The sequence below is a fragment of the Pseudomonas shahriarae genome, assembly GCF_014268455.2.
Taxonomy (GTDB): domain Bacteria; phylum Pseudomonadota; class Gammaproteobacteria; order Pseudomonadales; family Pseudomonadaceae; genus Aquipseudomonas; species Aquipseudomonas shahriarae.
This window is the reverse complement of sequence record NZ_CP077085.1, coordinates 3,888,983-4,346,653: the sequence shown is the minus strand read 5'-3', so window position 1 is coordinate 4,346,653 and position 457,671 is coordinate 3,888,983. Positions and strand designations below refer to the sequence as shown.

Sequence of the window (457,671 nt, the reverse complement as noted above, 5' to 3'; positions counted from 1 at the left end):
TGGCAAAACGGCTAGGTTTTCGTGGCGAGTCGGCAAGGCCCTGGCGGGTGTTCATCGACAGGCCAGCTAACAGTGCTGTTAGTCGGACAGCAGTTTGCTCAGGGCGCCTATATCCATCGCTTCATTGATCGTCACAGGGGCCGAAAAGGTAAAGCGCTCCTTGTAGAGCGATTCATATTCCATATCGGCAAACACTTCATTCTCTTGCAGGAAAAGACTGAGTTGAAACAGGCAATAGCCCCCAAATTGTGTGCTCTTGGTCGGCGATAGGATGGCTATCTCATTGCCGGGCCTGACAGCCGCACCCTCGGTGGGCCAGCCTTTGGAGAAGCACTCGGGTTTTAGCCGGGCTTTTTTCAACACGGCTGGCCAACGACTGTCACCCAGACCGTCGAATTGTTCACCACCCACCCGGATTTTGAATGAGGTGATGATGCCGGGCCCGATACCTTCGTTGGAAAGATACAGGCCTGCTTTTTCTGCGGTCAGGTGGGGGGTGACCATCAGATACGGCCTGACAGACAGCCGGTTGTGCTCACGCATCAGGTCCAACTGCCAGAAGGAAATCGACGCGGCGGCAATGGAAATCACCACGGCCGCCAGCGAGAGGACTGTGCCGGAGGAGAACCGGGGCTTTTTCGGTGTCAGGGTAGCGGTGGGGCGACGGGGTTTGAAAAGGGGATGGTCATGCTTCTTTTTCACGGGGCGACGTCCTGTCGGGAGGGTTGCAAGATAAATCTCGGGCAAGAAAACCTGCATGTCTGCAGGCTGCTGCTGGCGTGGGGCTCACGACCTGAACTCGAATATACAGACAGGGCATTGATGCCCCACCGGAGGATGAGGTCACAAGCGTTTTTATACCGGCCGGGCCACGGCCGGATCCTTCCCTGGATCTGGCGACAAACGGCTGTTTAGAAGCTGTAGCGGGCGGTCAGTTTCACATTACGGGGGGCGCCGTAGATGTCGTACGGGGTATAGCCGCCATTGGCTACGCTGCTGTAGTAGGTGCGGTCAAACAGGTTGTTGAGGTTGAGTTGCAGGTCCAGTTGCTCACTGGCCTTGTACCCTGCCACCAGGCCGACCACCGTGTACGAGCCCTGCTGGTTTTTCCAGGCAGTGGCGCCGGTGCCGCCCGAGGTGCGGATGCGGCTCTGCTGGTAGACATCACCGCCAACGCGCCAGCGCTGCAGCTCACCGGGCAGGCTGTAGATTGTCGACAGCTTGAACAGTTGGCGCGGTTTAGCGCGGTCGAAGTCCTCGCCCTCGCGGGCGGCGTTGGCGTCGTTGACGTATTTCGTCTGGGTGTAGGTGTAACCGGCGGACAATTGCAAGTCGTCGGTCAGGGCGCCCTGGATTTCCAGGTCAATGCCCTTGCTGCGCACCAGGCCGGCAGCCTCAGAGCATTCACTGGCGGGGCCCGAACCGCAGCCTTTGAAATCGGGCAGGTCCTGGGCGCGATTCTTCTGATCGACCTGGAAAACCGCCATGCTGGCGTTCAGCGCGCCATCAAAATATTCGCCCTTGATGCCCACTTCGTAGTTCTCGCCCACTATCGGTGCGATCACTTTTCGGTCGAGGCCTTTGTTGCTCTGGGGCTTGAAGATATCGGTGTAGCTGACATAGACCGAGTGATTGGCGTCCAGATCGTAGACCAGGCCGGCGTAGCGGGTCAGATTACGCGTAACCTTGTAATTGCCTTCACTGTTGGCGCTGTCTTCGAACGCGTACCAGTCCAGGCGGCTGCCGAGAATCAGCGACAGTGGCTCGGTCAAACGCAGGCGGGTGCTGGCATAGAAACTGTCTTGAGTGGTGGTCTCTGGCAGGCCGTTGTCGCCCCTGACGTAATCGGGTTTGGCGTGACCCCGAGGGTCCCACTCGAAGGGATTGCTGCCCGTGTCGATGAACGCGCTCCAGGCCTTACCGGAACGATAATCCAGCTCGCGCCGACTGAGGCCGACCGTCAGGTCATGCTCTTGCCCGAGCACCTGGAAGGGGCCGCTGAGTGCCAGGTCGTAGCCGGTCTCCTTCTGCTCCATGGCTTCTGTCCATAGATAGTGGCGATCGTAATCCCACACCGAAGAGGCCAGCACGTCGGTGTCGGTCTTGGACTGCATGGCTGCCAGGCGCAGCTTCCAGTCGTTGGCCAAGCCTTGCTCCAGGGTCGCGAAATAGCCAGTGGTGCGATTGTCCGAGTATTCCCAGTCATGCCCCAGGAAGGTGTCGCGTGGCAGCCCCAGATGACCGCCGCCACGTGCCATGGGCAATCCGCCCCAAATGTAGTTGGTGTGGTTCTTCTGCCGGTAAGCCCCGAGTGTCAGGGTGGAGTCATCGCTCAGGTCGGCGTCGACCACGCCGTAGAACAGATCGGCATCACTCTCCACCGAGTCTCGGAAGCTTTTGGCGTCTTGCCGCGAGACCACGGTGCGGGCGCGCAGTGTGCCGTTTTCATTGAGTGGGCCGCCGACATCCAGGGTGCCGGAGTAATCATCCCAACTGCCGGCACTGCCGGTGAGCGTGGCCTGGAATTTATGGGTCGGGCGCTTGCGCACCAGGTTGATGGCGCCAGCAGGGTTGCCCGCGCCCTGGGCCAGTCCGCTGGCGCCACGAACGATCTCGACCCGGTCATACATGGCCAGGTTGGCTTCTCCGCTGGGCAGGTAGGTCAGGAAGCTGGTGGGAAAACCGTCGTACATGATGTTGTCGATGTCGAAGCCGCGCGCACTGAACGTCGGCCGGCCAGCCCCGCCGGAGTTATTGAGAAAAATCCCCGGCGCACTTTTGGCGACATCGCTGATGCTGGTCATGGCCTTGTCGTCCATGCGCTTGCGCGTGACCACGCTGACCGACTGCGGTGTTTCGCGCAAGGTCAAGGGCAGCTTGGTGGCAGTCTGCATGGCCCCGGTGGTGTAGGAACCGGTGTTCTCGGTCATTTCGCCCAGTTCCTGACCGACGATTGCCGTTGCCCCCAATTGCAGGGGGCCGCTCGATTCAGGGGCTTTCTCCAGCATCACGCTATTCCCACCGGTAGCCCGCCAGGTCAAGCCGCTGCCTTGCAGCAGTTCAGCCAATGCGGCCTCCGGTTCTTTGGAACCGACGACCCCAGGGCTGTGCTTGCCCAATACCAACGTGCCATCGAATATCACCTGTAAACCGCTTTGAGCGGCCAGGCGGTTCAGTGCGCCTGCCAGGGGTTGCGGTGCGATATCGAATGAGTGGGGGTCGGCAACCGCCAGGCCGGATATCAGCATGCACAGCATTGTCAGTGGGGTTACGGACAAAGATTTGACTCGCAAACCTTTAGGTAACGGATGGTGCATCGGAGCTCTCCCTAATACGAATCATTATCGCTATAGGGAGGGAAGACGGGTGACACGCCCATAACCGTAAAAATAGTTAAGTTTTGGGTGAAACCACCAGCAGGTAGTTCGTGTAGCGCTCGATTCTGAGTGGGAAGACCTTCTCCAACGTGGCCAAGCCCTCGTCCAAATGATCGAGTTGAAAGGTGCCGCTGACCTTGAGCGCGCCCAGGCGCGGGTCTCGTATTATGAAAATCCCCGGCCGATAGCGTTCGACCTGCTCCAACACCTGCGCCAGTGGTGTCAACTCAAATACCAAGCGACCCTGCTCCCACGCCAGACTCTTGTCGACATCCACGCGCTGCTTGGCGCCCAGGCCGTCGGCACGTCCGGCAACGGTCTCGCCAACGCCCAGCGTCACCGTGTCAGGTCCGTCGGTGACGGCCACACGGCCGCGGCGCACCGTGACATCAACGTGTTCGCCCTCACGGCGCACTGCGTAGATCGTACCCAGGGCCGTTGCGTTGAAGGCACCAGCCTGCACACTGAAGGGGCGCTGCGGGTCCGGCGTTACATTGAACAGGGCCTCGCCCTTGCGCAGGGTAATGCGCCGCCCATTGCCCGTGAGATTCACATCGACAGCGCTGTTGGCATTCAGGGTGATGTGCGAGCCATCAGCAAGGACGACCTGTCGACGCTCACCGGTGCCAGTGTAATAGTCCGCATCCAATGCCATGCGTTGCATCCACGCCACACCAAGACCGAGCACCAACGACGCCGCGATGCCCATCGCCCACATTCGCCGCAAAGATGGTCGTACTGCAGCAGGAGGCTCGGCCAGATACGCACTTAAACACCACACCCGCCGCGCCTCGACAAAAGCCCGCTGATGCTCCGGTGCCTGCTCGCACCACGCCCGTGCCTCTGCCCGATCAGAGGGCAGCGCCGAACCCGAGGTGAGGCGAATCACCCATGCATGGGCAGTGCGCTGAACCTCGGTAACGGACGGGGTGGTGTCGGGTTGATCGTGCATACCGGCTATCGTTGTAGGCATTGGCTGAGAAAGCCGAGCGCAATGGCTAATTGTTTTTCAACCGTACTGGTCGAGACTTGCAGTTGCAAAGCCACTTCTTTGTGGGGCAGGTTTTGCAGCCGACACAACGTAAATATTTGCTGGCACTGGGCAGGTAAACGGTGCAGGGCGTGGGCCATTGCCGCGAGATCTTGTTGTGCAACCACGACATCGAACAGCGCCGGGCTTTCACCTGTCACTTCGTAAAGATAGCCCATGCCTTCGTCGAGGTGCTCTCGGGTTTGCCTGCTGCGTGCATGATCAATGGCCAAGTTTCGAGCAATTTTAAAGATAAAACCGCGAAGATTGAGCACCGGCTTGCGCGGCGGCTGACGGAGCAGGCGGAGGTAGGTTTCCTGAGTCAGATCGGCCGCAGCCTCAGGATTTCGCAACTGGCGATGAAGAAACGAACGCAACTCGCTGGCATGGGCCCGGAAGGCCAGCTCAAGCTCGTCGGTGGTCATGCTCGACATTGGCAGGGGTCACGCAGCGGAAAGTCATGCACTTTAATGATAATGTTTCGTATTAACAATGTTTTTTTGGGGCTGCCATTTGAGTGGCCGGCTACTGAGAGTGGTGGCTTGGGAATGCAGGTGAGGCAGATGATCGGGCTGCGTTGGCGATCAGTTCGTAAGCGCCGCCAGATACCTCATGCGTTAAGGTATAAAACGACGACTGAATCGTGCGGCTCTTAATTTTAGTCCCACTCCTATTTGTTTCTTTTTTTACCCTGATAAGATTTTTCCTGAGATGGCCTTCGCAAGTTTTCAGCATGATCATGAATGCCGCCGCGTTCAACGAGCTCAGTGCGTTACGTTTAATTACGTTGGCGTCCGATGCTGCGTGCGCACATCGGCTTGCTTCTAGGGGGGCAGTGCTTTGGAGTCCCGTACCTAGCTGGCATGGACGGCAGGAGGGTGGCCAGTCATTCGTGATTGAATGCGCGGTGCCAGGACAGTAGTGTAAATACTTTATTGTGGGGGGCGTCGGCTGGGAAAGTCTCTGTATGTTTTCGATGGTTTAGCGGCGGCTTGATCATGTTAAAGATTTTTGTGAGCATTTTAATTAGAGGCCATCACGGCTCTCGTGTTTTGTTTGGTGTCTTTGTCAAAGAGGAAATATCTTCAGAGTTACGACCACTATCGGTACCACGCATCCAATCAGGTACTGCTTTCTTGAGTTGGATTGGATTCTTTAACTACGAATTAAAGCTTTAGGTCACCACCTTCTTGTGGTGGGTCTTTGGAGATTGGATTTTGTTGGTTTGGAAAGCCAGTGGAGGGGTTAGAGATTGCGCGCTCCTTCCACGTTATTGGCCAAGCTTGAAACATGAATGATAGTAGAATCGACGAGGGTGTCCTGGCGCAGCGACAGGTCTTTTCTTGCAAGTAGCCGGTGATGGCTACAAGGGTTGCAGGGGCGAGCCTATACTTCTTCAGTAAGCGCTGAACGCTTATGATCGTCGGTTTCGTAAAGAGCTTCTTCCATGGCTGGATCACTCAGGAATAACCAGTTCTGTGACGGATGAATAAATGCATGGTCTCAATTTTATGCCGCCGCCGGCCTTGGGCTAGAAAGTCTCGATCAGCCCCAATAGGTCTGCCTAGGGCGTAACTATATCCATCTCGGCGAGGAAACATTTGCGCCGTGTTTACTTGAGTTTATCGGCGTACTCACAATCAGAAAAGCTTATCTGGTTCATGGCTGACTCGGATCAGTTAGTTGTGCGTATTTCGGCATGTCCTCGAACTTGATCGGGGATTTTACAGGGGGGGTGTCACACTATTAGTTGAGGGAGGAAGGGGTGGGTGAGTGTTTGCACTAGAATGAAATTTCGCTGTAAAAAAGGTGAATTTTCTACATTTCTTTTTCTTAGTTGTTAGGTAATATTTTTGAACTTGCTCGGTTTATCTCGCAAGTGCAGATTCATTTTGATTTTCCAAGTGTTTAAGCACTAATAACTATCCAGGAGCTAAAAAGCATGCGTATTAATTCTTCTGTACAGACTCTTGTGGCGGCGTCTTTGCTGATGTCCAGCATTGGTGTTATGGCCGCCCCGGTTCTGTCGAACGGTGGGACCGTACATTTTAAAGGTGAAATTGTTAATGCTGCCTGCTCGGTCAGTGCCGACTCAGCGGACCAGACAGTAACATTGGGGCAGTACCGATCTGCGAAGTTCAAAGCGGTAGGCGACAAAACTGGATTGGTTCCTTTCACTATCAAGTTGCAGGATTGTGACAGTACAGTTTCTTCCAAGGCTTCTGTGGCCTTCACTGGTACCGTTGATGCTGCTGACCCTAGCGTGCTTGCTGTCAGCAATATCGGTGGCGGTTCGTCCGGTGCAGCCGGCGGTGTGGGTATTGAAATATCCGATAGTCAGGGGGCAGTGTTAGTGCCCAATAGCGGGATGTTCTCTGCGTCTCACCAGCTGAAAGATGGCGACAACGTGTTGGCACTCAATGCGCGTTATAAGTCAACGCTTGCGGCAGTGACGCCGGGTGCGGCAGACGCAGACGCAACCTTTACCATGCAATACGAGTAATGCTTCTGTAGCACACGGATACTAAGGACGACAGTGCTGCCAGGGAAGGTGGCAGGGCTAATCGCATCTGGGGGTTGTTTTTGAGTGCTAAACACCGCTATGCGCGGCTCTGTTCTGTCGTTCTTTGACTGCTGTTGCTAGCAACAAATACAACGTACTGATCAATGGTGGGGTTGTTCATATCTGTGGTGCAATTACGGCGCAAGCCTGCGGTGTTTCGGCTGAGCGCGTTGTGCAAATTTCAGTATAGAGAGTGGTAAAAACTCTGCTGCCAGCGTCGGGCTGGCTAATTTTTGTAATGCCGGAAACGGCGTTGTGCCTAACGCTGCATCCGAGTCACTGGTTCTTCTGCGTGAGGGTGCGATGTTGTTTCGTTTTTCTGCTCGTGAGATGAACGGCGGTAACGCGAATACCTGTACCTGGTTTGCTGTTTCGTACCAATGATCGCTACCGGGCAGGCGTTGTACTTGTTAATTTAAAGGGGTTTTTGTGTTGATAAAGTACGCTTTACGCTTTCGCAATGTAACAGCTGGCTTAATTGTTATATTCAGCTCCTTTTACACCTTAACGGCACAGGCTGGTGGTGTTGCGCTGGGCGCAACGCGAGTTGTTTATCCGGCCGGCGCCAAACAAGTATCGCTGGCGGTGAACAACAGCGACAAAAAAAATCGTTTCCTGATTCAATCGTGGGTTGATGACGTTGCTGAGAAGAAGTCATCTGACTTTGTGGTGACGCCACCATTGTTTGTCAGTAAACCCAAAAGTGAGAATACCTTGCGCATCATGTATGTCGGCGCTGATTTGCCGAAAGACCGCGAAAGTGTATTTTGGCTAAACAGCAAGGCCATTCCTGCTGTTGAGCGTGACGATTTACAGGATAAGAACGTACTGCAGATTGCTATCTTGTCGCGGGTCAAGTTGTTTGTGCGGCCTGCCAATTTGCCTTCAACTGCTGCTGACGCACCTGGGCAATTGAAGTTCTCGCGTCAGGGCGAAGTGCTGAAAATTGAGAACCCATCGCCCTATTATGTTTCGCTCGTCAGTCTGGCGATCGGTACGCGTAACTTGCCAAATACTATGGTTCCGCCGATGAGCAACAGTAGTGTGTCGATTCCAGACAGTGCTTCAGGAGCTGTCAGTTACCAAACAGTAAATGATTACGGCGCCATCACGCCTGTCACAACGGTGCCATTGAAGTAATAAGTTTGAATTACATTGCCGCTCAATATTCTCACATGCTCAAGTAAATGATTTTCCATCGCTGCATGGAAACGTTTGAAAAGCGTCATGTTGCGCCGTGCTTTCAGGTGCTGGTAGGGGCTTATGCTAACGATTAATCTTAATAAATCTAAGTCTGCTGGCAGTGTTTTTTTTACGGTCAGCTTTTGCATGGCTTGCATTGTCAGTACCGCCACGAAGGCAGAGGAGTTCTTTAACCCGGCCTTTCTGTCTGGTGACCCAAATGCGGTCGCCGACCTTTCGCGTTTCGAAAAAGGTGAAGGGCAGGCTCCGGGCAACTACCGCGTTGAAATCTATTTGAATGATGAATATATGTCCACCCAGAACCTTTCGTTTGGAGCGCGCCATCGTGCATCAGAAGGCGAAGCGCAGTTGGATGACTCCGGGTTGAGTGCCTGCATTACCCGTGAGCATTTGGAGCGTGTGGGTGTGAAAGTTGAATCATTGACCTTGCTGCAAGGCGCTCTGCCGGATAAGTGCATCGATCTGGCGGCAGCCATACCCCAGGCTGGGGCGCGGTTCGACTTTGAAGGTCAGCGTCTGTACATCAGCATCCCACAGGCTGCTCTGAAAAGTAATGCACGGGGCTACGTTTCACCCGATGAGTGGGATCATGGCATTAACGCATTGTTGCTGAACTACAACTTTACCGGCAGCAACACCCGTAACAGTATGGGTGGGGGCAGCGCCAACTACGGTTTTCTGGGGCTGGATAGCGGTGTTAACTTGGGTGCCTGGCGTTTCCGTAACACGTCCAGCTTGATCTACAGCAACGGCTATGGACGCGGCACTAACGAATGGCAGAGCATCAGTACCTATGCGCAACGCACGATTGCACCCCTGAAGTCAGAACTGACGTTAGGTGATAGCTCTACCCCGAGTGACGTTTTCAACAGCTTGGGGTTTCGCGGCGCGCAATTGGCTTCAGATGACAACATGCTGGCGGACAGTTTGCGCGGGTTTGCACCTACCGTGAGAGGGATTGCCAACAGTAATGCCAAAATCACCATCAAACAAAATGGCTATGTCATTTATCAAACCTACGTCGCGCCAGGACCTTTTGAAATTAGTGATCTTTACCCTACCTCCAGCAGCGGGGACTTGAAAGTTACGGTGACCGAAGCTGATAGCTCGGAAAATACTTTCACTGTGGCTTACTCGGGAGTGCCAGTGCTGCAACGTGAAGGGCGGGTAAAGTATGCGCTGACGGTGGGGCAGTATCGCAGTAACACGATAGAACAGGGTAAACCAGGTTTTGGCCAAGGTACTGTTATCTGGGGCGGCCCGCATGGCATCACGCTTTATGGTGGCTCGCAACTCGCCAACAATTACACTGCCTTCGCCGTTGGGTCGGGGGTTAACCTGGGGACATGGGGTGCAGTGTCGGCAGATTTGACCCAGGCGAATAGCGTACTCGCCGATGACAGCCGGCATCAGGGGCAATCGTTGCGCTTTTTGTATGCCAAGTCGCTAAACCAGTTGGGCACAAACTTTCAATTGCTGGGCTATCGCTTTTCAACCCAAGGTTTTTATACGCTGGATGATACCAGTTACCGCCAAATGAGCGGGTACAAGGTGAATGCTCAAGATGGGCCGGTGGAGATAAAACCGACCTACCAGGATTACTTCAACCTCAATTACACCCGCAAAGGCCATACGCAAGTGAGCGTCACCCAGCAATTGGGGAATAAAGGCTCGGTATTCCTGAGCGGCAGCCGTCAGTCCTACTGGAACAGCGACAAAACCGATGATCTATGGCAGTTGGGATATAGCGGCTTTTGGCGCGATATCAATTACAACGTGACGTATAGCTACAATAAAAGCGCGAGCATGGGCGGTTCGGATAACCAGTTATCGTTGAACTTGTCTTTTCCGTTGGGTGACTGGCTGTCCAAGGGCGGCAAGAGCACCGACATTACCAGCTCCCGAAACACGATGTACGGCACTTATTCGGCTAATACCGATACACACGGTCAGATGACCCAGCGTGCAGGTGTAAGTGGTACTGCAACGGCGGATAACAACCTGAATTACAGCGTACAACAAGGTTACGGTGACCAGGGGGGCGCAAGCGGAAGTGCGAATCTGCGCTATCAGGGCGGCTATGGCAACGGCTCTGCCGGTTACAGCTACAACCGAAACTACCAGCAAGTCACCGTTGGGCTGAGCGGCGGTTTAGTGGGCCACGCCAACGGCGTGACCTTCAGCCAGCCATTGGGGGATACCAACGTGTTGATCAAGGCGCCAGGCGCCACTGGAGTCAAGATTGAAAACGCGACCGGCGTCAGGACCGACTGGCGCGGCTACGCGGTGATGCCTTATGCAACCACCTATCACACCAATCGAATCGCACTGGACACCACCTCGCTCAAAGACAATGCCGATCTGGACGAACCCGTCATGAACGTAGTGCCTACCCGCGGTGCACTGGTAAGGGCCGAGTTCATCACGCGCGTCGGTGTAAGAGCACTAGTGACTCTGGTGCAAACCAACGGCCAACCTGTGCCGTTCGGTTCTACCGTTGAACGGCAGGACGGCAAAGGCGGCAGCATCGTCGGTGAAAACGGTCAGGTTTATCTGGCGGGCTTGCCGCTCACGGGAGACTTGTCTGTGAGCTGGGGGCCGGGAACACGTCAGGCGTGTCACGCCCGCTATCAGTTACCCAAAAGCAGCGAAGGCAACGTCGTCAGTTACGCCAAAGTAGAGTGCCAGTGATGGTGGGGAGTAGGGTGGTAATCATGTTAAGCAGAGCGATTGGACTGTTGCTAATACTCAGTAGCGTCCCGGCAATGGCCGATTGTACTGGCTGCAATCAAGCAATCAATTTGACGCTGACTGAAACATTGGACAGCCATGCCAATGAGCCAGGGCAAACGAAGATCTCGTCAAACTTTACTGTGAACTCTTTTCAAATGGGCATGGGGGAGGGGCTAAAGAGCATCTCTTTCACAAGATTTAATAATTCTATGCCGCCTTACAACACCGCCCCTGATAACTGGGTTTATCAGCCGGTGGATGATTATCTTGCCGTTGCTGTTCGATTTCGCGGGGTTTGCGGATATTCTTACGCTCCCTTCAATCGGCCAGTTCTTGACACGAGTACCTGTCGGCCTGGTAAGACAGGCGATAAATTCGTAGATACGACTTGGGAAAGCTCAATAAAAATTACGCAAAAGATGGTAGGAGGGGTTTACCGGAAGAATTTGTTATTAGGTACTTGGGGAGCATGTGAGGGGGTATGCAGTGTTCAAAATGTTATTTTTGCAAAAGTGTATTTGAACTATAGCATTACCGTCCCTGAAAATTGCGTGCTCGATACGAATGACCTCGTGACGGTGGATTTTCCCAACAGCATCTCCACTGGAGCGTTCAAAACGGCCGGTGCCAAGGCAGAGGGGGTTAGTCCCGAGGTTCGATCCATTGCCCTGCAGTGCAGCAATATCAAGCAGCAGGCCAGCCTGACGATGCGTGTTCAAGCTGATGACGTCAGTGGCGATGCCATTGTCTCGACTAATCCGGACGTCGGCTTCGTGGTCACCGACAAGAGCGAAAAGCACCTGAGACCGAACTCGTTCAACAGCTTGATTCCATTTAAGCTGGACAACAACGGTAGCGCTAACGTCACCATCAAAGTCTTTCCGGTCAGTGTTACCGGGAAACCACCTGCGGAGGGGCCTGTTACCTCGCGGGCGTATCTTCGGGTTGACTATCAATAACAGGAGGCTGCTATGCGAACATTAAATCGGCAGCTGGGCTTGGGGCTTCTATTGTTGTCCGGCTTTTCGAACGTGACACAAGCAGAGTTGGCCAGGATTAACTTACTTATAACCGCAAAGTTAGTGGCCGCGAGCTGTGAGGTGAGTGTCGGTTCAGACAATCAGTATGTGTATATGGGCACTTGGGCTGTGCGGCAATCCACCAGTACATTGCCAACAATGCCTGCGGCACGCTTTGTGATTAACCTGGAAAATTGCAACGGTCTGAAGAAGGGCATCTCAGTCACCTTTAGTGGCGCCGCAAACCCGACTGACCCGAGGCTGCTGGCTCTCAGCGGGAACGGCTCGGCGAAAAATGTCGCGATTGCCCTTTTGGATCAGAACCGCACCCTCCTGCCACTCGGGCAAACCATCTTAGCGGCGGCTGCGCCTGTAAACGGGAGCCGCACTGCCGCGCTGGTATTCTTCAGTCAGTATCGCGCAACCGGCCCGGTGACGCCGGGGAAGGGAGATGCCGACGCAACCTTTAGGTTGACTTATGAGTAGTCGCGGGCGCGTACTGGGGGGTTGCCTGCGTCGCACTTCTTTTCACGCCTGACGGAGTATGGAGTGCTGGAAGACCTGCTGTTTCAGCCGTTTCATGAACGTGCGGCTCCTGTAGGACCAGGGGTATTGCTTCAATCTTTCACTCAACATTCTTCCCGAGTAACTAGGCCACGAACCGCATAGTAGGGCCATTACTGTCTACACCCTGGCTATATGACGTGCGCGCCAGATAGGTCGACACGGTCGTTGCGCATCCTGATCGTCGACAAATACGCCACGCACAAATATCCATAAGTGAAGGCCAGGCTTGAGAAGCAGAAACGCTTTCACACGGATCTCCAGTTCGTGGATGAGCATGGTTGAACGCTTCTTTCGCTCGCTATGTCTGGATTTCCAAAGAGGAAGATGTTTTGTGCGAGATGCTGCGAGTTCGTGAGGCAATAGTGTTCCAAACATAAAAAATGTTGTTTTTGAGTTCATTTAATTACTGCAGGTGGGCGTAATTGTGCGCTTTTGCTTTAAGTAAGTTGTAAGTTCCTTGTATGGCTTTATAATTCATATGCATTTAATTTGTGGTGCTAGACATTAAAGATGTGTGAGTTTTACTTTTGCATTTGCTATGGCGCAAACAGCTGAGGCATCTCGGGTGATCACGGTGCTGGAGCAAATCAACGAAAAGATAGGGCCGTGGCACGCTGTATTCAGTCGGTGGGTCGGTGGAACCTAAGCAGGGTATGCGCCGTGAGAGAATGAGTCGGAGCATCGCAGTGCGATTCATTTTTTCAGAGTGTTCCTATATGAAAATCGCGGCAACGACCAGATAATTATTGCTGAAAAAGACAGGAGCCCTCTTATTCGGAGTATTAAAAACTTCACAATTGCAACTGTTCGATGCCACCAATGACAACGTCATCTCGTTGCAGATTACCAACATGACCATGGGCCGGCTTAGCCTGGGCGTTCTTGAACTGGTCAAGATTAGTGATATTGTTGGCAGCGATGTGACTTCGGATAATTCTTTCCCGGCCTACGAGTAATTTGTTGTTCAGGCTGGAGCCCGCTATCCCTATCTTCGATCAACTTTTAGCGGCAGCATCCGTGTGGTATCGCGCACCTGCCAAACTCCGAATGTCGAGTCGGTACGGATGAGCCACGCCAATGGTATATCCACGAATGATGGGTTCTTATCCGTTTAAATCTTTCATACCTATATCGAATAAAATGTCTTAGGAGTACGGATGTATACAGCCTTGGTGGTAGATGATCACCCGTTTATACGCACGGCCGTGGTGATGCTGTTGTCGCAAGAACGGTTTGAGACGGTAGCCGAAACGAATAATGGTGCAGATGCCGTGCAACTGGCTCGCCAGCATCAACCGGATTTAATCGTGCTGGACATTGGCCTTCCAAAACTCGACGGCCTGGAAGTTATCCGCCGCATCAAAGCGTTGAAATTGCCCAGCAAAATCCTGGTACTCACTTCCCAACTGCCGACGTTTTATGCGTCGCGCTGCCGAAGCATGGGGGCCGACGGTTACATCTGTAAAGTGGATGAGCCGCAAAAGTTCCGTGAAGCACTGACGACCGTCATGTCCGGCTATACGGTATTCCCCAGCCTGGAAACGGATTCGGTTCGTCGCGGTGACCAGGACGCCTCCGACCAGCACCTGATCAGTGCATTGTCAAACCGTGAGTTGGTGGTCCTGCAGCAACTGGCCAGAGGCATGAGCAATCTGCAAATCGGCGAGCTCATGCTGTTGAGCAACAAGAATATCAGCGCCTACAAAAAACGTTTGTTAAGCAAGCTCAAACTAACCTCGCAAGTAGGCTTGGCTGACTTCGCCAAACGAAATGCCCTTATCTGAATGAACGCATCTGTTCGTATGGGCATCCGTTCGGCTGTTTACTGATGGCCTGCCTTTGCTGGAGAACCCAGACCGGCAATAGCCCCCGGCTGCTTTCCTGCAGGGCCGTTCCGAGTTGCGAGGCTACCCAGTGAGTTTGTCTGGCAAAGACGGGCAGTGGCTCAGGGAAAACCCTCAACAGGTGTTAGGGGGGGCCGTCCAGTGCAAGTTGGCTACTGTAGTCTGAGTGGTTGTGTCACCGCCCCCAGAGCGGCTAGAGGTTGAAGGTCGCGGTAAAGCTGAAGCATGCCGCGATGAAACTCTCTAGCGGTCAGCATATCTGGAGTGATGGGGGAGATCGCCATGTCGGCACCTAAAAGGGCCATTTCCAGGATGATGGATCGTGCGCCTTGTGTGTCGACCAGTACGAGGTCGAAATCTGGTTCAAACGTCGAGATGAGGTTTTTGAGTCGAAGGCGTCCGTCGGCGGCGTGGAGTAACAGAGTGCCTAGCTGGTTGAAGGGATCATTTGAATGAATCAGGGAAAGGTTGGGTATGCAGGTTTGGGAGATGATCTGATCGCGTCGGGTCTCATTGTTGGCAATCAGCTCGTAGGCGCCGCCAGGTGCTTCATGCGTTAATGCATAAAACGACGATAGCGAGGGCTGATTATCTAGATCAATGAGCAGGGTGCGAAGACCGGAGTCGGCGCAGAACGCGCCTAGACTGGCTGTGACCGTGGTTTTCCCCGGTCCGCCTTTTGTTGAGAGTACTGCAGCGATTTTCATGGCAATGGTCTCTAAAGTGAAGAATCAGAGACGACGCGTAGATTATGCTATGCCTGGATCACCAGCTTGGGTGATCCGATTGAGATATGGCTCCACGACCTGGACTCGAACCAGGGACCCAATGATTAACAGTCATTTGCTATTAATCGTGCGAACTGGCTCATGGAGTACACATAAATCGGCACGCTGAAACAAACCTAACGTTGTCGTTTGATGAAGGTAGATATGAGTCGGTAAGTTGTCAAAGAACCTGAGTGAAAACTTGTGTAGGAAAATCAGATAGATATCGTAGGTTTCAGGGCACTCCAACCTTCATGATCCTCATGCAGTACTGAGAAAGAGATCGGGTCTTGCTTTGCGTACCTAAAGTGATTCCACTGGAATCATACTGGCAGACCGCTACTGTGATTCCAGTGGAATCAGTTCACTCAGCTTGTTGGGCCATTCCCTCCCATCTTTGGAGGTTTTCCCTAAACAGCTCCCCTCCGAATCTGTTTCCGGACAGACAGCGTTCTAGTTCCTCGCAAAACTGATGCAGTGACATCTACTTGCAGGAGCAATCCATGTCTGACCTTGTTCAACTAAATCTTGGCCCGTTGCGCAGTGCCATGAAACTCACTCTCCATACCCATCATGCGGCCCGTGTCTGGAATGGCAGACCAGCAGGAGAGGGCAAAAACGGCATTGTTGGTTTGAGTGGCTTCGTCAGCTTGATGAACAGAATGAAGCGTGCAGCGGAGCGGGACGACCCCTATGCAGATTTCTGGCTGATCCGAATCCACGAAAAACTTGAGTCTTCAAAATCTGAGTTGGCAGAGATTAAAGCTCGGTTGGACCAGTCCATGAACAGCCTGCCTGAAGCATTAAGTGTGGGTGAGAACCTCAACGTTCTTCCAGTTACGCTACCGGTCTACATCAACTCTCCGTTTGGCTTTTTGGCTGTGTACCTGCTAATCGCCTATGACGATATTGTTCGTCGGCTGCTGCTGGCCCACCATACTGCGTTGATGGGCCGGCGAGACATGGAAGTCTGGATCAATGCCGGGGGGTATGTGCTTCGTAGTCTCTTTGGGTTGGCTCAACAGTACAAAGTTTCGGGCTCCACGCGTGATGACTTTGTGACGAACAACGCGGTCGCCCGAGAGGCTCGAGAAAGGTATGGAGAGCTGCCACAGGACATCTTGGAAGGGACGCGTCGTTGTGAGTTTGCGCCTCCTATAATTCAACGTCGATCACAGGAAGAAGGGCTGGGCGACGATCCCGATGATGATCCTGATAGCCCACTCTGCATGGCTCCAGCTGAAACCAGGATACGAACAGAAGCTGGTGGAGGATAGGCCCATGGTTCGTTCTGGAGAGACCGTCGGCGCTCTCATTGCTACCAAATCGGCGGTATGCGAGAAACACACTGCCTTCCAGCCGTTGCAACAGAGTGCCTTCTCAGCGATAGAACACGCTTCTTTCTTTAAAGGGCTTTTAAAACCTTTTAAGGGTAAGGGGGAACTCATCCAATTTGGTGACGTGTGCGGTCAGCTCATGAACAGCCTAATTCAGTTAGCTACTGATGAGGTTCTCGCTCAGGCTGAGCGTTATCCGTTCACATTGCTTCCAATCCGTATGACGCGACAGTCGACTGGAGCGGGGACAGTATTTCTGCGCTGGAGCCGAATGGATCGAAGCAAGATGGGAGTCGATCTATGGGTAGACCTGTTAGGCAATGACAGGACGCCGATCAGGCTGGTTCCGGATCTTTACGCCATGGAGCTTCAGCGCATAACGATCAACATGCAGATCAGCTTAATCCACAGCATCAGCCGACAGGCGTTTCTGTGTGCGTCCAAAATCCGAGTTGCCGAGCAGATCTATCAGCAGCGAATTTCTCAGCGGGTCACAAGCAATACATCGGAGGTATGACCATGTCCACCAAATTTTGGGGGGAGGGGAACATCGGCACGAAGCCTGAGTTCAGGGAGTTTGCCAACGGAAACAAAGATCCCAGGCGGTTACTCAGGCTGAACGTCTACTTTGATAACCCTGTGCCGAAGGGTGACGGAGAGTATGAGGATCGCGGCGGCTTCTGGGCCAACGTGGAGCTTTGGCACAAAGACGCGGAGCGCTACTCGGAGCTTTACAGCAAAAGCATGCGGGTGCTGGTAATAGGTCGAATGGTCATGGACAAGTGGGAGGATGACAATGGCGTGGAGTGTAGGGCCATGAAGGTGCAGGCGAGTCGGGTGGGAATTTTGCCACATCGTCTTCAGAGTCTGATATTGGGATCGAACGATCAAGCAACTCCTGAAGGTGGAGCTTGAAAAGCGTTACGCGATGAGCTTGCAAGGTGTCTAAAGAATCCGGGGCGATTCAATTACTCCCGCAGCATTGGATGCTTGCCTGAGACAGGCTAAGTGGACTTCGCCAAATAGTCAGCTCAAAGGCTGATTGGCATCAACAATTCGGAAGCGACTTTTCTGAGCATGTAGGTTTCGCGCAGAATTGATTGCCCCATCGAAGACTCGTGGCGCTGCATGACGGCTTCATTGTGCGCGATGGCTTCATGCAGGTTGATCCAGACAGGCCGCATACCATTAGCGATTTCGTGGCTTTCCATTCTCACGGGCTCTAGCTGGGGCGCTACTTCGCATTGATAAAAATGCGAGGTCATGTGCATCAGATCGTACTGTGGCTTCCAGTAGGGCCGGTACTCCTCGATGTAACCGTAGTGCTGGAGCACCTGTATTTCACGAGCACCAGTCTCTTCCTCAAGCTCACGCTTCAGGCCTGTGACAATGTCCTCGTCACCATCAAGGCCGCCTCCAGGAAAGCTGAAGTCGTTATAACGCTCGGTGAACAGCAACAGGATCTGTTCACCCCGCATCACGATGCCCCGTGCTGCATGTCGACGGAATACTCTGCCCTGCTTGGATTTCAGCTCGGGGTGAACAATTTCAGTTATGAGTTGCATGTGGTCTCGTTACGGCAAAATCAGTTAGTCATTGTCCAGGGTGGCCACGGCATTTCCGCAGTTCTGGAAATACTGTGGCCAGTGGAACTGGCTCAGCGAAGCAGCAATACGGGTAAAGTGGATGTTCGCAGCATCGTCGTGGTCGTGCTGCCTACCAGAAACTGCCTGATGCGTGAGTGCCCGTACGCCCCCATGACTAAGAGGTCAATGCCGTGCTCTGCCTGATACGCATGAAGTACCGACTCTACTTCGCCTGGGCGGATCTCGGCATGCACTAGCAGGCCATAAGAGGCAAGTGTGGATCGTGCTTTCTCCAGCTCGTTCTGGTTTTCTTCAGAGTCCGTACCAACCATGACGATATGAATTGGCAGGCCTTCGCACAGCGGGCTTGAAGCAAGCATCTGTACGGTCTTGTGGCCTGTAGCGCTGCCGTCAAATGCCACCATGACCGTTTCAGGTTTCCTGAAATGGCTGGTTGTAATCAGGATGGGGCGGTGGATAGTTCGGACTACCGCTTCAATCTGGCTGCCAAGACTTTGGGCACTGCGCGTGCTGTCCTCACCGACTCTTCCAATCACCAGTAACCGAATATCGTCTTGGAGATCGCTCAGGCTTTCGACGAGATGGCCATGGCGCTGCTTCATATCAGGTGACATGGCGCCAGAGTGGACTGTTCGCTCGCGAGCTTTTTCAAGCATGTGCTGCCCATGCTCCAAGGCCAGTTTTGCCCGCTGCGCATCCAGCGTGGCCAACTCCTCCAGTAGATGTTCTCTGCTGCCGAGACCGATATTGCCGCTGAGGTCAGCGGATGCAGGATATTTCTCCTTATCCAGCACATGAAGCAAGGTCAGGGGAGCGCTGAGTCGTTGCGAGGCCCATGCTGCGTAATCGCAGACCGCCAATGAGGATTGTGAGTTATCAATGCAGGCCATTATGTGGGTCATTGTCGTTCTCCTTAGTGGCTCATGAGCTTGTCGATGGCACCGGGTTTGTCATGCACGCCGAAGCGGTCAACGATTGTTGCGCTGGCTTCATTGAGACCGAGCACTTCAACCTCAGCGCCTTCGCGTCGGAACTTGATCACGACCTTATCCAGGGCTGCGACGGCGGTGATATCCCAGAAATGCGCCTGTGTGAGATCGATGGTGACCTTGTTGAGCGCTTCCTTAAAGTCAAAAACCTCAGTGAACTTGTCCGCAGAGCTAAAGAACACCTGGCCCACGACGTAGTAAGTCCTATGTGATTTCGTCTCTTCCAGAGTGCTCTTGATATCCAGGTAGTGCCCGACCTTATTGGCAAAAAACAGCGAAGCCAGCAGCACACCTACCAGTACGCCGTAAGCCAGGTTGTGAGTGGCCACGACGACCACGACGGTCGCCACCATGACAAGGTTGGTCGACAGCGGATGCTCTTTCAGATTACGCAAAGAATCCCAGCTAAAGGTGCCGATGGACACCATGATCATCACAGCCACGAGTGCGGCCATAGGGATTTTGGAGAGCCATTCGCCAAGAAATACCACCATCAGCAGCAGGAAAACGCCGGCACACAATGTCGAGAGACGGCTGCGGCCACCAGATTTCACGTTGATGATCGACTGGCCGATCATGGCGCAACCTGCCATGCCGCCAAGCATGCCGGCAGCGATGTTGGCCACACCCTGGCCTTTGCACTCGCGGTTTTTGTTGCTGGTGGTATCGGTAAGGTCGTCGACGATGGTCGCGGTCATCATTGATTCGAGTAGACCGACTACTGCCAACGCAGCCGAGTACGGGAAAATGATGCGCAGGGTTTCAAAATTCAGCGGAACTTCAGGCCAGAGGAAGATCGGGAGCGTATCAGGCAGTTGGCCCATGTCACCGACGGTGCGGATATCCAAACCGAGGTAAATAGCGATGGCAGTCAGCGTCAGAATGCACACCAATGGAGAAGGAATCAGCTTGCCGATTTTCGGTACATACGGAAACAGGTAGATGATTCCCAGGCCCGCTGCGGTCATGGCATAAACATGCCAAGTGACATTGGTCAACTCAGGCAATTGGGCCATAAAAATCAGAATCGCCAATGCGTTTACGAAGCCGGTGACTACCGAGCGTGAAACAAAGCGCATCAACGAGCCAAGCTTCAGGTAGCCGGCAAGGATTTGAAGTACGCCACATAGTAGAGTCGCGGCCAGCAGGTACTGGAGTCCATGCTCTTTTACCAGCGTAACCATCAGCAGTGCCATGGCACCTGTCGCCGCCGAGATCATTCCGGGGCGTCCGCCGACAAAGGCGATGACAGTACAGATACAGAAGGAGGCGTAGAGACCGACTTTGGGATCTACCCCGGCGATGATGGAAAAGGCGATGGCTTCCGGGATCAGCGCGAGTGCGACCACCAGCCCCGCGAGCACGTCGCCACGGACGTTGGAAAACCACGTTTGTCTAAGTTTTTGCAGCATAGAAAATATCCAAGGCAAAGCATCGCGCACGCCAAGGGAGTGGCGAGCGAATCGATACAAATTCAAATTTTGAGGATTTTTTTGCTGTGTGCTTAAGGTGTAAAACCAGGCGTACAGCAGTGCGCACCCGCGAGCGAGGCTAGCGGAAGCAGGTTGTTGCGAGGGGGCGTAGCGCTAAGGCGGCGTAGGCTGCCAGTAGATCGTTTGGAGTACAGTCATGCTGGTGTTCCTGTAGCTCAAAGGTATGCAGAGCGAGCAGTATACAACGAAGCCGACGTCGATGGCGACCCAGTGTCAAGCACTGCATGAGCTACGTCAGAGAGAGGCTTAGCCAATGGATATAGCTGCGGGCAAAGGCTTTGCTTTTCATTTGTTCTAGTTCGAGCTGGTCTGTGTGCTGAGAGGTGAGTTGGCCAGACGGTTACAGCTCACATTCCACAATCAGACATATGGTGGAGAACTTCAAAAAAGAAAAGCCCCTGAAATCAGGGGCCTGGGGTTTTTGTCAAAATACATTGTTTGTTGTCAGAATATTTTGTCTATTGTCAAAATGTATTGTCAAAAACCACGCGTGATTGTGGCTCAAGAAAATCTTGTGACTCATTTTTTTTCCTAGGAGTTAACGCTGCTGGCTTGTCGAGAGAACTGCCTCATAATTTTCTCGATTGCATCATGCGTCACGGTATCTTCGACCTGGGCCGAGATGACCCACAAGCCAAACAGATCGGTGCCAAGCTTGGTTTGTTTGTGGTCCTGCATTTGCCCCAATCGCCTCATGTATTCGCTTTGAACCGTGCGAGACTGGTTGCAAAACTCGCTCAGGCTACCGAACTCCTTGCTGAACCCACCATGGAGCACATCAACAACCGTCCCTGCCCCGACTTGTTCTGCAAGCGGCGCCCGGCGACATTGGCGCTGGAGAACTCCAAATGCCTTTTGCGTAGGGGTTTTCTTGCGAAAGAACCAGAACACAGGCGTTTTCCTATCTATCTCACCGTCAGGGGTGGACTTGAAGAATGTGCTAACAAACCCTTTTAGATTCAAAGCGAACAGGGATTAATTAGGTGTTCGATAGAGGTCATCGTCATGCTTGCTCTCCCTTTCCCCGTGGCCCTCACATAATCCTTTTCAGTGCCCACTAAGGTTAGCTTTCCTGGTTGGAGCATGGTATCCACGATGAGTTTTTTCTTTGCTATATCCGGTTTAAAGCTCGGCTCTACTGGCCAAATCTGCATGGCGTAGTCTTGGGCGAACAAAAACAGATTTGGAGCGGTGTCTACCGGCGTTTGTAGGTGCGCGCACATGACATCGCTGGCTTGTACTTCAACAATTTTTTTGTAGTGGGGCTTGTCGTAACTGGCCAATATCAACTTTGTCCGAGTCTGAACCCCCAGCGCTTCCTGAGGGTGGCAAGGGGTCACTTCTCCATAGGCATAGGAGCACCAATTCACCTGGGTCATTGTGACAATTTCCTCAGGTTTTAAAGACAAGTCTTTCTGGATGCTCAACTGGTCTTGCGGCTTGTCGTAGGGGATTGCAGCGCAACCAGTGAGCAATGTGAGCGTGAACAGAGCGATGAAATTGAAATACATAGTTTTCTTTTCCTTTATGCCTGGGCTTCGGCGTGGTGGCCCTTGAATGCTATGTCTCTGTCACGGCCATAGCAACGTGGAGTCGGTGTTTCCTCAGGGGGCTTCTGCGAGCACCGGCTGCAGGTGCTCTTTCTGGCAAACACGGCACTGGTACTTGTAGTGGGTGGTAATGATGGCCATCTGCGTTTTCTGCCTTTCGTGACCGGCTGAAAAGGACCAAGACGGCCGTTGGCCAGAAGCATAGGCTGGAGATTTCTCCGGTGCAGGGGGCAGTCCAAAGCAGCCAACGGGTTGTCTAGTACATCTGGGGCGACTCAGTTCCTAGCCAAGTGGAAGGATCAATTCCGCCCCTTGGTTTTTGACGTTCCCCACCGTAGTTCCCACCGGGTACCACTCAAATTCGTCGACGGGCAGGCAAAGGTGTTTTGCTATGTCTTCCGCTCGAGTGGGCAATAGATCTTGGTTCAACCATTCCCTGGCGTGTTCCGCAGACAGAACCAACGGTCGCCGATCATGCACGTCCACCATGCCTTGGTCGCTGGCGGCAGTGATTATGACGAACCCATCTCCCTCGTGAGGCTCAAGGCCCGTGTGAACGTGAGCGAGTGCAGCGAGGAACATAGGTGCCTGGCTTTTGAGACGAATGAAGTAAGGCTGCTTCTTCTTGGGGTCATCAGGATCCTTCACCCACTCATACCAGCCATCAGCCACGACAAGTGCCCGGCCATTTGGCCAGAGCTGCTTGAAGAACTTGCCGGTGGTCACCGTTTCAACCCTGGCGTTGATCGGGTCAGGACGTTTACCTTTGGCCCAGAAGGGCGCCCATCCCCAGTGGACCGGGTCAATTCGTAACCCGTCGTCGACGCTGTGAAGGATGAGTACTCTAGTAGTAGGTGCAATGTTGTAGCGGGCGATTGGCTGGTTGTCGTAGCCACTGATCACGTCCTGTTCTGAATCGAGCTCTCTTAGGTAGTCCGCCATACCTTGGTACTGAGCAAACCGTCCGCACATGGTAATCACCCGCTTGTCGTAATTTCCTACAACTTAATTGACCGCAAACCATCTTCAAAGTTAACTGTATACCTATACAGTATTTGAGAAGTCTTGCGTCATGAGCTTTGTCATTTTAGGCCCCCTGGCAGAAGGCGGTGTCCAGTTGCCTCTCTGCTCTTTCAAAGTCCCGGCGGGTTTCCCGTCGCCGGCGGCTGACCATATCGAACAACAGATCTCATTGGATGAGCTGCTGAACATCCGAGCGCCCCATGTTTATCTGGTGTCGATTGCGGGGGATAGCATGCAAGGAGTCGGAATTTTTGACGGTGATTTGGCGATTGTGGATCGCTCCATTGAGCCGTTGAACGGGCACGTCGTCATCGCGCTGCTTAACAACGACCCTGTGTGCAAGCGCCTATGCAAGCTTGGGCCTGAAGTAATCTTGAGGTCAGAGAATCCGAAATACCCGGCGCGGTATGTGATGGAAGGGGACGAGCTATCGATCTGGGGTGTCGTCACTTACAGCGTGCGCAGCCATGGCCACACTTAAACCTGAGCCAGTATTTGCGTTGATCGACTGCAATAGCTTCTACGCAAGTTGCGAGCGGGTTTTTCGTCCCGACCTGGCACGTACGCCTATCGTGGTTCTCAGCAACAACGATGGTTGTGTGATTGCTCGATCTGCAGATGCGAAACCGCACATCAAAATGGGAGAACCGTACTTTCAAATCCGCGACAAATTGCGAAAGCACGGCATCCTTCCTTTCTCCTCAAACTACGCGTTGTACGGAGACATGAGTCAGCGGGTCATGACTGTTATTGAATCCTTGGTACCGGCTGTTGAGATCTACAGCATTGATGAAGCGTTCGCAGACCTGACCGGTATGACAGGTGACCTTGAACACTTAGGTCGGCGTATCCGCGCCCAGGTGCTTAGGAGTACGGGCATTCCGGTGGGGGTTGGTATCGCGGGAACCAAGACGCTCAGCAAGCTGGCCAACCATGGTGCCAAGAGGTGGCAGTCCCAGTTGGGAGGGGTGCTGGATATTCGAGCCCCAGCGCGAAGAGACAAGTTGCTCAAGGTGTGTGATGTCTCGGATGTCTGGGGCATTGGCAGAAAAATGACGGCGCACCTGGCCGAGATGAACATTCGAACAGCTTGGCAGCTTTCGCAGGCCGACCCCTGGATGCTCCGTAAGAACTTCAGCGTGGTGATCGAGAAGACTGCTCGTGAACTCGCCGGTACGCCTTGTCTGGAGCTCGATGAGCCCGACCCGCCAAAGCAGGAAATTTGCTGCAGCCGGATGTTCGGTAAGCGGTTGAAGGACCTACCCTTGATCAAGGAAGCAGTTGCCACTTACATGATGCGGGCCTCTGAAAAACTCAGGGCTCAGCACTCGCTGTGTAAGAAGATTCGCGTGAGCATTCGTACGGGGATGTTCAATCCGGAAGAGGCAAAGTACGCCAATGGGGTGATCGTCGATCTTCCCTATCCCACGGATGATGTTCGTCTTCTCACGAAGGCGGCGGTTGATGCGCTGGATCGGATTTTTCGACCCGGCTTTAACTACAGCAAGGCAGAGGTATTGCTACTCAATCTCTGCCAAAAGGGTGAGTACACCGACGATTTGTTCGCGGCGTCTCAGCCAGCGGAGGCGTCGAAGGTGATGGCTGTGTTGGACGAGATCAATGGGAGGTGGGGTAGGGGTACGTTACGTGCAGCAAGTGTCCCGCTGAACCCAGACTGGGGTATGCGGCGGGAGATGATGAGTCAGAGCTATACGACTAGGTTGGATCAGCTCTGGATGGTTTCTTGTCGGTAGTAAATTTTACAAGTCATCCACTCTTCGTAGGCTGCGGTGCTCGTTCGCATGCGTCTGGATTTCCGAATCTGTACTGAGTCATTTTCCAGAGGAAACCCTTCTGGTTTGCGGAATTCCCCTACAAGCCTTCCTGTTCAACTTCTGCAAACCTATTTGCACTCGCATCCAGATGCGTTTGAGGGTCACCCCGTAAAAAGCAAAATAGGATGAATGCGAAATGGGAAAAAAGGGATTTGCTCATCGTGCGGGCTACCGTCTTGGAAAGCTTCTAAGAGCCTCCACGCGTCGGGAAACTCTGATTGTGAAGTCGCTGGCAATGAAGGGAGTCCCCAGTGTAGTAACGGCCACGATGATCTGGATCGTTAAGCTCCTATTACTCGGGGTGCTTCTGTATTTTGTGTTTTGGCTAGGTCTGCTTTTGATTGGACTCTTTGTCTTTGGGGCGTTTTTAAGACCTAGTCCGAACGCTACAGACTCCGTCGTTGGTTTTGATGGCGATAAACTGTTTCCCGACCACAACACACCCCAGAACTCAAATGACCCGAAGTATGATTAGACGTGCCCCTTGTTTTGCTAGGATCTCTTAGAACTAAATCACCTTCTGGATCGTGTCTTTGCCTTTGCCTCCCTGCTGTTGAGCACCGTTTGTACCGTCGCTCATTCCCTGTAGGGTTGATCCGGCTTTTACTCCTGCAAAGGCTAGAGATGTCATCCAAAAGGCTGGCAAGACGATAAACAGTGCCGCCATTACGTAATTCAGCAGCATATCCGCCTGGGTGTTATTCATGCCCATCAGCGGATTCAGACTGGAGTGCGGAGAGTTCGCCCCGTAAAGCGCATCGAGGATGGTGGTGTCGATCCAGCGTGCGAGCTGTAGCCAGAAGTCTACGAAGATGATTGCGAACTGGACAACGGATACCGTGATGGTTGCCTTCAAGTCGTAAGTGCTGAACATCAGCACCAGCGGAATGCAGATCAGCAGGGCCATCTTGAGAGCTGCCAGCACCATCGGAAGCGCTTGGCGTACCACGTCCATTGCGGGGAAGTACGCTAGGGTTCCCACCGTCAAACCGACGGTGCCTGTCGCCCGGCTCATGTCATTGAACAGCGAGCCGCCGACCTGTCCGCCATAGTCGGTGTATACCTTGCCCTGAGTCATGTTCTGGCTACTGGGCGACACCACCTGACGAATGATTGCATCGTTCACCTCTTCCTGTGGCATGAAGCTGGCCCACCGAATAAAGCGGTCCAACAGGCTGCTATCGACCTGGGCGAGTAATCGACTGCGAAGCCCCTTATTGCTGTCTGCCCACCACTGGTTGCAAGTTGGATAGCCACCACCATTCCTCACCTGGGCCAGCCCCATATCCCTCGTAGAGTCGTAGGGCCATTCGGCACGTGGGGTTCGGGAGTGGTAGGTGTCGTAGTAGCCAGGCTGACCGGTGAAGTATCTAGAGCCAATCCAGTTGATATCGTTGGTCAGCTCGTCATTGAGATTTGGACGGTTCATGAACAGCTTTGCTCGCGAGTAGCCGTAGCAGTCGTTTGTGAAGTCGGCGACCTCTTGGGCGAGTACTGGATCATGCAGGCGCGTATTGTTTACTTGCATACGCATCTGCCTCAGATCACTCCCGCAGGGAATGGCCGCAACTGCGGCACCGGTTATCGCTTTGGACATGGAGTGTACGAAGAACCACCAGACGGGGACTTGTGCGCTTTGATTGTTTAGAGACGTGAAGGATCTGCCCCAGCCGGTGTCTTCTGGCGCGGGTACTTGGTACTGACATTGCTGTGAGCGACTATCGTCGAACTGCATTGTGCTCAGATCGAGATGGATGAAGGGCATACCAGCGAACATGATCACGGCCGTCGCCATCCAAAGCCGGCTCTCAATTCGGGTGCTGGCCAACAATCCTTTGTTACCCTCGTCCGCACCCTCTCCTCGGGCCTTCAGCCATTCTTGGAGCAGAATGGTGAAGATGGGCAGGGCGAACATGCCTGAGTCCATCAGGACGTCCCAAATGCCGTTGCTGATGAGCCAGCCCACGAGGGTCAGGTAATACTCCAGATAGTCGTTGGTATAGAGCGTCATATCAGGCTCCCAGTCGCAGTTGAGCTCTGGTTAGCTCCAGCAACAGCAACGATACAGTCACGGCTGTCTCTGCCTTGCGTACGTGCGATTTGGAGGAGGGCTCGCGACGTAACTGACGATCTCGGTAGCGCAGCCAGATGGATAGGACGGCGCTATAAAGCGCCACCCGCCAGCTAAAGAAATACCAATAGGAGTTGGCTCTCCACTCTTGCTAGGCGGGCAGTCCCTTCATGACCTGAATGCCTAGAAGGTTGAACACCAGAGCAATGACGACCACCAGACTTACTACTGCGATGGGAGCCCAGAGACCCAGACTGAAAAATCTGCGTAACGGATTTTTTGTCATGGTCTGCGTCCCCGGCTGTTACTGGACACATCACGTTCTGCTTCTTCAAGGCGATTGGTATCAGGGTCGCCCTCATAAATGGCACGTGAGTTGTCTTTGCGCTCCTTATGACGGGCGATGATGGCGGCGGGGGAGTTGCTGGTCAGGGACCTGCGCAGTTCCAGCTCAGTACGCAGGTTGGTGATTTCCTGTTGCAGTGACTGGCGCTCATTAATCACTGTATTTGTGGCCAAATCGTTGGCGGCCACATTGGGTTCTTTGTTGCCGGCGAGGAGGGCGCGTTGCAGCAGAAGCGCCTTCTCTAGAACACTGGTGACTGCAATCTCTGATGCCAGGCGCTGGGCCAAAATCTCTTGATCTGGTTCGTCACGTAAGGCCGTGACGACGCCTCGGGTGATGGGCATTGAATTGCTGCCGGCCGCAGACAGGTTCTCTGAGTTAGGAAGCTTGGAGCCGGAGATCAGCTCTTGCAGCAGCTCCAGTTTTTCTTCGTATTCTTCCTGAATGAGCGGGGTTAATCCCACGCCTGCGGTTGCGCTACTTTTGGTGCAGCTTTCGCACGTTTGTTGCTGCACCTCGCCCAGGACACGATTGGCAAATGCGCCAGCCTCTTCAGGCGATCGCCAAGTACCGCAGAGCATGCCGCTGTTGCAGTCACTTGGAGCGATCGTAGAGGTATCGTTGGCGGTACGGCCGTTGAGCAGGTTGTAGCCGGCCTTGGTGACCTCGCTGACCACCTTGATGGGAGGCTGTCCTCGGCCGCCAGCCTTGTTGCCGCCTATCCAAGGAATGCCGGTATTACCGTTGTCAGATTCGGCCTGAGCCGTTGCTGCCACTGCGTCCTTGCTTTGGGCAATGGCTTCCTTGAGTGCCTGGCCTTCTGAGAGTGAACCCCATCCAGTTTGATTGCCAGCGATGGTAGCCATGCGCTCGGCCATCGCGCGGCAGCTTACTTTCGATCTGTCGAAATCCAAGCGTGCCTGGAGAATGCCGTTGGTGAGCAGGTTGTAGAGGCCGGGATCGGCACGCTGAATGATCAGCGCGGGCAGCGAGGCAACAGCACCTGTCGCGTTTTGAATTACGCTCCCCATGATGCTTTGAAACCCACCAGTCAAGCCATTGAGTTGGTTATGCAGTGTGGTCGACAGGTCCATGTTTCCGCACATGAGGTTGCTGTTCCAACCCACACCGACGCCGATGCTTTGCATATTGCCCGCGCGGCCCATGGAGACCGCGTTGCCACCGCCGATGCTGTACAGCACATCGTCGCCAATGACGTTGCCAGAACTACTAAAGCTGGATGCGGAGGCGATAGAGGTGACGCTCCACAGAGCAGCGCTTAAGACCAACCAGCAGCATGCTGAGGGGAGTTGGGGGGCTGACGTCCGAGTCATGTTCAGGCTCCGTGTTGAATTGAGAGTTAATGAGGGCCGGTGCTGCCGAGGAAGGTTTGCCCTTCACGTTTACAGCAGGTGTATGGCCGCCAAAGGGACCACGCGTATCTCCCATCAATGGCTTGAAGGTGAGGGTCCGACTCTGGAAAAACACCGCAAGAGTTGCTTGGGCGAGGTGCGAGCTGTTGCCACTTGCCCGTGGCGGGTTCTGATTCGCGCAGTTCTCCCGCGGGCCAATAGCCTGCGCTGGGTGACGCGAGGAGCGGTTGGTACACGTGGACCTGGCCAGGGCGGGTCACAATATCGCCTGCACGTTGAGCCATGACCGCGGAGGCCTTGTAGTCATCCACTTGGTGCAGGAATCCGCTGCGGGGATAAATGCTCCCCCACAGGTTTAAAGACAACCTGCTGCCTACCTCGCGAATGCCGGGAATGAGTGATTGGGGGTAGACACCTTCTGGAATGCCGTAGCGCCAGCCGATGTAATCCAGCGTGCTCAGCATGTTTGGCACGTAAGGTGTGCCGGCGCCGGCACAGGTGTATCCGGAGCCGCTGGCGAAAGCGTTGAAGGCGGCGATCCCTGGATGGCCAATCACATCCACATTTTTGAAGATGGAGAGGTTGTTCTCGTGTTGATCGTTGGTCGTACCGCTGCCGCCGCCTTTGGCGTGGGAGATCGGTGCGCTGAGTGCCCTGACTTCACTCCAGAGATTTTGTCCTGTTGAGGAATAGCTTGAGACAACAGCGTCCGGAACGTAGTGGCGAACCTTGGTAGATGTTTTGACCTGGCACCCAAAGTTGGTGCAGCGAAGCCAGAAGCAAGCGCCTACGACCTGGTATTCAAGGCAACTGGGGGATATCACCGTAGGGATGATGGTCGCCGTGTTTAGAGCCAGGCTCAGTGGGCTGTAGGCAAGTGTGAGTAGTAACGGGGCGATGGGAATAAGGCAGGAGTATTTGCAGTCCTTACTCATGGATGGGATTCCCGGTACGACTGGATCTTCGACAATGCTCGCTCTATGTTTGAGTCACCGTAGACAACATATTTCCTGTCCACCACGACCGCCGGGGTTTTGGTGACTCCCAGGCTCCAAGCATCGATGATGTCCTGGTGAGACCTCTCGACCCTCGCACTCATCTCATCGGTCATTCGCTCGCCGAACATGGCTTGGGCTGCAGCAGGTGAGAAGGGCAACCCACTGGAAAGCTGCTCCTCCAACGTTGAAAGCTGGTCGATGAGAATGACGCGAATGTCATTTGTTGGCTCAATGGGGTGAGCGCTGTCGGTGATGACCCAGGAGGTGGCGGAGGTGGTTTGGCTGATGACCAACGCTGCAAGGCTTACCAGAATGAGATTGGGCTTCATCGCTCAGATCCAGGGGAGTGGGTCCTGAATCCTCTGCGCAAGCTTACCCATGCACATCATGAAAACTGGTTTGTAACGGTCGTATTAACGGAATAACCGGCATGCCGTAACGTCGACTTCAGTTGCGGCCATATTGTGCGAATGTGTCTGATACAAAGCTTGCAAATGAGAAAGCAGGTTGCTAGATTTTGGCAGGCGAATGGTAGGCGCACCTCACCCGTCAGTGAAAGCTGGAAACGGCACTACCAGTAAATCTTTATTGCTAAAGGCCATGTATTTTTCTAGGCCCTAAAGCTGCGTAGGCGGGTGACGTTGCGGAATGGGCGGAGAAAAACCATGAGCACTATCCCCAATGTAAATCCGTCTACTATTGACGGAATCAAGCGTAAGGCCAAATCCTTCGGCCGCCAAAACAATCTCTCACACCTCGTAGCTTTGGATGTTGTTGCTCAGCAGTCTGGGTACGACAACTTTCATCACGCTAGAAGAGCGCTTCAGCGCACCCAAGGCATTCCCTCACTACACAGTATTTTCCTTTCTGCGTACTGGAGTGATGCGTCTACAAAGCCACGCTCTGCAGGTCTTGAGATCTTGGAGATAAGGCTGCCGAGGCCGCTAACGGCTTTTTTGAGCAAGCACCAGTGTGGTCATGCTCAAAACCTTCAGGGGTTCTTTGCCGAGTATTCGGACCACCTGGAAATGCGCGGCAACGTTGAGACCCAGGAGCGAGCTAGGGAGCGCTTAACTCGGGCAGCCCTTTCCTTGCAGTTTATCGAGGCAACTGGGTTGCGACCGGTCACAAGTCAGCGTCAGCGGGCGGCGACGAAGAAAGCAGATGAAATGCCTGCCTCTGATCACGTCTCAAGGTGGGTCTCTGCAGAAACGGGGGACTGGCTGATACTGGATGAGCCATATGACCATGTAACCACGCAGCCAGAATTGGGTAAGCGGGAGGAGTGGGTTTCTGCCAATGACCTCCATTGGGCTAGGCCTAAGTGGAGTGGTCTGTATTACCCAGGGAACGCGGTTCCGCACATTCTTACCGGTAATCTTGACCTGCTCAATCAAACCGTTACGACGGTTGAGCGGATGTCTGATGCTGCGCTTAAGCAGAATAACGAGTGGGTCATACAGACAGATGTCTACCAAGCCCAGTTCATAAGTCCGGCGCGGAAACTAGAGGGCAAAAAGCGCAAACCTCGCTTGGGAACCACCTATGGTTCAAGCAAAAACGCCATCGAATTTCAATGGAGTGTGGGGTATCCGCCCCGCCGGCGTCCTGCTAAAGCAATGAGTATGGAAAATCACAAGAAGCTCGGCGAGACACTGAAGCGCCTATACGTTTCTCGCACGCCTCTTAACGCTCACTCAAATCTTATGAGGCTTCAGTCTGAGCTTGAGGATTGGATGTTTGCAGAGTACAGGGGAGAGAGCAGAAAGGATGTCGATGTGGATGTCTACTATGGGGGTAAAGACATCAAAGGCTTTGCTAATACTGCGGCGGTACTTGAGGCTGTCGATTTTGTGCGCTCTACGTTGTTGAACGCTTATCCTGACAGTAAACCTCTGAGAGATCAGCTCAAGAGCTTGGATGCGGCGCGCTCACATATTGTAAGCGCAAGTAGCTGATTCAACAGCGATTCACCGGCACGGAAACGTGCCGGTACTGGACACAAGCCCCCTCTTGAAGCCTCTGCCTATCGTTCAGGCAGCGGCGAAGCGTTCTTAATATCCGCCCGGTGGCAAGGGTGAGCTGAACAATCTGCATGATGAATTTCGTTCGATTCTCGAGGGATGTCTCTACCCCATCGACTTTTTCATGCGGGGATCTGATGTCGTGATTTTCATTCGGTGACACTTTCGGTTTTTGAGGTCTGATCGCCTTCACAGATGATGGTGAACACCTGTATGCATTGTTACTTTCAAGCGTGCCCACCGGTACGAAGCAGAGATTGACGAGTGTTAGCAGGAATCAAGAATGGATAGTTGATCACACGTATGGAGAGCACCAATGCCGCTGTACACAGAGGAAGATCGAGTCAAAGCACGTCATATCTGCGACGTAGAGATACGTCGTATTCGAGGGGCTCGTACCCCAGAGCAGGTTAACGAAAAGGGCTGGTTGGCTTTGGGATGTATCCAGGCAGTCTATGAACTTGAGGCCGTTAGCGTCGAAGAGCATTGTCAGCTCATAAAGGAGCTGGCCGCCGCTGAAGTGCAACGCCTAGCCGAGCTTAGAGCTATTTCAGGGCGATGATGTGATGCCATCCTATACTCAGATCCTCGGGATAGGGGGTGTAGGATGGGAAGCCTTTCACGCGTGTTTTCAGTCGTATCCGCGGCGCTAATGCTAACGGCATGTTTTGACCCCCACGTCTCTGGCACTCATGTCGCCACTCGCTCGTCAGGGGTCGAGCTCTTGGAGCTTACCCAGTCTCAAGGTAGCGAAATCGTCGGTAGCCTTCGGACTATTGAGCTCTCGTCCAAAGGCGAGATCAGTACATTGATGGCCAATGTGAGGGGAGTCGTTGATGGGGAAAGACTGACACTGATCATATCTACACCTATGAGCTCGACTGAGCTTAACTACAGCGGTGTGCTCTCAGACAAAGGCCTGGAGCTCAATTTATCAGGCAAAGCGGGCTTGGTATCCAAGGTTAATTTCGCCCGAGACAGTGTCGAGTACTTCAATGCGGAAGCGAAGAGGCTTGCGCAAACAGGTGAGGTCATCAAAGCCGAGAAGCTGAAAGGCGCACGAGTAGATGCTTTGAATCGGGCTGCGTCTGCCCTCGAAGCCTCATTAGATGCCTATGTGAAGAGAGCAAACAAGCAGATCAACGACACCCCTCGTTTCGTGTCGTACTTTGCTCAAGCTAGCAAAGAAATCGGCGCCAAGCTTCAGCTTGCACAGAGGCTTGCAGCTGGGGGTGACCAGCAGCGACTTCAAGCAGAAGGTCTGTTTGTCCAGATCGAAGGCTCCGAGCCTGGTATTCGTAACACAAGCGAGTCGATCGATGGCGCAATTGAAGACATGGTCCGGGAGGCGGCCTCGCTCAACGCTCAGATGACAGCTTTCAATGGAATCTGCCTAGGTGACGCGTCATCAGTGCATCCGGGCGACATCATTCCAGATATGGGGCCATGCAGAGGCCTGAAAGCCGCAGTTTCACGTTTTGAAGCGGTGAGAGGGCCGCTTCATGAGTCCCATGCACGCCTTCAAAAAGTGAAGGCGGCAGCAATTGCGAGGCTTGAGGGCGATTGGCGTGCGGTAGGTGCTTCTCAGTGAGACAGATTAGAGTTGGCTGATGATTCCGTCTCGATAATTACGAGCCTTCTGCATTGTGGATTCGAGATCGGTAGGGGCCAGCCTATCAACGTTTTCTGAAAAAACTTTAAAAATCTCTTTTCTGCATGGCACTGTTTCTTCCAAAATTGCAATATCTTGTGGATATAACACCATAAAACTTTGTCCCGCTGATTCTACTTTGTTTTCGTATCTAAAGGCTCTATGTCCCTTTTTCGACATTTCGGCATGTAAGTATTTAAGCGCAAGAATCTCGGATTGATCGTTCGAGTTTTGGAGGTCGTCTAGATATTCTCTTATTTTTTCTCGATCAGTGCCAATTTGCTTCAGGTATTTAATGAGCGCAGCTTGATAGTTAGGACTTCCCCAGTCCATCAGGTCATAAATATTATCTGCTTTGAGTGTAAGTTTGCATTTGTATAGGATTGGCGTAATAGGAGAGTTATCATCAATGAATGCGTGTGCGCCAATACAAATTAATGCTTGTTTGATATCGCCAAAATGACTTCCAGGTCTGAATGATTTGATGCCTATTGTCAAGCTGCCGTGGTAAACAATGTGTTCTTGGTATTCGTTCGTACTTTTAGTGTTGATAATCAGGTTTGACCTCATTTTATTGATCCTCAATTGACTCTTGCTGGGGCGCGGATTTAATGGTTTTTGCAAGGCGCAATTCCATTCACATATCTGATGCTATCTGGTTTAAAGTTTGTGTCAATTAGCTGTTTCTTTGATAGCGCTAATGGATCTGTTGAGGCATAGATAAACTGAATTTATCTCTTAAATTATGAGAATGCGTTGCCAGAAATCCATGGAGGTTCAGATGATCTTCACATCGGCCTATTTTAATGCCCGCACGAGTACGACGTTATCCTAGTACTATGCCTCGGTGTTGATCAACTCTCCACGCAACAGCTATCGCAGCGTCCAGTTCACTGATCTCGTGCTTATGCATAAGCCTGAAGCGCTCTGCCTTTTCCTCGGGCTCAGTCATGGCCATCGCCAGGTAAAGGCTCGGCGGTACCGCCCGAAACAGCACCTCTGTGGACTTCGAAAGAATAACCCCCTCCGTGAATTTCCCTGATTCCTTACGAGCTGAGAGCATCAGCGCTTTTTGAGCATCATTGAGTTCGCGGAACCGGGCAATTTTGTTGACTTCATCGGGTGGCATGTTCAAGCAAATCCACCACTCAATCATGTTCAGCATCGGCTCTGCCGCTTTGGGAAGGTCATCGATGTTCTGAGTGGCTAGCCAGTACCAAGCTCCAAGCTTGCGCCACATCTTGGTGATCTTGAGGACATAGGGGGAGAGCAGTGGGTTCTTGGTGATGATGTGTCCTTCATCTGTGACGTTGATTATCGGCCGGCCGAGCATCTGATCGCGCTCAGCAATGTTGTTCACCGTGTTGATCAGAGAGATGTAAGCAATGGAGAGCTGAGCGTTGTAGCCCTCTCTGGCATAGGTGGCGAGGTCAACGATAGTGATGTCAGCTTCCGGCCACGGCGTCCCGTCACGGTTGAATAGATCGCCATCTGAACCCTGACAAAACATGTCCATTGCGTCCGCCATTTCCAGCATTCTGATGCGCCGTTGTTCCGGCAGAACTGCATCGCTACCGGCGGCTTTTAGTGCGTCTCGTACATCCTGGGTTAGGACCGTTCGGTGCTGGGCTGTGCAAGCTATTGCAGCATTGATGATGCACTGGCGAATTATGCTCCGATCTGCGCGAGTCAGGCGCTGTTCTTCCTTCTCTTCGCCGCCGGTAATCATTAAGCGAGCCGTGATTTCGAGCTCGCCCAGTACGTCTCGCTCGCCATCTTCCGTGGGCTCTGAGTCATCTATGGCGTCGGCATCCAGTGTTTTGACATTGCCAGGCGTATCAATCAATCGGTATGCATCAGCAAAGGGCGCAAGGCTGACGCCCGAACCTGGTGCCAGCCTTACTCGGTTGACCGTCATACCCAGGCGTTTGGCGAAGTCTGCAAATAAGCCAAAGCTATTGCCGGCCTCCGCAATGAAAATACGCGGCCTGTACACCGCGGTGACCTGGTTCAGAATGTTATTCAGCGTTGCAGACTTGCCGGCGCCGGTCGGGCCGAACATAAACAGGTGTGCATTCATCTGCCTGTCGAGACGGTTGAGCGGATCAAAGGTAACCGTGCCTCCGCCACGATTGAAGAAAGTTATCCCTGGATGGCCGGTACCTTCACTGCGTCCCCACACCGGTGCCAGGTTGGCGATATGCTGTACAAACATCAGTTGCGTGTACCACTCGCTGTTACGAACGCCTGGGTTAAACACACAAGGCAGCCAGCGTAGATAGCTGTTGAGCGGCGCTACCTCATGTTCATCACGTACAGGCTGTAGCCCAGCGTTAAGCATGACGCTGTGAAGCTTCAGCGTGCGCTCCTCTAATTGGCCAATGTCCTCGCCGCGCAGATAGAAGGCGACGGTTCCTCGGTACAGCTTATGAGCGCTGCCGATGTGAGATCTTGCTTCTTGGACGTCCTCCCGAGTTTGCTCTGAAGCCAACGTATCACCGACTGACTTTCTCGCCAGGTGATTGAGGTGGGCTTCCAGCATGTCTTGGGGGGTGATCACCAGCGTGATGCACAAAGTGGTCTCTTCAGGCATCTGATCGAACAGGGCATTGCTAGCATCCCCACCTTTAGCTGTTTCGCCTGTCAGATGACCCGTAGGGGGCGGGGACCGAAGACGATCAAGCACCACCACACGGTGCGGCAGTTCATCCAGGTACCAAAGGCCTTGCTCTGCATCTGAGCGGGGTTGCTCGAAGAACAGTCGTTGCGCAAAGTCCGTTCCACTGGCGAGCTCCAGTTCATCATCTGGGTTGTCTTCTGGCAACGCTGCCAATTGGTAAAAGGTTCTTCGTGCTTCTGCGGTATTGCCCAGCAATCGCGGGTTCGGGTTAAACCATCGCAATAGCCAGTTGTGAACCTGTGAGGCGTTCATGCGACAAGATTTCACACCCGCATTTCCCATCCCGGCAACCAGGCGATCGCAAATACTGTTGAGTGCCTGCTCGCTGGATTGACCACGGTGGGAGGATGAGTTTTTGCTGCGGCGATAGACGACCATTCGTACTTTACGGGTTTGGCCCCGCCAAGGCAGCTTGGTCACCGCGGTGTCTTCGAATAGACCGCCCGGCTTGGAAATAGCTTGCAGATGCTGCTCGAACATCTGGAGGTAGTACTCGGTGAAAGCCGTCCCTTGAGCCCGGGGTTGGATGTACGCCCTGAGGTTTCCCATGTAGCCGTCCCAATCCGTTTCATCCTGCGCATAGAGCTGAACGACCCAGGGTTGGTCTTCCAATTCGTCGAAGCTGTCCTGCAGCGCATTCTCCAGGGCGTCTCGCACCGTACGCAGCCAGCTAGCCTCCCGTCCTTCCGTACCAACCGGAGTCAGCTCATAAAACGCAGCCACTGACTCTCCATCCTCAAGCAGCATGCATTGGGACTCGGGAAGAAATTCAACCCAAGGCAGCATGTCGACAAAGCTGGGCACGTTTGCGTAGAGGGCTCTCTCGTCAGCCACTGTGCTTGGACGCGTCTGAGAGGTCCTCCTTGCACCAGGTTCTGGTAATCCATGAGCCGCGAGCTTCTCGATGTGATCCTTTCCTGCATCCGAGCTTTTCTGTTCCATCAGTAGTCCTCCGTCCGTTCGCCGGGCATGGCGTATTGCACACGCTGGTAGAAAGGGAAGACGGTGCTGTAGCCGGGTACAGGAACGGGATCGGTGCCTGCCAAGTGAGGAAAGACGTACATCACCAGGTCAGGGTTAGGTAGGCGTTTGAACTGGCTGTAAATTTCGGTTTGAGCGGTTCGGGAGTAGCTAGTGGCATCCGTGATTGATTCATTCATTGGTCGATGCAGGGATACACGAGCTTCATGGAGTTGCCGATCGACAGAGCGATGTGAAGCCGCCCTGGTGTTCGCATACCAAATGCCCAGCATGCTTTGTGGGCCGTGGGGGAGTAGTTGATCCTTGTCGGTGCTGCAGCCGCTGATGAGCATCACACCGAGTAGAACCAGCGACCAGGGGTTAATCGAGCTCGAATGCATAAGTACCTCCAGCAGCATGCCGCACCTTGCGGCCCAACGTTTCGTAGTCGATCTCCAGCTGTCGGTCCAAGTGCACGGCCACTTGGGCACCGGGCTGCACATAGATGGCGGCGAAGGCTTGGCCATAGAGTTTGTTAACCCAATCGCCGATGTCTTTCACACCGCCTGAGAGGATGGTGTTCATCGCGTCGGTGCCGTTTGACCCATTACCTACAGGCGTGCCGGATGCACTGAATAGCGTGTTTGAGCCTTGCTCGTTTGATTCCAGCAGCTTGGCCACGCCGGCACCGGCAGCCGTGATCAAGCTTTTAGTGCCTAGGTACTGCTCAGCGTTTGAGCGTCGTTCACCCGAAATACAGGGGATGCCATAAGGATCGCTGAGCCAACCAATTCCGCCCTGAATCTTGTCCATGTTCGATCCACTGGCTTGGCCTGTGCTTTGACGGTTAGTGAGCTTCTGCGGGGTGGGTACCGTGCGGATACGACCGTCATTGAACACGAAGGTCATGCTGATGATTTGCCCCCTCACGCAGGAAAGCGTCCAGTCACCTGCAGCAGTGCCGCTAATGACCGCACCTGCGACGTCCGGCAGATCAATGCCATTGGCGGTGAGGTTGTCCGGGCCAATGAGTACTTTGAAGGGGTAGGGGTCGTTAACCACGCCGTCTACCGGTACCCGACCGATAAGTGCCGTCATGGCGACGGAGCCTGTAAGCGTGCTGTTCTCCGGGAGGGTGTAGACGGGCGTTACCAAATCTTTCTCCTCGGAGGTCCTGATGTTGCGCCCTACAGCTGCGGTGGTTGCTTTCAGTTCTCGTTGACCGCGATTGATCTCATCTCTGAAGGCATCAGGAAAGCTGAAACCGGTAGACGGTTTGTTGGATCCGCTGGGTATCGGTTTGCCTTGTGAATCTACCGTGGTGGCGTCCTGAGGGATGATCCAGATCAGGTCATCCTCACCTTTGGAAAACTGATCGCCATCACCAGGTTGCAAACCCAGACCTATGGGAAGGTCGTTGCTTCGGTTACTCAAAAACTCAGTGGAAAGGCGTTGCTTGAGATCCTCGAGCAGCGTTTGCGTTTCTTGATCGTTTAGCCGGCGCTGGTCTTTGGGCGGCGCTTTCTGCAACTCGGTGCTCAAGGCTTGCTGAATGCGCTGATCAATCTCACTGTCCCGTTGACGTAAACGGCTGTTTTCTTCTTGTTGATCTTTGTTGTCGGAGAGCAGGGTTTTCAGTTCGCTGCGCATGGCCTTGGTCTGGGCTACCAAAGTGGCCACGGTGTCGTTCGGTGTATCGCCGTCAATGCCGAGCTGCTTCATTTCCTCCTCGGTCAGCCTTGGTTCGTTGGCCTTAGAGGACGATGTCGAAGGCGGTTTGTTGGAGCAAGCCTTAAACGCCCCAAATACGACCAGCAATATCAGAGGCAGAATCAGCCATTTGAGCAAGCCATTACTGTGCATAAGCACCTCCCTGGGATGGCTTGAGGTTGATGCTGGCGTCGATCTGGCTCACCGAAGGTGGCAACGCTTCAGCCAAGGTTTTACCCCGGGTTACTAGGTAGACGACGGAGGTGTCGGTGGATATGCCGACGGGTCCGAGGGTTTGGTGCTGAAACGCTGCGCTGATGAAGTCGCCCTGTAACTCGCGAGGGTCCAGGCTTAAGCGAAGAGTCGACGTGTTGCTCAGCTTGATGGCGCTGACGAAGTAGTTCTCCAATTGCCAGGCACCAAGAAGAGAGGCGTTCACCGGCTTTGTTGGCATCAGGGTAGTTAGATCCAGATCCCTGCGTTGCTTGATCTGAATGACGCCTAGGAGCGGTTCTACTGTGCGCAAGGGCGCGTAAAGGCTCTGTGCGGCGTAGCGGGTGAGCGCAACCGGTAGCGGCGTTTCATGACGCTCTGGTGTTGCTTGTGCAGGATCAGGAAGGGAGGGTTTGCTGCCGATACTCGACTGCTCATGATCAGATCCGTAGCGCTTTGGGGGACGGGTACCTTTGACGATTTTTATAGGTTCAAGTGATGGCCCATCGTTGCCCTCAGTAGCGGCGATATCCACCAGGATGATTTCACCAGTGCGTACATCTTGGAGCTGTAGTCGCGTAGGGGGGATTAGCGCGCTGGCCCTCAGGTACAACGCGCCGCCAGTGCTTTGAATACGCAGGATGTCAGTAAGCGCTCGGGGTACGCCGACTCTGACGTTCTGATCGATGAAAATGACTCGCTCTTGGCCAACATGCAAAGGCACAGCTAAGGGCAGTCGTTCCCACGTCATGATCTCGACAGCCTGTACGGTTGTGAATGCCAGTCCGAGTGGCAGGGCAAAACGCAATCGGCGCATTACTGGCCTCCTTGCTGGTGTGGGGAGCGGCTGATGGGCGGGGCGGGAGGAGCGATGCGTTGTGGGGACGAGTCGTAACAGTCCAGGGCTAGGCCAAAAGGGTTTTTTTCTGGATCGACGTCTAGACGCACCACATTCAGGGGGTAGCGGACAAAGGCTTGTTTGACGCGTTCCGAGCCATAGAACTCTTCTGTGGCCAGGTCCAGGCTGACTAGCCAACGGTCTCGGCCTTGTATCTTGACGCGAAGCTCTGGGTCATCCCCGTAGCCACGTTCCGGGAGCTCGAAAACACTGCGAGTACGGTTGCGCAGCTCGCTTGCCGTTTGACGCTTCTGAAAGTCACCTTCAAGTTCGGCCTGACAGCTCGGTGTCAGGTAGGCACTGAGCTTATGGATCGCACGCGGATAGTCTTTTTCCCCGTCGGTGGGCCAGCGATTGAGCTGCTGGAAGATGTAAAAGCCGAAGGTGTAGACCGACTCGGGTGGCACCTCCCACCACTTGCGCGTACTGCCTGAGCGCAGGTCGGGTGGGTTATGAATAGTCAGGTCCCTCGGAGAGTCCCACCAGCCAAGGCCCATCAGCAGGGCTACACCGAGAAGCATCCCACACCCGACCCGTAACGTTTTCACGTGAGAGTCAAGTCGAGCCACCTCGTTCTTGAAGCGGCTCATGAGTGACGACTCCGGCGAGTGCTCCAAAGACCTGAGCGCACCACGATATCAGCACCGCCAGCCCAAGCAGTGAGTAACGGGAAACGCTTGGCGATGGACCACTGCAGGTGCCTGTAGAGCCACGTTTCAGGTTTGCCACGTTTGTGGCGGCGCAGTAGCTTTCCACCGATAAATAGACCCAGGGCGATGCACAGCATCATCATCGTGGGACCCAGGGCAATGCTCTCGAAGAGCACTGCTGCTGCAATACCGATCGCGATGCCCAGCACTGCGGACACGGCGACAGTGATCCACATCTCATCAGCGGTAAGCCCCAAGACAATAACGGGCTGGCGGTTAAGGCGCGTGGGTATGAAGCGCAAGGTGCCGTCAGGCAGTTGCTGATCGAGATCCCTTTTCATTGAGCACCCGTCTCACAGCACGCCTGTGCCTTTGGTCAGCAACCAGATGATGATCACTAGGAGGAGGGCGCCTACACCGCATGTCAGTCCAAATTGTCCCCAAGTCTTCTTGCCGCTTTGCACTTCGGAATAAGATCCATAGGCGTGATACGCAACACCGCAAAAGGCTGCGGCGGCAATGGCAAGCGCGATAAGTCCTACGATATCGAAACCATGGTTTTGCAGCGTTTGGATGATGCCGTTACCTTCACCTCGACTGGGCGCCTCCATTTGAGGAAGCGCCGCGTGAGTGCCGACAGAAAGAACAGCGGAGCAGATCATGAAGTAGGGCGCAAAGCGGCGAACGAGGTTTTTGAAGAAAGGGCGAATAGGCATGGTGTGCCTCCAATGGCGATGTGTGAACGTTGGTGCCGCATCAGTGCAGCAACAGGAATGTGAGCAGGATGTAGATCAGGGATACCTTCATCGTCAGGCCAACGAACTTCGCCTGTGAAATCTGGCCTGTAGCCCAACCGCGATAGCCGCTACCGAGCGCCCAGGCAGCGAAGACCAATGCGCTCGCCAAAACCAGACCGATGAGTAACGTGGTGCTTTGCTGAGGTGTGAACCCGCCTAATGCCCGGAACGCGGCGAGTTGTTGCTGACTCATACTCATGGCTGTGAAGCGCTTGGCCGGGTGTAGTGACCGGTCACCTCCAGCGGGCTACGAGGTTGAGCGCGGGAGGGCGTGATGTAGCCATTGATGCCCTGGCGGATCAGGTCGATGTCAGCGGACAGGCGCGGGTAGTCGAAGCTGTAGCGGGCACTTGGAGTGATCACAAACGCGTCGCGTGATGCTGCCAGGCGGCTTAGAGCATCAAGCTGACGAAGGATCAGGGAGAGTTGTTGATGCTCATCGCCGGTAGCAGAAGCAAAGGCAAATGACGCGATGCTGCACGTCAGCAGAGCTGAAAGCCCGAGAGAGTAGGGAAGGAGCATTGGTGGCATCCATGCGCAGGAGAGTGTTCTGAGTGTCTCGCATGGAAATACCCCTGCCAGTAGGAAAACTGGATTGGGGTAGAGGGTTTCTCTTTATCGTAGAGTTGAATTGAAACGTCGTTCGTTTAGTATGGATTTTCGCTTTGTAAATTATTGAAGGGATGAGTGTAGGGATGCAGTATCTACGTGATGGGGGATGGTTATTGGTACTGCCAGGGTATTAAAAGGTGAATCGCCCCTTCTTCTGTAGACGCCTTCAGGCTTCAAAGAGAGCTGCTAACCCTGCGTAACAGTCCGCTTTTGGCCGTCCTCTGTCGGTCGTCACTACGACGTGTGCTAGTCAGGTGGAATGCAAACGGTTGGTCAGCACGGATGCAATTGACTGGTCAACGGCAATGCAAATGGGTGGTCCTTGCAATTACGCTTTTTAAGGAGTGGCAGAGGGGGTAGACAAAATTCGCACTTTGAATTGCTCAAGCCAGGCTTTAGCCATCGAAGAATAGGGAGCTTCATCAGCTGAAAAGTCTTTTATCTCAGCCAGAGTACGATCGCGCAGAAGCCGTAACCTCGATGCGACTCCCTCAGCAGGTGTACCAACCAATGCTGCTATAGAGGCTGGCGTTTCTAAGTCTGCAATCGAGCCAGAAATATCGATTACAAGATCACCAAGAAACTCGAGGCATCTCAATATCCGAGTTCGATCCTGCACGAGTGTTAATCGATTTAGACCATAGATTTGGATTGAGACGGCGCCGCGTTTCTGTTGATCCTCATCACCTGCTGGCAAGATCAACCCATTCGCGTTCACCGGATCAAAACTGTACATCAGGCTTGCGGCAGGGTCATCTCGACAAGGATTAAGTAGTAAAGGGTGTTCGGCAGTAAAATCCGTATTCTCAGCAATCGTCCGTACGCCAGAATCTGCAAGCGGAAAGCTATCTTTCTTGCCAGCTTGGCTAATTGCCGGTTTAGCGGTGGCAGCAAGTACCGCCAAACTGGTAGAAGGTGCAACCAATACTTGCCCACGCTGACGATTGCAATCGATGCAGCTAGGTAGCAAATTTTCCCATTGCATAGCGATCCACCAATAGCCGCCATGTCCGGGGCTTTCGGAGACTGAGTTTTTAGGACGGTAGTGTTCGACATCCACGGGGGCTGAGGCGGCATACACTGTTTCACAGTACGCACATTTTCCGTGGAACAGTTTCTCTAATGCAATATGAACGTCGCCGCCCTTATAAGCTTTGTACTCGAAGCTCTTCTTTTTTGTGCCATCTGCTGGAGGGGGAGCGTTGCGGTGATCCCTAGCCTTTGCCAGCTCGGCCAGACCTTTACCACCAGGAAGAAGCGATTTTGGAGTATCCACGCCGGAGCGATCAACACGGCGCATGGTTACACTGCCTCCAATGCTTTCAGAATTTCGTCTCTTGCTTCATCACGCAACCGCTGCAGTGTTCGACTGCTCGCGTCCCTTCGCTGCGCAAGATATTGAGCAACTGCTGACTGCACGATGCGATGTACTTCACTTGAACCTACAGGTAGCGCGCTAGATATATCCTGCTCAAAGGCTGTGAGGATCCGACTGTCTTCGGCGGACATTGCTTCTCCTCGCATACGCGCTGTGATGAGATCGGCGATTTGAGCCAGACGGCGATCAGCTTTCGCATCATCGGTGGAAAGCAGCTGAAAGAAGTCAGATGTTAGTAATTGCTCAATACGAAGGTCCGTCATTGACGGCAACCCTTCCATGCGCTCGACCACTATAGGCATCTGACTTTGGCGCTGGCTGTCGGAGGTTGCGATACGCTGGAGAACCACAACCTCGTTATCCCCCATTCCTCGCAGGCAAAGCGGATCATGTGTTGTGACGATGAATGTCATTCCAGGCAACGCGGCACGTAGGCTCGACATAACCTGGACCTTCCAGCGTGGATGGAGATGGGCCTCGATTTCATCTATCAGTACGATACCTTGCGCCGTCTGGAAACTCTCAAACCCTTCATAAACATTGGGATCCAGTAGACCTCGCAAGATGTCGCACACCATTGCGAGCATCGATCGATATCCTGATGAGACCGCATGAAGCGGAGTCCGATTATAGTAGAGCTCTCCATCCGGTTCTTTCAGCGAGGTCACCATGCGAAGTTGGCGTGTGCGAGGCTCGCGCTGTATGACTTCAAAATCTCCTTCGATTGAAAGTAGATCACGCAGCGTACGAATCACCATGTTGAACTGGTCTAGCTTCAGAGATTTAAGCCAGGGTTCTGGATTGGATAGAGTGCTGCTGTCGAAGAGATTGCGGATGTGTGTATGAGGAGAAGTCCGATGTGTACCCGTCATGAAACGTCGAAATGCTCCATAGGCGAATACAGGCACGTGATGCTTACCGAGATCGCTGTGCACAACCGGTAGCCCCTGATCGATTGTCAGTATGACCTCCTGATTGTTGCTCAGCTTCACGCGCACTTTGGCTCCCTGTGGTGTGTAGGTTCTCTCTAGTCCCAACTGAGAGGGATCGAGCACCATGCGACGCCAGGGTACATTTAATGCGCTACGAGCAGCTGGATCTGTCAGGGCCAACGCAATCGCTTCGAGAATCGAACTTTTGCCGGTCGCATTCTCACCGAGAATTATCAGTGATGGTGCTTGTCTGCTCGACAGATCTCCAGGTCTTACAGCCGGTGCGCTGAAAGTCAGTCTGAGGTCTTCAATTGCCTTGAAATTACTGATTTCAACCGAAGTGACTGATTCGCGTGTGGGATAAACCCTTCCATCTTTTCTACGAAACTTTTGTAGCTCTCGATCCTCGCGGCTAATAGTAATGAGAGCCGACTCAACGCGATCCAGAGCGTCAGGAGTTTCGGCCAGTCTCGTAAAAAACGAAAGGATGTGATCGCGCGAAGTCCTCCATTTAACTCCAGTCGCAGCGCTAATCCATCTGGCTATACGGCGCAGTAGAAGATACCAAGTACCACCGAACTCCATTCCTGAAAAGTCAAAGAGTGCTTGCCATTCGGACTCATTTCCGTATCTCCCGTAACTCCTAAAGAGCGGGAGAAAGCGATCAATATGCGATTGGTAGGTGTGGTAACGCTGATCACGACGGTCGGATCGGTTGAGATTGAATACACGCACGGTTGCCTCGCCTTTTGGCGAGCTTCCTATCAGCTCGCCATCAAGTTTGGGGGTGAGGTGTTTTTCAAACTCGCGATCGCGAGTGGGATCGAGCAAAAGGATGTTTTCCTTCGGCGGGTAATTTGGCCATACACCGTCATTTCGTTCGATATAGTCGAAGATTTCACGATCGGAAGGCAGCGGGGCGCGGCGGCCAGTCATTGGGAACTGGGGTTCGAGCGGGATGCAACCGGTACAAATAGGAAGCAAATTCTGCCAAGCATCGGCAAGCCACAGGTAGTAAAGGTGTGCGTTTTTCGACTCTACGAATGGCAAGGCATTCCCGACTGGCCGGAAGCGATGAACCGACAGTTCGTCTTCCGCTTCACAGAAAGCACAGCGATTCCGGCTGAGTTTAGAAACAGCGGCAATCAACTGCTCATCTGTTGCACTGATGCCTATAGCCGGCACACTAGTTTGTGCTCGGCGATTCGGATTGAGGGCCAAGAAACTCCGCATCACCCTTCGCGAATAATCCGCCGATTTGGACTGAAGAATATCGGGCGGAATGCCGCGTTCCTCAAGCTTTTGCATTGTCGTCTCCAGGTGCCGAAACCTTATTGTCGGGGCGACCGGCTAGACGATACGCAAGTTGGGATACCTGGGACGTACTCCACGCCGACAAATCACCATCCTGTTCTGCTCGCTGGTAAGCGCGAACGCGCATGTAGTCGCGATAGCGAGGCTCAGGATGCTCGTCCGCTAGTTCGAGGATTGCGCGATAGGCAAGTTCGTTGGGAATTTCGGCTAGCAGTGAGAACAGACGCTCTCGTGCATCCTGCGCTTCGTCGCGTAACGTTGGCGAATAGACTCCCTTACCGGCTCGCTCGATGTCGTCGGAAGCCTTAACCGAGCCATGGATTAGTAGGTAAATCCGTTTGAGGTAACTCGGAGTTTTGAATTTGTTGAAAGATGAAGGCACATCTCGATGGCTACCGAGTAAGGCAACACTAAAGGCACTACCGAATTCCGTGCGTTCTTCAAGAGTGCCGGTATTGAACTTGGCGATGAGGGCTGGCAGCGAGAGAGCAGGATCGGCATCAGTTCTCATTGCATGCCAAAACGCGATCTGTTCTGGCGGGGTGCTGGTGTCCGTTATTTTTTGTCCGGCGAGCGTCGCCACTTCGTGAGCTGTCACACCGCCCCCCATCATTATCATCCGGCAATAGCGCAGACAGTCTTGATTCGCCACGTGATTTTTCAGAAGCCAACCGTAGAGTTTCGGCCCTAAATCGGCGTGGACCCAAATGGCGTAATAGACGAGATCGTGCAGAACATAATGCAGTGATTGTTCTACCGGGCTTTCCTTGAGCTCCCACTCAACCTCCTTCCAGAGGAAGTCCAATGATAGCTTTGTCCACGATCGATAAAAGGCTTCGAACCATCGTGGAAAACCATTCAGCTCCCATAGGACATAACGAAGCGCGTGCCGAGCCAGGGTTTTTTCGAATGTCTCGATTATCGCGCTATTTTCTTCGATTTCTATATTAAGTCCCGACAAGCCAAAGACAATCACATAGGGAACAGAGGCGGCATTTGCACCTTCCGAGCGAGTCTTGGGTTTGTATGCACGCCACAAAGCCTTTGCTGCATCGCGGTACGCCTCGGCGACTGCAACCCCGAATTCGGGGATCAGAACTTTCCAACTCTTTGCGTCAGCATGCTGATTGAGATGGTTGTGATTTTCAATGCTTTGAAGCAAGTGAAACTGGGGTGTACTTAATTCGGAGGGTTTTAAGCCCGGGGGATGTCGGATGATATTAGGATCGGAGCGCAATCGCTTCACAAATTTTGTGCGAGCCGAAGCATTTTCTTCATTACGACGTATTCTATTTTCACGGAAGGTGTGCTGTTGCTCCTCATAGCGCCGCGTATCGGGCGTTACTGGCGGATTTAGTATGGATTCTAGGGCTGCTTCCAATTCAAGATTACCAGCGACTATACGACGTAGGTCGTCAAGCCAAGCCGAAGGTTGCCCCATACCTTTGTAAGTGCGCACCGATCGAGATAGAGCCACAAGTTGATCATCGTGAAGCGATCGCTCCCTTATCCAATTAAGCGTTCGCTCGAAGCTGGTTTCATCAAATGTCCAGAAATGCTCCGGCCAAGTCACTGGCCAATCGTCCTGGAGTCTCTTCCCCTTTGACTCCTGTTGCTTACGACATTCTGCTACCGTCCACCAGAAGAGAGCATCATTGAGCTCCTGCCACTGCGATAGATGCGTATCAATAGTTGACCTGTGCTCTTGATGGTCCTCACCGTGCCATAGTCGTATCGTCGGTGCTGCCGCCAGGATTGTGAGTGAGACTGGAGATAACGCCGACGGATGACGCGCAATGATCAAGCGCCCGATACAGTGCAGTGCACAGTCCATTAGCCATATATACGTTTTTGAAATTGGACATTCACCAGGCTGGATATGGGGCTCACGCTCAAGGTAACCGAGTAGGCCTTCTGCAAGCTCAAGCAGCAATGGATTAGTCGCTTGACTTGAGATGATAGGCAGGCGCTGAACAAATTCGTTCATAGCGTGGGGCATTCCAGACGCTTGGTATTTCTGAGGCAGTTCTAGCTTATCGAGTGACTCTAGCAATAGCGCAATTGTTTCTGCCGTTGCAGGAGCATAAGCGGTGATCTCTGTCATTAACCGCCCCGGAATTGACTCCGACAAGGTAATGAGTGACCGCCATAGAGCGTGAAGTTGGTTCGAATTACCAACGCATGCTACCGCCCGTACGGAAGCCATTCGCGCATATAGTCCACGCTCTGGGTCTACGGCGATTCGAGTCAATGCGTCTAGGCAGGTGCGCATTTCACCCTGCCAGACTAGGCGTCCTAAAATAAAAATTGCGTCTTCGTTATGAGCGTACGCTTCAATCAACTCAAGCACGTAGGCTGCCAGATCAGGCTGAGCAATTCTGGCTATTGCAGAGTTATCTACGCCACGGAATGTTGAGATAGGATCAAGAACGCGCTCAATCATCTTAGACAGGATTTCGCGTCTTACAGGAAGAGGGAGATTAGCTGCGTCTCCACCTTCTACGGCCACCTGAGGATAGTTTGGAATTATGCGATCGCGAATCGCGCCATCAAACAATATCAGCCAAGGAAGAATCGGCCTTAGGCGGGGAGTCAGAATATCTTCATCGTACTGTCGACGGAAGATAAGCTGCTCAATTTCCCCACGCGCAGCTTCGAGTTCTACATTGTTCTTTATCCAACTTGCTGCAAGCAACTCACGGATTTCTCGATGACGAAAGCGCACTTCTCCGAAAATTGGATCACCGAAAATCCCGCTCGTGAGCACCGCTAAGATCTCGGCGTCGGTCCAACCAGGCAGCAGTACTTTTGGGTCCATTGCCCCTGTGTTCGGTGAATTAGGGAGAAGAATATTAGAGCGTCCCGTTAAAATCGCCGCGATGGCGATTAGCTGCACCCCTGCTTCAGCACGCTCGAGTGGCAACCCCGGTGCTGATAGCGGTGCTTGCTTCAGTTGCCGCAAAACGCCTTGTTGCAAAATTTCTAGCCGGCTGGCTAACCGTTGATTCTCAAGCCAAGTTGCTATCAAATCGCGTAGATCGAAGGGTAATTTTGCGAGTGGAAACATGGCGCTCCGTTCAAGCGCATCCAAAAAAGCACTGCTGTCCACAACGCCGCTGTGCTCAGCGAAAAGACGAATGTCTTTTTGTTCGAGTGGCGCAAGTTGGTATAACTGGAGTGATGGCTCGTTTTTTTGAACGCTGGTGGTCGAGTATTTCCTCTCTACGATGTCGCCATCAAGGAAATCAGCAGGTGAATCATCGTCATTGATGACCTCCTGGCGTAAAGGATCAAACGGGAGTAATTCTTCTATCAAGGAACGATCACGCTGCGCACGCCAAGCATAAGGCCGACTTGAAATATAGATATGCGTGCGTTGGCTCGCAGAGCGAACTCGTTTGGCAAAGTTTCGAATTGCCTGCTCGAATGCGCGCGGCTCGGTCAATCGAATCTCATCAACGGAGTCTAGAAAAAACCATGCTTCGGCCGAACCAGCCAACCATTCCTCGAACAATTCCTCAGACCCGACCTCGAAGGCAGTTGCGAAGTTGTCATGTATATCTTCAATCCGAAGAAAAAATGCTGGTTTACCTTGGGTACAAAGTTCCCTTGCTGCGGACTCGAGTTCGTAAGTCTTCCCCGCGCCAGCGTTCGCCAAGATGACAACGCGGTACTCGTTAAGTAGTTCACTCCAGCATTTGTGCTGCCCTCGGGAAAGATGAGTCCACACTTCGTCGAGTGGCAAATCGTCCTTCTGATACGCTGCGGGGACCGGTGTGAACCTGCGCTTGATCGGTACTGGTGGCATCAGTCGTCCTTGAAAATTGAGCGGTTCACAGAGAGATCTTAATCTTATTTTGCAGCGAGTCCGTACGCCTGCAAAGTGCTTTCGGATTTGGGCTTGAAGCTACCGGCCCGCTCGGGATTTTGTAGACGATGAATGACCTCTATTGGACGGTTTCTACCGTTCGTACGAGCAATAGTTGGCCAAAAGCGGACTGTCGGAAACGTCTACAAAAACCTTGGGGATTCAAACAGCGGTCCAGTGTCCTGGTTTGACTAGTCTATTGACTGATTATCTATGACATTCTTAAAAAGCCCCAACGCTTCATCATCCAACAGCCCACGCATGTATCAGGGACGAGGTAGGTCTGATGATTGTTTTGGTCATACCCGTACTCATCTTAAATCACGAGCGCTATCGCACCTGTTTGCAGACCATCAGACCCTGAGCGGGGTGGGTATGACTTCCCGCCCCGTTCACACTTCACCGTTCCAACCTTACCCGCAGTCTTCTCGCTCGCTCCTGAAAGGCAGTATTGCCCCCTTCAAGAATTTCACACACTGCTTTACGAACCTCTAAGCTCTCCAACCCCCCTGACACATAGGAAATAGGCGGTAGGCCACCCGGAGTATGGTGGCCCGAGGTTGCCACGATGATCTGGTCGGCATCGGTATTGATCACAAGGTTGGCGTTGTGGGTGACGATAATCACCTGACGCTTGGCTTTCGCGGCTACGAAGAGAGAGACTAACTCGTCGAAAACCGATTTAGGATCAAGGTTTTCTTCAGGCTGGTCGATGATCAGAGGTCGATCATCTGCGTCGTCGAGCGCCAGATATAACAGGAGCAGCACAATACCCCGCGTCCCTGGTGACAGCTTCCTGATGTCGATACCGTCGTACAAAATCTCGTAGCTGACCGTAATGTGGTCAGTGCTGTAAAGCCAAGCAGCAAATTGCTTAGACCAAGCGCGGAACTCCCCTTGCTGGGACTGAGAAACTGGAGCATGAGCGATAAAGTCCCTGCGGTACTTATCCATGAAAGCCGCCATTGCTGTCTGGATTTCCAAAGCGGAACCCGTCTCCCATACAAGCTTGAGCTCTCTTGTTGCAGCATCAATCAGCGACCCTCGGCCGTTGAACGGCCCGCCCTTTCGCCTATCGAGCAACTTTTCTTCTCCAATGATTCCCCATTCGCCGACATCGGCTGATCGACGAACAGATATGCCGAGCTTTTGTAGGGTTCCTGATGAGGCCTCCAGACGTACCATTAGCGGATGGTAGAGATCGGCTAAGGCCCCCTGCTCATTGATGATTGCCTCGAATACACGACCATACGTGTCACTACGCTCGGCCTGGAGCATCTTACGCCGCGCTTCTGCCCCTTGAGCGTCTGTAAGCCTGCTCTCAAGAGATTTGAGAATTGTGTTTTCTTGAGTGATACGGTCGGAAAGAGCTTTGAACTGATCTTGAATCAACTTATCGGCACTGAAAAGCGCTTCGAGCCTTGTCATCTCAGCAGTGATAGGTGCTAGTGCCAAAGAGGTAATGTCCACCGTATCGGCAACTAGAGGAGTTAGAGGGTCGCCTGGTGGTGGGGGAACGCCCCTAAACTTCGCGATCTCATCGTCAGCCCATTTGATATAGGCGGTCAGACTCTGGTCGACATCCCCCTTATAAATCAGGAGGAACTGATCCCACTGCTCAGGCCCTAGGCCGCTATTAGTGTGCCTGGCCTGTGCCTGCCGAAGGATTTCAGGCGCACCTGTTGCTCGCATGCTCCGTACCTCGTCCTGTAACGCGACGAAGGTGCGACGCTGATTACCGTAGTCCCGTATTCGGCCTCGCAGGCTTTCGGCCGCCGTACTTAACTGGGCATGCCGAATCGCATGCGCCTCTGTACCTTTGACTACGAGCTTTGCCAGATCGATGGAGTACCCATGGAGCTGCTGCTTTTTCTGAGAGACTTGAGTGGTCAGCAAAGCAACTGAGCTTTCCTTCTCAAATTCGATCGCGATTCGCTCTGATATGTCATCAATTGCCGCAGCCTCTCGAGCGCGAGCTTGTTGAAAGCGAGCCGTCAGTTGCTCGCGAAGTTGGCCAAAATCGATAGCTCCATCGCGACTATCTGGGGTGTGTGAATCAAAGATGACCCTCTGGATCTCGTCCACCAGGCCGTCGGACATACCTTTTGCCGAGCACAGCTCTTCAACGAACTGCTGAGAAAGGTAGCGAGCCCGCGCAAAGGACATATGGCCATTCGCGTCCCTCCCATCAAGAGCGCGTTCGATGGAGGCTCCCCCTCCCCAGGTAAGAGTAGTGGATGCATCTCCCATCAACCGTCGAGCACGTGCCAGGAAGGATGGACTGCTGTTCTCATCTGCGCTCCAACTCTCTTCGGTGATCGCATCACAGCCGGCAGCGATGATGTCGGCGAGAGCGGTTTTACCCGAACCTCGCGCGCCAATGATTGCCACAAGCCCAGGATTTAGAGGGATGCTGGGCGATTCCGCCCAGGCTGCGTTATTGATTCTTATATGGGAAATAACTTGGGAAGGCATGGCAGAACGAGGAGGCAGCTCGCCAACGTGAGCGCGCCCCTCTGGGTCAATGCAAGCCTGACGGAGGGCATCAAATTCGAGTGCTCCCTTGATCCATGAGAAACGCTTATCTACCGGCTGTCCCACCGATTTCTGGTCGTGGGAATCGCTGCCGTGGAGGCATGGTTTGAATCCGCCATAGCGAATGCGCAAATCCTCTGGAGTCATGCTAGAACGTTGGCCGAGCCAGAACTCTCGCTGTGCGGAGCTGCTAGAGAAAATGATATGTGCGAACTTTTCTATTTCTTGGCGTATGGTCGCGTCGGCAGCCTGTCGAACTCCGGATGTCCCATCGCCCGCATTACCGGCTACAGCGACTAGGATGTTCTTCTTCGCCCAGTCGCTTTCACCAAGAACCTTTCGGAGCTGGTCGAAATTGACTTTGAATTGCGTCGCTCCATGCCGTAAAGCAGCGCCATCATCAACAATCGAGGAGTCAGCGCACTTCCCGAGTTTTATCAGCTCATCCCGTGTGCAATCAAACCGGTCGCCGAAAGCTTGAAACTGAAGGCGCTTAAGGATGCGTTTGATCTCTGACAGGTGATCAGGATCTTCTGGACTGATCAGCAGATGGATGTTCACAAAGCCGGATTTCGCGGCAACATCGAGGCGAAGCTCAATGTTCGGAAAGAGAAGCTGGACACTGGGCAGCCTGCCAGCCTCTTTGTGTTTAAGGACGGCCTCATAGGTGTCCGTGACGTAATAGTCAGTAACAGCTATCGCCTCCACTAAAGGTATCAGTTCTTCAAGCGATTGAAGGTAGGGTTCCCACGGGTTGTCTGAGCCAAATTGATTGTTCAGAACCGTACCCGGGGCATGAATGTGCGGCTCCCACCGATGCCATTCAGACCCACGACTAATCATTTGAAATCCCCATTACCAATCTCTCCGTACCTGGAATGCAAAACTGCGCATGGAGCATAACGGAATGGCAGGACCGATTCATATGGCTTTTTGCCAGCCCGATCGCCAGACAATTTGCCTTAGAAGGTCTTCCTGCATAACCGATTTCAGCCAATAGCCTCTTCCTAATGTCCGCTATCGGCCGATTGTGTTGAAAAAGTCGACCCAACCTGGCGGCCCTTGCATTGAGCGGTGAAAAAGCCTTTTCTGCACGCAGCTACGTGAAATCCGAGTCCGGAGGTCTCTGACAAAATTAAAGATTTCGATCTCGGACGCATACTTTTCTGATGTGCAAACCATGGCCGACTTTTTCAACAGAATCGGCCAAAAGCGGACAGTGATAGAAAAATAAATCTGTCCCCTTTTCGCTTTTCGGAAAGAAAATGGCCTACAACTTCGCCCAACAATTCGGCGGCCAATGCACCTCCACTCCACCGAAGGCGAAGGCACCTGCGTGTCCCTCTACCTCCCACGCCACCACGGCGCCGGGTGACGAACTGACTCCGGGGCAAGTGGATATCGAAGTCGCCCAGCACGGCGAAACCGTGCTGCTGGTGGACGACGAATCCACCGTATGCATGCTGCTTGCCGACGTCCTGGGCGAACTGGGTTACACCGTGATCGAAGCGGTAGACAGCTCGGCGGGGCTGAAGCTGCTGAGGTCGGATGTGCATATTGATTTGCTGGTGACGGACGTGGGGTTGCCGGGTGGGATGAATGGGCGTCAGATGGCGGAAGCGGGGATGGAACTGCGACCGGGGTTGAAGACGTTGTTTATTACTGGGTACGCGGAGAATGCGGTAATGGGGTATGGGCAGTTGGGGGTGGGGATGGGGGTGTTGACGAAGCCGTTTGCGGTGGAGGTGTTGGGGGGGGGCTTTCAGAAGATTCGACGATAATGCTCAGCGCTTCTTCAGAAATTTTTAGGTTTCCACTGAAAGAGGGTGGCTTTTCGCCACGATCACGGTATTTTCAGTTCTACGACTGTGTCGGCGGGTCAATGCAATACCAACACCCCCGATACACTCAAGGATGATGAGGCCAGGCCGCTAGGGTTTTGTTAACAACCCCTATCTATGCAGATCTGCGTAGGCTCATGAAAAGAAAAAGTCAATTTTCTCAGGAGCTGCTTGGGTAGCTTTGAATTATAGAGTGACGACCTGAGTAATTATTGCATTCTTTTATTTTGTGCAGCCGTTCTCGTTAAGAAGAATTTGCTATTACTAGGGATGTTGCTAGCCCTAGAGGAGTGGGATGTTTGTCAGCGTTGGGGGGAGTTTATGGTCGAAGGTTAACTGGGTGTTGGGGTGGTTTTTTTAAGAGAAGTTGTGTGCCTTGGAGGTGAGATGGGTGCTTTAGAATCTATACTTTGTTATGTGCCAAGTATCTCGAGGTATGTAAGTGTAAAGCCTCGTGGGAAAAGTCTTTTGATTGTAGGTCAAAACGGCTCGGGAAAAACTTCTTTTGTAAGGAAGTTGCATGAGAGTTTAAAGGATTTTCTTGGTCATGGTTACACGTATAAAGCTAACTATATAAGTGGTATTAGAAATGCTCATGCTAGCATTCGGAATTACCCGGAGCATATGGAATCTCATGTAGGATTGCTGAAGATTCACCGTGAAAATTATCGAAAGAATCGAGGAGACTATCTTTTTAAGATTAGTGGGGTCGAAGAGTTTTCTAAGTCACTCAAGGAGCATGTGGCGGTTCTAAAGTTGTTTTCTGCTACTAGGCAGGCAGAGATAAAGGATGTCTCTGGAGCTGGTGGTGTTGTTAAGGAGAATGCTCGTTATTATGCTGATTTCAAGTATGGTGAGGAGCTGGAGCAGCATATAGTTAATTTGAAGGTTAGGGCGGCAGTTGCGTCGTTAAATAGCAGTGACTTATCTCGGTTTGATGAGATTGAGTCGTGGCTCGATAAGTTTGAGCAGGATCTTAAGTATCTTTTTGAAGATGACTCTCTAAGTCTGGAGTTTGATGCTGATCTACTTAGGTATTTTATATCTCGCGATGGTATGCCAAGAGCAAAGTTTCAAGAGTTGTCGTCAGGGTATTCGGCTATTTTCAGTATTATTGCAGATTTGCTGATGCGGTGTGAACGCCATAAGATAATTCCTTCGGAATTGAGAGGGGTAGTGTTGATTGATGAGATAGATGCGCACCTTCATGTTTCTCTACAAAGAAAAATTCTACCATTCCTAATGCGGTCGTTTCCCGCGATTCAGTATGTAGTAACTACGCATTCTCCTTTTGTGCTTTCATCGGTTGATGACGTTTTGATCTACGATTTGTCATCGGGAAAAACCGCACATGACTTATCTATGTATCCTGTAGATTCTATTATCGAAGGTCTACTCGGGGTGCCAGCGATTTCCAAAAAACTGGAGGAGAAAATTGTACAGCTTGATAAGCTTGCGGCAAGTCCTGCCCCGGACTATCTGATATTTAAAGGACTTATTGATAGTGTTTCACCTTACAAACTAATTCTCGATCCGGAATCTAGGATGTACTTTGAAAAAGCTAAAAATAAAGTTTTACGTCTATCTGGCCCGAAAAACGAAGGAGTAGACGATGTTTAATGTGACTAGAAGCGAGACTGCTCCAATAACCCTTGCGTTAATGAGTTGGCGTGGGAAAGACATTGCAGAAGCTCTACGTAAAGATTTTCTGAATAAGTGTTACTTGTGTGAGACAAAAGACCCACTTAGTTTTAATGTTGAGCATTTTGAATCTCGTAGAGATCGGCCTGATATGCAGTTTGAATGGAGTAATTTGTTTTTTTCTTGCGCTAGATGCAATAATTTCAAAGCTGCTGAAACCAGAGTTGTTGATTGTACAAATCCGAACCTTGACGTCTGTCGTTTAATTAAGCACTCGCCTCCAGTTACAGCTTATGGGAAAGAAGTTATTGTTGAGGCTATGAGTGACGATCCGTTGGTTGTAGAGACTGCAGAGCTGCTAGGTCGTATATATAATCAGGAGGATACGGGTAATAGAATGGTTGCAGGGGCTTATCTCCGTAAACGTATTTTTAAGAAGTACTATTCGCTGTTGGAACAAATTAACATTTATGAAGACGATGAGGGGAGGTTGGATTCTGATAGAGATCGAGCCTTCGAGCTTATAAAGAATTTTATGCATAAAAAACAAGAATTTTCTGCGTTTTTAAGATGGGCGGTTTTATTGAGTCCTCATCTGCAGGAGCGTTTAGATGATTATATAGATTGATGTATGGTAGAGGTGGCTACTTGGCGGATTTCAATAAATAGAGATTTGTTGCTTTCATAAGCTGCTGAGGGTTTTGCGTTGTCGAACAGTGAAGTAGTCGTTTAGTCTGATATTTAGAAGGTGCGGTTGGTTTTTCCTGTTGTGGAGGGTGATCTATCTAAGTGTTGTTATCTTTGCTGATGTTAAGTGTTGTGCTTGTTGTTTGTGTTTTTAATCGAAGGCCTGCTTTATCAGGAGGCATGAACGCTTTTGGCCGAGGGCAGGCGCTCACTAGTTGCTGTCGTAGGTCGAGATACTTGAGGGCATTGCATCGTGCCGATGTACTCTCGTTCTGGGCGGGCAATTGCACTCAGAGATATTTTTTGAAGCTTCCTGCGGAGATGGTCACTATAAATCCTAGTGCAACTGCATTGGGGAGCAGTATCAAGATCGGATTTACGGTCATCGGGAGAGCAGGGTAGATAATCCAGGGCGCAACCATCATGGGCACGATCATCATCTTTGCGCGGTGGTAGACAAACCCCGACTCTCGCCCTGCACCGAACCGTCGAAGGTCACGGCGTACCAGGCCATCCACAAAGCCTGTGAACACTGCCATCAGGAATAAAGGAACAGTCAGCGTCAGAATCAAAAGCCTCGCCAGATAGGTCAGTGCCGCATAAATCGCTGCCAGGCCGTAGTTCTCGATTTGAACGTAAGCTAGTCCTAGGTGGTACTGAAGGTCTCCACCCTTTGAGCTGTTCATCCTTGCTTGTACGGATGAAAGCTGGACCCATTCAATCAGACCCGTTTTCACAAAACACCATTCGTATACCAATCCAATGAGCCAACGTGCTGTGTGGTCCGGGTCTTGAATCAACAGGCTCTGGGTGAACGACTTGGATATCCACTCCAGCTCGTTATTCAGCATGTCCCTCGAGTGATGCCATCCTTCTTCCTGCCAGAAGAAGTACAGTCCAATCCACTCCATCACAATACTGAAGAACAGTGAAATGAGCAGGATGCCGAGTAAAGCAAATGGCAGGCCTATGGCTTTGCTGAACCAGCTCTTATCACGGTATTGCTGCTGGCTTCTGGCGGTCTCAGTCGCACTTGCCATGGTCTTCCCTTGATCAGTGAATGGTCATGCATCGGTGTTCAAAGCAAACAAGCAGAGAGCCTGCTAGCGGGTCTTCAACCCGTATGCTGCTGGGGTTGGCCCAATAGGGCTTTAGGCCTTTCTCTTGTAGTTGTTCAAAGAGCGCATGACCGTCGTAGATGCCTAGCTTGGCGCAGCCCAGCAGCAACTGGAGCTCACCTGAGATTTCTCTTACGGCGGGGGTCATTGCTCTGAGATTGATAAAGTGCAGCTCCATGCGCGATGGCCATCTCATAGGTGCGGTGTCTCCTGAACGGCCTCTGCCGAAACGTCATCCAGCAAGCCTGCCGGCAACGATTCATCCAGGTTGCGTGTTCCGCTACTGGTCCACCATTCGCCACCGCCATCGACGTAGCTCTTCCGCATATTCTCGGCCAGGGCTCTTAGATCCTTGGGCATCAGCTCATCGGGATCTGGAGCAGGCAACGGCATGCGAACCTTCCAGAGATTTCCTCCTTCGATCAGAGCGAAAGCCTGTCCTTTAGGAAGGCTGACAATGTGAGCTGGCTCAATCAGCGGCACGCTGGTAGAGCTGACCCGGTCTTGAGTGTTGCTGGTGAAGTCGGTACTGCCGGAGGGATCTGAACTGTCTGTGGCGCCGCTCACTAACGTGGTTGAGTACACATCGACCTTGGGTAACTGCTTGGTCAGCAGCTCAGCCGTCGCTGTCTCGCGCACCCTCAGCATGAACAAGTTGTTGAAGTTGCCCACCACTTGGCCCGCTTTAGCGCGGTTGCCAATCTTGGCCTCGATGTCGCTGATGGTTTGGGTATAGGCGCTGACCTGAATGCCGGCGCCGCCGCCCTTGTTGATCATCGGGATGAACTCATCCCCCATCAGCTCGTTGAACTCGTCGGCATGCAGATTGATCGGGATCTTCTGATCGCAGGTACCGCCGGGTAGACCGTCGCCAATGCCGAATTTGTAGATGTGGCCAGCCACTGACACCAGGTCGGAAAACATCGAGTTGCCCACGGCTGCGGCAACCTCTGGGTCAGACAAAGCATCCAAACCGACATACACGATCGCGCGCTTACGGACGACCTGCATCCAATCAAAGATAGGCCGTGGGTCATTCAAGTCTGTGTAATTTGGGGATATCAGTTCAGCCATGCGGCCGGTGGTCAGCTTCTCCAGGAGGGGAAGAAGCGAGGCAACAATTTTGTCGAAGTAGGTTTTGTCATACCTCACTGCAGAACGCAGTCCATCCATTACGGGATCAGCTACCCGGGTTTTCGCAAGGTATTGGTCAATGGCTGTCACGCGTTTTTGCCGACCACGCATATTGAACGGGGTATTCTTTTCGTTCAGCGCACCTTCGATGGTGACGATCACTTCCCACGCTTTAGGATCATGCTTGGCAAAGTAGTAGCCGCTGTATTCGATAAACAAGGCATCAATATTGATCACATGCTGCTGAATCTTCAGGTAGTCAGGTCTAACACCCAGCTCCACCAGCGCGCGGGCAATGATGTTAACGAAGCGCCAGGCGAACTCGCGAAACGCCGCACTATTGCCTTCACCTGATAACTGCCCGGAAATTCTGCTGGCTACCTCTGAGATCCGTCCAAAGCGGCCCACGGCGTTATACCTGGAGGAAAAGTCCGGCCAACCTAGATGGAATACGTAAAACTCTCCCTTTCTGCCAGCACGTTTGGCTTCGATATATATGCGCTTGAGCAGGTCAGCATCGCCCTTTGGATCGAAGACAATCACGGGTTCAAACTCTGGTAATCCGTTGACCTGTTTCACCCGACGAATGTCCTGGGTGATGAACAGCTCAGCCAGCCGAGTCTTACCTACCCGGGTAGTGCCCAGGATCAAGCTATGGCCCACTCGCTCCCCCAAGGGCAGCGACACTTCGACTTCTATCGGTTCGACCCCATGAAGGCGTGGAGAGCCTCCCACAGGTGGAAGAGGGCGCACAGGATTCAGAGGGCTGTCCCAGGAGGTCGCTTTCGGCAGCAGGTTCAGCGGAAAACTGACGTACTCCATGCGCTCCTCCATGTGGCGAACGGCTTGGAACAACGCTGTAGGCTCAACGTATCGACGAAACTCTGGCCTGTAGGTCTGCATCAGCCGTTGTGTATGACGCTGTTCCCACTTGAACCCAATGCCAATGAAGAGGCGCCGATTACTGACTGGAACGTTTTTACTGGTCATCACGTAACGCGGCAGGCGACGGATGTTGCGTCGATAGCGCAGCACCACCAGCGCTTGGCGAAGACGAACCCAGCCAAACCCCAGAAAAAACAGAGCCGCGGTAACACCAAATAAGGGTGTCAGTGCCAGTGACCATGGCGCGAACAGGCTTAGATAAGCCCCGACTATGCATACTGCTACGGTGTACAGCTCAACAGCAGGACGGAGCAACGCTTCTATGGTGTGCGACTGGGTCATTGCTACTGCTCTATGCCGGTCGCCGTGATCAGCACGGGGTAATGTTTAACACCCATTCTTAGAGCAAGGTCATCAGCCGACGCTGGCACGATTTCAAGCCCTGTACCGAGTTCACGCAGCTCTTTCAGCGCTTCTATGTGTTGCACGTTCACCACCAGCCCGACTGCACTCATTCCGCGTAATAAATCCACCCTGGCGGCTAACCAGCGGCGTGAAAGCTCGTCGTCACCCACAAGAAATAACGGCACAAGCCCAGGGGCATTGGTTACGCGATTTTCGATTTTGCCCGGGCTTAAGCGTTTGGACTTCACCGGCAACATATCAGCCTCGCTGTATGGATTGATGCGCACTGCTGGCAAGGTCATGGGCTTGGCCGACTGGTCGTCAGAAGGCAGATTGAGTATTCGGTAGTAGGGAATAGCAGAAGTACCTCCCGTATCCTCCACCACGATCAGCGCGGCATGAGTGAATGCGGTGAGGAGCAGGTTTACGACTCCCAAAACGAGTGGGATCTTCATGGTGTCTTCGTTCCTTGAAGTGATGGTCGGGTAATACGAGAGAGGTGTTGGGCAAAGGATCTTCGATAGCGCGCTGCGGGCACGCCGCCTGCCGGGCGGTGATAACGTCCGGCGGCAGTTACCCAGTCGTTGTCTGCGGTTTTGTGCTCTCGGAGCAAGTCGGTAGCCACCGCCAAATTACGATACGGATCCAGGGCGTCACATGGCTGGAGGAAACGCTTACCGTTCCAGCCAATATTGATTTGGCCCAATCCGACATCCACCGCTTTAGCGCCTACATTCCGTATGGATTGGAGGAGTGCACTGCAAGCCGCCTCGCTGCTTGAAAAGCGATATGGCTTGCCAGCGACATTCAAGGTCCAAGGCCAGGGAATCACTTGGCCGCGCAACACTGTTCCGCTTTCCTGAAGTGCGAGTGCGTAAAGCACCTCTGCAGGAACGCCGGTACGATGTGTTGCCAACTGGTAAGCCGGTGGCGGAACTTCGTAAGCAGAGGCGCTTGCTGGGGTAAGACCTCCAATCAACAACGCACCAGCGACAATCAGTGTCGTTGCCATTGGCCGTTGACCTGTCGCATTACTGCTGGAAAAGTTCCTCCGTCTCCGAGGCTGGCCCAGCGACCGTTGTCGTGATTCAGGGTGATGTCGCGGCTTCGGACTTTCTTCGGCTCAATGCCTGCTGTGTTGGCCCAACCTCGAATAAGCTCGTCGTTTCCACCTGCCCCCAGCAGGTAAAGATCAAAGTGATGATTAGCATTTTGAAGCCACTTAACCTGCTCTACGCATCCCTTGCAGTCGATCGTAACGAAGACCATCAGTCTGGCCGGCGCTGAGACGGGAGAGGATTGAAGTGTGTTGCCCGTACCTATCAAATTTACTGGGAGTAGGTTGGGGTAAAGCCGCGCGAAGGCCTCGTTGTAGGCGTTCTGATAGGCAAATAGCTTGGTAACCCGACGGTACTCGGCGTGTGCCTGCATCTCCGTGTAGCGCTTCTGCTCGTTGCTATCACGTGCCTCCAGGCCCAAGGCAGTCAGGGGATCAATGCCTGGCGAATAGATGCCCAGCGGCCCCTCCATAAGCTCACGGTAGCGCTGCCACTCTTGAGCCTTAAGCCCCCATTCATGGGCTTTTGATTGTTCCGAGGAGATTAGCTGTTCCTGAAAGCGACTGTTTTCAATGACTGATTTCTCCTCCTGCGCACAGACCTCAGTCCAATCTGAAATGAATAGTCCACTCAGCGCGATCATCAAATACGCTTGTTTCAACGCGGACCTCCTAGTGGATTATCGCAGTGTGGGAGGAGCCATCAGGCTGTCTGAAGCGGGCAGAATCAGGTTGGAGTGCGTCCAGTCTCCAGCGCATGTATGAGCCGGAAACACGCAGCAATTCCACATCATCCAGGCGAGTCAGATCTGTGGCCGCCACTGCCAAAAACATCACACCTCCGCGCGACTCGACACCAAGGATGTTGAAGGGCAGAGCGGCGGGTTTGTTGGCGAAGACTTTTCGCTGAGTAGGTCGTGGACTGGAGGCGGCAGCTGGCGATGCAGCGAGAGGAGGTAGGCTGTCGATGGCGTTTTTCAGCGCCAGAAGTCGGGTATCAAAAAGCTGCACTTGCGCCGCAAGGTCACCCAAATCACGCTGCAGTTCTTGAACATCGGCAGATTGCTCGCTGGTCCGATTCAGTACATCAAGCTGTTGCTGAAGGGTGAGCTCACGGATCCGATAAGCCTCCTCAGTCACGAAGCCCATTTGCTCAAAGGCCTCAAGCTTGGCGTTTACCTCTTCGAGATGTAGCTGAAAGCTATCGAATTGATCGCTCGAAGGCGTTTGCTTAACGGCTGAGGAGAGCGCGGATAGCTGCGCACCCAGAAACAACGCTGCACCTGTTAGCAGCACTAGTGTTCCGTTTTGTAGAGCGGGGAGGAGAGAGCGGCGATTCATCACTCACCTCCCGTACGCGTCTTGCTGTCTGTGGTCTTGCTTACAGAGCCCACATTCCACGCGAGCTCATAAAGACTGGGGGGTTCAAAGCAAATGGTTCGCGTCTTTTCATCAATAACTGGCTGCCAGGCTACACCTCCCAACGTCACGAGAGCGTTGCGTAATGAGATCGGGCCCAGGCGGTAATGCGAGGCCGGGAGGGGATGCGTGTACAGCAACTGCACATCACCATTTGTCGGGCACAACTGGTACCCCGAATGGCGCAACACGTACGCCAATGCATCCCGGACGGTAGGAGCAAGTCCATCAGGTATTTGGATGTCGATCACTTGGCTCAGCAGATCGATTTGCTCTGCCCTGGGCGACGTATTGGCAAGGGTGTAGCGACCATAGCGAATAGCCGGTGAGGGCTCTGCAAATACGACAGCCGTAGCGTTACTCAAGGGCAATGCAATACGTGCAGACTCCGTTAGTGGCTCTGGCTCAACCAAGCCGTGGGACGATATACAGCCTGATAGAATGGCTGCCGCTAGCGGTGAAGCGATTAGTGAAGTGGCCATCAGCGGCCTGTTCAGCAGATAGGACATCCTTGTTTCCTCGCACGTTGAGGGGAGAACAAGGTGGCAAATCAAAAGGGCAGAAGCTGCAAAGAAACTGATATTGCCGATAAAGCTTTCTCAGGCTAATTAGGTCTACCTGCTACCCATAGGAGGTCCTACGGCTTGGGTGATAGGAGGGGCAGTAAACGGCCAAAAGCTGCCTGTCGTAATCGGCTCAAATCGACCCAAAGCAGAAGTTCGATTTGGAAAGTCCGATGGCTGCTACGCAGCGGGAGCGATCAATCGTTAGGGTACTATGAACGCTAGCCACCGACCGGAAGCAGCCCTCCGGGACAGTCAGCTCAAGCCAGCACGGCCACTCTCGCTTGACATCGCCACTGAATCTGCATGGCTTAGATTGAGTAACCGTTCTTCGCCGTCTTCAAGAGAGACTCCCCGTAGCTGCTCGGTTGCTTGATCTGCCTGCTTGCGAACACGCTGATGTCAAGGTCCGGCTTCCCACGGGCAGTGGTGACCTGTTCGATGCCTAATGACGTCAGGACGAGGTAGCAACCCTCTCCCCACAGGGACTCCGCATCGATATCAACCGGGCCAGCATCACGCCACCAGCAGAGCCTTGCGACCACAGCGCCGCTCGGGTCGAGGAAGACGCTGGGCTCCTCGTCATGCGCGCTCCAGCGAAGCCGCTTCACCCAGTTCGGGCACAAAGCGAACGAATAGGCCGCTGCGTCAAAGCCCATGTCCACCGAGCAAACAACTTTCCTTACCAGCGTTGGCGCCAGATCATTGTCAAATGCGAAGTACTGGCCAAGCCAAACAGCGATGGGCAGCCTGGCATAGCAGTCGTCGAAGTCTTCACTGTCAATCGCTGCCGAGGGTGCTCTAAAGCGGTAGAGACGGTGCTCCGACAGCCGTGGCTTGAGAATCTTGAAGCGGGATACTTCGGCCACGACTTGGCCGTGGCTGTCTGCTGGGAAGGGGGCAACATCACCGTCGACTTCGTCAATCCATTTCCGTTCTCGCTCGGACCAACCCGCACTTCGGTTCAACAGCGGCATTCGGATCCACTCGGGCCGCCCTCGTGGCAGCTTCAGCGGTCGAGGCGGAAGCGGGCAGCCCAAACGTTCCAAAAGCGTGAGCATGTCGCTGCCTTTCAATTTGCCGGCCAGCCGCAGTTCTCCTGCGACGTGGCGAAGTGCGGCAAGGGCAATGTAGGCGTGGGGCTTCAGGTAAGTGATCTGCATGTCGAGCACGCGAAGCTGAGTCTCAAGCCTTTTGGTGGCAGAGGGCCCGAATGCCTCAAGTCCACCCCAATCCTGGATGAACATCGCCGCGCGTCGGCGGACTGTCATCTCCTCAATGCCTGCCGCCTTCGCGATGTGACGTGCCGTCGAGCGCAACATCTCGGTCCAGCCAAGCGGCGACTCGACGCGCATTGCACCAGTTCTTTCGTCCGTGAATGCCTGGTCACCCTCTGGCGGGTGCTCGAGTTCAAGGCGATAGAAAAGCGGCAGTGGTATCTCGTCCAAGGGGACAGCCTGCCTCCACCGATGCGACAAGAGCGCGGCTGACTCTGCCACCGCAATGTCACGGTGACTGACCAACGCAGCCACGGCGCTGCCCAACTCGGGGGCAAGGTCCGCGCTGTCAGCAGCCAGCAGAGTTCCGAGCGCATGCAAGGGGGCATCTAATTCGCCGGCTATAAGTCGCCGCATAAGGGACTTGAACAAAGCTTGGCCGAGTCCGGCTTGCCTTGCCAGGCTCAACGTGCAATTGCGTGCGTGTCGCTGAACTTCTGCAACGGGCAGCCGATAGGCAAAGTGCAGCAGATCCACCAAAAGTTCCGTGTCGCTGAGCGGTAGCTCGCTCGGCTGGAAGGGTCGCCCCAGCTGGAACTCGCGAGTGCAGGCCATCTGCTCCTCAAGTAGCGACCAGATGGCCGGCCAATCCGGCGTCGCGCTGATTACCGGAAGTATCGAATCCAGCTCTGTCAGCAGTGACTGGGTGTTCTCCTGGCCCGCCGTTACTGAATCGACAATGTTCTCGAAGGCGGCTGGGCATGTGGATGGTCCCTGCAAGAGCTTCTTCGCCTCAAAGTAGAAGAACTTACCGCCACCCATCCACTGGCTCCAGGAACTCCAGGGGTCCTTGCTTGACTCGTAGCCTTGCATTAGCTTCTTGGCGTAATCGACCTCCCCCGCCGCAGCCAACCTTTTAACCATCAGGAAGCGGCAGCGCGCGTCGTCCTGCAAGACCTGCCAGCGCTCAAATATCCTCCGCGCCATATGAAGCGGGGCCGTCTCGGCCAGATATCTGAAACGGTACGGGGCGTTGTAGTTCAGTTCGTCGCCATCCGATTCAAACGCGCGCTCAAGCTGCTCGAGAGTGGTCTCCGAGTCGTACTTGCTTGGCGTATACGAGTGTCGAGGTTCCGGCGCTTCTGACGTCCACCGGGCTACGGCGGCGTCGAGCTCGGCAGATGAAAACCCATGTCTTCCGGCAGCGGTGCGAAGGCGCTGGAGCAGTCCGACCCTCTCGTGTGCCCTGCTGGCTACCTCGATCACCGCCAAAAACATCCGCGCGAGCGGTTCAATCTGTATAGGTCCCGCGGCGTCGGCGGCGATGTCGATGAAGTCACCGACGTGGTGCGGGTCCCGGTAGTACGGTTCCATGTAGAACGGCAGACACAGACCGCACCAGACCGTCGCGCAAGCCAAGACGAGTTCAGGGCTTCGCCGCACCATCCCCGTCATGAGCAGGTCAACACGGTTCGGCCAGCCAATCAGACTCCAATCCGCCAGTGTCTTTGACACCTCGAAGCCGAAGCGAGGTCCGACCTGCGTCGCTTCCTCGATTAGCGACATGGTCAAACGATGCGCGGCCGACGACCCTTCCGTTTCGGTCATGCCGCCGACCTGGCGCATTAAGGTCGATACTCGCTTGACACGGTTCTCCGGGTCAGCGGCGTTCGCAAGGACCAGGATGTCTCGCCAGATTGCGTACTGCGGGTCTTTCTTGGGGGCCAACGCGTAGCCAAGGCATTGCTCGGGAACCGTCGCCAGCAACTGTTTGGCCCGCTCTAAGTCCCCGACCGCAGCCAACGCGATGGCCAGATCGGCCAACCCGTCGATCTGCTCGCTCGGCGTGCTCTCCTGAAGCTCCGCCACGAGTGCGTTGAGTCGATCGGCGGCCGCCACCCGGTCACCGTCAACCCTATACGCATCGACGGCCAATCTGCGTCGCAGGTACGCAGTGCCCCCCAGCGTCGATGAGGCAATGGCTGCGTCAATTTCCCGAAGTACCGCACGGTACTCAGTCTCGCCGCGCTTGGCGCCGAGCCTCAGCAGCGCTAGCACGAGCATGGGGATCGCTTTGAAGGCCTGCTGGATGCGATATGACTCGCTGCCGCCTTCTGATGTCAGACGTAGGACGTACCCAAGGGCAATGCGGGCTTCGTCCTGGATGCTGCCGGCCGGCACGGACGCGTTGTCGACGGCGGCGCGACCTAGAAGCACGCCTATCGTCGAGGCGTGCTGCTGAAACGGATGAAGGAAGGTGTGCTTCGACGGTATCGCGCTTGGCAGCGGCTTATTGAGCAGCGTGCAAAGCTTCGCGTGATGCATCACCGCACCGACCAGATTACCCAGCCCAGCCAGGTCCGTCTCGTCGTCGCACATAGAGATCATCGGTGCGACCAGCTTGTCGAACAGGGCCTCGGCTAGGTAACGACGGTCAGCTTCGAATGCAATTAGTGCCATCCGGCGTCGGTAGCTGTTGGGTACCTCTACGAAGCCAGGAAGGGCGGCGGCAGCATCAAACAGGGCAAGCGCTTGCGCAACGTCGCCACGCCGACTGGCCACAAGACCTGCGTGAACCATCACCGAAGGTTTGTCTTCGTTGGCTACCCCGAGCTTGCTGCAGAGGTCTTGTGGATCGGCGCCAACCTTCTGAAGGAGCATCGCCTCTGCGGCTTCCCTCCTCAGATGCAGTTGCAACGCGGCGACAGTTTGCGGATCCATCTTTTCGGGCTGGCGTAGCCCCTCTGCGGCGAGGTGGTCAATCGCTATCTGGATCTGCTCGGTGTCTCGGAAGTGGACGGCGCGCCTTGCCCACCTCTCGAATTCCGTAATGTTGTGGTCGTGCCCGTGGCTCTGGAACTTGGACGTATGGAGCTGCGACAGTGGCTCGAGGCTTTCAAACAGTTCCTTCGCCCGCTCGAAGTCCCCTCGCGCTAACAGGGCGTCGACGATCTCGTAGCCCTGGCTGGGGAAGTACTGCACGAAGGCCAGGGCTGCATCAATGTCCCCAACCGCTAGCATCGCCAGCGGAAGCTGGTTGGCGTACTCAAGGGCAGTTTCCCGCCGCCCCACTTCGTCACGACACAGCAGCAGCAGTGAGAAGGCGGTCGCATCGTGCGTTCCACGCACTGCCAGCAGAGCCAGGCGGATATCGGCGTGGATCTCGGCGATAGAACGCCCGTCAGCCAGTTGCTGCCTGAAGCGAGCGGGCATCGCCAGCGCAAGTACATCGGCACCGTCGCCGGCACGGGCGCGGTAGCGCAACTCAAGCCAGTACTGCGCCGATTCGGGCGGCGCGTTCTTCGCCAACTGGGCGAGGTCGCGGTACACGCGCTGCGAGTATTCGGCATCGACGCTTCCGAGGCGGGTTCGAGGTTGAGCGATGACGAACAGTCGAAAGCTGTTGTGGAAGACGCTCCACCCCTGGGATGAACTACGGAGCAGGTGCCGTGCAACGATCAGAGCGCGTTCAATCGCGGACTCCTTGACCATTGTGGCCAGCAGCCGCAGGTCCACAGGTGCCTCAGCACGAGCGATGTAGCCCAGCACGTCCATGGCATCGACATCGCTTGCGATCTCGCGCCAAGCAGCGGTGTACACGGTCTCAATATCGCCGTCGAACGGCATCCCACCGCTGAGAAGGTGCTTACGGCCGGCTTCGTCCGCGTGCAACAGCGCATGAATTAAGTAGCGCGTTGCCAGCGGGTGGCCATGCGAAAGATTGCTTAGATCCAATCTTGGAATCTCGGCAGGCAGGTCAAGCGCCTCTGCCATCCGGGCGACCTCCTCGCGGCCGAGAGGTCCCATGAGAACCTGTCGCTCGCTTTTCTCCGCTTGCTCTCTTACTGCGGGCTTCAGATTCGCGAGATCCAGCCGCTGCGTGCCGAGGATGAACACAACCCCGTTGGGGATGGCAGCGGGAAGAGGCAGCTCGCCCAGAAGCGAATTGGTCGGCCGCTCTTCGCGAGGCACATGGTCGAGCCCGTCGACGACGATGATTGTTCGGATCCCGTCGCGGTCGAAGCGTTCACCAGCCTGCTGTACCAGGACGCCGAACTGCTCTCGGCGCTCATGCAGCGAGTCGTCGCGAAGACGAAGTCCAACCAAACCGCTGTTGCGTAACTGCGTGCCGACGTCAGTCAGGAAGTTGTCGGCCTCCCCGCGACCCACGCCTTGAGCAGCACCTGGCACGTACGCCAAGTAGCGAACGAGCCGGATATTAGCCTCAGTGGCCAGCGCAACCTGCAGGAGAGTGGACTTCCCGGAGCCAGGCGGTCCTATGAGTGAGACGTAGCCCTGGTCGGCGGCATGCAGCGCGGCTAGCAGCTTGGCCTCAGTGTCACGGTTGCGCTGAACATAGGCGCCGACTGGGAACCGGTGGATGTGCAGCGTCTTGGAGGGATCGCGCCAGCCAAGCTCACGAAGCAGCTCGTCACGCGTCCACCTGTCTTTGTCGCGGGCATCGGCGACTAGCTTGGGCAGTACGCTTGCAATCTCGGATGCCTGCCGCGCCTGCTCGGCGTTCAACTTGTGCGACTGGATGAAGTCCGCCGCAGCTCCGCACACCACACGGAGGCTGTGCAAAAAAAATTCGAAGTCGTCATCGTCCAGGCCGGCTTCACGGCGCAGGTGGTTGATCAGTCGACTCCATTCCTGCGTGTACCAATCCGCTAGCGGCCGATTTGGATGCTGTTGGAGTTCCTCAAGAAATGCCGCGCTGTGGGGCGGCGTGCCATCGCCTGGCTTGTCAGTAATCGACGGAAAGTCATTAACAACCAGGCGAATCTCGATCCGGCTTCCCGAGTTGTCCTTGCGCAGGCACTGCCAAGCATGAACCAGGGGCCTCAACAGGCCGTTGGCACCAGTAAACAGCGTCTCAACAGTGAAAGTGCCTGGGAACTTGGACGTCTTGAACTGGTGACCGACCACCACCCCATCGAAACCGAGCACCAAGTCGTCGGCAATACCCGCGTTGCGGTCTGCGACGCCGATCCAGAGCAGCTCGTCGCGCTCGAGCGCAGCATAAATGGCAGCGCCCGCCCGCTGGTACTGGCCAATGTATCCACGGAGTGCTCGACGTTCACCTTCCGCCGGCGCAGTTGCAGGAGCTACAGAGGTTGATGGATTCGGTTTCTTGGACATTTTTGGAGCCATGTGAATGGATTAGGTAGTTGACGCCAACTGATACCAAGAAAACAGCTTCAGCATAACCCGAGGCGTCCAGCAACAGACGGTAAATGCGGCTAAGTCATTGAGCGTTGCTCTGAAACGAAGCCTGGCCAGCTCCAATCGAAGCGGTCATTCACGAGATGGGGCGTGAATGACTAACATCAGCCTATTCCTGCCGTTCAGTCAGGAAATTCGAGCGACAGGTCGTGGCCGGGGGCGGCCAGTCGCCATAGGCTGGAGTCGGCCAAGAGCGGCCCCTCATTTCGGCAGCAATGGGCAGGTGAAGAATGCATCTTATGACTGAGTATTGGTGCAACTCAGAGGGGGAACTTCTTCATCGAGAGCCGTAGTCGCTGCCATTCATTCCAGCAGTCCTCGGCAACTATGTCCCGGAAACCACGTTCGTTCTCCATATCCAGGGCGACCTCGAATGGAACTGCAACACATGTCGCTTGATCACGGATTTTGAGTGCTTCGGACTCTGTAAGTGGGAAGCCTTTGTTCGTTTCGGCGCTTTGCAAAACCACCGAAAGCGCCGGAATGAATACAACGCAAAGCTGTTCCGTCATCTTTCGCTTGCCTAAATTGTGCGAGAAGGCCGAAAGATTACGCTGATTGCTTAATCATGGCTATTGGCCAAGAGCATCCATCGCCGGATGTCAGCTTTGGGTCGATTCTGTTGAAAAAGTAGCTCCCCTGGCTGGCCTCCGGCAAAATCTCCGCATTGGCCAGCAGGGAAGCACGCAACATGATGGGACAGTTATCGAGTGGGCAGGAGCGACTGTTTTACTCGTTCAACCTTGAAGATCACATCCCAGCCACTCACCTTCTACGCAACATTGATCGGTGTCTTGATCTGAGCGACCTGCGCCATTACCTCGCCGATTTCTATAGCCCGATTGGGCGTCCGTCGATTGATCCTGAACTGATGATCCGCATGCTGATCGTCGGCTACTGCTATGGCATCCGCTCCGAACGGCGGTTGTGCGAAGAGGCCCATTTGAACCTGGCGTATCGCTGGTTCTGCCGATTGAGCCTTGAAGATGAAGTCCCCAACCACTCGACCTTTTCCAAAAATCGACACGGCCGTTTTCGGGACAGTGATCTGTTTCGCTGGTTGTTCAATGAAGTGCTGCGTCGCTGCATGGACGCTGGTCTGGTCAAGGGCGAAGGTTTTGCCGTGGACGCCAGCATTATCAAAGCGGATGCGAGTCGGCAGCGCGGCGCACCGGGTGGTGAACCGGTCAACTGGAGCGATCCGGTTCTGAGGACCCGCGCCGTGCGTGAGTACCTTGAGGCACTTGATGAAGAGGCTTTGGCCGAAACGCTGCCGAAGCGCCTGTCGCTGACGGATCCTCAAGCCCGCTGGACCGCTGCTCCAGGAGGCCCAGCTTTCTACGCTTACTCCACGAATTATCTGATCGATACAGAGCACGGCGTGATCATGGATGTGGAACCCACACCGGCTCATCGAACCGCAGAAGTCGAGAGCACCAAGACGATGATCGAACGGGTCGAAGCGCAGTTCGACATCAAGCCGGAGCGCCTCATTGGCGATACTGCTTACGGTACAGCGCCGATGCTGGCCTGGATGGTGGAGGAAAAAGACATCGAGCCGCATGTGCCGGTGTGGGACAAAACCGAGCGCAAGAACGACAGTTTTTCGAGCAACGATTTCCACTGGAATGAAGAGGCTGAGGAATACCGCTGCCCGGCCGGCAACCCATTGCGCAGCGAATGGCGAGCCTTCAAGAATGAGCGTTCACACGTCACCAAAGCCAACACCATTATCTTCCGATCCCGGCAGACCGACTGCGCTACGTGTCCGATGAAAGCCAAGTGCTGCCCGAACACCGCGTTCCGCAAGATCGCTCGCAGCGTCCATGAAGCCGCTCGCGATGTGGCTCGGCGCATTGCAGCAACGCCGGCATATCAGCGCTCTCGCCACGAACGTAAAAAAGTCGAAATGTTGTTTGCCCACCTCAAGCGCATCCTGAAATTGGATCGCCTGAGACTACGTGGCATGAGTGGTGCGACGGATGAATTCACGCTGGCCGCTGCGGTGCAGAACCTGCGACGGCTGGCCAAATTTTCATCTCAAGGGCCACCAGTCACGGGATAGGTGCGCCTGCACCAAGCAAAAAACCTCAAATTAACCCAATAACAGAGCAGCAAAGGTCACCGAAGGGCCGAAAAACCACTCAATGTGGTGAGTAGGTTCTCCGGTGGTGGTCGTGCCTGAGTTCAGGCGATCTGAAAATCCGACTTTTTCAACAGAATCGGCCGATTTCTGCCTGTCGCGATTGGCTGAAAACGACCCAAAGTTGACGGCGAGGATAGGTCATTACAGAGCGAGCCTATCGACTTGGCTAAATAGTTGGGGCGCGTTGTACGCGCCCCCAACCATTCAAGCCATCATAAACGCATCAAGATCATCATGATCGGTGATCAGTACCGCAGGAGAAACACCCAGCGACAGCGCCAAAGCCACGCTGCTCTGCATCAGCTTTGCATTGAGCTCAATATCGAACGCAGCTGTCATGAGGTCGCCCAGACGATCAAACTCTCCCATTATCTCTTCGAGTACCGCTTGGCACTGGTGATCGAGCTTCCCGAGGTACTCCTTCATACGCGAATCCATCTCTGCCTGGATATGTGCAGACTGGCTTTTGAGGAACTCGGCGAGCATTTTTCCCGCGACAGAGCCGACCACTGCGCCGATGACGGGAATGGGGATGAGTACCTGGCCTGCGGCGGTGGCGATGCCGACGATAGCGGACTCTGCGCAGACTACGGTGCCCAGGCTGACGAATTGATCGAAATCGATTTTGCCAGCGTTATAGTCCGCGACCAGGGTGCCCACGCCTTTAGCTGCGCTGACGACCGCACCTGCGAATGGGGCCGCCATGTCGGCGTAGTTGGTCATCAGGTAGATTGATCCACCTGCGATTGCGCCCCCGATTGCGGCTTTGCTTGTGTCGATGCCGACGTCTGCCCAGTCATCGGCGGTGAAGTCGCCCTTGAAGACGTTTTTACCGCCCTTATACTTGTCATACAACGAAGTTGTGAGGCCTACCGCCCCACCTACAGCGCCGGCGATCCCGGCGGCCTGGGCGGCACCGGCCAACGAAGGTCCGTTGTCGGTGAGGATCTGCTCTTTGCGTTGATCGTTGCGTTCGGCTAATTGGGCTTCTTCGTTGTTCAGGGTTTCGACGACTTTGCCCTGCTGAGGGTCTGCGTAATTTTGAATGCTGGGATTAACCACGTTCTGAAACGGCTGTCCGGACGCTTGCTCAATTTCCTTGACCTTGGCCAGGATGGCCCTGACCGACTTGTCATTTAGCGGGCCGTTGTCACCGTTCATCACGCCAGTGATGGTTTCGTACTGGTCTTTGGGGATTTGGTAGTACGAACCGTTACGCCCGAAGTGCTTGTACTTGTCCATGTGCTCCAATACATGATCAAGACCCTTGCTTGCGCCGTTGATGAACTTCGATTGAACGGCGATGCCGTCCAGTAAGTAGTCTTCGGGGGCGGTGCGACCCACGCCTTCGAAGGTAGCCACGAAGCCTTTCTGCTCAAGCAAGGAGCGGGCGTTGCGAATGCCTACTTCTACCTGTTCGGCAATTTCACCGTGCTTGGTGGAAGGATTGCCCAGGATTTTTTCCGGCGATCCAATAAAGACCCTGACCTTGTCGATCTGCGCGATTGCAAGCCGAAATGCGCTGTCCTGGGCGTTGAGGAATTGGTCGGTCGTATCAATGCGGATGCTGTTGATACGGTCAACCAGTACTGCGCTGAGTTGGTCGCGGACGGTACTGCCTTTATCTCCGGCCATTACTCAGGTGCCTTGTTCAGCAGTTTTGCCAGCGAGTTCATGTGGTTGATGAGAGCGCCGAGCATTTCTTTTTGCCCCCCATTGAACTGCTGGTAGTCCCTTGGCGCAGTGCGGATCAGCACCCCCAGGAGCTCGCTCATGCCTTGGACGTGTTGTCGAGTGGAGCCGACCATCCGGGTGACCCAGTCCTTGGCGACGCCCAATGTCCGGGTAGAAGCTTCAATCTCTGAACGATGGGCTTGTGCTTCCTCGGCCAGCTTCTTGTTTTTGCTACGAGCGTACAGTCCGCCGCCAATGATGGCAGCCCCGCCAATACCCCAACCAATAGGCCCGGCGAGGGCCAGCAGAGCCGAACCGCCAGTCATACCTCCACCTCCTGCCGCCAATGCGCCACCGCCTAGCCAAGCGAGTGCAGCGTTTGTAGCCGCCGCACCGGAAAGACCTGAAATTGCCGCGCCAGTGGACGCAGTGCCGAAGGTCGTCGCAACAGCCATTGCAGCAGTTGGTGCGAAAGCGGCGGTACCTACCCCGGCAGCTACGCCAGCGGCGGCCGAAGAGCCGGCGGTGAACTCGACACTAGCCGCTTCAAAGTTGAGCTTTTTCACGAGGCCGCAAAACGACTGGGTCTCTGCCTTGAAGGTGCCGTAGGATTTATCGAATTCTTTCGGTGAGTTGGCTAGTCGGCTGACGAATGACTCAACCGTGGCCATCAAGTCAGTACTGGCTTGGTGACGTACACCGTGCAGCTCTGTACAACCCTTTTCCACATCGGCGGCTACTAGTTGGTAGCGGTTGCGGGCCTTGTCGAGTTGCTCCAGTGCGTGTTTTTTCAGATCGCCGTTGAACATGCAGCGACTTCCTTATCAGATATGGCAAAGGGCCATATCTTAATAAGTTCGACAGTAATAGCAATTTGCCTTTAGTCGATGAGAACATTTTGGTAGCACGCGTAGCTGCCGATACAAAAGCCACCATGGTGAAGCAGCGCACCAGGGGGAGGAGTGATGGATTTCGGCGCACATACAAGGCGGGTCACGGTGGTACGCGCTAAGGATTACGCGGGAGGGCCAACATAATCGAACTCGATGGAACTGAAGTTTTCCGAGTTACCACTCATGGGCTCAGCTTTAACCCCAAGGAGTTACACCATGCAAGGATGTATAAAACTCAAACATCTGGCGCTTTTGATGCTTCCCCTCATTGCGGCCTGTACTACGCCCGATAGAACGCAGGAGCGTGCAAACGCGTTGCACACCCAGTCAGGGGAAGGACTTCTGTTCGATAACTGCTCGGTGGGTTGTCCATCCGGGGGTAGTCCCTTGACGCTGAATCGCCAGGCTTACACGCTGAACAACAATGGATCGACCAAGTTTGCAAACTGGGTGTCGTACAAAATCACGAAAGAGTCGCCAGCTAGTGGACGCCCTAGAAACTGGAAGACAGACCCAGATGTCCCGGTGGGAGAGACGCTTGATCCTGTGGACTACAACGGCGCAAACGTTGCGCTGAAGATCGACCGCGGTCATCAGACTAATCTTGCCTCGATGGGGGGCGTTCCTGACTGGCATACCCTCAACTACCTCTCGAACATCACTCCACAGAAGTCCGAGCTCAACCAGGGGCCCTGGGCTCGCCTTGAGGATCAGGAGAGGAATCTAAGCAAGGATCCAGCAAACGACGAAGTGTATGTCTCCACCGGCCCGCTCTATGAACATTTTGTAGGTACGCTCCCAGGGACGAACAAGGTCCACACCATCCCGAGTGGATATTGGAAAATAATCTTCATAGGGCCTTCACCAGAAAACGGGCTCTATGCCTCCTTCGTGATGAATCAAGAGACCCCACGCAACGCGAACTTCTGCTCTTACCAGGTGACTGTCGATCAGATCGAGGAGCGATCGGGGCTCACGTTCTGGGGTGATCTACCGCTTCCTGTCCAGAACACTTTGAAGTCGAGACAGGGGCAGTTGGCAGGTCGCATTGGGTGTTAGCGGCTTACGAGGCAGCCTCAATCCGGCCACTGACTAATCTATTCCTCGTTTACAATCGGAGCTAAAACCAGAACATGGAATCGTTGATCAATGCCCCCACCGCCACTCAAAGCCTCCGAGCTTTCTGTTTTCACCGCTTATCAAGCGACACCGTTGGCTGTTTGGCCAGGAAAGAGTCCCCATCGGTGGGCTGGTCACATTGATGCCTCGCTGCAATCACTTGCGGGACTTCCCATGGCCGCTCCCTCTAGGGCTTCGTTAAGAGCCCTATGGCGAAGTCCATCTAACGTAGTCAGTACTGAAGTCTGTGTCCTCGCTACGATGGCGTGGGGAGGCATGAAAGCCCATCATGGTCGTGACTTCTGGACGGCCAAGGCATTCTGGCTTCCCCTCTGTGAGGAGGTCCGAAATGGAGTTCACACACGACGCAGTGCATTTGCTGAGTTCTCGGCTCTGCGAGCTGCTGGGCAGTTGCCTTCAATGGGGCCCGCTTACTTTACAAAAATAATCTTCTTTGCCGACCCCAAAGCGAATGGATACATCCTCGACCAATGGACCGCACGCAGTGTCCATATGTTGACCGGACAATGCGCGTGGCCTGCCGTAGCAATTGACTATGGAACAAAAGCTAAAGCGGCTTCTAACCCTGTTCACCTGAGAGTGAGAGTGATCGACCGAGTGACGAGTGTTGACTATGAAGACTTCTGTCTTCTCGTTGAAGACGTTGGCGTGAGGCTAGGCATCACTCCGGAAAGGGCGGAGGAAATGCTATTCAGCTCTGGTGGCACGTCTCCTCACCCATGGCGAGGACATATCATGACTTCCTGGACTACTCAGGCCCCGCCATTTTATTGATATCTGCAGGATAGAGGTTCGATATCCACGGCCCGTGTCATAGGTAAATGCCTTGCGCAGGCTATTGGGCGGGCTTCACTGGCGATTACTGATATTTCTTTTCCGGTTTTTGCCAGTGCGGTATCCAATGACTCAACGTCAGTTCTAGACGGGCAATGATGGCTTCGGCACGGTTTAACTTATGGGCGATGTCTGATGTTCATAAGTAGCTCACGGGCCCGAAATTGCTGACTCAATGTACTCGAAGTTAGCGCGATTGTTCATCGATTGATGTTCATAGACCTAGTTTTCCCCGCCGTCCTTAGCCTCGTCTCCCCGAACTCTGACGGTCCCAGTTCAGAGGGTATGGATGCTGATTTTCGAAAAATCATGCTTTGGGATCTGGTTGAAAATCGGGTAGTCCCTGGCAGGCTCAGAATTGAGCAGTGTGGTTTGTCTTCTGAGCTGGTTGCTCATGGCCCCTCCTAATAGCCTCAATTGTGAGGCTCGGAAATCCTTAGGGAAGTGGGCCTGTTCACGTTTACTCACATCATGTGCAATAGACTCGCATTTGAAGTCAGCTAACATGCCATACAATCGCCATCTGTTACCGAAGCAATTGCAGGAGCTTGTGCCGCCAGCGTGTTTGTTAATCACGCACGTCATGAGGCAGAAGCAGCCGCATGGTTCTGGCAGCGACGCGGTTTGGCCGGCCGGGCCGAGCTTGATTAACAAGGAGTGAGACATGAGGGATAAAACCCATCCTTTCCCGTTTGATGCGCAGGCGGAGGTCGTCATGAAAGCGTTCATGAAAGCTACGGGGGAGAGGCTCGATCAAGCGCGCCGACAAGTGGGTGGCAGCGATGAAGTCCAGCGCTTCAGCCACGGAGGATCGTGGCAGTCACATCACAGCTACGCCCCTGACCGTGTCGACCAGATGCAGACGATCGAGCACGAAACAAGGTTGCGCTTCGAGGACATCATGGAAGGCCGGCTCGACGTCATTGAGCGCACAGTCGATGAAATTTCCAACAGCATGGCGGATAGCTTTACCAAAGCGTTTTACCAGATGATTTCCGATACGTGCGAAGAGAGCGGCAACGTCATTGATGGCTCCACAGGGAGCTTGGGCGAGCAGATGCTCAAAGCCATCGAGCAAGTCGAATATTTGGTGGGTCGGGATGGTCAAGTATCGCTTCCAGAGTTTCGCATGCACCCCAGCCTCGCGAAACGCCTACACTCTGACCCTTCGCTCCAAGAACCCGCACTGCTGGCGAGGGTAGGGGAGGTCAAGAAGCTCAAAATCGCCCAGGCGTTGGCAGAGGAAGCCGCGCGCAAAACCAAATTTCGTAGCAGGAAGCAGTGATGACCAAGGTTTTGTTGTGCATTGGTTGCGACGATTATCAGTCCCTCAATAAGCTGTCTGGGGCCGAGCGCGACGCGCTCTCTATCCATACCGCGCTTTCCACTGGGCCTTTGAGCAGTATCCAGCCAGCGGATGCCTATCTGCTTAACTCTCCGGCCCGGGATCAACTGGACGCGACGCTGCTTGATATCCAAGACCGGTACGATGAAATCGAGAGTTTTACGCTCTTCTTTGCGGGCCATGGCGGAGAAGCCAATGACAGTTATTTCCTGTGCCTGAGCGACACCCGAGTTGATCGCCTTTCAACCACTGGCTTTGCCCTCAGTCGTTTGTTCGAATACTTCAACGAGCTCAAAGCTGCGCACTGTAATGTCATCATCGATGCCTGCAACGCCGGCGGTATGGTTTCTAATCTGGGCATCCTGCTGAAGCCTGAAGTGATCGGTAAGGCCAAGACATTCGGCGTCTCATTTTTTGTGTCGTCTGCGGCAGACCAGTACGCCGGCGAGACCAGTGGTGGTGGTTATGGAACCCTCGCGTTGCTAAAGGTCCTAGATGGAAAGATCGACACGGGTTCGCGGGCCAGGATGCTCGATCTGGTGGATATAGGCCGACCCGCTGCACAGTATGTGGCAGAGCAGACTCAGGGGGGGCAAATGCCATCCGTATGGGGCGTAAACCTATACGGTCACATGCCGCTGTTTGGCAATCCGCATGCTTCCGACAGCCCAACATCCTCGTTGCTGGGGCTCACTGGGATCTTACCCACATCTCCAGCTGGACAAGCCATCAGCAGTCATTCCGCCGAGCTCTACACGCTCATGTTCGCGCCGGAGCGCGAGCTTACTCCGGACAAGCTTTTTCCTGTCCTCACCAAGTTCGTTGATCGCCTGATCCACATACCCAACTCAGTCGGGGCGTTCATTGGCGGGATCTGGCAATCACTGGAGAAGAGCACAGGGCTTCATGCCAATAGTTTCTCACGGGTAGAGCTGAGCGCGACCTGCGTAGCTCTGCTTCTTCAGTCCTCCCAAAAGGACAGCACCTCACGTGACTGCATGGGGGGGCTTTCCCACGAGATCGTAAGAGAGGTTGAGCACCTGCTTTGCGATATCGTTAATGGACTTCGTGAGAATCCCGGCTCGTTGTGCCGTCATGGCATTCCCGACCTGTTCTACCTCCCGCAGCGCATATCGCGGATTTTGGGTTGGGCCGGCGCAGCGGTGCATCTGGCTCGGGAGCTCGGCATCAGTGACGCCCCACTCAGAGAAACACTGGAGCACCTGAGCGTCCTTCTGCTGGAACACTACGCAAGCACGTGTGCTGGTATGAGCGAAGACGAAGCACCGTACTGGGCAGCTTTCCTTACAGCCATCAAAACCGATGACCTCAATGGCCTTGGTGAATTAGTCGTCAGCACGTTGATCAATGCGCTTGTTGAGCATGAGGGGCGGCTTGCCCGGCCCTTGCTGCCGGCAGAGGATGTGTACGCGTATATCAAGGCACGCGCAGACAAGGATTCAGTTGCCTTGAGCTCCTTGAGCAACTCACCCTCTGAAACGCTGGCCCTTGTCCTGCTTATCAGTGGGCGACACTCGTTGGAGGAGGAGTTGGATTACAACCTGGCGAGTCTCGATCACGCTCACCTCAACATTTTCATCCCGCAAAGTTACCTGGAGTTCAGCCAACCACTCGTTTCTAATGGCATAAACCATGTGTTCCAGATCGGCCACAAAGTTTGGACGGTGGCAGATGTTGTTCAGCGTTGGGTAGAGGTGTGCAAACCGCACATGGATAATGACCTGTCGCTTCGAGACCCAACAACTCGGATCGGCGCTATCTGCGCATCACTGATTTTCCCGAATCGAGTGCCCTGGTTTTTGCTCAGTGACCGATGATTACACACCCTGCGAGGACATTCGGTCTTGCACAGCCAGGAACGCGATTATGAGCTCTAGACGAACTTGCTGTTGTGGAAGCTTATCCAACGATAATTTTCTGACCCTTGCGGATGAAGTACAAAGGCAGTCCGGAAAAGCCCTCCACGCGCCTTTAAGGGCGCGTAGATGGGTGATGAGCGCGGCAATGTGATGAATCAATACTCGGAGGGGAGAAGCACGGTGGTGACGCTTCTATCCCTCTCCGTGATGATCCAGAGCTTTCGTTCCTGCCCAGCTTCAATCTCGTAGGACGAGAACAAGCGTTCACCGTACTGAAGCGCCTGTTCATTACTCAGCTTGTCTTGGTCGCACAAATCTCCCCAGTCGCCGACAAGGTGACGGTTGAGATAAGGATGCACATCCAACAATCCCTGCTCGATGAGTGAGTGCACGCCATTGGTCATCATCATAAGGCCTGGCTCAAAAAAGACGTCAGGTACCTTCAAATCCAAAGATGAGCTTTCACGCCGAAGCACGATACGTAGTGTGGACGGTTGATCCGCTATATGCTCCACGATCAACCGCATCTCCAACCAGTGTCGATCGACACGATCACCGCTTGGTAGAAAGCGGTACAGGCCAAACTCGTAGAACGGTTCCACCGCGTCTACTTTTTCTGTTCTGTACAAAAGGCACGCGTACGCGGCTTGAAGGGTCTCGCCCAATCTGTTTCCCAGGTCGCCAAGGCTCGCTGGTTGCTCTAGATAAACCGCTTCGTGCCAGGCGTCTCGCGAGAAGATGACTGGCAGCTGAAGCAGCTTGGATTGAAGCGAGGTGAGGTTTTCGATCTTCATGTGTCTCTCCAAAAAACGCCCAAAACGGAGAGACACGTCGCCCGCACGGGGAGTGTTCCCCGCATGGGCTGAATAGGTGTGAATCAGGACGTGGACAACGCCAACGTCTGGTAACTAGTGGCCATAGCTCGAAGGCTTATAGCTGGTAGGCGATACTTGAGTTACCCCAAAAAAGCCTTATTCAGAAAGTCGTATACCAGTTTGATTGCTGGAACACTGATGCAGACAAAAAGCACGCCAAACTGCCAGCGTACTATCTTATTTTGAGCTTCCAAGCCCGAAATCAATGCTCGAAGCTCAGCCCCTTGTTCTTTGATCAAGGCGCCTTGCTCTTTGATCATTGCTCTGACCTCGGTGCCCAATTCGGAAATCGAGGCTTTCAAGTGTGTTTCTGTTTGTAATAAATCACTTTTGGATGCGAGCTTTTCCACGTCAGTCTCCCAAGCATTTACTACCGCTGTGGCTTTATCTCCTGACACACTTATGGACGTGAGTGCGTCATATAGAGGAAGTGACATTTTCATCGTGTCTCCTGCGTTTGGCAAGCGACGAAGAGCAACCACCTGACGGTTGGCTCCCGTCACTGTGGGGATATGCATTCTGTCGGCGAGGTATCGGCGACTGTTCACACTTTCGAATGCGTAGCGAACTGGAACTGATCAACACACGTAATGCGCGCCGCGGCCCTCAAGATCATGGTCGCCTGGGTAGGTGCTGTCGGCGACAGCTATCCAGGTGAGATAATCGCTTTATACGCATCGAGGATCTAGTCAGATGTTTCTTACAGATTTGTAGTCTATGTAGGATGTTTCCGGTTCTGCTCTCTTCTCGAACGGCCTCATTAATAGGTATATTCGCGTTCTGCGTAATGACCATGGTGTAGGGGGTAGTACGTTTTATTGAGGACGTGTTTAGGAGTCAAAACAGTTGCTTAAATAGTGAGTAGGTACATATAAATATGATAAGCAAAACAACGGGTGGAAATACAATATCAATTTTTGTCTGCATCTTGAATAGCGATGACCACAACTTGTCAAGGTGGCCGGGTATGGATGACGTTATTTTAACTTCCATTTCTTTAATTTGCGTTTGAGTGTTCGCCTCAATCAGCTTGGTTTCGGATTTCAGAGTAAGCTTCTCGAGATCGGATTCCCATGCGGTCTGTACGGCTTTTGCCATGTCTTCTGGCACGTTCATTGATTTGAGTGCCTTGTATAGGGCGAGTGGGGTATTCATCGCATTCGTACCACTGTCTGGGAGCAGGATTAGCTGCTGAAAATGGAAGGGCACGGTTTTCGCAGTCGGCGTGCACCGTTGAACCTCAGTACCAATGATTGGGTTATACGTTTTGTTTGGGAAGTTGGATTATTCTGATGAGGATGTAGGTGTCGAGAGTTCGGTCCTTGCTGATGGTGGGGACCTCTCACGGTGATTGCTCATGTGGAGAGTAGAAGTGCCGATACTCTGGAGATAAGCTCGACTTACGTTGATAGCTGAGCTAAAGCGTCGTTGACTAAAATTAGAGGAGTCGTAATGCAAGATGCTGCTGAAGCCTTTGTACGAGCCAAGGATCGCATTGACAGAGAAGGGCGGAGTAAGGTGTCTGGTATCTGGTGGGAGCGATTCTTAAGAAAGATCAGAGGGTACCAACCGCCAAAAAGAGCTTGGTCAGCTATACATCCAGGTAAATTTGTTATGCAGGCACTCCCTTTTTCTGTGACCGGCTTCGACTACAAAAAAAGTCAGCCTAAATATATTAATCCTTTTTTGATTGTCAGTGGGACCTATAATGACTACTCCCATAATTCTCACTTTAGACCGTTATCTGCAGTCGAGGTTATGGATTGGTCTGATGCCCTGGCTACATTGGAAGTAGATCGCAATCATAACTCCCCAAGAGTTTTTAAGATCGGTGACCTTCCTCTCTACGTGGCATCGGAGGGGAAAAATAGAGTTGAGCTATTTAAGGATGCAGCCAGAGAAATGAAAGCCCTCGTAGTGGAGGTGTTCTATCCGGCTGCCTCTGAACTTACGCTAATTCGATCGCGGCCTTTCAACGTATACAGCCTGTGCTATAGAGGGGAGGCTAGAGTGCTTCCTGAGCCTGATATCGCTTTGCCACTTTTGCACGCGTATGGAGTTAATCTTCGGTTGAAGTCGCACTTTTCGTTTAAAGACTTTCTTAAGCTGCGGAAGGTGCGCCAAAGCATTATTTCTGATCAAATGATTAACTGATGCTATGCTCATACCCCCGAATGTCTTAATTCTAGGTATGCGCTTTTCGTTTTTTGGTGTCGTAATCTGGTGAGGTTGAAAATTTCCAGCCAAGGCAGGTTCACTTACCTGGCTAGAGCTAATCCTCCCATAATATGTAGCTATTATTCTGAGTGCTTATACCTTTAAGGAGTTTTTAATGTCTCGTCTAGTAGAATATCGTAAGCTCGAGCAACAACTGGCTGCTCAGCTTGCAGAGCTTGAGTCCATGAAAAGCGACTCTGGCCTGAAAAAGGAAATCGAATTCGAGAAAAAGCTTCGTGCTCTGTTGGGTGAGTACGGTTTAAGCTTAAAAGACGTAATCAATATCCTTGACCCTCAAGCAAGTCGCCGCGCAACGGTAGCCAAGCCTGCAACGGCTACCCGTAAAGCTCGTGAGTTGAAGGTATACAAGAACCCGCACACGGGCGAAGTGGTGGAGACCAAAGGTGGCAATCACAAGACTCTGAAAGAATGGAAATCCGAGCACGGCTCAGACACGGTTGAGTCTTGGCTGTCGAAGTGAGATCAATGCTTTGCAAGCATAAGGGCCTGTGATGGGCCCTTAGTTTTTTTGGACTTCAAGGAGGAGAGGATCAGTCTCTTTCTTGAAAGGCTTCGTATAACGTCTGTAAGCGCCCGGCCCAGCCATCTTGCAAACCACCTCTCTCACCTCAGCGGCTGCAACTCATCAATCCGGCTGCTGGCTACGTCGGGGGAGGTCGATGGTAGTGAATTAATCCCGCGTTGCTGCCTGCCTTTTGGATGGCCGGATGCTCGTGAGATCCGCAACTGCCTTGGCAGAGTGGCAGCTAAGCATAAAAGCGGGTTTCGCCGATTTCATCCGTTTGTCGCCTAATACTGGTGGGCTAGACCCAATCCAGGGCGCCATACCAGCAGCGCCAGAAATTAGTAGCCTCCTGAGCATCTCAAAATGCCCTGCCTCATCTTCCCAATAGGGCCTCATCAATAATGGCGCGAATCGTTTTCCCCAGTTGCGGGTCATCCATCATTGTCTCCGCTACTTTCTGCGCGATCTGCTTAAACTCACTGTGCTCAGAAATCCCCTCACCAAACTTCCAGCACAAAATCTCCTGAATCGTGACAACCGGAGCAGCATCACGAAAACCTTCCACATCTGACTTAAGAGCTTTGAGGCGACCATGTAGGCGTGTACTCAGAACCTCGAGGCTTTTGCCTGCAGTCTGGCTTTTACTGGGCGTAGCCTGGCTGTTTGCGCTCGACGTCACTCGCTCCTTGCTTCTAGCCAGGGCGGCCACGACGCGGGAAAGTTGAGTGGGGTCGATCTTGCTCATTATCACGGAGTCTCGAGGTTTTCACGATAAGCGCCAAGGAACACGCTGGGAGCGGCGATGGTATCGCTTTTTGGAGCAATAACGGTATCAGCCAGACTTGCAAGCACGCGAGTCATGTCCGCCTTCAAAGCGGGATTGACGCAATCGGTAAGGCCGTTTTTCAGCTTCTCGACGGCGTTCTCAGGCTGCTCATTGAGCACATCCAGATAGGCGGTGGCGAACCATTTCAGGCTATTGTCTTGTGCATGGTGGTGCAGGTGGTTAAACGCCGCACGGGCCTCTTCGACGTGTTGCTGTTGCAGGTTCAGCAGGCCCAGTTGGAAGCGAGCGATATCGAGATGAGGATCCAGCTCCAGGGCTAAGGTCATGCCGGCATGGGCACGATCCATCAGCCCTAGCTCCGCATGTTCGGCGGCGAGGAAATAGCGCACGGCGGCATTATCCGGCTGATGTTCCAGTGCGGTGTTGAGGTAGTTCAAGGCGGCGTGGTGATTGCCGTCCTTGCTGGCGTGAATGGCCAGATGCAGGTATTCGATTGCGTCCAGCATAGTTGGGACTCCATAAGGGATGACTTCAGTGTTGGCCGGGATTGGGCGGCGTTGTGCCTTGCTGGTGACGTTGTAGCCATTGATTGACCAGCGTACGGCCAGTGATTTCAATGCCTGGGCGGTTTTTCTCCAAGAGGCCATCGATCAGTTGCCTGGCTTCATCGGTTTCTCCGGCCTGCTGCAGAAGGAGTGCCTGTGCGTAGTGGGCCGCCATGCTGTCGGGCTTGAGACGCAGCGCTTTGCGGATGCCTATGCGTGCTCTGTCCGAGTAGCCTTCGAGGATATCAACTACCGCCAGCCCGCCATGGGTATCTCCAAAACTGCGGTCCAGTGCGTAGGACTGCTCCAGCGCCGCGCGTGCTTGAGTGCTGTCGTTGCGCAGGATGTAAATCCAGGCCAGCAGGTGCCAGGTACCAATATGGTGAGGCATGAACTGGACGGCGCTCTTCAGATGACTTTCAGCCAGGTCGAACTCAAGTTCGCCGAATTCCAAAAGGCCTAGCCCCGACCAGGCTCGGCCGCAGTTTGGATAGGACTTGAGGGTATGTAGCCATGCCTTGCGAGACGCTGCTACGTTGTGTTGCTCAAATTGCACCGTAGCGCATGCTATCAATGCGTCGCGTTGGTCCGGGTCAATGGCCAGGGTTTCATGAGCAGTGCTCAGCGCCTGGGCAAGATTATCGTTTTCGTACAACAGGAGTGCCAGCAAGCCGCGAATATCCAGGTTGTGGGGCTCAAGTTGTTGTGCTCGAAGCACCAGGGCTTCGGCCACCTCGGTTTCTTCCAGTTGATGCAGGGCTCGGGCATGCATCAGCAAGGTGGCAGCAGGGCAATCGGCGTGCTGGGTCAGATGGGCAAGCAGGGCGTCGGCAGCGCTGAAGTCGGCACTGTGAAAATGCCCAAGCGCGGTGTTGAACACGACGGCAGGATCATTGAGGCCGCCCGCAATCGCCTTGTCGCCAAAGGCCGCGGCTGCCAGGTAGTCGCCTGCCTGCAGTAGCAAATGAGCGGCATGCGCAAACGCCCTCGGATCCTCGATGCCGTGGATGTTCACATGATCAATCAACTGTTGGCCGACGGCCTGATCACCCAGCACAATCGCCAGGCGCATGGCGTCGCAAATCAGCGTCAGATTGCCTGGGTCGTGGTCCAGAAATGTCAGTAGCCTTGCCAGTCGCTGTTGTTCGGCGAGGATGCCGTCAGTGCTCATTGATCAATCCTTCCCTGGGGCATGGGTAGCAGTTTGCCGGATTATTGCCTTGGCACTGGCTCGCTGTCATGGGGAACAGCGCAATTTTCTGGCGAAATAAAAAAATCCCACCCACCCTAAACAATCCTTGAAATCGACGCATAAGGACTGACATAGGGGCTGATTTACCGCGCTCGCGGGCAGCCAAATTGTTTTGAACCGCCAGGTCGGTTCAGTTGGGTCGGGGGAGTCAGGGAAATGGTAGCGATCGTTGCTGGCAATGGATTGGGTCTGTTCAACACCTCGCTCAACTCGCTGGGTGGCATCGGTTCGCCCGGCCAGGGCAACCTCGGTCAGGCTGGCGGCCAGGCGTTGGTCAATATCAGCAACGGCAACCTGGTTCTGCGTTTTACCGATGAGCAATTGTCCGGTCTTGGCCAGGATCTATTGCATACCCGGACCTACAACACTCGAGGCGATTTCAGCGACGGTGATGGCTGGCGCTTGGATGCCGAGCGCAGCTTAACGTTGGTGGGTACTGTGAACACGGCCGGTAGCCAAATGATCCGTATCACTGGCGATGGCCACAAAACGGTTTATCGCTGGGACGGAGCGCGATATCAGTCCTCCGAAGGTGATGGTGCACATGACACCCTCACTTGGGACAAGCCCGCAGGGCAAATGGTATGGACCGATGGTTCAAGACGCACCACTGAACGTTACAACGGGAAAGGCCAACTTGTATCCGCTACCGATGCCAATGGCACCCAGATCAGTTTCAGCTATGACGCCCAGGGGCGTTTGAGCAGCGTCAAAGACAGTTCGGGTCAGGAGTTGGTGCTTAACTATAACGCCGCTGGCAAGCTGGAGCGCCTGGACACGCGGCGTTCGGCGGGCGAGGCACTGACGCGCCAGGTGTATTACACCTATGACGGTCTGGGCCGCCTGACCAGTGTCAGCACTGACCTGAGCCCGCAAGGCAACAGCATCGCCGATGGCAATGTCTACACCACGTCCTACACGTACGTTGACTCGAGTTTCTACATTGCCAGCGTCACGCAGAGCGATGGCACCACCGTCAGTTTCGGTTACGAAAAGGTGGGGGCTGATTACCGTGTCAGCATCGTCACTGACGCGTCCGGAATTACACGTTTCAGCTATGACACGGTCAACCGTCGCACCGATGTGCTCAACGGGCTGGGGCACCAGTGGAGCTATTACTACGACGCTCAGGATCAACTGATCGAGGTACGCACGCCGGCAGTCAACGGCCAGCGTCTGACCACGCGCTACAGCTACGACGCCGACGGTAATGTTCTCCAGGTCGTCGACGGTCGCGGCAACTCGGTGAGCTATGGCTACGATGCCAATGGTAATCGGGTCCTGGAGCGTGACAGCGTAGGTAACACAATCACACGCAGCTACAACGCTGATAATCAATTGCTCAACGAGGTGCGCTATCGCGTGCCTGCTACCCGCAACGGCACCGGCTGGACCGAGCCGCCTGCGAGCAGTGCCCAGATCACGCGTTATGCCTATGACAGTACCAACCGCCTGCGATTTACCGTGGATGGTGCAGGCCAGGTGGTGGAGTACCGCTATAACGCCAACGGCCTGCGTACGCAGGAAGTCAGTTACGGTGATGCGCAGTTTGCGGTGTCAGGGCTGGCGCCTGCCGACGTTTTGTCCGAGTCGTCGCTGAGCAAATGGGCGGCCGCAAGGGATAAAACACGTTCGACGCTGACCGAACTGAGCTATGACTATCGCGGCAACCTGAGCCGTCGTGTGGTGTATGCCGCTGTGGCTGTCAATGGCGCGGGTCTGCTGGACAGTGCTGCGAACGTTACGGAGTTTATTTACAGTGAACACGGCCAGTTGCTCCAGACGCTGGCTGTGCGTGGAGCTGATAGAAACGCGAAGGCCGTGCTCACCTCCATTGTGTATGACGGCATGGGCCGAGTCCTCAGTCAGACTGATGCATCCGGCACACGTACAACGACCTATAACGGTCTCAATCGTACAGTCACTACGACCAACAGCGCAGGGCTGACCATCAGCCAGTCTTACGACACCAGGGGTCGGTTGATCACACAAAGCGAAACGGCTGTAAATGCCGCGCCGCGCTCGACGCTCTATGTGTATGACGCGGCTGGCCGGCAAACCATGGTCCAGGACGCTACGGGCGTGCGCTCCTATGTGCTGTATGACGAGGCGGGACGGGTCAGTGCGCAGGTCAACGGCCTGGGAGCTGTCACAGAGTTTGTCTACAACGCCGCGGGGCAGCGGATCCAGGAAAAACGCTACGCCACCTTAATCGATACCACTGGCGGGTATGACGGCACAACTGTGTTCTTCACCCAAGTGACGCGGGTTCGGCCCCCGGTTAACGCTGATGATAGAGTCACCTCTTTCACCTACGACTCCGCAGGGCGCCTGAGCACCACCACCACACCGGCGGGATTGGTGACGACCCTCAACTATGACGGCCTTGGGCAGTTGGTGCGGCAGCAGGGTGGGGATCGCATCACGCGGTTTTTCTACGATGCCAGTGGACATCAGACCGGGCAGTTGGATGCTGAAGGCTACCTGCGGGAAAACCGTTATGACGCCGCTGGCCGACTGGTCCAGACCCTTCGTTATGCCGCAGTGACCGCTGCCACCAACCGCGAATCAGGCACACTTGATCAACTGAGGCCAAGTAAAGGTGGCAGCCTGTCGACCTGGTATTTTTATGATGCGGCCGGCAGGCAGGTTGGCAGCCTCGATGAGCAGCAGTTTGTCACTGAGACTGTGTTCGACGAAGCCGCCAACACCCAGCAAACCGTCCGATACGCCGCAGCCTATACCGCTGCGGTCAACAGCAATACCGGGTTCGCCACGCTCAAGGCCGCGGTGTCCGGCAGTGCGCGGCAAACCAGTACCACCGCTTTTGACAGCCAGGGGCGAGTGGCCCAGCGTACGGCTACCGACGGTACGGTGACTGCCTATAAATATGACGCGGCAGGACGCCTGGTAAGCGAAACCCAGGCTCAAGGTACACCCGAGGCTCGCAGTGTACTCACCCGTTATGACGCCTTCGGGCAAACCATCGGAAAACTGCTGGGCGCGGCGTCGGGTCGCATTACGGTCGGCATGACCGACGCCCAAGTGGCCGCCGTTTATGCGCAATACGGTCTGACCTATCATTACGACGCCGCTGGCCGCGTCGCCAGCGCCAGCGATGCATTGGGCAACCGGACGCTGTCCTACTACGACGCGGCAGGACGTTTGACCCATGTAATCAACGCCCTGGGTGAAGTCAGTGAAACCCGCTATACCGCCTTCGGTGATGCCAGCGAGCGCGCGACCCTGACAAACCGACTCAGTAAGGCCAACACCGCCACGCTGTCGGGCGGCTTGTTGACGGTGCAGGTCAATGCGCTGGTTCAGGCGATTCGTGATGCCAACACCGATAATCGCAGCTTTTACACCTACACCACCTCCGGCACGCTGGCTGGCAGTTCCGATGCGCTGGGCAATACCGTTGGCTACGCCTACAACCTGTTCGGCGAGCAGGTTGGCAGCCTGCGTACCAGCTCCAGTGGCACCAAGATTCGTGAAAGCCTGGCTTATAATCGGCGGGGTGAGTTGATTGGCAAGGAAGAGGATGTCGGCGGCTTATCGCGCACTTCCGGACTTTCCTATGACGCCTTCGGACGGGTGATCAACAGGATCGATGGACGAGGGCAGATCAACAGCACCAGCTACCAAGAAAATGGTCGCATGATCGTTGAAAGCAATCCCCTCAGCCAGACTCAGGGCCGCGAATATGACGCCTTTGGCCGTGTCTTGCGCCAGATGGACGCGCGTGGGCTGATCACGACCTATAGCTACAACGACAGCACGCGCACGTTGGTGGTGACCACGCCGGATGGCCTGGCCATGACTACCGTGCGTAATCGTCACGGTGAAACACTGACGATCACCGACAGCAAAGGCCGTACCCAGGCCTTCAGCTATGACAAAAACGGTCAACAGATCGCCAGTACCGATGGTCTGGGTCGCACCAATACAAATACTTACGATGCCGCCGGACATCTGCTGAGCGTGACTGACGCAGTGGGCCGGGTGACGACCTATGGCTACGATGCTGCGAACCGCATGATCAGTCGTACCGACGCTGCCGGGGTCGTGACCCAATATGCGTTTGATGGGCAGGGGCGCAAAGTGCGTATGACCGAGGCGGGTCAACGCATCACTGACTATGCCTACGACCGCAAGGGTCAATTGCTGACGGTGGTGCAAGACCCGAACGGCCTCAAGCTGACGACCACCTACACCTATGACGGTTTTGGTCGACAGGTCCAGGTGGCACGCGGCACCACCGCCAATCCGAATCAGCAGATCGTTCTGTATGTATTCGATAACCTGGGCCGTCGCACCGCCGAACGACTTGATCCCAACGGGTACAACCTCACTACGCAATATTTCTACAACGCCAATGACCAGGTGACTCGCAAGCTAGATCCGGGTGGCAACAGTACCTGGTACGTCTATGACAATGCCGGGCGCGTGACTGACACAGTGGATGCTCTCGGCGGTGTCACCCGCAGTACCTATGATCCTGATGGTCGCCTGGCCAGCACTACTCGTTTTGCCACCGCGCTGAGTGCCAGCGCGCTGGCCGCCTTGGGCAATGCGCCGGCCAGCGTTGCGGCAGGCGCCAGCGCCAAGGACCAGGTCACCACCTATCTCTACGATCAGATGGGTCGAGTGCGGGTGACCATCGATGCACTGAACCAGGTTACAGAAACGCTGTATGACCAACAGGGACGCATCACTGAAAGCCGCCTTTACGGCAAGGCAATGCCGGCGGGCACACTGCGCACCTCTGAGGGTGTGACTGCGGCGCTGACTAACCTAGGCGCGCTGACGTACACCACGCGTTCGGTATACGATGCCGCCGGGCAGCTCAGCAGTGTGACCGACGCCTCCGGCAAGACCGAATCCTACACCTACGATGCCGTGGGCAATCGGACCACCTTGACCAACAAAAACGGCTCGGTGTGGAACTACCGCTACGACAACGTGAACCGGCTGGTAGAGGAAATCACCCCAGCGGTTGCCGTGTCGAGCATTGATATCAATGGGGTGGTCAGTACTCGCTCGGTACTGCAAGTCACCCGCATCACCTACGATGCCTTGAGTAACGTCACCAGCCGAACGGTGGGACGCTTGCGCAGTGCATTGGCGGCTGATCCGGCTGGCGATGACCTGAGCCAGGCAAGGACCACCGGGTATGCCTACGACGCTGTCGGCCATCAAGTGCAGATCACCGCTCCAGGATGGTACAACAAGGCCACCGGTGCCTATCAGCAAGCCTCGGACGGAACAGCCAATACGCTGAAGGTGACCACGGACGTAACCTACGATGCACTCGGAAATGCGCTGCGCAATCGTGTCCGAGTCAACAACACTGGCGCGCCGGGGACTGACTTTGTCGACAGCTATAAGGTCTACGACAGCCTCGGCCGACTGACCCATGACATTGACCCCCTTAAGGGTGTGACGGCCTACACCTATGATGCCCAAGGCAACCGCCTGACCACCAAGCGATATGCCAATGCCTTGACGGCACCCGTGCCGACAGCCGGTTATTACACGGTCAGGGACCTGAACGGCTCAACGCTCATAGCCAATGCCTCACAAGACCGAACGCTGATCACCACCTACGACGCCTTGGGACGCAAGACCGCAGTGCAACAGGACGCCGTCAGTGTCTACACCTTCACCGGCAACGTTGCCACCTCGACCTTGATCACCGCCTCGCCGACCACGGTTTACAGCTACAACGCCTTGGGCCAATTGGTGCGTGAAACCCTTATCGCGCGTAATGCCAGCGGCGTGACCGTGCAGAGCGGTGCCAGCAATGTGTACTACTACGACTTGGCCGGGCAACGCATCGGCAGCGTCGATGGCCAGGGCAATTACACCCGCATGGAATACAACGTACTGGGCAAGGTTAGTCGCCAGGTCGAGTACGCCAATGGCCTGAGCGGTTGGGGCGACAGCACTCCGCCGAGCCCGCCGGTGGCCAGTTTCAACGACCGTAGCACGCGCTTTGACTACGACGCTATGGGGCGCTTGAGCCAAGTGACCCAGGAAGGAGTACGTTACTGGCAACAGACTATCAATGGTCAGTCAGGTACGGTCTCGGCAGTAGCGGTAGTCGGCAACCAGTTGGTCAGCCAGATGGACTACGACGGCGTGGGTAACGTGCGGGCAGTGGTGGACGCTGCCGGTAACGTCACTTCAACCGAATACAATGCCCTGGGGCAGACCGTGCGGCTTGTAGAGCCGGCCCGAGCCACGGCGAAAAACGGCGCAGTGGATCCCTTTGCGGTCGGTCTCGTCTATGCGTCACCTACTACCACCTACGCACTCAATGCGTTCGGCCAGGTGTTGAGCGAAACCGAAAGTGCTGGGGTCGATTCGGCAGGCAATCAACAGGCCGGCGTCACCCGTGTCACGCGCTCCCGTTTTGATGCGGCAGGTTACGAAGTTCAAAGCATCGACGCTAGTGGTTCGGCGCAGTCCTATAAGGTCGACGCGGCTGGTCGGCGTGTGGAGGAAAGTCGCCAGATCAACGTGACCTTGGGAGGCTGGACGGTTGGCGGCGTTGCGCTCACTCGCACCCAAACCATCCGTCGTGGCTACACTTACGATGTCATGGGCCAGCAGTTGTCCACCACCGACTGGTATACGGCCGCCGACAATACCCAGAGAACCACCATAAACTCAGCCGTGTACAACCGTTTCGGAGAGGTGACCAGCCAGTTGTTGAATGGCTACCTGCAAGCCGGATATGTCTATGACCAGGGCGGGCGCGTGACCCAGCAGCAAAATGCCCAAGGCATTACCCGCGTCGATTATGACCTCAATGCCAAGGCCAGCCGCAGTAATCAGATCGGCGACGCCAGTTCTGCCGCAGATGATCGCATTACCTACATCCGCTACGACGTTCTCGGCCGAGCCCTTGAGCAGCATCTGCCCGCATTTGAAGCCAACATCAATGCCGATACGCTGAACAACATCAACCTGACCCTGGCCACGCCGATCATTCGCCAGAGCTACGACCGCTGGGGCAACCTCCTAGCCCGCACCGATGCGCGTGGCTACATCACCACCTACACCTACGATCACAACAACAAGCAACTGACCGAAACCTTGCCGGTCACCGACATCCTGCGGGAAAACGGCACCAGCTATCGCGCCAGCCTGATCCATGAAAAGCGTTATGACGTGCTGGGGCAGTTGATCCAGGAAGTGGATCTGGTAGGGCCTTATGCAGGCATGCCTACCAGCACCGCCTTGCGTACGCGTCAGCATGTCTACAACAAAGTGGGTGAGTTGCTGCGTGATATCGATGCGTTGGGGTATTCGCGCAATTACCTGATGGATAGCCACGGCAATCGGGTTGCCACCCAGGATGCGCTGGGAACTGTATTGGTTGACAGCTACGACGCGATGGATCGGCAGTTGACGCACGGGATCGTCCGTAATCGCGTTGCTGTTACGTTGTCGACCAATCAGTACGACCAGGCGGGTCGGTTGGTTGGGGAGATCACTGGGAGTAGTGCGGTAGAGGAGACGTTGGCCAGCGCCAGTGGGTCAGGGGTGGCGACTGGGGTGGCGGGGAATGTACGGTATACGTTGTTTGATGAGCGAGGTAACGCGATAAGGACTCGTAATGAGTCAAAAGTTGAAAAAGGATATGAGTTTAATGATGCTAATCGTAAAGTTAAGGAGGTTGATGGGTTAAGTGCTTCGTTAGTGTGGTCCTATAATGAAGCAGACTTCGGCAGGTTAACTTCATACAAAAATCTAAATGGGGTGGTTTATGACTATTCATATAATGTGTTTGGTCAGACCATAAAAGAGATTAGTCCGATTTTGGTTGAGGTAAGTCCTGGAGATTTCCAAGATTTTGAACTGAAATATCAGACGTTGTATAGTTATTATGCTAATGGTATGTTGAAGTCTAGAGCAGACTCTAGCTTAGCGTTCGGTCCTAGAGAAGGTGATACATCAACATCGATTTATCAATACAATCTTCTGGGTTTGAAAGTTCGTTCCGTTGATACGATAAGATCAAAAAGCGAATTGTTTATTCCTTGGGATGTAAGCTCGTCAATGGAGACTCGCTATTTTCATGATGAGCAGTCAAGATTGAAAGAGACCAGGGCGCCTGCGGGCACAACTGTGTATGGGGCGTTCATGGCATCCCTTGCAAGCACAGCTCGGATAGACTCTTTGAAATATGACTTTGATGAGCTTGGCAATCGTCGTCGATCTTTCTTAGATGCGACAACACAAGCTGGAGTTAGATCTGTTGTAGAGAGTTGGAATAAGTTCGATCTTGAAGATAAGGTTGTCGTGGGTGATGGGTATTTGTCGGGGGGCGGGGTTGTATCGGGAGTTGTTGGGGGTAAGGCTCGAGGTGTTTCTTATACTTACGATACGGCGGGGCGACGCCTCAGCTCAGAAAAGTGGAGTTCTACAAGTGGTTCCTCTGAGCGATATTTAAGAGAAGAATATATCTACAGTGATACACATCTGGTTGTAAGTTCAAGTGGGCGGAGTATATATCGGTCCCTTGGTGGGAACAGCGCAGGAGCAGTCACTAGTCAGGATAAGGCAGTTCTTGAATTTACTAATGTTTATGACGCTCGTGGCAGCCGGACAAGTCAGGTTGTCTTTGGTAGTGGTGTTGCCAGTGCTTCGGAAACCTATGTGTACCGTGGGGATGGAAAGCTGTTTTCACAAAAGTCGCATAAGATTTTAAGTGGCCTCCAGAAACTTTCTCAGGCCGTTTATTATGGCGAAGCCTCAATGATCGATGCGGCAGCTAACCAGAGGTCTTATCGTTACGTGGTTTATGGTGGGGATGGAGTTAGTATTAGCTATACGGGCAATTATAGTAAAACTTACCATAAAATAGATTCATATAAAGAACGTGAGACGGTGGCGACTTGGAGTTTGGGGGGGCAGCCCGGCAATACAAACTTTTTTTATTCTCAGCAAGGAGAATTGGTAGGGATAAGCTCTGGTAATTCAGGGGTTTCATATCGGGAGTTTCGGTCCAATCGTGAAGGCCGGCTCATTGGTAGGTTAGAGCAAAATGGAACTGCTCAGAACTATTTTTACTACGAGGGTAAGTCACTTGCGAATGTTGGCACCGCTAATGCTTCAGAAATCAGTGACACGCTGACACCTATTTTAACCAGTTATCCAGGCGCTAATCCTACTGTCTATATTGTTAATCAAGGTGATACGCTTGCCGGGATCGCCCAGGCCGTATGGGGTGACTCAGGAATGTGGTACTTGATAGCTGATGCGAACGGATTGGAACCATCTAAAATTTTACTCGCTGGTAACAGTCTGCGTATACCTAACGTTGTCAGTAGTAATCATAATAACGCAACAACATTTAAGCCGTATAACTCAGACGAAATAGTTGGAGATACTACACCAACTCCAACTTTGCCTCCACCACCCAAGCCCAAGAAAAAGAAAAGCAGCGGTCTCGCCAGTGTTGTCATGGTGGTAGTTGCTGTGGTGGCTACCGTTCTGACCGCTGGTGCCGCGGCTCCTCTGCTAGGTGTCGCATCGGCAGGAGGGGTGATGGTAACAGGCGCAGCGGTTTTAACGGGCGCAGCGGGCCTAACTATGGGGGTCGTTGGCGCGGCTCTTATTGGCGGAGCGGTGGGAGCCGCCGCATCGCAGTTGGCCGGCCGGGCGATGGGTGTCGTAGATAGTTTTTCCTGGAAACAAGTGGCGGTCGGTAGCCTGACGGCCGGCTTCACATCGGGGTTTGGCGCCCTAGCACGGGCAGGGACCCTGGGCCCGTGGGCGAGCACTGCTGCAGAAGCCATGAAGTCCGGAGGTGCTTACGGCACCGGCTACGCGGCACTGGGGACATTCAACTATGCCAACAGCCAGATCGCCAGCCGGGTAGTGGGGCTGGATAATTCATTCAGTTGGCGCAATGTTGCTGCATCGGCGGTCGGGGCTACTGTTGCTGGATACGTCGGTGGGAATGGCACTGGTTTAGTGAGTTCAACGGTGCGTGGGCAGATCAGTGCTTATGCTTCTGCGGTTTTGAAAGATAAGTGGTTTGGAGGTGCTCGACCTGATTTCGGGCAGGTTGCGGCCGATGCGTTCGGCAACACGTTGGGTGACTTTATGGTGAGTCAGTTACGTGTTGAAGATGCATCTAAGCAAAATTTAGTCGCTTCGCTTGCCACTAATCAATGGCAAAAAATGCTGGATAGTGGGGAGTTGCCTGATACGTTAACAACGGCGGAAGTTCGTTTTCTAGCGCGTGAAACTGAAAAAAATCAGGGTGTGCTACCCGTAGAGTTGCGGCGGGCTTTGTTTAAAGAGCCGGAGCCGCTGTTTTCCGCTGGCGTGTATGAAGATACCGATCTAATGAGTACCTTTCCGACTCATTTCGAGACTGGTAGCTCACTGCTTGATATGACTTATGGTTTGAACTCTATGATCCATAATGGTGTGGCACTTGGAGTTAATACAGTATGGGCTGGAGCGAACGCTATCCCAATTGCGTGGGCCGCAGTGGGGGATCGTACTTTTGATCAGGCGAGTCAGGACGTGATGGTGTCTATGCTGTCGTTGCCCGGAGGCACACTTACTGGGAGATTACTTGCGCCTTCGACCATGCTGTCTAACAAGATTGATCCAACACTTGCCCGTGTAATGCAGTCGGACGCATTCAGCGTTAATATCGGTACCGCCTCTCGGACCTCGACGTTACAAGACGTTATTTTGATTAGTGATGACGTGCCTGTCATTGAAACTACATTAACGAACGCTGCTAAACCTTGGAGGACATTCGCAGATAACATTTACTTTACTGATAAGGTGGAATGGACCGCCACTAGGCCAAAAGGTACTGGCCAAACTTATACAGTCATTCAAAGAAATGATGTCGATTGGGGGATTATTCGCAGTGATGGGCCTAAAGACTTCATAGGAAGATCGAATGCAGAGGCGGCTGCAAAAGGTTTGTCTCCACAGTTGCGTGATGGTAGTTTTGCTACGTTACATCATATGGGGCAGGATTCACGCGGTGCCTTGGCTGAAGCGAGTACTCGTTACCACGGAGTAGGGACGCCTGGTCAAAATGCCCTGCATAGTCAGTATGGGAAAAATATTCCAAACCCAAACTTTCCAATTGATAGACGGGCCTTTTCAGTCGATACTAGAGAATATTGGCAGTGGCGCGTAAAGAATCAGTGAGGTTGGTATGTCAAGTCTAGAGAAGGTAAAGAGTCGATTTGAGTCGTTGAATGGTATTCGCGCAGTGGATCCGGATTTTATTGAAAATCTGGAGCGCGAGTTGAAAATATCACTTCCCACTAGCTTCAAATTGGTGGGGGAGTTTTTTGACGGAAGTGGCATTTACGTTTTACCGCTGCACCAGATCGGTTGGGAGTCTCCGACTAATGTTCTTAGTGAAACGAAACGCTTGAGAAGCAGTGGACAACTTTTACCAAACTATCTTGTGTTGGGCGAACCTACTGAAGGCTTAATCGTGATGGACTGCAACTCCCAATTGGGTCAGGTGCTCTGGTGTGATGCAATTGATGTTAATCGCCTAGGTAGAGACGCATTGATGACAGCGCCTGAGGTGTGGGGCTCCTACTTGGATTTTGTTGAGTATTTGTTATCGGAGGAAGAGTCTGATCGACTGTAAGTTTACAGTCGTTGCCCAAAGGATTTAATGCGTCGAAAGGGGCTTCGGTTAAGTGGGAGACTTATGGAAAGGATAATCTGCATGGTGAATATATCGAAGGTCTTAAAAATACCCAGCGGGAAATGGAGCCGCTAATTCAGAATCAAATTCGAGCCTATGAGTCATCCAATAGACTAGGTGGAGAATAATGCTGGACATAAATAAGTATAATTTTATTTATTCGACCGCTGATCAATTAGATCCTTCGATTGTGGATGAGCTAAAACCAGAGATTAAAGCCACTCTCGGAACTCCTGTCAGCGTCATGTTCAAAGATTTTGCAGTGGCTTTTCATTTAACTGCGCGTGCAATTGATGAACAATGGCCGCCCCCCGTAGCAGCTTTCAAAAAAGGAGTCCGTTTGTGGTTGCCTTCTTTGGTATGTCAGGGGCTTGAGAAAAACCTTTTTTTAATTTGACATTTGTAAATGAAGCGACGTCAGGGCAGCATTATGATGTTGAGCATGCCATGCTCCCACTGAAATGGCGTGAACTCTATCGACTTTTTAACTCGTTTGTTGTAACTGATTCGTCGGTACAACCTACTGGGTGGTTAAATGCACCCTTTGATTACGCATCACGCTTGACGCTCGAGCAATACAGGGTTCATGCGGGGGGTAAGAAGGCGGACATGAGAGCTTTGGAAGAGTTATTAGTAGGATCGAAACGATTAAATTGCTGGCTGCTTACTGAGAGTGGAGATGCCTTGTTTCTCGATGAGGCACGCTGTGATCATAAGGTGTACCACATCAAGAATGGTGAGTTTGGTGATTGCCATTTGTTGAAGCAGGCTGACGGGGTGCTTGACAAGTATTTGGCTGGTTACGTATCTAAAGATGGCGTGGTGGGCTTCAATTTTAGATCTGGAGAGGTTGTGAGTATTGGTAGGAATTGAACATGTCGTCTATAGAAAACATTCGATTTTACGCAAAACAAGTCACTACTTTTGAAGAAGGGTTTGCTTACGCCAAAAGCCACAGAAATTATCATTTGCTTTCGCTTGACAGTCGTCATATTTTTTTTGAGTCAGCTAATGTAGGCGTTGATTACATGGCGGAGTGGAGAAAGTCCTCGCTTATTCATTGATCAGGGTGTTAAGCGAGGCTTGGAAAGTGTGAAAGCTCTGCTTGAGCTAGATCCTGAAGCTAACTTGAATAATGCGTTTACTATCGAAAAGTTAAAGATTTTTGCATTTCTTGTTGATGGGGAAATAGAAGTAGAAAAAGATTGTAGGTCGATTGAGCCTTCAGATCGGAAGTTAGACTGTATCTTAGCGGCGATTTTGGCAGGAGGGTCGATTAGCTCTTACAGTGATGCTGTTGCTGTTGAATTAATTAAGTTATCAAAAGTGAAAAGATCTGCTCTCGCTGCAAAGACCTACCAACTCTACTTTAATATTTTTAGGTGTGAAGGTGTAGGTGAGGTTGACACGGCGGGCGATCTTTATCGCCAGCAGGCCGCGGACGCGTTTTATGTCAATGGCTATGAATCGGAAGGCGGTGGGTTAGATAATGGGCTCGTTGTTGATTACAGGCTGGGTGCTATTTTGAAATATCTCGATTATTTCGGCACCAGCGCTCATCTTTGGCGATGGTAGTGTGATTTGACCTTGGTTATTTTTGCATTTTTCGAGCGCCTTAATGTGGCTTAAATGGATGTCAATATGAGTGCTGAGCTTGATGTCGTTCTGGATGAGAAACTAAAAGAATATTGCCGTTTCGGTGACATGCTGGCTGAGCAAGGGAGCTATGAGAAGGCAATGGCCCAGTACAACAGTGCCTGGCGATCAGTTCCCGAACCTAAAAATAACTGGGAAGCCTCTACTTGGATTTTAGCCGCAATAGCAGATGCGTGTTTTCTGTCTGGTTACAAAGGCTCTGGGCGTGATGCATTGCAGTATGCAATGACTTGTCCTAACGGTATCGGTAACCCATTTTTGCACTTGCGTCTTGGGCAGGTTTATCTCGATGAGGGACAAGAGAACAGTGCGGCTGATGAATTGATGCGTGCTTACATGGGGGCGGGGCCAGAGATTTTCGCGAATGAAAGCTCGCATTACCTGAACTTTCTAAAAACACGGGCAAAGCTGTAAATGCAGAACAACGCTTTCACCCATTGACGATAGCTCTAGTGCGATCTTCAGGCCGAGTGAATGACTTGGAAAGCCCAGGGGGTAAATGGCATGAGCGTTTGTCATAGCTTCAAAGCCAAGCGTTTTCGCTGTCGATTGCAGGTCGCATCGTGCCAACGTGGACCGTTTTTTTTGGGGGGGCTTAAGCGTGCCGCGCTATTCAAAAGTAGCGTAAAAAAATATTCTTGATTATTCCTCCACACTCTCTTGTTTCGCGACTTCAGGAATGGCTATGATCAGCCACCAAAATAATGGCTACTAGCCATGGAACGCTGGATGGCATGTGATGTCTCCGGATCAAAATGCGCTACCTGGGGACATGGATGACACAGGATTTCATGCTGTACGCGCTCAAGGAAGCGCTGCTCACTGCAGCCCTGGTTGCCGCCCCTTTGCTATTGGCGATCCTGATCATCGGCCTGTTGGTCAGCATTCTTCAGGTGGCCACGCAGATCCAGGAAATGACCCTCACGTTCATCCCTAAACTGATCATCACCGTCGTGATGCTGTTGGTTTTGGGCGGTTGGATGCTGACGATCCTCAAGCAGTTTGCGCTGAGTGCACTCACTCAGGCTGCTGGTTTCTAGCCGTGTTGACGCCCTACATGGCCAATCTGCTCCTCATCTTCATGAGGCTGGCGCCGCTGCTTGTTGTCGCCCCTATTGTATTTTTCTCGCGATTGCCCATGACCGTTCGGGTGTTGCTGGGATTGGTCTTATCGGCCGTCCTGGCCAGTTCTTTGAATGTGACTGGCATGCCTGCATTGAGCCTATCGTCGGTACTCGGCGAGTTAATGCTGGGGGCGTTGATGGCCTTCGGTTTTCATGCAGCCCATGCCGGCCTGGACATGGCAGGTAAGCTCATCGACACCCAGATCGGCCTGAATGCCGCCGGGGTGTTCGACCCGGGCACTTCCAATATGACCGGCCTGGTCGCTGAAGTGCTGGTCTGGACTTTGGGTATCCTGTTCGTCACGTTGAACCTGCATCACGACTTGCTGCGCGTCTTCAGTCTGCTACTGGTCGCGGTACCTCCCGGCAGTGTTTCTCTGATGACTTTCTCGGGGCCGATCATAGGCATTCTGATCCAGCAATTTCTGTTGGCGTTCATGATCGTTGTGCCCGTTATCCTTGGGCTGTGGTTGATCGACACTGCCTTTGCGCTGCTCTCTCGCTCGATGCCGCAGGCCAATGTCTATTTCCTTTCGTTGCCGATCAAACTCGGCGTCGGCGTATTTATCCTGATCCTGACACTGCCGATCATTGTTCAGCGCGTGCCGCTGTTGATCGAAAACGCGTTGCGATTCGCGCTTTCCCTGGCAGGTGTACCATGAGCGATCAACAGGACAAGAGTGAAGAGGCTACCCCCTACAAACTCGAGGAGGCGCGCAAGAAAGGCCAGGTGCCGCGCAGCCCGGACCTGTTGTCGTTCGCCATGATCCTGACGTTCCTGATGGTGTTCTCGGCCATCGCCGCGCCGCTTGCCAGTGTGATCGCTGCCCACACCCATTGGTGGTTAGCCAACGCAGGACAACTGGGGACCAGCTTTGGCTATCTGGGCGAGCAGGGCGGCTACAGCGTGAGACAGGTGGTGTATGCCTTTCTGCCACTGATCGGTGCCTTGGTGTTGGTGGCCGTCTTGGCCAATCTGTTGTTCAGCGGGCCGGTGTTTTCGGCCTTCGCAATCAAGCCTGACTTCAAGCGGCTTAACCCCATCCAGGGTCTCAAGCGCATTTTCTCGCGGCGTATGTTTGTTGAGTTGCTCAAGGTACTGGTCAAGGGTGGGCTGTTTGCGCTGGTGCTGTATTACCTATTCCAAAGTCTTTTGCCGCGCCTGTTGGGCATGGCGACGGTCTCTCCTATGGAACTGCCCCTGGCCGGCAAGCAATTGCTGATGCAATTGGGTTTTACCGTGTTGTCGATCATGGCGGCTGCCGCGCTGTTTGATGTGTGGTATTCGCGTCGCGAATTTGGCCGGCAAATGCGCATGAGCAAGCGCGAGACCAAGGATGAACACAAGCGCCGCGAAGGTGATCCCGAGGTTCGCTCCAAGCGTAAAGGCATCCAGCAGGACCTGCTGAAAAAAGCGTCCGCACTGGGGCAAGTCAAAGATGCTGATGTCATCATCACCAACCCAACCCACTACGCCGTGGCCCTGCAATACCGTCCGGCAACGATGCTTGCGCCCAAGGTGCTGGCTATCGGACGTGGCTTTCATGCCCAGCGTATCTGCCAGATGGCACGCAAGCACCAGGTGCCAATCCTGCGCCGTCCGCCGTTGGCGCGTACCCTGCACGCACTGGCGCGGGTCGATTCAGCGATTCCGGATATCACACAGACCGATGTCGCACGCGTCTATCGCTGGGTTATTGCTCTGTCGGGCAATAAGGTGCTGAGCCCATGAAGCCATTCTGGACGCGCGCACTGTCGGAAAGCAGCGACCTGCTGTTAGCAGTCGCCATCATTGGCATTTTGCTGGTGCTGTTCACACCGATTCCTACCTGGTTGCTCGACCTGTTGCTGCTGACCAACTTCGCTGTCGCACTGTTGGTGTTGCTGGTGACCTTCGACATCGACAAGCCCTTGAGCTTCTCAACATTCCCTTCGCTACTACTGATGACCACCTTGTTTCGTCTAGCACTGAACATCTCTGCGACGCGGCTGATTCTCGCGGACGGTGATGCCGGCCAGGTTATTGCCGCGATCGGTACCCACGTGGTCGGTGGCAATTACGTGATCGGCTTCGTGGTGTTCCTGATTCTGGTGGTGGTGCAATACGTGGTGGTCACCAGTGGCGCACAACGGGTCGCGGAGGTGGCCGCGCGCTTTACTCTCGACTCGCTGCCAGGCAAACAGATGAGCATCGATGCCGACCTGAACATGGGCATCATCGACCAGGATGAGGCCAAGCGGCGCCGCGGCCAGTTGGAGCGCGAGTCAAATTTCTACGGCGCAATGGATGGCGCATCTAAGTTCGTAAAGGGCGATGCGATCGCCGGGATTGTCATCATTGCGATCAACATCATTGGCGGCCTGTCGGTAGGCATTTTGCAAAAGGGACAGAGTTGGGGCGATGCACTGCACCACTACACTCTGTTGACGGTCGGTGACGGTATCGTCACGCAGATTCCATCGCTCATCATCGCGGTGGCCGCCGGCATCATCATTACCCGCGCCGCTACCGACGCACGCCTGGGGCCGGAACTGGGTCGACAGGTCTCGGCCTACCCCAAGACACTGGTGGTGGTGGCGATCGTCACGCTGTTGCTAGCGATGATGCCGGGCCTGCCATTGGTGCCGTTGCTGATGCTGTTTCTGGCGTTTGCCGTAGCGGCTGGCTATTCATTCCGCCAGTTGCAGCGTAAGGCCAAGGGCGAATCGGCGTCAGAGGGGACGCAAACCCAGGCCGATACTGCCTCGGATGATATCTACGCGCTGATGAGCAGCGATGCGTTTGAACTGCGCCTGAGCAATGACTTGGCGGCACAGGTTTTGGCGGCCACCAGTACCCTCAGCTTGCGTATCGACAACCTTCGCAAACAGTTCGCCCGGGATTACGGTTTTGCCCTGCCGCAACTGAGTGTGCACGCGGAGAAGAAACTGCTGCCAGGCACCTATCAGGTCTGTGTCCAGGGCGCGGTGGTGGCCAACGGTGAGTTGGAGTTCGACAAGTTGCTGGCCATCAACCCAGGTGGTGCGGCGGCGGCGCTGGAAGGGCGCGAAACCAAGGAGCCTACTTATGGCCTCCAGGCCCTTTGGATAGACCAAGCGTTACGCAACCAGGCACGAATGAGCGGCTATACGCTGGTTGAGCCGGACACAGTGCTGTTGACACACCTCTCCGAACTTGCCCGACGCTACGCCCCTGATTTTCTCACCCGCGCAGAGACCGAGCGTCTGGTGGAAAGCAAGCGTGCCGCGTTGGGTAGCCTGGTGGATGAGCTGATCCCCCAAGTCCTCAGTTATTCCGATATTCAGCGCGTCTTGCAATTGCTCCTGCGTGAACAAGTGCCGGTGCGCAACCTGGAAACCATCCTTGAGGTGCTGGTGGATGCTGGGCGGACTAACAAAAACGCGGAAGACCTGGCAGAGCGTGTACGTGAACGGCTGGGTGCTGCGCTGTATGAGCGCCTGGTGGACAAAAACGGTGATCTCAACGTGTTGACCATCGCCCCTCAACTGGAAGGCTACATGCTTGCCGCATCCCGACCGCGTGAGGGCCAGCAAAGCGCATTGCTGCCGGCTCAGGAATTGGAACGGTTCGTCACCACTGTGGCCCGTGAAGCGGAGCGTCAGTTGGGTGATAACAAGCAGCCAGTATTGTTGTGTGCCGCGCCATTAAGGCGGGTATTGCGCGCATTCATGTCACGGGCGGTGCCGCATATGGCTGTGCTGTCGGTCAGCGAAGTCGGTCAGCATGCTCGCGTGACATCCGCCGGAATGATTGATTTGCCTGGGTTCCCCAGTCTGGAGTCGGCATGAGCGACATGATCATGCAACTGGCCGGGGTGATCCAGCGGGATATCGATACCTTGAAGGAGGTATCGCAGAACGTCGCCAATGCCAACACCACCGGCTACAAGGCCGGGCGCGCGTTCAGCGTCCAGGCATTGGGGCAACCCGCCTCTGGCGTAGCCGTCGGGCTTGATGGCCTGCAAACCCAGACATCGATCAATACCGATGGCGGTGCGCTGCAGTACACCGGGCGCGTGACAGATTTCGCGCTGTCCGGCGATGCTTGGTTTGCCGTGAACACCCCACAAGGCGCGGCGCTGACCCGAGATGGACGTTTCCAGGTCGACAATCAGGGCTTCCTTGTTAGCCATGCCGGCCATCCTGTGCTCGGCCAGGGCGGTCCCATTCAGGTCGCCGGCGGTGTGGTGAAGGTGAGCAGCCTGGGTGAAGTGAGCGTGGACGACACCCCGGTAGGGCAACTCAGTCTGGTACGTATTGAACGGGCCAGCGATCTGGTTTCCCGTGGGGCCGGGCTCTATTCGATGGACGTCGCCTGGCAACCTGCCACGCAATACGTGGTGCACCAGGGTCTTTTAGAGCGCTCCAACGCCGCCATGGGCACAGACATGGTGAAGATGATGGAAGTATCGCGACACGTCGAGACCCTGCAGCGCGCCTTGTCGGCCTACGACGGTTTGCTGAACAGCGGGATCAATCAATTGGGCAAGGACTGACCAGGGAGTGCGGGTGTGATTGATGCATTGAGTATTGCCAGTTCCGGCTTATCCGCGAACCAGGCCTGGATCGACAGTATTTCCAATAACGTGGCCAATATGCAGACGATTGGCTACAAGCGTAGCCAGGTCAATTTCCATGACATGGTGCGTGACGTTGGCACGCGGGATGACGGCGGCGGCATGACCGAAAACCTGCTGTCCGGTGCAGGCATCCAGGCGTCGGAGCCCACTCAGGTGTTCAGTCCGGGCGCAGTGCGCCAGACCGGTAACGAGTTGGATCTGGCCATCCAGGGCGATGGTTTTTTTGAAGTCGAATTGCCAACGGGTGAATTGGCCTATAGCCGTGCCGGTCGCTTTCATTTGAACACTGACGGACAGTTGGCGATGAACACCGGCCAAGTCCTGACAGCGGACCTTCGAGTGCCGCCTGATGCGCGCAACCTGGTGATCAAACAAGACGGTTCGGTGCAGGCGACCGTTGTCGAGACGGGAGAGGTGATTACCGTCGGCCAAGTACAGCTGGCGAAGTTTGCCAGTGCCGATGGACTGAAAAAGCTCAGCGATGGTCTGTACCGACCTTCTCAAACCAGCGGTGAAGCGATCTACGCCGAACCCGGCCGGGATGGCCAAGGCGTGCTGTTGCAGGGGTATGTCGAGATGTCCAACGTCAACCTGATTGATGAGATGAGTAGCCTGGTACTGGCGCAACGTGCCTACCAAATGAACGCGCGCTTGCTTCAAGCCGGCGATCAGATACTAGAAACCATCAATAACCTGCGTCGCTGATGAGTATGAAGATTACGTGCGTCGCTATCGCAGCCGTCTGCCTTTGGGGAGGGCAGGCAAACGCGCTTGAGTGTGCAACAGGGCAAACGCCCAGCCAGATGGCACAGTACATCACTGAGCGCGTGCGCCCGGCATTCGCCAACGAGCAACTGGATATCCAACTGACGCCTATCGGTGGCTTGCCGGCCATGGCATCGCCCCGGGTGCGGTTGTTGTCGACGTCCCTGCGCAGCCGCGTTGCGGTTGAACTTAAAGGCACGGTATGCGGGCAGACGCATGCCAGCCAAGTGACAGTTTGGTTCAAGGTCCAGGCGTGGGGTCAGGCCTGGGTTTATGGCCGCAATGGGCGCACGGATCAGGCACTGAGCGATACCCAGCCACGCCGTGAGCGTCTGGACGTGGTTGCCGCGCAAGTATCCCCCGACGATTTGGCCAGCAACCTGGAGGGGGCGTGGTTGGGGCAAATGGTCAACGCCGGCATGCCGATTCTCAATCGGCACTTGAAAGCCGAACCGCTGGTGCTACGTGATGCCACCGTCACTGTCGTGGTCTATGGCCCAGGCCTGATGCTGCGCACCGAGGGCAAGGCGATGCGCCCCGGCGTGCTGGGTGAGCCTATCCCCGTGTTGGTCAACGGTGCGGAGTCGAGCCTGTTGGCAGTGGTGGCCGGCAAAGGGGAAGTCCATGTTCAACGCTAAGGCGTTTTGGCTGGTTGTGCTGCTACCGATTTGCGCCAGCGCGCAAAGCCTGATCAATCCCGATGGCTATCGCTCTCTCACTGGCGACCGCCGTGGCTACCACGTGGGGGACACCCTGACGATTCTGGTGGTGGAATCGACCTCGGCGCAAAGCGCAGCCGGGACAGGGGCCGATAGTAGTACCGATATTTCTGCGCGCCTGGGATGGGACAACAACAACCATCAAGGCCGCCTCGGCCTGCAAGGCGACTCCAGCGGCAAAGGCCAGACCAATCGTAGCGGGCAGATCCGCACTAATGTGTCGGTGCGAATCATTGACCAACTGCCCGAAGGCTTGCTGCGGGTCAGCGGTGAGCAATTGGTGACTGTCAATGACGAGAAGCAGCAGGTGCGTATCAGTGGTTTGGTGCGCCCCGATGATATTGCCTACAACAACACCGTGTTGTCATACCGCCTGGCCGATGCACAAATCGACATTGTTGGTGATGGGGTGATCACCGACGCGCAGAAGCAAAGCATCGTTTTCCGAACCCTCAAGTGGTTGCGAATCCTATGAAACAGCTGACGATGGGGTTTTTGGGTCTGTTGCTCAGCCTTTGGCTGCCTGCGGGATGGGCCGATGTAAGGATCAAGGAACTGACACGCATCCAGGGCGTGCGTGATTACGCAATTATTGGCTACGGCCTCGTGGTAGGACTGGCCGGTACGGGGGATACCGACCGCAACCGTGCCACGCGCCAGTCGCTGGTCAATACCCTGAAAAATTTCAATGTGAACGTGGCGGACTCGGATCTCAATGCGCGCAACACGGCGGCGGTGATGGTCACCGGCAACCTGCGTTCATTCAGTGAGACGGGTGACAAGGTGGATGTCGAGGTTTCTTCCCTGGGCGATGCGCGCAGCTTGTTGGGTGGCACCTTGCTGATGACGCCGTTGTATGGGCCCGATGAAAAACTCTACGCCCTGGCCCAGGGCCCGATGTCGGTGGGGGGATATGTCTTTGAAGCCAACCAAAACTCGGTGCAGAAAAACCACCCCACGGTAGGCCGCATTCCCCGAGGAGCCAGCGTTGAACGCTCGGCTTTTACCGAAAGTGACGCCTCTGCGCGCAATCTGGTACTGGTACTCAACGAGCCTGACTACACCACTGCGCAACGTATTGCCGATGCATTGACACGTGAGCTGGGATTGCCCGGCGTGCGAGTCGTGCATGCGGCGAAGGTTGAAGTTCCGCTGAGCAGTGCGGCAGGTTTGCCCCGATTGATTTCCCGCATCGAGAACGTATCCGTTGCGCCTGACTATGCCGCGCGCGTGGTGGTCAACGAGCGCACTGGCACGGTCGTGGCGGGCGCGCATGTGCGCTTGGGTGAGGTGAGTATTTCCCAGGGCTCACTCAGTGTGGTGATCAGCACCAAGTACCAGGTGTCCCAGCCGTCCTGGATTGGTCGTACCGGGCCGAGTGTGGGCACGGTCGTGGTGCCGGACACCGAGCTGAATGTGACCGAGGAGCAACATGGCCCGGTCAAGCTGGCAGAAGGCGCTACGGTTGGCGATCTGGTGCAGGCACTCAATAAGGTGCGTCTGAATACCCGTGAAGTGATCACCGTGTTGCAAGCCATCAAACAAGCCGGCGCCTTGCACGCCGAACTGATTGTTCAATAAGGAGCGGTGATGTCTGCGGATATGAGTCTAGCGGTAGAGACCGTACGTTTCGCCATGAGCCTGGAGCATCTGCGGGCCAAGGTCGCGGCGCACAATATCGCCACGGCCAGCGTTCCCGGCGGTCAGGCCATGCGCGTAAACAGCCATGAGCCACTGGCGGCCTTGCGGGGCGCCCAGGGTGACGCCCAATTATTCGCGCAGTCACTGCGAGCGATGCAGGACAGCGCGCTGGCGCCTTACCTGCAGCACTACACACCGATCACGCCGCTCTCTCCAGACACCGAGGTAGCTGAGTTGTCGGCTGCGAGCGGCCGCTACCAAGCGTTGGCCGATGGCGTTTCTCGCCAGTTCGGCTTGATGCAATTGGCGATCAAGGGAGGGCGCTGAGCATGCCGTTGGACAATATCAGCGAGGTGATCCGCGGCAGCATGGCCTATGAACGCACCCGGGTTGAAGTCGCCAGCTACAACTTGGCGATTGCCAATGTGGCACTCAGCCCGGGTCAGGATTCGCCCTTGTTGCGGGTAGCTCCGACCGACAGTTTTGCCAGTCAGGTGGGGTTGCATGCTCCTCGGGTTCAAGCCTATCAAGGAAGCGAAACCCGTGTGGTACAGGACCCCGGCCACCCCATGGCCGACCATAACGGCATGGTGCACTACCCCAACATCGAAGCCGCCCGAGAGATGGCCACCCTGGTCTCGGCGACCCGCGCTTACGAGGCGAATATCCGCTCCTACAACAGCTTGCGAGCCATGACGCTCAAAGCCTTTGAAATCGGGAAATGACATGAGCGTAGCGATTACCCCCATTGGGCTGACCTCACCGCTGTCGTCGGTGAACGGGATGGCCTTTGAGACGAATAACGTCAGCGGCACTGACTTTCTTGGCCAGTTGAAATCGGGCGCCGTACAACTGAACGAGCAGACTGACCAGGCAACAGCCTTGCTGTCGTCGTATGCCGTGGGTGAAAACGTTGCTCCCCATGACTTGGTCATGGCCATGGAGCAGGCAAAGCTGTCGCTTCAATTGGCGGTCGAGGTACGTAATCGTCTGGTGGATGCCTACCAGGAATTGGCGCGGTTGCAAATTTAACCCATGGAAGACAAACCCGTGTCGAAGCTTTTTACCGGTCGTTCCAGCGTATTCCTCGGTGGCGTGGTGCTGATCATCGCGCTGTTGGCGTTATCCATCTGGTGGGTGTTTCGGCCCAGCTACGTGGCGCTGTACAAGGACGCCAGCGAAGCCTCACAAGCCGAAATCCTGGCAATTCTCAGCCAGCGTCAAGTGCCGTATCGCATCAACACCAAGGAAGGTGTGATCGAGGTCGCAGCAGAAGAGGCAGCCACTGCGCGCATGTACCTTGCGCAAGCGGGAATACCGAGCCGTAGCAGCACGGGTTTCGAGTTGTTCGACAAGGCCGACTACGGCATGTCGGAGTTCAGCCAGAAGATTAACTATCAACGGGCGATGGAGGGTGAATTGGCGCGCTCAATCATGAGCATGTCCGAAGTTGAATACGCCCGAGTTCACCTGACGTTCAAGAAAACCAGCCTTTACCAGCAAGCGGAAGAGCCGCCCAAGGCCTCGGTGATTGTCCGACCGCGGTTGCAAGGCGCCTTGAATCCTCAGCGCGTGCGCGGCATTCAACAAGTAGTGGCCTCTGCCGTGGAGGGCATGTCCCTGGAACGCGTCGCCGTACTGAATGAAGACGGCCTGGTTTTGAGCAGTTCAGACGGGGCAGCAGGGGCGCCCGAGCATCAGCAACTGACGGCCCAGGTTGAACAGGCCCTGAAGCAAAAGGCCGAGCAGTTGCTGTTGCGCCCATTGGGTAGTAATGGCGCCGACGTCTCCGTGCGGGTGCAGATGAATTTTGACCGGGTCAAATCCATCAGCGAACAACCCCTTGCCGACAAACGCTCCATTCGCCGAGAAAAAACCACGGCGTCCACCGATCGCTCGACAGGCGAAAGCAATTCAAAACGTTCGCAAAATAACCGTGAAGTGGACTACGAGGTGGGTAAAGAGCGCGCTGAAACTGAACATGCCACGGGGAAGATCGAGCGGATCACAGTAGGCATCGTACTCAGCACGCCGTCAGCGAATGCTCAACTCAAGGATATCCAGGGCTTGCTGGAAGCGGCCTTGGGCCTTGATCCAGCGCGGGGCGACCGTCTGGTGATCGCGTATATCCCGCCCATGCCCGCCACTTCTGCCGCGAAGCCCGCCGCCACCAATATCGCCACCTCACCGGTGGTGTCCTCTGGCGATCCGCAGGCACCACCAGGCGTTGCGGTGCCATGGATGCGTTGGGGGATTGCAGCACTGGCTGCTGCGCTGTCGATCATTCTGTTGATGCTATGGATGGCAACCCGCAAGCGTGAGTCCCGCATCGCCAATAGCCTGCCCCGCCTGTCTTCCATGGAGCGTGAACAATTGCTGGGCGACTTGCGTCGCTGGCTGGTGGAGGGCCGCTGAACTATGGAATTTTCGCCACTGCGCAAGGCTGCGATCCGCCTGGCCTGTCTGCACGCTGATGATCGTAAATGGATCCTGGCCAATTTAGCCGCTGATGAACGCCGAAAAATGGATGCGTTGTTGGGCGAAATCAACGAATTGGGCCTGGCCAGCGAACCGTCGGTGATGGCTGGGTTGATCAATGAACTGGCGGCACAGCCTCAGGTCCAGGCAAGTGCTCATAGCCATATTATCCACGAACGGTTGCTCAAGGCCGGCCACCCATTCTGGGCCGGCTTAGTCTTGCAGTTGGAAACGCCCGTGCAACGGCGTGAAGCGTTGAGCACATTGGCCAACAGTGCGTCGATAAGACGTTGGGACACGGCTTTCGCAAAGCACACAATGCCGCCCGCACTGGCCAGCAGCCTGCGAGAGTATATGGCGCGCTCAGGAGGCCAGGATGAACGCTAAGGTACCGGGCCACCACACCGTGCTGCGTCAGCCAGGTCAGGGGGCTGGTGGGCGGCGCCTGCCGGTGATGGCAGCGGCGGGTAGCGTCGATCCTGTTGCCACTCCGTCCCCAGCACTGGAGGTACTGCGCGCGACGTTTGCGCAGGAACTGGCCGATTTGCACCAGCAATCCCATGCCGCAGGCCTGGCTCTGGCTCGCACCGAATTTGCCAAACAGGCAGCCACGGAACTGGCTCAACAGCAGCAGGCCTGGCTGAAGAAAGAAGCGGCGTTGCGCGAGGCGTTGGAGTCTCAGCGATTGCAACTGGTCGAGATGGCCAGCCAGTTGGAGAAACAAGGCTCGCAGATGATTGCCTCGATGACACCAGCGGTAGGCCGGTTGGCGTTGGCAGTGGTTGTGCGGTTGCTGGGACAGCATGCTCCCGGTCGGTCGCTGGTGGCCGATATGGCCCGGCAGGCGATTGAAGAGTATCAATTGCAGGCACCGCTGCGCATCCGTATCGCTGCTTTGGATTACGCCACGCTACAGGCCTGCATGCAGGACGATCCGTTACTGACGTTGTTTCAGCCGGACGCGGCAGCGACACCGGGCAGTTGCCTGATCGACCACGGCATTGGCCAACTGGACGCTGGTTTGGACACACAGCTTGCGGCCATTAAAGCGCTTTTAGCTCCCGATAAAAGGGGGGATGCCAATGTGGCAGGTGTATGAAGATCAGCGGATAGCAGAGTTGGCACGGGCGAAGCTGTGTCGGCGCATGGGACGTTTGATTTCAATCCAGGGCCTGATACTGCAGGCGACCGGGCTGGATGTGAAATTGGGCGAATTAGTGGACATTGTTCCGGCGGCTGGGGGCGACGCGCTCGTCGCCGAAGTGGTCGGTTTGCGCCGTGAGTGCGTATTGCTCATGCCTTATGGTCCGGTAGACGGGTTGTGCCTGGCCAGTGAGGTGATTGCCCGTGGTGAGGCTTATCGGGTGCCAGTGGGGCAGGGACTATTGGGTCGTGTGCTGGACGCCACTTGCCAGCCTTTGGACGATAAACCTGTGCCATCGGATCTGGTGCTGATGCCGCGTTTTGTTGCCCCCATCAATCCGTTGCATCGCTCACCTATCAGCCAGGTACTGGTCACCGGCGTGAAGGCCGTTGACGTATTTATGCCATTGGGGCGTGGGCAGCGCGTGGGGATTTTTGCGGGCAGCGGCGTGGGCAAAAGCACACTGCTGGGGATGATGAGTCAGTACGCGGACGCTGATGTGATTGTCATTGCCCTGATCGGTGAGCGCGGCCGGGAAGTCGGCGATTTCATTCGTGAAAGCCTGGGCCCCGAGGGCTTGAAAAGGGCCGTAGTCATCGCCGCTGCGGCTGAGCAACCTGCGGTGCTGCGACGCCAGGCGGCCTACACTGCGACCACCATCGCTGAGTGGTTTCGTGCCCAGGGTCAGCATGTGCTGTTGATCATGGATTCGATCACCCGTTTTGCCCTGGCGCAGCGTGAAATTGGTTTGTCCACCGGGGAGCCAATGGGCAGCCGGGGCTACACCCCTTCGGTGTTTGCTCTCCTGCCACCGTTAATGGAGCGTGCCGGCGGCCTCAATGATCAAGGCTCGATCACCGGCGTTTATACCGTCCTGGTGGAAGGTGACGATATGAATGAGCCGGTAGCGGATCATATGCGCGCCATTCTCGACGGGCACATCGTCCTGAGCCGGACCATCGCCGCGCGGGGTCATTGGCCTGCGATCGATGTGTTGCACAGTGTCAGCCGCCTTGCCAATGCGTTGCGCAGCGACGAGCAAAAAGCCCAGATCGATCATCTTCGTGCGGGGATGGGTGCTTACCAGAGCAGCGCGGACCTGATTGAGTTGGGAGCCTATGAGAAGGGCACCAGCCCATTGCTGGATAGCATGATCACGCTTAAACCACAGTTCGATGAACTGCTCAAACAACGCTCGAACGAACATGTACCGACGGCTGACGCCTGGAAGACCGTGCGGCGGTTGTCGCAACAACTGACCGCAGGAGCCGCCCATGCAGGATGAACAGCGCAAGCTCCGGCAACTGGCGGCCGCGGCCCGCTTGCGAGCATTGCAACGGGAAAAAGCTGCATTGAGTCACGCTGCCTGTTTACGCGGTGTGCGCACCGCCGAACGTCTGCTGGAGGAAGAGCACCAGCGGTATGCGCAACTCCAATCGTCGTTTGAGCAGCAAGGTCGCGTAGGCGTGGCGTTGGACCCGTCGCAATACGAGCAGCGTCTACTGGCCCAATCGCAGAGTTTTGCTGCGTTGAAGTCTCGGGTACTGGCCTTGGGTGAGGTACAGGACGAGGAAAGCGCATGCAGGACGCTGTTGGGGCGCCGCACGCTTGAGGTGCAGGTGACGCAAAAGGCCTTCAACACAGCATTGCATGACCTGCAGTGCTACCAGAGGGATCAGGAATCCATCGATATCTTTGACGCGCAGCAGGCGCGAGGGGCGATTCATGGGGCTTAACGTCGGGGTGTCGCTATGGGTTACGCCGCCGGACGCGCAAGCGCCAGTGCTGCGTGACAATAAGCCTCAAGGGCAATCGTTCGCGCAGAGAGCGGGGGTTGAGCCGTTGCTGGCAAAGGCGGATCAATTGTTGCCGCCAACCGATGATCATCTGGCTCAGGAGGCTGGTTTGCTCAATATTCAGCGCCTGCTTCAGTCGAGTTTGAAAACACCCGAGAGGGGCGTGTTGGAGCTCTTTAGCCTCGGGCTTCGCGCTGGAAAACATCTTTCGTATGTACCGCAATTATTTGAGCAGACGACACATGTTGAACGCGGGGTTGCTGCGGCTGATAACGAACGTGCGTTCTATCAAACCGGGGGGGGCCTCCCGCTTCAAAGGCCATTACCCTCATTTGACGACAACAGCGCCTTTGAGCAGAAAGCCATTCACATTGCCAGCGATGACTTGGCGGATGCCGGCCATGAATTGCCCGGCGCGAGTCCGGCCCTAGCCTACTTGATAAGAAAGTGGCCAGAACGTTATGTACAGGTTTTGCCTCGTGGTAAGGGCATCGAAGTGATCATTCGCGACTACCACCTGGGCACGGAGGAACAGCGGGCCCTGGTGCAAGACCTGACACGTCAGGCTGTACGCCCTGAAAGCATCTGGATCAATGGCCAGCCAGCGTGGCAGGCCCCGTCTCTCTCACGTCATTCAGCAGGCGACTCCAATGGCCATTGAAGCGATCGGCAACGAACTGAGTACCACCACATCGGAGCTGGCGCAAAGCCGCTTGGGCCAGGAGGACTTTATCAAGTTGTTCCTTACCGAGTTGACGTTCCAAGACCCCCTGGAACCCATCAATAACCGTGAGTTTTTGGCCCAGATGGCGCAGTTCGCCAACCTTGAGCAGACCCGCGTCACCAATGAAAACACCAACAACTTGGTGTCGATGAGCGCGACGTCGCAGTCTCTCGGGCTCCTGGGGCGTCAGGTGGAGATCAATATGACCACGGGAGGTAGCGTGATCGGTTCGGTATCAGCCATTGCGTTTTCTTCGACTGGGCCAGTGCTCTCTATCAAAAAAACCGACGGATCCGTGCTTACGGACGTGCGTCTCTCGCAAATCAAACTGGTCAGGCAGGGGGCGTGATGCTGCAAGCTTTCTATAACGGAATGAGTGGCCTGTTTTCCTTTTCCAAGGGCTTGGACAACGTTTCCAATAACGTTTCCAATATGAACACACCTGGGTACCGCGGTAGCGACACGTTTTACCGCAGCGTCAACGGCCAGAATGGACAAAGCTTTGGCTCCGGTATCGCCGGTACCGAGGTGCGGATCAAAGCCGGAGAAAATCGTCAGACTGGTAACAACACCAACGTTGCCGTCAACGGTTCAGGTTATTTCGTGTTGCGCGATGCACGCGGCGAACTGTCTTATACGCGGGCCGGGCAGTTCCAGGTGGACCAAGATGGGTATCTGGTGGACACCGTGACCCAATTGAAAGTGGCAGGCATCGACTCTGCGGGTAACTTGCGGGACATCAATATCAAGGGCCAGCGGACGTTGCCACCCAAGGCCACCACCCGCATCGAGATGATAGGTGCCTTAGCGCGTAGCGGCCCTACGGATTCCACCCACCAGATCAACTCTATCCAGGTGTTTGACGCGACAGGCGCCAGCCACACGTTGAGTGTCAAGTTTGAGCCGCAAACCACACCGCCCAACAGTTGGAAAGTCAGTGTTTCAGATGCCAGCGGCGCATTGCTGCAAAGCGGCACCATTGCCTTTGGTCCTGACGGCAGTCCCGTGGCAGGCTCCAATACGCTGAACTTCACCCTGACCGCCAACGGCGCCGCCCAGAGCATTCAGCTGGATTTCGGTACGCCAGGCAGTTTCAACCTGACCTCACAGGTGGCCAGTGGTCCGAGCCACACCTTGGGCGCTCGTGTGGTAGACGGCAGTGCGGTTGCGGGGCTGAGCAGTTACGTCTTCGATGAGAAAGGTGTTCTGCAATTTACCTATGCCAGCGGCGAAAAACGCACTGGGAGCCAGTTGGCCCTGGCCGATTTTGCTGACGAGACAGCGCTGATTGCTGGCGCGAATTCGCAGTACAGGACGCCCTCCACCCTGCGTGCCGAATTTGGCAGGGCAGGTGAGGCTCAGTTCGGTCGTATCCAAGGCGGTTACCTTGAGTTGTCCAATGTCGACTTAGCGCAGGAGTTCGGTGACATCCTCATCATTCAGCGCGGTTATCAGGCCAGCTCCCGGGTTATGACGGTCTCCAACGAAATGCTGGAGCAACTCTACAACGGCACTCGGGGTGGGTAATCGATGAGAGCGTTGGGGTTTATTGGCAAGAGCCGCTGGAACGCAGCCTCAGAAAAACTGCCACCGGCGGTGGAAGCCTGGCGTGAGCAATGGTGCTTCAGCCAGGTGGGAAAACCTTGGCAGATTGAGTGCCTGGAGCGTGTTGATACCGCTGATCAGGAGCGCGTGTACCCTCTGACGTGGCTCAAGGCCGGTAGTGCAGGTGCTGCGGTGTACGTGGCGGGCGACTGGACGGCACTGGTGTTTGGCGCATTCGCCCAGGAGTTGCCAGCAGGCGAAACCGCGGACTATTTGCTTCAGGGCGCCCAGCGAGCGCTGGTTAATGGTGTCTTGGCGTCAATCGGCCAGGCCCCAGCCGCAGAATTGCTGGCGGCACCGGCAAGAGCACTCGGCAAACCGATGAGTACCGACATTCTACTGCGCGTGAGCGTTGAGTCTTTTCGGGTCTATATCGTGCTGGACGCTGCGTTGTTGAACAGCGCGCTGGGACCACACGAGGTGAAGCCGCCGCTGTTACCGCGTGAAAATGCCCTGGGCAAGGCCAAGGTCAAGCTGTCGCTGCAATTGCCACTCGCCAGCCTGTCCATTGGCGAGATGAACGACCTGCACCCGGGGGACACCTTGCGCGCTCAGGCACTGCTTTCCCAAACCCTGCAACTGCGGGTCGGCACAAGGGTAGTCGCGTCGGGATACCTCGCCCGGCAGCAGGATAATCTCGCCGTACAACTGATTTCCGGTCAATCGCCAAGGGAGTTTTAGCGTGACAGCTACAGTCGATTCAATCGAGTTGGAAGAGGCAAAAAACGTCGCAAATGAAAGCATGCCGGCGCTGATCAAGCGGGACATGAACCTGATCAAGCATGTGGTCGTGGAACTGGTGGTTGAGTTAGGCAACGCGTCGATGAGTGTCGACGAACTGTTTGCACTCAAGAGCGGGGACATCGTCAAGCTCTTGCAGCAAGTCCACGAACCCGCGTCGCTGTGTCTAGATGGCAAGGCCGTAGCGCGTGGCAACTTGGTTGCCGTCGACGACAACTTTGGCATTCAGTTGACGGAAATACTGTGACCACGGAAATTACTTCCCAGCCCTTGAGCTTGCCGCTTCGCCAGGACGACCCGGTGTCGTTTGTACTAATGATCAAGGTGCTATTGGTCACGGCTTTACTGCTGGCCATTGTGTACTTGGTCATGCGTTGGTACGCCAAGCGTCAGGCAACTGGTAGTGCAAGTGCTCCGACTACGGAGTTGAACTGTACTCGAGCACTGAGGCTATCGACCAAAACCAAGGTCTATCTGGTGCGCGCGGATGGGGCACTGGTATTGGTCACGGAATCATCCAACGGGGCGACGGTGACTGTGCTCAGCCAATCTGCCTCTGCGCCTGTTCCGGATCTTCAATCGTGATGATCCAAGGCTTTGCGCTTTTGCTCCTGGGGTTACTGCCTCTGACGGCATTTGCCGCCGATGACTTCTCTGACTGGGGCAGCCTGCACATCAATCAGATCCAGTCGCCCGTCAGCATTGTGGTGCTGCTGACGGCACTGTCGTTTGTGCCTTTTATGGTGATCGCCCTCACCACCTTCACCCGAAATATTGTGGTGCTGTCCCTGACGCGCCAGGCGCTTGGCCTACAGCAAACGCCACCGAATATCGTGTTGATTGTGTTGTCGATGTTTCTGACCTTGTTTGCCATGGCGCCTACTTTGGAAAAAACCTATGACACTGGCGTTCGCCCGTTTCTTGCCAGCAAGGTCGGATTGGAGGGGGCCGCCCAGCAAGGCTGGGTGCCGATCCGTGACTTTATGGTCCGTCAGACCCATGAGTCTGATCTGCGGCTGATCTACGAACTGGCCAAGGCGCCGTTACCCTCAAGCCCGGATGGCCTTTCTCCAGTCAAATTGGTGCCAGCCTTCATGCTTAGCGAGTTGAAGGTTGCCTTTCAGATTGGCTTCATGATTTTCCTTCCGTTCTTGATCATAGACCTGGTTGTGGCCTCTATCTTGATGTCCCTGGGCATGATCATGGTGCCCCCCATCACCATTTCACTGCCGTTGAAAATCATGTTGTTCCTGCTCATCGATGGTTGGGGATTGATCGCCCAGACATTGATGCGTGGTTTGGGCTAGCCAGAGTCGACCCACTCCATGGAACCGGGAAAAGATGCTTACAAAACCGATGAGCTTTCGCTCTGGCAGGCTTGGCTGAGCGGAAAATCCAGCGATGCCCGCAGCCATCTGTTTTTCTTTTATGGGCAGTGGTTGCACATGATTACGCGCTTGCTTTACGTGCGATATCCCCACCCACTCGCCGAGTGGCACGACTACGTGAATCTGGCGTCTATCGGCTTGCTGCAAGCCATCGACCGATTTAATCCGGCGTTGAAGACCCGTTTTCAGGCCTATGCCGAACCCTATGTGAAAGGCAACGTACTCAAAGGCTTGGCGTGTTACGTACGCGATAGTCGAAAAATTTACCAGGACCGTCTTGTGAGCCTGTCTGGCAGTGAGGACGAGGGCGCGAGCGATCTGGAGCACGTTGCCAACGTAGCGATAGGATTGGCGTTTGGACTGTTCTTGGAGTCAGGCATCATTGATCATGAGCCTGAGGCCAGTAACCCTTTGAATGTGTATGAGGTGGAGCAAAACCATGACCACCTTAATGAGTGTGTGAAACAGCTGCCGCCCAGCGAGCAGCAGGTTATCGTTGCTCATTACTATCAACATTTGAGCTTCACGGAGATCAGTGAGTTAATGGGGCTTTCGAAAGGGAGGATTTCACAGTTGCATGCTCAAGCGTTGAAGCGTGTGCGGCAAACTCACGAACATTTCATGGGCGGGGTGCGGTGGTGAACATCAATGTGGCGCTGGCCTTAAAAGCATCCTTAGCCAGTACGCTGCAGATCGTCAGACGGTAGGTCTGACTCGGAAGGCCAGGAACAGAGGGCCGCCGGGGAATGCAATGATTTCTAGCTCATCCAGCGGGTTGAGCGTACGTGTACGGTTCCCAGCGTTGCTGTAGATCGTGTGGCTGCTCGAAGCTGCGATGTTGATCTTGCCGGCGGTAGTCTGAATGAGAGTGGCCTTGAATCCTTAAGTTACTTCGTCACCCACCGTAAGTGTTACTTAAGCGTCCAGCCCAGCCACCTGTAACTTCCTCCCAGAACTCGCCACCACACGGTGGGATGCCTGGACGGTTACGCTTACCTCGGCGTCTCGACAGTGATCGTCAGGGGTTTACTTCGACCTTCAAAATACCGAATGCGCTTGCCACCACTCTTGGTATCTGCCCATTTCCAAGGGCTTTAATCCGGTCCACCCGCTGGGCCAGCCCATCAACCACTTGACCCACTCCGGGTTCAGTTGGCCACCGTTTGACGCCATCACTGCGTGATCCAGTCTGTCTCTCGTACGGTCTCTGCCACACCTGCGCTTCAGCGATTTGGGTGATGAGCCTTTGGCCATGCTCGCTGTTGGAGTAGGCCAACAACCAGATCCTGTCGCGTTTATGGGGCGCACCGCATTCAGCCGCTGATACACGACACCAGTGAGTGTTATACCCCATTTGGGTAAGATTACCGAGGACCAGGGCAAGACCTCGTGTGACGAGCATTGGGGAGTTTTCCAGCCACACATATGTGGGTCGAACCTCATCGACGATTCTTGCCATTTCTTTCCAAAGACCCGATCGGGCCCCCTCAATGCCAGCGCCTCGGCCTTGAATGGAGAAGTCCTGGCATGTAAACCCGCCAGATACCACGTCAATAATGCCTCGCCACGACCTACCGTCAAAACTGCACACATCAGACCAAATCGGGAAAGGCGGCAGGGTTCTATCATTTTGTCGTTGCGCGAGAACCTGTGCAGCGTAGGCATCACACTCAACGGCGCAGACGGTGCGCCATCCCATGAGTTGGCCACCGAGTATTCCTCCACCAGCACCTGAGAAAAGAGCCAGCTCATTCATTCTTGATCCTGAACGTTGAGCCCGCATAGAAGCTGAGCTCGTCGATGAAGGCGAATTCCTAAGTGAGGTCGGCAATGTTGCGTCTGTTGGATAAACAACGGGCGCCCGGGAAGGGCGCCTTGGTCGATGCTAGAGCCAGCCATACTCCGCCAGTGAGAGCGGGGTGCCTTCAGCAATGATGAAATGGTCCAATACTCTGATTTCGACCAGCTCCAGCGACTCCTTGAGGGAAGCCGTAATTCGTTTATCCGCCAGGCTGGGTGTGTGGCATCCAGAGGGGTGGTTGTGAGCGATGATAATCGCTGCGGCGTTGTGCGCTAAAGCACGCTTGATAACCTGCCTTGGATGGATGAATGCCATATTGATACTTCCGTGAAAAAGCACCTCGAATGTAATTGGCCTGTGCACGCTGTCCATATAGATGACCGCAAAGACTTCGTGGTCCATAGCAGCAAGCTGTAGCTTCAGATAATTGCGCACCTCATGAGGTGCCTCAAGCTTTGGCCCTCGGGTAAAGAGCCGGCGGTCGAGGATCTGAAGGGCGGTCTCAATCAACTGATCTTCGTCCTCGCGGCAGGTGATTGTGGGTAGGGCAGCAGTGCTTAAGACGCTGGTATTACTCATCGCGTAAACCTCTGTCTGGATTGCAGGAGGCACGCGGTTCCCGAGGGAATCGTTGTCCCCCGAAGGTGGGTAAGGGCGCCTTGTAAGGCGCCTAGGTGGTTTGATGCCGGTCAGGACTCACTTGCGGCGGGCGCCGAGTTTTCCGTGACTGTGTTGGGTTGGGTGTCCTGTGCTGCTTCCTTGGGCGGAGCCCTGAACACGGTCTCACCGTTGATTCTGATCATGGACAAATAGAGCAGTCGTCCTTTGAGACTCGCACCAGGTTGACCTTTTTTGTCGCCTTTCTGGTACGTGAAAGGTGAAATCCAGATATCTCCAATGGTGAAGCACACCAGGACTTTATCCCCTGAGTTGATCTCGTCCTTGCAGTGGCGAATCAGCGTGTCCGCTTCAGCGCCTGTCACTCGGCAGTCGATGTAGGTGTATTCAACGTCGTCAGCGGCGCCATGGAGCGCAGCAACAGTCACTGCCATAAACGGTTCTGCCTTGCGCACCTGGACCTCTCGTGCGCGACACAGGTAACCGATACCGCGGGTGTGCAGGTCGTAGTATTTCGTTTCGTTGGTGAAGGGGTGGGTCATGAGTTTCTCCCTGTCTTAGCGAAAAACGAGGAGTCACTCATCCCCGGGGAAAGTGATTTCCCCGTTGGGTGGTGTGATAGGCATTCGGTCGTCAACAACGCTGACGAGTGACCGCGATGGTGAACGCGATGGCGGTCGAGTGATCGGCGCGTGAACTACGCGCTGCAGCTTTCTAGATCTGGGCTGCCCTCCGCAAATTGCTGACATAATCAGCATGACACCTTGCGAGAATGAAAAAATGCGAGGCTTGAGTCAAGGTGACAGCTTCAACAAGAAATGTCAGGCAGCGATTGGTACACCGGTGATGAGACATGCCGGCCCCACCATGGGGAGAGGTATTGAAGTGTTGGTTTTTAAGTGCTGTGTCTTGAAACCAAATCTGCGATGTTCATGGTTGTGCCTTCAAATAGAGTGATTATTGTTTTTCCATCTTTGTGGGTGATGTCGGCGAGCGGGGAATCTTTATCGATTTTTGTCAAGCCTTTTGCAATTGCTTTTCCATTCATACTGATAACCAGCCGAACTCTTCTAATCTCAACGGGATCGGCGAAGCTTTCTGCGAGCACTTCGGGCGGCACAATTCCGGAGAACCTAGGGTCGATATCTGAAGGTCGATCGTAACTCGCGAACATTCGTTCGATTAGAACGGCATCGACTTGGCTTGTGGAAATTTCAAGCCTTTGTTTGAAGAGATCATCAATTGGGATTTCTATTCGCTTGCTGCAAAATGTCAGTACGGACAGAACAGCTTGTTGGCCTTTGAAAATCGTTTTTTTAGGATCTCGAGGCTGGATAGGTTCATAAAGATGTAGGCGGGTTATATAGAGTCTCTCATTTTCTACGAGTAGGTTTAAGTCTATTCTAGAAGGCATAAAACGAATGCCGTCCTTTTTGACGCCATACCATTCATAAAAGCCGCCGAATCTATCAGATATAGGTGTGTTCAGGTTCTCGCTATTGCTGGCATATGACTCGAAATAGAGCATGGTAGAGCAGAGTGACTCTGCTAGCTCTTCTGTTGGAGATATTTTGTCCCATGGCCAATCTGAGATTTTTGAATGCCTTTCGTCTTCTGAAATTACCGCGGCGGAAAGTTTTATAGTTCCGGATCCTGCAAAATAGCATGTGCCAAAACTGGAGGTTTCGACCATTTTATCCGAATTATGGATAAATGGGGTTCGCACACCATTTTCGTCGACCAAGATCCCTAACATGTGAAATTCGAGTGCTGTAACTCCCATGTCGGACAGGACTCGATCAATTAACCCGCTATCTACGCGTGCATCTGGATTATATCCATGTGTGCTGTTTATTGCGTCGGAAAGTTTTATCCAGAACTTAAAGGCGGAGTTGCAGTCCCCAGCAAAGGCAAGTATGCCGCCGTTATTAGGTAGGATGATTGTTTTTCTACCCATTCGTACGATATGCCATGACCCTTTAGGCTCTTGCCAGTCAGTTCGTATTAGCCCTAAAGAAGGTAGCCAAACTAATTGTTTTTCTCTTCGGTCTTCACCGTCCGCGCTTATGAGGCAATCCGCTATTAAGTGAGGGTCTGTCTCGGGGTTGATGAGTGCAATAACAGTCATTGTGGCTCCTTTCTTAGGGGGGGCAGATCTATGCTATTTCAGGCAGCGAGTTTTATAGTTTATATCGAGCTCACGGCTAGCCGACAATCAGAGTTGATAACCGGGTGGGTCGGGTGATTTTTTACCACCGGTGTTAAAAAATTCCCTTCATCAGCAGTTCTTGCTGGCATGTCAGGCTTGGGCTCATATGTTGCTTATGCGAGCTGATCCTTGAAATTCTGGAGGATTCAGTCAATACCGTCCACATGAACCGTGCAGACCACTCTGCAGAATTGAGTATTCATCGGCTACCACGAAGAGCGCTCGCTTTGTATGTCTTTGCGTGTCCTCGTCCTGAAATGGTTCCAGACGCTTTGTGCTTCTCCCTCATGCAAGTCTCAGGAGATAGCTGTCTAGATTTTCTTTTCTGACAGTAGAAATCTTAGAAAAGGCTAAAAAATCCAAGGCCATCATTGCCAATAAACAAGCATTAAACATACAGCATCGCATATCAGTTTTGTCGTCGAATTGATCATCTGAAAAAGCCATAAAGCAACGGCGAAATGGAAGGGTCTATTGGAAGGGAGTCTAAGGGGAACGGGCCTACCTGCAAATGGGCTGTCATTGAGCTGAAAAGCGAAAAGGCTCTCCAACGACTGAAGCAGGTGATAGCTGAATGTTCTGGCAATCGAAGGTAAAAACGGCGTCCCAAACTGAATCTCAAGTCATCGCCGCAGATCCTCATGAGTACTTTGCTCCTAAGACAGCATCCGAGCTTCTGTCGACGCCGCGACGAAGCAAGCTGCTTGAGCACATCTGGCAACGCACCTCACTCTCCCGATCCCAGTTTGACGATCTCTACCTGGAGCCTGTGAGGCGCTACGCCGAGTTGGTCCAACAACTTCCCGCCTCAGAAAACCACCATCACGCGTATCCCGGCGGGATGCTCGACCATGGGCTGGAGATCGTTGCGTTCGCACTCAAGATCCGTCAGTCCCATTTACTGCCTGCGGGAGCCACTCCTGAAACCCAAGCAGCACAAACCGAAACTTGGACAGCTGCTTTGGCCTACGCCGCTTTGCTTCATGACATCGGCAAGATAGCTGTTGATGTGGAGGTGCATTTTGCTGACGGAACTCGCTGGTATCCGTGGCACGGCCCTATCTCTCGGGGGTACCGCTTCAAGTATCGGAAGGAGCGTGAGTACAAACTCCATGGTGCAGCGGCAGGACTGCTCTACACGCAAATACTGACCAAGGCGATCCTAGACTGGCTGAGCGACTACACAGCTCCTTGGAGCGCGCTCATCTATGTCCTCGCCGGCCAATACGAACACGCCGGCATATTGGGAGAGCTCGTTATCCAGGCTGATCAGGCGTCGGTCGCCCAAGAGCTTGGTGGTAATCCATCGCGTGTGTTGGCTGCACCTAAGCATTCGTCTCAACGTCAACTAATTGAGGGGCTGCGCTACCTCGTAACGGAACAATTGAAACTGAACCAGCCCCGGGCTTCAGATGGGTGGCTAACTGATGATGCGTTGTGGTTGGTGAGCAAGACAGTGGCCGACAAGCTAAGAGCTCACTTGTTGTCCCAAGGGACGGACTCGATCCCCTCGTCGAATTCCACGCTGTTCAACGTCCTCCAGGACAACGCGATCATCCAAGCGAATGCTGAAGGAAAGGCGATATGGACTGCCACAGTCCAAAGCGGTAAATGGCAAAAAACACTTACCTTTCTCAAGGTCGCGCCTGCATTGATTTGGGATAAAGGCGAGCGACCGCCATCTTTTGCGGGTTTGATCTCGTTGGGCCCTGTCCTAGAGCCTTTAGGGAAGGAGGCGCACATAGAGGTTTCGTCGTTCCCACAAGACCCGCCTGCTATTCGCGTGAACGCGTCGCCCGTTCTTACGGAAAAGCCTACGGAGACAAGCTACAAATTAGTACCGCTGGAATACATGGAGGCGACGCAGTATCCGGACGATCTCTGGGAGGGGCAGCGGATGTGTATGACCGAGGAAAACGAAATTACGACTTCGTGTCGCTCTCCCATGTCGTGTGCTTCACCTGCTGAAGCTTTTGACGTCTATCTCCAGCCTCGATCTCTACCGGAGGTTGTACCCGCGACGTCTGAAACGTGGAGCGTAAAGGAGCAGGGAGAAGCCTTTGTGAGATGGCTTCGACAGGGCGTATTAACGCACAAAGTGATCATAAACGATGCCAAAGCCAAAGTTCACAGCGTAGCCGGTACGGCATTTCTGGTCACACCCGGAATCTTCCAGCGGTATGCCCAAGAGCATCCTGAGTTGGCAAGGGTCGCAAAAGAGCAGGGCACTACCGATTGGAGGTGGGTACAGCGCTGCTTTGAGAAGCTGGGCATTCATGAGAAGTGCGCAAGCGGGATGAACATATGGGCTTGTGAGATAAAAGGCCCACGTAAAACCAGAGACATTAGAGGCTATCTGCTCAAGGATCCGCTTCAGATATTTACTGAGAAACCTTATGACAACCCCTATTTGGCGTTGAAAGGGTCACCTATTTTCAAGGATGAAGCACCATGCATGTGATCTCAGAATTACCGGAGGTCTATTTCTTTGATATGCGTCTGCGAGCTACGACGGAGCAGGGTTACCGTGTTGCCACCAATGCACTGATTCGGTTTGCAGGGGACTGTCTCATTGATGAGATCGACAGGAAGACTGTTTTGAGCTGGCGTAAGTCAGTCCTGGGGCGCGACATCAAAGAGGTGAGTTGGAACACCTACGCTCGTCACCTGAGGGCGCTCTTTGGCTATGCAATCAAAAACAATTTAACCAGTCTCCTCGAGAATCCTTTCGAGGGGTGTGGTGTGCGTTGTCCTAATCGGCCGCCGAAAACCGTTAAACAGCGCTTGATTCGAGACTCTAGAATTCTCCTTGTGGGTATGGCCCGCTCTGAAATGAAAACCCTGGTAATGGCGTCGCTCCATCCCGCCTGGTTCTGGCGGACGGTGTTCGAAACGTTTTTCTATACGGGTATCCGGGCGAATGAGCTTTTGAACCTTCGCCCGCTCGATGTGGACTTGGAAACCATGACGATCTGCATTCATCCGGAGGTTTCAAAAAATTTCGATGAGCACCATGTCCCTATCCATAGCAAGCTCGCCAAATACTTGAGGATTTTGCTCCTCAATGCCAAATCGCGCGGGATTAGCTCGACCGAGCAGTTGTTCAACGTGAACAAGTTCTCTCAGCGGCATATGCGCAGAACCATGGATATGAACCAGCTCTCGCGCTTCTACACGTCGCTCAGTCGGAAGCTTGGGGTCCACGTGAGCCCGCATCGTTTCAGGCATACGATCGCCACCGATTTGATGAGGCAGCCCAAGTGCAATTTACACATTGTCAAAGATCTCTTAGGGCATCGGAGCATCAGTACGACCCTGAAGTACGTCCACGTGGATGTTGACCAAGTGAGGTACGCGTTGGAGGAAATGCGTTAGTAATGGATGCATGCCAATAGCTTTTTGACGATGTCACTTACAAGCGTGGATGTGCGCGGCCACGGCCATTGAGTATTGTTTGTCGGTGTAAATGAAAGATCTAGGGTTTAGAGGTGCTGCCCACCCCCTTCGATTTTAAAAGCAGCCAAATTTCATTCATACAGTCCTGCCCCGTTGCCAATCGCTGGCCCCGGGGTTTATCCCTCTGTGTCAAATGCTCCAACGACGGAGGCGATTTTGGTGGAGGCGTCCCCAGTCCGTTTCTGGAGGGTATGGAGGTTGCTGCTTTGGATGCATCTGCGAGTGCGTTGAACTCGCCGCGTTTTGCCTTCTGAATCATTCCGAATAGGTATCCGGCTGGGTTTCGAACGTTGGGGTCAGTGCAGCGCAAAGACCACTGATCCAAGACCGACTGCTGCAACGGCTCATCAAGCGCACTGAGCGCGTTCTTGATTTTTTGGCGTTGCTCCATCGCAAGCTCGAGGAAAGCACTGGGCAGGCGGAGAGGCTCTCGTGTCGCCGGTACTGTACTTTTACAAAGATGTGTATCTGTACCAGTACTAAATGAGTTCGGATTCCGAACTTGGTTGCTAGCGTCGATAAACGGGCAGGGTTCGGATTCCGAACCCTGTTTGAATCGACTCCGAACTGAGGGTTTTCCCCTGAGTTCGGATCGCGCTTTGCTGAGTTCGGATTCGCTTGAACCATGCTTTGAGGTGGGTGTGTCGGCTTGATCATCATGCTTGGGTTTGTGCCATTTCTGATCTTTGAGCCGCTGCTGAATTTTCTCGAGGTGAGTGGGGAGAGCGTTTTCGCGTGAATAGGGGTCAGCAGCCAGTTCTTCCAATACATGTGCTGCCAGTTCTTGAATGGATCTATTGGCGTGGCAAATGCTGGTGCCGATCAGTTCCAGGTATTGGCCATCAAGCAACATGGCTTCGGCGATGCTGACGGGCTCGTCATGCAACAGGTAAATATTGCCCTTCATTTGTCCGGTAATGTTGTCTCGTACCTTGCCTCCCAGACTAAGCCATCGCGTCATTCGCAAGGCGGTAAGCGCCTTGGCTATGCTTTCCTTGGAGGCCTGTTTAAAGGGCGAAGAGGCTAGGTAGGGGCGTAGTTGTTCGTACGTAGGAAAAGAAGTAAGGCCATCATCATTGAGCAACAGTCGAAGAACTTGCCAGGCATTGCGCTCTAGAGGAGTCAGGCGGTTGTCCAGCAACAGACGTCGAGGAACCGCTTCATGGGGATTTCCAGTGAAGAATATGCCGGCTCTCTCCGGTTCGGCAGAACCGGAGAGAGGTCTTGTGGGAGACTTGGCGTAGGGTGACGTCGACGGTTTCGTAGGTCTGGACTCGCGAAGCGCTGCGCCTGCAGAGTCAAGGAGAGCGTTGAGTACATCGAGATTTCCGGGCGTGAAGCGTCCATTTGCGCTCACGGCCATTACACCAAATCCTGCTCAATCCAGCTTTTAATGGTGTTCCAGATCATCGCAAGGTTCAGCGCGGGCTGGTGTCCCGTCATTGCCATGGCCGCCTCAAGGACCGAACGTAGGTCTTTCAGGTCCGTATTCTGCTCTTTGGTGTATTTGATCCAGAGCTTCCACAAAAAGGTCTCTTCCTCGGCACTCACATTGGGCCATCGTCCCTTTCGATTGGGTACGCCGAGAATAGCGCGCCTGACAGCGACCTCTTTTGCGGGAAGACCAAAAAGCTCTTGCATCATGGGTGAGCTTCCTCCCAAGGCTATTGCGCGAGTGATGAGCTCTTCTTCCTCCGAGTGCTTGGCATGTGCCAGAAGGCGATTAACTACTACGCCGTCCACCACGACCTTGAACCAAGGCACCGGTGAGTTAACCAGCGCCCCCATGCAATGTGGGTCGATTAACGTCTTCAGATCCTTCTCTTCGAACCCCATGGCCAGGCAACTACGAAGCTGACCATTTTTGATGTTGTTCAGTATTTGAAAGGCGACAGCCAGATTTAAGGGATGCATAAGAAACCTCCACCATTCCGTGGTCGTTAGATGTCGTCGCAAGACGATTGTGTGGATTCCAGCTCAATGAGTCGTCGTGCCAAACGAATGACTCTGAAAAGTTTCACCAAAGCGACATCACTCAGTCTTTCTGATACCGAGGCTGACTGGGCTTTGAGAGGAGAGTCGCCTAGCAGTACCTGTCCAAGCTCCGCTATGAATCGAAGATTGTTCATCTCGGGTCCACTGGCGGTATTTTCCTCGGATCGAAGCCAGTCGAGTGCGGGCGCGAAGCGGCCACTTATTCCGTCAAGCAGATTCAGCACAGTGAAAGCCTGCTGGGTGATCTGGGCAGGAGGCCTCGCAAAAATGTCGCTGTCCCAATCGGGTGGCCGAACCACTACAAAACCAATGCCCCAATCGCTTTGAATGAAGTGGTGTTGAGGCATTGCTAGCTCATCGGCTATATCGTGTACCAGCGCTAAAATGTCGCTACGTAAGGCCTCTGGTACGTCTACAGCGCGTTCGATATACCAAAGATCGGCAACGGGATGCAGGCCCCCCGCTTGGATGGGAATGGAGTGAAGGCAGGACTCCTCAAAGAGAGGGATTTCCTCCCCCGTGGCTTGTGCCAACTGATGTTTGATTGCCTGTGTTCTAGGGGTTAGGCCTGCTATTGGCGATAGTGTGTTGGCTTGAATACGTTCCTGCAGTTCTTGTTCGTGGAGTGGTAAGGGAAGCTTTTCGGGATGCGGCACCCCCTCAGCGTTGTCCGTCTGCGGCGCGGTGGATTCTACGACCGGAATTTTTTCACGAGAGGTTTGTGGTGCTTTGAGAGGCGAGGCCGTTGCCTGTGTGCTTGTCTCAGGCTCAGTGGTGCTGTTGGTCAGATCGGCCGGGGTAGGCGTGCTGGAGTGACTGTCCGGATCAAGGATGTCTACTCTTAATCGGTTGTAGTCCTGAGCAAGATGCTCGCCCATTCTGTGAAGCAGCTCATCTTGGAAGCGCTCGTAACCGAACTCGCCGTGGTCAAACAATGACAGGGTTTCTTGGAACAACTGCTCGTGATTAACGTCTTGAATCAAAGCACCGTCATATTTTAGCCATGCTTTTTCGCTCAGCCGGCGCAGTACTGTCAGTCTCTCAATCTGTGGCTTGCCAAGCCCCCCGTAAAGAGCATTGGGAATGGCTGGCAGAAGGTAGCGAATGGCATCCTGCATTTTGCAGGTGTGTGACTGAGAGATGGGGTATCCATCCTCTCTCAGCCGTTTGGCTAGCTCCCTCTGCGAAAGCATTGTTCCTGATTCTTCCTGGTAAAAGTTTCTTGCTCTTTCTACACCCAGTGCACGCTCTATGAAGGTCAGTCCACCATGGAGGTCGCTTTCAGCGAGATGCCCAGTCAGGGCGACAATTTCACCGCGGGTGGGCCATGGGCGAAACAGGCAGTGAAGGCGGAAGAAGCGATCATCCTGAGTCTCTCTCCATAAATCATTGAGTATCGCGAGCCGCGTATTACCGCCATTGCGGATGATGAAGTGGTCCTCACCAGGACGGCGAGTAATGGGGGGAGGGGCATCTAACCCACGATTTTGGATGGATTCGCGAATTTCTTCGTATTGTGGATTTCGATTAACTCGGGGGTTGTGTTCATATGGCCTGAGCTGGTCCAGTGTCACAAGCATTGGGGTATCGACGATTGGATCGGAGAGGCGGCTTGCAGATGGCGTGCTGCTGGTAAAGGCACCTTGCAGCAGCTTCCCTTTGATTTGATCGGTTGAGAGTGATTTGCTGGCCATCAGGCGATCCTCCTGCCAAACGGATGATTACTCATAGCTTTCTCCCACCTCAAAAGAAGGCTCATAGATGGCGTCTGGCAACTGGATTTGCAGAACTTCTACGCCTTTCCATCCCTCAGTACGGCAAGCTAGGGCATAGAGAAAACTCTGGCCTTCCAGCTGTCCTCTATTAATTCGGAAGGTCACTGTGCAGGTGTCGTCGCCAGATTCGTCACAACTCAACTCCATCGAGGCATCCAAAACGTTGTAGCTGCCACATTCCGGGCAGATATCAAGATCCACTTCGCCGGCAGGCACGTCATCGCCGACAAATCGTTTGATGGCTGCATGCAGAGCAAACTCAGCGAAGCAATCACTGCAGCGCCCTCGCTGCGTAAAGGCACTCACCGTACAGTCCTCCGTTCAACGCCGGAATGGAGGTTTGTAAAGCGAGTTTGTTCTGGAATGAAGGCCACTCGAACGGTGCCCGTCGGGCCGTTTCGGTGCTTTCCGAAGATCAGTTCCGCAGTGCCTTGCTCGGTAGTGTCGGGGTGATAAACCTCATCTCTATAAATGAACATGATCACGTCAGCATCTTGCTCGATGGCCCCGGACTCACGAAGGTCTCCGTTGAAGGGGCGTTTATCGGCACGTTGTTCCACTGATCTATTGAGTTGGGAAAGGGCGACTACGGGGCAGTTAAACTCCTTGGCCAACGCTTTTAGGGCAGCAGTGATGCCTGCAATTTCGAGGTTTCTGTTTTCTTTCCCCCCTAGTCGCATTAATTGGAGGTAATCAATCAGGATCAGGCGCGGCATCCCAAAGCGTCGAGCTGCTCGGCGTGCTTTTGAGCGAAGTTCAGAGGGGGTGAGGCTTGATGTTTCATCAATGATCAGGCGGCTACCGTAGTCATTGATTCGCTTAACGGCCGCAATGATCTTGGGCCAATCCTCATCTTCCAGTTGGCCGCGCATTAAGTTCGCAAGGTTGAGCTGGCCCAGGATCGCAATGAGTCTGAAAGTGAGTGCATGAGCCGGCATTTCTTGGCTGTAGATCTGGACTGTATTGCAGGGTTTTTGCTGCAGGACAGCATCAACTACGCTTAGGGCCAGACTTGTTTTTCCCATGGAGGGCCTCGCCGCGATCACGACCAGGTCTGCATCCTGAAAGCCTCCGGTCACTTGATCCATTGCGTCCAAGCCACTCGGAACACCGGTGATACTGTCACCTTCATTGAAGTGGAAATCGATTCTTTCAACCACCTCCATCAGGGTGTGCTTGAGGTCGACGAAGTCGCTTTGTTGGCTGTTCTGCCCCAGTGCGAAAAGCTTTTGCTCAATGCGGTCTTGTACCTCAGCACTCTTTGCTTGGCTCGATGACGCATCTCTACTGCACTCATATCCCAGTGAAACTAAGCGACGTAAATGAGCGCGCTCTCGAACGATTTCTGCATACGTAGCGATGTTGGCAACCGAGGGGGTGTTCTTAGCCAACTCGCCAAGGTACGCAAGGCCACCGATCTCGGATGGCGTCTCTAGAGACTCCAGCACGGTCACAACGTCGATGGGACTGCTGCTTTCAGCGAGTTGCGCGATGGCTTGGAAAATCAGGCGGTGATCGCGCCGAAAGAAGTCTTCAGTTGAAACAGTATCTGCTACGAGGTCCCAAGCGGAGTTATCCAGCATCAGTCCACCAATTACGCCTTGCTCTGCTTCAATGGAGTGAGGTGGCATCAAATCCAAGTGGGTCATTTGGCAGGCCCTCCAACGGTGTTTTTCTTGGTGTGCTGGGAGGACCGTAGGCTGAGTTGCTCCGCGGTGAGCGCATTGAATTTATGGTGCCATTCTGGGAAGAGCTCCAAACAGAGTTCCTTGATGACAGTAAATGCGGTCGGAGACTGTCGGTTGGCAGGAAGCCTGTATTCCAGTCGATGAGCCGGTATGCCCTCAGTGGCTGCCCGACGAAAGCTGACCGCTGCCGGAATGGTTGTACGACGCAGGCGTGCTTGAGGATGATCAGCAAAAGTTTCAGAGAGAGACTGATGAATTAGGCGGGCATCTTTTGTCGCATCAAGTTTGTTTATCACGACATTGAGTGGTGGTGTCACCGCCCCCAGAGCGGCTAGAGGTTGAAGGTCGCGGTAAAGCTGAAGCATGCCGCGATGAAACTCTCTAGCGGTCAGCATATCTGGAGTGATGGGGGAGATCGCCATGTCGGCACCTAAAAGGGCCATTTCCAGGATGATGGATCGTGCGCCTTGTGTGTCGACCAGTACGAGGTCGAAATCTGGTTCAAACGTCGAGATGAGGTTTTTGAGTCGAAGGCGTCCGTCGGCGGCGTGGAGTAACAGAGTGCCTAGCTGGTTGAAGGGATCATTTGAATGAATGAGGGAAAGGTTGGGTATGCAGGTTTGGGAGATGATCTGATCGCGTCGGGTCTCATTGTTGGCAATCAGCTCGTAAGCGCCGCCAGGTGCTTCATGCGTTAATGCATAAAACGACGATAGCGAAGGCTGATTATCTAGATCAATGAGCAGGGTGCGAAGACCGGAGTCGGCGCAGAACGCGCCTAGACTGGCTGTGACCGTGGTTTTCCCCGGTCCGCCTTTTGTTGAGAGTACTGCAGCGATTTTCATGGCAATGGTCTCTAAAGTGAAGAATCAGAGACGACGCGTAGATTATGCTATGCCTGGATCACCAGCTTGGGTGATCCGATTGAGATATGGCTCCACGACCTGGACTCGAACCAGGGACCCAATGATTAACAGTCATTTGCTCTACCAACTGAGCTATCGCGGAATGCGGCGTATCTTACTGATTGAAAAGGATAAGTCAATCATTTTGTATGATTTTTCAACCTGTGCGTGGCAGGGTGTGGAAACGTTTTACTCTTCGCCGAAATGCTATGGATATTGGGCGTTTAAGGAAAAACCATGAATATCAGCTGGTTGGATTTAGCCTTCGGCGCGGTGGTGGTTATCGGCCAGGGGCTGTCGTTTTGGTTCATGTACTGGCTGTTCAAGAAGCTGCGCAAACCCAAGTCGGTAGCTCCTGCCTATGCCCCCGGTACTGGCATTGATGGCAAGGCGATTCCGGTATTGGCCAGTTTTGTCGGGTTGCGCAGGGTGCCTTGGGTGGCGTTGGCCACCAACAGCCTCAACCCGGTATTTCGTCTTGATGGCCAGCAGATGATTTACCGGGTTTTACGTCAGAAGCAACGGCCGTTGTGCGATGTGTCGCGGGTGGATGTGCGCAGTGCTTATGGCACTTTTAATCTGGTGTTTGAGTTCAGCGACTCGCCGTTCACATTGATCGTGAACCTGGGGAGTGCGTCGCGCATGGCTTATGTGCTGTCGTTGCTGCCACCCAGCATGTCGCTATCTGAACGGGCGCAAGCAGCGCGGCTTCCAGGGAATGCTGCCAAATAGAGCTGCCCATACGCCTGCACCAATTGCTCCAACGTAAATGCCAGATTCCGCCCGCTGGGATTGGGCAGTACCCACACTGCAGCATCCCCCAGTGTCTGCGGTTGCAGCCCCCACGCCACCTCGCGCAGCCCCGACAGCGCGCAATAACCCGCCTTGCCCAGGAACGCCACATAGCGCGGTGCATAACGGCGGATCTTGTGTTCAAACCCGTTGGCCGCCGCCTTGAATTCATCCCGCGACAATTGATCGGCCCGCGCCGTTGGCCGTTCCACGACGGTCGTCAGCCCGCAGTGGTACTGCAGCAGCGTCCGGTCATTCTCAGGTAGCACTTGATGCGCAGTGAACCCGGCCAGGTGCAAGGTGCGCCAGAAGCGGTTGCCACGCCCGGCAAAGTGATGGCCCTGCGCGGCCGCCAGCAGGCCCGGATTGATCCCGCAAAAAATCACCGCCAGGCGCTCGGCCAGGATGTCCTCCAGTCCTTCACTCATGTGCGGCACCCTGTGCCAGGTTGTCCAGTAACCACTGGCTGAAGCTGCGCGCCAGTGGGTCGCTTTCGCTGTCGCGGTGGGTCAGCAAGGCCCAGTTGGGGCCGCGAATGGTGGCGTCGACCAAGGGGTGCAGCAGGCCATTTTCGCGTGCGTGCTGGCTCAGTAGCTGGCTGACCAGTGCGATCCCCAGGCCACCGCAGGCCGCGTCCAGCAGCAGGCCGGGGTCGGAAAAATTCAGCCCCTGGTCCTGCTGGCCGACATCAATCCCGGCTTCCACCGCCCAATGGCTCCAATCCATTTCCCGCTCGCCATGCAGGGTGGTGCGTTGCTCGCGGGGCAGGGCCAGTACGCTGGGGTGGGCGGCGGGATACAGGCGGTCGGTATGCAGCACTTTGAAGCTGCACTCGGCCTGGGCGCTGATGTCATCGCGCACGGCGAGGTCGATGGTCTGGGTGGCCATGTCGGGTACTTCGTCGGTGCTGAACAGCCACAAATCCACGTCCGGGTGGTGCCGGCGGAAGTCGGCCAGACGCGGCAGCAGCCAGTGGCGAGCAAAGGCTGGGGTGGTGTTGAGCACCAGTTGATTGGCCTTGCGGTACTGCCCCAGCCGGCGCACACCCACGGACAACTGCTGTAACAGGGCCTGGGTGGTGCTGAGGAAATCATGGCCGGCATCGGTCAGGGCGACGCTGCGCCCGTTGCGAAAGAACAGCGGCTGTTCCAGGTACGCTTCCAGGCTACGGATCTGCTGGCTGATGGCCGATTGGGTCAGGTGCAGTTCGTTGGCAGCCTTGTGAAAACTGCCCAGCCGCGCCGCCGCTTCAAAGCCGCGCAGTGCCCCAAGGGGCGGCCAGTGTTTAAGCATGCTGATAAGTTTTTCTAATCATTTATCTGCAAAATCCATCGTTTGTTTGGCGGTTTGGCCAAACGTAGCATGGATCCCCATAGCGTGTACGCCGTTTTTGGTGAACACAAAGGCTTAACTCAGAAGGGGGTTGTCATGCTGCAGAACGAGATGCCACACAGCGGCTGGAGGATGCCGGCGGAATGGGCCAGGCATGCTGCGACCTGGATGGTCTGGCCCCATAACCAGGCGCTCTGGGAGTCGGGATGGCGCGTAACGCTGGCCCAGGTGCAGGCGGATTTTGCCCGGGTCGCCAATGCCATCGCGCGGTTCGAGCCGGTGAAGCTGGTGGTTGACCCTTCTGCACTCGACACGGCCAAAGCCCTGTGCGGCCCCAACATTGAACTGATCACGCTGGCGGTCAACGACAGTTGGTGCCGCGACTCCGGCCCCAGCTTTATTGGCCACCCGCAATTGGGCCTGGCCGGTGTGAGCTGGCGTTTTAACGCGTGGGGCGGCAAGTCAGCCTATGACCTGGATGAAAGCTTCGCTCGGCGCACCCTCAACCACTTGGGCCTGCCGTGCTTTGGCACGCCGTTGAGCAATGAAGGCGGGGCGATTCATGTGGACGGTGAGGGCACGTTGATCACCACCGAGTCGGTGTTGCTCAACCCCAATCGCAACCCGGGCATGAGCAAGGCCGAAATGGAGGCGATCTTTGCGCGCTGGCTTGGGGTGACAAAAACCATCTGGTTGCCAGGCGACCCGCAGCATGTCACCGGGGATGTGACCGATGGCCATGTCGATGGCGTGTGCGCCTTTGCCCGCCCCGGCGTGCTGCTGGTAGATGCCACGCACGACCAGGGTTCGGTGTACGCCGAGGTCGCACGGGAAAACCGCCGCGCCCTGGAATTGGCCACCGATGCCAAGGGCCGCCGGTTCGAGTTGATCGAACTCTTTGAGGCCAGCGAGGCGGTGGATACCGACGCCGAGGTGTTTTGCGCCTCCTACACCAACTTCTATATTGCCAACGGCGCGATCATCATGCCCGCCTATGGCATCGCGGCGGACCAGGTGGCTGCCGATGTGCTGGCCCAGGTATTCCCGGATCGTGTGGTGGTGCCGGTGCGCATCAACCACCTGGCCCATGGCGGCGGCGGTGTGCATTGCATCACCCAGCAGCAGCCAGCCTGGCCGGTAAAGGAGTGATGCCATGCGCCAGCTGACCATTGCCACCACCCAGATGCCCTGCACCTGGAACCTGCAACACAACCTTGATCAGGCCGAACAACGGGTGCGTGAAGCGGCGGCCCAGGGCGCGCAGGTCATCCTGCTGCAAGAGCTGTTCGCCACGCCGTATTTTTGCATCGAACAACAACACAAGCACCTGGCCTTGGCTGAAGAGTACCGCCACAGCGCGGTGCTCAAGCGCTTCGCCGCGCTGGCCAGGGAGTTGGGAGTAGTGCTGCCGCTGAGCTGGTTCGAAAAGGCCGGCAACGCCTACTTCAATTCACTGAGCGTGGCCGATGCCGACGGGCAACTGCTGGGGGTGTATCGCAAGACCCATATCCCCAACGCCATTGGCTATCAGGAGAAGGAATACTTCAGCCCCGGCGACACCGGCTTCAAGGTCTGGGACACCGCGTTCGGCCGCCTCGGCGTGGGCATCTGCTGGGACCAGTGGTTCCCCGAGACCGCGCGTTGCCTGGCGTTGCTGGGCGCCGAGGTGTTGCTGTTTCCCACTGCCATCGGCTCCGAACCGGGTTGTGCCAGCCTGGACTCCCGTGATCACTGGCAGATGACCATGCGCGGGCATGCCGCCGCCAATCTGCTGCCGGTGGTGGCGGCCAATCGTGTCGGTCGGGAAGTGGCGAGCAGCGACTCAACCTTGCAAATGGAGTTCTACGGCTCGTCGTTTATCTGCAACCACAAAGGCGCGTTGTTGGCCGAGGCCGACCGCGCCAGCAGCGGTGTGCTGCTCCAGTGCCTGGACCTGGCGGCCATGGCCGAAGAACGCCTGACCTGGGGCATCTACCGCGACCGCCGCCCTGACATGTATGGCGGTTTACTGACCCAGGACGGTCGCCACCTGCATCCACGCTGGCAGACCCAAGGGGTATGACATGAAGCTGATCCACTGCACCCTGGCCCTGAGCATCGTCATCCCGACGGTACAGGCCGATGAAAAGATCCTGCGCCTGTACAACTGGGCCGACTATTTTGCCGAGGACACCCTGGCGCGCTTTACTGCCGAGACCGGAATCCAGGTGATCTATGACGTGATGGATGGCAGCGAAACGCTGGAGGCCAAGCTGATGGCCGGTGGCAGTGGTTATGACCTGATCTTCCCGGGCGATACGGTGGGCGAGCGCTTGATGCGCGCCGGCAGCCTGCAGCCACTGGATCCGGCAAAACTTGAGGCGCTGGAGGATATCGAGCCGGGCCTGCAACAACTGCGCAGCCATTACCGCGCGTCCAATCAGGCCACAGTGCCCTATACCTGGGGCACGATTGGCCTGACCTATAACGCAGAGCAAATCCTACAGCGCATGCCGAATGCGCCGGTCAATAGCCTGGACCTGTTATTCAAGCCGGAACTGGCTCGCCAATTTGCCGATTGCGGCATCTCGCTGATCGACTCGCCCGACGAAGTACTGGCCGTGGCGCTGATCTACCTGGGGCGCGAACCGCGCAGTGCCAAGCCCGAGGACCTGGCTGCGGCCAGCGCCCTGTTGCTCAAACTGCGGCCGTATATCCGCAAGTTTCAGTCGCAACCGGTGACTGACCTGGTCAATGGCAACCTGTGCCTGTCCCTGGGCTACAGCGGCGACATGACCCAGGCGCAGCGGGCGGCGGATGCGGCGGGTAAAAAGGCGCGCTTCCAATACCACATCCCCCGCGAGGGCACGACGGTGTGGATGGACACCATGGCCATCCCCGTGGATGCACGGCATCCGGAATACGCCTACGCGTTTATCAACTTTGTCATGCGCCCAGAGAACATGGCGGCCATCAGCAATTTCACCGGCTACCCCACGGCCAATGCCAAGGCCCGCGCCAGCGTCGATCCGGCCATGGGCAACAACCCGGACATTTACCCGGACGACGCCACCTTCAAACGACTGGTGGCCGGGCAGGATATTCCCCAGGCCGATATGCGCGCACGCATGCGGGTTTGGACTAAGTTCAAGACGGCCATCGGTCAATGACGGTCAACCCAGAGGTACACATGAGCACACGTCGCCAATTCATCCAACAGGCCGCGGTGGTGGCCGGCCTGGGTGCCGCAGCGTCCATGGGACTGCCCGTCTACGCGGCGGTCCAAGGCCGCTGGTTCATGCCCGATGAGGGCGAGAAGCACCAGCGCGCCTTTATCGCCTTTGGCGCCCAGGAGGCGATTCACCAGGACTTCACCCCCGCTGTGCAGGACGCCCTGGGCCGTATCGCCCGTACGATTGCCGAGTACGAACCGGTCACGGTGTTCTGCCGCGAAGATGAGCGTGAGCTGGCCGAAGAAAAATGCGGCACCCGTAACATCACCTTCGTACACGCCGAGCTGGATGACATCTGGATGCGTGACACCAGCGCCAACTTTGTCGTGGATGACAATGGCCAGTTGGGCGCAGTGGACTTCAACTTCAACGGCTGGGGTAACAAGCAGCAGCACGCCGACGATGCCGAACTGGCGGCTCACGTTGCCGAGCTGGCAGGCGCAACTTACATCCGCAGCGAACTGGTGGGCGAGGGCGGTGCCATCGAAGTGGATGGCCATGGCACCGGGATCATGACCGAAAGTAGCTGGATCAATGCCAACCGCAACCCCGGCTGGAGCAAGGCCGACGTCGAGGCTGAGCTGAAGAGCCGACTGGGCTTGCGCAAGATCATCTGGTTGCCGGGTATCAAGGGCAAGGACATTACCGACGCCCATGTCGACTTTTACGCACGCTTTGTCTCGCCGGGCGTGGTCATCGCCAACCTGGACACCGACCCTGAATCCTACGACCACCAGGTGACCTTGGCCCACTTGGACATGCTCAAGCAGGCTAGCGATGCCGATGGCCGGCCGCTGCAAATACACACCGTGTCGCCACCGCTGAACCCGCGTCGCAACCGGTTCAGTCGGGATAACCCGGACTATGCCGCCGGCTACATCAACTACTTCGTGATCAACGGCGCGGTGATTGCGCCGCAGTTTGGCGACAAAGTCGCCGACCGCAAGGCCTTTGACTTGCTGTCCAGGCTCTATCCGGGGCGCAAGGTGGTGCAACTGGATATCGACGCGATTGCAGCCGGCGGTGGTGGTATTCACTGCGTGACCAGTCACCAGCCGGCATGACCTTGGGAGTTACAGCGTCTGCACGATGATCTGGCTCTTCAGGTCGTTGACCATGCTTTCGATCACCGGCTTCATCGCCTTGAAGTCCTCGGGGCTGCACACGGTATTGGCATGGGCGAACTTGAAGTGGCGGGTGATCAGCACCGTGTTGCCTTCCTTGGCGTAGGTGGCCTGGTAGTCAAAGCCGGCCTGTTGCAGGGACTGTGGCTTGGGCACGGCGAGGACGATGACTTCCTTGGGGAACTCGAAACGGGCCTGCTCCTGGGTTTCTCCCGAGAGGCAACCGAACTCTTGGGTGCGGTCTTTTTCCGAGGCGAAGGCAAACACGTTCTGCGCAATGCCGCCGACCAGGCTGCTGAGCGCCGGCACGCCGGTCGGGCCTGGCAGGTTGACCAGGTTGTCGGTGCGCCCTTCAAGGGTGTTCTTGAACGGGTTGACTTCATCCTGCAAGGAGTCGCTTTTGAACGTGCCCTGGCCCGTTTGCCCGTACCAGCCGAGGACGTTGCGGATCATCGAGTCGCGGTCAGCCGGTTTCATTGCATTGAGCAGGTAGCGATTGAACTCTGAGCCCCAGCCTTCCACGGTGGTGGCATGCACAAAGTCCGCCGCGCCGTTGCTGTCGACCTTGAACAGTAGGTCGTTGGTGACCTTGCCGGTTTGCGCGGCCGGGGTCTTGGCCATTTCGCCGGACTGCGTCAACAGTACTGGCTTGCCCAGCACCGGGATCGGCAGGTAGCCCGCGGCAATGGCTGTGGCGGTGGAGTCCAGGTACAGATCCAGGGCCGGCACATAAGTGATCGCATGGTTGAGCACACCCAGGGTGGGCACTTTGGCCAGGGTGTAGCTGTTACCCAGGTTGACCAGCACCGGCGAGCTCTCGATCGCTACCGCGCGCAGCATGGCTTCCAGCAGGGCCACATGGTCCTTGCAGTCGCCATAGCGGTTGTCCAGCACGGCCTGGGCTGGGTGCGGTACTACGCCGCCCGCGCCGACATACACCGCTACATAACGAATGTTCTTACGAACCCAGTCGCTCAGGGCCAGGGCTTTGCTGCGCGGGGTGCTCAGGTTGGCCGTAAGTTGCTTGGCCAAGGCGGCAATGGCCGGCGTCACTTCGACCTGGGCCCTGGCCTCATAGGCCTGGGCAAAGTCCTTGTAGCTGGCGAACGTCGAGACCGCGAGGAATTGGCCGTAATCGACGTAGGACACGGCGCCGGTTTCCATGCGCGCCTTTTCCTGTGGTACGTAGTCCCAACGGTACACCTTGCGCCCGGCAGCCGCGGCCGGGGTGCTGGCCTTGAAGCCCCGGGCATCGACGAACAGCGGCTTGTCGGCTGGCAAGTCGTAGCTCAGGCTCAACTGCTCGGCATCGTAGAAGTCCGGCACGTAGAAGTCTTCGAACTGCTGCGGGAACAGGGCAGTGGTGCGCTGGCGCTGGTAGCGCAGGACCAGCCGGTCACCGACCGCTACCTCTGGAAATATCACCACTTTGACCCGCGAGTCCTGGAACATCGGCGCCTCGGACGAGGCGGTCTCCTGTTGTTCCTTGATCTGCTCGGCGCCCACCTTCACCTGCGGCCGTCGGGCTTTTGGGTGAAGGCTTCAAGCACCTCGAGGTTTTCCAGGGAGCGGTTGTAGCTCAGCGAACGCTGTGCGTTGTCTTTGATCGCTCGCTCTTCATTGATCCGCGTGACCAACTCAACCATCTGGACAAAGCTGCCATCGGCATTGATCACGTACGACTGGTGGTTTTTTTCGAAGGTGGCCGAATGGTCGGTTTCATCGGTGGCGGCTTGGGCACTTAGCGTACAGGCAAGCAAAAAAAGTGCGCCCAGCAGGCGCATCGAGTGCAGGTAAAAGCTTTGCATAGAGATCCTTCTGATTAATGCGACGCTCACTCTGCAGGGAAGAGCGCACTGTGATAAACGAAATGTTTAATGCGACTCATTATTATCTATGCGCTCGAAAAATGCAGGCTTTTTAATGGCCCCTGCGAACATCCCCCAACGAATCCCGCTGCATCGACTGCAGGTTTTTCTCGATGGTTTCGCAGATGGCCTCTGTCTGGATCTGGTGCTCGCTGGAGCGAAACGGGCTTTGCAGGTCGGTGCCGATGCGTTCGATGGCCAGCAGCATAAAACCCACCACCGTGGATGCCAGTGGGGTGAACCAGCCCAGGGACTCCACCAGCCCCACTGGTACGATCAGGCAGAACAGCGAAATAAACAGCCGGGGGAAATACACATAGGGGTAGGGCAGTGGTGTGTTGGCGATGCGCTCCATGCCGCCCTGGCTGTTGGACAGATCGACCATGGTTGATTCCAGCCGCGCCAGGCGAATGCTGTCCAGGCGCCCGGCCTTGTATTCGTGGGCCAGCAGGGCCGCGGAGCCGGTGAGGATATCGTTGGCAAAGTTGTTGGTAGCGCCGTTGCGCGCGAACTCATCCCCAGGAATAAATGCTCGCACTTCCTCCGGGCACGGCTCGCCTCGCAGGTGCGACGCCAGGCAATTCACATAGGCCACGTGGCGGCGCAGCAAGGTCGACTTGATCGGATTGACCTCGTTGTCGGGGTCATCCAGCAGCGTCAGCACCTGCCGCGCAAAGCTGCGTGAGTTATTGACCATCGCGCCCCACAGCGTGCGCGCCTCCCACCAGCGGTTATAGGCGCTGGTGTTACGAAAGCTGATCAGCACCACCAGCGCCGAGCCGAGCAGCGTCAGGGGCATCAGCGGCAGGTTGATCTTGGCGTTGAGGAACAGCATGAAGTCCACGGTGACCGCAATATCCCACAGCAGCAGCCAGAACAGTGCCCAGCCGACATAGCCCATGGTCTTGATAATCAGGCGGTACTTTTTGACGATGGCAGCTTTCAAACACAAACCTCCGAGCGGGCGAAAAGCATCGATGCCCTAGCTCGGACGGTGTTTGCGCAAGAAAGGTTCGCGCCTTACGCGTCGTGCAGGGAAATGCGCGAGGTCTCCGGCAAGGCCAGGCCGCCGGCCAGCGCGAGCAAGGCCACGGCAATCAGGTAAAACGCCGGTGACAGGTTGCTACCGGTGGTGCTGATTAACCAGGTCGCCACGAGCGGCGCGGTGCCGCCGAAGATCGTGTAGGCCATGTTGTAGGTGATCGCCGAGGCGGTGTAGCGCGTGCGGGTCGGGAAGGTCTCCGAGAGCAGGGCGGCCGTGACCACGCCGCACAATACTGCGCCCACCGCCAGCAGCATCACGCCGATGATGGACGCGGCGAACGAGCCTGAACTGGCCATCAGGAACGAGGGGTATACCACCCCCATCAACAGCCCGCAGGCGGTCATTACTGTGACGCGCCGCCCGACCCGGTCGGAATACCAGCCGGCCAGCGGGCATATCGCCGCAGCGAAGATCAGCGCAATCAGCGACACCAGCAACGCCGTCGCCCGGCTCAAACCACCGGCCACCTGCAGGTACGTGGCAAAGTAGGTGGTGAACATATAAAACGACAGCGCCGTCAGCGACACAAAAGCGCCCAGGCAGCAGATTGCCGCGCCATGGTTGCGCAGGGTTTCCTTGAGCGGCGAGTGGGCCACCGCGTGCTCCTGCTCGACCGCCTGGAACGCCGGGGTTTCATCCAGCCGCCAGCGCAGGTACAGGCCCACCAGGCCCAGCGGTGCAGCGATCAGGAATGGCAGGCGCCAGCCCCAGCTGCCCATGGCTTCGGCCGACAGCGAAGCCTCCAGCGCATAGGCCACCACCGCCGCCGAGGCAAAGGCGGCAAAGGTCGATACCGGGATAAAGCTGCCATACCACGCCCGTTTATCGCTGGGCGCGTGCTCCATCAGGTAGGCGCAGGCGCCGGCGTATTCACCGCCGGCGGAAAAGCCCTGGGCACAACGGATCAGCGACAACAGGATCGGCGCCGTGACGCCAATCGCGGCATACGTGGGCAGCAGGCCGATCAGGGTCGTGGCCCCGGCCATCAGCAAAATCGTCATCGCCAGGGTGCGCTTGCGGCCAATGCGATCGCCCAGCATGCCAAAGAAAATCCCGCCCAGAGGCCGAAAGGCAAAGGCCACGGCAAACACCGCGAAGGTCTTGAGCAACGCCGCACTGGCATCGCCACTGGGGAAAAACTGCTGGGCGATGGTGGTGGCGAGAAAGCCATACACGGCGAAGTCGAACCACTCGACAAAGTTGCCGATACCGGCGGCGACGATGACTTTTCTCAGGGTTTGCGGCGGGACCTGTTCGGTGGATGCACGCGTCATGGCGGGGCCTCGGCATTTCGTCAGTAATCGTTCGATTATCAGGAAAGTGCCCGGGGCGGCTTACTTCAAAAGTGTCATCGGCGTAGTCAGCACCGACCTGCCAAGGCAATGAAGATCCAATGTGGGGGGCTTGCCAGCGATAGCGGCGGGTCAGCCGACATCAATCCCAGCAATACCGCCGCCATCGCAGCCTCGCCGGGGCTCGACAGCTCCCACCTCGATCTTCAGGGGTTGGAAGATTGCATTTCACTACCACCGCAGGATGCATACGGTGCTCAATGTGCTGAAGATCCAAGGTGGGAGCTGGCTTGCCTGCGATAGCGGTGGGTCAGCCAATATCAATCCCAGCAATGCCGCCGCCATCGCAGCCTCGCCGGGGCTCGACAGCTCCCACCTCGATCTTCAGGGTTTGGAAGATTGCATTTCAGCTGCCACCGCAGGATGCATACGGTACTCAATGTACTGAAGATCCAAGGTGGGAGCTGGCTTGCCTGCGATAGCGGTGGGTCAGCCAATATCAATCCCAGCAATGCCGCCGCCATCGCAGCCTCGCCGGGGCTCGATAGCTCCCACCTCGATCTTCAGGGGTTGGAAGATTGCATTTCACTACCACCGCAGGATGCATACGGTACTCAATGTACTGAGGACCCAATGTGGGAGCTGGCTTGCCTGCGATAGCGGTGGGTCAGCCAACATCAATCCCAGCAATGCTGCCGCCATCGCAGCCTCGCTGGGGCTCGACAGCTCCCACCTCGATCTTCAGCGGGTGGAGGATTGCATTTCAGCTGTCACCGCAGGATGCATACGATGCTCAATGTGCTGAAGATCCAAGGTGGGAGCTGGCTTGCCAGCGATAGCGGCGGGTCAGCCGACATCAACCCCAGCAATGCCGCCGCCATCGCAGCCTCGCTGGGGCTCGACAGCTCCCACCTCGATCTTCAGGGGGGGAGGATTGCATTTCACTGCTACCGCAGGATGCATACGGTACTCAATGTGCTGAAGATCCAAGGTGGGAGCTGGCTTGCCTGCGATAGCGGTAGTTCAGCCAACATCAACCCCAGCAATACCGCCGCCATCGCAGCCTCGTCAGGGCTCGACAGTTCCCGCCTCGATTTTCAGGGTTTGGAGGATTGCATTTCAGATGCGGCAGCGGCGCGTTCGAGGATTCTCGGCCCCGGTCCTTCCTGGCTCAAGGTATCGCCGGGGTTGCGCAACGGGCAGTCGTTGAGCGACAGGCAGCCGCAGCCAATGCAGTTGTCCAGGCTGTCGCGCAGGGCTTCCAGGGTTCGGATGCGTTCGTTGAGGTTGTCGCGCCAGGCCGAGGACATTTCTCCCCATTGCGCGGCCGTCAATTTGCTGTTCGGCGGATAGCGGCCCATGGCGCGTTTGATCTCTTCCAGCGGAATGCCGGTGCGTTGCGCCACTTTGATAATCGCAATGCTGCGCAGCACCAGCGACGGGAAGCGCCGCTGGTTGCCGGCGTTGCGGGTGCTGGCGATCAAGCCCTTGGACTCGTAGAAGTGCAGGGTGGAGATGGGTACGCCACTGCGCCTGGCCACCTCGCCGATGGTGAGGGAGCGCACACCGTCCGGGTTCTTTTCTGCTGCCATGGGGGTTGCCCTCAAGTTAAGTTGAGGTTTTATAGTCCTGCCCGATCTTTGCTGCAACCGCTTTCTGCGCGAGCTGCTCAGCCTGCGCCAGGCCATTGCCCAGGCGCAGGCCGTGTCCTATGGCAATGCCGTGGGCCTGTACAAGGCGCTCGCCTGACGGGCACCGACGGCGGCGCTTTACCCTGCGGCGCGCACCGCGCATCATGCGCGCCCGCACTGAGGGCAAAAGTGCCGCGAAAAGGAACAGCAGTTGAACCACAACACATTGTCCAAGCGCCTGGAGCGCGTGGCGGCCCAGGTACCGGCCGGCGCGCGCCTGGCTGATATCGGCTCGGATCACGCCTACCTGCCGGTGGCGTTGATGAACCGTGGCGCGATTGTCGCGGCAGTGGCCGGCGAGGTGGCGTTGACGCCGTTCCGCGCCGCCCAGCGCACGGTGTGCGACAACGGCCACGAACTGCACATCCATGTGCGCCTGGCCGATGGCCTGGCGGCTATCGAACCGGCCGACCTGCTCGACGCAGTCAGCATCTGCGGCATGGGCGGCGAGACCATCCGCGATATCCTCGAGCGCGGCAAGGCGCATCTGAGCGGCCGGGAACGCCTGATCCTGCAACCCAACGGCGGCGAACAACCGCTGCGCCTGTGGCTGATGGACAACGGCTATCGCATCCTCTGCGAGGAACTGCTACGGGAAAACCGCTTCGACTACGAAATCATCGTCGCCGAGCGCAGCGGGCCGGTGAGCTACAGCGCCGAGCAGCTGTACTTCGGGCCCCTGCAGATGCAGGCCCGCAGCCCGGCGTTCCTGGCCAAATGGCAACGCCTGCTGCGCTACAAGCAACGTACCCTGGATCAGTTGGCCCAGGCCCGACAAGCGTTGCCCGAACAGAAAGTGCAGGAACTGGCGCAAGAGGTGCGCTGGATCACACAGTTGCTGGAGGCGACGAACTCGGTCTAGGGTCTTGCCTGCCGCAAATGTTTCAATGACTCATTTATCCAACCCAGGTGTTCCACCATGCCAGACGCTACCGACCAAGCCTTCTACGACCGCGCCGACGCGCATATCGAACTGTCGAACGAGCAACTGAAAACCCTCGAGAACCTGGGCCAGGTCAGTGCCTCGATGATGTTCGGCACCACCCGTTTCAACGCCTGGGCCAGTGCGCGCAACTTCAAGTCCGGCGCGGAAATGGCCGAGGCGCGGGAAGCGATGTTGAAGTACTTCTGTGAGCAGTACCGGATGATGCTGGAAGACAATCTGGATGATCACATCAACAACTTCAGCCAGTACATGACGGCCCCGAAGCCGCAGTGATCCAGGGGCTCGACAGCGCCCACCTTGATCTTCGTCGAAGCCCTGACTAGCGTTTGCTCAATGCCAGGCGGGCCGCGAACAGCACAAAAAGCAGGCCGGTGCTGCGGTCCATCCAGGTGATCACCTTGCCCCGGCGCAGCACTGCGGCCAGTGGCTGGGTGGCGCCGATCAGGGTCAACGACCACGCCATGCCGAGCACCACATGGATGCTCACCAGGCCGAATGTCCAGGCGATCAACGAATGGCCCTGGGGAATGAACTGCGGCAGGAACGACACATAGAAAATCCCGATCTTGGGATTGAGCACATTGCCCAGCATGCCTTTCAAGAACCAGCGGGTGCCGGGTTGGGCATGAGCCTCACCGACCGTCAGGGAGGTGCGTGGGCGCAGTAGCATATTCAGGCCCAGCCAGGCCAGATAAGCGGCGCCGCAGTACTTCAAGAGGTTGAAGGCCACCTCCGACACCGCGATCAACGCACCCAAACCAAAGGCCACCGCCGCGCCCCATAAGAAACAGCCCGCATTGATACCCAATGCCGCACGCAATGCCTGCTGCTTGCCTTCCACCGTCGAGGTACGCAACACCAGCGCGGTGTCGAGCCCGGGAGTGAGGGTCAGGAGGGTGGCGGCGAGGGTAAAGGCGAGCAGATTATCGGCGATGGACATGGGGCACGTGCCTGCACGGTGGGCCTGGGCGCACGTTATCACACGCCGATGGCAAGGCCGGGCAAGCGGTCGAGAAAATCTGCCACCTGCCGGTTACCGCGCAAATGCACTGTCGGAACATCCGGCCCCACTGCCAGGCGCATCGCCTCGATACCCGGCCGATAGCCGCGATCAAAATTCCATACAAAACTCAAAAAGGTCAGAAACTCCCGGTCGAGCTTGTCGGTACACCCCACGGGCCGATCCGCGCGAGGGCGTTTCATGGCGCTGCGTATCAGTACCCGGGTGAAACAGGTGAGTCGCGGTGTATCCAGCCAGATGATCAGGTCGGCACGGGGCAGGCGTAGGTCGAAGGTGCGTCGGGCATAGTTGCCTTCACACACCCAGGTGTCCGACGCAACGGCTTCGCGTACCCGCGTGCGGAATTGTTCGGCGTCGGTCTCGACCCAGTTGGGTTCCCAGAACAGGGTATCCAGGTGCACCACGGGCAGGCCCAGGCGCTGGCCAAGGGCGCGGGCGAGGGTGGATTTGCCGCTGCCGGCGTTGCCCAGAATTACAATCCGTTGCATGGAGACGTCCCAAAAAAAGCCGGCAATTATGCCGGCTTTGGAAGGGCAGTCAAATGCCCGGTGATTTACTGGGCAAACGCGTATTCCCCACCCTGTTCCAGCGCCTTGCGATAGGCCGGCCGGGCCTGGAACCGCTGGACCCACGCCGCGAGGTTCGGGTACGCCGGCAGCTTGCCCTGGGCCTTGGCGATTTCGCCAATGAAGCTCATCTGGATATCCGCACCGCTCAGTTCCTCACCCAGCAGGTACGGTGACTGCGCCAGGGCGTCGTTCAGGTAACCCAGGTAGTTGGCCAGTTCCGACTCGATCCGCGGGTGCAACGGCGCACCGGCATCACCCAGGCGGCCGACGTACAGGTTGAGCATCAGCGGCAGCATGGCCGAGCCTTCGGCAAAGTGCAGCCATTGCACGTAGGTGTCGTAGGCGGCCGTGGCCGGGTCGGGTTGCAGGCGACCCTGGCCATGGCGGCGGATCAGGTAGTCAACAATGGCGCCGGACTCGATCACCACGCGGCTGCCATCTTCAAGCACCGGCGATTTGCCCAGCGCGTTGATCGCCTTGAGCTCTGGTGGTGCGAGGTTGGTTTTTGGGTCGCGCTGGTAGCGCTTGAGCGCGTAGGGCAGGCCGAGTTCTTCGAGCAGCCAGAGAATGCGCTGCGAGCGTGAGTTGTTGAGGTGGTGAACAATCATCATGGGAAGCTCCGCCGGGCGAGTGTGGGTGTCTGATAGCAGACTGTTGCGCCGGCGTAGAGTGCCCTGAATCAGTTGGGCGTGTCAGGGGAAGTTGTCGGGTCCTGAGGCGGCTGCGCTTCCAGCTTCAAGCGGTCAGCCTTGCTGATGTACTTGTCTTTGCTTTTGGGGGCCAGTTTGGCACTGGCCTTTTTGGCGTTGGCTTTTAATAACTGATTGATCTTTTTACGACGGTTCATGCTGTTTACTCGGCGCGTTAATCTTTCGATGATATCAGCTCAGCACTCGGGCGAGTGGGCTTGGCCAAATGCTTTTACGGGCATGCACCGACCTAAAGCCGGGCAAACTCAAAGGTTGCCCGTAAACCACCCGATGGCCGGTTTTCCAAGCGGACCTGTCCACCCAGGCGATTTGCGATGGATTGCACGATGGTCAGGCCCAGGCCTGCGCCGTGGTCATTGCCACGGCTGTAGAAGCGCTCAAACAGTCGATCACGTTCTGCTTCATCAATGCCCGGCCCCTGGTCTTCGACACTCAACTCGTAGTGATCGTGGTGTTTGGCCAGCCCGACGGTGATGAGCCCTCCAGGCGGGGAAAAGTTTGCCGCATTGCTCACCAAATTGTTCAAGGCAATCTGGATGATCCCGGTGTCGACTTTGACCAGGCCGACTTCTTCGACAGGGTCGAACACCAGCTCAAGTTCCTTGCTCAAGAGCCAGGGTGTCATCTGCACCAGACTGTCCCGGACTGTCGCCACCAGATCTGTTTTTGGCGCCTCAAGGGCGGAGGTGCGGGGTTCAATACGGGCCATCGTCAGTAGTTGATTGACCAGTCGGGTAGTACGGTCGACACCTGCCATGAGGTGCTCAAGGGACGCGCGTCGATCATCCTCGCTAGCGGCGTCCTTCAGGTTTTCTGCGTGAACTTTAAGCACCGCCAACGGTGTGCGCATCTCATGGGCGGCGTCGGCGATAAAACGCCGCTCGCGTCCCATGACCTCCTGGATTTGTGCGAGCACGCGGTTAAGGGCCGCCTGCATGGGCTCCAGTTCAGTGGGCAATGGATTCAAGTGCAAGGGTTCAAGCGAGCCTGGATGCCGCGCACGCAGGGTTTGCGCCATGTTGACCAGGGGTTTCAAGCCCCAGCCAATCGCCAGCCAGATCACTGCGGCAAGCAGCACGCAGCCAATCAGATTGGGCAACACCGTATGGCGGACAATCCGATTCACCAGATCGTCACGCACGTCGTCACGCTCGCCCACCCAAATCTTCAAATTATATTGCGCATCCTCCAAGACAAACGCGCGCCATGCTCGGTTGTTGACGTCCGTGATGGCGCTGAAACCGGCCTTGCTCGGTGGTGAGGTAAACGCGGGTGCGCTGGCGGTGTGAACCAGCAACGTGCCGTCCGAGTTCCAGACCTGGAACGCGATCTTGCTTTCATACGGATGGCCATCGACCTTAGGCACGGCAAGCCCCAGCGCTTGATTGAACGCCTGGTATAGCTCTGCTTGCTCCTTACTGGCCATTGGCATGCGCATCACGCCTTGCAACAGACGCGCGTTTTGCGCCAGTTGGGCGTCGTAGACCTCGTCAATTTCATGATTGCTGTCATGCAGGTTGACGGCGGTCATGATCAGTAGACCGAGGAACAGCAGGCCAAGAATCAAGGTGAGCGTGCGCTGGCGAATGGAGGTCATGGGCGTTCGTCCACCAGATAGCCGACACCACGGATCGTTCGGATCAACTGGCTGGAAAACTTCTTGCGCAGATGATGGATATGCACTTCCAGCGTGTTGCTTTCCGCCTCCTCGCTCCAGCCGTAGAGTATCTGCATCAGTTGATCGCGGGTCATGACCCGGCCAGGAGGGGAAAGCAATTCATGGAGTAACTGATACTCCTTGGGGGTCAAGGCCACGGGCTCGCCCAGATAGCTGACTTGCTGGGTACCGGGGTTCAGGCTGATGCCCGCGTGTTCAATCAGCATCTGGGCCCGGCCAGCGCTGCGTCGCAACAAGGCCCGTATCCGGGCTTTGAGTTCTGCGAGGGCGAACGGTTTTATCAGGTAGTCATCCGCTCCGGCATCCAGGCCGGCGATACGGTCCTCGGTGGCGTCCCGGGCCGTGAGGATCAGGACCGGCAGGTTGGAGCCACTGTCACGCAGGCGACGCAGGACGTCGAGCCCGTCCATTCGTGGCAGACCGAGGTCGAGCACGGCCAGATCAAACGTTTCGCTGAGCAGTGCGTGCAAGCCGCTGCTGCCGTCCTGCAACCAGTCGACGGTGTAGCCCTCGCGCGTGAGGGCCTGGTGAATACCTTCGCCCAGGCTCATGTCATCCTCGATCAGTAGTAAGCGCACACGGACTCCTGTCAGTCGAGTTTCTGGTTCACGTGCTGCAGTAACGCTTCGATTTCCGTGCGGCGCCCGGCGTCAGCGGTTTCACGGCCTGGCCTCGGGGCTGCCTGCAGGGCTTTTTGTAGCGCCTGTCTGGCTTGGGGGTAGCGTTTTTGACGGTAAAGGTGATCGCCCCAGAAGTACAGACTATCAATGCCGTCTGGGTTCAGTTGCAATGCTTGCTCGAGCAATTGTTGTGCTTTGTCCGAATCGCCGAAACCAATAGGCCAGCCCGGTACCCGATCATACAGCGCGGCGAGGCTGGTGTAGGCCGAGCCTTGCAAGGCTTTGGGGTCCAGGGAGAGGGCTTTTTCCAGGTCGATCTTCGCCTCCTTGACCTTGCTCAACGCGCCGAGCCCACCCTGGGCGCCAGCCCAACTGCTGGTGACGATACCGGACCAGATCCAGGCCTCGGCGACGGATTGGCGGTCCTGGGTAAAGGCGCTGGCTTGGGTGGCGAGTTGCTCGAACTTCGCCGCGCGCTGGTCGGCGGGTAATTCGTATTGAATATGCGCCCAGCGCTGCTGGATGTCGTTGAGGCGTTGCTGGTCAGCGGCGTCCAGGGCCCAGACGGCCGGGCTCAACGCGCCGAGTAATAGCAAGCAGAGGGTGTTTTTCATGGATTGAGGTCCTCGTTGTCAGTCTTTTGGCTCAGGCGACGGATCAGGGGTAGGTGCTTGCGCAAGCTTCGGTCAATCAGGTTGGGCAGCAGGCTGTTGAGGCGTACAAAAAACCGTTCCGGCCAGCCCAGGTACAACTCGCGATGGTCACCGGCAATGGCGCGGATCACGGCCGAGGCCACGGTTTGAGGGTCGTCGACATTCGCGTTGAGGGCGTCGTTGAGCGCCTGCGCGGCCGGACTGTTCATGGGGGTGCTGGTGGCGCGTGGCGCGACATACAACACACCCACGCGGGTGTCTGACAGCTCACGGCGCAAGGCTTCGGAAAATCCACGCAAGGCAAATTTGCTTGCGCAGTAGCTGGCGTAGCCGGGGTAGCCAATCGAGCCATAGGTGGAGCCAACGTTGACGACCATCGCGCTGCTGGCTTGCTTGAGCAGTGGCAGGAGGATTTTCGTCAGGCAGATAGGCGCGCTGATGTTGACTGCCAGCATGGCGTTGATATCGCTGTCCTCGAGCTGCTCCAGCATGGCGAAGTGATTGACCCCGGCGGCGTTGATCAGCAGGTTGATACCGCCCATTGCCTGCGCAGCGGTCAGCACCTTGCGACGGTCTGCCAGGAACGTCAGGTCGGCGCCAATCCAGAACACCTGCTGTGGATAGCGCTCGAGCAGCGGCGCCAACGACTCGCGGTGGCGGGCGACGGCCAGCACCTGGGCGCCGTTGGCGCACAGTGCGTCAGCAATCGCCGCGCCAATGCCGCCGCTGGCGCCGGTCAAGACCACGCGAGCCTCAGACAGGCGCATGCAGGCTCTCCCCGTCACGCGGCAAGCCACGGAACATGTCGGTGTAGAGTTTGTAGACCACTTTGGAGGCATGAATGACCGCCGCCTGATCACTCGGGTCCTGCAGTTTGTCCATCAGTCGGCGGTAAGTCTGCATGTGCCCGATATCCAGGGAGCCGTGGGAGCTGAGGTAGCTGAAGGCGGTTTCCGGCAGCTCAAGGCGATCGCGAATGGCCCCGGCGGTGTGGGTGGCAAGGGCGATGCTGGTGCCTTCGAGGACGTTGACCATGCCAAACAGACCTACCGGGTTATCCCGGGCGATCAGGTCGTAGAGGAAACTGGTCATCAACTCGATGGGCAGGGACGGATGACCGTCGCGTACCGCCTCTTTGTCGCCGCCACAGGCCTGGATGTCGTTGAGCACCCATTTTTCATGGCCGTATTCTTCTTCGATGTACTCACAGACTGCTTCACGCAGCCATTCCAGGCGCGTCGGCAGGCGCGCGCCACAGGCCATCATCAACGGCACAGTGTGGCGTACGTGGTAGTACGCCTGGGTCAGAAACGCCCGATAGCTCTCCAGGCTGACCTTGCCCTCAAGGGCATCGCGGATGACCGGTAGGGTGAACAGCTCGTTGCGTTCTGCTTGAGTGGCGATTTGCAGAGTGTCGAAAAAACTCATGATGCGGATACCTCGGAAGGGGTCGATACAGTCAATTGCGCCTGGTAACGCTCAACAATGGCGTCGCGGCGCGGCCTGCCATTGGCGGTCAGCAGACCATTAGCGGGCGTGAACGGTTGAGGCAGCCGGGTCCAGTGATGGACCTGGGCGTATTGGGGCAGGGCCTCGTTGGCCTGGGCCACCGCGGCCGCCAGTTCGTCATCGGTGCAATCGGGGCGATGGGGCCACAGCAGCGCATGGTTGCTTGGCATGGCTTCGCCGTAGAAGAAGGCCTGGGCGATATGCCGGCGTTGGGTCAGTTCGGCCTCGACCCATTCCGGATTCACGTTGCGCCCGAAGCTGGTGACAAATTGATGCTTTTTGCGCCCCTTGAGATAGAGGAAACCGTCGGCGTCAAATTCGCCCAGATCGCCGCTGGACCACCATTGATCGACGCCAGCGGGCTCGCCCAAATAACCGAGCAAGGTAGAACCCTTGATCAGCACTTCGCCATCTTCAGCCAGACGTACCTCTACGTGAGGCAGGGGTTTGCCGACACTGCCGGGACGATGGGCCTCGGGGTGGTTGAGGCACACCACCGACGTACACTCCGACAGGCCGTAGCCTTCGTAGACACGCATGCCGAGGGTGTGCGCACGGTGCAGCAGTTCTTCTGAAACCCGCGCACCGCCCACGGCGGCAAAACGCAGGGTTTGAGGATTGAAGGCTTTTTGTTCGCCAGCGTTGACCAGCAGCAGGAGAAGCTGCGGCACCAGAATCAGGCTTTCGGGGGCGCGGGCGGCCAGGCAGCCGAGCAATTGCGGGACGTCGACGCCGCTGGCCCCTTGAATCCCCAACACGCTCTGGCTTGGCAGGCTCAGGGTGACGCCGGCATAAAGGGCGGCATAACAACCGATATTTTCCAACAGGATTGCCAGGGGCAGCACCGCGAGGTGGTGCCGTGGATCGTTGGGTTGGCTGGCCTGATACAGCTCGCGGGCAACCCTCAAAATACTCTCGGCGCTCAGGCACACGCCTTTGGGGGTACCGGTGGTTCCCGAGGTAAACGTCAGTTTGGCGGTGTGTTCGGGTAAGCCGGACGCACCGTTGAGGTTTTTGCGCCAGAACTCGCCGGTTTTCTCGAAACCGGCGGTTTGCAGTTCTGCCTCCAGTTGCGGTTCGGCAATCACCAGCTCTGCCTGGCTTTGTTCCAGGCAATGCTTGCGTTGAGCCGGGGTGAAAAACGGCGGCAGCGTCAGGCACGTCAACCCTTCGAACAGCGTGGCCAGATCCCAGAGCATCGCTTCGACGCCATTGTCCAGCGCCAGCGCGACCACCTTGATGCCCTCATCGCGCAGTCGCTGTTGGCGATAGTTAAGCTCGGCGTACAGGGTGGCATAGTCCAGCTTCAACTGATCGCCCCACAGGGCGGTGGTGTGTGGCGTGCATTCAGCGTGGCTGCGCAGGATCTCCTTGAAGCGTTCCATTTCAGGCGACATAAGTGGCCTCCTCAAGCGATGTGGGCAACCCCAGGCGGTTGAACACGCCGATATTGCGTAGGTGGACAAAGCCTGCGCGGATGTTGCCTACATGCACCCAGGGCTTGCTGTCGTAATAGCTGCCCCAACTGTGGCGGTCAGCGCCTAGCCGCTCGGGGTCGGCGGCGCAGAGCGTCAGCGGTTTTAATCCCAGGCGATGGAAGCTGTTGACCAGCCCGATATTGCCGGTAAAGGCCACCCATTCCAGGCCGCCCATGGCCAGCAGATAAGTGAGGGTAATGATGCTCAGACGTGCGCTGCCGTTGTCACTGGCCGCCAGATTGCCCACCTCGACGATGCCGGTGCGCTCGACGGGGCACTCGGCTGCCGTGCCGATCAGCGCTTCAATCGACGCGTCCAGATACCGCTCCAGAAACAAGGGTTCAGTCTTGGCCAGACGCACACCGGCGACGGCGCAAAGTTCGCCAGACGCGCTACTTACGCCAAACAGTTCCGGCATGAAATGACGAATGTCAGCACCATGTGCCTGGCGAAAACGTTGCTGGACAAAGGTTTCGAACACCGCGCGCAGCGTGTCGCCGGGCAAGGCCCTGAGCAGATTCATCTGCGAGGACTCGGCTTGGCCGAAGTGAAGCGGTAAAGAGAGGTGCCAGTCGAAATGGGCCATTGGATAACGTCTCCCCAGTAGGTTTGGGCAGAGTATCGAGGGCATTTCTTAACGGAGTCTGAAGGTCGCAACAGACGGGCTGGCGCTTCTTCAGATTGTATTAAGGCTGGGCGGGCAGGGTGGCGTGGTTCGATCAGGCGTTAAACCGGATCGAGGTCGGGCGAATGACTCGCTCGCCAGAATGACTGCAGAGGCCCAGCATGACCCGAGACTCATCCACCCAACGTTATGGAAAACTGTCGATTGCATTGCACTGGCTGATGCTGGGGCTGTTTGTCGGTGTCTATGCCAGCATCGAAATCAAAGGCCTGCTACCCCGTGGGGGCACCATGAGAAGCCTATTCCTGGGACTGCACGGGCTTTTGGGGGCAAGCATTTTTCTTCTGGTCTGGGTGCGTCTGCTTGGGCGCCTGACCCCCCGGCCACCCATAACGCCTGCCTTGCCTGCGTGGCAGACCGGCGCTTCGCACCTGATGCATCTGGCATTGTATGGGCTGATGATTGCGACCCCGCTGCTGGCCTGGCTGATGTTGTCGGCGGCAGGCAAACCGATGCCTTACTTCGGGTTTTTTCTGCCGTCACTTGTGTCGGTCGATCCGGACCTGGCAAAGCAGTTCAAGCATTGGCACGAGTTGCTTGGCAGCAGCGGTTACTGGCTGATCGGTTTGCATGCGGCGGCAGGTTTGTTCCATCACTACTGGGTTCGGGACAACACCCTGGCGCGGATCCTGCCTAAACGCTTCTGAATGGAGTTTGAGAGTCGAACGAGCCGTCGAGCCCGGGTTCGGCGGCGCTCCCTCTTGTTCTCAGAGGTTGGGATGGCAAGTGCTGCAACGATGTGGTCGCGAAATCAGCCCTTTTTTGCCCATCCCGGTCTACCATGCCCCTCCGGCAGTGGTTCCTCGCGCTATCGGCCCCCAGCCATCAAGGTATCGCACATGACCTCGTTCACCCGCAACACACCGTCCCCAGCCTCATTCGAGGTGCCGCAATGAGCATTGACCAGATCAGCCTGCCCAAGGGCGTAGGCCCACATGCCGTCAAGTTGCTGGAGGCGATCACCGGCGCCAGCACGCCTGAAGACCTGAATCGCGCAGGCGGCAAAGCCGAAGGTTTTGTCCTGGGCCTGGAGTCCACCAAAGCCATCAAAAGCCAAATCGCCGAGTCGTTGTATGTGGCTTACGACGACGCTGCCAGCCATCGTGCGGCTGAGTTGAAGGGCTAGTAGCTGCACGCCCCGGCTGTCGAGCAGGGCGTGGTGGCTGGGTTGTCTACACGATCAGACTCAATAACCAGCCCGCTGCGCCGCTGCCTGCAACCACGAGCCATGGCGGCAGTTTGCAGAACATCAGCGCCACCAGGGCGATCAGTGCCAGGCCGAAGTCTTGTGCGGTGAATATCGCGTTGGTCCACACCGGTTGGTACAGCGCCGCCAGTAATAAACCCACCACCGCGGCATTCACGCCGGCCAGTGCGGCCTGTGCGCGTGTGTTTTGGCGCAGGCTTTGCCAAAAGGGCAGGGCGGCGAAGATCAAGAGAAACGACGGCGCGAAGATAGCCAGCAGGCAGATCACGCCGCCGAGCCAGCCGGTGGGGGCCGGGTTCATCGCGGCGCCGAGGAACGCGGCGAAGGTGAACAAGGGCCCGGGCACGGCTTGGGCCGCGCCGTAGCCGGCGAGGAACACGTCGTTGCTCACCCATTGCGGCGGCACTACTTCGGCTTGCAGCAGGGGCAGTACCACGTGGCCGCCGCCGAACACCAGCGAGCCGCTGCGGTAGAACGCGTCTAGCAGCGCCAGGCTCTGGTGGGGCAGCGTCTGGGCGAGGAGCGGCAGGCCCACCAGCAGGATCAAGAACAGCGCCAACCACATCACTCCCGCGCGGCGGCGGATGGGGATGGCGAGTGCGTCGTGGGTGGCGTTGGGGACGGGGTTGAACAGCAGCAGGCCGACGACGCCTGCGCCGGCAATCACCGCGACCTGGCCCCAGGCCGACGGTATCGACAGGGTAATGACGGCGGCCATCAGCATCAGGAGCATGCGCCCCCCGCTATGGCACAGGTTGCGCGCCATGCCCCACACGGCTTGGGCGACGACCGCCACGGCGACGACTTTGAGGCCATGCAGCGCGCCGTTCGGTATGGCCGAGCTATGCTGGGTCAGGCCCAGGGCGAACAGGATCAAGAGCACGGCGGACGGCAAGGTAAACCCGGCCCAGGCCGCCAGTGCGCCGCTGTAGCCTGCCCGTGACAAACCCAGGGCGATGCCCACCTGGCTGCTGGCCGGGCCGGGGAGAAATTGGCAGAGTGCGACCAGGTCTGCATAGCTGCGCTCGCTCAACCAGCGCCGCCGCGTGACGAATTCATCGCGAAAGTAGCCGAGGTGGGCGACAGGTCCGCCGAAGGAGGTCAGACCCAGGCGCAGGAAAATCAGGAAAACCGACCAGGGACTGCTGCGGTGATCAGCGGGGACGTTGGCCAAGCGCTCGATTCTCTAATGAATGGGAAGAATCAACGCACCCTAAACCTTTTATATGACGTGAAAAAGGTGCGGGCTACGCGAAAACCGGTCAATCAAGTGGATTCGTTTCGGGGCCGATTGAATTTATGGCCGCAAGGTTGGGTCATTTGAGACGTTACGGTGCCAACTGCGTGCGCCATCCATATAGGGACCGACCATGACGTTCTTCATCTTCCTGCTCGCCTGCGCTACCGCTGCCAGCACCGGCATCATGTTCAAGCCCGGCGCCTGGTATCAATCCCTGGTCAAACCGCGCTTCACCCCACCCAATTGGTTGTTTCCGGTGGCCTGGACGATCATCTATTTGCTACTCGCCTGGGCCGGTTACCGCCTGAGCCTGATCCCCGGCAGTCAGACAGTGCTGGCCCTGTGGGCGGCGCAGATTGCCTTGAATACGCTGTGGACCCCGGTGTTCTTCGGCGCGCATCGGATTCTTGCGGGGATGCTGATTATCACGCTGCTCTGGCTCACCGTGGCGGCGATGGTGGTGCTGGCGGTGCGCCTGGACCTGATCACCGGGTTGATCCTGTTCCCGTACCTGGCGTGGCTGAGTGTCGCGGCGGCGTTGAATTTCTCGATCCTGCGCAATAACCGTTGATGGCCTACACGCGTTGGCCTGCCAGTAAGCCCGAACCGGCACAACTGCGCCGCTTCAACAAATAGCTCGCTTGGCGGCCGCGCGGTGGAGTTTCTTCAGCCGGTACATATCACCATCGGCATGGCTGAGCAGCGTATCGGCATTGTCCCCGTCAGCCGGGTAACGGGCTACGCCGATGCTGCACGATGGCATTGTCACCGGGCCAAACTCAGGGCCCAGCGGTTCGGCTATGATGGCAAGGATCTGTTGTACCTTCTCGGCCACCGCCTCTTCTGAATGAAGATCGGTCAACAGCACGGTGAATTCATCCCCACCCATACGCGCTACTGTGTCGGTGTCCCGCACACAGCCTTCCAGGCGTCGTGCAATGGCACACAGCACGCGGTCGCCGGCGGCATGCCCATGCACATCGTTGATGCCCTTGAAATCATTGATATCCAGGAACAGCAGCGCCAGTGTGCTGTTCTGGCGGCGCGCGTTGCGCAACGCGGAGTCCAGCCGATCATTGAACAACGAGCGATTGGTCAGGGCGGTCAGCGGGTCGTGATGGGCGAGAAAGCGCAGTTCCTCCTCGGCCTGGGTGAGGGCGGTGATGTCCCGCGCCACGCCGATCCGGGCGCCCACATCCTCGGACCAGAATGCCGCCCACAGGATATGCACGACACTGCCATCCTTGCGCAGATAGCGGTTGCGGAAATCGACGTGGGGCTGGCCGTTCATCACCCGGATGATCGAGGCTCGGGTGGCCGCCAGGTCTTCAGGGTGCATATAGTCGGTGATCAAGTTGCCGGTCAACTCGTCGGCACGGTAGCCGAGCAGCGTCTCGCAGGCATCGCTGACAAATGCGATCTGATTGTCCCTGTCGACCACGAAAACCGTATCCAGCATCAGATGGATCAGTTTGGGGTAGAGCGCTTGCAGGTCAACGGGCATAGGTCAGTGCAGTCCGGTTCAAATATCGGCCTGATCATATCCCGAACCTGCAGGCTGGCAATGAGCAATCTTGACTATCGGCCTACCGCCGATCTATCCATACCGTCTGCGCATTGCAGAATTCCCGCACGCCGAAATGTGACAGTTCGCGGCCAAACCCACTCTTTTTCACCCCGCCAAACGCCACCCGAGGATCGGACACGCTGTAGGCGTTGATAAAGACCCCGCCGGTTTCCAGCTGGTTGGCGATCTGGCGTGCCTTGGCTGGGTCGCGGGTGAAGAGGCTGGCAGTGAGGCCGAACTCGCTGTCGTTGGCCAGGGCCACGGCATGCTCGGCGTCGCGGGCGCTGATGATCGAGGCGACGGGGCCGAACAGTTCCTGTCTGAACGAGGTCATCTGGTCGGTGACGTTGGCCAGGACGGTGGGGGCGTAATAGTTGCCCGCGCCTTCAATAGGATGGCCGCCCAGCAGCAGGGTGGCGCCTTCGGCCAGGGTCGCCTGGACTTGTGCGTGCAGCTCGTCACGCAGGTCGAAGCGGGCCATGGGGCCAATGTAGGTGTCGCTCGACGTCGGGTCGCCCATCACCAGTTGGCGGCTGGCTTCAAGGAATCTGGCGGTGAACGCCTCGACCACGCCTTGCTCGATGATCAGGCGCTTGGCGGCGGCGCAGACCTGGCCGGAGTTCTGGAAGCGGCCGATCACCGCCGCTTGCACGGCGGCGTCGAGGTCGGCGTCGTTGAGCACGATAAAGGGGTCGGAGCCGCCCAGTTCCAGTACGCACTTTTTCAGCGCGGCGCCGGCTTGCGAGCCGATGGCGATGCCGGCGCGCACGCTGCCGGTCAGGGTCACGGCGGCGATGCGTGGGTCGGCGATGGCCTTGGACACGCCGTCGGGGGTGACGTTGATCACTTCGAACAGGCCATCGGCGAAGCCGGCTTTGTGGAAGGCCTTTTGCATCAGGTAGGCGCTGCCCATCACGTTGGGCGCGTGCTTGAGCACGTAGGTATTGCCGCTGAGCATGGTCGGCACGGCGCCGCGCAGCACTTGCCACACCGGGAAATTCCACGGCATTACCGCGAGGATCGGGCCCAAGGGGCGATATTCGATCTGGGCGCTGCCGTTGTCCACCAGGGTCGGTTCCGGGGCGAGCATGGCCGGGCCGTGGGCGGCGTACCACTCGGCCAGCAAGGCGCATTTCTCGATTTCGCCACGGGCCTGGGCGATGGGCTTGCCCATTTCCAGGGTGATCATTTGCGCCATTTCTTCGGCTTGTTCGCGCAGGGCGCCGGCCAGGGCCAGGAGCAATTCGGCGCGCTGTGCCACTGGCGTATGGCGCCCCTTGCGAAAGGCGGTGCTGGCGCGGGTGAGGGCGGCATCCAGTTGCGCGGCGGATTCATACGGGTAGCTGCCGACGGTGTCGCCATTGGCGGGGTTGATCGACAAGGCATGGGTCTGGTGAGTGATAGCGTTCATGGCACCGTCCTGCGCAGTGTTGGAGAAGGTGCCCAGCGTACGGGGCTGTATCTTTTCCGGGAACTGAATAATATTAAGCAATACGTTCACGATTGGAGAATGACTTGGATCTGGTGCAGTTGGAGATTTTCAAGGCCGTGGCCGAGCAAGGCAGCATCAGCGCCGCCGCACAGCTGATTCATCGGGTGCCATCGAACCTGACCACCCGTATCAAGCAATTGGAGCAGGACCTGGGTGTCGAGCTGTTTATCCGTGAGAAAAGTCGACTGCGCCTGTCGCCTGCCGGCTGGAATTTCCTCGGTTATGCACGGCGCATCCTTGACCTGGTGCAAGAGGCCCGCGCCACCGTGGCGGGTGAGGAGCCCCAGGGCCCCTTCGCCCTGGGCTCGCTGGAAAGCACCGCCGCCGTGCGAATCCCGGCATTGCTGGCGGCCTACAACCAGAAACACGCCAAGGTCGAACTGGACCTGACCACCGGGCCCTCGGGCACGATGATCGAAGGCGTGTTATCGGGGCGACTGGCGGCGGCGTTTGTCGATGGCCCGGTGTTGCACCCGACCCTGGAGGGAGTGGCGGTGTTTGAGGAGGAGATGGTGGTGATTGCGCCCTTGCATCACGCGCCGATCAGCCGTGGGCAGGATGTGAACGGTGAGAACATCTATACCTTTCGCTCCAACTGCTCATACCGGCACCACTTTGAGCGCTGGTTTTCCCAGGACGGCGCGATGCCGGGGAAGATTTTCGAGATGGAGTCGTACCACGGCATGCTCGCCTGTGTCAGCGCCGGCGCCGGGCTGGCGCTGATGCCGCGCAGCATGTTGGAGAGCATGCCGGGGTTTACCACGGTCAGTGTATGGCCGTTGGCCGATGAGTTCCGCCTGCTCAACACCTGGCTGATCTGGCGTCGGGGCACGGTGTCGCAGAGTTTGGACAGCTTTGTGCAACTGCTACAGGAACGCATTCCCCTGTAGGAATCGGCAAGCTAGCCACCAAACTGCAGGGTGCCCATCGCCAGTTTCGCCATCAGCGCCGTGGCCCCCAGTTGTACCAGCCACAGGGCCAGGCCGCCGAGGAAGACGCCCAGGGCCACTTGCAGCACCAGGCTTTTTTGCCGCTTGGCTGGGGGCGTGCGCGGGGTGAAGTGATCCAGTTCGTCGCGGTCGGCACGCAGGTCCAGGTCGTCGTTTCTCATAAGGCTCTCGCAGCAAAGGGGCAGTCGGTGTTCAGTCTAGGGGTTGGGCGCCGCAAGTGGTGAACTTGTTGTGGCGAGCGAGCTTGCTCGCGTTGGGGCGCATAGCGGCCCCTTGTTCAGGCACCGTGGTGGTCCGGTAAGTTCAGGGTGGCAGGTATTGGGGCTGCTGCGCAGCCCAACGCGAGCAAGCTTGCTCGCCACGTGGGGCACAAATGGAAAGGGGAAGCCACTGGCTTCCCCTTCGTACCCCGCGATCAGGCTTACAGCACCTGCACAATCGCCTTGGTCACGGCAGCGATATTCGCCTGGTTCAACGCCGCCACGCAGATGCGGCCGGTGTCGAGGGCGTAGATACCGAACTCGCTGCGCAGGCGGGTGACTTGCTCTACGGTCAGGCCGGAGTAGGAGAACATCCCGCGCTGGCGACCGACGAAGCTGAAGTCGTGGCCCGGAGCAGCCTTGGCCAGGTCGCTGACCATCTGCTCGCGCATGCCGCGGATGCGCAAACGCATTTCGGCCAGTTCTGCTTCCCACTGGGCGCGCAGCTCTGGGTTGTTGAGCACTGCCGCCACAATCGCCGCGCCGTGGGTCGGCGGGTTGGAGTAGTTGGTGCGGATCACGCGCTTGACTTGGGACAGGATGCGCACGCTTTCTTCTTTCGATTCGCTGACGATGGACAGTGCGCCCACGCGCTCGCCGTACAGCGAGAACGATTTGGAGAACGAGCTGGACACAAAGAAGGTCAGGCCCGACTCGGCGAACAGGCGCACGGCGGCGGCATCTTCGTCGATACCGTCGCCAAAGCCCTGGTAGGCCATGTCGAGGAACGGCACCAGGTTTTTGGCCTTGACCACTTCCAGCACGTCTTTCCAGTCGGCCGGGCTCAGGTCGACGCCGGTCGGGTTGTGGCAGCAGGCGTGCAGCACGACGATGGACTGGGCGGGCAGGGCGTTGAGGTCTTCCAGCAGGCCGGCGCGGTTCACATCGTGGGTGGCCGCGTCGTAATAACGATAGGTCTGTACCGGGAAGCCGGCTTTTTCGAACAGCGCCTGGTGGTTTTCCCAGCTTGGGTCGCTGATGGCAACTACGGCATTGGGCAGCAGTTGCTTGAGGAAGTCAGCGCCGATTTTCAGTGCGCCGGTGCCGCCAACGGCCTGGGCAGTGATCACCCGGCCAGCGCTCAACAGCGGCGACTCAGTGCCGAACAGCAGCTTTTGCACGGCCAGGTCGTAGGCGGCAATGCCATCAATCGGCAAGTAGCCACGGGCGGCGTGTTGCGCCACGCGAATGGCTTCCGCTTCGGCAACGGCACGCAGGAGTGGAATCTTCCCCTCCTCGTTGCAGTAAACGCCCACGCCAAGGTTGACCTTGTCAGTACGGGTATCGGCGTTGAATGCTTCGTTGAGGCCCAGGATAGGATCGCGTGGTGCCATTTCGACAGCGGAGAACAGGCTCATTTTTGCGGCAGCTCTATGGGGGAATGGAGGGACGTGTCGCGCTCCAGCCGAATGCACTAGAGCGGTGCACAAACGGGGAGCTAGTATAGAGGCCAACACCGCTCGCGGCGACAGCCGAAACGGCTTTTCGGCCAAGTTTTTCGGTTTATTTATCGACCGTTAGTCTTATTGCAACATTGATGGCCGCAGGCATGCAGGACGATTGCCTTGAAACCCGTCACATTCGCCTCCACTTCTACAGCTATCATGGTTTTTTCCTACGGCTCGCTCTGATATTTAGCAGGCTGTGGTCTTTTTCGTCCCCGACGGGTTTACAGTCTGGGGTGACTTCAAGAGGTACGTTATGTCGGATTTCCAACTAGTCACCCGCTTTGAACCTGCTGGCGACCAGCCCGAGGCCATCCGCCTGATGGTCGAAGGCATCGAGGCTGGCCTGTCCCACCAGACCTTGCTTGGGGTGACCGGCTCCGGCAAGACCTTCAGCATTGCCAACGTGATCGCGCAGATCAACCGCCCGACCCTGGTGCTGGCACCGAACAAGACCCTCGCCGCGCAGTTGTACGGTGAATTCAAGGCGTTCTTCCCGAACAACGCGGTGGAGTACTTCGTCTCCTACTACGACTACTACCAGCCCGAAGCCTATGTGCCGTCCTCCGATACCTTTATCGAGAAGGATGCGTCGATCAACGACCATATCGAGCAGATGCGGCTGTCGGCGACCAAGGCGCTGCTGGAACGCAAGGACGCGATCATCGTCACCACCGTTTCTTGCATCTACGGCCTGGGCAGCCCGGAAACCTATTTGAAGATGGTGCTGCACGTCGATCGCGGCGACAAACTCGACCAGCGCGCCTTGCTGCGGCGCCTGGCGGATTTGCAATACACCCGCAACGATATGGACTTTGCCCGCGCGACCTTCCGCGTGCGTGGCGACGTGATCGACATCTACCCGGCAGAGTCGGACCTGGAAGCGATCCGGATCGAGCTGTTCGACGATGAAGTCGAGAGTTTGTCGGCCTTCGATCCATTGACTGGCGAAGTGATCCGCAAACTGCCGCGTTTCACGTTCTATCCAAAAAGCCACTATGTGACACCCCGTGAAACCCTTTTGGATGCCATGGAGGGGATCAAGGCCGAGCTGGCCGAGCGCCTCGAATACCTGCGCGCCAACAATAAGCTGGTGGAAGCCCAGCGCCTGGAGCAGCGCACGCGTTTTGACCTGGAGATGATCCTCGAGCTGGGCTACTGCAACGGCATCGAAAACTACTCGCGCTACCTGTCGGGGCGCGAATCCGGCGCGCCACCACCGACCCTCTACGACTACCTGCCGGCAGACGCCTTGCTGGTGATCGACGAATCCCACGTCAGCGTGCCGCAAGTCGGTGCCATGTATAAAGGCGACCGTTCGCGCAAGGAAACCCTGGTGGAGTATGGCTTCCGCCTGCCTTCGGCGCTGGATAACCGGCCGATGCGCTTTGACGAATGGGAAAGCATCAGCCCGCAGACCATCTTTGTGTCGGCCACGCCGGGCAACTACGAGGCCGAGCATGCTGGCCGGGTGATCGAGCAACTGGTGCGTCCCACCGGCCTGGTCGACCCGCAAATCGAGATACGCCCGGCCCTGACCCAGGTCGATGACTTGCTGTCGGAGATCACCAAGCGCGTGGCTCTGGAAGAACGGGTGCTGGTCACCACGTTGACCAAGCGCATGTCCGAAGACCTTACCGATTACCTCGCCGACCACGGCGTGCGCGTGCGTTACCTGCACTCGGACATCGACACGGTGGAGCGCGTGGAGATCATCCGCGACCTGCGCCTGGGCACGTTCGATGTGCTGGTGGGCATCAACCTGCTGCGTGAAGGCCTGGACATGCCCGAGGTGTCGCTGGTGGCGATCCTGGACGCGGACAAGGAGGGTTTCCTGCGCTCCGAACGCTCGCTGATCCAGACCATTGGCCGTGCGGCACGTAACCTCAATGGCCGGGCGATTTTGTATGCCGACCGCATCACCGGCTCCATGGAGCGGGCCATCGGCGAGACCGAGCGCCGCCGCGACAAGCAGATTGCGTTCAACCTGGCCAATGGCATCACCCCCAAGGGCGTGTTCAAGGACGTGGCCGACATTATGGAAGGCGCCACCGTACCGGGCTCGCGCAGCAAGAAGCGCAAAGGCATGGCCAAGGCTGCCGAGGAAAACGCCAAGTACGAAAACGAACTGCGCTCGCCGAGCGAAATCACCAAGCGTATCCGCCAACTGGAAGAGAAGATGTACCAGCTGGCGCGGGACCTGGAGTTTGAAGCGGCGGCGCAGATGCGCGATGAGATTGGCAAGTTGCGCGAGCGGTTGCTGACGGTCTGAAGTTGCGTTGATGGGGCGGGCCTCATCGCAGGCAAGCCAGCTCCCACATGTGCAATGCATTTCAACATGTGGGAGCTGGCTTGCCTGCGATGGCGGCGCAGTGTCGGTTACGAAAGGCAATGGAATATAGCCAGCTAACGATCTGCCAAATAGCTATCTCGCGGTTGCAGCCCCAACCTTGGTTTATATGCCCTTTGTTGATCGGCCCACGCTGGAGCCGGGGGGCTTGGGGCTGTTACCATTCGCCCCTTGTTTTATTTTCAGCTTTATTGCCCATTCGAGACCCGCCATGACCACCGTCCGCACGCGCATCGCGCCATCGCCTACTGGGGATCCCCACGTCGGTACTGCCTACATCGCCTTGTTCAACTACTGCTTTGCCAAGCAGCACGGCGGTGAATTCATCCTGCGGATCGAAGACACGGACCAAGTGCGTTCGACCCGTGAGTCGGAACAGCAGATTTTTGATGCCCTGCGCTGGTTGGGCATCACCTGGGCTGAAGGCCCGGATGTCGGCGGTCCACATGGCCCGTATCGCCAGAGCGAGCGCAGCGACATCTATAAAAAGTACACCCAGCAACTGGTCGACATGGGCCATGCCTTCCCGTGCTTCTGCACCGCCGAAGAACTGGACCAGATGCGCGCCGAGCAACAGGCTCGCGGCGAAACCCCGCGCTACGACGGCCGCGCACTGCTGCTGTCGAAAGAAGAAGTGGCCCAGCGCCTGGCTGCCGGTGAACCTCACGTCATCCGTATGAAAGTGCCGAGCGAAGGCGTGTGCGTGGTGCCAGACATGTTGCGTGGCGATGTGGAGATCCCGTGGGACCGCATGGACATGCAGGTGCTGATGAAGACCGACGGCCTGCCGACGTACTTCCTGGCCAACGTGGTCGATGACCACCTGATGGGCATCACCCACGTACTGCGTGGCGAAGAGTGGCTGCCATCGGCGCCCAAGCTGATCCTGCTTTACGAATACTTCGGCTGGGAACAGCCGCAGCTGTGCTACATGCCGCTGCTGCGTAACCCGGACAAGAGCAAGCTGTCCAAGCGCAAGAACCCGACCTCGGTGACCTTCTACGAGCGCATGGGCTTCATGCCTGAAGCGATGCTCAACTATCTGGGCCGCATGGGCTGGTCGATGCCGGACGAGCGCGAGAAGTTCTCGCTGCAGGAAATGGTCGATAACTTCGACCTGTCCCGCGTCTCCCTGGGCGGGCCGATCTTCGATATCGAGAAGCTGTCGTGGCTCAACGGCCAATGGCTGCGTGACCTGCCGGTGGAAGAGTTCGCCAGCCGTGTGCAGCAGTGGGCGTTGAACCCCGAGTACATGATGAAGATCGCCCCGCTGGTGCAGGGCAGGGTGGAGACGTTCAGCCAGGTCGCCCCACTGGCCAGTTTCTTCTTTGCCGGGGGCGTGAACCCGGATGCCAAGCTGTTCGAGTCGAAGAAGCTCTCGGCCGACCAGGTTCGCCAGTTGATGCAGTTGATCCTGTGGAAACTTGAAAGCCTGCGCCAGTGGGAGAAGGACGCCATCACCGCAACCATCCAGGCGGTGGTCGAGTCCCTGGAGTTGAAACTGCGCGATGCCATGCCGCTGATGTTTGCCGCGATTACCGGGCAGGCCAGTTCGGTGTCGGTACTTGATGCGATGGAAATCCTCGGTCCTGACCTGACCCGCTTCCGTCTGCGCCAAGCCCTTGATTTGCTGGGCGGTGTGTCGAAGAAAGAAAACAAGGAATGGGAAAAGCTGCTGGGTGCTATCGCCTAGTTAAGCGCTGGTAAGGTCAAAACCCCGGCTTTCCGGGGTTTTGACGGTAAGTGATTGTTATCCCGGCAAAAAACTTTGAAAATTGTTGAAAATAAATTTGACAGCCTTTCAAAGCGCCATTAAGATTCGCCCCGTCCTCACCGATGAGGGGCTATAGCTCAGCTGGGAGAGCGCTTGCATGGCATGCAAGAGGTCAACGGTTCGATCCCGTTTAGCTCCACCAATTTACAGGTTCAAGGTCTGGCCACACCGTCCTTGAATTGATCAGGCCCAGCTTGATCAGGTTGTACAGAAGGTTTTGTCCCCTTCGTCTAGTGGCCTAGGACACCGCCCTTTCACGGCGGTAACAGGGGTTCGAGTCCCCTAGGGGACGCCAGTTTCAACAAGCAGCTCGCAAGGTCTGCTGCGCCGCGAGGCGAAAAATCCGGGGCTATAGCTCAGCTGGGAGAGCGCTTGCATGGCATGCAAGAGGTCAACGGTTCGATCCCGTTTAGCTCCACCAATTTACAGGTTCAAGGTCTGGCCACACCGTCCTTGAACTGATCAGTCTCAGCCTGATCATGTTGTATAGAAGGTTTGTGTCCCCTTCGTCTAGTGGCCTAGGACACCGCCCTTTCACGGCGGTAACAGGGGTTCGAGTCCCCTAGGGGACGCCACGATTACCCGCTCTGCGGGATTTATAAGGGTCATTCGATTATTGAATGGCCCTTTTGTTTGTCTGGCGTTTGGGTTTTCTCCCTCCCTCTACAAAAATCTCTTCTGACCAGCGGTCGAATTCAGCGCTTGCTAAAAAGTATTATGAAGATAATATTTTAACCGTAATATTCGGAGGCCGTCATGAGCGATAAAAAAGCGCAAACCCGTGAACGTATTCTGCAAGCCGCCAGCTCCGCGCTGATTCAGCGTGGCCCGGCCGAACCGAGTGTGGGTGAGGTCATGGGGGCCGCGGGCCTGACCGTTGGCGGCTTCTACGCCCACTTTGAAAGCAAGGACGCCTTGATGCTGGAGGCGTTCGAGCAACTGCTGGCGCGGCGCCGGGCGTCTATCGAAGATATGGACCCCAGCCTGACGGGCGAAGAGCGCCGCGCCCTGGTGGCGGCGTTCTACCTGTCGCGCAAGCACCGTGATTCTACCGCCCAGGCCTGCCCGATCCCGGCCACGGTGGGCGAGATGAGCCGCTTGCCGGATGAGTTTCGCGATGTGCTGAGCCAGCACGTCGAGCTGATGGCTGCGCAACTGGCTGCCAGCCCGGAAGACACCGACAAAGCCCTGGCCGACATGGCCTTGATGATTGGCGGCCTGGCATTGGCCCGGGCCCTGGGGCCGGGCGAATTGTCGGATCGTGTATTGCGCGCCTCCAAGTCGGCAGTGCGCTGAACAAGGCTTGTGAGCCTGGGGAGTGAAGGGATGAGCACCTTGAACTGGATTCGCCGTGTCAACGGCACCGTGGGCAGGCTGGCGCCGCAAACCATCGCCAACCAGATGCGTCGCGCCTTCATGACGCCTCGGGATCTGCCGCCCCGTGCGTGGGAATTGCCGCTGCTGGCGCAGGCCGAGCGCATCACCTTGCGTTTTGGCCTGTCGGCGCTGCGTTGGGGTCAGGGCCCGGCGGTGCTGATGATGCACGGCTGGGAAGGGCGCCCAACCCAGTTCGCCAGCTTGATCGACGCATTGGTGGGCGCCGGTTATTCGGTGATTGCCCTCGACGGCCCGGCCCATGGTCGCTCGCCAGGCCGTGAGGCCCACGTGGTGCTGTTTGCCCGGGCGATGCTGGAAGCGGCCGCTGAGTTACCGCCGCTGCACGCGGTGGTCGGTCACTCCATGGGTGGCGCCAGTGCGATGCTGGCCATCCAATTGGGCCTGCGCACCAATGCGTTGGTGAGCATTGCGGCCCCTTCCCGTTTGCTCGATGTATTGCGCGGCTTTGCCTCGGTGGTCGGCATGCCGGAGCGGGCGCGTGCAGCGTTTATCCAGGAGGTCGAGTACGCCCTGGGCATCCCGCTCAAACACCTGGATGTGGCCCACTATCAAATGAATATCCCAGGGCTGATCGTGCATGCCGAAGACGACACCTTCGTCCCGGTCAAGGCCTCACAGATGATCCACGAGGCCTGGTTCGACAGCCGCCTGTTGCGCCTGGAGCAAGGCGGGCATCAGAAGGTCCTGGCCGACCCGCGAGTGGTCGAAGGCGTGCTGGCGCTGCTGGCCGGCTGCCGTGAACCGGCGCGGCAAACCGCTTGAGCCAAGCGATGGGTTACACTGCTGCCCGCCGACATTAATCGACCGGGAGCTGGGCATGGGCTGGGACTTGGCAAAGCCGTTTATCATTGATCTGCAGGTGGCCGCTGAGGACATCGACGGCCTGGGGCATGCCAATAATGCCGTTTACGTCTCCTGGTTGGAGCGTTGCGCCTGGCGCCACTCCCAGCGTCTGGGCCTGGATCTTGCCGAGTACCGGCGCCTGGATCGGGCCATGGCGGTGGTGCGCCATGAAATCGACTATCTGGCAGCCGGCTACGAAGGCGATGAGTTGCAACTGGCGACCTGGATCGTCGATTGGGACCAGCGCCTGAAGATGACCCGGCGCTTCCAACTGATGCGCCCCAGTGATGGCGCCACCTTGTTGCGTGCGCAAACCACCTTTGTCTGTATCGAACTCTCCAGCGGCAAGCCCAAGCGCATGCCGGCGGAGTTTATCGAAGGCTATGGCGTGGCGATCCACATCTGACAAGGGGGTTAACGGTTGCTGTGGGAAACCCAGTAAACTGCGCCACGTTTTTCGTTGAGTGTTTTCCATGCAAATTGCCTTGGCGCCCATGGAGGGGTTGGTCGACAACATCCTGCGGGACGTGCTGACCCAGGTGGGCGGTATTGATTGGTGCGTGACCGAATTTATCCGGGTCAACGACCGCCTGCTGACCCCAGCCTATTTCCACAAGCTTGCTCCTGAACTGCTGCACGGTGCCAAAACCGCTGCGGGCGTGCCTTTGCGTGTGCAGTTGCTGGGCTCTGATCCCGTGTGCCTGGCGGAAAACGCCGCGCTGGCCTGTGAGTTGGGGTCTGAGGTGATCGACCTGAACTTTGGCTGCCCGGCCAAGACGGTCAACAAGTCCCGCGGCGGCGCGGTGCTGCTCAAGGAACCGGAACTGCTCAACCAGATCGTCGAGCACGTACGTCGTGCGGTGCCGGCGCATATCCCGGTGACCGCCAAGATGCGCCTGGGCTTCGACAGTCCGGACGGTGCGCTGGTGTGTGCCACTGCTCTGGCGGAAGGTGGTGCGGCACATATCGTGGTGCATGCGCGGACCAAGGCCGATGGCTACAAGCCGCCAGCCCATTGGGAGTGGATCCCGCGTGTGCAGGACGTGGTCAAGGTGCCGGTGTTCGCCAACGGTGATATCTGGAGTGTCGAAGACTGGCGACGCTGCCGCGAGATCAGCGGTGTCGAGGACATCATGCTCGGTCGCGGCCTGGTGGCGCGTCCCGACCTGGCCCGGCAAATCGCCGCCGCACGTGCCGGTGAAGACGTGGTGGAGATGAGTTGGGAGGAGATGCAGCCCATGCTTCGGGAGTTCTGGACGCAGTCTGTAGCGCAACTGACTGAGCGCCAGGCACCAGGTCGTCTGAAGCAGTGGCTGGCGATGCTGACGCGCAACTACCCGCAAGCTGTAGAGCTGTTTACCGCGCTGCGCCGGGAAACCGACCTTCAGCAGGTCAGCCGTTTGCTCGGAATGCCTCACCCCCAAGGGGTCTGAAAATTTTCTTACGGCCTCTCTTGAAATGTACTTGGCGGTCCTTATCTAGGGATTACACGATGCCGAATTCGGGTCGTGGAGATAAAGAACCTTGCTGATTATTTCAGGAGATTTGACCATGAGTACCGCATTTTCCCTGGCACCGCTGTTCCGCTCTTCCGTGGGTTTCGACCGTTTCAACGACCTGTTCGAAACCGCGCTGCGCAACGAGCCGGGCAGCAGCTACCCACCCTATAACGTCGAGAAACACGCTGAAGACCAATACCGCATCGTGATCGCGGCGGCCGGTTTCCAGGAAGACGATTTGGAGTTGCAGGTAGAGAAAGGCGTCTTGACCGTCAGTGGTGGCAAGCGTGACACCAAGGCCGAGAACGTCACCTATCTACATCAAGGCATTGCCCAGCGCGCCTTCAAGTTGTCGTTCCGCTTGGCGGACCATATTGAGATCAAGGCCGCAGACCTGAGCAATGGATTGTTGAGCATTGACCTGCTGCGAGTAGTGCCGGAAGAGGCAAAGGCCAAGCGCATCCCGATCAATGGGGGGCAGAAGCCGGCCCTGCAACACTGAGTCTATATTTTTAAGTTTTTCATCTCTTCAAGAAAGGGCGCCTCTGGCGCCCTTTTTTTGTTTAAGGCGCTAAGGGCGGGAGTAAGTGATTTAACCAGTAGCGCTACGGTTGTTGTTTAGTTGAAAAGTGCCGATTGGTTTTTTGTACTAGTGAGTGTGTGTAACTTGTTTTTAGTTTTGCCCAAGTTTGGAAGGTGTAAAGCGGATTGTGTTTTTTGGTTTTACTGTGCGTGACCACTGTATTTTTCGCGCGGGAAATATCACGGGCCGTCCTGTGAAAGATTGAGGAATCATGACGTTTTTTTTCATCGAGGCAGTTTATTAACGGGTATGACGTTGTTTTCCCCAGGAAAAGCGCTGGGAAGCTGATTTTCTGCAGAAGTCCATAGGTAAAAGTCTGAAGTTCTCTATTAGTGTCCTTATGTTTTCAGGGATTTCTGGAACCCGAACGCTTTTTGCTCCACGAAATCATGGACTTTGATTCGGTTGCTACCGTTTCAAGTCATCAGTAAATCGTGTTCGTTATGGGTATTTGAATGCCCTGGTGCTTTTCTGAAAAGAGGGATGACTAATGTCTTATCTATCTGTTAATAATCCTCCGAGCGTTAATGTCGGTAATCATCAGCTTGATCGGGCCGCGCCGGTAGCTGCTCAGGTTGGAAGTGTTGACGCAAGTAAGCCGCTGGGGGCTAAGCCGAGTGTTTTGCCAGATTATAACCGTACCGTTGCGAATGGGCGGGAAAGTACAGTCGTCAGTACCGACGCACTTTCAAAACTGCTTGATATGTTTGAACTTCTCTTTAAGGCGATGCGAGATGTGCTGTCTGGCAAAAAACACTCTCCTGACGTTTTGCCGACAATGGACAAGCCGACTGAAGTGAAATCCCAGCCTGGGGATAACCCGGCCCTCCCAGGCAAGGAATTGAAAGCACCGGTTGACGCGGGTAAGCCGGTAATTTCAGGCAAAGACTTAAAAAACCAGCTCGATAGGGACAAACCGGCCGAGAAGAAGCCGCAAGCCGAGAGCCAGCCGGCGGTTCCGGGCAAGGACACCAAAGTGCCGCTCGAGACGGACAAACCGGTCGAGAAGAAGCCGCAAGCCGAGAGCCAGCCGGCGGTTCCGGGCAAGGACACCAAAGTGCCGCTCGAGACGGACAAACCGGCCGAGAAGAAGCCGCAAGCCGAAAGCCAGCCGGCTGTTCCGGGCAAGGACGCCAAAGTGCTGGTCGAGGCGGACAAGCAGGCCGAGAGCAAGCCCTTAATCCCGGGCAAGCAACCCGCAGTGTCGCCGGATATCAAGGTCTTGCCCCGGGTTCCAGATACAGACTCCAAAGTGTCCTCCGACTCAGTGGTGCGGGTGAACGTTAATATCAACAACTGCCATTGCCCGGCGGACGCTCATTCGGCGATTGACGTTCGTACGAAGCCTGGTTCGGTACCTGCGTCGCTGGTACCCGTGATCACGACGAATGTGACACCCGAGTTGGAGCCCCAGCGGCCCGTGCCCATGATCAGCAGTCGCGTGAAACCCGGCGTGGTCCCCCAACCGGCGCCGCCAGTGGTCGATAGTCGCGTGAAGTCTGGCCCGGAACCCAGGGTGGTAGTACCCCAGACCGACGCCCGTGTAGAACCTGATGCCTTGCCACTGCCAACCCCAGCAGTACAGCCGGACAAGCCGCTGCCAGGGACTGACCTGACCTCCCCGGGCCCAGACTGCGGTCCGGATGAAATGGGTTGGGCTACGGCCTTCTCTCGTCGGCCCTAGTACCTCTTCAGAGCCTGTAAACCTTTAAATTCAACCAGTTGCTTCTCCGGTCAGTGACCGGCCGGAGGGGCACTTAGTGGGGGGCAGAATCATGTCCGTGTTAAACGTTAACAGCGCTGTACACCTCATGTGTGATTGTTCGGGACGGCAGGGGGAGGCGTTTCATGGCGCCACCCAGAGGCCCTCGATACAGCGTTTGGGGGGCAGCACGGCTTCCCGTCAGCACTCGGTAAATAACCACTTCAAGCGGGCGACGGGTGAGGTGAAGAAGCCTGCGGTGGACTTGCAGGCCATTATTTCGATGTTCAGCGCTTTCTTGAGCCAGCTTTCAGCATTGCTGTCAGGCCGTAACGAACAAGACACCGTCAAGGTTGTTCCCGAGCCGGTCAGACCGGAGGTCAAGCCAACACCGGTAGTGCCAGAACCGGAGACGGCACCTACACCTCTTCCTGACCTATCGAGTAAGCGCAATGGGGCCAAGTGTGACGATATCTGGGGCGGTTTCCGCCAAGGGCCCGATGGCAATTGCGTGACTGTTTCGGCGATCAACGCAGCCATGCATAAGTTTGGGCAAAGCCCTACCGATGTTTATAAACGCGTTCGTAAAACCGCCCAGGGCTATGAGGTCACGATGCGCGATGGCTATTACTTGACCGTGAGCCACCAGGAGTTGAAGCAGGCGGCTGCAGGGGCACGGTTTTTTGGACGAGACAAAGGCGCACTCAAGGATGCTGAGTTCATGTTTGCTTGCAGTGTCAAGCGTGCGCATTTGGATAATAACGATGGCAGGGCTGCGAGAAGTTTTAGCGCGGCGATACGCAGTCTCAATAATGGCGAAGATGAAAATGGTCCCGGTGAAGGTTTTCAGCGGCTGGGCTTAATACATTATATGAAACGTGTCCCTGTAAGCACCCTGGCCCGGGGGCAGGTAGGGATGGTCAATCGGGCCATGCATTCGGTTGCAGTGATTGATGGTCGGGAGGAGTTGTGGGGCCGAAAAGGCAGGGCGCCAACGTACGGGGATGCAGTGGCTTTAATCGGTTGAGTAAAGTTGTAGAGGGTCTGTTGAGTAAGCTTTAAAAATAAGAGTCGCTGTAGTTATCCTGCGCAGGTTTTTGTTGTTCATTTTTCTGGCTTTTCAATGTCTGGCATTTGTTGTTTTTTAACAATGCGTTTTTGTCGTGTCTTTAATATTGTTGTGGGTAGGGGGTGTCATGAATGTAAGTATGTTTAATCCGTTAATTGCTGATGGTTATAAGGCGGCTCTTGAGCCGGCCAATAGTTTTTCCTCAGGTGAGTTGTCGATAAAACATGGCAAGAAACCCGATGATATCTTGAATGCTTTTACCGCCACCCCGCGCGGTTTTGGTGAGTGCTTTGATAGCAGCACCCATGCGGCGGTTATTAAAATGATGATGATGACGTTTGGTCAAAGCCCACAAGATATGTTTGAAGAAGTAAAAGTGGCGGGGGATGGTTATGATATTACGATGAAAGATGAATTTAAGGTGCATATTTCCAAAGAGGAACTAAAACTGACGGCGAAGGCATCGCGATTTGCTGGCAATGACAGTTCGGCCATTGCCGATGCCAATGTTGTGCTGGCGGCGTTTGCCAAGCGTAAACAACAAACCGGGGAATATGGCAGTTTCGAGCAGGCCTTACGCAAGAGCCTTGAAGGCGAAACCACGCAGAACTGCCTGCGGGGCATGGGAATGATTGGTTTTGCCCAGTTTGTGCCCACTACGGATATGGCCACCAGCGGCGCGTTGGGTGTGGTGGAGACACATAATTTTGGCTCGGCCTTTGTCATGGATAACACCCAGCATAACTACGGACACAAGCAAAGAGTTGATCGAAGTTACGGGTATATGTTGTTCAATGACACGCAGGCGCCGGAGGCATCGCCCGCAAGTCTCGAGACAGGTGCGCTGAAGTTATCCCGTGCGCCCGTGGGTGTCCCCCCCGCTGATATCTGGAGTGGCTTTTATCAAGGGGTAGAAGGCAACTGTGTCACCGTATCAGCGATCAAGGCGGCGATGATGAGGTTTGGGCAACGCCCGCAAGACATCTTTAAAAAGGTCACGGTCACCGCTGAAGGCTATGAAGTGGTCATGAGAGATTCTTATAAGTTGACCCTGACCCATGATGAGCTGAGAAAGGCCCAGGCAGCCTCCAACTTGAAGGGCACCAATCCGTCATTGCTGGCCGATGCCAATTTCTTGTACGCCGCGAGTGCCAAGCGCGCGCAGTGGGAGAACAACGACGGCCGTGCTCGTCAGAGTTTTGAGATGGCCATGGAAACCCTGAACGACGGTGAGTATCCGGGAGCGGCGCTGCGCAGGCTTGGGCTGTCGGCCTATGTCCGTGAAAGCACGGTAAAAGAACTGATAAATGGGGCGATTGGCACCCTGGCCAACTCCCACCACTCGGTGGTGGTCGTTGGCGGGATGCTGGATATGTATGGGCAAAAGTGCAACCTGGTCCAATCGCAATGGCAGGACTACTTCCTGCGTGCGTTGAAGTTGGTGTAAGGCAAATGCAGGGCTGAGGGTATTTGGCACTCTCCCTGCGCTTACCTCAATAGCAGCGTAAATGCCTCCAGGGGCAATGGCCGGCTGTGCAAATAGCCTTGATACAAATGGCAGCCCAGGCCTTGCAGGAACGCCAGTTGCTCAGGGGTTTCCACACCTTCGGCAATCACTTCCAGGTTCAGGCTGCGCGCCATGGCCACGATCGCGCGGATGATCTCGGCGTCGTTGGGGTCGTGGGTGGCGTCGCGCACAAATGACTGATCGATTTTCAAGGCATCGACCGGCAGGCGCTTGAGGTAGGTCAAGGATGAATAACCGGTGCCGAAATCGTCCATGGCAAAGCTGACCCCGAGCTTTTTCAGGCGGCGCATTTTGCTGATGGTGTCATCCAGATTTTGAATCACAATGCCTTCGGTGATTTCCAGTTTCAGCAAGCTGAACGGCAAGTGATGCTGCGTCAGGCTACGCTCCACCCGTTCGACAAAGTCGTTCTGGCGAAACTGCCGGGGGCTGATATTCACGCACAGGCTGAAGCCTTCCGGCTCCACCAGGCCTTCGGCGATCAGGCGGGCAAACGCGGCGCAGGCTTCGTCGAGGATCCAGGTGCCGACCTCAAGGATCAGTCCGCTGTCCTCCAGAACCTTGATGAACTCTGTGGGTGACTGTGCGCCCAGTTGCGGATGCTGCCAGCGCACCAGGGCCTCGGCGCCGACAATGCGATTGTCCCGGGCATCCACCTGGGGCTGGTAATGCACGCTGAACTCGCCCCGTGATAACGCCAGGCGCAGATCCGTCTCCATGCGCAGGCGCTCGCTGGCAGTGCGTTGCATGCTGTTATGGAACATCTGCGTGGTGTTGCGCCCCGAGTCCTTGGCCCGATACAGGGCGATATCCGCGCGCTTGAGCAGGTCCGCCGGCGTCGAGCCGTGATCGGGGATTAGCGCCACGCCGATACTGGGGGTGACCTGCAAGCGCTGACCATCGAGAAACATCGGCTCGGACAGCAACTCGCGCAGGGTGTTGGACAGCAATTGCACCTGTTTACTGACCTCAATTCGTGAACCCTCCAGGCCGCTGAGCAGCACCACGAATTCATCGCCGCCCAGGCGCGCCACCGTGTCCTCCATGCGCACGCTGGCTTCCAGGCGTGCGGTGACGATTTTCAGCACGGTGTCGCCCACCGGGTGGCCGAGGGAATCGTTGATGTGCTTGAAGTGATCCAGGTCCAGAAACAGCAGCGCGCCCCGCAGGTTGTGGCGTTTGAGCAAGGCGATCTGCTGGCTCAGGCGGTCCATCAGCAGGGCGCGGTTGGGCAGGTTGGTCAGGGGGTCGTGATAAGCCAGGTGACGGATCTGCGCCTGCGCACTTTTCAGCAGGCTCACATCCCGTGCGGTCAGCAGCAGGCACGGCGTTTCATTGAGGGTAATCGGCTCGACCGACACCTCCACCGCCAGCAACTCGCCGCGTTTGTTGTGCCAGAGCATGTCCATGTGATGGATGCGGCCTTTGACCTGTAATTCGGCCAATAGCGTGGTGCGCTGGTTTTCGTCGGCCCAGATACCGATCTGGTAGAGGGTCAGGCCGATCGCTTCCTCGGCGCGGTAGCCGGTCAGGCGGCAGAAACCGTCATTGACCTCCACGTAGCGCCCAGTGTCGCGCTCGGTAATGGACACGGCGTCGGGGCTGGAATGGAAGGCCTTGGCGAACTTTTCTTCGCTGGCCTTGAGCGCCGCTTCCGAGCGCTGTTGCTGGGTGATATCGCGCAGGGTGGTGACCACGCAGCGCTGGTGGCCGACCTTGATCAACCGGCTGGAAATCATGCAGGTCAGGCGCTGGCCATTTTTGTGATGGACGATGATGGCCACATTGTTTAGCGCCTGTTCGCGAATCACTTGCTCGATGCGCTGCAGGCGTTGGGTCGGCTCATCCCACAAGCCGATCTGCTCGGCGGTGTGGTTGATGACTTCGGCGGCGCTCCAGCCAAAGGTCTGGGTAAAGCTGGGGTTGATTTCAACGAATTCGCCGCTGGCCAGAGTGGTTACGCAAATCGGGTCGGGGCTGGCGAGGAACAGGCTGGCGAACTTTTCTTCGGAGGCGCTCAGGCGCTGTTCACGTTCGACCTGGTCGGTGATATCCAGCAAGGTGCCCGCCATGCGCAGCGGCGCGCCCTGGGCGTCGCGATACAGGCGGGCGCGGCTTTCCAGGTAGCGCGAGCTGCCGTCTCCCAGTTGCACGCGGTAGGTCAACTGGTAGTTGCCGGCCGGCCCTTCACGCAGGGTGCGATAGGCATCGCGCATGCTGGCGCGCTCTTCATCGGGCATGCCTTCAAAAAAAGCATCGAAGGACTCATGGAACGGGTGCGGATCCAGGCCGTGCAACTGTGCGGCCCGCGCCGAGCCATAAAGCATGCCGCTGGGGATATGCCAGTCCCAGGTGCCCAGTTGGGCCGAGTCCAGGGCCAGGTCCAGGCGCTCCTGACTGTCCTTGAGGGCCTGCTCGGCGTTCTTGCGCTCGGTGGTGTCGAGGAAGGTGCTGATGAGGTAGGCCTGGCCGTCGAGTTCGACCTTTTGCGCGCTGAGGGTACCGTCATGGATTTGCCCATTGCTGGCGCGAAATTGCACCTCCATGGTGATCGGTTCGCCTTTGCGCTGGGTCGCCCTGACCAACAGGGCCCGTTGCTCGGGGTGGACCCACAGCCCCAGGTCGAGGGTGGTGCGACCAATGGCATCGTTGACCGGCCAGCCGAACAGGCTTTCGAAATACTGGTTGGCCTCGCTGATCAGGCCGTCTTCCTGGCGGGTCAGCAGGACCATGTTCGGGCACAGGTGGAACAGCGTGGCGAAGCGTTTTTCCGAGTGGCCCAGGGCATGTTCGCGCTCGCGCTGCTGGGTGGTTTCACGGATCACCCCGATCATCCGGCGGCGCCCCGAGGCATCCGGCTGCAGGCTGCCGTTGATTTCCAGCCAGTGCAGGCTGCCGTCCGGCCACTGGATGCGGTGATGCATGGCTTGCTCGAAGGGCGCGCCGGCCAGGACCGCGTGAAACGCGCGGATCACGCGGCCGCGGTCTTCGGCGGCCAGCAAGTCGAGGTAGTCCAGGTCCTTGGGCAACGGCTGCCGGGGGTCGAAACCGAACAGCGCCTGGGTGCCGCGCGACCAACTGATCCGCCCGCAGTCGATATCCCAGCTCCAGGCACCGAGCCGTGCGGCATTGAGCGCCGCCAACAGCTGCGGGGCATTTTCCCAGCTTTGTTCCGCCTGCTGGGGGTCCAGGGCGTGGATGCGGGGCAGCGGCGGCACGGGATCGACGGGGTTGGGCATTATCAAGGGGCCTTGGCTCGATGGGCATTCGGCGCGGGAACAGGGTCTACAGGCCGCACGGCCTCATGCCGGCGTCGCGGCCGGATCAACCTGTGCATCCAATAGGCTCATGAAAGCCCGCGCAGCGTTCGACAGCGTCCTTTCGGTGTGCACGATATAGCCTAGCTGGCGACTGAGCTGTATGCCCGGTAAAGCGATACTGGCCACTTGATCATCAAGCATGGTGCGTGGCAAGACACTCCAGGCCAGGCCGATGGAGACCATCATCTTGATGGTTTCCAGGTAGTTAGTGCTCATGGCGATGTTCGGCGTCAGGCCCTGGGCCTCGAACAGGCGGTGCACGATATGGTGGGTAAAGGTGTTGCCGCCGGGGAATACCGCCGGGTGCCGGGCAATGTCGGTCAGGCTGATGGTGCCGTTACTGGCCAGGCTGTGTTCGGGCGCCACCACGAAATCCAGGGGGTCGTCCCACACCGGGGTGGCCCGCACCAGGCTGTGGGGCTCCGGGGCCAGGGTAATGACCGCCACTTCGGCGCGGCCGTGGAGGATTTCCTCGTAGGCCACTTCCGAGTCCAGGAACTGAATATCCAGGGCCACATTCGGGTATTCCCGGGTAAAAGTGCGCAATACCGGGGGCAGGCGGTGCAGGCCGATGTGATGGCTGGTCGCCAGAGTCAGGCGCCCGCTGACTTCGCCGGTCAGGTTGGTCAGGGCGCGGCGAGTGTCGTCCAGCACATTGAGGATCTGATAGGCACGGGGCAGCAGGGCGCGTCCGGCCTCTGTCAGGCCGACCTCACGGCCCAGCCGATCGAACAAGCGCACCTTCAATTGCTGCTCAAGGCCGGCAATGCGCTTGCTGATCGCTGGTTGCGTCAGGTGCAGGCGCTCTCCGGCCCCGGAGAAGCTGCCGGTTTCGGCGATGGCAATAAAGGCATTGAGGTTGGCCAGGTCCATAGTGGTATTCCAGTTGGTTATCCAAAGCATAAAAAATATGAATTTGAGTTATTTAATGTAACGCCATAGCATCAGCCTCACAAGCCAAAGGGTTATTGAATCGTTCAACGCCCAGGGCATAGAAAGACGCTGATGAGGACCGACTGATGGCCGGCAAAACGCTTTACGACAAACTCTGGGATTCCCATGAAGTGAAACGGCGCGATGATGGGTCGTCGCTGATCTACATCGACCGTCACATCATCCACGAAGTGACCTCGCCCCAAGCGTTCGAAGGCCTGCGACTGGCCGGGCGCAAGCCTTGGCGCGTCGACTCGATCATCGCCACCCCGGACCACAACGTGCCAACCACCCCGGAGCGCAAGGGCGGCATCGAAGCCATTGCCGACCAGGTCTCGCGCTTGCAGGTCCAGACTCTCGACGACTATTGCGACGAGTACGGCATCACCGAATTCAAGATGAACGACGTGCGCCAGGGCATCGTCCACGTGATCGGCCCGGAGCAGGGCGCGACCTTGCCGGGCATGACCGTGGTCTGCGGCGACTCCCACACCTCGACCCACGGTGCATTCGGTGCCTTGGCCCACGGCATTGGCACCTCCGAGGTAGAACATGTGTTCGCCACCCAGTGCCTGGTCGCCAAAAAAATGAAGAACATGCTGGTGCGCGTCGAAGGCAAGTTGCCGTTCGGTGTGACCGCCAAGGACATCGTGCTGGCCGTGATCGGCAAGATCGGTACCGCTGGCGGTAACGGGCATGCCATCGAGTTTGCCGGCAGCGCGATTCGCGACCTGTCCATCGAAGGCCGCATGACCATCTGCAACATGTCCATCGAAGCCGGTGCCCGGGTGGGCATGGTCGCGGCGGATGAAAAAACCGTGGAATACGTCAAAGGCCGACCTTTCGCACCGGCTGGCGCCGAGTGGGAGGCTGCCGTCGAGGCCTGGAAAGACCTGGTGTCCGACGCCGACGCGGTGTTCGATACCGTGGTCGAGCTCGACGCGGCCCAGATCAAGCCACAGGTCAGCTGGGGCACCTCGCCGGAAATGGTCCTGGCCGTTGATCAGAACGTGCCGGACCCGGCCCAGGAAGCCGATCTGGTCAAGCGCGGCTCCATCGAGCGCGCCTTGAAGTACATGGGCTTGAAAGCCAACCAGGCGATCACCGACATCCAGTTGGACCGCGTGTTTATCGGTTCCTGCACCAACTCGCGGATCGAAGACTTGCGCGCCGCGGCGGTGATCGCCAAGGGCCGCAAAGTGGCCTCGACCATCAAGCAAGCCATTGTGGTGCCAGGTTCGGGCCTGGTGAAGGCCCAGGCTGAGGCCGAAGGGCTGGACAAGATCTTCCTCGAAGCCGGTTTTGAATGGCGTGAGCCGGGCTGCTCGATGTGCCTGGCGATGAACCCGGACCGTTTGGAGTCGGGGGAGCATTGCGCGTCCACCTCCAACCGTAACTTCGAAGGGCGTCAGGGCGCCGGTGGCCGTACCCACCTGGTCAGCCCGGCCATGGCCGCCGCCGCTGCCGTCAACGGTCGTTTCATCGACGTTCGCGAATTGATCTGAGGAATACCCGATGAGAGCTTTTACCCAACACACCGGTCTTGTCGCGCCGTTGGACCGTGCCAACGTGGACACCGACCAGATCATCCCCAAGCAGTTCTTGAAGTCGATCAAGCGCACCGGTTTCGGCCCGAACCTGTTCGATGAGTGGCGCTACCTGGACGTGGGCTACGCCTACCAGGACAACTCCAAGCGCCCGTTGAACAAGGATTTTGTGCTCAACGCCGAGCGCTATCAGGGCGCCAGCGTGTTGTTGGCCCGGGAAAACTTCGGTTGCGGCTCCAGCCGTGAACACGCGCCGTGGGCCCTGGAAGAATATGGCTTTCGCAGCATTATTGCGCCGAGCTACGCCGACATCTTCTTCAACAACAGCTTCAAGAACGGCTTGCTGCCGATCATCTTGAGCGATGCCGAAGTGGACGAGTTGTTCCAGCAAGTGGAAGCCAATGTCGGCTACCAGTTGACCGTCGACCTCGCCGCACAGACCGTGACCCGTCCGGATGGCAAGGTGTACCACTTTGAAGTGGATGCCTTCCGCAAACACTGCCTGATCAATGGCCTGGACGATATCGGCCTGACCTTGCAGGACGGCGAGGCGATTGCCGCGTTTGAAGCCAAGCACCGGGCCAGCCAGCCTTGGTTGTTTCGTGATGCGTAATTCTATGTAGGCTGGACTGGCCCCTTCGCGAGCAAGCCCGCTCCCACATTCGACCGAGTTCCTTCAGTTGAAATGCGCTCAAATGCGGTAGCGGGCTTGCTCGCGAAAGGCCTGTATGAACACCACAAAAGCCAGGAACATCACCATGACCAGCACCGCCCACACCCAAGTCGTGCAAAAACAATTCGGCGAACAGGCCTCGGCCTACCTGAGCAGTGCCGTGCACGCCCAGGGCACCGAGTTCGCACTGCTGCAGGCCGAACTGGCCGGGCAGGGCGCGGCACGCCTGCTGGACCTGGGCTGTGGCGCCGGTCACGTGAGTTTCCATGTAGCACCGCTGGTCAAGGAAGTGGTGGCCTACGACCTGTCCCAGCAGATGCTCGACGTGGTCGCCGCGGCGGCCGTGGAGCGCGGCCTGGACAACATCCGCACCCTGCACGGCGCCGCCGAGCGCCTGCCATTCGCCGATGGCGAGTTCGACTTCGTGTTCAGCCGCTACTCGGCCCATCACTGGAGCGACCTCGGCCTGGCCCTGCGCGAAGTGCGCCGGGTGCTCAAGCCGGGCGGCGTGGCGGCGTTTGTCGATGTCTTGTCACCGGGCAGCCCGCTGTTGGACACTTACCTGCAAACCGTCGAAGTGCTGCGCGACACCAGCCATGTGCGCGATTATTGCGCCGGCGAGTGGATGCGCCAGCTCAACGAAGCCGGCCTGCATGTGCGCAACAGCAGTCGCCAGCGCCTGCGCCTGGAATACACCTCGTGGGTCGAACGCATGCGCACCCCGCCCGTATTGCGCGCAGCAATCCTGGCGTTGCAGCAGGCGATGGGCCAGGAAGTGCGCGATTACTATGAAATTCAAGCCGACGGCACCTTCAGCACCGACGTGCTGGTGGTGTTCGCTGAGCGCTGATTAATTTTTCCCGACCTGCCCACGGGCGGGTCGCTTGATGAAATGAGGAACTCATGAGCAAGCAGATTCTGATTCTCCCTGGCGACGGTATTGGCCCGGAAATCATGGCCGAAGCGGTCAAGGTCCTGGAATTGGCCAACAGCAAGTACAGCCTGGGCTTTGAATTGAGCCACGACGTGATCGGCGGCGCCGCCATCGACAAGCACGGCGTGCCCCTGGCCGATGAAACCCTCGACCGCGCCCGAGCTGCCGACGCCGTGCTGCTCGGCGCCGTGGGCGGGCCGAAATGGGACAAGATCGAACGCGACATCCGCCCAGAACGCGGCCTGCTGAAGATCCGTGCGCAACTGGGCCTGTTCGGTAACCTGCGCCCGGCGATCCTCTATCCGCAACTGGCCGACGCGTCGAGCCTCAAGCCGGAAGTGGTGGCGGGCCTGGATATCCTGATCGTGCGTGAGCTGACCGGTGGCATCTACTTTGGCTCGCCACGGGGCGTGCGTGAGCTGGAGAATGGCGAGCGCCAGGCCTACGACACCCTGCCGTACAGCGAGAGCGAAATCCGCCGCATCGCCCGTGTCGGTTTCGACATGGCCCGTGTGCGTGGCAAGAAGGTCTGCTCGGTGGACAAGGCCAACGTCCTGGCGTCCAGCCAACTGTGGCGCGAAATCGTCGAAGAAGTGGCCAAGGATTACCCGGACGTCGAGCTGAGCCACATGTATGTGGATAACGCCGCCATGCAACTGGTGCGTGCGCCCAAGCAGTTCGACGTGATCGTCACCGACAACCTGTTTGGCGACATCCTGTCCGACCAGGCTTCGATGCTCACCGGTTCCATCGGCATGCTGCCGTCGGCGTCCCTGGACACCAACAACAAGGGCATGTACGAGCCGTGCCACGGTTCGGCGCCGGACATCGCGGGCCAGGGCATTGCCAACCCGTTGGCGACCATTTTGTCGGTGTCGATGATGTTGCGCTACAGCTTCAACCTGAGCGCAGCGGCGGATGCCATCGAGCAGGCGGTGAGCCTGGTGCTGGACCAGGGCCTGCGTACCGGCGACATCTGGTCACAGGGTTGCACCAAGGTCGGGACGCAGGAAATGGGCGACGCAGTAGTCGCCGCGCTGCGGAATCTGTAATCTCTCTGGCCCGCTTGCAGTTGTTGCTGCAAGGCGGCCCACTTTTTAACAAGGTGTAGTTGCGATGAAACGTGTAGGTCTGATCGGTTGGCGCGGTATGGTCGGTTCCGTGCTCATGCAGCGGATGCTGGAAGAGCAGGATTTCGATCTTATTGAGCCGGTGTTTTTCACCACTTCGAATGTCGGTGGCCAAGGGCCGTCCGTGGGCAAGGATATCGCCCCGCTCAAGGACGCCTACAACATTGAAGAGCTGAAGACCCTCGACGTCATTCTGACCTGCCAGGGTGGCGACTACACCAGTGAAGTCTTCCCCAAACTGCGCGAAGCCGGCTGGCAGGGCTACTGGATCGACGCCGCGTCCAGCCTGCGTATGCAGGACGACGCGGTGATCATCCTCGACCCGGTCAACCGCAAGGTCATCGACCAGCAGCTTGACGCCGGCACCAAGAACTATGTCGGCGGCAACTGCACCGTCAGCCTGATGCTGATGGGCCTGGGTGGCCTGTTCGAAGCCGGGCTGGTGGAGTGGATGAGCGCCATGACCTATCAGGCGGCCTCCGGTGCCGGCGCGCAGAACATGCGTGAGCTGATCAAGCAGATGGGCGCGACCCACGCGGCCGTCGCCGATCAACTGGCCGACCCGGCCAGCGCGATCCTCGACATCGACCGCCGTGTGGCCGAGGCCATGCGCAGCGACGCCTACCCGACCGAGAACTTCGGCGTGCCCTTGGCCGGCAGCCTGATCCCGTGGATCGACAAGGAACTGCCGAACGGCCAGAGCCGCGAAGAGTGGAAGGCCCAGGCCGAGACCAACAAGATCCTCGGGCGCTTCAAGAACCCGATCCCGGTGGACGGTATCTGTGTGCGGATCGGCGCCATGCGCTGCCACAGCCAGGCGCTGACCATCAAGCTCAACAAAGACGTGCCGATCGCCGACATCGAAGGGCTGATCAGCCAGCACAACCCGTGGGTCAAGCTGGTGCCGAACAGCCGCGAAATCAGCATGCAGGAGCTGAGCCCGACCAAGGTCACAGGCACCCTGAATGTACCGGTGGGCCGTCTGCGCAAGCTGAACATGGGCACCCAGTACCTGGGCGCCTTCACTGTAGGTGACCAGCTGCTGTGGGGCGCGGCCGAGCCGCTGCGCCGGATGTTGCGGATCCTGCTGGAGCGTTGATCGCTTTGTGGTGTTGAAGAAACCCGCGTTCTGGTGACAGGCGCGGGTTTTTTATGCCTGATCGTTCCCACGCTCCGCGTGGGAATGCCTCCCCTGACGCTCCGCGTCACAGCCTCAGGAATGGACGCGGAGCGTCCACGGCAGCGTTCCCACGCAGAGCATGGGAACGATCATTGCCTCACTCCCCACCACCCGGTAAAGTGCCGCTCCCCCCGCAATGCCCGAGGCAGCCTCCATGACCCAGACCTTTGATATCGCCGTGATCGGCGCCACCGGTACGGTTGGCGAAACCCTGGTGCAGATCCTCGAAGAGCTGGACTTCCCGGTAGGCACCTTGCACCTGCTGGCCAGTAGCGAGTCGGCCGGCGCGTCGGTGCCGTTTCGCGGCAAAAATGTGCGGGTGCGGGAAGTCGATGAATTTGATTTCAGCAAGGTGCAACTGGCTTTCTTCGCCGCAGGCCCGGCGGTCACCTTGAGTTTCGCCCCCCGCGCCACTGCGGCGGGTTGCTCGTTGATCGACCTGTCCGGCGCCTTGCCGGCCGAACAGGCGCCCCAGGTGGTGCCGGAAGCCAATGCCCAGATGCTGGACGGTTTGAAAAAGCCATTCCAGCTCGGTAGCCCAAGCCCTTGCGCCACCCATCTGGCAGTGGTCCTCGCGCCGCTGCGGGGGCTGTTGGATATCCAGCGCGTCAGCGTCACCGCTAACCTGGCGGTGTCCGCCCAGGGCCGTGAAGCCGTCAGCGAACTGGCCCGGCAAACCGCCGAGCTGCTGAATGTACGGCCCCTGGAACCCAAATTCTTTGACCGGCAGATGGCTTTCAACCTGTTGGCCCAGGTCGGCACGCCGGATGCGCAGGGCCACACTGCCCTGGAAAAGCGCCTGGTCCACGAACTGCGCGCCCTGCTTGAACTACCGTTACTGAAAATTTCCGCGACCTGCGTTCAAGCTCCGGTGTTTTTTGGCGATAGCCTGAGCGTGTCCCTGCAACTGGCGGGCGCTGTGGACCTGGGCGCAGTGAATCGCGCGTTGGAAGCGGCGCCGGGCATCGAACTGGTGGAAGAGGGCGATTACCCTACAGCCGTTGGGGATGCGGTCGGTCAGGACGTGGTCTACGTGGGGCGGGTGCGTGCCGGCATCGACGACCCGGCGGAACTAAACTTGTGGCTGACGTCAGATAACGTACGCAAAGGCGCGGCGCTTAACGCCGTGCAACTGGCACAGTTGTTGATAAAACACCTTGTGTAAAAGATACTTGGCGGCAATTTGTAGATTGATTCTAGCCAAGCGCTATGCTTGGCCCCATGCAGGAAAAGTTGCGCGTCGGTGAACTATCGGCTCGCCATGCCGAATGGCAGCGGTACCCAACCTTCTCGCCGGCCGAGGAGTGTTCAAACAAAGGATGAGGCTATGGTTCAAGTTCGCAAACTGGTGTTAGCAATAGCGGCCGCCTCGGCGCTGTCCTCCGGTATGGCGCAAGCGCTGCAACTTGGGGAGATGACCCTCAAGTCGAAGTTGAACCAGCCTCTGTCGGTGGAGATCGAGCTGCTCGACGTGGGCGGGCTGACAGCCTCCGATATCGTGCCCAGCCTCGCGTCTTCCCAGGCCTTTGTGGATGCGGGGGTCGATCGCCAGGCGTTCCTCGATGAGCTGACCTTTACCCCGGTGCTCAACCCCAGCGGTCGCAGTGTGGTTCGTGTCACCTCGAGCAAGCCATTGCCCGATTCCTATGTACGCTTCCTGTTGCAGGTGCAATGGCCGAATGGTCGGTTGATGCGTGACTACAGCGTCTTGCTGGACCCGGCCAAGTTCGAGCAAAAAGCCCCTGAGGCCAGCGCCCCGGCACCCCGTCTTGCCCCGCCTGCTGCTGCCAGTGTGACCAAGGCGGCGGAATACACCACGACTTCTCGCGACACCCTGTGGGAAATCGCCGCAAAAAATCGCAATGGCGGCTCGATCCAGCAGACCATGCTGGCGATCCAGGCGTTGAACCCGGGAGCCTTTGTCGACGGCAACATCAACCGTATGAAGACCGGCCAGGTATTGCGCATGCCGGACCCGGTACAAAGCACCAGTCTGCCGCAGCCCGAGGCGATCGCCGAAGTGACCGCGCAGAATGCGGCCTGGCGCCAGGGGCGCCGTGGCGCTAACAATCAGGCAGCGGGGCGCCAGCAACTGGATGCGACCAAACGCACCCAGGCCGGCGCAGCGCCGTCGCAGACGGCAGCGAAGGACAATCTGAGCCTGGTCTCGGCCGAAGCCGCCAAGGCGGGCGTCAAGGGCGCGGCGGGTGATAGCAAGGCTTTGAACAACAAGCTGGCGGTGACCCAGGAAAGCCTGGATTCGACCCGCCGCGAAAATGAAGAACTGAAAAGCCGCATGACTGACCTGCAAAGTCAGTTGGACAAACTGCAGCGGCTGATTGAGCTGAAAAACAACCAACTGGCCAAGTTGCAGGCTGAAGGCGATGCCCCGGCGCAGCCGGCTGTAATCCCTGCCGAACTGGCTGCGGCGCCGACCGCGCCTGCTGCCCCTGCTCCGGCTGCCGAAGCGCCGGTGGTCGCGCCAGTGGAAACCCCGGCTGAGCCTGCGCCAGTGGCCAGCACCGAAGGCAAGTTCAATGACCTGCTGACCAACCCTATCGTCCTCGGGGTGATCGGTGGTGCCGCCGGCCTCCTGGTGTTGTTGCTCCTGCTGCTATGGGCGCGCCATCGCAATGCGCGCCTGGAAGAGGAAAAACACCTGCGCATGGCGCGGGCGCTGGCCGAAGAGCCGGAATTTTCCTCGAATATTGAGCAGGACCTGTCTCTGGACAGTTTCGAGGGCCTTGAAGTCCCGGCGGCAAGCGTCAAGCTGGCTCCAGCTCCAGCTCCAGCTCCGGTTGCCGTGGCGCCGGTGCCAGTGCCTGCCCCGGCGACCAGCATGGCGCCGCCAAGCAAACTGATCATCGAACCCGGTTCCTCCGATGCCCTGGCCCAGGCCCAGTCCCATCTGGACCGTGGTCACTTGAACCAGGCGGCGGCCGTGCTGGAAGAGGCGATCAAGCTGGAGCCCGCGCGCAGTGACCTGCGCCTCAAGCTCCTGGAAGTCTACGGCCAGCAGGGCGACAAGGACGGTTTCGTGACCCAGGAGCGCCAGTTGGTCGCCAATGGCGAGAACCACGCCCAGGTCGAGCTGTTGAAAAATCGCTACCCGGCCATGGCCGTGCTCGCGGCGGGCGTCAGTGCTGCGGTCGCCGCCGCCGCGCTTGATGCGCAGTACGTCAAGGATCTGCTCCAGGAAGAACCGGCGCCTGCTCCCGCGCCTGAAACCGATGCTTTCGACAATGATTTCGACCTGAGCCTGGATGACCTGGAAGCCGCGTCGCCGGCAGTGGTCGCGCCGGAGCCCGAGGTCGATGACCTGAGCTTTGAGTCGGTGCTGCAGCAGCAAACCGAGGCCAAGGCCAGCCCGGACGATCTGTCCGACTTTGACCTCGACTTGCAGCTGGATGCGCCAGCCTCCCAGTCCGACGATGACTTCCTCTCGGGCCTGGAAGAAGAGATGAAGGACCTGCCGCCGGTCGAGCCGCCCACCCTGACGCCAGCTGCGCTGGATGACTTTGACCTGCCGGAAGACTTCGACCTGTCCCTGGCCGACGAGCCTGCATCATCGAGCAAGCCGGACGCATTCGCCTCGGAGCTTGACGACGTCAACGCCGAGCTGGAACGTCTGTCGCAGAGCCTGGAAAGCCCGTCGATCGAACCGAGCTTCACCGCTGAAGATGCGGCAAAGGGCGACGATGAGCCGGAATTCGACTTCCTGTCGGGTACCGACGAAGTCGCCACCAAACTCGACCTGGCCCAGGCCTACATCGACATGGGCGATGAGGGCGGTGCGCGTGACATCCTGGCCGAAGTCCTCACTGAGGGTGACGACGGCCAGCGTAGCGAAGCCAAGGAAATGCTCAGCCGCCTGGTGTGATTGCCGGCAATTAACGCAGCGGCGGCCTTCGGGTCGCCGTTTTGCATTTAAATGGGGGAGTCGGGCTTGCCCGCGATAGAGGCGACTCGGTCCGTCAGTAAAAACGAGGCGCGGCTATCGCAGGCAAGCCAGCGCCCACAAAATGCCCCAGGCCCAGGCCTGGCACTTTATAATGGCCGCCTTTGCGCAACTATCAGGCTCTCAGCTCTTGGCAAATATAGATAACGCGGCCGCCGAAATGGCGGCCGCCGGCTTTTTCAGAATCGCCCTGGGCGTGGAATACAAAGGCTCGCGCTATCGCGGCTGGCAGCGCCAGGCCTCTGGCGTGCCGACCGTGCAGGAAACCCTGGAGAAGGCCCTGTCGAAGGTCGCCGACTCGCCGGTTTCATTGATGTGCGCCGGGCGCACCGACGCGGGCGTACATGCCTGCGGGCAAGTGGTGCATTTTGACACCCAGGCCGAGCGTTCGATGAAGGCGTGGGTCATGGGCGCCAATATCAATCTGCCCCACGATGTCAGTGTCAGCTGGGCCAAGGTTATGCCGGCGCACTTCCATGCGCGGTTCAAGGCGATTGCCCGGCGTTACCGCTATGTGATCTACAACGATCAGATCCGTCCGGCGCACTTGAACGAAGAAATCACCTGGAACCACCGTCCGCTGGACGCCGAGCGCATGGCTGAAGCGGCCCAGCATCTGGTGGGGATCCACGATTTCAGCGCCTTTCGCGCCGGCCAGTGCCAGGCCAAGTCGCCGATCAAGGAAGTCCACCACCTGCGGGTGACCCGTCACGGCAAGATGATTGTCCTGGATATCCGCGCCGGGGCGTTCCTGCACCATATGGTGCGCAATATCGCCGGGGTGCTGATGACCATCGGCACCGGCGAGCGCCCGGTGGAGTGGGCCAGGGAGGTGCTGGAGAGCCGGGTGCGGCGTACCGGCGGGGTTACGGCGCACCCGTTCGGCCTGTACCTGGTGGAGGTGGAGTACCGCGACGAGTTCGAGTTGCCGCAGCGTTTCATCGGGCCACACTTCCTCACTGGTTTCACTGAACTTGGCGGCTGACGCCCGGAAAAGCATTTGTTACCATCCGGGACTTTCCTGGACAGCCCCCTGAGGTTCCGACGATATGTCAGGCGTTCGCAGCAAGATTTGCGGGATTACCCGCATGGAAGACGCGCTGGCGGCAGTCGAGGCGGGGGCTGACGCCATTGGCTTTGTGTTTTATGCCAAGAGCCCGCGGGCGGTAACGGTGCAACAGGCCCGGGCGATCATTGCCGGCTTGCCGCCGTTCGTGACCACTGTGGGGCTGTTCGTCAACGCCAGCGCCTGCGAGCTCAATGAAACCCTGGATGCGGTGCCCCTGGACCTGTTGCAGTTCCATGGCGACGAAACCCCGGAGGAGTGCGCCGGCTACCATCGCCCGTATATCAAGGCGCTGCGGGTCAAGGCCGGGGACGATATCGCCGCCAGTTGTGCCGCCTACGCCGGGGCCAGCGGGATTTTGCTCGATGCCTATGTCGAGGGCATTCCTGGCGGTACCGGCGAGGCCTTCGATTGGTCGCTGATCCCCCAGGGCTTGAGCAAGCCGATCATCCTGGCGGGTGGCTTGTGCGCTGACAATGTGGCGCAGGCCATTGCCCAGGTTCGCCCGTATGCCGTCGACGTCAGTGGCGGGGTGGAGCAGGCCAAGGGCATCAAGGACTCTGGCAAGATTCACGCATTCATGCAGGCAGTGCGCAGCAGCAGTGGCGCGATGTGACGGCTGGCAGTCTGCCGCCGTCAGTAACTACCACTGTGTAAAACAGGCCGGCGTTGCCCTCGGGCGGCGCCAATGAAGTGGCAACCACGCACTGGCGGGTTGTCTGGAAGGCTGAGGGCAGGTGCAGGAAATGGCTGGTCGAACGTCTGACCCCGTCCTGCAGTTGTTATCGCCACATCAATGAATTTAGCTCAAGGGCATACGCGGGGCTGTGTTCAAGCCACCGGTACTGGAGAAAGAAAGCATGAGCAACTGGTTAGTAGACAAACTGATCCCCTCGATCATGCGTTCCGAGGTGAAGAAAAGCTCGGTCCCTGAAGGTCTGTGGCACAAGTGCCCCTCCTGCGACGCGGTGTTGTACCGCCCGGAGCTGGAAAAGACCCTGGACGTTTGCCCCAAGTGCAATCACCACATGCGTATCGGCGCCCGCGCCCGTATCGACATTTTCCTCGACGCCGATGGCCGTGCCGAGCTGGGCGCTGACCTGGAACCGGTGGACCGCCTCAAGTTCCGCGACGGCAAGAAGTACAAGGACCGCCTGACCGCTGCGCAAAAGCAGACGGGCGAGAAAGACGCGCTGATCTCCGTCAGCGGCAAGCTGCTGGGCATGCCAGTGGTGGTGTCGGCGTTTGAGTTCTCCTTCATGGGGGGCTCGATGGGCGCCATTGTCGGTGAGCGTTTTGTACGCGCCGCCAACTACGCCCTGGAAAACCGTTGCCCGATGATCTGCTTCGCCGCCTCCGGTGGTGCGCGGATGCAGGAAGCGCTGATTTCGCTGATGCAAATGGCCAAGACCTCTGCGGTACTGGCGCGTCTGCGTGAAGAAGGCATCCCGTTCATCTCGGTCCTGACCGACCCGGTCTACGGCGGCGTTTCCGCCAGCCTGGCGATGCTGGGCGACGTGATTGTCGGCGAGCCCAAGGCGCTGATCGGCTTTGCCGGCCCACGCGTGATCGAGCAGACCGTACGTGAAAAACTGCCGGAAGGCTTCCAGCGCAGCGAGTTCCTGCTGGAGCACGGCGCCATCGACATGATCATTGCCCGTTCCGAACTGCGTCCGCGCCTGGGCAACCTGCTGGCACAGATGATGGGTTTGCCGACCCCGGTGTACGTCGCGCCTAAGGTCGAGCCCATCGTTGTGCCGCCGGTGCCTGCAAACCTATGACCCAACGAACCCTGGGCGAATGGCTCGCCTACCTCGAGCAGTTGCATCCGTCAGCCATCGACATGGGGCTGGAGCGCTCGCAACAGGTAGCGGCCCGCCTTGGGTTGGGGCGGCCGGCGCCACGGGTGATCACGGTCACTGGCACCAACGGCAAGGGGTCTACCTGCGCTTTCGTCGCCGCGTTGCTGCAGGCCCAGGGCCTGAAGGTGGGCGTCTACAGCTCGCCGCACTTGCTGCGTTACAACGAGCGTGTGCAGCTCAATGGCGTCGAAGCCACTGACGAGCAGTTATGCGAAGCCTTTGCGGCGCTGGATGCCGGACGTGGCGAAACCTCCCTGACCTATTTCGAGATGGGCACCCTGGCCGCGTTCTGGCTGTTCGAGCGTGAACAACTGGATGCGGTGGTGCTGGAAGTCGGTCTGGGCGGTCGTCTGGATACTGTCAATGTGGTGGATGCCGACCTCGCATTGGTGACCAGCATTGGCGTGGATCATGCTGACTACCTGGGCGATACCCGCGAATCCGTGGCCTATGAAAAGGCCGGGATCTTCCGCCAGGGCAAGCCGGCGCTGTGCGGTGATGTGGACCCGCCCCATACCTTGCTGGATAAGGTGCGCGAGCTGGATTGCCCGTTTTTCCTGCGGGGCCGGGACTTCGGCCTGGAAGTGGCAGGCGATCGCTGGTCGTGGCACGGTGTCGATGCGCGGGGCCAGGGGGTCGAGCTGCACGACCTGCCGCTGCTGAACCTGCCCATGGAAAACGCCGCGCTCGCCCTGCAGGCCTACCTGTTGCTGGATCTGCCGTGGAATGCCGGGCAGATTGCCGATACCTTGCAGCGTACGCAGGTGGTCGGGCGCCTGGATCGTCGCTCGTTCGAGTGGCAAGGCAAGCGCTTGAACCTGTTGCTGGATGTTGGGCATAACCCCCATGCTGCGCAGTACCTGGCGCGTCGTTTATCGCTCCAGGCGCCGGCGGGTCGGCGTCTGGCGGTGTTCGGCCTGCTGGCGGACAAGGATCTGGACGGTGTGGTCGCGCCTTTGCTGGGCAGTGTGCAGTCCTGGGCAGTCGCCCCGCTGGATACGCCGCGCACCCGTACGGCGGATGATGTGCAGGCGGTGTTGCAGAACCTTGGCGCGACGGTGACGTCCCATGCAAGCGTAACCGCTGCATTGGAGGCTCAATGCGCGGTGGCAACGGCCGAGGACGAGATTCTGTTGTTCGGATCATTTTATTGTGTTGCCGAGGCGCTTGAGTGGTTGGCCCGGCGCTCCACGGAGGAAGCTGCACATGGCATTACTGGATAGCGCATACAAGCAGCGAATGGTCGGAGCCCTGGTGCTGGTGGCATTGGCGGTGATTTTCCTGCCGATGCTGTTTTCTCGCCAGGACGAGCAGCGCCAGGTTACGGTCGAAGCACCGGCGGCGCCCCAGGCGCCGGTGATGCCGCAGGTCCAGGTCGAGCCGGTAGTGGTGCCTGAGCCGCAGGCGCTGCCCGAGGAAGAACCGGTGCCGACCGATGCGGAAATTGCCGAACAGCAAGCACCTTCGGCGCCGATCCAGCCGAGTGTGCCGGTGGTAAAACCTGCTCCTGCGCCTGTGGTTGCCGCCAAGCCGGCTGCACCTGCTCCTGCGCCGAAACCGGTCGCACCGCAGCCCGCAGCCCCGGGCAAGCCTGATGTGGGGCAAAGCCGTATTGATCCGAATGGCCTGCCGATCAGTTGGTCGGTGCAACTCGCCAGCCTGTCCAATCGCGAAAGCGCCGAAGCCTTGCAGAAAACCCTGCGCAGCCAGGGTTATAACGCGTATATCCGAACTGCCAATGGCAAGAATCGGGTATTTGTCGGTCCGCTGATCGAGCGTGCCGAGGCTGACCGCCTGCGGGACTTGCTGGGTCGCCAGCAGAACCTGAAGGGCTTTGTGGTGCGCTTCCAGCCAGAGCGCGGCTGAAACATCCAAATGTGTATGCAGGCTTGTGTGGGAGCGGGCTTGCCCGCGATGACGGTGGACCAGTCGATAGTTTAGTTGACTGGCACGCCGCTATCGCGGGCAAGCCCGCTCCCACATTGGTTTTTGCCTAGCTTGAGGTGGTCATGGCTTGCCACAACCCATTGATTTGCAATGGACTGCCAAACACCGCTTACCGATAGCCCAGCGCTCTGCTAAAATGCGCCGCCTTATCCGTCTGTAGGCTGCACTGTGCCATTTACCTGGGTTGATTGGGCGATCGTAGCCATCATCGCCATCTCCGCATTGATCAGTCTAAGCCGCGGCTTCGTCAAAGAAGCATTGTCGCTGCTGACCTGGATCGTTGCAGGAGTCGTCGCCTGGATGTTCGGCGGATCCCTGGCCGTTTATCTGGCCGGTTATATCGAAACACCTTCGGCTCGCGTCATCGCGGGCTGCGCCATCATGTTCATCGCCACGCTGCTGGTGGGAGCAATGGTCAATTATCTTATCGGCGAATTGATACGTGTCACCGGCCTCTCCGGGACCGATCGATTTCTCGGCATGGCCTTCGGTGCCGCGCGTGGCGCGTTGCTGGTGGTCGTTGCGGTCGGGCTGTTGAGCCTGGGTCCGGTACAGCAGGATGCATGGTGGCAGGAGTCGAGTCTCGTGCCAAAATTTCTATTGGTTGCAGATTGGTCCAAGAACCTCATATTGGGGTGGAGCAGTCAGTGGCTGGCCAGCGGTATCAGCGTACCCGCTGATCTTCCGTTCAAGGAACATCTCTTGCCCGGCAACGCGCCGCAGTAAGTATTGTTCAGTCAAGATTCATTAAGTAGGGGTTGCGTCGCATGTGTGGCATCGTCGGTATCGTCGGTAAGTCGAACGTCAATCAGGCGCTGTATGACGCGCTAACCGTCCTCCAGCACCGCGGCCAGGACGCTGCCGGTATTGTGACCAGCCATGACGGCCGGTTATTCCTGCGCAAGGACAATGGCCTGGTACGTGATGTGTTCCATCAGCGTCACATGCAGCGCCTGGTCGGGCATATGGGCATTGGCCATGTGCGTTATCCGACTGCCGGTAGCTCGACTTCGGCCGAAGCTCAACCGTTTTACGTCAACTCGCCGTACGGCATTACCTTGGCGCACAACGGCAACCTGACCAACGTTGAGCAACTGGCCAAGGAGATTTACGAATCTGACCTGCGCCATGTCAACACCAACTCCGACTCGGAAGTGCTGCTCAACGTGTTCGCCCACGAACTGGCCCAGCGCGGCAAGTTGCAGCCGACCGAAGAAGATGTGTTCGCTGCCGTGACTGACGTGCATAACCGCTGCGTAGGCGGCTACGCGGTCGTGGCAATGATCACCGGCTACGGTATTGTCGGTTTCCGCGACCCGCACGGCATTCGTCCTATCGTGTTCGGCCAGCGTCACACCGACGAAGGCGTCGAGTACATGATCGCCTCCGAAAGCGTATCCCTGGATGTACTGGGCTTCACCCTGGTGCGCGACCTGGCGCCGGGCGAAGCGGTGTACATCACCGAAGACGGCAAGCTGCATACCCGTCAGTGCGCGATCAACCCGAAACTCACCCCATGCATCTTCGAACACGTCTACCTGGCGCGTCCGGATTCGATCATTGATGGTGTTTCGGTGTACAAGGCGCGTCTGCGCATGGGTGAGAAGCTCGCCGAGAAGATCCTGCGCGAACGCCCTGAGCATGACATCGACGTGGTGATCCCGATCCCGGACACCAGCCGCACCGCCGCGCTGGAGCTGGCTACCCGCCTGGGCGTCAAGTTCCGCGAAGGTTTCGTCAAGAACCGCTACATCGGCCGCACCTTCATCATGCCGGGCCAGGCGGCTCGCAAGAAGTCGGTACGCCAGAAGCTCAATGCCATCGAGCTGGAATTCCGCGGCAAGAACGTGATGCTGGTGGATGACTCCATTGTGCGTGGCACCACGTGCAAGCAGATCATCCAGATGGCTCGCGAAGCCGGGGCGAAGAACGTGTACTTCTGTTCTGCTGCGCCTGCCGTGCGGTACCCGAACGTGTACGGTATCGACATGCCGAGCGCCCACGAACTGATTGCGCACAATCGTTCGACCCAGGATGTAGCCGACCTGATCGGTGCCGATTGGCTGATTTACCAGGACCTTCCTGACCTGATCGAAGCGGTTGGCGGCGGCAAGATCAAGATCGAGCAGTTCGATTGCGCGGTCTTCGATGGCAAGTACGTGACAGGTGATGTCGACGAGGCGTACCTGAACAAGATTGAGCAGGCGCGTAACGACTCATCGAAGATCAAGACCCAGGCGGTCAGCGCGATCATCGATCTGTACAACAACTGAGTAACTACCGGCCCTGAGGGGCCGGTTTTGTATGTTAAATAAAGAATTTGAGTGAAGGAGTGGCAGCATGAGTCAGGAATGGGATGCCGGTCGGTTGGACAGCGACCTCGATGGTGTGGCTTTCGATACCCTGGCTGTGCGCGCCGGCCAGCACCGCACGCCGGAAGGTGAACACGGTGACCCGATGTTCTTCACCTCCAGCTACGTGTTCCGCACCGCGGCGGACGCGGCGGCGCGCTTTGCTGGCGAAGTGCCGGGTAACGTTTACTCCCGCTATACCAACCCGACGGTGCGCGCCTTCGAAGAGCGCATCGCGGCGCTGGAAGGGGCAGAGCAGGCGGTCGCCACAGCTACCGGCATGGCGGCGATCCTCGCCGTGGTGATGAGCCTGTGCAGCGCCGGTGATCACGTATTGGTGTCGCGCAGTGTGTTTGGTTCGACCATCAGCTTGTTCGAAAAGTACTTCAAGCGCTTTGGCATTGAAGTCGACTACGTGCCGCTGGCGGACCTTTCTGGCTGGAATGCGGCCATCAAGGCCAATACCAAATTGCTGTTTGTCGAGTCGCCGTCCAACCCGCTGGCAGAGCTGGTGGACATCGCCGCTCTCGCCGAAGTGGCCCACGCCAAGGGCGCGATGCTGGTAGTGGATAACTGCTTCTGCACGCCGGCCCTGCAGCAGCCACTGAAGCTCGGCGCAGATATCGTGGTGCATTCGGCCACCAAGTTCATCGACGGCCAGGGTCGTTGCATGGGCGGCGTGGTGGCCGGCCGCGGCGAGCAGATGAAGGAAGTGGTGGGCTTCTTGCGCACCGCTGGCCCGACCCTGAGCCCGTTCAATGCGTGGATTTTCCTCAAGGGCCTGGAAACCCTCAGCCTGCGGATGAAGGCCCATTGCGCCAATGCCCAGGCCCTGGCCGAGTGGCTGGAGCAGCAGGACGGCATCGAGAAAGTCCACTACGCCGGCTTGAAGAGCCACCCGCAACACGAGCTGGCTCAGCGTCAGCAGCGTGGCTTCGGGGCCGTGGTCAGTTTCGAGGTCAAGGGCGGCAAAGAGGGCGCGTGGCGCTTTATCGACGCGACACGCCTGATCTCCATCACCGCCAACCTGGGTGATAGCAAAACCACCATTACCCATCCAAGCACCACTTCCCATGGTCGCCTGGCACCGCAGGAGCGTGAAGCCGCGGGTATCCGCGACAGCCTGATCCGTGTTGCCGTTGGCCTGGAAGATGTGACTGACTTGCAGGCCGACCTGGCTCGCGGGCTGGCTGCCTTGTGATCGAGTGGTCCCTGGAGGCGGCTGGCGTCAGTAATGGCCGGGTCGCGTTGGTGACGGGTGCGGCACGCGGTATCGGCCTGGGGATCGCGGCCTGGCTGGTCAGCGAAGGCTGGCAGGTGGTGTTGGCTGACCTGGACCGCGAGCGGGGCGCCAAGGTGTCCAGGGTGCTGGGTGACAACGCCTGGTTTATCACCATGGACGTGGCCGATGAGCAGCAGGTGGCCCTTGGGGTGGCCGAAGTGCTGGGTCAGTTCGGGCGCCTGGATGCCCTGGTGTGTAATGCCGCTGTGGCCGATCCGCGCAATATCACATTGGATAGCCTGGACCTGGCTTACTGGAATCGGGTGCTGGCGGTGAACCTCAGTGGGCCGATGCTGCTGGCCAAGCACTGTGCGCCCTATCTGCGTGCCCATGGTGGTTCGATCGTAAACCTCGCCTCGACCCGGGCGCGGCAGTCGGAAGCGGATACCGAGGCTTACGCGGCGAGCAAGGGCGGCCTGTTGGCCCTGACTCACGCGCTGGCTATCAGCCTGGGGCCGGAGGTGCGGGTCAACGCTGTCAGCCCGGGCTGGATCGACGCCCGTGATCCCGCGGCGCGCCGTGCAGAGCCGTTGAGTGACGCCGATCATGCGCAGCATCCTGCGGGCCGGGTAGGCACGGTTGAGGACGTGGCAGCCATGGTGGCGTGGCTGCTGTCGCGCAGCGCCGGGTTCGTCACTGGGCAAGAGTTCGTGGTGGACGGTGGGATGAGCAAGAAGATGATTTACAGCGAGTAGGGCGGGTCCTGCACTTGACGTTATTTTGTCTTTTTCAGAAAAACTTCAAGCAGGCTCTTGACTTAGGTCCGCCATCTGCGTAAATTTCGCGGCCTCAACGAAGCAAAGGGTGATTAGCTCAGCTGGGAGAGCATCTGCCTTACAAGCAGAGGGTCGGCGGTTCGATCCCGTCATCACCCACCACTTCTTGAGAGTTTTGCCTTCGGGCAAGACGCAACGTTAAAGGTTGCACCGACGCGCAGCGGTAGTTCAGTCGGTTAGAATACCGGCCTGTCACGCCGGGGGTCGCGGGTTCGAGTCCCGTCCGCTGCGCCATATTTTCCAGGTCCGATGTTTCGGATTTGAGATTGAACAGCCAAGGCTGCTCAGTCAGATGTTTGAAGGCGGTTGAAGGTGACACTTCAGCAGTCTGAGCGATACGCAGCGGTAGTTCAGTCGGTTAGAATACCGGCCTGTCACGCCGGGGGTCGCGGGTTCGAGTCCCGTCCGCTGCGCCATATCTGTTCCAGGGTCCACTGAACACCCTGAGAGCGCCAAGAAAAGCGTTATGCTTGATTGGATCGATAGCAAAGACCCTGGTCGAAAGACCGGGGTTTTTTGTGTCTGCGATTTGATGATTCGACCTGTAGGAGCCAGCAAGCCGGCTCCTACAGGGTGTTGATCAGAAACCTAGCTTGTCCCGCAGCCCGTAGTACCACGCGCCCAGTGCCGCAAATGGCGTGCGCAACAGTTGGCCGCCTGGGAACGGATAGTGCGGCAGGTCGGCAAACGCATCAAAACGCTCTGCCTGGCCTCTGAGGGCTTCAGCCAGTACCTTGCCTGCCAGGTGGGTGTACGTCACGCCATGGCCGCTACAGCCTTGGGAGTAGTAGATGTTGTCGCCGATGCGACCGACCTGGGGCAGGCGCGAAAGGGTCAGTAGGAAGTTGCCGGTCCAGGCGTAGTCGATTTTTACATCCTTCAATTGCGGAAAAGCCTTGAGCATCTTCGGCCGGATGATCGCTTCGATGTTCGCTGGATCCCGCGCGCCATACACCACGCCACCGCCGAAGATCAGGCGCTTGTCGCTGGTCAGTCGGTAGTAGTCGAGCAGGTAGTTGCAATCTTCGACGCAGAAATCCTGGGGGAGCAGGCTGTTGGCCAGTTCATCGCCCAGTGGCGCCGTGGTAATCACTTGGGTGCCGCAAGGCATCGACTTGGCCGCCAACTCGGGCACCAGGTTGCCCAGGTAGGCGTTGCCGGCGACGATGATGAATTTAGCCTTCACCTTGCCTTGCGCCGTGTGGACGACAGGGTTGGCGCCACGTTCGATACGCACGGCGGCGGACTGTTCGTAGATGGTGCCGCCCAGGGACTCCACTGCCGCCGCTTCACCCAATGCCAGGTTGAGCGGATGGATATGCCCGCCACTCATGTCCAGCAGGCCGCCCACGTAGTTCTCGCAGGCCACCACCTCGCGGATGCGCCGCTCGTCGAGCAGCTCCAGCTGGGTATGGCCATAGCGTTCCCACAAGCGCTTCTGCGACTCCAGATGACCCATGTGCTTGCTATTGAGCGCGGCGAATACACCGCCGTCCTTCAAGTCGCACTGGATCTGGTACTTGGCAACCCGCTCACGGATGATCCTGCCGCCCTCGAACGCCATTTGCCCCAGCAGTTGCGCCTGCTGGGGGCCGACGCTGCGTTCGATCACGTCGATATCGCGGCTATAACTGTTGACGATCTGGCCACCATTGCGCCCGGACGCACCGAAACCCACCTTGGCGGCTTCCAGTACCGTTACGCGAAAGCCGTTCTCCAGCAGAAACAGCGCGCTCGACAACCCGGTATAGCCAGCACCGATCACGCACACATCGGTTTCAACCTCACCTTGCAGCACTGGCCGCGGAGGAGCCGCATTGGCGGACGCGGCGTAATACGACTGGGGATAGGGGGTGTTCGCCATACTGGAACCTCTGTTTTATATTTTTTACGAGTGCGCCGATCCTACCTGAGTTGAAAATGCCCTGCCAGCCACTCGAAAAAGCAGCGCTGCTGATAAAAAATAAAAAATTCGCATATTCATAGGCTTAGCTGCAAAAAAGGTGTTGACACCCCTCGGGAATTCCGTAGAATGCCGCCTCACAGCAGGCACGTAGCTCAGTTGGTTAGAGCACCACCTTGACATGGTGGGGGTCGTTGGTTCGAGTCCAATCGCGCCTACCAAACAAAATCCGCTCTGCTGGGCGGTCTAGAAGGGCTCACCGAAAGGTGGGCCCTTTTTTGTTGCGATTTGCAAAGGCCTCACTCAAAACGCCAGTTCCGTACCCGTCTCCAGGTACTCTGATTTTCTTTTCGTCGCGCCTTGAGTGTCTTCCTTCGGGAGCCTCTATTGCTCGTACTGTATTTTCGGCGACTTCGAGCCCCCGGCCACCCCTAAACACAGCGCCCAATTCAAGGCCGCAGCCAACTCCAAGGCTTGGCAGCCCTGATCTAGCAGGTTTACCCAAAAGGCCACGTCAGGATTTGAGCCCGCAAATCCTGACGTGACCCTGGTTGGCTTACATCCCCTCACAAACTTTATTGATTTGCAGCAACAATTTTTCTTGTTGGACACTCTCTGCCCCAAGCAGCAAAGATGCCCGCCAGTGACCCTCGACCTACTCGGTCAATAATAAAAATCCGCGTCGGGCTGCCCGTTATCGCTTATCAGCGATGCAGGCGTCGTAGCACGCAATCAAGGACTCAACGCCATGCAAACTGTTGTGAACCTTTGGCCGCTGATTGGCGTGCTCGTCATCGTGGTCGGCTTTGTGTTGCGCTTCAATCCATTACTGGTGGTGACGGCGGCGGCGATTGCCACCGGGTTTGCCGCGCATTTCCCCCTGGAAAAAATCCTCGCCACCATGGGCGATGGCTTCCTGCAGACTCGCGCCTTGCAATTGATCCTGCTGCTGCCCCTGGCCGTTATCGGCCTGCTGGAGCGCCATGGCTTGCGTCTGCACGCACAGAACTGGATTGCACGTTTCGAGCGGGCCACCGTCGGGCGTCTGTTGATCATTTATCTGTTTGTTCGCGAGTCCACGGCGGCGATGGGCCTGACCAGTCTTGGCGGGCACCCGCAAATGGTGCGCCCGTTGCTGGCGCCGATGGCGGAAGGGGCTGCCGAGAAGCGCTTCGGCAAGCTGCCGGACAAGGTGCGGCACAAGGTCCTGGCGATGTGTGCCGCCACGGACAACGTGGGGCTGTTTTTTGGTGAAGATATCTTCGTGGCCTTTGGTGCGATTGCCCTGATGCACACCTTCCTGCTGGGCTCTGGTATTGATGTCGAGCCGCTGCACATCGCGGTCTGGGGCATCCCCACGGCGATTTGTGCGTTCATTGTGCACGCCATCCGTTTACACCGGTTTGACCGAAGGCTGACGCGTGAGCTGACGGCCACTGCGCCCGTTAACGCTCAGCCGGAGGCCGCGCAATGATCATTTCCATTCAATACTTGTACTGGCTTGCCGGCGTTTTGTTGCTGATTACTGCAGGCATGATCCTGGCTGACCGCACCCACCCCAAGCGTTGGTCAACAGCGTTTTTCTGGTTACTGTTCGCCATTCCGTTCCTGGTGGGTGAGCACCTGCCGTCGGTGGTGGTGGGTGTTGGCGTGGTGCTGATGGCGCTGATCGCCGGGCTCGGCGGGGTAGGGCGTGGTACCCATGTCGAGTTGCATGACAAGGAGTCCCGCGCCAGTGCTGGTCGGCTGGGTCATAAACTGTTTATTCCGGCCCTGGCCATTCCGTTGACCACGGTGATCGGCTCGGTGCTGCTCAAGCACACCGAGATTGGCGGCGTGCCGCTGCTGGACCCGAAAAACACCACGTTCGTGTCCCTTGGTCTCGGCTGCCTGATTGCCCTGGGCTTGGCCTGCTGGCTGACTCGCGATACCCCGGTGCAGGCCCTGCGTGAATCGCGACGCCTGACCGAAGCCCTGGGCTGGGCCATGGTGCTGCCGCAGATGCTGGCAATGCTTGGTTTGTTGTTCAACGAAGCCGGCGTTGGCACGGCCGTGGCTCACGTCACCACCACCTACATCAACCTGGATTACAAGCTGGTCGCGGTGATGGTCTATGTGTTGGGCATGGCGCTGTTTACGGTGATCATGGGTAACGGTTTTGCCGCCTTCCCGGTGATGACCGGTGGTGTGGGCGTGCCGGTGTTGGTGGGGATCTATGGCGGCAACCCGGCGGTGATGGCGGCCATCGGCATGTTCTCCGGCTACTGCGGTACGCTGATGACCCCGATGGCGGCAAACTTCAATATTGTGCCTGCAGCGCTCCTGGAATTACCGGACAAAAACGCGGTGATCAAGGCGCAGATACCCACGGCATTGATGATGTTGCTGGTCAATATCGTCCTGCTTTATCTGTTGATGTGAGGTCGAGATGGAAACTGTGTTGCTGTTGGGGTTCGAGCCATTCGATCGAGACCTGATCAACCCGTCCTGGGAGGCGGTGCGCCTGCTGGATGGGGTGCAATTGCAAGAAGGCGTGACCATCGTCGCCCGTCAATTGCCCTGTGCCTTCGCCACTGCCGGCAGCTGTTTGAACCAGTTGCTGGCCGAGCATCAGCCACAACTGGTGATTGCCACGGGGCTGGGGCCTGGGCGCAGTGATATTTCCATCGAGCGGGTTGCGATCAATCTGATTGATGCACGGATCCCGGACAACCTCGGTGCCCAGCCCGTGGATACGACAGTGACCCCCGAGGGGCCTGCTGCCTACTTCAGCACCTTGCCGGTCAAGGCCATGGTCAGGGCGGTGCGCGAGGCCGGAATCGCAGCCTCGGTTTCGCAAACGGCGGGCACCTTTGTATGTAATCAGGTGTTCTACCGCTTGCAGCATGCCTTGGTTGGATCGGGTGTGCGCAGTGGGTTTATCCATGTTCCGTATCTGCCAGGGCAGGCGGCTGAGCCTCAGCCTTCGATGGCGTTGGCGACAACGGTTGAAGGGCTGAGGATTGCGGTCCTGGCGGCTTGGAATACGCCGCGTGATATTGCCGAGAGCGGCGGCCAGGTGTGCTGATGCGCTGATGCGTCATCGTTCGTTTACAAGCTCGGGGCCGATCCGTAGATTGCATCAGGGCCCGACAACGGGCGACGAGTGCAAGAGGAAACCCTGCAGTGTCCGCCAAAGAATCGGCCGTATTTGATCGTCAGTACCGTGCATTCCTGTTTGATATGGACGGCACTCTCCTTAACTCCATCGCCGCCGCAGAGCGGGTCTGGGCCGCCTGGGCGCAGCGCCATGGCCTGGACGTCGAGGCGTTCTTGACCACCATCCATGGCGTGCGCGCCATCGACACCATCACTCGTCAGGCTTTGCCAGGGGTAGATGCGCAGGCCGAGGCGCGGGGTATTACCGAGGCAGAAATCGAGGACGTGGCGGGCGTGGTGGCGATCCCCGGAGCCGTGACGTTTCTACAGAGCTTGCCCACGCATTGCTGGGCGGTGGTCACGTCCGCGCCCAAGGCGCTGGCGCTGCGCCGTATGCAGGCGGCAGGGCTGGTGCCGCCGGCCGTCATGGTAACGGCTGAGGATGTAACCAATGGCAAGCCGGATCCGGCCGGTTACCTGCTGGGGGCCAAGCGTTTGGGGGTGCCAATAGGCGAGTGCCTGGTGTTTGAGGACGCGTCGGTGGGGATCCGTGCCGGGGAGGCGGCGGGCGCGGACGTCGTAGTGGTGACATCGACGCATTGGGAGCCGATGGCAACGGAACATCCGACGATTGCCAGTTATGACGGCGTGCGGGTGCAGTGTGATGTGGCCGGCCTGTTGCGTCTGCGGCCTTCTACACCGGCTTGAATGCCGCGCCGCGCCGGGTCAGCAGGATGTTCTCGGCGCCAATCCATTGGTAGCCCAGTGGATCCCTAATGTGTCCATGGATGACAGTACCCGTGATCAGTTTCAACAGGTAAAGCTCGCGCAGGCCGGCGAGGATTTCCTCGGGCTTGCCCAGCAGTTCGCTGGAAGATTTCGGCTTATCTATTGAAAGTTGTTCGATCAAGGACTGTAGGTTTTTAGCGTTATGTTCTATGTCCATATCGATAACGTTTTTTATGAAGTGTAAGGGTATGGGTGCTACCGGGGCGGATAGTTCCTCATATTTCAAGTAGAGGATCCAATCGGTGCGTCAGGAGGGGGATTTCTGACGAGCGTGACGAAACGCACGGCGGTTGAGTTTTCGCTGGATCGCAGACTGAATGGGCTTGAGGCAGAAGCAGAACAGATAACCACCGAGAAATAGCGCCAGGTCGGGCCATGTATCGGCATCCTGCGCGGTGGTGCTGCCTTCCATGTACAGCCTGAGGCCGTATCCGATTGTCACAAAACCCAGGGCAATCAGTAGGGCGATCATCCAGGATTTGCAGGTGTAGGGCTCTTTGCGGGATCGCCTCATCAACGCGCTCCGAAGGCACTGTAAGGTTTTGTTACGTTCCTGGAGGGGTTTGTCTGCGATACGGTCAGCAAGTTCCGTGGCTGAACCTGCATGCTGACAACCGGTGGCAGGGCCTGGCGCGAGCTGCGCTGATCACGGGATACCGTAGACAGGCCAAGGGGGCTTTCGCCAGCCGTTACAGGGGACGAGCGGGCTGGCTACTGGGGAGGCTTCAAGGTATTTCGCGTTTGTCCGGTGCAGTCAGGCCTGCCTGGATGCGCTGGTAAATCTCTTCGCGATGCACGGCAACATCCTTGGGAGCATTGATGCCGATTCTTACTTGCTGGCCGCTAACGCCCAGAATGGTGATCGTAATGTCATCACCGATATTTATGCTTTCACCGACTTTGCGGGTGAGTATCAGCATGGACTTCTCCTTGATTGCTTTGAAGGACGCATGTTTCTAACAGGGCGGATGTCGGTTATGTGTAGCTTACTGTGAAGCGCTTCCCTGTGGCTGCCTCTTTTAGGACGCATGGAGGCGGCATTAATTCCCATGGCGCCATCATACAGGTCTGGGAAACATCCTTCGCAATGTTTAAGCCAACGTTTATGACGGCCAGAATAGACAGTGAATGATAAAGTTGCCTCTTTGAACCTTAAAGGGGCAGGGCAGTGCGTAAAGTAGCGATGGCAATTGTGGTATTGGCGTTGGCCGGATGCGGTGAGGGGCCCAATCTCGACACCCCCCGAGACAAGGCTGAAGCCGCCAAGGCCCAGGCTCCTGCGGTTGCCGCTGTGCAGTGGGATATCCTGGTGCGCTCGCCCGACAATAAATTACAGGCGCTGACCGACCTGACCGCCTGGTTGCTGGAAAACGGCTTCACATTCTATCTGGCCAAGGAAGACGGCAAGGATCTGGTGCTGCTGGGGCCGTTCGCCAGCAAGGCCGAGGCTGAGGCTCGCCAGGTTCAGTTGCAGGAAAGACTGGTGAAAAAGAAGAAGACCGACGCCGAGTCGCTGGTGATCGAGCACAAGGCCCGCCCGTAATACGGTGGTTGGCGGGATCCGTGGATCCCGCTCATGTTTATCCGCAGGCTTTCAGGTTCACCGGGCCGACGAACTCATTACCACGCCCCATCACGCAGGCTACGGTTTGATTGCGCTGGCGCTCCCAGGGCTGCACGGGATAGGTACGGTTCCAGGCTTCATACAGTTGGCGGTCCTGTTTCGACAGGCGCAAGCCGTATTGTTTACTCATGTAGAAATAAGTACGGGCGATCATGCCGCGGATGGATGGCCTGGGCATGACTTTCTTGGCCTTGAAGTCCACCTGGGTCAGGCATGAACCATATTGCCCGCTCTGCACCGGCAACCAGCCAAAACTGAAGTTGTTGCGATCGCCATTGACCTCGCCGATGCTCGGTACCAGGTTGTGCAGGTCAGCTTCAGCGCGTTTGAAGACGGTGTCGGTGCGCGTGCAGTTCTTGCGTCCGCCGTCTTGCCAGCACTGGCGTTGATGGCCGATCTGCCAGGCCGGGACAATGTGCTCCCACTCGATGCGCGCCGCCCGGTTGGCGTTTTTACGCGGAACGTAGCCGCAGGCTTTCAGGTCGACCCGGTTACCCGTGTACTTGCAGCCGCAATAGAACTCAGTGGATTGCGGGGCGTAGAGTTTCCAGGCGATTTTCTTGGCTTCACTGAAGGTACGTGGGGCTTGGGCGTGGGCGGCAGTAGCAAAAAAAACACAGAACAGGGCGATAAAACGGACACTCATTGACTCAATCTTCCTTCGGTACGACCCAGAAAATCTGCACGCCGCCATCATCGCGATAAGCGAGGGTGACGTTGTCGTTTTCTGCGATTTCCTCCAGTAGTCGTGCCCACTCGTCCTCGGGTTCCTCCGGCAAACGGAAAATCAACGCGGCCTTGTTTTTTTGGGCGTTGGTGGAATTGATGATTTTTTGCACACGGATCGCCAGGCGTTGATAGGCGTCGGGCGGTGTCGGTGCTGCAGAGGAGGGCTTGGCCACGGAGGAGTCCTTAATTAGCTGTACGAACATACAGTATTTAACTGTGAGTAAATTCGCAACTGCTTAAAATTCAAGAAGTCCGTGTGACAACGGTTTACGCGGATTGGTGTACAGCGAGGATTTTTTGCAGGAGCCGACAACGACCTGTTGTCCCTGTCGGCGCCTACAAGGGTGTTAGCGGTGTGTCAGTAACTTAGTATTCCCAGAACATCCGCTGCAGTTCCTTGCTGTCCTGGGTCTTGGTCAGGGCGACCATGGCCAGGATGCGGGCTTTCTGCGGGTTCAGGTCATGGGCCACAACCCAGTCGTATTTGTCGTCAGGCTGCTCGGCATTGCGCAGAACGAAACCGCCGGCATTGACGTGGGAAGAACGAATGATTTGCACGCCTTCCTTACGCAGTTCCTGCAGGGCAGGTACTACCTTGGCCGGTACCGAGCCATTGCCGGTGCCGGCATGGATGATGGCTTTGGCGCCAGCCTGGGCCAGGGCTTTGTAGGCGGTGTCGCTGACGTTGCCATAACCGTAGGCAATTTCAACGTCGGGCAGGCTCTTGATGTTCTTGATATCGAACTCCGAGTTCATGGTGTGACGCTTGGCCGGCTGGCGGAACCAGTAGGATTTGCCCTCTACGACCATGCCCAGTGGGCCCCAGGCGCTTTTGAAGGCCTCGGTCTTGATGTTGATCATCTTGCTGACATCGCGACCCGACTGGATCTCGTCGTTCATGGTCACCAGGACGCCTTTGCCGCGTGCGTCTTTGCTACCGGCAACAGCCACAGCGTTGTACAGGTTGAGCATGCCGTCGGCCGACATGGCAGTGCCTGGACGCATGGAGCCCACGACCACGATTGGCTTGTCGGTTTTTTCCACCAGGTTGAGGAAGTAGGCGGTTTCTTCGAGGGTGTCGGTGCCGTGGGTGATCACGATGCCGTCCACGTCTTTGCTGTCGGCAAGTTCTGCGACACGACGACCCAGTTGCAGCAGGTTTTCGTTAGTGATGCTTTCGGAAGCAATTTGCATCACTTGCTCGCCGCGCACGTTGGCGATCTGGCTGAGCTCCGGAATGCCGGCGATCAGTTGTTCGATACCCACCTTGGCCGCCTGGTAGGTGGCGCTGTTGGCCGCGCTGGCGCCAGCGCCGGCAATGGTGCCGCCAGTGGCCAGCACGACTACGTTGGACAGTTTGGTCTTGGATTCAACTTCCTTGGCCTGGGCGGCCACGGGGAAGAGCAGCAGCAGGGCTAAAGCGCCCGGAACAAAGTTCTTGAGTGCAGATTTCATTATTTTTCTCTCTAGTTTTGATGAGTGCTTGTGCAGGTTCATCCAGAACACCCCGGGCTGCGCTGAGCGCCACAAGGTGCTGATTAAGAGCAGGATTTGTACCAGCGGGATTTTGTTTGGGGTTTGATTTTAACTTGTTGATTTAAATCATATTTTTTGATGCTGCGTGATCTCTTGGCTTCAGCTCGTGTCCGAATATCCGAACGCAGGAGGCTGTGGTGTTCGGTTGTCCGAAAATCACCCTGGGAAAATCAGCAGCATCCTTCTGAGGTGTGCCTGCCGATCTGTCGTTTTTAGAGAACGATCACCCAGCCCGGATGTTTAGCCAGGAGCTGGTCGAGCTGTAGGGCAGGAGGTAGAGCCAACGAAGAAAAAGCCCTTTTCTTTCGTTGACAAAATTCGGCAGCCTTCGCATAGTTTGTTTAGCGCAAACGTTTGCGAGGTGTTTCACGGCACTCGGTGAGTGAAGTGAATGTGCAGGCGTTGCTCACAATAATCATAAGATCGGAGTGAACCCATGAAGCTTCCATTCGCTGGACGTTTGCTTGCTGCCGCCGTGCTGGCTGCCGCATCCGCTGCCCTGCCTCTCTCCTCTGCATTCGCTGATGACACCGCCGCCAAACCCAAGGTCGGCCTGGTGATGAAATCCCTGGCCAATGAGTTTTTCGTCACCATGCAAGACGGTGCCAAGGACTATCAGAAAGCCCATGCCGCCGATTTCGACATGATCACCAACGGGATCAAGAACGAAACCGATACCTCGGCGCAGATTGATATCGTCAACCAGATGATCCTCGCCAAAGTCAACGCAATCGTCATCGCACCCGCCGACTCCAAGGCGTTGGTCAACGTGCTGAAGAAAGCCTCCGATGCCGGGATCAAGGTGGTCAACATTGATAACCGCCTGGACCCTGAAGTGTTGAAAAGCAAAAACCTCGAGGTTCCCTTTGTAGGCCCGGATAACCGCAAGGGTTCGCGTCTGGTCGGCGAGTACCTGGCCAAACAGCTGGCGAGTGGCGATAAAGTCGGCATTATCGAAGGCGTCCCGACCACCACCAATGCCCAGCAACGCACCGCCGGGTTCAAGGACGCCATGGGTGCGGCCGGTATGAAGATTGTGTCCGTGCAGTCCGGTAACTGGGAAATCGACCAGGGCAACAAGGTGGCGGCGGCCATGTTGAGCGAATACCCGGACCTCAAGGCGCTGCTGGCCGGTAACGACAACATGGCCCTGGGCGCCGTTTCAGCGGTGCGCGCAGCGGGCATGGCGGGCAAGGTCCAAGTGGTTGGCTACGACAACATCGCTGCGATCAAGCCGATGCTCAACGACGGTCGCGTCCTGGCCACCGCCGACCAGGCGGCTGCCCAGCAAGCCGTATTTGGTATCCAGAATGCGCTGAAGCTGGTCAAGGGCGAAAAAGTCGAGTCCGTGGACGGCGTGATCGAAACGCCGGTAGAGCTCGTCCTCAAGCAATAACCCCTGGCCGCGCACTACAGCGCCCGCTCACATGGAGCGGGCGCCTGGAGATTTTCTTATGTCATCTTCCGCACCGACCCCTGTCCTCTCGGTCAGTGGTATCGGTAAGACCTATGCCCAGCCCGTCCTGTCCGACATCACCCTGACGCTTAATCGCGGCGAGGTGCTGGCGTTGACCGGTGAGAATGGCGCGGGCAAAAGCACCTTGTCGAAGATCATCGGCGGTCTGGTCACGCCAACCACTGGCCAGATGCAGTTCAATGGTCAGGCATACACCCCCGCCAGCCGGACCCAGGCGGAAAAGCAGGGGATCCGTATGGTGATGCAGGAGCTCAACCTGCTGCCGACCCTGACCGTGGCCGAAAACCTGTTCCTCGATAACCTGCCCAACCGCGGTGGCTGGATCAGCCGCAAGCAGTTGCGCCAGGCCGCGATTGAGGCCATGGCACACGTGGGCCTGGATGCCATTGACCCGGACACCCTGGTCGGCAGCCTGGGCATTGGCCATCAGCAGATGGTCGAGATCGCCCGCAACCTGATCGGCGATTGCCATGTGCTGATCCTCGACGAACCGACGGCGATGCTCACCGCCCGTGAAGTCGAGATGCTGTTCCAGCAAATTACCCGCCTGCAGGCCCGGGGCGTGGCAATTATCTATATTTCCCATCGACTGGAAGAGCTGGCACGGGTAGCCCAACGCATTGCAGTGCTGCGTGACGGCCAGTTGGTGTGTGTCGAACCGATGGCCAATTACAACAGCGAACAACTGGTCACGTTGATGGTCGGTCGTGAGCTGGGTGAGCACATCGACCTAGGTCCGCGCACCATCGGCGCGCCGGCATTGACGGTCAAGGGCCTGACCCGAGCGGACAAGGTTCGCGACGTGTCCTTTGAAGTGCGAGCCGGTGAAATCTACGGCATCTCGGGTTTGATCGGCGCCGGCCGTACGGAGTTGCTGCGCCTGATCTTTGGTGCCGACCTGGCCGACAGTGGCACGGTAGCCCTCGGCTCGCCGGCCCGGGTGGTGAGCATTCGTTCGCCGGTGGATGCAGTAGGCCATGGCATTGCCTTGATTACCGAGGATCGCAAGGGCGAGGGCCTGTTGTTGAGCCAGTCCATCAGCGCCAACACGGCCCTGGGCAATATGGCCAAGGTGTCCAGCGCCGGCCTGGTCAATGGGCGCGACGAAACGGCCCTGGCCAAGCGGCAGATTGACGCCATGCGTATCCGCAGCTCCAGCCCGGCGCAATTGGTGTCTGAGTTGTCGGGCGGCAATCAGCAGAAAGTGGTGATCGGCCGCTGGCTGGAGCGTGATTGCGCAGTGATGCTGTTTGATGAACCCACCCGTGGCATCGACGTGGGTGCCAAGTTTGATATCTATGCGCTGCTGGGTGACTTGACTCGTCAGGGCAAGGCGCTGGTGGTGGTGTCCAGCGACCTGCGGGAGCTGATGCTGATCTGTGACCGCATCGGTGTGCTGTCTGCCGGGCGCTTGATCGAGACCTTCGAGCGTGCCAGCTGGACCCAGGATGAATTGCTTGCTGCCGCATTTGCCGGCTATCAGAAACGTGATGCGTTGCTCAACGAAGCCGCGCCCAGGACAAACCCATGAAAACAGCAACTCCAACCGCCAAAGCCGGCGGTAATTTCTACGGCCTGGGCACCTATCTGGGTCTGGCTGGTGCATTGCTGGCGATGATTGCGCTGTTCTCGGCGCTGAGCAGCCACTTTTGGTCCTATGGCACCTTCAGCACCATTGCCAACCAGATTCCCGACCTGATGGTATTGGCGGTGGGCATGACGTTCATCCTGATCATCGGCGGCATTGACCTGTCGGTGGGCTCGGTATTGGCCCTGGCCGCGTCTGCGGTCAGCGTGGCGATCCTCGGCTGGGGCTGGAGCGTGATACCCGCAGCCTTGCTCGGCATGGGCTGCGCGGCACTGGCCGGCACCATCACCGGCTCGATCACCGTGGCCTGGCGGATTCCGTCGTTCATTGTGTCCCTGGGGGTGCTGGAAATGGCCCGTGGTGCGGCCTACCAGATGACCGGGTCGCGCACTGCCTATATCGGTGACTCCTTTGCCTGGCTGTCCAACCCGGTGGCCTTTGGTATCTCGCCGTCGTTCATCATTGCGTTGCTGGTGATTATCGTGGCCCACGCGGTACTGACGCGTACCGTGTTTGGTCGCTACCTGATCGGCATCGGCACCAATGAAGAGGCGGTGCGCCTGGCGGGTATCAATCCAAAACCCTACAAAATCCTGGTGTTCAGCCTGATGGGGCTGCTGGCTGGGGTGGCGGCGCTGTTCCAGATTTCGCGCCTGGAAGCGGCCGACCCGAACGCTGGCTCAGGCCTGGAGCTGCAGGTGATTGCCGCAGTGGTGATCGGCGGCACCAGCCTGATGGGCGGGCGTGGCTCGGTGATCAGTACATTCTTTGGGGTGCTGATTATTTCTGTATTGGCGGCCGGTCTGGCGCAGATCGGTGCGACCGAGCCGACCAAACGCATCATTACCGGCGCCGTTATCGTGATTGCCGTGGTGCTCGACACCTACCGCAGTCAACGCGCCAGTCGGCGGGGCTAAGCCATGGCAACCATCAAGGATGTGGCGGCGCTTGCGGGGATTTCCTACACCACAGTGTCCCATGTGGTGAACAGGACACGCCCGGTCAGCGAGCCCGTGCGACTCAAGGTCGAAGCCGCGATCAAGCAGTTGGACTATGTGCCCAGCGCGGTCGCCCGTTCGCTGAAGGCCAAGACCACGGCGACCATCGGCCTGCTGGTGCCCAACAGCCTCAACCCGTATTTCGCGGAGCTGGCCAGGGGCATCGAGGATTACTGCGAGCGCAATGGCTACTGCGTGATCCTGTGCAATTCCGACGATAACGCCGAGAAACAGCGCAACTATTTGCGGGTGTTGCTGGAGAAGCGTGTCGACGGCTTGATCGTCACCTCCGTCGGTGGTGATGACGATGGCCTGGCCGCTGGCTTGAAAGGCGTGCGCACGCCCATGGTCATTGTCGACCGGGGCCTGGAAGGCGTGGATGTGGACCTGGTGCGCATTGACCACGAGCAGGGCGCCTACCTGGCGACCCGGCATTTAGTGGCGCTGGGGCACCGGGATATCGCCTGTATTGGCGGGCCCGCCCATACCCGTGTGGCGCAGATGCGCCTGGCCGGCTACCAGCGTGCGTTGCAGGAGGCCGGGATCGCGGTGCCCGCCAGTCGCGTGCTGGAAAGCGATTTCACCAGCACCGGTGGCTATGGGGCGGCGGTGCAGTTGCTGGCAGACAACCCGCCCAGCGCGATATTTGCCGGCAACGACATGATCGGTTTCGGCGTATTGCGGGCGGCCGCCGAGCGCAACCTGCGGGTACCCGACGAGCTGTCGGTGATTGGTTTTGATGACATTCAAATGAGCCGCTATGTGTACCCCGCGTTGACCACTGTGGGTCAGTCGATCCTGCAATTGGGGGAAACGGCGGCGGAGTTGTTACTGCGACGGATTGCGACACCGCAATTGCCGGTTGACCAGCGCATTGTCACGCCGAGCATTGTCTTGCGTGAGTCAACGGCGCCGTTGGCTGCTGTGTTTGCCTCAAACCGCTGAACGAATTGATGAGTATTGACGTATGCCAGCAACAGTAGTGGTAGTAGGCAGTTTAAACATGGACCTGGTGACCCGGGCCAGCCGGCTGCCTCGCGGCGGTGAGACCCTGGTTGGCCAGTCGTTTGCCACTGTCCCGGGCGGCAAGGGCGCCAATCAGGCGGTCGCTGCGGCGCGCCTGGGGGCTGAGGTTGCGATGATCGGCTGCATAGGCAGCGATGCCTACGGCGCTCAATTGCGCGATGCATTGCTGGTGGAAGGGATCGACTGTCAGGCCGTCAGTGAGGTGCCGGGTTCCAGTGGTGTCGCGCTGATTGTGGTGGATGACAGCAGTCAGAATGCGATCGTGATTGTGGCCGGCAGCAACGGCCAACTGACCCCCGCGTCGCTGTTGGCGTTCGACGCCGTGCTGCAGGCGGCCGAGGTGATTGTCTGCCAGCTCGAAGTGCCCATGGACACCGTGGGGTATGCCCTCAAGCGTGGCCGTGAGTTGGGCAAGACGGTGATCCTCAACCCGGCGCCCGCCAGCGGCCCGCTGCCGGCAGACTGGTACGCCTGCATTGACTACCTGATCCCCAACGAAAGTGAAGCATCGGCCTTGAGCGGGGTGCCGGTCGATTCCCTGGACTCCGCCAAGGTTGCGGCGACCCATCTGCTCAAAGCCGGGGCGGGCAAGGTCATCGTGACCCTGGGTTCGCAGGGGGCGCTGTTCGCCGATGGTCAAGGGTTCGAGCACCTGTTGGCGCCCAAAGTGCAGGCCGTGGATACCACGGCGGCAGGCGACACCTTTGTCGGTGGCTTTGCGGCAGCGCTGGCCAGCGGCCAGAGCGAGGCCGAGGCCATCCGGTTTGGCCAGGTCGCGGCGGCCCTGTCGGTCACCCGCGCCGGAGCCCAACCCTCTATTCCTACGCTGCATGACGTCCAAGGCTTTGTTCGCCCATGAAAAAGACCCCATTGCTCAATATTGCCCTGTCGCGGCTGATCGCCTCCCTTGGTCATGGCGACATCCTGGTGATCGGCGATGCCGGCCTGCCAGTGCCGCCGGGTGTGGAGTTGATCGACCTGGCGCTGACCCAGGGTATTCCTGACTTCATCAGCACCTTGCGCGTGGTGCTCAGCGAGATGCAGGTGGAAAGCCACGTACTGGCCGAGGAACTCTTGCACAAGCAGCCACCGGCGCTGGCTGACCTCAATGCCCTGTACCAGGGCGAACTGGGCGAGCGTCGCTTGCTGAGTCATGACGCGTTCAAGCTGCTCAGCCACAAGGCGCGCGCGGTGGTGCGCACAGGCGAGTGCCAGCCCTACTGTAATATCGCGCTGGTGTCTGGCGTGACTTTCTAGCGTTTCCCACAATGACAAGGAGTGCGTCATGCAACGTAGAACCCCAACCCTGCGACACCTGTTTCGGAGTGTGCTGCTTTTGTCCGTGCTAACTGCTGCAAGCGCCCAGGCGGCGGAAAAAATCGACCTGATCATTGATACCGACCCGGGCGCTGACGATGTGGTCGCGCTGCTGTTTGCGATGGCGTCCCCGCAGGAGCTGAATATCCGGGCGTTGACCACCGTGGCCGGCAACGTGCGGCTGGACAAGACCTCGCGCAACGCACGGTTGGCCCGTGAGTGGGCAGGGCGTGAAGAGATTCCGGTGTATGCCGGCGCGCCACAGCCGCTGCTGCGCACGCCGATTTATGCCGAGAATATCCATGGCAAGGAAGGTATTTCCGGTGTCACCGTGCACGAGCCGAAAAAAGGCCTGGCCGAAGGCAATGCGGTCGACTACCTGATCAAGACCCTGAGCACCGCCAAGCCCCATAGCATCACCATTGCCATGCTAGGCCCACAAACCAACCTGGCCCTGGCGTTGACCCAGGCACCGGAAATCACCCAGGGCATCAAGGAAGTGGTGGTCATGGGCGGCGCGCACTTCAACGGCGGCAACATTACGCCGGTGGCCGAGTTCAACCTGTTTGCCGATCCGGTGGCTGCTGAAATCGTCCTCAAAAGTGGCGTCAAGCTGACTTACCTGCCGCTGGACGTGACCCACAAGATCCTCACCAGCGAAGCGCGCCTGAAGCAGATCGCCGACTTGAACAACAACGCCAGCAAGATAGTGGGCAGTATTCTCAACGAATACGTCAAAGGGGATATGGAGCACTACGGTATGACGGGTGGCCCGGTGCATGACGCCACCGTGATCGGCTATCTGCTCAAGCCCGAGCTGTTCACCGGACGCCAGGCCAACATGGTGGTCGATAGCCGCGAAGGCCCGACGTTCGGCCAGACCATCGTCGATTGGTACGATGGCCTCAAGCACGATAAAAACGTGTTTTGGGTGGAAAACGGCGACGCCCAGGGGTTTTTCGACTTGCTCACCGAGCGCCTTGCGCGCCTGAAGTAAGCTGCCTGCCGGTCGGCGCTCGTCGACCGGTAACTATTCGCGCAGAGGGTCTTCGACCCCCATATGGTCGGCCGGGTATTTCTCGAATATCTGGCCGATAAAGGCCTGCGCTGCCTGGGTGCCCAGCTCCTTGACCAGCAGGTCGATGCCGATGATCGCCAACTCTTCCGGGCTGCCCGGGCTGTAGGAGCTTTGCCCTTGGGGCCACTTGGCTTTGATGTCGGCATTGATGGTAACGATGGTCATCGGGTTCTCGCGGCTCGCAAAGGCTGGACAGGCCTGCAGAGTTAACCATTTTGCGCTGCGTTTGGCACTGCTACTTAGGCATGAGGGGGACGCTGTGCGACACTGGCCCCCTGTTTAATTACCAGGACACGCCACGTGCACATCGACTTGACCAACCCCAAGAGCCTCACATTGGAGGCTGTTCGCCAAATGATTGCCAGTGCCAGCGACGATCAGCACACCCAGCTACGGGTTACCAAGGCCGGTATCGCCTATATCTCTTCCTGTGTGGTGGGAGGGATGCAGATTGATGGGTTGTTGTTTCGCCTGGAGACCTGGGCAGCTGGGTCTGGCTATGTCGGCAAGGTGGCGGCCAGTGATGAGGTGTGGGTGATGCAGATTTTCAATGCGCTGAAGCAGAACTGGCCAAAGCCGCCGTTTGACTACATCGACATCTACTGAGATTTATTCATATCTGGTGACGATTGATTCATCAAGCCATGGCGTAGAGTCAGGCAGACTCGCCTACAGCCAATTGTGACAATTCTGAAACCAATTGGCCAAATCACGGTCGCACGATCTCTGTCCATTTTTCTTAAAGGAGGCTTCATGCCTTGGAAGCTCGCATCATTCGGTACCTTGTTGGCGGCAGCCGTCCTCGCGGGTTGCAGTACTTCGGGTACCTCCGAGCCGGCCAAAGACACGGCCGCGGCTGAGCCTGTTCACACGCGCTGTGAATCGCAGGCTGCGCAGTTCGCCATCGGCCAGAAGGCCTCGCCGCAATTGCTGGAGCAGGCCCGTACCCGTGCCGGTGCGCAGAATGCCCGTATTCTCAAGCCCAACGACATGATCACCCTCGAATACCGTTCCGATCGCCTGAACCTCAACACCGATGACAATCTAGTGATCACCCGCGTCAACTGCGGCTGATAACACAACACTTTTGTGTCACCCATAAAAAACCCCGTCACATGGACGGGGTTTTTTAGATCGGCGTAGAGATTACTCTGCGCGAACCTGTGCAGCTTGCATACCCTTTTGGCCTTTCTCAGCCACGAAGGAAACGGTTTGGCCTTCTTTCAGGCTTTTGAAACCGTCGCTTTCGATAGCTTTGAAGTGTACGAACAGGTCGTCACCGCCACCTTGAGGAGTGATGAAGCCGAAGCCTTTTTCATCGTTGAACCATTTAACGGTGCCGGTTTGGCGATTAGACATGGTGTATCTCCAAGAAACATATATTTTCAGTAGTACTGTGCTGCTCAGGCCAACTGGGCACACTGGGCTATCATAGTCGAAATGTCCGGCTTGGGAGCCCCCCCAAGGCACTGTTTGCCAATCAAACGCGTTTTCTTCAGTGCCCTGGATGGCTGTAAGCCCCGGTTTACGGGGCTTTAGCGAGAAATATCAGCTAGTAAAAAAAGCCGTAAAAGCAATGTAAATTGTGAGAAATAGCAGTTTTCAGTGGGTTTTCAGGCCGTTTTTTCGGTCTGATTTCTCGCCACGCTTACTTTTTCTTCACGACCTTGCAGGACGAAATAGCTGCGACGGCTTTGTTTTTCAGCTCCGCGCTGGCGTTCTGGTTGGTCATCAGTTCCTTGATTTCCGCAGTGCTCAATTCAGCGTTGATTTTATCCGCGCCACATTCGCAATGGGCTTTGGCGGTTTTGGCATCAACGTTCTGGCTGGCGGCGGCGCTGCAGTCCTGGACAAAGCTATCCCGGGCGCCTGCAGGCCAGTTGGACGGGGCGGCGGCTTGAGCGCCAATGGAGAACAGGGCCAGGGAAGCGGCAAGGGCGAAGATCGAGGTGCTGCGCATGGTTAGATGCTCCTTGAGTCGAGATGACGGACGGCGATTTTCAGTGTGTTTGAGGCCTGACGTACAGCCCAAGTTCACTTTTGCCTGTAAAAGCCTGGAGTTTGCCTTTGCGCGGTGGTGGGGCGGCGCTATGACCGTTCATCTGTGCTAGCATCAGCGACCTGGCTTTTTTCGTGCCGGGTTTTTTTGTTTAACTCCAGTCACTCTGGTTCGATTATCGGTTGGCCGAAAGGCTCCTGCCGCTGTAAGGCAGGCGTTCAGCAATGAACGGCCTGGTGTTGGATCTTGTACTGGCTCATCCCAACCCACGTGACCTTTGGTAGGGGTCACCACTAGGAGAGGAGGCGCCATGCCAACTATTACTCTTCCCGACGGCAGTCAACGTTCATTCGATCATCCGGTTTCCGTAGCCGAGGTCGCCGCATCCATTGGTGCAGGCCTGGCCAAGGCCACCGTGGCCGGCAAGGTCGACGGCAAGCTGGTTGACGCCAGCGACCTGATCACCAGCGACGTCAGCCTGCAAATCATCACGCCCAAGGATCAAGAGGGGCTGGAGATCATTCGCCACTCTTGCGCGCACCTGATTGGCCATGCGGTCAAACAGCTGTACCCCACCGCGAAGATGGTGATCGGCCCGGTCATCGACGAAGGCTTCTATTACGATATCGCCTACGAGCGTCCTTTTACGCCGGACGATATGGCCGCCATCGAAGCGCGCATGCACGCGCTGATCGAGAAAGATTACGACGTCATCAAGAAAGTCACGCCACGCGCCGAAGTGATCGACGTGTTCACTGCCCGTGGTGAGGACTACAAGCTACGTCTGGTGGAAGACATGCCGGACGAACAGGCCATGGGCCTGTATTACCACGAAGAATATGTCGACATGTGCCGTGGCCCGCACGTGCCGAATACGCGCTTCCTCAAATCGTTCAAGCTGACCAAGCTGTCCGGTGCCTACTGGCGCGGCGATGCGAAAAACGAGCAACTGCAGCGGGTCTATGGCACCGCCTGGGCTGACAAGAAGCAGCTGGCGGCCTACATCCAGCGCATCGAAGAAGCCGAGAAGCGCGATCACCGTAAAATCGGTAAGCGCCTGAACCTGTTCCACCTCCAGGAAGAAGCGCCGGGCATGGTGTTCTGGCACCCGAACGGCTGGACCCTGTACCAGGTGCTTGAGCAGTACATGCGCAAGGTGCAGCGTGAAAACGGCTATCTGGAGATCAAGACGCCGCAAGTGGTTGACCGTAGCCTGTGGGAGAAATCCGGGCACTGGGCCAACTACGCCGACAATATGTTCACCACCGAGTCGGAAAGCCGCGACTACGCCATCAAGCCGATGAACTGCCCTTGCCACGTGCAAGTGTTCAATCAGGGCTTGAAGAGCTACCGCGAGCTGCCGATGCGCCTGGCCGAGTTCGGTGCGTGCCACCGTAACGAGCCATCGGGTGCACTGCACGGCATCATGCGTGTGCGCGGTTTCACTCAGGACGACGCCCACATCTTCTGCACCGAAGAGCAGATGCAGGCCGAATCCGCCGCGTTCATCAAGCTGACCATGGACGTTTATCGCGATTTCGGCTTTACCGACGTCGAAATGAAGCTGTCCACTCGTCCGGAAAAACGCGTCGGTTCCGACGAGTTGTGGGATCGCGCCGAAGCTGCACTGGCCGCTGCGCTAGATAGTGCGGGCCTTGCGTACGATCTGCAGCCGGGTGAGGGCGCCTTCTACGGTCCTAAAATCGAGTTCTCGCTGAAAGATTGCCTTGGCCGTGTCTGGCAATGTGGTACCTTGCAGCTCGATTTTAACCTGCCGATCCGTCTGGGAGCCGAATACGTCTCCGAAGACAACAGCCGTAAACACCCGGTTATGCTGCACCGGGCGATCCTCGGCTCATTCGAACGGTTCGTCGGGATCCTGATCGAGCACTACGAGGGCGCGTTCCCTGCGTGGCTGGCTCCGACTCAGGCAGTGATCATGAATATCACTGATAAACAGGCCGATTTTGCTGCTGAAGTTGAAAAAACACTCAACGAAAGCGGATTTCGTGCCAAGTCCGACTTGAGAAATGAAAAGATCGGCTTTAAAATCCGCGAGCATACTTTGCTCAAGGTTCCCTATCTTTTGGTTATCGGAGATCGGGAAGTCGAGATGCAGACTGTCGCTGTGCGTACTCGTGAAGGTGCTGACCTGGGCTCGATGCCCGTCGCCCAGTTCGCTGAGTTCCTCGCGCAAGCGGTTTCCCGGCGTGGTCGCCCAGATTCGGAGTAATTACTATTAAGCGTGAAATGAGACAAGATAAACGAGCTGCACCGAAAGCCCCGATCAACGAGAATATCTCGGCACGCGAGGTTCGGTTAATTGGGGCTGAGGGTGAGCAGCTTGGGATTGTGTCAATTGAAGACGCGCTTCTTAAGGCTGAAGAAGCCAAGCTCGATTTGGTGGAAATTTCCGCCGATGCTGTACCTCCTGTCTGCAAGCTGATGGATTACGGCAAGTCGATCTTCGAAAAGAAGAAGCAGATTGCCGCAGCCAAGAAAAACCAGAAGCAGATCCAGGTTAAAGAAATCAAGTTTCGTCCAGGGACGGAGGAAGGGGATTACCAGGTAAAACTGCGCAACCTGGTACGTTTCCTGAGTGATGGGGACAGGGCCAAGGTATCCTTGCGATTCCGCGGCCGTGAGATGGCCCACCAGGAGCTGGGTATGGAACTCCTCAAGCGGGTTGAAGCTGACCTGCTGGAGTACGGTTCCGTCGAACAGCATCCTAAGATGGAAGGACGCCAGCTGATCATGGTCATCGCCCCGAAAAAGAAGAAGTAATCAATAGGGCACGGCAGGCCTTCTGATTATGTTTATCAACTGAATGCGGAGTATCCGAACATGCCAAAGATGAAGACTAAAAGTGGTGCTGCTAAGCGGTTTCTGAAAACTGCTAACGGTATCAAGCACAAGCACGCTTTCAAGAGCCACATCCTGACCAAAATGTCGACCAAGCGTAAGCGTCAACTGCGCGGTAGCAGCTTGCTGCATCCGTCTGACGTGGCAAAAGTCGAGCGCATGCTGCGCCTTCGTTAATTTTGGATCAAGAATAGAGGAAGTAACTCATGGCTCGTGTAAAGCGTGGCGTCATTGCCCGTAAGCGTCACAAAAAAATTCTGAAACTCGCTAAAGGCTACTACGGCGCGCGTTCACGCGTATTCCGTGTTGCCAAGCAAGCGGTAATCAAGGCAGGCCAATACGCCTACCGTGACCGTCGTCAGAAAAAACGTCAGTTCCGCGCTCTGTGGATCGCTCGTATCAATGCTGGTGCTCGTGTTAACGGTCTGTCCTACAGCCGTTTCATCGCTGGCCTGAAAAAAGCGTCCATCGAAATCGACCGTAAGGTTCTGGCTGAACTGGCCGTGAACGAAAAAGCGGTGTTTGCTGCGATTGTCGAGAAAGCTAAAGCCACCTTGGCTTAAGTACCCCCGACAGTCACCCTGGGCTACTCCGTAGTCCAAGGTGGTAAACGTCATAAATAGGGGAAGAGCCTTCAAGCTCTTCCCCTATTTTGTATCTGGAGTCTGTACATGGAAAACCTGGACGCGCTGGTCGCTCAAGCTCTTGAGGCTGTGCAAAGCGCTGAAGATATCAATGCCCTGGAGCAAATCCGGGTTCAATACCTTGGCAAGAAAGGTGAGTTGACTCAGGTGATGAAGACCCTGGGCAATCTGCCGGCCGAAGAGCGCCCGCAAGTCGGTGCGCTGATCAACGTTGCCAAGGAGCGTGTCACAGAGGTTCTCAATGCGCGCAAGGCGTTGTTCGAGGAGGCCGATCTTGCGGCCAAGCTCGCCGCCGAGTCCATTGACGTGACCCTGCCTGGCCGCGGCCAGACCTCTGGCGGTCTGCATCCGGTGACCCGGACTCTGGAACGTATCGAGCAGTTCTTTACCCACATCGGCTACGGCATTGCCGAAGGCCCTGAGGTCGAAGACGACTATCACAACTTCGAGGCGCTCAACATCCCAGGCCATCACCCGGCCCGGTCGATGCACGACACCTTCTATTTCAATGCGAACATGCTGTTGCGCACCCATACCTCGCCGGTACAGGTCCGCACCATGGAATCGCAGCAGCCGCCGATCCGCATCGTCTGCCCAGGCCGTGTGTACCGTAGCGACTCCGATATCACCCACTCGCCGATGTTCCACCAGGTCGAAGGCCTGCTGGTTGATCGCGACATCAATTTCGCCGATCTCAAAGGCACCATCGAAGAATTCCTGCGGGTGTTCTTCGAAAAAGAGCTGGCGGTACGTTTCCGCCCGTCCTACTTCCCGTTCACCGAGCCATCCGCCGAAGTCGATATGGAGTGCGTGATGTGCAGCGGTAAAGGCTGCCGTGTCTGCAAACAGACCGGCTGGCTGGAAGTCATGGGGTGCGGCATGGTTCACCCCAACGTGCTGCGCATGTCCGGGATCGACCCGGAAGAGTTCTCGGGCTTTGCCTTCGGCATGGGCGTCGAGCGTCTGGCCATGCTGCGTTACGGCGTGAACGACTTGCGCCTGTTCTTCGACAACGACTTGCGGTTCCTCGCGCAATTTCGCTAGTCGTAACGAACCTTTAGGAGAGCAGGATGAAATTCAGTGAACAATGGCTGCGTGGCTGGGTAAGCCCGCAGGTAAATCGCGATGAGCTGGTTGCTCGTCTGTCGATGGCCGGTCTTGAGGTCGATAGCGTTACGCCGGCCGCCGGTGTTTTCAGCGGTGTAGTGGTGGGCGAGGTGCTCAGCACCGAGCAGCACCCGGACGCCGACAAGTTGCGTGTGTGCCAGGTCAGCAACGGCGCGGAAACCTTCCAGGTTGTGTGCGGTGCGCCAAATGTGCGCCCAGGCCTGAAAATCCCGTTCGCGATGATCGGTGCCGAACTGCCCGGTGACTTCAAGATCAAGAAAGCCAAGCTGCGTGGCGTCGAGTCCAACGGCATGCTGTGCTCTCAGGCGGAGTTGCAGGTGGGCGAAGGCAATGATGGCTTGATGGAGCTGCCGGCTGATGCGCCCGTGGGCCAGGACATCCGTGCCTACCTCGACCTGGAAGACGCCAGCATCGAAGTCGACCTGACTCCGAACCGTGGCGACTGCCTGTCCCTGGCCGGTCTGGCCCGTGAAGTCGGTGCGCTGTACGGCGTGCCTGTCACACGTCCAGTAGTGACCGCGGTCCCGGCAGTCCACGACGAAGTGCGTTCCATCGAAGTGCTGGCGCCAAGCGCGTGCCCGCGCTACCTGGGCCGTGTCATTCGCAATGTCGACCTGTCCCGGCCGACCCCGCTGTGGATGGTTGAGCGCCTGCGTCGCGCCGACGTGCGCAGCATCGATGCCGCGGTCGACATCACCAACTACGTGATGCTGGAGCTGGGTCAACCGCTGCACGCCTTCGATTTGGCCGAGATCAACGGCGGGATTCGCGTGCGCATGGCCGAGGAAGGCGAAAAGCTGGTCTTGCTCGATGGCCAGGAAGTCACCCTGCGTAGCGATACCTTGGTGATTGCTGACCACTCCCGCGCCCTGGCCATTGCCGGTGTGATGGGGGGTGAGCACAGTGGCGTGTCGGCGACGACCCGTGACGTGTTCCTTGAAAGCGCGTTCTTCGACCAGATCGCTGTGGCAGGCAAGGCCCGTTCCTACGGCCTGCACACCGATGCCTCGCACCGCTACGAGCGTGGCGTGGACTGGCAACTGGCCCGTGAAGCCATGGAGCGTGCCACCGGCCTGCTGCTGGAAATCACCGGCGGTGAAGCTGGCCCGATTACCGAGACTGTCAACGAGCAGTACTTGCCGTCGATTGCACCGGTGACGCTGCGCGCCCAACGCGTCGAGCAGATGCTCGGCCTGGTGATCGAAGAAGCGCAAATTGTCAGTCTGCTGACCGGCCTCGGCCTGGACATCAGCGCTGATGGGGCAGGGCAGTGGCGCGTAGAAGTGCCAAGCCATCGCTTCGATATCAGCCTTGAAGTCGACCTGATCGAAGAACTGGCCCGCCTGTACGGCTACAACCGCCTGCCGGTTCGTTACCCGCAAGCGCGCCTGGCCCCACAGCCCAAGACCGAAGCCCGTGCGCACCTGCCGGAGCTGCGTCGTCTGCTGGTCGCTCGCGGCTATCAGGAAGCGGTGACCTACAGCTTCATTGATCCCAAGCAGTTCGAACTGTTCAGCCCGGGTGTCGAGCCGCTGTTGCTGGCCAACCCGATCTCCAACGACATGGCGGCTATGCGTTCGTCCCTGTGGCCAGGCCTGGTGAAAGCACTTTCCCATAACCTGAACCGTCAGCAGGATCGCGTGCGCATGTTCGAAAGCGGCCTGCGCTTTGTCGGCCAATTGGACGGCCTGAAGCAGGAGCCGATGCTGGCCGGTGTGGTCTGCGGCAGCCGTCTGCCTGAGGGTTGGGCCCAGGGGCGCGATCCGGTGGACTTCTTCGACGTCAAGGCTGATGTGGAAGCGGTGCTGGGCTTTGCCGGCGCGCTGGATGCCTTCGCATTTGTCCCGGGCAGCCACCCGGCATTGCATCCAGGCCAGACTGCGCGCATCGAGCGTGAAGGCCGCCTGGTCGGTTTCGTTGGCGCTATCCACCCTGAACTGTCGAAAACCCTCGGTCTTGACCGTCCGGTGTTCGTCTTCGAGTTGGTGTTGGCTGAAGTCGCTGCGGGCAAGATGCCTAAATTCAGCGAGCTGTCGCGTTTCCCGGAAGTGCGTCGTGACCTCGCCCTGGTGGCGGATCGTGATGTGGCGGCCAGTGCCGTGCTGGAAGTAATCCGAGAAAATGCAGGCGAATGGCTGACGGACCTCAGGCTATTTGACGTCTATCAGGGTAAAGGCATTGATCCGCATAGAAAAAGCCTTGCAGTTGGCTTGACCTGGCAGCATCCATCGCGCACTCTTAATGACGATGAGGTGAATACCACGACGCAAAATATCCTCACCTCGCTCGAACAAAGGTTGAACGCCACGTTAAGGAAGTGACGTATGGGGGCTTTGACGAAAGCTGAGATGGCGGAACGTCTGTACGAAGAGTTGGGTCTGAACAAGCGCGAGGCCAAGGAATTGGTCGAGCTGTTTTTTGAAGAAATCAGGCACGCTCTGGAAGACAACGAACAGGTCAAATTGTCCGGTTTCGGCAATTTTGACCTGCGGGACAAACGCCAGCGGCCTGGCCGCAATCCAAAAACGGGAGAAGAAATCCCGATCACGGCTCGCCGTGTGGTCACCTTTCGTCCAGGGCAGAAGTTGAAGGCCCGAGTTGAGGCTTATGCTGGAACCAAGTCATAACGACGAGCTACCCGTCATCCCAGGCAAACGCTACTTCACCATTGGTGAAGTCAGCGAGCTATGTGCGGTAAAACCGCACGTGCTGCGCTATTGGGAGCAGGAGTTTCCTCAACTCAACCCCGTCAAACGCACCGGGAACCGTCGGTATTATCAGCGCCAGGATGTGCTGATGATCCGACAGATCCGCGCGTTACTGTACGACCAGGGGTTCACCATCAGCGGCGCACGCCAGCGTATGTCCGGTGATGAAGCCAAAGAAGACACCACCCAATACAAGCAATTGATCCGCCAGATGATCTCCGAACTGGAAGATGTACTGGTGGTTTTGAAAAAGTGAAACAAGCCTTTAAAATACTTCCACATTTCAAATGCTTGCGGTATATTCCTGATCGCTTCTTTACGAAGCGAACCCAGTTTCACGCCTAGTCGGGGCGTAGCGCAGTCCGGTAGCGCACTAGCATGGGGTGCTAGGGGTCGAGTGTTCGAATCACTCCGTCCCGACCATATTTTTCAATGACTTAGCCGCTTTCGAGCGGCTTTGTTGTTTCTGCCATAGTGACTTTCCGAGTGACCCTGGCGTTTTTCATCATGTCTCCCTCCGTTTCAGAATCGTCAGCGCTGGTGCGCGTGAGTCGGTTGCTGATACCTTGTTTGCCGCCGCAATCAGCTGATCCAGTTCTGCCGCCGAGTAGTGACTGGTGATGCTTCCGTTCTTGTGGCCGAGCAGCGCTTTCCGATCCTCCTCAGTCACGCCAGCAGCACGCAGTCTTCTCCCAAAGGTGTGCTTCAAGTCGTGTATGCGGTTCCTGGTAAAGCCGTCATGTGCCGGCCGCAAGAACTTCTCCTGCCACTTCTTTGCCGCCCGAATCCGCGCCTTCTTCCAGGCCGCGTCGTTCATGCGGTGAACCGTCGTTTCATTCCCCTCGTCATCTGGCTTGCCAAACGGGAACACGTAGAGTGGATGCTTGCCGGGTACCGGATCCAACTGGCGGGACCACGCACTACTACGCAACCACGATGCCCAAGGCCCCTGCCTGGGCGGCGAAGGCCAAGCAGACGTTGCGTCTGTGGCATCACGTCTTCTTCAAGGATGTGCCGTGATGACTCCGGTCCAGAAGCCGGCCGGGCTGGTGCTGTTGATCCTGGTGTTGATGGCCAGCGCCGCTGGCGTCACATGGCAGGTTCAAGACTGGCGCTACGGAAAGTAACTGGCAGAAATCGGTAAAGCCTAGGCGCTCGCCATAACCGAGGCTAGGGAACTCAGCCCGCCAAAAAGAACAGCGCCAATTGGCAGTGAATGAGGAAGCGAGTGATGCGAGAGCAGAACAAGGCTGCTGCTGTGGATGCTGGTGCCGCTGATGCTGCTGGGGAGCGGCTGCACGTTGAAGTCGGCAAGTTCGCCGCCGCTGCCTGCGGCGATCCCGGAGCTATCAGGCGGTCGGGGCAGATAGCAAATAAACCAATCCTTGGCTGGCTGCAGGTCGAGCATGAGAGTGTCATTCTTCGTAGGGAACGCGGTATTTAGCATCAGCATAAACTGGTACGAATTACCGCCATCACCGACGAAGACGACCGAGGCCTAATCCTACTCAAGGCCTGTCAGGACTACATGCGCGAAACAACAGTCTAAAAAGAAGCGAGCCGGGCGGATGCGTTAACATCAAGACCAGCTAGCCATTCGGGACACTAGCCCAGGAAGGTACTCATATAGGTTCGGTAGTACTTACTATTGATATCAAAGGCTAACTTGAAATTTACTTGCCGGCATCTGCCTATTAGCTTGATCGTGACTTTGTGCAAAAACTTTTGAGGATATGGTAGTTGTGAGGTAAATGGTCACCGTAATAAGAGACCACATCCCCAACGACCATAAACGGTGTAAATCCTTCATAGCCACCTTCTGCGCCTTTATAATTCACATAACCACAGACTCCTTCATAGCTTTTACCACTAGCGAAACGGCCCTTGAATTTATAAATAGTTTCAAATTTCGCGGAGTCGGGGTCTGAAATATGTCTGAGCAGCTTCCTTTTTGCATCGACGATTTCGGTCTTGCTTGCAATAGAGTGCTCGACTGTAGGGGGAGCAGGTGGCGCTGGGGGAGGGAGAAGTCCGCAACCTGTAAGTGCAAGAGTGACACCAGCTATGGTTATTTTCTTTAACATTTTCCAAAATCCTTTTTCTAGTGCTTTAGCGCCGAATCAGCATCGTAATGTGCTAATTCGATGTGTCGATAGAGATGCACAGCACCGCCTTATCGAATCCTGCTTGGGAATCCATACTGCGACAAGAGTTGTGATTTTTTTGTTCCTGCTTAGTCGCCGAAGCGCATGACCGACTGTATCGCGATGGTATTGGCGTAGAACTCTCTTATGAATAGTACGAATGTGCTAGATGGCCCTTTGCCTCATGTCCAGGGTGTGAAACTATTTTCTTCAAAAATAACGGCAAAGGGCCGCCCCTATGATCGCTTTTACAAGGCATCTCCTGCCTGCCTGCCGCATTACTGTGTAGTGCCCTCGCTGCCCAAGCGAGCGAAGTGCTGAAGGGCGACTTCTGGGTCGTTCACTACCAGGGTGCCTTGGGCAAGAATCAAGTGTTCATCGCAGACGGCGACCCCACTCACATCGTCAATCGTCCAGGTGGGGCGAAATCATTGGGTGTCTATCAACTTTACGAAGAGCCCGGAAAGCCCGACTTCACCTCTTACGATGTCGAAATCGATTGTGCGAAGAACCGCGTGCGAGTAATGGGTGCAGCGGATTTCCGCAGCGTGTTCAATGGGTTTCGCGATGCGAAGTATTCCAGACAATGGCAGAGCAAACCTGACGCCTGGCTGATGCAAAGCCGTGACTTTGTCTGTAAGCCGACTGAACGCCAGGCCAAGAAGATGGAGCACTTGGGTGTGATGTCCGCGTCGCAAATGAGCAAGGCAGGGCCGCACTTCTTCGAGATATTGAACCGCGAGGCCGCCAAGACGGCCATCCTGCAGAAGATAGATGACGGGTTCGCGCAGATGCCTGCCAAGTAACGCGACCTTCAGGGAGAAGACCTTATGAACCGATTGTTTATGTTGGCCTTGCTCGCCACCTTGCTCAGTGGCTGTGCATCATTGTCGGCCAGCAGTACCTGGAAAGATCGCCCGGTGGGCGAACTGATCGACTTCTTCGGTGTGCCAAGGCAGATCATGGTGGCGCCGGAGGAAGATATGGTAGTGCTTAGGTATGTACGTGACAGTAGCTATGTCTCACGTGAAGCAGCGGGTACTTACACGGGGCCGCAGAACGGGCAACTTGTGCACGCAGAATACTGGGAAGACGTACAACACTCAGGCAGTTGCGAGATCAATGTGTTCGTCAACAGAGCGCGACTGGTGCAGAAGGTGCGGACGAAAGGGCGTTGTGTAGCGGTCGAGATGGCACCAGTAAGGTAGCGCATGGGCCACTGGCAAGAAGAGGGGCGGGTCTAACTATACGGAGCGGCCTTGCGAGGTGCAGGATTTTAGCGAATGGCATGAATTCATGCGCGCCTGCGAAGACAAGGTGATGGTAAGCATCAATGATCATCCCGAAGTCCGACGGGTGTTTAAAGGGTTCCGCATGGAGGCGATGGATATCCGTTACAGCAGGGCCAACCCGAGGAAGGGTGTAGCAGAAAAAACAGGCGAGCTGGCTATTATGAACTGGTAATGGTCACTATCAGCGCATTGGTGCAATCAGCTCAGGCCCTTTGCTCCGTACGTTGCCCACGGCTTTCTCGACTTTGAACCATTCGAACACCTCCGATGATTTGCCCTGGTGCAATACCATCTGCTCGGCACGCTCCTTGGGCGTGCCCGGGTCCAGACATTCCCTGGCCAACTCCGGCGTGAGCACCACAGGCCGCCGGTCGTGAAGGTCTACCATGCCGCCGGCGCTGTCGGCGGTGATGATCACAAAGCCGTCATGCTCGCCTTGGCCTTCATCTGCGTCGGGTAGCTGGCCTACGGTCGCGCACAGCACCGGCGCGCCATCTCCATGGGGAATTCGCGGACGTGGGGGCGAACGGTGTTCTTGAAAACCGCTCGGCATATGCTGAGATATGCGGGGCTGCCGATGCCCTGATGAAACGCGGCGCGGTTTCTAGGACCGTCGCCAGCTTTGTGTTGGCCATAGGAATGCCTCGCCACTCACCATGGCCAAAGAGGGCGAGTCGTACGATTTGAAGGTCATGATCACGCTGCACATCCTGGTGCCGGATCTGCCCCCACAGGAAGAGCTGCCGCCACCTGCGCTTGATCCTGTGGTGGCTGCACAAACCCAGATCGCGCACTTGCGAGCCGAGGCGGATTACGCAATCAGGCACCTGCAGGATGCAGTCGATATCGACGACGCTACAGCGGCAGAGCTGACGACCCTCAAGGCCTGTAAGAAGTACCGCGTGGCCCTGAGCCGCGTGCCTGAGCAGGAAGGGTATCCGCTCGCAATTGATTGGCCCGCCGCGTCCTAGTACCGCGCTGTTGATCTCGTATCTCAGGTGTGGCAACGGCGGTTTCAAAGTATTTCGTACAGGCCCTGGGCGATTATTAAACAGCGTTACTGGATCACGGAAAGCGCTTTTTTAACAAGTTGCGATCACACGCAACTCAAGGCGGTGAAACGGTAATCACCGTGAAACCGGTGAACTTGCCGGGTGTGACTGCTCCCGTGGGGGTACTCAGTGTCGAGGTAATGTCTAATTTGCTGGTTTGACCATCAGTAACATTCACATTGATGCCTCTAGTCGCGTCCTTGCCATTTACGGTGATCTTTGAGAATAGAGTCCAATAGTCGTCGAGTTGCACGCCTAAAGAGTTTGTCCTGGATGCTGAAACTGTAACGTTAGTTGAGCCTCGGCACTGCAAATCGAGCTGGGTTGAAGCCTTTGCTCCTGATAATTTATTGTCGGGAAGGCTTCCATGGTCAATAGTGGCATTCCCCGATATTTCGCATTGAACTGCTACAGGGCCAACTCTGGCGCATGGCCCGAAAGGATTATAGGCGCCGCCGACACTGGGGCCGACTCGGGAGTACGTAAATGTTATGCAGATATTATTATCGGCATATTGACGAGGAACTAGAATCGATCCACTTAGAGGGATTCTAAATCCTTTCATCTGTAGGTCTGAGAGTAATTGGCCCAAAGTAGACGCGCCATGGCGAACAGGTACCTCCCAAGAGTTGTACTCTCCTACATAGATAATCGAATATGGCTGCAGCGCAGCAATGCCAATTGTGCATAAAGTTAATTGTGGGTCGTCGGATGCGCAAGGGCTCGGGCTGGTGTCGCCAGTTGTCCACCCGCTTACTAGGAAATAATAGCGCACCCCGCCCGATTCTATACGACTGTCTGTTGTGGTGAGGGTGTAGTAGGCCTGTGCTTGTAACGCTGAGGCCCATAATAGTATCCCAGCGAAAATTTTTTGCAGCACCGTTACGGAAATTTTTTTCATGTTGATTACTCGTAACTTAGGGAAAAAGTAAGAGATGCTTCAAAATCACCAAGCCCTAGGGCGTGATTAGCAAGTGCCTTGGGCTCGCCCTGCAGGTAAGTATTGAAGCTGAGCAAATTGTCGCCGATAGTTAGCGGCCCCATGCGGTGAGTCTTGTTCAATGGCAGGGCAGTGCCACTTTTAGTTTCCAGCCCGACCAGCAGACCTTTTACTGTGGCGCTTTGAAGCACCAGCAGCCCGGGAGGCTCTTTGCTTTCATTGCCGCTGAAGGTGATGCTGACCATACGTTTGCCGACATCCGGGTCACAGTTGGTCAGGTGTAGTTCAATCGGGAGACCCTTAGTTCTGCCGTTGAGATAAAGATCCTTGTCGATTACGGTGCTGAAGTCCCGCAGAATCTCCCTGTCATTCTCCGCGAGCACACAAGGTTCATTAACCAGCGTGCCAGAAAAGTACAGGTTGTCCGGTGTCGCCTGCGCTGCAGGCAACCATAGGCTTACAACTAACCAGGTACTTAAGGTGGTCGTGTACTTACCCATAGATACTCCTAGTATAGTTCGGCCATCAAAAGCGCTGAGGCGGTAAAGTCAGTGCTGGGCAACTGAGCAGCGGGGAGCTTTACCGGTACGGCTTCGAGCAGCGGTGGCGTCGATGCGCTGACATCGATCTCTCGAGATTCGTTCGGAATCAGCACGGTGCCACCGAGCAGTACTTTGATGCCTAGGTTGTCCACCGAGGTCTTCAGGGCAGTAGGCTCGAAGTCTGCGTACGCTCCTTTGAGAGTCAGGCGCATGTGCCAGGCGATACCAGTGCCAGCCGCACCCGGACATTCGATCTGATAGGCGATCGCCTGGCGATAAAGCTCACCATCAATGCGATTGACGGCGATATTGCGCTCGAAGTGCACATCTATACGGCCACCCTTATTGCTAATAATACAGACGGGGGGCGCCAGCAAATTTCCGGTGAACTGCAGATTTTCCTGGGCCAGGCTCGGAAAGCTAAGGGCGGTGAACCATAGTACCGGTAACATGTAACCTAGTGTCTTCATTGATAGTCGACCACAAGGGTTGCGCCAGCTCTAAACGGACCCGCCTTGATCTCGCTGTTCTGGCGTTTAACCAACACTGCTTGCAATAATGGCTGCCTGTGAGAGTCAAAGTTCGCCCAGGTGTTGATTGCCAGCGGTTCACCGTCTTTTGTTAACGCGATGCCGAGGTTTTCATACCCTGGGACTCTCAGCAGCGTGGAGTTGAAACCCGCGTCGTTACCGCGGATCTGCAGGCGTAGATCATTTGTCAACGAGCGTGTGCAGTCGAGGGAGTAGCCCAGGGTAATAGTTTTGTAATGTCCATTGATGCCCGTGGTCTGCACATCGCCAAACGACTGAGTAATAGGTTCGTTTTTGTTAATAACACAAGGAATTGCGGCATATACAATACCTTGAATTCTTACTGCCCGCTCGTTAGCGGGAGAAGTAGATGCATAAGTAACTAGCACGGCGAGAAGTGCAGTTTTTCCAACTTTCATCGCGGGAAATTCAATCATACGTCAGGTACACATTTAGACTGGCGCGAAAGGCGCCGGGGCGCAAAGCGGCTGCGGTGCGTTCAGGACGAATGTAGTACGTCAACTGGCTCTCTCCAGGCGAGACGAACCAGGCCGGTGCGGTGCGGCCTAGGCGTACGTCGTTGCCTTGGACATCGAGTACACGCAGGCCGAAGCCCTCGGCGCCAACCACCTTGATCAGGTCGGGGGTATCGGCATCCGCGACCGCGTTGAAGGCCAGCGTAGCCACCGGTTCAATCGCGCTCCAAACCAGCGTGCCTTGCTGATCATCCCGTCGACCACCATCGCTACGCACACAGCCTTGCAACTTGAGCTGCATGGCCACCGGAGCGCCCTGATCGCCGATGCGTGAAAGGCGCGCAGTGCTCAGGTCTCCCAGCGACAAGGTCTGATAGGCGGAGCTCGGATCTAGGTAACAGGCGCTCTCAAGCAAGTTCCCGGTGACTTGGAGTTCGGCCGTCTGTGCAGGAATGCCAGCGGCGTGAGACCAAGTCCAAACACTGGCGTTGCACAGCAAGGCTACCAGGCATCTAAGTGTTGCGAGCATCGTGATTTGCCCTCACTTGAACAGGTCATGGCTCGGTGTCAGCGGTTGTTGGCAACGGCGCTGGCGGTGCAGGTACCTGCGGTGCAGCTGAACTGCAGCTGCGGGCGGCCACCGAAATCATTTACGTAGGTCAGTACAGGTTTGTCGCCCAGTGACTTGCTGCTGACACCCAGATCCAACTGACCTCTGGGGGGGATCATCAAGGGCTTAAAGTCCGTTGCGCTGGCGGTTTTGAGGTCGGGCGTGGCATCGATCACGGTGATGTAATAAGGCGTCGGGTTGTTCACTAAATAGCGGTCGTTCTGGCGGGTAAGCGTCAGTTTTTCCTGCCAGGGGGCTTCATTGAGACCGGCTTTTGGAGCAATAGCCACGGGGCGATAGAAAAGCTTCACTCGCGTTTGCAGCGCGATCTGCAAAGTGTTTGGTTTATCGCTGCGCGGCGGCACTTCGCGAAGGTTGAAGTAGAACAGTGATTCGCGATCCTGGGGCAGTTGGCCCAGTTCAGGCAGACCTTGAATTTTCACCTGGCTGGTGGTGCCGGCTTCCAGGCGCTGGATTGGAGGCAGTACCACCAGGGGGCTGGTGATCTTCTCGGACTGTTCGTTTTCAATCCAGGCCTGGGCCAAATAGGGCAGTTGGGTATTCTGGTTGCTGACGCTGAGGCTGACCGATTTCTCGCTGCCGGTAAAAATCACCCGGGTACGATCAAGCGACACGGCGGCTTGGCAGGTCTGTGCGGTGCACGCGCCGATCAAAACGAGCAGGGGCAGAGTGTTGCGTTTGAAGCGAGCTTTCATAGAGGTACCTATTGCAATAAATTAAGCGCCAGCGTTATCCACGTCGCTGACTGGCCGGCACATCAGCTCCAGTTGTCGCTCAAGCGATGTAACCCGGTCGGGTAGGGTGAAGGTGCATCGTGCGCTGCCATCCCAATGCAGCGACATGGTTTCGCCTGGCTTTATGCCGCTTAGGTAAGTCGATCCTTCTTCACCGACAATGCCGGTTTCCTGGCCGCGGCTGTTCTGGGCGGTCGCGCCGAAGGGCGGAGCGCGGCGGTTTGCCATGCGAATGATGACCATGGACTTGTAGCCGGCAATAACGTCAAAGCGGCGATAGCCAATCGCGCCCTCGGTCAGGGTCGCCTGGGTGACTGATTGGGTGGCTTCGACGTCGTCGGCCAAGCTGTCCAGAACTATGTTGGCCTGATTCCGGTAGTAGCTGTTCACGTCGCTAATCACAGCCTTGCCGAAACGGTTGGTGCGGGTGACCCCGCCGCTGCCGCGCACCGGTACGCCGGCTACGCCCTGGGTATCAACCAGAAGCCGGGTGCCACCCATGAGGCTGCTACGGTGCAGGGCCGCGCCTTCACCGGTCAGGGTTGCTCCGCCTTGCAAAGACAGGCTCGCCGAGGTGTACTCGCCGGTCTGATAGCTGGCACTGGCCGTTACCTGAGCCTCATCACCATCATGAGAGAGGAAGCCGCTGGCCGTTTCACCGCTTGAGGCCTTGCCTGCGCTGAGCATGTAGTGGTTACGATCATCGATGCGGTCGTAGTAACTCAAGCTATGGCTGCTTTGCCCCTGGTTTACCGATGAGTTGTAGCTGAATGAGCCATTGCTGCCCCAGGGAATACTGACCGACAGGTAAGCGCCGTCATCTGAGGTGCCGCGGGCCTTGTTCTGGTATGCGGTGAGCGACAGGCTGAGGTTCTTCAACCCTCCCACGTTGAAATAGCGTGACAACGACAGGCTATAGCGATCGCTCGCCTGGCTGTTCCAATAGGTCTGGTGGTTGTAGTTCAAGTACACGCTCAGCGCGGAATCGCGAAACTGTTTGCTTAATGTCGCGGTATACATTTCCTTGCTCTGGTTCAGTGGCTGGCCACCTCGCCGGGCTTCGATGAATTCGTTCATGCTCATGTAGCTCTCCTCGGAGAACCGGTAGCCGGCAAAGGTGACCTGGCTGTCGTACTCGTCGAAGCGTTTGGAGTAACTGGCGCGGTAGGATTTACCGCTCAATGTGTCGCGCTCCGGCAACGTCGCTCGCGACTGTGTAACGTCGACGGACAATGCACCGAACGCCATGAGGTCACGGCCTACACCCACAGCCAGCGAACCGTAGTCCTTGGCGCCGAGGCCACCGCCATACAGCGACCAACCGTTGCTCACCCCCCAGGAAAACTCACCGGTGGCGAATGCCGGGCCATCAAGTTGATGCTCCCAATCAGAGGGTTTGCCGGCAGCTAGCTTGTAGCGCACCGAACCCGGACGGGTCAGGTAGGGGATGCTGGCGGTGTCCATCTGGAATTCTTGGACGCTGCCGTCCTGCTCTTCGACGCGCACGTCAAGTTGGCCAGAGACCGCATCGTTGAGGTCCTGGATACGAAAAGCGCCTGGTGGTACCTGGGTGTCGTAAAGCACTCGGCCTTGCTGGCGAATTACCACGCGCGCGTTGGTGCGGGCTACACCGCTGATTTCTGGGGCATAACCTCTGAGGTTGGGGGGCAGCATGTTGTCGTTACTGCTCAGGTTGCCGCCGGTGTAGCGGAAACTGCCGAACAGGTTCGAGTCCAGGTAGTCTTCACCGAGGATCAGGTTCGAACGTAGCGACGGCACAGCGCGCAAAGCGTAAAAGCGACTCCAGGCAAATTGCTGCTGTGAAGGCTGGTCGGCGCTGCGTTGCATCTGGCTTTGCCAGTCGCCGCGCAAGCGCCAGGCACCCAGGTTGATACCGGCGGTACCATTGCCGCTGAGGTTATCGGTGCGTCCTTTACCTTGTTTGCGTTCGGTGGTCTGGGCGTTGAGGTTGTAATCGAACAGCACGCCGGCGATGCCGTCGTCCCAGCGTGAAGGCGGATCCCAATTTGCCGCCGTGTACTCCAGTTGGTCCTGGGGAATGCTCACGTACAGTGCCGAAGTACTCAGGCTGCCACGTGCCTGCATGCCAGGAACACTACTGAGGTTCAGACAGGCGCCGTCGTGCCACCAAGTCAGGGACTTTAGGACGTGTTCTTTCAGACCCAGTTCCTTGACCAAGGCTGGGGAAAGACAGGCGACGCTGCTTTTCGGATCGTCGTCGGCCGGGAGGTAATCGATCGGGAATTCCGTCAATGTATCGCGGTTCATGTGGACCATCAGGCTGTACTGGCCGGGCATAATGAAGTTGGCCGATGCAAACACTCCAAGATCAAGGTTCTCGCGATCTTTGAGGTCCAATACCTCGGTGTTGAATTGGAATTCTTCGGCTCCATTTACCCACGTCGCGACACAACACAACGCCGTAGCAGCCAATGCCTTACGGTGATCCACGTGACTAAATCCTTGAGCGAAACTGCGCACTGCGTAACTGCAGTTCAGAAGTGCTGAATACTCAGCTTAATCGTGGCGTGATAGTCGCCCGCTTCCAGTGTATGTCCACTGCCGACGAGTGACAGCGAGTAGTTAAGAGTCAGCATATCGGGAGACATACTGCTGTGTTGTAGTAACATGCCGGGTGAAACTAACTGTCCTTCCTGGTCTTTGATTTGTAAGGCAATGCCCTGTGCGACGCCTTGAACACTGAAGTATTTACCATTGGACTCACCTTCAAATGTTAATTGGAAACGCTGCGAAGGTTCAGTGTTGTCGTTCGTGCGGTAAGTAATGCAGTCATTTATAAAAATATTAAGGGGTTGTTTAGATGTAGTATCGCCATTGATTAAACCGTGAAGCGCTGTGGGCTTAAATGCAATCGTCTGGCTATCATTACCCATACGGATAGTGCAGGCGCTATCGACAATGCTTCCGGTCATCTGCACTCGCCCCTTGAGCCCAGTAGTCACCACCGGCTCAGCCAAACAGACAGGCCCGCCCAAGGTGCAAAGGGCCAGCGTGACCAGCAATGCGGTTGAACGACTCATCTACGCCTCCGCAAAGTTCTCCGCAGCACGCAGCACGCAGCAAGTGCTGCGGAGTCCTCAGTGACAAAATCCGTTACTGATAAGCGAGGGTGAAGTTGGCGAACGTCTCGAAGTTACCCGGTACGATTTCGGCTGCGGCAGCTTCGCCGCCGCCTTCCGCAGCAAGCATGTCGCCCTGCAGATAAGCATTGAATTGCAGGTAGGTGTCGCCATTGGACAGCGACTGCGCAGGCGAAGCACTGCCGAGTTTGATGAGCGCGCCGGAGTGATCGGCAATGGCCAGGCTTGCACCTTGGGCAGTGCCTTTCAGCGACAGCAGGTCCGGGTTCGACGAGGGCGAACCGGTGAAGGTTGCCGTCGCAGACTTCAGAGCGCCCAGGTCACAGCCGCGCAATTCAATTTTGAAAGGAGTCGGGTTGGATTTGCCGCCGTTTTTCAGGGTTACGTTGGAGATTTGATCCATGTCGACAGTCTGGTACTGCGACTCTTGAGATATTGAACACGGCGAATCGATAATCGCGCCCTTGAAGGTAATCACACCGTGACCCTGATCTTTGGCAACACTGACAGCAGAAGTGGCAGCCAAGGTGATTGCCATTATCGCGCCAGCCAACGTACTAACTTTCATTTGAAACTCCTAAATTGATGTTGGTGTCCTTGAAGGGGACTCAATTGAACTCTCTTTGCGCCGGGGTATCGCCGTACCCTTGAGCTGGAGCCAGTTTAGGAGTGACAGGGGAAGAAATGAGTAGGACGTTGCCTATGCATGATAGGGAAATTTCCTACAAATTTGCTGGTTGGCAGTTAGGGAATCAATGCATTGCGCTTGGCGAACTCGGCCAGATCGACCAGCGAGGCGGCGCCTAGCTTTTGTAGCAATCGGGTTTTATAGGTGCTAACAGTTTTATTGCTGAGAAAGAGCATTTCACCAATCTGCTTATTGGTGTACCCCTGGGCCAGGTGTTGCAATACCGTCACTTCACGGTCTGTTAGGGACTGAATTTGTTCAAGCTCAGTAAGTTGTTCTGCTGAATTGACGCTGTCAAAGGACAGAGAGGGGAAGAAGCTATAGCCGGCGTCTACGGCTTTGATCGCGTTGATCAGGCTGCCCAAGTCTTCTTCTTTATTGACGAAGCCACGAGCGCCCAGCTGGATGCAGCGCCGGCACACTGAATCGGCGGGTTGAGAGGTCAATATTAGAATCTCGCTGCGTACATTCAAGGCTTTGATTCTAGAGATAACGGTATAGCCATCCAGCTTTGGAATGCCAATGTCGAGGACAACCACTTGTGGTGTCAGGTCGCGCACGAGTTGAACAGCGTCGATACCATTGTCTGCTTCGGCGACCACACGCATACCGTGCTTTTCCAGCAGGACCCGGACGGCAAGTCGAATGACCGGGTGATCGTCAACTATAAGAACGCTATGCATAATGTGAGTTCTACCTTGAAAAAACGTTTGTTACGAAGCGGTGTAGTCTCGGCGATATAAGGTTAACACCATTAGCTATTAGCGGCAGAGCTGTAAGTGCAGGATAGTGCTGCCTTAGGAAATTTCCCAGTGCGCATAGGAAAAGTCTCATGGAGATGTAGGAAGCGCTCCTTGCAGACTGTTCGTCCTTTAATTGCGTGCGTGTAGACCTGCAATGCAAGATTTGACTGTTTTGGTGCTGGAGGATGAGCCCTTTCAGCGCCTTGTCACCGTAACCGCGTTGGAAAAGGTGCTTCAGGGACCCATTCTGCAAGCTGCTGGTGGAGAAGAAGCGATTGCTGTCCTGGCCGCTTGTGACGCTGTGGACATCGTCCTCTGTGACCTGAAAATGGCGGGCATGGATGGCCTGGCGTTCTTGCGTCATGCCAGCAGCAGCGGCAAAGTCGGTGCTGTGGTGTTGTGCAGCGAGCTGGATCCGGTTCTACGTCAGGGCACAGTCGCGATGATTCACTGCCTAGGTCTTACTTTTCTGGGCGACCTGGGCAAGCCGTTCAATCTTGATGGGTTTAGCCTATTGGTTAAACGGTACCGGGAATACTGCAGCAGCATTCCCAGACTGTCGCCAGCAGAATTGCCGACCTTGGGCGACGTGCAACGCGGCCTGGATAACGGCGAATTTGAAGCCTACTACCAACCCAAAGTTACTCTCGAGGGCCAACTGCTGGTCGGAGCAGAAGTTTTGGCGCGTTGGACGCACCCGCAGTGGGGCGTTTTATTGCCGGCGCATTTTTTGCCCGTCATGGAAGAATACAATCTGGTCGATAGGATGTTTTGGCAGCTTTTTGACCAGGGCCTGGCCCTGCAGCAAAGACTGGCTGTACAAGGACGGGTGATTAACCTGGCGTTCAATCTGCATCCCGCACAACTGGCGTGCACCGGGCTGGCGGAGCGCATTGCCGTGTTGCTCAAGCAATCGCAGGTGCCAGCGGTCAGCGTGATGTTCGAAATCACTGAAGTCGGTGTCGTGAGTGCGCCGGCCAGTAGCCTGGAGAACTTGGTGCGGCTACGTATGCTTGGCTGTGGCGTAGCCATGGATGATTTTGGCGCTGGTTATTCTTCGCTGGACCGGCTCAGTGAGCTGCCGTTCAGCGAGATCAAGCTCGATCGGGCGTTTATACGCAAGATGCAAAGCCAGCCAAAAAGCGCCGCAATCATCAGTTGTTCTGTTGCGTTAGCCCGAGCGTTGGGGGTCTCGCTGGTTATCGAAGGTGTAGAGACCACCGAGCAACAGGTACGTCTCATTGAGTTGGGCGCCACCCTTGCCCAGGGCTTTCTTTTTGCACGCCCCATGCCGGAAGCTCATTTTATAGACTTCTGTACCGTTCAGGCGGGTTGGGACCGTTGAGGATTGAACGACAGAGGCGACTTTGAACTATTATTGCCTCATCCATGACGGCCCTCCAGTATCATGCCGGGCTCTTGAATGAACGGCCTTCAGCCAACGGATTCCCGTACTTCAGGCATTTTCGGTCTCCTATTTCATATGTATCTACGTCCATTCTGTCTGTCCATCGGGCTGTTTTTGGGGGGCGCCCCGGTGATGGCTACATCATTACCTCCAGCCCCGCAGGTACTGTCCAGCCAACTGCGTATCGATCGTCCCGATCTGGCTGTTTCTGGCGAAGATTGGCATTGGCTGCGGCACAAGGCCGAGCTCAAGGTCGGCGTATCGGCAGCCGCGTCCGCGCCGTTTTCGATCAATGCCCAAGACAACCTGTACGAGGGCATCAGCGCCGATGCAACTGCTCTGGTCGCGCAGCTATTGGGCTTGCAGGTGAAGGTCGTGGCCTTCGCCAATGAGCAGGATGCGCACAAGGCATTACAGGCCGGTAGCGTTGATGTGATCAGTATTCACGGCAGCACCAGGCCACGCCCGAACCTACTGCTGAGCATTCCCTATGCCGAGGATAGGCTGGCGGTTTTCAAACGCAGTACCGAACCTCGGCATTCACCTGTTGATCTTGCTGGCTTGCGCGTAGCGATCACCGAAGAACACAGCGACGAGCTCAAGCAGCGCTACCCGCAGGCCGATTTGCGGGTGTATGCCAAGCATGATGAGGCGATTGCCGCTGCAGCCTTTGGCCAAGCTGACGTTTATCTGGACGATCTGTACAGTGCCTACTACCGAATCAACCACTCCTACTATGGTTACTTGCGCTTTGAGCGTTTCAGCGATCTATCGGTAGGCGGTTATGGTTTTGCCTTGCGCACGGATAACTCGCGCTTGCAGCGGCTCATCAATGTCGCCATCGAGGCTATCGGTGACGATACGCTGCGTAACCTGTCCAAGCGCTGGGTCGGCAACAGCTTTATTCCAAGTGAAGAACCCTTAGACCTCACCGTAGAGCAGTTACGCTGGATCCAGCGTAACCCAGTGGCGCGACTGGTAATCAATGATGACATGGCGCCGGGTGCCTACTTCGACTCGAACGGCGTATTTTCCGGTGGGTTCGCTGACCTGCTCGAAGTGATAACCCTAAATACGGGCCTGCGTTTTGAGGTTGTTTTGCGCAGCGGCGGTTACCCGCAGATGATCGAAACGTTGAAAAATAACGAAGCTGACCTGGCCTTGATGACCGCCAGCCTTGAGCGTGAAGCGTTCCTGCGTTTTTCCAGGCCGCTGGATACCAGCCCCTTTGTGTTGCTTAGCAGCAAGGAACAGCAAGGCAAGCTGGAGAGCCTGGCCGACAAGCGTGTGGCGATTCCTACTGGGCACGTGGGCTCACAGCAACTGCGCAAGCGCTACCCCGAAGCAGTGATAATTGACGCTGGCACCACGCTGGATACGATGAACTTGCTCTATGAAGGCAAGGTCGATGCCGCCATTGTGGCGTTGCCTGCAGCACGTTATTACAAGGAGCGTTTGTTTCGCGATAAATTGGCGATCAACCAGGTGATTGATGTCGGGCCTGCCACGCTCAACTTTGCGATGCGACGAAGTGATGTCGAACTGCAATCCATTATCAACAAGGTCATGCAAAGCATCGCCCCGGATGAGATCAATGCGATTTCCAATCGCTGGCGTTCACCACCAGGGATGAGCGGCCAGACTTGGGTCGATTACCAAAGGGTTATCATCAACATCGTCGCGGTTGCGGTGTTGTTGCTTTTGCTGTCGTTGGTCTGGGTGGTGTATCTGCGTCGCCAGATTAAAGTCCGGGCAAGGGCAGAGCGGTTGCTCAGCGATCAACTGCAGTTTGTCGAAACACTGACTGATTGCATGCCGCCGCCGCTGTATGTGCGTGATCTCAAGGGACGCATGCTCTCGTGCAACCGCAGCTACTTGAAAAGTGTCGGCCTGAGCGCCGAGCAGGTGCTGAACAAAACGGTGCGTCAGCTACCCAAGGAAAACTTCGAGAGCCTCCCGGATTTTCATCGCAACTACTTTAAGGCGATGCGCGACGGCCAGACGATCGAGTCGGTGCATGCCATTCAGCTCCAGGGTAGGGAGGCGTGGATCAACCACTGGGTGCAACCGTTCCAGGACCCCAAAGGTGAGATAAAGGGGGTTATTTGTGGCTGGTTAGACATCACTGAGCATCGTCAGTTGGTGGAGCAGTTACGAGAAGCAAAAGCCCTCGCGGATGATGCCAGCCGTGCCAAGACCAGCTTTCTGGCGACCATGAGCCACGAAATTCGCACGCCAATGAACGCCGTAATCGGCATCCTTGAGCTGGCACTTAAGCGCGCCGAAAGTAAGCCGATTGACCGCGCGAGCATTGAAATCGCCCATACTTCGGCAAAAAGCCTGTTGGAGTTGATCGGCGACATTCTCGACATCGCCCGCATCGAATCCGGACGTCTCAGTCTGTCGCCCAAGCGTGCCAACTTGCGTGAACTGATCGAGTCTGTGGCCAGGGTGTTCGAGGGGCTGGCTAGGCAAAAGCGCTTGACCCTCATCCTTGACATCGATTCGAGCATTAACTGCGATGTGCTAGTCGATGCCCTACGCTTCAAGCAAATCCTCTCCAATTTGATCAGCAATGCCATCAAGTTCACCGAAGAAGGCTCGATCACGATCAGTATTTCCGGGTTCTTGGTCGATGCCAGCCTGCTTAATGTTCACCTCAGTGTGGAAGACACCGGTGTAGGCATAAGTCCTAATGATCAGCAACGCTTGTTCAGACCTTTCGTTCAGGCGCAGCGCAATGTGCAACAGACCGAAGGGACGGGCCTGGGACTAGTGATCTGTCGTTCGCTGTGCGAAATGATGGGCGGCCATGTCACTATGAGCAGTGCTTTAGGCCGTGGAACGAAGATAGAAGTAGAGCTGCATTTACAGGTATTAGAGCGCATCAACATCACGCAGTTACCCGCGTTACCCTTGGCTCATCAACGTTACTGCTTGCAAGTTCTGGTGGTAGATGATCACCAAGTCAACCGCCAAGTATTACACCAACAACTGGAATTCTTGGGTCATGATGTCTATGAGGCAGAAGACGGGCAGCGTGCCTTCGACCGCTGGGGCGAGCACTCTTTCGATGTTGTTATTACCGATTGTCATATGCCGGTCATGAGTGGTTCGGACCTTGCACTAGCCATACGCAGAGTCGAACAGGAGCAAGGACTAGAGCCCACGATGATTATTGGCCTTACGGCCGATGCGCAGCCGGAAGAAATAGAACAGTGTATAAAAGCGGGCATGAATGATTGTCTCATCAAGCCTATCGGTCTTGATGAGTTGGACGCGAGATTGTTGGGGCTACAACAGAATCGGGATGCAGAGAACGAGTGTCCTGCGACGACATTGCCACTGATGGCATCCGATTCACTACAACTGGTAGATCTGGGGCCTCTGGAGTTGCTCCTCAATAATGACCCGGTAAAGTTTCGTGAAATACTGGATGAGCTAATCAATAATAATCGCAAAGATTGTCAGTTGCTGAGAGTCCTACTTCAGAATGGTGAGACGGATAAGTTAGGGGAGTTGGCTCACAGAATTAAAGGCGCTGCGCGTGTGGTTAAAGGAGAGCAACTGGTCGAGTCTTGCCGGCGTATGGAGTTGGTATGTGCTGATGCACAGGCTTCGTCTGAAGAGCTCAACCAGGCGTTGAGCGAGATGGAGTTTTCCATACTCCAATTGGAGCGGGTACTTGCAGCTCTTTGAACGGGAATTGTCTCTAGGACTGCTTATGTCGCGCTGAGCTTCTTGAATAAATCTGTAATCCACGTCGGTATCCATTCCGTTTTCAAGCTGCGGAACACTCGCTCCATCGGCGCATTGTCCCGGCAGTTTCCCCAGCGGCTCATGCTCTGGCGCATTCGATAACCCCACAGCCGCTGGCGAAATAAACGACTTGCATACTGGGGCAGCAGCTCCGATTGGCGCAGCTTTTTGAAGGCAACCAATTTGGTTGCCAGCATGAGTCGCCGAGGTAACTGTCATGAAAACGCCGTGGCCGAGAGCTTTTTCCGTAAGCGTTCGGCAATTACACCTTGCTCTTGGGTATTGGCATAGCGGCGATCAGGCTGCCCACCTTATCCTCCATCCGTTACCGCCCCAACACCAGATGACTACGCCTGAAGTCTTTTCGTGGAAGTCGATGGATTTCAGCGAGCGTTGGTTAACATAGAAAAACTCTAATTCACGCATACGGATTTTGGTGCTTACGCGATCTGTAGTGGAAGCAGGATAGCCTCCTGCTTCCACGAGTGGATTGCTAGTTAATGGGTTTGCTGATCGATCCCGGCCTGTAACGCCTGGCTATCACTGTGCCCGCCGACCCTCAGCGGTCCAAGGTTGAAGGCTTGATCCTTACGTATGGCGTCGTCCTGTTTCTGGGTCAATTCGTCCTTGGCGCCCAGCACCAGGTTGACCGGTGACTTCGACAGGTTCAGCCCGACATCCGCTCGGTAATCGCTGCCGGCCAACGTCGTTGCCGTGACCTTGGAACCACCCAGGTCGACCTTGCCCTGGTCCGCGCTGATCCGGGCGCCAGTCAGGTGGGTTTCGCCACTCACCTGCAGGTTGACGCCTTGCGTGCGGATGCCCGACGCTTGAGTGACGCTGTCTTTCACCACATGGCTGACGTCCAGGTTCAACGTCGGGGTGTAGGACGTGTTGCCGCTCTTGTCGCCGAACAGCACGTTTTCGGTGGTATTGGCCACCGAACTGCCGGTGGTGTTTTTGCCGTTGACGGCGTAGCTGTCAGTGGTTTTTGGCCAGGCCTTTTCCTTGAGGTCGGACAGGCGAGTGCCCACGGCATCCTTCTTGTCCGCCAGGTAAGCCTTGGCTTTGTCCACGCTCGTACCGAAGGCGCCGCGGGGCTCGGGGTTCACGTCGTAGCTACCGCTGCGGGTGAGTTTTTCGCCCAGGCGTTCCTTGGCGTTGCCAACGCTGTTGACCACGCTGTCCTTGGCCGAGGCCAGGTGCTCGGTGCCCTTGTCCACGGCGTTCTCGAGCTTTTCGCGGTGCTTGTCAAACGCGCCCTCGGCCTTGGCTTGCACCTTGTCCTTGAGCGGGCCGCTGGCCTTGGCCAGTTTGTTGACCACGCCGGGCTGGTTTTTCTCGACATCAAGCTTGGCGTCGACGTTGACTTGGGTGCTGCTGACTTGATCTTTGCGGCTCTCGACGACGAGGTCGCCGCCGACATTGCCACTGACCTGATCGGCCTCAATTCGCGCGCCGGCCAGATGGGTGTCACCGGCACTGTTGATCACCACCTTATTCGCCTTGATCAGGCTGTCGTGCTGGGTGGTGCCTTGCAGGTGATCCACGTCGACCTTGGCCCGCGCATTGATGCCGTGCTGGGTCTTGGGGGTGTCATGTTCACCGGCGTCGGCCAGGGTGGTTTTGCCGCCGCTGCCGCCTGCGCCCAGGGTCACGCCCCAGCTGTTATGCGCCTGGGTCGATTGCGCCGACTCTTGCAGGATGCCGCCGTTTTGCGCATCCAGATTGACGCTGTCAGCCACCACCTGAGTGCCTTGCAGGTGGATCGCATCCGCCGCGTTGGCGCCGCTGGTGAGGCTCACTTTGCCGTTGCTGTGCAACTGCCCGCCGCTAACGCCTTGGTCGTTTTCGGCGACTTTGCCGATGTTGAAGTTGGCGCTCAGGCTGCCGGTGGTGCCGCTGCTTTCAGCGCTGCTGGTCTTGCCGGCACCGACCGTCAGGCCGCCGCCCAGGTTGCTGCCGCTGCTCACGTGCGTAGCGGTGGCCGCTTGCAGATTCAGCTTGCCGCCAGCGTTGAGGCTGATGTCACCGGTCTTCGCGGTGCTGCTGCCGACCTGAGTACCCTGCAGCGTCATGTCGCCACCGCTGCTGAGCTGGATCGGGCCGTTGCCCTGCAGCGTCGCGACACGTGCCTGGCTGTCCTGGGTGTTCAGGCGCTTGTCGTCCAGTTGCACGCCGGCACCGAGGCTGGCGTTCGTACCGTTGCTGCCCGGGGCCGTGCCCACGGTCATAGAACCGCTGCCGCGCAGGCTGTTACTGGTGTTGCTCTGGGTATCGTTGGCCTGGTTCAGCGCCAATTCGCCACCGGTTTTGAGGTTGACGCCCGCCTGGCCGCCGTTGAATTGGCTGCCTTCATAACGCGCGTCGCTTTGGGTCTCGATGTTCACACCCTGGGCTCCGGCGTAGCTGCCGACCACCGCCGTGCTGCTGGATTCGCGCACATCGCTGCTGCCGCCTGCGCCATTGCCGCGCACGTTCAAGTCTTCACCGGTGGTGGTGTAGACGCGCACGCCCACTTTGGCGTCAACGCCTTGCTCGCTGCTGGTGTGGGTGTTGGCGGCCGCCGTGGCGAGGTGCTCGCCGGCGTTGATCTTCAGCCCGCCCTCACTGGCGCGGTACTGGGTGCCTTCATCTTTCACGGTGTTGGCGACATTGACCTGCACCGTGCTACCGCTGAACTGGCTGACCACGGCGGTACTGTCCTGCTGTGTGCGGGTCTTGTTGGTATGGCCGACTTCCACATCGAGCCCGACATTCGGTTGCTCGAAGGCATCCAGCAGGCCGGGCTGATGGAATTTGGCCTGGGCCACGCCGTCGACGGCTTTTTCGATCGGCCGGGTGATGCCTTTGTATTCAACATTGGCGCCGACGTCGGCGGTCCAACCGTTCTCTTTGTGGGTGCCGGTCTCGGTGTTATGCGCCGCCTGGTTATCGACCTGCGCCGCGTTGACCTGCAACTCAGAACCGGCCTTCACCTGCGCGCCCTGGCTGGTCAGGGTATTGCCGGCGTTGATCGTCAGCGTGCCGGCCGACGCCACGCTGCTGGTTTGCGCGGTGGTTTTGTGGCTGGTGTCAGTGCTGGTCTGGTGGCTGAACTGCGCACCATTGCCGGCTCGGTCCAGGCCGCCGGTGTAATACACGCCGCCAGCGGTGGTGGTGGTGTCGGTTTGGCTACGGGTGCTGTCATCGGTCGCCAACAGCTCGACGTTTTTGCCGCTCACGGTCGCATCGCCCTGGGTCGCCTTCAGCTCGGAACCCTTGATGCTCACGTCGCCACCGGCCGTGACGGCCAGGCTGCCGCCGCTGAGGCTGGAAGCTTGCTGCTGGGTGGTGTCGGTCTTGCTGGCGTGCTGCTGGTCTGCATAGTTCACACCCGCGCGGTACTGATGCGTGCCGTCGGCGGTTTCCTTGGCGTAGCTATCGAAACCCCGCGTGTGAGTGCTGGTAGTGGTGTGAGAGGTGTTTTCAGCCGACGCGACTTTGATGTCACCCTTGGCATTCGCTTGCAGTTCGCCTGCCGCAGCGACCTTGGAGCCGCTGACGCTGATGTCCTTGGCGCTTTGCAGTTTGAGGTTGCTGTCCGAGCGCAGGTTGCTGGCGACGACGGTGCTGTCTTTGAGGTTCTTGCGGCTTTCATCCTTGGAGATACCAAAGAACTTGCTGTCGTTGCTGTAGCTATTGTCGTGGGAGGTGTCTTGCACGCCGTCGATCACCAGAGAGCCTTTGTCGCTGATGACGCTGGCCTGTTGGCCACCACGCGCCTGGCTGCCGCTGATGCGCACGTCGTCCGCCTTGACGATCAGCTTGCCATCGGCATTGACCTTGCTGCCGGTGTTCAGGGTCTTGCCCTTATCGCCATCGCCGTTCTTGCCGAAGAAACTGCCGCCAGTCAGGTCGCCGGAGTAAGCGTTGTCGCTGCTGCTCTGGATACGGCTGGCGCTGGTGATGTCGACTTGCCGAGCGGCCAATTGAATATCGCCCGCAGATTTCAGTTCGGCGCCTTGCAGTTGCAGTTTTTGCTGGCTGGTCAGCTCCAGGGCTTTGCCGGCCTTGAGACTGCTGGTGACGCTGCGCTGTTCGCTGCTGGACTTGTCCCAGTTGGCTTTCCACAGGTGCTTGCGGTGGTTGCCCTGGTCGCGGGTTTCGTGGGTCTCGGTGGCGGCGCTCAGTTGCAGGTCGGCGCCGCTGTTGACGCGCAATGCGTCGCCTGCTTCGACCTTGCTGGCCTTGATCTCGGTGTTGGCGCCGGACGACAGCGTGGCATTTTGTTGTGCGACGACGTTGTTGCCGTGCTGACGCGAGTCCTTGTCGGTGGTGGTGCGGTCATAGGTTTCGTAGGTAAACAGGAAGTTGCTGTTGTTCCACTGCTCACGTTTTTCCTGAAGTTTTTGGCTTTCCAGGCTGCTGAGGGTGAGGTTGCGGCCGGCGTCGAGCTTGACGTTGCGTCCGCCGACGTCGGTGGCGGCGAGGCTCAATTCTTTGGCGCTGTGCAAGTCGACATCGCCCTGGCGGCTCTGCACACCGGCGCGGGTGGCGTCGAGGCTGTTGGCGTGGACCTGGCCGCTGATATCGAGGTCGCCGGCCGAGCTGACCTTCACCCCATCACGGCCCTCGACTTGCACCGCGCCCACGCGCACCCCGGCACCTTCGGCGGTGCTGATGATGTTGATACGGCCGGCCTGCATTGCCCCGAACAGGCGGGCGTCGATACGCTGGTCCTGGGTTTTGCTCGCCGGGTCGACCTGGCGCACCTGGCCGCTGGCGTAGTCGACTTGATTGCGGCCGACCTTGAGGTTCAATTGGTCACGCGCACTGAGGCGCCCATCGCTGTCGATACGCGGCGCGATCAGGTTGATCGACCCCGCGCCGTTTTGCAGGCCCTGGCCCTGCACCGTCAGGTGGCCGCTTGCATCGCGAGTGTTCAAGCCTTGCAGCTTGCCGTCGTTGAGCTCAGGGCGGCCCACTACCAGGTTGGCATTTGGGGTGTTGATGAAACTGCCGCCGTTGACGGAAATGCCATTGGGGTTGGCCAGCACATAATCGGCAGCCCGGCCAAAAATCTCCTGAGCGCCGTTGATGGCCGAGGCGTTGCGGCTCACCACTTCGTTGAGGATCACGCTCGCCGCCTGGCCCTGGAACTGCGGATTGGCCGCCAGTTGCCCGGCGAGTTGCGATTGACCAGCCTGCAAGGCGTTGTTCAACACCACGCCCTGGCGGTCGACGTTGTAGTCCAGGAACTGGTTATGGGACAGGCCGCCGGCATTCGGCGCGACGATGTTGACGATGGGCACGCCGCTCTGGTTTTGCAGCTGCGGCGTACCGCCAGGCCCTTCGACGACGGTTAAGCCACCGGCCAGGACCAGCTGCGGCAGCAGGAACAGGCTGGCGATGGCCCAGCGCAGTTTGCCCTGGGGTGAAAGGTGAAATGTATGGGTGTCAGTCGGCATAAATAAATTCGCTTTGTGTTGGCTGATCCGCGACGTGCGTTGTTCGTTGCAACGCTGCTGTGGTGGTCAGGTACGGCGGTTAACTCAGGCTAAACAGGTGTTGCTCAAATCTGTACGCTAAGGCGCGTCAGCCAGACCTCCGGCTCCTGGCCAAACCCTGCGGGCGTGTTGAGGTTGCGTTGGTAATCGAGGTCCAGTTGCACGTTTTTCCAGCTGAGGTTGAGCCCGGCACTGGCACCGCTCAGGCGCAGGCTTTGAGCGCCGTGTTCGCGCTTGATCCAGCCGTTGTCCAGGCCCAGGCGCGGGGTGATTTTTACCGGCAGGTCGCTGGTGAGCGGCAGGCGCAAGGTGTTGCGCCATACTGCGCCGATGGCCCCGGACGCGATGTTTTCGCGGTAGCCACGCACCGCCGAATCGTCGGTGCCCAGCAGTTGTTCGATGGCAGGCAACGCATCCGGGCTGTATTGCGCCGAGAGCTGGCTCTGCCACTGCCACGGTTGCCCCAGCCATTGGCCGTTGCGCCATTGGGTGAGGTTGGCGCGGTACTTATGGAATTGCGCCTGGGGCAGGTTTTTTTGCGTTTGGTCGGCATCACGGTCGGCGCCGAACCATGTCAGGCCTTGGGCGTAATTGACGTCGAGGTTCCACACTGCGCTGTTGAGCCAGAACAGATTCAGGCCAGCCTCGGCCACTGTCAGCGTCGGGCTCTGGATGCCTAAGCGAACCTTTTGCAGGTAGCTGTCGACGTCCTTGTAGGCCAGTTGCAGGTTGGCGCTGAGTTGATGGCCCTGGTCGCGCCACAGCACGCGGTCGGTGCGCAAACTGACCTGGTCGGTACGGCCGCTGTTGTAAAACGTGGCGCGGCTGAGCTTGAACGGCGAGCGGTATTCGGTGTGGCTGGCGAACAGGCTGTAGGTCCAGTACCCGTAAGGGATGGAATAGAACAGGCTGTTGCTGCGGCTGTAGCGCGGCCCGTGGTTGAGCGTGTCGCTGAAGCTCAGGTTGAGCGAATCGTTGAGCTTGAGCGGGCTGTCCAGGCTCAGGTTGATGGCATTGCGATCACGCCCCGTGCCGGCACTGCCGAGGTTATCCACTCCAAGCCCCAGCCCCCAGCGTGACGCCGTGCTGCGCGAGCGCAGGATGATGCGCGAGGCGCCAGCTTCATTGCCAGGGGCGATGTCGGCGGTGAGGTCCACCGAACGCAGGCGGTTGAGCTGGTCCAGGCCTTGTTCCAAATCGCGCAGGTTCAGCGGCTTGCCGAGCATCCCGGGGAACGCGCCGCCTAACGACACCGGCAGGCTCTGGTCGGCCAGTTCGATGGCTTCGAGGTAGCCCTCTTCGACGTGAATATCCAGCGACTGCCCGGCCGCCGGCGGGCTGATCAGGTACGGGCGGCTGGCGATATAGCCGGCTTGCACATACAGCTGGGTGATCTCGGCCAGCAGGCGGTTGATCTGGGTGACGCCCATGCACGGCGCCACGTAGGGTTCGATGCGTTTGTTCAGCTCAGCCTTGCTGAACAGGGTGATTCCGGCCAGGCGCGTGCCACTTAGCGGCCAGCAGCGGTCATCTTTGGCGATGTCTGTTGGCAAGGCCGGCGTGGCCGCTTGCGTACCGAAACTACCGCGTTGCAGTTGCCGTTGGCGCTGCTCCAGGTGTAATTGCTGCAAGTCGCGCTGCTGTTGCTGCTGCAAGCGCAGCGCTTCCTGGCCCGCTTGCGGCCCATCGGCGGCGGCGGCCGGCAGCGCGCACAGGCAGAGCAGGGCGACGCCCAGGCTCTGGATACAATACTGGCGTTGGGTTGAGGGCTGATTCGGCACTCGACATCCTTAACGTAGAAATACGCACAATCCATACCCATTAGCCAAACGGTGAACTCAGGGATTTTGCACAGTTGAGCCATCATTAAACTGTTTGTTACATCAGTGGCAGGACTTTTTACGTAAAACGTGGGGAATGCCGCGTTATTCACAAAATAAATGCATAGAGGTGGTGCGGGAGGGCCTGGCGACAACTCGTTTGGGCGTTTCATGAGGCGATTTCTGCTCTCATTCTGCTGACTCACCGATCAACCCTGCCTTTCAGACGTGTTTACCCCTTTGCCTTTTACAAAAGCCGCTGGGCCTAGCGTCAGGTTGTTCAATACAAACAGCTGAACATTGGCATTCTGTTCTCTACTCTCCTCCAGGCACCGGTAGCGAATCTTGCGCTTGCCCCGTTACTGCACGCGGCCTTCGCCGTGATGCTTGTAACTGGTTGGCAGCGGCCGTATTTATGGTGATCACGTATCCATTGCGGCGGGGCAACTGACCAATGATGTGGAAGATGCCCGAGCGGTCGTGATCGCCGCGCGCGAACGCCTGGACATTGGCGTCGGGACGCTGGTCAACCGTGAGCACGCCATGCTTTTCAGTGCCGGTGACTTGTTGATCGGCGGCGCGCTGGATGCCCAGGGTCAGGCCACCGGCCAGGCCGGGCTGGTGCATAACGCCAGCGCAAGTATCGAAGCACTCGGCGGGCTGAGCCTTAACAGTGCCGAGTTGCGCAATACCAACGAACACTTCAGCACCCAAGTGGTTGAGGTCAGCCGCGAAGGCGTCCAGGAGTTCCAGCACACCGGCTCTGCCAATCGCTATCGCCCGGATCAGATCTCACTCTACAACGACGAAGTCAGCCACTTGGTCAGCCCCGAGGGCGTGGCCGATAACTACAACCGCTACGACTACGCTCGTACCACTACCCAGACCCAGATCCTCACCTCGGACCCGGGTGAAATCCTTTCCGGCGGCTCAATGCTGCTGACCGCCAATTCGGTGTTGAACGACAAGAGCCGGATCATCGCCGGCGGCACGTTGGTGGGCACTATCGGACAGCTCAACAACACCGAAGTCACCGGGCAGCAGACGGTGACGGACAGTGGCACGTTCAGCCATTTGTATCGCATCCATCGCAAGGGCCGTGACCGTCAGGGCCGTTCGACAGCCGCCTACAACCCGGCCGCCAGCGTCACGGATATTTTCCTGCGGCCAACCCAGTACCTGCAAAACACCGCCCATACCGGCAGTGGCCTGCAACTCGGCACTCGCCTGACCAGTAGCGTCGATCAGGCTGCCGGCGGTGCCAGTGCGGCCAAGGTCAATGTGGGCAATGGCCGAGCGCCTGGCCCGGTGCTGGAAGTGGCGGCGCTGCAAGCGACGGCGGCGGGAGGCGTAGGTGAGTCAATCCGTACCGGCGGGCTTAATGTGCAGGTGCCGGACAACAGCCTGTTCCACCTCAATCCCCAGGCCAACCCGAACTATCTGGTGGAGAGCGACCCGCGTTTCACCAGTTATCGTTCCTGGCTGTCTTCCAACTACATGCTGGATCGGCTGCAACTGGATCCGGGCCTGACCCTTACGCGGCTAGGCGATGGTTTCTATGAGCAAAAACTGATCCGCGAACAGATTGCCCAACTCACCGGCAGACGCTTCCTCGACGGCTACGCCAATGATGAGACCCAGTACCGCGCGTTGCTCGACAGTGCGCTGACCTACGCCGGCAAGTGGAAGCTGGTGCCGGGTGTGGCGCTCAGCCCTGAGCAAATGGCCCAGTTGACCAGCGACATCGTCTGGCTGGTGAAGAAGGACGTAACCCTTGCCGACGGCAGCGTGACGCAGGCGTTGGTGCCGCAGGTGTATGTGCGGGTGCGCGACGGCGACCTGGATGGCTCCGGTGCACTAATGGCGGGCAACGTGGTCGACCTCAAGCTACAAGGCGACCTGGTTAACCGCGGCACGATCGCCGGGCGCAGCGTGCTGGCGATTTCCGCCGACAACCTGCAGAACCTGGGCGGGCGCCTGACCGGTGGCGAGGTGGAGGTAAAAGCCCGCACCGACTTGAACAACCTCGGCGGGTTGATCGATGCCTCCACGCGCTTGAATACGGTTGCCGGTCGCGATATCAACATGGTGTCCACCACGCGCAACACCGAAAGTGCCCAGGGCACCGCCACGGGTATTTCGCGGGTTGCCGGGTTGTTTGTCTCCGATGCCAAGGGTGAACTGGTGGTGAACGCGGCGCGCGATATCAACCTGAGTGCGGCGCAGATCGTCAGTTCCGGCAAGGACGGCAAGACCACGGTGGTTGCTGGCCACGATATCAACCTGGGCACGGTGACCCAGAGCCGTGAACAAAGCGTGCAATGGAACGCCAGCAACTGGCGCAAGGACGCGAGCCGCACCGATGTCGGCAGTGTTATCCAGGGTGAGGGCGAGGTACGCCTGATCGCGGACAATGACCTCAATGCCCGAGGTGCCAAGGTCGTCAGCGAGCAGGGCGGGGTCACCGTTTCGACAGGCCGCGACGTCAATTTAAGCACCAGCCAGAGCTACAACTTTGTCGACGAGGCCCATAAGGTCACCGGCAGTAACAGCTTGTTCTCCAGCAAGACCACTTCAACCCGCGACACCGTGAGTGAAACCCGCGCCCAGGCCACCACCCTCAGTGGCGAGACCGCGTGGGTCAAGGCCGACAATGACTTGAATGTGCGCGGCAGTAACGTGGTCTCCACCAGTGGCACCACCCTGGTAGCCGGGCACGATGTGAATGTGGTGGCCGCCACCGACCAGCTCAGCGAACAGCACTTCAAGGAGGTCAAGCAAAGCGGGCTGTTCAGCGGTGGCGCCATCGCGGTGACCATCGGCAGCCAGCAGCGCAGCGACAAAAACCGTACCGCCAGTGAAACGGCGGCGGCCAGCACCATCGGCGCCACCGATGGCAACGTGAGTATCCTGGCCGGCAATGCCTACCGCCAGGTCGGCAGCCAAGTGACGGCGCCCAAGGGCGATGTGAACATTGCCGCGCGGTTGGTCGATATCCTTGAGGCCCGTGACCAGCAACACATCACCCAGGAGACCAAGTTCAAGCAAGGCGGCCTCACGATTACCGTAACCAACCCGGTGATCGAAGCCGTGCAGACCGCCCAGCGCATGAAAACCGCGTCCGACCGCACCGATGATGGCCGGCTCAAAACACTGGCGCTGGTCAACACCCTGATGGGGGCGGGCAACGGCTATATCCAGTATGACAAGGACCGGTCCATGGCCGGCGGCATTAATATCAGCATTTCGGCCGGCACCAGCAAGAAGGAAAGTAAAACCGAGCAGACCTCCAATTCGGCCGCCAGCTCGTCGGTGTTGGCCGGTGGTGATGTCAACATTACCGCGGCCGGCGCCGGCAAGAACAGTAACCTGACCGTACAAGGCAGCCAGATCACCGCCGGCCATGACGTTAACCTCAAGGCCGACGGCGCTATTGCCTTGCTGGCCGCGCAAAACACGGTGCAACAGCGCACGACCGAAAAGGGCAGCAACGCCAGCCTTGGGATTGGCATTGCCATCGGCGGCCAAACCACTGGCATCAGTTTTAACGCAGGGGCGTCCCAAAACCGCGGCAAGGCCGATGGCGATGATGTGGTCTGGAGCAATACCCATGTGGACGCCGGTAATAAGGTCTCGCTCGATTCCGGTGGCGATACCCGACTCAAGGGCGCAGTGGTGAGTGGCAAGCAAGTCACGGCCGATGTGGGCGGTGATTTCAGTGTCGAAAGCCTGCAGGACACCAGTACCTACAAGGCCAAACAGACTAGCCTGGGCGTGGGCGTGAGTATTTGCGTGCCGCCATTCTGCATCGGCTCATCGAGCTTCACGTTGAGTCAGAACAAAGGCATTCAGAAATCCAACTTTGAAAGTGTCACTGAGCAGAGCGGCATTCGGGCCGGGGACGGTGGTTTTGATATCCGGGTCAAGGGCAACACCCACTTGGTGGGCGGCGTGATCGCCAGCAACGACAAGGCGATTGCCGATGGCAAGAACAGCTTGAGTACCGGCTCATTGACCACCGCTGACCTGCACAACAGCGCCAAGGCCAGCGCCGACAGCAGTGGGCTCACCCTCAGCAGCGACTTTGTCGGCCAGGGCATGTACGGCGCCAGCAAGGCCTTGTTCAGCAACTACCTGGATGCAGGGAAGGCTTCGGACTCTTCCGAGGGCAACACGCTGAGCGTGGTGAGTGCCGGCAATATCCTCATTACCGATGCCTACCGCCAGCAGCAATTGACCGGCCGTGATGCCAGTCAAACCGTGGCCAGCCTTAACCGTGACACCGCCCACTCCCATGTTGGCGCCGAGCGTCAGGACCTGGACAAACTGCAGCGTACCGCCGAGGCGGAGCAGTCGATCAAGAATGAGGCCTATCGCCAAGGGGTGCAGTTTACCGATAAGGCGTATCGCACCATGTTCAAAACGCCGCCACAGATGTTGGCGCTGGAGCTGGATGAACAGGGCAATGTGAAGGAAGGCGCGGACCAAAAGCCGTTGTTCCGTGTAGTGGGTGATGCAGAAAGGCAACATCTGCAGGCGGATGAAAACAACGTAGTCAACGTAGCCCTCAATGGCATTTTCAACGACGACAAAGCCGCGGCTAAATACGCGGCTCAGCATCGCGACCCTGGCGCGACCGGGCCACAGTATTTCATGTGGTTTCCCAAGGCGGACAATACCCTGTCGGAGCTGTTGATTGCCGGGTATCAGAAGGCGATGGATAACGACTTTTTCGGCTTGACCAACTACACCGCGGCCTCGCGCCAGTTGCAGCTCGACTATGGCGCCACTGGCTTGCACCTGACTGAACACAGTCGCGGCACTATGACCGGTGGCAACTCCCGACAATCCATTTACAACATGCCTGATGCTGCCGGGTTACTCAGCAAGACTACGGTGTATAACTTCGGTGGCGCGTTCAATGTTTACACCGCCGATGAACAGTTGGCCTTTTTGCAAAACCGTTCGGCCGTCACCGACCCAGTCGAACAGGCGAAGATGGTTCTTAAATACGAAGTTCATAACAACGACCCGGTGGGCAGGTGGTTCTTCATGGGCAATAACCCGGGTACTGGCGGCGTAATACCTGAGGGCAGCAGCTTGCTCAAGGAGTTGGGCAATGTCTTCACCGGTGATACGACCATGCACAGCTGTTATGGCAGTGGTGCGCAAGCCTGCGCAAGATATTGGCCGCAAGGCAAGCCGGTGCTGGTGCCTGTCAGCCCGAGAAAATAAGGAGATTGATCATGTGGCTTAAACCTATGGCATTGGCGCTGCTGCTTGCTACCCTCGTCACCGCCTGTTTCAGCGAGCCCTTTCAGCCCCCGGCGGCTGATGCGGACTTATGGGAGAAACCCGGCGCGAGCAGCAAGGATGTCTTGACCTCCATGTTGGCTTGCGGTGAGAAGAATGGCTCCGGCATCGATCCCAATGCCAGCTTCCAGGAGCGGGCGCAGCGCTTTGTGTGTATGAAGCGCTCGGGCTACACCCGGCGTGATGGTTTTGACGTCTGTGCGTTGCGCACCCAAGAACCGTTGAAGGCCTGTGAGTCGGCGCAATGAAACCACAAAAAAACCGCCCTCTTTTTGAGGGTTCGTCACTCAACACGATAGGGACATCACCTGTGAAATATGCAATCTGCGCCACCTTGCTGCTGTTACTGAGCGGCTGTCTGACCATGTCGGGTGAGTACACCGTGACGGCTCAGGACGCCTCCGGCGCCCCGTTAACCAAGCTCGGCACGTTCACCGCCGAGGGCCATAACATTTACCCCATACGCAATGCGTTCTGCCTCAATGCGCCGGGGGCGACGGTCATCATTCGCGATGCCCGGACCGGCGAGGAACTGAGCAGCGAAAGCCCTTATCACTGCCGTTAAGCCTCAAAAAAGGACTTCCATGAGAGCGTTTCTGATAGCCGGCCTGGCCGTGGCCGTGAGTGGCTGCGGCAATATTTCCAATATCCGTGCTTACAACACGCCCTATGTTGAACCCACAGCAGGGGATACCGCACGCTTGCGCGTGATCACCAATGGCGTGGCGCGCGGTGTGCCGGGCCGTGACTGCACCGACTGGCGTGTGCCTGGCGCCGGGGTGATGGCCGTGTCCGAATCCGGCTTTGCGGGTCAGAATAATGGCCGCAGCCTGGGCATGCCCGAGAGCAACCGCCGGGTGGAGGCGCAAGGCTCGGCGCGTAGCGAACTGAAGGTGCCGGCGAACAAGCCTTTTGCCATGAACTTCCAGAGTGAGGGCTATGTTTCTGGCGGCAATTCCTATAGCTGCAGGCAGAGCTTTCACTTCACCCCCAAGGCCGGGCAAGATTACGAACTGATCCTGCTGGACGGTGGCCAGTGCCTGGTCGCGTTGCAGCGCTTAAACCCAGCTGGAAAACCTGAAAACGAGCCTGTTGAGAAGGCAGGGCTGTGTAGAGCATTGGATGCCTTTTAGCTTAGCGTATTCAGAATTCCAGCTATAGGTGGCTATCCGGACATTGCGGATAGTTCAAACCTAAACGTGAGCCGAATCAATGCGCATCGGGGCGTGGCCTTTAGCCGACTTGACATACCAGGCGTATCCAAGAGGCAGAGAAGTGAGCCAGCTTGCACTTGCGGAGGAGGCAAGCTGGGCGAAACCAGAACCGATTTGGTCGTCCGCTTTTGAGGTAGACATCCAGACAAAGGCCAATCGTTTTCTGGCGCTGTCACGAGATGGAGATAGATGGCATCACCGACCACAATTTTTCTGACATGTCCGCTTATGGTCGAATTCAATCGGTCGTCACAGGCAGAAAACGGCCAAAAGTGGCCGCTCATTACGTAGGAAATTCGGGCGATTCAGCAGATGACGTGTTGAGCTAATCAAACGTTACGACAAAACAATGTAGTCATTGCGCTGAATGATGCCGTCGTGTGGTCCCTCAACCAAATGAACGTATCGTCCTTCTATCGCATCAATCGGCAAACAGTCGTCCACATCCAGCACACCATCAGTATGGGCCTGGACCCAGTGCTTTAAAATCTCGCGTTTACCGAGGCTCATCGCCTCCCGCTTATCTTTCGCAACTATCAGAGAATAGTGATGCGCTTCGCCAAAGGATTTAACTTCATATCCGCCTAAATTGATAAAATACAAACGCATTGATCCAGGGCGGGGAGCTAATTCACTTAGTTCTAATTTCCAGCCTGCAACTCCATCAACTGCCATCCACGCATCAATATGAAGGCCTACAGGAGATCCAAACCAACTCTGTCTAAGCTGAGGATATGCACCCTCTAAGCTATCAGCTAATACGAAGGCTATATCATGGACTTCAATTTTCGCTCTAGGATGTTTTCCGCCTAACATTACAATAAAAAGCATTATTCGCCCTGCTATAAATTAAAAATGGAACAGCTCAAATAATTGCGGGCCATATTATCATGTTTTAAACACCATTAACATCGCGCCGACAATTGCACGCAAGTCAAAAAATTAAAGCAATAACCTAATAAAATTCATATAAACACACCTCCTACAACGCCATGCGTAAATGGTGATGAAGGATCAAAGAATGTAATTATACAGGTGTCAGTCAGGCCTCTATAGGCATTGAGTAGGCGTTCGGGGGGAACATTTTCGGGGGGCTCACCGCCTCCCGAACGCGTGCGCAAAGACCCGTGGTCGATTCAGAAAGTAGTAAAGTCCGGAGACGAGGACTCACAGGACCAGCCCTCCTGGTAAATATTCACACCCTAACTGAAGGTGCTGCAGCCCTTCGTGAAGGGCAGGTTAGCGTCGTTTGCCGCCGGTCAGGCGTAAACTCAACGCGTTATCGGTGATGGGTTGGAACATCTAAGCCCGTAGTCCCCAAAACACAGGCAGTACAGCACCACGATTCATCCGTGGACTCGCTCAATGATCCGCATCGATTCCATCTGGATCGCCACCGAGCCGATGGACATGCGTGCCGGTACCGAGACCGCGTTGGCTAGAGTTATCGCGGTGTTCGGTGCGACGATTGAACCAAGACAAGTTTCACTGGCCAGGTATCCGGCACGGATCGGACGTCGAACTCGACAAGGAACAACTTCAGGCCTTGATACTGGGCTTGCCTTGGCAGCGGATAGCCGCGGGCGGCTCGATCACAGTGCTTTAGCTGCCATTACCCAGAACGCTCAAGAATGACGAATAAGGATCTTAAACTTCAAAGAGCCGACGCACCTGCACGGAATCGGCGTTACCGCTTTGTTCAAGAGGAAGAAAGTAACGTAGTTGCCATTGCTGTGTCCTAACGGCCTCTTTGGCGACTGGTTTGACCCAAGGTGGATAAACGCGGATAGCGCGCTTACCACCTTTACCGTTAATCGCCATGATGCCCTTTGATGCCAGTATTTTCTGGTCGAAAACAAACTGTCCGCGATGCGTTGCATCGAACACACTCACCACAACAAAGGCTACGCCATCATCGATATCGAGAGGTGCAATGATGCTGCCTGACGTCGGGCGCTTCCATATTGTGACGAACTGTCCAATCTTCGTCGGCGTTGTTTTAGCCACACGGAAGACAATGGTGTGTCCGTCGAGGCCAAAGCGGGAGGCACCATACTCGGCACTCTCAGCCTCGCGTATAGCCAGATCCGTCAATTGCATTCCCGCCGGCGTGTACACATCCTGGATAGCCGCTATCAGATCGTTTGGAATATAGCCGAGGCCAGGGTCTGCCGCGCACGCATATTTTGTGCCTTGTTCAGTTAAATCGAATTTCAAAGGGAACAACTCCTAAACCACTCATTGGCCATACGATCCAATCCAGAACATATGCTACGCCCTTCGACATACCCAGCGGACTGCGGGCGATTACATCGTGTGATTACGCAAGGTGGGATAGCCAGCCGCTTACGCTTTGGATAGGTCCTTCGTGACAGGAAGCTTCTGGCCGATTGCTGCCCGCTACGACAGGCAGAAGTTGGCCAGAAGCGGTCATCTAGGACCTACACAATCTCGCGGCGACTCACATAGCGCTGATCAACAACAACTGACCACAACCACACTAATAGCTTCGCTCATAGTAGAGACGTTTCGTTCGGAAAAGTGAGCAAAAACGCCGTGCCTAAATTGCTGCTGGTTACACCCACTTTTCCACTGTGGGCCTGCATAATCGATCGAACGATGGCCAATCCAAGCCCGCCCGAATCATCGGGCTGATTGCGAGAAGGATCACACCGGTAAAACCGCTCGAATAAATGCGGTAGGTGTTCGCCTGCAATCGCATCACCTTGGTTGTGTACGCTGATTTCGAGCCCATTCCCAGCGCTCATGGTGCTGATAGTCACCGGCGTACCAGGAGCGGCATAACGCAGTGCGTTTGCAATCAAATTGGCCAGTGCCCTGCGTAGCAACTGCGCGTCAGCGTACAACGTGCCACTGGCCTGATTTATCAACTCAATACCGCGCTCTTCCCCCATCCCTTCGAAATATTCGCAGAGCTGTCCGGCAAGCTCCTGCAGGTCGATGCGTTCGCGGCTGATGGACGACTTTGGCTGCTCGGTACGCGCGAGGAAAAGCATGCTGTCAATCATCCGCGCCAGGCGCTCGTATTCTTCTTGATTGGACACCAACAGATTCTGGTATTCCTCAATCGAGCGAGTACGACCAAGCGTCTGCTGGGTCTGCCCCATCAGGTTGCTCAATGGCGTACGCATCTCGTGGGCAAGGTCTTCGGAGAAGCGTGACAGCTGAGCGAAGCCTTGCTCCAGGCGGCTAAGCATCTGATTGAGCGCATGGCTCAGGGCACTTAGCTCGCTGAGATCATTGAACGCTTCCAAGCGCACATGCAGGTGCTGCACATCGATGGTCGCTGCGCGTGTCGCCAGTTGACGTACCGGCTTGAGGCCGCGCTGACTAACCAGCCAGCCGAGCAGAAACGCCAGCAACGCACCAACCGTCACTGCTGTCAGCACTTCCCAACGATAGGCACTGAGCATCTGCTCACGCTCACCGAGGTACTTACCCGCAATTAGGGTAAGGCGACGCTCTGGACTCGAGATATCGACCCAGGCAAAACGCAAAGCTGGATCATCAGGACTATCGGCAAGCTTTGGCGCGGACGATTTCGGCAGACTCGGCAATGGCACAGCGAGCGGGTTGATTTCGATTAGCAACTGCCCATTGCTGTCGACAATCCAAAGCATGTTGTCGCGGTTGCCCAGCATGTTTTCGTACAGCTGCGGGCGCGTGCGCAGCGAATCTACACTCTTACTGTCGCCGATCAGTGCCTGCATATGCTGCAGCCGACCGAGCAGGGCCTGATCATCACGCCAGGCTATTTCGCGTTGCAGAGAGTGATACAGATAGAACCCTACAGCACCTAAGAGCACCACGCTGATCAAGGCAAACATCAAGGCCAGGCGAAGGCTGAGTTTACGTGGCCATAGGCTCATGGTTGAGCATCCATCATGTAGCCCATTCCGCGTACGGTGTGAATCAGCTTGATCGGATAAGGATCATCAACCTTCGCACGCAAACGTCGAATAGCAACGTCTACGACGTTGGTATCGCTATCGAAATTCATCTGCCAGACATGCGAAGCAATCAGCGTACGTGACAGAACCTCACCTTCGCGGCTGAGCAACAAATGCAGCAACGCGAACTCTTTGTTGGTAAGGGGCAAACGCTCGCCATCGCGAGTGACCTTGCGCTTGAGCAAATCGACATGCAGGTCGGCAATCTGAAACTGCTCTACTTCTCTCGCCGGACCGCGGCGAAGCAGCGTACGTACACGAGCCAGCAGTTCCGCGTAAGAGAAAGGCTTCACTAGGTAGTCATCCGCCCCCAGCTCAAGCCCTTTGACCCGATCTTCGATAGCATCGCGCGCCGTCAGAAATAGCACAGGCGTCTGCCACTTTCGTCGGATGATCTGCAGCAATTGCCAGCCGTCCAAGCCGGGCAACATGACATCGAGGATGATCAGATCAAACTCGCACTCCTGCACCAAGTGCTGACCGTCTAATCCATTCAGGGCGACCTCCACAAGATAGCCGGACTCACTCAGCCCCTTGTGCAGGTAGTCAGCTGTCTTCGCTTCATCTTCAACAACCAGGATACGCATCTAGTCCTCCAGCGCAGGTGCATAGCCTAGGCCAATAAACAGCTTCGTCCCATTACAAATTGGTAATCCTCACGCAATCAGTCTGAGCGCAACGCTTATGCATGATGGCCGCCAATGGCTCAACCGAGCTTTGAACGGGAGGATTTATGCAAATCGCAAGAAGCTGCACCACCTCACTCCTATCCCTGGCGATAGGTTCAAGTGCCGCATGGGCAGATACCTCACCGATTGCCCAGCGTGCGGATGTCACCCTTGCCGTGGCCAACCAATTGCTAGACGCCACATTGGCAGCCTGCCATGCAGACGGCCGTACCGGGGTAGCAGCAGTCGTAGACCGCGGAGGCAATCTGGTAGCCGTACAGCGCGATGACAATGTCGGGCCACACAACACACTGGCAGCGCAGCGCAAGGCCTTTACCGCCCTATCAACAAAGACCGCTACAGGCCTGTTATCAGAGCGTGCACGCAGTAACCCCGAAGCTGAAAACCTAAACACACTCGATGAGTTGTTGCTGTTAGGCGGTGGAGTACCGCTGAAGGTGGGCGATCAAGTCATCGGTGCCATCGGCGTTGCCGGGGCCGGCGGTGCGCAGATCGATGAAGGCTGTGCCCTCAAAGCTATCGCACAAGTTATACCCACCCATAAATAAATAGGAGACTCATCATGAATACATTGAAAACCCTTTTGGCCGGTGCCGTGTTGAGCGCACTTTCCTCCGCTGTTTTTGCGGCTGGTAACCCTCTGAGCGTCCATGTGCTGAACCTACAAGACGGCCTGCCATCACCTGGCGTGAATGTGACACTTGAAAAACAGAACGGCCAAGACTGGAGCAAACTGAACACCGGCATTACCAATGAACAGGGCCGTATTACTGCGCTTTATCCGGAAAACAAGGTGCTCGAGAAAGGGACCTATCGCGTAACGTTCAAAACGGGTGACTGGTTCAAAGAGCATCAGTCGGCAACATTCTTCCCGGAAGTACCTGTGATTTTCGAAGCAGACGGTAGCGTGCCTCACTACCATATTCCGCTGCTGCTCAGCCCCTATGGGTTCTCGACTTACCGCGGCAACTAAATTATTGATGTGGCTTTGCCCCGTTTTATGGGGCAAAGCCAGCTCTTGAGCAGAGTCGTTCAGGAGCACCTATTCATTGAGCCGCCCTAGATTCGTAGCCATATTTATGGCTGCTATTGGCCGAGAAAAGCCATTCATGACCAGCGACTCCAGGCCTCGGCTGATCTAGCAATGAAAGAGCTTTTCAACCAAGCTCGCCTCCAGCGGTGAGAGCTCCAGCGATTCAGACGCTTGAACCAATAGCTACGCAGCTCCCGCCAGAGTCGGGGTCAGCGCCGCATGCGTATTCCAGGGGGCATCGGCCCAAGCTCCGCTGCCGGGCGTCAGCAACTGGCGCAGATGCTGCTCATGGAACGCTTCGCCCAGCGAGTCGACGCGAAACGCCGCCACCCACTGCTCGCGCCCTAGCTGATAGGCTTTGCCGAATTCTTCCCAACTGTCGAAACAGTCCTGCGCCCGCTGTGCATTGAGCAGCAGCACACGCCAGGCGAGGTCGGGCTCGAGCCAACGCATCAGCAGCGCACAACGGACCAGAAACGCCACCCGAACGCAGGCAAAGGCCATGGCCGCACGCGGCTCATCACCGGTCATCAGCGCCTGCAGGTCGAGGTTGTACCACTGCTGTTCGAGGGTCGCACTGAAGTGCGACCGCACGGCTTCGTCATTGCAATTGCTGCGTATCCCGGCCTGGTGTAACAACGCTGCCCGTACAATCGTCTGTGCTTGCTCGGTGAAGTGATCGCACGCCGACGAGTAGAAACCCTCGACTTCCATCGCATCAGCCATGGGCCTGGCCAGCAGCAGCGACCAGTGCCTGCGTTGGCTGAACAACTGGGCGCCACGCGGTCTGAATGCTCGCCACAACATCCAGGCTGAAACAACAACTGCGATAAGCAAAAACATCCCGCTCTCCTTACCTTGCCCGGGCCTGCCAGGCCAGGATTTCCTCGGCCATTGGCGAGGTCATTTCAGGCCACGGCACACCTTCGGTGAGGTACAACGGGTCTTTGGGCTGACGCTCAATGTATTTGCTGAAAATGTGCCGGATGGCGTACTTGACCGACACCGCCTTCGGGGCAGCCTGCAGGAATTGCTGCGGCTGACGCCCGGCGACCAGCCATTCGACCATGGCGGATGGCGCATCGAGGCGCTCATAAAGTTGCGGATATCGGGCTACCTGGCGAGTCTGGGCGGTCGGGTCGTTGACCTCCTCGATACGCAGCCAGCCGGCTTCGGTACGCACGATGCCGATGGCGATACAGTCGGCGGGTGTCTGCTGGTCGGTGTCCAGAGCATTCAGGCACTGCAGCAGGTCCTGGTAATAGCGCTCCACCGGAGGCCGGTTTTGCTTACCCTTTACCTGCTCGACCGTCAATGTGCCGTCGGCCTGGACGATCAGGCTGATGGTGATGTGTGGCTGGCCCTGACTGTCACGCAAACTGAACACACGCATGCGCTGCTGTTCGACCGCTTCGGCATAGCGCTCGCCGTAGCCGCCAGTCAAGGCGCGGCGATCGGCGAACTGGCCCAGACAGTGGCGCATCACGTAGCTTTCAAAGGCCATTTCCGCGCGCAGCAAGGAACTTTCGGGACGCAGTTCCTGCAATACGTGCTCCGCGGTGTTCACCCGTGCAAGCAAGGCCTCGGGCTGGCTCTGGCGCCAGCCTTGTTCGACACGCGCCGCCATCTGCGCGTGTTCCTTTTGCCACAGCATCAACGCCTGGGGGCAGTTGATGCGTTCGAGCTTGCCCGCCAGTGCTGTGCCCTGACGCGAGGTCAGGAACTCCACCAGCAAGGCTTCCAGCGCCAGCAATGGCGCCTGCTGCGGATCGACCCAGACCAGCGGGGCAAGTGAATCTTTTTTTGCATCGCTCAAATGCCCAGCCACCCAGGACGGCGGCTCGGCTCCCAATGCCTCGATAGCCTGCCCCATGCTCAGGATTCGCCGCGCAGGCTCGAAATTGCCGACCAGATGACGGTAAAAATGGTTGAGCAACCATTTGCCCACCTCTGGCGCATCACCTCGGGCCTTGCTGCGCTCGGCAATGCCACGCTTGAGTTGTTCGGCATTGAGTGCGTTGCGCGGGGCATAACCGGACGTTCGCAGCTCCGGTGTCACTTCCATATCTGCCACCAGGCTTTGCCGGCCGGTTTTGCCGGCGCCTGCAGTTCGGCGATGCACTGGCGGATCATTTCATTGTTTCCCCGATCAACTTCGTTGTTCGGATCACTGCGCAGAATGGAGCGCTGATAATAGGCCACGGCCTCTGCCTTGCGCTCGAGCCCCTTGAGCACATCGCCGGCACAAGCCAGCAGAGAGGATTCAGAGAGTTCATCGATGACCGGCGCGTAACGTAACCACAGGTTAGTGGCCGCCTCCGGCAGGCTGTATGACAGGTACATGGCAATTTTCATCCGTGCGAACAGCGGCGAGTACTCCAGGTCCTTGTCGCTGATTTCGCGCTCTTCCTGCCATTTGAGAATGCGCTCCAGCCAGATCAGAAGCTCGCGCTCGCGGTCCAGTCGAAACAGGGCGCGGGTGACGTCCTGTATGTAATCTTCCGGGTTGTGGCGGCCGTAGCCATAGTCGGCTGCGTAGTGCCATAGCTGTTCGGCGGCTTCGGCGATGCCTGGGTTATCGTTCAGCAGAATACGATTTTCGAGGATGCCCTGATAATGTTCGGCGAACGGGCTGGCGGCGATGCCACGGGTATGCAACTCAAGTGCTTGACCCATGAGTTTGTCGTTGTAGCAGCGGTAATTGATCGCCAGGTTGTTGCACAGCATTGAGTACAGGTGTGCGCAGGCATCGTAGCGGTGTCCGCGGCCGCCGGCGAAGCACTGCTCCATACGGGCCTGGCCATGTTCGTAGGCAACCTTTTGCACTTCCCGCAGCCGCCACCAGACCGAATCTGCCTCCTCGCTGGAAAGCTTCTCGACATGCGTTTCGACCAAGCTTTCAAGGGAAATCGCAAAATTGTAGTAGTACATGCCACTGGCCAATAGCGGCAAGGGTTGGCGCAAGGCATCGAATATGCCGAACGTACTGGCGTGGGCCCTGAACAGGCTGTAGACGCTGCGGTGGTCCTGCAGATCGCCGGCCGAAACCGCCTCGCGTAGCATCGTCAGTTCGGTGTTGGCGTCGATGCGCCCGGCCTGACGTTCACGTACCGCCACCAGACGAGTGATCCACGGGTGGTTCGGCGCGCGTCGCCGGGCTTCTGCAAGGGCCAGGGTGAAGACGTTGTCAATTTGCTCAAGGTCATCGCGCGCGTCATGCAGTGCATCGAGCAGCGGGCCCATGGACGGGGTCGACTCGTCCCGCCACGGCAGGCCGGAAGTGAAGCGCTCCAGCACCCTCTGATCATCACAGGCACGTATCACGCACAACGGCCACCACGCTGACTGGTCCTCGGCATCGAGCAGGCGATCCTGGACCCAGTAGGCCGTGCCCGGCCACATTTCGCCGCGCATTTCATAGATTTCCATGAATGCACGTTGCCCCGCGTCGTCGATTTGGCCGTTTTCAAGCAGCCAGGGCAAATGGAAGTCAACGAAGTTGTCACCGCCGCCGGACTCCAGACTCAGGGTCGCCACTTCACAGATTTTCAAAGCACCGGCGAGGTCGCCCTGGGCCTGCAATGAACGGGCGGCCAGACGTGCCAGGCGCACTTCCCATTCTCGACGCTGGGGTAGCGACAATTCGGCGATCAATCGCACAACCGGCTGTTCGAACATCGCCAGGCGCAACGGAACGATTTCGATCAGCGCATCGCCCAGCCACAGCCAGTCGTTACCGTCGACATCCTGATCTTCGCCAGCGGTGCGTAACGCGGCAATTGCCGCCAGCGCGGCTTCACGAGCCTCTTCGTCGCGTTCATGGGCGGCCAGCGCCTGGGCCCGTCGCTGGTGTTGATCGGCATCGTCCCAGGCTCGCAGTGCATGACGGTCGGGGTTGATCAGGGCAAGGGTGTGACGCACTTCGATGGTCTTCAGGGCGACGTCGAGGGTGGCGTGTTGGAGATCTTCGAAAATGCGGTAGCGCCGGTACTGCTCGATGTCGAACGGCAGCGGCTCGTTGGTCAATTGCTGAAGGTTGTCGAGCGCCTGAAGCAGGCCCTGCTCGTCTTTGAAGTAGTTGCCCAGACGCAGTTGGTAGATCAGCAGGTTGACCTTGAGTTCGTTGCGCTCATCATCAGGCGTAGCCTCGATCAGTGCCTGGCCGTCGTCGGCCAGTACCGCCCTGGCCGCGTCTGCATCACCCGCATTGACCCACAGCACGTGCAGCCGTCCGATTGACTCCAGCGAGGTTGCCTTGAGCGGTTGGCCGCGCAGCTGGCCCAACAGGTAGTCGACACCATGTTCCTGATGCTCGACCTCAAGACGGTCCATGAATTGATCCAGCTGGATGCCCGACAGCACGGTGCTGTTTTGCGTCATTGTGAACTCCATTTGCGAATGACTGTGCATCGCCCGATGCGTCCTGCGTCAGTGCCCTCGAGTGGGGCAACGGTTCTCGTGCACGTCTGCCTTTTACAGGTCACGAATGAAGAAAGGGATCGGGCAATACAGCGAGGTGCCGAACGCTACCAGCTGGCGTTTAAAAAACCAAGAGTGCGCGGGGGGGCAAAGTCAGTGATTAACGTGCATGCAGCGGGTCGAAACTGCGAATCGCCCGCAGATTGGTCGGCACTTCAGAAGGCTGATTCTGGCCAATTGCTGCCGTTCGCGACCGTCGGCTTTCGGCCGATTCTGTTGAAAAAGTCGGATTTTCAGATCGCCTGAACTCAGGCACGACCACCACCGGAGAACCTACTCACCACATTGAGTGGTTTTTCGGCCCTTCGGTGACCTTTGCTGCTCTGTTATTGGGTTAATTTGAGGTTTTTTGCTTGGTGCAGGCGCACCTATCCCGTGACTGGTGGCCCTTGAGATGAAAATTTGGCCAGCCGTCGCAGGTTCTGCACCGCAGCGGCCAGCGTGAATTCATCCGTCGCACCACTCATGCCACGTAGTCTCAGGCGATCCAATTTCAGGATGCGCTTGAGGTGGGCAAACAACATTTCGACTTTTTTACGTTCGTGGCGAGAGCGCTGATATGCCGGCGTTGCTGCAATGCGCCGAGCCACATCGCGAGCGGCTTCATGGACGCTGCGAGCGATCTTGCGGAACGCGGTGTTCGGGCAGCACTTGGCTTTCATCGGACACGTAGCGCAGTCGGTCTGCCGGGATCGGAAGATAATGGTGTTGGCTTTGGTGACGTGTGAACGCTCATTCTTGAAGGCTCGCCATTCGCTGCGCAATGGGTTGCCGGCCGGGCAGCGGTATTCCTCAGCCTCTTCATTCCAGTGGAAATCGTTGCTCGAAAAACTGTCGTTCTTGCGCTCGGTTTTGTCCCACACCGGCACATGCGGCTCGATGTCTTTTTCCTCCACCATCCAGGCCAGCATCGGCGCTGTACCGTAAGCAGTATCGCCAATGAGGCGCTCCGGCTTGATGTCGAACTGCGCTTCGACCCGTTCGATCATCGTCTTGGTGCTCTCGACTTCTGCGGTTCGATGAGCCGGTGTGGGTTCCACATCCATGATCACGCCGTGCTCTGTATCGATCAGATAATTCGTGGAGTAAGCGTAGAAAGCTGGGCCTCCTGGAGCAGCGGTCCAGCGGGCTTGAGGATCCGTCAGCGACAGGCGCTTCGGCAGCGTTTCGGCCAAAGCCTCTTCATCAAGTGCCTCAAGGTACTCACGCACGGCGCGGGTCCTCAGAACCGGATCGCTCCAGTTGACCGGTTCACCACCCGGTGCGCCGCGCTGCCGACTCGCATCCGCTTTGATAATGCTGGCGTCCACGGCAAAACCTTCGCCCTTGACCAGACCAGCGTCCATGCAGCGACGCAGCACTTCATTGAACAACCAGCGAAACAGATCACTGTCCCGAAAACGGCCGTGTCGATTTTTGGAAAAGGTCGAGTGGTTGGGGACTTCATCTTCAAGGCTCAATCGGCAGAACCAGCGATACGCCAGGTTCAAATGGGCCTCTTCGCACAACCGCCGTTCGGAGCGGATGCCATAGCAGTAGCCGACGATCAGCATGCGGATCATCAGTTCAGGATCAATCGACGGACGCCCAATCGGGCTATAGAAATCGGCGAGGTAATGGCGCAGGTCGCTCAGATCAAGACACCGATCAATGTTGCGTAGAAGGTGAGTGGCTGGGATGTGATCTTCAAGGTTGAACGAGTAAAACAGTCGCTCCTGCCCACTCGATAACTGTCCCATCATGTTGCGTGCTTCCCTGCTGGCCAATGCGGAGATTTTGCCGGAGGCCAGCCAGGGGAGCTACTTTTTCAACAGAATCGGCCAATAGCGCACACTCAAGTATCGACTATGCTTGGAGCAATTCAGCCCTGTACCTGAAGGATCTAAACAATGGGGTACCTTGTCGTTGCTCACGCGATGAATGTGAAGCCGGAGCTAGAGCCACTTTCTACTTTGCCGATGAGTATTGGGTGGTCATTGCACCAGGATGAAAGCGCCACGTCGTTCTACTTAGACACGTTTAAGGCTGGCGAAGAACGGAAATGGCCCTTTACATCTATGCCACCTATTAATGATGTACCGCTTGAGCTCCCTCAAGAATTGGCAGCTCTATCGCGGGTATACAAATTGCTTAAGGATGCTCAGCTGGCCGGCTACTTCAAGAGAGCTTTCCTGAATGTGAATTTAGCGCTAAGCAAAAGCCTTCAATTACGCGTTTGCAGCTTTTGCACAGATGACGACGGGCTGGATTTTGTGTGCGTATCGTCGAATGGTGAACTGCAAAGGCTGCGTTGCGTTTGCGGTGATCTGGATATCACCTATGAGCTTGGGACGGTCTTGATCCAACCGCTTCTGATAGATGGCGTGGAAGGCACCGACGCAAGTGGTCTACATGACCCGGAGAGTGGTATTCACGTCTTGAGTCGGAATATAGCGCCTTCGTCGTTACTGCATGCGGTGGCTTCAGCAGAAACCACTCGCTTTCTACAAGCAGAAAGCCCCCCTCTGGGTCTAGGTAGCTTCGATGGTATGGAGGTCGCTCCGATAAAGATTGCAGGCTCTAAGATCGCCTCGCTGGCGTCTAAGATGGTTGCTCAGAAGGCGTGGTGGAAGCGGTGGTAGTCGTATCGACGCCTTCGACCCAAGCCAGGAGGACTCTTCGGCGAAAAATAGTCAATTATCAGCCTCGAAAAATTGGGGCCGATAATGGGGTGCCAATTTTCAAAAAACTACCCGTCAAGATGGGCTGCAATCGGCCAAACGCGGCCGCTCGATATTTTTAAATTCATGAGGGCCGCTATTTCTCCAGCAAATTTTCGTGCACGAGCTTTAATTAAGGCTGACGCGGGCTGAAAAAAAAGCACTTGAGGCTTCCTTTTGACATTCACGCAACTGAGAGGGCGCATGGACGAAGTAGTCAAATTTTCACTGCCTGTGGTCTTGGCGATCCTTGCCTGGTGGCTAAAGCTGTCTCGGGAGCAAAGCACAGTTGGTCGAGCTATCTACTCGGAGATCATGGCGCTAACGGAGATAACGAGACATCGGCACTTTTTGCAAGATTTGAGAGTGCGCGCAGAATTTTATCGCAGCGACCCGTCCAAGCCAGCCGAGGAGTACCGTATATCAGTGGCAGACCATTACTGCCGGGTTTACGCCGGGAACATTCAAAACATCGGTTGCTTGGATGCGGAACAAGCAGCCCTCATTGTCAGGTTCTATCAGCTTGCAGATAGTGTTGTGAGAGACGTTTCGCAGGGCGGGCAATTGTACCAGGGCACCAATGATCCATGTGCTTATGAGGAGAATGCTTTGCTTCTTGAACAAGCCATGCAGGTTGCCGAGAATCTCAAAATGCTGCGAGAGCGGCAGTCTAACGAGCCCTGGTATCTCCGCTGTTGGAAAGCAGTCACATGATTGCTGCATCGTAAACAGGACGAATCCCCCCCGATTTCCTATCCGCTGCATAAGTTAAAGTGCAGGGCATGTGAGAATATTGGCAATGGCGCGTAAAAAATCGGCGGGTTTGGTATGTCAAGCTTAGAGATGGTAAAGAGTCGATTTGAGTCGTTGAATGGCATTCGCACGGTGGATCCGAATTTTATTGAAAAGCTCGAGCATGAGTTGAAAATATCACTTCCAGATAGCTTCAAATTGGTTGGGGAGTTTTTCGATGGAAGTGGTATTTATGTTTTACCGCTGCACCAGATCGGTTGGGAATCCCCAACTAACGTTCTTGATGAAACGAAGCGTTTGAGAAACAGTGGCCGACTTTTATCAAACTATCTTGTGTTGGGGGAGCCTGCTGAAGGTTTGATCGTGATGGATTGCAATTCCCAATTGGGGCAAGTGCTCTGGTGTGATGCGATTGATGTTAATCGGATTGGTAAAGAATCACTGATGACAGCACCTGAAGTATGGGGCTCCTACTTGGATTTTGTTGAGTATTTGGTTTCGGAGGAAGAGTCTGATCGACTGTAAGCAGCGCGTTAAGGCGTGCTCGACGTCGACCCATCTTCTGCTCGGGAGAAACCAGGTTCTTGATCAATTCACAGGATGCATCCGAGTCGTAACTCTATACCGTGCAGGCCTTCAGTCAATCATGTCGGCGATTCTAACCGTCCCGAAACTTCGTACAAAACCTAAACCGAGGTCCGTCAGGGAATGAATACCGCTGTTTTGATAGACATCATTGAGGGGCCGCTTCTGGCCGAACGCGGCCATACGACAAGTGCCCCGAATCGTGGGCAATTTGGTAGTTCGTGTTCGGCCGGCAGGTACCCCCCGGAAAGTCTAAGAAGTCACTAGATGAGGGGTCACATAGACCCACGCGGCATATGTGAAGAAACACATGCCAGTGCAGAAGCAAACAAATCCAATCAGGCTTGCCCCCCACATCAAACATCTCGCTTCACGCTGCGTCCCGCCCTGACTACTGCCAGCCCCCCCTTGCCATTTTCATAACACTTGACCTTCCCCTCATGGCAAGCCGGATAAGACCTCCAGTGTTGGTTTGTCCTGAAAATTACAAGGAGGTACACGATGTACGGCAAGCGCATAACCCTGGTCGCCGTGGCGATAGCTGTCGTGTTCACGCTGGGTGGCTGTAAAGAGAGCGCGCCCGCGGCCGATGCCGCCAAGCCGCCTGGTGTGCCGGTGGCCGAGGTGGTTGCGCAGCCGGTGACTCCGTTTGTTGAATACACCGGTTCCTTGACCGCGATTGAGCAGGTTGAGTTGCGCCCGCGTGTCAGTGGTTATCTGCAAAGTGTCAGCGTGCCTGAAGGGCAATCCGTGGCCAAGGGCAGCCTTTTGTTTATGATCGACCCACGGGAGTTCCAGGCGGCGCTGAACGCTGCCAAGGGCCGTTTGCGTGAGGCTGAGGCCAATGCATTGCTGGCCCAGGCCGAGCATGGTCGGGCTGAGCAACTGTTCGCTAAAAAGGTGGTGGCGCGGGATCGTCTCGACAGCGCCATCGCCTCGTTGAATGCCGGCAGGGCTCAGGTCGACGCCGCCAAGGCCGCGCTGGATGCCGCACAACTGGACTTGAGCTACACCCGCGTCACTGCGCCCATCAGCGGGCGTGTCGACCGTGCCCTTGTCACCGAGGGCAACTACGTCACCCGTGGGGTGACGCCGCTGACGACGATCGTTTCCATCGACCCGCTGCATGTGTATTTCGATGTCGACGAGCGCACCTATCTGCGCTCGCTTGCCGCGACTCGGGAGGTTGCTGCGTCGAAAGGGGAAAAGGCCGCCAGGGTCATGGTGGCGATGCTTAACGATGCAAGCTATGCACGCGCCGGGCGGGTGGACTTCCTGGCCAATGCGGCCGACCGCAAGACCGGCACAGTGCGTGCGCGTGCCGTGGTCGACAACCCGGATGGGCGCCTGACGCCGGGGCTGTTCGCCAAGGTCAAGCTGGACATCGGCGCGCCGCAACCCCGGGTGTTGGTGGCCGACCACTCGATTGGCACTGACCAGGGCCGCCGCTATGTGCTGGTGGTCGGCGCAGACGACAAGACCGAATACCGTCCCGTCGAACTGGGGCCGATGGCCAACGGCTTGCGCGTGATTGAGCAGGGCCTGCAACCGGGTGAACGCATTGTCGTCAAGGGGCTGGTGCGCCCCGGCATGCAGGTGACGCCATTGGCCGCCAGGATTGATGGGGCGCCGTTGGATGCGCCGTTGGTGTTGGGGGGCGTGCAATGAGCTTCCCACGCTTTTTCATTGACCGGCCGATCTTCGCCATCGTGCTGTCGGTGTTAATGATGATCGCCGGCATCGTGGCCTTCTTTCATTTGCCTCTCAGCGAATACCCCGCCGTGACGCCGCCCACGGTGCAAGTGACGGCTTCTTATCCGGGCGCCAACCCCCAGGTGATCGCCGAGACGGTGGCGGCGCCCCTTGAGCAGGTGATCACGGGCGTCGAGGGCATGCTGTATATGACGTCGCAATCGGCGACCGATGGCCGCATGATCCTCACCGCGACCTTCGCCCAGGGCACCAACGCGGACATGGCGCAGATCCAGGTGCAAAACCGCGTCTCGCGGGCCCTGCCGCGTTTGCCCGAAGAGGTGCAGCGCCTGGGCGTGGTTACGCAGAAGACCTCCCCGGACATCCTCATGGTGGTCCACCTGCTGTCGCCCGACCAACGTTATGACCCGCTCTACATCTCCAACTATGCCTACCTCCAGGTGCGCGACGAGCTGTCGCGGATTCCGGGGATCAACGACGTGCTGGTGTGGGGGGCGGGCGAGTACAGCATGCGTCTGTGGCTCGACCCGGACCTGATCGCCGCCCGTGGCTTGACCGCAGGCGATGTAATTACCGCAGTGCGTGAGCAAAACGTGCAAGTGGCGGCCGGCTCGGTCGGCCAGGCGCCTGACTCCAGCGCGGCGTTCCAGGTCACGGTCAATACCCTCGGGCGCCTGACGGACGAGGAGCAGTTTGGCGACATCATCATTCGCACCGGTGATAACGGCCAGGTGACGCGTCTGCGCGATGTGGCCCGTGTCGAAATGGGCGCCGATGCCTACGCGCTGCGCAGCCTGTTGGACGGCGAGCCGGCCGTTGCCCTGCAGATCATCCAGAGCCCGGGCGCCAACGCGCTGGATGTGGCGCAAGCGGTGCGCGATACCATGCAGCGTCTGGAGGCCAATTTCCCCGAGGGTATGGTGTCGCGGATTGCCTATGACCCGACAGTGTTTGTGCGTGCATCGCTGGAGTCAGTGGCCATCACCCTGATGGAAGCGATCCTGCTGGTGGTCCTCGTGGTGGTGGTGTTCCTGCGTAACTGGCGTGCGTCGCTGATCCCGTTGATGGCCGTGCCGGTGTCGATCATCGGCACCTTTGCGGTCATGCATCTGATGGGCTTCTCCCTCAATACCTTGTCGTTGTTCGGCCTGGTCCTGTCCATCGGGATTGTGGTCGACGATGCAATCGTGGTGGTCGAGAACGTCGAGCGGCATATCGAGAACGGCGAGGAGCCGACGCAGGCTGCGCGGCGAGCGATGGGCGAGGTCACCGGGCCGATTATTGCGATCACCTCGGTACTCGCTGCGGTGTTCATCCCCACCGCCTTCCTCAGTGGCCTGCAAGGTGAGTTCTATCGGCAGTTCGCGCTGACCATCGCGATTTCCACGATCCTGTCGGCGGTCAACTCCTTGACCCTCAGCCCGGCACTCGCCGGCCTGTTGCTGCGCCCGCGCGACGCTGCGGTGGTGCATGACCCGCGCAGCCTGCGCGGTCGCGCCGCGCATCTGGTGCAAGTGCTGAGCCGGCCGTTCCAGCGGGCACCGCAGGCGTATGGCAACACGGTGCGCAAGGTCGCGGGTCGTCGCGGCGCGGCGCTGTTGGTGTATGGCGGCTTGCTGGCGCTGACCTGGTTTGGTTTCAACGCTGTACCGGCGGGCTTCGTGCCGATGCAAGACAAGTACTACCTGGTCGGTATCGCCCAGTTGCCCAATGCGGCCTCCCTGGATCGTACCGATGCGGTGGTGCGGCAGATGTCGAAAATCGCCCTGGATGAGCCGGGCGTCGAAAGCGTGGTGGCGTTCCCTGGGCTGTCGGTCAACGGCTTCGTTAACGTACCGAATGCTGCCGTAATGTTCGTTATGCTCGATCCGTTCAAGGAGCGTACTTCTCCCGACATGGCTGCGGTCGCCATCGCCGGGCGCCTGCAAGCCAAGTTCGCGAGCATTCCCGACGGTTTCCTCGGTGTATTCCCACCGCCGCCAGTGCCCGGTCTTGGAGTGACCGGAGGCTTCAAGCTGCAGGTTGAGGACCGGGGTGGGGTCGGGCTCCAGGCTCTGGTGCAGCAGACCCAGGTGCTGATGACAAAAGCCACCGAGTCGGGCCAGGTCGCCGGGTTGATGACCAGCCTGGACGTCAACGCGCCCCAACTGAATGTCGATATCGACCGCACCCAGGTCAAGAGCCAGGGGGTGCGACTGGCGGATGTGTTCGAGTCTTTGCAGGTCTACCTCGGTTCGCTGTACGTCAACGACTTCAACCGGTTCGGCCGCACCTACAAGGTGACTGCCCAGGCCGATGCGGACCACCGTATGCAGGCCGAAGCCATCGGCCGCCTGCAGGTGCGCAACGCGGCCGGGGACATGCTGCCGTTGTCGGCGTTTGTCACCGTTACACCGAGTTCCGGGCCCGATCGGGTGATTCATTACAACGGCTATCCTTCGGCCGACATCTCTGGCGGAGCGATGCCTGGGGTCAGTTCCGGGCAGGCCGTGGCACTCATGGAGCGCCTGGCACAAGAGGTACTGCCCGAGGGCGTGACCTATGAATGGACGGACTTGACCTACCAGCAAAAGCTCGCCGGGTCATCGGCGCTGTTCATTTTCCCGCTGTGTGTGTTGCTGGCCTATCTGATCCTGGCCGCGCAATACAACAGTTGGTTGTTGCCCCTGGCGGTCTTGCTGATTGTGCCCATGTGTCTGCTCAGCGCGATCATCGGCGTTTGGTTGGTGGACGGCGACAACAACGTGTTTGTACAGATCGGGCTGGTGGTACTGGTCGGCCTGGCTGCGAAAAACGCCATCCTGATTGTCGAGTTCGCTCGCAGCCTTGAAGCCGAAGGCGCCAACCCGCTGGAAGCGGTTATCCACGCGTGCCAGTTGCGCTTGCGACCGATTCTGATGACCTCGCTGGCGTTCATCGCCGGTGTGGTGCCGCTGGTATTTGCCAGCGGCGCCGGGGCCGAGATGCGCCATGCCATGGGGGTTGCGGTGTTTGCCGGGATGTTGGGGGTGACCCTGTTCGGTCTGTTCCTGACGCCGGTGTTCTACGTGGTGATGCGCAGCCTTGCGCTGCGCAAGGTTTCGAGTCCGAAGCTGCAGTTGGAGGAGCGCGTGTCATGAAATTGGCCTATCAAGCGTTTCTGGTGTCGTCGCTCCTGCTGGCTGGCTGCACCGCAGTCGGGCCCGATTACTCCGCGCCGGTGTTGCCCGCCGCGCAACGGCCAGCAAGCTTCGGCGCGCCCATTGCCGGTCTTGGTACGGGCGATGTCGAGGTGCAGTGGTGGCGTGTGTTCGATGAGCCGGCCCTCAGCCAATTGATCCAGCAGGCGCTGGCGGCCAACCACGATATCGGCATCGCGGCCGCGCGTCTCGACGAAGCCAAGGCGATGTTGCGCGAGAGCCGCCAGGGCTTCTTGCCCAGCGGCGGTGCCGCGTTAGGGTATGAGCACCGACAGCGCAGCGAAGTCGAGACCCCCCTCGGCCAGCAGCGCTCCCTTGAAACCACGCGCGCGGCGCTGGATGCCGCCTGGGAAATCGATTTGTTTGGCCGCGTCCGGCGCTCGGTGGAGGCGGCGCAGGCCCAGGCGGGATCGCGCCAGGCGTTGCTGCGCAGCGTGCAGGCGAGCGTCGCCGCCACCGTCGCGGCAACCTGGTTCGAGCTGCAGGGGGTCGAAGCCGAGCAGGCGGTAGTGGCGGACATCAGTCAAAGCCAGCGTGACAGCCTGGGCCTGGTGGAGCACTTGGTCAGCGTAGGCGCCGCCACCGAATTCGATCGGCTGCGTGCCGAGGCCTTGCTGCGCAATGTCGAGGCGGTAGCGCCTGGCCTGGAGCGACGTCGGGCAACCACCACCAACGCGTTGGCGGTATTACTGGGGCAGGCGCCACAAGGGTTCAAACCACCGCAGGCCCGGCCCGGCCGTGAGACCTTGAACCTGCGCACCCTGCAGGTGGGCGACCCGGCCGGCTTGCTGGCCCGGCGCGCCGATATCGCCGCAGCCGAACGGGTGCTGGCAGCCGAGACCGCGCAGATCGGCGTGGCAACAGCCGGTTTGTATCCGGATATCCAGGTGCAGGGCTCCATCGGTCTGCTGGCCGGAAGCCTCGGCGCCTTGGGCGACTCGGGCATGCAGTCGAACTTTATCGCACCGGTCATTCGCTGGTCGCTGCTGGACACTGGGCGCGTACGCGCGCGGATCGCCGCCAGCGAGGCGCGCACCCAGGCGGCATTGATCAGCTACGACCAGACCGTATTGCGCGCCCTGCAAGAAACCGATGACGCGTTCCAGGCCAACAGTGCCGCAGGCAGCACCCTGGGCTTGCGGCTGCTGGAAGCGGCGGCCAATCGTGAGGCGGCGAGGTTGGCCCGCACGCGCTTCACGGAAGGTGAGGGGGTGTATCTGGACGTCCTGGAGGCCGAGCGCGCGGACTTCAGCAGCCGCCGCGCACTGACCGTGGCGCGCACCGAGCAGCGCTTGGCGGTGGTCGGTATCTACAAGGCATTGGGCGGTGGCTGGCAGATCTGCGAGCAGGCGGGGCAGGTGTGCAGCGGTGCTGCGGCACTGCGTTAGACACCGTTGTTGTACGCAAGCGCGCTGCTTGCGGTGTTCGGCGAAGAACGGCCTGGCGGCAGATTTACTGTCGCAAGCCACCATTTATCGAATGAGGAGTCACCCAGATGGATACCAAGCAGGTTCTAACCGTTGGCCTGGCAGTGCTAGGCGCGGCGACAATGCCGTCGATGGCAGCCCAGGAAAGCATCAAAGGCACGTTCGCGCTGCCCGGCGAGAGCGAAAAGGCTGTTGGCGCGCTGATCGTCAAAGAAACCGGCCCACTGACACGTGAGTTGTCGATTGCCTTTACCGACAAGGCCACCGGGCAACCGATCGTGCAGTTTGACGAAGAACTGACCCAGCGCCTTCATGTGCTGGCGACCGACAGCCATTTCACCAGCTTTATCCATGAGCACGCGGCCAAGCTGGGCGCTGATGGTCGCTTCAAGGTCGCGATGAAGTTTCCCCGGCCGGGCACCTATTACGTCTATGCCGATGCCGTGCCGAGCGGGCTTGGCCAGCAGGTGGTGCGCTTCGAGGTGCCAGTACAAGGCGGCAGCGATGCGGTGGCCCAGGCGCCGGCCAAGCCGGAGCAAGGTAGCGATGGCCCGTACACGGTCAAGTTGGACACGTCGGCCTTGCGTGCCGGCAGCGAAAGCATGATGTCGCTGACCGTGCTCAAGGATGGCAAGCCGGCCCAGGACCTGGACACCTACCTGGGTGTGGCGGCCCATGCGGTTTTCGTCAGTACCGATGAGCTGGACTATGTGCATGCGCACGCCATGGCGGCGCAGGCCGCCCACGGTGACCATGGCGACCCAGGCGCAGTCTCGGCGCAGTTGATGCTGCATGCCAAGCCCGCGCATGCGGGGCCTTATGCCTTGTGGATTCAATTCAAGGGAGGCGACAAAATTCGTACCGTGCCTTTCCTCGTGACAGTTCCCGCCGCGTCCTGAAGCCTCCCCCCGGCATCCTCGCCTCGCCGTTGGTCAGCCATCGGCGGGGCGAACAGCCCTGGTTACGGGCTGTTTCAACTCAATGAAAAGAATTTTCCTACAGGTGTTGACCTTGCCACTGGAGGAACCTTTAGGATTTTTTTCGAGTACGTAAACATCATAAAAATAAGGATCAAAGGGGTTATCAATGGATACTGCTGCCCTGCAACAACGCCCGGACGCCCATCAGTGCACCATCGCTTCGGCGCTGATGGCTGATGCTTTAAAGCCCGGCGCGCCATACACCCAGGTCACCAGCGCGCTGGAAGCGCTGCTCGCGCTGACCCGGCAAGGCCTGTCGGGAGACGCCGGCGCCTACGCCCACTACCAGTCAGCACTGCTGCAACTGCACATTCCCGGCGAGCCGCGCACCGAGCCGACCCGTCGCTGGATGGCCAGTGAGGTTTACCGCGTTGAAGATGAATTCGCGGCCGACCTGCCGAGTTTCACCGCACTGCCGGCGGATGAGTTCCGCAAGCAGGTCGATGCTGAAATCGCCGCACGCAGCCGGGTCAATCATCCCATGTCGGTGCACCTGTTCCAGGGCACGCCGCCGGTGCAAGACGTGCGCTTCTTCCTGGAACACCACTGGACCCGCTCTTACAACTTCTACAGCCTGCTGGCCGAACTGGCCTTTCGCTTCGAAGCCATTGAGGACGCGTCGGTGTTCTACCGCAACCTTTACGGCGAAGCGGGCGCGGAGACACCGGAGCGTTCCCACCCGGCGATGCTGGCCCACCTCATGGAGTATTTCGATATTCCGCTGGCGATTGACTTCCCGGCACTGCACCCCCTGGAAAAGGCCTACCTGAACAATCGCATTCGTTGTGTGCGGCACACCGATGTGGCGTGGGGCCTGGCGTTGCTGTACGCCGTCGAGTCGGTCAGTTGCGTCAACCATCGGCGCATCTACGAGTTGTTGCAGCGCCTTGAGGTGCCAGAGGGGCCCAGTGAGTTCCACCGCCTGCATGGCACCCAGGATGAGATCGACACCGAGGAAATGTGGGCACTGATCGCCAAGTTCGCCAGTGATGAAGGCTTCCAGCGCATGTTCATGCGGGCGCTCAAGCGTCACTTCGAAATCAACAAGGCCTACTTCGACAGCTTGTGGCAGCAGATGCAGGAACAACGCCTGCCCGCCTGATCCTCCCAGCGACCCTAGAACAAAAAAATGGAGCACATGATGAGCCCACGTAATTTTTCGCTGCCGCAATTACAGAGCATTCACACCGCTGAAGCCCGCCTGCTGGCTGAGGCGCTCAAACCTGACACGACATTCAACCGTATCGAAATTGCCGCCAATATGCTGCGCGCCTTGTGCGAATCGGGCCACCGGGGCGATGCCGCGAACGCGGCGCAGTGTCAGCAATTGTTGTACATCCTGTCGCTGAGCGATGACGTCGCCACTGCCTCGACCCGGCGCTGGCTGGCCAATGCGATCTATGGCGTGCAAGAGCGTTTCATGCCGTCTGCGGACCTGGCATCGCCCTTGTCCGAAGCTGGCTTCCAACAGCGCCTGGAAGAGGAAATCGCCGCGCAGTCGCGGGAAAACCATCCGATGTCGCAGTACATATTTGAAGGCAAGGCCTCCCGTGAGCAACTGCAGGTGTTCCTGCATCACCAGTGGTTCCGCACCTTCCGCCTGTACCGCGACGCAGCGGACCTGCTGGTCAACCTCACCGACGTGGATGAGGCAGCCGCGCTTGGCCGTTACCTCTACGGCGAGCTGGGCGAAGAGGACGAGCAGCGCTCCCACCCACGGCTGTTGGCCAAGCTCCTCGGCGCCGTGGGCCTGCCTGCCGATTTCGACGCCATCTCGACCATGCCCGAAGAGATCGCCTACCTGAACAACCGGGCCCGGTGCTTTCGCAACCCGGATGTCGGCTGGGGCCTGGCGGTGTTCTACATCACCGAACTGGTGGTTCCCGGCAACCACGGCAAGTTGTACAACGCCTTGCGCAACGCTGGCCTGAGCCAGGACGACGCGGAGTACTACGAAGTGCATATCAGCCTTGTCCCGCCGCGGGCCAAGCGTGAATGGGCGCTGATCTCACGGCGTATTCCGGACCTCGCGTTCCAGAATTCATTCCTGACGTCCCTGGCCCAGCACTTCCGGCTGGAGAGGGCTTATTACGACGCTGTCTGGGAAGAAGTGCAGCGCGTGAAGTAGCCCTCCCTGGACAACGCGAGTAACCCGACATGCCGAGTCATATATCAGAATCCCGTATCCACGGGGGCGCTTACTCGTCCCCGGAATTTGCCGCGATCTTCTCTGATGCCAATCAGGTGCAGAAGTGGCTCGATGTTGAAACAGCGCTGGCGGCGACCCAGGCGCAGATGGGCATCATCCCCCATGAAGCTGCGCGGGAAATCGCCCGGGTGGCCAGTGTGGAGCTGCTCGACCTCGACGCACTGGGGCGCGAGAGCATGGAAACCGGGCACATCCTGGTGCCGACCATTCGCGCACTGGAGGCCTTGTGCGCCGATGGGTTGGGTGAATACGTGCATTACGGCGTGACCACCCAGGACATCCTCGACACCGGGCTCATCTTGCAGGTTCGCGATGCCTGGGGCCTGGTCTTGCAGCGTTTGCGGGGGATTCGTGGGCATTTGCTCACGCTCGCCCTGCAGCATAAGCACACGCCGATGGTCGCCAGGACCCACGGGCAGCAAGCGCTGCCCACCACGTTTGGCTACAAGGTCGCGGTGTGGGTCGATGAAATTGATCGACACCTTGAGCGCTTTGATGAGGCGTATGCCCGGGTAATGGTGGGCAACCTGACCGGCGCCGTGGGCACCTTGGCGGCCTTGGGCACACAGGGCCTGGAGGTACAGCGCCGGACCCTGGAAAGCCTTGGCCTGGCGGCACCGTTGAGCAGTTGGCACAGCGCCCGCGACCGGGTCCTGGAGGCGGCCTGGCTGCTGGTCCAGGCCTCGGCGACCTTGGGCCGGGTCGCCAATGAGATCTACCACCTGCAACGCACCGAGATAGATGAAGTGCGTGAAGGCCGCCGGGCAGGGCAGGTGGGGAGCAGCACCATGCCCCACAAGCAAAACCCGTCGACGGTGGATCTGATCAGCGCGCTTTCGCGGCTGGTACGCGCACAAATGCTCGCGCTGACCGATGCGGCGTTCCAGTTGCACGAGCGTGACGGCACCACCTGGCGCATCGAATGGGCGGCCTTGCCGGAGCTGTTCATCTACGCCGGTGCCTTGCTTGCACGGATGGAGGGTGTGCTGCTGGCCGGGTTGGACGTGCGCGAAGCGCGCATGCGCAGCAACCTGGATTTGCTGGACGGGCTGATCCTGTCGGAGCGGGTCATGCTCGCGCTGGCGCCTCGCCTGGGCAAGCAGACGGCCCATCAGTTGGTCCACGAAATAGCTCTGCAAGCCCAAGGCGCGGGTGTTTCTTTTCGCGAAGCCCTGCTCAACGATCAGCGTTTGCACGGCTGTTTCACCCGCCAAGCGCTCGACGACCTGCTTGACCCGACCACCTACACGGGGCTTGCGGCACAGATGGTCGAATTGGTGGCGAACAAAGCGATACCCCGGTCTTCAAGCGATGGCCTTGAAGCGGTGATGGCAACCCCAGGAAATGTCGGTCAGTCCCAGTACGCGATGGAGGGTATGTGATGGATTCGCAAACGTTGGAAAAGGTAGCCCGTGCATCTTGCACCGCTCGTTCGGAACACCTCGGCCTGGGTCATGACGGCGAGCAGTGCCGGCACGAACACAGCCACATCCTCGACTCGAAAACCCACGGTTCAGGCTATGCCGGCCCGCAGAGCCGCAAGATCTTCTGCAGTCACTGCCGCCTGCAGCGCTGGCTGGATGTGGAAGCTGCGCTGGCCATGGCCCAGGCCGATGTCAATATCATCCCGCTCGAGGCCGCCCTGGAGATCGAAAAAGCCGCCTTGCTGTCGGGCATCAATGTGCGCCAGTTGGCCGAAGGCGTGGCTGCCACCGGTCATTCGCTGATGCCCTTGCTGAGCGCCCTGCAAAAAAACTGCAGCCCGAGTGCCCGTGAATTCGTGCACTACGGCGCCACCACCCAGGACATACAGGACACCGCCCAGTCCATGGAAATGCGCGACGTCCTCGACGCGATGGACCTGGCCCTGGAGACCTTGCTGGGCAAACTGTCGACGCTGGCCGATGCGCACCGTGATTCGCTGATGGTCGCCAGGACCCATTCGATCCCAGCCTTGCCAACCACCTTTGGGCTGAAGGTCGCCGGCTGGATTGATGAACTGCTGCGCCACCGCCAGCGCCTGGCTGAGGCCCGCCAGCGAGTGCTGGTGGTGCAGCTGTTTGGCGGGGTCGGCACGATGGCGGCGTTCGGTCCGGACGCGATGCCCATGCTGGAGCGTTTTGCGCAGCGCTTGTCGCTGCAAGTACCCCTGACCGGATGGCACGTATCCCGTGACCGTGTCGCAGAGTTCGTCAGTACCTTGGCCATGGTCACGGCATCGCTGGCCCGTGTGGCCGACGAAATCCGCACGCTCAATCGCTGGGAAATCGGCGAGGTGGAAGTGGGCTGGAGCGATCAGCAGATCGGCAGCAGCACCATGCCCCACAAGCGCAACCCCGAGGGCTGCGAGCAGGTCGTGGTCCTGGCGCGGTTAGCCAAGGCCCAGGTCGTGCTCGCGCTGGACGCGATGATCCTCGAGCACGAGCGCGATTACCGTGGCACGCGCCTGGAGTGGTGTGCGGTGGCGGACGTTTCGCACTATGCGCTGATGGCGCTCTCGATTCTGACCGAGACCATCGACGGGCTGACCGTTAACGTCAAGAAGATGGAATGCACCGCCCAGGGCTATGGCGATGCGATCTGCACCGAAGCCGTGGTGTTCGAAATGGCACGCAAGCTCGGCAAGAGCAGCGCCTACCAAATCATCTTCGAAGTGTCCCAGGCGAGCCAGCGCGATCACGTGTCGATCCGCACGGCGATCGAGGCCGATACCCGGGTGGTCGCTGTCATGGATGCAGGCGTCCTGGCGCGGCTGTTCGAGCCCAGAAGCCATCTGGGCATGTCCGAACGCATTGTCGATAACGTGCTGTCCAAACTGACGGACCGCTGACCCTTGCTCAATGAGCAGGCTTGCAAACTTATCAAGGAGAGACAGATGTCTAAGGTTATGGAAGTTGATAAAACCAAGGTCCAGCAGTTTTCCGCGCGGATCATGGAGGATTACGGCAACACACTGCGCGGTGCGATGCTCTACATCGGTGACCAGCTTGGCCTGTTCAAGGCACTGGCCGACGGTGAGGCCGTGACCCTGGAACAGCTGGCGCAGAAGACCGGCTACAACGCACGCTATTTGCGCGAATGGCTGGGCAGCATGGTCACCGGCAGCTATGTGACCTATGACGCGCAAACCCGTAGCTACCAGATGCCCGCTGAATTTGTGCCGGTTCTCGCCGATGAAGACTCGCCCTATTTTGCCGGTGGGATCATTCAGCTGAGTGTGCCGTTCGTGAGCATGGCGCCCAAGGTCATCGAAGCTTTTCGCCACGGTGGTGGTTGCGCCGAAGAGGCGTTTCCGCTGGAAACCTGGAAAGGCATGGAGCGCATGACCATGCCTTGGTACAAGCACTACTTGGTCCAGCACTGGATTCCTTCCCTGGACGGCGTCGAAGAGAAGCTCAAGACCGGCGGCAGTGTCCTGGATTTCGGTTGCGGCGCCGGCCTTGCGGCGATCACCATGGCCAAGGCGTACCCTGAGGCCCGGATTGTCGGCTGCGACTTTCACCTGCCTTCCATCGAGCTGGCACGGGCCAATGCCGAGGCAGCCGGGGTCGGTGACCGGGTGCAATTCGAGGTGAACGATTCGGATGCCTTGCGAGGCCAGCAATTCGACTTCGTGACCACCTTCGTGGTGATCCACGATGCCACCGATCCTCAGCAGATGCTCAAGGACCTGCGCGCCGCGACGGCCGAAGACGGCACCTACCTGATGGTCGAGCTCAACCTGTCCGAAGAGCTTCACGAGAACATGAACCTGTTCGGTCGAGTGATGTATCCGCAGAGCACCCTGTATTGCATGACCTGCTCGCTGTCCCACGGTGGGGCAGGGCTGGGGGCGTTCATGGGCGAGAAGCGCGCACGGCAGATGGCGCAAGCCGCCGGGTTCAGCCACTTCCGCAAGGTACCTTCCGAATGGCCGCCAATGCCGGCGTTGTTTGAACTCAAGCCGTGACCTAGCGTGCCCGGGGGCGTGTGGTACACGTTCCCGGGCATGCTCCTGCGACACCTGCGTGATGGACCGCCCAACTCTGTTATCGTGGCGCCCCTCTGAACGCACGGAAGCAATCACCCATGGATTTCTGCAAACCCCTGGCAATCGTCCTCCTGGTGTCGATTGGCAACCCCGCTGTGGCCGCCGAAAACAATAACCCGTTCCAGGGGGCGCTTATGCTCACCTCGGTAGCGCCCTTTGTGATTACCTCGGGAGCCACCGCCGGTACTTCCTACATTCCAGAGCTTTTCAAATCCTCCAAAAGTGACGCGCTGGCGTTCATTGGCTCCGATGGTGAGATCCGGGGTGCACAGTTCGAGCAGGCAAGCAGGTTTTATCGCTCGACCTACACGCCGCCGCTGATGTCTGACGCACAGCTGGCCCTGGCGATCGCGGCCTCATCTATACCGGCACTCTAGTGTTGGTTGTTCACGCCGCTCAACGGAACGTATGATCTGAGCCAGCCCTCCTTAGTTGGGGCTGAGCCGACTCACACCCGTTGAAGGACATGAGCATGCAAAAGCACTTCGGTAATTCAGGCCTGTTCAAGGCTGCGTCGTATCACTGCAACAACTCCCTGGTGAGCGGCATCGCGCGCTGGGAGCTGAAAAACATTGCGCTGAATACGAAGGAGTTTTTGATATGTCCAAAGAACTACTCGGAGTTTTTGCTCTAGGGTTGATGGTGATCGGTGAGTTTTGTGCAATCTACAGCGAGGTAGTCACCGCCAGGCTGGCCCATGCCGGCGACGGTTCATGGCAGGCATTCATCATGCCTGTAGTGCTGATGTGCTTTGCCGGGCTTTGCCTGTTGAGCGCCTATTGGCTGGGGTATGTGGCGGTCGGTGATATCTGGATCGTCACCGTGGTCTCGGTCACGTCCTTGTTGCTACTGGAGTCTGTGGTGGTCTGGGCGCTGTTCCATGAGGCACCTGGGCGCGGCGCATTGATCGGCTTTTGCCTGGGGGCGCTGGGGATGCTGGCTACGGTATTGTTGTAGTTGCACTTTCCTGGCCCGGCATGCAGATGCCGGGCACCCCGCTTTCAGCCAAATCCCAGACAAAGAAAAGCCCGCGATGGGGAGTGCGGGCTTAAAGGTTTTCACTAGGAGCTGGGATCACCTTAGGCGCCCGACTGTGAAAGGGATGTGAAAGCGTTAAGCAATCTGCAGTCGCGCTTATCAGCGCTGTATCGATAAGCGATAAACCCCCACCGGCCACTGCACCAGGGATTTACCCTTGTTGAACAGGGCTACGCGGTCCATTTGTGGAGTGGGCAGCCACAACGTCCCGTCCTTGTCCAGGAAGGGCGCGTCAACCCAATGCAGGCGCTTGTCCACGATCAGGGTTTCGATCTGTCCGTCAGGGCGGCGCACGCGCATGGCGTCGTGGGCCAGGTCGGAAAAGTACAGGTTGCCCTGTGCATCCATGACCGAACCTCCCGTTGCCGGTATATCGGCAAAGAATTCTACCCGCGCGGCCAGTTGTTCCGGGGGCAGGGCCGGGTTCGCAAGGTCCTGGATCCGCACCTTGAACCACGGGCCTTGCAGCGCGCCATAGTACAGCCAGACGCCGTCAATGCTGACTTCCAGCGGGTCGGCGTTGACGCGCAGGGGTTGGCCGTTGGGGGCCTTGACCACCTGGTTGCTGAGGATCAAGTCCCGGTCGGGCCGGGCGACCACTGAGGCATGCTGGTTCAGCACGCGCCGGGCTTCGCCGGTCTTCAGGTCGACGACAATAATGCCGGCATTTCCCGCATCGGTGAGGAAGGCCTTGCCGGCGCTGAAGCGGACGTCGTCCACGTAGCTGCCGGCCATGGCGATATCCGGCCCGAAGAAGTAGGTGCGAACCACCTGGTTTGTAGGCAGGTCGATACACACCAGCTTTGCGCCTTGGCTGACAGGGTTGCCGCCGAATTCGGGCGATCCGGTATCCACCACCCACAGTTTGTCGCCCTCCAGGCGCAGGGCATTGATGTTCACGAAGACGTTGGCAGCATCCCGCCCTGGTGCCCAACTGTTCCAGGCACCGCTTGGATAGGCAGCGCGCTGGCCATTTTGGTCGATTGCCGTCAGTTGTGGCCCCTGGGTCCCGGTCCAGCGTGGCCCCGAGAGAAACGTGCGGCCGCTGTAGTGCGCTACGGCGTTCCAGATCTGCCCGGAGCTTTGGACCGCGACGTCCAACTCGGGCTGTTTGACGGTGGCGCACCCGGCAAGCAGTGCCAGCATGGCGGCGCCCAGCAGCAAACGGGTCATGAGCGTGCTCCCCCAGCGCGGGCACAGGTATCCCACAACTCGGTGAGGCGTTGATGGAGGGTGTGCATGAACTGGCTGACGGTGGCTTTCGACATGATGATTCTCCTGCATCTGGTGACGTGACCTAACGAGGAGATAGCTTGATTGCTGGCGTTTAACTGAAAAAGCCCAGGTTCGATGCAATCAGTTTCTTCAAAATATTGATAATCCGCGTTCACACAGCCCAATACGCCACGTTCGTTGCGCAATGTTTCCCCGGGTGAGAAACTGGCCTAATTGTGAACGGTTATCATCTGCCGCCTATGCCATCTCCTTCCGCACGCATCCTGGTCATCGAGGATGACCTCGAGCTGTGCACCTTGCATAAACACGCCGGCAAGCCCTTGTCCAAGCGGCGCAAGCTCGTGGCGATGAACCTGCAGATGCTCAGCCAGGGGCGTTAGGTCCGCCAGGCTGGCACGCCCTTGTCGTCGATCGTCCAGTGCGGCTGCCCCGCTACGATCTGCACGCCACCGACCCAGCGCTCGTGGCTTGCATGATCGGGCCAGTACTCGCTGCCACTCAACACCTGGTGGCCCAGGGGCGTCAGCGCCAGTGTGCGGCCAGGCCAGGGTAGGTGGCTGTCGGACTCAGTCAGCAAAGGAGAGGCCCCGTCGATCAGCGGCCGCATCAGGGCATGGAACATCATGTCGCCGAGGTAGGGCAGGGGTTCACGCTTGGCCATCAGCTCGGCGAACACCCGGGCAAACGGCGTGGGGCCGACTTCTACCAGATACTGCAGGGCCAGGCGCTCGGTCAGCGACAAGCCATCGCGAGCGCCGGGCAACTCCTGCAACTGTCGGCGCAGTGCCGGGGCCAGCAAGGGCAAGGCGGGGAGGGGGTTGCGGGCCAACTGTGCCAGGGCCACGGGCGAGCTGTCGCAATAGGCCGCCCACGCCTGCCGCGCCAATTGGCGCATGGGCTCGTCAACTGGCCGGCGCTGGGGCCACAGCCAGGCCAACACCTGCGGGGCCAATTGCCCGATGCCGATAAAGCGCTGCACGCCGGGAATGCGGTCGACCGCGATCAACTCCAGCCTGGCCGGCGTGTGCTGAAGACCTGCCAGGGCACGGATCAGGAACAGTTGGTCATAGGCATCCGCTTCGCACCACAACACGCTGTGGTCGGCGCTGCCCAGCTCTTCAAGATGGCTGTACTCATCGTCCAGGCGGCGTGCGGCATCTGCCACATCCAGGGTAAACGCCTGGCCGATGAAGCGCGCCCGCATCGCCCGGTAGGCCTCGCCAGGCAAGGTCTGGACCGGGCCCATGCACAGCGGGTCGCTGAGCATCCGAAACCGCCCCTTGAACCCCGCCACGCCAAGGCTGTGGGCAATATCATTGCCGCAGCGCCAATGGGTGGTGCGCGCTTCATCGCTGGCTTCGAAACCGGGGTGGTTGGCGGCAAAATCCACTGCTTCCACATGGGCCTTGAGCTTGGGCCAACTGCTGAAACCCAGTTGCCGGGCAATCAGCCATTGGGCATCGGAAAGCGTCGGGTGCGGGTTGGCAAGCAGCGCCAGTTCAGTGGGCGCGGTGCCGTGTTTCAGGCGCTGCAACAGTTCCTTGGCGCGCTTGCGCTGCTGCTCAAGGTTGATACGGCCGTCAGTGGCCGATGAGGCGGGGCGTTGCGACATACGATCTCCTTGCACAAACCTTGTCCGCTTTAAGGTTGGGAGTCGTAGTGATGAGGTATGCAGTCATGTCCTGGGCGCGGCCCTTTCCGCGGAAGGTGGCGTAGATGGCGCCTGGCGCGAATATAGGTAGGGGGAGGGTGGATTGCAAGGTGTTCTGTTTCTGGATGTTGAAATCGGCAACTTCTCCAAGAGCCGAAAAAACACTTGAGGTAGCCTTATTTCCTACAGACAACAAGGAGTCGTCATGCAACGAAAAACCATCAATCCCCCGACAGTCTTCAACTCCCTGCAATACGGTTTCAGCCAGGCCATGGAAGTGCGCGAGGGCCGGCGCATTCTCTTGTCCGGCCAGGTGGGGGTGGATGCTGACGAGCGCACCGTCGGCCCCGGCATCGCCGAGCAGACCGCCACCGCCCTAGACAATATTGAAAAGGTCCTGGCCGCGGCCGAGGGCGATCTGTCCCATGTGATCATGCTGCGCCTGTATATCGTCGAGTCCGCCCGCGATCAGCAGGAGCCTATCGCTGCCGCGCTGCGCGAGCGTTTCCCCGACAATCCGCCGCCGTCGTCATGGATCATCGTCAGCGGCCTGTCGCTGCCCGAGTGGTTGATCGAGATCGAGGCGGAGGCGCTGATCCCGGGGTGATCAATAGCGCATCATCACCGACTTGAGTTCGGTGTAGTCCTCGATAAACGCGCTGCCAAACTCCCGGCCAATCCCCGAGGATTTGTTGCCACCGAACGGCACGGCCGGGTCGAGCAGGGTGTGCATATTCACCCATACCGTGCCGGCGTTGATCGCCGGGACCATGCGCAGCGCCTTGCCCAGGTCGTTGGTCCACAGGCTGGCGCTGAGGCCGCCAGCGGTGTGGTTTATCAACGCCAGCAACTCATCCTCGTCGTCGTAGGGCAGGAACGTGGCGATGGGGCCGAAGGTCTCTTCGGTGAGCAGCGTGTCGTTGATGCTGTTGGCGAGAATGATCGTGGGCTCGACATAGCAACCCTGCCAATCCATTGGCTGGCCGCCATGGATGATCGTGTTGTTTTCGGCGCGGGCGGTGGCAAAAAAACCTTCCAGCTTCAGCTGGTGCTGACGGTGGGTGACCGGGCCGAACTCGGTGCGCTCATCCAGTGGCGAGCCGATATTCAGTCGGCTCAAACGCTGGGCCAGGGCTTGCATGACCGGGTTGATCTGCGAGCGGTGGACGAAGAACCGCTCGGCCGCCGCGCAGATTTGCCCGGAGTGCAGGAACCCGGCTTCGATAATGCCGTTGACGGCGGTTTCCAGCTTCACATCGGGCAGGAACGCCGCGGCGTTTTTGCCACCCAGTTCCAGGGTCGCGCGGGTCAGGCCGGCACCCATGGCCGCGCTGCCCACCGCAAGGCCGGTGGGCACCGAACCGGTGAATGACACCTTGTCGGTGCCGGGGTGTTCGATCAGCCCCTTACCCACCTGGCCGCCGCCGGTCAGCACATTCAGCACGCCAGCGGGCAGGCCGGCTTCCACCGCCAGTTCGGCAATGCGCAGCAGGGTCAGCGGCGTGAACTCGCTGGGCTTGATGATGATGCTGCACCCGGTCACCAGGGCCGAGGCGAGTTTCCAGATGGCGATCATGGTCGAGAAATTCCACGGCACGATGCCTACCACCACGCCCACCGGTTCGCGCAGGGTGAAGGCGGTGTAGCGCTCGCCGGCAAACGAAGGCAGTGACGGGGTGAGGGTCTGGCCGCTGATCTTGGTCGCCCAGCCTGCGTAATAACGCAGGAAATGCGCGGCCTGGTCCACCTCGAACGCCCGGGAAATCTGGATGATCTTGCCCGACTGACAGGTCTCGATCTGTGCCAGCTCCTCACGGTGGCGTTCCAGCAGGTCGGCGAGTTTGAGCAGCACGTTACCGCGCACCGCCGGGGCGGTCTGGGACCATTGTTTAAAGCCGTGCCTGGCGGAGGCCACGGCCAGCTCGATATCACTGGCTTGCGCGTCGGCGACCGTGGCGATGACCTGGCCGGTGGCGGGGTTGATCACTGCCAGGGTCTGGCTGGACTGGCTGGGGACATAGCCGCCGTCGATAAACAGGCCGTGGTCTCGACGCAAGAAGGCTTCGACGGTGGGCAGCAGCGCGATATCGCTCATGGGGAGGTTCCTGATCAAAAGGGAAACCCCGAGGCTAACCAACGCTGCAGGCGACAGCTTGACTGTGCCTGCCGGGGCGTATGTCTGTGGCTGCCATGCCCCTGTGGGAGCGGGCTTGCCCGCGATGGCTGAGTGTCAGTCGATACATTCGGCGGATGAACTACCGCTATCGCGGGCAAGCCCGTTCCTACAGGGGAAGTGCGGTGGCTCAGGCGCAACCCACGGCTTAGAACGGCACCGCCACCACCAACTGGCTATACACGTTGGTGCCGTTGCCACCGACCTGGTTGCCGCCCGTCTCCTGGTCCTTGTCCGGTTGGTACAGGCCAATCAACGGCGTGATGATCAGGTGTTCGTTCACCGCCCATTCGACATACAGGTCCAGCTCGCGGCCATCCAGGTCGAGCATGTTGCGCTTGCTGACAGTCTGGTAGTCGAAGAACAGTGCGCCGAGGGTCAGGTTGTCCAGCGGCTTGACCTTGAGTGCCACGTGCTGCACCGAGGTGTTGCTGTTGTAGGGCCCGGAGTAGTTGCCCGCCACTTCGCCCTGGACCCAGGTACCCAACCCTCGATTGAAGCCAGCGAATAGCGCATCCCAGTTTTTCGAGTAGCGCGCATAGCGGTAGGTCAGGTCCGGCGACCAGGGCAGGTCGGCGAAGGTGTAGCCGGCCTCGGCGTACCAGGCTTTTTCCGGGCCGGGGTCTTTGTCCTGCCAGGCGTATTCAAACGAGAAGTGCGCGTTGTCGATCCCGGCATTCCCGGTGCCGCGCAGGCTGTAGAGGTTCATGCCCTTGCGTTGACGTTGTAGGTCGTTGGCAAACCGCTCGTCCACGTCGATGCCATGCAGGTAGGTCAAGCCCAGGGTGCCTGGCGCTGCGCTGTATTCCAGGGTGCCGATGGCCATTTCGGTCAGGGCCTGGGCGCGGTTGTCGGACTCGATCCACATCAGGCTGCCATGCAGGCCGTCCTTGCCGCCCAGGCGCATCACTGCCGCCTTGTCGAACGCATGCCGCGCCGCGATGTAATAGGCGCCGCCGCGGTCGAACTCACCGTCGGCCACGCCATTGCCCAGGTTCGGGCCATCGTCGTTGATGATAAAGCCGTCGCCCACGGTGATGATCTGGCGCCCGTACGACAGGTCCAGGCCATCCTTGCCCAGGGCCGGCAACAGGTCCCCCGAGCGCCAGCCGGCAAAGGCTTCGTCGAACTTGGTGGTGCGCTCGCTGCCGTCAGTCACGCGGGAGGCATCGCCATCGCCCCAGGTGCCGGAACTCACCAGGTTGGCGGTGCCATACACACTGGCGTTGCTGCCCAGGGTCTGCTCGACGCTCAAGCCGTACTTGATAAAGCCTTCACGCCAGGTCGAACCGCCCTGGCTGCCCTCGTAGTTCTTGCGACTGTTGAACATGCCGTACACGGCCAGGAAGTTGCCGGTGACGGTGGTGTCGTCGTCGGCATACAGTTCGATTGCCTGGGCTGAAGGTTGGCCAATCAACAGCGCCAGACCCAGGCCGACAGCCGGGCGCAGGTGGCGGGTTTTGCGTGTGTGCTCCATTGTTATAGTCCCCCAAGGGTTAAGTTGAGGGCGCATTAGGGCGAGCGTCGGCGGCGCAAGTCTTTCACCTGCGTGCCAGGTAATTGATCCTGGCCGCCAGGCTGCAAACCCTGGCAGGGAGCAACAAAACCGGCGGCAGCCAGGGGCAAGACGATCAGGTTGGGCGGGGCGCACAGTGCAAACACTTCTAAAAAATCCCTTTCGAGGATCTGCACCATGTCGAGCAATGACAGACTTACTGCGCACCTGAACCGGGGCACGGTGGGTTTCCCCACCGCGTTGGCCAGCACCATTGGCCTGATCATGGCCAGCCCGGTGATTCTCACCGCGACCATGGGCTTTGGCATCGGCGGCAGCGCGTTTGCGCTGGCCATGCTGCTGGCCGTGGTGATGATGCTGGCCCAGGCCACGACCTTCGCCGAGGCCGCCTCGATACTGCCCACCACCGGCTCGGTGTACGACTACATCAATTGCGGCATGGGCCGTTTCTTTGCGATCACCGGCACCTTGTCGGCGTATTTGATCGTGCATGTGTTTGCCGGCACCGCCGAGACCATCCTCGCCGGGGTCATGGCGCTGGTGAACTTCGAACACCTCAACACCCTGGCCGAATCCGCCGGTGGCTCGTGGCTGCTGGGTGTCGGTTTTGTGCTGGTGTTCGGCGTGCTCAATGTGTTTGGCGTCAGTGCCTTTGGCCGCGCCGAGATCATCCTCACCTTCGGAATGTGGACCACCTTGATGGTGTTTGGCGTGCTGGGCCTGATCGCCGCGCCGGCAGTGCAGCTGGACGGCTGGTTTGGTGAGTCCCTGGTGGGCACCGACCTGGTGACAGTGCTGTCGTTGGTGGGCATGGCGATGTTTATGTTTGTCGGCTGTGAATTCGTCACCCCGCTGGCGCCGGACTTGCGCCAGTCGGCCAAGGTCATGCCCCGGGCAATGATGCTCGGCCTGATGGGCGTGGCAACGTGCATGTTCATCTATGGCGCAGCGATGAAGCGCCAGGTGGAAAACGTGGTGCTGGACGCGACCAGCGGCGTGCATCTGCTGGACACACCCATGGCCATTCCACGCTTTGCCGAACAGGTGATGGGGCAGATCGGGCCGCTGTGGCTGGGCATTGGCTTTCTGTTTGCCGGCGCCGCCACCATCAACACCCTGATGGCCGGTGTGCCACGCATTCTGTATGGCATGGCGGTGGATGGCGCGTTGCCCAAGGTCTTCACCTACCTGCACCCACGCTTCAAGACTCCGGTGCTGTGCATCCTGGTGGCGATGCTGATTCCGTGCCTGCATGCGCTGTACCTGGGCGGCAACACCGACAACATCATGCACCTGGTGCTGGCGGCGGTGTGTGCGTGGAGTTTCGCCTACCTGTTGGTCACGGTGTCGGTGGTGATCCTGCGCATTCGTCGCCCCGATTTGCCACGGGCTTATCGCTCGCCGTGGTTCCCGCTGCCGCAGTTGCTGTCCAGCGCCGGCATTCTGTTGGGCATGTGGTTTATCACGCCGCCAGGGATGAACCCGGCGGATATCTATGTCCCGTTCGGCGTGATGCTGGGCGGCACTGCGGTGTATGCGCTGTTCTGGACCCTGGTGGTGCAGAAGGTCAATCCATTCACGCCGGCGTCGGTGGAAGACGTGCTGGCCAAGGAGTTTGCCAATGAACCGGGTCACGCTCATCACGGCTATGTCAGCACTGCGGCAAAAGCTGTCTGAACTGTTCAGTGCGCAACGGGCGCCCGCCGGCTATCAGCCTGGGCGCACCCTGGGGCAGTTGCAGCGCAACCTCGGGCTGGCGCGTTTCGAGCAGGTATCGCCGACTTTGGCGCACGCCCTCCTGGACGACGACAGCCTGCACCTGGAGATCCGCGAGCGCACCGAATCGCAGTTGTTGATGCACCTGGTCATGACCGAATTCAGCCTGCGCCTACCCGCCTCGGCAGAGGGCGCGGCACGCTTTGAATTGCACCATGGCGGGGCCATTCGACGAACTGGAATCTGCTGCCGGCAGCGCGCGGGCGAGGGGGCATTGCTGGGGCAATTGCAGGCGCGCTTGCAACAGGACAGCGCCCTGCACGAGGCATTGATGCCCCTGGATTTCAAGCGCCTGCACATCGAGCTGCATGCCCAGCAATGGCACGTACGCCTGGAGCACATGGGCGGCAGCGAGGTGGTCAACCGCATGCCGGCCTTCCGACGCTACATTGCCCTGAGCCGTGAACAGCGGGATGTACTGCTGGCTGCGCTGCTCGGCTTGCAGCGCGTATTGCGCACGCTCTGATTGGCATCATTAGTGCTAACACAATGGTGGACAGGTACTTGTTGCGCGCATATAGATAACATGTTAACTATTGCCCGACAAAAACAATAAGCCATTGTGGAGACACCCATGGGTATCCAACAGAGTGCACAACAGGGGCTCGACACCTGGAACCGCGACTTGCGTGCCATGTGCGGCCACTTCGACACCGAACTGGCCTTCAACCGCTCGCTGTTTATCGGCGAGTTCTCCATGCTCGCCAGCGGCGGCCTGTCGTTGGCCAGCCTGCGTACCAATGCCGGGTTGATCAAGCGCCAGGCGACCAACCCCGACCGCGATAACGATCAGGATTGCTTTTTGGTCAGCCAGCGCAGCGGCTATTCGCAGATCGTGCAGAACGGCCAGCGGGTGCAACTGGCTCCTGGCGAACTGCTGCTGATGGACTCGGTGGGCTCTATTGAAATCACCCCATTCGGCTTGATCGAGCATATCTCGCTGTCGTTGCCGCGCACCCAGGTGTGCAAGCAGATGGGCAGCCAATCAAAGACCTTTGGCAAGATCTCCTCCAGCAAAGCCTGCGGGCGCATGTTGCATGTGTTGATGGACCAGTTGTGCAAGGGCAGCGAGGGTGCCGAGGACGAGGTTGAGGCGCTGCAGTGTGCCTTTGTGTCACTGCTGGGCTCGGCCCTGGAGCAGGACGATGACCCGCGCGAGGACGTGGGCGCGTTGCAGGGCAACAACCTGCGCAGCTACGTGCAGAAAATCATTGATGAGTCTCTGAGCCAGCCTGGCTTGAGCCCGGTGGGCCTGGCCAGCCGCTTGAACATCTCGGTGCGCCATTTGTACCGGCTGTTCGAAGAACAGGACGACAGCGTCTGCCGCTACATCCAGCGCGCGCGGCTCAAGCGCAGCGCCGATGACTTGATCAACCCGTTCCTGCGCAGCGAGTCGATCACCTCGATTGCCTACAAATGGGGCTTCACCGATTCTGCGCATTTCAGCCGTTCGTTCAAGAAGCAGTTTGAGCAGTCGCCCAAGGCGTTTCGCAGTAGCCGGTTGCAGCAGGTGGTAGGAATGGCCTGACCGCGACTTATCAATCAGCCCACCCCCAATGTGGGAGTGGGCTTGGTGTGGGAGCGGGCTTGTGTGGGAGCGGGCTTGCCCGCGATTGCTGAGTGTCAGATTAGAAGTACTTAACTGATCCACCGCCATCGCGGGCAAGCCCGCTCCCACACCAAGCAACGCAGTTATGCGACCGCGAAGTAGTGCTTGACGAAGCTCTCGCTGACCACTTCCCACAGCACGGGTGTGCCCTGGGTCACGAACCAGCTGTCACCGGCCTGGTAGCGGGTGGTTTGGCCGGTGTTTTCGTCGGTCAGGCGCACCTCGCCGGTGACCACTGTGGCTTGTTCATGAAACGGGTAGACCATGCGGAATTTGCCCTGGGTGGTGCCGAAATAGGCGCTGCTGACTTTGTCGGTGGGCGCACCAAAAGTCATTTTGCCGAAAGCCTTGAGCTCGCCGGCGAGGATCTCGGAGCCGAGATCGGCAACGGTGCCCCAGGCGTCGAGTTCAGACAGCTGGATATCTTTCTTGAGGGTAACGAGGGCCATACAGTTGCTCCTGAGGGATAAAAATGGAGTTAGCGGCGACCATTCCAGTAACCGGACAGTTGGTGCCAGGATTTGCCGGCGGTCAGCAGCAAGGGGCGGATTGCGTCCTTGCCGATAATCGTCGGGCGGTGGATTGAGCTGACCAGGTCATAGCGCGCCGAGCCTTCGCTCATGCCTTCGGCCAGGACCTTGCAGATGATGTGGCTGGGGGTGACGCCAAAGCCCGAGTAACCCTGGACGAAGAACGCATTGCTGCGCCCCGGCAGGGTGCCGATCTGGGGGAACAGGTTGGGGCTGCAGGCCATCGGGCCGCCCCAGGCCAGGTCGATTTTCACGTCCTTGAGGTAGGGGAAGATCTTCAGCATCAACTTGCGGTTCCAGGCTTTCAAATCGCCGGGAATGTGCTCTACCAGCGGCGTGGCGGCGCCGAACAGCAGGCGGTTTTCGTTGGTCACGCGGTAGTAGTCGATCACCGGGCGGATGTCGCTGTAGGCCCCGCGAATCGGGCTTATCCGCTGGATCAGTTCTTCGCTCAACGGCTCGGTCATCATCTGGAACGCGTAGGTGTTGATGGTCGAGCGATGCAGCTCCGGCTCCAGTTTGTTGAGAAAACTGTCACAGGCCCACAACAGCTTGCTGGCCTTGACCGAGCCGCGCCCGGTGCGCACGGTGATGCGCTCGCCATAGCTGACTTCCAGGGCCGGGCTGTTCTCGAAGATCCGCACGCCAAGGCCGGCCAGGGCGGTGGCTTCGCCCAGCAGCAGGTTCAGCGAATGCACATGCCCGCCGCCCATATGCAACAGGGCGCTGCTGTAGGCGTCGGAGCCGATGATCTGCTGGACATCGGAGCCGCCGAGAAAGCGGATTTCATGCTTGCTGTTGATCGACTTGAAGTCTTTTTCCCAGGCCCGCAGGGTCTTTTCCTGACGGGCGTTGAAGCCCATATAGCCGTAGCCATGGCAGAAATCGGCGTCGATGTTGTACTTGGCGATCCGGTCTTTGATGATGTCGGCGCCCAGGTCACTGATCTCGAACACTTGGCGCAGGCCGTCTTCGCCGACGTCTTGCTTGATTTTCTCCAGGTCGTGGCCGATGCCGGCCATGATCTGCCCGCCATTGCGCCCGGTGCCGCCAAAGCCCAGGTAGCGCGCCTCCAGCACGACAATATTGGTGATGCCCTTTTCTGCCAGTTCCAGCGCCGTGTTGATCCCGGAAAAGCCGCCGCCGATCACGACGACGTCGGCCTCGATGTCCTGCTCCAGGGTGGGAAAGCTCAGGTTGTACTTCTTGGTCGCGGTGTAATACGTGGGGGTTTCAATAGTGATCATGGCGCAGCCTGAAAAGTGAAGGAAGGCTCTAAAGCAGATGTCTTCATTAGGGGCTTTGGCGGCAGCAATGTCTTGATCCTGCGTGCCGGGGCTTTTGATTCAGCGCGCCATGGACGTGCGCGACCATTAAGTTATAGCGCTTGCGCGGGGTGGGGATGTTAGAGTTTCGTTAAAACATTAACTAAATATCACGTGACCCTGACTCTATGCTCAAACCCCGGCAGTCCCTGACCCTCACTTTGCTACAGGCCCGCGAAGCGGCCATGAGTTTTTTCCGCCCCTCGCTGAACGAGCACGGCCTCACCGAGCAGCAATGGCGGGTGATCCGCATCCTCAATCAACACGATGAACTGGAGATTTACCAACTGGCGGAACTGGCCTGCATCCTCAAACCGAGCATGACTGGCGTGCTGGTGCGCATGGAAGCGGCGGGGATGATCCATCGGCGCAAGGCCGAGCAGGATCAGCGGCGGGTATTGGTGACCCTGGCGGACAAGGGGCGGGCGAGTTTTGCCTCCATGAGCCAGTGCATGGAGGCCAACTACCAGCGCTTGCAGGAGCAACTGGGGGAGGAGAAGTTGCAGACGTTGCTGGGGCTGTTGGATGAGCTGAAAAACATCAAGCGCTGAAACACGATCTCTCAAACACCACGCATCCAAAATGTGGGAGCGGGCTTGCTCGCGAAAGCAGTGGTTCAGTCACCGAATATATTGACTGACACACCGCTTTCGCGAGCAAGCCCGCTCCCACATCGGGTCCTGCGGCGTTTGAAGGTGATTAGTAGACGCCGCCAGTGCTCGCTGGCGCGGGTTTGTCTTTGAACTTGCCCACCAACCCCTGCAACCCACGCATCAGCACCGTGGTATCCACCCCCACCGCGACAAACCCCGCGCCCAGTTCGATGTAACGCCGGGCCAGTTTCTCATCGGCACTGAGAATCCCCGCCGCCTTGCCCGCCTGGCGGATCCGCGCAATGGCATCTTCGATTGCCGCTTGCACGTCTGGGTGCCCCGGATTGCCTCGGTGGCCCATGGAGGCACTCAAGTCCGCCGGGCCGATAAACACGCCGTCCACCCCCTCGACGGCGGCAATCGCGTCGAGGTTGGCCAGGCCTTGCAGGCTTTCGATCTGCACCAGCAGGCACATCTGTGCATCGGCCTGGTCCAGGTAGCCGTCGATGCTGTTCCAGCGCGAAGCCCGCGCCAGCGCACTGCCCACACCGCGTATGCCCTGGGGCGGATAGCGCATGGCGCGCACCAGCTCCCGGGCCTGGGCGGCGCTTTCGACCATCGGCACCAGCAGGGTCTGCGCGCCGATATCCAACACCTGCTTGATCAGCGCGGTATCGCCGATCACCGGGCGAATCACCGCCGCGCTGGGGTAGGGCGCCACGGCCTGCAATTGGCCGAGCATGCCGCGCACGTCGTTGGGGGCGTGTTCGCCGTCGATCAGCAGCCAGTCGAAACCGGCATTGGCCGCCAGTTCCGCGCAGTACGCGTCCGCCAGGCCCAGCCACAGGCCGATCTGCGCTTCACCGCTGGCGAGCCGCTGTTTGAAACGGTTGACAGGCATGTCCATGAATCAGTCCTCCAGGGGTCAGACGAAGCGGCAGGAAATCGAACCGAGCATGTCGTAGTCGACATGGAAGGTATCGCCCGGGCTCGCCGCCACCGGCCGGGTAAACGAGCCGCCGAGGATGATTTGCCCCGGCAGCAAGGTGACGTCGTAGGGCGCCAGCTTGTTTGCCAGCCAGGCCACACCCTTGGCCGGGTGGTTGAGCACGGCGGCCGAGACCCCGGACTCTTCGATCACGCCGTTGCGGTACAGCACCGCCGGCACTTTGCGCAGGTCGATTTCGGTTGGCCGCACCGCGCGGCCGCCCATGACAACGCCGGCATTTGCGGCGTTGTCGGAGATGGTGTCGAACACTTTGCGCGTGGCCTTGGTGTGCGGGTCGATCTGCTGGATACGCGCGTCGATGATTTCCAGGGCCGGGATCACCCACTCGGTGGCGTCAAGCACATCGAAAATCGTGCAGCTGGGGCCCTTGAGCGGTTTGCCGAGGATGAAGGCCAGTTCGACCTCGACCCGCGGCACGATAAAGCGCTCGAACGGAATGTCGGTGCCTTCCTCAAACAGCATGTCATCGAGCAGCGCACCGTAGTCCGGTTCGGTGATGTTCGACGACACCTGCATCGCCCGCGAGGTCAGGCCGATCTTGTGCCCGACCAGCTTGCGCCCGCCCTTGATCTTCTGGGCGACCCAGGCGCGCTGGATGGCGTAGGCGTCCTCGATCGTGATCGCCGGATGCTCAAGGGAAAACTGGCGTACCTGTTCGCGGCTGCGTTCGGCATGGTCCAGCTGGGAGGCGGCTTGCAGGATGAGCTGTGGATCAAGCATGACAAGGGTCTCTTACTGAGGGTTGACGATGGCAGCGTTGGTGCGCAGCACCAGCAGGCCGCCAAGGGCGATAAACAGCGCCAGCACGTACAGGGCGAGGCTGGCGCTCTGGGTGGTGTCGCGCATCCAGCCGATCAGGTACGGCGCAAGGAACGAGGCAATGCTGCCAAACGAGCTGATCATGGCGATCCCGGCCGCCTGGGTGCAGTTGGACAAGAAGGCCGGCGGCAGTTGCCAGAACATCGGCAGCGCGGCGCTGGCGCCCATGCCGGCGACGATCAGGCCGCCCATCACCACCAGCGAGTTGCCCGGTGCCAGGCCGGCCACCGCGATCCCCGCCGCCGCCATCAGCAATGGCACACACAAGTGCCAGCGGCGTTCGCGGTTGCGGTCCGAGGAGCGTCCGCAGCCGATCATGAAGAAGCAGCCGGCCAGGTACGGCACGGCGCTCAGCAGGCCGACCTGGCTGTCGCGGCCGATGCCGGCGCCATGGATCAGGGTGGGCATCCAGAACGCCAGGGTGTTGACCGCCAGCATCACCGCAAAATAGATCGCTACCAGCAGCCACACTTGCGGGTCGCGCAGGATGCCGCCAAAGGAGGTGATGGATTTGCGCTTTTCCTCGGTGCTCAACTGTTCGCGCAATTGTTGTTTCTGCGCAGGCTCCAGCCATTTCACTGTTTCAAAACTGTCCGGCAGGTACTTGAGCACCACCAGGCCCAGCAGCACCACGGGTGCGCCTTCGATCAGGAACATCCACTGCCAGCCGCGCATCCCGCCGAAGTCGTGGAAGTTCTCCAGGATCGCCCCCGAGAGCGGCCCGCCAATCACCCCGGCCATGGGCACGGCGATGGCGAACAGGGCGGTGATCTGCGCACGTCGGCGCGCCGGGTACCAGCGGTTGAGAAACACGAGGATCCCGGGGAAGAAACCCGCTTCGGCCACGCCCAGCAAAAAACGCAGGACGTAGAAGCCGGTGGAGCTTTCGATCCACAGCATGCTGGTGGACAGGATGCCCCACACCACCATCAGGCAGGCGATCCAGCGCCGTGGCCCAACGCGGTCCAGGGCCATGTTGCTGGGCACGCCGAACAGCGCGTAGGCGATAAAAAACAGACCGGCCCCGAAGCCATACACCGTGTCGCTGAAATGCAGATCGTTGCTCATCTGCATCTTGGCGAACCCGATGTTGATCCGGTCCAAGTGGGCAAACAGGTAACAGATCAGCAACAACGGCATCAGGCGCCAGGTGACAGTGCTGTGGGTGCGATCATGCTCGGCAAGGGTGACGCTGTGGGCGGTATTGGCTGTGCTCATGATGTTGTACTTTTTGTCTGAGAGGCCGTTGGGGGAGGCGGGGGGTCAACCCGCCTGGTTGCTTAAAAACGCGTGGACGTTGTTCTGTTTGAAATTCAACTGCGGGTGCAGCTCGACCATCTCGAAGGACAGCGCCAGCAGCCGTTGTGCCTGCAGGGCGGCGAAGTGCTCGGTGATCACCATGAACAGGGTTTCAGCCACCGCCTGACGGGTAGGCAGGTCGCGACCGTGGCCGACCTTGAGGGTCATATGGACGAAGGCGTAGTCGTGTTTGCCATCGGCCATGCGCCAGGTGTCCAGGCGCACCGCGCGGCTGCGGATGCCGCCGAGGGGGAACACGCCACTGTCTCCCAGCACCTGGTGGACCTTTTCAAACAGCCCTGCCAGGTCGGCCTGGGGTTCGAGGTTGTCGGTGTATTCGGCGATGAAATGCGGCATGCAAAGCCTCCTTCTGTAGGCGATTTAATGTGGGCGCTGTGTCGCCGGGCGAGGCTGCGCCCACATCTGCGGGTGTTGTATTCAGAGCGGGAAAATGGCGTTGATCTGGCCGGTGCCGGAGCTGCCGAATGGCTCGGTGATGATCTCGGCCGGGCGGTTGTACTCAGGCCCGCCGAGCAAGCCCAGGAGCATCGCGGTGTCGTGCATCTTGCCCTCGCCAAAGCAGTGTTCGGCATAGTCCGGGAGCATCGCGCAGAACTCCTTGAAGCGGCCTTCGCGCCACATCTGCACCACGTGCATATCCACTTGCTTGTCGAACTCGCGGGTCCAGTTGTGGATATTGGCTTCGGCTTCGCGGTCGTCGGAGAAGCGGTGCGACAGTGACCCGGAAGCCAGCACCAGCACCTTGCGATCACTCTTCTCGATGGCGCGGCGCACGGCGGCACCGAAGGCGAAGCTGTCTGCCAGGCGATGCCAGGCGCACCAGGCGGCGATGGAGATCACCTTGAATTTCTGCTCTTGGGGCACGTCCATGTGCATGTAGCGCATGGGCACCAGGGTGCCGTATTCCAGCTCCAGGCTCGGGATGTTGTGGTTCATGGTGCGCACCCCGGCCAGGTTGGCTTCGGCGGCAATCAGTTCACCCAGTTCCGGGCAGCCGGGGTAGGCGTACTCCATGTTCTTGATGAAGTGCGGCAGCTCATTGCTGGTGTAGGTGCCCTGGAAGCGCTCGCCACCGTTGACGTGGTAACCGCTGTTGACCAGCCAGTGCACATCGAATACCACTGCGGTGTCGGCCCCCAGTTCACGGGCGCGGCGCCCGATCTCCTTGTGCCCGGCAATCGCCGCCTCGCGGCAACCGTGGTGCTTGCCCGGCAGTTCCGACAGGTACATGGAAGGCACGTGGCAGATTTTCGCCGCCAGGACTACTTCACCCATGATCATTCTCCTGATTTCATTATTCTTGTTGGTACGCTACGGACCCTGTAGGAGCCAGCCCCGGCGGGGTTACACGCCCCAGCGCGGGATGTGGTGGCTGCCCATGGAAATGCACACGTTCTTGATCTCGGCGAACACTTCGAAGCTGTACTGGCCGCCTTCACGACCGGTCCCCGAGCCCTTGACCCCGCCGAACGGCTGACGCAGGTCGCGCACGTTCTGGCTGTTGATAAACACCATGCCGGCCTCGATGCCACGGGCCAGGCGATGAGCCTTGCCGATGTCCTGGGTCCAGATATAGGACGCCAGGCCATACTCGGTCTCGTTGGCCAGTTGCAGGGCCTCGGCTTCGTCCTTGAAGGGAATCAGGCACACCACCGGACCGAAGATTTCTTCCTGGGCGATGCGCATGTTGTTGTTGACATCGGCGAACACGGTGGGCTGGATAAACTGCCCGCGTGCCAGGTGCGCCGGCAGGTTGGCCGGCCGCTCCAGGCCGCCTGCAACCAGGTTGGCGCCTTCTTCGAGGCCAATCTTGATGTAGCCGGTGACTTTGTCATAGTGGGCTTGCGTGATCATCGAGCCCACCTGGGTGTTCGGGTCTTGCGGGTCACCGACAATCAGGCGTTTGGCGCGGGCGGCGAACTCGGCGACGAACTGCGGGTACACGCTCTCCTGGATAAACACCCGGCTGCCGGCGGTGCAGCGCTCGCCGTTGAGCGAGAAGATGGTGAACAGCGCGGCATCCAGGGCCCGTTCGAGGTCGGCGTCTTCAAAAATCAGCACCGGCGACTTGCCACCCAGCTCCATGGAGTACTTTTTCAGGCCGGCGGTCTGCATGATCTTCTTGCCGGTGGCGGTGCCGCCGGTAAAGGAAATCGCCCGCACATCCGGGTGACGCACCAGGGCATCACCGGCGGTGGCGCCGTAGCCCTGGATCACGTTGAGCACGCCCTTGGGGATCCCCGCTTCCAACGCCAGGCGTCCCAGTTCGTTGGCGGTCAGCGGCGACAGCTCGGACATCTTCAGTACCGCCGTGTTGCCCAGGGCCAGGCACGGGGCGGTCTTCCAGGTGGCGGTCATGAACGGTACGTTCCATGGCGACACCAGCGCGCACACACCCACCGGTTGGTACAGGGTGTAGTTGAGCATCTGGTCGTCCACCGGGTAGCTGTGGCCGTCCATGCGCGTGCAGACTTCGGCGAAGAAATCAAAGTTGTGCGACGCCCGAGGGATCAGCACGTTCTTGGTCTGGTGGATCGGCAGGCCGGTGTCCAGGGTTTCCAGTTCGGCCAGGTGCGGTACGTTCTGCTCGATCAGTTCGCCGAGCTTGCGCATCAGGCGCGCGCGCTCCTTGGCCGGGGTGTTGGCCCACTTCGGGAAGGCTTCCTTGGCCGCAGCCACGGCCTGGGCGACTTCTTCAGCGCCACCGCTGGCCACTTCACCAATCGCCTCGCCGGTGGCGGGGTTGTAGTTGATGAAGGTGTCTTTGCTTTCGACCTCGCGGCCGTTGATCCAGTGTTTGATCATGGGGTTCAAGCCTCTTTCCGGGCGGCGAAAAAGTCCGCCTCGCTGACAATTCGGTTGACCAGGCGGCCGACGCCTTGCACTTCCACCACCACTTCATCCCCTGGCACTACATCGGCCAGGCCTTCGGGGGTGCCGGTGGCGATCATGTCGCCGGGTTGCAGGGTCATGAAGCTGGACAGGTATTCGATCAGGTAGGGGATATCGAAAATCATGTCGCGGGTGCTGCCTTCCTGGCGCAACTCACCGTTGATCCAGGTGCGCAGGGTCAGGTTGCCTGGGTCCGGCACATCGGCCACGTCGACCATCCATGGGCCGACCGGGGTGGTGGCGTCGCGGTTTTTCACGCGCAGGTTGGGGCGGTAGTAGTTTTCCAGGTAGTCGCGGATCGCGTAGTCGTTGCACACGGTGTAGCCGGCCAGGTACTCCAGGGCGTCCTCGCGCTTGACGTTGCGCGCCGGCTTGCCGATCACCGCCACCAGCTCGCACTCGTAGTGCATATAGGCGATGTTGTCCGGGCGCCAGGTGATCTGGTTGTGCCCGGTGTAGGTGCCTGGCGACTTGATAAAGGCCAGCGGCTCGGTCGGCGGGGCGAAGGCCAGCTCGGCGGCATGGTCGGCGTAGTTCAGACCCAGGGCGAACATATTGCCGGTGGCCGGTGGCAGCCACTCGACCTGGTCTTCGGCCAGCAGCCGGCCATCGGCCAGGCGCACAGCGTTATCGGCTTCGACGTGGACCTGATGGACCTGGCCTGCATAGCGGATACGGGCGTGTTTCATGGGTGCTCCTCGGCCTGGATGTGGTTGACCAGGCGGCCCAGGCCGCTGATCTCGACTTCGACGGTGTCGCCGGGCTGCACATCCACCCGGCCTTCAGGCGTGCCGGTGATCAGCACATCGCCCGCATGCAGGGTCATGAACTCGCTGATTTCGGCGATCAAACGGGGGATGTCGCGCACAAAATTGGCCGTGGTGTTCTGCTGGCGCAACTCGCCGTTGACGAACAGCTTGAGGCTCAACTGATGGGGGTTGGCGATCTGCTCGCGGGCCACCAGCTCAGGGCCCAGGGCGCAGAACCCGTCGCGGCACTTGGCTTTGACGGCGGGGCGGTAGTAGCTGTCTTCCGGCAGGCTGAACTCATTGACGATGACGTAGCCCGCCACGTGCTCCAGGGCATTTTCCACGCTGACGCGGCTGGCGCTTTTGCCAATCACCACGCCCAGGGCCGGGCCCGGTTGCAGGCGTTCGCCGTGGGGCTGGAGCACGATGCCGTCATGGCTGTTGCGGGTGTTGGGGGTCTTGATAAACAGCACCGGCTTGACCGGCGGCTTCTGGTACGGCGGCTGCTCGAATTCGGCGAGACGCTGGTTCAGCAAGCCCTGGTAGTTCAGCGCGACGCCGAACAGGGTGCCGCTGGCAACATCATGCAGGGTACGGCTCATGGATTTCTCCTGGCGATGGCGACTGCTCTGGAGGCAGTTCGTTAATGTGTTAACGTTATAATTAATATGTTAACTACCGTCAAGCGTGGCAAAATCATCGGGTGCAAAAAACAATAAAGAGGCGCCTGTGAAACCGATCCCCAACATCAACATCGGCCAGGTCTACGACCAGCGCTACAGCGATGCCGACGTGCATTACGACCGGCTCGGCAACCTGGCGGGGTTTTTCGGGCGCAATATGCCCGTGCATCGGCATGACCGGTTTTTCCAGGTGCATTACGTCAAGAGCGGCGCCGTGCGGGTCTACCTCGACGATCAGCAGTACCTGGAATCCGGACCGATGTTTTTTCTCACGCCGCCCACGGTAGCCCATGCCTTTGTCACCGAAGCCGATGCCGACGGCCATGTCCTGACCGTGCGCCAGCAACTGGTGCGGGCGCTGATTGATGCCGACCCGAGCCTTGCGCCCGGCCCGCAGATACCGCCCGCCTGCGTCGCGCTGGCACGCCTGGCACCCACGTTTGAGCCCGAGATCAAGCGGCTGGAGTGGCTGTTCGACGAGCTGTGCAACGAGGTCAACAGCACGGGCGCCGGGCGGGCGACAGCCCTGGAAAGCCTGACCCGCCTGATCATGATCAGCCTGCTGCGCCTGTGCGCCAATTCCCTGGAAGCGCGCCCGGCGCGCCACGAAGACTTGCGCATCTTCCATCGCTTCAATGAACTGATCGAAGACCACTATTTGCTGCATTGGCCGCTGTCGGCGTACGCCGAGCACATTGGCGTGACCGAGGCGCGGCTCAACGACGTATGCCGGCGTATTGCCGACCTGCCGTCCAAGCGCCTGGTGCTGGAACGGCTGATGCAGGAAGCCCGGCGCCTGCTGCTGTTTACCGGCAGTTCCGCGAATGAAATCTGCTACCAGTTGGGGTTCAAGGACCCGGCCTATTTCAGCCGGTTCTTCCAGCGTTATGCACAGATGACGCCGGGGGAGTACCGCCTGCGTCAATCGGGCCTGCGTTGATCACCACAGCGCCAGGCTGTAGCCGACGATGATGCGGTTTTCGTCGATATCACTGGTCAGGCCGTTGCTCGACCGCAGGGTCGCGTTACGCAGCCTGACGTTGACGTTTTTCAGCGGCCCGCTCTGCACGGTGTAGGTCAGGTCGGTATCGCGCTCCCATTCGCGGCCATTGCGCACGCTGGCGGTCTGCACATGGCTGCCGTCCACATAGCGCGTCATAAAGGTCAGCCCCGGCAGGCCGAGGGCGGCGAAGTTGTAGTCATAGCGCGCTTGCCAGGCATCGGTCTCGGCCTTGGTGAACACATTGATGGTTACCAGGTTGACCGAGTAGGGGTCCATGCCGGGGTAGGCGAAATCGCCATGGCCTGACAGGTTCTGGTAGCCCAGGCCGAACTTGTGCGCCCCTGTCGACAGGCTCAGCATGCCGTTGAAGAACCGGTTGTCGATGCGCCCGCCATCCACCCGCGAAGCGCCGCGCAATTCATGGCTGCCCTGTTCGCGGGTATCGAAGTAGCGCAGGTCGCTGCGCAGGCTCATGCCGTTGCTCAGCGGCAGGTCATGCACCAGGCCGATGAAGTGCTGGCGGTAGATATCCTGCATCTGTGCGTAGTAGTAAGTCGTCGCCAGCTGTGGGGTGATTGCATAGGTGCCGCCGGCCAGGTCCAGGTGGCTGCTGTCGACGCCGGCGTAGCTCATCGCGTCGTTGCTGGAAGAGTCGCGCAGGTTCTGTTTTTCCAGGCGGCCGAGGTTCAGGGTCAGGCCGGCGATGTCCTGGGAGGTGAGCAACTCGCCGGTATAGGTCGAAGGCAGGAGCCGGGTGTCGTTGTAGGCGGCCACCGGCAGTTGCGGCTGCAGGGTGCCGGCCTTGAGCACGGTTTTCGAGACCCGCACCTTGGCCGTCAGGCCCAGTTCACTGTAATTGTCGACGGGCTGCTGGCTGGCGCCATACGGTAGCAGCCCGGTGCCACGGCGGTCGCGGCTGGAGTCGAGCTTGACCCCCAGCTCACCCAGGGCATCCACGCCAAAGCCCACCCGGCCTTCGGTGTAGCCCGACTCCAGGCGCAGCACAAAGCCCTGGGCCCACTCATCGGCCTTGTTCTGCGGCGCGTTGGTTTGGCGAAAGTCGCGGTTCATATAGAAGTTGCGCAGGTCGAGGCTGGCCTTGCTGTCCTGGATAAACTCGGCGTAGGCGCTCAAAGGGCTGAACGTAGCGCACAGGCCGGCGCTGGCCGCCAGGGGAAGGAGGCGCAAATGCATGACAGATTCCTTTTGTTGTTTTTGTAGGTATCGCCCTTCGGATCGCTGAAGGGAGTGGCATATTGTTAACATGTTATATTTATTATGGGTAGACAATTTGCGCTGCTTTAAAATAATTCGTGTCGAGGTTAACGAGTTTGTGTGGCGGCCGGCTTGCATGCCCGTGGAGCCGACCCTAAGCTTCGACGCTTCGATCTCTTTTGTGCGTGAGCCATGTCCACTCCCAGACCTTCCCTGACGCTGACCCTGCTGCAGGCCCGCGAAGCCGCCATGGCGTTTTTCCGGCCGTTGCTCAATGAACACCAATTGACCGAGCAGCAGTGGCGGGTGATTCGGATCCTGCGCCAGCAGGGCGAACTGGAGAGCCATCAGTTGGCGCACCTGGCCTGCATCCTCAAACCGAGCATGACCGGCGTGTTGGCGCGCCTGGAACGCGACGGCATCGTGCGTCGGCGCAAGTCCAGCGAAGACCAGCGCCGGGTGTTCGTGACCCTCACCGAGCAGGGGCAACAGTGCTTCGTCGAGATGAGCGCGGGGATGGAAAGCAACTACCAGAAGATCCAGGAACAGTTCGGCGAAGAGCAATTGCAGCAACTGCTCGACTTGCTCAACCAGTTGAAAAACATCAAGCCCTAAGCTGTTGCCGGCGATGGCGCCTCATACCGCGCCGCACACAGGTTGAACACTCATGGAAAGACGGCAATTCAGCGGCGGGATGAAAGGCAAGAACCTGCGCTACCTGAACGAAACCCCGGGCCAGGCCCAACGCCAGGTGCGTGCAGGGTTTGTGTTGCTGGAACACTTTTCCCTGCCGGCCTTCACCCAGGCGCTGGACACCCTGATCACCGCCAACCTGCTGCGCCCGGGGTTGTTCACTTCACGCACTTTTGGCCTGGACGAGCAGGAGGTGATCAGCGACCTGGGCCTGGTGATTCGCCCGGACGCGCGCCTCGACCACAACGCCCTGGGCGACCTTGATCTGTTGGTGATTTGCGGCGGCTATCGCACCCAGCTCAAGGCCGGTGAAAGCTTTATCGAACTGCTCAAGGCTGCAGCGCAACAGGGTGTGATCCTCGCCGGCCTATGGAACGGCGCGTGGTTTCTGGGCAAGGCCGGGGTGTTGGACGGCTATCGCTGCGCCATTCACCCGGAACATCGCCCGGCCCTGACGGAAATCGCCAAGGCCACCCAGGTCAGCAGCGAGCCCTATGTGATTGATCGCGACCGACTGAGCGCGTCCAGCCCTTCGGGCGCGTTCCATATGGCCCTGGACTGGATCAAGAGCCTGCACGACAAGGCGCTGGTGGAGGGCATTGAAGATATCCTGGCGTTTGAGGAGTCGCGTTACCGGCGGATCAAGCCCGCCGAAAATATCTGCGTGAGTGCGCCGCTGCGCGAGGTGGTGCGCCTGATGGATGCCAACCTCGAAGAACCCCTGGCCCTGGAGCAACTGGCGGTGTATGCCGGGCGCTCGCGGCGCCAGCTGGAGCGCTTGTTCCGCGAGCAGTTGGGCACCACACCGCAGCGCTACTACATGGAGCTGCGCATCACCGAGGCCCGGCGCCTGCTGCAGCACACCGAACTGTCCCAGGTCGAAGTGCTGGTGGCCTGCGGGTTTGTGTCGCCCAGCCACTTCAGCAAATGCTACAGCGCCTACTTTGGCTACCGGCCTTCAAAGGAAACCCGGCTGGTGAAGTAACCCCCCCATTTCTACGCGGAATGCGTCGCCGGTTTGCTCGCCGTTGCGCGCTTGACGCAATGCGCCAGCGCCTGCTCGATATCCGCCAGCAGGTCTGCGATATCCTCCAGCCCCACCGATAAGCGCACCAGTCCTTCGGCAATCCCGTGCTGGGCACGTTCCTCCGGGGTGTAGGTGGAGTGGGTCATGCTGGCCGGGTGCTGGGCCAGGGATTCGGCGTCGCCCAGGCTCACTGCGCGGCTGAACAGCTTGAGCGCGTTCATGAAGCGTTTGCCGGTGGCGATGCCGCCCTTGAGTTCAAAGGCAATCATGCCGCCCGACAGTTTCATCTGACGTGCTGCCAACTCGTATTGCGGGAAGGAGCGCAGGCCGGGGTAGGTCACCGACTCGACTGCCGGGTGGGCCTGCAAGGCCTCGGCCACGGCCTGGGCATTGCTGCAATGGCGATCCATGCGCAGGGCCAGGGTCTTGAGACCGCGCATCAATAGAAAGGCGTCCTGGGGCGACAGTACGGCCCCGGTCAGGTCCTTCAAGCCCTGCAGGCGAATGCGCTGCGCCAGGTCATGGCGGCTGACGGCGATCCCGGCAGTGATATCGCCATGCCCGCTGAGGTACTTGGTGGCCGAATGCACCACCACATCCGCGCCCAGTTCCAGCGGGCGTTGCAGGTACGGGGTGCAGTAGGTGTTATCAACCACCATGGTCACGTTGGCTTGCTGGTGAGCGATCTTGGCCACGGCGGCAATGTCGATCAATTGCAGGTTGGGGTTGGCCGGGGTTTCGCAGTAGATCATGCGGGTCGCGGGGGAGAGTGCGGCACGCAGGGCGTCGAGGTCTGCCAGGTCGACATGGCGCACCTTGATGCCGAATTCACCAATGCCATGGTGCAGCAGGGCGAAAGTACAGCCGTACAGGGTCTGGCTGACGATCACCTCATCGCCGGGGCGTAATAGGGTCCAGAAGGTCGCCGCAATCGCGCCCATGCCGGAACTGAACGCCACTGCGGCCTCGCCGCCCTCCAGGGTGGCCATGCGTGATTCCAGCAGCGCCAGGGTCGGGTTGGAAATGCGCGTGTAGAAGTGCCCGCTTTCTTCACCGGCAAAACACCCTGCGCCGTATTCGGCGGTCGGGAAGGCAAAGGTCGCCGACAGATAGATCGGCGGCACCAGGGCACCGTGGTGGTCTTGCGCATCGTAGCCGTAGTGAATGGCACGGGTAGAAAAGCCGAATGTGTTGTGTTTATTGTGCATGTCGGACACTCCTTATTTCCTACAATGCTATGCTCATAACCGAGGCAGAACGTTGCCTACTTTGCCGAGAAAAGCCTGTGGCGAAGGATGAAATCCCATAAAAATAACAACTTGAGGCAAGACATGCCCAGCAGCCTGGACCGTACCGACAAAGCCCTGCTCAACGCCCTGCAAGGCAACGCTCGCCTGACCGTCGCCGAACTGGCCGAGCGCGTGTCCCTGACCACCTCGCCCTGCTGGCGAAGGGTCAAGAACCTGGAAGACAGCGGCGTGATCAGCGGCTACCAGGCGATCCTCTCGCCCAAAGCCCTGGGCTACGGGGTTACGGCCTTCGTCAGCATCATGATGGATACCCATTCCAAGGAAATCGCCCGGGCGTTTGAACAGCGGTTGCTGGACATCCCGGAAATCGTCGCCTGCCATAACGTGTCCGGCCGCTATGATTTTTTACTGGAAGTGGTGGCCAGGGACCTGGAGTCCTTCGGCGAATTTGCCCGTGAGGTGTTGCAGACATTGCCGTGTGTGAAGGAAATCTACTCGAGCTTTTCCTACAAGTCGGTCAGGCCGTTGCGGGTGATTCCGTTGCCGGGATGACGAGGCACTCGTGGGCATTGCGCAAGGCCGTGGTGCTTTCCTGCCGGCTTAAGAGATAAATCGTATTTCTTGCTCCGCTGTGACCCTTCAAGCCCATACGGTACTGCCGGATGCTAAAGGGCAGGGGGGCGATGTCTGGTTTGTAAGCAATGATAAAGATATGTCCGTGCCCAAAGCCCAGCCTGGTGATGCCGGTCGCCATACGCTCATCCATGAACTGGGCCACGCAATGGGGCTTACGCACCCCGGCAACTACAACGGCATTCTCGATCGTTCGAAGATCGACTCCCATGAAGACTCTCAAAGCCATAGCGTCATGAGCTATCGGGGCGAATGCACGACCTATGCCAATCATGGGGGCTTTCGGGCATCGGCTCCCCAGCTCGACGATATTTACGCTTACCAATCCAAATATGGCGTCAATCACCAGACCCGCAAAGACGACACCACGTATGGCTTCAATTCCAATACCGGTCGTGACTTCCTGAGCGTCAATACCAAGCACGACAAAATGGTCGCCGCCATTTGGGACGGTGGCGGCAATGACACGCTTGACTTCTCGGGCTACAGCCAAGACCAGAAAATCAGTCTTGAAGAGGGTACGTTTTCCGATGTGGATGGCCTAAAAGGCAACGTTTCCATTGCTTATGGCGCCACTATCGAGAATGCCAAGGGTGGGACAGGCAACGATTGGCTGGTGGGCAACGCCGCGAATAACGAACTGCGCGGTGGCGATGGCAACGACTCCAGCGCCACGGCACCGGACCGGATCCAGGACTTTGTCAGCGGCGAGGACAAGGTTGACGTGTCAGGTATCAGGGCGCAGCTGGGTGATAAACCGTTGCAGTTTGTCAGCCGTTTTACCGGGGTGAGCGGTGAAGCCATCGTCGCCTATGACCGACAGTCGAACATGAGCACGTTGCAGATTTCGGGAAAACCCAACCAGCCGGCCTTTGTCCTGGAGGTGCAGGGAGAACTGCAGCGCAGCGATATCGTGAGCTGATCGCTAAAGGTGTCCAAGGACGGTAGGCCAGTCCTGGCTATTCAGTACACCCAGCACCTTGAGCTTGCCATGCGCATTGATTTGAACGAACAGTGAGCTGCCATATTCGGCGCCATCGGCGTGGGGGTAACCCAGCACCCGCTCCAGGTCACCGATGCATTCGCTGTGGGTGACCAGCAACAGGTTGCGCCCAGGGCGTTTGCGTACCGGCAGATCGTGGGCGAGGGCCGTGCCACATAAGGTCAAGCGGTCGGGCAATATCTGGGCATCGCCGAACATGAGTCGTGAGGTTTGCACGGTACGCGTGGTAGGGCTGCTCACCACATCGCTGTGGGACATGCCCAGGGCGTTGAACGCGCTACCCACGGCGACGGCCGAGACACCGCCGGGGCGGCTCAAGCCATCCGCAGGGCCCAGGCAGGGGTTGCCAGAGCGGTCGCAGCGTTCTTCATGGCGTACCAGCACGATCAGGTCGCCACTGCGCCAGGCCGCCAAGGCCCCCGAAGTGACCAGGCGATTGTCGATTCCCAGGTTCGGCGGCGTGGTTGGCCAGAGCATTGCGCCCATCACCACCAGGCACAGGGCGATGAGCGCAACGAAACGCAGCCATAACTGCTTGAAGGTTTTCGCCCGGCCCTCATCCGGGCAATTTATGTCAACCACACTCTTCACCCTGACACCTGAGATACAGCCGTTTGTGTTGCTGGGCAATTTAGGGGGCAGGGCGTGGTCGGCCAGTGAAAGCGATGTGAAAAAATTGCCTGGGTGGCGACGGATAAGTCCCTCGCAACAAGGTCAGTTTCTCCTACAGCACTGATCACATCCTCCTTACATCTATTTGAAAAAATACTGTACAGATATACAGTATTATCCTACAGTCCATCCCAGGTGAACGGATTTCACCGCGCACCGACGCCACAATTTTTTAACTATGGATGGATAAAAAATGAAATCGAAAAAAGCCTTTATGCTGGGCGCGGCCATGGCGGCCTCCTGCTTCGTTTCGGCCTTTGCAATGGCCGAACAATACCCTTCGCAAGCCCCAGCCAAACTGTCCGCCCAGGCAGTCAAGCAAGCGGTCGACCAAGTGCTTAAAGTGGGGGGCAAGGTCCAGTCGTCGAAATTGTCGGTCGAACTCAAGCAAAAACTCAAGGCGGCCAAGGCAGCCAAGCCCAAGGCCCTGGCGAGCAAAGCCGCAGCCAGCGCTGCGCCCTTTGAGGCGGTGATCGGCGAGTTGCAAAAGCCGCAGCAGGATCAACTGCAAGGCGCAGCGATCGCGGCTTTTACCCCACAGTTCCCGACCCTGGATATCAACACTCTGTACACCCTCACCGGGGTAGAGACCGGGGCCGAAATCGCCTATCACTTCAACCTGCCGAAAAACGCTCGCATCCAGGTCCAACTGCTGAACCAGAGCGCCGGTACCGATATGTCGTTGAGCCTGTTCCATGACGATGGTCAGGGCAACCTGACGCTGCTGGGCACCTCTGATAACGCAGATAGCGCTGATGAATACCTCAACGGCGTGATGCCTGCCGGCGATTACTACTGGTACATGGTGGCCAAAGCCGCGAGCAATTCGCAGTTCAGTTTTGGCGTGGCGGTGGACAGCAATATCGACGCCTTCGAGCCCAACGACACCGCGCAAACCGCGTTCGCCCTGCCGGATGCCCTGAACCAGGTGACCGGCAACCTCGACAGCGTCAACGATGTCGATTACTTCGACTTCACCGCGCTGCGCGGCCAGGGGGTGGGCATGTTCCTTGGCGATGACGGCGAGGGCACCCGCGACCAGTGGATCTTCGAGCGCTTCGATGGCAACAATTGGGTGGTGATCCAGCCAAACAACACCTCCACCTACCCCAACCTCACACCTGGCTACACCGTCAAGGTTCGGGTGCGGGCCAACCCGGCAGTGGCGCTCAACCCGCAGGCGCGATACCTCTTGTCTTTTGGCTCGGCGCCGCGACTGAACCAGAGCAATGTGAATGGCGATAACGTGGTGCGTATTCCCAGTTCGATCATGCAACTGGCTACTCAGGCTGCCCGTAGCCTGAGCTGGAGCACCCAATGGTCGGACAGCACCGGTGAGCCGTTGCGGGGTGTGACCCCGGTGCTGCGGGTCGACAAGCGCTTCGATAACACCATCAACTACCACTGGGTCAACTACGAGGCCAAGACCGGTATCACCGGCGCGGCCTCCGGCAATGTCGACCTGGGCACCTGCTCCGGCGATCTCAATGCGGTCTACCCGGACAGCTCGTCCGGCCAGACTTACAACTGGCGGACCTGGTTCAACATGGGCGGTTGGCGCATCGAGCTCAAAGAGTTCCCCGGTGTTGGCGTGGGCGGCAACATCACGCAGTACGTAAGCCTGGGGCATATCTGCAGCCAGACCATCGTGCGCTAACCGAAAACGGCTTGCCGGCGATCGCCGGCAAGTCGGCTTCTACAGCGCCAGTTTCAGTGGCAAGCGGGCCATGCTGGTGTTCTTCAGCGAGCCCAGGTACAGCCAGTCGCCATGCTCGCGCGCCGTGGTCACCGGCGAATAGTTGCCGGCACTGCCATCCTGCAAATTAGCGATCACCTGGCCATGCACGTCCAACCCCAGCACAAAGGCTTTGCGCTCCACGGGCTTGGGCAGCACCAGCAGCGCACGTACCACCATCTTGCGGACCGCCGGGTAACCGGCCAAGCCATCAAGCAGCGGGTTACGTGGTGAATACAGGGCTACCCAGAACCGATCCCGGCCGTTGAAGGTGAGGTTGTCCGGCAACCCTGGCAGGTTGTCGATAAACAGGTCATGGGTGCCCGCCTTGTCGCCCTTGAGCCAATAGCGACTGATGCGATAGGCCCCGGTCTCATTGACCAGCACATAGGCCTCATCCGGCCCCAGCGCCACGCCGTTGGCAAATTGCAGTTGATCGAGCAACACCTCGGTCTGGCCGTTGCTGAAGTCATAGCGCAACAAGCGGCCATCGCCACCATGCTCGATCACCGCCTCACCATCCTGGCCATAGCCCCAGCGGCTCGACGCGTCGCTGAAGTAGGCGTAGCGCCCGGCCGCATCCACCGTCACATCATCGGTAAAGCCGAAGGGCAGGCCATTGGCGCTGGTCGTCAGGCTGGCCAGTTTGCCCTGGTCGTCCAGTGCCAGCAGGCCTTTGATCCCGTCGGCAATGATCAGCCGCCCGTCCGGGTGTTGCGCCAGGCCCAGCGGCCGCCCCCCGGTATGGGCCAGCACCTCCAGGGTCTGGCTGTCGGGTGCGGTGCGGATGATCCGCCCGTCATGCAGGCCGGTGATCAGAAAACCCTCGGCATCCACCAGCAACGCTTCAGGCCCGTCGATGCCCAGGGCACCGATACGCTGGACGTCCTTCAGGCGCTGGTTTTCGCTGTAGGGCCCATCCTTCAGCGAGGGTGCCTTGGGTGGTGTCCAGTTGACCGGTTGCACCTGGGTGGGCATCAGCAGCAGGAAGGCCACGACGACGATCAATACCAGGAGCAGCAAGTGACGGATTTTTTGATTCATGGTGTGTCCCGAGGGGCTTTGGAGGGGGGCGTGACCGGCTCCCAGTGCAACGTGCCGAACAGATAGTCCATCAGCGGCAGCACAATGTTGAAGTTGCGCCCTTGCATCAACTCACGGCGGTGGTGCAACGCGTGGAGCTGGTGCATGTGCCGGATCCACGGCAGGCGTGCCAGGGGATGGTCGGGGGGCAGGTGTTCACAGGCATGGAAGGTTTCGTAGAGCAGGTAACCGAGGATCATACACCCGGCGAACAGCCCCGCCACGTTGGGGTTTAACTGCTTGAGCAGCCACCAGGCGGGGAGGGTGATGGCCAGGCTGTGGAGAACGATCAGCCAGGCGGGAAACAGGATCACCCGCCAGTCCCTGGGGCTGTCATAGGTCATATGGCCAGGGGTGAAAAAACTGTGGTGATCGCCGGTGTGGCGTGCATAGAACAGCTTGGCGACAGCGTGTTTGTGATGGCCCAGGTGGCGGTGGACGAGGTAGATGCACAGGTTGAAGAACACCAGGGTCAGGGGGATGGTCAGCCATTCCCAGGCCTGAATGTGCTGGGTGCTGCCCCAGGCCAGGAGGATGCAGGACAAACCGTAGAGCATTACAAAACCGGCATGCAGCCACGGGTTATAGCGTGGGTGGACAGCGGCACGGTAGCGTTCGCGAAAGGCCTCGGTGGGATGGGTCATGGCGTCGCTCGTTGTATTTTTTGTTGGTGAGTGAGCTTAGTCCGGCCTGAGGATTTTGCGAGCTGAGCTTGCCCCTGTGGGCGCTGGTTTGTCGGGTCGCCACATCGCTGCGATCGCGCCAGTAAGAACACCCCGGGTGTGCGCCTTAACGACCCACGCGAGCATGCCCGCCCCCACAAGGGATATCGCAAGGGGCTTGCACCCACCTCATTTCCTTGCTAGCTTCTGGCAAAATGTTAACGATAACATTTGCTCTAAAAATAAAAACAAAACAGAGAACCACGCCATGAAAATGCTTCGCAAAACCCTGTGTTTGTTGGCTTTAAGCATCTCCACCGTCGCCCTGGCCGACACCAAGCCTGCCCCCATGCGCATCGGCGCTTCCTTCCAGGAAATCAACAACCCGTACTTCGTCACCATGAAAGACGCCCTGCAAGAAGCGGCGGCGACCATCGGTGCGCAATTGATCATCACCGATGCCCGCCACGACGTGTCCAAGCAGGTCAGTGACGTGGAAGACATGCTGCAAAAGGGCATCGACATCCTGCTGATCAACCCCACGGATTCGGTCGGCGTACAGTCCGCCGTCAAATCGGCCCACGCCGCGGGTGTGGTGGTGGTTGCAGTGGATGCCCAGGCCGAGGGGCCGCTGGATTCCTTCGTTGGCTCGAAAAACTTCGACGCCGGCTTCCAGGCCTGTGAATACCTGGCCAAGAGCATCGGCGACCAAGGCAATATCGCGATCCTCGACGGCATCGCCGTGGTACCGATCCTCGAGCGCGTGCGCGGTTGCAAGGAAGCCGTGGCCAAGCACCCGCAGATCAAGATCGTCAGCATCCAGAACGGCAAGCAGGAACGTGACCAGGCGCTGAGCGTGACCGAAAACATGCTCCAGGCCCAACCCACCCTCAAGGGCATTTTCAGCGTCAATGACAACGGCTCCCTCGGCGCACTGTCGGCCATCGAGGCCAGCGGCATGGACGTCAAGCTGGTCAGCGTCGATGGCGCACCGGAAGCGATCAAGGCCATCCTCAAGCCAGGCAGCAAGTTTATTGCCACCTCGGCGCAGTACCCCCGCGACCAGATCCGCCTGGCCCTGGGCATCGCCCTGGCGAAGAAGTGGGGCTCCCATGTCCCCGCCAGTATCCCGGTGGACATCGCCCTGATCGACCAGGCCAAGGCCAAGGATTTCAGCTGGTAAACCGTCCATGCCCCACGTCAATCGTGGGGCACAGGGCATCCTTCTGAACGAGAGGTCGGCGGTATGAGCAGTCTTTTGCAACTGGAAAATATCTGTAAGCGCTACCCCGGGGTGCAAGCCCTCAAGTCCATCAACCTGCAAGTGGAACGCGGCGAGATTCATGCCTTGCTCGGGGAAAATGGCGCGGGCAAATCGACCCTGATGAAAATCCTCGGCGGCGTCGAGCACCAGGATGAAGGGCGCATTCTGATTGACGGGCAGGCCCGACACTTTGCGACGTATCGCGATGCGATTGCCGCCGGTATCGGCATTGTCTTCCAGGAGTTCAGCCTGATTCCCGACCTCACGGCCGTGGAGAATATTTTCCTCGGCCATGAGCTGAACAACCGCTTCGGCCTGCTGCGCAAGCGCGATATGCATGAGGCGTCCCAGGCATTGTTTCAGCGCCTGGGGGTGAGCATCGACCTGCAATGCCCGGTGCGGCGCCTGAGCGTGGCCGAGCAGCAGTTTGTCGAAATCGCCAAGGCCCTGGCCCTGGAGGCGCGGCTGCTGGTGCTCGATGAACCCACCGCGACCCTGACGCCGAGCGAGGCCGAACTGCTGTTCGAGATCATGCGCGAACTCAAGCGCCAGGGTGTGGCGGTGATTTTTATCTCGCACCATCTGGAGGAGATCTTCCAGGTTTGCGACCGCATCAGCGTGTTGCGCGACGGCGGCAATGCTGGCGTCACCGACGTGGCCGACAGCGATATTGACCGCCTGGTGGAGATGATGGTGGGCCGCAAGCTGGAATGCAGTTTTCCCGCCAAACCCACCGCCGCGCGCGGGCCGCTGCTGCTGGAGGTCAGGGATATCCAGTTGCAGCGCAATGGCCCCCACAACCAGTTCCACCTGCACCAGGGCGAAATCCTCGGCTTTGCCGGGCTGGTCGGTTCGGGCCGTACCGAGCTGGCACTGGGGATGATGGGCGCACTGCCGTCGGTGACCAAGGATGTGTGGTTGCGCGGCGCCAAAATCAGCCTCGACGACCCGGCCCAGGCGTTGGCCCACGGCATCGGCCTGTTGCCGGAAAGTCGCAAGAGCGAAGGCCTGATCACCGATTTCAGCATTCGCGAAAACATCTCCATCAACAACCTGCACAAGTACCAGGGCGCCAGCGGCCTGATCGACAAGGGCAAGGAGTGCGCCAGCGTCGAAGCGTTGATGCAGCAACTGTCGATCAAGGCGCCGAGTGGCGAAAGCCGGGTGTTCAACCTGAGCGGCGGCAACCAGCAGAAAGTGGTGATTGCTCGTTGGATCAACCATCACTGCGATGTGCTGGTGTTCGATGAACCAACCCGTGGCATCGACGTCGGCGCCAAGGCACAGATCTACGCGCTGATGCGCAAGCTCACCGAGCAAGGCTACGCAATCATCATGATTTCCTCCGAACTGCCGGAAATCATCGGCATGTGCGACCGCGTCGCCGTGTTCCACAAGGGCGCCATCGTCAAGGTACTGGAAGCGTCCGCCGTCAACCCACAAGAGGTCATGCGCCATGCAACAGGGGGCTCAAGTGAATACGTCCATTAACCGCGCAGGTACCCAGGGGTTACGGCTGAACCTGGCACGACTGGTGCGCTCGCCGGCGTTCTATCCGTTTATCGGGCTGCTGGTGGTCACGGCGGTGATGATCGTGGCCAGCGACAACTTCCTCACCGCCAGCAACCTGTCCAATATCGGCCGCCAGGTGTCGATCAACGCGATCATCGCGGTGGGCATGACCTGCGTGATCCTCACCGGTGGTATCGACTTGTCGGTGGGGCCGGTGATGGCCTTGTCCGGCACCCTGACCGCCGGGCTGATGGTCGCGGGCCTGCCGCCGGGCCTGGCGATTGGCGCGGGCCTGTTGATCGGCGTGGCCTTTGGTATCGGTAACGGGCTGTTCGTGGCGTACCTGCATATGCCGCCGATCATCGTCACCCTGGCGACCATGGGCATCGCCCGGGGTTTCGGCCTGATGTACACCGATGGCTATCCGATTTCCGGGCTGCCGGAGTGGTTTGGTTTCTTTGGCCGCCAAAGCCTGCTGGGCATCCAGGTGCCGATCCTGATCATGCTGGTCACCTACCTGGTGGCCTACGTGCTGCTGCAACACACACGCATCGGCCGCTACATCTACGCCATCGGTGGCAACGAAGAGGCGGTGCGCCTGTCCGGGGTGCGCGCGGCGCGCTTCAAGTTGCTGGTGTATGGCATCAGCGGCCTGACCGCAGCGATTGCCGGGCTGGTGTTGACCTCGCGCCTGATGAGTGGCCAACCCAACGCCGGCATCGGTTTCGAGCTGGATGCGATTGCCGCGGTGGTCCTGGGCGGCGCCTCGATTGCCGGTGGGCGCGGGGTGATTGTCGGCACCTTGCTCGGCGCCATGCTGTTGGGCGTGTTGAACAACGGCCTGAACATGCTCGGGGTCTCGCCCTATGTGCAGAGCGTGATCAAGGGCGCAATTATTCTGCTGGCGATCTTTATCAGCCGTCAGCGCCACAAGTAAAAAAACCAGCACCTCAACGCGGCCGCCGTGGCCGCGACGGGCTCTCTCATCTTCAATAAAGGTCAGTACATCATGGAAAAGCACAGCCAAATGCAAGCCGTCGTCTGCCACGGCCCGAAAGACTACCGCCTGGAGCGCATCAGCAAACCCCTGGCGCGGCCCAATGAACTGGTGATCCGCATTGCCGCCTGCGGGATCTGCGCCAGTGACTGCAAATGCCACTCGGGCGCGGCGATGTTCTGGGGTGGCGACAACCCGTGGGTCAAGGCGCCGGTGGTGCCGGGGCACGAGTTTTTCGGTTACGTGGAGCAAGTGGGCGAGGGCGCCGAGGAGCACTTTGAGGTCAAGGTCGGCGACAAGGTCATCGCCGAGCAGATCGTGCCCTGTGGCAAGTGCCGCTTCTGCAAGTCCGGCAAGTACTGGATGTGCGAAGTGCACAACATTTTCGGCTTCCAGCGCGAAGTGGCCGAAGGCGGCATGGCCCAGTACATGCGCATCCCCAAGACCGCCATCGTGCACAAGATTCCCGAGTCGGTGTCCCTGGAGGATTCGGCGTTGATCGAGCCGATGGCCTGCGCGATCCATACGGTCAACCGTGGCGACCTACAACTCGATGACGTGGTGGTGATTGCCGGTGCCGGCACCCTGGGCCTGTGCATGGTCCAGGTGGCTGCGCTGAAGACCCCGAAAAAGCTGGTGGTGATCGACATGGTCGACGAGCGCCTGGAGCTGGCGAAAAAATACGGCGCCGATGTGGTGATCAACCCGTCCCGTGACAACGCCCGCGCGATTATCAATGGCCTGACCGACAACTACGGCTGCGACGTGTATATCGAGACCACTGGCGTGCCGGCCGGCGTGACCCAGGGCCTGGATTTAATCCGCAAGCTGGGGCGGTTTGTCGAGTTCAGCGTGTTCGGCGCCGAGACCAGTGCCGACTGGTCAATCATCGGTGACCGCAAGGAACTGGACGTACGCGGCGCACACCTGGGGCCGTATTGCTACCCGGTGGCCATCGACCTGTTCGAGCGCGGCCTGGTGACGTCCAAGGGCATCGTCACCCACGACTTCCCCCTGGATAACTGGGCCGAAGCGTTCGACCTGGCCAACTCGGTGAAGTCGATCAAGGTGCTGCTCAAGCCGGGGCAATAAGTATGAAATACGTGATTGGCGTGGACATTGGCACCCAAAGCACCAAGGCGCTGTTGGTGGATGGTGAGGGTCGGATCATTGCCCAGCACAGCCAGGGCTATCGCGTGGACACGCCAAAAGTGCGCTGGGCCGAGCAGTGGCCGCAGGTCTGGCTGGACGCGGTGGAGGCCTGTGTGGCCGGGTGCATGGGCAAGGCCGGGGTCGTCAAAGAGCAGGTCAAGGCGCTGTGCATCAGCAGCCTGTACGGCGGCTCGGGGATAGCCGTGGATGCGCAGATCAAGCCGCTGCACCCATGCCTGATCTGGATGGACCGCCGCGCCGGCGAGCAGGTGGCCTGGGTCCGCGAGCAGGTTGACCTGGAGCGCCTGTTCGCGGTCACCGGCAACTCCCTGGACAGCTACTACGGCTTCACCAAGATGCTCTGGCTCAAGCAGCACCAGCCCGACGTCTGGGCCAACACCCGCTACCTGCTGCCGCCCAACAGCTATATCAATTACTGCCTGACCGGTGAGGTGGCGGTGGATCACAGCAGCGCCGGCAATATCGGCGGGGTCTATGATGTGGCCGCGCGCGGCTGGTCCGTCGAGATGCTGGCGGCGCTGGATATCCCGTTGGCAATGATGCCCGACCGCTTGCTGTATTCGGGCGAAGTGGTGGGCGGTTTGCTGCCGGAATGGGCCCGGCGCCTGGGCCTGGCGCCGGGCATGCCGGTGCTGGCCGGTGGCGTCGATGCGGCGATGGCGACCCTGGCGGCCGGCGTCACCCGGCCGGGCAACCACGTGGCGATGATCGGCACCAGCATGTGCTGGGGCTACCTCAACCAGCAGGTGGATGCCCGCCATGGTCTGGTGAGCATGCCCCATGTCTATAACGGCCAGCAGGACCTGTACATCTTTGGCGGCGCGATTACTGCCGGTGCCTCGGTAAGCTGGTTTCGCGAGCAGTTCTGCCAGGCCGAGGAGCAACAGGCCCAGGCCACCGGCCAAGACAGCCTGTGGCTGCTGGAACAGCGCGCGCGCGCGATCCCGGCGGGCAGTGAAGGGCTGTTGTTTTTGCCCTACCTGATGGGCGAGCGCAGCCCGGTGTGGGATGACCAGGCCAGCGGCAGCTTTGTCGGCCTGAACCTGTATCACAGCCGTATCCACCTGTACCGCGCGGTGCTCGAAGGTGTGAGTTTTGCCCTGCGGCACAATATCGAGGCGGGCATGCGCGGTGCCCATTCCCTGGACCCACGGTTAATCGTGGTGGGCGGCGCGAGCCATTCGGATTTGTGGATGCAGATTATCGCGGATGTCACCCGCTACCCGGTGTACACCATCGTCCAGGAAGTGGAGGCGGCGCTGGGCGCAGCGTTGTTGGCGGCGCACACGGTGGGGCTGGTGGATAAGGCGCAAATGGACAAAGGCTGGGTGCAGTTGCAGCTGCGGGCCGAGCCTGGGGCTGAAAATGTGCAGGCGTACGACCGCGCTTTTGCCGACTACCTGAAGCTGTATCCGGCACTCAAACCGATCATGCATAGCCTGCAAATGAGTTAAGTGAACACAGACCAAGATTTGGGAGCAGGCAAGCCAGCTCCCACAGGGGTTCTCCATTGCATTCGAGACCATCATCCATGACCACCACCTTCGACTTCAGCCACCAGCGCATCCTTGTTACCGGCGCCACCAGCGGTATTGGCCGGGAAATCGCCCTGCAACTGATCGCCAGCGGCGCCCAGGTCTTTGCCATCGGCCGCGATGCCCACGCCCTGTCCCAATTGGGTTGTGCAACCCTGTGCCTGGACATCGCCAACAGCGCCGCCCTGGACCTGGCCCTCAAGGACTTGCCGCCCATGCACGGCCTGGTCAATTGCGCCGGGATCTCGCGCCTGGAACCGGCAGTGGCGATCAGCAGCGCCGCCTTCGACCACGTGATGAATGTCAACGCCCGCGCCGCCGCGCAAGTCGCCAGCCGGGTAGCGGCGGCGATGATCGCGGCAGGTATCGCCGGCAGTATCGTCAACGTTTCCAGCCAGGCCTCGTTGGTGGCGCTGGAGGATCACCTCGGTTATTGCGCGTCCAAGGCTGCCCTGGATGCGATCACCCGTGTGCAATGTGCCGAATGGGGACGTTTCGGGATCCGCGTCAACAGCGTCAACCCCACCGTGACCCTCACGCCGATGGCGCAACAGGCCTGGTCCGACCCGGCCAAACGCGACCCGGCCCTGGCGGCGATTCCCCTGGGGCGTTTTGCGCAGCCCCGGGAAGTGGCGTTGCCGGTGCTGTTCCTGTTGAGTGAGGCCGCGAGCATGATCAGTGGGGTCAGCCTGCCGATTGATGGCGGCTACACCAGCCGCTAGCCGTTCTCCAGCTTGCCGGCGATCACCACCTTGTCCCGGGGTTTGTGCGGGTCTTGCAGGCGGTCGAGCAACAGGCGCACCGCACTGCTGCCGGCCAGCGACGCATCGTGGGCCACGCAGGCAATCGGCACGCCGAAGATATCGGCAAACGGCAGGCGGTCGATGCCGCAGATGGTCAGGCTGTCGTGGGGGATATTGTGCATGCGCAAGGCGCGCAGGGCGCCGAGGGTGATCAACTGGTTGAAACCCATGATCGCCTCCGGCGCGGGGTGCGCGGCCAGGTAGTCGAGGGTGTGCAGGTAGGAGGGCATCAAGGTGTAGTCGCCGGCGCACACCTCGACCTGCACCTGGGGGTGCTCGGCGAGCACTTCGCGCAGGCCCTTGAGGCGCTCCACGGTGATGCGTGAATGCTGCGGCCCGGTCAGTACCAGCAGGCGCTTGAGCGCCGGGTTCTGGCGCAACAGGTACTGCGCGGCCTCGATCCCGCTGTGGTAGTTGTCCAGCACCACGCGGCTGAACGGGCTGTCGTGGATCGTGCGGTCGAGCAGCACCACCGGGGTCTTGCCGTTGCCCAGGCGCTCCAGGTAATCGGGCTGGTAGTCGGGCTCGTCGGAGACCGGCGACAGGATAATCCCCGCCACGCGATAACCCAGCAGGGTATCCACGGCCTTGCTTTCCAATTCTTCCAGCTCGTCGGTGTCCACCAGCATGATGGTGTAGCCGTGCTTTTTCGCCTCGCGGGAAATCGCCTTGATCATTTCGCTGTAGAACGGGTTGTCCACCGACGCAGTGATCACCCCGATGATCAGGCTTTCGCTGCGCTTGAGCCCGCGAGCAAAGGCGTTGGGCACATAGTCCAGCTCGCGCGCCACCTCAAGGATCCGCGCCAGGGTGGCGGGCTTGACCAGGTCAGGTTTGCTCAACGCCCGCGACACCGTGATGGTGGTCATATTGACGCGTTTGGCGATGTCGCTGATGGTGACGGATTTTTTCTTGTTCATCGGCAGGTGGGACCAGGAGAAAACATCAGGAGGCTACCATGGGCATCGGGTCAAAGCACCGGATCCCAACGCTGTGACCAATCGCTCTCGGCCTTGACCACCCCGCGCAGCAGCACCAGGGCCTGCTGCAGGATCGCCGAATCACGCTCACGCGAGTACACCAGGTAGGTCGGGAAACTGAACTCCGGGGCCTTGGGCACGCGCTCCATCACGCCGCTTTCGAGATAGCTCTGCACCACCCGCGTGCGGAAATAGCCGCTGCCACCGTTCTCCAGGATGTACTGCAAGGCCAACGGCCCCAGGTTGAAACTCACAGCCGCGCGGGCCTTGTCCGGCAGGGCGGCGTCGTGTTGCTGGCGAAAGCCCGCGCCCCAGTCGATATACACATAGGGATCGGGGCGGGCGGCCAGACGCACCAGGATCAGTTTTTCCTCCAGTACCTGCTCCACCTGCAACCCCGGCCAGTACTGCGGCTGGAACACCAGCGCCGCATCCAGCACCCCCAGTTCCAGCTGGCGCAACAGGTACTCCCCGTCACGCACTTCGGTGCGCAGCGCATGGCTGGGGATGTGTTCGCGCAGGGCCTTGGCCCAACCGAGGATCAGCGGGTTGCACAGGCTGACTTCGCCGCCGATATGCAACACATTGCGATAGCCCTCGGGTAACGGCAGGTCGCGGCGTGCGGCTTCCCAGGTTTGCACCAGTTGATTGGCATACACCACGAATGCCTCGCCATCGGCCGTCAACCGCGCCCCGGCGCGGTTGCGCACAAACAGGGTGCTGTCGAGCTGGCTTTCGAGCTTTTGCACCCGGGCGGTGATGGCGGTCTGGGTAACGTGCAGTTTCTCGGCGGCTGCGGCCAGGCTGCCGCAGCGGGTGATTTCCAGGAAAGTGCGTGCCAGTTCGATGTCCATGTCGGCTCCGAGGCAGGAGCGAGCGTGCTCGCGAAAAGTGTCAACGATACCACGCGCCTCTTCGATGAGTGCGTTGCTCCAGGGCTCAGCGCGTGCGCGTGGGCTCACGCTTTCCTTAAGGAAAGGCCTATGTCTGCTCGCTGTGTGCAGGGCTAGTTTGGGATGTGCCCAGGCGGGCTCGTCCCCCGGCATTTCTCACCACTTCACTGCACCAGTGAAAAGGAGACGCAACATGTCGACTTCAACAACGTTTAACCTTTCTCCCTTTGCCAGCAATACCGTGACTCACTTGGATCGTGTCCTTCACCACGATCAACGCGGTGGCGAACGCACAATCAACGGCAAACCTTCATATACCGTCGAGCAGGCCGCCGATGAGATAACCCGTGACAACTCCCGTTGGCACGATACCAATGGTGATGGAAAAACTGATGTCACCTACCAGTTTCGAACGACGGCCGGGCCGTTTTTTCGGGCATTGGGCCTGAGTGGGTTCAGTGAATTCAATCAGGCCCAGAAGGATTCAGCGCGGCAGGCCATGGACCAATGGTCGGATGTGGCGAATGTGCGCTTCACCGAACAGGGTCAGGGAGCGGTGAGTGAGGGCAATATCAACTTTGGAAACTTCAATGAAAGCGCTGACGGCAAAAACGCTTTCGCGACGACGCTGCCTTCTGAAGCGACACAGCGATATCTGGCGGCAAACCCGCGTATTCCAAGGTTCGGTGCAGCCTCTGAAATATGGCTGGCCGGATCGGATGAGGTCCATACAGCCCCCAGCCATTCCAACGACGGGCACAGAACCACCGCCCACGAACTGGGGCATGCCCTGGGGTTGTCGCACCCGTTCAGAAGCCTTCCTACAGGTTCGAGTTACGCGACGGCTACCTACGCGGAGGACACCAGCGGGCATAGCATCATGAGCTACTGGAGTGAGCAGCATACTGGCCAGTCCTTCGTAAAAAACGGCATCAACTACCAGCCCTCTACACCGATGGTGGATGACATGGCCGCCATCCAGAAACTCTACGGGGCGAACCACGAAACCCGGACGGGCGATACCACCTATGGCTTCAACTCCAATGCCGACCGTGAGGCTTATCGTTTGAGTTCATCCAGAGACGCTCCAGTGTTTACAGTCTGGGACGGTGGTGGTGTAGACACGCTGGATTTTTCTGGGTTTAGCGATAATCAGGTGATCAATCTCAACGAAGGCGCACCGTCGGATGTCGGCGGGATGAAAAAAAATGTATTCATTGCCAAGGGCACGACCATCGAAAACGCCAAGGGTGGGGCGGGAAACGATATTTTTATCAGCAACCTTACCCAGAACATATTGACTGGCGGCGGTGGCAGGAACTCCTACCTGTTCTTGAATGCGCAGCAATCGACACCGCAGAGTCCTGATCGAATCACCGACTTCGTGTCGGGCAAGGACAAGATCGACGTGTCCAACCTGCGGGCGACGGGGCCAGAGGCTACTTATGTGGATGAGCGTGACGTTTCAGTGGTTGATGAAGCGCTGCATGGAGTTGAATCAGCGCCGAGGCGTGACATTGCGGAAAAACCCATGAGGTTCGTCAGCCGGTTTACCGGTGAAGGTCGCCAGGCCATTTTGGAATACGACGCTCAAGCCCATCAGTCCACGCTGCAGATTGACCTGAACGGTGATCGTCGCGTCGACTTCCTGCTCAAGATTGATAGTGAGCAGCCTTTGAAGGGCTCCGATATCAAAGCCTAATCCCGCAGCAACCTGTAGTCGGAGCCGGTCAGCCGGCTCCTGCAGGTGATCGCGTTTCAGGTGGGCGTATGCGGTGCTTGCAAATGCTGGGTCGGGAACGCCCTGGCATACGCCTGGCACACCCGCAATACCTGCTCATCGGCAAACCGCGCACCCACCACATGCAAGCCCACCGGCAAACCATTGGCCGCCAGCCCGCACGGCACCGAGGCCGCCGGTTGCTGGGTGAGGTTGAACGGATAGCTGAAAGGCGTCCACTCCATCCACTCGCCCAGCCCGGAGCCCGGTGGCACGTTATGCCCGGCGTCAAAGGCGGTGATTGGCAGCATCGGCGAGACCAGTAGGTCGTAGTGCTCATGGAACGCCGCCATGCGCGCCACCAATGCCGCCCGGGCCTCCAGAGCGGCGCTGAAGTCGGCCAGGCCGAGGCGTTCGCCCTGTTGCGCAATGCGCAGCAGGCCGGGGTCGAGCAGCTCGCACTGGGCGTCGGTCAACTGCCCGGTCAGGCGCGCCGCGCCGGCACACCACAGGGTACTGAACACCTCCAGCGGATCGCTGAAGCCCGGGTCGATCTGTTCGACATGCGCCCCCAGTTGCACCAGGCCCGCGACCGCTTGGGCGACCACCTTGGCCACCTGCGGATCGACGTCCACGTAACCAAAGTCCGGGCTGTAGGCGATACGCAGGCCCTTGAGGTCCGTGCCCGGCGTGAGCCATGGCGTGTTGCGCGGCGCGCCGATCAGGCCGTCCCGGGCATCCGGTTGGGCCACGGTTTGCAGCATCAGCACTGCATCTTCCACGGTGCGGGTCATCGGCCCCAGGTGCGAGAGGATCGTCATCGAGCTGGCCGGCCATTGCGGCACGTAGCCAAAGGTCGGCTTGATCCCGAAGGTGCCGGTAAAGGCGCAGGGAATGCGGATCGAGCCGCCAGCATCGCTGCCCTGGTGCAACACGCCAAGGTTCAGCGCCGCCGCTGCACCCGCGCCGCCGGACGAACCACCGGCTGTGGTGCGCGTGTCCCAGGGGTTGCGGGTGATGCCGTACAGCGGGTTGTCGGTGACGCCTTTCCAGCCGAATTCCGGGGTGGTGGTCTTGCCCAGCAACACCGCGCCGGCCTTGCGCATAAACGCCGAAAACGGCGCGTCAACGTCCCACGGCCCGGTAGCGGAGGAGGTGCGTGAGCCCTTGCGCGTGGGCATGCCTGCCGTCAGGGTCAAGTCCTTGATCGACGCCGGCACCCCGTCCAACGCCCCGCAGGGCGCGCCCTGGAACCAGCGCTGCTCCGAAGCCCGTGCGGCGTTCAAGGCGCCCTCGGGGTCGACATGGCAGTACGCGTTGACCACCGGGTTGTAGCGCTCGATGCGCAGCAGAGTGTCTTCGGTCACTTCCACCGGCGACAGGCTCTTATCCCGGTAGCGTGCCAGCAGTTCTACAGCCGTCAGGTTGGCGATCTGCGTCATGCTGCTTCACCTCCCTGTTGCGCGGCATTGACCATGGCCCGCAGCAGCACCGCGCAGCCGGCGGCCAAATCATCCGGCGCGGCGTTTTCGATTTCGTTGTGGCTGATACCGCCTTCGCACGGCACAAAAATCATCCCGGCCGGGCCCAGCTCAGCGACAAAAATTGCGTCGTGCCCGGCGCCGCTGACAATGTCCATGTGGCTCAGGCCCAGCACCTGGGCAGCATCGCGCACGGCGTTGACGCAGGTCGGATGAAAGTCCAGCGGCGGGAAGTCGGCGGTGGGCGTCAACTCATAGCTCAAGCCATGCTGCTTGGCTGTGGCTTCGATCACTTCACGCACTTCATCGACCATGGCCTGCAGCTTGTCGGCATGCAGGTGGCGCAGGTCGATGGTCATCTGCACTTGGCCGGGAATCACGTTGCGCGAGCCCGGATGCAGGGTCAGGCAGCCGACCGTGCCGCAGGCGTGGGGTTGCTGTTGATGGGCAATGCGGTTGACCGCACTGACCACCTGCGCGGCACCCACCAGGGCGTCCTTGCGCAGGCGCATGGGCGTGGGGCCGGCGTGGGCCTCGACGCCGGTGAAGGTCAGGTCGAACCACTTCTGGCCCAGGCAGCCCATGACCACGCCGAGGGTGATGGCCTGATCTTCGAGGACCGGGCCCTGTTCGATATGCGCCTCGAAGTAGGCGCCCACCGGGTGCCCGAGCACCGCACGCGGGCCGGCGTAGCCGATGCGCTGCAGCTCGGCGCCCACCGACAGACCTTGCTCATCCTGCTTGTCGAGGGTTTCCTGCAGGTCGAATTTGCCGGCAAACACTCCCGAACCCATCATGCACGGCGGGAAGCGTGAGCCTTCCTCGTTGGTCCACACCACCACTTCAATCGGCGCTTCGGTTTCCACGCCCAAGTCATTCAAGGTGCGGATCACTTCCAGGCCGGCCATCACCCCATAGCACCCATCGAACTTGCCGCCGGTGGGCTGGGTGTCGATATGGCTGCCGGTCATCACCGGTGGCAGGTTGGGGTTACGCCCGGCGCGGCGGGCAAAGATATTGCCGATCGCATCCACGCTGACGCTGCACCCGGCCGCTGTGCACCACTGCACAAACAGGTCGCGGGCCTGGCGGTCGAGGTCGGTCAGGGCCAGGCGGCACACGCCGCCTTTGGCCGTGGCGCCGAGTTGGGCCAGGTCCATCAAGGATTGCCACAGGCGGTCGCGGTTGATCAGCGGGGCGTTGCTCTGGAGCGGTTGCGCAAAACTATTCATCAGCAGTCTCCGGTCAGGCACTCAGGGCCAGGTAGCGGTTCTTGATCGTCGGGTCGGCGCGAAACGCCTCGGCGCTGCCTTCGTAGACCACGCGGCCCTGTTCGAGTACGTAGTGGCGGTCGGCGAGCTTGTCGCAGACCAACAGGTTCTGCTCCACCAGCAGCACTGGCAGGCCGTCGTCCTTGATCTTGCGCAGGATCTTCACCAGTTCGTCGACGATCACCGGAGCCAGGCCCTCGGTGGGTTCGTCGAGGATCAGCAGCTTGGGATCGTTGAGCAGGGCGCGGGCGATGGCGAGCATCTGCTGCTCGCCACCGGACAACGCATGCCCGGCGTTTTTGCGCCGCTCCTTGAGGCGCGGGAACATCGTGTACACGTCCTCCATCTGCCAACGGCTGGTCTTGCGCACGGCAATGCGCAGGTTTTCCTCGACCGTAAGCAGGCGGAAAATCCCGCGGTTCTCCGGCACCAGCGCTAATCCCTGGCGGGCAATTTCAAAGATTTTCTGCCCCACCAGCGGTTTGCCGTTGAAGTGAATCTGCCCCTGGCGCGGGCAGATAATCCCCAGGATGCTGCGCAGGGTGGTGGTCTTGCCGGCGCCGTTACGGCCGAGCAGGGTCACCAGTTCGCCGGGATTGACAGTCAGGGACACGCCCTCGAGGACGTGGCTCTTGTCGTAGTAGGAATGGATATTGTCGACGGTCAGCATCAGGCGGCCTCCCCCAGGTAAGCACTGCGCACGCGCTCGTCGGCGCGCACGAATTCCGGTGTGCCCTCGACCAGGATCTGCCCGTGGCTCATCACAGTGATGCGTTGGCTGATGGACATGACGATGCTCATGTTGTGCTCGATCAGCAGCACCGTATGGTCGCGGCCCAGGTCGCTGATCAGTTGGGTCATGATTGGGATGTCGTCGATGCCCATGCCCGACGTGGGCTCGTCGAGCATCAACAGCTTGGGCTTGGAGCAAATCGACATGCCCACCTCCAGCACACGCTGCTGGCCGTGGGACAGCTCGCCGGCCAGGGTCTCGGCGCGGGCGGTGAGTTGCAGACGCTCCAGGACCTGGTCGGCCATCTCCAGGTGTTCACGCTTACTGTCCACGCGGCGCCAGAAGTTCAGGGCGCGTGCGCCGTCACGGCCCTGGGCGGCCAGGCGCAGGTTTTCGCGCACGCTGAGGTTCTGGAACAGGCTGGTGAGCTGGAACGAACGCGCCATGCCCAGGCCGACGCGGCTGTGGGCCGGCTTGCGCATCAGGTTCTGGCCGTCGAAATGAATCGCCCCGGCGGTGGCCTGGCGTTCGCCGGTCAGGCAGTGAAACAGGCTGGTCTTGCCGGCGCCGTTGGGGCCGATAATGGTGTGGATGGTGCCGGCTTCGACCTTGAGGTTGACGCCGTTGACGGCATGGAAGGCGCCGTAGGCCAGTTCCAGGTCTTTGGTTTCCAACAGGATGCTCATAGCAGCTCCTCCTTGGTCACGGCGGCGGCCTTGCGGCTGCCACGCACACGTTCGAACAGCGCCGACAGGCCGCCCCACAAGCCTCCGCGCATAAAGATCACCACCAGGATCAGGATCACCCCCAGCAGCATCAGCCAGCGCGGCCACAGGTCGGAGAGAAAGTCCCCCAGCAGCACGATGGAACCGGCCCCCAGCAACGAGCCGAACAGCGAGCCGGTGCCGCCGACGATGGTCATGATCAGGATGTTTTCCGACATCACCAGGTCGATGTTGGACAGCGGCACAAAGTGCAGGAGCATGGCGTACAGCGCCCCGGCGATCCCGGTGACCGCGCCAGACAGCACAAACACCAGGATCTTGAAGTGGCGCGTGTCGTAGCCGATGGCCGAGGCGCGGGTTTCGTTTTCGCGGATCGCCATCAGCGTGCTGCCGAACGGCGAGGCGATCACCCGGCGCGCGCCGATAAAGATCAGCAGGAACAGCACCGCGACAAAGCCATAGAACACCCGGGCGTCGGCCAGGGACAGCAGCACTGTGTCACCGATACGGATTTCCGGGCGCGGCACACTGAGCAGGCCGTTGTCGCCACCGGTCCAGTCGCTCAGGGTGTAGGCCAGGAAGTAGGCCATCTGGCTGAAGGCCAAGGTCAGCATCACGAAATAGATGCCGGTGCGGCGGATCGCCAGGGCGCCCACCAGGAAGGCCAGGAACCCGCCGACCAGGGCCGCGCCGAGTAGCGCGCTGAACAGGCCCAGTTGCAAGTGGATCATCAGCAAGGCGGCGCAATAGGCACCGGCGCCGAAGAAGATGCCTTGGCCGAACGACAGCAGTCCGGTGTAGCCCAGCAACAGGTTGCAGGCCAGGGCGGCGAGGGCAAAGATCAGGATCTCGGTGGCCAGGGTTGCCGAGGGCAGGATCAACGGCAGGCCGATCAGTACCGCCAGCACCCACAGCAACATGGCCTTGGATTGAGTTTTAGCAAACGGCAGGGGATTTTTCTCGCTCATGTCAGGCTCTCCCGAACAGGCCGTAAGGGCGTACCAGAATCACCACGGCCATGGCGCCGTAGATCATCAGGCTCGCGCCTTGGGGCCACAGGGTGGTCATCAGGCTCTGCACCACGCCCACCAGCAGGCCGCCCACCAGGGCGCCGCCGAACGAGCCCATGCCGCCGATCACCACCACCACAAAGGCGATGCCGAGGATCTCCGGGCCGACAAAGGGCTGGGCGCCACGCAACGGGGCAAACAGCACCCCGGCGATCCCGGCCAGGGCCACGCCGAGGGCGAAGGTCATGGAGAACAGGCGGAAAATATTGGTGCCCAGCAGCGACACGGTCTCGGTACTTTCACTGCCGGCCCGCACCAGGGCGCCAAAGCGCGTGCGCTCCAGCAGCAGCCACAGGCCCAGGCCCACCAGCCCCGAGAACACAATCAAAAACAGGCGGTAGTAGGGGTACACGAAGTCGCCGACCACCAGCACCCCGCGCAGCAGTTCCGGCACGGCGACGCTTTTGCCCACTGGGCCCCAGATCATCACGCTGGCTTCCTGGATGATCAGCGCGATACCCAGGGTCACGAGGATCTGGAACATGTGCGGCAGGTGGTAGATCCGCTGGATCAATAATCGCTCGATCAGCCACGCCAGCGCGGCCACCACCAGCGGCGCGATCAGCAGGGCCAGCCAGAAGCTTTCGGTGAGGCTGACGGCGGTGTAGCAGATGTACGCCCCCAGCAAAAAAAACGCGCCGTGGGCGAAGTTGACGAAGTTCAGCAGGCCGAAAATGATCGTCAGCCCGACCGCAATCAGGAAGTAGATCATCCCCAGGCCCAGGCCATTGAGAATCTGGAACAGGTAAAGATTGAGCATGCAGGAATCCTCCAACAGGCGGCCGCGGTCAACGACCCTGTCGTGTGTTACCGGTGAAAGTGGGCGGATCAGCCGAGCTTGCAGCCCGTGGCTTCTACCGGTGGGAACGACTGGCCGGAGCTGAGGACTTTGGCCAGGTCATCCTTGTCGGCCATGTCGCCCGTGGCCTTGCCCACCAGCAGGTAGTAATCCTTGATCACCTGGTGGTCGCCGGCGCGGATCGTTTCCTTGCCGGTCGGGCCGTCGTAGCTCAGGCCCTGCATGGCCTTGGCCACGGTGGGGCCGTCGAAGCTGCCGGTGGCCTTGATGGTGTCGAGCATGACTTTGGTGCTGATGTAGTCAGCGGCCAGCGGGTAGGTGGGGTTGATCCCGTATTTGGCCTGGGTCAGCTTGACCAGCTCACGGTTGAGCGGGGTATCGACCTGGTGCCAATACTGCGCGCCGAGGTACACGCCTTCGAGTACATCACTGCCCAGCTCCTGGAACTGGTCGAGGCCGGCGGACCACACCAGCAGCACTTTCATGCGCTCCTTGATACCGAAGTTGACGGCCTGGCGCAGGGTGTTGGAGGACTGGCTGCCGAAATTCAGCAACACCAGCACGTCGGGCCGGGCGGCGATGGCGTTGGTCAGGTAGCCGGAGAATTCCTGTTCCTGCAATGAGTGATAGCTGTTGCCCACATGTTCCAGGCCGTTTTCGGCCAGCACGCTTTTGGCGCCTTCGAGCAAGGCTTCGCCGAACACGTATTGCGGGGTGATGGTGTACCAGCGCTTGGCCTCGGGCAGCAGCTTGATCAGCGGCACCAGGGTTTCGCGGATCGCGCCATAGGTGGGCACCGACCAGCGGAAGGTCGCACTGTTGCAGTCCTTGCCGGTGACTTCGTCAGCGCCCACCGGGGTCATGAACACACCGCCAACCTTGTCCACTTCCTTGGCCACTGCCAGTGCCGAGGACGACAGGGTGCAGCCCTGGAAGAACCGCGCGCCGTCCTGGCCGATCGCCTCCTGGACCTTGCGCACCGCCTTGCCGGCGTTGCCTTCGGTGTCGATCACCTTGTAGTTCAGTGGGCGCCCGAGAAGTTCGGGGTACTGGGCCACCGCCAAGCGTGAACCCATGTCGGCAAACTTGCCATAGCTGGCAAAGGCGCCAGACATGGACTTGAGGCCGTAAAAGGTAAACGGTTCGGCGGCGAATGCACTGCGCACGCTCAGCGGAAGGCTGAGCGCGGCGGCGGCGGTGAGGCTGGCTTTCAACAACGTACGACGCTGCATGGGGTGACTCCCTGGTTTAGTTATTGGCAGGAGTGGCAATGGCGATACGGTGGAGCACGGCCTGTGGGCAGGCCTTTTTTATTGAGGTGAAACACGGTCAAAACTGTAGGCGCAGGCAAGCCAGCTCCTACAGGGGATTTGGGGTGTTTTCAGGAGTGGTCGAACTCCAGCAAAAAGTGTGGGCTGACCTGGCCTTCCAGCGCGGTCATGTGGTGTTCGGCGTCGCACATGTGTTCATGCATCAGGCTGCGCACGGCCGCTTCATCGTTGGCGCGAAACGCGCTCAGCAGTTGCTTGTGATAGTCCAGGTTGGCCGCGTCGAATTGCTTGCGCTTGGGCTTGTAGGCTTTTTTCAGCACCACCAGGTCGCGCAGCAGGTCGTTGAGGAACTGCGCCATAAAACTCAGCAACGGATTGGGGCAGGCCCTGGCCAGCAGGTTGTGGAACTCCAGCTCCGCCAGGCGCTGCTCGCGCTGGCCGGCCTCGCTGTCTTCCGGCGCGCTGCAAAAATCCACGTTGTCTTGCAGGGCGCGATAGTCGTCTTCGCTCAGGCGCCCCAGCACTGACACTGCCAGTTCCACCTCGATTACCTTGCGCAGTTGATACACCTGCTCGCCATCCAGGTGCTGGAAGTGCAGGTAGTTGCGCAAGGCGCGGCTGGCCGGCTCCGTGCCGGCCTGGTTCAGGTACGCACCACCGGTAGGGCCGGTGCGGGTGCTGACCAGGCCTTCGACCTCCAGGGCCTTGAGCGCTTCGCGGGCCGAGCCCTTGGAGCATTGGAAGCTCTCCATCAATTCGCGCTCGGTGGGCAAGCGGTCGCCGGGCTTCAAGGCATCGGTGACGATCGAGCGCTTGACCGACTCGACAATCACATCGGAAAGCTTCTGGCGTTTGCGTCGCAGGGGGCGGCTGAGCATGGTTTTCTATTTATCGTATTAATGCGGATAAATAGCACTTAATAGGGGTTGGGGCGGGGCGTCAACGGCAGGGGTCGTTTTCAGTTAAAACAGGTCGTAAACCACGTCCATGGCCCCATGTGGGAGCGGGCTTGCTCGCGAATGCGGTGTATCAGCCGACATATCCATCACTGACCCACTGCATTCGCGAGCAAGCCCACAGTTGATGTGTCGTGCTCATAAAATTTGAGCCTGGCGCAGTAATTGCCTGCCATAGCGCTCCAGTCTTTGTGCAGGAGCACCCGAGCATGCAATTACGAGCCTTGCGGTATTTTCACGAGGTGGCGCGCTGCGCCTCGTTGCGTAAGGCGGCCGAGCGTTTGTACGTCACGCCCACTGCCGTCAGCCGGCAGATTGAACACCTCGAACACTTCTTTGGCGCCGCCCTGATTGAGCGCGGCCCGCGCGGTATCCGCCTGACGGTGGAGGGTGAGTGCCTGGCCGAGCAGGTCACCAGCACCCTGCGCGGCCTCGATCAGGTGCGCGATGTGATCGCCAGCCGGCAGAGTCAGGTGGCGGGTAACATCAGCATCCATGTGTCAGAAAGTATCGTTTCCACAGTGCTGGCGCCGGTGCTTGCGGCGTTTTACCGGGCGCACCCCAAGGTCACCTTCAATATCGTGATCGCCAGCGCCTCGGCCACCCTCGACGCCCTGTGCAGTGGCGAGGCCGACCTGGGCCTGGCGTTCTATCTGCAGGAACGGGCCGACGTGGAAGTCACCGCACAATGCGAGTTGTGGCACCGGGTGCTGGTCAGTGCCGAGCACCCCTTTGCCCAGCGCGACAGCATCGAACTGCGCGAACTTGAAGGCCAGCCCCTGGCCATTCCTGACTCGGCGTACGGCGTGCGCCAGGCCCTGGAGATGGCAGCAAAAAAACGAGGGGTGACGATCCAGCCGGTGTTTACCACCAGCTCCCTGGAAGTGCAGAAAAGCCTGGCCCGGCAACGGGCGGCGGTGTTGATCCTGCCCCAGGTGGATGCCGACGCCCGCGACCTGGGCGATGGCCTGGTGGCGGTGCCGATTGCCGATGAGCACCTGGGGCGAATCCGCATCGACCTGTGCGGGTACCGCAACCGGCCGCGCTCGGTGGCGGTGCTCAAGTGCCAGGAAATGCTGGCCAGCGCGATGCAGCGTTGTGCGCTGGTGGACTGAAGCCTCAGTTGCTCAGGCAGTCGCTTGCCGGCGGTGGCTGCCTGCCGTGTGCCAGGTAGACACCCGCCCAACGATTTACGCAGCGGCTGGCATCGACGACGGAACTGCCCTGTAGATAAGGCCCCTTGAGCCGCAATGTGGCGGGCAGGGATTCGAACGCCGGGGTGGCAGCCTCATCGGGCTCTACCAGCACCATGCGTTCGATGCGATCGGCAAACAGCCCGGCGTACCCGGCACCGAGCACGTTGCCTTGGGCGATGCCCAGGAAGCTGATCCGTTGCTCACCCAGTTGCTGGCGTACGAAATCCATGTCCCAGGCCGATTGCTCGTTGTCGGCTGCTGTGCGGGCGTTGCGCGGGCTCAACTCGATGACATCGTAGAACTGGGTCAGCGTGCGGTACGCCTCGGTGTTGTAGTACTTCCAGACTGTGGCCAGGTGCACCGCGAACACCCCGCGCAAATCCGCTTGTGCGGTAGCCGGGCGGGTGAAGATCACACCCCGACGCTCCAGAGGCTGACGGGCCCCGACCCGGGTGAGGGTCAGGCGCAACGTGCGTGCGTCCGCGACCTGATGGTTTTGCGGCACGGTGACGATGCCGCACTGGGTGCGTGCCATCACCTCCTGGTCAAGGGCCCGCCCGGGCAGGCGCGGGCAATCCACCAGCCACTCGATACCCGGCGGTGCGGCATGGCCGGGGGAGCTCAAGAGCATTAACCATCCACTGATGATGCAAAGCGCTGCTGCTTTCAAAGGTTTCATCCGCGTTCCTGGGTAACCGTCCGTAGGGGACAGGCTTTTTACCAAGCGCGGCGGCGAGCCAATGCCGGAGCAGTCTCATGCAGGGTGTAAGAATTCTGAATATTACCCGTCGGCATTGACTGGTGCCGACGGGCGGGTGTCAGAACAGGTTGATGGGGAAGTTGCCGACGATCCGGAACTCGTCGTAGCTGCCGTCAATTTGACCGCCGCTAGCGCGGTGGTTGTAGACGATGGTGCGTAGTACGGTGTTCTTCAATTTCCCCGATTGCACCACGTAGGCCAGCATCAAGCCGTTTTCATTGTGCTTGGCGTTATCCAGGCCGCGCACGTTATAGCCGGTGTTGTGGCCGTTGCGATCCCCCTCGTAGTGCGTGCCGTCGATGCCCCAACCCTTGGCGTGCCAGAGGCTGGCGGTCAGGCCGGGCACGCCGTAGGCGGCCAGGTCGAGGTCGTAGCGCAGTTGCCAGGATTTTTCGTTGGGGCCGTTGTAGTCCGAGTACAGCGAGTTGGCCATGTAGTTGCCGGTGGACTCCCACACATAGTCGAAGTACTCGTTGCCGAACACCTGTTGCCAGGCCAGGGTCAGGCTGTGGGCCTGGTGGTTGGCGGTCACGGCCAGGCTGGCGGCGTCGTTGTCGATATAACCCAGGCGCTGCTGGCCGGAATCCTGGGTGTGGTAGTAGTGCAGGGCGGTCTTGAGCGCCACCGCGTTTTTGTCGCCGATACGGTGGGTCAGCCCCAGGTAGTACTGGTCCCACATGTCCTCGAAGCGCGAGCCGTAGAGGCTGGCTTCCAGGCCGTAGCCCGGCTTGAGCGTGGCCCCCAGGTAGCTGATGCGCGCGCCGCTGTAGGCGCGGTTGCCGAAGGTGGTGGTCAGGCGTTCGGCGCCGGTGCCGGTGCGCGGGATGGCCCGGTCGAAGCTGCCGCCCTGCACCGACAGCCAGTCCCGTTCGTTGCTGTACAGGCCCACGCCCTGGAAGCTGGAGGGCAGGGCGCGGTTGTCCTTGTAGCGCAGGATCGGGTTATCGGTCATCAAGCGCCCGGCCTTGAGCTCGGTGTTGGACAGGCGAAACCGCACATCGCCCACCCCCAGCCGGCTCCAGGTCGGGATCGCATCGCCGTCGCTGTCCACCAGCACGCGGTCACCGCCATTGGCCACCTTGCCATGCCCGCGCTGCAGGTTGACCGCGCTGAATACGCCGACATCGACCCCCACGCCAATCACGCCCTGGGTGTAGCCGGAGCTGTACTTGAGCATGGCGGTCTGCACCCAGGTTTCGCGCACGCGGGTGCGTTCGATGCCGGCGGGTTTCTGGATGCTCAGGTAGGTGCTGCGCTGGGTGTGCTGGTTGGAGTAGTAGTGACGCAGGTTCAGGTCCAGGCTGCTGCCGTCGATAAAGCCGGGGGCGCTGGCCTGGGCGTTTTCTTGAGCAAAAGCCTGGGTACCGGACGCCAGGGCGGCGGCCAGGAAAAGACGTGGATACATGGTGAATCCCCACACAAAGAAGAGTAAGGCGACCGCTGAGGCCGGGCACAGTACCTGTGGCAAGCGGTCTTGCCACAGTAGGGATAAAGCGATCAGCGAACCGGGGCTTCTCTGAGCCGGGTTTCGCGGGCCGGGGTGCCGGGCAGCACTGGCCGGGTTTCCTTGGCGAACCAGGCGGCGGTGAGGCACACCAGGTTGGCGATCAGCAGGTACCACACCGGTGACATCGGGTCGCCCGTGGTGCCGATCAGCCAGGTGATGATGATCTGTGCGGTGCCGCCAAACGCCGCCACACCGAAGGCGTAGACGATGGAGAAACCGGTGGAGCGCACGGATTTGGGGAAGCTTTCCACCAGCAATACGATCAACGCCGCGCCGCTCATGCCATGCAGGCCGGACAGCAGCGCCAGGGTCAGGAGGAAGGTCGACGGGCTGGGGTGTTCGGTCATCAATTGCAAGGCCGGGAACAGGATCAGCAACAGCACCACCCGGGGCGTCATCAGGATCACCCGGCGCCCGAAACGGTCGCACAACATGCCGCCAGCCACTGCGCACACCGCCATGGCCGCACCGGCCACCAGGGTCGAGAGCATGGAAATACTGGTGGGCAGCTTCAGCTCAGTCAGGGCAAAGGTGGTCATGTAGTTGAGGAAGTACTGGGTGATGGTGCTGCCCGAAAGGATCAGCAGGCCCAGTACCAGCGCGCGCCGATGCTTGCCGCAGACTTCGCGCACCAGGTCGCCGGTGCTGGTGGTTTCGCCCTGGCCGTGGAAGGTCTCGGCCAGGTTGCGGCGGATATAGATACCAATCGGCAACACCAGCAGGCCAAACACGAACGGCACGCGCCAGCCCCAGCTGTTGAGGTCTTCGGGGGACATGACTTTGGTCAGGGTGTAACCCACCAGCCCGGCGGCCATGGCGGCGACGCCCTGGGCGACCACTTGCCAGCAGGCATAGGTGCCGCGTTTGTGCGGCGGCGCGGCTTCCAGGATATAGGTGGTGGCGGGGCCGGCTTCACCGCCCCAGGCCAGGCCCTGAATCATGCGGGTGACCACCAGCAGGATCGGCGCGGCAATCCCGATGGTCTCGTAGCCGGGCAATATCGCAATACTGCCGGTGCCCACCGCCATCATCACCAGGGTCAACAACATCGCCGGCTTGCGCCCCACGCGGTCGGCGTAGGCGCCAATCAGCACCGCGCCCAGGGGCCGCACGATAAAGCCGATGCCAAAGGCTGTGACCGAGAGCATCAAGCTGACGAAGGCGCTGTCGGACGGGAAAAACGTATGGCCGATCATCACCGCGAAGGTCGCATAGACCCCAAAGTCGAAAAACTCCACGGCATTACCCAACACCACAGCGAAGATGCTCTTGCGACCGGCGTCCGGCGATGGCGTTTCGGGTGTGTGCTCGGGACCCTCGCGAGTCAATTGTTCAGTGTGCATACCAGCCCCTCGATTTTAGTTATAGGTCGTCCAGACCCCGGCCTTGTGGCCAGGGAACGGGCGTGTGGGTGGGCAGTTCAGTTACAGCGTCAAGGTCAGTTCGGGTTCGGCCATTGGTGGATTGCGCCACGCCAGCTCTCATAGGTTTTTGCGATTTGCAGCAGCCAGATATCGGCAAAACGCGGTGCGATCATCTGCAGGCCGATGGGCATGCCATCGGCGGCGAAACCACAGTTGATCGACAGCGCCGGTTGCTCGCCCATGTTCCAGGGCACGGTGAACACGATGTGTTCGAACGGTAATTGCGGGTCATTGCTCGGTGACGGCCATTCGGCGGGGAACGCGTTGACCTGGTTGGTGGGCGACAGGATCAGGTCCAGGTCGCTGAAGGCCTGGGCGGCGCGGCGGCGCATCTCGAAGGTCTGGTTGAACCCCTGCACCGCCTGCACGCCGCTGATGTCGGCACCGGGCGCGGCCCAGTCGCGGATGTACGGCAAGACCTTATCGAATTGCTCGCTGCTCAACGCCGACAGGTCGCCCCATTGCCGGGCGCGCCAGAATTGGTCGAGGCCGTCGAGCTGGGCGCGGTCCATGATCGGGGGGATCAGCGTGACCTTGGCGCCATGGGCTTCGAACAGGCGCGCGGCGTGTTCCACCGCCTCACACACGAAACCTTCCGGTTGCAGGCCGGCGCCGGGTTCCAGCATCAGGCCGACGCGCAGGCCCTTGACCGACAGCGGCTGGTTGCTCCACTCGCTGGTGAGCGGCGGCAGGCTGGTGGCGTCGCGGGCATCGGGGCGGGCCAGGTGCTGCATCATCAGCACGCAGTCGTCCACCGTACGGGTCATGGGCCCGGCGGTGCGCCCGGTGTAGTAAGGGTCAATCGGGATACGCCCCAGGGTCGGCTTGAACCCCACCAGGCCGCACCAGGCGGCGGGCAAACGCACCGAGCCGCCGATGTCGGTGCCGATATGCAGTGGCCCGTAACCGGCGGCGGCCGCAGCGGCAGCCCCCGAGCTGGAACCGCCGGTGTTGTTGGCAGTGTTCCACGGGTTGCGGGTGATGCCATGGAAGCTCGACAGGCCGGAGGAGAGCATGCCGAAATCCGGGACAGTGGTCTTGGCCAGCACAATCGCCCCGGCTTCCCGCATCCGCGCGGCGGGCGGGGCGTCCCTGAGGGCCGGGGTCAGGCGGGTGGCGGCGCTGCCGAGGGGGATCGGTGTGCCTTCGGTAGCCACCAATTCCTTGATGGTCACGGGCACGCCATCGAGCACCCCATTGGGCTGGCCTTTGTTCCAGCGCTCGGTGGAGGCCTGGGCTTCCCGGCGCACCTGCTCGGGATCGAAGGCATACAGGGCGCGGATCTGCGGCTCCCAGCGGTCGATATGGCCCAGCAGGTGATCGTAGTAGTCGATGGGGGAGAGCTGGCGACTGGCGAAATGCGCCAGCAATTGCGCGGCCGTGAGGTCGTGAAGGTCGGTCATTGAGCGCTTCCTGGTGATGGGCCCTGGGGCTCATGGCGGGTGGCTGTTGGACCCGACTATATAAACCCTGGGGGGCAGCGACCATCACATTCGAAGCGGTGCAGTGTTGCGTTTTTGTGTGCACTCAATTGTCACGACTGTGGGAGCCGGCAAGCCCTAATGCCCGTCAGTTAAGCGCAGATCCCCTGTGGGAGCGGGCTTGCTCGCGAAAGCAGTGGGTCAGTCAACATCAATGTTTGCTGGGCCGACGTCTTCGCGAGCAAGCCCGCTCCCACACTGGATCAGCGCAACAATGGCTCGATCGCTTGCCGGACCCGTGGATCGTCACAGTGCGCCACATTGAAACGCATAAACTCGCCCATCCCCGACTCATACCCAAACAACGCCCCCGGCGCCAACACCATGCCGCGCTTGAGCCCGGCCTCGGCCAATTGTTCAGCGTTAACCCCGGCCGGCAGACGCGCCCAGAGAAACATCCCGGCCTCATACCCCATGGGCAGCTCACAGCCACAGCGGCGCAACCACTGTTCCACCCGCGCACCGGCTTCCAGTAGGCGCTGGACCATGCGCTTGCGGTGCCGCGCATAGCTGCCCTCGCTGAGCAGGCGGTAGACCAGTTGCTCGAACAGCTCCGAGGTCACGCCGCCGCTCATCAACTTCATATTGGTCAGGTTGGCCGCCAGTTGCGGTGCGGCCACCACATAGCTCATCCGGGTATTGGCGCTGAGGGTTTTCGAGAAGCCCGACAGGTAGGTCACCTGCTCCAACCCGGCCAGTGCCGCCAGGCGGGGCGGCGGGTTGGGGTGCAGGTCGCCGTAGAGGTCGTCTTCGATGATATGGCAGTGATACTGACGCATCAGTTGCAGCAAGCCAAAGGCCTGGGCTGCACTGAAGGAATGGCCAGTGGGATTGTGCAGGATGCTGGTGGTCACATACAGGCTGGGCCGGGCCTCGGCGAGCAACTGCTCCAGGGCCGCCAGGTCGAGCCCGTCCGGGCCGCGCGGCAGTGTCAGCACCTTGACCCCGTGCAGCGCCAGGTTGGCGTGGAAGTTGAAATAGCACGGTGCATCCAGCAGCACCGTGTCACCGGGGCGCGCCAGCAGGCGCATCAACATGTCCAGGCCTTGCAGGGTGCTGGGCGTGGTGATGATCTGTTCCACCGGCACCGCCAGGCCATCGCCCTGCAGTTTTTGTTGCAGTGCCTGGCGCAGGGGCAGGAAACCCGCTGGCGTACCCATGCCGGCAACCCGCAGGGAAGGGGCCCGCACCACACTGCGCAGGGCCTGGCGCATGGCCTCGGAGTCGAGCCAGTCTTCGGGCAGATGCCCGCCACCGGGGCGTAGCTCGCCCTGGCCGGTCAGCATGGGGCGGCGCAGCACACTGAGCAAATCCTGGGGCAGCAGGTCCACCCAGTTGCTCGACGACGGCTGCGTCTGGCGCTGGGCCACAAAGTGCCCACGGCCTTGGCGCGAGGTCAGTAGGTGTTGGCCGCGCAGACGGTCCAGGGCTTCATTGATGGTGAATTTTCCGACACCCAACTGCGCTCCCAGCTCACGCACCGACGGCAGTTTGCTGCCAGCGGCCAATTCGCCTTGTTCGATAGCACGGGCGAACGCCTCGACGATCTGCTGGACCTTGGGGGCGTGCTCATGAAAGTGGATCTGCGGAAGGGCCATCGCGACGTCCTGAAGTTTGCCGGTCACTTTACCGGTAAAGCCTGCGTGAATAACCGCCGAGTTTACCTGCCCGACACGGAATTCGCGCCCTAGACTGCGCAACATTCCTCCCCGCCGCGAAATTACCCACCATGGTCACCGCCCTTACGCTGTCTTCCTTTCTGTATTTTCTGGTGTTGTGCAGCACCCTGGCCTTCAGCCCCGGCCCGATGACCTTGCTGCTGCTGAGCCTGGGTCTCAAGGACGGCCTGCGGCACTCCTTGCCGGCCCAGTTCGGCGCCAGTGTGTCGTACCTGATTTCGATCCTGATCTTTGCCGTGGGCTTTTCCGAGCTGATCAAGGGCTACCCGCTGATTACCCAGGGCATCCAACTGGTGGGCGTGGCCTATATTCTGTACCTGGCCTATAAGCAGTGGACCAGCAGCGGCGTGCAGATCACCGCCGCCGGGCACGGGCCGGAGACGCCCCGCGGCCTGTTCGGCAAGGGCTTGCTGACCGGCCTGTCCAACCCCAAGGCAATCATCCTGTTCAGCGCCGTGTTCCCGCAGTTTGCCGCCGTCGGGCAGGACAGCGCCGCCGGTGACATCGCCATCCTCGGCCTGACATTCCTGATCCTGCAATTCGCCAGCGGCTGCCTGTATTGCTACTTCGGCCAACGCATCAAGCATGTGCTCGAGTCGCCGCGCAAACGCGTGCTGTTGCAGAAGGTCACGGCAGTATTGCTGCTGGCGGTGGCGATGTTGTTGGCCCGCGGTTTCTCTAGCTAGTCCGCTGGCGTCAAGGGTTTGGCAAGGCGATTGGCGTCTGCAGTAACTGTCTGAGCGGTACTGGCTATTTGCCTTCGCCCTGATAGACTTTCAGCATTCATCCAGGATCAGCCAGATCATGTCAGCCGCAGGAGGAAAAGGACTTCCGCTCGCCAAACGCCTGTACAAATCTCGGACCCTGGGGCTGACGCTCGGCTTTGTCTGTGTATCGGCAGGCATGTACCCACTGGACCCGCCTGGCTGGGTCTGGGCCTGGATGCTGATCAACGCCTTCGCCTGGCCGCACCTGGCCTACCAAATGGCGCGCCGCGCCGAAAACTCCCTGCGCGCCGAGCGCCGCCACCTGTTGGTGGACTCGTTTTGTGGCGGCTTCTGGGTCGCTGCCATGCACTTCAACCCGCTGCCCAGCGTCACCACCCTGTCGATGATGACCATGAACAACGTCGCCATCGGTGGCCCCCGATTTATGCTGATGGGGTGGGTGGCCCAGGCACTGGGCATCGGGGTGGCGCTGCTGCTGTTCGCCCCGGCCTATATCGCCCTGACCACGCCCGCCCAACTCTACGCCTGCTTGCCGATCCTGATGCTCTATCCGCTGGTCCTGGGCTGGATCTGTTATCGCCAGGCCATCACCCTGGCCCGGCATAAACGCGAACTCCTGGCCCTGAGCCGCACCGACAGCCTGTCCGGATTGCTTAACCACGGCGCGTGGAAAGACCAGCTGGAAATCGAATTCGCCCGCTGCCGGGGCGGCCAGCAGGGGGCCGCCATTGCGTTGATTGATATCGACCATTTCAAGACCATCAACGACACCTACGGCCACGTAACCGGCGATATCGTGCTACGCCAGTTGAGCAAGATCCTGCGTCAGAACCTGCGCGCCACCGACCTGGCCGGGCGTTACGGCGGCGATGAATTTTGCGTGATCCTGCCGAACATGCCCCTGGGCCACGCCACCGAAGTAATGGACGCCCTGCGCGACCGCTTCAGCTCACTGGGCTACGCCCAGGACCCCACCCTGCGCGCCAGCCTGAGCATCGGCCTGGCACCGTATCAAGCCTCCCATGACGACGCGACCAGTTGGCTGAATGACGCCGACCAGGCGTTGTATGAGGCCAAAAGCGGCGGGCGCAATCGGGTGCGTTCGATGCAGGGAGGGTGGGTGCGGTCGGTTTGAAGGGCCGCCGCCATCTCCGGCAAGGACACAACTCCCCATTAATCAGCATCAATAGTTGGTGTTAGTTGAATTTTTCATAGTCCTCTGCACCTAAAGATGCCAGCCACTGCTTAAAAAAATCGATTTGGTCTTGAGGGTTGTTTGTAAGATTGCTCTCTTCATAGTCAAATATATGAACTATGTCTTCGTTTGAGGCTTGTTTGCCCAGCGTCATTTCGTATGCGACAAGCCCAGCGGACATTTGTGAGGCCATTCTGGAAGGCATAACATTTATTTTTGCCCCCTTGCATAAGAATGTTATATGAGGAAAGTCCGATCTTATTTTTGCAAGGCAAACATAAATGTCTTTTTCCTGATAGATTTTTTTATGATTATCAGCCTCCGAAAATGTCATTGTGAGTTTCTTGGAATCGTACTTTACGATTACCTCCGTAAGTGTATTGTCGATTCTGGCGATTATTTTTTTTGTGGTCATTCTATTTCCTATTCGGATTTGGAAGTGAGTAGCCTACATAGCTTCCATTGGCCTTAATGGGCGTGACGCCTATTATATCTTCTGGGTCTATTCTTTGATGAATGGCGAACTCTTTCTCTTTTGGGTAAGGGGTCGCTTTTCCTAGTTCTATGTTTAAGTCATGTCCCGCTATACTTTTAAGAACGTATAAGTAGCCTTTCTTGGTTTTGTAGCTTGTTGCGAATTCGATTCCTACAGCTCTAGATGCAGACGTACTAATGAAGATGCTTGGAGGGTCGTCACTGTCAAAAGCGTGTAGAAGAAGATCTTCACTATTTCCTTTGCTTTTGAACCCCTCTTTGAATACTACGTCCGGATGGATTTTATCTCCACGAAAAAGGTACTTGTCATCTTCGTCTGGGGCTGGCGGTTTGGGCTCGTTTTTTTTTGTGGACGCCTTTAATGACGGGTCGTCAATGCCATTTGTCGGCGTACATTCACGTTCGCCCGGACATGAGCTCAACCCCAACGGATCCACCCACCCCGTAGGATTGGGCACATACAAATACCCGTTCACCCCACCCGCCAACTTCATCGGGTCGGGCGTCAGGTAGCGTCCGTTATCCGGATTGTAGTAGCGATGCCGGTTGTAGTGCAGCCCGCTTTCCCGGTCGAAATACTGCCCCTGAAAACGCAGCGGGTTATCGACGGTGCTCTCGTCCAGCCGGGTGATTTTTCCGTAGGCTTGGTAATGGGCTGACCAGACGATTTTGCCGTCCGTGTTCGTCAGTTCCTGGGGCGTACCCAGGTGGTCCAGTTGGTAGTGGAACGCCTGGGTATTGGCCGGACCAAAGCCTTCCAGCAAGGCTAGCGGCCTGAAGCTATCCGGCTCGTAGAGATAGCTGCGATGCTGCCCCGCCGTGTGCTCGGCGATGACTTTGTCGCCTTGCCAGAAAAACTCAGTGGTTTTGCCCGCCACGGTTTTGCTGATGCGCCGCCCAAATGGGTCATAGTGATAACTGGCCTGGCTGCCGTCCGGTTGCGTCACGCCGATCAGGCGGTGCTGGCAGTCGTAGCGGTATTCGGTGACTAACTGCTGCGCGCGGCCACGGCGTTCGCGTATGAGGTTTCCGAAGGCGTCGTAGTCGTAATGCCGGTCGCCTTGCAGTAACAGGCGGTTGCCGACGACGATGCCGGGGCCTGGGCGGTCTTGCATCAGCAGGTTGTTCGCCGGGTCGTGGGCGAAGCGTTCGGTGGGATCCTGGGAATGGTCGGCGCGGGTCAGGCGGTCGAGGGGGTCGTAGTGGTAGTCGTGCTGGCCCTTGCGGGTGTCGAGCAGGCGGGTGAGGTTGCCGCTGTTGTCGTAGGTGTAGCGGCGAAGGCCGTGGCGGTGTTCGTGTAGAGCCAGGCGGCCCTGGTCGTCGTAGTGGTAGTGGCTCAGTAGTTGGCCTTGCTGGCGCTGGTGTTCGCGGCCTGCTTTGAACAGGTGCGAGCTGAGTGTCCGGCCATTCAGGTCGATAGTGGCAAGGTGGCCGCCCTTGTCATGGTTGAAGGTCAGGCGGTTGTTGTCCGGCAGGCGCAGGGTTTCGAGCTGGCCGCAGTGGTCGTAGCCATAACGCAGGGTGCCCCAGCCTTGGTGCTCGGCGGTCAGGCGGCTTTGCGCGTCGTATTCGTAATGCAGCGGCCAATGGCCGTCGTCGACGCTAAGCAGATTGCCGAGGCGGTCGTAGGTGTAATCCACGGTGCTGCCATCGGGCAGGGTTTTTCGGACGAGGCGGCCGGCGTTATCGCGCTGGTAGGTGGTAACCAACTGACGGTCATCGTCGCCAAACTCGGTTTTTTCCTGCAGGTGGCCGTTGAGGTCGTAGACGTAGGCGGTGCGTTGGCCGTCGAAGCCGGTTTCCTGCTGGATCAGGCCGTTGGTGTGGTACTCCAGTTGATAGCGCTCACCTGCCTCGTTTTCGATCTCGGTCAGCAGCAGGCGAGTGTTGTCGTAGCGATAGCGCAGGGCCGTGCCATCGGGGTTGATCCGGCGACTGATCAGGTGCAAGCCATCGGCATATTCATACCGGGTCACACGCCCCAGCTCATCGCGCTCGGCGGTGATTTTTCCGTAGGGGTTGTAGCTCAATTCGCGGGTGGCACCGCCCGGCATTACCACCTTGATCAGCCGACCCACCGCGTCCCAGTGATACTGGGTCAAGGCGCCATGTTCATCCTCGCGGGCAATCTGCCGGCCCAGGTCGTCATAGCGATAACGCCGCACGCCGCCATTGGGCAGTTGCTCCCCAATCAACTGGCCAAGATCGTTCCACGTCAGGCGCTGACAGCTGTGGTCCGGGTACCAAACCGCTAAAAGCTGCCCTCGCTTGTCGTAGCTGTACTCGGTGACATTGCCGGCTGGATCAGTCTGGCGCGTGATCGCGCCCTGATCATTACGCTGGTACTTCCAGGCCGCCTCACCCCGGCGCATAACCCGTACGAAGCCATTCTCATACTCGTAGGAGGTAGGCTCGTCATCCCCGGGAAACAGCGCCACCAAGCGCCCAGCCTCGTCGTACTGATAGGCCGTGATCGCGCCCAGGGGATCTTGCTCAACCGTCAGCCGCCCCTGTGCGTCGTAGGACTTGAAATGCTCGCCGCCATCCGGATCAACCCGCTGCACCAGGCGTGCCCGCGGATCATGCACGTAGACTTCCTGGCTGCCATCGGCGTTAAGCAGGGTGACGCGGCCGTCGTCCCAGCTATAGCGCGTATCCATCTGCGCAAAACTGGCCCAATGCCGCACACAGCGCGCCGCCTTGCCAGACCGTTCCCACTCCCAGAAGAAACTCGCCCCACCGGCCAACTGCCGCTCAGTGATCACCGCAAGGCTGTCGTACTGATAGCGCTCGCTTTCGCCGACGGCATTGATCGCCTCAAGCAGTCGCCACTGTTCGTCATAGCGGTAGGAAACAACGTTCTGCTCAGTAACCCAGGCGTCATCCGATTCGCTTTCCACGCGAAACACCTGGTAGTCCAGCGCCACGATATGCCCACGGTCATAACGCAACAGCAAGGCGCGACCGGCACCGTTATCCAGGCGCAGAATCCGCCCCAAGCCATCGCGGGAAATACCCAGGCGGTTGTTATACCCATCGCTGATCGCCGTCAGCACACCGTCGTGAAAGTGGTAGAAGCGTGCCCCCTGCGCCAGCACCAGCTCATCCGGCGTCGCCCCCAGATAAATCGCCGCTTCAGCCAGGCTATTGCTGATCGCCGGGCGGGCAACGGAGGGCAGGGGAAAGGTGGTGCTGCGGTTCTCATGGTCCGTCCACACCACCGACCCGCCGACCACCTCCAGCCGCTGCGCCAAGGAATGGCTCCAGCCAAAGCCCAGCCCGCAATCCACCTCCACGGCACTGGTGCGATACAGGCGTGTCCAGGCAAATGGCAGCACGCCATCCAGTTCGCCATCGGTCAGGGTCAGCAGCTCTTCGCCGGTGACCATGGACACCGGGCAACCGTGGGTCGCGGTTTTATCAGCGCTAGCAGTTGCTTCCCCGTTGGGGTTTTTCGCGGAGGAGGGCGCGTCGTCGACCGCCTCATGCTTGACCAAGGCCGTCTTGGGCGCGGATTTTTCCCGCACCAGGGGCACCGGGTTGGTTACTTCCATTGCGCCGGCTTTCAGCGGCACGCTGGGCACCGTCTTGATCGGCGTTGCAGGGCTACCCAGCAATAACGGCCTGAGCGCCTCGGCATGGGGCTCCATGCCGGTCTTCGCAAATGGCCGGGCCATCTGCTCGAGCCACTGGCGGACCCGACCCGACTTGATCTTGCCCAGCACTTGCGCGCCCAGGCGCACCGTCACGCCCATGCCGGCGGTGACCCACACCAGCAACAGGTTGATCAGCACTTCGGCGGTGATTTGCCCCAGCAGTTCGTTCAAGTACGGCGGCGGCAGCATGCGCATCCAGCTGACCAGCGCCGACAGGTAGATAAACAACAGCGGCTCGTCGCTGAGCATCAGCAGGCCATTGGCGATGGCTTCCTGGCTCAACGCCAGCAGGGCATCGAGTTCGGTCTGGGAGAGGTAGTGCAGGAGTTTTTCGCTGTTGGGCTTGAGGTCCGCCAGCCATTGATACAGCTGTTGGATGTTGTCCCACAGTTCATGCAGTGCGTTGCCAAATCCCTGCGCATAGCCTTGGTCCAGCAGGCGGTAGCGCTGCACAAAGTTGGCTTCGGAGTAGCCCTGCCATAAAGGTTCGAATGTACTGCTCCAGTCTTTGCGCAACTGGCTTTCCAGCGGCGCAATGATGGCCTGGTAAGACGCGTACAACGCCTGGACGTGGGCTTTGGAAACATTGGGGTAGAAGGTGATCCGATACGGCTGGTCGCGGGTGCAGTCGGTGACTTCGAGAATGCCGCTGGGGCCGATGGTTTTGTAAAGGGGGTCGCCCAGCGGGCCACCGTTCTTGGGGATGGCTTGCAGCATCACCGGGGTGTTGCCGATGGGCACAAAACGTGTGCTCTCGAACATATGCACCAGGGTCAACGAGCCACTGGCTTTGCACATCGCGACGGTGCTGCTGGGGGCTTTGGACGCAATGGGCGCCACCAGCGCCACCTCATCGCCCACCTTGAAGACCTGCTCGACCTCCAGCGCCGAAAAGCTCCAGAAACTCTCGGCCCAGGCGTCATAGGTGTTCAGGCATTGCCGGAAGTCGGCGAGAACCGCTTCGACGTCCCGCGTTTTGAAGTCCATGGCCGCCAGGACCATAAAACCAATGGCGGCATTCAAGAGGTTGCCCCCAGGACCGGGGCATCAATTGGAAAGTACATCGGCGGTCCCTTGCGCTGTGTGATCAGGCGAGGGACTTTGCAGCGGTTTTTAACGCTTGGAAGTAGAGATTATCCGGCAGTCGGGTGGGATATTTCGGGGGGGCCTGACGAAGAGTCTCCTGTCGGTTTGCGGATGAACAATGTGGCCATTGTCAGGTAGGGTGTGAGAGACCCTCTCCAATAAAAAACAAGGATCTGTTCATGACTCTCAACGTCCCCCGTACGCTGTTGTCCGCTGCCCTGGGGTTGTCCCTGGGGATCGCCATGCCGGCTTTCAGCGCCCAGCCTCACCCGCAGATCCAGGCCGATGCCGAGCAGTACAAGGCCCCGGCCTTGAAGCTGTTGGAGCGTCTGGTGAATATCGACTCGGGTTCCGGCTACGAGCCGGGCCTGACCCAGGTGCGCGAGATCGCCGTCGATGAATTGAAACAACTGGGTTTCAGCATCGAACAGGTGCCAGACGCGGCAGCCAATAACAGCCATGTGATCGCCACGCTCAAAGGCACGGGCAAGGCGAAAATCCTGCTGATGGCGCATATGGACACGGTGTTCAAGGAAGGCTCGGCGGCCGAGCGGCCGTTTCATATCAAGGACGGCCGTGCCTATGGCCCTGGGGTGATGGACGACAAGGGCGGGATCGTCGCCGGGATCTATGCCTTGAAAGTGCTGAAAAACCAGCACTTCACGGACTACGCGCAAATCACCTTTCTGCTCGATGCCAGCGAAGAAACCGGCTCCGAGGCCGTCTCCGAACTGATCCGCAAAACCGCCAGGGCCCACGATGTCACCTTGAACCTGGAGCCCGGTCGTCCGGCCGATGGCCTGGTGGTCTGGCGCAAGGGCAGTGCCACAGCGGTGGTTGAGGTCAAGGGCAAGGCCGCTCACGCCGGGGTTGCCCCGGAGCTGGGGCGTAACGCGGCGATGGAGGCGGCCCACCAGATCCTGCAACTGGGCAAGCTTGGGGATGACGAGAAAAAAACCACCATCAACTTCACCGTGCTCAAGGCTGGCGATCGCACCAACGTGATCCCCGACCAGGCCACGGCCAAGGCGGATGTGCGGGCGGCGCTGCCGGAAGAGTTTGATCGGATCGAGAAGGATCTGGCGCGGGTTTCCGCCAATAAGCTGATTCCTGAAACACAGGTCACCACCAGCCTGCAACGGGGTTTGCCGCCGATGCCGCAGACGCCTGAGTCTGACAAGTTGGTGGCTATCGCCCAAGGCATCTACGCCGAACTTGGGCGCAAGCTGACCATTGAAGGCAGTGGCGGGGCGGCGGATGCCAGCCTGTCGGCGGGTGTCGGCACCCCGACGCTGGACGGCTTCGGGATTGTCGGCGGCAATATCCATACAGCGCAGGAGTACGCCGAGGTGGAGAGTGTGGCGCCGCGGATTTATCTGTTGAGTCGGATGATTATGGAGCTGGCCAAGCGCTGATCTGAAAGCACCATCAATCGCTCGGTAGACACCGGGTTGATGTGGGAGCGGGCTTGCCCGCGATAGCGGTGTGTCAGGCGGCATCTTGGTTGACTGATTCGCCGCCATCGCGGGCAAGCCCGCTCCCACACAAACCGACACATTAGGAGATTGCCGCCCGCACCTTGTCCCGGCCCAGCACCAAACTGCACAACGCTGGCAAGAACAGCAGCGTCAACAATGTCCCCACCAACACCCCGCCGATCAGCACATACGCCAGGGACGACCAGAACACCGACAAGGTCAGCGGAATAAACGCCAACGCCGCCGCCAGCGCAGTCAGTATCACCGGCCGTGCGCGGCGTACGGTGGCTTCGACAATCGCCTCGGTGGTGGCCAGGCCCTGTTCCTGGTTCTGGCGGATCTGGTCGGTGAAGATCAGGGTGTTGCGCATCAGGATCCCGCCAATCCCGATCAACCCCAGGATCGCGTTGAAGCCAAACGGTTGGTTGAACAGCAGCAAGGTCGGCACTGCGCCGATCAAGCCCAGCGGGGCGGTGGCGAAGACCATGAACATCACGCCGAACGAGCGCACCTGGAACATGATCACCGTGAGGGTCAGCAGGATCATGATCGGGAACAGTGCCGCCAGGGCCACGTTGGCCTTGGCGCTTTCTTCCACCGGGCCGCCGATGTCCAGGCGGTAGCCGGCCGGCAATCGTGCAATCAGCGCTTGCAGGTCTTTGTAGACAGCCATCTCCACGTCGGGCGGTTGCACGCCGTCGATGATGTCGGCGCGCACTTCAACCGTGGTCGTACGGTCGCGGCGCTTGAGGATAGGTTCCTCCATCACGGCCTGGAAATGCCCGACCTGGGCCAGGGGCAGCGACACGCCGGCGCTGTTGGTCAGGGTCATATTGTCGAGGTTGCCGAGGTCTTCACGCTGGCTGCCCTGGGCACGGACCACCACCGACACCGTGCGGTTGCCTTCGCGTACTTCGGTGATCGGGTTCCCGCTGAGCAGGGCGTTGAGTTGGGATTTCACCTCGTCGGGGGTGAAGCCCAGCAGGCGCAGGCGATCCTGGTCCAGCACCAGGCGATAAGCGCTGCTGCGTTCGCCCCAATCGAGGAACGCGTCCTTGGTCAGAGGGTTGGCGGCAACCACCTGGCGCACCTCTTCGGACAGGCTGCGCAACAGGCTCAAGTCGGGGCCGGACACGCGAAACACCACCGGGAAGGGCACCGGCGGGCCGAACAGCAATTGCGTGACCCGTACCCGCGCGGCGGGGAATTCGCCGTCGGCGATGCGCTCGCGCATGCGCCGTTTCAAGGCATCGCGGGCATGGGCGTCGGCGGTTTGCACGATCAGTTTGGCGAACGCCGGGTCAGGCAACTCAGGGTTAAGCGATAGGAAAAACCGTGGCGCACCGCCGCCTACATAGGTGTCGACCATGCGCGTCTGTGGCTCTTGCAGCAGCGCCTTTTCCAACTGTGCCGCCACCGCCTCGGTGCTTTTGAAGGCACTGCCCGGCGGCATATACACCTCCAGGATCAATTCGGAACGGTCGGAGTTGGGGAAGAACTGCTTCTTCACCACGCCCATGCCCAACCCGCACAGCACAAACGCCGACACCACCAGCCCGGTCACCTGCCAGCGCCGGCGCACGCAGGTTTGCACCAGGTGGCGCAGTTTCTGGTACCACGGGCCGGCATAGATCGCGTCGTGGCCGCCGGGCACCGGCTTGATATTGGGCAGCAGCTTGACCCCCAGGTACGGGGTAAACACCACCGCCACCAACCACGAAGCGATTAGGGCAAAGCCAACGATCCAGAAGATATTGCCGGCATATTCGCCCGCGCCCGAACGGGCAAAACCCACCGGCAGAAAGCCGATGATCGTCACCAGGGTGCCGGTCAGCATCGGCGCCGCAGTGGCGCTCCAGGCAAAGGTCGCGGCGTGGATGCGGTCGAAGCCTTCTTCGAGTTTCACCACCATCATCTCAATGGCGATGATTGCGTCGTCCACCAGCAGGCCCAGGGAAATGATCAGCGCGCCGAGGGTGATGCGGTCAAATTCGCGGCCGGTCAGCAGCATGATCACAAACACTATGGACAAGGTCAGCGGCACCGCCGCCGCTACTACCAAACCGACGCGAAAACCCAGGGCCAACAGGCTGATGACCATCACCACGGCCAGGGCGACGAAGAATTTGAGCATGAACTCATCCACCGCCAGGCTGATGTTTTTCGCCTGGTCGGAGACTTTTGCGAAGTTGACGCCCAGGGGCAGGTCCGCCTGGATTTTAGCCTCCTGGGCCTTGAGGCTCTGGTCCAGGTCCAGGCCGTTCCAGTGTTTTTCCATGATGATGCCCAGCATCAAGGCCGGGTCGCCCTGGTGGCGGATACGGTAGCTGGGCGGGTCTTCATAGCCACGGCTGACGGTGGCGACATCGGCGATGCGCAGCACTTTGCCGTCCACCGGCAGCGGCACGTTTTCGATCAGCGCCAGGCTGTCAAAGGCGCCGTCGATACGGATATAAGTACGGGCGCCGGCGGTTTCGACAAACCCCGACGGCGCCACGGCGTTTTGCGCGGCGAGGGCGGCGAAGATCTGCTCGGGCTTGATCCCCAGGGTCGCCAGGCGCTCATAGGAGAACTCGACAAATACCCGCTGCGCCTGTTCGCCGAGGATATTGACCTTCTTCACCCCCGGCAGCCTGAGGAAGTCCTGGCGCATTGCTTCGGCCATCTGCACCTGTTGGCGATGGGGCAGGTGTTCGGCTTCCAGGGCGTATAGGGCGAAGTACACATCGGAATATTCATCATTGAAGAACGGCCCGATCACGCCCTTGGGCAGTTTGGCGGCTTCGTCACTGAGTTTTTTGCGGGTCTGGTAGAACAGGTCCTGGATTTCATTGGGGCGCGTGGACTCGAGGAAGGTCATGCGCATCGACACAAACCCCGGTTGGGCGATGGTTTCGACGCGGTCGTAGTCGTCCAGCTCCTGCAGGCGCTTTTCCAGGCGGTCGGCCACTTGCTCCTGCATCTCCTGGGCCGTGGCGCCGGGCCAGGCGGCGGTGATGGTCATGACTTTGACGGTGAACAGCGGGTCTTCGGCGCGCCCCAGTTTACCGAAGGAAAAAATCCCGGCAGCGAGGATCGCGAGGATCAGGAACAGGGTGACGGCACGGTGCTTGACCGCCAATGCCGAGAGATTCAGGCCATGCATGCTCAAGGTTCCTGGCGGCGGTTGAAGGGCTGTGCCTGGGCGGGCAGCACGCGCACGCTGTCACCCTGATGCAGCAGGTGCGCGCCGAGGGCGACCACCCGTTGGCCGGGGCTGACGCCGCTGGAAAGCAGGGCTTCTTCCTGGCCCAGGCTGGCCACCGTGACCGCAGCGAAGCTGACTTTGTCATCCGCGCCAATCAGCCAGACCCCGCTGCCGTTGCCGGTATCCTGCAAGGCGCCAATCGGCACGCGGGTGTGTGGCGGTTGGTCGTTGCCTTGCAGGCGCAGGGTGATGGTGGAACCGAGGGCGACACGCTCGACCGTGCCGTGCAGCACATAGCGCGCGCGGTAGGTGCGGGTGACGGGATCGGCGCTGGCCGAGAGTTCACGCAATGTCGCGGTGACCGCCTGGTCCGGCGCACCGAACGGCAAGGCCAGGGCTTTTTGCGAGGCGCGGTCACGCTGGTTTTCCGGCAGGTGGATGATGGCTTCCCGCGCACCGTCGTGGGCCAGGCGCGCGACGATCTGCCCTTCGGCCACCACCTGCCCGCGCTCCACCCGCACATCGGTGATCACCCCGTCGCCATCGGCCCGCAGCACCGAGTAGGTGCGACGGTTTTCAATCTGGCTGGCGTCCGACTGGGCGGCGGCGAGTTCAGCTTCGGCGACCCGCAGGTTAGTCGCGGACTGGTCGAAAATCTGCCGTGACACCGCGCCGGTGCTGGCCAGGCGTTGGTAGCGATTGGCATCATCACGGCGCTGACGCAGTTGCGCCTGGGCGGCATTGACGCGGTTTTTTGCCGAGCGCAGTGCCAGCTCGAAGTCACCGATATCCAGGACCAGCAGGATGTCGCCCCGGGAAACGTGCTGGCCGGGATCGACTTTGCGTTCGATCACTTTGCCACTGACTCGAAAACCCAGGTCGCTTTCGGTGCGTGCCGCCACCACCCCGGTATAGGCATTCTGCTGGCTGGCAGCGGCTTCGACGTTGGCCGCCAGCACCGGGCGCGGTGGGGCGGTGTTGGCGGTGGGGTCGGCCTGGCTGTTGCAACCGCTGAGCAGGATCAACAGCGCCAGGGGCGAAAAAAGGCGGTGAAGAGGAGGGCGTGGGCTCATTTCAGGCTCCTGGTGGCGTTGGCGTAGTAAAAATTACGAACGTAATATTTAGCCAAATATTACGACCAAAATATAATTTAATCCACCCTTTGCTTTTGATCGGGTTGTCACACGTTGTCCAGGTTGTTCGGGCGTAGATGATTAAGGTGCCTGCTTTGCGTTTTGCGGGTGGCCGGTGGTCTCAACGCCCACGCCAATGAAACCGGATGGGCTATGACTGCGAAGCGCCGCGGTTAAGTCGTCCCATCCATGGAACGATGCGAGCCAAATCCGCTGTCTAGTGCCTTATTGGTATTGGATTTAAGGTGGATGCACTTTGGAGGTCCATCATGAAAAACATCATTGGTATCTACACCAGCCCACGCGGCCATTGGGTCGGCGACGGTTTTCCGGTTCGTACGCTGTTTTCCTACGACACCATGGGCAAGCACATCAGCCCATTCCTGCTGCTGGACCACGCCGGCCCGGCGGATTTCACCCCCACCACGCAGCGACGTGGCGTGGGCCAGCATCCCCATCGCGGCTTTGAAACCGTGACCATCGTCTACGACGGCGAAGTCGAGCACCGCGATTCCACGGGTGCCGGCGGCACCATCGGCCCGGGCGATGTGCAGTGGATGACTGCGGCCAAAGGGATCCTGCATGAAGAGTTTCATTCCGAAGCCTTCGCCAAACGGGGCGGCGCCTTGGAAATGGTGCAACTATGGGTCAACCTGCCGGCCAAGGACAAAATGAGCGAAGCCGGCTACCAGACCATTCTCGACGGCGATATTCCGTCGTTGCCCCTGGCCAACGGTGCCGGCAGCCTGCGCCTGATTGCCGGTGAGTTCGCTGGCCGCACCGGGCCGGCACGCACCTTCACGCCGATTGACGTGTGGGACCTGCGCCTCAAGGGCGGCAAGGCCGTGACCCTGGACCTGCATGCCGGGCGCAATACCGCGCTGGTGGTGCTCAAAGGCACCGTGCAAGTCAACGGCCAGGAACTGGCACGCGAAGGGCAACTGGTGCTGTTTGAGCGCGAGGGCGATCAGCTCAGCCTGGAGTCCAACGCCGACGCCATGGTGCTGCTGCTCAGTGGTGAACCCATCGACGAGCCCATCGTCGGTCACGGTCCGTTTGTGATGAACACTGAGCAAGAGATTCACCAGGCCTTCGCCGACTTCCAGTCCGGCCAGTTCGGCCAAATGCACGGCGCCTCCCGCTGATTGGCGGCGCCCTATACCCGCCAACTGCATTTCATGCGATCTTCAGGGCATTCGCCCTGGAGTCGCCTGGATGCTGTCTTTTCTCTCCGATCACCCGATGCTGTGCGCCCTGGCGCTGATCCTTATCGATATCGTCGTCTGGCGTCTGTTTTCGGCCAGCCCCGGCAACTGGAAGCTGATTGCGCGGCTGGGGATTTTCGCGGTGTTCAGCGCCGTGCTGTTCAACGACGGCATGAACCCCATGCAACTGGCGCCGTACGCCGACAACACCCCGCTGCACCTGGCTGCCACGGCCTTGCAGATCGCCTGGTGGTTGTTTGCCGCGCGCACCCTGACGGTGTTGCTCGGCGCGCTGATGATGCAGCGGGTCGGCCACACCGGGCGGTTGCTGCAAGACCTGATGGGCGCGGTGATTTTCCTGATCGCGATCATCGCGGCCATGGCCTACGTGCTCGACCTGCCGGTCAAGGGCGTACTGGCCACCTCCGGCGCGGTGGCGATCATCGTCGGCCTGGCGCTGCAAAGCACCTTGAGCGACGTGTTCTCCGGAATCGTGCTCAACACCACCAAGCCCTACCAACTGGATGACTGGATCTCCATCGACGGCACCGAAGGCCGGGTGACGGATATCGACTGGCGCGCCACGCGCCTGCAAACCTCCCAGGGCAGCATGGCGGTGATCCCCAATTCACTGGCGGCCAAGGCCAAGATCATCAATTTCTCACGCCCGGCGGATATGTTCGGCCTGGCGGTGAGCCTGCAAGTCAGCCCCCATGCGCGTCCGCAAACAGTATTGGAAGCCCTGGAACGGGCCATGCAAGGTTGCCGGCAATTGCTGGCCAAGCCGGCGCCGAGCGTGGCCTTCAAAACCTCTACCGGTGGTGGCGTGGAGTATGAAATCAGCGGCTTCGTGCCGGCCATGGCCCTCAAGCGCGAGGTGCGCAACCAGCTTTATGACCTGGCCTACCGGCACTTGCAGGCGGCCGGTGTGAGCCTGTTGTCGAGCGCCGAAAGCCCGACCTCGCCGGCCACTACACCCGCACGGGCACTGCTGGAAAGCTCGAGTATCTTCTCGACCCTGCGCCAAGAAGAGAAGGAAACCTTCAGCCAGAACATGACCCTGCACACCTTCCGCGCCGGTGAGATGATCCTGCCGAGGGGGGAGGTCAGCGATCACCTGTTTATCATCGAGTCCGGGGTGGTTTCGGTGATGCTGGTCAAGGCCGGGCACGCGTTCGAAGCCGGGCGCATGGGGCCAGGAGAAGTGATTGGCGAAGCCGGGATTCTGGGGGCGCAAAGCGTGCCGGCGGACTTTGTGGCCAAGACCTACTGCACCCTCTACCGCATCGAAAAGGAATACCTCAAGCCGTGCCTGGATGCGCGCCACGATATCAGTGAAGCCATGCAGAACCTCCTGGATTTCCGCCTGCACACCGCCCAGCACCTGACCCAGGACGCACCGATCGTGCCGGTGAAAAAGGGCTTTTTACAGTGGCTGCGCCGCCGGGCCTGAAGCGCCTGGCATTGGCTACCTGTTCTTCGTCAGGATTGGCTATTTGTGCGAGGCAGTGGGGTGATTAAGCTGGGCGCCAATTCCTACTGTCCTGGAGTAACACCATGTCTGCTCGCATTGATTTCTACACCGCGTCCCCCGATGCGATGAAAGCCATGCTTGCCCTGGAAGCCGCCGTCGGCAAACTGTCGATTGAACTGCCGCTGCTGGAGCTGGTGCGCCTGCGCGTCTCCCAGATCAACGGCTGCGCCTTCTGCCTGGATATGCACACTGCCGATGCCCGCAAGGGCGGCGAGACCGAGCGCCGCTTGTGCACCCTGTCGGCCTGGCGCGAAACGCCGTTCTTCACCCCGCGCGAACGCGCCGCCCTGGCCTGGGCCGAAAGCCTGACGCTGATCAGCCAGACCCACGCCTCGGACGAAGACTATTCGTTGCTCAATGCCGAGTTCAGCGCCGCCGAACAGGTCGACTTGAGCGTGGCCATTGCCACCATCAACAGCTGGAACCGCCTGGCGGTGGGCTTTCGCAAGATGCCTAAGTAACGACATTCAAGGGTAGGCGCTGGCCAATGCAGGAGCTGGCTTGTGTGGGAGCTGGCTTGCCTGCGATGGCATCACCTCGGTATTGCTGATTCACCGAGGCGCCTGCATCGCAGGCAAGCCAGCTCCCACACAAGCCAGCTCCCACATAAGTCAGGTTTCACATTGGGGCGGGGGTCAGAAGTTGATGGAAGCACTCAGGCGTGCTGTCAATGGCGCACCCTGGAACAGGTAGTCATCGCCCATGTATTCGCCCGCATCACGCCAGTAGCGTTTGTCGAACAGGTTGTCGACGCTCAGGCGGAACACCGTTTCATAGCCGTCGACCTTGGTGGTGTAGCGGCTGCCGATGTTGACCAGCGCATAATCCCCCACTTCCACATTGCCGGTACGGTTGGCGTTCTTGCTGGCGCTGTATTGCACGCCGCCGAGTACCGCCAGGCCGTTGACCCATGGCAGGGCGTAGTCGGCGTATACACTGGCGCGCAGCTTGGGCACGTTGATCGTCTGGTGGCCTTCGTATTGCGGCGTGCCGCTGCCGCTCACCCGGGCGCGAATCGCCGCCACGCTGGTCGCAATCTGCAGACGCTCGGTGGCCCAGCCATTGGCTGACAGCTCCAGGCCGGTGTTTTTCTGCTGGCCCTGCTGCACGTAGGTGAAGTCTCCGGCGTTGTCGGGCTTGGCGTACTGGTAGGCCTGGCGTGTCTGGAACACCGCGGCGGCGAAGCTGATGCGGCGCCAGTCGTATTTCACCCCGGCTTCGATCTGCCGGGAGACGGTCGGCGCGAGGATTTCCCCATCATTGCTCGCATACCACGGTGCCTCACCGCCCAGTGACAGGCCCTTGCTGTAGCTGGTGTACAACGAGATGTTTTCCACTGGCTTGTAGATCAGCGCAGCGTTGGGCAGGAACTCGTACTGCTGGGTGTGACGCTCCTGCACGCCATGTTGATCGAAGGATTTTTCATCCAGGCGCACTTCGCGGCCACCGAGCACGGTTTGCCATTGCTCGTTGAAGCTGATGCGGTCGGTGACGAACAGCCCGTACTGGCGGCTGTCGAGACGCCGGTGACTGTCGTTCAGGGGCTTGTCGGTGGGCGGGAAGGTTTCCGGGTCCTGATTGATATTGCCGCTGCCGACGTATTCATTGACCGACTTGCGCTTGTCGATCACCCGGCGGAAGGCGCTGGTGCCGAAGGTCAGTTCATGGCTCAGGCCGGCCGTGCTGAACAGGCCGGTCATGGCCGCCTGGATTTCATCATTGCGCCGGGTGTCGTCAGGGCTGCGGTAGTCAGCGATGTCGTAGTTGCCTTCCGGGCTGAAGTAGTTCGGCACTTTGACGCCGGCGCAACTGGGGGAGCCGTAGCAACCCCAGGCAAACGAACTGTAGTCATCAATCACCACCTTGCTGCGGGCCGCGCTGACGCTGCCTTTCCACTGGTCACTGAAGCGGTACTCGAACTTGCCGTTGAGGTTCAGCGAGTCGATCCCCACCTGCTTGGAGCCGCTCTGGTGGCCGAGCAGTTTTTTCGGCGAGGCGTCATGGGGCACTTCGGTACCGCCGAGCAACTGGTAGCCGGGCACCGAGCGCTGTTGTTTGTCCTGGTATTCGGCATCCAGTTGCAGCACGGCGTCGGGGCTGATGTTCCAGTCGAAGGCCAGGGACACAAAGTCCCGCTGGCCATTGGCATGTTCGACATAGGAATTGAGGTCTTCATGGGCGACGTTGGCGCGCAAGCCAAATTGCTGCTCGCTGCCAAACCAGCCGCCGACATCGGTGGCGATATAGCCGCTGCCGCGATCATCGGTGGACACCGTGACCGAGCGCACGTCTTCCGGGCGTTTGGTCACGTAGTTGATCACGCCGCTGGGCTCGGAAATCCCGCTTTGCAGGCCCGCCAGGCCCTTGAGCAACTCCACCCGCTGCTTGTTTTCCAGGGCTACGTTCTGCTCGCCGGTGATGGTGCGCCCGTTGATCTTGTAGCTGCTGGCGGCATTCAGGGAAAAACCCCGGACCACGAAATTTTCGTAATAGCCAATCGGCGCGTAGCTTTCGCCCACCGAGGCGTCGTTGCGCAGCACTTCACTGAGCAGGCGTGCCTGCTGGTCCTTGATCAGCGCGGCGTTGATCACGGTGATCGAGGCCGGGGTGTCGAGCAGCGGTGCTTCATTGAAGCCGCCGACCGACGCGCTTTGCGCACGATAACCGGACTCATCCTGGCCCTGGATGTTCAGCGCCGGCAGTTCCAGCTCAGCCGCCAGGCTGTTGCCGATGCCGCCGCTGAGCAGCAGGCCGAGGGCCAAATGTGAGGTGACGACGGGGCGAAAACGCAAAACCATGGGGGCAAGGCCTTAAAGCGCGGGGCGGGGGCGCATAAGCTAGGCATAAGTGCGCGTCTTTACAAGTACTCGCCTCAGCCCGGCTACTTGAGACGTTGCGTCTCAAGCCCTGCGCCAATTCATCCGGGCCTCGACAGCGTGACCCCGCACCTGCGATAGACAAGGCTTCGCTTATCGTTGCAGGAGATCATCATGGGTATCGCTGGAAAAGTTGCACTGGTGACCGGCGCCGGGCAGGGCATTGGCCGGGCCATCGCCCTGCGCCTGGCGCGGGACGGGGCGGATATCGCCCTGGTCGATATCAATAGCGCCAAGCTCGAAGCCGTGGCGGCCGAGGTCGTGGCACTCGGGCGCAAGGCCTCGGTGTTTACCGCCGACGTGTCCAAGCGCGAGCAGGTGGTCGCGGCGGTCGAGCATGCGCACCAGACCCTGGGTGGCTTTGACATCATCGTCAATAACGCCGGGGTGGCGCAGATTGATTCGCTGCTGGACGTGACCCCGGAACAGGTCGAACGCACTCTGGGTATCAACGTACAGGGCGTGTTGTGGGGCATCCAGGCGGCGGGCAATAAGTTCAAGGCGCTCAAACAGAAGGGCAAGATCATCAATGCCTGCTCGATTGCCGGGCACGAAGGCTTTGCACTGCTGGGGGTGTACTCGGCGACCAAGTTTGCCGTGCGTGCCCTGACCCAGGCAGCGGCCAAGGAACTGGCAAGCGCCGGGGTGACGGTGAATGCCTATTGCCCAGGCGTGGTGGGCACCGATATGTGGGTCGAAATCGACAAGCGCATGGCCGAGATTACCGGCGCGCAAGTGGGGGCAACGTATAAGAAGTACGTGGATGGCATTGCCCTGGGCCGTGCAGAAACACCGGAGGATGTGGCGGGCCTGGTGGCCTACCTGGCCGGCCCGGATTCGGACTACATGACCGGCCAGGCGCCGCTGATCGACGGTGGCCTCGTCTACCGCTAAACCCCAGACTCGACTCGGTAAAAATGTGGGAGCGGGCTTGCTCGCGAAAGCGGTGTGTCAGGTAGCTTACGTGTTACTGATACACCGCTTTCGCGAGCAAGCCCGCTCCCACATTTGGACTGCATTGTGTCAGGGGTGTTTACCCGGCATATCAATGCCCAACTGCTTGACCCGGCGATACAGGGTCGCGCGGGAAATCCCCAGCGCCTGCGCCGCCGGCAATGGCTTCCAGCGATGGCGTACCAAAGCATCCAGCAGCACCTGCCGCTCCGGGCTCATACTTTGCTCGACCTCGACCTCCAGCCGTTCACCACGCACCTCCAGCGGCAAGTCCGCCAACTGGATCGTGCCGCCGTCACACACCGCACAGGCATACGCCAGCACATGGCGCAGTTGCCGCACATTACCCGGCCAGGCATAGCCCAGCAGCCGCTCCAGCGCGGCCTGGCCGATGCCGACCGTGACCCCGCTGCTGCGCGCTTCCTGCTCCAGCAGCCGGTTGATCAAGGCCAGTTTGTCGGTGCGCTCGCGCAGGGGCGGCAGGGTGACGCGGGCGCAGCCCAGGCGAAAGTACAGATCTTCACGGAAACGCCCCTCACTGACCAGGCTCGCCAGGTCACGGTGGCTGGCGCAGATCACCTGAATATCCACCGCGCGGGTTTTCGCCGCACCCAGCGGCGCCACTTCACCTTCGGCCATCACCCGCAGCAAGCGGGTCTGCAGGGCCAGGGGCATATCGCCGATTTCATCGAGGAACAGCGTGCCGCCATGGGCCTGCTGCAACAGCCCGGTCATGCCCTTGCTGGACGCGCCGGTAAAGGCCCCGGCGACGTAGCCGAACAGCTCGCTTTCGATCAGGTTTTCCGGGATCGCCGCACAGTTCACCGCCACGAATGGTGCGTCGCGGCGTGCGCTGCGGGCGTGCAGTTGGCGGGCAAAGACTTCCTTGCCAGCCCCGGTTTCACCCTGCACCAGCACCGGCAGGTTGCGGTCCTTGACGCGCACCGCCAGGCGCAGGTGTTCTTCCACCCGGTGGTCGACCTGGGGGTTGGGCGTCACCCGCGCCGGTTGGCGTTGCGGCGTGTTGAGTCGCACATGGAGTATCCCGGCTTCGCCGCGCCACTGCAGTTGCTGGACCGATTGATCGGTCACCGCGCGTAGGGCATCGAGGTCGAACACCTCGCCGATATGCACCGGCACCTGGCCAAAACGCCGGCGCAGTGCCTGGCGTGCCTTGCTGTTCAAGGCTTGCAGGCGTCCGTCCTGGTCCCAGGCCAGCAGCAGGTCGGGTTGGCTGTCGACATAACCCGGGGTGCTGTGGGCCTGCAGTACCCAGTGCCGCGCAGCGCTGTGCATGAAGAAGGCGTTTTCGATGGCCTGGGCGCTCTGCGCCACCATCTGCCGCACCAGGTGCTGGCTGCGGCGGTCATCCGGGGATTGCAGCGCCGAGGCGTCCATCACCCCCAGCAGGTTGCCCTGGGGGTCGAAGATCGGTGCGGCGGAGCAGGTCAGGTTGATAAAGGCGGCGCGGAAGTGATCGCGCTTGTGCACCGTCACCGCCGCCTGGCTGGTCAGCACCGTGGCCACGCCGCAGGTGCCTTCTTCGGCTTCCGACCAGCAGGTACCCAGGTACAGGCCGGCCTTGCGACAGTCGCTGCGGATGGCCGCGTCTACCCGGTGGTCGATGGTCTGGCCCTGGGCATCGGTGAGCATCACGCAGTAGTCGGCGTGGCGCACGCGGTGGTGCAACTGGCTGACTTGCTCGCTGGCAATGCGCATGAACAGTTCGGCACGTTCGCGGCATTCCTTGAGCAGCGGCTCGGTGAGGATCCGTGGCCCCTGCAGCGAGCCGGGATCGAGGTGGTGCTGCTCCATGGAGCGGCGCCATGAATCGAAAATCAGCGACGGCACCGGCGCCTGGGGCAGGCGCTCGGCATTGCGGACCACACGACTGACGCAGTCGACGTGCTCTCTGGAGTTCGCGGCGAGCATAAGGCCTCCGGTTCTCGATCTTTGTTGTTATGCCCGCCATTAAGCGCCCAGGGGCGCAGGGGGACAAGGGCGGCCTGACCAACTGCCCGCCTTGAGACGCAGCGTCTCATCCTGCCTGAGACGCAACCTGCACGCTGCAATGCGCCGTCTCATTGTGCGGTGGCATGCCGCACCGGCACAACCGCACGGCACTGCTCTGGGTCAACGCTTTGCCAGGTTTTAGCGGGCCTTGGCACAGGCTGTGCTGAACAGGTTGCAGCTGGCCACAGCCAGCCTTTTGTGTGTCGAGACAACCTGGAGAACAACAAGATGTCCACTCACCTGTCCACCGATCAACTGCTGCATGCCTACACCGTGATGCGCACCATCCGTGATTTCGAAGAACGCCTGCATGTGGAATTCGCCACCGGCGAGATCCCCGGGTTCGTGCACCTGTATGCCGGCCAGGAGGCCTGCGCCGCCGGGGTCATGGCCCACCTCAACGATGAAGATTGCATCGCCTCCAACCACCGTGGCCACGGCCATTGCATCGCCAAGGGCGTGGATGTGTTCGGCATGATGGCCGAGATCTACGGCAAGAAAACCGGGGTATGCGGTGGCAAGGGGGGCTCCATGCACATTGCCGACCAGGAGAAGGGCATGCTCGGCGCCAACGGCATTGTTGGCGCCGGTGCGCCGCTGGCGGCCGGTGCGGCCCTGGCGTCCAAGCTCAAGGGCAGCCAGGGCGTGGCCGTGGCGTTTTTTGGCGACGGCGGTTCCAACGAGGGCGCGGTGTTCGAGGCGATGAACCTGGCCGCGATCATGAAACTGCCGTGCCTGTTCGTCGCCGAAAACAATGGTTATGCCGAAGCCACCGGTTCCGGCTGGTCGGTGGCGTGCAAGGACATTGCCGAGCGCGCCGTGGGTTTTGGCATGCCGGGGGTGATTGTCGATGGCAATGATTTCTTTGCCGTCCACGCAGCGCTGGGCGTGGCGGTGGCGCGGGCGCGCCAGGGCGAGGGGCCGACCCTGGTCGAGGTCAAGCTGCACCGCTTCTACGGCCACTTTGAGGGCGATGCGCAAACCTATCGCGGCCGCGATGAAGTGAAAAACCTGCGCGAAACCCAGGATTGCCTGGCGCTGTTTCGCCAGCGCTGCAGTGCCGAAGGCTGGTTGCAGGCGGCGCAGTTCGAGCGCATCGACGCCGAAGTCGCGCAGTTGATCGACGACGCCGTGCGCCTGGCCAAGTCCGATCCCAAGCCCCAGGCCGCCGACCTGCTCAGCGATGTCTACGTCGCCTACCGCTCATAACAACAAGACCCGGAGAGAATTTCATGGCTCGTAAAATCAGTTATCAGCAGGCAATCAACGAAGCCCTGGCCCAGGAAATGCGCCGCGACCAGAGCGTCTTTATCATCGGCCAGGATGTGTCCGGCGGCACCGGGGCCCCTGGCGAGCAGGATGCCTGGGGCGGCGTGCTGGGCGTCACCAAGGGCCTGTACCCGGAGTTCCCTGACCGCGTGCTGGATGCGCCGCTGTCCGAAGTCGGTTACGTGGGCATGGCCGTCGGCGCCGCCACCCGGGGCATGCGCCCGGTGTGCGAGTTGATGTTCGTCGACTTTATTGGCTGCTGCCTCGACCAGTTGCTCAACCAGGCCGCCAAGTTTCGCTACATGTTCGGTGGCAAGACCACCACGCCCCTGGTGGTGCGCGCCATGTACGGCGCCGGCCTGCGCGCTGCGGCCCAGCATTCGCAGATGCTCACCTCGATGTGGACGCACATCCCCGGCCTGAAGGTGGTGTGCCCGGCCACGCCCTATGACGCCAAGGGCATGCTGATCCAGGCGATCCGCGACAACGACCCGGTGATTTTCCTTGAGCACAAGATGCTCTATAGCCTGCAAGGCGAAGTACCGGAGGAGCTGTATACCGTGCCCTTTGGCGAGGCCAACTTTGTGCGCGAAGGCAACGACGTGACCCTGGTGACCTACGGGCGCATGGTGCATGTGGCCCTGGAAGCTGCGGCCAACCTGGCGCGCCAGGGTATCGACTGCGAAGTGCTGGACCTGCGCACCACCAGCCCGCTGGATGAAGACAGCATCCTTGAAAGCGTGGAAAAAACCGGGCGCCTGGTGGTGATCGACGAGTCCAACCCACGCTGCTCGATTGCCACGGATATCAGCGCCCTGGTGGCCCAGCGTGGGTTTTCCTTCCTGCGTGCGCCGATTGAGATGGTCACCGCGCCGCATACGCCGGTGCCGTTTTCCGATGCCCTGGAGGACCTGTACATCCCCGACGCGGCGAAGATCGAGGCCGCGGTGCGCAAGATCGCTGACAAGAGGACTGCGGCATGATCCATACCTTGACCATGCCCAAGTGGGGGCTGTCGATGACTGAAGGCCGGGTCGATGTCTGGCTCAAGCAGCCGGGCGACCGGGTAGAGAAGGGCGAGGAAGTGCTCGACGTGGAGACCGACAAGATCTCCAGCAGTGTCGAGGCGCCGTTCAGTGGGGTGTTACGCCGAGTGCTGGCGCAGAGCGATGAGACCTTACCGGTGGGTGCATTACTGGGGATTGTGGTGGAGGGTGAAGCCACCGAGGCAGAAATCGACGGCGTGATCGACAGCTTCAATGCCGGCTTTGTCTCCAGCAGCGCCGAGGCGCAGGCGTCGGGGCCGAGTGCGCAGAAAGTCGAGCTGGGCGGGCGCCTGCTGCGCTACCTCGACCTTGGCGAGGGCGGCCTACCGCTGGTGCTGATCCACGGGTTTGGCGGCGACTTGAACAACTGGCTGTTCAACCATCCGGCCCTGGCCGCCGAGCGCCGAGTGATCGCCCTCGACTTGCCGGGGCATGGCGAGTCGGGCAAGCACTTGCACAGTGGCGATGCTGAGGAATTGAGCCAGGCGGTGCTGGCCTTGCTCGATCACCTCAAGCTCGACCGGGTGCACCTGGCCGGGCACTCCATGGGCGGATTGGTTTCGCTGACGGTGGCGCGTCAGGCACCGCAGCGGGTCGCCTCCCTGGTATTGATCGCCAGCGCCGGCCTGGGGGCGGATATCAACGGTGATTACCTGCAGGGATTCACCGAGGCCAATAACCGCAACGCGCTCAAGCCGCAGCTGGTGCAACTGTTCAGCGACCCGGCGCTGGTCACGCGGCAGATGCTGGAGGACATGCTCAAGTTCAAGCGCCTGGAGGGGGTTGATCAGGCGTTGCGTCAACTCAATGCCAAGCTGTTCGACGGCGGGCGACAGATGCTTGACCTGCGTTCGGTGGTGGGGCAGCAGCCGAGCCTGGTGATCTGGGGCAGTGACGACGCCATTATCCCGGTACGGCATGCCCAGGGGTTGCAGGCCCAGGTGGAGGTCTTGCCGGGGCAGGGACATATGGTGCAGTTGGAGGCGGCGGAGCAAGTGAATAAGTTGCTGAGTCTCTTCCTCAAATCTCAAGCCTGATAGCAATCAAATGTGGGAGCGGGCTTGCTCGCGAATACGGTGGGTCAGTCAGACATTCATTGCCTGACACACCGCTTTCGCGAGCAAGCCCGCTCCCACAGGGTTGACCGTGTATCAACCATGACGCTTGAGGGTTTCGCTGGGCAGTTCTTTGAACAACGCGCGGTAGCTATTGGAAAACCGCCCCAGATGCCAGAACGACCAATTCATCGCCACCTCGGCCACCGTGGTCTCGGTTGAGCTCAACAACTCGCGCCGTGCGCCGTTCAACCGGCGCAGGCGCAACCACTGCGCCGGGCTCATCCCGGTGTAGGTCTTGAAGCCCTGTTGCAACTGGCGCAACGGCACGCCGGCAATCTGCGCCAGTTGCAGCAGGTTGACGGTCTCATCCGGCGCATCCGCCGCCCACGCGCCGATGCGCGCCATCAGCCGGCGTTCTTCACTGCGGCGCTGCAATGAGTAGCGATCCAGGCACACGCAGGCGTTGTCGAGGATAAACAGGCAATCGTCGAGCAGTTGCCGGGTGAGGGCGTCGCGGCTGATCGGGTCGATCTCACTGGACAAGCGCGTCAGGGTGCCACTGAGCCAGCGGCTGAACAGCGCGTTCTGTTGGCAGGTCAACGGCGCCATGAACAGGCCTTCGAGCCTGGCCACATCCAGGCCATGGCGTTGCACGAACTGCGGGCCGAACACCACGGCCACTTCCCGGTAGTTTTCCGGGGTGATCCAGGTGTTGCGGCTTTCGCCATTGAGCACGTACAGCGCGTTGTCGCTGCCGTCGAAACAGAACGCCAGGGCGCCTGGCGGCGCGTTGAAGTGCTGCTCGACGCGGGTGTTCATGCACTCTTCGTACACCTGCACTCCCTGCAGGTCGAGGTAGCGGATCTGCCCGGCAAAATGTCCCGGGGACATCTGCTGGTACTGCTGTACCCAACCGGGTGTCGCACTGCATTGGGCGGCCACATCACCGGTGGTGAAGGCCTGTACGCGCAAAGCTGTTGCCTGTGTCATGGGTGATCCGTGCGCACTCTATTGGTGCGTTGTGGGTCGTGCAAAGTGGATAGATGCCTGGGTAAGGCTGGCCCAAGATAGACCTCAATGCGCCGGGAGTACAAGTCGGCGCAGCACCCAACCCATGCCGAGGTCTTTATGAATGCCCCTTTCGATCAGCTGTCCACCTGGCTGAAAGAACACAAGATTACCGAAGTCGAATGCGTGATCAGCGACCTGACGGGCATTGCCCGCGGCAAGATTGCGCCCACCAACAAGTTCCTGCATGAGCGCGGCATGCGCCTGCCGGAAAGTGTGTTGCTGCAAACGGTAACCGGGGATTTTGTCGACGACGATATCTACTACGACCTGCTGGACCCGGCCGATATCGACATGATCTGCCGCCCGGTGGCCAACGCCACCTACGTGGTGCCGTGGGCCATCGAGCCCACCGCCATTGTGATCCACGACACCTTCGACAAGCAGGGCAACCCCATTGAGTTGTCGCCGCGCAATGTGTTGAAAAAAGTCCTGCAGCTGTATACCGACCAGGGCTGGCAGCCGATTGTCGCGCCGGAAATGGAGTTTTACCTGACCCAGCGCTGCGAAGACCCGGACCTGCCGCTGAAAACCCCGGTGGGCCGGTCCGGGCGTGCCGAGACCGGGCGCCAGTCGTTTTCCATCGACGCGGCCAACGAGTTCGACCCGTTGTTTGAAGATGTCTATGACTGGTGCGAAGCCCAGGGCCTGGACCTCGACACGCTGATCCATGAAGACGGCCCGGCACAGATGGAAATCAACTTCCGCCACGGCGACGCCCTCGACCTGGCCGACCAGATCACCGTATTCAAGCGCACCCTGCGTGAAGCGGCGCTCAAGCACAATGTGGCCGCGACCTTTATGGCCAAGCCGGTGGCCGACGAGCCGGGCAGCGCCATGCACCTGCACCAGAGCGTGGTGGAGATCGCCACCGGCAAGCCGGTATTTGTCGACGCCGACGGGCAGATGAGCCCGCTGTTCTTGCAGCACATTGGCGGCTTGCAGAAATACATCCCGATGCTGCTGCCGATGTTTGCGCCCAACGTCAACTCGTTCCGCCGCTTCCTGCCCGACACCTCGGCCCCGGTCAACGTGGAGTGGGGCGAAGAAAACCGCACCGTCGGCCTGCGCGTGCCGACCTCCAGCCCCGAGGCAATGCGCGTCGAAAACCGCCTGCCGGGGGCCGATGCCAACCCCTACCTGGCCATCGCCGCCAGCCTGTTGTGCGGCTACCTGGGGATGATCGAGAAGATCGAACCGAGCGCCCCGGTGGAAGGCCGCGCCTATGAGCGGCGCAACCTGCGCCTGCCGATCACCATCGAAGATGCCCTGGCGCGCATGGAGGCCTGCGACACGGTCAAGCAGTACCTGGGGGACAAGTTCGTGCGCGGGTATGTCGCGGTGAAACGCGCAGAGCATGAGAATTTCAAGCGGGTGATCAGCTCCTGGGAGCGTGAGTTCCTGTTGCTGAGTGTCTGACTCCACCATCAACCATAAAAAAAGGTGTCGATATGCGTCTCGTCAAACAGCTCCTCCCACTGGCCCTCGCCGCAGTGTTCAGCAGCGCCAGCCATGCCGCGCCGACGGTCAGTGTCTACAACTGGACTGATTACATCGGCGAGACCACCCTGGCCGACTTCCAGGCCAAGACGGGAATCAAGGTGGTCTACGACGTGTTCGACTCCAATGAAACCCTGGAGGGCAAGCTGCTGGCGGGGCGTACCGGGTATGACGTGGTGGTACCGTCCAATCACTTCCTGGGGCGCCAGGTAAAGGCCGGGGCGTTCCTTGAATTGGACCGCGCGCAACTGCCCAACTACCCGAACCTGGACCCCAAGTTGCTCAAGCTGCTGGAGCAGAACGACCCTGGCAATGCCCATGCGGTGCCCTACCTGTGGGGCACCAATGGCATCGGCTATAACGTCGACAAGGTCAAGCAAGTGCTGGGCATCGACCACATTGATTCGTGGGCGGTGATGTTCGAGCCCGAGAACCTGAAGAAACTGCAGCAATGCGGGGTGGCGTTCCTCGATTCGGCAGATGAAGCATTCCCGGCGATCCTCAACTATATGGGCATGGACCCGCGCAGCGAGACGGCCGGCGATTATGCCAAGGCCGAGGCCAAGCTGCTGACCCTGCGCCCGTACATCACCTATTTCCATTCCTCCAAATACATCTCGGACCTGGCCAACGGCGATATCTGCGTGGCCTTCGGTTACTCCGGCGATGTGTTCCAGGCCGCCAACCGCGCCAAGGAAGCCAAGAATGGCGTGAACATCGCCTATGCAATTCCCAAGGAGGGCAGCAACCTGTGGTTCGACTTGCTGGCGATTCCCGCAGACGCCACCAACCCGAAACAGGCCCACGCGTTTATCAACGACCTGCTGGACCCCGAAGTCATCGCCAAGATCAGCACCTATGTCGGCTACGCCAACCCCAACCTGGCGGCGAAGACTTTCATGGCGCCGGAACTGGTGAATAACCCCGAGGTGTACCCGCCCCAGGACGTGCTCGACAAACTGTACATTTCCACCACCCCCAGCCCGGCCATCATGCGTGTGATGACCCGGGCCTGGAGCAAAGTGAAGTCCAACCGATGAATCAGTCCCAAGACCATGCCCGTTCCTATTACCTGGCGTCGGCCAATGCCATGCCCCAGCGCGCGGCGCTGGCCGAGGACCTGAGCGCCGATGTGTGTGTGATCGGCGGCGGCTTTACCGGCGTCAACACCGCGATTGAACTGGCCCAGCGCGGCCTGTCGGTGATCCTCCTGGAAGCCCGGCGCATCGGCTGGGGCGCCAGCGGGCGCAATGGCGGGCAGTTGATCCGGGGGATCGGCCATGACGTCTCGGGTTTTGCCCGGCATGTGGGCGAGGAGGGCGTGCGTTACCTGCAACGGGCCGGGATCGACTCGGTAGCGTTGGTCGGTGAGCGCATCCGGGAGCATGGGATCGACTGCGACCTGCGCTGGGGCTTTTGCGAGTTGGCCAATACACCGGCGCAATTTGCTGCGTTCAAGGGGGAGCAGGAAAGCCTCGCGGCCCTGGGTTACCTGCCTGAAACCCGCCTGGTGGCGGCGCAGGATATGGCGCAGGTGGTCGGCTCTCAACTGTACGCCGGGGGCCTGGTGGACATGGGCTCGGGCCACTTGCATCCGCTGAACCTGGTGTTGGGCGAGGCCTGTGTGGCCGAGGCGCTGGGTGTGCGGATTTTCGAGCACAGCGCGGTGCTGCAATTGATCCATGGCGACACCGTGCAGGTGCGCTGCGCCGGCGGCAGCGTGCGGGCTGGTAGCCTGGTGTTGGCGTGCAATGCGCACCTCGACGAACTGGAGCCGCGCCTGAGCGGCAAGGTGCTGCCGGCCGGCAGCTATATCATCGCCACCGAACCGTTACCGGCTGCGCTCGCCGGCGAGCTGATCCCGCAGAACCTGGCGCTGTGCGACCAGAAAGTCGGCCTGGATTACTACCGGCTTTCCGCCGACCGTCGGCTGTTGTTCGGTGGCGCCTGTCATTATTCGGGACGTGACCCGGTCGATATCGCCGCGTACATGCGGCCGAAGATGCTCAAGGTATTCCCGCAACTGGCCAACACCGCCATCGACTTCCAATGGGGCGGCAAGATCGGGATTACCGCCAATCGCTTTCCCCAGGTCGGGCGGTTGCAGCAGTACCCCAACGTGTTTTACGCCCAGGGCTATTCCGGGCATGGGCTTAACGTCACGCACTGGTGCGCACGGCTGCTGGCCGAGGGGATCCACGCAGGTGTCAGCCAGGGTCTGGACACCTTCAGCCGGGTGCCGCACATGACCTTTCCCGGCGGCAAGGCTTTACGCTCGCCGTTACTGGCGCTGGGCATGGTGTGGTACCGGCTTCGGGAAATGCTGGGATAGGTGGGTAGCGGTTTAAAACACTGCATGATCGGATCCAATACGCTATAACCCCTCGGTCGCTGTGTCATTCCGAGGCCCCGCTTTTCATGCAGAACCCTTTGCAACGCCCGTTGTGGCAGGTGTACCTGTTCTTTCTTGCGCCGATGGTGCTGTCCAACTTCCTCCAGAGTTTTTCCGGCACCCTCAATGGCATTTATGTCGGGCAGATGCTCGGCACCCAGGCGCTGGCGGCGGTGTCGGGGATGTTTCCCATCGTGTTCTTTTTTATCGCCCTGGTGATTGGCCTGGGGGCGGGCGCCTCGGTGCTGATCGGCCAGGCCTGGGGCGCGGGGGAAACCGCACTGGTCAAGGTCATCACCGGCGCGACCCTGACCCTGGGGGCGTTGATCGGAGTTCTCGCCGCCGTGCTCGGCAGCCTGTTCGCCCGCCCGGCCATGCACGCGCTGGGCACGCCGCTGGATGTGCTGGACGACGCCGTCGGCTATGCCCAGGTGATGATGCTGATCATGCCGTTGCTGCTGGTGTTCATCCTCTACACCCAATTGCTGCGAGGCGTGAGCGATACGGTGTCGCCGTTGCTGGCGCTGATGGTTTCAACGGTGGTCGGCCTGGTGCTGACCCCGGCCCTGATCCGCGGCTGGCTGGGGCTGGCGCCCATGGGCATCCAGAGCGCGGCCTATGCCGGCCTGGTGGCCAACGCCGTGGCCATGCTGTTTCTGGTGCTGCGCCTGCGCCATAAAAACCATGTGATGGCGCCGGACCGCGCATTACTGGCGGCCTTGCGCCTGGACCGGGCGATCCTCGGCAAAGTCCTGCGCATCGGCCTGCCCACCGGCTTGCAGATGGTGGTGCTGTCGTTGTCGGAGCTGGTGATCCTGGCGCTGGTCAACGGCCACGGCTCCCAGGCCACGGCGGCGTATGGCGCGGTGACGCAGATCGTCAACTATGTGCAGTTCCCGGCGCTGTCGATCGCCATCACCGCCTCGATCCTCGGCGCCCAGGCCATTGGCGCCGGGCGCCTGGAACGCATCGGGCCGATCCTGCGCACCGGGCTTGCGATCAACCTGTGCCTGACCGGAGGCCTGATCGTGCTGGGCTACGCCTTGTCCCACTGGCTACTGGGCCTGTTCATCACCGATGATCAGGCGCGGGTCCAGGCCGAACACCTGCTGCACATCATGCTCTGGAGCATTCTGGTGTTCGGCTTCCAGGCAGTGATTGGCGGCATCATGCGCGCCAGTGGCGTGGTGCTGATGCCGGTGGCGATCTCGATCTTCTGCGTGCTGGGCGTGGAACTGCCGGTGGCGTACCTGCTCAATGCACGCTTTGGCCTGGAAGGGGTGTGGATGGCGTTTCCGGTGACTTACCTGGTGATGCTGGGGTTGCAGACGGCGTATTACCGGTTGGTGTGGCGGCATAAGCAGATTAAGCGGTTGGTGTGAGTTGAGGCTGCGAGGGGCTGGATGGCATAGTGTCATCATGGAGAGAGACCTATGAAAAAAGCATTAATCGCAATCGGCGTCGACCGCGCCGGCCATTTCCCTGCACTGCGTGGCGCGGCCTCTGGGGCTGAGCAGGTGGGGGAATGGGGTAGGGAGCAAGGTTTCGAGACCACTGTTTTTTCCGATGCTGACGGCAAGGTCGTGGGGCCTGAGGAGATATTCGAGGCGATCAGTAAGATCGTGGAGAGCAGGACGTACTCTCAACTGGTGGTGTTCTTTTCCGGCCATGGTGTATTGAGAGCCCCGGATTGTGAGTTGTGGCTATTGTCCGAGGTGGGCAGGAATCCCAACCATGCCATCAACGTCAATGGCTCGATCAGCCTGGCGCGTCAGTGTGGTATCGAACACGTTGTGATCATTTCGGATGCATGCCGGTCGCTGGCGGGAACCCTTCAGGTGAGCATGGTCGACGGCTACCGGATATTTCCTGCTTATCGCTCTAACAACACGCCCCCGGAAGTGGATGTGTTTTATGCAGCGTTGCCTGGTGACCCCGCGCTGGAGGTACCGGCGGATGATGCCAATGAGCGTCACTGTGGGCTGTTGACCGAATGCATGCTCACTGCTTTGCGCGGCGACGTTCAAACGGTTATCGAAACTGTGATGACCGAGGGCGGTGCGCCGCAGCAAGTGGTTGCTTCGCGTCCACTCAAACAGCATCTGGCACACGCCATTCCCCAAGCAGCGCAAAGAGTTTCCATCGCTCTTTCCCAACGGCCGGAGTCGCGGGTGGAGTCGGCGTTGCCCAAGTTTCTGGCCACGATTGAGCATGGTGCCGGGGGGGCTGCAGCAGAGGGACCTCACTCACCACCCGACTTGACTGAACCTGCCGCTGCGCGGGGAAGCCTGGAGTGGCGTCAGGAGCATTTGATGCGTCCCAGATGGGGCAAGCCTCTTCCCAAGCGGGTATTGAATACCGAGATGCGGCGCCTTGTGGCAGCCATGGATAACCGTGAGACGGGTATGCAGACAGGGTTCCACGTGATTGGCGGCGAGATCGCTCTGATTTGCGAGATTGGGCAGGACCAGAAGACATGGCGCGGGATCGATGGGCCGAGCATTGAGATCCGTGGCGAGGCGGCGCGCACGTTGTACCTGCGCTTTAAGAACGGTACGAGCACTTTGGTGGCCGCCATGCCCGGTTTTGTTGGCACATTGATTGTTGAGGGCGGCCGCATCGTCACGATCAACTACACCCCGTCGGCCATGCGAGACCCCCATAACGACTATGAATATCTGGGAGAGGAACTGGAGATGCGTCGCGCCTATGTGGCCGTAGCCGCGCGCCAGGGCAGCTTTCGTTTGCCCCAGGCAACGCTGGCTTGGGACTCTGCCCGATATCTGCGCCTGCTCAAACGCATGGACCCGACCTTGGGCATTTATGCGGCCTATGCCTACCACCAGGCGGGAGATTTGAACGGCATCAGGAGTATTTACCGCTTTATGCAGGCCGACCGTCAGCTGATTCCTTTTGATGTGGCCATGCTCGCCATGGCGGGCGGCCGGAGGGAGCAGGTTATCTTGGACTACCTGCCCGGCGTGCCAATGCTGTCGCAGGGGTGGTCATTGCTGGGGGAGATGAAGCAATTGATGCCCTCTTTCCTCCTGGAGGCCGGACGCCATCTTGAACCTTCACTGTGGACGACCTTTTCCAAGAAGGGCTCGGCGATACTGGAACGACATTTTTCGGGGTATTTTCTGTGAAGCTGGTATTTATCCACGGGCGTGACCAACAGGGAAGCACCCGGGAAACCCTGGAAAAATTGTGGCTGGACTCGCTGTATATCGGCTGGGGGGAGGCAGGTCTTCCACGCCCCGAAGGGCTGTCTGTGACGATGGCGTTTTACGCCGATGAACTGGATGAACTGACGCGCGCCCTCAGCACCCCGCTGGCGCGTGGGGTGCGCCTGCGGGGCGATGAACAGGCGCAGGATGATTTTCGTGGCAGATTTTTGCAGGACATCGCGACCGCCAATGGCATGACCGACGCGCAGATCCAGGCGTTTCTCGATGAGCACAGCACCGAGAAGGGCCTTGGCAGTTCACCCTGGGTCCAGGCGCTGTTACGTGCAGTGGATCAGCGTACCGCCCTGGGTGAAGCCGCTCTTGATCGGTTCACGCGCGATGTCTATCTCTATCTGACTTACCCCGCCGTGTCGGATCGCATTACCGCCATCGTAAAGGCTGCCATTGCAGATGAGCCTTGTGTGGTGGTGGCACACTCCTTGGGGTCGATTGTTGCGTACCGGGCATTGCAGGAGCTTGGGCGTCGCGCCAATGTGCTGGGGTTGGTGACGGTGGGCTCGCCCCTGGGCCTGAACACCGTGCGCGAAATGCTCACCCCCCCTGCATTGTCGATGCCTGCGGGTGTGCAGCAGTGGTTCAATGCCTATGATCCGGGCGATGCGGTGGCGTTGTATCCACTGGACTCTACCCGCTGGAACATCACACCCGGTATCGAGAACTTCAAGGGCGTGAGTAACCATATGGCCAATCGGCATGGTATTGCGGGCTACCTTGATGATGTAACCGTCGCAACGTGGATGCATCAACGGTTAGTTAAGTGAGCGCAATGTCAACGTTCGTGAAAATCAAAGGTGGGAGCTGTCGAGCCCCTGCGAGGCTGCGATAGCGGTGGATCAGCCAACATCAATGTAAGCAGTGCCGACGCCATCGCAGCCTCGCAGGGGCTCGACAGCTCCCACCGGGTTTACCGGTGTTTGTTGGATTCTCACCATAACTGATCGGCGTTGGCGGCAATCGCAGCCAGGGCGACGGTCAGTAATTGCTCTCGTTAATAGGAAGCATTACTATTCACGCCCCGCCTACCCAGTGCACCGTCGATGACTCCCCAGCCGCCCCGCAGACCAGGCTTTTTCGCGTACTACGAAGAGTTGGTCGGGACCTGGACGCGTCGCTTGCGCAATCGCCAGCAGGCCGAGGACCTGGCCCACGATACGTTTGTGCGGGTATTGGAGTCCAAGTCGGCGCGGGTCGAGCAGCCGCGTGCCTATTTGCACCAGACGGCGCGCAATATCGCGGTGGATGCCTATCGGCGTGCAGACCGGCGCGAAGCACTGGAACTGCAAGGCCTTGACCAGAGTGCGCCGCACAGTGGCGACCCGGAGCATTTCATGCACGCCGTCCAGTTGGCGGACTCCATCGAGCGGGCCCTGGCCGAATTGCCCCTCAATTGCCGCAGGATTTTCATCTGGCAAAAAATCGAAGGCATGACCCAACAGGAAATCGCCGAGCGCCTGGGGCTTTCTAAAAACATGGTGGAAAAGTATATGATCCGCACCCTGCGGCATCTGCGCGAGCGCCTGGATGCGCTGGCCCCATGACCAATGCCCGCTTTGAAACAGGACCTTCCATGATGGATACCCGCGAGTGTGCCTGTGGCAGCGCAACGGTGCGCGACGAGGCGGCGCAGTGGTTTGTGCGTCTGCAGGACCCGCCCCTGAGCGTTGAGGACCAGGGTCTTTTTGACAGTTGGTGTAGGGAGCATCCCGCGCACCAGTATGAGTTCGAGGTGCTGCAGGGGCTGTGGAGCGCCGCCGACCTGCTGCCCAAGGTGCGTTTGCAGGCCCTGCTCGATACGCCTGTGCCGCGCAAGCGTCGCGGGGCCGTGGGCTATGCCATGGCGGCCAGCGTGTTGGCGGTGGCCGTCGGCCTTGGGTTGTTCAGTGGCCTGGACCACCCGGGCGGCTATGATGCGGAATTCAGCACCGGGTTGGGCGAGCGTCGACAGGTGGCGCTGCCGGATGGCTCGCTGATGGACCTCAACAGCCGTAGCGTGGTGGCGGTGCATTACGAAAAGGGCCGGCGTGGGATCGAACTCAAGCAGGGTGAAGCGCTGTTCAGCGTTGAGCACGACACCCACCGGCCTTTTGTGGTGCAGGCCGGGGCAGGGCAGGTGACGGTCACCGGGACCCGGTTTGACGTGCGCCGCGACGATGACCAGACCCGCGTGGTGGTCGAGGCCGGAACGGTCAAGGTGCAAGGGCAGGCTGCCCAGCCAGCGGTCACCCTGACCGCCGGCCTCGGTACCTCGATCGACCTTCAGGGCGCGGTCGCGGCGGCCCGCCCGGTCAACGCCCAGGCACTGCTGGCCTGGCAGACCGGCAAGCTGGTGTTCAACGATGCCAGCCTGGCCGAGGTGGCCCGGGAAGTCTCGCGCTACCGCGAAAAACCCTTGCGGGTCAGCGCTGCCGCCAGCGAGTTGCGCCTGACCAGCGTGTTCAAATCCGATGACACCGATGCCTTGCTCAAGGCCCTGCCGCACATTCTGCCGGTGGCTCTGCGCACGCTGCCCGACGGTAGCCAGGAAATAATTTCACGCTAGGTTCAGGTTTTTTCCGAGTTCTTCGTCTTCTTGTCCAACTGCAACTGGTTTGCATTAACAGCCGCGCTTTCTTGGGATTACGACGTGACAAAACTCGCTGCGAACAACAATAAAACTGCCCGCTGGGCGCCATTGGCCCTGGCCCTGGCGATCAGTACTGCGGCCTATGCCGACGATGCCATCCACATCAAGGCCCAGCCACTGGGGGCGGCACTGAGCCAATTGGGCCAGCAAACCTCACTGCAAGTGTTTTTCAGCCCGCAGATGGTGGCCGGCAAACAAGCCCCGGCCGTCGATGGCAACCTGTCGCCGGAGCAGGCCCTGCGCCAGTTGCTGCAAGGCAGCGGCCTGGACTACCAGATCGACTCGGGCTCGGTGACATTGCATCCCCTCGCCACTGGCACCGGTGAAGCCGGTTCACCCCTGGAACTTGGCGCGACCTCGATCCAGGTGGTGGGCGACTGGCTGGGCGATGCCAACGCCGAAGTGGTGCAGAACCATCCCGGCGCGCGTACCGTGATCCGGCGCGAGGCTATGGTAGAGCAGGGCGCGATGAACGTCGGTGACGTGCTGCGCCGGGTGCCTGGGGTGCAGGTGCAGGAATCCAACGGTACCGGTGGCAGCGATATTTCCCTCAACGTCGGCGTACGCGGCCTGACATCGCGCTTGTCGCCGCGCTCCACAGTGTTGATCGACGGCATTCCTGCGGCGTTCGCACCCTATGGCCAGCCCCAGTTGTCGATGGCACCGATTTCCGCCGGTAACCTGGAGAGCATCGACGTGGTACGCGGCGCCGGTTCCGTGCGGTATGGCCCACAGAACGTCGGCGGCGTGATCAACTTCGTGACCCGGGCGATCCCCGAGACCTTTTCCGGTGAGGTCGGCACCACCCTGCAGACCTCGTCCCATGGCGGCTGGAAACATGTCGACAACGCATTTATCGGCGGCACCGCAGACAACGGCATTGGCATGGCGCTCCTGTATTCCGGGGTCAATGGCAACGGTTATCGCGACAGCAACAACGGTAACGACATTGACGATGTGATCCTCAAGACCCACTGGGCGCCGACCGATCAAGACGATTTCACCCTCAATTTCCATTACTACGACGCCAGCGCCGATATGCCCGGCGGCCTGACCCAGAAGCAGTTCGACGCCAACCCTTACCAGTCGGTGCGCGACTGGGACAACTTCAGCGGCCGGCGCAAGGATGTGTCCTTCAAGTACATCCGCCAGATCGACGACCGCACCCAGGCCGAAGTGCTGACCTATTATTCCGACAGTTTCCGGGGCAGCAACATCGCCAACCGTGACCTGAAAACCCTCAGCTCCTACCCGCGGACCTACTACACGTTCGGCATCGAGCCACGGGTGTCCCATGTGTTCGAGCTGGGCCCGACCACCCAGGAAGCCAGTATCGGCTATCGCTACTTGAAAGAAGGCATGCACGAGCAGGCCACCAGTCTCAACCTGATCAACAACGTGCCGACGCCGGGTGGCCAGAGTGACGGCCATGTGTACCAGGACCGCACCGGTGGCACTGAGGCCAACGCGTTCTATATTGATGACAAGATCGACGTGGGCAAGTGGACGATTACCCCCGGTATCCGCTTTGAAAGCATTCGCACCCAATGGCATGACCGCCCGGTGGTGGCGCTCAATGGTTCCCGCACCCAGGAGAAGCACCGCGCGATCAAGAACAACGAACCGTTGCCGGCGCTGAGCGTGATGTACCACGTGTCCGATGCCTGGAAGCTGTTCGCCAACTATGAAACATCCTTCGGCAGCCTGCAGTATTTCCAGCTGGGCCAGGGCGGAAATGGCGACCAGACGGCCAACGGCCTGCAACCGGAAAAGGCCAAGACCTACGAGATCGGCACCCGCTACAACGACAACGTCTGGGGCGGCGAAGTGACGCTGTTTTACATCGACTTCTCCGATGAGTTGCAATACGTCAGCAATGACGTGGGCTGGACCAACCTGGGCGCGACCAAACACACGGGTATCGAAGCTTCGGCCCATTACGACCTGGCCGACCTCGACCCACGTCTGGAGGGCCTGAGTGCCAATGCCGGCTTTACCTACACCAAGGCGACCGCTGAAGGTGATGTGGCGTTCAAGGGCCGTGACCTGCCGTTGTACTCCCGGCAAGTGGCGACCCTGGGGCTGCGTTATGCCGTCAATCACTGGACCCATAACCTGGACGCGTATGCCCAGTCCGGCCAGCGCGCGCCAGGCACCACCAACACCTATATCACCGAACCGACCGCCGACGGCCAGTACGGGGATATCCCGGGGTATGTTTCCGTCAATGTGCGCAGTGGCTATGACTTCGGCCCGCAACTGTCGAACCTGAAGTTGGGTGTTGGGGTGAAAAACGTGTTTGACCAGCAGCACTTCACCCGTTCCAGCGACAACAACGCCGGGATTTACCTGGGTGAGCCACGCACCTTCTTTGTACAGGCGAGCGTGGGGTTCTGACGGGGAATCGTCGCCTGCCGGCGACGATTTTTCTATTGATGGGGGGCGTCGCTGCTGACGCCCTTCCACGCGCTTTTCCTCTTGGCCTTTCTCTTGCTCCTTACGATCCTTCAGCCGAGGTTGAAGGGGACGTTGGCGGGCTTCCTACCTTTTTTAGGCGATTTTCGTCGCTTTCCGGAACCGAACTCCCCCAGTCCGCCACAGACACAATTAGCCCACTGTGCACAGACATCCGGTGATCAATTTATCGCCTGGGTGCTTCGGACGGTGAGGTACATCGTGTCAACAAGCCGCACTGGAGAACATTATGTCGGTACCTGCGTTCAATCAGCCTGTCGTCAATCTACCGAATGACGCCATGCGTCACGAGGCCGAGGCCAACACCACGGGCGCTGCGGCGTCGGCCGCCGGGCCAGCCGCCAAGGGGCCTAGTTTCAACGGGCCAGAGAGCAAATCTGGGCCGGTGTTTGCGGCTGCGCAGCCGATGGCACAAGGCGCCGCCGGCGTACAGGCCGATGCCGCCCGGGGGGGCAGGCCCCCGCTCCCTGGGAGCCCGCCGCCAAGGCCCTTCCCGCAGCAACCCGATCCGATCTATTCAAAGCGCAGCCATGATCAGTTGGCCCAGCAACTTCTGGATAATTTCAAGGCGTTCAACGATCCGAAAAACCCGGACTACATTACGCCGCAGGGGTTGAAAGCAAAGGCTGAAACACCCCTGACAAAGTACCCGCACAAGAATCAGGACATCCGGCTGGCCAGGGAAATCATGAAGCGTCCGGACCTGCTCAAAGCGCTTGACCGTGATGGTCGTACGGGGGGGCTGGATGCTCAGATCAGCCGTCAAAACATCTATGACGTCATCCGCTCTGATAACCCCTTGAAGTACAAGGACGATGAACAACTCGCCAAGGACATGCTGAAGAATTTCAATCAGCTCAAAGGCAGTTTCTGGAGCAAAGACATCAAGGTCGCCGATCTCAATGCCAGGGCCCAGCGCCCGTTGACAGGTAACCCTCATCGGGACCAACTCACCCACCTGGCGAGGGAGGTCTTCAACCGCTCCAACTTGCTGCAACAAATGGACAACGTTGCTAGCCCCGACTATGACGGCAGAATCAGCAAGCGTGGGTTGAAGAAGTTGTCCCATTAAACCGCCGGTATTGCACTGGGAGCACACAACCGGGAAGCGCCGCGAGTCTTTCGCGGTATTTCCCGGTTCGACCAGGGTTGCCAGTCTTGCGGATGACCGCTCTGGCTGGGGCTGCACGTGTCCACTTATCGCCTGCCACTTCGCTGATCAGGAACTGTTTTCAGCGGTTTGCCACATAACGTGTATCTGACGGCCTTTATGACGCCGGCAGTTTCACTCAAAGAGAGGGTGTTGACATGACTTCAACGTCGTTTGGAACTCAAACTCCCGGCCTGCCGCAATCCCTTCTTGCTCCACCTTGCGAAAACACGACGCAGAGACAACTTTTCGATGCCCAGAATCAGGCTGTGCCGGGAGGGGAAGGCACCGAAGCCCAACGGGTAAGGAATTTTTCCGGCCAGTACACCTTCAAGGCCCCGGCGGCGGATGACTTCGCCAAAGGCATGCAGTCCTACCGCGCCACTGCCGTCCCAACCACCACCATGCAGACGCCTGCGGGTACGACGAGCGGGTTGATCAATGCCATAAAAGCCTTGCTGGGCGGTTCTCGATCAGGAGCATTGTCGCCCCGAGAACCTGACTGAGGGCCGCGCCCAGGACTGACCATTGTTTACATACAGACATCGAAATTGATCGGGTGCCCCGGAACCATTGCCGGTGGTTGGCCACATACTTTGCGCTTGCTGGAAACCCACCCTTGCACTGACGGTGGTGGCAGCCGGTCTGAGTATGGATCTAGAAAAGGTGGATATGAACATGGCAATTGACGGTGGGGTACCTCTCCTGCGGCCCGATGTTACGAGCCGCCATGAAGCGATACCGGATGACGCACAACAGAAAGCTCATGCTGCTTCAAGCGAGACCACGCCGCGTGGCTGGCAGGCCGATAATCAACCTTTGCCCAGCACTATCCGCTCTTCGGGATTCCGCCGCCCGTTGCGGTGGGCCACGCCCGATGAGGTCATGCTGCATCATCAGGAGCTGAGAAACGCGCCCTCGACGCGTACCCCCAATGTGAACCCCTACACCCAATTGCCGGACCGCCAGTTAGTCAAGGCGCTGGGTGACCATTTTTCCGTGCTGGAAAATTTTCATGAAAAATGAAGGACTGAAACTGTCGTCGCTGCGGCGAATTGCCAGTGCAAAAATGACTGACACACCGGCGCTCAACAACGCCATTCTGCTGGCCAGGGCACTGGTCCAGCGCCCGCGGTTGATCGAAGCGATCCTTGACGAAGAGGGGTTTATAACGCGGCAAAGTCTGGAGCGGGCGGTACAGGGTGTGTTTGGCAACAGCGACCCCAATGCCTTCAGTCCGGATCCTTTTCACGCCAAGACCAATGTCGAGTTGGTGCTGGCGTTCAGGGCCGCTTTTGATGAACTGCGTGACAGATCCCGGGACCGCACGGGCTTTTTTGAGAGTGTCGGCTACGTCCAGATCGAACGGCTTGTGTCAATCAGTAAGGATCCGGATGAAACGGACCAGAACGGTGCCGTTATCCGAGACCCTGCCACGGGGTTACCGAAAAAAATGTACAGCGAACAACTGGTGTATATGTCAAAAAACTTGGTGGACCGTCCCAGGCTTTTGAGTTCCCTGGAACGCATCCATTCTGGCTGGCGACGTATTTACGGTAGTCATTACCAGAAGGGATGGCTGAGCAACAAAGACCTTGACGGCTGGCTTGAAAACACTAGAGACCTGTAGCGCCTGGGGGCCTTACACCCGCAGTATTTTGCCGCTGATCGCCACCGCCAACAGCAGCACGGCGATCAACACAAAGGCCACGCTCAGGCTGCTGCCGTGGGCGATAAAACCAATCAGCGCGGGGCCTGCGAGAATACCGGCATATCCCAGGGTGGTAATGGCGGGCACCGCAATGTGCTCCGGCATGACCGTTTGCTTGCCCACCGCGGTGTACAGCACCGGCACGATATTCGAACAGCCGGCACCGACCAGGGCATAACCCAGCAGGGCGGTTTCCCATGCCGGGAGCAGGGTGGCCAGCAGCATGCCGGCGGTGGCCAGCAAACCACCGATCACGATCACCCGTTTGGCACCCAGGCGGCGCACAATGGCATCGCCGGTCAGGCGGCCGAGGGTCATGGTCAAGGCAAACGCCGCATAACCCAGGCCCGCGTAGGCTTCGTCGAGGCCGCGTTCGTCACTGAGAAACACCGCGCTCCAATCGAGCACGGCACCCTCTGCCAGGAATACGATAAAACACAGGCAGCCGATAAACAGCACCACCCCATGGGGGATGGCGAAGGCCGGGCCGGAGCTTTCGCTGCCGTAGGGCAACAAGTGCGGGGCCGCCTTGAGCAAGGCGCCCAGGGTAATCACGATAACCACCAGGGTGGCCGAAAGCGGTGACAGCCCCAGGCCGAGCAGCGCACTGACACCTGCCGCCCCCACAATCCCCCCCAGGCTGAACAGCCCATGGAAGCCCGACATCATGGTTTTGCCACTGGCCCGCTCAACAATCACCGCCTGCAGGTTGACGGTGGAGTCCACCGTGCCCAGGCCTGCACCAAACAGAAACAATCCGGCCATCAGCAAGGGTATCGAGCTGACCGTGGCCAGCATCGGCAAGGCCACGCAGAGCAGCAGCGTCCCGGCGCTCAACACCCGGCGGCAGCCGAAGCGTGACGCCAGCGCGCCGGCCATTGGCATGGCAATGATCGACCCCACTCCCAGGCACAACAGCAACAGGCCCAGGGTGCCTTCGTTGAGCTGCGCGCGGGCCTTGGCATAGGGGACCAACGGTGCCCAGGCCGCGATGCCGAAGCCGGCAATAAAAAACGCGATACGGGTCGACATTTGTTCCAGGCGTCCCGGAACCACAGGCGCCTGGGGGGTGATGGCAGTCATGAATATCCTTGGTTTTGCGTTCAGCGAACGATGTCCAGCGCGACATCCTTGCACATCAGGCCCTATCGAGCGAGCCAGGTTCCCTTGCGGACCGCGAAGTTTTTACTGACAACACGGAACACTTTTACCGTTGATCACCACACAGAGGTTATCGGGCCTGCTTGAGGTGGCCTGGAGGGTGCGTAATCCCTGTGAGTAGCGTTGAACCCCAGGCTGCTTGCACAGGATTACCACCTTCCAGGCCACTTCTGCGCGTGGGTCAGTTGGGGGTTGGGAGATATGCCCTGACTTGCACTACGTCGGCGCCAGCGACCCGCACCAGGAGGGTGCCACGGGGCGTGGTTTCCTGGCCGATGTAACTCTCCACCAGCACCCGATCCGCAGCCGTGGCGTGCAGCGATAGCTTATGGGGTTTGCGCAGCAGCTTTCGAGCCTGGGCGTCCACCGGGAATGACGGCTGGCCCCGGCGCACACTGTCGCAAAACGCTACTGCCACGGCCCGTGGCGGCGGTGGTGGCGGCGAGGGCAGGTTGGCTGCGGTGAACAGCAGGTTGAGCTGCTCGGCGGTGGCGACGGCACGGGGGAAACCGGTAAAGGCCGAGGCCACCAGCAGCAGTTCAGTCAGCTCCCCAGGCGCCAGGCCTTGGGCCAGGCTGGTCTTGAAATGCACGCTCAACGGCGGGCCGACCATACCGGCGGCGACGATCGCGGCAAAGATCGCTGCTTCCTGCAAGCGCGGATCAAGGCCCGGGCGCTCGTGCAGATAGCCGTACACCACACCGACCGCCAATTCGCCCAGGGCCGGCGCGGTATGGAACAACGCATCCAGGCGTGCGCCGCCATCCGGTACCCGCTCAATGAGTGTTTTGCGGCCGGCGCGGTAAAGCGTTTCAACGGGGCTCTGCGGGGCAAGTGTCTTCATGGTGCATCCTCCAGGAAAATGAGGACGGCGTTTGCTCGACTGCGCACGGACTTCGGCCTGATGAAAACGTCCATCCAGCGACACAGGAGTGTAGGGCGCGCTGGTTTTTTTGCCATGCTCGGCGCGCTCGCTGTTGGTGTCCTACGCTGAGATCGCCCACAATCGCCAGGCACTTTTCCCATGGCTGACCATCGGCGGATGCTGAGGTGATCTCACAATGACCCTGTTCTACGACGCTCGCGGCAATATCTACGGTGTGGCCAGCCCGGCCCTGTTGCGCAGCCGGGGCCTTGCCGTGCCCGATAACGCCGCCCTGGCCGCCAGCACTCGCCAGGCGTGGACGGGGCTGGCGATAGCGTCCGAATGTGGCTGGGGGACGTCGCTGCGCCCAGCCGAGGCCAAGGCCTTTCGCTGCGACGGTTTGCTGGTCGGGCCGTTCCAGGCTGCACCGCCGTATGACCTGCTGATCGTCAATACCGACGGTTCCCTGGCCGAGCGCAGCGGCAATGGCTTGACGATCTTTGCCCAGGCCCTGACGGACGCGGGGCTGATGACCCAGGCCTGCGAGCTACGGGTACACCACGATCAACCTGATGGGGTGACGCCGCTGGTGACCGGGGTTGAACCGGCGGTCTATGGGGAGCTCCATGGGTTCTGGCTGGCACTGGGGCAGCCAGCATTCGGGCCGCAGGCAGTGGCAGCGATGGGGCCGGAAAGCGCCGAGCCTGGCCCAGTGAATGAGCTGGCTGCGATCAACCCGCAATGGACCCGCAGCCAATTTGTGCGTATCGGCAACCCCCATTGCGTGACCTTGGTCGAACACGTATCGGCCTTGCCGGACAATCGGCAGATGCACCAACCTGATCTGTTCGAGCCGTTGAAAGCGATTGCCTTCGCTCCTCCCGCAGGTGATGGCCGGCCCTGTGCGGCCGGGGTCAACCTGCAATGGGCAGCGCGAGACTCTGCCAATCGGCTGATTGCCCGGGTGTTCGAGCGCGGTGAGGGGCCCACGGCATCCTCCGGGACCAGTGCCAGCGCAGTGGCCTGTGCGGCATGGCGGGCGGGTTGGGTCGAGGCGGGAGAGGTGGCCGTGGTGATGCCGGGCGGTACGGCGCCAGTACGCTTGCACGTTCAGGCAGATGCGCTGCTGGGTGTCAGCCTGTTCGGGACCGCGATGCTTCAAGGCTGAGGTACGTGATGGCTTAACTAAGTGTCAGTTGTTTCTTTATTGTTTAGTTATTGTTTGAAGCGTCGCGTAAGGAAGTTCCTGCTGTTAGGGCTTGCTTTGTTTTGAGGATTTCTCATCTTGTAAAAGAGACTTCCATTGTGTCCGTACGAAACTTCTTTTTTATTTTCAAAGCGCCGAATTCTCGTGGATCTCGCTAATCTTTAGAGCGTTCAGGCACTTCTTTGGCCGCAGGTTTTTTGTTTGGCGGGAGGGAGTATTTCAGTCAGATAGTGGATGGCGGGTAACAACGGATGGTGAGTGCGTTTGTTTCGTCACGTTTCAACTTTATTGTTCAAGGCATGGAGACAGACTTCCAAGTACTGGCATTCAAAGGCCGCGAAGCCCTTGACCAGCCCTACTTCATCGAAGTGCAACTGGTCAGCGAAAACCCCGGCCTTGACCTAGAAGCATTGCTGCACCAGCCGGCCTATCTAGGCTTCGGTGAAATGGGCGAAGGTTTGCACGGGCAGGTGTATGCCGTCGGTCGCGATGACCCCGGGGGCCGGCTCACTCGTTATCGCCTGACCCTGGCGCCGCGCCTGGCGTGGCTGGAGCATCGGCGCGACCAGCGCATCTTTCAACAACGCAGCGTGCCGCAGATCATCGCGGCCGTGCTCGAGCACCACGGCATCCTGGCCGACGCGTATGCCTTCGAGTTGGGTCCGGTGGTCTATCCGCCCCGCACGTTCTGTGTGCAATACGCGGAAACCGACCTGCACTTCCTCCAGAGGCTGTGTGAGGAGGAGGGGATTCACTACCACTTTCGCCACAGCCCGGACGCCCATGTATTGGTGTTTGGGGATGACCAGACGGTGTTCCGTCGCCTGCCTGCACAGCGTTATCGCCCTGCCAGCGGGCCGGCCGCCGAGGCACGGGTGATCCAGCGTTTCGATGTGCGCCTGGCGACGCGCAGCCGCCAGGCAGTGCGCCGTGATCACGACTTCGAGCATCCTTCACGGCGTTTGCAGGAACACGCCGGGGCTGCATCGGTGCTGCCTCTTGAGGACTACCATTACCCCGCCGGGTTTACCGGCCATGCGCGGGGTGTGCAATTGGCGCGTCGCAGCCTGGAGCGCCATCAGCGCGACCGTCACCGGGCCTTGGGCAAGAGTGATCAACCGGCGTTGTGCAGTGGTCATTTCCTGCCGTTGCACGATCACCCGCAGCCTGCCTGCAATGACTTGTGGCTGCTTACGTCGGTGCGTCACGAGGGGTATCAACCCCAGGCGCTGGAGGAGGCGATGCCCGCTGGCGACAGGTTTCAGGGCTATCGCAACCGCTTCAACGCCACGCCCTGGCGTGCGATCCACCGCCCGGCGCTCAAGCATCCCAAGCCAACCATTACCGGCAGCCAGACAGCCACTGTGACGGGCCCGGTGGGCGAGGAGGTGCATTGCGATGCCTACGGCCGGGTGAAGGTGCGTTTTCACTGGGATCGCCTGGACAAGGCCAGTGATAAAAGCAGTTGTTGGGTACGGGTGGCTTCCGGCTGGGCGGGCGACGGTTTTGGCGCGATCATGACGCCCCGGGTCGGCATGGAAGTGCTGGTGACCTTCCTGGAGGGCGACCCGGACCGGCCATTGATCAACGGTTGCCTGCCCAATGCGCGGCACATGCCGCCTTATCCACTGCCGCAACACAAGACCTGCAGTGTATTGCGCAGCCGCAGTTCCCCAGGTGGTGCGGGCGGCAATGAATTGCACCTGGAGGACCGCCTGGGTGAAGAGCTTATCTACCTGCGGGCCCAGCGGGACTGGCAGCAGCAGGTAGGGCGTGACAGCCACCTGGAAGTCGGCGGGGAGCGGCGGGAAACCATTCGCGGCCCGAGCACGGTGCGCCTGGAAAGCGCCGAACAGCGACATGTCAGTGGTGATCGCAAGGTGGTCCTGGGTGCGAGCGATCACCTCCAGGTGCAGGGCGATAGCCTGGCCTATATCGGCCAGGCCCTGGTGATCGAGGCAGGGCAACAGGTTCATCTCAAGGCGGGTGCCAGCCTGGTGATCGACGCTGGCGCGCAGTTGAGCCTCAAGGCCGGAGGCGAGCACGTACTGATCCAGGCCGGTGGGATCTTCAGCAGTCGCCCGATTACCCTGGGTGGCCAACCGGCCGTTGCGCGCTCGGCCAGCCCTGCGGGTGCGGCCGTCAGCGGTGCGGAAATTTCAGCGGCCCAGGCTGTCGTCATGAGCATGGCCCGGCAACTGGATGCGGATTTCTGCCCGGTATGTGAACGCTGCCGCGAAGGCGTGTGCGACATCCGCGGGAGGGCGGCCTGATGCTGCGTACACCGGGCCAATGGATGACCCAACAGCAGCAGGCAGGACGCCGGCTGTGTTTGATTCTTGAGGGAAACAGCAACGCCCGTCAGCCGCTGATGGCGCCTCGCAACCTGGGGCAATGTTGCAGCCTTTACGGTGGCAGTGCAGTGGCGGCCCTGGCGGCTGACGGGCCGGTGGTCCTCCTGGTGGAGCAGTTCGATGAACCTGCGCTTGTGGGGTTGCTCGAGCACCCTGAGATGAACTGGGGCTGGCTGGGCAGCTTGCCCGACGCGGACCTGGGCGACGTCATCGAGCATTGGCAGGCGCGTATGCTGGTGGGGCCACCGGGCAATCAGGCCCTGTACCGTTTCCACGACAACCGCACCCTGGGGCGTGCGCTGACCAGCGTGCCGGTAGCGCAATGGCCGGCCTATCTCGGGCCACTGATCAGCGTCTGCTACTGGCACGAAGAGCAATGGTGCTGCGCCAACAACCCAGCGCCCGGAAAGTACCCGATACCCGACCCCGCTCCTTGGCTCAACATCCCCAACCCCCAGGCCTCGGCCATTCTGCAGGCGAATATCCTGCGCTACCTGCTGGCCGAACACAGCGAAAGCCTTGCGGCGTTGGTCGAGTTCCAGGATCCAGGGGTATGGCTGGCCCAGGTACTGGACGAGGCCCGCAGTTGGCAATGGCACGGCGCTCTGCAACTGGAATTTTTGGTGGTGCGGCGCTTGGCAGAGGCAACCGGGCCCAGGGTGATTCAGTGGCAGCCGCTGAAGAGGGAGGCGCCAGAGGAACACTTCAGGCGGGTGGCGGAGCAATGGCGCACGTTGGGGCAAGCATGAGTAACCAGGCGTGTGGAGTTCTGCTGGTGCTGGGTATGGCCTGGACATCGGGATGTGCTGTGGTGCCCGTTGATCGCTTTACCTTGGAGGTGGATTTGCCAGCCAATTTCCGCGTTAAAAGCGCCGCTAACTACAGCCCCGCAGCAGGTGAACGTTGCACCTTGCCTTGGCGTCGAGGCAAAAGGCCCGAGCGGAAGATTTTTAGTGTTCCCTACAGCCCGGTAGCCAGCCGCGTGACCCAGACGCTGCCCCTGACTGAAACAGTCGAGGGCTGCCCGTTGGTATTGCGCAGCGTGGAGTTTGATTTTTATGCGCGGTGGGGCGCGCGCGATACGGATGTTGGCGGAGATATTGCGGCTATCCATATTCAGGATCGTTTAGACGCGGATGGGCCGGGGAGGCCTGAGTCGGGGGGGCTGGAGTTGCAAGCACGATGCAGGTGGTTCTTTCGCACAGTGGGGCCGGTGCGTGCGATCAGGAAAATCCTCATGTGCAGATCAGTGGATGCAAATGGGCTTTCAGGTAAAGCGTCGGCAGGCGGCGCTGTGCAACGAGATCGACTGGCGGGGCAAAAACTCAGGCTGGTGTTGAACCTGTCTGACGAAGAGCTACCTGCCTTTGACGATAACTGGGTAGCTGTTCCAAACGGCTGGAGGCGGTGCCGGGGTGAGAGTTTCGAAGATATGTTCGCGTACTGCCGGGGCAATACGACCGACTTCAAGCCTATAAAAATGCCTGATGGACGTATCTGTGATGTTTATCCAACGTGCAACTAACAGGGAGTGAAGTCATGGAGTTGGAGGCATGGAAGCAGGAGTTTTTCAGTGACAAGATGCCGGCGTGCCCACGGCGAGGGCACTGGGTGAGTTTTTGTTTGGTCGATGAAACCGGCAATGGCAAGAATTATGGGGGGCTGCCGTACTCGTTCCATGACAGTGCCGGGCAACAATACAGCGGTAGATTGAATGGAGAGGGCTTCGCCAAAATAACGGATTTTTACTGTGGTCCTGTGGTGCTTACGTTGGATGAGCCCTATACCGGGACAGAAGTACCGTATCACCGACTGACGACGCGCCTGACTTACAAGCTACCCATCACCGAACTTCAGGTTCGCGCCGAACGAAGCGAGTTTTCTACCGGGGATGGCCAGCGTCTCGAGGGCAACCCAGCAAGACGACAAGCCGATCGGTTCTACCAGGTCGAAGTGCGCGATCTGGTTCGCCATGTTGCCCACCTGCCACCGCTGGCGCCACGGTCTCACGGCCCCCAGCCACATGCCCTGAAAATGATGGCCGACCTTGGGTTTGGCCCACCCCAGCCCGAGTTGTCGGGCGTGGTGCTGTTCCCCAACCAGCACACGGCGCTGGAAGTCCGACCCTTGCGGGCACTGCGCCCGATGCTGTCGAGGGACGACGAATTCTGTGCCTTGAACCTGTACCAACTGGCATTGATGGCGACCTTGAGTTACTGCCGTTTTGGCCAGGAGCCGGCCACTCACCCGCAAGATGAAGTCCATTTTCCTCTGGACCCCAGCATCGGCCATCTATTTGCTGAAAAACTCGCGGGGTATCAGCAGGCCTGGAGGGTCGATGCCGAGCAAGTCCGGCGTTTTTACCCGCTGTATGAGGATGTCCCATACTCGCGGCGTTTCGAGATCCTGCCCTTCGACCCTCAGTTGTATCCGCAGAACAGTCCGCAGTTGGAGGCGAGGCAGGAGCATCCGGCGCGTCTGCATTTTTTCGATGACGAAGAGCAGGGTACCGATACCCAGGCCTTTATCAGCCATCACGATGAAGTGGTGCTGATTGCGGTGCGGGGCACGGCCAGTGCGGCGGATGGCCTGCGTGACGCGAATGCCCACCAGGTACCTTTCGCGGACGGCATCGGTAAGGTCCATGAAGGCTTTTACCAGGCGTACCGTGCCTTGCGTGACTTTGTATTGCGCTATCTGGATCAGTTCTACAGCGGCCAACGCATCGTGATTTGTGGCCACAGCCTGGGTGGGGCCATCGCTTTGTTGCTGGCCGAGGGACTGCGCCGGGTCAAGGATGCCGACTACAACGTGCTGCTGTACACCTACGGTGCCCCGCGCGCCGCCGATGCTGAATTCACAGGGGGAGCGGCTGCCCTGGTTCACCATCGTATCGTCAACCACAATGATCCGGTCCCCAGCGTGCCGGCGACGTGGATGAACACCACGGCCAAGCTATGGGTGCCGGGCGCCGTGACCTTATTCGGCGCGCCCGCGCCGGGAGGCCTGTTGTTTGCTGCGGGGCTGGTGCGGCTCGGTGGCCAGCCCTATCGGCATCACGGCGAGCAGCAACACTTCATGCCGATCACCCTGGAGGACGGCACACAGTCCTCGGTGCTGTGGCAGCCCGGTTGTGCGTCGGTGCAGGAGGCGGCGTGTAATCACGCTTTGCGTTTGCACGGCGATATGCCCGAGCGTGACAACCTGCTCAAGCAACTGTTCCAGGCCAGCCAGCACTTCATGGTTGCCAGCTACGTGCCGGCGGCGTGGGCCACTTTACGCCGCTGGCAACAGACATTGGAGAACAGCGGCTCCCTGGTGACGGCACGGGAATACGCGTTGATCGACCACGCGCTGAGCACTCTGCGCCGACAACTGCAGGACAAGCGGCTTGAGCTGCACCGTCGCAGCCCGGCGAATGGACGCGGCCATGAGCATTACGATGCCTTGACTGCTGAAATCGACCGATTGCAAACCAGTCGCCAGCGCCTGGAAAGCCTGCGCTGGCGCCGTGTGGAAGGGCGCGATGTATACGGCAGTCACGCTTCATCCTCAAACCTGCAACCCAGCCTGGCTCGTTGGTTCAGCCACCGCGAAAACCATGAGTCGCCCCAGGTGGCAAGCATCCCGCCGGCCTTCGAGGGCGATCGGGACAAGGGCCAGACACTGGACCTGGACTCGATCGTTTAGCCTCGCGGGTTACAAAAATGTCACCTGCGCTGGCTGGCGTTTCATCAACACTTTGCCGTTGCGGATCGAATACAGCGCCAGGCCCTGGCTGCGAATGACTTCATAGTCGCTGTTTGCCGACAGGATCAGCAGGTTCGCCGGTCGCCCGGGCTCCAGGCCGTAGCGGTCGCCCAGGGCCATGGCTTTGGCGCTGTTGTCGGTGACCAGGTCCAAGGCCCTTTGCAGGTTGCTGTAGCCGAGCATATGGCAGATATGCAGCCCGGCCTCGAGCACCCGCAGGATATTGCCGTTGCCCAGTGGGTACCAGGGATCGACGATGGAGTCCTGGCCAAAGCAGACGTTCATGCCGGCCTCCAACAGTTCGTTGACCCGGGTCACACCCCGGCGTTTCGGGAAGTTGTCGAAGCGGCCTTGCAGGTGAATGCTTTCGGTGGGGCAGGAAACAAAACTGATGCCCGAGTGGCCCAGCAGGCGGAACAGCTTGGCGCAGTAGGCATTGTCGTAGGAACCCATGGCTGTGGTGTGGCTGGCGGTGACCCGGCTGCCCATATCGCGACTGCGGGCTTCTTCGGCCAGCACTTCGAGGAAGCGCGAGTGCGGGTCGTCGGTTTCATCGCAATGCACGTCGACCAGGCAGCCGGTGCGTTCGGCCAGGTCCATAAGGAACTTGACCGAGCTGACCCCTTGGTCGCGGGTGTACTCGAAATGGGGAATACCGCCCACCACATCGGCGCCCAGGCGAATGGCTTCTTCCATCAGTTCGCGGCCATTGCGGTAGGACTCGATGCCTTCCTGGGGAAACGCCACGATCTGCAGGTCGATCAGGTGGCCGCTCTCCTGGCGGACTTCGAGCATGGCCTTGAGTGCGGTCAAGTCCGGGTCGGTGACGTCCACGTGGGTGCGCACATGCTGGATACCATGGGCCGCCAGGGCCTGGATGGTCTGCTTGGCGCGGGTCTTGGTGTCCTCCTGGGTGATGGTGGCCTTGCGCTCGCCCCAGCATTCGATCCCTTCAAACAGCGTCCCGCTCATATTCCAGCGCGGCTCGCCGGCGGTGAGGGTGGCGTCGAGGTGGATATGCGGCTCGACAAATGGCGGTACCACCAGGTTGCCAGCGGCGTCCAAGTCGTCTGGCCCCAGGGTCGGCGCGGCGGTTTGTGGGGTAATGCTGGCGATCCGGCCATGTTCCAGGTGCAGATCATGCAGGCCTTCACGGTTGCGCAGGCGGGCGTTGATGATATGCATGGGCAAGTTCCTCTTGGGCAAAAAGCAATCAGGCAGACAGCCGCCAGATCATCAGCGCGACGCCGATGTCCAGACGGTCATTGGGGTTGTCCAGCGACAGCCCGCACAGGGCCTCGATGCGCTGGACGCGATGGGTCAGGGTGTTGCGGTGGACCGCCAACCGCAGGGCAGCAGCCACAAGGTTACCATTGTCCAGGAACCACGCTTGCAGGGTCGGCATCAGGCTCGGGCCGTGACGTTGATCATGGCGCAGCAGGGGCCCCAGGCGTTCCTGGAGAAACTGGTCGAGCAATCCGCGATCGCGCACTGCGCTCAGTAGCTTCAGCACCCCGAGTTCATCGTAGACACAGATACCGGCATGTTCGCCAAAGCGCCGGGCGACCGCCAGCGCCTGGCGCGCTTCATCCAGGGCCTGGGCCAGGCCGGCTGGCGGATGTTTTGCCGCGCTCAAGCCGATGCACAGCTTCAGCGGGGCCAGGCGCAGGTTCAGGGGCCTGAGCCAGTTTGCCAGGCGTTGCCGGTTGTCACCGGTGGGCAGTAGCAAGGTCCACTGCCCAGCCCTGCCGAGCACGGGCAGACGCGAAGGATGCTCGGCGGCGAACTGGCGCAATCGGCGAGTAATGCCATCGTGCTGGCGGGCCAACTGGGCTTCGGCATCCGCGGCCGCGGTTTGCGCAAATAGCGCCTCGCCACCGTCCAGTTGCAACTGCACCACTTGCCAATCCCCGTCCAGCGGCATGCCCAGCTGGCTGGCGCGATGCAGCAGCAGGTCGAGGGACTGATAGTCGCCCGCCAACAGGCGCTCCAGCACCTCATGCCGTGAGCGTCCGAGTTGCTCGGCCTCGATCAGCGCGGAGCCGATGGCCTGGGTCACCAGGACCATCTTCAGGGAGTAAGGCTGTTCGATCAGCGGCATGCCGACGGCGTCGGCAGCTTCCAGCAGCCCAGGGGGGATTGCCTGGATGTAAGCCGGCCCGGTCAGGATCACCAGGCCGGCGACTTGCCGCGCGCAGGCTTCGTCGAGCAAGCGCAAAAGGTTGGCCTCATCACGGGGATGGTTGATGCCGGTGACGAACACCAGTTCGCCGCCCAGCACCCACTCGGCAATACCGCTGTTCTCGGCTACATAAGGCCAGCGCACGCCATTATCCAGGCCTGCGCTACCCGCCCGCAGGCTCATGCACTCCAGCCCCGGCAGGGCCAGTACATCCGCCACCGTCAGGCTCATGCCTGGGCGTCAGCCGATGGCACCCGCACCCGCAGGACGGCGGTGAGCGCGATGTAGGTAGCGGCCGCAGCGATAATCCCCACCAGTGGCGCGACCCACGGTGAGCTGAAGGCCAGCACCGTACCCACGGCATAGGCAATCAGCCCCGGCCAATTGAAGGCCGGCAAGCGCACATCTGCCAGCCGTGGATAGTGGCCGCGGTAGCGATAGAAAAAGTCGGCCATGATCACCCCGCCAATCGGTGGGATCACTGTGCCCAGCAAAATCAGGTAGGGCACCAGCATGTCGTACATGCCCAGCAAGGCAAGCAGGGTGCCTATCACCGCGCCGACCAGGGTCACGGTCTTGCGGCGCCTGGTGCGCAGCAGGTTGCAGCCGGCGACGGCAAAGTTGTAGATGGTGTTGTCCTGGGTACTCCAGATATTGAGCAGCAGCATGGCCATCGCCGCCATGGCGAAACCTTGCAGCAGCAACACCTCCACCACATCCGGTTGCTGATAGACGATGGCGCCGTAGGCACCGATCAGCACCATCAGGCCGTTGCCGACAAAAAAGCCGATCAGGCTGGCCAGCACCGCCACCTTGGCCGAGCGGGAAAAGCGCGTCCAGTTGGTGGCCTGGGTGGCACCGCTGACAAAGGTGCCAAACACCAGGGTAATGGCCGTGGACAAATCCAACTCACTGCTGGGCACCACGGCGAGCAAACCTTCCAGCCCGCCGACTTTTACCGTGGCCACCCACATCGACAGCAACAACAGCAGGCCCATGGCCGGGACTGCAATGTAAGAGAGAATTTCCAGCCCCCGATAGCCCACGTAGGCCGTGGCGCAGAACGCCAGGCCGAACAACACCATCAGTGCCAGTACGCTGCCCTGGCTCAACTCGAAATACTTGCCCAGCACCACGGCCGCCGTGGCGGTGCCCCAGGCGTACCAGCCAATCTGGGTGAAACCCAGGATCAGGTCACTCAACTTGCTGCCCACTTCGCCAAAGCAGAAACGCCCCATCAGCACCGAGTTCAAGCCGCTCTTGAAGGCGATGTACCCCAGGCCTGCGGCGTAGATACCCAACAGCAGGTTACCCAGGGCCACGACCCCGAGCATCTGGGTAAAACTGAAGGCCACCCCCAGCTTGCCGCCAGCAAACATGGTCGCGGTAAAAAAGGTGAAGCCCAGCAACACCATGGCCGTGGAGCCAAGGCCCTTGCGTGCATGCATGGGCACTTCGCTGAGAGGGTAATCGTTGCCCGGTTCGTTCTGCGTCATGTGCCGTTCCCCTGTGAGTGACGCAGGGCCTGTTGCAGCGCCCGTGCCAACTGTCGGGCAGTGATGGGTGCACGGTGAGCACTGTGCAGGTTGCACAATATTTGGGGGTGGGTAGGGCAGGGAGGCGGAATGGCTTGTGGGTTGTGCCCAGCCCGGCACTAAAGTGGTGCGGCGGTGATACAAATGGGATCACCGGTCCAGGGTGTCAGTCGAACAGGGTCTGGGTGATTTCCCCACGGTGAAAGGCGAAGGCTGCTTCAAGATCACTTTCGATGGTGCGGCCGCGTGACAGGGGCGGCAGGTTGTCGAGGCTGAAGAAGCCGACGTCGGTGGTTTCAAAGCCTGCCACGGGGGCGGCCTGGTCGGTGCGTTCGCAAAGGAAGTACAACTTGTAGAAGTCGCGTACGTCAGGCCGATACAGGCCCTTGGCTTTGTGGGTCACGCTGTACAGCGCCCGTGCGGTAACGCTCAACCCGGCCTCTTCGCGAAGTTCCTTGATGATGTTTTCCGCAGCGGATAACCCGATATCGGCGTAGCCACCCGGCAATGCCCAGCAGCCATCCGTTGCTTCGCGCACCAGTAGGATCCGGTCGCCTTCAATCAGCGCGCCACGTACATCAATCATCGGCGTTGAATAACGCTGGGCGAAGTCCGAAACCAGGCCGGTAATGCGCTCCAGAGGCACTTGCCCCAATTGCGCGAGCATGCTGTGGGCAATATGGGCGATCTCTTCCAGGCGTTCGCGCTCGAAGTCATCCGTGCAAAAGTGCAGCCCGGTAGAGGCCAGTGCCTGCAAACGCTTGGCCTGTGCCAGCCAGGTGGATTCCATGGTGTGGTTCCTTGGTTTGCTTCAAAACCTGGTTTTATTCGCTGCTATCGTCGAGGGCAAGCCAGGGATGGAGCAATCCATGGCGAGGGAGGTGTCCCCTCGGTTTTGTAGAGGTGCTTTATTCACCGCGATAAATACAGCCACTGGTGCAGGTCTCATGGATACGAATGGCGCTGAGTTCCGGCAACAGCGGCTTCAGCTCATTCCATATCCACTTGGCCAGTACTTCGCTGGTAGGGTTTTCCAGGCCGGGGATGTCGTTGAGGTAGTTGTGGTCGAGGCGCTCATAGAGCGGCTTGAAAATCGCCTTGATCTCCGAGAAATCACGGATCCAGCCGGTATGCGGATCGAGGTCGCCGCTCAGGTGGATGGCCACCTTGAAGGAGTGGCCGTGCAGGCGCCCGCACTTGTGGCCTTCGGGGACGTGGGGCAGGCGGTGGGCGGACTCGAATGTAAACTCTTTGAAAATTTCCACGGTATGACCTGTAAGGCAGGAGTTTCTAGGGCTGTGTGCGATTGTCAGTGTGGGGTGAGCGCTTTATGGGCCCAGGTGACCGACTTGGCGCGCATTCTAACCTGTTTTATCGGGCAACCAGGCGGCGTGCGTAAAGCGCTGTTACTCCTGGGACCATAACGTTGTACTGACCTTGACCCCATCCCCACACGGCAATGAGCGCTGCGACCCTCGGCGCTCCAGTTCGGCATACGCACGGGCACACTGCACCTGGCTTTGGGCAGCGGCGTTATCAATGCTGATATTGCCGGTGGTTTCAGACACCAGGTTGCCGTTTTTCTCCAGCCGGATCAGTGGCCGTTCGGGCTGCATTTCAAAGCGACTTTTCGTCGGTTCGGTACTCAGTGCCAGGTCGGTGGGGGCTGCCGGCAACTGATCTTCGGTGACGCCATAGCGCGTGAGAAGCGAGAGATTGGGCAAGTCCTGCGCGCTTGCCTGGCCTGCCGCCAGAAGCAGGAACATGCCAAGGCTGTACATTTTTTTGCGATTAGAATGCATGGTTGTATCTTTCCAAAGTTGTTTCCTGGTGGGCTGGATTGAAGAACAACTTATTATTATCGCAACCACGTTTAGGGCAGGGTGTATCCAGCCAGAAAGAAGAGCCGTGGCGGTTACCGAACTGCGTACCTGGTTCATAAACCTTGAACGAGGAAGGGCTGAAACTGGTGTTACTGCAACCAGTAATCAGGGCGGTAGTGACGAGGCCCAGGAACTTTATGGGTTTCATAAGGGGGAGGTCCGCGTTGAATTTATCAGTGTTTTACAGGGTTGCCCGCAAGCCAGGCAGCTCGTTGCAGGGCTAGGCTTCTTCGCTCTCGAACTCCAGCAAGTCGCCTGGCTGGCAATCCAGGGCGATACACAGCTTGTTCAGGGTTTCGAGTTTAACGCCTTTGATCTTTCCGTTTTTCAATAGCGATAGATTGGCTTCGGTAATCCCAATGGCATCTGCCAGTTGGTTGGAGCGAATCTTCTTCTTCGCCATCATGACGTCCAATCGAATAATGATTGTCATGGGTTAGATGATGCTTTTGTTTTCATCGTCGATAACTTTTGATTCGGCCACTGTTGATGAGAATGCACACAGAAAGATGCCTTGTATGATCGCATACATAGCGCCGGATGATACACCCAAGGTAAGGGTGAACGTACGCTCGCCGGGCGCTACGCCAATTTGCGGAAAAATAAGGCCTGCTGGCTCAGAGCGCAATCAAGCGCTCACCCAGATGGCCACTATCGGCCAGTTCAAGGAACTCATCGCCCAGCCGCTGGCTTTCACTCATCGCGGTTTGCCAGTACTGATTGCGTCGCGCGTCATCCCCCATAAAGCGCTTGAAGTCGCTGCGATCCGGCAATTTGCCGTGGGGCAGGCGGGCCAGGTAGTCCCGTGAGGGGGCCACCAGCAACACATCCTGCAGACCCTGTGGGCTACTGCGCCGCCACGGCAGGCTCTTGTCAAACCAGCCGGGGATGACTCGATCAGTGAAGTGCGGGTACAGAACAATGTCATCGCCGTGGTAGGGCAGGTCGAGGTGGTAGTCCAGCAGGCCACCATCGCGATAGGTGCCGGCACCGGCGCCCGGCAAGTCGCGTACGCCTTGCATCACCATAGGGATCGAGCCGGACGCCAGCAGGGCCTGGCGCAGGTTGCCCGGTTCCAGGGCGAGAAAGCGCGAAGGGAAATCCGTGAGCGGGTGCAGTGGCGGCGCCTGGCGCGGGTCGTGGATGATCAGCCGTTCAAAATGCCGGGACAGCCGCGCACGGCCGCGCAGGTTATCGGCGATCACCGAGGACAGGCCCAGGCCCAGGCGCCCACGGTGATCGTCGGCCAACAGGCCATGGCTTTTGACCACGACTATATTCAGACGATAGTGCGGGTTATCCAATAGCGACGCATCGCGCCCGGCCAGCAGGTCGTCGAGCATGCGCTGGCAGCTCTGGCTGACCTCGGCCATGGTCACGCCCTTGGCAAAGCGTTGCTCGTTATACAGGCGCCCGAGGTCGAGCAGGCCCTGTACCGGATCCGGCAGGCAGGCACTGGCAAAGCGCCAGGAACCGATCGACGCGCCGATCAGCGCACGCTCGCGGGGGGCACGCGCCAGCCAGTCACCGAACAGCGCCAAGTCCAGACCCTGAATGCCCAGGGCCTTGGGACCACCGGCCGCGCCGGGCAGAATCCCCACATCGGCAGGCTGGAGGCCTTGTTCGCGAATGCGTGCAAAAGCGCGTTGGCCAGCCTTGAGCGTCAGGGCGGGGAACTTGATGTGAATGGCCGTCATACCGATCTCTGTGCAGGCGAGCCGGGCAGTATAGGAAATATTCCCCGGAGCCTGGCAAGGTGTTGTGGGACAATTGCCATGGTGGCAATTCAGTTTCAGTTAAGTTGCGACCCGTACTGTGGGGGCCGTAGGCAAAACATCCTGAAATGGAGAACGATCATGAAAACCCTCACAATTATCACCGCCAGTATCATCGCCCTCACCAGCGGCCTGGCCCAGGCGCGGGACCTGGGGCCGGATGAAGCGCTGAAATTGCGTGACGCTGGTACCATCCAGTCTTTCGAGAAGCTCAATGCCGCCGCCCTGGCCAAGCACCCAGGTGGCACGGTGCATGAAACCGAGCTGGAGCAGGAATACGGCAAGTATATTTACCAGGTTGACCTGCGCGATGCCCAGGGCGTCGAGTGGGATGTGGAATTGGACGCTGTCACCGGGCAAGTCCTCAAGGATCATCAGGATACGTAATGAAGGTAAATCTACGCACCGGCAGTCGACTGGCGCTGGTGCTCCTGGCCTTTTGCTCGGTGGTGGCTGCCCGGGACCTCAACCAGGATGAAGCCCTGGAATTGCGTCAGCAAGGGGTGATTCTGTCCCTGGAGCAACTGCTGCAGCAGGCCATGGCCCGGCATCCCGGTGCCAGGTTGCTGGAGGCTGAGCTTGAGAGCAAACACGGCAGTTACGTCTATGAGGTGGAGCTGGTGACCACCGATGGCGTGGTCCGGGAAATCAAACTGGACGCGACCACCGGCGCGCTGCTTGAAGACGAGGAAGATGACTGATGCGCCTGCTTCTGGTGGAAGACCACGTACCGTTGGCTGATGAACTGATGGCCGGGCTGAAAGCCCAGGGCTATGCCGTGGATTGGCTGGCGGACGGTCGCGATGCGGTGTATCAGGGGCGCAGCGAGCCGTATGACCTGATCATCCTCGATCTGGGCCTGCCTGGCTTGCCGGGGCTTGAGGTGCTGAGCCAGTGGCGCGCCGCCGCGCTGGCGACCCCGGTGTTGATCCTCACCGCCCGCGATTCCTGGGCCGAGCGCATCGCAGGGCTCAAGGCCGGGGCCGACGATTACCTGAGCAAGCCGTTCCACCCCGAGGAGTTGTACCTGCGCATCCAGGCCTTGCTGCGCCGTTCCCATGGCCAGGCCAATCAGCCGACCTTGCAGGCGGCGGGCTTGCACCTGGATGAAGGCCGTCAGTGCGTGATGCGCGACGGTGCCGAGGTGCAACTGACCGCTGCCGAGTTTCGCCTGCTGCGCTACTTCATGCTGCATCCCGAACAAATCCTTTCCAAAAGCCATCTGGCCGAGCACCTGTATGACGGCGAGACCGAGCGCGACTCCAATGTCCTCGAGGTCCACGTCAACCATCTGCGGCGCAAGCTCGGGCGCAGCGTGATTGAAACCCGGCGTGGCCAGGGTTATCGCTTTGGCGCCAGCCCCGCGTGAGGTCGATCCAGCGGCGGCTGAGCCTGGGGCTGATCAGCGTGATGGTGATCGTCGGCCTGGTGCTGGCGCAGACCAGCCTGTGGCTGTTCGAAGTGGGTCTGCAGCGCTACCTGGAAGCGGGTCTGCGCAACGACAGCGAAAACCTGCTGGTGGCCCTGGTGCGTGGGCCCGGCGGCGTGCAACTGGATGAACAGCGCTTGTCACCGGCCTATCAACGGCCGTTTTCCGGGCATTATTTCCGTATCGACTTCAGCGACAACCACTGGCGCTCCCGTTCATTGTGGGACCAGGAACTGCCGCAACTGCCCCAGGCCGGCCTGAAGGGCAACCTGCAACTGGGCCCGGAAGGCCAGCAACTGCTGGTCCTGCGATCGGACTACAAGCGTTTTGGCCAGTCGATTTCCATCAGCGTGGCTCAAGACTACACGCCCGTGCGGGAAAGTTTTCGCCTGATGCGCCAGGTCGGCCTGGTCCTCGGGCTGGCGGCGCTGCTGCTGATCCTGATCCTGCAACGGGTCACCGTACGCCGGGCCCTGCGCCCGCTGGAAACTGCGCGCGAGCAGATTGCACAGCTGCAACAAGGCCAGCGCTCGCAACTGGATACCCAGGTGCCGGTGGAGCTGGAGCCGCTGGTGGCGCAGATCAACCACCTGTTGGCCCATACCGAAGACAGCCTCAAACGCTCGCGCAACGCCCTGGGTAACCTCGGCCATGCCTTGAAGACCCCGCTGGCGGTATTGTTGAGCGTGGCTTCCAGCGAGCAGCTCAAGGACCAGCCACAATTGGCCAAGTTGTTGCGCGAGCAGTTGCAGCAGGTGCAGCAACGGCTCAACCGCGAACTCAACCGCGCGCGCCTGGCCGGTGAAACCCTGCCCGGCGCGCTGTTCGACTGCGACAGCGAACTGCCGGGCTTGCTGGCGACCCTGAACATGATCCACGGCGAACACCTGGAGTTGAGCTACCAGGTTCGCCCCGGCCTGCAACTGCCCTGGGACCGCGAAGACTTGCTGGAGCTCTTGGGCAACCTGCTGGACAACGCCTGCAAATGGGCGGATGCCGAAGTGCGTTTGAGCATTGAGCAGACCCCGGAGTGTTTTCAACTGATCGTCGAAGATGACGGCCCGGGTATTCCCGAGGCCCAGCGCGACCAGGTTTTCAGTCGTGGCACCCGCCTGGATGAACAGACCGATGGCCATGGCCTGGGGCTGGGCATCGTGCGGGACATTGTCGATGTATGGGGCGGTACATTGCGGTTGCAAGAGAGCCCACTGGGCGGGCTCAAAGTGTTGATCGAACTGCCCCGGCGCCACACCTGACCGGCGGTTACGGGTGCCGATTTGCAACAAGACTTTTCTTACAGAACCTGGCTCGCGTAAATTCGCTTATAACAGCCACCACGCAGGCCGTGTGGAACAGGTTAAAGGCACCAGGATTTTCTCTGTTTCGCGCGCGGCAGCTACCATAGGGCTCGTCAGCCGGTCACGCGGCTGCTCGGTACCTAATAAGAAGGATAAAAGGTGAATCTATGCAAATGACCAAACGCTTGAGCCTGTTTGCTGCTGCCGCAGCCCTTGTCGCCAGTTCCTCGGCACTCGCCGCCCCAACCTTTATCAACGTCCTGACCGGTGGCACCAGCGGCGTGTACTACCCGATTGGGGTGGCGTTGTCACAGCTGTACAGCAACGGTATAGACGGATCGAAGACCTCGGTGCAGGCCACCAAGGCGTCGGTGGAAAACCTCAACCTGCTGCAAGCCGGTCGCGGCGAGCTGGCCTTTGCCCTCGGTGACTCGGTCGCCGATGCCTGGAATGGCGTGCAAGACGCCGGCTTCAAGGCTCCCTTGAAAAAACTGCGGGCGATTGCCGGCACCTACCCCAACTACATCCAGATCGTCGCCAGCAAGGAGTCTGGCATCACCACCCTGGAAGATCTGAAAAACAAGCGTATCTCCGTCGGCGCGCCGAAATCCGGTACCGAGCTGAACGCCCGCGCCATCTTCAAGGCTGCTGGCCTGAGCTATGAAGACATGGGCAAGGTCGAGTTTCTGCCGTACGCCGAGTCGGTCGAGTTAATCAAGAACCGCCAGTTGGATGCCACCCTGCAGTCCTCGGGCCTGGGCATGGCGGCGATCCGCGACCTGGCCGCGACCCTGCCGATAACCTTCGTTGCCATCCCGGCGGATATCACGGCGAAGATCGATAACGCTGCCTACCAGGGCGCGGTGATCCCGGCGGGCACTTATGACGGTCAGGACAGCGATGTAGCGACTGTGGCCATCACCAACATCCTGGTCAGCCATGACGGCGTGACCGATGAGGTGGCCTACCAGATGACCAAGCTCATGTTCGACAACCTCGATCGTCTGGGTAACGCCCACTCGGCGGCCAAAGATATCAAGTTGCAGGGCGCGGCCAAGGGCCTGCCTATCCCACTGCATCCGGGCGCCGAGCGTTTCTACAAGGAAGCGGGCGCACTGTAAGGCCCAGGTGGGTGCGGTGCGCAGTGCCAAGCGCTGCGCGCTATGCCAGAGCGGTGAATAGCCTGGCGCGCACAACGCGCCAGGCTTGTTGGCATGTCGATGTTGTAACGTGGGAGTGACCTGCATGAGTGAGCACGATCAAGGCCTTGCCGCCAGTCCCAGGGATTGGCCGCGAGCGCTGTTCTACGTCGCGCTGTTGTTTTCCGTCTTCCAAATCATCACCGCGGCCTTTCATCCGGTCTCCAGCCAGATTCTGCGGGCCGTGCATGTGGGCTTTCTGTTGCTGGTGGTGTTTCTGTGTTTTCCGGCGCGTGGCAATGCTCAGCCCTGGCAGCCGATGGCCTGGCTGCTGGGGCTGGCCGGAATGGCCACGGCGTTCTACCAGTGGTATTTCGAAGCCGACTTGATTCAACGCTCTGGCGACCTGACCGATAGCGATATGGTCATCGGTCTGGTGCTGATTGTGCTGGTGTTTGAGGCGGCGCGGCGGGTGATGGGGATTGCCCTGCCGTTGATCTGTGCGCTGTTCCTGGCCTACGGCCTGTTCGGCCAGTACCTGCCGGGCGATCTGATGCACCGCGGCTATGCCATCGACCAGATCGTCAACCAACTGGCCTTTGGCACCGAGGGGCTGTATGGCACGCCGACCTATGTATCGGCCACGTACATCTTCCTGTTTATCCTGTTCGGTGCGTTCCTTGAACAGGCCGGAATGATCAAGCTGTTCACCGATTTCGCCATGGGCCTGTTCGGCCACAAACTCGGTGGCCCGGCCAAGGTTTCCGTGGTGTCGTCGGCGCTGATGGGCACCATCACCGGTTCGGGGGTGGCCAACGTGGTCACCACCGGCCAATTCACCATCCCGTTGATGAAGCGCTTCGGCTACAAGTCGGCGTTTGCCGGTGGCGTGGAAGCGACCTCGTCGATGGGCAGCCAGATCATGCCGCCGATCATGGGCGCAGTGGCCTTTATCATGGCCGAGACGATCAACGTGCCGTTCTTCGAGGTGGCCAAGGCCGCGTTGATTCCGGCCATGCTGTACTTCGGCTCGGTATTCTGGATGGTTCACCTGGAAGCCAAGCGCTCCAACCTGCGTGGCCTGCCCAAGGACGAATGCCCGAACCCCTGGGCCGCGGTGAAGCAGCGCTGGTATCTGTTGATTCCGCTGTTTGTGCTGATCTACCTGCTGTTCTCCGGGCGCACGCCGCTGTTCTCCGGCATGGTCGGCCTGGCCCTGACGTCCATTGTGATTCTCGGCTCGGCGATCATCCTGCGGGTCTCGTCCAAGGTGATGCGTTTTGTCTTCTGGATCGTCCTGGGTCTGCTTTGCGCGGGCTTCTTCCGGCTCGGTATCGGCATGGTGTTCGGGGTGGTGGCGCTGCTGGTGGCGGTGTGCTGGTTTATCAAAGGCGGCCGCGACACCCTGACCATCTGCCTGCATGCGCTGGTAGAGGGCGCACGGCACGCGGTACCGGTGGGGATTGCCTGCGCCCTGGTGGGGGTGATTATCGGTGTCGTGTCGCTGACCGGGGTGGCGTCCACCTTTGCCGGTTACATCCTTGCCATTGGCCAGGACAGCCTGTTCCTGTCGCTGGTGCTCACCATGCTCACTTGCCTGGTGCTGGGCATGGGGATCCCGACCATTCCCAACTACATCATCACCAGTTCGATCGCTGCACCGGCACTGCTGGACCTCGGCGTACCGCTGATTGTCTCGCATATGTTCGTGTTCTATTTCGGCATCATGGCCGACCTCACACCGCCGGTGGCATTGGCCTGTTTCGCGGCGGCACCGATTGCCAGGGAGAGCGGCCTGAAGATCAGCTTTTGGGCGGTACGCATCGCGGTGGCGGGGTTCGTTGTGCCGTTTATGGCGGTGTACGAGCCGGCGCTGATGCTGCAGGGCGATAGCCTGCTGGCCACACTGTATGTGGTGGCCAAAGCGTTGCTGGCCATTGGTATCTGGGGCGCGGTATTTACCGGCTACTTGCAAGCCAGGCTGAGTTGGTGGGAGCGCCTGCTGGGCTTCTTCGCCGGTGGTAGCCTGATTCTGGCGACGCCGTTAAGTGATGAAATCGGCTTCGTCATGGTGGGGCTGTTGATCGCACAGCACTGCTGGCGGGCCCATCGTGCCCAGGCGGCCACTGCGTGATCGGTCTGTGTCTGGGCTTGGCGGGCGCGGTATGGGCACAAGTGCCTACGCCTGTGGTCACCCTGGCCTGGACGCATACGATTGAGAAAGTGCGCTGGGAAGAGGATTACCGTGTAACGCCTGAGGGCCTGGTGTTGGGCGAGGCGCGGGTCAAGGGTTCCGGGGCCGGTATGGAGATCCCGCACGGCGCCGAACTGCGTGATGGCAGTTGGCATTACCAGCGTCAGTTGCCGCCCTTGCAGCCCCTGCGCCTGGGCCGCACCCCCGAGGCCGGGGATTATCAACTGTGTTTCAACCAGCAGTGCCAGTGGCTGAGTGCCTGGCTCGGCCCGCCCCAGGCGAGCCAGCCGGCGGTAGAGCTGTGGGGGTGTGAGCTGGAGGTTGCGTCCAGCCCCCGGCCCCGCACCTTTTAACCGCGATCAGACCCGGAACTGGTCCATCAACCCCTGTTGCTGATTGGCCAGGCTGTTCAGCGTCTGGCTGACCCGCGCCGATTCATTGGCTTGTTCCGACAGCGACTCGGTCACATCACGAATCGTCGCCACGTTGCTGTTGATCTCCTCGGCCACCGCGCTTTGCTGCTCGGCGGCGCTGGCAATCTGCAGGTTCATGTCGCTGATCACCGTCACCGCATCGCCGATCTGGCGCAATGCCGTGACGGCCTGGCCGACCTGTTCGACACTGCCTTGGGCCTGGCGATGGCTGTTGCTCATGGAGCTCACCACTTCCTGGGTGCCGTTTTGCAACTGTTCGATCACCTGGCGGGTTTCTTCCACCGACTCCTGAGTGCGCCGCGCGAGGTTGCGCACCTCGTCCGCCACCACCGCAAAACCGCGCCCGGCTTCACCGGCACGGGCGGCTTCGATGGCGGCGTTGAGGGCCAGCAGGTTGGTTTGTTCGGCAATCGCGCGGATCACTTCCAGCACTGAACCGATCTGCTCGCTATTGGCTGCCAGGCCTTCGACCTGGGCCATCGCCGTGCTCATGTCGGCAGCCAGGTGGCCGATGCTGGTGGTGGTGCGGTCGATCACCGTCAGGCCTTCGCGGGTGGCCTGGTCGGCATCCCGTGCAGCGTGTGCCGCCTGCGCGGCGCTGCGGGCGACGTCCTGGGCGGTGGCGCTCATTTCGTGGGAGGCGGTGGCCACCTGATCCACCTGGCGGTACTGCTGCTCCATGCCGGCACTGGTCTGGCTGGCGATTGCCGCTGATTGGTCGGCGGTGCTGCGCGCGTCCTGCACCGAGCGTTTGACCTCGGCAATGATCGGTTGCAGTTTGTCGAGGAAGCGGTTGAACCAACTGGCCAGTTCGCCCAGCTCGTCGCGCTTGTCGTAGGCCAGGCGCCGGGTCAGGTCGCCTTCGCCGCTGGCGATATCCTCCAGCATATGGGCCACGCCGAGGATCGGCCGGGTGACACTGCGGGCCATCAGCCACACCAGTAGCAAACCGACGATGGCGGCGAGCAGGCCCAGGCCCAGTTCCAGCAGGGTGCCTTTGGTGTTGTCGGCATCCAGCTCGGCCTTGAGGGTTTCGGCGGGGCCGATCAGGACTTTTTCCGGCACATCCAGCAACACGCCCCAGGACTTGCCATTGGGAATGGGCTGGAACGGTGCCAGCACCTTGAGTTGATGGTCGGTACGCAGGCTGTAGGTCTGGGTGCTGCCGGCCATGGCGCTGATCAGTTGTGCGCCGCTGGCGGTATCCACACTGTCCAGGCGCTGGCTGAGCTTGCTCGCATCCGGGCTGTAGCCGGCCAGCAAACCCACTGGGCTGATGATGCTGACGTTGGTCTGGCCGTCATACAGCTCGCGGCTGGCATTCTGGCTGACTGCCTGCAGGCTGTTGAGGTTGATGTCCACCGACAGCGAGGCGATGACTTTGCCATTGGCCATGAGCGGGAACACGATGCTGGTCAGCAAGACGTTGTGCCCGTCGATCACATAGAAGTACGGCTCGATCACACACGGCTTGAGGGTGGAGCGTGGGCAGGTGAACCAGGTGTTGGCCTTCTCGCCGCTGGGGCCGACGCTGGTGTCGGACATATCGCTTTCCGGCAGCGCCATCGAGGTCAGGGTGCCGGGTGTCGGCTGCGACCAGTACAGGGCAAAGCGTCCCTTTTCATTGCTGCCCAGCTCCGCTTGGCCGGCGAACAGCTCATCCTTGCCATCCAGGGCATTGGCCTCAAAGACCAGGGACAGGCCCAACAGGTCCGGGTTGGCTTGCAGGGCGGCCTTGACCTGGCGGGTCAGGTCTTCACGCAGGTCGAAGGCATCGAGGAAGCGTTTTTCGGCCTGTTCGCGCAAAAACAGCACCTGGCGCGAAAAGCCATGGCCATATTGGTAGGCGTCCATAAATTGCTGGCGGATGCCCAGCGCCTGCACTTCACCCTGGGCTTCGATGCGCGATTGGGCGGCAACATTAAGCATCTGTGTGCTGGAGGTCTGGACCCGTTGCGAACTCTGGTCCATCCGATACAGCGAAAGACCCACCAGCAGGGTCACGATGCCCAACAGACAAAGGCCGGCGAGGAGGGTGATTTTCCATTGAATGGACAGCTGCCTGAGCGACATGGAGATCCTTAACCTTTCGTTGCGACAGAGATAATCCACGCTATCGGCCGCCGGTTGTTTTTCTTTATTCATACGTTCAATTGAATCTATTCGCGACGTCGTTCTTTGACATGGCGCGCCGGCTGCTGCAAAGTGCGCGGCCTCTAATAAAACTCCCTTTCTGCGTGTGCCGTGGTCGACATCTGGCCGGGGCGCCGGCACGTGTTGTGTTTATATTTCTGTCTTGAGGTAACCATGATTAACGCAGTAATCGCCGCGGTCGGTACCATGCTCGTGCTCAGCCTGTCCCGCGTGCATGTGGTCATCGCGATCATCGTGGGTGCCCTGGTCGGCGGTTTGACCGGTGGCCTGGGGATCGACGCGACGCTCAGCGCGTTCAACAGCGGCTTGGGCGGCGGTGCCACGGTGGCGTTGTCTTACGCATTGCTCGGTGCTTTCGCGGTGGCGATTGCCAAGTCCGGCCTGGCCCATGCCCTGGCGGACAAGGCCCTGCTGCTGGTGGGCCGCCAGGACACCACTGGCGGCAGTTCTGTCAAATGGCTGCTGATCTGCCTGCTGGGAGCGGTGGCGATTGCCTCGCAGAACATCCTGCCGATCCATATCGCCTTTATCCCGCTGCTGGTACCGCCGCTGCTGTATGTGCTGACCAAGTTGCAGATTGACCGGCGCCTGATCGCCTGCGTCATGACCTTCGGCCTGATCACCCCGTACATGTTCCTGCCGGTGGGCTTCGGCAATATCTTCCTCAACCAGATCCTGCTGGCCAATGTCGCCAAGAGCGGGGTGGATATCAGCCAGGTCAACGTTACCCATGCCATGGGTATTCCGGCGCTGGGCATGGTGTTCGGCCTGTTGGTGGCGGTGTTTATCAGTTACCGCAAAAAGCGCATCTACGACCAGCAGAAGATCGAGCGGGTCGAGCAAGTGGCGGTGCAGTACAACCCGCTGACCCTGCTGGTCGCCGGGCTGGCCATTGCCTCGGCCTTTATTATCCAGTTGTGGCTGGACTCGATGATCATCGGTGCCCTGGCGGGTTTCCTGATCTTCTCGGTATCGGGCATCGTGCGCTGGCGCGACACCGATGATCTGTTCACCGAAGGCATGAAAATGATGGCGATGATCGGCTTCATCATGATCGCGGCGTCGGGGTTTGCCGAAGTGCTCAAGGCCACCGGCCAGGTACAGACGCTGGTGCAGGACTCGGCCGATTTTATTGGCCACAGCCGTGGCGTGGGTGCGCTGTTGATGTTGCTGGTGGGCCTGCTGGTGACCATGGGCATCGGTTCGTCGTTTTCCACCGTGCCGATCCTTGCGGCGATTTTTGTGCCGCTGTGTGTGCAACTGGGGTTCAGCCCGCTGGCCATTGTCTGCATCGTCGGCACCGCCGGGGCCCTGGGCGATGCCGGTTCGCCGGCGTCCGACTCCACCCTGGGGCCGACCTCGGGTTTGAACATCGACGGCCAGCACCACCATATCTGGGACACCGTGGTCCCGACCTTCCTGCACTACAACCTGCCGTTGCTGGTATTTGGCTGGTTTGCCGCGATGACCCTGTAACAAGCAGATTCCTACAGTTTTCTCCTTTAGGGCCGTTAACCTCCTAACGTTGCCCTACAAGAGAGAAGATCCATGCGTCTGAGTCTGAAGGCCAAAGTCCTGTCCCTCGCCGTACTGCCGGTGTTGTTGTTTGCCGTGGTCATCAGCCTGACCACCGTGTGGATCCTCAAGGAACAGGCGCGCACCGAGGTGGCCGAAACCCGCCAGCGCCTGCTCAACAACGCCAAGGCCACCCTGCAAAGTTATGTCGAAGTGGCGATGACCACCATCAAGCCGCTGTACGACGCCGCAGCCCCCGGCGATACAGAGGCGCGGGCGCAGGTGGTCAAGCTGTTGTCCAACACAACCTACGGCAAGGACGGCTATTTCTTCGGCTACGACTCCGAAACCATCCGCCTGTTCAAGGGCAACAGCCCCGACGGCGTGGGCAAAAGCTTCAAGGACAACCGTGACCCCAACGGCGTCTACGTCAACCGCGACCTGGTCAGGGTCGGCAAGGACGGCACCCACTACCTGCAATACAGCTCGACCCAGCCGGGGCAAACCGAACTGGTGCCCAAGCTCGGCTACACCGAGTACCTGCCCAAGTGGGACATGGTGATCGGTACTTCGGTCAACCTCGACGGTATCGAGGCCCTGGTCAGCGAAGTCGAAGCCAAGGTCAACGAGCGCATGGAAGGGGTGTTGTTGAGCATTGTCGGCATCGCCGTAATCCTGCTGTTGCTGATCGCTGCAGCGGGCATGCTGCTGGCCAATACCATCCTGCGCCCCTTGCACCTGATGAAAGCCAACCTCGACGATATCGCCGCCGGTGAGGGCGACCTGACCCGGCGCCTGGCAATCACCAGCCAGGACGAGTTGGGTGAACTGGCCGGCTCGTTCAACCGGTTTGTCGACAAGATCCACGGCCTGGTACGCCAGATCACTGACATGACCTCGCAACTGACCGGGCTGGTCAGCCAGGTGTCCGAGCAGGCCCATCGTTCGGAACAGGCCATGGAACGCCAGCGCCAGGAAACCGACCAGGTGGCGACGGCGATCAATGAAATGTCGTCTGCCGCCCATGAAGTGGCCCGCAGTGCCCAGGGCGCGGCCGTGGCGGCGCAGCAGACCGACGCCGAAGGCCAGGCCGCCAAGCGCGTGGTGGATGGCAGCATCGCGCAGATTCATGCGTTGGTGAATGACATCCGCAGCAGTGGCGTGTCCCTGGATAGCCTGCAACAGGACGTGTCGTCGATTGTCAGCGTGCTCGGGGTGATCCGCTCGATTGCCGAGCAGACCAACCTGCTGGCCCTCAACGCCGCCATTGAAGCCGCCCGTGCCGGTGAAGCCGGGCGTGGCTTTGCGGTGGTGGCCGATGAAGTCCGCGCACTGGCCAGCCGCACCCAGCAGAGCACCCAGGAAATCCAGGGCATGATCGACCGCCTGCAAAAGGGCACCGAGGCGGCCGTGGAATCCATGCGCCGCTCCAGCGATGCCGGCGACGGCACCTCGGCCCAGGCCAATGAAGCCGGGGCGTCCCTCGATACCATGGCGCAACTGATCGGGACCATCAACACGATGAACGCGCAGATCGCCAGTGCTGCAGAAGAGCAAACCGCCGTGGCCGAAGAGATCAACCGCAGCGTGCATCAGATTGCCGTGGCGGTGGACAGCGTGGCGGACGAGACCCAGCAGGGCGCACAGACCTCCCGCAGCCTGGCGGAACTGGGGCAGCGGTTGGGGCAGTTGGTGGGGCAGTTCAGGATCTGATCTGGCAATTGCGGTGCTGGTTCTGGCCTCATCGCAGGCAAGCCAGCTCCCACACTTGATCGGTGAACATGGTCAAAATGTGGGAGTTGGTGGGGCAGTTCAGGATCTGATCTGGCAATTGCGGTGCTGGTTCTGGCCTCATCGCAGGCAAGCCAGCTCCCACACTTGATCGGTGAACATGGTCAAAATGTGGGAGTTGGTGGGGCAGTTCAGGATCTGATCTGGCAATTGCGGTGCTTGATCTGGCCTCATCGCAGGCAAGCCAGCTCCCACACTTGATCGGTGAACATGGTCAAAATGTGGCGGTTGCTGGGGTAGTTCAGGATCTGATCTGGCAATTGCGGTGCAGGTTCTGGCCTCATCGCAGGCAAGCCAGCTCCCACACTTGATCGGTGAACATGGTCAAAATGTGGCGGTTGCTGGGGTAGTTCGGGATCTGATCTGGCAATTGCGGTGCTTGATCTGGCCTCATCGCAGGCAAGCCAGCTCCCACACTTGATCGGTGAACATGGTCAAAATGTGGGAGCTGGTGGGGCAGTTCAGGATCTGATCTGGCAATTGCGGTGCTGGTTCTGGCCTCATCGCAGGCAAGCCAGCTCCCACATGTTGAACTGTGAATGCAGTCAAATGTGGGAGCTGGCTTGCCTGCGATGGGGCCCTAACAGCCGCTACACATCCCGCATCAACAACCCAAACCCGATATCCATGTCCAACGGCACCGGCACATACACCGTGTGCCCATCCCCCGGCGCCACCTCAATCGCCTCACCCTTGGCGTTATGCATCATCCCCAGGTCAAAATGGAAGTTCCCCGCCGGGGTCATCAGTTCCAGGTGATTGCCCACGGCAAAGCGGTTCTTCACCTTGACTTCGGCCAGCTCCCCGCGCCGTTCGCCGGTCAATTCCCCGACAAACTGCTGTTGTTCCGAGACGGAGCTGCCGTTCTGGTAGTTCTGGTATTCGTCATGCACGTGGCGGCGCAGGAAACCTTCGGTGTAGCCACGCTGGGCCAGGGACTCAAGGTTGGTCATCAAGCCCCGGTCGAACGCACGACCGGCCACCGCATCATCAATGGCCTGGCGGTACACCTGGGTGGTGCGCGCCACATAAAAGTGGGACTTGGTGCGGCCTTCGATTTTCAACGAATGCACGCCCATCTGCGTCAGGCGCTCGACATGCTGCACCGCCCGCAGGTCCTTGGCGTTCATGATGTAGGTGCCGTGTTCGTCCTCGAAGGCCGGCATCTGCTCATCCGGGCGGTTGGCCTCCTGCAGCAGGAACACCTGGTCGGTGGGCGCGCCAAGGCCCAGGGTCGGCTCGGGCTGATACTGCTGGACGATATCGCCCACGGTGTTTTCGGCCGCGGGTGTGGCCTGGTATTTCCAGCGGCAGGCATTGGTGCAGGTGCCCTGGTTGGCATCGCGCTTGTTCATGTAGCCGGACAACAGGCAACGCCCGGAGTAGGCCATGCACAGCGCGCCATGCACAAACACTTCCAGCTCCATGGCCGGCACGTGCTGGCGGATTTCGGCGATTTCTTCCAGGGACAGCTCCCGCGACAGGATGATCCGGCAGATGCCTTGCTGCTGCCAGAACTCGACACTGGCCCAGTTCACCGTGTTGGCCTGCACCGACAGATGGATCGGCATCTGCGGGAAGTGCCGGCGCACCAGCATGATCAAGCCCGGATCGGACATGATCAGCGCGTCCGGGCCCATGGCGATCACCGGTTCCAGGTCCTTGAGGAAGGTTTTCAGCTTGGCATTGTGCGGCGCGATATTGACCACTACATAAAAGCGCTTGCCCTGGGCCTGCGCCTCGGCGATGCCCAGGGCCAGGTTGGCGTGATCGAACTCGTTATTACGCACCCGCAAGCTGTAGCGCGGCTGGCCGGCGTAGACCGCATCGGCGCCGTAGGCAAAGGCGTAGCGCATGTTTTTCAGGGTGCCGGCAGGGGCGAGCAATTCGGGAGCGAGGACAGGGAGCATGGGATTCAGATCGCAAAAGGGCGGCAGGGTAGCCGAGCCGGGCCTGGCGGTTATTGATCTGGGTCTACGCTGTAGAAATAAAGATGGCACTCGCCGGATGCGCGGTGGACTAAGCAACAGGGCGCGCTGGGCGCCCGACGTTTTTCTGGCACGGATCGGACATGAACCAAACGAATCTGCAATTCAAAACCCTGCTATTGCTGCTGGTCCTGGTGACCCTCGCGTTTTTCTGGATCCTGTTGCCGTTCTACGGCGCGGTGTTCTGGGCGGTTATCCTCGGGATCATCTTTGCGCCTATGCAGCGGCGCCTGCAGCTCAAGTTTGGCTGGAACCGCAACCTCACGTCGCTGTGTACCCTGATGGTGTGCCTAGTGATCGCGATCTTGCCGGTGATCATCACCAGCGCCTTGCTGGTGCAGGAGGGGGCGACGCTGTACAAGAACGTCGAAAGCGGCAAATTGGATGTGGCGGGCTACATCGAGCAATTCAAGAACTTCCTGCCGCCGTACTTCCAGCACCTGCTGGATCGCTTCGGCATGGGCAACCTGGAAGGCCTGCGCGAGAAAATCGTCAAGGGCGCGATGCAGGGCAGCCAGTTCTTTGCCAGCCAGGCATTCAGCTTTGGTCAAGGCACCTTTGATTTCCTGGTGAGCTTTTTCATCATGCTCTACCTGCTGTTCTTCCTGCTGCGCGACGGCCCCGAACTGGTGCGCAAAGTACGCACGGCGGTGCCGCTGGCCGAGCCACAGAAGCGTCGCCTGCAACTGAAGTTCAACCGCGTGGTACGGGCGACCGTCAAGGGCAATGTGCTGGTGGCGGTGACCCAGGGGGCACTGGGTGGCCTGATCTTCTGGTTTCTGGATATTCCCAGTGCGTTGCTCTGGGCGGTGCTGATGGCGTTTCTGTCATTGCTGCCGGCGGTGGGTGCCGGGATTGTGTGGGGGCCGGTAGCCGCGTACTTCCTGCTCAGCGGTTCAATCTGGCAAGGGGTGGTGCTGGCCCTGTTCGGGGTGTTTGTGATCGGCCTGGTGGACAACGTGCTGCGCCCGGTCCTGGTGGGCAAGGACACCAAGATGCCGGATTACCTGATCCTGATCTCGACGCTGGGCGGCCTGTCGGTCTTCGGCCTCAATGGTTTTGTGATCGGGCCGTTGATTGCCGCGCTGTTTATTTCCAGCTGGGGGCTGTTTGTCGAAACCAAACCCCGGGTACGCCTGCCATTGCCCTAAGCCGAGAAGCAGTGCGCCATCTTGCGTGACAGGGCCTGGGCGGCGGGCAGTGAGGTCAGGGGGCCACTGATGGCTTCACCGTCGCGTACCAGGTACCAACAGGCGAGCAAACCCAGCTCGCGAAGGGGGACAGGGACGGCACTGCCGACGACGGACATGATCTGGATAGTGGGCATATCTACCTCCATTGCTGATGGAGGTCACCTTACGGTGGCCCGGCGGCGAGGGAAAATCACCTTGCTCGATAGTCAACATCACTGTCATCGAGGCTGCGCCGGCAGGGTCTCAGTCAACCACCTGGTCCAGCATGTGCAGCACTTCCTGTTCATTGAGCAGGCCCTTGTGGACCAGGTTTTCTGCCAGCAGCGAAAGAAACTTGGCGCTGCGATGGCCTTCCAGGTGCTTGAGCTCGGTCAAGGCGCTATAGACCTTGCTCGAGGTGCAGAGGCCGGCGGTATGATGCGGATTTTGTGTGGGCATGCTGGGCGTCCTTGTTGTTATGGCCTGTTATGGGGGACAGTTTTGATAGTGAGAGTGCCGTGTGACACAAACATGACAGCGCGGCCCCCAATTGGGCAAGTGCACGTTGGCCTTAATAATGTCGGAATTAACAGCCAGGGTTGTCCCCATAACGACCCTGGCGAGATTTATTCAGACCAGGCCACCCATAAAAAAGCCCCGCCGGGTGTGCGGGGCTTTTGCTGCTGGGTTTACCAGCCACGCCCGTAATAGCCGCGGGGCGGGCCGTAGTAGCCACGTGGTGGCCCGTAATATACGGGCGCCCGGCGGTAATACACCGGCTGCTGCACGTACACTGGCGCCGGCTGGTAATAGACCGGTGGCGGGGCGGCATACACCGGCTGTGGCTGGTAATACACCGGTTGCTGCTGCACATACACCGGTCGATCATGGCTGGCGATCACAGAGCCAACTACGGCTGCGCCGACAACCGCACCCAATACGGCCGGGCCACCCCAACCGCCACCATGGGCGGAGGCTTGGCCGGCTACAGCAAGTGCACCGATCAGCAAAGCGATCCTGGGGATTTTACGAATCATGGTCTTTCCTCGGTTGGCCCCTGCGCTTGTGGTCTGCAATCAATAGACTCAAGGATTGTCGCGGGGATACTTTTAAGACAACGTATTTCAGGAAAACAGCACGGCCACTAGGTAAAGGTTGTGTAAGGTCTGTACCGATTTGCTTACTTCGAAGAGGCGTTACCGATGCTGATGAACCCCAACAAGGATACCCAGTTGTGCATGTCGCTGTCGGCCCGTCCGGGCAATTTCGGCCTGCGATTTCATAACCATTTGTATGAGCAGCTGGGGCTGAACTTCTACTACAAAGCGTTCAGCAGCCAGGACTTGAACGGCGCCGTGGCCGGGATCCGTGCCTTGGGGATTCGTGGGTGTGGGGTGTCGATGCCGTTCAAGGAAGCCTGCATCGAGCTGGTCGATGAGCTCGACGAATCGGCCCGCGCCATCGCCTCGATCAACACCATTGTCAACACCGCCGGGCACCTCAAGGCCTACAACACCGACTACATCGCCATCGAGCAACTGCTGCAAAAACACGCGGTGCCCAAGGACTCGACCTTCGCCCTGTACGGCAGCGGCGGCATGGCCAAGGCCGTGGCCAGTGCCTTGCGGGATGGTGGCTATGCCAATGGCGTGATCGTTGCGCGCAATGAAACGGCGGGTCGGGCCCTGGCGCAGAACCTGGGCTATCAGTGGCAGGCGACCTTGGGTGAAGCGCGCCCGCAGATGCTGGTCAACGTGACGCCGATCGGCATGACTGGCGGCGCCCAGGCGCAGGACCTGGCCTTCGAGGCCGACGCAATTGATGCGGCAGACACCGTGTTCGATGTGGTGGCGATCCCCGCCGAAACGCCCTTGATCGTGCGGGGCAGGGCCCAGGGCAAGCGGGTGATTACCGGCCTGGAAGTGATCGCGATCCAGGCCCTGGAGCAGTTCGTGCTGTACACCGGCATCCGGCCGACGGACGAACAGTTCCAGAAGGCCGTGGATTTCGCCCGGCAGTAAACACCGCCGGCCCATGTGGGAGCGGGCAAGCCCTAATGCAACGCAATGCTCAAAGCAGCGAAGATCAAATGTGGGAGCGGGCTTGCTCGCGACGACGTCGGCCCAGCAAACATTGGTGTTGAATGACCCACTGCTTTCGCCAGCAAGCCCGCTCCCACACAAGTCCGCTCCCATAAGGGGGGACGTTTATTCGAGGCGTGACAGGCGCTCTTCCAGCGCCGCAATCCGCGCCTCCAGCTCCTCGATGCGCTCCACGGAAACCCCACTGGCGCTGCTGCGCTCCACCGGGCTACCGCGTGCGGCCAGGATCGCCTCGATATCCGCGGGGTCACCCAGGGAGTGGGTGTAGCGGTCTTCGCGCTGGCCGGCCTGCTTGGGTACCAGTACCGCCAGGTCGCGGGCGATCAGGCGTTCCAGCTGATGCACCACCTGCTCGGCATCTTCAAAATCATGCATGCGCCCGCTGCGGGTCAGCAGTTCGTTGACCGTCTGCGGCCCGCGCAGGAACAGCAGGCCGGTAAGGATCACCTGTGCCGGCACCAGTTCCAGGGCCTTGTCCACGCGGTGTTCCCAGCGGTCGGCGCGACTGCCCATCACCAGCTTGGTAAAACCACGGCCCTCCAGGGCGCGCAGGCTCTGGCCAACCTGGCCCTGGCTGAGGTTCATCACCGGTTCCCGGCTGGTTTTCTGGTTGCAGGCCAGGACCAGGGCGTTGAGGGTCAGCGGGTAGGTTTCCGGGTTAGTGGCCTGTTTCTCGATCAGGCAGCCCAAAACGCGGATTTCCGTGCTGTTCAGGCGCGGCTCGGAAGAGGTGGTGTCGTGCTCGGCGGTCATCGCGCTTTCCCTATGCAGTGAGCCCACTAGCCTAATCCCGAAAAAATAAAAGACAAGCAGCGCTCATGTCTATAATCGCCGCTGTTCAAACCCTGTCACCACTGTCGAGACTGTCATGACTATTTCCCTGTACGCCGCTTCACTTCCGGTCTTCAAGCAAATGCTCAACGCCCTGAGCGATGTGCTGAACAAGGCCGAGGCCCACGCCACCGCCAAGAACATCGACCCTAACGCCTTGCTGCAGGCGCGTCTGTTCCCGGACATGTTCCCGCTGGTCCGTCAGGTACAGATCGCCGTGGATTTTGCCAAGGGCGTTTCCGCGCGCCTGGCTGAGATCGAAGTGCCGAAATACGAAGATACCGAAGTTACCTTCGCTGACCTGCAAGCGCTGATCGCCAAGGTCCTGGCCTTTATCGACACCATCACCCCGGCACAGATCGACGGCAAGGAAGGTATCGAGATCGTCACCCGTCCGGGCACGCCTAAAGAGAAACGCTTCAGCGGCCAGTCCTACTTGCTGACCTACGGCCTGCCGCAGTTCTTCTTCCACGTCACCACCGCCTACGCCTTGCTGCGTCATAACGGTGTGGAAGTGGGCAAGCGTGACTACATGGGCGCGTTCTAAGCCCCGAGTCACACCGCAAAACCAATGTGGGAGCTGGCTTGTATGGGAGCTGGCAAGCCAGCTTCCACCCAAACCAGCGCCCACTTGCTTGCCGGGTTGTGTCAGGCCGGGTTCTTGTCTTCCTGGCCCAGGCACGCCGCAGCGGTGAACAACACGTCGGTAGACGAGTTCAGCGCGGTTTCCGCCGAATCCTGCAAAACCCCGATAATGAAGCCTACGGCCACCACTTGCATGGCGATTTCACTCGGAATGCCGAACAGGCTGCACGCCAGTGGAATCAGCAACAGCGAACCCCCGGCCACACCCGACGCGCCACACGCACAGACCGCCGCAACCACGCTGAGCAGCACGGCGGTCGGCAGGTCGACGGCGATGCCCAAGGTGTGCACGGCCGCCAGGGTCAGCACGGTAATGGTGATCGCGGCGCCGGCCATATTGATGGTCGCACCCAACGGGATCGACACCGAATAGGTGTCTTCATGCAGGCCCAGGCGCTCACTCAACGCCAGGTTGACCGGGATATTGGCCGCCGAACTGCGGGTGAAGAAGGCGGTGATCCCACTTTCACGCAGGCACAACAGCACCAGCGGGTACGGGTTGCGGCGCAGTTTCCAGAACACGATGGCTGGATTGACCACCAGTGCCACGAACAGCATGCAGCCGATCAACACCAGCAACAGGTGCGCATAACCCAGCAAGGCATCGAAGCCGGAAGCAGCCAGGGTCGAGGCCACCAGGCCGAAAATACCCAGGGGGGCGAAGCGAATCACCACGCGCACGATCAGCGTGACGCCGTTGGACAGGTCGGCCAGCACGGTACGGGTGGTTTCCCCGGCATGACGGATCGCGATGCCCATGCCGATGGCCCAGGCCAGGATCCCGATGAAGTTGGCGTTCATCAGGGCGCTGATAGGGTTGTCCACCACGCTGAGCACCAGGCCCTGCATTACCTCGCCAATCCCGCCAGGGGCGCTGACGGCCACGTCATGGGTGCTGAGCACCAGGTTCGAGGGGAAGAGGGTGCTGGCAATGACCGCGACCGCCGCAGCGGAAAAGGTGCCCAGCAGGTACAGGAACAGAATCGGCCGGATATGGGTTTCCTGGCCATGCTTGTGGTTGGCAATCGAGGCCATCACCAGCACAAACACCAGGATTGGCGCCACGGCCTTGAGCGCCGAGACAAATACCTTGCCGATAAACGCGGTGGACAGGGCCGCACTGGGCGACAGCAGGGCCAGTAAGATGCCAGCGGCCAGGCCGATGACAATCTGGGTGACCAGGCTGAGGCGCATAAGTCGTTGAAAGAGAGAGGGAGCAGCAGTCATAAGAGTGTCTCTAGTTTTTTTAATGTGTACAGCGCTATGCAGGGCGCGAAGTCTAACATGCTGTAGGAAATATCCAGTTTACTGCGGCATTCAGTCGCCAAGTCCGTGTGTGGCACGGTCACATTCTGTTAAGATTCGCCATCCTCTTCTTATATCTCTGTCAGCGGGCCTCAAGGCTAACGCTGGCGTCGCCGTTTCTGGAGTTGTGCATGTTGTTGCCCATCCTGCTGCTGTCCGCAGCCGGTTTTACCGTGTTGACCACCGAATTTGTGATTGTCGGGCTATTACCCTCCATCGCTCGCGACCTGGATGTGAGCGTGTCCCAGGCCGGTCTGCTGGTGACTTTGTTTGCCTTTACCGTGGCCGCGTTCGGGCCGTTTCTGACCGCGTATTTCGCGCGTTTCGAGCGCAAGCGTCTGTTTATCAGCATTCTATTGATGTTCGGCGCGGCCAATACCCTGGCGGCCCTGGCGCCGAATATCTGGGTGATGGCCGTGGCCCGCCTGATTCCCGCTCTGGGGCTGCCGGTGTTTTGGGCCCTGGCCAGTGAAACGGCAGTGGACATCGTCGGGCCGGACTACGCTGGCCGGGCGATTGCCAAGATCGGTTTCGGGATTGTCTGCGCTACCGTCTTCGGCATCCCGGTGGGCACCCTGATCTCCGATGCGTTTGGCTGGCGCAGCGCCTTTGGCATCCTCGCCGGGGTGGCGATGCTCAAGGCATTGCTGCTGTTGATCTACCTGCCGGCCACCACCGTGAAAAAGGACGCGGTGACCCTGCGTTCGCAGTTCAAGATCCTGCGCAGCCCGTTGATGCAGGGCCATGTGTTGCTGTCGATCCTGGTCTTCAGCGGCATGTTCACCGCTTACACCTACCTGGCCGATATTCTGGAGCGCCTGGCCGGCTTCGATGGCACCCTGGTGGGCTGGTGCCTGATGGGCTTTGGCGCCGTCGGCCTGATCGGTAACTCCCTGGGCGGGCGCATGGTCGACAAGCATCCGCTGATCGCTTCTATGGTGTTCTGCGGCTTTATGATCGCCGGCATGGTGGCGCTGGTACCGGCGATCCACTCCACCCTCGGCCTGGCGGCGGCCATGGCGATCTGGGGCGTGACCCAGGCGGCGCTGTTTTTGGTCAGCCATGTGCGGTTGATGAAGGCCGCACCCCATGCGCCGGCATTTGCTGCGTCCTTGAACATTGCCGGGGCCAACCTGGGCATTGGCCTGGGCGCGATGGTCGGTGGGCGGGTGATCGACACCATGGGCCTGGGCAGCCTGGGGTTTGCCGCGTCGGGGTTTATCCTGCTGTCGATTCTCCTGGCCCTGTGGCTGATGACCGCCAAGACCCGGGTCGCCTGCGCCTAAAGCGCGGTAAACAGCTCGCGGCGAGCACCTTCGGTAATCGCCACGATGCCGGGGTGCTTGACCTTGCGCTCCACCGAGATGGCATAGAACGACTCGGTGACCGCGTCTGTCTGGCCAATCAATGCCACGCCGTATTGGCGTAGCACTTCCTCGGCAATCACGCTGGGGGCGATAAAAATCCCGCTGCCGGATTGGCCGAACGCCTGCATCAAGGCGCTGTCGTCGAACTCGCCGATAATCTTCGGACGAATCTGCTGCTCGGCGAACCAGCGCTGCAAACGGCTGCGCACCACGGTTTCTGCACCTGGAATCAACAGCGGCGCACCGTGCAGGCATTGTGGGAAATCGCCGCCGTGCAGGTCCGCCAGCGCCTGGGTGGCGAAGAAGCTGATGCCACATTCCCCCAGCTTCTGGCTGTAGCCCTTGATATCCAGGTGGGTCGGCATCGGGCTGTCGGAGATCACCAGGTCCAGGCGCTGGATCGCCAGGTCGGCCAACAGCCGCTCCAGTTTGTCTTCGCGGCAGGTGATGCGCAGCGGCTCGCTCAGCTCCATGGTCGGCGCAATCAGGCGGTAGACGATGGACTTGGGCACCACGTCCGCCACGCCGACACGAAACACAATCTGTTGTTCATTGGGCTGGGCGCGCAACATCGCTTCCAATTCACTGCCGGTCTGGAACATCTGCTCGGCATAGGGCAGGGCCTGGCGCCCGGCCTCGGTCAGTTCCAACTGGCGGCCGACTCGTTGAAACAGTGCGATACCAAATGTCTGCTCCAGCAGGCTGATTTGCCCGCTGATGGTCTGCGGTGTGAGGTTCAGTTGCTCGCAGGCACGCACGATGCTGCCGGTCTTGGCGACCACCCAGAAGTAATGCAGTTGTCGGTAGTTGAGCATCAGGTGCCTCGGTTGCAGAGTGTTACTTCGTATAAATCGAAGTATAAGCGAAAAAAATACGAATTTTCCTGAAGTGTTCGCTTCCTTAGAATGCCTCGCTATCGCGAGCCCAATGCTTGGGCCCAACGGTTCTAACGAGGAATACATCATGAAACTCAATTCCCTGGGCGCGGCGTCGTTGCTTGCGCTTTCATTAGTGGTGCTCAGTGGTTGCGACCAGGTCGAGAAAAGCACGCAGCAGGTGCTGGGCAAAGCCAGCGAAGCGGCCAAGCAGGCCATTGACGACACCCATAAAGCCGCCGAACAGGCGTTGAGCGAAGCGACCCAGGGCTTGATCGCCCCCAAGGACGACGAGCAAGATCAGGACTCCAAGCCTGAGCCAAGTTCCCAAGAAGCTTAATTCCCCGTATACCGAGTCAGGACTGACCTATGGATTATCTTGTACAACTGGCCGCGAGCCCTACCGCCTGGGTGGCCCTGGCGACATTGATCGTCATGGAAATCGTGCTGGGGATCGACAACCTGATCTTCATCTCGATCCTCACCAATAAATTGCCGGAGCAGCACCGGGCCAAGGCACGGCGCATCGGCATCAGCATGGCGCTGATACTGCGCCTGGGCCTGTTGAGCACCATCGCGTTTATTGTGCAATTGACCTCGCCGGTATTCGAAGTCTTCGGCCAGGCGTTTTCGTGGAAGGACATGATCCTGATCGCCGGCGGCCTGTTCCTGGTATGGAAGGCAACCACCGAGATCCACCACAGCATGGACCCGGAGCCCGAAGAGAAGGCCAGCGTCGGCAACACCGTGGCTATCGGCTTTGCCGCGGCCATCGGGCAGATCCTGTTGCTCGACCTGGTGTTCTCTATCGACAGCATCATCACCGCCGTCGGTATGACCGAGCACTTGCCGATCATGATCATTGCTGTGGTGACGTCGGTAATCGTGATGCTGGTGGCGGCTGAACCCCTGGCCAAGTTCATCAACGACAACCCGACCGTGGTCATGCTGGCCCTGGGCTTCTTGATCATGATCGGCATGACCTTGATCGCCGAAGGCTTCGGTGCCCATGTGCCGAAAGGCTACGTGTACGCGGCCATGGCTTTCTCGGCTGCCATCGAGTGCCTGAACATTGCCCGGCGTAATCGCCACAAGCGTTTGCTCGCTGCCCGCCAGTAACCGCTGAACCCCAAAGGCCGGCTGCGCTCACAAGAGCCCAGCCGGCCTTTTGCTGTCTGTTAGAATCCCCGCACTTGATAGTTTGAGGTCCACCATGAACGAGCCGATTCGCCTGACCCAGTACAGCCACGGTGCCGGTTGCGGCTGCAAGATTTCGCCACAGGTGCTGGAAGTGATCCTCGCCGGCAGCGGTGCGCAGAACCTCGACCCCAAGCTCTGGGTGGGTAATGCCTCGCGGGACGACGCGGCGGTGTACGCCATTGATGACGAGCGCGGGGTGGTGTCCACCACGGACTTTTTCATGCCGATCGTCGACGATCCCTTCGATTTCGGGCGCATTGCTGCCACCAACGCCATCAGCGATATCTACGCCATGGGCGGCGATCCGTTGATGGCCATCGCGATTCTCGGCTGGCCGGTCAATGTGCTGGCCCCGGAGATCGCCCGGGAAGTGATTCGCGGTGGCCGTGCGGTGTGCGACGCGGCGGGCATTCCCCTGGCCGGTGGGCACTCCATCGACGCCCCGGAGCCGATCTTCGGCCTGGCCGTCACCGGGCTGGTGCACAAGCGTCATATGAAGCGCAACGACACCGCCACCGCCGGTTGCCGCTTGTACCTGACCAAACCCCTGGGCATCGGCATCCTTACTACCGCCGAGAAGAAGGGCAAGCTGCGGGAAGCCGATATCGGCCTGGCGCGGGACTGGATGTGCACCCTCAACAAGCCCGGCAGCCGCTTTGGCAAGCTGGCCGGGGTCAGCGCCATGACCGACGTGACCGGTTTCGGCCTGCTCGGGCACCTCGTGGAAATGGCTGACGGCAGCGGTTTGACCGCGCTTATCGAATACGAAAAAGTCCCACGTCTGCCAGGGGTCGAGTACTACCTTGACCAGGGTTGTGTGCCTGGCGGTACGTTGCGCAACTTCGACAGTTACTCGCGCCAACTGGGCCGTATCAATGAGTTGCACAAGCGCGTGCTGTGCGACCCGCAAACCAGTGGCGGGTTGCTGGTGGCGGTCACGCCTGAGGGCGAAGCCGAGTTTCTCGCGGCAGCGGCCGAACTGGGGCTGAACCTTGGGCCCATTGGCCAGTTGGTCGAGCGACAGAGCCACGCGGTAGAGGTGTCTTGATGCCCATCGACATCACCGATTACCGCGATATCTTTCTTAACGACCGGCCGATGATGGATACCCGTGCGCCGGTCGAATTCGTCAAGGGTGCGTTCCCCGGCGTGGTCAACCTGCCGTTGATGAACGATGACGAACGCCAGCGGGTGGGCACTTGCTATAAGCAGCAAGGGCAGCAGGCGGCGATTGTGCTGGGGCACCAACTGGTCAGCGGCGCAACGCTGCAGGAGCGGCTGGCGCGCTGGACCGCGTTTGCCCAGACCAACCCTGACGGTTACCTGTATTGCTTCCGTGGCGGCTTGCGCTCGCACTTGGTGCAGAAGGTGCTCAAGGACGAAGCGGGGATCGACTATCCCCGGGTCGGCGGTGGCTACAAGGCTATGCGTACCTTCTTGCTGGAGACCGTGGACCAGGCTGTGGAGCAGTGCGATTTCGTCCTGCTGGGTGGCCTGACCGGCAGCGGCAAGACCGAGGTGCTCCAACAACTGCGCAACGGCCTGGACCTGGAAGGCTACGCCAACCACCGGGGCTCCAGCTTTGGCAAGCGGGCCACGGGCCAGCCGTCGAATATCGACTTTGAAAACCGCCTGGCGGTGGACGTACTGAAAAAGCGCGCGCGGGGCATCGAGCAGTTTGTGCTTGAGGACGAAAGCCGCATGATCGGTAGCTGCGCCTTGCCGCTGAACCTGCACCGGGGCATGCAGGCGTACCCGATGGTGTGGCTGGAAGAGAGCCTGGAAAACCGCGTCGAGCGGGTCTTGCGCGACTATGTGATCGACCTGTGCGCGCAGTTCAACGCAGAGTTTGGTGAAGCGGGCTTCTGCCTGTTCGCCGAGCGCCTGGTGCAGAGCCTGGCCAATATCCACAAGCGTCTGGGTGGGGAGCGCTACCAGCGCTTGCACGGGCTGATGCAGGACGCCCTGGCCGAGCAGGCCCGCTCGGGGAACGTGGATTTGCATCGCGGCTGGATTGTCGGGCTGCGTGAATATTACGATCCGATGTACGCGTTCCAGCGTGAGAAGAAGGGCGCCCGGATCGAGTTTTCCGGGGAGCAGGGCGCGGTGGTGGAGTATCTGCGCGAGCGTGCTGCCCGGCGCGGGTGATTGGTTGGTTTTCAGGGCACCATCGCTGGCTTGCCTGCGATGAGCTACAGGTCTCTTTAGTGATTCTTAGGTTTGTGTACATATCCGTTGCTGCGGTCATGGCCACTTAGGGTTCCGCCCTTACGGCGGCTCACTTTGGAAAAGCCCCAAAGTAAGCAAATGTATGGTCAGGGTATGACTCACCCACATGGGTTACAAATCAGTTCACGCACATAGGTAACAGTTATTAACTGGCAGGGTCGATTTTGTGAGGATCTGACCATGCCCTGGGAAGAGCTGAAACCTATGGACCTCAAAGTGATGTTCATCGCCGCCTATTTGGCTGAAAGAGATACCTTTAGCCAGCTGTGCCGCGACTACCAGGTCAGTCGAAAGACTGGCTACAAATGGGTCGAACGGTACGAGGCTGAAGGACCCAGAGGGCTCGAAGAACGTAGCCGGTGCCGGCACAATCAAACCTATGTTGTGCCTCTTGCTATCAGGCAAGCAATTATCGAGCTTCGTTCTATCGGGGAGACTATTCCCGGGCCGAAGAAGATTCAGAACGACTTGCGCCAGCGTTTTCCCGGGCAGGATCCACCCTCGAAAACCACCATTTACAACATCCTCAAGGCCGCTGATCTGATTGCACCTCGACGTGTGCGTCAGCGCGTGGCTGTCTATCCAAAGCCCCTGTGCAAGGTAGAAACCCCAAATCAGCTCTTTAGCGCTGACTACAAGGGGCAGTTTCTGACAGGGGCCGGAGTGTGGTGTTATCCGCTGACGATCATGGACCATGCCAGCCGCTTTCTACTGGCCTGCCAGGGCATGCGCAATACCAACTTCAAAGAAACCCAACAAACCTTCGAGCGTGTTTTTCGCGAGTATGGCTTGCCTGAACGTATTCGGACCGACAACGGCATACCGTTTGCCAGCACGGGCCGTGCAGGGTTATCACAGCTGTCGATCTGGTGGCTGCGGTTGGGGATTATCCCTGAGCGAATTGAGCCCGGCCGCCCAGATCAGAATGGGCGCCATGAAAGGATGCACCGAACCCTGAAAAGCACTTTGCCCCAACCAGCGGCGATTGCTTGGGAAGCTCAGCAGAAACACTTTGATCGCTTTATGCAGCACTATAATCATGAGCGAGGGCACGAGGCGCTTGGCCAGAAAACACCAGCCTCATGTTATTTGCCCTCACCCCGCGCTTACCCGGAAAAGCTGCCTGAAATGGGGTATGCGAGCCACGTGGAGTGTTACCTGGCTGATAGTAATGGAATCATCAATCGAGCAGGTCTTAGGATCTACATAGGCAATCTGCTCAAGCATCAGACCATTGGAATGGAGCTAATTCGAGATGATGTCTGGGAGGTGATCTTCGGGCCTGTGATCCTAGGCCGTGTCGATGCTAGAGACGCAAAGAACGGGTATGTTTCAATCAAAGTGTCACCTATGTGAATGCACTTTTTTGTAACCTATGTGGTTGTCCCGTACATCAGCCCACCCCTTGCAACCACAGACGATGAGCGGTAAAGCATGCTTGCGCTAATGTATCCGGGCTCATAGTCGGCAGTTTCACCGCTTGGCCCTTGATGAATAGTCGCTCCCGCCTGTCCTTGAAAAGGGCTTCAGCTTCAAAAGCTGTTTTGCTTACCAGGTTCTCAGGCGAGATTTGAGCTGTTTATCGTCATCATCGTTGTCGTCGCAAAAGCCGGTAGTGTTTCGATCAAGTCATCAACTGCGCGTTGTAGCTACCTCCGCGAGCTAAAACGGCCCATACGATTCTTGCTAGTTTATTGGCCAGGGCGCAGGCAACCTTGTTTGGGTGCTTTCGCGTCAGCAGGTCTCGGCACCAAGCCCCCAAGGCGTCGTTGCGTTTATCTATGCGCACCAAAACTGCCCGCGAGCCTTGAACCAAGAGCTTTCGAAGGTATTTATCACCACGTTTGCTGATGTTCAAAAGGACGGTTTGGCCACCTGTTGAGTACTGCCTTGGCACCAGCCCCAGCGAAGCAGCGAAGTCTCGCGCTGAGTGAAAATTGGAAGCGTCCCCGACGTCGGCCAGCAGCGCGCTAGCGATGATGGGGCCGATACCGGGGATGCTCATTAGGCGTGTTCCCGCGTCATCAACTGCCACCTGTTCCTTGATGCTGTGGTCGATGGACTTAATCTCTACCGTAAGCCGTTTGATGTCTTCCAACAGATGCTCGATAAACTGCGTCAACTGTTGAGGCAACTCAGCGGCAGGGTCATCCAGTATTTGATGAATTTGGTTCATGGCGGCTTTGGTCGCCGGTAGCGCAATTCCAAATTCCAGCAAGAATCCGTGGATACGATTGATGGTTTGAGTTCTTTGGCATACCAATGCCTCTCGGAGGCGGTGCTGGGTCGAGAGCACCTGCTGTTCCACCGTCTTGATCGCAACATAGCGTGCCTTGGGACGGGACGCCGCCTCGCAAATTGCCTCGGCATCTATGTAGTCATTTTTATTGCCGGTGACGTACGGTTTCACATGCTGCGGAGCTATAAGTTTCACCTGGTGGCCGAAGGAAATAAGCTTCCTGGCGAGCCAATGTGAGCCGCCGCAGGACTCCATTACTATCGTGCAGGGCTCAAGCTTTGCCAGGAACTGAAGCAGTCGATTTCGATTGAACTGCTTGCGCAGCACCTCATGGCCGCGTACGTCGTGCCCTACGAGGTGAAAGGTGCTTTTTCCAATATCAAGACCAAGTAATGCCAAGCTGTTCATGAGCGGTCTCCTTAGCGAAAGTGGGCCTTCCGGTAAGTCTAGATTTACCGGGGGCCCGTGCCGGGCTGACCATCTCATTAGGGCTTTTGCCCCACCACTCGGCACCTCGCCTAGGCTCGGTGTGCCCGTCATCCGACATTGATTTGGGGGGCCGCCGCGATGGGCCATCCATGGCCCAGCGCGGCTAACCCGGCGTCCTGCCGGGTTACCCCCCCCAAATCAAAATCGGATGACGGCCAGCGTGGTTTAACGGGGCGCCTCAGATCAAGATCAAGATCAAAAGCAAAGCGAGGCGGCCTGGTAGCCGACCTGATCGTCGAGGCGTGTGGGTACCCCTGTGGGAGCGGGCTTGCCCGCGATGGTCGTTAACGATGACAAATGAATACCTGACACTCTGATGTGTTCTTTCGGGCGTCATCGCAGCGATGCGGCGATCCGACAAGCCAGCTCCCACAGGGAATGCAGTTTCGCGCTTTGGGATTGCTGTTGCTCTGCTTTTGATCTGGCTTTTGATCTTGATCTTAGGCGCCCCGTTAAACCACGATGGCCGCAGGCAGGTATTGCGCAGTGGGCACCCCGGCATGGATGCCGGGGTAGCCGCGACACGGCCATGGATGGCCGATCGCGGCGGGCCCACGGAGCAATGCCTGACTGCGGGCATGCCGAGCCTAGGCGAGGCACCGAGTGGTGGGGCAAGAGCGCTTTGCTTACTTTGGCGCTCTTCCAAAGTGAGCCGCCGTAAGGGCGGAACCCTAAGTGGCCGTGACCGCAGCAACGGATATGTACACAAACCCAACAAGCACTAGATAAAAGAGTTGTGTAGATACCTATGCTGCGATGAGGCCCTGACAGTCAACCCTTCCTAAAGGACGACCACCGCCACCAACCCGCACACCACACCCATCAGCATGGTCAGCCCGGCCACCGTCACCAGCACCCGCGTATCGAAATCCTTGCGCAGCATCAACAGCGACGGCAGGCTCACGCTCGGCAGGGTCATCAGCAGTGCCACCGCGGGCCCGGTGCCCAGCCCCAGGGCCATCATGGTCTGCACAATCGGGATTTCTGCGGCGGTGGGGATCACAAACAGGGTGCCGACGATCGCCAGGGGCACCAGCCACAGCAGGCTATCGGCCATCGCCCCGTCCACGTGTGGGAACAGCCACACCCGCGCCGCGCCCAGTAGCAACACCGCCAGGATGTAGATCGGGATGGTGCTCCAGAACAACTGCCACAGGGTGCGCAGCCAGCGGCTGAGGAACGGCTGGGTCTCGGTGCCGCTGACGTCGGCCACGGCCTCCAGTGCTACCTGGGGCACCTGCTCGGGGCGGGCGATGCGTTGGGCGATCAGCGCGACACCGATCACCAGCACGACACCGGCCACCAGGCGCAGGGCGGCAAAGTCCCAGCCCAGCACAAACCCCATGAAAACCAGGGTCGCGGGGTTGAGTACCGGGTTGGCCATCCAGAACGCCAATGCAGCACCCACCGACACTTGTTGACGACGCATGCCGGCGGCCACCGGCGCGGCGCAGCAACTGCACATCATGCCCGGCAAGGCGAACAGCCCGCCACGCACGGTGGAGCCCAGTCCGGCGCGGCCGAACAGGCGCAACAGCCAGTCCCGTGGAATCAGCACCTGCAATAACGAACCGAGAATCACCGCGAGCACGGCGGCTTTCCAGATCGCCAGGAAATACACCTGGGCATAGGCCAGGGCGGCCGCCAATGGCGAGCCCTGCTGGTCATTGAGAATCGAGTTGCCGATGCTGTGGCTGTCGGCCGCGACAAAGGCCTTGAAGTAGTAGGGCGACCACTTCACGTAATACAGGCCGACGCAGGCCACCAACAGGAACAGCGCCGGTTTCCACCAGAAGGACCAGCCGCGAGCAGGGCTGGCAGAGGTGAGGTTAGACATGGTCAAGATCCGCAGATAAGTCGATAGCGACGCATCATACGCGGTCCCGGTGTCAGGTGTCGGCGGCTACGTGCGTTGCATCCGGGCAAGTCTGCAAGCCGTTATCCAGGCCTTGCTTGTAGTTGCGGCTGAGCAGGCTGGCCTTGCCGTTCTGCCAGGTCAGGGTCAACACGTACAGGGTGTCGAAATCGCCGCCGGACCAGTCTTCGGTGATGGTGTACTCCTCACCGACCGCTTCACTGGCCACCTTGTTGATCAATTCCGGCAGGTAGCCATGGGACCAGGCCGTGTAGATGGTGGAGTTGTGGTACTTGTCCTCCATCAATTCGTCAGCCAGGTCGCTGGTATCGTTGGCCGAAAACTCGATGTTCACCGGCAGCCCGAGTTTGATCGCGCTGGGGCTGATGGTCATCAATGGCCGAATGTAGCTGTAGGAATTGTCGAACTCGCCTTCTTCGACATTGCGCGTCGGGTTGGCCGCGAACACAAAGTCGGCAGCGCCGAACTTTTCCGGCAATACCGTGGCCAGGTTCATTGCGCGGTTGAGGCCCTGGCAATTGAGTTGGCCCAGGCCGCCCACAGGCTTTTCACCATGACGCAGGAACACCAGGGTTTGCACGCCGTTCTTCGGCTCGGCGCTGCTTTCGCGGGCTTCGAAAGCCAGCATCAAGGCACCGCCGACGAACACCGTTGGCACCAGGAAATAAGCATATTTTTTGAAACGTTTGCCAAGGCACAAAGGCTTGATTTTCATTAGTGGTCGAGTCTTCGGTGCGTCGGATCAAGGCTGGAAGGCCCAGCCACAGCGATGCTCCAAGCAACGTGCGGTTTTCCGTGACAGTTATGGCGGTATGCCTCCATTCAACCGTTCAAGCGCTTCTAAGAGTGCGCCAGAGCGTTTTGGTTCGCTTGGTGCAAGAGATTAACCAGCGCATGTTGCGAATTGAAGACCGATGCAGGCGCGCCGCCGGATGGCTATCATGGGTTTTTCTCACCTTGGGGTACATCGATGATTTCCGCTGCAGCGTTTCCGATTATTACCAAATGGCCAGCCGAGCATCCTGAACGCCTGCAGCTGTACTCGTTGCCGACGCCCAATGGGGTCAAAGTCTCGATCATGCTCGAAGAGGTGGGCCTGGCCTATGAGGCGCATAAGGTCAGCTTCGATACCCAGGACCAACTCTCGCCCGAGTTTCTGTCCCTGAACCCCAACAACAAGATCCCGGCGATCATCGACCCCAACGGTCCCGGCGGTGAGCCGCTGGCGTTGTTCGAGTCGGGGGCGATCCTGATTTACCTGGCAGAGAAAACCGCGCAACTACTGCCCCAGGCACCTGCTGCGCGCTACGAAACCCTGCAATGGCTGATGTTCCAGATGGCCGGGATCGGGCCGATGTTCGGCCAGGTCGGTTTCTTCAATAAGTTCGCCGGCAAGGCCTACGAAGACAAACGCCCCCGCGACCGCTATGCCGCCGAAGCCCGGCGCCTGCTGGAGGTGCTGGAAAAACGCCTGCTGGGCCGCAGCTGGATCATGGGGGATGAGTACAGCATCGCCGATATCGCCACCTTTCCCTGGATCCGCAACCTGATTGGCTTCTATGAATCGGGCGATCTGGTGGGCATCACCGACTTCCCCAATGTACTGCGCGCGCTGGATGGCTTTGTCGCCCGGCCGGCGGTGATCCGTGGCCTGAATATTCCGAGCTGACCCATGCCGACTTTTGATTTCAAGCAACTGGACGTGTTCAGCAGCGTGGCGCTCAAGGGCAACCCGCTGGCCGTGGTGCTGGGCGCCGATAGCCTCAGTGACCAGCAGATGGCTGACTTCGCCAAGTGGACCAACCTCAGCGAAACCACGTTCCTGCTGCAACCGCGCGACCCGCGTGCGGATTACCGGGTGCGGATTTTCACCACCGTGCAGGAGCTGCCGTTCGCCGGCCACCCAACCCTGGGCAGTTGCCGGGCGTGGCTGCAGGCCGGTGGTGTGCCCCAGGGCGACGAGATCATCCAGGAATGCGAGATCGGCCTGGTGCGCATCCGTCGCCAGGGCGAGGAACTGGCGTTTATCGCGCCACCCTTGCTGCGTTCAGGGCCGTTGGATGCCGAGTTGCTGGAGCGTGTGCGCCTGGCGCTCAACCTTGAGCCCGCAGCGATTGTGCGCAGCCAGTGGGTCGATAACGGCGCCGGTTGGCTGGCGCTGATGTTGACGGACCGGCAGACGGTGCTGGAGTTGCAGCCGGACTATTCAAAACTGCTCGGGCTGGCGGTGGGCGTGGTTGCTCCGTGCGACCCGACGCGCGACGAGGTGGATGCGCAGTTTGAAGTGCGCGCGTTTATTGCCGGTGACGGCGCCCCCGAAGACCCGGCCACCGGCAGCCTTAACGCGGGTGTCGCACAATGGCTGCTCGGTGCGGGCCTGGCCCCCAGCCAGTACGTGGTCAGCCAGGGCACGGCCATCGGCCGCGCCGGGCGTATTCGCGTGCAGCAGCAGGGCGATGAGATCTGGATCGGCGGCGCCGTCTCGCTGTGTATCGAAGGGCGCCTGAGCCTGTAACGCCGTAACGCACCTGTGGGGAAGGGGACAGCTCGGTCTCTACAGGTCACTCGTTGCTGCTCCTGCTTGTTTAGCCTAGACCGCATTGTTACGTGAATGGCAAAACACCGTTATGGCCGCCGTATTTGTGCTCTCGGTCAATCCGGGCATAAGCTTTCGCCCTTAAGCTAGCGGCCTTGCCACGTGCCCTGGCCTTTTTTGTAGGAAACCCCATGTCCAGTCAGTTCCCCGAAGCCCGTTCCCGCCGCCTGCGTCGTTCCCCTGAGCTGCGCAGCCTGTTCCAGGAAACCGAGTTCACCCTCAATGATCTGGTATTGCCGATTTTCGTCGAAGAAGAAATCGATGACTTCGTGCCGATCACCAGCATGCCCGGCGTGATGCGCATCCCCGAATCGAAACTGGCCAGTGAAATCGAGCGCTTTGCCCGTGCCGGGATCAAGTCGGTGATGACGTTCGGCGTGTCCCATCACCTGGACGCCAGCGGCAGCGATACCTGGAACGAGCGCGGGCTGGTGTCGCGCATGTCGGCGATCTGCAAGGACGCGGTGCCGGAAATGATCGTGATGTCCGACACCTGCTTCTGCGAATACACCGACCACGGCCATTGCGGCGTGATGCACGGCAATGAAGTGGACAACGACCGCACCCTGGCCAACCTGGGCAAGCAAGCGGTGGCGGCAGCCCGTGCCGGTGCCGATGTGATCGCGCCGTCGGCCGCGATGGACGGCCAGGTCCAGGCCATTCGCCGGGCGCTGGATGCGGCCGGGTTCAGCCATATCCCGATCATGGCGTACTCCACTAAATTCGCTTCGGCCCTGTATGGCCCGTTCCGCGAGGCGGGTGGCAGCGCGCTGAAGGGCGACCGCAAAAGCTACCAGATGAACCCGATGAACCGCCGCGAAGCCGTGCGCGAATCCTTGCTCGATGAGCAGGAAGGGGCCGACTCGCTGATGGTCAAGCCGGCCGGTGCTTACCTGGACATCATCCGCGACATCCGCGAAGCCTCGCGTTTACCGGTGGCGGCGTACCAGGTCAGTGGCGAATACGCGATGATCAAGTTCGGCGCCCAGGCCGGCGCCATCGACGAAGCGCGGGTGGTGCGCGAAACCCTGGGTTCGATCAAGCGCGCCGGTGCGGACCTGATCTTTACCTACTTTGCGATGGACCTGGCGCTCGCCGGTATCTGATCCCAGCGCATGTACTGTGGGAGCCGGCTTGAGGGCGCCATCGCGGGCAAGCCCGCTCCTGCAGGGGGTGGGCGTGGGTTTGTGAGATAGTGGGCACTTTCAGCGACTCACAGGACACCCCCCGCATGCTTTCATCCCGGCTGACTCTCGGCCTGGCCGCCTTATTGGTGCTGGCCGGCTGTTCGACCCAACGCAGCCAGCAACTCCCCGAACGCAGTGAGGCCGAGGTCAAGGCGCAGATTGTGCGACTGATGCCGGCCAAGGTGCCGGATCGTGCCGGTTGGGCCCAGGATATCTACACGGCGCTCGACAGCCAGAAGATCTATCCCAGCACCGAAAATATCTGTGCGGTGCTGGCGGTCACCGAGCAAGAGTCCACCTATCAGGTCGACCCGCCGGTGCCGAACATGGGCAAGATCGCCCAGGATGAAATCCTCAAGCGTGCAGCCAAGGTGCATGTGCCGGCCGTGCTGGTGCGCACCGCGTTGCAACTGCGCTCGCCTACGGGTAAGTCCTACGCCGACCGCCTGAGCGCTGCGCGTACCGAGAAGGACCTGAGTGGGATCTTTGACGACTTTATCGGCACAGTGCCGTTGGGCCGCACCTTGTTTGGCAGTTTCAACCCAGTGCATACCGCAGGCCCGATGCAGGTGAGCATTGCCTTCGCAGAGCAGCAGGCGCGCAATTATCCCTACACCGTAGACGGGAGCATTCGCCGCGAAGTGTTCACCCGGCGTGGCGGCATGTACTTCGGCATTGCCCATTTGCTGGGTTACCCGGTGAGCTACGAGCAGCCGCTGTACCGCTTTGCCGACTTCAACGCCGGTTGGTACGCCAGCCGCAATGCCGCGTTCCAGGCCGCGGTCAGCCGTGCTTCCGGGACCCGCCTGGCGCTGGATGGCGATTTGATCCGCTATGGCTCGATCATGCCCGGCACCACGGAGTTGGCGGTGCGCTCACTGGGCAAGAAGCTGGACATGCGCAACCCGAGCATTCGCAGCCAGTTGGAGCAGGGTGATCGCCTGGATTTTGAACAGACCACCCTATACCAGCGAGTATTTGCCCTGGCCGAGAAAGCCGAAGGCAAGCCGCTGCCACGGGCGATCCTGCCGGGGATTGTGCTCAAGAGCCCGAAGATCACCCGTAACCTCACCACGGCCTGGTTCGCCAAGCGCGTGGATGAGCGTTACCAGCGCTGCATGAAGCGCTGAGGTCAGGGGCGGCGCTTGACCAGCTTGCGCCACAACCAGACCCACAGCCACAACACCGGGAAGGCGAGGATCACGAACGGCAGCACGTAGCTGGAGCGTTCCAGGGCATCGGCGGTGCCGTCGACCAGGTTGTCGCCGAGGTTGCCGAACATCCGCGCAAAACGTGATTGCTGATGCTCGCCGTCGGATGGACTGAAGTTCAAGGTCACGCGGTTGGTGTCCAGGCGCCGCTGCTGGCCGGCGGCGATCTGCGCCAGTTCCTGCAGCTCGTTTTCGATGGAGGCCTGTTCCTTGGTGAGGGTGATCAGGTCGCCCACGGTGATGTCCTTGCGCGCCGCCAGTTCATCCAGGCGTTTTTGCTGGGCCTGCAAACGTTCCTGGCGACGGCGCACATCGGCCACCGCGTCGGCCAGGTCTTCGGCGCTGGTGATGCGCTGGCCCAGTTGCCCACCCTCGGCCACCATCTTCACCAAGGGTTCGACCCCGCTGGGGGCGATGCGCAACACGATCATGCCGCCGTCGCTGTTCTCTTCGATACGCAGGATATTGCAGGCGCCGAACTGTGCCGACTCGCAGGCTTGGCGGGTGGCCTGCATGCGTGGCGCGAGCAGGGCCAGCGGCATCGCCAGACTCAACTCGTGTTCATAGGCCAACAGCGCGCCGGCCCGGCCCTGTTCGCCATTGATCGGCGTCGACTCGGAATACTCCTTGGGCGAACAGCCGCCGAGCAGCAGGGCGGCCAATAACATCAATGCAGTAGATCTGCCTTCCAGGTGGCGCATTACGGTTCCTTCAAGTGTGCGGGATAAAGTGCGCGGCGATTAAAGCCGGTTTGCCCGGCGAACGCAAAGCGGGCGCAGGCTTATCGTCACTGATTTACCCGGTTGATCATGCTGGCTGCATCCACCGGAGCAGGTTAAACCTCGGGCCCGGTCACAAGGAAGATCCACCATGACTCACGTCCCTGAAGGCTTTATTCCCTTGCCCCGCAGCAGCCCGCTCCTGGATTTGCTGGGGCCGGTGTATTGCCGTGGCGAGGGACTGCACCTGCAACTGGGCCTGCGCGCCGACAACCGCCATGCCAACGGGCGTGGCACGGTGCATGGCGGCGTACTGGCGACCCTGGCGGATGTCGGCATGGGGTACGCCATGGCGTTTTCCAGCGACCCGCCGTTGCCGTTGATTACCGCGAGCATGACCCTCGATTATCTGGGGGCGGTGCAGGTGGGGGAGTGGATCGAGGTGCAGCTGGAGCACCACAAGCGCGGACGGCAGATGGCGTTTGCCACGGTCAGCTTGCAGGTGGGGGAAAAGGTGGTGGTGCGGGCCACCGCGGTATTTGCCGTGCCGCAATCCAATGGACGCTAGATATCTAATGTAGGAGCTGGCTTGCCTGCGATAGCGGTGTATCAGTCAATGCTGCCGGTGACTGCCCCTCCGCTATCGCAGGCAAGCCAGCTCCTACATTGGAGGGGGTTCGCAAATCAAATAGGCAAAAAAAGGCCCGGCTTTTCGTGGAGCCGGGCCTCTTTCATGTTGCTCGTTGAATCAGTCGCGCTCAAGGGCCAGTGCCACGCCCTGGCCGCCGCCGATGCACAAGGTCGCCAGGCCTTTCTTGGCGTCGCGCTTGAGCATTTCATGCAGCAGGGTCACCAGCACACGGCAGCCTGAGGCGCCAATCGGGTGGCCAATGGCAATCGCGCCGCCATTGACGTTGACCTTGGCCGCGTCCCACTCCAGTTCCTTGCCCACTGCCAGCGCCTGTGCGGCGAAGGCTTCGTTGGCTTCGATCAGGTCCAGGTCGGCCAACTGCCAGCCGGCCTTGTCCAGGCAACGACGGGTCGCGGACACCGGGCCAATGCCCATGATCGCCGGATCGACACCCGCATTCGCGTAGCTGGCGATACGCGCCAGCACCGGCAGGCCGAGGGCTTTGGCTTTATCGGCACTCATCAGCAACACGGCGGCGGCGCCGTCGTTGAGGCTCGACGCGTTGCCGGCGGTGACGCTGCCGTCTTTCTTGAAGGCCGGTTTGAGTTTGCCCAGGGATTCGGCGGTAGTGCCGGCGCGGGGCTGCTCGTCCACCGCAAAGGCAATCGGGTCGCCCTTGCGCTGGGGAATCAGGATCGGGGTGATTTCATCAGCAAAGCGCCCGGCTTCAATTGCCGCAGCCGCTTTTTGCTGGGAGGCAGCGGCGAAGGCGTCCTGGGCTTCACGGCTGATGCCGTACTTGTCCACCAGGTTCTCGGCGGTGATGCCCATGTGGTAGTCGTTGAACGCGTCCCACAGGCCGTCGGTGATCATGCTGTCGACCATCTTCGCGTGCCCCATGCGCAGGCCGGTGCGGGCGGCGGGCAGCACGTACGGGGCCAGGCTCATGTTCTCCATGCCGCCGGCGATAATCACCTCGGCGTCACCGCAGCGGATGGCCTGTGCGCCCAGGTGCAGGGCCTTGAGGCCCGAGCCGCAGACCTTGTTCAAGGTCAGGCTGGGCACTGCATGTGGCAGGCCGGCGAGAATCGACGCCTGGCGTGCCGGGTTCTGGCCCGAACCTGCGGTCAGGACCTGGCCGAGGATCACTTCGTCCACTTGCGCAGGGTCCAGGCCGGTCTGCTCCAGCAGGCGGCGGATCACGGCGGCGCCCAGTTCCGGTGCCGGGATGCCGGCCAGGGCTCCTTGAAAGCTGCCCACGGCGGTACGGGTGGCAGCAACAATCACGACGTCTTGCATGGAATCTGTCCTCACTGGAAGTGCATTTCTGGAACGTGGTCCGGGACGATCAGTTTACCGGCGGTCTTGCTCACAATCTCTTCAACGCTGACGCCAGGTGCGCGTTCCTTGAGGACAAAAGCGCCATTTTCGATTTCCAGGTACGCCAGGTCCGTCAGCACGCGCTTGATGCAGTGGGCACCGGTCAGCGGCAGGCTGCACTGGCTGAGCAGCTTGGACTCACCGTCCTTGGAGGCGTGGGTCATGATCACGATGATGTTTTCTGCGCCGGCCACCAGGTCCATGGCACCGCCCATGCCCTTGACCAGCTTGCCGGGGATCATCCACGAGGCGATGTTGCCGTGTACGTCCACTTCAAAGGCGCCGAGTACCGTGAGGTCTACGTGGCCGCCGCGAATCATTGCGAAGGACTCGGCCGAGGAAAAGATCGAGGCGCCGATACGCGCGGTGACGGTCTGCTTGCCGGCGTTGATCATGTCGGCATCAATGGTGTCTTCGGTAGGAAACGGTCCCATGCCCAGCAGGCCGTTTTCCGATTGCAGCATCACTTCCATGCCTTCGGGAATGTAGTTGGCCACCAGGGTCGGGATGCCGATGCCGAGGTTGACGTAGAAGCCGTCCTGCATTTCGCGGGCGACGCGTTGAGCCATTTGTTCGCGGGTAAGAGCCATAGTGCTGTTCCTCTTATTGTTCGGGCTGGGCAGATTATTTGCGGACGGTGCGCTGTTCGATGCGCTTCTCGAAGGTGCCGCAGATGATCCGGTCGACGTAGATGCCAGGGGTGTGGATCTGCGCCGGGTCCAGCTCGCCCGGTTCGACGATTTCCTCGACTTCGACCACGGTGATCTTGCCGGCGGTGGCGGCCAGCGGGTTGAAGTTCTGGGCGGTGTGGCGGTAGATGACGTTGCCGAAATGGTCGGCTTTCCAGCCTTTGACGATGGCGAAGTCGCCGGTGATGGATTCTTCCATCAGGTACGGGCGACCATTGAACTCGCGGGTTTCCTTGCCTTCGGCGACGGGCGTGCCAACACCGGTGGCGGTAAAGAACGCCGGAATGCCCGCGCCGCCTGCACGCATTTTTTCGGCCAGGGTGCCCTGGGGCGTCAGCACGACTTCGATTTCACCGCTGAGCAGTTGCTTCTCGAACAGGGCGTTTTCACCGACATAGGAGGCGATGACCTTGCTGATCTGTTTTTCTTCGAGCAATACACCCAGGCCAAAGCCATCGACGCCGCAGTTGTTGGAGACCACCGTGAGGTCGCGGGTGCCTTTGCGCTTGATTTCGGCGATGAGGTTTTCCGGGATGCCGCACAGGCCAAAGCCGCCGGAGAGTACGGTCATGCCGTCTTCAAGGCCTGCCAGCGCTTCTTCATAGGACGCCACGCGTTTATCGAAACCTGCCATATGCACCTCTTTTATTGTTTGTGGTCCAGCCAGTGACTCGAGTGTTGCGCTGACAGATTGATTTGTTAAGTTGTTTTTTAAGGTTGATTGATTTAAAAAACAGCACAATCGCCAAGCCGTAGGAGCAGCGTCATGACAGTTAAACAGATGCGGGCCTTTCTTGCCGTGGCCCAGAGCCTGAGTTTTGCCGCCGCCTGTGAGCGCCTGCATTTGTCCCAGTCGGCCCTGAGCCTGACCATCAAGGGCCTGGAGGAGGGCCTGGGCGGGCGGCTGTTCAGCCGTAATACGCGCAACGTCGCGCTGACCCCTGAAGGCGAATCCCTGTTGCCCCTGGCTCGCCGGTTGATTGCCGACTGGGACAATGCCGAGGATGAACTGCGCCAGCGTTTTACCCTGCAGCGCGGGCGCGTGACGGTGGCGGCGATGCCGTCGTTTGCCGGCAACCTGCTGCCGCCGATCCTGAAGGTGTTCCGTGCGCGGTTTCCCCAGGTCAATGTCACGGTGCACGATTTGATCAATGAGCAGGTCCTGGAAATGGTCCGTGATCGCCAAGTGGAGCTGGGTGTGGCGTTTGAGCCTTCACCGGGGTCGTCGCTGGCCTTCACCCCGCTGTATCTGGACCGCTTTGTCGCGGTGGTGCCCGGCGACTCGCCGCTGGCGGACATGACCGCGATCGACTGGAAAACCCTGCTGGTGCAACCGTTCATTACCTTGCAGCGGCCTTCCACGGTCCGGGTGATGCTCGAGGAGCACCTCGGCGCGTTACAGATGAAACTGCCGGTGGCGTTGGAAAGCCATCAATTGGCAACCGTGGGCAAGATGGTTGCCAGCGGCCTGGGCGTCAGCGCCGTGCCTGCATTGTGCGCACAGCAGATGGAAGAGGCGGGGGCCCGTTGCATCACCTTGTGTGACCCGGTGATCGAGCGGCCGATTGGGGTGCTGACCAAGCCGGGGCATGAGCTGTCGGCGGCGGCGCAGGCACTGTTTGATATCTTCCGCGACGAAGCGGGGAAGGGGCGATTCCCGGGGATTTAAGTCGACACAAACAAATGTGGGAGCTGGCTTGCCAGGGATAGCTATTTAACACTCAACAACTAGGTTGATCGTTAAACGGTTATCTCAGGCAAACCAGCTCCCACAAAGGTCTGGTTATTCTTAGTAGTAGCGGTCAATCACTTTAACTTGCGAGTTGTCCTTGAACGACTCCCAGGCATTGTTAAGTGTATCGAAGACCTGCTCGATAAAGTTGCGATCGGCAGCTGCTTTTTTACCAACATAACCCTGGCCGCGGCGGTACATCTTCAGGCGCGCCGCCAGTTCACGGTTATTGCGGTCGAACTCGGCTTCTTCGGTATGGGGCGCCAGGCAGTCAATTTGCACTTCGCCCGATTTGCCAATCCACAGGATATGGTCGTCGAGTGTGTCTTTCTGCGCTGCGAACATCTCAGCCAATTCATCAATAGTTGGTTGGTTGTTCAGATTCATGTGTAAGCCCCTTGACCAGTTGGCGATCTTCAGTTGATTCGTTAATTCACGTTAGTTGTCTCCGGCTATGAAAACCGGGCGTCAGAAACGGTCTGCCAAATACGGACAGGGTCTTGAACCTGATGCATGTAGTGTTTCTGATGAACTGCTACGCAATGGTTTCATAACGAAGACAAGCAGCATTTGAGCTTCTTGTACCGATCCTTTCGGGCCGGTCAGCTTCATCAATCTGCCTTGTGGGCAGTGCACATCCGGAAAAACAGCTCGGCGGTCAGACGAGCTTGTTCAAAACGCTTGTTACCAACACTCCCGATCCGGGAGACGCTTGAATCATGCAAGCTCAAAATGGTTACGTCAACGGTTATGTAGTGATTATTTTTGCTCACTACATATTTTCTGCAGAAGAGAGGGGGGGCTGGGGAAAGGTGACTTGGGCGTCACTTTTTGTGCCGGGGAGTCGGGGGGGGGCGCTGCTGTGGGAGCTGGCAAGCCAGCTCCCACATTGGATTTGTGGTGCTTAGGGGAATGCTATTCGCCGCGGATGTACTGTTCCAGTTGCTGGATCAGTGCCGCCTGCTCGGCGATGGCTTCCTTGACCAGGTCACCGATGGACAGCAGGCCCAGCAGTTCTCCGTCTTCCACCACTGGCAGGTGGCGCAGGTGGCCGTCAGTCATGATGCCCATGCAATCTTCGACGCTTTTGTGGGTGTCCACGGTGATTGCCGGGGAACTCATCACCTGGTGGACCTGGGTGGTCGTCGAGGACAGTCCATGGAGAATCAGTTTGCGCGCGTAGTCGCGCTCACTGATGATGCCGACGACCTTGCCGTCCTTGACTACCGGCAAGGCGCCGACGTTCTTCGCTGCCATCACCACCAACGCTTCAAACACGGTGTGATTCCACTGGATGGTATGGACTTCCTGATTCTTCTGGTCCTTGGACTTGAGCAGTTGTGCGACGGTCTTCATGGTGTCCACCCCGGTTTTGTTATTAGGCAGTGCCTACAGAATCCTCGACCGCTGGCGCCAGGGCAAGAGCCAAAGCGGCGTATATCCGCTTGAAAAGCGTCATTACCTGACTTTTTTTGCAATTTCAGCCCTTGTTTGCCGGTTTTACCGCCCGTTTCGGGCTGGCGGCGGTCTTGGGCTTGGCCGGCTTGCGTTTGTTTTTCCAGGGGGTGGCACCACGACCTGCCGGGCTGGCCGGGCCGCTGATGGTCATTTGCATACCATTGCAGCGGGCCACTTGCTTGCTCATCCAGGCGGCCTGTTTGGCGACGAACTCTTCCAGGCTCATCTCACCGCTCTGCACCATGTCCAGGGCCTGCTCCCAGATGGCGGTGGTGCCGGGATCGGCAATCGCCCTGGGTACCGCGTCGATCAGGCTGAAGGCCGCCGGTGTGGCAGACAGCGCCTTGCCGGTTTTCACCAAGTAACCACGGTCCAGCAGGCCCTGGATGATCCCGGCCCGAGTCGCCTCGGTACCGATGCCGGTGGTGTCCTTTAGCTTTTGTTTGAGCAGCGGGTCTTGCACCAGTTTGGCGACGTTTTTCATCGCCTTGATCAGGTCGCCTTCGGTAAAGGGCTTGGGTGGCTGGGTCCACAGGTCCTTGAGGTTGACCTTGGCCACAGCGTAATCCTGGCCCTGCACCAGCGCCGGCAAAGGCTGCGGCGCCGGCGCCTCACGGCCTTGGCTCGGGGCCAGCGCTTCGGGCAACGCACGCTTCCAGCCGGGTTCCACCACCACTTTACCTACGGCGCGCAAGGCTTCGCCGGCACAGTCGAAGTCCGCCTGGGTGCGGTCGTATTCGTGATTGGGCAGGAACTGCGCCAGGTATCGGGCGCGGACCAAGGTGTAGACGGCGCGGTGTTTGCCGGTCAACTGCGCAAGATCTTTGCCGGCGCCGGTAGGAATAATGCCGTGGTGGGCGCTGACCTTGGCGTCGTTCCAGGCGCGGGAGCGGCGCTGCGCATCGAGGTGTGGCATCAACGCGCTCACCGCCGGGTCGGCGCGGCCCAGTGCCGCGAGAATCGTCGCCGCGTCGCCATGCTGGCTCACGGGCAGGTAACCGCAGTCGCTGCGCGGGTAGGTGATGACCTTATGGGTTTCGTAGAGGGACTGGGCGATATCCAGGGTTTCCTGGGCGCCGAGCCCGAGTTTCTTCGAGCAGATTTCCTGCAGGGTGCCCAGGTCAAAGGGCAGGGGTGCCACTTCGCGCATGCGTTCGGTGCGCAGCTTCACCAGGCGTGCGCTGGCCGCGTTGCTCATCGCCGTCGCCGCGTGTTGTGCCCGCTCCGGGTTGAGGCAACGGCCCTGGTCGTCACAGATATCGTCGGCGGCGCGCCATTGCGCGATAAAACGCATCTGCTGGTGCAGCAACTCAACATCAATGGCCCAGTAAGCCACCGGGACGAAGTCGGCAATGCTGCGGTCGCGGTCCACCACCAGGCGCAGGGTCGGGGTTTGCACCCGCCCAACGGGCAATACACCTTGATAGCCGGACTGACGGCCGAGCAGGGTAAACAGGCGGCTCATGTTCATGCCGATCAGCCAGTCGGCACGGGAGCGGCCCAGGGCCGAATGGTAGAGGCTGAAGGTGTCTGCGCCAGGCTTCAACGATGCCAGGGCCTTGCGGATCGAGGCATCGTCGAGCGCCGACAGCCACAGGCGCTGGATCGGCCCGCGATAGCGGCAATGCTCCACCAGTTCGCGGGCGATCATCTCGCCCTCGCGGTCGGCATCGGTGGCAATCACCAGTTCCCGGGCTTCCCCCAGTAGGCGCTTGACCGCCTTGTACTGGCTGGCGGTCTTGGGCTTGACCGTCATCTTCCATTTTTCCGGGACGATGGGCAGGTCGGCCAGCACCCAGCGCTTGTACTTGGCGTCGTAGGCATCGGGCGGGGCGGTTTCCAACAGGTGGCCGATGCACCAGGTAACGGTGACGTCCGTGCCCAGCCAGCAACCGTCGCCCCGGCGCCGGGCGCCGAGCACGGCCGCGATATCCTTGGCCTGGGAGGGTTTTTCACAGAGGAACAGCCGCATGCTCAGCCCATTCGTTACACAGTTGAATGGGCGAAGGATGGGCAAAAGAAGGCAATTGAGCAACCTTTATCTGGATGGATATACAGCAATTTGTGTGGGCGGCGGGAAACCAGTGTGGGAGCGGGCTTGCCCGCGATAGGGGGTGTGCCAGTCAGTACATTCATTGACTGACCCACCGCTATCGCGGGCAAGCCCGCTCCCACAAGGGATTTACAGGGTTTGCGGGATATTAGTTTTTATCCAGATCCACGTTCTTGGTTTCCTTCAGGCACAGCAGCCCGACGATCAGGCTCACCCCGGTAATCACCACCGGGTACCACAGCCCGTAGAAGATATCGCCGGTGTACACCACCAAGGCAAACGACACGGTCGGCAGGAACCCGCCAAACCAGCCGTTACCGATGTGGTAGGGCAGGGACATGGAGGTGTAGCGGATACGCGTCGGAAACAGTTCCACCATCAGTGCGGCGAGTGGGCCGTAGCACATTGCGGCGATCAGGATCAGCGCGACGATCAACACCACCACCATGGTTTTGTTGACCTGGGCCACGTCTGCCGATTTCGGGTAGCCGGCCAGGGTCACGGCGCCGCGCAGGGCGTCTTCGTCGTAGCCGTCGATGCGCACATCGCCGATGCTGACTTGCACCGCGCTGCCGGCAGGTGCGGCTTCGCTGCTGTAGGGCAGGCCCTGTTTGACCAGGAAGGTCTTGACCTTGTCGCATGGGCTGTCAAACCGCGCCTTGCCCACCGGGTCGAACTGGAAGGTGCAGGTGGCCGGGTCTGCCAGCACGGTGATCGGGGCCTGGCGGCTAGCCTGGTCCATCGCCGGGTTGGTGTAGTGGGCCAGGCCCTTGAAGATCGGGAAGTACAGCGCGGTGGCCAGCAGCAGGCCGACCATCAGTACTGGCTTGCGCCCCCATTTGTCCGAGAGCCAGCCGAAGAAGATAAAGAACGGCGCGCCAATCACCACGCTGATGATCAGCAGCATATTGGCCAGGGCCGGGTCCATCTTCAGGAACTGGGTCAGGAAGAACAGTACATAGAATTGCGCGGCGTAGAAGGTCACGGCCTGGCCGGCGTTGATACTGAACAGCGCAATCAACACCACCTTGAGGTTTTGCCAGTTACCGAACGACTCGCGGATCGGCGCTTTGCTGGCCTTGCCTTCCTCTTTCATTTTCAGGAACGCGGGGGATTCGTGCAGGCTCAAGCGGATCCAGGTGGAAATCCCCAGCAGCACGATGGACAGCAGGAACGGCAGGCGCCAGCCCCAGACTTCAAACTGATCGCCCGTGAAATAACGGCAAGCCAGTACCACCAGCAACGACAGCAACAGGCCGAGGGTCGCGGTGGATTGAATCCAGCTGGTGTGGAAGCCGCGTTTGCCGGCGGGGGCGTGCTCGGCGACATAGGTCGCGGCGCCGCCGTATTCACCGCCCAGGGCCAGGCCCTGGAGCATGCGCAGCACCACCAGGATGATCGGCGCGGCGATGCCGATGCTGGCGTAGGTGGGCAACAGGCCCACACAGAAGGTTGCCACGCCCATCAGGACGATGGTGGCGAGGAAGGTGTACTTGCGTCCGATCATGTCCCCCAGGCGGCCGAACACCAGCGCGCCGAACGGCCGCACCACAAAGCCGGCGGCAAAGGCCATCAGGGCGAAGATAAAGGCCGTGGTGTCGTTGACCCCGGCAAAAAATTGCTTGCTGATCACCGCCGCGAGGGCGCCATAGAGGAAAAAGTCATACCACTCGAACACCGTCCCCAGGGACGAGGCGAAGATGACCTTTTGCGACTCCTTGCTGCTGACAGTGGCGCCAGGCATGGCGTCCAGGGGTTGAGCACGTTCTGACATGGGGTAGCCCTCACAGTGATTATTTATTGTTGTTCCACTGTCGGCGCCAACTTCAGCGCCGCTCTTGTCCTGTAGGTGCGAGCAAACTCGCGCCTACAGGTCATGCCGGTGTTGTCTGTTCTCTTTCGGGGGTGAGGTTCCTTGTTTGAGGGGACAGAATCAGTTGCGCGGCTTTTTCCGCGATCATCAGGGTGGGTGAGCAGGTATTGCCGGAGGTGATGCGCGGCATGATCGAGGCATCGGCGATGCGCAGGCCGGGCACGCCGTGCACGCGTAACTGGGCATCGACCACCGCGTCTTTATCCTGGCCCATGCGGCAGGTGCCGACCGGGTGAAAAATCGTGGTGCCGATCCGCGCCGCCGCCTCTTGCAATTGTTCATCGCTTTGCAAGGCCTCACCGGGCAGGTATTCCACCGGGTTGAAGGGGCGCAGGGCCTGGGCGCCGACAATGCGCCGGGTCAGGCGAATGGCATCGGCGGCCACGCGCAAGTCTTCGGGATGGCTCAGGTAGTTGGGCTGGATCAATGGCGGCGTCGCGGGATCGGCCGAGCGGATATCAATGCGTCCGCGACTCTGCGGGCGCAAGTCGCAAACCGACGCAGTAAATGCCGGGAACGCGTGCAGCGGTTCGCCAAAGCGTTCCAGCGACAGTGGTTGCACGTGGTATTCGAGGTTGGCCGAAGTCTGTTCCGGCCCCGAGCGGGCGAAGGCGCCGAGCTGGCTGGGCGCCATGGACAGCGGGCCGCTGCGGTCATACAGGTATTGCAGGCCCATGCCCATCTTGCCCCACACGGAGCCGGCGATCTGGTTCAGGGTGCGGGCGTTTTCCAGCTTGTAGATCAGCCGCAGTTGCAGGTGGTCCTGCAGATTGCCACCGACCCCTGGCAGTTCGTGCAGGACCTCGATGCCCAAGGGCTTGAGGATGCTCGAAGGCCCTATCCCGGAGCGCTGCAGGATGCCGGGCGAACCCACCGCCCCGGCGCACAGGATGATTTCCTTATGGGCTTTCCAGGTCACTACTTGCCCTAGCTGGCGGCCCACCACCGCACTGGCACGGCCGTTTTCCAGGAGTACACGGTCGACTTCCACGCCGGTGAGCACCGTGAGGTTGGCGCGCTGGCGGATGGGCTTGAGAAACGCCTTGGCCGCATTCCAGCGTACGCCGCCTTTCTGGTTGACCTGGAAGTAGCCACACCCTTCGTTATCGCCCTGGTTGAAGTCGTCGATGCTGGCGATGCCACTTTGCTTGGCGGCTTCGCGGAAGGCATCGAGGATCGGCCAGTGCAGGCGCTGTTGCTCCACGCGCCACTCGCCGCTGTCGCCATGCAGGGGCGAGGCACCGGCAAAATGGTTTTCGCTTTGCTTGAACAGCGGCAATACATCGTCCCAGGCCCAGCCGGGGTTGCCTTCGGCGGCCCAGCCATCGTAGTCGTTGGCCTGGCCGCGCATGTAGATCATGCCGTTGATCGACGAGCAGCCGCCCAGCACCTTGCCCCGTGGATAGCTCAGGGCACGACCTTGCAGGCCGGGTTGGGTTTCGGTCTTGAAGCACCAGTCGGTGCGCGGGTTGCCGATGCAGAACAGGTAGCCGACGGGGATATGGATCCAGGGGTAGTTGTCGCGCCCGCCCGCTTCAAGCAGCAGCACACGATGGGCAGGGTTGGCGGACAGTCGATTGGCCAGCAGGCAGCCCGCAGGGCCGGCGCCTACTACCACGTAATCGTATTGCGCAGGTGCAATAGTCATCTGGGGTCTCGCTTGTTTTTCTTATTGGCTCCATCCTAGTTGTTAGTTTTCGTCTTAAAAATGTTAGTTTTTACCCAGCTGCTGTGCGTTTTTAAACAGCGCTGCGCTCATGGCCGAGAGGGGGGTGACATGTTCGACTGGAATGACCTGCGGTATTTTCTTGAGTTGCAGCGCAGCGGGCGCCTGCTCACCGCCGCCCAGCGCCTGAAAACCACGCATGCCACTGTGGCCCGGCATATCGAGGCCATCGAGAAAAGCCTCGGCACCGCGCTGTTTGTGCAGCATGCCCAGGGGTACGAACTGACGCCGTCGGGCGAAGCACTGCTCAAGCATGCCGAAGCCATGGAGAACGTTGCACTGCTCGCCGAAGAAGAGCTGACCCATTCCGCCGCGCCCCTGGGCAAGATTCGCCTGGGGGTCGCCGAAGGCTTGGGGGTGATGTTCCTTGCCAGCCGCATGGGCGGCCTGTTCGAGCGTTATCCGGGGCTGGAAGTGGAACTGGTGGCGGTGCCGCGTTTTGTCAGCATCCTCAACCGCGAGGCGGAGATCAGCATCCACCTGGAGCGCCCCAGCGTCGATCAACTGGTCACGCGCAAACTCACCGACTACCGCCTGGCCCTCTATGCCAGCCGCAGCTACCTGGCGCGTTCGCCAGCCATCGAGAAACGCGAAGACCTGGCCGCCCACGCGTGGATCGACTACGTCGACGACCTGCTGTTCAGCCAGGAACTGAAACTCCTCAGCAGCTTTTGCCGCAACCCCCGGGTGGTATTCCACAGCACCAGCGTCATCGCCCAGCACCAGGCGGCGCGCTCGGGGTTGGGGATTGCCGTGCTGCCGTGTTTTGTCGCCGCCGGGGACCCGGACCTGGTGCCGCTATTGCCGGAAGAGGGCATCCAGCGCAGTTACTGGATCAGCTCCCGCCGCGAATTGCACAAGTCGGTGCGGTTGCGGGTGTTGTGGGATTACGTGGTGGAGTTGTGTGCCAAGGAGCAGGGGCTGCTGTTGGGCGCGTAGCGAAGGGCATGGGGGATCTACAGAGATCAAATGTGGGAGCTGTCGAGCCCTAGCGAGGCTGCGATGGCGGCGGTACTGCCAGCATTGATGTTGACTGACCTGCCGCCATCGCAGCCTCGCAGGGCGAGACAGCTCCCACATGGGACTGTGTGTGGGCTTAGAGTTTCACCGTCTGGTGTACCTGTTCACCACACGCACGGGCATCGTTGATCATCTTTTCAAATGGCGCGCTGACGATTTCATCATGGCTCAACCAGCGCACTTTCTGGGTCAACCGGTAGTGGTAGCGCAAGCCATCCTTGAGCTGTTCGCCATCGAGTTCCAGGTCATACCACGGCGAGTGGATCTTGCAGCCTTGAACAGGCTTGTCCATCTGCCCGCCGGTCAAGGTAAAGGTGTAGTCGACGGTGTCCGGGTTGCCCATGTACAGGTCGCCCCGTTGCCCGTTGCGGCGGTAGTTGAGCAGGCCGTCCCATTTCTCTTTGAGCGACTGGTCGGTGTAGACGTAGCCTTCGTCGAGTTTTTCCAGGGCGCCCAGGTCGGTCATGCTGGCCTTGACCGTGTAGCTGTCGGGCTGCACGAACCCGGTGGGCTGGCGGGTGACCTGGCAATCGCTGATCTCGCGGCCAAAGTTGTCGCAGATGTTCTGGTCGGTGGCGGTAGCCCCCTGTTCGCGATCAGCCATGCTCAGTTGCATCAGGGGCAGGCGGCTGAAGGTGACGCTGGCGCGGGTCGTGCCATTGCCCTGTTTGTCGTAATGCACCTGCTTGTCCAGGCGGATGCTGGTGTCAGGGCGTGCCAGGGGGATATGTTCCTCACGCACCCGGCCCTGGGCATCGTTGACCAGTACCCAGCGGTCCTGGATATCGGGCAGGGTCTGGCCTGGAGCGAACACCGGGTTGGTCGGGTCCAGCCACCACACCTGGCCGGCCACTTCGGCACGCACGATGGCATGGTTGGGCGCACCGGTGCCCGGCACCAGCAGCGAATCCACCACATCCCCACGGCTGACCCAGGCAGTCTCGGCCTTGATCCCGCTGGCCTTGAGCATGGCGGTGAGGAGGATGGACAGGTCCTTGCAGTCGCCATAACCGTGCTGTTCGATCTCCTCCAGGTTAAACGGCACATAGCCGCGATCGGTGGCACGCCAGTCACCCAGGTAACGGTAATGGTCGTTGATGTGCTGCATCAGGCCGGCCACTTGCTGCGCCGGGTCCAAGCCCTTCACCGCAGCTACGGCGGCGGCACTGTCAGCCGGCAGCTTGGCCGCGAGGATCTGATTGTAGCGCTGGGCAAAGCCGCCGAAATGTTTTTGCACATCGAGGCTGCTGCCCACTTCGATCCGTGGGATCAGGCGGATATAGGCGTGGCCCGATTCGTTGATGTAGTTGAGATAGGTCGGCGTCTTTTGCTCGATATCCAGGGTCTTGCGATTGACCGAGGGGGTAATGGTGAAGCCGTCCATCAACTCGGCGCGCCACTCGATCGGCCGTTCCGCGGTGAAGCGCGCCTTGAGCCGGTCGCGCCGCGCATTGCTGGGGCCGAACTGCAGGGCGTAGTGGAACTCGGTCATCAGCGGCTTGGCGGGGTGATGCTCGCGCACGGTGTAGCGGATCTGCGTGCCGACCCGCAGGTTGGGGAATGCCAGGGACGTTTGCTTCAGCCTGGAAAACCCCTGGTCAGGGTTGGGCGCGGTGCGCGTGTCGATCTGTGCTTCGCCAAGCCGCTGTGGCTTGCCGCCGGGCTGGGTGGATTCGGCGTGCAGCACTTCAAAACTATCGCCTTCGGCATAGTTGAAGTCGATTCGCGACAAAATTTCCCGGCCGCTGGGCTTGAGAATGGTGTAGCGGTAGGTGGTGGTGCAATCGGTGCTGGCATCACGGTTGAAGTGGCAGTGCAGCTCGGATTCGTTGGCAAGTGCAGCTTCGGCCATGGGTTGCAACGCGGCATGAGCAGTGTGCGAAACAAGCCCCAGACTGGCGCAAATCAAAGGGCAGTAAAACGAGAAACGGTGCATGGGCGCCTCAGGTGGAACATTGACACAGATACCCTGGCGGGTACCAAGAAGGCGGCAGATGATAATGGATCGCAACACCAAAAACCAGTATTGTCGGACAATAAATATCGCTGAAAGGCCCGAGATAGAGCCTTCGTCTTGGTAAGGGTGGTCAGTCGAGCAGCTCGAAGTCGCTGCTGGCCAGGCGTTCGCCGTTCACCAGCACATGCACCGTATGCCGGCCGGGGTAGTGCTTGCGCGTGGTCATATCGCGGATATGTTGGCCACGCAGCAGCGTATGCCGTTCACCCGCGCCGAGGGTAAAAGCCTTGAGCTTGAACACTTTGGCGGCGCTATGGCCTGCGCTTTTTACATAGTCGATGGCGTAGTCCACCACCAGTTTTTGTGGGGCGCTGGTGGTGGATTCGAGGCTGAACGACAGGTTGATCCGCTCACCCAGGCGAATCACCGGGGGCTCGACCTTGAACTGGTGGATTTTCACCTCGGCCCGCGCCCCGGCCCCCATGATCGTCAGCGCGCGGGTATTGCCCTGCTTGATCAGGCTGCGCAGGGCGTGGCGGGCGATCCAGGCGGTGTGGGGGTTGTCCAGGGACCAGCTTTCGATGACATCCAGCACCCAATCCGGATGGTCCTTGGTGATGTCATTGAGGTGGTTGGCCACGGACTTGCGCACATACAGACTGCTGTCGGCCTTGAGGTTCTCCAGGATCGACGCACACAGGCGCGGATCGGCCTGCACCTGGGCCAGGCGAAACGACCATGGCAACCTCGGACGCGAGCCCTCGCTGGCGAGGCGGCGTACGTGCTCGTTGTCATCCAGCGACCATTGCTGCATCACCGCCAGGGTGCGTTGGAAATCCTTGAGCAGAAAGGCCCGCACAGCAAATTCGGCAGAGCCAAATGTGGTGAAGTACTTGAGCGCCGCCATTGAGCGCTGGAAATCATCCAGGCCATAGCTGGCCACATAATGCCCGAGGAACAGGCTGACAAAACCACTGTTCAGGCGCGGGGCCAGGGCATACAAATGTTCGAGGGTTTGCGGATAGTCCAGGGGCATCACTGCGTGCAGGCTTTCACTGACCCGAGCCATGCGCTGCATGACCGACAACCCGGCCAGGTCACGCTTGGCGTGCTTGAGAAAGCCCTTGGCATCGAAGGGCGGGTACACCGCGCTCATCTCATCGGCGATGTGTTGCAGGCGTTCGACGTTGAAGATTTCCTTGAGGGCAGGGGCGCTTTGGTCGGTCATGGGGCAGTCCGCAGGAGAGGGCGATGGTCGGGCTTTTTCAAAGTAGCACCTTACTCAAGGCCGCGAAGCTCAAAATGTGGGAGCCAGCTCCCACAAGGAATGTGCAGGGTGCTCGGTATCTACAGGTACCAGCGATATTCCCGCGCATTGATCTCCTGCTGGAAGGCCAGATGATCCTGGCGTTTGTTTTCGCAATAGACGTCGACAAACTCCGCACCCAAGCCCTCGCGCAGGACCGGTTGTTGCTGCATGGCGCGCACCGCCTCGAGCATTTCCAGGGGGAAGTCATGGCCGCTGGTGCGGTCTTCGTTCAGCGGTGCGATAGGCTCCTGCGCGGCGTCCAGGCCGTGCTCCAGCCCGACCAGGATCGCCGCCAGCACCAGGTACGGGTTGGCGTCGGCACTGGCCAGCCGATGTTCGATCCGCAGGTTGCGCGGGTCGGACTCGGGAATGCGCACGCAGGCGTCACGGTCCTCATAGCCCCAGCAGGCCTTGGTGGCCGCATTGACCGTGCCGCCCAGGCGGCGGAAGGCGTTGTGGTTGGGCGAGAAAATCGGCATGCAGTGCGGCAGCAGTGCCAGGCAACCCGCCACCGCGTGGCGCAACGGCTGTTGCTGGTGCGCCGCCAGCAGGTTGTTGCCGGCGGCGTCATACAGGCTCACATGCACATGCATGCCACTGCCCGGATGTTGCAGGTAGGGCTTGGCCATGAAACTGGCGCGATAGCCATGCTTGAGCGCCACGCCACGGGTACTGCGGCAGAACAGGGCGGCCCAGTCGGCGGCGCGCAGGCCATCGTCGAGGTGACCAAAGTTGATTTCAAACTGGCCGGGGCCCAGTTCGGCAGTGACCACCGTAATGTCGATCCCCTGGGCCTGGGCGGTCTGCACCATGTCATCGAGCACCGGCGCAAAACGCGACAGCCGCTCGATATGCAGGGTCGGTTGGTCATCGGGGTCGTCGCTCAACGGGTCGCGGGCAAATTGCGGCAGGCCGTCGTTGAGCTTTTTATCGAACAGGTAGAACTCCAGCTCAAACGCCACTACCGGGTGAATGCCCTTGCGGTGCAGGCGTTCCAGGACTTTGGCCAGGACTTCACGGGGTTCGAATTCGATGGGGGCCTCGGTGCCGTCGGAGGTGATCAGCATTTGCCCCAGGGGCTGGGCTTCCCAGCTCACCGGCTTGAGCGTGCCGGGCACCAGGCGGCGGTTGGCGTCGGGGTCGCCGTCATGGAAGCAGTAGTCGCCAATCTTGAACAGACCGCCCTGGGCGCCCAGCAGCACGGCGTTCTGCGGCAGCTTCAGGGGGCTGCCGGCGGCGACTTTTTCCAACATTTCAACCGGGTAGCGCTTGCCGTAGAAACGCCCTGGGATATCCAGGGCGATCAGGTCGACATAACGTACATCCGGATGGTTCTGGCGAAAGGTCCGTACTTCGGCCAGTAACGTGGAGGAATGGCTTTTCACGGGTGACGCTCCTTGGTGTGCCTTAGTTGTAGACCCACAGCACGCGGGCCGGCAGGTCGGTCAGGTTGCCGTAGCGGCAGTGGGCAAAACTGGCGAGGTGAAAGCTGTCGCCGGGGCCGAGAGTCACCGCGTCGGCCTCGCCTTCGACCCACAGCGTCAGGTGGCCTTCGAGTACATAACCGGCCTGCTCGGCGCGGTCGCTCATGGTCTGCTCGCCACTGTTGGCGCCGGGTTCGAGCAGGCTGTCGAGGATCGAAAACGCCCCCTGCATGCTGGGGGAGACGAGGATGTCGGTGATGCCGTTGGCGTAATACACCGTGCGCCGCTCGTTGGGGCGGGTGACCCAGGCCACAGCCTTGGGTTTGGACAGGCTGTAGAAGTAGGTGGTGGGTACGTCCAGCGCATGGCTGATGGCAGTCAGGTCCGCCACGGTGGGGCGCGACAAGCCACGCTCGACCTGGGACAGGAACCCCACGGAGCGCTCGATCTTCTGCGCCAGTTGGGCCAGGGTGAGCTTCTTGTATTTGCGCAGGTCGTGAATCAGGATCGCCAGGGCGTCCAGTTCTTCTTGTTTGTCCATGGGTGCTTCGTGAAATTCTTATCTAAAAATTTCATGAAAAATTACAGGATTAATTTCATGCGCGCAATAGAGAGCCCTTGTAAGAGCCGGCCAGCCAGCTCCTGCAAGGGCCTGTATCACCTCACTCGCGCTCGAAGCTATCGGTCTGGTTGCCATCGGCGTCGAACACATTGACCCGGTTTGGCACCTGGGTATCCCAGATGCTATAGGTCGCTTCGTTGCTGTTGTACGGGAAGCTGTACTGGGTATACGACCCCAGTTTTTTCACCACGCGGTTGTTTTTGTCGATCAATACCAAGCCTTCAAACCCATCCATTTCTGCCGAGGCGAGGTTCTTCTGGAAGGGGTTGAGTTTGCTGTAGGTCACGGGCACGCGCAGTTTGCCGTGTACATCAATGGCGCCATAGCGGCTGCCCTTTTGCACCACCGCCATGCCGTTGGAGAACGGGTTGACGTCATCGAATGGCAGGCTCAAAGGCAGCGCCTTGCCCTGTTCGTTGATAAAGCTGTATTTGCGGCTGCCACGGTCCTGGATCAGCAGGGGCTGGCCCTGGACAAACTGGCCGAAAACGGTCGCGCCGGGAGGGTTGAGTTTCTTCATCTGCAGGTTGTAGACGTCGGTCTGTTTCTGGTCGGCGGAGGTGGCGTAGATAAACTCGCCGCTGCCGTTGATTGCGGAGTAGCGCGGTGCCAACAGCTCCTTGCCGCTCAGGCTCCAGGCGCCGTACAACGAGTTCGAGCCATAGGTGGTCTCGCCAGGGCGGGCGATGAACACGTTGCCGATCACACTGGGGTTGACGTACTTCATGGGCACCACGACCTGTAGCTTCTTCACGTCGTAGACCCCATAGGGGCCGTTGGTTTCACGCTCGACAATCATCAGGTCGTCGTTGACCGCGCTGTCGATGATTTCGAAGGGCAGTTCTTTCAACGTCTGCGTACCCGGTACAAAGGCAAAGTATTTGAACAGCAATTCGCTCCAGCCCTCGCCGGAAGATTTTTCGCCGACCATGATGTGGTACACGCCGGGCATCTCGGTGGTATCAATGCGCTTGAAGCGCGGCTTCACCACCCATTGCCCCTTGCTGTCGATAAAACCGCTGCTTTCGCTGGCGCTGTCGTAGGCGATGTAGCGCTCGCGAGGGGCGGTGCTGCTGTGCATTTCCCAATCAAGGGTTTGGGGTTGGAGCGGGTCCAGCACGTAAATCACGATGCTGGCGGGGGTGTCTTCGAATTGGTAGGTGGCCTGCACGTTACTCAGCTCGCTGTCGGAGCTGGGCAGGTTGCTGGCGAACTGTTCCAGATGATCCTGCACCGCCGCGGCACTCTTGAAGTCGGCGAAGTTGTCTTCCATACGCAGCAGTTCGTTGTAATAGGCCCGCAGGTTGGCCTTTTGTTCGGCGGTGGGCGAGGAATTGGAGCTGTTGCCGCCGCTGTACAGGGTCTTGCCATCGGCCGTCAGGCCCTGGATCACATAGGATTTGTTTTTCGGCGTTGCCAGTTGCAAGGAGGCGCTGGCGTCGCCCAGATGGGTCAGTTGGTACACCTCGCCACCCTCGGCGGTGGCTTTCGGGTGGGCCCGGTCCAGGACGATTTTATTGAAGCCGGGGTAGGCCTGATACGTCAGGGCCAGGCTGATGCGTTCCAGGGGCTTGTTGAGCTTGAGTTCGGCCTGGGTGGTGTCCTGGTCCTGCTCCTCACTGTCCTCATCCTTGATCGCCACCTCGGCGAAGGGCTGCTGCGAGCCGTCGCGAAAGTACAGGGTCTGGATGCGATAGCTGGCTTCGGTCTGCTGATCGGGCAGGGCCCCGCGCTTGAGCACCTCGCGAATCGCCTCGACTTCCAGTTTCAGCCCGGATGCATTGTCGAAGAACAACTGCTGGAACTGCCCCGGTGTGCGCTTGAGGTCGGTCAATGCCGCTTTCAGTTCGGCGGCGGGGAAGGGCACGAACGGCTCCTCATAGTTCAGCTCTTTCTGTTCGCCTGGTGTAGCGGTGGCCGGGCCGACTTCCAGGCGCATGCTTTCGAGCATGGCGATGCGGTTGATGCCGTCGCGCATATCGAGGATCAGGTAATTCAGGCGTTTTTTTGCTTCTGGCAACGGCAGGTCCCGGATGCCATCCACACCGCCCTCATTGAGTTGCGCTTCGCTGTATTCGGGACCGTCAAGCAGGCCGTGGGTGGCGCGGCGGTCCAGCAAGTAATAAGTGGCACCGCCAATCACGGCGATCACGATCAGGGCGCTGGCCAGCAGTTTGGTTCGGGTCAGGGCTGTTTTCATTGTTCTCGGACTCGATGGAGGGCTGGCGCAAGATTAGCAGGCACCGATACCCGTGGCTGTATTGCGGGTGAATGATTGCAGGGCCCTGCTGTCGGAACCTGGGTACGCATTATTTACTGAAGGAATACCCATGAAAGCAACGTCCCTGATTGCCAGCCTGCTGGTTGCCGCCAGCCTGTCCACCGCCAGCGTTACCGTGCAAGCCGAGGACAATCCGCAGAAAACCGTGGAGCCTTCGAACATCAACACCCGAGACTTGAAAGTCGGAGACCGTGCGCCGGATATCCTGGTGCGCAAGGAGTCGGCCCTGGGCGACTGGAAAAAGCGCGGCCTGAAACCGCCCCACGACGACAGCCAGTGGGCGCGGATCAATGATCGTTATGTGCTGGTGAAAATCACCAATGGCACCATCCTCGACATCACCCCTGCCAAATAACGGGTGCGGGGGGAAACGGGCTGATGCCGCTTTTCCCCCCCTTCGCTGCGCGCATTTAAAAATCGCATGCACGAATGCATAAAACAGTCTTTTTTGCTGCTCATCCTGAGGTAAGGTAGCTGCGCAATGCGCCCGTCATGGCGTGTGCTACGACTCTTTTCAGGAAACGAGAGCAGGATGC

At 58.8% G+C, this 457,671-nt stretch carries 408 protein-coding genes, 11 tRNA genes and 9 pseudogenes (1 of these 428 running past the window's edge); 231 read left to right on the top strand and 197 right to left on the bottom strand.

Annotated elements, in window-relative coordinates:
- Positions 1-78: 78 nt before the first annotated feature.
- The 5 genes and pseudogenes from HU773_RS19300 to HU773_RS27490 all read right to left on the bottom strand — a co-directional run.
- Positions 79-702: a hypothetical protein gene (locus HU773_RS19300; protein WP_128592905.1), complete on the bottom strand. Its 624-nt coding sequence runs from the start codon at positions 700-702 to the stop codon at positions 79-81.
- A 209-nt stretch (positions 703-911) separates the two neighbouring features.
- The gene (locus HU773_RS19295) at positions 912-3,248 is read right to left on the bottom strand and encodes a TonB-dependent siderophore receptor (RefSeq protein ID WP_225923811.1); all 2,337 of its coding nucleotides are present in this window, start codon (positions 3,246-3,248) and stop codon (positions 912-914) included.
- Between the two features lie 145 nt (positions 3,249-3,393).
- Positions 3,394-4,329, bottom strand: a complete 936-nt coding sequence (locus tag HU773_RS19290; RefSeq protein ID WP_081044291.1) for a FecR family protein — start codon at positions 4,327-4,329, stop codon at positions 3,394-3,396.
- A gap of 5 nt (positions 4,330-4,334) precedes the next feature.
- The gene (locus HU773_RS19285) at positions 4,335-4,832 is read right to left on the bottom strand and encodes an RNA polymerase sigma factor (RefSeq protein WP_225923810.1); all 498 of its coding nucleotides are present in this window, start codon (positions 4,830-4,832) and stop codon (positions 4,335-4,337) included.
- An 826-nt stretch (positions 4,833-5,658) separates the two neighbouring features.
- Positions 5,659-6,070, bottom strand: a pseudogene (locus HU773_RS27490) (transposase); the annotation flags it as partial.
- 279 nt (positions 6,071-6,349) lie between these two features.
- On the opposite strand from HU773_RS27490, the gene fimA reads away from it, so the two are divergent.
- The 7 genes from fimA (at position 6,350) to HU773_RS19250 (ending at position 14,276) form a co-directional block, all read left to right on the top strand.
- Complete coding sequence (gene fimA / locus HU773_RS19280; protein ID WP_057960263.1) at positions 6,350-6,910, top strand: type 1 fimbrial major subunit FimA; 561 nt, start codon at positions 6,350-6,352, stop codon at positions 6,908-6,910.
- Between the two features lie 489 nt (positions 6,911-7,399).
- On the top strand, positions 7,400-8,110 hold the full coding sequence (locus HU773_RS19275) for a fimbria/pilus periplasmic chaperone (RefSeq protein ID WP_225923809.1): 711 nt from the start codon (positions 7,400-7,402) through the stop codon (positions 8,108-8,110).
- A 123-nt stretch (positions 8,111-8,233) separates the two neighbouring features.
- Complete coding sequence (locus HU773_RS19270; protein ID WP_057960262.1) at positions 8,234-10,864, top strand: fimbrial biogenesis usher protein; 2,631 nt, start codon at positions 8,234-8,236, stop codon at positions 10,862-10,864.
- 23 nt (positions 10,865-10,887) lie between these two features.
- Positions 10,888-11,865: a fimbrial protein gene (locus tag HU773_RS19265; protein WP_169989658.1), complete on the top strand. Its 978-nt coding sequence runs from the start codon at positions 10,888-10,890 to the stop codon at positions 11,863-11,865.
- A gap of 12 nt (positions 11,866-11,877) precedes the next feature.
- On the top strand, positions 11,878-12,411 hold the full coding sequence (locus tag HU773_RS19260; RefSeq protein WP_057960260.1) for a fimbrial protein: 534 nt from the start codon (positions 11,878-11,880) through the stop codon (positions 12,409-12,411).
- Positions 12,412-13,238: 827 nt separating this feature from the next.
- A complete protein-coding gene (locus HU773_RS19255; RefSeq protein WP_200659526.1) occupies positions 13,239-13,448 on the top strand; it encodes a hypothetical protein in 210 nt (69 codons plus the stop codon).
- A gap of 201 nt (positions 13,449-13,649) precedes the next feature.
- Entirely contained in the window at positions 13,650-14,276 is a 627-nt protein-coding gene (locus HU773_RS19250; RefSeq protein WP_057960259.1) for a response regulator transcription factor, read from the top strand.
- Between the two features lie 212 nt (positions 14,277-14,488).
- Here the strand turns inward: HU773_RS19250 and HU773_RS19245 are convergent, their stop codons facing one another.
- Together HU773_RS19245 and HU773_RS19240 are read right to left on the bottom strand one after the other, a co-directional pair.
- Positions 14,489-15,043, bottom strand: a complete 555-nt coding sequence (locus HU773_RS19245) for a ParA family protein (RefSeq protein WP_081044290.1) — start codon at positions 15,041-15,043, stop codon at positions 14,489-14,491.
- Positions 15,044-15,130: 87 nt separating this feature from the next.
- Positions 15,131-15,210 (bottom strand) — tRNA-OTHER (locus HU773_RS19240).
- A 396-nt stretch (positions 15,211-15,606) separates the two neighbouring features.
- On the opposite strand from HU773_RS19240, the gene HU773_RS19235 reads away from it, so the two are divergent.
- The 3 genes from HU773_RS19235 to HU773_RS19225 are packed head-to-tail and all read left to right on the top strand — an operon-like array spanning position 15,607 to position 17,355.
- Positions 15,607-16,380 carry a PFL_4669 family integrating conjugative element protein gene (locus HU773_RS19235; protein ID WP_186626119.1) on the top strand — a complete coding sequence of 258 codons (774 nt, stop codon included), beginning with the start codon at positions 15,607-15,609 and terminating at the stop codon, positions 16,378-16,380.
- Positions 16,381-16,384: 4 nt separating this feature from the next.
- Positions 16,385-16,957, top strand: a complete 573-nt coding sequence (locus tag HU773_RS19230) for a DUF3158 family protein (protein WP_186626118.1) — start codon at positions 16,385-16,387, stop codon at positions 16,955-16,957.
- A 2-nt stretch (positions 16,958-16,959) separates the two neighbouring features.
- A complete protein-coding gene (locus HU773_RS19225) occupies positions 16,960-17,355 on the top strand; it encodes a single-stranded DNA-binding protein (protein ID WP_186626117.1) in 396 nt (131 codons plus the stop codon).
- A 116-nt stretch (positions 17,356-17,471) separates the two neighbouring features.
- Here HU773_RS19225 and HU773_RS19220 read toward each other — a convergent pair whose 3' ends face one another.
- The 6 genes from HU773_RS19220 to HU773_RS19195 all read right to left on the bottom strand — a co-directional run bounded on the left by HU773_RS19220 (position 17,472) and on the right by HU773_RS19195 (position 23,051).
- Positions 17,472-18,005 carry an NUDIX hydrolase gene (locus HU773_RS19220; protein WP_186626116.1) on the bottom strand — a complete coding sequence of 178 codons (534 nt, stop codon included), beginning with the start codon at positions 18,003-18,005 and terminating at the stop codon, positions 17,472-17,474.
- A gap of 92 nt (positions 18,006-18,097) precedes the next feature.
- Complete coding sequence (locus HU773_RS19215) at positions 18,098-18,949, bottom strand: universal stress protein (RefSeq protein ID WP_154211751.1); 852 nt, start codon at positions 18,947-18,949, stop codon at positions 18,098-18,100.
- Between the two features lie 11 nt (positions 18,950-18,960).
- On the bottom strand, positions 18,961-20,448 hold the full coding sequence (locus tag HU773_RS19210; protein WP_186626115.1) for a SulP family inorganic anion transporter: 1,488 nt from the start codon (positions 20,446-20,448) through the stop codon (positions 18,961-18,963).
- Positions 20,449-21,060: 612 nt separating this feature from the next.
- Entirely contained in the window at positions 21,061-21,420 is a 360-nt protein-coding gene (locus HU773_RS19205; protein ID WP_186626114.1) for a hypothetical protein, read from the bottom strand.
- A 68-nt stretch (positions 21,421-21,488) separates the two neighbouring features.
- Positions 21,489-22,040: a hypothetical protein gene (locus HU773_RS19200; RefSeq protein ID WP_186626113.1), complete on the bottom strand. Its 552-nt coding sequence runs from the start codon at positions 22,038-22,040 to the stop codon at positions 21,489-21,491.
- Positions 22,041-22,361: 321 nt separating this feature from the next.
- Entirely contained in the window at positions 22,362-23,051 is a 690-nt protein-coding gene (locus tag HU773_RS19195; protein ID WP_186626112.1) for an SOS response-associated peptidase family protein, read from the bottom strand.
- Positions 23,052-23,151: 100 nt separating this feature from the next.
- On the opposite strand from HU773_RS19195, the gene HU773_RS19190 reads away from it, so the two are divergent.
- The 3 genes from HU773_RS19190 (at position 23,152) to HU773_RS27665 (ending at position 25,412) form a co-directional block, all read left to right on the top strand.
- Complete coding sequence (locus tag HU773_RS19190; RefSeq protein WP_186626111.1) at positions 23,152-23,583, top strand: LexA family protein; 432 nt, start codon at positions 23,152-23,154, stop codon at positions 23,581-23,583.
- A complete protein-coding gene (gene umuC / locus HU773_RS19185) occupies positions 23,570-24,856 on the top strand; it encodes a translesion error-prone DNA polymerase V subunit UmuC (RefSeq protein ID WP_186626110.1) in 1,287 nt (428 codons plus the stop codon). The genes HU773_RS19190 and umuC overlap by 14 nt, the downstream gene beginning before the upstream one ends.
- Positions 24,857-25,073: 217 nt before the next feature.
- Positions 25,074-25,412, top strand: coding sequence for a DUF3742 family protein (locus tag HU773_RS27665; RefSeq protein WP_186626109.1), 339 nt, complete (start codon positions 25,074-25,076; stop codon positions 25,410-25,412).
- Between the two features lie 33 nt (positions 25,413-25,445).
- Here HU773_RS27665 and HU773_RS19175 read toward each other — a convergent pair whose 3' ends face one another.
- From HU773_RS19175 to HU773_RS19160, 4 genes are all read right to left on the bottom strand, one after another.
- On the bottom strand, positions 25,446-26,948 hold the full coding sequence (locus HU773_RS19175) for a conjugal transfer protein TraG N-terminal domain-containing protein (RefSeq protein ID WP_186626108.1): 1,503 nt from the start codon (positions 26,946-26,948) through the stop codon (positions 25,446-25,448).
- Positions 26,949-27,290: 342 nt separating this feature from the next.
- Positions 27,291-28,688 (bottom strand): integrating conjugative element protein, encoded by a 1,398-nt coding sequence (locus HU773_RS19170; protein ID WP_186626107.1) that lies wholly within the window; start codon positions 28,686-28,688, stop codon positions 27,291-27,293.
- Positions 28,689-28,714: 26 nt separating this feature from the next.
- Positions 28,715-29,662 (bottom strand): TIGR03756 family integrating conjugative element protein, encoded by a 948-nt coding sequence (locus tag HU773_RS19165; RefSeq protein WP_186626106.1) that lies wholly within the window; start codon positions 29,660-29,662, stop codon positions 28,715-28,717.
- Positions 29,659-30,054, bottom strand: coding sequence for a TIGR03757 family integrating conjugative element protein (locus HU773_RS19160; protein WP_186626105.1), 396 nt, complete (start codon positions 30,052-30,054; stop codon positions 29,659-29,661). Before HU773_RS19160 ends, HU773_RS19165 begins: the two co-directional genes overlap by 4 nt.
- A 336-nt stretch (positions 30,055-30,390) precedes the next feature.
- On the opposite strand from HU773_RS19160, the gene HU773_RS19155 reads away from it, so the two are divergent.
- Together HU773_RS19155 and HU773_RS19150 are read left to right on the top strand one after the other, a co-directional pair.
- A complete protein-coding gene (locus HU773_RS19155) occupies positions 30,391-31,683 on the top strand; it encodes a DUF5623 domain-containing protein (RefSeq protein WP_186626104.1) in 1,293 nt (430 codons plus the stop codon).
- 790 nt (positions 31,684-32,473) lie between these two features.
- Positions 32,474-33,340, top strand: coding sequence for a hypothetical protein (locus tag HU773_RS19150; protein ID WP_186626103.1), 867 nt, complete (start codon positions 32,474-32,476; stop codon positions 33,338-33,340).
- A 6-nt stretch (positions 33,341-33,346) separates the two neighbouring features.
- Here the strand turns inward: HU773_RS19150 and HU773_RS19145 are convergent, their stop codons facing one another.
- From HU773_RS19145 to HU773_RS19080, 14 genes are all read right to left on the bottom strand, one after another.
- The gene (locus HU773_RS19145; RefSeq protein ID WP_186626102.1) at positions 33,347-34,024 is read right to left on the bottom strand and encodes a hypothetical protein; all 678 of its coding nucleotides are present in this window, start codon (positions 34,022-34,024) and stop codon (positions 33,347-33,349) included.
- Positions 34,025-34,226: 202 nt separating this feature from the next.
- On the bottom strand, positions 34,227-37,022 hold the full coding sequence (locus tag HU773_RS19140; protein WP_186626101.1) for a conjugative transfer ATPase: 2,796 nt from the start codon (positions 37,020-37,022) through the stop codon (positions 34,227-34,229).
- On the bottom strand, positions 37,022-37,441 hold the full coding sequence (locus HU773_RS19135; protein ID WP_186626120.1) for a TIGR03751 family conjugal transfer lipoprotein: 420 nt from the start codon (positions 37,439-37,441) through the stop codon (positions 37,022-37,024). The genes HU773_RS19140 and HU773_RS19135 overlap by 1 nt, the downstream gene beginning before the upstream one ends.
- Positions 37,422-38,903 (bottom strand): TIGR03752 family integrating conjugative element protein, encoded by a 1,482-nt coding sequence (locus tag HU773_RS19130; RefSeq protein WP_186626100.1) that lies wholly within the window; start codon positions 38,901-38,903, stop codon positions 37,422-37,424. Before HU773_RS19130 ends, HU773_RS19135 begins: the two co-directional genes overlap by 20 nt.
- On the bottom strand, positions 38,893-39,780 hold the full coding sequence (locus tag HU773_RS19125; protein WP_186626099.1) for a TIGR03749 family integrating conjugative element protein: 888 nt from the start codon (positions 39,778-39,780) through the stop codon (positions 38,893-38,895). Before HU773_RS19125 ends, HU773_RS19130 begins: the two co-directional genes overlap by 11 nt.
- A complete protein-coding gene (locus HU773_RS19120) occupies positions 39,780-40,451 on the bottom strand; it encodes a PFL_4703 family integrating conjugative element protein (protein WP_186626098.1) in 672 nt (223 codons plus the stop codon). Before HU773_RS19120 ends, HU773_RS19125 begins: the two co-directional genes overlap by 1 nt.
- Positions 40,448-40,852 carry a TIGR03750 family conjugal transfer protein gene (locus HU773_RS19115; RefSeq protein ID WP_186626097.1) on the bottom strand — a complete coding sequence of 135 codons (405 nt, stop codon included), beginning with the start codon at positions 40,850-40,852 and terminating at the stop codon, positions 40,448-40,450. The genes HU773_RS19120 and HU773_RS19115 overlap by 4 nt, the downstream gene beginning before the upstream one ends.
- A gap of 12 nt (positions 40,853-40,864) precedes the next feature.
- On the bottom strand, positions 40,865-41,173 hold the full coding sequence (locus HU773_RS19110) for a TIGR03745 family integrating conjugative element membrane protein (protein ID WP_225923889.1): 309 nt from the start codon (positions 41,171-41,173) through the stop codon (positions 40,865-40,867).
- 94 nt (positions 41,174-41,267) lie between these two features.
- Positions 41,268-41,507: a TIGR03758 family integrating conjugative element protein gene (locus tag HU773_RS19105; RefSeq protein ID WP_186626095.1), complete on the bottom strand. Its 240-nt coding sequence runs from the start codon at positions 41,505-41,507 to the stop codon at positions 41,268-41,270.
- Positions 41,504-41,830, bottom strand: coding sequence for an integrative conjugative element protein, RAQPRD family (locus HU773_RS19100; RefSeq protein ID WP_225923808.1), 327 nt, complete (start codon positions 41,828-41,830; stop codon positions 41,504-41,506). The genes HU773_RS19105 and HU773_RS19100 overlap by 4 nt, the downstream gene beginning before the upstream one ends.
- A gap of 427 nt (positions 41,831-42,257) precedes the next feature.
- A complete protein-coding gene (locus HU773_RS19095; RefSeq protein WP_186626093.1) occupies positions 42,258-43,220 on the bottom strand; it encodes an HNH endonuclease family protein in 963 nt (320 codons plus the stop codon).
- 2 nt (positions 43,221-43,222) lie between these two features.
- Positions 43,223-45,538 (bottom strand): AAA family ATPase, encoded by a 2,316-nt coding sequence (locus HU773_RS19090; protein WP_186626092.1) that lies wholly within the window; start codon positions 45,536-45,538, stop codon positions 43,223-43,225.
- Positions 45,525-49,352, bottom strand: a complete 3,828-nt coding sequence (locus HU773_RS19085) for an NACHT domain-containing protein (protein WP_186626091.1) — start codon at positions 49,350-49,352, stop codon at positions 45,525-45,527. The genes HU773_RS19090 and HU773_RS19085 overlap by 14 nt, the downstream gene beginning before the upstream one ends.
- A gap of 459 nt (positions 49,353-49,811) precedes the next feature.
- Positions 49,812-52,790, bottom strand: coding sequence for a TrlF family AAA-like ATPase (locus HU773_RS19080; RefSeq protein ID WP_186626090.1), 2,979 nt, complete (start codon positions 52,788-52,790; stop codon positions 49,812-49,814).
- A 413-nt stretch (positions 52,791-53,203) separates the two neighbouring features.
- On the opposite strand from HU773_RS19080, the pseudogene HU773_RS19075 reads away from it, so the two are divergent.
- From HU773_RS19075 to HU773_RS19065, 3 genes and pseudogenes are all read left to right on the top strand, one after another.
- A pseudogene (locus HU773_RS19075) lies at positions 53,204-53,728 on the top strand (response regulator); the annotation flags it as partial.
- Between the two features lie 447 nt (positions 53,729-54,175).
- Entirely contained in the window at positions 54,176-55,408 is a 1,233-nt protein-coding gene (locus tag HU773_RS19070; protein ID WP_186626089.1) for an AAA family ATPase, read from the top strand.
- On the top strand, positions 55,401-56,057 hold the full coding sequence (locus tag HU773_RS19065) for an HNH endonuclease family protein (protein ID WP_186626088.1): 657 nt from the start codon (positions 55,401-55,403) through the stop codon (positions 56,055-56,057). The genes HU773_RS19070 and HU773_RS19065 overlap by 8 nt, the downstream gene beginning before the upstream one ends.
- A gap of 349 nt (positions 56,058-56,406) precedes the next feature.
- Here the strand turns inward: HU773_RS19065 and HU773_RS19060 are convergent, their stop codons facing one another.
- From HU773_RS19060 to HU773_RS19020, 9 genes are all read right to left on the bottom strand, one after another.
- Positions 56,407-57,156, bottom strand: a complete 750-nt coding sequence (locus HU773_RS19060) for a TIGR03747 family integrating conjugative element membrane protein (RefSeq protein WP_186626087.1) — start codon at positions 57,154-57,156, stop codon at positions 56,407-56,409.
- Positions 57,157-57,426: 270 nt separating this feature from the next.
- Positions 57,427-59,595, bottom strand: coding sequence for a type IV conjugative transfer system coupling protein TraD (gene traD, locus HU773_RS19055; protein ID WP_186626086.1), 2,169 nt, complete (start codon positions 59,593-59,595; stop codon positions 57,427-57,429).
- Positions 59,596-59,597: 2 nt separating this feature from the next.
- On the bottom strand, positions 59,598-60,113 hold the full coding sequence (locus HU773_RS19050) for an integrating conjugative element protein (protein ID WP_186626085.1): 516 nt from the start codon (positions 60,111-60,113) through the stop codon (positions 59,598-59,600).
- The gene (locus HU773_RS19045) at positions 60,110-60,670 is read right to left on the bottom strand and encodes a lysozyme family protein (RefSeq protein WP_186626084.1); all 561 of its coding nucleotides are present in this window, start codon (positions 60,668-60,670) and stop codon (positions 60,110-60,112) included. Before HU773_RS19045 ends, HU773_RS19050 begins: the two co-directional genes overlap by 4 nt.
- Positions 60,655-61,377 (bottom strand): TIGR03759 family integrating conjugative element protein, encoded by a 723-nt coding sequence (locus tag HU773_RS19040; protein ID WP_186626083.1) that lies wholly within the window; start codon positions 61,375-61,377, stop codon positions 60,655-60,657. Before HU773_RS19040 ends, HU773_RS19045 begins: the two co-directional genes overlap by 16 nt.
- 10 nt (positions 61,378-61,387) lie before the next feature.
- On the bottom strand, positions 61,388-62,056 hold the full coding sequence (locus HU773_RS19035; RefSeq protein WP_186626082.1) for a hypothetical protein: 669 nt from the start codon (positions 62,054-62,056) through the stop codon (positions 61,388-61,390).
- Entirely contained in the window at positions 62,056-62,643 is a 588-nt protein-coding gene (gene pilL2, locus HU773_RS19030; RefSeq protein ID WP_186626081.1) for a PFGI-1 class ICE element type IV pilus protein PilL2, read from the bottom strand. The genes HU773_RS19035 and pilL2 overlap by 1 nt, the downstream gene beginning before the upstream one ends.
- A 365-nt stretch (positions 62,644-63,008) precedes the next feature.
- On the bottom strand, positions 63,009-69,056 hold the full coding sequence (locus tag HU773_RS19025) for an ATP-binding protein (protein WP_186626080.1): 6,048 nt from the start codon (positions 69,054-69,056) through the stop codon (positions 63,009-63,011).
- 344 nt (positions 69,057-69,400) lie between these two features.
- Positions 69,401-69,652, bottom strand: coding sequence for a hypothetical protein (locus tag HU773_RS19020; RefSeq protein ID WP_186626079.1), 252 nt, complete (start codon positions 69,650-69,652; stop codon positions 69,401-69,403).
- 179 nt (positions 69,653-69,831) lie between these two features.
- Between HU773_RS19020 and HU773_RS19015 the strand changes: the two genes are divergently transcribed.
- On the top strand, positions 69,832-71,205 hold the full coding sequence (locus HU773_RS19015) for a transposase (protein WP_169990230.1): 1,374 nt from the start codon (positions 69,832-69,834) through the stop codon (positions 71,203-71,205).
- A gap of 285 nt (positions 71,206-71,490) precedes the next feature.
- Here HU773_RS19015 and HU773_RS19010 read toward each other — a convergent pair whose 3' ends face one another.
- On the bottom strand, positions 71,491-72,921 hold the full coding sequence (locus HU773_RS19010) for a hypothetical protein (RefSeq protein ID WP_186626075.1): 1,431 nt from the start codon (positions 72,919-72,921) through the stop codon (positions 71,491-71,493).
- Positions 72,921-73,769 carry a hypothetical protein gene (locus HU773_RS19005; RefSeq protein ID WP_186626074.1) on the bottom strand — a complete coding sequence of 283 codons (849 nt, stop codon included), beginning with the start codon at positions 73,767-73,769 and terminating at the stop codon, positions 72,921-72,923. The genes HU773_RS19010 and HU773_RS19005 overlap by 1 nt, the downstream gene beginning before the upstream one ends.
- A 300-nt stretch (positions 73,770-74,069) precedes the next feature.
- On the opposite strand from HU773_RS19005, the gene HU773_RS19000 reads away from it, so the two are divergent.
- The 4 genes from HU773_RS19000 to HU773_RS18990 all read left to right on the top strand — a co-directional run bounded on the left by HU773_RS19000 (position 74,070) and on the right by HU773_RS18990 (position 79,010).
- Positions 74,070-74,912 carry a DNA/RNA non-specific endonuclease gene (locus HU773_RS19000; protein WP_186626073.1) on the top strand — a complete coding sequence of 281 codons (843 nt, stop codon included), beginning with the start codon at positions 74,070-74,072 and terminating at the stop codon, positions 74,910-74,912.
- Positions 74,913-75,002: 90 nt separating this feature from the next.
- Positions 75,003-75,767, top strand: a complete 765-nt coding sequence (locus HU773_RS27660) for an 8-oxoguanine DNA glycosylase OGG fold protein (RefSeq protein ID WP_367615872.1) — start codon at positions 75,003-75,005, stop codon at positions 75,765-75,767.
- A 724-nt stretch (positions 75,768-76,491) separates the two neighbouring features.
- Positions 76,492-77,112 (top strand): hypothetical protein, encoded by a 621-nt coding sequence (locus tag HU773_RS18995; protein ID WP_186626072.1) that lies wholly within the window; start codon positions 76,492-76,494, stop codon positions 77,110-77,112.
- Complete coding sequence (locus tag HU773_RS18990) at positions 77,112-79,010, top strand: caspase family protein (protein WP_186626071.1); 1,899 nt, start codon at positions 77,112-77,114, stop codon at positions 79,008-79,010. Before HU773_RS18995 ends, HU773_RS18990 begins: the two co-directional genes overlap by 1 nt.
- A 197-nt stretch (positions 79,011-79,207) precedes the next feature.
- On the opposite strand, the gene HU773_RS27850 is transcribed toward HU773_RS18990, so the two are convergent.
- The 3 genes from HU773_RS27850 to HU773_RS18975 form a co-directional block, all read right to left on the bottom strand.
- Positions 79,208-79,846 (bottom strand): hypothetical protein, encoded by a 639-nt coding sequence (locus tag HU773_RS27850; RefSeq protein WP_225923807.1) that lies wholly within the window; start codon positions 79,844-79,846, stop codon positions 79,208-79,210.
- A 161-nt stretch (positions 79,847-80,007) separates the two neighbouring features.
- Complete coding sequence (locus HU773_RS18980; protein WP_186626070.1) at positions 80,008-80,370, bottom strand: DUF1640 domain-containing protein; 363 nt, start codon at positions 80,368-80,370, stop codon at positions 80,008-80,010.
- 394 nt (positions 80,371-80,764) lie between these two features.
- The gene (locus HU773_RS18975) at positions 80,765-81,082 is read right to left on the bottom strand and encodes a hypothetical protein (protein ID WP_186626069.1); all 318 of its coding nucleotides are present in this window, start codon (positions 81,080-81,082) and stop codon (positions 80,765-80,767) included.
- Between the two features lie 297 nt (positions 81,083-81,379).
- Between HU773_RS18975 and HU773_RS18970 the strand changes: the two genes are divergently transcribed.
- A complete protein-coding gene (locus HU773_RS18970; protein WP_186626068.1) occupies positions 81,380-82,081 on the top strand; it encodes a hypothetical protein in 702 nt (233 codons plus the stop codon).
- Between the two features lie 178 nt (positions 82,082-82,259).
- Complete coding sequence (locus HU773_RS18965; protein WP_186626067.1) at positions 82,260-82,625, top strand: histone-like nucleoid-structuring protein, MvaT/MvaU family; 366 nt, start codon at positions 82,260-82,262, stop codon at positions 82,623-82,625.
- A 418-nt stretch (positions 82,626-83,043) separates the two neighbouring features.
- Here the strand turns inward: HU773_RS18965 and HU773_RS18960 are convergent, their stop codons facing one another.
- The 3 genes from HU773_RS18960 to HU773_RS18950 are packed head-to-tail and all read right to left on the bottom strand — an operon-like array spanning position 83,044 to position 85,173.
- A complete protein-coding gene (locus tag HU773_RS18960; RefSeq protein WP_186626066.1) occupies positions 83,044-83,415 on the bottom strand; it encodes a hypothetical protein in 372 nt (123 codons plus the stop codon).
- 2 nt (positions 83,416-83,417) lie between these two features.
- Positions 83,418-83,963, bottom strand: a complete 546-nt coding sequence (locus HU773_RS18955; RefSeq protein ID WP_186626065.1) for a tetratricopeptide repeat protein — start codon at positions 83,961-83,963, stop codon at positions 83,418-83,420.
- 25 nt (positions 83,964-83,988) lie between these two features.
- Positions 83,989-85,173, bottom strand: coding sequence for a tetratricopeptide repeat protein (locus HU773_RS18950; protein WP_186626064.1), 1,185 nt, complete (start codon positions 85,171-85,173; stop codon positions 83,989-83,991).
- A 237-nt stretch (positions 85,174-85,410) separates the two neighbouring features.
- On the opposite strand from HU773_RS18950, the gene HU773_RS18945 reads away from it, so the two are divergent.
- From HU773_RS18945 to HU773_RS18790, 32 genes are all read left to right on the top strand, one after another.
- Complete coding sequence (locus tag HU773_RS18945; protein ID WP_186626063.1) at positions 85,411-96,453, top strand: HNH/ENDO VII family nuclease; 11,043 nt, start codon at positions 85,411-85,413, stop codon at positions 96,451-96,453.
- 7 nt (positions 96,454-96,460) lie between these two features.
- Positions 96,461-96,910 (top strand): SMI1/KNR4 family protein, encoded by a 450-nt coding sequence (locus HU773_RS18940; RefSeq protein ID WP_186626062.1) that lies wholly within the window; start codon positions 96,461-96,463, stop codon positions 96,908-96,910.
- A 187-nt stretch (positions 96,911-97,097) separates the two neighbouring features.
- Complete coding sequence (locus HU773_RS18935) at positions 97,098-97,367, top strand: hypothetical protein (protein WP_186626061.1); 270 nt, start codon at positions 97,098-97,100, stop codon at positions 97,365-97,367.
- A gap of 212 nt (positions 97,368-97,579) precedes the next feature.
- Entirely contained in the window at positions 97,580-97,843 is a 264-nt protein-coding gene (locus tag HU773_RS18930) for a hypothetical protein (RefSeq protein WP_186626060.1), read from the top strand.
- A 2-nt stretch (positions 97,844-97,845) separates the two neighbouring features.
- On the top strand, positions 97,846-98,034 hold the full coding sequence (locus tag HU773_RS18925) for a hypothetical protein (RefSeq protein ID WP_186626059.1): 189 nt from the start codon (positions 97,846-97,848) through the stop codon (positions 98,032-98,034).
- A gap of 28 nt (positions 98,035-98,062) precedes the next feature.
- On the top strand, positions 98,063-98,545 hold the full coding sequence (locus tag HU773_RS18920) for a hypothetical protein (protein ID WP_186626058.1): 483 nt from the start codon (positions 98,063-98,065) through the stop codon (positions 98,543-98,545).
- A 54-nt stretch (positions 98,546-98,599) separates the two neighbouring features.
- Positions 98,600-99,040: a tetratricopeptide repeat protein gene (locus HU773_RS18915; protein WP_225923806.1), complete on the top strand. Its 441-nt coding sequence runs from the start codon at positions 98,600-98,602 to the stop codon at positions 99,038-99,040.
- Positions 99,041-99,402: 362 nt separating this feature from the next.
- Complete coding sequence (locus HU773_RS18910; protein WP_186626056.1) at positions 99,403-99,666, top strand: flagellar biosynthetic protein FliQ; 264 nt, start codon at positions 99,403-99,405, stop codon at positions 99,664-99,666.
- 17 nt (positions 99,667-99,683) lie between these two features.
- Complete coding sequence (locus HU773_RS18905) at positions 99,684-100,412, top strand: flagellar biosynthetic protein FliR (RefSeq protein ID WP_189691294.1); 729 nt, start codon at positions 99,684-99,686, stop codon at positions 100,410-100,412.
- The gene (locus HU773_RS18900; protein WP_186626054.1) at positions 100,409-101,482 is read left to right on the top strand and encodes an EscU/YscU/HrcU family type III secretion system export apparatus switch protein; all 1,074 of its coding nucleotides are present in this window, start codon (positions 100,409-100,411) and stop codon (positions 101,480-101,482) included. Before HU773_RS18905 ends, HU773_RS18900 begins: the two co-directional genes overlap by 4 nt.
- On the top strand, positions 101,479-103,560 hold the full coding sequence (locus tag HU773_RS18895; protein ID WP_186626053.1) for a flagellar biosynthesis protein FlhA: 2,082 nt from the start codon (positions 101,479-101,481) through the stop codon (positions 103,558-103,560). Before HU773_RS18900 ends, HU773_RS18895 begins: the two co-directional genes overlap by 4 nt.
- Positions 103,557-104,267, top strand: a complete 711-nt coding sequence (locus tag HU773_RS18890) for a flagellar hook-basal body protein (RefSeq protein WP_186626052.1) — start codon at positions 103,557-103,559, stop codon at positions 104,265-104,267. Before HU773_RS18895 ends, HU773_RS18890 begins: the two co-directional genes overlap by 4 nt.
- 15 nt (positions 104,268-104,282) lie before the next feature.
- Positions 104,283-105,056, top strand: a complete 774-nt coding sequence (locus tag HU773_RS18885) for a flagellar hook-basal body protein (protein ID WP_186626051.1) — start codon at positions 104,283-104,285, stop codon at positions 105,054-105,056.
- Positions 105,057-105,154: 98 nt separating this feature from the next.
- Positions 105,155-105,754, top strand: coding sequence for a flagellar basal body P-ring formation chaperone FlgA (gene flgA, locus HU773_RS18880; protein WP_225923805.1), 600 nt, complete (start codon positions 105,155-105,157; stop codon positions 105,752-105,754).
- Positions 105,741-106,310 (top strand): flagellar basal body L-ring protein FlgH, encoded by a 570-nt coding sequence (locus tag HU773_RS18875; RefSeq protein WP_186626050.1) that lies wholly within the window; start codon positions 105,741-105,743, stop codon positions 106,308-106,310. Before flgA ends, HU773_RS18875 begins: the two co-directional genes overlap by 14 nt.
- On the top strand, positions 106,307-107,416 hold the full coding sequence (locus HU773_RS18870) for a flagellar basal body P-ring protein FlgI (RefSeq protein WP_186626049.1): 1,110 nt from the start codon (positions 106,307-106,309) through the stop codon (positions 107,414-107,416). The genes HU773_RS18875 and HU773_RS18870 overlap by 4 nt, the downstream gene beginning before the upstream one ends.
- Before the next feature lie 9 nt (positions 107,417-107,425).
- Positions 107,426-107,803, top strand: coding sequence for a hypothetical protein (locus HU773_RS18865; protein WP_186626048.1), 378 nt, complete (start codon positions 107,426-107,428; stop codon positions 107,801-107,803).
- Between the two features lie 2 nt (positions 107,804-107,805).
- Positions 107,806-108,201, top strand: coding sequence for a flagellar basal body rod protein FlgC (locus tag HU773_RS18860; protein WP_186626047.1), 396 nt, complete (start codon positions 107,806-107,808; stop codon positions 108,199-108,201).
- Between the two features lies 1 nt (position 108,202).
- Positions 108,203-108,508: a flagellar hook-basal body complex protein FliE gene (gene fliE / locus HU773_RS18855; RefSeq protein ID WP_186626046.1), complete on the top strand. Its 306-nt coding sequence runs from the start codon at positions 108,203-108,205 to the stop codon at positions 108,506-108,508.
- An 18-nt stretch (positions 108,509-108,526) separates the two neighbouring features.
- Complete coding sequence (gene fliF / locus HU773_RS18850) at positions 108,527-109,891, top strand: flagellar basal-body MS-ring/collar protein FliF (protein WP_225923804.1); 1,365 nt, start codon at positions 108,527-108,529, stop codon at positions 109,889-109,891.
- A 3-nt stretch (positions 109,892-109,894) separates the two neighbouring features.
- Positions 109,895-110,341, top strand: a complete 447-nt coding sequence (locus HU773_RS18845; RefSeq protein ID WP_186626044.1) for a hypothetical protein — start codon at positions 109,895-109,897, stop codon at positions 110,339-110,341.
- Complete coding sequence (locus HU773_RS18840) at positions 110,331-111,053, top strand: FliH/SctL family protein (protein ID WP_186626043.1); 723 nt, start codon at positions 110,331-110,333, stop codon at positions 111,051-111,053. The genes HU773_RS18845 and HU773_RS18840 overlap by 11 nt, the downstream gene beginning before the upstream one ends.
- Positions 111,054-111,099: 46 nt before the next feature.
- Positions 111,100-112,383 carry a FliI/YscN family ATPase gene (locus tag HU773_RS18835; RefSeq protein WP_264083132.1) on the top strand — a complete coding sequence of 428 codons (1,284 nt, stop codon included), beginning with the start codon at positions 111,100-111,102 and terminating at the stop codon, positions 112,381-112,383.
- Positions 112,373-112,834, top strand: coding sequence for a hypothetical protein (locus HU773_RS18830; RefSeq protein WP_186626041.1), 462 nt, complete (start codon positions 112,373-112,375; stop codon positions 112,832-112,834). The genes HU773_RS18835 and HU773_RS18830 overlap by 11 nt, the downstream gene beginning before the upstream one ends.
- Positions 112,824-113,555, top strand: a complete 732-nt coding sequence (locus HU773_RS18825; RefSeq protein WP_186626040.1) for a hypothetical protein — start codon at positions 112,824-112,826, stop codon at positions 113,553-113,555. The genes HU773_RS18830 and HU773_RS18825 overlap by 11 nt, the downstream gene beginning before the upstream one ends.
- Entirely contained in the window at positions 113,545-113,967 is a 423-nt protein-coding gene (locus HU773_RS18820; protein WP_186626039.1) for a flagellar hook assembly protein FlgD, read from the top strand. The genes HU773_RS18825 and HU773_RS18820 overlap by 11 nt, the downstream gene beginning before the upstream one ends.
- Positions 113,967-115,145 carry a flagellar basal-body rod protein FlgF gene (gene flgF / locus HU773_RS18815; protein WP_186626038.1) on the top strand — a complete coding sequence of 393 codons (1,179 nt, stop codon included), beginning with the start codon at positions 113,967-113,969 and terminating at the stop codon, positions 115,143-115,145. Before HU773_RS18820 ends, flgF begins: the two co-directional genes overlap by 1 nt.
- Before the next feature lie 3 nt (positions 115,146-115,148).
- A complete protein-coding gene (locus HU773_RS18810) occupies positions 115,149-115,904 on the top strand; it encodes a FliM/FliN family flagellar motor C-terminal domain-containing protein (protein WP_186626037.1) in 756 nt (251 codons plus the stop codon).
- A gap of 1 nt (position 115,905) precedes the next feature.
- Positions 115,906-116,211 carry a FliM/FliN family flagellar motor switch protein gene (locus tag HU773_RS18805; RefSeq protein WP_150675513.1) on the top strand — a complete coding sequence of 102 codons (306 nt, stop codon included), beginning with the start codon at positions 115,906-115,908 and terminating at the stop codon, positions 116,209-116,211.
- The gene (locus HU773_RS18800) at positions 116,208-116,549 is read left to right on the top strand and encodes a flagellar biosynthetic protein FliO (protein WP_217883910.1); all 342 of its coding nucleotides are present in this window, start codon (positions 116,208-116,210) and stop codon (positions 116,547-116,549) included. The genes HU773_RS18805 and HU773_RS18800 overlap by 4 nt, the downstream gene beginning before the upstream one ends.
- Positions 116,549-117,271: a flagellar type III secretion system pore protein FliP gene (gene fliP / locus HU773_RS18795; RefSeq protein ID WP_186626076.1), complete on the top strand. Its 723-nt coding sequence runs from the start codon at positions 116,549-116,551 to the stop codon at positions 117,269-117,271. Before HU773_RS18800 ends, fliP begins: the two co-directional genes overlap by 1 nt.
- 18 nt (positions 117,272-117,289) lie before the next feature.
- Positions 117,290-117,994 carry a sigma-70 family RNA polymerase sigma factor gene (locus HU773_RS18790; RefSeq protein WP_186626036.1) on the top strand — a complete coding sequence of 235 codons (705 nt, stop codon included), beginning with the start codon at positions 117,290-117,292 and terminating at the stop codon, positions 117,992-117,994.
- 54 nt (positions 117,995-118,048) lie between these two features.
- Here the strand turns inward: HU773_RS18790 and HU773_RS27845 are convergent.
- From HU773_RS27845 to HU773_RS18770, 5 genes and pseudogenes are all read right to left on the bottom strand, one after another.
- Positions 118,049-118,267, bottom strand: a pseudogene (locus tag HU773_RS27845) (hypothetical protein); the annotation flags it as partial.
- Positions 118,268-118,370: 103 nt separating this feature from the next.
- Positions 118,371-119,108, bottom strand: coding sequence for a DNA cytosine methyltransferase (locus HU773_RS18785; RefSeq protein ID WP_186626035.1), 738 nt, complete (start codon positions 119,106-119,108; stop codon positions 118,371-118,373).
- Positions 119,109-119,237: 129 nt separating this feature from the next.
- On the bottom strand, positions 119,238-119,732 hold the full coding sequence (gene radC / locus HU773_RS18780) for a RadC family protein (RefSeq protein ID WP_186626034.1): 495 nt from the start codon (positions 119,730-119,732) through the stop codon (positions 119,238-119,240).
- 110 nt (positions 119,733-119,842) lie between these two features.
- Complete coding sequence (locus HU773_RS18775) at positions 119,843-120,313, bottom strand: DUF3577 domain-containing protein (RefSeq protein ID WP_186626033.1); 471 nt, start codon at positions 120,311-120,313, stop codon at positions 119,843-119,845.
- Between the two features lie 353 nt (positions 120,314-120,666).
- The gene (locus HU773_RS18770; RefSeq protein WP_186626032.1) at positions 120,667-121,899 is read right to left on the bottom strand and encodes a hypothetical protein; all 1,233 of its coding nucleotides are present in this window, start codon (positions 121,897-121,899) and stop codon (positions 120,667-120,669) included.
- 655 nt (positions 121,900-122,554) lie between these two features.
- On the opposite strand from HU773_RS18770, the gene mobH reads away from it, so the two are divergent.
- Together mobH and HU773_RS18760 are read left to right on the top strand one after the other, a co-directional pair.
- Positions 122,555-124,441: a MobH family relaxase gene (gene mobH, locus HU773_RS18765; protein ID WP_186626031.1), complete on the top strand. Its 1,887-nt coding sequence runs from the start codon at positions 122,555-122,557 to the stop codon at positions 124,439-124,441.
- Positions 124,432-125,355, top strand: coding sequence for a tyrosine-type recombinase/integrase (locus HU773_RS18760; protein WP_186626030.1), 924 nt, complete (start codon positions 124,432-124,434; stop codon positions 125,353-125,355). The genes mobH and HU773_RS18760 overlap by 10 nt, the downstream gene beginning before the upstream one ends.
- Before the next feature lie 100 nt (positions 125,356-125,455).
- Here HU773_RS18760 and HU773_RS18755 read toward each other — a convergent pair whose 3' ends face one another.
- The 7 genes from HU773_RS18755 to HU773_RS18725 form a co-directional block, all read right to left on the bottom strand.
- Positions 125,456-126,799 (bottom strand): STY4528 family pathogenicity island replication protein, encoded by a 1,344-nt coding sequence (locus HU773_RS18755; RefSeq protein WP_186626029.1) that lies wholly within the window; start codon positions 126,797-126,799, stop codon positions 125,456-125,458.
- Positions 126,799-127,350, bottom strand: coding sequence for an STY4526/YPO1902 family pathogenicity island replication protein (locus HU773_RS18750; RefSeq protein ID WP_186626028.1), 552 nt, complete (start codon positions 127,348-127,350; stop codon positions 126,799-126,801). Before HU773_RS18750 ends, HU773_RS18755 begins: the two co-directional genes overlap by 1 nt.
- A 26-nt stretch (positions 127,351-127,376) precedes the next feature.
- Positions 127,377-129,125, bottom strand: coding sequence for a ParB family protein (locus HU773_RS18745; RefSeq protein WP_186626027.1), 1,749 nt, complete (start codon positions 129,123-129,125; stop codon positions 127,377-127,379).
- Between the two features lie 27 nt (positions 129,126-129,152).
- Positions 129,153-129,512, bottom strand: coding sequence for a hypothetical protein (locus HU773_RS18740; protein ID WP_186626026.1), 360 nt, complete (start codon positions 129,510-129,512; stop codon positions 129,153-129,155).
- Positions 129,509-130,855, bottom strand: coding sequence for a replicative DNA helicase (gene dnaB, locus HU773_RS18735; protein ID WP_186626025.1), 1,347 nt, complete (start codon positions 130,853-130,855; stop codon positions 129,509-129,511). The genes HU773_RS18740 and dnaB overlap by 4 nt, the downstream gene beginning before the upstream one ends.
- On the bottom strand, positions 130,852-131,739 hold the full coding sequence (locus HU773_RS18730) for a ParA family protein (protein ID WP_217883909.1): 888 nt from the start codon (positions 131,737-131,739) through the stop codon (positions 130,852-130,854). The genes dnaB and HU773_RS18730 overlap by 4 nt, the downstream gene beginning before the upstream one ends.
- Positions 131,740-131,826: 87 nt before the next feature.
- A tRNA-Asn gene (locus HU773_RS18725) sits at positions 131,827-131,902 on the bottom strand.
- Positions 131,903-132,036: 134 nt separating this feature from the next.
- On the opposite strand from HU773_RS18725, the gene HU773_RS18720 reads away from it, so the two are divergent.
- Positions 132,037-132,531: a hypothetical protein gene (locus HU773_RS18720; protein WP_162947750.1), complete on the top strand. Its 495-nt coding sequence runs from the start codon at positions 132,037-132,039 to the stop codon at positions 132,529-132,531.
- Here the strand turns inward: HU773_RS18720 and mug are convergent.
- Together mug and HU773_RS18710 are read right to left on the bottom strand one after the other, a co-directional pair.
- Positions 132,447-133,019 (bottom strand): G/U mismatch-specific DNA glycosylase, encoded by a 573-nt coding sequence (mug, locus tag HU773_RS18715; protein ID WP_120733658.1) that lies wholly within the window; start codon positions 133,017-133,019, stop codon positions 132,447-132,449. The two genes, HU773_RS18720 and mug, sit on opposite strands and share 85 nt — an antisense overlap.
- Positions 133,012-133,884, bottom strand: a complete 873-nt coding sequence (locus HU773_RS18710) for a LysR substrate-binding domain-containing protein (RefSeq protein WP_057438570.1) — start codon at positions 133,882-133,884, stop codon at positions 133,012-133,014. Before HU773_RS18710 ends, mug begins: the two co-directional genes overlap by 8 nt.
- 135 nt (positions 133,885-134,019) lie before the next feature.
- Here HU773_RS18710 and HU773_RS18705 point away from each other — a divergent pair, with 135 nt between their 5' ends.
- Genes HU773_RS18705 through HU773_RS18690 form a run of 4 tightly spaced genes read left to right on the top strand, consistent with a single transcriptional unit; the run spans position 134,020 to position 138,199 of the window.
- Complete coding sequence (locus tag HU773_RS18705; protein WP_186626331.1) at positions 134,020-135,072, top strand: agmatine deiminase family protein; 1,053 nt, start codon at positions 134,020-134,022, stop codon at positions 135,070-135,072.
- Positions 135,073-135,076: 4 nt separating this feature from the next.
- A complete protein-coding gene (aguB, locus tag HU773_RS18700; RefSeq protein ID WP_057438572.1) occupies positions 135,077-135,985 on the top strand; it encodes an N-carbamoylputrescine amidase in 909 nt (302 codons plus the stop codon).
- A gap of 1 nt (position 135,986) precedes the next feature.
- The gene (locus HU773_RS18695; protein WP_170044371.1) at positions 135,987-137,072 is read left to right on the top strand and encodes an extracellular solute-binding protein; all 1,086 of its coding nucleotides are present in this window, start codon (positions 135,987-135,989) and stop codon (positions 137,070-137,072) included.
- 20 nt (positions 137,073-137,092) lie between these two features.
- The gene (locus HU773_RS18690; RefSeq protein ID WP_057438574.1) at positions 137,093-138,199 is read left to right on the top strand and encodes an agmatine deiminase family protein; all 1,107 of its coding nucleotides are present in this window, start codon (positions 137,093-137,095) and stop codon (positions 138,197-138,199) included.
- 9 nt (positions 138,200-138,208) lie between these two features.
- Here the strand turns inward: HU773_RS18690 and HU773_RS18685 are convergent.
- The 5 genes and pseudogenes from HU773_RS18685 to HU773_RS18665 form a co-directional block, all read right to left on the bottom strand.
- Positions 138,209-140,067 (bottom strand): annotated as a pseudogene (locus tag HU773_RS18685) (DUF3857 domain-containing transglutaminase family protein).
- Positions 140,068-140,179: 112 nt separating this feature from the next.
- Entirely contained in the window at positions 140,180-141,073 is an 894-nt protein-coding gene (locus HU773_RS18680) for a bestrophin family protein (protein ID WP_128592910.1), read from the bottom strand.
- A gap of 74 nt (positions 141,074-141,147) precedes the next feature.
- Positions 141,148-142,446 carry an MFS transporter gene (locus tag HU773_RS18675; protein ID WP_057438575.1) on the bottom strand — a complete coding sequence of 433 codons (1,299 nt, stop codon included), beginning with the start codon at positions 142,444-142,446 and terminating at the stop codon, positions 141,148-141,150.
- 1,115 nt (positions 142,447-143,561) lie between these two features.
- Positions 143,562-144,056, bottom strand: coding sequence for a redox-sensitive transcriptional activator SoxR (gene soxR / locus HU773_RS18670; protein ID WP_120733650.1), 495 nt, complete (start codon positions 144,054-144,056; stop codon positions 143,562-143,564).
- A gap of 16 nt (positions 144,057-144,072) precedes the next feature.
- Positions 144,073-144,315, bottom strand: a complete 243-nt coding sequence (locus HU773_RS18665; protein WP_186626299.1) for a hypothetical protein — start codon at positions 144,313-144,315, stop codon at positions 144,073-144,075.
- Between HU773_RS18665 and HU773_RS18660 the strand changes: the two genes are divergently transcribed.
- Both HU773_RS18660 and HU773_RS18655 read left to right on the top strand, forming a co-directional pair.
- Positions 144,307-145,017 (top strand): tRNA (adenine(22)-N(1))-methyltransferase, encoded by a 711-nt coding sequence (locus HU773_RS18660; protein WP_120733648.1) that lies wholly within the window; start codon positions 144,307-144,309, stop codon positions 145,015-145,017. The genes HU773_RS18665 and HU773_RS18660 overlap by 9 nt on opposite strands.
- Positions 145,018-145,074: 57 nt before the next feature.
- Positions 145,075-145,374 (top strand): DUF3144 domain-containing protein, encoded by a 300-nt coding sequence (locus HU773_RS18655; RefSeq protein ID WP_057438578.1) that lies wholly within the window; start codon positions 145,075-145,077, stop codon positions 145,372-145,374.
- Positions 145,375-145,420: 46 nt separating this feature from the next.
- Here the strand turns inward: HU773_RS18655 and HU773_RS18650 are convergent, their stop codons facing one another.
- The 11 genes from HU773_RS18650 to HU773_RS18600 all read right to left on the bottom strand — a co-directional run bounded on the left by HU773_RS18650 (position 145,421) and on the right by HU773_RS18600 (position 153,925).
- A complete protein-coding gene (locus HU773_RS18650) occupies positions 145,421-146,041 on the bottom strand; it encodes a LysE family translocator (protein WP_115128650.1) in 621 nt (206 codons plus the stop codon).
- A gap of 38 nt (positions 146,042-146,079) precedes the next feature.
- Complete coding sequence (locus tag HU773_RS18645) at positions 146,080-146,610, bottom strand: P-loop NTPase family protein (RefSeq protein WP_057438580.1); 531 nt, start codon at positions 146,608-146,610, stop codon at positions 146,080-146,082.
- A 65-nt stretch (positions 146,611-146,675) separates the two neighbouring features.
- Entirely contained in the window at positions 146,676-147,302 is a 627-nt protein-coding gene (locus HU773_RS18640; RefSeq protein ID WP_057438581.1) for a glutathione S-transferase family protein, read from the bottom strand.
- Positions 147,303-147,370: 68 nt separating this feature from the next.
- Positions 147,371-147,538 carry a DUF2986 domain-containing protein gene (locus HU773_RS18635; RefSeq protein ID WP_081044286.1) on the bottom strand — a complete coding sequence of 56 codons (168 nt, stop codon included), beginning with the start codon at positions 147,536-147,538 and terminating at the stop codon, positions 147,371-147,373.
- 92 nt (positions 147,539-147,630) lie between these two features.
- Positions 147,631-148,998, bottom strand: a complete 1,368-nt coding sequence (locus HU773_RS18630; protein ID WP_169990199.1) for a sensor histidine kinase — start codon at positions 148,996-148,998, stop codon at positions 147,631-147,633.
- Positions 148,995-149,657 (bottom strand): response regulator, encoded by a 663-nt coding sequence (locus tag HU773_RS18625; RefSeq protein ID WP_186626298.1) that lies wholly within the window; start codon positions 149,655-149,657, stop codon positions 148,995-148,997. Before HU773_RS18625 ends, HU773_RS18630 begins: the two co-directional genes overlap by 4 nt.
- 11 nt (positions 149,658-149,668) lie before the next feature.
- Entirely contained in the window at positions 149,669-150,313 is a 645-nt protein-coding gene (locus HU773_RS18620; RefSeq protein WP_057960197.1) for a tetratricopeptide repeat protein, read from the bottom strand.
- Positions 150,310-151,119 carry an SDR family oxidoreductase gene (locus tag HU773_RS18615; protein WP_115128648.1) on the bottom strand — a complete coding sequence of 270 codons (810 nt, stop codon included), beginning with the start codon at positions 151,117-151,119 and terminating at the stop codon, positions 150,310-150,312. Before HU773_RS18615 ends, HU773_RS18620 begins: the two co-directional genes overlap by 4 nt.
- Complete coding sequence (locus HU773_RS18610) at positions 151,106-151,780, bottom strand: iron-containing redox enzyme family protein (RefSeq protein WP_120733637.1); 675 nt, start codon at positions 151,778-151,780, stop codon at positions 151,106-151,108. Before HU773_RS18610 ends, HU773_RS18615 begins: the two co-directional genes overlap by 14 nt.
- A complete protein-coding gene (locus HU773_RS18605) occupies positions 151,777-153,258 on the bottom strand; it encodes an AMP-binding protein (RefSeq protein ID WP_186626297.1) in 1,482 nt (493 codons plus the stop codon). The genes HU773_RS18610 and HU773_RS18605 overlap by 4 nt, the downstream gene beginning before the upstream one ends.
- Positions 153,248-153,925: a thermostable hemolysin gene (locus HU773_RS18600; RefSeq protein WP_186626296.1), complete on the bottom strand. Its 678-nt coding sequence runs from the start codon at positions 153,923-153,925 to the stop codon at positions 153,248-153,250. The genes HU773_RS18605 and HU773_RS18600 overlap by 11 nt, the downstream gene beginning before the upstream one ends.
- 200 nt (positions 153,926-154,125) lie before the next feature.
- Here HU773_RS18600 and HU773_RS18595 point away from each other — a divergent pair, with 200 nt between their 5' ends.
- Together HU773_RS18595 and HU773_RS18590 are read left to right on the top strand one after the other, a co-directional pair.
- Positions 154,126-154,671 (top strand): cytochrome b, encoded by a 546-nt coding sequence (locus HU773_RS18595; RefSeq protein ID WP_057960193.1) that lies wholly within the window; start codon positions 154,126-154,128, stop codon positions 154,669-154,671.
- A gap of 245 nt (positions 154,672-154,916) precedes the next feature.
- Entirely contained in the window at positions 154,917-155,150 is a 234-nt protein-coding gene (locus tag HU773_RS18590; protein WP_120733633.1) for a hypothetical protein, read from the top strand.
- Between the two features lie 46 nt (positions 155,151-155,196).
- Here HU773_RS18590 and chrA read toward each other — a convergent pair whose 3' ends face one another.
- Complete coding sequence (gene chrA / locus HU773_RS18585; protein ID WP_120733631.1) at positions 155,197-156,405, bottom strand: chromate efflux transporter; 1,209 nt, start codon at positions 156,403-156,405, stop codon at positions 155,197-155,199.
- Positions 156,406-156,601: 196 nt separating this feature from the next.
- Between chrA and tspO the strand changes: the two genes are divergently transcribed.
- Positions 156,602-157,042 (top strand): tryptophan-rich sensory protein TspO, encoded by a 441-nt coding sequence (gene tspO / locus HU773_RS18580; RefSeq protein WP_057438591.1) that lies wholly within the window; start codon positions 156,602-156,604, stop codon positions 157,040-157,042.
- 54 nt (positions 157,043-157,096) lie between these two features.
- Here tspO and HU773_RS27590 read toward each other — a convergent pair whose 3' ends face one another.
- Positions 157,097-157,975, bottom strand: a complete 879-nt coding sequence (locus tag HU773_RS27590) for a sensor domain-containing diguanylate cyclase (RefSeq protein WP_186626295.1) — start codon at positions 157,973-157,975, stop codon at positions 157,097-157,099.
- An 82-nt stretch (positions 157,976-158,057) separates the two neighbouring features.
- Entirely contained in the window at positions 158,058-159,449 is a 1,392-nt protein-coding gene (locus HU773_RS18570) for an aldehyde dehydrogenase family protein (protein WP_186626294.1), read from the bottom strand.
- 104 nt (positions 159,450-159,553) lie between these two features.
- On the opposite strand from HU773_RS18570, the gene ptrR reads away from it, so the two are divergent.
- Positions 159,554-160,420, top strand: a complete 867-nt coding sequence (gene ptrR / locus HU773_RS18565; RefSeq protein WP_057438593.1) for a putrescine utilization regulator PtrR — start codon at positions 159,554-159,556, stop codon at positions 160,418-160,420.
- Between the two features lie 11 nt (positions 160,421-160,431).
- Here the strand turns inward: ptrR and HU773_RS18560 are convergent, their stop codons facing one another.
- Both HU773_RS18560 and HU773_RS18555 read right to left on the bottom strand, forming a co-directional pair.
- Positions 160,432-160,641 (bottom strand): hypothetical protein, encoded by a 210-nt coding sequence (locus HU773_RS18560; RefSeq protein ID WP_057438594.1) that lies wholly within the window; start codon positions 160,639-160,641, stop codon positions 160,432-160,434.
- 260 nt (positions 160,642-160,901) lie between these two features.
- Positions 160,902-162,098 (bottom strand): amino acid aminotransferase, encoded by a 1,197-nt coding sequence (locus HU773_RS18555; RefSeq protein ID WP_120733627.1) that lies wholly within the window; start codon positions 162,096-162,098, stop codon positions 160,902-160,904.
- Between the two features lie 343 nt (positions 162,099-162,441).
- Here HU773_RS18555 and uvrB point away from each other — a divergent pair, with 343 nt between their 5' ends.
- The 14 genes from uvrB (at position 162,442) to HU773_RS18485 (ending at position 174,850) form a co-directional block, all read left to right on the top strand.
- Positions 162,442-164,457 (top strand): excinuclease ABC subunit UvrB, encoded by a 2,016-nt coding sequence (uvrB, locus tag HU773_RS18550; RefSeq protein ID WP_057960188.1) that lies wholly within the window; start codon positions 162,442-162,444, stop codon positions 164,455-164,457.
- Positions 164,458-164,746: 289 nt separating this feature from the next.
- The gene (gltX, locus tag HU773_RS18545) at positions 164,747-166,228 is read left to right on the top strand and encodes a glutamate--tRNA ligase (protein WP_057960187.1); all 1,482 of its coding nucleotides are present in this window, start codon (positions 164,747-164,749) and stop codon (positions 166,226-166,228) included.
- Positions 166,229-166,375: 147 nt separating this feature from the next.
- Positions 166,376-166,451 (top strand) — tRNA-Ala (locus tag HU773_RS18540).
- A 77-nt stretch (positions 166,452-166,528) separates the two neighbouring features.
- A tRNA-Glu gene (locus HU773_RS18535) sits at positions 166,529-166,604 on the top strand.
- A gap of 50 nt (positions 166,605-166,654) precedes the next feature.
- Positions 166,655-166,730 (top strand) — tRNA-Ala (locus HU773_RS18530).
- A gap of 78 nt (positions 166,731-166,808) precedes the next feature.
- Positions 166,809-166,884: transfer RNA gene (locus HU773_RS18525), tRNA-Glu, on the top strand.
- Between the two features lie 181 nt (positions 166,885-167,065).
- Positions 167,066-167,605 carry a TetR/AcrR family transcriptional regulator gene (locus HU773_RS18520; RefSeq protein ID WP_057438596.1) on the top strand — a complete coding sequence of 180 codons (540 nt, stop codon included), beginning with the start codon at positions 167,066-167,068 and terminating at the stop codon, positions 167,603-167,605.
- Between the two features lie 30 nt (positions 167,606-167,635).
- Entirely contained in the window at positions 167,636-168,469 is an 834-nt protein-coding gene (locus tag HU773_RS18515; RefSeq protein WP_115128640.1) for an alpha/beta hydrolase, read from the top strand.
- 55 nt (positions 168,470-168,524) lie between these two features.
- The gene (locus HU773_RS18510) at positions 168,525-168,956 is read left to right on the top strand and encodes an acyl-CoA thioesterase (protein WP_057438598.1); all 432 of its coding nucleotides are present in this window, start codon (positions 168,525-168,527) and stop codon (positions 168,954-168,956) included.
- A 67-nt stretch (positions 168,957-169,023) separates the two neighbouring features.
- Complete coding sequence (locus HU773_RS18505; RefSeq protein ID WP_057438599.1) at positions 169,024-169,983, top strand: tRNA dihydrouridine synthase; 960 nt, start codon at positions 169,024-169,026, stop codon at positions 169,981-169,983.
- A gap of 118 nt (positions 169,984-170,101) precedes the next feature.
- Positions 170,102-170,551, top strand: a complete 450-nt coding sequence (locus HU773_RS18500; RefSeq protein ID WP_057438600.1) for an Hsp20 family protein — start codon at positions 170,102-170,104, stop codon at positions 170,549-170,551.
- Positions 170,552-171,122: 571 nt separating this feature from the next.
- Positions 171,123-172,316, top strand: coding sequence for a hypothetical protein (locus tag HU773_RS18495; protein WP_217883908.1), 1,194 nt, complete (start codon positions 171,123-171,125; stop codon positions 172,314-172,316).
- Positions 172,317-172,578: 262 nt separating this feature from the next.
- Positions 172,579-173,361, top strand: coding sequence for a hypothetical protein (locus HU773_RS18490; protein ID WP_225923803.1), 783 nt, complete (start codon positions 172,579-172,581; stop codon positions 173,359-173,361).
- 169 nt (positions 173,362-173,530) lie between these two features.
- Entirely contained in the window at positions 173,531-174,850 is a 1,320-nt protein-coding gene (locus HU773_RS18485) for a hypothetical protein (RefSeq protein ID WP_128592918.1), read from the top strand.
- A 41-nt stretch (positions 174,851-174,891) separates the two neighbouring features.
- On the opposite strand, the gene HU773_RS18480 is transcribed toward HU773_RS18485, so the two are convergent.
- Both HU773_RS18480 and HU773_RS18475 read right to left on the bottom strand, forming a co-directional pair.
- Positions 174,892-178,170 carry an EAL domain-containing protein gene (locus HU773_RS18480; RefSeq protein ID WP_170044357.1) on the bottom strand — a complete coding sequence of 1,093 codons (3,279 nt, stop codon included), beginning with the start codon at positions 178,168-178,170 and terminating at the stop codon, positions 174,892-174,894.
- Between the two features lie 63 nt (positions 178,171-178,233).
- Complete coding sequence (locus HU773_RS18475; protein ID WP_057438603.1) at positions 178,234-179,124, bottom strand: LysR family transcriptional regulator; 891 nt, start codon at positions 179,122-179,124, stop codon at positions 178,234-178,236.
- A gap of 146 nt (positions 179,125-179,270) precedes the next feature.
- Here HU773_RS18475 and leuC point away from each other — a divergent pair, with 146 nt between their 5' ends.
- The 19 genes from leuC to HU773_RS18380 all read left to right on the top strand — a co-directional run bounded on the left by leuC (position 179,271) and on the right by HU773_RS18380 (position 198,306).
- Positions 179,271-180,689 carry a 3-isopropylmalate dehydratase large subunit gene (gene leuC, locus HU773_RS18470; RefSeq protein ID WP_057438604.1) on the top strand — a complete coding sequence of 473 codons (1,419 nt, stop codon included), beginning with the start codon at positions 179,271-179,273 and terminating at the stop codon, positions 180,687-180,689.
- Positions 180,690-180,699: 10 nt separating this feature from the next.
- On the top strand, positions 180,700-181,344 hold the full coding sequence (leuD, locus tag HU773_RS18465; protein ID WP_057438605.1) for a 3-isopropylmalate dehydratase small subunit: 645 nt from the start codon (positions 180,700-180,702) through the stop codon (positions 181,342-181,344).
- A 145-nt stretch (positions 181,345-181,489) separates the two neighbouring features.
- Positions 181,490-182,254, top strand: a complete 765-nt coding sequence (locus HU773_RS18460; protein ID WP_057960179.1) for a class I SAM-dependent methyltransferase — start codon at positions 181,490-181,492, stop codon at positions 182,252-182,254.
- A gap of 53 nt (positions 182,255-182,307) precedes the next feature.
- Positions 182,308-183,390, top strand: coding sequence for a 3-isopropylmalate dehydrogenase (gene leuB, locus HU773_RS18455; protein WP_057438607.1), 1,083 nt, complete (start codon positions 182,308-182,310; stop codon positions 183,388-183,390).
- 64 nt (positions 183,391-183,454) lie between these two features.
- Positions 183,455-184,567: an aspartate-semialdehyde dehydrogenase gene (gene asd / locus HU773_RS18450; protein ID WP_057444111.1), complete on the top strand. Its 1,113-nt coding sequence runs from the start codon at positions 183,455-183,457 to the stop codon at positions 184,565-184,567.
- A 235-nt stretch (positions 184,568-184,802) separates the two neighbouring features.
- Positions 184,803-185,813 (top strand): aspartate-semialdehyde dehydrogenase, encoded by a 1,011-nt coding sequence (locus HU773_RS18445; RefSeq protein ID WP_057960178.1) that lies wholly within the window; start codon positions 184,803-184,805, stop codon positions 185,811-185,813.
- Positions 185,814-185,975: 162 nt separating this feature from the next.
- Entirely contained in the window at positions 185,976-188,528 is a 2,553-nt protein-coding gene (locus HU773_RS18440; RefSeq protein WP_186626257.1) for a FimV/HubP family polar landmark protein, read from the top strand.
- Between the two features lie 238 nt (positions 188,529-188,766).
- Positions 188,767-189,591, top strand: a complete 825-nt coding sequence (gene truA, locus HU773_RS18435) for a tRNA pseudouridine(38-40) synthase TruA (RefSeq protein ID WP_057438609.1) — start codon at positions 188,767-188,769, stop codon at positions 189,589-189,591.
- Positions 189,592-189,655: 64 nt separating this feature from the next.
- Positions 189,656-190,288 carry a phosphoribosylanthranilate isomerase gene (locus tag HU773_RS18430; protein WP_057438610.1) on the top strand — a complete coding sequence of 211 codons (633 nt, stop codon included), beginning with the start codon at positions 189,656-189,658 and terminating at the stop codon, positions 190,286-190,288.
- 244 nt (positions 190,289-190,532) lie between these two features.
- Positions 190,533-191,453 carry an acetyl-CoA carboxylase, carboxyltransferase subunit beta gene (gene accD, locus HU773_RS18425; RefSeq protein WP_038442050.1) on the top strand — a complete coding sequence of 307 codons (921 nt, stop codon included), beginning with the start codon at positions 190,533-190,535 and terminating at the stop codon, positions 191,451-191,453.
- On the top strand, positions 191,450-192,757 hold the full coding sequence (gene folC / locus HU773_RS18420) for a bifunctional tetrahydrofolate synthase/dihydrofolate synthase (RefSeq protein WP_057438611.1): 1,308 nt from the start codon (positions 191,450-191,452) through the stop codon (positions 192,755-192,757). The genes accD and folC overlap by 4 nt, the downstream gene beginning before the upstream one ends.
- The gene (locus HU773_RS18415) at positions 192,741-193,400 is read left to right on the top strand and encodes an SPOR domain-containing protein (protein ID WP_057960176.1); all 660 of its coding nucleotides are present in this window, start codon (positions 192,741-192,743) and stop codon (positions 193,398-193,400) included. The genes folC and HU773_RS18415 overlap by 17 nt, the downstream gene beginning before the upstream one ends.
- A 249-nt stretch (positions 193,401-193,649) precedes the next feature.
- Positions 193,650-194,207 carry a CvpA family protein gene (locus tag HU773_RS18410; RefSeq protein ID WP_057438613.1) on the top strand — a complete coding sequence of 186 codons (558 nt, stop codon included), beginning with the start codon at positions 193,650-193,652 and terminating at the stop codon, positions 194,205-194,207.
- A 41-nt stretch (positions 194,208-194,248) separates the two neighbouring features.
- Positions 194,249-195,754, top strand: coding sequence for an amidophosphoribosyltransferase (gene purF / locus HU773_RS18405; RefSeq protein WP_057438614.1), 1,506 nt, complete (start codon positions 194,249-194,251; stop codon positions 195,752-195,754).
- Positions 195,755-195,821: 67 nt separating this feature from the next.
- On the top strand, positions 195,822-197,033 hold the full coding sequence (locus HU773_RS18400; RefSeq protein ID WP_057438615.1) for an O-succinylhomoserine sulfhydrylase: 1,212 nt from the start codon (positions 195,822-195,824) through the stop codon (positions 197,031-197,033).
- Positions 197,034-197,044: 11 nt separating this feature from the next.
- A complete protein-coding gene (locus HU773_RS18395) occupies positions 197,045-197,809 on the top strand; it encodes an SDR family oxidoreductase (RefSeq protein WP_115129422.1) in 765 nt (254 codons plus the stop codon).
- Positions 197,810-197,916: 107 nt separating this feature from the next.
- Positions 197,917-197,992 (top strand) — tRNA-Val (locus tag HU773_RS18390).
- 55 nt (positions 197,993-198,047) lie between these two features.
- Positions 198,048-198,124: transfer RNA gene (locus HU773_RS18385), tRNA-Asp, on the top strand.
- Between the two features lie 105 nt (positions 198,125-198,229).
- Positions 198,230-198,306, top strand: a tRNA-Asp gene (locus tag HU773_RS18380).
- A 164-nt stretch (positions 198,307-198,470) separates the two neighbouring features.
- Here HU773_RS18380 and HU773_RS18375 read toward each other — a convergent pair.
- Positions 198,471-199,754 (bottom strand): NAD(P)/FAD-dependent oxidoreductase, encoded by a 1,284-nt coding sequence (locus tag HU773_RS18375; RefSeq protein ID WP_170044354.1) that lies wholly within the window; start codon positions 199,752-199,754, stop codon positions 198,471-198,473.
- A 183-nt stretch (positions 199,755-199,937) separates the two neighbouring features.
- Between HU773_RS18375 and HU773_RS18370 the strand changes: the two genes are divergently transcribed.
- The 5 genes from HU773_RS18370 (at position 199,938) to HU773_RS18350 (ending at position 203,639) form a co-directional block, all read left to right on the top strand.
- Positions 199,938-200,014, top strand: a tRNA-Val gene (locus HU773_RS18370).
- Positions 200,015-200,541: 527 nt separating this feature from the next.
- Positions 200,542-201,267, top strand: coding sequence for a DUF969 domain-containing protein (locus tag HU773_RS18365; protein ID WP_186625972.1), 726 nt, complete (start codon positions 200,542-200,544; stop codon positions 201,265-201,267).
- Positions 201,264-202,214 carry a DUF979 domain-containing protein gene (locus tag HU773_RS18360; RefSeq protein ID WP_057438618.1) on the top strand — a complete coding sequence of 317 codons (951 nt, stop codon included), beginning with the start codon at positions 201,264-201,266 and terminating at the stop codon, positions 202,212-202,214. Before HU773_RS18365 ends, HU773_RS18360 begins: the two co-directional genes overlap by 4 nt.
- Before the next feature lie 7 nt (positions 202,215-202,221).
- The gene (gene pcp / locus HU773_RS18355) at positions 202,222-202,860 is read left to right on the top strand and encodes a pyroglutamyl-peptidase I (protein WP_186625973.1); all 639 of its coding nucleotides are present in this window, start codon (positions 202,222-202,224) and stop codon (positions 202,858-202,860) included.
- 98 nt (positions 202,861-202,958) lie between these two features.
- On the top strand, positions 202,959-203,639 hold the full coding sequence (locus HU773_RS18350; RefSeq protein ID WP_186625974.1) for an HAD-IA family hydrolase: 681 nt from the start codon (positions 202,959-202,961) through the stop codon (positions 203,637-203,639).
- Here HU773_RS18350 and HU773_RS18345 read toward each other — a convergent pair.
- From HU773_RS18345 to csrA, 3 genes are all read right to left on the bottom strand, one after another.
- Entirely contained in the window at positions 203,626-203,841 is a 216-nt protein-coding gene (locus HU773_RS18345) for a hypothetical protein (RefSeq protein ID WP_162947747.1), read from the bottom strand. The genes HU773_RS18350 and HU773_RS18345 overlap by 14 nt on opposite strands.
- A 126-nt stretch (positions 203,842-203,967) precedes the next feature.
- Positions 203,968-204,234: a hypothetical protein gene (locus HU773_RS18340; protein ID WP_057438621.1), complete on the bottom strand. Its 267-nt coding sequence runs from the start codon at positions 204,232-204,234 to the stop codon at positions 203,968-203,970.
- Positions 204,235-204,445: 211 nt separating this feature from the next.
- Positions 204,446-204,640, bottom strand: coding sequence for a carbon storage regulator CsrA (gene csrA, locus HU773_RS18335; protein WP_057960171.1), 195 nt, complete (start codon positions 204,638-204,640; stop codon positions 204,446-204,448).
- Between the two features lie 248 nt (positions 204,641-204,888).
- Between csrA and HU773_RS18330 the strand changes: the two genes are divergently transcribed.
- Positions 204,889-205,263, top strand: a complete 375-nt coding sequence (locus tag HU773_RS18330) for a penicillin-binding protein activator LpoB (RefSeq protein ID WP_081044283.1) — start codon at positions 204,889-204,891, stop codon at positions 205,261-205,263.
- Positions 205,264-205,300: 37 nt separating this feature from the next.
- On the opposite strand, the gene HU773_RS18325 is transcribed toward HU773_RS18330, so the two are convergent.
- The 3 genes from HU773_RS18325 to HU773_RS18315 all read right to left on the bottom strand — a co-directional run bounded on the left by HU773_RS18325 (position 205,301) and on the right by HU773_RS18315 (position 207,528).
- Entirely contained in the window at positions 205,301-205,990 is a 690-nt protein-coding gene (locus HU773_RS18325; protein ID WP_057438623.1) for an endonuclease, read from the bottom strand.
- A 4-nt stretch (positions 205,991-205,994) separates the two neighbouring features.
- Positions 205,995-206,246: a DUF1654 domain-containing protein gene (locus HU773_RS18320; protein ID WP_057438624.1), complete on the bottom strand. Its 252-nt coding sequence runs from the start codon at positions 206,244-206,246 to the stop codon at positions 205,995-205,997.
- 193 nt (positions 206,247-206,439) lie between these two features.
- Positions 206,440-207,528 (bottom strand): asparaginase, encoded by a 1,089-nt coding sequence (locus tag HU773_RS18315; RefSeq protein ID WP_057438625.1) that lies wholly within the window; start codon positions 207,526-207,528, stop codon positions 206,440-206,442.
- Between the two features lie 517 nt (positions 207,529-208,045).
- Here HU773_RS18315 and HU773_RS18310 point away from each other — a divergent pair.
- From HU773_RS18310 to HU773_RS18280, 7 genes are read left to right on the top strand one after another with little or no spacing between them, the layout of a single operon-like run.
- Positions 208,046-209,005 (top strand): sugar ABC transporter substrate-binding protein, encoded by a 960-nt coding sequence (locus HU773_RS18310; protein WP_057438626.1) that lies wholly within the window; start codon positions 208,046-208,048, stop codon positions 209,003-209,005.
- A gap of 58 nt (positions 209,006-209,063) precedes the next feature.
- Positions 209,064-210,617, top strand: coding sequence for a sugar ABC transporter ATP-binding protein (locus tag HU773_RS18305; protein WP_128592921.1), 1,554 nt, complete (start codon positions 209,064-209,066; stop codon positions 210,615-210,617).
- Positions 210,614-211,591 (top strand): ABC transporter permease, encoded by a 978-nt coding sequence (locus HU773_RS18300; protein WP_057960168.1) that lies wholly within the window; start codon positions 210,614-210,616, stop codon positions 211,589-211,591. The genes HU773_RS18305 and HU773_RS18300 overlap by 4 nt, the downstream gene beginning before the upstream one ends.
- 3 nt (positions 211,592-211,594) lie before the next feature.
- Entirely contained in the window at positions 211,595-212,617 is a 1,023-nt protein-coding gene (locus HU773_RS18295; protein WP_186625975.1) for a LacI family DNA-binding transcriptional regulator, read from the top strand.
- A 22-nt stretch (positions 212,618-212,639) separates the two neighbouring features.
- Positions 212,640-213,557: a ribokinase gene (rbsK, locus tag HU773_RS18290; RefSeq protein WP_057960166.1), complete on the top strand. Its 918-nt coding sequence runs from the start codon at positions 212,640-212,642 to the stop codon at positions 213,555-213,557.
- Entirely contained in the window at positions 213,554-213,955 is a 402-nt protein-coding gene (gene rbsD, locus HU773_RS18285; RefSeq protein ID WP_186625976.1) for a D-ribose pyranase, read from the top strand. The genes rbsK and rbsD overlap by 4 nt, the downstream gene beginning before the upstream one ends.
- A 28-nt stretch (positions 213,956-213,983) precedes the next feature.
- Complete coding sequence (locus HU773_RS18280) at positions 213,984-215,012, top strand: nucleoside hydrolase (RefSeq protein WP_057438631.1); 1,029 nt, start codon at positions 213,984-213,986, stop codon at positions 215,010-215,012.
- Positions 215,013-215,045: 33 nt separating this feature from the next.
- Here the strand turns inward: HU773_RS18280 and HU773_RS18275 are convergent, their stop codons facing one another.
- Entirely contained in the window at positions 215,046-215,258 is a 213-nt protein-coding gene (locus HU773_RS18275; protein WP_029294233.1) for a hypothetical protein, read from the bottom strand.
- A 135-nt stretch (positions 215,259-215,393) separates the two neighbouring features.
- Here HU773_RS18275 and HU773_RS18270 point away from each other — a divergent pair, with 135 nt between their 5' ends.
- Both HU773_RS18270 and HU773_RS18265 read left to right on the top strand, forming a co-directional pair.
- Entirely contained in the window at positions 215,394-215,699 is a 306-nt protein-coding gene (locus tag HU773_RS18270) for a hypothetical protein (RefSeq protein WP_057438632.1), read from the top strand.
- Positions 215,700-215,846: 147 nt separating this feature from the next.
- Complete coding sequence (locus tag HU773_RS18265; protein ID WP_057438633.1) at positions 215,847-216,167, top strand: I78 family peptidase inhibitor; 321 nt, start codon at positions 215,847-215,849, stop codon at positions 216,165-216,167.
- 72 nt (positions 216,168-216,239) lie between these two features.
- Here HU773_RS18265 and HU773_RS18260 read toward each other — a convergent pair whose 3' ends face one another.
- The gene (locus HU773_RS18260; RefSeq protein ID WP_007905882.1) at positions 216,240-216,452 is read right to left on the bottom strand and encodes a cold-shock protein; all 213 of its coding nucleotides are present in this window, start codon (positions 216,450-216,452) and stop codon (positions 216,240-216,242) included.
- Between the two features lie 289 nt (positions 216,453-216,741).
- Positions 216,742-217,053 (bottom strand): hypothetical protein, encoded by a 312-nt coding sequence (locus HU773_RS18255; protein ID WP_029294244.1) that lies wholly within the window; start codon positions 217,051-217,053, stop codon positions 216,742-216,744.
- 349 nt (positions 217,054-217,402) lie between these two features.
- On the opposite strand from HU773_RS18255, the gene thrS reads away from it, so the two are divergent.
- The 9 genes from thrS to HU773_RS18210 all read left to right on the top strand — a co-directional run bounded on the left by thrS (position 217,403) and on the right by HU773_RS18210 (position 224,857).
- A complete protein-coding gene (gene thrS / locus HU773_RS18250; RefSeq protein WP_057960165.1) occupies positions 217,403-219,325 on the top strand; it encodes a threonine--tRNA ligase in 1,923 nt (640 codons plus the stop codon).
- Positions 219,325-219,876, top strand: a complete 552-nt coding sequence (gene infC / locus HU773_RS18245; RefSeq protein ID WP_169960276.1) for a translation initiation factor IF-3 — start codon at positions 219,325-219,327, stop codon at positions 219,874-219,876. The genes thrS and infC overlap by 1 nt, the downstream gene beginning before the upstream one ends.
- Before the next feature lie 60 nt (positions 219,877-219,936).
- Positions 219,937-220,131, top strand: a complete 195-nt coding sequence (gene rpmI / locus HU773_RS18240; protein WP_002553160.1) for a 50S ribosomal protein L35 — start codon at positions 219,937-219,939, stop codon at positions 220,129-220,131.
- 29 nt (positions 220,132-220,160) lie between these two features.
- On the top strand, positions 220,161-220,517 hold the full coding sequence (gene rplT / locus HU773_RS18235) for a 50S ribosomal protein L20 (protein ID WP_003174975.1): 357 nt from the start codon (positions 220,161-220,163) through the stop codon (positions 220,515-220,517).
- 108 nt (positions 220,518-220,625) lie between these two features.
- Positions 220,626-221,642, top strand: a complete 1,017-nt coding sequence (gene pheS, locus HU773_RS18230; protein WP_057438636.1) for a phenylalanine--tRNA ligase subunit alpha — start codon at positions 220,626-220,628, stop codon at positions 221,640-221,642.
- A 26-nt stretch (positions 221,643-221,668) separates the two neighbouring features.
- Complete coding sequence (gene pheT / locus HU773_RS18225) at positions 221,669-224,047, top strand: phenylalanine--tRNA ligase subunit beta (RefSeq protein WP_057960164.1); 2,379 nt, start codon at positions 221,669-221,671, stop codon at positions 224,045-224,047.
- Positions 224,048-224,050: 3 nt separating this feature from the next.
- A complete protein-coding gene (ihfA, locus tag HU773_RS18220) occupies positions 224,051-224,353 on the top strand; it encodes an integration host factor subunit alpha (protein WP_002553164.1) in 303 nt (100 codons plus the stop codon).
- The gene (locus HU773_RS18215) at positions 224,334-224,690 is read left to right on the top strand and encodes a MerR family transcriptional regulator (protein WP_057960163.1); all 357 of its coding nucleotides are present in this window, start codon (positions 224,334-224,336) and stop codon (positions 224,688-224,690) included. The genes ihfA and HU773_RS18215 overlap by 20 nt, the downstream gene beginning before the upstream one ends.
- Positions 224,691-224,780: 90 nt before the next feature.
- Positions 224,781-224,857: transfer RNA gene (locus HU773_RS18210), tRNA-Pro, on the top strand.
- Positions 224,858-224,939: 82 nt separating this feature from the next.
- Here HU773_RS18210 and HU773_RS18205 read toward each other — a convergent pair.
- Positions 224,940-225,323, bottom strand: a pseudogene (locus HU773_RS18205) (site-specific integrase); the annotation flags it as partial.
- Between HU773_RS18205 and HU773_RS27470 the strand changes: the two are divergent.
- Positions 225,323-225,454: pseudogene (locus HU773_RS27470) on the top strand (cell wall hydrolase); the annotation flags it as partial. The pseudogenes HU773_RS18205 and HU773_RS27470 sit on opposite strands and share 1 nt — an antisense overlap.
- 127 nt (positions 225,455-225,581) lie before the next feature.
- Here HU773_RS27470 and HU773_RS27840 read toward each other — a convergent pair.
- The gene (locus HU773_RS27840; RefSeq protein ID WP_152987964.1) at positions 225,582-225,842 is read right to left on the bottom strand and encodes a hypothetical protein; all 261 of its coding nucleotides are present in this window, start codon (positions 225,840-225,842) and stop codon (positions 225,582-225,584) included.
- 286 nt (positions 225,843-226,128) lie between these two features.
- A complete protein-coding gene (locus HU773_RS18190; protein ID WP_152987963.1) occupies positions 226,129-226,518 on the bottom strand; it encodes a hypothetical protein in 390 nt (129 codons plus the stop codon).
- A gap of 374 nt (positions 226,519-226,892) precedes the next feature.
- Here HU773_RS18190 and HU773_RS18185 point away from each other — a divergent pair, with 374 nt between their 5' ends.
- From HU773_RS18185 to HU773_RS18175, 3 genes and pseudogenes are all read left to right on the top strand, one after another.
- Positions 226,893-227,384 carry a hypothetical protein gene (locus HU773_RS18185; protein WP_225923802.1) on the top strand — a complete coding sequence of 164 codons (492 nt, stop codon included), beginning with the start codon at positions 226,893-226,895 and terminating at the stop codon, positions 227,382-227,384.
- 24 nt (positions 227,385-227,408) lie between these two features.
- Complete coding sequence (locus HU773_RS18180) at positions 227,409-227,786, top strand: hypothetical protein (protein WP_057960160.1); 378 nt, start codon at positions 227,409-227,411, stop codon at positions 227,784-227,786.
- Between the two features lie 79 nt (positions 227,787-227,865).
- Positions 227,866-228,042 (top strand): annotated as a pseudogene (locus HU773_RS18175) (DNA adenine methylase); the annotation flags it as partial.
- Positions 228,043-228,051: 9 nt separating this feature from the next.
- Here the strand turns inward: HU773_RS18175 and HU773_RS18170 are convergent.
- Positions 228,052-228,366: pseudogene (locus HU773_RS18170) on the bottom strand (SOS response-associated peptidase family protein); the annotation flags it as partial.
- A 196-nt stretch (positions 228,367-228,562) separates the two neighbouring features.
- On the opposite strand from HU773_RS18170, the gene HU773_RS18165 reads away from it, so the two are divergent.
- Positions 228,563-228,841 carry a tail fiber assembly protein gene (locus HU773_RS18165; RefSeq protein ID WP_186625977.1) on the top strand — a complete coding sequence of 93 codons (279 nt, stop codon included), beginning with the start codon at positions 228,563-228,565 and terminating at the stop codon, positions 228,839-228,841.
- Between the two features lie 136 nt (positions 228,842-228,977).
- On the opposite strand, the gene HU773_RS18160 is transcribed toward HU773_RS18165, so the two are convergent.
- From HU773_RS18160 to HU773_RS18115, 10 genes are all read right to left on the bottom strand, one after another.
- Positions 228,978-229,823 carry an MrpH family fimbial adhesin gene (locus HU773_RS18160; protein WP_186625978.1) on the bottom strand — a complete coding sequence of 282 codons (846 nt, stop codon included), beginning with the start codon at positions 229,821-229,823 and terminating at the stop codon, positions 228,978-228,980.
- Between the two features lie 5 nt (positions 229,824-229,828).
- Positions 229,829-230,362 carry a fimbrial protein gene (locus HU773_RS18155; RefSeq protein WP_120733604.1) on the bottom strand — a complete coding sequence of 178 codons (534 nt, stop codon included), beginning with the start codon at positions 230,360-230,362 and terminating at the stop codon, positions 229,829-229,831.
- A gap of 8 nt (positions 230,363-230,370) precedes the next feature.
- Positions 230,371-230,874, bottom strand: coding sequence for a fimbrial protein (locus tag HU773_RS18150; protein ID WP_120733603.1), 504 nt, complete (start codon positions 230,872-230,874; stop codon positions 230,371-230,373).
- A complete protein-coding gene (locus HU773_RS18145) occupies positions 230,871-231,371 on the bottom strand; it encodes a fimbrial protein (RefSeq protein ID WP_120733602.1) in 501 nt (166 codons plus the stop codon). The genes HU773_RS18150 and HU773_RS18145 overlap by 4 nt, the downstream gene beginning before the upstream one ends.
- Positions 231,364-231,939, bottom strand: a complete 576-nt coding sequence (locus HU773_RS18140) for a fimbrial protein (RefSeq protein ID WP_120733601.1) — start codon at positions 231,937-231,939, stop codon at positions 231,364-231,366. Before HU773_RS18140 ends, HU773_RS18145 begins: the two co-directional genes overlap by 8 nt.
- A 38-nt stretch (positions 231,940-231,977) precedes the next feature.
- On the bottom strand, positions 231,978-232,736 hold the full coding sequence (locus tag HU773_RS18135; RefSeq protein ID WP_186625979.1) for a fimbria/pilus periplasmic chaperone: 759 nt from the start codon (positions 232,734-232,736) through the stop codon (positions 231,978-231,980).
- A 21-nt stretch (positions 232,737-232,757) separates the two neighbouring features.
- A complete protein-coding gene (locus tag HU773_RS18130) occupies positions 232,758-235,247 on the bottom strand; it encodes an outer membrane usher protein (protein ID WP_202883630.1) in 2,490 nt (829 codons plus the stop codon).
- 44 nt (positions 235,248-235,291) lie between these two features.
- Positions 235,292-235,837, bottom strand: a complete 546-nt coding sequence (locus HU773_RS18125; RefSeq protein ID WP_186625981.1) for a fimbrial protein — start codon at positions 235,835-235,837, stop codon at positions 235,292-235,294.
- A gap of 73 nt (positions 235,838-235,910) precedes the next feature.
- Positions 235,911-236,465, bottom strand: coding sequence for a fimbrial protein (locus tag HU773_RS18120; RefSeq protein ID WP_057960152.1), 555 nt, complete (start codon positions 236,463-236,465; stop codon positions 235,911-235,913).
- Between the two features lie 176 nt (positions 236,466-236,641).
- Complete coding sequence (locus tag HU773_RS18115) at positions 236,642-237,268, bottom strand: response regulator transcription factor (RefSeq protein ID WP_057960151.1); 627 nt, start codon at positions 237,266-237,268, stop codon at positions 236,642-236,644.
- A 214-nt stretch (positions 237,269-237,482) separates the two neighbouring features.
- Here HU773_RS18115 and HU773_RS18110 point away from each other — a divergent pair, with 214 nt between their 5' ends.
- Together HU773_RS18110 and HU773_RS18105 are read left to right on the top strand one after the other, a co-directional pair.
- Positions 237,483-238,673 (top strand): EAL domain-containing response regulator, encoded by a 1,191-nt coding sequence (locus tag HU773_RS18110; RefSeq protein ID WP_186625982.1) that lies wholly within the window; start codon positions 237,483-237,485, stop codon positions 238,671-238,673.
- A gap of 138 nt (positions 238,674-238,811) precedes the next feature.
- Positions 238,812-242,435, top strand: coding sequence for an ATP-binding protein (locus HU773_RS18105; RefSeq protein ID WP_437181148.1), 3,624 nt, complete (start codon positions 238,812-238,814; stop codon positions 242,433-242,435).
- Positions 242,436-242,456: 21 nt separating this feature from the next.
- Here HU773_RS18105 and HU773_RS18100 read toward each other — a convergent pair.
- The 3 genes and pseudogenes from HU773_RS18100 to HU773_RS18090 all read right to left on the bottom strand — a co-directional run.
- Positions 242,457-242,635: pseudogene (locus HU773_RS18100) on the bottom strand (IS3 family transposase); the annotation flags it as partial.
- Positions 242,636-242,992: 357 nt separating this feature from the next.
- Complete coding sequence (locus HU773_RS18095) at positions 242,993-247,945, bottom strand: hemagglutinin repeat-containing protein (protein ID WP_186625983.1); 4,953 nt, start codon at positions 247,943-247,945, stop codon at positions 242,993-242,995.
- 104 nt (positions 247,946-248,049) lie between these two features.
- A complete protein-coding gene (locus HU773_RS18090; RefSeq protein WP_186625984.1) occupies positions 248,050-249,765 on the bottom strand; it encodes a ShlB/FhaC/HecB family hemolysin secretion/activation protein in 1,716 nt (571 codons plus the stop codon).
- A 498-nt stretch (positions 249,766-250,263) separates the two neighbouring features.
- Here HU773_RS18090 and HU773_RS18085 point away from each other — a divergent pair, with 498 nt between their 5' ends.
- The 4 genes from HU773_RS18085 to HU773_RS18070 all read left to right on the top strand — a co-directional run bounded on the left by HU773_RS18085 (position 250,264) and on the right by HU773_RS18070 (position 256,250).
- Positions 250,264-255,039, top strand: coding sequence for a hemagglutinin repeat-containing protein (locus HU773_RS18085; protein ID WP_225923800.1), 4,776 nt, complete (start codon positions 250,264-250,266; stop codon positions 255,037-255,039).
- Positions 255,040-255,050: 11 nt separating this feature from the next.
- On the top strand, positions 255,051-255,365 hold the full coding sequence (locus HU773_RS18080; RefSeq protein WP_046068324.1) for a hypothetical protein: 315 nt from the start codon (positions 255,051-255,053) through the stop codon (positions 255,363-255,365).
- Positions 255,366-255,427: 62 nt separating this feature from the next.
- A complete protein-coding gene (locus HU773_RS18075; RefSeq protein ID WP_015371087.1) occupies positions 255,428-255,682 on the top strand; it encodes a hypothetical protein in 255 nt (84 codons plus the stop codon).
- Between the two features lie 19 nt (positions 255,683-255,701).
- Positions 255,702-256,250: a hypothetical protein gene (locus tag HU773_RS18070; protein WP_186625985.1), complete on the top strand. Its 549-nt coding sequence runs from the start codon at positions 255,702-255,704 to the stop codon at positions 256,248-256,250.
- 417 nt (positions 256,251-256,667) lie between these two features.
- On the opposite strand, the gene HU773_RS18065 is transcribed toward HU773_RS18070, so the two are convergent.
- The gene (locus tag HU773_RS18065; RefSeq protein ID WP_057960144.1) at positions 256,668-257,162 is read right to left on the bottom strand and encodes a DUF1543 domain-containing protein; all 495 of its coding nucleotides are present in this window, start codon (positions 257,160-257,162) and stop codon (positions 256,668-256,670) included.
- A gap of 534 nt (positions 257,163-257,696) precedes the next feature.
- Between HU773_RS18065 and HU773_RS27575 the strand changes: the two genes are divergently transcribed.
- Positions 257,697-257,966, top strand: a complete 270-nt coding sequence (locus tag HU773_RS27575; protein ID WP_258571524.1) for a hypothetical protein — start codon at positions 257,697-257,699, stop codon at positions 257,964-257,966.
- A gap of 12 nt (positions 257,967-257,978) precedes the next feature.
- On the opposite strand, the gene HU773_RS18055 is transcribed toward HU773_RS27575, so the two are convergent.
- The 3 genes from HU773_RS18055 to HU773_RS18045 form a co-directional block, all read right to left on the bottom strand.
- Positions 257,979-258,548: a MepB family protein gene (locus HU773_RS18055; RefSeq protein WP_186625987.1), complete on the bottom strand. Its 570-nt coding sequence runs from the start codon at positions 258,546-258,548 to the stop codon at positions 257,979-257,981.
- Positions 258,549-258,844: 296 nt separating this feature from the next.
- Positions 258,845-260,221, bottom strand: a complete 1,377-nt coding sequence (locus HU773_RS18050; RefSeq protein ID WP_120733597.1) for a heavy metal sensor histidine kinase — start codon at positions 260,219-260,221, stop codon at positions 258,845-258,847.
- Positions 260,218-260,889, bottom strand: coding sequence for a heavy metal response regulator transcription factor (locus HU773_RS18045; RefSeq protein WP_186625988.1), 672 nt, complete (start codon positions 260,887-260,889; stop codon positions 260,218-260,220). The genes HU773_RS18050 and HU773_RS18045 overlap by 4 nt, the downstream gene beginning before the upstream one ends.
- Before the next feature lie 146 nt (positions 260,890-261,035).
- Here HU773_RS18045 and HU773_RS18040 point away from each other — a divergent pair, with 146 nt between their 5' ends.
- Positions 261,036-261,539: a GlcG/HbpS family heme-binding protein gene (locus HU773_RS18040; protein WP_186625989.1), complete on the top strand. Its 504-nt coding sequence runs from the start codon at positions 261,036-261,038 to the stop codon at positions 261,537-261,539.
- 14 nt (positions 261,540-261,553) lie between these two features.
- The gene (gene uraH, locus HU773_RS18035; RefSeq protein ID WP_057441708.1) at positions 261,554-261,964 is read left to right on the top strand and encodes a hydroxyisourate hydrolase; all 411 of its coding nucleotides are present in this window, start codon (positions 261,554-261,556) and stop codon (positions 261,962-261,964) included.
- A gap of 243 nt (positions 261,965-262,207) precedes the next feature.
- On the opposite strand, the gene HU773_RS18030 is transcribed toward uraH, so the two are convergent.
- From HU773_RS18030 to HU773_RS18015, 4 genes are all read right to left on the bottom strand, one after another.
- Positions 262,208-262,867, bottom strand: a complete 660-nt coding sequence (locus tag HU773_RS18030) for a DUF1266 domain-containing protein (RefSeq protein WP_120733594.1) — start codon at positions 262,865-262,867, stop codon at positions 262,208-262,210.
- A 10-nt stretch (positions 262,868-262,877) separates the two neighbouring features.
- A complete protein-coding gene (locus HU773_RS18025) occupies positions 262,878-264,089 on the bottom strand; it encodes a hypothetical protein (protein WP_120733593.1) in 1,212 nt (403 codons plus the stop codon).
- Positions 264,080-266,404: a hypothetical protein gene (locus HU773_RS18020; RefSeq protein WP_120733592.1), complete on the bottom strand. Its 2,325-nt coding sequence runs from the start codon at positions 266,402-266,404 to the stop codon at positions 264,080-264,082. Before HU773_RS18020 ends, HU773_RS18025 begins: the two co-directional genes overlap by 10 nt.
- 467 nt (positions 266,405-266,871) lie before the next feature.
- Positions 266,872-268,245, bottom strand: coding sequence for a transposase (locus tag HU773_RS18015; protein WP_169990230.1), 1,374 nt, complete (start codon positions 268,243-268,245; stop codon positions 266,872-266,874).
- A 147-nt stretch (positions 268,246-268,392) separates the two neighbouring features.
- On the opposite strand from HU773_RS18015, the gene HU773_RS18010 reads away from it, so the two are divergent.
- The 15 genes from HU773_RS18010 to HU773_RS17940 all read left to right on the top strand — a co-directional run bounded on the left by HU773_RS18010 (position 268,393) and on the right by HU773_RS17940 (position 285,035).
- Positions 268,393-269,124 (top strand): hypothetical protein, encoded by a 732-nt coding sequence (locus HU773_RS18010; RefSeq protein ID WP_217883907.1) that lies wholly within the window; start codon positions 268,393-268,395, stop codon positions 269,122-269,124.
- A gap of 282 nt (positions 269,125-269,406) precedes the next feature.
- Positions 269,407-269,916, top strand: a complete 510-nt coding sequence (locus HU773_RS18005; RefSeq protein WP_065882287.1) for a hypothetical protein — start codon at positions 269,407-269,409, stop codon at positions 269,914-269,916.
- A gap of 114 nt (positions 269,917-270,030) precedes the next feature.
- On the top strand, positions 270,031-270,480 hold the full coding sequence (locus HU773_RS18000; protein WP_120733590.1) for an SMI1/KNR4 family protein: 450 nt from the start codon (positions 270,031-270,033) through the stop codon (positions 270,478-270,480).
- A 561-nt stretch (positions 270,481-271,041) separates the two neighbouring features.
- On the top strand, positions 271,042-272,208 hold the full coding sequence (locus HU773_RS17995; protein WP_186625958.1) for an efflux RND transporter periplasmic adaptor subunit: 1,167 nt from the start codon (positions 271,042-271,044) through the stop codon (positions 272,206-272,208).
- Positions 272,205-275,372: an efflux RND transporter permease subunit gene (locus tag HU773_RS17990; protein ID WP_169990031.1), complete on the top strand. Its 3,168-nt coding sequence runs from the start codon at positions 272,205-272,207 to the stop codon at positions 275,370-275,372. Before HU773_RS17995 ends, HU773_RS17990 begins: the two co-directional genes overlap by 4 nt.
- Entirely contained in the window at positions 275,369-276,820 is a 1,452-nt protein-coding gene (locus HU773_RS17985) for an efflux transporter outer membrane subunit (RefSeq protein ID WP_120733587.1), read from the top strand. The genes HU773_RS17990 and HU773_RS17985 overlap by 4 nt, the downstream gene beginning before the upstream one ends.
- A gap of 107 nt (positions 276,821-276,927) precedes the next feature.
- Positions 276,928-277,758, top strand: coding sequence for a DUF8832 domain-containing protein (locus HU773_RS17980; RefSeq protein ID WP_057960139.1), 831 nt, complete (start codon positions 276,928-276,930; stop codon positions 277,756-277,758).
- A 187-nt stretch (positions 277,759-277,945) separates the two neighbouring features.
- Positions 277,946-278,941 carry an HOASN domain-containing protein gene (locus HU773_RS17975; RefSeq protein WP_120733586.1) on the top strand — a complete coding sequence of 332 codons (996 nt, stop codon included), beginning with the start codon at positions 277,946-277,948 and terminating at the stop codon, positions 278,939-278,941.
- Between the two features lie 39 nt (positions 278,942-278,980).
- On the top strand, positions 278,981-279,967 hold the full coding sequence (locus HU773_RS17970; protein WP_057441693.1) for an HOASN domain-containing protein: 987 nt from the start codon (positions 278,981-278,983) through the stop codon (positions 279,965-279,967).
- 29 nt (positions 279,968-279,996) lie between these two features.
- Entirely contained in the window at positions 279,997-281,430 is a 1,434-nt protein-coding gene (gene purB, locus HU773_RS17965; protein WP_057441691.1) for an adenylosuccinate lyase, read from the top strand.
- The gene (locus tag HU773_RS17960) at positions 281,430-282,878 is read left to right on the top strand and encodes a class-II fumarase/aspartase family protein (protein WP_115128610.1); all 1,449 of its coding nucleotides are present in this window, start codon (positions 281,430-281,432) and stop codon (positions 282,876-282,878) included. The genes purB and HU773_RS17960 overlap by 1 nt, the downstream gene beginning before the upstream one ends.
- A 45-nt stretch (positions 282,879-282,923) precedes the next feature.
- A complete protein-coding gene (locus HU773_RS17955; RefSeq protein ID WP_057444279.1) occupies positions 282,924-283,997 on the top strand; it encodes a methyltransferase domain-containing protein in 1,074 nt (357 codons plus the stop codon).
- Positions 283,998-284,116: 119 nt separating this feature from the next.
- Positions 284,117-284,455: a DUF2388 domain-containing protein gene (locus HU773_RS17950; RefSeq protein ID WP_057960135.1), complete on the top strand. Its 339-nt coding sequence runs from the start codon at positions 284,117-284,119 to the stop codon at positions 284,453-284,455.
- A 95-nt stretch (positions 284,456-284,550) separates the two neighbouring features.
- Complete coding sequence (locus HU773_RS17945) at positions 284,551-284,712, top strand: hypothetical protein (RefSeq protein ID WP_162947739.1); 162 nt, start codon at positions 284,551-284,553, stop codon at positions 284,710-284,712.
- A 5-nt stretch (positions 284,713-284,717) separates the two neighbouring features.
- On the top strand, positions 284,718-285,035 hold the full coding sequence (locus HU773_RS17940; protein WP_186625960.1) for a hypothetical protein: 318 nt from the start codon (positions 284,718-284,720) through the stop codon (positions 285,033-285,035).
- Between the two features lie 180 nt (positions 285,036-285,215).
- On the opposite strand, the gene HU773_RS17935 is transcribed toward HU773_RS17940, so the two are convergent.
- Complete coding sequence (locus HU773_RS17935; protein WP_186625957.1) at positions 285,216-286,289, bottom strand: L-dopachrome tautomerase-related protein; 1,074 nt, start codon at positions 286,287-286,289, stop codon at positions 285,216-285,218.
- 302 nt (positions 286,290-286,591) lie between these two features.
- Here HU773_RS17935 and HU773_RS17930 point away from each other — a divergent pair, with 302 nt between their 5' ends.
- Positions 286,592-286,732, top strand: a complete 141-nt coding sequence (locus HU773_RS17930; protein ID WP_186625956.1) for a hypothetical protein — start codon at positions 286,592-286,594, stop codon at positions 286,730-286,732.
- Here HU773_RS17930 and HU773_RS17925 read toward each other — a convergent pair.
- Positions 286,729-287,964: a DUF1835 domain-containing protein gene (locus HU773_RS17925; RefSeq protein WP_120733584.1), complete on the bottom strand. Its 1,236-nt coding sequence runs from the start codon at positions 287,962-287,964 to the stop codon at positions 286,729-286,731. The two genes, HU773_RS17930 and HU773_RS17925, sit on opposite strands and share 4 nt — an antisense overlap.
- Before the next feature lie 244 nt (positions 287,965-288,208).
- Here HU773_RS17925 and HU773_RS17920 point away from each other — a divergent pair, with 244 nt between their 5' ends.
- The gene (locus HU773_RS17920; RefSeq protein ID WP_057441680.1) at positions 288,209-288,610 is read left to right on the top strand and encodes a RidA family protein; all 402 of its coding nucleotides are present in this window, start codon (positions 288,209-288,211) and stop codon (positions 288,608-288,610) included.
- On the opposite strand, the gene HU773_RS17915 is transcribed toward HU773_RS17920, so the two are convergent.
- The 3 genes from HU773_RS17915 to HU773_RS17905 form a co-directional block, all read right to left on the bottom strand.
- Positions 288,611-290,098 (bottom strand): aldehyde dehydrogenase family protein, encoded by a 1,488-nt coding sequence (locus HU773_RS17915; protein WP_186625955.1) that lies wholly within the window; start codon positions 290,096-290,098, stop codon positions 288,611-288,613.
- Positions 290,099-290,324: 226 nt separating this feature from the next.
- A complete protein-coding gene (locus tag HU773_RS17910) occupies positions 290,325-291,653 on the bottom strand; it encodes an alginate export family protein (RefSeq protein WP_057960129.1) in 1,329 nt (442 codons plus the stop codon).
- A gap of 35 nt (positions 291,654-291,688) precedes the next feature.
- Positions 291,689-291,871: a hypothetical protein gene (locus HU773_RS17905; protein WP_225923885.1), complete on the bottom strand. Its 183-nt coding sequence runs from the start codon at positions 291,869-291,871 to the stop codon at positions 291,689-291,691.
- On the opposite strand from HU773_RS17905, the gene HU773_RS17900 reads away from it, so the two are divergent.
- The 3 genes from HU773_RS17900 to feaR all read left to right on the top strand — a co-directional run bounded on the left by HU773_RS17900 (position 291,870) and on the right by feaR (position 294,996).
- Positions 291,870-293,369: an APC family permease gene (locus tag HU773_RS17900; protein ID WP_057441676.1), complete on the top strand. Its 1,500-nt coding sequence runs from the start codon at positions 291,870-291,872 to the stop codon at positions 293,367-293,369. The two genes, HU773_RS17905 and HU773_RS17900, sit on opposite strands and share 2 nt — an antisense overlap.
- Positions 293,314-293,934: a DUF3156 family protein gene (locus tag HU773_RS17895; protein ID WP_057960127.1), complete on the top strand. Its 621-nt coding sequence runs from the start codon at positions 293,314-293,316 to the stop codon at positions 293,932-293,934. Before HU773_RS17900 ends, HU773_RS17895 begins: the two co-directional genes overlap by 56 nt.
- Positions 293,935-294,042: 108 nt before the next feature.
- The gene (feaR, locus tag HU773_RS17890; RefSeq protein WP_186625954.1) at positions 294,043-294,996 is read left to right on the top strand and encodes a transcriptional regulator FeaR; all 954 of its coding nucleotides are present in this window, start codon (positions 294,043-294,045) and stop codon (positions 294,994-294,996) included.
- A 164-nt stretch (positions 294,997-295,160) separates the two neighbouring features.
- Here feaR and HU773_RS17885 read toward each other — a convergent pair whose 3' ends face one another.
- Positions 295,161-295,526 carry a cupin domain-containing protein gene (locus HU773_RS17885; RefSeq protein ID WP_057441665.1) on the bottom strand — a complete coding sequence of 122 codons (366 nt, stop codon included), beginning with the start codon at positions 295,524-295,526 and terminating at the stop codon, positions 295,161-295,163.
- 29 nt (positions 295,527-295,555) lie between these two features.
- On the bottom strand, positions 295,556-296,854 hold the full coding sequence (locus HU773_RS17880) for an NAD(P)/FAD-dependent oxidoreductase (RefSeq protein WP_057441663.1): 1,299 nt from the start codon (positions 296,852-296,854) through the stop codon (positions 295,556-295,558).
- A gap of 206 nt (positions 296,855-297,060) precedes the next feature.
- Here HU773_RS17880 and hpaR (HU773_RS17875) point away from each other — a divergent pair, with 206 nt between their 5' ends.
- Positions 297,061-297,483, top strand: a complete 423-nt coding sequence (hpaR, locus tag HU773_RS17875) for a homoprotocatechuate degradation operon regulator HpaR (protein ID WP_057960125.1) — start codon at positions 297,061-297,063, stop codon at positions 297,481-297,483.
- 148 nt (positions 297,484-297,631) lie between these two features.
- On the opposite strand, the gene hpaI is transcribed toward hpaR (HU773_RS17875), so the two are convergent.
- From hpaI to HU773_RS17835, 8 genes are all read right to left on the bottom strand, one after another.
- Positions 297,632-298,432: a 4-hydroxy-2-oxoheptanedioate aldolase gene (hpaI, locus tag HU773_RS17870; protein WP_057960124.1), complete on the bottom strand. Its 801-nt coding sequence runs from the start codon at positions 298,430-298,432 to the stop codon at positions 297,632-297,634.
- A gap of 18 nt (positions 298,433-298,450) precedes the next feature.
- On the bottom strand, positions 298,451-299,254 hold the full coding sequence (gene hpaH, locus HU773_RS17865; protein ID WP_186625953.1) for a 2-oxo-hept-4-ene-1,7-dioate hydratase: 804 nt from the start codon (positions 299,252-299,254) through the stop codon (positions 298,451-298,453).
- Positions 299,255-299,266: 12 nt separating this feature from the next.
- The gene (locus HU773_RS17860; protein ID WP_057960122.1) at positions 299,267-300,571 is read right to left on the bottom strand and encodes an MFS transporter; all 1,305 of its coding nucleotides are present in this window, start codon (positions 300,569-300,571) and stop codon (positions 299,267-299,269) included.
- Between the two features lie 45 nt (positions 300,572-300,616).
- Complete coding sequence (locus tag HU773_RS17855; RefSeq protein ID WP_057960121.1) at positions 300,617-301,009, bottom strand: tautomerase family protein; 393 nt, start codon at positions 301,007-301,009, stop codon at positions 300,617-300,619.
- Positions 301,010-301,090: 81 nt separating this feature from the next.
- Complete coding sequence (gene hpaD, locus HU773_RS17850; RefSeq protein WP_057441719.1) at positions 301,091-301,948, bottom strand: 3,4-dihydroxyphenylacetate 2,3-dioxygenase; 858 nt, start codon at positions 301,946-301,948, stop codon at positions 301,091-301,093.
- Positions 301,949-302,017: 69 nt separating this feature from the next.
- Complete coding sequence (gene hpaE / locus HU773_RS17845; RefSeq protein ID WP_057441651.1) at positions 302,018-303,478, bottom strand: 5-carboxymethyl-2-hydroxymuconate semialdehyde dehydrogenase; 1,461 nt, start codon at positions 303,476-303,478, stop codon at positions 302,018-302,020.
- Positions 303,479-303,483: 5 nt separating this feature from the next.
- Complete coding sequence (locus HU773_RS17840; RefSeq protein WP_057441649.1) at positions 303,484-304,254, bottom strand: fumarylacetoacetate hydrolase family protein; 771 nt, start codon at positions 304,252-304,254, stop codon at positions 303,484-303,486.
- A complete protein-coding gene (locus HU773_RS17835; RefSeq protein ID WP_057441647.1) occupies positions 304,251-304,916 on the bottom strand; it encodes a fumarylacetoacetate hydrolase family protein in 666 nt (221 codons plus the stop codon). Before HU773_RS17835 ends, HU773_RS17840 begins: the two co-directional genes overlap by 4 nt.
- A 127-nt stretch (positions 304,917-305,043) precedes the next feature.
- Here HU773_RS17835 and hpaA point away from each other — a divergent pair, with 127 nt between their 5' ends.
- Positions 305,044-305,937: a 4-hydroxyphenylacetate catabolism regulatory protein HpaA gene (gene hpaA / locus HU773_RS17830; RefSeq protein WP_057441645.1), complete on the top strand. Its 894-nt coding sequence runs from the start codon at positions 305,044-305,046 to the stop codon at positions 305,935-305,937.
- Here the strand turns inward: hpaA and HU773_RS17825 are convergent, their stop codons facing one another.
- Positions 305,938-307,194, bottom strand: coding sequence for an OprD family porin (locus tag HU773_RS17825; protein WP_186625952.1), 1,257 nt, complete (start codon positions 307,192-307,194; stop codon positions 305,938-305,940).
- Positions 307,195-307,407: 213 nt separating this feature from the next.
- Here HU773_RS17825 and hpaR (HU773_RS17820) point away from each other — a divergent pair, with 213 nt between their 5' ends.
- Positions 307,408-307,830: a homoprotocatechuate degradation operon regulator HpaR gene (gene hpaR / locus HU773_RS17820; protein ID WP_057441641.1), complete on the top strand. Its 423-nt coding sequence runs from the start codon at positions 307,408-307,410 to the stop codon at positions 307,828-307,830.
- Between the two features lie 52 nt (positions 307,831-307,882).
- On the top strand, positions 307,883-308,893 hold the full coding sequence (locus HU773_RS17815; protein WP_081044276.1) for a GlxA family transcriptional regulator: 1,011 nt from the start codon (positions 307,883-307,885) through the stop codon (positions 308,891-308,893).
- 11 nt (positions 308,894-308,904) lie between these two features.
- Here HU773_RS17815 and HU773_RS17810 read toward each other — a convergent pair whose 3' ends face one another.
- Positions 308,905-310,143, bottom strand: coding sequence for a methionine gamma-lyase (locus HU773_RS17810; protein WP_057960118.1), 1,239 nt, complete (start codon positions 310,141-310,143; stop codon positions 308,905-308,907).
- 123 nt (positions 310,144-310,266) lie between these two features.
- Here HU773_RS17810 and HU773_RS17805 point away from each other — a divergent pair, with 123 nt between their 5' ends.
- A complete protein-coding gene (locus HU773_RS17805; protein ID WP_032863716.1) occupies positions 310,267-310,737 on the top strand; it encodes an Lrp/AsnC family transcriptional regulator in 471 nt (156 codons plus the stop codon).
- Positions 310,738-310,897: 160 nt separating this feature from the next.
- The gene (locus HU773_RS17800) at positions 310,898-311,740 is read left to right on the top strand and encodes a M10 family metallopeptidase C-terminal domain-containing protein (RefSeq protein ID WP_186625951.1); all 843 of its coding nucleotides are present in this window, start codon (positions 310,898-310,900) and stop codon (positions 311,738-311,740) included.
- A gap of 3 nt (positions 311,741-311,743) precedes the next feature.
- Here the strand turns inward: HU773_RS17800 and pmrG are convergent, their stop codons facing one another.
- A complete protein-coding gene (gene pmrG, locus HU773_RS17795; protein WP_225923798.1) occupies positions 311,744-312,403 on the bottom strand; it encodes a lipopolysaccharide core heptose(II)-phosphate phosphatase PmrG in 660 nt (219 codons plus the stop codon).
- 283 nt (positions 312,404-312,686) lie between these two features.
- On the opposite strand from pmrG, the gene HU773_RS17790 reads away from it, so the two are divergent.
- Entirely contained in the window at positions 312,687-314,150 is a 1,464-nt protein-coding gene (locus HU773_RS17790) for a hypothetical protein (protein WP_186625949.1), read from the top strand.
- Positions 314,151-314,189: 39 nt separating this feature from the next.
- Here the strand turns inward: HU773_RS17790 and HU773_RS17785 are convergent, their stop codons facing one another.
- Together HU773_RS17785 and HU773_RS17780 are read right to left on the bottom strand one after the other, a co-directional pair.
- Complete coding sequence (locus tag HU773_RS17785; protein ID WP_186625948.1) at positions 314,190-315,272, bottom strand: SMP-30/gluconolactonase/LRE family protein; 1,083 nt, start codon at positions 315,270-315,272, stop codon at positions 314,190-314,192.
- Complete coding sequence (locus HU773_RS17780; RefSeq protein ID WP_186625947.1) at positions 315,269-315,955, bottom strand: sterol desaturase family protein; 687 nt, start codon at positions 315,953-315,955, stop codon at positions 315,269-315,271. Before HU773_RS17780 ends, HU773_RS17785 begins: the two co-directional genes overlap by 4 nt.
- 286 nt (positions 315,956-316,241) lie before the next feature.
- Here HU773_RS17780 and HU773_RS17775 point away from each other — a divergent pair, with 286 nt between their 5' ends.
- The 6 genes from HU773_RS17775 (at position 316,242) to HU773_RS17750 (ending at position 323,176) form a co-directional block, all read left to right on the top strand.
- The gene (locus tag HU773_RS17775; protein ID WP_057444288.1) at positions 316,242-317,156 is read left to right on the top strand and encodes a substrate-binding domain-containing protein; all 915 of its coding nucleotides are present in this window, start codon (positions 316,242-316,244) and stop codon (positions 317,154-317,156) included.
- A 63-nt stretch (positions 317,157-317,219) separates the two neighbouring features.
- Positions 317,220-318,728, top strand: coding sequence for a sugar ABC transporter ATP-binding protein (locus tag HU773_RS17770; protein WP_057960112.1), 1,509 nt, complete (start codon positions 317,220-317,222; stop codon positions 318,726-318,728).
- On the top strand, positions 318,694-319,686 hold the full coding sequence (locus tag HU773_RS17765; protein WP_057960111.1) for an ABC transporter permease: 993 nt from the start codon (positions 318,694-318,696) through the stop codon (positions 319,684-319,686). Before HU773_RS17770 ends, HU773_RS17765 begins: the two co-directional genes overlap by 35 nt.
- 72 nt (positions 319,687-319,758) lie before the next feature.
- Positions 319,759-320,838: an alcohol dehydrogenase catalytic domain-containing protein gene (locus tag HU773_RS17760; RefSeq protein WP_128593332.1), complete on the top strand. Its 1,080-nt coding sequence runs from the start codon at positions 319,759-319,761 to the stop codon at positions 320,836-320,838.
- A 2-nt stretch (positions 320,839-320,840) separates the two neighbouring features.
- Complete coding sequence (locus tag HU773_RS17755; RefSeq protein ID WP_186625946.1) at positions 320,841-322,373, top strand: FGGY-family carbohydrate kinase; 1,533 nt, start codon at positions 320,841-320,843, stop codon at positions 322,371-322,373.
- A gap of 77 nt (positions 322,374-322,450) precedes the next feature.
- The gene (locus HU773_RS17750) at positions 322,451-323,176 is read left to right on the top strand and encodes an SDR family oxidoreductase (RefSeq protein WP_057960109.1); all 726 of its coding nucleotides are present in this window, start codon (positions 322,451-322,453) and stop codon (positions 323,174-323,176) included.
- Here HU773_RS17750 and HU773_RS17745 read toward each other — a convergent pair.
- Positions 323,173-324,177: a LacI family DNA-binding transcriptional regulator gene (locus HU773_RS17745; RefSeq protein ID WP_057441621.1), complete on the bottom strand. Its 1,005-nt coding sequence runs from the start codon at positions 324,175-324,177 to the stop codon at positions 323,173-323,175. The genes HU773_RS17750 and HU773_RS17745 overlap by 4 nt on opposite strands.
- A gap of 50 nt (positions 324,178-324,227) precedes the next feature.
- The gene (locus HU773_RS17740) at positions 324,228-325,091 is read right to left on the bottom strand and encodes a LysR family transcriptional regulator (protein WP_057960108.1); all 864 of its coding nucleotides are present in this window, start codon (positions 325,089-325,091) and stop codon (positions 324,228-324,230) included.
- Between the two features lie 232 nt (positions 325,092-325,323).
- Between HU773_RS17740 and HU773_RS17735 the strand changes: the two genes are divergently transcribed.
- Positions 325,324-326,832, top strand: a complete 1,509-nt coding sequence (locus HU773_RS17735) for a M10 family metallopeptidase C-terminal domain-containing protein (RefSeq protein WP_162947738.1) — start codon at positions 325,324-325,326, stop codon at positions 326,830-326,832.
- A 56-nt stretch (positions 326,833-326,888) separates the two neighbouring features.
- Here the strand turns inward: HU773_RS17735 and HU773_RS17730 are convergent, their stop codons facing one another.
- From HU773_RS17730 to HU773_RS17695, 8 genes are all read right to left on the bottom strand, one after another.
- The gene (locus HU773_RS17730) at positions 326,889-328,292 is read right to left on the bottom strand and encodes an amidase (protein ID WP_186625945.1); all 1,404 of its coding nucleotides are present in this window, start codon (positions 328,290-328,292) and stop codon (positions 326,889-326,891) included.
- Entirely contained in the window at positions 328,289-329,563 is a 1,275-nt protein-coding gene (locus HU773_RS17725) for a Zn-dependent hydrolase (protein WP_057960106.1), read from the bottom strand. Before HU773_RS17725 ends, HU773_RS17730 begins: the two co-directional genes overlap by 4 nt.
- A 13-nt stretch (positions 329,564-329,576) precedes the next feature.
- Positions 329,577-330,272 carry an ABC transporter ATP-binding protein gene (locus tag HU773_RS17720; protein WP_120733574.1) on the bottom strand — a complete coding sequence of 232 codons (696 nt, stop codon included), beginning with the start codon at positions 330,270-330,272 and terminating at the stop codon, positions 329,577-329,579.
- Entirely contained in the window at positions 330,272-331,021 is a 750-nt protein-coding gene (locus HU773_RS17715) for an ABC transporter ATP-binding protein (RefSeq protein WP_057441609.1), read from the bottom strand. Before HU773_RS17715 ends, HU773_RS17720 begins: the two co-directional genes overlap by 1 nt.
- Positions 331,018-332,028 (bottom strand): branched-chain amino acid ABC transporter permease, encoded by a 1,011-nt coding sequence (locus HU773_RS17710; protein WP_115128584.1) that lies wholly within the window; start codon positions 332,026-332,028, stop codon positions 331,018-331,020. Before HU773_RS17710 ends, HU773_RS17715 begins: the two co-directional genes overlap by 4 nt.
- A gap of 1 nt (position 332,029) precedes the next feature.
- Positions 332,030-332,890 (bottom strand): branched-chain amino acid ABC transporter permease, encoded by an 861-nt coding sequence (locus HU773_RS17705; protein ID WP_057960104.1) that lies wholly within the window; start codon positions 332,888-332,890, stop codon positions 332,030-332,032.
- A gap of 68 nt (positions 332,891-332,958) precedes the next feature.
- On the bottom strand, positions 332,959-334,161 hold the full coding sequence (locus HU773_RS17700) for an ABC transporter substrate-binding protein (RefSeq protein ID WP_186625944.1): 1,203 nt from the start codon (positions 334,159-334,161) through the stop codon (positions 332,959-332,961).
- Positions 334,162-334,310: 149 nt separating this feature from the next.
- Positions 334,311-335,078, bottom strand: a complete 768-nt coding sequence (locus HU773_RS17695) for a FadR/GntR family transcriptional regulator (protein WP_057441603.1) — start codon at positions 335,076-335,078, stop codon at positions 334,311-334,313.
- A gap of 287 nt (positions 335,079-335,365) precedes the next feature.
- Here HU773_RS17695 and HU773_RS17690 point away from each other — a divergent pair, with 287 nt between their 5' ends.
- Complete coding sequence (locus HU773_RS17690) at positions 335,366-336,271, top strand: LysR family transcriptional regulator (protein WP_057960102.1); 906 nt, start codon at positions 335,366-335,368, stop codon at positions 336,269-336,271.
- Positions 336,272-336,275: 4 nt separating this feature from the next.
- Here HU773_RS17690 and HU773_RS17685 read toward each other — a convergent pair whose 3' ends face one another.
- From HU773_RS17685 to HU773_RS17665, 5 genes are all read right to left on the bottom strand, one after another.
- Positions 336,276-336,983 (bottom strand): alpha/beta hydrolase, encoded by a 708-nt coding sequence (locus HU773_RS17685; protein WP_186625943.1) that lies wholly within the window; start codon positions 336,981-336,983, stop codon positions 336,276-336,278.
- 187 nt (positions 336,984-337,170) lie between these two features.
- Entirely contained in the window at positions 337,171-338,517 is a 1,347-nt protein-coding gene (locus tag HU773_RS17680; protein ID WP_120733571.1) for an OprD family outer membrane porin, read from the bottom strand.
- A 92-nt stretch (positions 338,518-338,609) separates the two neighbouring features.
- Positions 338,610-339,962: a citrate-proton symporter gene (locus tag HU773_RS17675; protein ID WP_057960099.1), complete on the bottom strand. Its 1,353-nt coding sequence runs from the start codon at positions 339,960-339,962 to the stop codon at positions 338,610-338,612.
- A 95-nt stretch (positions 339,963-340,057) separates the two neighbouring features.
- Positions 340,058-341,446, bottom strand: coding sequence for an amidase (locus HU773_RS17670; protein ID WP_057444291.1), 1,389 nt, complete (start codon positions 341,444-341,446; stop codon positions 340,058-340,060).
- A gap of 281 nt (positions 341,447-341,727) precedes the next feature.
- Entirely contained in the window at positions 341,728-343,122 is a 1,395-nt protein-coding gene (locus HU773_RS17665) for an aminotransferase-like domain-containing protein (RefSeq protein ID WP_057960098.1), read from the bottom strand.
- 131 nt (positions 343,123-343,253) lie between these two features.
- On the opposite strand from HU773_RS17665, the gene HU773_RS17660 reads away from it, so the two are divergent.
- On the top strand, positions 343,254-343,889 hold the full coding sequence (locus HU773_RS17660; RefSeq protein WP_186626335.1) for a LysE family translocator: 636 nt from the start codon (positions 343,254-343,256) through the stop codon (positions 343,887-343,889).
- A 118-nt stretch (positions 343,890-344,007) separates the two neighbouring features.
- Positions 344,008-345,066 carry a diguanylate cyclase gene (locus HU773_RS17655; RefSeq protein ID WP_186626336.1) on the top strand — a complete coding sequence of 353 codons (1,059 nt, stop codon included), beginning with the start codon at positions 344,008-344,010 and terminating at the stop codon, positions 345,064-345,066.
- A 61-nt stretch (positions 345,067-345,127) separates the two neighbouring features.
- Here HU773_RS17655 and HU773_RS17650 read toward each other — a convergent pair whose 3' ends face one another.
- Both HU773_RS17650 and HU773_RS17645 read right to left on the bottom strand, forming a co-directional pair.
- A complete protein-coding gene (locus HU773_RS17650; protein WP_115128579.1) occupies positions 345,128-345,541 on the bottom strand; it encodes a hypothetical protein in 414 nt (137 codons plus the stop codon).
- Between the two features lies 1 nt (position 345,542).
- Entirely contained in the window at positions 345,543-350,264 is a 4,722-nt protein-coding gene (locus HU773_RS17645) for an RHS repeat-associated core domain-containing protein (protein WP_217883926.1), read from the bottom strand.
- 278 nt (positions 350,265-350,542) lie between these two features.
- Between HU773_RS17645 and HU773_RS17640 the strand changes: the two genes are divergently transcribed.
- Positions 350,543-351,778: a M20/M25/M40 family metallo-hydrolase gene (locus HU773_RS17640; RefSeq protein WP_128593923.1), complete on the top strand. Its 1,236-nt coding sequence runs from the start codon at positions 350,543-350,545 to the stop codon at positions 351,776-351,778.
- Between the two features lie 142 nt (positions 351,779-351,920).
- Here HU773_RS17640 and HU773_RS17635 read toward each other — a convergent pair whose 3' ends face one another.
- Both HU773_RS17635 and HU773_RS17630 read right to left on the bottom strand, forming a co-directional pair.
- Positions 351,921-354,986, bottom strand: a complete 3,066-nt coding sequence (locus tag HU773_RS17635) for an efflux RND transporter permease subunit (protein ID WP_186625991.1) — start codon at positions 354,984-354,986, stop codon at positions 351,921-351,923.
- A gap of 2 nt (positions 354,987-354,988) precedes the next feature.
- On the bottom strand, positions 354,989-356,101 hold the full coding sequence (locus tag HU773_RS17630) for an efflux RND transporter periplasmic adaptor subunit (RefSeq protein ID WP_057959066.1): 1,113 nt from the start codon (positions 356,099-356,101) through the stop codon (positions 354,989-354,991).
- Positions 356,102-356,430: 329 nt separating this feature from the next.
- Between HU773_RS17630 and HU773_RS17625 the strand changes: the two genes are divergently transcribed.
- From HU773_RS17625 to HU773_RS17615, 3 genes are all read left to right on the top strand, one after another.
- Positions 356,431-357,306, top strand: coding sequence for a pirin family protein (locus HU773_RS17625; protein ID WP_115128575.1), 876 nt, complete (start codon positions 356,431-356,433; stop codon positions 357,304-357,306).
- 70 nt (positions 357,307-357,376) lie between these two features.
- Positions 357,377-358,819 (top strand): mechanosensitive ion channel family protein, encoded by a 1,443-nt coding sequence (locus HU773_RS17620; protein WP_057959068.1) that lies wholly within the window; start codon positions 357,377-357,379, stop codon positions 358,817-358,819.
- Between the two features lie 104 nt (positions 358,820-358,923).
- Entirely contained in the window at positions 358,924-359,361 is a 438-nt protein-coding gene (locus HU773_RS17615; RefSeq protein WP_186625992.1) for a carboxymuconolactone decarboxylase family protein, read from the top strand.
- A gap of 174 nt (positions 359,362-359,535) precedes the next feature.
- Here HU773_RS17615 and HU773_RS17610 read toward each other — a convergent pair whose 3' ends face one another.
- Positions 359,536-361,698: a TonB-dependent siderophore receptor gene (locus HU773_RS17610; protein ID WP_186625993.1), complete on the bottom strand. Its 2,163-nt coding sequence runs from the start codon at positions 361,696-361,698 to the stop codon at positions 359,536-359,538.
- 192 nt (positions 361,699-361,890) lie between these two features.
- Here HU773_RS17610 and HU773_RS17605 point away from each other — a divergent pair, with 192 nt between their 5' ends.
- The gene (locus tag HU773_RS17605) at positions 361,891-362,670 is read left to right on the top strand and encodes an acetoin reductase (protein ID WP_057438489.1); all 780 of its coding nucleotides are present in this window, start codon (positions 361,891-361,893) and stop codon (positions 362,668-362,670) included.
- Positions 362,671-362,799: 129 nt separating this feature from the next.
- Here HU773_RS17605 and HU773_RS17600 read toward each other — a convergent pair whose 3' ends face one another.
- Entirely contained in the window at positions 362,800-364,662 is a 1,863-nt protein-coding gene (locus HU773_RS17600) for a sigma-54-dependent Fis family transcriptional regulator (RefSeq protein ID WP_186625994.1), read from the bottom strand.
- A gap of 309 nt (positions 364,663-364,971) precedes the next feature.
- On the opposite strand from HU773_RS17600, the gene HU773_RS17595 reads away from it, so the two are divergent.
- Genes HU773_RS17595 through HU773_RS17585 form a run of 3 tightly spaced genes read left to right on the top strand, consistent with a single transcriptional unit; the run spans position 364,972 to position 368,095 of the window.
- Positions 364,972-365,952 (top strand): thiamine pyrophosphate-dependent dehydrogenase E1 component subunit alpha, encoded by a 981-nt coding sequence (locus HU773_RS17595; protein WP_057445001.1) that lies wholly within the window; start codon positions 364,972-364,974, stop codon positions 365,950-365,952.
- A 23-nt stretch (positions 365,953-365,975) separates the two neighbouring features.
- The gene (locus HU773_RS17590) at positions 365,976-366,995 is read left to right on the top strand and encodes an alpha-ketoacid dehydrogenase subunit beta (protein ID WP_057438491.1); all 1,020 of its coding nucleotides are present in this window, start codon (positions 365,976-365,978) and stop codon (positions 366,993-366,995) included.
- Positions 366,992-368,095 carry an acetoin dehydrogenase dihydrolipoyllysine-residue acetyltransferase subunit gene (locus HU773_RS17585; protein ID WP_057438492.1) on the top strand — a complete coding sequence of 368 codons (1,104 nt, stop codon included), beginning with the start codon at positions 366,992-366,994 and terminating at the stop codon, positions 368,093-368,095. Before HU773_RS17590 ends, HU773_RS17585 begins: the two co-directional genes overlap by 4 nt.
- A gap of 114 nt (positions 368,096-368,209) precedes the next feature.
- Here the strand turns inward: HU773_RS17585 and HU773_RS17580 are convergent, their stop codons facing one another.
- Positions 368,210-369,106, bottom strand: coding sequence for a helix-turn-helix domain-containing protein (locus tag HU773_RS17580; RefSeq protein WP_057438493.1), 897 nt, complete (start codon positions 369,104-369,106; stop codon positions 368,210-368,212).
- Between the two features lie 138 nt (positions 369,107-369,244).
- On the opposite strand from HU773_RS17580, the gene HU773_RS17575 reads away from it, so the two are divergent.
- The 13 genes from HU773_RS17575 (at position 369,245) to HU773_RS17515 (ending at position 384,202) form a co-directional block, all read left to right on the top strand.
- Positions 369,245-370,603 carry a glutamine synthetase family protein gene (locus HU773_RS17575; RefSeq protein ID WP_115129415.1) on the top strand — a complete coding sequence of 453 codons (1,359 nt, stop codon included), beginning with the start codon at positions 369,245-369,247 and terminating at the stop codon, positions 370,601-370,603.
- 32 nt (positions 370,604-370,635) lie between these two features.
- A complete protein-coding gene (locus tag HU773_RS17570; protein WP_186625995.1) occupies positions 370,636-371,724 on the top strand; it encodes a polyamine ABC transporter substrate-binding protein in 1,089 nt (362 codons plus the stop codon).
- Positions 371,721-373,016: an NAD(P)/FAD-dependent oxidoreductase gene (locus HU773_RS17565; RefSeq protein WP_186625996.1), complete on the top strand. Its 1,296-nt coding sequence runs from the start codon at positions 371,721-371,723 to the stop codon at positions 373,014-373,016. The genes HU773_RS17570 and HU773_RS17565 overlap by 4 nt, the downstream gene beginning before the upstream one ends.
- Before the next feature lie 86 nt (positions 373,017-373,102).
- On the top strand, positions 373,103-374,458 hold the full coding sequence (locus tag HU773_RS17560) for an MATE family efflux transporter (RefSeq protein ID WP_115128567.1): 1,356 nt from the start codon (positions 373,103-373,105) through the stop codon (positions 374,456-374,458).
- A gap of 51 nt (positions 374,459-374,509) precedes the next feature.
- A complete protein-coding gene (locus tag HU773_RS17555; RefSeq protein WP_186625997.1) occupies positions 374,510-376,222 on the top strand; it encodes a caspase family protein in 1,713 nt (570 codons plus the stop codon).
- Positions 376,219-377,085, top strand: a complete 867-nt coding sequence (locus HU773_RS17550) for a lipase family protein (RefSeq protein WP_057959077.1) — start codon at positions 376,219-376,221, stop codon at positions 377,083-377,085. Before HU773_RS17555 ends, HU773_RS17550 begins: the two co-directional genes overlap by 4 nt.
- A 276-nt stretch (positions 377,086-377,361) precedes the next feature.
- Positions 377,362-377,862 (top strand): sigma-70 family RNA polymerase sigma factor, encoded by a 501-nt coding sequence (locus HU773_RS17545; protein ID WP_057438495.1) that lies wholly within the window; start codon positions 377,362-377,364, stop codon positions 377,860-377,862.
- Between the two features lie 32 nt (positions 377,863-377,894).
- On the top strand, positions 377,895-378,863 hold the full coding sequence (locus HU773_RS17540; protein WP_186626007.1) for a FecR family protein: 969 nt from the start codon (positions 377,895-377,897) through the stop codon (positions 378,861-378,863).
- Positions 378,864-378,947: 84 nt separating this feature from the next.
- Positions 378,948-381,344 (top strand): TonB-dependent siderophore receptor, encoded by a 2,397-nt coding sequence (locus HU773_RS17535; RefSeq protein ID WP_186625998.1) that lies wholly within the window; start codon positions 378,948-378,950, stop codon positions 381,342-381,344.
- A gap of 307 nt (positions 381,345-381,651) precedes the next feature.
- A complete protein-coding gene (locus tag HU773_RS27460; protein WP_225923797.1) occupies positions 381,652-382,494 on the top strand; it encodes a hypothetical protein in 843 nt (280 codons plus the stop codon).
- A gap of 236 nt (positions 382,495-382,730) precedes the next feature.
- Positions 382,731-383,078 (top strand): hypothetical protein, encoded by a 348-nt coding sequence (locus HU773_RS17525; protein WP_152987924.1) that lies wholly within the window; start codon positions 382,731-382,733, stop codon positions 383,076-383,078.
- Between the two features lie 145 nt (positions 383,079-383,223).
- Positions 383,224-383,598, top strand: a complete 375-nt coding sequence (locus HU773_RS17520) for a hypothetical protein (protein WP_152987925.1) — start codon at positions 383,224-383,226, stop codon at positions 383,596-383,598.
- Complete coding sequence (locus HU773_RS17515; RefSeq protein ID WP_169990056.1) at positions 383,588-384,202, top strand: type III secretion effector protein; 615 nt, start codon at positions 383,588-383,590, stop codon at positions 384,200-384,202. The genes HU773_RS17520 and HU773_RS17515 overlap by 11 nt, the downstream gene beginning before the upstream one ends.
- A gap of 12 nt (positions 384,203-384,214) precedes the next feature.
- Here the strand turns inward: HU773_RS17515 and HU773_RS17510 are convergent, their stop codons facing one another.
- Positions 384,215-385,366 carry an MFS transporter gene (locus HU773_RS17510; protein WP_057959079.1) on the bottom strand — a complete coding sequence of 384 codons (1,152 nt, stop codon included), beginning with the start codon at positions 385,364-385,366 and terminating at the stop codon, positions 384,215-384,217.
- Between the two features lie 259 nt (positions 385,367-385,625).
- A complete protein-coding gene (locus HU773_RS17505) occupies positions 385,626-386,288 on the bottom strand; it encodes a carboxymuconolactone decarboxylase family protein (protein WP_186625999.1) in 663 nt (220 codons plus the stop codon).
- A gap of 217 nt (positions 386,289-386,505) precedes the next feature.
- Here HU773_RS17505 and HU773_RS17500 point away from each other — a divergent pair, with 217 nt between their 5' ends.
- The 5 genes from HU773_RS17500 (at position 386,506) to HU773_RS17480 (ending at position 393,560) form a co-directional block, all read left to right on the top strand.
- Positions 386,506-387,477, top strand: a complete 972-nt coding sequence (locus HU773_RS17500) for a diaminopimelate epimerase (protein WP_186626000.1) — start codon at positions 386,506-386,508, stop codon at positions 387,475-387,477.
- A gap of 290 nt (positions 387,478-387,767) precedes the next feature.
- A complete protein-coding gene (locus HU773_RS17495; RefSeq protein ID WP_186626001.1) occupies positions 387,768-389,789 on the top strand; it encodes a type VI secretion system Vgr family protein in 2,022 nt (673 codons plus the stop codon).
- Positions 389,789-390,619 carry a DUF4123 domain-containing protein gene (locus HU773_RS17490; RefSeq protein WP_186626002.1) on the top strand — a complete coding sequence of 277 codons (831 nt, stop codon included), beginning with the start codon at positions 389,789-389,791 and terminating at the stop codon, positions 390,617-390,619. The genes HU773_RS17495 and HU773_RS17490 overlap by 1 nt, the downstream gene beginning before the upstream one ends.
- Entirely contained in the window at positions 390,616-391,395 is a 780-nt protein-coding gene (locus HU773_RS17485; protein WP_186626003.1) for a hypothetical protein, read from the top strand. Before HU773_RS17490 ends, HU773_RS17485 begins: the two co-directional genes overlap by 4 nt.
- A gap of 14 nt (positions 391,396-391,409) precedes the next feature.
- A complete protein-coding gene (locus HU773_RS17480; protein ID WP_186626004.1) occupies positions 391,410-393,560 on the top strand; it encodes a lipase family protein in 2,151 nt (716 codons plus the stop codon).
- A 9-nt stretch (positions 393,561-393,569) separates the two neighbouring features.
- Here the strand turns inward: HU773_RS17480 and codA are convergent, their stop codons facing one another.
- The 8 genes from codA to HU773_RS17440 form a co-directional block, all read right to left on the bottom strand.
- A complete protein-coding gene (gene codA, locus HU773_RS17475; RefSeq protein ID WP_057438504.1) occupies positions 393,570-394,805 on the bottom strand; it encodes a cytosine deaminase in 1,236 nt (411 codons plus the stop codon).
- Positions 394,806-394,833: 28 nt separating this feature from the next.
- The gene (locus tag HU773_RS17470) at positions 394,834-396,033 is read right to left on the bottom strand and encodes a PucR family transcriptional regulator (protein WP_057959085.1); all 1,200 of its coding nucleotides are present in this window, start codon (positions 396,031-396,033) and stop codon (positions 394,834-394,836) included.
- The gene (gene codB, locus HU773_RS17465) at positions 396,030-397,298 is read right to left on the bottom strand and encodes a cytosine permease (RefSeq protein ID WP_057959086.1); all 1,269 of its coding nucleotides are present in this window, start codon (positions 397,296-397,298) and stop codon (positions 396,030-396,032) included. Before codB ends, HU773_RS17470 begins: the two co-directional genes overlap by 4 nt.
- Before the next feature lie 205 nt (positions 397,299-397,503).
- On the bottom strand, positions 397,504-398,127 hold the full coding sequence (locus tag HU773_RS17460; protein ID WP_057959087.1) for an NUDIX hydrolase: 624 nt from the start codon (positions 398,125-398,127) through the stop codon (positions 397,504-397,506).
- Between the two features lie 118 nt (positions 398,128-398,245).
- Positions 398,246-398,602 (bottom strand): 6-carboxytetrahydropterin synthase QueD, encoded by a 357-nt coding sequence (queD, locus tag HU773_RS17455; protein WP_003190259.1) that lies wholly within the window; start codon positions 398,600-398,602, stop codon positions 398,246-398,248.
- A gap of 141 nt (positions 398,603-398,743) precedes the next feature.
- On the bottom strand, positions 398,744-399,139 hold the full coding sequence (locus tag HU773_RS17450) for a hypothetical protein (protein WP_057959088.1): 396 nt from the start codon (positions 399,137-399,139) through the stop codon (positions 398,744-398,746).
- A gap of 301 nt (positions 399,140-399,440) precedes the next feature.
- Positions 399,441-399,653, bottom strand: coding sequence for a helix-turn-helix domain-containing protein (locus HU773_RS17445; protein WP_057439475.1), 213 nt, complete (start codon positions 399,651-399,653; stop codon positions 399,441-399,443).
- Between the two features lie 184 nt (positions 399,654-399,837).
- A complete protein-coding gene (locus HU773_RS17440; RefSeq protein ID WP_057959089.1) occupies positions 399,838-400,917 on the bottom strand; it encodes a patatin-like phospholipase domain-containing protein in 1,080 nt (359 codons plus the stop codon).
- 159 nt (positions 400,918-401,076) lie between these two features.
- On the opposite strand from HU773_RS17440, the gene HU773_RS17435 reads away from it, so the two are divergent.
- The 7 genes from HU773_RS17435 (at position 401,077) to HU773_RS17405 (ending at position 407,408) form a co-directional block, all read left to right on the top strand.
- A complete protein-coding gene (locus HU773_RS17435) occupies positions 401,077-401,382 on the top strand; it encodes a PepSY domain-containing protein (protein WP_057439473.1) in 306 nt (101 codons plus the stop codon).
- A complete protein-coding gene (locus tag HU773_RS17430; protein ID WP_186626005.1) occupies positions 401,382-401,696 on the top strand; it encodes a PepSY domain-containing protein in 315 nt (104 codons plus the stop codon). Before HU773_RS17435 ends, HU773_RS17430 begins: the two co-directional genes overlap by 1 nt.
- Entirely contained in the window at positions 401,696-402,364 is a 669-nt protein-coding gene (locus HU773_RS17425) for a response regulator transcription factor (protein ID WP_057959091.1), read from the top strand. The genes HU773_RS17430 and HU773_RS17425 overlap by 1 nt, the downstream gene beginning before the upstream one ends.
- Positions 402,361-403,680 carry a sensor histidine kinase gene (locus HU773_RS17420; RefSeq protein WP_057959092.1) on the top strand — a complete coding sequence of 440 codons (1,320 nt, stop codon included), beginning with the start codon at positions 402,361-402,363 and terminating at the stop codon, positions 403,678-403,680. Before HU773_RS17425 ends, HU773_RS17420 begins: the two co-directional genes overlap by 4 nt.
- 209 nt (positions 403,681-403,889) lie before the next feature.
- Positions 403,890-404,843 carry a TAXI family TRAP transporter solute-binding subunit gene (locus tag HU773_RS17415; protein ID WP_057439471.1) on the top strand — a complete coding sequence of 318 codons (954 nt, stop codon included), beginning with the start codon at positions 403,890-403,892 and terminating at the stop codon, positions 404,841-404,843.
- Positions 404,844-404,967: 124 nt separating this feature from the next.
- Complete coding sequence (locus HU773_RS17410; RefSeq protein ID WP_057959093.1) at positions 404,968-406,995, top strand: TRAP transporter permease; 2,028 nt, start codon at positions 404,968-404,970, stop codon at positions 406,993-406,995.
- Complete coding sequence (locus tag HU773_RS17405) at positions 406,992-407,408, top strand: DUF1850 domain-containing protein (protein ID WP_186626006.1); 417 nt, start codon at positions 406,992-406,994, stop codon at positions 407,406-407,408. Before HU773_RS17410 ends, HU773_RS17405 begins: the two co-directional genes overlap by 4 nt.
- A gap of 6 nt (positions 407,409-407,414) precedes the next feature.
- Here HU773_RS17405 and HU773_RS27925 read toward each other — a convergent pair whose 3' ends face one another.
- Entirely contained in the window at positions 407,415-409,562 is a 2,148-nt protein-coding gene (locus tag HU773_RS27925) for a methyl-accepting chemotaxis protein (protein ID WP_057959094.1), read from the bottom strand.
- Positions 409,563-409,799: 237 nt separating this feature from the next.
- Between HU773_RS27925 and HU773_RS17395 the strand changes: the two genes are divergently transcribed.
- Both HU773_RS17395 and ctpM read left to right on the top strand, forming a co-directional pair.
- Positions 409,800-411,119, top strand: coding sequence for a Na+/H+ antiporter family protein (locus HU773_RS17395; protein ID WP_169990072.1), 1,320 nt, complete (start codon positions 409,800-409,802; stop codon positions 411,117-411,119).
- A 72-nt stretch (positions 411,120-411,191) separates the two neighbouring features.
- Positions 411,192-412,871, top strand: coding sequence for a methyl-accepting chemotaxis protein CtpM (ctpM, locus tag HU773_RS27920; RefSeq protein WP_057959096.1), 1,680 nt, complete (start codon positions 411,192-411,194; stop codon positions 412,869-412,871).
- Between the two features lie 668 nt (positions 412,872-413,539).
- On the opposite strand, the gene trhP is transcribed toward ctpM, so the two are convergent.
- A complete protein-coding gene (gene trhP, locus HU773_RS17385) occupies positions 413,540-414,859 on the bottom strand; it encodes a prephenate-dependent tRNA uridine(34) hydroxylase TrhP (protein WP_057959101.1) in 1,320 nt (439 codons plus the stop codon).
- A gap of 161 nt (positions 414,860-415,020) precedes the next feature.
- Here trhP and HU773_RS17380 point away from each other — a divergent pair, with 161 nt between their 5' ends.
- The gene (locus HU773_RS17380; RefSeq protein ID WP_057959102.1) at positions 415,021-416,088 is read left to right on the top strand and encodes an AI-2E family transporter; all 1,068 of its coding nucleotides are present in this window, start codon (positions 415,021-415,023) and stop codon (positions 416,086-416,088) included.
- Here HU773_RS17380 and HU773_RS17375 read toward each other — a convergent pair.
- The 3 genes from HU773_RS17375 to HU773_RS17365 form a co-directional block, all read right to left on the bottom strand.
- Complete coding sequence (locus HU773_RS17375; protein ID WP_057959103.1) at positions 416,085-416,264, bottom strand: hypothetical protein; 180 nt, start codon at positions 416,262-416,264, stop codon at positions 416,085-416,087. The genes HU773_RS17380 and HU773_RS17375 overlap by 4 nt on opposite strands.
- A gap of 109 nt (positions 416,265-416,373) precedes the next feature.
- Positions 416,374-416,568: a hypothetical protein gene (locus HU773_RS17370; RefSeq protein ID WP_057959104.1), complete on the bottom strand. Its 195-nt coding sequence runs from the start codon at positions 416,566-416,568 to the stop codon at positions 416,374-416,376.
- A gap of 230 nt (positions 416,569-416,798) precedes the next feature.
- Positions 416,799-417,146: a hypothetical protein gene (locus HU773_RS17365; protein WP_057439463.1), complete on the bottom strand. Its 348-nt coding sequence runs from the start codon at positions 417,144-417,146 to the stop codon at positions 416,799-416,801.
- A 165-nt stretch (positions 417,147-417,311) separates the two neighbouring features.
- On the opposite strand from HU773_RS17365, the gene HU773_RS17360 reads away from it, so the two are divergent.
- Entirely contained in the window at positions 417,312-418,130 is an 819-nt protein-coding gene (locus HU773_RS17360; RefSeq protein ID WP_057959105.1) for a shikimate 5-dehydrogenase, read from the top strand.
- Between the two features lie 186 nt (positions 418,131-418,316).
- Here HU773_RS17360 and HU773_RS17355 read toward each other — a convergent pair whose 3' ends face one another.
- On the bottom strand, positions 418,317-418,964 hold the full coding sequence (locus tag HU773_RS17355) for a YceH family protein (protein WP_057439461.1): 648 nt from the start codon (positions 418,962-418,964) through the stop codon (positions 418,317-418,319).
- Positions 418,965-419,079: 115 nt separating this feature from the next.
- On the opposite strand from HU773_RS17355, the gene HU773_RS17350 reads away from it, so the two are divergent.
- Positions 419,080-419,589: a DUF1993 domain-containing protein gene (locus HU773_RS17350; RefSeq protein WP_057439460.1), complete on the top strand. Its 510-nt coding sequence runs from the start codon at positions 419,080-419,082 to the stop codon at positions 419,587-419,589.
- A 101-nt stretch (positions 419,590-419,690) separates the two neighbouring features.
- On the opposite strand, the gene sstT is transcribed toward HU773_RS17350, so the two are convergent.
- On the bottom strand, positions 419,691-420,914 hold the full coding sequence (gene sstT / locus HU773_RS17345) for a serine/threonine transporter SstT (protein WP_057959106.1): 1,224 nt from the start codon (positions 420,912-420,914) through the stop codon (positions 419,691-419,693).
- Between the two features lie 209 nt (positions 420,915-421,123).
- Between sstT and HU773_RS17340 the strand changes: the two genes are divergently transcribed.
- A complete protein-coding gene (locus tag HU773_RS17340; protein ID WP_057439459.1) occupies positions 421,124-422,278 on the top strand; it encodes an MFS transporter in 1,155 nt (384 codons plus the stop codon).
- Here HU773_RS17340 and nhaR read toward each other — a convergent pair.
- Positions 422,275-423,174, bottom strand: coding sequence for a transcriptional activator NhaR (gene nhaR / locus HU773_RS17335; RefSeq protein ID WP_057959107.1), 900 nt, complete (start codon positions 423,172-423,174; stop codon positions 422,275-422,277). The genes HU773_RS17340 and nhaR overlap by 4 nt on opposite strands.
- A 148-nt stretch (positions 423,175-423,322) precedes the next feature.
- Here nhaR and HU773_RS17330 point away from each other — a divergent pair, with 148 nt between their 5' ends.
- The 5 genes from HU773_RS17330 (at position 423,323) to HU773_RS17310 (ending at position 428,019) form a co-directional block, all read left to right on the top strand.
- Entirely contained in the window at positions 423,323-423,574 is a 252-nt protein-coding gene (locus tag HU773_RS17330; RefSeq protein WP_057959108.1) for a hypothetical protein, read from the top strand.
- Positions 423,575-423,603: 29 nt separating this feature from the next.
- Positions 423,604-424,353 (top strand): TerC family protein, encoded by a 750-nt coding sequence (locus HU773_RS17325; protein WP_057439456.1) that lies wholly within the window; start codon positions 423,604-423,606, stop codon positions 424,351-424,353.
- 94 nt (positions 424,354-424,447) lie between these two features.
- On the top strand, positions 424,448-425,482 hold the full coding sequence (gene selD, locus HU773_RS17320; protein ID WP_057959109.1) for a selenide, water dikinase SelD: 1,035 nt from the start codon (positions 424,448-424,450) through the stop codon (positions 425,480-425,482).
- Positions 425,482-426,582: a tRNA 2-selenouridine(34) synthase MnmH gene (gene mnmH, locus HU773_RS17315; RefSeq protein ID WP_169990067.1), complete on the top strand. Its 1,101-nt coding sequence runs from the start codon at positions 425,482-425,484 to the stop codon at positions 426,580-426,582. The genes selD and mnmH overlap by 1 nt, the downstream gene beginning before the upstream one ends.
- Before the next feature lie 261 nt (positions 426,583-426,843).
- Positions 426,844-428,019: an integrase core domain-containing protein gene (locus HU773_RS17310; protein ID WP_169990682.1), complete on the top strand. Its 1,176-nt coding sequence runs from the start codon at positions 426,844-426,846 to the stop codon at positions 428,017-428,019.
- Positions 428,020-428,287: 268 nt separating this feature from the next.
- On the opposite strand, the gene HU773_RS17305 is transcribed toward HU773_RS17310, so the two are convergent.
- From HU773_RS17305 to HU773_RS17295, 3 genes are all read right to left on the bottom strand, one after another.
- Positions 428,288-429,310, bottom strand: a complete 1,023-nt coding sequence (locus HU773_RS17305; RefSeq protein ID WP_120732161.1) for an IS110 family RNA-guided transposase — start codon at positions 429,308-429,310, stop codon at positions 428,288-428,290.
- A gap of 862 nt (positions 429,311-430,172) precedes the next feature.
- Positions 430,173-431,228, bottom strand: coding sequence for a permease (locus HU773_RS17300; protein ID WP_057439453.1), 1,056 nt, complete (start codon positions 431,226-431,228; stop codon positions 430,173-430,175).
- Between the two features lie 52 nt (positions 431,229-431,280).
- A complete protein-coding gene (locus HU773_RS17295) occupies positions 431,281-431,982 on the bottom strand; it encodes a histidine phosphatase family protein (RefSeq protein ID WP_169990481.1) in 702 nt (233 codons plus the stop codon).
- Positions 431,983-432,237: 255 nt separating this feature from the next.
- Here HU773_RS17295 and HU773_RS17290 point away from each other — a divergent pair, with 255 nt between their 5' ends.
- From HU773_RS17290 to HU773_RS17275, 4 genes are all read left to right on the top strand, one after another.
- The gene (locus HU773_RS17290; RefSeq protein ID WP_057439451.1) at positions 432,238-432,936 is read left to right on the top strand and encodes a glutathione S-transferase N-terminal domain-containing protein; all 699 of its coding nucleotides are present in this window, start codon (positions 432,238-432,240) and stop codon (positions 432,934-432,936) included.
- Positions 432,937-432,939: 3 nt separating this feature from the next.
- Positions 432,940-433,782, top strand: a complete 843-nt coding sequence (locus HU773_RS17285; protein WP_169990480.1) for a PhzF family phenazine biosynthesis protein — start codon at positions 432,940-432,942, stop codon at positions 433,780-433,782.
- A 212-nt stretch (positions 433,783-433,994) separates the two neighbouring features.
- Positions 433,995-434,969, top strand: coding sequence for a porphobilinogen synthase (gene hemB / locus HU773_RS17280; RefSeq protein WP_057959111.1), 975 nt, complete (start codon positions 433,995-433,997; stop codon positions 434,967-434,969).
- A gap of 125 nt (positions 434,970-435,094) precedes the next feature.
- Entirely contained in the window at positions 435,095-436,180 is a 1,086-nt protein-coding gene (locus HU773_RS17275; RefSeq protein WP_186626210.1) for a DUF1615 domain-containing protein, read from the top strand.
- Positions 436,181-436,182: 2 nt separating this feature from the next.
- Here HU773_RS17275 and HU773_RS17270 read toward each other — a convergent pair whose 3' ends face one another.
- Positions 436,183-436,962 carry a DUF4349 domain-containing protein gene (locus HU773_RS17270; protein ID WP_057959113.1) on the bottom strand — a complete coding sequence of 260 codons (780 nt, stop codon included), beginning with the start codon at positions 436,960-436,962 and terminating at the stop codon, positions 436,183-436,185.
- Positions 436,963-437,131: 169 nt separating this feature from the next.
- Between HU773_RS17270 and HU773_RS17265 the strand changes: the two genes are divergently transcribed.
- Complete coding sequence (locus HU773_RS17265; protein ID WP_057439447.1) at positions 437,132-437,548, top strand: PaaI family thioesterase; 417 nt, start codon at positions 437,132-437,134, stop codon at positions 437,546-437,548.
- Between the two features lie 180 nt (positions 437,549-437,728).
- Here the strand turns inward: HU773_RS17265 and HU773_RS17260 are convergent, their stop codons facing one another.
- Genes HU773_RS17260 through HU773_RS17250 form a run of 3 tightly spaced genes read right to left on the bottom strand, consistent with a single transcriptional unit; the run spans position 437,729 to position 440,314 of the window.
- Positions 437,729-438,910, bottom strand: coding sequence for an acetyl-CoA C-acetyltransferase (locus tag HU773_RS17260; RefSeq protein WP_057444130.1), 1,182 nt, complete (start codon positions 438,908-438,910; stop codon positions 437,729-437,731).
- An 11-nt stretch (positions 438,911-438,921) separates the two neighbouring features.
- Positions 438,922-439,581 carry a CoA transferase subunit B gene (locus tag HU773_RS17255; protein WP_057439446.1) on the bottom strand — a complete coding sequence of 220 codons (660 nt, stop codon included), beginning with the start codon at positions 439,579-439,581 and terminating at the stop codon, positions 438,922-438,924.
- A 34-nt stretch (positions 439,582-439,615) separates the two neighbouring features.
- On the bottom strand, positions 439,616-440,314 hold the full coding sequence (locus HU773_RS17250; RefSeq protein ID WP_010211319.1) for a CoA transferase subunit A: 699 nt from the start codon (positions 440,312-440,314) through the stop codon (positions 439,616-439,618).
- 132 nt (positions 440,315-440,446) lie between these two features.
- Between HU773_RS17250 and HU773_RS17245 the strand changes: the two genes are divergently transcribed.
- Positions 440,447-441,349 (top strand): LysR family transcriptional regulator, encoded by a 903-nt coding sequence (locus HU773_RS17245; RefSeq protein ID WP_120733548.1) that lies wholly within the window; start codon positions 440,447-440,449, stop codon positions 441,347-441,349.
- Positions 441,350-441,469: 120 nt separating this feature from the next.
- Here HU773_RS17245 and HU773_RS17240 read toward each other — a convergent pair whose 3' ends face one another.
- The 5 genes from HU773_RS17240 to HU773_RS17220 all read right to left on the bottom strand — a co-directional run bounded on the left by HU773_RS17240 (position 441,470) and on the right by HU773_RS17220 (position 448,444).
- Positions 441,470-441,799, bottom strand: a complete 330-nt coding sequence (locus HU773_RS17240) for a hypothetical protein (RefSeq protein ID WP_029296579.1) — start codon at positions 441,797-441,799, stop codon at positions 441,470-441,472.
- A gap of 528 nt (positions 441,800-442,327) precedes the next feature.
- A complete protein-coding gene (locus HU773_RS17235) occupies positions 442,328-442,768 on the bottom strand; it encodes a CBS domain-containing protein (protein WP_057439480.1) in 441 nt (146 codons plus the stop codon).
- Positions 442,769-442,892: 124 nt separating this feature from the next.
- On the bottom strand, positions 442,893-444,842 hold the full coding sequence (locus HU773_RS17230; RefSeq protein WP_186626209.1) for a DNA topoisomerase III: 1,950 nt from the start codon (positions 444,840-444,842) through the stop codon (positions 442,893-442,895).
- A 229-nt stretch (positions 444,843-445,071) separates the two neighbouring features.
- Positions 445,072-446,697, bottom strand: coding sequence for an MFS transporter (locus tag HU773_RS17225; RefSeq protein WP_057439443.1), 1,626 nt, complete (start codon positions 446,695-446,697; stop codon positions 445,072-445,074).
- A 100-nt stretch (positions 446,698-446,797) separates the two neighbouring features.
- A complete protein-coding gene (locus HU773_RS17220) occupies positions 446,798-448,444 on the bottom strand; it encodes a GMC family oxidoreductase (RefSeq protein ID WP_120733546.1) in 1,647 nt (548 codons plus the stop codon).
- A 129-nt stretch (positions 448,445-448,573) separates the two neighbouring features.
- Between HU773_RS17220 and HU773_RS17215 the strand changes: the two genes are divergently transcribed.
- Positions 448,574-449,461, top strand: coding sequence for a LysR family transcriptional regulator (locus tag HU773_RS17215; protein ID WP_057439441.1), 888 nt, complete (start codon positions 448,574-448,576; stop codon positions 449,459-449,461).
- 157 nt (positions 449,462-449,618) lie between these two features.
- On the opposite strand, the gene HU773_RS17210 is transcribed toward HU773_RS17215, so the two are convergent.
- From HU773_RS17210 to HU773_RS17190, 5 genes are all read right to left on the bottom strand, one after another.
- Positions 449,619-451,478, bottom strand: a complete 1,860-nt coding sequence (locus tag HU773_RS17210) for a DUF3857 domain-containing transglutaminase family protein (RefSeq protein WP_186626208.1) — start codon at positions 451,476-451,478, stop codon at positions 449,619-449,621.
- A gap of 151 nt (positions 451,479-451,629) precedes the next feature.
- Complete coding sequence (locus HU773_RS17205) at positions 451,630-452,727, bottom strand: DNA alkylation repair protein (RefSeq protein WP_169990473.1); 1,098 nt, start codon at positions 452,725-452,727, stop codon at positions 451,630-451,632.
- A gap of 119 nt (positions 452,728-452,846) precedes the next feature.
- Entirely contained in the window at positions 452,847-454,193 is a 1,347-nt protein-coding gene (locus HU773_RS17200) for a glutamine synthetase family protein (protein WP_186626207.1), read from the bottom strand.
- A 22-nt stretch (positions 454,194-454,215) separates the two neighbouring features.
- The gene (locus HU773_RS17195) at positions 454,216-454,773 is read right to left on the bottom strand and encodes a helix-turn-helix domain-containing protein (protein ID WP_057959121.1); all 558 of its coding nucleotides are present in this window, start codon (positions 454,771-454,773) and stop codon (positions 454,216-454,218) included.
- Between the two features lie 121 nt (positions 454,774-454,894).
- Positions 454,895-457,054: a WG repeat-containing protein gene (locus tag HU773_RS17190; RefSeq protein ID WP_169990471.1), complete on the bottom strand. Its 2,160-nt coding sequence runs from the start codon at positions 457,052-457,054 to the stop codon at positions 454,895-454,897.
- 130 nt (positions 457,055-457,184) lie between these two features.
- Between HU773_RS17190 and HU773_RS17185 the strand changes: the two genes are divergently transcribed.
- Positions 457,185-457,490: an RcnB family protein gene (locus tag HU773_RS17185; RefSeq protein WP_057959123.1), complete on the top strand. Its 306-nt coding sequence runs from the start codon at positions 457,185-457,187 to the stop codon at positions 457,488-457,490.
- 177 nt (positions 457,491-457,667) lie between these two features.
- Positions 457,668-457,671 carry the start of an MFS transporter gene (locus tag HU773_RS17180; RefSeq protein ID WP_057959124.1) on the top strand. 1,187 nt of this gene lie beyond the right edge of the window, so the window shows 4 of its 1,191 coding nt (coding positions 1-4); the start codon lies at positions 457,668-457,670; its stop codon lies off the right edge, out of view.

What these genes read in the sequence shown, in the direction of transcription:
- pheT (WP_057960164.1), top strand. Translation starts at nt 221,669, where the DNA reads ATGAAATTCAGTGAACAATGGCTGCGTGGCTGGGTAAGCCCGCAGGTA.
- HU773_RS18275 (WP_029294233.1), bottom strand. Translation starts at nt 215,258, where the DNA reads ATGACCATCGTTACCATCAATGCCGACATCAAAGCCAAGTGGCCCCAA.
- HU773_RS18730 (WP_217883909.1), bottom strand. Translation starts at nt 131,739, where the DNA reads ATGAAAATCGCTGCAGTACTCTCAACAAAAGGCGGACCGGGGAAAACC.
- HU773_RS18840 (WP_186626043.1), top strand. Translation starts at nt 110,331, where the DNA reads ATGAACGCTAAGGTACCGGGCCACCACACCGTGCTGCGTCAGCCAGGT.
- rbsD (WP_186625976.1), top strand. Translation starts at nt 213,554, where the DNA reads ATGAAAAAGACCCCATTGCTCAATATTGCCCTGTCGCGGCTGATCGCC.
- HU773_RS17225 (WP_057439443.1), bottom strand. Translation starts at nt 446,697, where the DNA reads ATGTCAGAACGTGCTCAACCCCTGGACGCCATGCCTGGCGCCACTGTC.
- HU773_RS18095 (WP_186625983.1), bottom strand. Translation starts at nt 247,945, where the DNA reads ATGCCGACTGACACCCATACATTTCACCTTTCACCCCAGGGCAAACTG.
- HU773_RS17255 (WP_057439446.1), bottom strand. Translation starts at nt 439,581, where the DNA reads ATGGCTCTTACCCGCGAACAAATGGCTCAACGCGTCGCCCGCGAAATG.
- HU773_RS18995 (WP_186626072.1), top strand. Translation starts at nt 76,492, where the DNA reads ATGAGGGATAAAACCCATCCTTTCCCGTTTGATGCGCAGGCGGAGGTC.
- HU773_RS19260 (WP_057960260.1), top strand. Translation starts at nt 11,878, where the DNA reads ATGCGAACATTAAATCGGCAGCTGGGCTTGGGGCTTCTATTGTTGTCC.
- HU773_RS18140 (WP_120733601.1), bottom strand. Translation starts at nt 231,939, where the DNA reads ATGCTCGCAACACTTAGATGCCTGGTAGCCTTGCTGTGCAACGCCAGT.
- HU773_RS17310 (WP_169990682.1), top strand. Translation starts at nt 426,844, where the DNA reads ATGCCCTGGGAAGAGCTGAAACCTATGGACCTCAAAGTGATGTTCATC.
- HU773_RS27850 (WP_225923807.1), bottom strand. Translation starts at nt 79,846, where the DNA reads ATGAAGATCGAAAACCTCACCTCGCTTCAATCCAAGCTGCTTCAGCTG.
- HU773_RS19025 (WP_186626080.1), bottom strand. Translation starts at nt 69,056, where the DNA reads ATGTCCAAGAAACCGAATCCATCAACCTCTGTAGCTCCTGCAACTGCG.
- HU773_RS17840 (WP_057441649.1), bottom strand. Translation starts at nt 304,254, where the DNA reads ATGAAACACGCCCGTATCCGCTATGCAGGCCAGGTCCATCAGGTCCAC.
- HU773_RS27840 (WP_152987964.1), bottom strand. Translation starts at nt 225,842, where the DNA reads ATGCTCGACCTGCAGCCAGCCAAGGATTGGTTTATTTGCTATCTGCCC.
- HU773_RS18915 (WP_225923806.1), top strand. Translation starts at nt 98,600, where the DNA reads ATGGATGTCAATATGAGTGCTGAGCTTGATGTCGTTCTGGATGAGAAA.
- HU773_RS17590 (WP_057438491.1), top strand. Translation starts at nt 365,976, where the DNA reads ATGGCTCGTAAAATCAGTTATCAGCAGGCAATCAACGAAGCCCTGGCC.
- HU773_RS17655 (WP_186626336.1), top strand. Translation starts at nt 344,008, where the DNA reads ATGTCAGCCGCAGGAGGAAAAGGACTTCCGCTCGCCAAACGCCTGTAC.
- HU773_RS27460 (WP_225923797.1), top strand. Translation starts at nt 381,652, where the DNA reads ATGTCGGTACCTGCGTTCAATCAGCCTGTCGTCAATCTACCGAATGAC.
- fimA (WP_057960263.1), top strand. Translation starts at nt 6,350, where the DNA reads ATGCGTATTAATTCTTCTGTACAGACTCTTGTGGCGGCGTCTTTGCTG.
- HU773_RS17370 (WP_057959104.1), bottom strand. Translation starts at nt 416,568, where the DNA reads ATGCCCACACAAAATCCGCATCATACCGCCGGCCTCTGCACCTCGAGC.
- HU773_RS18720 (WP_162947750.1), top strand. Translation starts at nt 132,037, where the DNA reads ATGAATATCAGCTGGTTGGATTTAGCCTTCGGCGCGGTGGTGGTTATC.
- HU773_RS17695 (WP_057441603.1), bottom strand. Translation starts at nt 335,078, where the DNA reads ATGCTCAGCCGCCCCCTGCGACGCAAACGCCAGAAGCTTTCCGATGTG.
- HU773_RS18905 (WP_189691294.1), top strand. Translation starts at nt 99,684, where the DNA reads ATGGCCAATCTGCTCCTCATCTTCATGAGGCTGGCGCCGCTGCTTGTT.
- HU773_RS17705 (WP_057960104.1), bottom strand. Translation starts at nt 332,890, where the DNA reads ATGCTCAATCTTTACCTGTTCCAGATTCTCAATGGCCTGGGCCTGGGG.
- hpaI (WP_057960124.1), bottom strand. Translation starts at nt 298,432, where the DNA reads ATGGACATGCCTGTCAACCGTTTCAAACAGCGGCTCGCCAGCGGTGAA.
- leuB (WP_057438607.1), top strand. Translation starts at nt 182,308, where the DNA reads ATGAGCAAGCAGATTCTGATTCTCCCTGGCGACGGTATTGGCCCGGAA.
- HU773_RS19165 (WP_186626106.1), bottom strand. Translation starts at nt 29,662, where the DNA reads ATGAGTAAGGACTGCAAATACTCCTGCCTTATTCCCATCGCCCCGTTA.
- HU773_RS17740 (WP_057960108.1), bottom strand. Translation starts at nt 325,091, where the DNA reads ATGGACATCGAACTGGCACGCACTTTCCTGGAAATCACCCGCTGCGGC.
- HU773_RS19050 (WP_186626085.1), bottom strand. Translation starts at nt 60,113, where the DNA reads ATGAAGATCCCACTCGTTTTGGGAGTCGTAAACCTGCTCCTCACCGCA.
- HU773_RS19170 (WP_186626107.1), bottom strand. Translation starts at nt 28,688, where the DNA reads ATGACTCGGACGTCAGCCCCCCAACTCCCCTCAGCATGCTGCTGGTTG.
- HU773_RS18615 (WP_115128648.1), bottom strand. Translation starts at nt 151,119, where the DNA reads ATGCGCCTGTCTGAGGCTCGCGTGGTCTTGACCGGCGCCAGCGGCGGC.
- HU773_RS18745 (WP_186626027.1), bottom strand. Translation starts at nt 129,125, where the DNA reads ATGGCCAGCAAATCACTCTCAACCGATCAAATCAAAGGGAAGCTGCTG.
- HU773_RS18610 (WP_120733637.1), bottom strand. Translation starts at nt 151,780, where the DNA reads ATGAGTTTTTTCGACACTCTGCAAATCGCCACTCAAGCAGAACGCAAC.
- HU773_RS17805 (WP_032863716.1), top strand. Translation starts at nt 310,267, where the DNA reads ATGCCCAGCAGCCTGGACCGTACCGACAAAGCCCTGCTCAACGCCCTG.
- HU773_RS17300 (WP_057439453.1), bottom strand. Translation starts at nt 431,228, where the DNA reads ATGTCTAACCTCACCTCTGCCAGCCCTGCTCGCGGCTGGTCCTTCTGG.
- leuC (WP_057438604.1), top strand. Translation starts at nt 179,271, where the DNA reads ATGGCCGGCAAAACGCTTTACGACAAACTCTGGGATTCCCATGAAGTG.
- HU773_RS19235 (WP_186626119.1), top strand. Translation starts at nt 15,607, where the DNA reads ATGTCTGACCTTGTTCAACTAAATCTTGGCCCGTTGCGCAGTGCCATG.
- HU773_RS19200 (WP_186626113.1), bottom strand. Translation starts at nt 22,040, where the DNA reads ATGTATTTCAATTTCATCGCTCTGTTCACGCTCACATTGCTCACTGGT.
- umuC (WP_186626110.1), top strand. Translation starts at nt 23,570, where the DNA reads ATGGCCACACTTAAACCTGAGCCAGTATTTGCGTTGATCGACTGCAAT.
- HU773_RS18870 (WP_186626049.1), top strand. Translation starts at nt 106,307, where the DNA reads ATGAAACAGCTGACGATGGGGTTTTTGGGTCTGTTGCTCAGCCTTTGG.
- HU773_RS18775 (WP_186626033.1), bottom strand. Translation starts at nt 120,313, where the DNA reads ATGACCCACCCCTTCACCAACGAAACGAAATACTACGACCTGCACACC.
- HU773_RS18900 (WP_186626054.1), top strand. Translation starts at nt 100,409, where the DNA reads ATGAGCGATCAACAGGACAAGAGTGAAGAGGCTACCCCCTACAAACTC.
- HU773_RS17720 (WP_120733574.1), bottom strand. Translation starts at nt 330,272, where the DNA reads ATGCTGACCGTCGACAATATCCATTCCTACTACGACAAGAGCCACGTC.
- HU773_RS18050 (WP_120733597.1), bottom strand. Translation starts at nt 260,221, where the DNA reads ATGAGCCTATGGCCACGTAAACTCAGCCTTCGCCTGGCCTTGATGTTT.
- HU773_RS17950 (WP_057960135.1), top strand. Translation starts at nt 284,117, where the DNA reads ATGGATTTCTGCAAACCCCTGGCAATCGTCCTCCTGGTGTCGATTGGC.
- HU773_RS18005 (WP_065882287.1), top strand. Translation starts at nt 269,407, where the DNA reads ATGGACGAAGTAGTCAAATTTTCACTGCCTGTGGTCTTGGCGATCCTT.
- HU773_RS18445 (WP_057960178.1), top strand. Translation starts at nt 184,803, where the DNA reads ATGACCCAGACCTTTGATATCGCCGTGATCGGCGCCACCGGTACGGTT.
- HU773_RS18375 (WP_170044354.1), bottom strand. Translation starts at nt 199,754, where the DNA reads ATGGCGAACACCCCCTATCCCCAGTCGTATTACGCCGCGTCCGCCAAT.
- HU773_RS17685 (WP_186625943.1), bottom strand. Translation starts at nt 336,983, where the DNA reads ATGCTCTTGAGCTCCCCCGGCCATGCCGCACCGCCGGGTATCGAGTGG.
- HU773_RS17855 (WP_057960121.1), bottom strand. Translation starts at nt 301,009, where the DNA reads ATGCCGCATTTCATCGCCGAATACACCGACAACCTCGAACCCCAGGCC.
- HU773_RS18890 (WP_186626052.1), top strand. Translation starts at nt 103,557, where the DNA reads ATGAGCGACATGATCATGCAACTGGCCGGGGTGATCCAGCGGGATATC.
- HU773_RS18340 (WP_057438621.1), bottom strand. Translation starts at nt 204,234, where the DNA reads ATGAGGCGATCCCGCAAAGAGCCCTACACCTGCAAATCCTGGATGATC.
- HU773_RS17645 (WP_217883926.1), bottom strand. Translation starts at nt 350,264, where the DNA reads ATGGACTTCAAAACGCGGGACGTCGAAGCGGTTCTCGCCGACTTCCGG.
- HU773_RS18895 (WP_186626053.1), top strand. Translation starts at nt 101,479, where the DNA reads ATGAAGCCATTCTGGACGCGCGCACTGTCGGAAAGCAGCGACCTGCTG.
- HU773_RS18020 (WP_120733592.1), bottom strand. Translation starts at nt 266,404, where the DNA reads ATGACGCAAAACAGCACCGTGCTGTCGGGCATCCAGCTGGATCAATTC.
- HU773_RS17595 (WP_057445001.1), top strand. Translation starts at nt 364,972, where the DNA reads ATGTCCACTCACCTGTCCACCGATCAACTGCTGCATGCCTACACCGTG.
- HU773_RS19100 (WP_225923808.1), bottom strand. Translation starts at nt 41,830, where the DNA reads ATGCTCCTTCCCTACTCTCTCGGGCTTTCAGCTCTGCTGACGTGCAGC.
- HU773_RS19195 (WP_186626112.1), bottom strand. Translation starts at nt 23,051, where the DNA reads ATGTGCGGACGGTTTGCTCAGTACCAAGGTATGGCGGACTACCTAAGA.
- HU773_RS17330 (WP_057959108.1), top strand. Translation starts at nt 423,323, where the DNA reads ATGAAACTCAATTCCCTGGGCGCGGCGTCGTTGCTTGCGCTTTCATTA.
- HU773_RS17415 (WP_057439471.1), top strand. Translation starts at nt 403,890, where the DNA reads ATGCAAATGACCAAACGCTTGAGCCTGTTTGCTGCTGCCGCAGCCCTT.
- csrA (WP_057960171.1), bottom strand. Translation starts at nt 204,640, where the DNA reads ATGCTGATACTCACCCGCAAAGTCGGTGAAAGCATAAATATCGGTGAT.
- HU773_RS17445 (WP_057439475.1), bottom strand. Translation starts at nt 399,653, where the DNA reads ATGACAATCATTATTCGATTGGACGTCATGATGGCGAAGAAGAAGATT.
- HU773_RS17970 (WP_057441693.1), top strand. Translation starts at nt 278,981, where the DNA reads ATGAGCCCACGTAATTTTTCGCTGCCGCAATTACAGAGCATTCACACC.
- HU773_RS17725 (WP_057960106.1), bottom strand. Translation starts at nt 329,563, where the DNA reads ATGAATAGTTTTGCGCAACCGCTCCAGAGCAACGCCCCGCTGATCAAC.
- truA (WP_057438609.1), top strand. Translation starts at nt 188,767, where the DNA reads ATGGCGGCCGCCGGCTTTTTCAGAATCGCCCTGGGCGTGGAATACAAA.
- HU773_RS17580 (WP_057438493.1), bottom strand. Translation starts at nt 369,106, where the DNA reads ATGACACAGGCAACAGCTTTGCGCGTACAGGCCTTCACCACCGGTGAT.
- HU773_RS19135 (WP_186626120.1), bottom strand. Translation starts at nt 37,441, where the DNA reads ATGCATTCGAGCTCGATTAACCCCTGGTCGCTGGTTCTACTCGGTGTG.
- HU773_RS18040 (WP_186625989.1), top strand. Translation starts at nt 261,036, where the DNA reads ATGCAAATCGCAAGAAGCTGCACCACCTCACTCCTATCCCTGGCGATA.
- HU773_RS17835 (WP_057441647.1), bottom strand. Translation starts at nt 304,916, where the DNA reads ATGAGCCGTACCCTGCATGATGTTGCCAGCGGCACCCTGTTCGGCGTC.
- HU773_RS18655 (WP_057438578.1), top strand. Translation starts at nt 145,075, where the DNA reads ATGCCAGACGCTACCGACCAAGCCTTCTACGACCGCGCCGACGCGCAT.
- HU773_RS18495 (WP_217883908.1), top strand. Translation starts at nt 171,123, where the DNA reads ATGTCTTATCTATCTGTTAATAATCCTCCGAGCGTTAATGTCGGTAAT.
- purB (WP_057441691.1), top strand. Translation starts at nt 279,997, where the DNA reads ATGCCGAGTCATATATCAGAATCCCGTATCCACGGGGGCGCTTACTCG.
- codA (WP_057438504.1), bottom strand. Translation starts at nt 394,805, where the DNA reads ATGCATATCATCAACGCCCGCCTGCGCAACCGTGAAGGCCTGCATGAT.
- HU773_RS18015 (WP_169990230.1), bottom strand. Translation starts at nt 268,245, where the DNA reads ATGATGGGACAGTTATCGAGTGGGCAGGAGCGACTGTTTTACTCGTTC.
- aguB (WP_057438572.1), top strand. Translation starts at nt 135,077, where the DNA reads ATGCGCCAGCTGACCATTGCCACCACCCAGATGCCCTGCACCTGGAAC.
- HU773_RS17735 (WP_162947738.1), top strand. Translation starts at nt 325,324, where the DNA reads ATGTCGACTTCAACAACGTTTAACCTTTCTCCCTTTGCCAGCAATACC.
- HU773_RS18300 (WP_057960168.1), top strand. Translation starts at nt 210,614, where the DNA reads ATGAAAACAGCAACTCCAACCGCCAAAGCCGGCGGTAATTTCTACGGC.
- HU773_RS18605 (WP_186626297.1), bottom strand. Translation starts at nt 153,258, where the DNA reads ATGTCGCCTGAAATGGAACGCTTCAAGGAGATCCTGCGCAGCCACGCT.
- HU773_RS18645 (WP_057438580.1), bottom strand. Translation starts at nt 146,610, where the DNA reads ATGCAACGGATTGTAATTCTGGGCAACGCCGGCAGCGGCAAATCCACC.
- HU773_RS17440 (WP_057959089.1), bottom strand. Translation starts at nt 400,917, where the DNA reads ATGACGGCCATTCACATCAAGTTCCCCGCCCTGACGCTCAAGGCTGGC.
- HU773_RS27575 (WP_258571524.1), top strand. Translation starts at nt 257,697, where the DNA reads ATGATCCGCATCGATTCCATCTGGATCGCCACCGAGCCGATGGACATG.
- HU773_RS17605 (WP_057438489.1), top strand. Translation starts at nt 361,891, where the DNA reads ATGGGTATCGCTGGAAAAGTTGCACTGGTGACCGGCGCCGGGCAGGGC.
- HU773_RS18690 (WP_057438574.1), top strand. Translation starts at nt 137,093, where the DNA reads ATGAGCACACGTCGCCAATTCATCCAACAGGCCGCGGTGGTGGCCGGC.
- HU773_RS19080 (WP_186626090.1), bottom strand. Translation starts at nt 52,790, where the DNA reads ATGATTAGTCGTGGGTCTGAATGGCATCGGTGGGAGCCGCACATTCAT.
- HU773_RS17545 (WP_057438495.1), top strand. Translation starts at nt 377,362, where the DNA reads ATGACTCCCCAGCCGCCCCGCAGACCAGGCTTTTTCGCGTACTACGAA.
- HU773_RS18430 (WP_057438610.1), top strand. Translation starts at nt 189,656, where the DNA reads ATGTCAGGCGTTCGCAGCAAGATTTGCGGGATTACCCGCATGGAAGAC.
- HU773_RS18315 (WP_057438625.1), bottom strand. Translation starts at nt 207,528, where the DNA reads ATGAAATCTGCACTCAAGAACTTTGTTCCGGGCGCTTTAGCCCTGCTG.
- HU773_RS19105 (WP_186626095.1), bottom strand. Translation starts at nt 41,507, where the DNA reads ATGAGTATGAGTCAGCAACAACTCGCCGCGTTCCGGGCATTAGGCGGG.
- HU773_RS17495 (WP_186626001.1), top strand. Translation starts at nt 387,768, where the DNA reads ATGGTGAGTGCGTTTGTTTCGTCACGTTTCAACTTTATTGTTCAAGGC.
- HU773_RS17570 (WP_186625995.1), top strand. Translation starts at nt 370,636, where the DNA reads ATGCGTCTCGTCAAACAGCTCCTCCCACTGGCCCTCGCCGCAGTGTTC.
- HU773_RS17765 (WP_057960111.1), top strand. Translation starts at nt 318,694, where the DNA reads ATGCAACAGGGGGCTCAAGTGAATACGTCCATTAACCGCGCAGGTACC.
- dnaB (WP_186626025.1), bottom strand. Translation starts at nt 130,855, where the DNA reads ATGACCCACTTGGATTTGATGCCACCTCACTCCATTGAAGCAGAGCAA.
- HU773_RS18555 (WP_120733627.1), bottom strand. Translation starts at nt 162,098, where the DNA reads ATGAGCCTGTTCTCCGCTGTCGAAATGGCACCACGCGATCCTATCCTG.
- gltX (WP_057960187.1), top strand. Translation starts at nt 164,747, where the DNA reads ATGACCACCGTCCGCACGCGCATCGCGCCATCGCCTACTGGGGATCCC.
- HU773_RS17515 (WP_169990056.1), top strand. Translation starts at nt 383,588, where the DNA reads ATGAAAAATGAAGGACTGAAACTGTCGTCGCTGCGGCGAATTGCCAGT.
- HU773_RS18960 (WP_186626066.1), bottom strand. Translation starts at nt 83,415, where the DNA reads ATGAGCAAGATCGACCCCACTCAACTTTCCCGCGTCGTGGCCGCCCTG.
- HU773_RS18500 (WP_057438600.1), top strand. Translation starts at nt 170,102, where the DNA reads ATGAGTACCGCATTTTCCCTGGCACCGCTGTTCCGCTCTTCCGTGGGT.
- HU773_RS27665 (WP_186626109.1), top strand. Translation starts at nt 25,074, where the DNA reads ATGGGAAAAAAGGGATTTGCTCATCGTGCGGGCTACCGTCTTGGAAAG.
- HU773_RS18125 (WP_186625981.1), bottom strand. Translation starts at nt 235,837, where the DNA reads ATGAGTCGTTCAACCGCATTGCTGGTCACGCTGGCCCTTTGCACCTTG.
- accD (WP_038442050.1), top strand. Translation starts at nt 190,533, where the DNA reads ATGAGCAACTGGTTAGTAGACAAACTGATCCCCTCGATCATGCGTTCC.
- HU773_RS18415 (WP_057960176.1), top strand. Translation starts at nt 192,741, where the DNA reads ATGGCATTACTGGATAGCGCATACAAGCAGCGAATGGTCGGAGCCCTG.
- pcp (WP_186625973.1), top strand. Translation starts at nt 202,222, where the DNA reads ATGGAAACTGTGTTGCTGTTGGGGTTCGAGCCATTCGATCGAGACCTG.
- thrS (WP_057960165.1), top strand. Translation starts at nt 217,403, where the DNA reads ATGCCAACTATTACTCTTCCCGACGGCAGTCAACGTTCATTCGATCAT.
- HU773_RS19220 (WP_186626116.1), bottom strand. Translation starts at nt 18,005, where the DNA reads ATGCAACTCATAACTGAAATTGTTCACCCCGAGCTGAAATCCAAGCAG.
- HU773_RS17930 (WP_186625956.1), top strand. Translation starts at nt 286,592, where the DNA reads ATGCCATCTCCTTCCGCACGCATCCTGGTCATCGAGGATGACCTCGAG.
- HU773_RS17910 (WP_057960129.1), bottom strand. Translation starts at nt 291,653, where the DNA reads ATGGAGCACACACGCAAAACCCGCCACCTGCGCCCGGCTGTCGGCCTG.
- hpaH (WP_186625953.1), bottom strand. Translation starts at nt 299,254, where the DNA reads ATGCTTGATCCACAGCTCATCCTGCAAGCCGCCTCCCAGCTGGACCAT.
- HU773_RS19210 (WP_186626115.1), bottom strand. Translation starts at nt 20,448, where the DNA reads ATGCTGCAAAAACTTAGACAAACGTGGTTTTCCAACGTCCGTGGCGAC.
- HU773_RS17205 (WP_169990473.1), bottom strand. Translation starts at nt 452,727, where the DNA reads ATGACCGACCAAAGCGCCCCTGCCCTCAAGGAAATCTTCAACGTCGAA.
- HU773_RS18750 (WP_186626028.1), bottom strand. Translation starts at nt 127,350, where the DNA reads ATGCATCCCTTAAATCTGGCTGTCGCCTTTCAAATACTGAACAACATC.
- HU773_RS17470 (WP_057959085.1), bottom strand. Translation starts at nt 396,033, where the DNA reads ATGAGCCTGACGGTGGCGGATGTACTGGCCCTGCCGGGGCTGGAGTGC.
- HU773_RS19160 (WP_186626105.1), bottom strand. Translation starts at nt 30,054, where the DNA reads ATGAAGCCCAATCTCATTCTGGTAAGCCTTGCAGCGTTGGTCATCAGC.
- HU773_RS19250 (WP_057960259.1), top strand. Translation starts at nt 13,650, where the DNA reads ATGTATACAGCCTTGGTGGTAGATGATCACCCGTTTATACGCACGGCC.
- HU773_RS18505 (WP_057438599.1), top strand. Translation starts at nt 169,024, where the DNA reads ATGCAAATTGCCTTGGCGCCCATGGAGGGGTTGGTCGACAACATCCTG.
- HU773_RS19230 (WP_186626118.1), top strand. Translation starts at nt 16,385, where the DNA reads ATGGTTCGTTCTGGAGAGACCGTCGGCGCTCTCATTGCTACCAAATCG.
- HU773_RS18310 (WP_057438626.1), top strand. Translation starts at nt 208,046, where the DNA reads ATGAAGCTTCCATTCGCTGGACGTTTGCTTGCTGCCGCCGTGCTGGCT.
- HU773_RS17540 (WP_186626007.1), top strand. Translation starts at nt 377,895, where the DNA reads ATGGATACCCGCGAGTGTGCCTGTGGCAGCGCAACGGTGCGCGACGAG.
- HU773_RS18025 (WP_120733593.1), bottom strand. Translation starts at nt 264,089, where the DNA reads ATGGAAGTGACACCGGAGCTGCGAACGTCCGGTTATGCCCCGCGCAAC.
- HU773_RS17210 (WP_186626208.1), bottom strand. Translation starts at nt 451,478, where the DNA reads ATGCACCGTTTCTCGTTTTACTGCCCTTTGATTTGCGCCAGTCTGGGG.
- HU773_RS17485 (WP_186626003.1), top strand. Translation starts at nt 390,616, where the DNA reads ATGAGTAACCAGGCGTGTGGAGTTCTGCTGGTGCTGGGTATGGCCTGG.
- HU773_RS17760 (WP_128593332.1), top strand. Translation starts at nt 319,759, where the DNA reads ATGGAAAAGCACAGCCAAATGCAAGCCGTCGTCTGCCACGGCCCGAAA.
- fliP (WP_186626076.1), top strand. Translation starts at nt 116,549, where the DNA reads ATGATCCAAGGCTTTGCGCTTTTGCTCCTGGGGTTACTGCCTCTGACG.
- HU773_RS18845 (WP_186626044.1), top strand. Translation starts at nt 109,895, where the DNA reads ATGGAATTTTCGCCACTGCGCAAGGCTGCGATCCGCCTGGCCTGTCTG.
- HU773_RS18440 (WP_186626257.1), top strand. Translation starts at nt 185,976, where the DNA reads ATGGTTCAAGTTCGCAAACTGGTGTTAGCAATAGCGGCCGCCTCGGCG.
- HU773_RS18520 (WP_057438596.1), top strand. Translation starts at nt 167,066, where the DNA reads ATGAGCGATAAAAAAGCGCAAACCCGTGAACGTATTCTGCAAGCCGCC.
- sstT (WP_057959106.1), bottom strand. Translation starts at nt 420,914, where the DNA reads ATGACTGCTGCTCCCTCTCTCTTTCAACGACTTATGCGCCTCAGCCTG.
- HU773_RS17800 (WP_186625951.1), top strand. Translation starts at nt 310,898, where the DNA reads ATGTCCGTGCCCAAAGCCCAGCCTGGTGATGCCGGTCGCCATACGCTC.
- HU773_RS17905 (WP_225923885.1), bottom strand. Translation starts at nt 291,871, where the DNA reads ATGGTGCAGATCCTCGAAAGGGATTTTTTAGAAGTGTTTGCACTGTGC.
- HU773_RS18460 (WP_057960179.1), top strand. Translation starts at nt 181,490, where the DNA reads ATGACCAGCACCGCCCACACCCAAGTCGTGCAAAAACAATTCGGCGAA.
- HU773_RS18755 (WP_186626029.1), bottom strand. Translation starts at nt 126,799, where the DNA reads ATGGCCGTGAGCGCAAATGGACGCTTCACGCCCGGAAATCTCGATGTA.
- soxR (WP_120733650.1), bottom strand. Translation starts at nt 144,056, where the DNA reads ATGGCAGCAGAAAAGAACCCGGACGGTGTGCGCTCCCTCACCATCGGC.
- HU773_RS19120 (WP_186626098.1), bottom strand. Translation starts at nt 40,451, where the DNA reads ATGAGCCGCTTCAAGAACGAGGTGGCTCGACTTGACTCTCACGTGAAA.
- HU773_RS18970 (WP_186626068.1), top strand. Translation starts at nt 81,380, where the DNA reads ATGCAAGATGCTGCTGAAGCCTTTGTACGAGCCAAGGATCGCATTGAC.
- HU773_RS18515 (WP_115128640.1), top strand. Translation starts at nt 167,636, where the DNA reads ATGAGCACCTTGAACTGGATTCGCCGTGTCAACGGCACCGTGGGCAGG.
- HU773_RS18145 (WP_120733602.1), bottom strand. Translation starts at nt 231,371, where the DNA reads ATGATTGAATTTCCCGCGATGAAAGTTGGAAAAACTGCACTTCTCGCC.
- HU773_RS18930 (WP_186626060.1), top strand. Translation starts at nt 97,580, where the DNA reads ATGAGAGCTTTGGAAGAGTTATTAGTAGGATCGAAACGATTAAATTGC.
- HU773_RS17285 (WP_169990480.1), top strand. Translation starts at nt 432,940, where the DNA reads ATGCCGACTTTTGATTTCAAGCAACTGGACGTGTTCAGCAGCGTGGCG.
- HU773_RS27660 (WP_367615872.1), top strand. Translation starts at nt 75,003, where the DNA reads ATGCCCCCACCGCCACTCAAAGCCTCCGAGCTTTCTGTTTTCACCGCT.
- HU773_RS17975 (WP_120733586.1), top strand. Translation starts at nt 277,946, where the DNA reads ATGGATACTGCTGCCCTGCAACAACGCCCGGACGCCCATCAGTGCACC.
- HU773_RS18180 (WP_057960160.1), top strand. Translation starts at nt 227,409, where the DNA reads ATGAACCGATTGTTTATGTTGGCCTTGCTCGCCACCTTGCTCAGTGGC.
- HU773_RS18010 (WP_217883907.1), top strand. Translation starts at nt 268,393, where the DNA reads ATGGGGTACCTTGTCGTTGCTCACGCGATGAATGTGAAGCCGGAGCTA.
- flgA (WP_225923805.1), top strand. Translation starts at nt 105,155, where the DNA reads ATGGCACAGTACATCACTGAGCGCGTGCGCCCGGCATTCGCCAACGAG.
- hpaD (WP_057441719.1), bottom strand. Translation starts at nt 301,948, where the DNA reads ATGGGTGAAGTAGTCCTGGCGGCGAAAATCTGCCACGTGCCTTCCATG.
- HU773_RS17435 (WP_057439473.1), top strand. Translation starts at nt 401,077, where the DNA reads ATGAAAACCCTCACAATTATCACCGCCAGTATCATCGCCCTCACCAGC.
- HU773_RS17785 (WP_186625948.1), bottom strand. Translation starts at nt 315,272, where the DNA reads ATGAATCAAAAAATCCGTCACTTGCTGCTCCTGGTATTGATCGTCGTC.
- HU773_RS19065 (WP_186626088.1), top strand. Translation starts at nt 55,401, where the DNA reads ATGTTTAATGTGACTAGAAGCGAGACTGCTCCAATAACCCTTGCGTTA.
- HU773_RS17195 (WP_057959121.1), bottom strand. Translation starts at nt 454,773, where the DNA reads ATGGACAAACAAGAAGAACTGGACGCCCTGGCGATCCTGATTCACGAC.
- feaR (WP_186625954.1), top strand. Translation starts at nt 294,043, where the DNA reads ATGGGTATCCAACAGAGTGCACAACAGGGGCTCGACACCTGGAACCGC.
- HU773_RS17505 (WP_186625999.1), bottom strand. Translation starts at nt 386,288, where the DNA reads ATGAAGACACTTGCCCCGCAGAGCCCCGTTGAAACGCTTTACCGCGCC.
- rplT (WP_003174975.1), top strand. Translation starts at nt 220,161, where the DNA reads ATGGCTCGTGTAAAGCGTGGCGTCATTGCCCGTAAGCGTCACAAAAAA.
- HU773_RS17480 (WP_186626004.1), top strand. Translation starts at nt 391,410, where the DNA reads ATGGAGTTGGAGGCATGGAAGCAGGAGTTTTTCAGTGACAAGATGCCG.
- HU773_RS17985 (WP_120733587.1), top strand. Translation starts at nt 275,369, where the DNA reads ATGAAATTGGCCTATCAAGCGTTTCTGGTGTCGTCGCTCCTGCTGGCT.
- HU773_RS18675 (WP_057438575.1), bottom strand. Translation starts at nt 142,446, where the DNA reads ATGACGCGTGCATCCACCGAACAGGTCCCGCCGCAAACCCTGAGAAAA.
- ihfA (WP_002553164.1), top strand. Translation starts at nt 224,051, where the DNA reads ATGGGGGCTTTGACGAAAGCTGAGATGGCGGAACGTCTGTACGAAGAG.
- HU773_RS18265 (WP_057438633.1), top strand. Translation starts at nt 215,847, where the DNA reads ATGCCTTGGAAGCTCGCATCATTCGGTACCTTGTTGGCGGCAGCCGTC.
- flgF (WP_186626038.1), top strand. Translation starts at nt 113,967, where the DNA reads ATGCTGCAAGCTTTCTATAACGGAATGAGTGGCCTGTTTTCCTTTTCC.
- HU773_RS18105 (WP_437181148.1), top strand. Translation starts at nt 238,812, where the DNA reads ATGTATCTACGTCCATTCTGTCTGTCCATCGGGCTGTTTTTGGGGGGC.
- HU773_RS18785 (WP_186626035.1), bottom strand. Translation starts at nt 119,108, where the DNA reads ATGAATGAGCTGGCTCTTTTCTCAGGTGCTGGTGGAGGAATACTCGGT.
- radC (WP_186626034.1), bottom strand. Translation starts at nt 119,732, where the DNA reads ATGAGTAATACCAGCGTCTTAAGCACTGCTGCCCTACCCACAATCACC.
- HU773_RS19020 (WP_186626079.1), bottom strand. Translation starts at nt 69,652, where the DNA reads ATGACGGAACAGCTTTGCGTTGTATTCATTCCGGCGCTTTCGGTGGTT.
- HU773_RS19005 (WP_186626074.1), bottom strand. Translation starts at nt 73,769, where the DNA reads ATGTTCAACGGCGATCTGAAAAAACACGCACTGGAGCAACTCGACAAG.
- HU773_RS17940 (WP_186625960.1), top strand. Translation starts at nt 284,718, where the DNA reads ATGGTGATCGGTGAGTTTTGTGCAATCTACAGCGAGGTAGTCACCGCC.
- HU773_RS17490 (WP_186626002.1), top strand. Translation starts at nt 389,789, where the DNA reads ATGCTGCGTACACCGGGCCAATGGATGACCCAACAGCAGCAGGCAGGA.
- HU773_RS18955 (WP_186626065.1), bottom strand. Translation starts at nt 83,963, where the DNA reads ATGCTGGACGCAATCGAATACCTGCATCTGGCCATTCACGCCAGCAAG.
- HU773_RS17185 (WP_057959123.1), top strand. Translation starts at nt 457,185, where the DNA reads ATGAAAGCAACGTCCCTGATTGCCAGCCTGCTGGTTGCCGCCAGCCTG.
- HU773_RS18280 (WP_057438631.1), top strand. Translation starts at nt 213,984, where the DNA reads ATGCAACGTAGAACCCCAACCCTGCGACACCTGTTTCGGAGTGTGCTG.
- HU773_RS18000 (WP_120733590.1), top strand. Translation starts at nt 270,031, where the DNA reads ATGTCAAGCTTAGAGATGGTAAAGAGTCGATTTGAGTCGTTGAATGGC.
- mug (WP_120733658.1), bottom strand. Translation starts at nt 133,019, where the DNA reads ATGAGTGAAGGACTGGAGGACATCCTGGCCGAGCGCCTGGCGGTGATT.
- HU773_RS19060 (WP_186626087.1), bottom strand. Translation starts at nt 57,156, where the DNA reads ATGGCAAGTGCGACTGAGACCGCCAGAAGCCAGCAGCAATACCGTGAT.
- HU773_RS19140 (WP_186626101.1), bottom strand. Translation starts at nt 37,022, where the DNA reads ATGGAACAGAAAAGCTCGGATGCAGGAAAGGATCACATCGAGAAGCTC.
- uraH (WP_057441708.1), top strand. Translation starts at nt 261,554, where the DNA reads ATGAATACATTGAAAACCCTTTTGGCCGGTGCCGTGTTGAGCGCACTT.
- HU773_RS17900 (WP_057441676.1), top strand. Translation starts at nt 291,870, where the DNA reads ATGTCGAGCAATGACAGACTTACTGCGCACCTGAACCGGGGCACGGTG.
- HU773_RS17920 (WP_057441680.1), top strand. Translation starts at nt 288,209, where the DNA reads ATGCAACGAAAAACCATCAATCCCCCGACAGTCTTCAACTCCCTGCAA.
- mobH (WP_186626031.1), top strand. Translation starts at nt 122,555, where the DNA reads ATGTTCTGGCAATCGAAGGTAAAAACGGCGTCCCAAACTGAATCTCAA.
- folC (WP_057438611.1), top strand. Translation starts at nt 191,450, where the DNA reads ATGACCCAACGAACCCTGGGCGAATGGCTCGCCTACCTCGAGCAGTTG.
- HU773_RS18925 (WP_186626059.1), top strand. Translation starts at nt 97,846, where the DNA reads ATGTCGTCTATAGAAAACATTCGATTTTACGCAAAACAAGTCACTACT.
- HU773_RS17770 (WP_057960112.1), top strand. Translation starts at nt 317,220, where the DNA reads ATGAGCAGTCTTTTGCAACTGGAAAATATCTGTAAGCGCTACCCCGGG.
- HU773_RS17935 (WP_186625957.1), bottom strand. Translation starts at nt 286,289, where the DNA reads ATGACCCGTTTGCTGCTGGGCGCCGCCATGCTGGCACTGCTTGCCGGG.
- HU773_RS18705 (WP_186626331.1), top strand. Translation starts at nt 134,020, where the DNA reads ATGCTGCAGAACGAGATGCCACACAGCGGCTGGAGGATGCCGGCGGAA.
- HU773_RS18120 (WP_057960152.1), bottom strand. Translation starts at nt 236,465, where the DNA reads ATGAAAGTTAGTACGTTGGCTGGCGCGATAATGGCAATCACCTTGGCT.
- HU773_RS18560 (WP_057438594.1), bottom strand. Translation starts at nt 160,641, where the DNA reads ATGAGAAACGACGACCTGGACCTGCGTGCCGACCGCGACGAACTGGAT.
- HU773_RS19225 (WP_186626117.1), top strand. Translation starts at nt 16,960, where the DNA reads ATGTCCACCAAATTTTGGGGGGAGGGGAACATCGGCACGAAGCCTGAG.
- HU773_RS17610 (WP_186625993.1), bottom strand. Translation starts at nt 361,698, where the DNA reads ATGGTTTTGCGTTTTCGCCCCGTCGTCACCTCACATTTGGCCCTCGGC.
- HU773_RS27925 (WP_057959094.1), bottom strand. Translation starts at nt 409,562, where the DNA reads ATGTCGCTCAGGCAGCTGTCCATTCAATGGAAAATCACCCTCCTCGCC.
- HU773_RS17880 (WP_057441663.1), bottom strand. Translation starts at nt 296,854, where the DNA reads ATGATCACTATTGAAACCCCCACGTATTACACCGCGACCAAGAAGTAC.
- HU773_RS18160 (WP_186625978.1), bottom strand. Translation starts at nt 229,823, where the DNA reads ATGAAAAAAATTTCCGTAACGGTGCTGCAAAAAATTTTCGCTGGGATA.
- HU773_RS17350 (WP_057439460.1), top strand. Translation starts at nt 419,080, where the DNA reads ATGACTATTTCCCTGTACGCCGCTTCACTTCCGGTCTTCAAGCAAATG.
- HU773_RS17915 (WP_186625955.1), bottom strand. Translation starts at nt 290,098, where the DNA reads ATGAGCGATATCGCGCTGCTGCCCACCGTCGAAGCCTTCTTGCGTCGA.
- HU773_RS18860 (WP_186626047.1), top strand. Translation starts at nt 107,806, where the DNA reads ATGCCGTTGGACAATATCAGCGAGGTGATCCGCGGCAGCATGGCCTAT.
- HU773_RS18825 (WP_186626040.1), top strand. Translation starts at nt 112,824, where the DNA reads ATGGGGCTTAACGTCGGGGTGTCGCTATGGGTTACGCCGCCGGACGCG.
- nhaR (WP_057959107.1), bottom strand. Translation starts at nt 423,174, where the DNA reads ATGCTCAACTACCGACAACTGCATTACTTCTGGGTGGTCGCCAAGACC.
- HU773_RS18910 (WP_186626056.1), top strand. Translation starts at nt 99,403, where the DNA reads ATGACACAGGATTTCATGCTGTACGCGCTCAAGGAAGCGCTGCTCACT.
- HU773_RS17585 (WP_057438492.1), top strand. Translation starts at nt 366,992, where the DNA reads ATGATCCATACCTTGACCATGCCCAAGTGGGGGCTGTCGATGACTGAA.
- HU773_RS18045 (WP_186625988.1), bottom strand. Translation starts at nt 260,889, where the DNA reads ATGCGTATCCTGGTTGTTGAAGATGAAGCGAAGACAGCTGACTACCTG.
- HU773_RS17520 (WP_152987925.1), top strand. Translation starts at nt 383,224, where the DNA reads ATGGATCTAGAAAAGGTGGATATGAACATGGCAATTGACGGTGGGGTA.
- HU773_RS17625 (WP_115128575.1), top strand. Translation starts at nt 356,431, where the DNA reads ATGAAAAACATCATTGGTATCTACACCAGCCCACGCGGCCATTGGGTC.
- HU773_RS17810 (WP_057960118.1), bottom strand. Translation starts at nt 310,143, where the DNA reads ATGCACAATAAACACAACACATTCGGCTTTTCTACCCGTGCCATTCAC.
- HU773_RS17305 (WP_120732161.1), bottom strand. Translation starts at nt 429,310, where the DNA reads ATGAACAGCTTGGCATTACTTGGTCTTGATATTGGAAAAAGCACCTTT.
- HU773_RS18980 (WP_186626070.1), bottom strand. Translation starts at nt 80,370, where the DNA reads ATGAAAATGTCACTTCCTCTATATGACGCACTCACGTCCATAAGTGTG.
- HU773_RS17960 (WP_115128610.1), top strand. Translation starts at nt 281,430, where the DNA reads ATGGATTCGCAAACGTTGGAAAAGGTAGCCCGTGCATCTTGCACCGCT.
- HU773_RS17825 (WP_186625952.1), bottom strand. Translation starts at nt 307,194, where the DNA reads ATGCATTTGCGCCTCCTTCCCCTGGCGGCCAGCGCCGGCCTGTGCGCT.
- asd (WP_057444111.1), top strand. Translation starts at nt 183,455, where the DNA reads ATGAAACGTGTAGGTCTGATCGGTTGGCGCGGTATGGTCGGTTCCGTG.
- HU773_RS19270 (WP_057960262.1), top strand. Translation starts at nt 8,234, where the DNA reads ATGCTAACGATTAATCTTAATAAATCTAAGTCTGCTGGCAGTGTTTTT.
- HU773_RS17265 (WP_057439447.1), top strand. Translation starts at nt 437,132, where the DNA reads ATGACTCACGTCCCTGAAGGCTTTATTCCCTTGCCCCGCAGCAGCCCG.
- HU773_RS19015 (WP_169990230.1), top strand. Translation starts at nt 69,832, where the DNA reads ATGATGGGACAGTTATCGAGTGGGCAGGAGCGACTGTTTTACTCGTTC.
- HU773_RS18865 (WP_186626048.1), top strand. Translation starts at nt 107,426, where the DNA reads ATGTCTGCGGATATGAGTCTAGCGGTAGAGACCGTACGTTTCGCCATG.
- HU773_RS17945 (WP_162947739.1), top strand. Translation starts at nt 284,551, where the DNA reads ATGCAAAAGCACTTCGGTAATTCAGGCCTGTTCAAGGCTGCGTCGTAT.
- HU773_RS19190 (WP_186626111.1), top strand. Translation starts at nt 23,152, where the DNA reads ATGAGCTTTGTCATTTTAGGCCCCCTGGCAGAAGGCGGTGTCCAGTTG.
- HU773_RS18295 (WP_186625975.1), top strand. Translation starts at nt 211,595, where the DNA reads ATGGCAACCATCAAGGATGTGGCGGCGCTTGCGGGGATTTCCTACACC.
- HU773_RS17500 (WP_186626000.1), top strand. Translation starts at nt 386,506, where the DNA reads ATGACCCTGTTCTACGACGCTCGCGGCAATATCTACGGTGTGGCCAGC.
- HU773_RS17365 (WP_057439463.1), bottom strand. Translation starts at nt 417,146, where the DNA reads ATGATTCGTAAAATCCCCAGGATCGCTTTGCTGATCGGTGCACTTGCT.
- HU773_RS17980 (WP_057960139.1), top strand. Translation starts at nt 276,928, where the DNA reads ATGGATACCAAGCAGGTTCTAACCGTTGGCCTGGCAGTGCTAGGCGCG.
- HU773_RS17635 (WP_186625991.1), bottom strand. Translation starts at nt 354,986, where the DNA reads ATGCATGGCCTGAATCTCTCGGCATTGGCGGTCAAGCACCGTGCCGTC.
- HU773_RS17525 (WP_152987924.1), top strand. Translation starts at nt 382,731, where the DNA reads ATGACTTCAACGTCGTTTGGAACTCAAACTCCCGGCCTGCCGCAATCC.
- HU773_RS17660 (WP_186626335.1), top strand. Translation starts at nt 343,254, where the DNA reads ATGGTCACCGCCCTTACGCTGTCTTCCTTTCTGTATTTTCTGGTGTTG.
- HU773_RS19110 (WP_225923889.1), bottom strand. Translation starts at nt 41,173, where the DNA reads ATGATCTGCTCCGCTGTTCTTTCTGTCGGCACTCACGCGGCGCTTCCT.
- HU773_RS18325 (WP_057438623.1), bottom strand. Translation starts at nt 205,990, where the DNA reads ATGAGTGTCCGTTTTATCGCCCTGTTCTGTGTTTTTTTTGCTACTGCC.
- selD (WP_057959109.1), top strand. Translation starts at nt 424,448, where the DNA reads ATGAACGAGCCGATTCGCCTGACCCAGTACAGCCACGGTGCCGGTTGC.
- HU773_RS17715 (WP_057441609.1), bottom strand. Translation starts at nt 331,021, where the DNA reads ATGAGCATCCTGTTGGAAACCAAAGACCTGGAACTGGCCTACGGCGCC.
- mnmH (WP_169990067.1), top strand. Translation starts at nt 425,482, where the DNA reads ATGCCCATCGACATCACCGATTACCGCGATATCTTTCTTAACGACCGG.
- HU773_RS18820 (WP_186626039.1), top strand. Translation starts at nt 113,545, where the DNA reads ATGGCCATTGAAGCGATCGGCAACGAACTGAGTACCACCACATCGGAG.
- HU773_RS18475 (WP_057438603.1), bottom strand. Translation starts at nt 179,124, where the DNA reads ATGGACCTGGCCAACCTCAATGCCTTTATTGCCATCGCCGAAACCGGC.
- HU773_RS18710 (WP_057438570.1), bottom strand. Translation starts at nt 133,884, where the DNA reads ATGCTTAAACACTGGCCGCCCCTTGGGGCACTGCGCGGCTTTGAAGCG.
- HU773_RS18135 (WP_186625979.1), bottom strand. Translation starts at nt 232,736, where the DNA reads ATGAAAGCTCGCTTCAAACGCAACACTCTGCCCCTGCTCGTTTTGATC.
- HU773_RS18590 (WP_120733633.1), top strand. Translation starts at nt 154,917, where the DNA reads ATGAGCATTGACCAGATCAGCCTGCCCAAGGGCGTAGGCCCACATGCC.
- HU773_RS18215 (WP_057960163.1), top strand. Translation starts at nt 224,334, where the DNA reads ATGCTGGAACCAAGTCATAACGACGAGCTACCCGTCATCCCAGGCAAA.
- HU773_RS17925 (WP_120733584.1), bottom strand. Translation starts at nt 287,964, where the DNA reads ATGTCGCAACGCCCCGCCTCATCGGCCACTGACGGCCGTATCAACCTT.
- HU773_RS19245 (WP_081044290.1), bottom strand. Translation starts at nt 15,043, where the DNA reads ATGAAAATCGCTGCAGTACTCTCAACAAAAGGCGGACCGGGGAAAACC.
- HU773_RS17730 (WP_186625945.1), bottom strand. Translation starts at nt 328,292, where the DNA reads ATGACGCAGATCGCCAACCTGACGGCTGTAGAACTGCTGGCACGCTAC.
- ctpM (WP_057959096.1), top strand. Translation starts at nt 411,192, where the DNA reads ATGCGTCTGAGTCTGAAGGCCAAAGTCCTGTCCCTCGCCGTACTGCCG.
- rbsK (WP_057960166.1), top strand. Translation starts at nt 212,640, where the DNA reads ATGCCAGCAACAGTAGTGGTAGTAGGCAGTTTAAACATGGACCTGGTG.
- HU773_RS19130 (WP_186626100.1), bottom strand. Translation starts at nt 38,903, where the DNA reads ATGCACAGTAATGGCTTGCTCAAATGGCTGATTCTGCCTCTGATATTG.
- HU773_RS19285 (WP_225923810.1), bottom strand. Translation starts at nt 4,832, where the DNA reads ATGACCACCGACGAGCTTGAGCTGGCCTTCCGGGCCCATGCCAGCGAG.
- HU773_RS18255 (WP_029294244.1), bottom strand. Translation starts at nt 217,053, where the DNA reads ATGCGCAGCACCTCGATCTTCGCCCTTGCCGCTTCCCTGGCCCTGTTC.
- HU773_RS18945 (WP_186626063.1), top strand. Translation starts at nt 85,411, where the DNA reads ATGGTAGCGATCGTTGCTGGCAATGGATTGGGTCTGTTCAACACCTCG.
- HU773_RS18760 (WP_186626030.1), top strand. Translation starts at nt 124,432, where the DNA reads ATGCATGTGATCTCAGAATTACCGGAGGTCTATTTCTTTGATATGCGT.
- HU773_RS17600 (WP_186625994.1), bottom strand. Translation starts at nt 364,662, where the DNA reads ATGCTCGCCGCGAACTCCAGAGAGCACGTCGACTGCGTCAGTCGTGTG.
- HU773_RS17675 (WP_057960099.1), bottom strand. Translation starts at nt 339,962, where the DNA reads ATGCACACTGAACAATTGACTCGCGAGGGTCCCGAGCACACACCCGAA.
- HU773_RS18365 (WP_186625972.1), top strand. Translation starts at nt 200,542, where the DNA reads ATGCAAACTGTTGTGAACCTTTGGCCGCTGATTGGCGTGCTCGTCATC.
- HU773_RS17450 (WP_057959088.1), bottom strand. Translation starts at nt 399,139, where the DNA reads ATGCATTCTAATCGCAAAAAAATGTACAGCCTTGGCATGTTCCTGCTT.
- HU773_RS17680 (WP_120733571.1), bottom strand. Translation starts at nt 338,517, where the DNA reads ATGTATCCACGTCTTTTCCTGGCCGCCGCCCTGGCGTCCGGTACCCAG.
- HU773_RS18935 (WP_186626061.1), top strand. Translation starts at nt 97,098, where the DNA reads ATGCTGGACATAAATAAGTATAATTTTATTTATTCGACCGCTGATCAA.
- fliE (WP_186626046.1), top strand. Translation starts at nt 108,203, where the DNA reads ATGAGCGTAGCGATTACCCCCATTGGGCTGACCTCACCGCTGTCGTCG.
- HU773_RS19290 (WP_081044291.1), bottom strand. Translation starts at nt 4,329, where the DNA reads ATGCACGATCAACCCGACACCACCCCGTCCGTTACCGAGGTTCAGCGC.
- HU773_RS17295 (WP_169990481.1), bottom strand. Translation starts at nt 431,982, where the DNA reads ATGAAAATCAAGCCTTTGTGCCTTGGCAAACGTTTCAAAAAATATGCT.
- HU773_RS19265 (WP_169989658.1), top strand. Translation starts at nt 10,888, where the DNA reads ATGTTAAGCAGAGCGATTGGACTGTTGCTAATACTCAGTAGCGTCCCG.
- HU773_RS18150 (WP_120733603.1), bottom strand. Translation starts at nt 230,874, where the DNA reads ATGAAGACACTAGGTTACATGTTACCGGTACTATGGTTCACCGCCCTT.
- HU773_RS17270 (WP_057959113.1), bottom strand. Translation starts at nt 436,962, where the DNA reads ATGCGCCACCTGGAAGGCAGATCTACTGCATTGATGTTATTGGCCGCC.
- HU773_RS19115 (WP_186626097.1), bottom strand. Translation starts at nt 40,852, where the DNA reads ATGAAAAGGGATCTCGATCAGCAACTGCCTGACGGCACCTTGCGCTTC.
- HU773_RS17560 (WP_115128567.1), top strand. Translation starts at nt 373,103, where the DNA reads ATGCAGAACCCTTTGCAACGCCCGTTGTGGCAGGTGTACCTGTTCTTT.
- HU773_RS17240 (WP_029296579.1), bottom strand. Translation starts at nt 441,799, where the DNA reads ATGAATCTGAACAACCAACCAACTATTGATGAATTGGCTGAGATGTTC.
- HU773_RS18635 (WP_081044286.1), bottom strand. Translation starts at nt 147,538, where the DNA reads ATGAACCGTCGTAAAAAGATCAATCAGTTATTAAAAGCCAACGCCAAA.
- HU773_RS17995 (WP_186625958.1), top strand. Translation starts at nt 271,042, where the DNA reads ATGTACGGCAAGCGCATAACCCTGGTCGCCGTGGCGATAGCTGTCGTG.
- HU773_RS18650 (WP_115128650.1), bottom strand. Translation starts at nt 146,041, where the DNA reads ATGTCCATCGCCGATAATCTGCTCGCCTTTACCCTCGCCGCCACCCTC.
- HU773_RS17380 (WP_057959102.1), top strand. Translation starts at nt 415,021, where the DNA reads ATGAACCAAACGAATCTGCAATTCAAAACCCTGCTATTGCTGCTGGTC.
- HU773_RS19010 (WP_186626075.1), bottom strand. Translation starts at nt 72,921, where the DNA reads ATGGCCGGAGATAAAGGCAGTACCGTCCGCGACCAACTCAGCGCAGTA.
- HU773_RS17250 (WP_010211319.1), bottom strand. Translation starts at nt 440,314, where the DNA reads ATGGCAGGTTTCGATAAACGCGTGGCGTCCTATGAAGAAGCGCTGGCA.
- HU773_RS18950 (WP_186626064.1), bottom strand. Translation starts at nt 85,173, where the DNA reads ATGAGCACTGACGGCATCCTCGCCGAACAACAGCGACTGGCAAGGCTA.
- HU773_RS17355 (WP_057439461.1), bottom strand. Translation starts at nt 418,964, where the DNA reads ATGACCGCCGAGCACGACACCACCTCTTCCGAGCCGCGCCTGAACAGC.
- HU773_RS18695 (WP_170044371.1), top strand. Translation starts at nt 135,987, where the DNA reads ATGAAGCTGATCCACTGCACCCTGGCCCTGAGCATCGTCATCCCGACG.
- HU773_RS17215 (WP_057439441.1), top strand. Translation starts at nt 448,574, where the DNA reads ATGTTCGACTGGAATGACCTGCGGTATTTTCTTGAGTTGCAGCGCAGC.
- HU773_RS18640 (WP_057438581.1), bottom strand. Translation starts at nt 147,302, where the DNA reads ATGATGATTGTTCACCACCTCAACAACTCACGCTCGCAGCGCATTCTC.
- rpmI (WP_002553160.1), top strand. Translation starts at nt 219,937, where the DNA reads ATGCCAAAGATGAAGACTAAAAGTGGTGCTGCTAAGCGGTTTCTGAAA.
- HU773_RS17425 (WP_057959091.1), top strand. Translation starts at nt 401,696, where the DNA reads ATGCGCCTGCTTCTGGTGGAAGACCACGTACCGTTGGCTGATGAACTG.
- HU773_RS18305 (WP_128592921.1), top strand. Translation starts at nt 209,064, where the DNA reads ATGTCATCTTCCGCACCGACCCCTGTCCTCTCGGTCAGTGGTATCGGT.
- HU773_RS17670 (WP_057444291.1), bottom strand. Translation starts at nt 341,446, where the DNA reads ATGACCGACCTTCACGACCTCACGGCCGCGCAATTGCTGGCGCATTTC.
- HU773_RS17615 (WP_186625992.1), top strand. Translation starts at nt 358,924, where the DNA reads ATGTCTGCTCGCATTGATTTCTACACCGCGTCCCCCGATGCGATGAAA.
- HU773_RS18830 (WP_186626041.1), top strand. Translation starts at nt 112,373, where the DNA reads ATGCAGGATGAACAGCGCAAGCTCCGGCAACTGGCGGCCGCGGCCCGC.
- HU773_RS18595 (WP_057960193.1), top strand. Translation starts at nt 154,126, where the DNA reads ATGACCCGAGACTCATCCACCCAACGTTATGGAAAACTGTCGATTGCA.
- HU773_RS18480 (WP_170044357.1), bottom strand. Translation starts at nt 178,170, where the DNA reads ATGCCCAACCCCGTCGATCCCGTGCCGCCGCTGCCCCGCATCCACGCC.
- HU773_RS18510 (WP_057438598.1), top strand. Translation starts at nt 168,525, where the DNA reads ATGGGCTGGGACTTGGCAAAGCCGTTTATCATTGATCTGCAGGTGGCC.
- HU773_RS18570 (WP_186626294.1), bottom strand. Translation starts at nt 159,449, where the DNA reads ATGAACGCTATCACTCACCAGACCCATGCCTTGTCGATCAACCCCGCC.
- hemB (WP_057959111.1), top strand. Translation starts at nt 433,995, where the DNA reads ATGTCCAGTCAGTTCCCCGAAGCCCGTTCCCGCCGCCTGCGTCGTTCC.
- HU773_RS19155 (WP_186626104.1), top strand. Translation starts at nt 30,391, where the DNA reads ATGAGCACTATCCCCAATGTAAATCCGTCTACTATTGACGGAATCAAG.
- HU773_RS18485 (WP_128592918.1), top strand. Translation starts at nt 173,531, where the DNA reads ATGAATGTAAGTATGTTTAATCCGTTAATTGCTGATGGTTATAAGGCG.
- HU773_RS17340 (WP_057439459.1), top strand. Translation starts at nt 421,124, where the DNA reads ATGTTGTTGCCCATCCTGCTGCTGTCCGCAGCCGGTTTTACCGTGTTG.
- traD (WP_186626086.1), bottom strand. Translation starts at nt 59,595, where the DNA reads ATGACCCAGTCGCACACCATAGAAGCGTTGCTCCGTCCTGCTGTTGAG.
- HU773_RS17955 (WP_057444279.1), top strand. Translation starts at nt 282,924, where the DNA reads ATGTCTAAGGTTATGGAAGTTGATAAAACCAAGGTCCAGCAGTTTTCC.
- leuD (WP_057438605.1), top strand. Translation starts at nt 180,700, where the DNA reads ATGAGAGCTTTTACCCAACACACCGGTCTTGTCGCGCCGTTGGACCGT.
- pilL2 (WP_186626081.1), bottom strand. Translation starts at nt 62,643, where the DNA reads ATGTCCTATCTGCTGAACAGGCCGCTGATGGCCACTTCACTAATCGCT.
- HU773_RS18940 (WP_186626062.1), top strand. Translation starts at nt 96,461, where the DNA reads ATGTCAAGTCTAGAGAAGGTAAAGAGTCGATTTGAGTCGTTGAATGGT.
- uvrB (WP_057960188.1), top strand. Translation starts at nt 162,442, where the DNA reads ATGTCGGATTTCCAACTAGTCACCCGCTTTGAACCTGCTGGCGACCAG.
- HU773_RS18115 (WP_057960151.1), bottom strand. Translation starts at nt 237,268, where the DNA reads ATGCATAGCGTTCTTATAGTTGACGATCACCCGGTCATTCGACTTGCC.
- codB (WP_057959086.1), bottom strand. Translation starts at nt 397,298, where the DNA reads ATGACGCAGAACGAACCGGGCAACGATTACCCTCTCAGCGAAGTGCCC.
- HU773_RS17990 (WP_169990031.1), top strand. Translation starts at nt 272,205, where the DNA reads ATGAGCTTCCCACGCTTTTTCATTGACCGGCCGATCTTCGCCATCGTG.
- HU773_RS17235 (WP_057439480.1), bottom strand. Translation starts at nt 442,768, where the DNA reads ATGAAGACCGTCGCACAACTGCTCAAGTCCAAGGACCAGAAGAATCAG.
- HU773_RS18990 (WP_186626071.1), top strand. Translation starts at nt 77,112, where the DNA reads ATGACCAAGGTTTTGTTGTGCATTGGTTGCGACGATTATCAGTCCCTC.
- hpaR (WP_057441641.1), top strand. Translation starts at nt 307,408, where the DNA reads ATGTCCACTCCCAGACCTTCCCTGACGCTGACCCTGCTGCAGGCCCGC.
- HU773_RS17745 (WP_057441621.1), bottom strand. Translation starts at nt 324,177, where the DNA reads ATGAACAAGAAAAAATCCGTCACCATCAGCGACATCGCCAAACGCGTC.
- HU773_RS17640 (WP_128593923.1), top strand. Translation starts at nt 350,543, where the DNA reads ATGACTCTCAACGTCCCCCGTACGCTGTTGTCCGCTGCCCTGGGGTTG.
- HU773_RS17790 (WP_186625949.1), top strand. Translation starts at nt 312,687, where the DNA reads ATGAAATCGAAAAAAGCCTTTATGCTGGGCGCGGCCATGGCGGCCTCC.
- purF (WP_057438614.1), top strand. Translation starts at nt 194,249, where the DNA reads ATGTGTGGCATCGTCGGTATCGTCGGTAAGTCGAACGTCAATCAGGCG.
- HU773_RS17750 (WP_057960109.1), top strand. Translation starts at nt 322,451, where the DNA reads ATGACCACCACCTTCGACTTCAGCCACCAGCGCATCCTTGTTACCGGC.
- HU773_RS17510 (WP_057959079.1), bottom strand. Translation starts at nt 385,366, where the DNA reads ATGACTGCCATCACCCCCCAGGCGCCTGTGGTTCCGGGACGCCTGGAA.
- HU773_RS17565 (WP_186625996.1), top strand. Translation starts at nt 371,721, where the DNA reads ATGAATCAGTCCCAAGACCATGCCCGTTCCTATTACCTGGCGTCGGCC.
- HU773_RS18065 (WP_057960144.1), bottom strand. Translation starts at nt 257,162, where the DNA reads ATGCTTTTTATTGTAATGTTAGGCGGAAAACATCCTAGAGCGAAAATT.
- HU773_RS17710 (WP_115128584.1), bottom strand. Translation starts at nt 332,028, where the DNA reads ATGAGCGAGAAAAATCCCCTGCCGTTTGCTAAAACTCAATCCAAGGCC.
- HU773_RS18190 (WP_152987963.1), bottom strand. Translation starts at nt 226,518, where the DNA reads ATGTTAAAGAAAATAACCATAGCTGGTGTCACTCTTGCACTTACAGGT.
- HU773_RS18080 (WP_046068324.1), top strand. Translation starts at nt 255,051, where the DNA reads ATGTGGCTTAAACCTATGGCATTGGCGCTGCTGCTTGCTACCCTCGTC.
- HU773_RS17700 (WP_186625944.1), bottom strand. Translation starts at nt 334,161, where the DNA reads ATGCAGCGTCGTACGTTGTTGAAAGCCAGCCTCACCGCCGCCGCCGCG.
- HU773_RS18835 (WP_264083132.1), top strand. Translation starts at nt 111,100, where the DNA reads ATGGGACGTTTGATTTCAATCCAGGGCCTGATACTGCAGGCGACCGGG.
- pheS (WP_057438636.1), top strand. Translation starts at nt 220,626, where the DNA reads ATGGAAAACCTGGACGCGCTGGTCGCTCAAGCTCTTGAGGCTGTGCAA.
- trhP (WP_057959101.1), bottom strand. Translation starts at nt 414,859, where the DNA reads ATGCTCCCTGTCCTCGCTCCCGAATTGCTCGCCCCTGCCGGCACCCTG.
- HU773_RS17555 (WP_186625997.1), top strand. Translation starts at nt 374,510, where the DNA reads ATGAAAAAAGCATTAATCGCAATCGGCGTCGACCGCGCCGGCCATTTC.
- HU773_RS19090 (WP_186626092.1), bottom strand. Translation starts at nt 45,538, where the DNA reads ATGCAAAAGCTTGAGGAACGCGGCATTCCGCCCGATATTCTTCAGTCC.
- HU773_RS17885 (WP_057441665.1), bottom strand. Translation starts at nt 295,526, where the DNA reads ATGGCCCTCGTTACCCTCAAGAAAGATATCCAGCTGTCTGAACTCGAC.
- HU773_RS17780 (WP_186625947.1), bottom strand. Translation starts at nt 315,955, where the DNA reads ATGACCCATCCCACCGAGGCCTTTCGCGAACGCTACCGTGCCGCTGTC.
- HU773_RS18165 (WP_186625977.1), top strand. Translation starts at nt 228,563, where the DNA reads ATGATCACGCTGCACATCCTGGTGCCGGATCTGCCCCCACAGGAAGAG.
- HU773_RS17815 (WP_081044276.1), top strand. Translation starts at nt 307,883, where the DNA reads ATGGAAAGACGGCAATTCAGCGGCGGGATGAAAGGCAAGAACCTGCGC.
- HU773_RS18975 (WP_186626069.1), bottom strand. Translation starts at nt 81,082, where the DNA reads ATGAATACCCCACTCGCCCTATACAAGGCACTCAAATCAATGAACGTG.
- HU773_RS27590 (WP_186626295.1), bottom strand. Translation starts at nt 157,975, where the DNA reads ATGCCCGTTGACCTGCAAGCGCTCTACCCCAAACTGATCCATCTGATG.
- HU773_RS18630 (WP_169990199.1), bottom strand. Translation starts at nt 148,998, where the DNA reads ATGACCTCCATTCGCCAGCGCACGCTCACCTTGATTCTTGGCCTGCTG.
- HU773_RS18790 (WP_186626036.1), top strand. Translation starts at nt 117,290, where the DNA reads ATGGAACCGGGAAAAGATGCTTACAAAACCGATGAGCTTTCGCTCTGG.
- HU773_RS17220 (WP_120733546.1), bottom strand. Translation starts at nt 448,444, where the DNA reads ATGACTATTGCACCTGCGCAATACGATTACGTGGTAGTAGGCGCCGGC.
- HU773_RS18260 (WP_007905882.1), bottom strand. Translation starts at nt 216,452, where the DNA reads ATGTCTAATCGCCAAACCGGCACCGTTAAATGGTTCAACGATGAAAAA.
- HU773_RS18875 (WP_186626050.1), top strand. Translation starts at nt 105,741, where the DNA reads ATGTTCAACGCTAAGGCGTTTTGGCTGGTTGTGCTGCTACCGATTTGC.
- HU773_RS17860 (WP_057960122.1), bottom strand. Translation starts at nt 300,571, where the DNA reads ATGAGCACAGCCAATACCGCCCACAGCGTCACCCTTGCCGAGCATGAT.
- HU773_RS19175 (WP_186626108.1), bottom strand. Translation starts at nt 26,948, where the DNA reads ATGACGCTCTATACCAACGACTATCTGGAGTATTACCTGACCCTCGTG.
- HU773_RS19035 (WP_186626082.1), bottom strand. Translation starts at nt 62,056, where the DNA reads ATGAATCGCCGCTCTCTCCTCCCCGCTCTACAAAACGGAACACTAGTG.
- HU773_RS17260 (WP_057444130.1), bottom strand. Translation starts at nt 438,910, where the DNA reads ATGCAAGACGTCGTGATTGTTGCTGCCACCCGTACCGCCGTGGGCAGC.
- HU773_RS19215 (WP_154211751.1), bottom strand. Translation starts at nt 18,949, where the DNA reads ATGACCCACATAATGGCCTGCATTGATAACTCACAATCCTCATTGGCG.
- HU773_RS17620 (WP_057959068.1), top strand. Translation starts at nt 357,377, where the DNA reads ATGCTGTCTTTTCTCTCCGATCACCCGATGCTGTGCGCCCTGGCGCTG.
- HU773_RS18600 (WP_186626296.1), bottom strand. Translation starts at nt 153,925, where the DNA reads ATGGCCCATTTCGACTGGCACCTCTCTTTACCGCTTCACTTCGGCCAA.
- HU773_RS19070 (WP_186626089.1), top strand. Translation starts at nt 54,176, where the DNA reads ATGGGTGCTTTAGAATCTATACTTTGTTATGTGCCAAGTATCTCGAGG.
- HU773_RS17690 (WP_057960102.1), top strand. Translation starts at nt 335,366, where the DNA reads ATGCAATTACGAGCCTTGCGGTATTTTCACGAGGTGGCGCGCTGCGCC.
- HU773_RS19125 (WP_186626099.1), bottom strand. Translation starts at nt 39,780, where the DNA reads ATGCGCCGATTGCGTTTTGCCCTGCCACTCGGACTGGCATTCACAACC.
- HU773_RS17575 (WP_115129415.1), top strand. Translation starts at nt 369,245, where the DNA reads ATGAATGCCCCTTTCGATCAGCTGTCCACCTGGCTGAAAGAACACAAG.
- HU773_RS18030 (WP_120733594.1), bottom strand. Translation starts at nt 262,867, where the DNA reads ATGTTTTTGCTTATCGCAGTTGTTGTTTCAGCCTGGATGTTGTGGCGA.
- HU773_RS17410 (WP_057959093.1), top strand. Translation starts at nt 404,968, where the DNA reads ATGAGTGAGCACGATCAAGGCCTTGCCGCCAGTCCCAGGGATTGGCCG.
- HU773_RS17290 (WP_057439451.1), top strand. Translation starts at nt 432,238, where the DNA reads ATGATTTCCGCTGCAGCGTTTCCGATTATTACCAAATGGCCAGCCGAG.
- HU773_RS18360 (WP_057438618.1), top strand. Translation starts at nt 201,264, where the DNA reads ATGATCATTTCCATTCAATACTTGTACTGGCTTGCCGGCGTTTTGTTG.
- HU773_RS17275 (WP_186626210.1), top strand. Translation starts at nt 435,095, where the DNA reads ATGCTTTCATCCCGGCTGACTCTCGGCCTGGCCGCCTTATTGGTGCTG.
- HU773_RS18965 (WP_186626067.1), top strand. Translation starts at nt 82,260, where the DNA reads ATGTCTCGTCTAGTAGAATATCGTAAGCTCGAGCAACAACTGGCTGCT.
- HU773_RS17230 (WP_186626209.1), bottom strand. Translation starts at nt 444,842, where the DNA reads ATGCGGCTGTTCCTCTGTGAAAAACCCTCCCAGGCCAAGGATATCGCG.
- HU773_RS18070 (WP_186625985.1), top strand. Translation starts at nt 255,702, where the DNA reads ATGAGAGCGTTTCTGATAGCCGGCCTGGCCGTGGCCGTGAGTGGCTGC.
- HU773_RS18110 (WP_186625982.1), top strand. Translation starts at nt 237,483, where the DNA reads ATGCAAGATTTGACTGTTTTGGTGCTGGAGGATGAGCCCTTTCAGCGC.
- HU773_RS17430 (WP_186626005.1), top strand. Translation starts at nt 401,382, where the DNA reads ATGAAGGTAAATCTACGCACCGGCAGTCGACTGGCGCTGGTGCTCCTG.
- HU773_RS17360 (WP_057959105.1), top strand. Translation starts at nt 417,312, where the DNA reads ATGCTGATGAACCCCAACAAGGATACCCAGTTGTGCATGTCGCTGTCG.
- HU773_RS18620 (WP_057960197.1), bottom strand. Translation starts at nt 150,313, where the DNA reads ATGAAAAACACCCTCTGCTTGCTATTACTCGGCGCGTTGAGCCCGGCC.
- HU773_RS19000 (WP_186626073.1), top strand. Translation starts at nt 74,070, where the DNA reads ATGCAAGGATGTATAAAACTCAAACATCTGGCGCTTTTGATGCTTCCC.
- HU773_RS17895 (WP_057960127.1), top strand. Translation starts at nt 293,314, where the DNA reads ATGAACCGGGTCACGCTCATCACGGCTATGTCAGCACTGCGGCAAAAG.
- HU773_RS19295 (WP_225923811.1), bottom strand. Translation starts at nt 3,248, where the DNA reads ATGCTGATATCCGGCCTGGCGGTTGCCGACCCCCACTCATTCGATATC.
- HU773_RS17665 (WP_057960098.1), bottom strand. Translation starts at nt 343,122, where the DNA reads ATGGCCCTTCCGCAGATCCACTTTCATGAGCACGCCCCCAAGGTCCAG.
- HU773_RS17650 (WP_115128579.1), bottom strand. Translation starts at nt 345,541, where the DNA reads ATGACCACAAAAAAAATAATCGCCAGAATCGACAATACACTTACGGAG.
- HU773_RS18770 (WP_186626032.1), bottom strand. Translation starts at nt 121,899, where the DNA reads ATGACTGTTATTGCACTCATCAACCCCGAGACAGACCCTCACTTAATA.
- HU773_RS17775 (WP_057444288.1), top strand. Translation starts at nt 316,242, where the DNA reads ATGAAAATGCTTCGCAAAACCCTGTGTTTGTTGGCTTTAAGCATCTCC.
- tspO (WP_057438591.1), top strand. Translation starts at nt 156,602, where the DNA reads ATGACGTTCTTCATCTTCCTGCTCGCCTGCGCTACCGCTGCCAGCACC.
- HU773_RS17755 (WP_186625946.1), top strand. Translation starts at nt 320,841, where the DNA reads ATGAAATACGTGATTGGCGTGGACATTGGCACCCAAAGCACCAAGGCG.
- hpaE (WP_057441651.1), bottom strand. Translation starts at nt 303,478, where the DNA reads ATGATCAAACACTGGATCAACGGCCGCGAGGTCGAAAGCAAAGACACC.
- HU773_RS19045 (WP_186626084.1), bottom strand. Translation starts at nt 60,670, where the DNA reads ATGGCAACGACACTGATTGTCGCTGGTGCGTTGTTGATTGGAGGTCTT.
- HU773_RS19085 (WP_186626091.1), bottom strand. Translation starts at nt 49,352, where the DNA reads ATGCCACCAGTACCGATCAAGCGCAGGTTCACACCGGTCCCCGCAGCG.
- HU773_RS19095 (WP_186626093.1), bottom strand. Translation starts at nt 43,220, where the DNA reads ATGCGCCGTGTTGATCGCTCCGGCGTGGATACTCCAAAATCGCTTCTT.
- HU773_RS18810 (WP_186626037.1), top strand. Translation starts at nt 115,149, where the DNA reads ATGAGAGCGTTGGGGTTTATTGGCAAGAGCCGCTGGAACGCAGCCTCA.
- HU773_RS17375 (WP_057959103.1), bottom strand. Translation starts at nt 416,264, where the DNA reads ATGCCCACTATCCAGATCATGTCCGTCGTCGGCAGTGCCGTCCCTGTC.
- HU773_RS17325 (WP_057439456.1), top strand. Translation starts at nt 423,604, where the DNA reads ATGGATTATCTTGTACAACTGGCCGCGAGCCCTACCGCCTGGGTGGCC.
- hpaR (WP_057960125.1), top strand. Translation starts at nt 297,061, where the DNA reads ATGCTCAAACCCCGGCAGTCCCTGACCCTCACTTTGCTACAGGCCCGC.
- HU773_RS17190 (WP_169990471.1), bottom strand. Translation starts at nt 457,054, where the DNA reads ATGAAAACAGCCCTGACCCGAACCAAACTGCTGGCCAGCGCCCTGATC.
- HU773_RS17460 (WP_057959087.1), bottom strand. Translation starts at nt 398,127, where the DNA reads ATGGAATCCACCTGGCTGGCACAGGCCAAGCGTTTGCAGGCACTGGCC.
- HU773_RS18155 (WP_120733604.1), bottom strand. Translation starts at nt 230,362, where the DNA reads ATGGGTAAGTACACGACCACCTTAAGTACCTGGTTAGTTGTAAGCCTA.
- HU773_RS18400 (WP_057438615.1), top strand. Translation starts at nt 195,822, where the DNA reads ATGAGTCAGGAATGGGATGCCGGTCGGTTGGACAGCGACCTCGATGGT.
- HU773_RS17245 (WP_120733548.1), top strand. Translation starts at nt 440,447, where the DNA reads ATGACAGTTAAACAGATGCGGGCCTTTCTTGCCGTGGCCCAGAGCCTG.
- HU773_RS17630 (WP_057959066.1), bottom strand. Translation starts at nt 356,101, where the DNA reads ATGAGCCCACGCCCTCCTCTTCACCGCCTTTTTTCGCCCCTGGCGCTG.